The sequence below is a fragment of the Actinobaculum suis genome (assembly GCF_900618115.1).
Taxonomy (GTDB): domain Bacteria; phylum Actinomycetota; class Actinomycetes; order Actinomycetales; family Actinomycetaceae; genus Actinobaculum; species Actinobaculum suis.
In genome coordinates, this window is sequence record NZ_UYIO01000001.1 from 1,728,610 (window position 1) to 2,189,982 (window position 461,373).

The following is a 461,373-nucleotide window of genomic DNA, read 5'->3' on the forward strand; positions in this document are numbered from 1 at the left end:
CGCGGCGCGGCAACGGCGTCGTTCGCCTGTGAATATCAGGTACGCCAAGCACACTGTGGAAACCTGCGCGGTTAGCACAAAAAAATCAGGGGGCTCAGACCAGTGAACCCGCGTGCTCAGACCTGTAAACCCGCGCGATTAGAACATAAACACGTGTAGCACAGTAAACCCGCGTGCTCAGACCAGTAACCCAGGAAACTCGGCCCAGAGTAGGTGCAGAAAATAAGCGCCTGCGCCAGATATTGGCGCGGCGCCCGCGGAACGCAGTGCGGTTACTGACCGCACAACTCAGCGTGGTTACTGGCCGATGCTTGGGCTGCCGAAATCGGGGCCCAAATCGAGCTCTCGGGTGATATCGGTTTGGTTGAGTTCTTCGATATTTACGTCTTTAAAAGTAACTACTCGCACTCCGCGAATAAACCGGGAGGAACGGTACAGGTCCCATACCCACGCGTCCGTCAAAGTGACTTCGAAGAAGACGTCGCCGGCACGTGAAGCTCGCACTTTCACGTCTACATCATTGGCCAGGTAGAACCGGCGTTCGGTTTCTACCACGTACCGGAAAATCTTAATTACATCGCGATACTCGCGGAATAATGCAAGTTCGCACTCTGCTTCATAACCGTCAATTTCGCTCATGCTGGTTCCTCCTCACACCAGGCAAATGCCAGGACACACGGTGCTGGGGGCTCACCCCGAGCGAGCTTAGCGCAGCGCCGTGACCGGCGCTCCCATACCCCTTATTACTCGCCCAATCGTAGCCGGGATATTGCTCCGCCAGTGCGACCATTACGTGATCACGCTCAACTTTTGCCACAATGCTCGCCGCGGCCACTACCGCGCAGTCCGCGTCTGCCTTCCGAACCGTGCGTACCGGAATGGCAGGAAGTATGGGGCCTATTTCGAGCAGTGCGTCTGGCTCTGTTGTCCACCAATTATGTGTGCCGTCTAGCAAAACCGCATCGGGCGTGTAGCCGCGCGCGGCGAGTTTGGCTAACGCATCCGCCGCGGCCGCCCGTAAGGCCCCAATAATTCCTAAGCTATCTACCGTTGCCGCACTCGCATACCCGACTTCCACCGCAAGCGGCCAGGCCCGCACCGCACTATAGAGGCCTTCGCGTGCCTTTTCGCTCAACATTTTTGAATCGCGCAGGCCGGGCGGAAAAGTATCGGGCACAGTTTCGTCCACGAGGGCAATTCCTACGCACACCGGCCCAGCAATCGCACCGCGGCCTACCTCATCAACGCCGGCCAAAATAGGACCGCGCGCTTTGCTACCAGCCGGGTTTGTGTTTGCCTGGGTTTGAGTGCCATCCGAGTTCGCTCTTACCCGGGTTTGAACGCTAGGCGGGTTTACCGTTGCCGCTGTGTGCGTGCCGGTGGCGGCAAGCTCGGCGAGCATCTCCTTTTCCAAAGTTCTAGTGGGATCGTGCCGGTTAGCCGATTTACGGTGCTTTTGGGTACCGTGCCGGCTAGCGGATTTACGAGGAGTGGTAGCGCCGCGCCCGTTGTTGGAGCTACGGCGAGTGGCGTGGCCGCGCTGGCTGTTAGCGCCGCGGCGACCAGTGGGGCCGTTACTGACCGCCAACCGCAACCCCTCCCGGATCCGGCACGTTTGCGAACGCCGCGGTGTTATCTGTTATCTTCCCGACCCGATCAAAGGGGTAGAAGATTATAAAGGCACGGCCCGCCACGTTATCTACCGGCACGAAACCATTCCCGGTTTCCCGCTGGTGCCAACGCGAATCCTTCGAATTCGAACGGTTATCTCCCATGAGCCACAGGTTGCCGCGCGGAACGGTCACATCGAATGCTTCCAGCGAAGGCGAAATTCCGGGAGCTAAATAAGGCTCGTCAATAGGCACGCCGTTCACGGAAATTCGTCCTTCCGCGGTACAGCATTCCACGTGGTCCCCGCCCTTACCTATCACGCGTTTGACCAAATAGTGGCCGGTATCTGCGGGAAGAATGCCGACCCCTTGCAAGATTTTTTGGCCTACTTCCGCCACCGGGTTCTTCTGTTCGGCCGGTATCGTGAGCCAACCACCCGGGTCTACGAAGACGACGACGTCGCCGCGCCGGATTTCATCCTCCGATTTCACCATGCGGTTAACGAAGAATTTATCTCCCGGTTGCAGCGTAGTCTCCATCGAGCCAGAGGGGACGGAGAAAGCCTGGACAAAGAAGGTTTTAATCACTACGGACACCAAAAGGACGGAGGCTACTACCGCGACGATTTCAAGTAACGTGCGCTGCCAGGATTGAGTTTCTTCCGCATCCTTGCTTTCGGCGTCGTTAACAGTAACGAAACTAGCGCTACCGGTACCTGCCCCGCTACTGGCAACACTACTGGTACCCGAGGCACTACTGGTTACTACCTTTGGTTCGGTTTCGCCCCCTTCCACGTGGGGCGGGCGTGCGGAGCGCGGTGGGAACGAAGGCGGAATGCTTGGTGGCTCTTCCGTTACTTCACCATCTGAAGAGGCAGGTTCTGCACCAGCCGAAGAAGCAAGCTCCGCATCAGCCGACGAAGCATGCTCCGCATCGGCAGAAGCGTCAGGTTCTGCACCAGCCGAAGGGTCAAGGGTGTCTGAGTCTTCCGCAGTTTCTACGCGACGGCGCACAACTTGGTCTTCGCTCATTTCCTCATCTGCTTGTGAGCTCATCGCACTCCCAGTTCCTTCTGGCATTTTCCACATTTCCCTACGATAACTCACTGCGGCACGGCGCGTTTATCGCTGAACGTATGACAAACGCGCTTATCGCTGAAAGTAGAACATTGGGACCCGTCGCAACCGCGACGAGCCCCAATAGACAATACTGCGGCTTGCATGGCCGCGGCGTACTAGCGATCCGCGATACGTTCGCGAATACGAGCCGCCTTACCGTGGCGATCACGCAGATAGTAAAGCTTCGCGCGGCGCACAACACCACGAGAGAGCACTTCGATCGATTCGATCGACGGAGAATGCACGGGGAACTTACGTTCCACGCCAATACCGAAGGAAATCTTCCGAACGTCGAAAGTAGCCCGAATACCGTCACCCTGCCGGGCGATAACAACGCCCTCGAAGGCCTGGGTACGGGTGCGGTTTCCTTCAACAACCTTTACGTTCACGCGAACGGTATCACCGGCACGGAACTCCGGGATGTCATCGCGGAGCTGCCCGGCATCAACAGCATCAAGGGTCTGCATCAGTTTTCACCTTCCGCCACTGCGCGCAGGTCAGCAGCGATATGTACAACGTTTTAGACTCGCGTGCTCTACCCCCTGCGGCGGGCAAACGCACTTACGTGCGAGAAACAACCAAATCATTATGCCACAAGCGCGCGCATAATCCACTTGTCGCCAGTCACATAAAACGAGAGATTCGTCGCGCACGCACCCGTATCACGGTAGCAAATGTACACCAGTTTCGCTCCGCTCATCCCCCGCGGTGACTAATTCCGCGATTAAATACCGCATCCAAAGGGGCTAATTCCGCGATTTCGTACCGCATCCGAAATGGCTAGTTTGCGTGTTGGGCCGGCCGTGGCCCCTAGCCTTTCTAACCGCCTAGTCTTTCTGGCTCCTTTGGTATTACTGCAGCTCCGGTTCTATTCCTCGGATTCCGGCCAGTCCGTGAGAATCGGACGGCCGAATACAAGGTCTTCGTTCAGAATCCCGCCTACTGTAAATCTGCGGTGGGCAAGTTTACGGAACCCAAGTTTGCGGTAGGCCTTGTGTGCACGCCGGTTCTTGCCATTCGTGCCCAGCCACACATACGGAGCTTTATAAGCTGCGAGCCGCGTGCGATACTCCTGCAAAGTTGCCTGCCAGAGCGCGCCGGCCAGCCCCGAAGAGCGCCAGTCCCGATCCACATAGAACTTCGAGAGTTCTACGAGAGGGCCTTCCCGCAAATCCCCAATCTGAGCATCTGGTGCGCCATCTTCCAGCCCGGCCACGCCATTTCCTTCCGGTATCAGACTGAGCGTGTAAGCCACGGGTTCCCCATTCGCGTAGGCGGCGAGAGTAAGCCACGGCGAATCCGGATCCAAATACTCTGCAAAACGCTGCGGGCTCAGATTCTCAGCAATGAACTCCGCGATTGCCACCTCCGTCATTTCGGGTGGGCAAGCATCCGGGAAATTGCGAGCCGCGAGCGCCGCGAGCCGCGAAAAATCATCCGGATGTGGTTCTTCGATTTGCAGACGGCACGGGTGGGCACTGTTTTTGCTCAGATACCAGCCGTGCTGGGAAAGGGCCGCACGGTCTTTTTTATCAAGATCGCTTGCTTGCAGACGAGCGATCATATCCGGGCGGCGCGTAGCCGTTTTGGCAATAGCTTGGTCGCGCCGCAGGCGCGCCACTTTCCCATGATCGCCCGCAAGCAACACTGCTGGCACTTCCAAACCGCGCCAGGCAACCGGCCGAGTGTAATTGTCATATTCGAGCAAACCGGCCCGCCCATGCGATTCCTCTACCAAAGATTCCGGATTGCCAACCATCCCGGGAATCAGCCGGGCCACCGCTTCGATCAGTGCCAGAGCCGCAACTTCCCCACCGTTGAGCACATAATCGCCCAAAGAATACTCAAATACGTGCAGGCCGCGTTGCGCGTAATGCGCGGCTACCCGGGCGTCAATGCCCTCATAGCGGCCGCACGCAAAAATAATATGTGCCGCGTGGGCAAGTTCGCCGCATGCTTCCTGCGTAAGCGGAACCCCGGCCGGCGTCGGAATTGCCAACACGGTGTTTTGTGGAACCGGTGCGGTGGCGTTTTCCGGGGCCGGCGCTAGGGCGCTTTCCGAGAGTGAGGCGGTAGCGTTTTTTACCGCTGCCGCGTTGGCGTTTTCCGGGGCCTCCCCTACCGGGCTAGTTTGGGAACGCCGTGCGAGCAAGTCGTCGATGGCCGCGCCCCACACATCTGGTTTCATTACCATGCCTGCCCCGCCGCCGGCCGGGGTGTCATCTACCGTGCGATGGACATCGTGCGTCCAGTCGCGCAGATTATGGGTCGCGATTTCGAGAAGCCCTTTCTCCTGGGCTTTACCCAAGAGTGAAAGATCGAGGACGGAGAAGAATTCTGGAAATACCGTAAGGACGTCAATATGCATAACTATTTTTCGTGCTCCTCTGCCGGTGACGGAGCGGAAGGGGCCGGAGTTTCGGCGTCGCCATCCACAATAACTAGCTCTTCTTCCGAGAACAGGCCCGGCGGTGGATCCATCACCACACAGTTATCGTCTATATCTACTTCGGTAACGATTTCGCTAACGAAGGGAACGCGCGTGATCCGCCCGTCTTGTTCGCGTACGAGTAACAGGTCTTGGGCCACACCGTGTTCGAGCCCGGCCACAATCCCCAATTCATAGCCTTCCGGGTCCAGTGCTTCCAGCCCGACGAGTTCGTGGGGATACCAGGCGTCATCTTCCGGTTCGTCTTCATCCGATTCGATCACGAGCCGCGTGCCCCGCAATTCTTCCGCGGTATTGCGGTTTTTCACCTCTTCGAACATAACGAAAAGCGAACCTTTGTACTCGCGGGTGCGGGCCACCGTGAGCGGCCCAAATTCCGCCGGATCTGTTTCGAGCTTATTACCGATTCGCAAACGTTTTTCCGGCGCATCGGTACGGACCTCGAGCCGCACCTCGCCCTTCAGGCCCTTCGCGGCGCCAATCACGCCTACCGTCAGCTGCATTACGTCTCCCATTCGTGCCGTTTGTGCGCACTTGTGCCGTTTCTATTATGGCGGTTTATACGGCGCCCGTGGGGCGGCGGAGAGCCGTACCCACTTTTTGCAGAGCGCCCCGGTACTGCCTACCAGCGCCTCATTATCGCATGCCGGAGCCTTGTTCCCGACGACGCCGAACCACCGCAATCTTCATCCCCGTACCGGGTAGGTTACCCCGTCCCGTTCAGATCAACACCATCCCTAGCTAGTTCAACACCACCCTGACTAGCCCATCGCCCTTCCGGCCAGAGCACCGCCGTCCACGGCCAGCTCAACGCGGCCCCGGGTAGATCAACGCACCCGCGGTGGCATGTACAGGAAAGGCCGGCCCACCCTGCGGGGTGGACCGGCCTCACCAGTTAGCCGCTATCTCAACTAGCTCAGTTTGCTGAACTTGCTGAACTAGGCGATATCGGTTTCGATCACATCAACTCGCACGCCACCGCGCCCGGCAAGTGCATTCATTACCGTGCGTAGGGCTTTAGCTGTGCGCCCACCGCGTCCAATAACACGGCCCAGATCATCCGGATTCACGCGAACTTCGAGAAGTTCACCGCGGCGGGTTTCCTTGGAAACAACTTCCACTTCATCCGGCGCATCTACGATTCCCTTAACCAGGTGTTCGAGCGCTTCAACTAGCATTAGTTCTCCTCAGTGGCCGGAGCTGCATCTTCTGCAGAGCCTGCTTCTTCCGCCGCGGCTTCTGCTGCCGCTGCTTCTTCCGCAGCCTTCTTCTCAGCTTCTTCCTTGGCCTTGGCTTCGGCTACGGCAGCGCGATGCTTTTCAGCTTCATCCTGCACTTCCGCCACTGCCGCCTTGCGAGCTTCTTCCTTGTTAACGGTTTCCGGGAACCGCAGCCGGCCTTCCTGGCCATCACGATAGCCCTTGAACTTCTGCCAATCACCGGTAACCTTGAGCTGCGCGCGAACCGGATCCGAAGGCTGTGCGCCCACGCCGAGCCAATACTGGACCCGTTCGGAATCAATAAGAATCGTGGACGGATTGGTGTTCGGATCGTAGTAGCCGATCTCTTCAATCACGCGGCCGTCGCGCTTCTTACGTGCATCGACGACGACAACCCGGTACTGCGCCGCACGGATCTTACCCATGCGCTTCAAACGAATTTTGACTGCCACTTGTGCGGTCATGCCTTTCTGACTTAAGCGGACCCGAAGGGACGTTGGGGGTAACTACGCACACCTTTCGCGCCCATGAACAAAGAAGCATCCCAATTGAGAGGGCTTGAGACCTTCCAAGTACAACCGTTTATTCTGCCAGAAAATCCGGGGTTATAACAGTTCCTATTCTGGTGGAGCGCATCACCGCTGCTAGTTGTTAGCCAGCGGAGTTCCGCACCCCGGTCTTCCGCCGCACTCCTTGCCCGAGATGGCGAAACGGCCGAGTTTCCGGGACAATAGCAAAGTGCAGGACAAGCAACAGGTGCAAGCAGGTGCGAGACGCGCAGCAGACGCAAACGCCAAACTGGTAGGACAGGCGGAACAGGCGGAACAGGCGGAACAGGTGAAACACTCACAAAACACACAGCCAAAGAAGGTCAATCTAATTGCCTACGCGTGGCTGTCGGTAGCAGCCGCAGTCATCACTATTGCTTTGAAAACGGGGGCATATTTTTTGACAGGCTCCGTAGGCCTCCTTTCTGATGCCGCAGAATCGCTGGTCAATTTGGTGGCCGCGGTAATCGCTCTGCTCGCGCTGATTGCCGCCGGGAAGCCGGCTGATACGAGTTATCAGTATGGGCGCACGAAAGCAGAATACTTTTCTTCCGCGGTGGAGGGCGCCATGATTTTCGTGGCCGCAGCGGTGATTATCGTTTCGGCGGTGGATCATCTGCTCCATCCGCAACCGCTTTCAGATCTGGGTTGGGGCATTCTCGTAGTAGCAATCGCCTCGGTACTCAACGGCGCGGTGGGCATTATTTTATTGCGGGCAGGTACAAAACACCGCTCAATTAGTTTGGAAGCGGATGGGAAACATTTGCTCACCGATGTGGCTACCTCCGTCGGCGTCGTGGTTGGGATCGGTTTGGTGGCGGTAACCGGTTGGGAGCAACTCGACCCGATTATTGCGATCCTGGTGGCCGTCAATATTCTGTTTACGGGAACAAAACTCGTGCGTGAATCTTTGGCCGGGCTGATGGATGCTGCGCTCCCTGCTGCCGAAATCGAGAAAATAGTGCAGATCTTGCGTAGCCACGCGCGAAAAAATATCCGTTTCCACGGGCTGCAAACGCGGGTTTCTGGGCGCGATTCATACGCAAACTTGGACATGCTAGTCCCCGGTTCATGGACGGTGTGGGAAGGGCATGAGGCAGCGGAAGATCTTGCCGAAGAATTGCGCGCAGCGGTGCCGGGCCTGCGGGTACTCATTCACGTAGAACCCTTGGAAGATCCGCGCTCCTACGAAGACATTCCCGAAGGTTATGTACCTTTGGGCGGGGTGGTAGATGCGATTCCCGACGTCGTTATCGAAGCTCTCACCGAACCGGAACCTGTTCCAGAACCTGGGGCCGAACGGGGCCCCAAACCGGTATCGGAACCTGTTCCAGAACCTGGGGCCGAACGGGGCCCCAAACCGGTATCGGAACCTGTTCCAGAACCTGGGGTTGCGGGCGAACAAGGCCCAAACGCGAACCAGCTGCCAAACGGGGCCCCGAACCGGAACCGGGGCTAACCCCCTCGCGTCAAGCCTCTCGTGCTAAGCCACGGCCAGCCTGCGCGCCCTCACCGGAAAAGTAAGTGCAACCACGACGCCGGTAGCCAACGCCACTAATTACCGCAGGAAACGCTTCTCCTCGTCTACCGCAGGAAACGCTTCTCCTCGTCTACCGCAGGAAACGCTTCAGCTCGTCCAGGTCGATATCTGGTTGTTCCCCGCCGGTTTGCCCCGCGTTACCGGGCAGGCCGAGCCCGCCCAAACCGGCCGCAAGATTCGCATCTTGTGCACCTGCGCCGAAGGCACTGCCCGCACCCGCACCGCCAAATGCAGACCCGGAAGGGTTAGCCGCCCGGGCTTGTTCACGCCGCTGTGCGGCTGCTGCGGCTTCAGCTTCCTGCCGGGCCCGTTTTGCGGGATTCCCCGAACGGCCCTTCTTGTTTCCAGAACGGCGCTTTTGAGCCCGCTTTTGCCGCCGCGAACCGCCGCCCGCACCGGGCATTCCCGGCATGCCGGGCATACCGCTCGACATTTGCTGCATAACTTTGCGGGCCTGCGTGAACCGTTCGATCAACGAATTAATTTCTTGCACGGTGGTGCCCGAACCAGCGGCAATACGCTGCCGGCGCGAACCGTTGAGGATCTTCGGGTTGGCGCGTTCTGCGGGCGTCATGGATTGGATGATCGCCTCGATACGCACCATGGAAGATTCATCCCATTCGTCCAGCTGCTTCCGGAATTGGCCCATGCCAGGAAGCATGCCGAGCAGCTTCTTCATGGAACCCATGCGCTTGATTTGGTTCATTTGCACCAGGAAATCGTTCAGATCGAATTCCCCGGCGCTCATCTTCGAAGCGAGTTCGGCCTGTTGTTCTTCACTCCAGGTGCGTTCAGCCTGCTCAATAAGGGTGAGCACGTCACCCATATCGAGGATGCGGGAGGCCATGCGGTCGGCATGGAACTGTTCAAAATCGGTGAGTTTTTCACCGGTGGAAGCAAAGAGGATCGGCTGCCCGGTAACGCCGCGGACCGAAAGTGCCGCACCGCCTCGCGTATCGCCGTCGAGCTTGGTAACTACAACGCCGGTAAAGCCCACGCCTTCCTGGAAAGCATTGGCGGTAGCTACGGCATCTTGGCCGACCATGGCGTCAATGACGAAGAAAACTTCGTCCGGGTTCACCGCGTCGCGAATATCTGCCGCCTGCTTCATGAGGACTTCGTCGATACCGAGCCGGCCGGCCGTATCAACAATAACCGCCGCGTATCCCTCACTATCGGCATGGGCAACGCCGCTCCGGGCAACTTCTACCGGATCTCCAACCCCGTTCCCCGGTTCGGGCGCCCACACGTCCACACCCGCACGCTCCCCTACTACCTGGAGCTGTTGGACGGCATTGGGCCGCTGCAAATCGGAAGCCACGAGGAGCGTTTTACGGCCCTGCGCCTGCAACCATTTCCCGAGCTTGCCGGCGAGCGTGGTTTTACCGGCACCTTGTAGCCCGGCGAGCATAATCACCGTGGGCCGGCCTTGGGCGTAATTGAGATCCCTGGCCTGCCCACCCAGCATTTCTACGAGTTCGGCATAGATGATCTTGACGATCTGCTGGGAAGGGTTGAGCGCCTGGGAACGTACCGCTCCCGTAGCCTTTTCCCGGACATTAGCCGTGAACTCACGGACCACCGGCAGGGCCACATCTGCATCCAGGAGGGCGCGGCGGATATCCGTGATGGTCTTATCCACATCCGCCTGGGTGAGAACCCCTTTTTTGCGAATATTCTTGAATGCTCCGGTAATGCGATCGGAAAGAGAATTAAACAAGTCCAGCCTCGGTCAATCAGTTACGTCCATTTACGGTCACATCCCCGCCAGCGCGCGGCCCCGCGGCACGCGGCCTACCAGCACCGCTCCCGGCACCCGGCAAGGATACGAATCTGAGGATAAGTCTACGCGGTCCCGCCCGTCCGCGCCCTCCCGGTGGGAAAACCCTCTTTCTTTCCCAGCTTTTTGTAGGTTTTCCGGCGTGGTCTTGCGGCGCGTTTCTGCCGCAAGGTTTCCCGGCGCGGTTTCGGGGTGGGCCTTCGGGATCGGTCTTCGCAGCGCGGTTTTGGGGCGCGGTTTTGGGGCGCGGTTCCCAGTATGTTCCCCGCCGCGGTCTTGCGGCGGGCACGCGTGCGTTTAGGGCACCAGGAAGCGCATCGCGCCGGGCACAATTCGCACGCGGAATGGCGCTGGGCAGACGGCTTCCCCATCGGCATGGCAGGTGAGCCCACGTGCCCCGGCCACGGTGATTTCTTGCCCGCGGATTACTTTCACTTCGGGGACTTTCGTAAAACCGCCGGTGAACAGACGCGGAATATTTGCGCCCAACCGGATTTTTCCAATCCCGCCCACTACTGTCGTGTTGAGTACGCCGTCGTCGGGCTGCGCACCGACGCCGATCGGGAATCCGCCGCCATAAAAACGGGTGTTGCTGACCGCGCATAAAGTCATCCGCTCGTCATGTACCAGTTCCCCGTCCGCATATATTTGCGCCGGGACGGCCCCGTAGTTAGGCAGTTCGACAAGGAGGGAAATCACGTACCGGAGGGTGCCACGCGGCCAGCTAAACGAATTTGTGCGGGCCACAATGCGCGAATCAAAACCGATACAAGCAATCGTGGCGAACCACTGGCCGGTGCGAGTTCCCGCGGGTAGAGGCTCCACGTAACCAAGATCCAGCGGCTGAGCGTTTCCGGCGGCAATCACCGCGGCGGCGCGGCGCGGATCTTTGCTAATCCGCAAATGCCGCGCGAAATCGTTCCCACTTCCCGCCGGAATAATACCTAACGGCATATCGGTTCCCGCGGTCTCTTGCAAAACAGCGTGCAAAAAACCGTCTCCACCGAAGATGATGAGCGCATCAGTATCGCGGGTACGCAAGCGTTCCCGTACCACCATCTGCGTGACCTGCGAGTTTCCGGTCATCGTTTGGTGGACGGTGACCCCCAGTTTTTCCAGTTCGCGCACGAACTTGCGAAGTTTGCTTGCATACCGGCGTACGGCCGCCGGGCGGTACAGCAAAGTTACGTTTTTGATCTTCATATTCGTCACATAGCTTTAGGGCGGCGCGGGCCGGAACCTACACCTAGTTCCTATGTGCTTTCCGGTGCTCCGTGCCGCCTCGTGCGCTATTTTTCTTCGATGCCGAGCAGGGAATCGACGAAATCTTGCGGATTGAAGGGCGCCAGATCGTCCGCCCCTTCGCCCAGCCCCACCAGTTTCACCGGCACGCCCAGTTCGCGTTGCACAGAAATAACGATGCCGCCCTTCGCGGTACCGTCCATCTTGGTCAGCACAATTCCCGTAATTCCGGTGACTTCCGCGAAAACTCGTGCCTGTTGCATTCCGTTTTGGCCCGTCGTGGCATCCAGCACGAGTAATACTTCGCTGACGGGTGCTGTGCGTTCCATAACGCGCTTGATTTTGCCCAGCTCGTCCATGAGCCCGGCCTTGTTTTGCAGCCGTCCCGCGGTATCAACGAGCACTACGTCAAGCCCTTCCGCATCGGCGCGGTGTACGGCGTCGAACGCTACCGACGCCGGATCGGCACCTTCCTTATCGGAGCGTACGGTTTCCACGCCCACGCGTTCTCCCCAGGTTTGCAACTGGTCAGCCGCGGCGGCACGGAAAGTATCCGCCGCGCCCAGGAGTACAGTTTTTCCTTCGGCGCGCAGCAGACGGGCGAGCTTGCCAACCGTCGTCGTCTTTCCGGTACCGTTCACACCCACCATGAGGAGCGAAGCCGGGTGGACGGCTCCCTCCGCGTCTTCATGCCGGGCCAGGTTGAGTGACCGATCCATATCGGGACCAACGAAACTGAGTAGTTCTTCGCGCAGGATTTGGCGCACTTCTTCTGGGTCGCGAGTGCCGGCCACTTTCACGCGTTGGCGCAGGTTGTCCATGATTTTTTCGGTGGATTCGAGCCCGACGTCCGCCATGAGGAGCGTATCTTCCAGCTCTTCCCAATCGGCGGCGCTTAGATCGCCCCGCGAAATAATCGAGAGGATAGCTTGCCCAAAGCCGCCGGCGCCGGCCAGCCGGGCGCGCAAGCGCTGCATGCGCGAAGGTACCGATTCGGGCTGTTCGATAGCGACCGCGGTAACGGTGGTAGGCGTTTCTTCTGCAGTTTCAGGGGATGCTGTTTCCGTTTCCGCGGTGGTGAGTGCTTCCGCCTGGGTGGCTTGCCGTTCGAGTTCTTCCCGCCGCGCGTTCTTCCGGATCGCAGAAACGAGCAGGGGCACCAGGAGGAGTGCCAAGACGACGGCGATGACAATTGCAATAATGACTGGAGTATCCACCTAGCCAGTTTCGCAGAGCTCACACTGCTTTTCCAGCATTATTGCCCACGCAACTCGTGAATATGAGCAACCGGGCACCCGCCGGGGCAAACTGGTTTTTTAGTGCAAGCTGGTTATTTGGTGCGGCGTGTTAGGCCGTACGCCGGTCAGGGAATTCGATCTTACCGGAGGACGGTTCCCACGCACTGGCTTCGGCCTTGTCGAGCCAGGCCAAAAGGTCTTCCCGGTTCATAGCGGCTTCGCGTTGCGCATCTTCAAGCGAACTCACCGGCCGCGGCTCTTCTACCAATTCCGCGGTTTCTGCCAACACCGAAGCTTCCGCCGGGTTGGAAGTCTCCGCGGGCGCAGCAGCTTCGGCCGGAGCGGAGGTTTCTACCGGGGCCGGTGTTTTTGCCGGCGTGGCAGTTTCCGCTGCGGCGGGAGTTTCGACAAACGTAGCAGTTTCCGCCACCGCGGAAACTGCGGCCGAGGCCGGAGTTTCAGTTGCTGCGGCGGTTTCGCGCAGGCTCGGCCACTGCACTTCGAAACCTTCGCTGCCGATGCCGGTTTCTTCCGTTTCTCGAATCTCGGGAGCTGCTTGCGCCTCTGGGACCGCAGCAGCAACAGTTTCGGGCCTTTCCTCCGGCCTATCTGCTGCAGGCTCCGCCTCCGTAGAGATGGTATTGGAAGCGGTGTTGAAAGTGGCTGGCTCCGGCGTCGTCGTTCCTACCGGCGCGGTGCGAGCCTCACTGTCTGTACGCGTGCGCCGCGCTTCCATCGCCTGCCACCCATCGGCCCAGCGTTCCGCGTAAGGGCGGGCAGCCGGCCGGCGCGGAACCGCAACCGCCGGCATATTAGTAGCGAAATCATAATTCGGGGCGCCGCTACGCGAAACGGTTGGTGTTGGTATGGCCGCTGGAGCGGGCGAAACCGTTTGCTTTGCGGCAGGTAGGTTGTGCGGCGTCGTGCGGTTCTGCGCGAGCACCGTGCGGTTCTGCGCGAGCGCCGTGCGGTTCTGCGTGGGCGACGTGTGCTCCTGCGGGCGCAATGTGTGGTTCTGCACGGGTTTCGTGTGGTTCTGTAAGCCCGGAGAATCCGCCGTTACCTGGTCATTTTGCGGACGTTGCATATTATCCCGCAACCGCTCCGTCCCACCGCGCAACCGTTGCCGTGCCTTACGCGAAACATTCTTCTCTGCCCGCCGGAAGCGATCGAGCTGGTCCTCCACAGCTTCCGCCGAAATATAGGCCTCCGATTCCCGCGGGAACTCTTCAAACATAGAGGCGACGCGCTCATCTTGAGCTTCCACCTTGTATTGGTCAAGGTTGAGCTCATCCGCACGCATTGCTTGCCACGATTCAGACACCCAATCGGTAGGATTCCACCGTCGGGGGCTCAAAGTTATTCCAATAGCGACGACGACTACGCCGACGATCACAGCAAAAACAATGAAGAGAACCAACACGATCTGATTATCTCAAGTGTTTGGCCCGAAATTACGTTATTGCTTCGAGTGTCACCATTGCAGTTTCATAACCTTGGGTTACGTTTGCGTAACTTCTGGCGTTCTGGCACTGATAACGCTCCTTCGCTCCGGGTTGCACACCCCTTTCGCGGCTCGCTAATAACGAACAAGCTAAGCACCGCTGAATAAAGTTACGAATTGGAAATCTGAAGTTTGAGAATTGTTTACGGCTGGTTATCGGCGGTGGCATTCTCTTCAGACGTGGATTCCGGTAGCACCTCCGCGAGGCGTTGCGAGACAACGGTAGACACCCCATCCTCGCGCATCGAAATGCCGTAAATCGTATCGGCGATTTCCATCGTACGTTTTTGGTGGGTAATAACCAGCAGCTGCGAGTTTTCTTTCAACATGGAGAAAATCTGCAGGAGGCGGGAAAGATTAACATCGTCGAGCGCCGCTTCCACCTCATCCATCACATAGAACGGGGAGGGCCGAGCCATAAAAATCGCCACTAGGAAGGCAATCGCCGTCAGCGACCTTTCCCCACCGGAAAGCAAAGATAGCCGCCGCACACGTTTACCGGGCGGGCGCGCCTCAATTTCGATTCCCGTGGTCAGCACGTCCTCCGGCGCGGTTTGGACAAGCCGCCCTTCACCACCCGGGAACAGTTTTTCGAATACTTCCACGAAGCGGGCAGAAACATCGGCAATCGCGGAAGTCATAATCGTCTCTACGCGCGCATCCACATCCTTGACGATTTCCAGCAAATCCGCCCGGGTTTTTCGTAAGTCCGCTAATTGGTCTGCCAAGTATTGTTGGCGTTCCGCCAAAGCAGCATGTTCCTCCAAAGCTAGGGGATTAATTTTGCCCAAGCGCGCCAGTTGCCGTTGTGTCTTCGCCAGCCGCTTCTCTTGCTCTTCGCGCACATAAGGAACCTCGCCCTCCGCGGTGGGAACGGGCATATGCGGGCCGTATTCCGCCACCAAAGTTTCCAGTGGCATACCCAGCTCCGAAGCTGACTTTTCCCCCAGCTGCTCGTAGCGCAAACGCTGTTGAGATGCGGCTAGTTCCCGTTGATGGCTCGCATCATCAAGCTCCCGACCGCGAGAATTGAGAGAATCGAGCCGGGACCGCAAGGCCGTGAGCGCGGCGTCCAGTTCCTCCCGTTCCTTTTCCGCCCGCTGGCGTTGCTGGTCGATATTGGCCACCAAGGCCGCAGCATGAGAAAGTGCTTGCCGCGCCCACAGTTCGACCTGCGCTGCCGATTTTTCCGCGGCCGCCCGCCGTTGCGCCGCGCGCGCTTCTCGCTCGATGCGTTCCTCCGCCGCCTGGGCACTCCGGTCCAAGGCATCGGCCCGGCCCATAATCGCCCGGTAACGTTCTTCCTTCGTACGTACCGCAAGACGCGCTTCCGTTTCCTGTTGCCGTGCCAGCCGTGCCGCCTGCGCCGCTGCTTGTTTTACGGTTTCCAGTTGTGCAAGCAATGCTTCCGGAGTTTGCGGAACTTGCGAGGGCGAAGATTGCGCGGTTCCGTACGCCTGTGAACTAGAGGTTCCGGACGCCTGTGAACTAGAGGTTCCGGACGCCTCCGCGCTAGCAGACGCAACCGCGCTAGCAGACGCAACCGCGCCCGCGCCGAAAACCGTAAGTTCGATACCGGGTGGAAGCTCAACCGCCTCGGCATTTTGTTGAGTAGCCACGCGGTTTTCTAGCTCGGATACCCGGTCGCTTTGTTTGGCAATGTCTTGCGCCAAAGATTCCAAACGCGCCACGGCGCGGTTTTCTTCTGCCTGCGCGGCCGCCAGGGTTTGCCGCAAGGCTCCCAATTCCGCGGTTTTGGCGGCGACGAAAGAATCACGCGAAGCCAGTTGCTCACCCGTTTCGGTATGTATTGCCTGCCGGGAAGCGGTTTCTTCCCGTGCCCGCGCAAGCTCTTGCGTAGCGGTTTCCACCGCAGTCTCGGTTTCGGTTACTTCCTGCCGGGCCTCTTCGTAGCGGGCCTGCCGAGCCAAAACCGCCGCCCCGCTCCCCTGCCCGCCGCGCACATGCGCCGCCTCCAAGATCTCGCCAGCCGCCGTGACCACGCGTGGAGCGCCAGCTTCCACAAGTTTTCGAGCCGTCACCAAATCCGCCGCGAGCGCCGTGCCGGCTAATTGTGCGCGCAAAGCCGCAGCGGCCGGACCCGAAAACTGTAAAGCATCACGCGCCCGAATCGCGGCTTCGGTGTCAATTGTGCCAGCAGTTGCCGTAAATGCCACTTCGAGGGCTTGATCCAGAACGTTTTCAGGAACGGATGTGGGAGTGCCAGCGACGGCTGCCGTGGATGCGGCGGCGGATGCGGGGGTGCCAGCGGCGGCTGCCGTGGATGCGGCAGCGTCAGCGGGATCTTTTGCGGAGGCGTTTTCGGGAACATCTGCGGAACTGTTTTCGGGTGCTCCCGGCACGGCCGCAATAGTGATGTCTAGGTGGCCTGCTTTTTCGGCGTGAGCTTGCCGCAGCAGGTCTACGGCGTCGGCGAGAGTGTTTACGACGACGCCGCTAGCCGCGCCACCCAATGCTGCTTCGGCTGCTGCCTCCCACCCGGGAAGCGCGGTCACAGATTCACGGGCGAGCCCACGAGCATGGGGCAAGGCCCAAGCCGTGGCATCTGCGGGTGCCAAAGACTGTGCGAGGGTTTCAGCTGTGGCGCGCGCGGAAGCCAGCCGTTCGCGAGCCTGATTCAAAGCGGTACGGGCGCTGTCTTCTGCTGCTTTGGCACTGGCGAGGCGCTGCGCTGCGGCCTCGTGCGCTTGCTGGAGGGAATTGTCAGTTTCCGCGGAATTAGTTCCGGCGAGGGCCGCTTCCGCTTCCGCGACCGCTTTTTGGGCCGCGCGGGCACGCTGCGCGGCGGCTTCCTGTTCCGCAGTTACGCGCGTTTTTTCGCTCGTAAGTACTTCCAGGCGAGTGCGGGCCGTATTGAGCTGGCCGGCCAGGCGGGCCGCGTTTTCCCGTTGGTCAGCAATCTGCCGGTTGACAGCCGCGTAGGCGCTATCGGCTTCCCGTTCTTTACTTTCGGCTTCTTCACGCTGACTAATCGCCGCATTGAGAACGTCTTGGGCGGCGGTTGCTTGGGCGCTCAGATCTTCTTCTTCCGCACGAGCTTTGCGGGCACGCGCCCGTATATCTTCCGGGTTTTCGCCGCGCTCTGCGCTACCCGTAGCCGCGCGCAGGGAACGTTGCCGTTCTTGCGCTAGTTGCACTAAGGAACGCGATCTTTCCTCCAGGGAGCTCACCTGCTGCCACTGGCGCGTGAACTGAGCAACAGTTGGAGCGGCTTTTGCGACCGCGGCTTCGGCGGCGGCGACTTCTTCGCGCACCCGCGCGGTTTCTTGCTTGTTTTCTGCGCGTAATTCGCGTATTTCGGCCTCGCTCACCGTATCGGCTTGCATGCGCGCGGCCTGTTGGGCGGCGTCGTCAGCTAATAGGCGCGCACGGGCATCCCTTTCCGTGGCTTGAATAACTTGGGCGCGGCGCGCAGCCTCTGCTTGTTTGGCCAAAGGTCCGAGCTGGCGGCGCAGTTCCGCACTGAGATCTTCTACCCGGGTGAAAGACTCTTTCATGCCTTCGAGTTTGCGTAAGGCGCGTTCTTTGCGCCGCCGGTGTTTGAGTACCCCGGCTGCTTCTTCAATAATGCCGCGGCGTTCCTCCGGGGTGGCGGTGAGCACTTGGTCGAGCCGGCCTTGGCCGATAATGACGTGCATTTCCCGGCCCATACCGGTATCGGAAAGCAGTTCTTGGATGTCGAGGAGGCGGGCTGGGGAACCGTTGATTTCGTATTCGGAACCACCATTACGGAAAAGCCGCCGCGTGATCGTCACTTCCACGTAGTCAATCGGCAAAGCACCGTCTGAGTTATCGATAGTAAGCGACACTTCGGCGCGGCCGAGGGCAGGACGCTTTGCGGTGCCGGCAAAAATAACATCCGACATTTGCCCGCCGCGCAGGGATTTGGCTCCCTGTTCGCCCATAACCCAAGCGAGAGCATCGACGACGTTAGACTTTCCGGAACCATTGGGCCCAACTATTGCGTTGATTCCGGGTTCGAAACGCATCGTCGTCGAAGTAGCAAAGGATTTAAATCCACGCATGACCAACGACTTCAAATGCACGGCATCAAGGATAATCGATGCCGCCCGCGCAAGCCCGGACGCCACCCAATGGCGAGCCGCGGTACCGGCCGCCAGCACCAATTCCGCGGTTTGTGTTGGGCCCGGTTCTCGGACCTCGGGGCTAATTCCGCGGTTTGTGTGGGGCAGTTTTCGCGGAATTAGTAGTTTCGGGTTTCGTGCGGAGCGGCCGCGCCGCTTCCCGAAACCAATTCCGCGGTTTGTGCCATGCTGCCGGCTGCGGCCTGCTGGCAACAAAAACTGGGTACGAGCATGGCGCCCGCACCCAGCCTGATTATTGATTTGTCTTTTCCGCGTTTATGCGAACCAGATGGAAATCTCCCTTTCCGCATTTTCCGGGGAATCCGACGCGTGAATAAGGTTACGCATATTTCCATCTTCCCAGGACCGGCCGAAATCGCCGCGGATGGTGCCCGGCTGTGCTTCGAGCGGATCGGTGGCACCCACAATTTGCCGTACCGCCGCTACCACTCCATGCCCGGTCACAACGCCAATCACGACTGGCCCAGACGTCATGTAGCTTTCTACATCCGGGTAGAAAGGCTTATCCGTAATGTGGGAATAATGCTGTCCCAGCCGTTCCTTATCCAGGTTCGTCAGCTCGAGCTTTTCGAAAGCAAAGCCCTTCTTTTCAATCCGGCCCAAAATTTCACCCAAAAGCCCGCGCTCCAGGGCATCCGGTTTCACGATTATAAATACCCGTTCGGTCATGAGGCGATCCTCCCATGAATTTGCCGGCTGTGCACACAAGTCCGCTACGTGGGTATCTGCACCAATGTGTACTCTTCCGCCCGTTATGCCAGCCGCACACAAAGCGCGGAATTAGTTATTCGGCGCCGTCAGGGGCTTTTTTACCCATGAGCCGCCGGGCTTCGCCAACCAGTTCAATCGAACCGGTTACTACAACCACCGGCGTGATCATCGGCTCCGGGTTGTCTTCTTCAGCGAGGCCGGCCGCCGTATCGATGGCGTTCATCAGATTGCGTTCTACGCTCACGCGGTCTTCTCCGAAAACATCGCGCGCAATTTCTGCCAGATCGTCTGCGTCCATAGCCCGCGTGGTCGGCATATCGGTAACTACTACCGATTCGAAAATTGGTTCAAAGAAACCGAGCGTGCCTTCTACGTCTTTGTCTGCCATCATGGCGATCACGCCAACGCGCCGGCCCGGATGGTATTCCGCGAGCGCCCGGGCGGTAGCTTCTGCCCCGGCCGGGTTGTGCGCAGCATCCACCACAACCGTGGGAGAAGAGCGCACCACTTCCAAGCGGCCGGGCGAAGAAACTGCCATAAAAGCGTGTTCCACTACGTCCCCAGAAAGCGCGCCACCATCGCGGAAAGCTTCCACCGCACCCAAAGCTAAAGCCGCATTTTCCGCCTGGAAATCTCCGCGCAAAGCCAGCGGAATATCTTCGTAAGTAGCAGCCGGGGTACGAATAGAAATCAGTTGCCCGCCAACTGCGGTTTCCCGGTTCAGTACTTCCAGATCGCGGCCATAAACTTCCAAACGCCCGTGCTGCGCACGAGTTTTATCCGCAATAATATCGAGCACCGAAGGGGTTTGCGCCGCACTAATAACCGCCGCTCCCGGTTTAATAATCCCAACCTTCTCATGTGCAATTTCTTCCACCGAAGCTCCCAGCCACCGTTGGTGGTCCAAAGCAATCGGCGTCAATACTGCTACCGAAGAATCGATAACATTCGTGGCGTCCCATTCCCCGCCCATGCCGACTTCTACTACGGCCACGTCCACGGGCGCATACGCAAATGCCTGGTATGCCATTACCACGAACACCTCGAAGAAGCTCATCCGCGGCCCGCCTGCCGCCACACTCTGTTTATCCACGAGCTCCACGAAAGGCGCCACATCTTCCCACGCCTGGATGAAATCTTCCCGCAAAATTGCGGCGCCATTAATTGAAATCCGCTCCCGCACGTTCTCCAAATGTGGGGAAGTAAAACGCCCGGTATGCAAACCCATTTCGCGTAGTAGTGCTTCAATCATCCGTGCCGTGGAGGTTTTCCCGTTCGTACCGGTGACGTGCACGCTACGATATGAATTTTGAGGATTGCCCATCATGTCCAAGCAGTCCTGTACGCGTTGCAAACTCGGTTGCACCTTATGTTCCGGCGCGCGCGTAAGAATCTGCTGGTAGATTGCGTCCACCTCGGCGTCCAAAGCTGCGGTTGCTGCAAGGTCCGCGAGCGGTTCCGTTTCAGGTTCGGGTTGTGCCTTCACGTCTTCGACGACGCTCGGATCCGGCCCGGCGATCAGTTCCGATCCCAAGAGGATCTGCAAAGCTTCACTCAGCTCCGCTTCCTCTGCGTTTTCCGCCTCTCCGGCAGCTGCACGTTCTTGCTCCGCGTCATCAAGGGCATTGAATTCTACGATCTTACGAATTTCAGCATTTTCTATCACGGCTTTTTCCGGGTTCGCGTTACTTTCCCGGTTCACGCTGCTTCCCGGGTTCACACTATTCCCCGAGTTCACACCGCTTCCCGGGTTCGCACTGTTCCCCGGGTTCGCACCGCTTCCTGGGTTCGCACCACTCACGCCAAAAGACGAACCATCGTTCTTCTTCATCCAATCCTCCTGTGCAGACACCGCCCAAGGCTACCCCGAAATCACTTCACCTCGAAGTGTTAGCTCATCACTGTGCCCGAAGTGTTAGCTCATCACTGTGCTGGGCAGGGCAGGCAATTTCGTGCTAAAGGTTTCAGCTATGTGCCGCCGGTTTCCGCTGTGCCGCTTGCCTGCTACTCTCCGCTAGCACCTATGCGCCGCCGGCATACTATGCGCCGCCAGCCTGACCCGTCGCACCGGCCCGATCTGTCCCAACGGCCCGACCCGTCCCGCTGGCCGGGCTTAGGTGCGCTGCCGGTTTCCGTTTTGCGTTCTTTTTGCGACGCGGCGCCGCATAGAAATAGAAAACGCAACAGCTTACAAACGCAAGCAACCACCATACGATCCACCATGGAAAGTGCGGTAGATCGCTCGGCGCACCGGCCACGGCGTCGCTCGGGGTGGGAAGCACCCGCTCCCCAGTAACCACAATTCTTTGCGTATTAATACCTAACGGAGTGCACGTGATAAGCGTCGCCAGATCGCGATTCGGATCAGCCCTGATGCTCTCTACATCTTCTGGTTCCACAACTTGAATATCCACCACGCGGTAGACCAGCACTTCATCAAAAACTTCGATCGAAAACTCGTCACCTTTTGCCACGCGGTCCAAGTGCGTGAACATAGCCTGTTCTGCCAGTCCGCGATGTGCCGTGATCACCGTGCGGGTACCTTCCCCGCCCACCGGCAACGCGGTACCTTGCAGGTGGCCGGCACCGCGGAGCAGGGTCGCATCCGAAGTTCCGTGGTAAATAGGTAGGTCGACGTCGGCCGCGGGTACCTTGATCCGCCCCATCAAACCGTCACTTTGTACTTTTAGTTGTTCCTCATAGGGAAGTACGCCGTATTCTTCCGGAGTTTTAATATTGGCCTGCGTCTCGTTCAGGGTCGGTACGTGACCGGCAATATCGACCATTCCCCCGCCCCGCAAAGCTTGGTTATATTCTTCGGCGCGCGCAATCTGCTCATTTGCGGGTGGGTCAGCCGCGATCGCCAAGGCGTTATAGGCATCAACCAGCTTGGCCTGGCGATACTGATTCACCCACTGTGCAGCCTGTGGATAAAGGAAAACAGTCACGCCGACGAGCGCTAGGATCGCGGCAACCGCAGGCAGAAGATAAGCACCAAGACGACTGGGAGATTTATGAGCCGGCGCTACGGCAGCCACTTTCGAGGCTTTTTCCTGTGCAGGTAGCTCCGACTGTGCAGGCACCCCCGATGCTACTGGCGTATTGGCCTCTGGACCTGGGTGAGTAAAGCTTTCCGCGCCACCGGTACCCGGCCGCGATGTGGGTTCGGGCGCTGTTTCAGGAATTTTTGCGGGAGGATTATCTGACATCCTGGACGCACCTTCTTTCTCAAGTTTTTTGGTCTTCTTTCGCGGGTTTTGAAGCGAAGTGGTAATGGAACGCGAAATGTGACAGGTGGAATCAAGTGAAATGCGGAAAGCGAGATGTGGCAAGTGAAATGCGGAAAACGAGAACCAAATGGAAAATGGAAAACGGCAAATATTCCCCCGCACCCACCCCGCAGGAAAAACCCAAGCGGAGAAAGATGCGGGGGAATAAATGGCGACCTAGCTAACTAGGGTTTACTCTTGTTCGGCCTTGCGGCGGCGTACCGAAGCCACGCCGGCCCAAACACCCAGGCCGATAAGCACCACGCCCACGACGGCGAGGATCAGCGCGCCCTGCGCACCGGTCAGCGGCAAGCCGGGAAGCTTGCTACCGGCATCACCAGCGGTGAGGTTGGTGATCGTCTGCACGTTGGTATTCGCATCCGCCACAACATTGACAAGCTGCCCATCAGCCCACTTTTTATCAATTTCGTAGCCAACCGGAGCCTTGATTTCTTTCACCCAGTACTTGCCTACCGCAAGATTTTGGGTTGCTACCCCACCTTCAGCGGTAGTTATCTCTACGGGATCAAATTTCTCATCCGGTCCCGATCCGTCCTTCACAGCCGGCTGGATAGAGAAGGTGGCACCATCGAGGGTCAGGTTTTGACCATTGACCTTCTTGATGGTCAGAGTCGAAAAGTCAACCGTAGTCGGTTCTTCAGTACCAGGCTTACCTGGGTTGGACGACTTATACGTCTCATTGTTGATCACGGTCTGCGACTGGTTGGTCAGTGGCCCGTTCAAGGAATCGTCAACAGTAGCACGAATAGTCACATTCACGGTATATCCGGACTTCAGTTGGTCCAAAACATTCGCAAAGTCAACCGTAACCGTGTTGGTCGAGGCCTCAATTGAAATCTGCGGCGTAACGTCTACCTTTTGGTTATCGGTTCCCAATACCTCTACCGTGACCTTATCTTCAGTAACGGCATTAACGCCTTCCGGAAGGTCGTCGATTACCTTGAAGGTGGATAGTTTCTCAGTAGTACCGAGAGCCGGCACCTTCTGGGTGATCTGCCATGCAACCTCATCCCCCGGGAAATGCACCTTGTCTTGGTCGAGAACCTTCTTGACTGGCAGGTCATCGGGATTGAGCACGGTATTCTTCGGATACACATGGACGTCATAAAGCCAGCCGTTTTGAGCCGCCTTATTCGGGGACGGGATCGTCACCAAGAACGGAGCACTCTTCGCGGTCACATTCTTCGGAGCCGACTTTTCCGTTACCAGGTAAACACCGATTGGCAACTCGGCCTTAGTAGCCTTTCCTTCTTTGTCCGTCGCCGGGAAATCAACTGCTTCCTCGGTCGTGAATTCCATCTCTACCAGAGACTCCGGAGTCTTCGGGCTAGCTGGTCCTTTGCCCGTGATCTTTCCGTTAGCGTCGACCGTCAACGACTGGGCCGAAGTCCAGCCGACATTGGTCGAAAGGTCGATGTCTTTTACTTTCGCATAAGTAAAGGTGACGTCGCTAATCGGCTCCGTCGTGGGCTTTTCGCCGTCCTTTAGCTCCGTACCATCGCCCGCCTTACCCAGATCCGGGTTAGCGAACTTGTGGATCGTGATCGAACCCTTGGCGTCCGGGTTGATATTGCCTGATTCTGCGTGAGCGGCCGGAGCGAGCGCCGCCATTCCGGCAATCCCGCCCGCGAAAGAGATGGTGAGCACGCCCGCAGCGAGCGCCGCCATCCGCGCGCGGAAGCTTTTCGTTTTCCTCGACATATTCATTCCTTACGAATAGTTTTCGTTTCCGGTTATTACGATTCCTCAGAGTGTTCCTCCGACGACGCCGTAGCCCCGCCCGCGTGGAATCTCTGCCTTATTAGACGCAGTAGTCTCACGGCGAAGGCCGTAGCCCTGCTCGCGTGGAATCCTCTGCCTCAATATTTCCTTCCGATTAGTGCCCAATCCTCGTACTTACTGAGCTCCCGCCTGCCGGCGTCGCAACGCCACCAGTCCGGCTATCCCAGCCAGCGCCACAATTGCCACGCCGCCCAGGATGAAGAGCGATGCAGCCGTCCCGCCGGTAATCGGCAAGCCCGGTAAGCCGCTCGCCGAAACCCGCTCATTGACCACATCACCCAAGTTCTTGCCCGCATCCACATCAGCGTCCGTAATCTCAAACGTGATCGGATCCTTGAGCTTTGCAAAACCACCCGGAGCCTGCGTTTCCGTCAGCGTGTAAGTCCCCAATGGCAACCCTCTCACCCGGAAGCCGCCCTCCGTGGCATCCACATCCGGGCCGTCCGCAGCCTCTTCCGCGCTCGTTGCATCGGTGATAATCAAATCCACCTCATCCGTTGCACCTGCCGGCCCCGGCCCGCCCTGTAACGAAAACTCGGCCCCGCCCAGCGGCCGCTGCTGTGCATCCGTCTTCCGGAAAATCAGATCCGCAGCCGCCAGCGCAGACACCGGGTTCTTTACCTCAGCAACTGGCACGGCGTCCCCAAATACCTGCGCATTTGCCGCCACTACCGGGCCAGGCTGTTGCGTTTCATCCCAGCGGTACTTTGATGATCCGGCCATTGGATGCGCGGCCGAGTTGTCCGGCGTCGTACTCTGCACCCCAGTTTGGGTAACCGTGCAGGAAGAACCCACCGGAATGCGGTCCTTCCCCGGATCGGAAGTCCACGTTTCTCCCGCGGCAACCGGACCCCAAGTACCCGTGATTGGCTGCTGACCAGCCGGGTCAAATTCGGGTGGCACACAACTGTATTCGCCATTAAATTGCAGGCCCGGATCCGGCGTGAACCCGCCCGCTTGTTCCGGCGGCAAACCAGAACTATCAATACTTGGTTTGACGCTGATCTGCCCCAGCGGCTGGTTGGTTACCGTACAGTTGAGCACGGTTCCCGGATCGACGCCGCTAAGTGTGAACCCGTTCGGCGCCGGCTGCGTAGAAACCTGCGGATCTGACCAAGCATAAGTATCTCGGTGATGCCCGGGCTGCCACCGCTCATTAGCGGGCTGAGTGGGCGCCGTACACGATGCCCCAGACCCATCGTCGTAGAACCGGAAACCCGGTTTTTGTGTTTCCGTAAAAGTAATCGGATCGGCAGGTACAAAACCCGTGATCGTACTACCGAGTTCTATCGGGTTCTTCGGATTTCCGGGCTTGAACTGCAAAGGCCAAGTAATAGTGCCATCCGCGTTCGTAGCCTGCGGCGCGGAGGCAATATTGCCCGCTTCTGGATCGCCGGCAGGAAGGCTCGGACCGTTCTGGGTTGGAGTGAACTGCCAGTCCGCGAGCGTACCCGGCGATGCCTGCACGGGTTTTCCGTTTTGATCAACAATGGCCTTCTGTACGGTCACGCCCGGAACTACCAGGGTAACGGCATGGTCTTCCACCTCGCCGTCGCGGGTAATCCCGTTGTAGCGCAAAGGCTGGGCGTCGGTCGAAATAATCATGCGTAAAGCACTGGGATACATCCCGGGCGGCCGTGAAGTATCGACCATATCTCCAGTAACGTACCAATCCAGGTCTGCTTCGCCACCATTACAAGTTGTGGTCGTTTTTTCTTTCTCTTCGAAAGTTCCGTTGCCGTTCCAATCCAGCCAGGCAGCTACATTTGCGTCCTCGCCGGTACAAGTAACCGCTTTCCGGTAGGCCGTATCGGGGCGCGCGTAGACGAGCAAGGGTTCAGTAATCCCATCCTCATCGTCAACAGCACCGGTAGAAGAAATATCGTCATCTCCGCGCGTGGTGTACCAAGAGCCGCGCGCGTGTGCATAATCGGCGGTATCAATATCGACGTTATCCCCAAAACGCGGTTCTGCAACCGGGGCGAGGCGCGCTTTCTCTAGGTCAAGCGCATCGTGGACTTCGCCCCACGGAATCTCCCCGCCCGTAATATCGGGTTGGTTGAGCGCCGCCGCATTCGAGTAGCTTTGCGGCGCGTCTCCCATATCTAGCCCAAGTACGACGCCGATAGCGATGTCATTTCCCCCGTTGTTCTGGAACATGACCTCCGCGCCATATGCATTATCGGCATACAGCGTAGTAAAGGGACCATAAAAGTCTGATTCGGGCCGGTTGTGCCCGGTTTCATCGCGATAGTCGAAAGTGTTGCGCGGATTAATGGAGTTGCCGGCATTGTAGTTGGAACGATTCCGCTGGACCCAGCAGTTTTCATTCGGAGAGCTGAGCATAACGGCGTCGTCTGTGCGAAGGCTGTTAGAGAATTCTGGCGTTACATTCGGAATTGGCGGGGTTGCGGGTTTCTTCGTAATAATATTTTGTTCGCTGTAGTAGAAGCGCCGATTTCGTTTTGCATTCGGGTGGAGACCGCCGTTATTGTCCACCGGCGAGCTGAGTGCCCCGCTGTACATATCGAAAACATCGCTGTATAGACTGCCGCGATGTACGTACTGGCGATTCGACGCCGAACACATATTGCTGCTCTCAAGCAGGCGCCACGAGAGATCTTTACCCGGTTGTACCGCCGGAACGATGCCTATGGCTTCAACATTGTCGATGGTTTCCGCATTGGCGAAAACCATTCCTTTGATCGGCACTTCCACCGGTGCCATTCCGGGGCGTTCCATCCGCGTGGAGCAAGAAATATCGAAGCGCCGATAGCCGGCATTCCCGCCGATACCAGCCGCTAAACCGCGGTTGTCAACAATGCCGTTATCGGTTACTCGCTCTTTGCCGTAGAAATGGTCGAAAGCACCGCCTTGGTAGCCGCGATCATTAGGCCTTGGGACACCGTTGTAATTCCAACCGGGGCGATACGCTTCGATGCTGTTCGACCGCCACGTAGCTCGATCCGCATAACCGCCATTCACAATGCAGGTGGTGACAAGGACGCCGTCGCCAATTTGGGTGCGGCTTTCTTGCTTAAGCGGGAACGCCGAAGCCGGAATTGTAGTGCCGCCCTCGTTTTTAATTCCGTCTACCGCGGAGTCCCAATCGACCCAGTCAATCATGCCGCGGTACGGGCTTTGGCCACTTTCCGCGAATTCGGCGTGTGCCTGGGGCATGGCCGGGGTAACGAAAAAGTTGGCCATGCTTAGCAATATGGAGAGGCAGGCGGTGAGTGCGAGGCCTTTACGCCGGCGAGCTTTCCTGCTCGCGTGCCGGCTAGCAGCCTGAGTAGAGGATTCGCCCGTGCGCCAGCTTGCGACCCGGCCAAAGAAAACGGCCGGCTGGTGCGGGCTTACCGCGAAGGCATGGCGTGCTCGGCATCGTGCACTTCGGCAAGATGCATTGCGGTGCCCGCGCGATATTTGACCATGGTTCATCAGATTCTCCCGGGTGAGGCGAGATTCTGCCTCAACCGGTCGGCCAAGACAGTTTTGCGCTTCAGCAACCACCGTCCGTATGCGGACCGCTTCCCGCGGTTCGGGTTCCCGTTCCCGCAGTTCTGGTTCCCGTTCCCGCGGTTCTGGCGGATTTCGTGGACTCGGATCTACCGAACCGCTCGGATCTACCGAACTGACTGCGCCGCCGGGCGTGACTCCGGCACCGCACAGTTTTCGCGTTTTCCTCGCAGGGCCGCAAGCCAAGGATTTTTTATTTAGCACCCAACCGGCCGCGCCCTATGCTGTGCCCTACCCTGTAAACCGCAGGAAACCACAGGAAAACAGGTGATCGCTGTAAACGGCTTTCATACTAACACCGTTCTCTAGCGCCAAAACTAGGCCTTGACCTGCAGATTCGTAAAATATTTTTCACACAATTAATGGACGCACAGACGCGCGTGTTTGAATACTTGATTAATGGCGAGAGTTTTTCGGGCGTTTGTTTTGCGCTGCCCAAAAATCCTGCCGCGACTTGGTAAACAACTCTCGCACTCACCAATTCCGCGATTTGCGTTCCCCTACCGCCTGACCGATTCCGCGGAATTAGTAGCACCCACTATTTACAAATTCCGCGTTTTATGTTGCGCCCACCGATTGTCCAATTTCGCGGAATTAGTTCCACTGTCCAATTTCGCGGAATTAGTCCACCGGGAAGATTATTGCGGCGGGGCCTACTAGTGCCGGTTGGGGAAATCCAGGAGGTCACTAGGACCGAAGGCTTGCGGGAGGATTTCTTTCAGGGGCGCGATACCACCGGGCAGTTTTAGGAGCATTTCCGGCCCGCCATGTTCGTGTAGCAATTGCCGGCACCGCCCGCAGGGCACCGTTGCCCGCTCCCTTCCGTCTACGCAGGTAAAAGCTACTAGCCTGCCGCCGCCGGCCCGCACGAGGCTGGAAACCAGCCCGCATTCTGCACATAGCCCGCACGGATAGGAAGCATTCTCCACGTTCGCGCCGGTATAAATCCGCCCGTCAGTAGCCAAGGCGGCCGCGCCCACCGGAAAACCTGAATATGGACAATAAGCAGTTCGCATTGCCTCCACTGCTTCCGCATGGAGCTTTTCCCAAACTTCCGCACCCACCTCGGGCGAATTTACTGCCTGTACCATTGTTTACCTCCATCAACCTTAGTTTTGCCGAAACGGCATTCTCCGTTATGCCGGCCCGGGCGCCTGTGCCTGCGGCGTCGGCATCGTCTATTTACCAAACCGCCCGGGGCAACAATGCAACCACTGCTACCCCGGGCCGTTTTCCCGGTACGCCCAGCAACCAGCAACTTGCGCGCCTGTGCTGCACGTACCAACTACCACAACCGTTACTTGAAGTACGGCATGTTCTCCGAAGCTGGCGGCCGCGACCTGCCCACGAACCCTGCCACAGCGAAGATCGTCACCAGGTAAGGAATCATGGAAATCAGAGACGAAGGCGCCTGCAGCTCGAGCGTCGGCAAGAGAATCGAAATCGCATTGGCAAGACCAAACATGAGCGCAGCTGCGGCCGCACCCACCGGATGCCATTTACCCAAAATCATGGCAGCCAAGGCAATATATCCGTTTCCGGCAGACATATTCTGCGTAAAGGAATGCCCAACCGAAGCCCCGATCGTGAAGTACGCACCCCCGAAACCGGCAATTGCGCCGGAAAGTAGCACGCCCTTCCACCGCGTTTTCCGTACGTCAATACCAACCGTGTCTGCCGCGTGCGGGTGCTCTCCCACCGCCCGCAAACGCAGACCCCAACGCGAACGGAACAGGTAGATCGTCAACAGAATAACCACCGCATACATGATGTAAACGAGTGGGGTCTGGTTGAAGAGCACCGGTCCGATGATCGGAATATCGCTCACTATAGGAATCTTCAGATTCTGCATATTAACGGCAGCTGAATTTAGTTCCTGGGGCCGTTCCGAAAGCGTGGTGGAGAAGAAGAACGTGGTCAACCCCAACACCAAGGCATTGAGCACCACGCCGATAATAATCTGATCAATATTGTACTGAATAGCGAAGAAGGCGAGCAGTACGCCCACTAGCATCCCGCCTAGGCCCGCGGCCAGTAAACCGATCCACGGGCTATTGGTCAAAGTTGCTACGACGACGCCGCAGAAGGCTCCGATTAGCAACTGGCCTTCAATCGCAATATTGACCACGCCTACGCGTTCCGCAACGACGCCCGAAAGCGAGCCGAAAATTAGCGGTGTAGACAAAGCGAGGGCGGAGGCGAGCAGGGCCGTAATCGTAATCGTGCCTACCGATCCACCTCCGTACCAGGTGAGGAAGCCGAGCACTACGCTCAGCCCCACCACCACCGCGGGCAAAGCTCCAGAGGGGCGATGCTTAAGCGTGCGATAAATAGAGTAGGTACACATTGCCGCACTCAGAAGCGTAAGCACCAGGCAGACCGTGGCCGAATTCAAAGAAAAATCCGGAATCTGGATACGGTCATTATCTGAGGCCGCCAAGCGGTACGTGGCTACGCCTTCTGCGCGGAGTGTAAAGTACAGCAAAAGCAGAGTCGCAATGCCGTAAGTAATTGGAAGCTTCCAGCCCCGGCGTTTCACTACTTCGTGGCCGACCGGGCTAATCTCAGGCGCTTGCGTCATGGTACTTGTACTCATTTCCTATGCCCCCTTCTGTGACGTGCCCGAAGCTGACTGGGAGTCGGCGTGCTTCGCGGTTTCAGCTTCGCCGGCCTCGGCTTTGCCCGCGGTCATATCAATGTGCTTAGCGGTGGCCGCGGGCTTGCTTGTACCCGCGAGCTTGCTTGTACCCGCGGGCTGCACGGTTGCTAGCGCCTTCTTTTCTCCCTGCCCGGCGACCAGCTGCCGCAAGGTCAGGTGGTCCGGTTCGGGAAGGCGGAAGATCCAGCGGATCAGTGCCGGAGCTGCGAGGAGCAAAACGATAACCGACTGGATCACCAACACGAAGTCAATCGGCACCCCCGTTTCAATCTGCATAAGCCGCCCGCCAGCTTTGAAAGCACCAAACAATAGCCCGGCGAAGAAAGTACCGAGCGGCCGGGAACGGCCCAAAAGTGCCACGGTAATAGCATCAATACCAATAGACCCGGGAACCCCGCCATCCAGGTATCCAATATTTGATTGGACTTGGATCGCACCGGCCGTCCCGCACAGGGCACCAGAAAGAGTCAGTGTTAAGGCCGTGACCTTACTAATGGAAATCCCCGCTGAGGCGGCGGCCGTCGGGTTACCACCTATCGCACGCAGTTCGAATCCCCAAGTAGACCGTTCCAAATACCACCACACAAAAACAGCGGCTAGCACGGCCACGAGCATCGCTATATCAACATTGAACGGCGGCCCAATAATAATTGGGAACCGTGCCGAATCGGCCAGAAGCGGGCTGCGGGGCTGGTTATTACCAACCTGCCAATACGGCTTCGTGAGAATAAAGGCCAAGAAGAGAGCAGCAACCGAATTGAGCATGATCGTCATAATCACTTCGGATGCCCCGGTTTTAGCTTTCAAGATACCGGGAATAAACCCGTATGCTGCCCCGCCAAGTATGCCCGCAATCAAGGCCACCAAAACGTGCATGCCACTTGGCAGATCTACGGCGAAACCGACCCAGGCAGCAGCAATCGCCCCGAAGATCAGCTGACCTTGACCACCGATATTGAAAAGCCCGGCCCGGAAGCCCAGTGCCAAACCCAGGCCCGCCAAAATAAGCGGAACCGCGGAACTAATTGTGGTTGCCAAAGGCTGGAACATACGGGCCACCGAAACCGCTTGCGGATTGAAAATCGCGCCGCGGAACATCGCCCCGTATGCTTCCAGCGGGTTAGAACCTGAAATCGCAATCAGTACCGCACCGATAAGGAGGGCGATTACGAAAGCCAGGATGAATACCAGTACTCCGGAGCGGCTAATAACGTGGAATATTGCCCGCAAGCGCGACACTCCGCCGGTGGCTCTAGGCGCCGCTGCCGGCGCTGTACCGGCAACTTTAGGCGCCGCTGCCGGCGTCGCTCCGGCGCTTCCGGGCGCGGCTGGCGGCGTCGTCCCGGCGGCCGCTCCTGACGCTACTTCCGTGGCCGGGGTTGGTACTTTCGCGGATGGTGTGTCCCTCATTCGCTTTCCCCTTCCTGTTCCTTAGAAAAACCAGCCATCATTAAACCCAGCTCCTGGCGCGGAGTATCCGGAGGTACGATGCCGATAACCCGCCCCCGGTAAAACACGGCGATCCGGTCGGCCAGCGAATAGATTTCGTCTAATTCCGAGGAAATAAGGACCACGGGCACGCCCGCATCCCGCGCCGAAACGATACGCCTGTGAATAAATTCCACGGAGCCTACGTCCACCCCGCGCGTGGGCTGATTGGCAACTAAAAGTTCCAAATCCTGTGATAGTTCGCGGGCTACCACAACTTTTTGTTGGTTACCGCCCGAAAGCGTGGAGATGGGGTCGTTGACCGAAGACAGCCGCACATCATACTGTTCGGCAAGTTGCTTGGCGTGTTCGATAACGACGTCGCGCCTTAGCACCGGCCCCCGTGAATAGGGAGCTACCCGGTACTTACTGAGCACCATGTTCTCTGCCACCGAGAAACTGCCGATCATGCCATCCGCGAGGCGATCTTCGGGAATATAGCCGAGCCCGGAGTCCAGGCGCCGGCGCACCGATTCCCCGCCCACATTGCGCCCGTCCACGCTCACGGTGCCTTCGTCCGGTTTGCGAGAACCGAGCAGAACTTCTGCTAATTCTGTTTGGCCATTGCCTTGCACGCCGGCAATACCGAGGATTTCCCCGGGCCGCACGTTGAAGCTCACGTGATCGAGCGCTACCGAACCGTCATCCGCAAGGAGCGACACATCGGAAACCTCTAGGCCGCCTTCTTTCGGTTCGGCCGGCTTCTTGTCAATGTTGAGAATTACCGGGCGGCCTACCATCATGGTGGCAAGTTCTGCCTGCGTGGAAGTTGGCGAGGCTTCCCCCACCACTTTCCCACGGCGGATAACCGTGATCTTATCGGCCACTTCCTGCACTTCTCGCAGCTTGTGAGTAATGAAAATAATCGACGTTCCACCGGCTGCGAGCTGACGCATAATCTCCATCAACTCGTCGGTTTCTTTCGGTGTTAGCACCGCAGTGGGTTCGTCAAGCACCAAAATTTCCGCTTTCCGGGACAGTGCTTTGAGAATTTCCACGCGCTGTTGCACCCCCACCGGCAGATCTTCGATCTTGGCATTGGGGTCGATATCGTAGCCAAATTTTGCGGACAGCTCGCGCACCTGCCGCGCGGCCTGCTTGAAGCTAATCAAACCGGCTTTTCCCATCGGTTCATAGCCGAGGGCCACAGATTCCGCGACAGTAAAAACCGGGACCAGCATGAAATGCTGGTGCACCATGCCAATCCCGGCCGCTACCGCGTCGCCCGCGGAACTGAAATTCTGTTCTTCCCCATCGAGCAGAATCTGCCCTGCATCCGGCTTATATAAGCCATAAAGGACATTCATTAGCGTGGATTTCCCGGCGCCATTTTCACCTAGGAGGGCATGGATCTGGCCTGGCTCCACCGTCAAATCAATATGGTCATTGGCAATAAGCGAGCCGAATTTTTTCGTAATGCCCCGTAGTTCTAGCTTCACGAATGCTCACCTTTCTTCTGTTTCATGTCACGCAATGCCGGAGCCGTAGACCGGGAGGACTCCCGGTGAGAAGCCCCGGTGAGGGTTCCAGTGGGACCCTGATGCAGCTTCCCGATGAGGGTTCCCAGTGGGACCCTAATGCGGCTTCCCGGTGAGGGTTCCAGTGGGACCCTGATGCAGCTTCCCGATGAGGGTTCCCAGTGGGACCCTAATGCGGCTTCCCGGTGAGGGTTCCCAGTGGGACCCTAATGCGGCTTCCCGGTGAGGGGCCCCGGTGAGAACCTGCTAAGGGTTCCAGGTGGGGCCCGATGCGGGTCCGGGCGCGTTTTTGGCACGAACCGACTTGGACGCGGTTTCAAACGCGCGCTGCGGTTTCCCGACGACGCCGTAGGGCCGGGCCGAAGCGCATCCCAGTACCGGCATACCCACCGGCCCGGCCCACTCCCCTAGTCGAGGCCGCGTGTAGCCCCGGCTACGGCGTCGTTACTTTACTTCGTAAGCGGAAGGCGAAGTGACCTTGATCTTTCCGTCCGAAATATCCTTCGTGAGCTGGGTAAGCTCATCTTGCAGACCAGCTGGAAGTTCGCGGCCGTAGAAGTCAGCTATACCCACGCCCTTATTGGCCAAAGTGCCCACGTATGGCGCCTTATCAAGCTTTCCGCCCATGCCGTCTTCCACGGTCTTGTGGACCGAACTACCGATTTCCTTCATGACGGAAGTAAGGACGATATCGCCGTACTCGGTGGAAGTGTGCCAATCCGAATCCACGCCCACGATGAGCGTGTTACCGGCTGACCGTGCCGCAGCTGCCGCACCCAGGCCCACCGGGCCAGCTACCGGCATGATGATGTCCGCGCCCTGGTTCATGAGCTGTTGGGCGAACTGGGTACCCTTGGCTTGATCGGAGAAATCGTTGGTAAACAGACCTTCCTGCTTCTCCTTATCCCAGCCAATCACCTTAACGTTCGTGCCCTTATCCTGGTTGTACTTGGCTACGCCATCCACGAACCCATCCATAAAGATGGTGACGGTAGGAAGTTTTGCGCCACCGAAAGTACCCAAGGTTCCGGTCTTTGTGTATGCGGCTGCCGCGTACCCGGCCAAGTAGGCAGCTTCCTGGGTGTTGAAAACGAGGGAACGCGCGTTATCCCCGGTTTTCGTGAGCATATCGTCAACGATGCCGTAGTGGATATCTGGGTTCTGATTGGCAGCGTTAGTAATCGCGTCGTTCAGGGAGTAGCCCACCCCAATTATTAGGTTGCAGCCACCGTTCGTCATCTGTTCCACGTTTGGCGCATAGTCAGAGGAATCCTTTGATTCCGAAGTCTTGATGGAGATTCCGAAATCTTTTTCTGCCTGTTTGAGGCCTTCGTAGGCAGATTGGTTGAAGGACTTATCGTCCCATCCGCCTTCATCGGAAACTAGACACGCAGTGTAATCGCTCTTTGCCGTTTCACCACTTGCGCTGGCGTCACCACTGCCTTTGGCGCCGCCCCCACCACAAGCGGTTAGCACCATTGCTGCCACGGAAAGCAGTGCCGCTATTTTGCTCTTTTTCATTCGGGTACTCCTTCGTACGTAATATCGTGTCCGTTTGTCCCGTTGCCGCTACTGCGACACATACAAAGGTACAGCGATTATTCCTTTCATAGCGAAAATCCGCAGGCATTGGCAACGTCTCTTTTAAGAACGTCCAAGCGTTTTGCGGCTTCCTCGCGCGGTATTTCCTGTGATGGGGCAAATACCACTTCTAAATAGCACTTGAGCTTCGGCTCTGTGCCAGAGGGGCGAACAACTACTCTGTCATTCGCCTCGGTAAGCATGAGGATCCCATCGGTAGGTGGAACCTCTCCATACCCTTCCGCTAGATCCGCAAAAACAGTGACCGGTGAGCCAGCCAACTGCCGCGGCGGATTAGCACGAAGCTGCTGCATACCCTTGCTAATCAAGGACAAATCAGCAACCCGGAAGGTCAAAGGCGCGGTGGCATACAACCCATACTCACGCGCAATCTCATCCAAATAGGCCTGCACGCTACTACCCTGGGCTTTCAAATCCGCCGCAATGCGGGCAAGCAGCGCACACGCACTCACTCCATCTTTATCGGCAACTGCCCCTGGATTTACGCAAAAACCAATCGCCTCCTCGTAGCCAAAAAGTAAATCGGGCACTCGGGCAATCCATTTGAAACCAGTAAGCGTCACCGCATAATCCAAACCGTGCTTGCGCGCGATCTCAGCTAATAACCGGCTCGAGACAATCGAGTTCGCCAACACTCGCCGCGAGCTCACCAATTCCGCGGTTTGTGCCCGCAGGGCTGTACCCGGCCCAGCCACCTGTTTACCCGGACCAGCCACCTGTTCCACCAATTCCGCGGTTTGTGCGGAGGCAGCCGGAGTGGTTTTGCTGGCAATCCAGTTACCCAACAGGGCGCCAATCTCATCACCAGACAACTGCCGCCACTGGCCCGCACTGACCCAGGGCACTGCGGCAGAACACCGATCCGCATCCGGGTCCAAAGCCAGCACAATATCTGCAGACTCTTCTCGGGCCAGGGCAATAGCCAAATCCAGCGCTCCCTGCTCCTCCGGATTCGGGAAAGCCACCGTCGGGAAATCCGGATCCGGCTCAACCTGCTCCGGCACTACATGTACATGCGCAAATCCGGCCGCTCGCAAAACCTCCAGTGCTACCCGGGCCCCAACCCCGTGCATCGGTGTCAACACGATCCGCAAATCCGCACCCGGTACATCCGCACCGGTGCTATTTTCAGCCGCGTTCGTTGTTTGCGCGCCGGCAACGTGCGGGCCATCCGCGCCGGAGCCGGCCGCACTCACATCAGCAATCCCCGAATCAGCACAGCTCACGCCGGCCGTCCCGGGGCTAGCCGTGCCCGCGCTAACCGTGCCACGTACTAATTCCGCGGTTTCGGCAACATAGTCGGCCACCACATCAACGGCGCTCACCCGTTCCCGATCCTGCGCAACCTCATCGGCCGGCGGAGCCGCCGCAATCAAATCCGCAATCTCAGTATCAACCGGAGGCACAATCTGCACACCCGCACCCGGACCGCCAGCTACTCGCCCGCCCAAATAGACCTTGTAACCGTTATCCTGAGCCGGATTATGCGAAGCAGTCACCATCACGCCCGCATCGGCTCCCAGCTTTTTGACCGCGTAAGCCGTAACCGGCGTCGGCAACCGCTCCGGCAAAGCCAAAGCTTGCCCACCAGCCGCCGAAATTACCTGCACCGCTGCCCGTGCAAAATCAGCTGAGCCATGCCGCGCATCACAACCCACCACTACGATGGGCTCCCGCACCCGCTCTTTCAGCCATGCCATCAAACCCGCCGTTGCCCTAATAACCACGGCACGATTCATCCGCGACTCGCCAAAGCCCATACGGCCACGCAAACCAGCCGTACCAAAATGCAAAGGCCCCGCAAAAGCTTCCCGCAACTCCTGCGCCGCGGCCGCATCAGTTTCGGCCCGCGCCAAAACCGCTTCTAACTCCGCCCGCGTCACCGGATCCGGATCATGAAGCGCCCATTCCCGCGCCCGCGCAATAACTTCCGCCAAATCTGGTGTTATATCCGCCCCATCTGGCATTACATCGGCGCTATCTGGCGTTACGGGAGTTGTTTCGGTTGCGGCGCCTGCGCGTGTTGTTTCGGTTGCGGCATCTTCGCGCATTGCTTCGGTTGCGGCGCCTGCGCTTGTTTCCTCGCTCATTATTCTGCGAATCCTTCCAAGACCTTGGCTGTTCCCGACAGTCCCAGGCGCGTGGCGCCCGCCGCGATCATTGCCGCCGCTGTTTTCGCATCACGAATCCCGCCGGAAGCTTTCACTTCCAATCTGTCGCCGACCGTCTGCTTCATTAGTTCGACGGCGTGTACCGAGGCCCCGCCGGCAGAATGGAATCCGGTGGAGGTCTTCACGAAATCTGCTCCGGCAGCTTCGGCAGCTTGGCAGACGGCAATAATCTCGGAATCAGTGAGAGCTGCGGATTCGATGATTACTTTTAGGACGGTGTGGGGTGCTGCTTGCCGCACCGCGGCAATTTCCGCCTGCGTTTTCGAATATTCGCCAGCTTTCGCGTACGCCAAATTAATTACCATGTCGATTTCTTCGGCTCCCTGTGCAGCTGCTAAAGCCGCTTCCGCGGCCTTCACTTCCGGTTGGTGCGCGCCCGAAGGGAATCCGCAGACCACTGCTAGATGCAACCCTTCTGGCAATTCCAAAGGAAGCATCGAGGGGGATACACAGATCGAATACGTCCCCAATTTCACTGCTTCCGCGATAAGCGCGTCCACATCTTGCGCCGTCGCTTCTGGTTTGAGCAGTGTGTGGTCAATCATTTTCGCTACATCGTACCGTTTCAGCACTTTCCGTACCTCAGTCTTTCCTGCGTCTTCTGCACGCGGCCCCGCCCTGCACACCAATTCCGCGATTTGTGCGGCCTGTGTTTGCGCCTAATTCCGCGATTTGTGCGGCCTGTGTTTGCGCCTAATTCCGCGATTTGTGCGGCCGGCATCCACCCCGCGGCGCGGACCTCGCACACTTCCTTGCTGTTCCTAACTGCTCCCAGCGCTCCCGCCGGGTCAATTATTTCTCGCTGTCAAGCCCCTCGGGCAGGAGAACCACTCCCAGCGCTCCCGCCGGGTCACTATTTCTCGCTGTCAAGCCCCTCGGGCAGGAGAACCACTCCCAGCGCTCCCGCCGGGTCAATTATTTCTCGCTGTCAAGCCCCTCGGGCAGGAGAACTACTCCCAGCGCTCCCGCCGGCCGGCTATGCGTCCAATCCGGCCAAAGGCAAGGCCAGCTCCATCATCTGCGTAAAAGCAGTCTGCCGCTGCTCCGCCGTCGTCTCCTCCCCCGAAACCAAGGAATCAGAAACCGTAAACAACGCCAAGGCATCCACACCGGCTTCCGCCGCCGTGGCATACAGACCCGCGGTTTCCATCTCCGTGGAAAGCACACCCATGTGCGCCCACTTCTCACTCACCTGCGGATCAAAGTTGTAGAAAACATCAGAAGAAAGCACATTACCCACATGCACCGTCACTTCCGGACGCTTCTCCGCCTCTTTCATCAACGCCGAAAGCAGCTTCCACGAAGCCGTAGGCGCGTAAGTCCCCGGCAACTGGTACTGGTCCAAAAACGCGGAATTAGTAGAAGCACTCATTGCCACCACCACATCAAACATCCGCATATAGGGCTGCATCGCCCCGCACGAACCAATCCGAATCAGCCGCTTCGCCCCAAAATCATGAATCAACTCCCAGGCATACAAAGAAATCGAAGGAATCCCCATCCCCGACCCCATCACCGAGACCTCATGCCCCTGATACGTACCCGTAAAACCGAGCATGTTACGCACAGAATTAAACTGCACCACATCATCCAAGTAATTATCCGCCACAAACTTCGCCCGTAACGGATCCCCCGGGAGCAACACCGTCTGCGCAATCGGCGCCCCATTCGGATTAATATGCGGAGTTTCTTTCCTGGCCATCATATTCCTTTCTCTAACCCACCTTGCGAGCTGGGTACATGCCTTTCGGCTGGGTGTCTGCCTGCGGCCTGTCTTTGCCGTGCGGCCTGGCGATTGGCTATGTGCGTCATTTTTTACGGTTACCAACGGTTGCAATGCGTAAAATGCACTCATTGCGCCGCTTGCAGTATTGACTACTTGCGGCAAGTCTTTTTGATCGGCATTCGCCTCACGCTTCATAACCTTTTGCGAGCGTGTTTTCTGCGGGCAGCCGCGGTTAGATGATCTTGCCGAGCACGATCTTGCGCTCGGGCACCGGTGTGCCGGGATCTACTACGCTGCATGCCTGCTCCACGTGCGTTTGTGCGATAGCGAATTTTTCGGGCGTATCCGTGTGCAAAGTAAAGAGTTTTTGCCCTGCAGTAACCTCCTCCCCGATATTCACGTGAATCTCGACGCCGGCTCCCATTTGGACGGCGTCTTCCTTACGCGCTCGGCCGGCACCTAGTTGCCAGCTGGCGAGTCCAATATCGAGGGCGTCGAGGCGCGAAATGATTCCCGCGCGCGGCGCTTTCACCGTCAGAGTTTCGCGAGCTTGTGGAAGCGGCGCATCAGGGTCGCCGCCCTGGGCGCGGATCATTTGTTTCCAAGTGTCCATGGCGCGGCCATCGCGGAGCGCGGCTTGTGGATCGGCGTCGCGCACACCCGCAAGTTCTAACATTTCTTTCGCGAGGGTAACCGTAAGTTCGACGACGTCGGCCGGGCCGCCGCCCGCCAAGACTTCCACTGCCTCCGCAACTTCTAAAGCATTTCCAACCTTGTGCCCGAGTGGAGTGGACATGTCCGTGAGGAAAGCCCGGGTCTGCCTGCCAGCGCGATTGCCCATTTGCACCATGGTTTCCGCAAGTTTGCGGGCATTATCCAGGTCCTTCATGAAAGCACCGCTACCGACCTTCACATCCAAGACCAGGGCGGCAGTACCTTCCGCGAGCTTCTTCGACATGATCGAAGAAGCAATAAGCGGGATACTATCGACTGTTGCCGTAATATCCCGCAGCGCATAAATCTTCTTATCCGCAGGTGCTAACTCCGCACTTGCGGCGGCTATCATGCATCCCACCGATTCCAGGATCTCAATTACTCGGTTTGGAGAGACATCGGCCTGCCAGCCCGGAATTGATTCGAGCTTATCTAGAGTGCCGCCGGTGTGCCCGAGCCCGCGCCCGGAAAGCATGGGCACTGCTACCCCGAAGCTAGCGACCAGCGGAGCTAGCGGAAGGCTAATCTTATCGCCCACCCCACCCGTGGAATGCTTATCGACCGTGGTGCGGGAAATATTGGAAAAGTCCATTATTTCCCCGGAATCAACCATGGCTTGCGTCCAGTTCTGGATCTCTTCCGGGTTCATACCCTGGAAGAAAATTGCCATGGCGAGCGCCGCCATTTGCTCATCGCCCATGTCCCCGTGCGTATATGCGTCGATCACCCATGCGATCTGGGCGGGGCTAAGTTCGCCGCCATCCCGTTTCTGCCGAATAATATCGACGGCGGCAAAACTTTGGGGACTCTGGGCTCGGGAATCAGCGTGCAGGTTTTCAGCCATTTGACTCTTTTCCTCTCCGCGCCTCATTGCGCAGGTTGTGCCGCGCGCAACGGCGTGGTTTTCCCTCTCGGAATACACGGAAAAGGCGAATGGGCGGTTTGCGAACACCGTTCGCCGGGCGGCCCTAAAACGGTTCTTGGCACTCGAGAAAGCACACGTACATTCTACGCGCACCCCGGGGGCTCAACCGAACGGTGAGCACGTAGAGGTATATCTCTATACATGGTTCGTGCGAACTGTGAGCTAAACTCGCCGTTCCCCGTAATCCTTGCTTTTATGGTATTTCAGAGCATATCAATTGTCAAAACCAATCCTTGCAAACGTTCCCACCTTGGCTTTTACCAATTCCGCGGTTTGTGTTCGTACTAAATCCGGGGTTTGCGCTTCCTACCAATTCCGCGGTTTGCGCCTCCCACCAATTCCGCAACTTGCGTTCCCACTAATTCCGCGGTTTGCGCTTCCTACCAATTCCGCAACTTGCGTTCCCACTAATTCCGCGGTTTGCGTTACTACCAATTCCGCGGTTTGTGCGCGCGAACTTTTGAATGGCCGGCAACGCGACATGTTTCGAAACTCTCGTGGCGTGAAATGTTCGATTTCAAACTGCGTTTAAAAGTCGCGAAATTTTGCCTGTCTTTCTAGCTTTCGGCGAGTAATGTTTTCCTTGCCGTACCTGCGGGAAGGCGCGGAAACCCATTCGTATCTTTCACGCTGGCGGTTTGGCGGGGCACGGCCGCATGTTTCCACGCTCCTGCCTCGCTATCGCTCTATCCACAACCGCCTAACCGCGGTTCCACTCGACGACGAGTAGGGAGATATCTTGGTACCAAGCTATTGTGTGAAAGATTTAGTGCAGAGCGGTCCTTTGCTCTTGGGCATGATTCTGCTTGCGGTAGTTCTCATTGCTGTTGGTCTCGCAGTGCGGGGGCGACGCCGAACGGCAGTGGCCGCGAGCGCAGCCTGCCTGCTGGCATTACTCCCCTTCACCGGGCCAGATGCGAATGCCAGTGCCAACGCACCACAACGCGATTGCCCGGCCGGCTACCACTATGACGCTTCCAAAGCGCATAAAGCAGCTGGTAAGGCGCCGGCCAGCAAGCCCGCTGGACCGGCCAAAAGTCAGCCGGCAGCCGCCCCTGGAACAGGCGCTAAGGCGCCCAACAACGGGCCGGTGGCCGGCGGCGGGGAAACTGGTGGCCAAACCGATGTGCAAGCGGGCGCGCAAACTGACAACCCTGCTGGTAAGCCAGTAGGTGGCCAAACTGGGAAGGAAGGTGATTCCCCACAACAGCCCGGCGCTAATCCGGCTCCTGCCACGCCGGTCGATCGGCCTGCCGCAGATGAATCGTGGATGTCCGTACCCCGTACGTACACTCTGCAAGCGGATGGCTCGTCCGGGAAGACCCTCGCCGGGGACGAAATCCTCAACTGGGACATTATGAAGAAAACCGTCCGCGCCTACTATGGGGCCGGTGCGGACGGCGTCGCCAATAAAACTTCCTCCCCGTATATTTCCGAAATGACGGCACTGACCGCGCAAAAGACACCGGAAATTGCGGCCGCGTGCAAGGCTGCGGTTAATGCGGGCGAGCGTCCCGCCGTCGTACTCGATACCGACGATACGACGCTGTGGACGTACGACATGGAAGATTCTTACATGCACTTCTTCTTCAGCCAGGCTAAACAGGATGCATATTTTGCGGAACATATGCTTCCGGCTACGCCCGGCATGGTGCAGTTGGTGCAGGAAGTGCGCGCTTCCGGGTGTGAGATTATTGGGCTGACGGGGCGTAAGGATAACGAAAAAGCGCATACGTTGGAGAATTTACGGGTTGCTGGCTACGTTGATGCAGCGGGTAATCCTCTGTTCACGCCTGATTTGTTCTTCACCAAGTTTGTTGCGGGAGCGCCCCTGCCAGACTATTTGGTGGCGCAAGGCCGGTGCGATACCAAGGCCGGAAAGTGTACGACGGTCCAATACAAGGCGGGCACCCGCGAATATTTGCGCGATGAGCGTGGATATAGGATCGTGGCCAATATTGGCGATCAATGGTCGGATTTGCAAGGCGGCCGGGCAGACAGTTGGATCAAATTGCCCAACCCTTCCTACTACTTGCCTAGCCCCAACCTCGATGCCGAAAGTAAGGCGCACGACGACGCCGCCGGCATGGACCCGGCAACCGTGACCTACACGGTAGCTGCCGACGGTTCCACCGGGAAAGCGGCGGGGGTACGCGGCGACAGCATTCCGAACGTGGACGTGGTCAAGGCGACGATTCGGCAATACTATGCTGCGCACCGCGATGACACCGGAAAGATGGTGGCTAACCGGGAAGATTCTCCTTACATTCGGGAAACGAAGGCAAAGCATGCTGCGGCCGCACAGGACGTGCGGGGCAAGTGTGCGGCGGCTGCCGCGCGTGGGGAAAAGCCGGCAATTGTGCTCGATATGGACGATACGGCCCTGTGGATGTATGACATGGAAGAAGCCATGGAATTCAATTTCTCCCCGGCTTTCCAGGAGCAATACCTGAAAACTGACTATCATTCCATGCCGGCCGTGCCCGGAATGGTTGACGTTGTGCAAGAAGCACGCGCGGGCGGGTGCGATTTCATTGGGCTTACCGGGCGCAGTGAAGATTACCGGGATGTTACGTTGCGCAATCTTAGCGAGGCCGGTTATCCGGCTCCTACCCAGCTTTTCCTGAAAGCCTCCTCGAAGCGGGAAAAGCTCCCCAGCTACGTGAGTTGCGAAAAGGAAAAGTGCACGACGGTTGAGTTCAAGAGCTCCACGCGGCGGCATTTGGAAAACGATCTGGGCTACCGGATCGTGGCGAACTTCGGCGATCAGTACTCTGATTTGCGCGGCGGCTATGCCGATAATACTTATAAGATCCCGAACCCTACGTATTATTTGCCGTAAGGGCAATGTAAGGGCAATGTAAGGGCAAAACCTATATATCGCAAGGGAAAACGTAAGGGGGAAACGGTAAAAGACTAAAACCGTCAAAGAATAAAAGGGATTTGGCTAGCTGGGTTTTAATCCCGGCAGGAAATAACACTGGTCCGTGGCTACCCCGAAAGGTAGTCACGGACCAGTGTCATATTCAAGGCCGGCTAGATCGTTTTGTTTAGATTCGGGCCACGTGGGCCACGATGCCTTTCTCTGCGTCCCCGCCTGCCACGCTCGCTTCTACCGAGAGCGTTTCGTGCTTGATCATGTCCAAATGTGTTTCCACATCTGCCACATGCTCTTCGGGCACTTCCAGGCGCAAACGAATCCGATCAGAAACCTCGAAATCAGCTGCCTTGCGGGCATCTTGCACCGCCCGCACTACATCACGGGCATAGCCTTCTGCCAAGAGCTCGGCGTCCAATTCGGTATCGAGCGACACGAAGGATCCCGAAGGCAATGCGGCTGCCACCGTTCCTTCTTCCGCTTCTACCCGGACGGTCACCGTGAACTGGCCGGGCGCAAGTTGCACATCCTGGCCATCTAGATGCAAGACGGCTACGCCGTCGTCGCCTAGATCCCAGGCGCCTTCCCGCGCTGCCTTAAACAGCTGACTGGTAAGTTTGCGCGTATCTTGATCCAGTTCGCGCGGTAGAACCGCGAGTTCCTGCACGATCTGCATCCCTGAATGCTCGGCGTCCTTGAGTTCGACCTCCTTGACGTTCACCTCCGCTGCGATGAGATCCGTGAAGGGTGCCAGGGGCTTAGCCGTCACAATCGTCATCCGGCGCAAAGGTTGACGTACCCGCAGGGAATGGGTCTTGCGCAAAGAATGGGCGGCAGAAACAACTTCCCGCACCTCATCCATGGCTGTGCGCAAAGATTCGTCCGCCCACGCCTCCGGCAGTTCGGGCCAATCTTCCAGATGGACCGAACGTCCGCCCGTCAGGCCCTTCCAGATTTCCTCCGTAACCAGCGGGGCAAGCGGCGCCATAACGCGCATGAGTACCTCTAGCGCGGTGTACAGCGTATCGAAAGCGGCTTCGTCTTCATTCCAGAACCGGTCGCGTGTGGTCCGTACATACCAATTGGTTAGCAAATCCAGGAAGGCTTCCACTGCCTCGCAAGCATCCGTAATCGCATAATCATCAAGATTAGTACGTACGGTATCAGCCAGATTCTTTACCGAGGCCAACAGGTAGCGGTCCATGACGTCGAGTCGGTCCAGATCATCGGCACCAACCGCGCGAGCCCGGTACCCTTCCCCGCCGTTACACGCATTTGCGTATAGGGAGAAGAAATACCAGGAGTTCCACACGGGGAGCAGGACGGTGCGCACGGTATCGCGCAGGCCTTTCTCGGTGACCACAAGATTGCCGCCGCGCACCACTGCTGAACTCATGAGGAACCAGCGCATTGCATCCGCGCCTACCTCGTCAAACATTTCGTACACGTCCGGATAATTGCGCAAAGACTTCGACATCTTCTGCCCGTCCGAACCGAGCACGATCCCGTGCGAAATACAGGTCCGGAAGGCTGGGCGGTCAAAGAGCGCGGTGGCCAGCACGTGCATGGTGTAGAACCAGCCGCGAGTCTGCCCAATATATTCGGTAATGAAATCCCCCGGATAGTGATCTTCAAACCACTCTTTATTCTCGAAGGGATAGTGCACCTGGGCGTAGGGCATGGAGCCGGATTCAAACCAGCAATCCAGCACGTCAGGGATACGCCGCATGGTCGACTTACCGGTCGGGTCATCCGGATTTGGGCGGGTTAGTTCATCCACATACGGGCGATGCAGATCCACTTCCCCCTTCTCATTGCGCGGCAACCTACCAAAATTGCGTTCCAATTCCGCGAAGGAACCGTATACGTCGGTGCGCGGATAATTCGGATCATCGCTACGCCACACCGGGATCGGGCTACCCCAATACCGATTCCGCGAAATCGACCAGTCACGCGCGCCAGCCAACCAGTTACCGAAAATCCCGTCCTTAATGTGGCTCGGGGTCCAATCGATCTGCTGGTTGAGCTCCACCATCCGATCCCGGAAAGCCGTGACCTTAACAAACCAGGACGAAACCGCCTTGTAAATCAGGGGTTTGCGGCAACGCCAGCAGTGCGGGTAAGAGTGCACGTATTTCTTCACCTGGATGAGGACGGAGCGGTCGTGCGGCTCGCGCCGTCCCAGCGGCCCACTTTCGGGATTGGCCAGATCGTGAATCACCAGCTTATTGGCATCAAATACCTGTTTACCTTGGTAGTCGGAAACTTCCGCGGTGAACCGGCCACCTTCATCAACGGGCACGACGGCGCGAATACCCGCCTCGTTACACACGTTCATATCGTCTTCACCAAAGGCCGGGGCAATATGGACCAGCCCGGTACCATCTTCGGTAGTGACGAAATCGCCAGCGATTACGTGGTAGGCCTGCGGGCCGGGCGCCTCATCTGCGGGCCGGTCCAGGAAGTAGTCGAAGATCGGCGCATAGGAACGACCCACCAAATCGGCTCCGGTAAGGCGTTCCACAATTTCTGGATCTTCGCCGAGCTCGGCGCTATATGCTTCGAGCCGGGCGGCGGCAAGCACGAACTTTTCGCCGGCCCAATCTCCTTCGCGGGGGCGTACCACCACGTATTCGATATTCGGCCCCACGGCGATCGCCAAGTTGGACGGAAGCGTCCACGGCGTCGTGGTCCAGATCAGCGCGAGCTCACCGGTTTCGAGACGCAACCCCACGGTGACGGTGAGATCTTCACGGTCTTGGTAGACGTCGTCATCCATGCGTAGTTCATGGTTTGAAAGCGGTGTTTCATCGTGCCAGCAGTAGGGCAAAACCCGGTATCCGTCGTAGGCCAGGCCCTTGTCATACAAGGTCTTAAACGCCCACATTACGGATTCCATATACGGGGTATCAAGCGTCTTGTAGTCGTTTTCAAAATCGACCCAACGGGCTTGCCGCGTAACGTAGTCTTCCCATTCCTGGGTGTAACGCAAAACGGACGTGCGGCACTCGGCGTTGAACTTCGCGATGCCCATATCGTGGATTTCATCGGTGGTTTCGATGCCGAGCTGGCGCATAGCTTCTAACTCGGCAGGAAGCCCGTGGGTGTCCCAGCCGAAACGGCGTTCTACATGCCGGCCTTCCATCGTTTTGAAGCGGGCCACCACGTCTTTAATGTAACCGGTGAGTAGATGCCCGTAGTGCGGCAACCCGTTTGCGAAAGGCGGGCCATCATAAAATACGAATTCATTCGAACCGTGGTCCCCAGAAGGACGCTGGTCTACTGACGCTCGGAAAGTTTTATCTTCTTTCCAGAACGCGAGAGTCTGCTCCTCCAGTTCGGGGAAATTCGGGCTGGCTTTAACGCCGCCTTCGCGGTGAAGCGGGTACTTCACGTGCTTCTCCTCAACTCGCTCATCAATACTGTTGAGGACGAGCCCGGTTTCCCGGCACCCGCGGTACCACCTCTTTTGCGTAACGCCAGCCGCTACCAACTATGCGTACGCCGCTTATTTGGGGCGATAACGGGCCCTTCCGTTCCGGGTCTAATAAGAACGACGGCGCCCGGTTCGCGATTCGTGCACACAAGAACAGCGAAGGAGGACCGTACAATTCCGTTCTTCCAGAAAGCTCGCCGGTGATACCTGCAATTCGCTCCGCAAGCAACCGCGTGGGAACGGATCGACAGCCGGGTCAAAGCCAACGCCGCTTATTGTACCGCGCGATGGGAGTAATGCACATTGACGTCCGCCACGCTCCCCCGGCACGACTAAATCCGCGATTTGTGTACGGGTACGAATTCTTCAGGTGCGGAAAACCCAGCGCGAACTAATTCCGCGGTTTGCGTCGCCACTAATTCCGCGGTTTGTGCGCGCGAACTAATTCCGCGATTTAGGTCGCCACCAATTCCGCGATTCTTGCGGTACAAGCACGGCCCGGATGCGTAGATAATGGCAATACTGTTCGCACAAACCGCGGAATTGGTGCCAAACGAGCTGAGGTTGCTACCAATTCCGCGATTTGTGCGGCGGCGTCGTACCCACAATTCTCAGCGCCGTACCCGCAACAAAGAATAAATTGTACGCCGTTACATGCTTCGGTCTTTATCTATGGAAGCTTGGGCGCCGGCCACGATAGCCGCCCCAAAACCGCGCTGTTCGAGCTCCACTACCCCGGCCACGGTGGTCCCTCCGGGCGATTGCACCAGATCAGCAAGATCGGCCGCAGACAGATCGGACTCCAGTGCCATTCGCGCCGCCCCCAGCATCGCCTGCGCAGCTATCCGGCTCGAAAGTTGCTTGGACAGGCCATTTTTTACCCCCGCCCGGGCAAGGGCGTCAATAAAGGTAAAAACGTAGGCGGGTGAACAACCCGCGAGCGCGGAAAAGACCCCAAAATGGTCTTCGTCAATATCTTCAACTTGACCCACCGCCGCAAAAATCTCGCGTACCTGGGCGAGCTGCGTATCGCTCACAAATTCGTTGCGCGCAATTCCCGTCATCGACTCTCCGACTGCCGCGCACACATTTGGCATGGTCCGCACTATCGCTTGTCCGGCTTCCAGATGCGAGGCCAAGAATCCCAGATCCCGCCCAGCTGCGACCGAAACAATTACACTTTGTTGCCGGCTTGCTTCCGCCCGGATTTCTTCTAAAACCGCGCCAATAATCTGCGGCTTTACGGCAAGAACGATAATTGCGCCGCACCCGGCTTGCGCCACTAATTCCGCGTTAGAAGCGGCAACGTTCACCCCGGTTTCCGCTGCGAACGTACGCGCGTGCGCGGGCTTGCCGGCGGCGACGACGAGGCGCTGTGGATCCGTGCCCGCCGCGATAAGGCCACGGGCCAAAGCCCCACCAAGATTGCCAATTCCGATAAAACCAATCATGGCTACTCTTTCCGTGATTTCTGCGAAAACTCTTCCCGTCAACCTTACTGGGAGTGGCGGCTTAGCTCAGGGTTTGGCCCGCAGCCGGATTTTGGCGACGCGGGGCCCCGCTGCTAAGAACGCGGCCCTGCTGCTAAAAACTTGCCGAAACCGCGGAATTAGCAGGAACACACAAACCTCGGAATTAGTAGGAACGCACAAACTGCGTAACCAGCGGCAACACAGAAACCCCAGAATTAGTAGGAACGCACAAACCGCGGAATTGGAGCCAATACAAACCGCGGAATTGGTAAAAACCCGCCAGGCCGTCATACTTACCACACCCACGGCGTGCCGCCGCGCCAGCGTGACAGAATGAGCCCATGACTAAATTCACCCAACCGTCCGTACTCCTCGATCACACGGAGGTACCGGACCGCGCGAATCTCGAAGGCCTCGAACAAAAATGGGGTAAGGCCTGGGATGAGAACGAAACTTATAAGTTCGACCGGAGCGCCGAGCGCGCCGACGTCTACTCGATTGATACCCCGCCGCCCACCGTTTCCGGCAGCCTCCACATCGGGCACGTGTTTTCTTACACGCATACCGATACGATGGCCCGCTACCAGCGGATGCGTGGCAAGGCCGTGTTCTACCCGATGGGCTGGGACGATAACGGATTGCCTACCGAGCGGCGGGTGCAGAACTACTACGGCGTCCGGTGCGATCCGACCCTTCCTTATGATCCTGATTTCACGCCCCCGCACGAAGGCGGCGACGGCAAATCAATTAAGTACCGCGATCAGGTACCGGTTTCGCGGCGTAACTTCATCGAACTGTGCTGGAAACTTACCGCTGACGACGAAAAGCAATTCGAGACACTGTGGCGTTACCTCGGCCTCTCCATCGATTGGGAACAGCATTATCAGACAATCGGTAATAAGGCCCAAAAGGTAGCCCAAACCGCGTTCTTGCGTAACCTTGCGCGCGGCGAGGCCTACCAGGCGGCAGCGCCTGGCTTATGGGATGTTACTTTCCAAACCGCGGTCGCGCAGGCAGAGTTGGAGGCCCGGGAGTACGACGGCGCCTACCACACGCTCCTCTTCCACGGGGAAAGTGAAGATGTAGCAATTGAAACGACGCGTCCAGAACTGCTTCCGGCTTGCGTGTCGCTCATCGCCCACCCGGATGATGAACGTTATCAACACCTGTTTGGCACCACCGTGAAGACCCCGATCTTCGGCATGGAAGTGCCCGTCCTTGCCCACCGCGATGCGGAAATGGATAAGGGCGCCGGCATTGCGATGTGCTGTACTTTCGGCGACGTCACCGACGTAACCTGGTGGCGTGAGCTAGACCTACCTACCCGTGCCATCCTCGGCAAGGACGGCCGTATTATTCGCGATACCCCCGAGTGGATTACCGATGCGCATGGTCGCGAGGTTTACGCAAATATAGCCGGAAAGACCACTTTCTCCGCCCGCCAGATCGTAGTGGAAGCCGCGCAGGCCAGCGGCGAAATGCAAGGTGAACCAAAGCCCACCAAGCGTATGACGAACTTCTTCGAAAAGGGCGATAAGCCGCTCGAAATCGTCACTTCACGCCAGTGGTACATCCGCAACGGCGGCCGCTCCTACGTGGAAAGCAATGGCAAGGAACTGCGCGAAAATATGCTTGCCGCAGGCAAAAAGCTGCAGTTCCACCCGGAGTTTATGTCCGTGCGCTACCAAAACTGGGTGGAGGGCCTGAACACTGACTGGCTAATTTCCCGCCAGCGTTTCTTCGGCGTACCGATCCCGGTTTGGTACCGGATCTCCGAAAATGGCGAAACCCTTTATGACGAGGTTTTGGTGCCGGATGAGGCCGTTTTGCCGATTGATCCCACGGTGGACGTGCCAGCTGGTTATACCGCGGAACAGCGCGGGAAGCCGGGCGGCTTTGCGGCCGAAGTGGACATTATGGACACGTGGGCCACTTCCTCACTTACCGCGCAGATCGCCTCCGGGTGGCTTACCGACGAAGAACTGTTCAATAAGGTGTATCCGATGGATGTTCGCCCGCAGGGGCAGGACATTATCCGCACCTGGCTGTTCTCCTCGATGGTGCGCGCGCATCTTGAATTTGGGGAAAACCCGTGGGAGCACGCCGCGATTTCTGGGTGGATCCTGGACCCCGATCACAAGAAGATGTCGAAGTCAAAGGGTAACGTGGTTACCCCGATGGCTTTGCTCGAAAAGTACGGGGCTGACGCGGTGCGTTACTGGGCCGCCGCTGCGCGTTTGGGAACCGACGCCGCTTATGACGAACAGCAAATGAAGGTGGGCCGCCGCCTGGCGCTGAAGGTGCTAAACGCTTCCAAGTTTGCTTTCGGCGTTTTTGGGCGTCCGGATAGCACCGGTCGCGGGCCGCAGATTGACCTCGATTTGTCTAAAGTTACGACGCCGCTCGACCGCGCTTTCCTGGCCAAGTTGGCAAATGTGGTGGATACGGCGACGACGGCTTTCGACGAATATGATCACGCGCGAGCGCTCGAAGTCACCGAATCCGCGTTCTGGGAGTTCTGCGACGACTACCTGGAGCTGGTAAAGGATCGAGCTTACGGCGAAGGCACGGGAGCAGAATCGGCACGCGTCACCCTCGGCATCGGCGTCGATACTTTCGTGCGTTTACTCGCGCCGTTCATCCCCTACGCCACCGAGGAAGTGTGGAGCTGGTATCGCACCGGTTCCGTGCACCGCGCTGATTGGCCAGTTTCCGAACCAATCCGCACGGCGGCCGCTGGGGGCGACGCCGATCTTCTGGCAATTGCCGGCGAGGCCCTGGCGGCCTTGCGCGGCTTGAAGACTGCCGCGAAGGTTTCGCAACGTACCACCTTTGAACATGCGGTGCTGATCTACAGTGACGCAGTGCCGGGCTTGGAGGACGCGCTCGAGCAGGTGCGCCCGGATCTGGTTGGGGCCGCGCATGTGCGCGGGGACCTCGTGTTCCAGGCGGGTCAGCTAGAAACATCGCAACTGGCAGCGGACGCCGAGGATTCTCGCCTCGATCCGCCACAGCCCAAGGAAAAGAAGAAAAAATAGCCTAGTGCTATGGCGAGGTTGTGGCTATTGGTTTCCCCTTGGAATTCTGCTTAGGACTTCCAAGCCTTTGCGTTCCTGTAAGGAAAACCAAGCAGGAAGCTGCGCCCAGGATTTCTGTTAGAGCTTCCGAACAGAATGTCGCGCTAGGGCTTTGTTACTGGGGTTTCCACGCAGGATGCTCCTACTAGGGGCTCCTATGGAGACTCCGCTGGGGAAACTCCCCGGAAGCTCCTAGGCTTTCGGACATCCGCCTAGACCTAGCTAATAACCGGGTCCGGTGCGGGAATTCAAATCCTCGAATTCCCGCACCGGACCCTTTCGTTCCCCTTTGGGTGGTTTGCACCAGCTGCACGCGTCACTACTAATTCCGCGATTATTTCCCCCTAATTCCTCGATTACTTCCTCCGCCCAATGCACTAGATTCCTTGACCGGCTCCATTATTGGATGCGCTACTTCACTACTAGATGCACTGTCCACCAATGGATGCGCTAGTAACGCCCGCCCAGGTGTCTGTGTTTTCTCCGCTCCGCGGTTTTCCGGCTCCGCGTGTTTTCTCCGCTCCGCTGTATTTTCCGGCGCCGCGTGCTTTCTCCACTCCGCTGTGTTTTCTCCGCTCCGCTGTATTTTCCTGCGCCGCTGTTTTCCGGCTCCACTCGCAGAAGAATTATCTGAGTTTTATGTGCACACCGTTGACCTCCGCTAGAGTTACGGTGTTTTGAACGGAGGTACATGTGAGCTTGTACGATCGAACCGAGCACACATCGCAGGGCAGCGCCAATGTAGACGCTGCCGAAAATGCTGATTCAGTGTCTATCACCAACACCAATCGGGCCACCCGTGAGTCGGCGCAAAACGAGCCGACCCGAAATGTGCCAAATGATCACGAAATGCCAAATTCTAAGTCGCTTCACAACGCGCCGCCCCTCACCGAGCCGGCCAGCACGAAGCCGACTAATGCAGAACCTGCCAGCATTGAAACGGCCACCAACAAAACAGCCGGTGCCCACACAACCGAGAGCGCTCAGCAGAACTCGGCCGCAACGGCGTCGGGCACAACTCGGCATTCCGCTCCTATCCGCTACGAGAAGGCAACACGGCACGGAAATCCCGTGAGTTTTACCCCGGGTGCGGTGGAAGTAACCGAGGAGATGTCTATCCCGCGGGCGCTGCGTAATAATGCCCGAAATATGCCCGATCAAGAAATTATCGGCCGAAAAACCGAGTACGGAACCTGGGCCATGATTACTTGGCGGGCTTTTGAACAGGAGTACCGGGCTTTGGCGCGCGGATTTATCGCGGATGGGATCGTGCCGGGAGACAGGGTGGCCATTATGAGCCATACCCGATACGAATTCACCTTGCTCGACGCTGCTTTGTGGTCCATCGGCGCGGTCTCCGTCCCGATTTATGAGACCGATTCTGCCGAACAGGCAACGTGGATCATTGAAAACTCGGGCTGTGCGGTCGCCGTCGTCGAAAACGAACAGATGCGCGGAATGCTAGCGCCGTTGACGACTACCGGCCCGCTACGGGAAATCTACGTGATAGAGGCCGACGATCTTACTCGAATTATCCGGCTTGGTTCTTGGGATTTGGATCTTGAGTTGGACGCACGAATCGATGCTTTGCGGGCTTCTGATTTAGTAACGATTATTTACACTTCGGGTACGACCGGGCGGCCAAAGGGCGCTCGCATCACTCATCGGAACCTGCTTCACCAGGCAATTAACGGACCCCTGAATAACAATATGCGGGAAATGTTCTTCCCCAATAAGCGCACGCTACTATTCTTGCCCTTAGCGCATGTTTTCGCGCGATTCATCAATGTGGGGACGCTTTATCATTCGGTTCCCATTGCATATGAGCCGGATACGAAGAATCTAGTTTCCTCTTTCCAGAGTTTCAAACCAGGATTTTTACTCGCCGTGCCGCGGGTTTTTGAAAAGGTCTATAATTCTTTGGACACGCGCTATTCGGGCACAAAGCAGAAGATTTTCCGCTACTACGCCAAGGTAGCGATCGAGTATTCACGCGCTTTGGAGACCCCGGAAGGACCGCGCGCTGGCCTGCGTGCGGCACACGCCGTTGGCGACAAGCTCGTTTATTCGAAGATTCGGGCAGCGATGGGCGGCAAGCTCACTCATACGGTGTCTGGCGGAGCGCCACTTTCCGAACGGATAACACATTTCTTCCGCGGCGTTGGCATTACCATCTATGAAGGTTACGGAGCTACAGAAACATGTGCGCCAATATCGGTAAATCAGCCGGGGCGGATGCGAGTTGGTTCCGTGGGTCCGGCGTATCCGGGTACACGCGCGGTGATTTCCGACGACGGCGAAATCCTGGCCAAAGGTGACCACATCTTCGATGGATATTGGAATGACCCGGAGGCCACGGCCGCAGCCTTCACGGAAGATGGCTGGTATAAGACCGGTGATTTGGGACGCATTGACGAAGATGGTTTCATCTACGTTACCGGGCGAATTAAGCAACTGATTGTGACCGCGGGTGGGAAGAATGTTTCCCCTGCGGTGCTAGAAGATCGCCTGCGTTCGCATCCACTAATTTCGGAAGCAGTAGTAGTGGGCGATAATAAGCCTTTTATTGGCGCTTTAATAACCTTAGATCGCGATATGCTCCCGATCTGGCTAGAGAACAAGAATTTGCCACCGATGTCGCTCGCACAGGCGGCCGAAAACCCGCAAGTGCGGGCCGCTGTAGACCGCGCCATACAACGTGCTAATTCCGCGGTTTCGCGCGCCGAATCAATCCGGAAATTCACGATTCTTAGCACAGATTTCACGCCCCAAAACGGATACCTCTCCCCTGCGTTAAAGGTCAAGCGAGAGCTGGTATTACGCGACTTTGCGGACGTGATCGAAAACGAGATTTACGGCGGGAAATAAGGCCCGAGCACAAACCGCGGAATTGGTCCCCGAGCGCCGTTCTGGATTACTAATTCCGCGGTTTGCGTCTACACTCAACGGCACCAAACCAAGTTCGCTTGCGCACAAACCGCGGAATTGGTGCCTGAGCATCGCTCTGGGATACTAATTCCGCGGTTTAGGTTCATACCCAGCCGCACCAAACTGCGCCAGCCCCGGCACAAACCGCGGAATTGGTGTCTCTGGGTTTAGGTTTGGTGGTGCAGGATCGAGCCGGAAGACGCAAGACCAAATGTGAATATACGCATTTTTTATCAAATCTTCACTACCTCGGGTCGCGCAAGCGGTTACCTTAGTTACGGAACCGTAGGTTAATTTGAGTTAGAGCAAAATCTGGAGGGAATATGGCGGACCGCCCTGAAAGCTTCACGCCGGGAAAGATCCACATTACCGAGGAGATGAGCATTCCTTGGCTTTTCCGTAATATTGCGCGAGAACAGCCGGATCGGAAGGCAATCGCGGTCAGGTCTTATGCGGGCTGGGCATCGATTACTTGGCGCACGTTTGAATCCGCTTATCGCGCCCTAGCCCGAGGGTTCATTGCCATGGGCGTACAACCGGGCGATCACGTGGCGCTCATGTCCCACACGCGTTACGAGTTCACGCTCGTTGATTTCGCCCTGTGGTCCATCGGCGCCCAAGCCATCCCAATCTATGAAACCGATTCTACAGACCAAGCGCGCTGGATCATTGAAGATGCGGCCTGCACCTTCGGCGTCGTCGAAAATGAACAAATGCGCGCCACCCTCGCACCTATGCTCGACGAGTTCGCGCACTTCAAAAACATTTACGTTATTGAAAACGACGATCTCACTAAGATTTCAGCCACCGGTTCCGTAGATCTCGACGCCGAAATCGACCGGCGCACCGACGCGATTCGCGCAGACGATCTAGCCACGATTATTTACACTTCCGGCACCACCGGAAAGCCGAAAGGGGTAAAGCTTACGCATCGCAACCTTCTTCACGTGGCAATGAACGGGCCCCTCGACGAATGCCTCGCCCCGATCCTGATCGGAAAGCGAACCATTCTATTCCTACCCATGGCGCATTCTTTCGCACGTTTCATCAATCTGGTAGCGCTCTACCAGGGTGGCGAAATTGCCTATTCGCCCGATACGAAAAACCTCGTCGCGGACCTACAGTCCTTCAAACCGGAATATGTATTGGCCGTGCCACGCGTTTTCGAAAAGATTTATAACGCGGCAGACGCACAGGCTTCCGGCCCACAGCAAAAGATCTTCCGTTATTACGCCAAGGTAGCCATTGCTTATTCGCGCGCGCAGGACACAGACGCCGGCCCCTCAGCAGCTTTGCGTGCTGCCCACGCCTTGGGCGAACGGCTCGTCTACCGCAAAATTCGCGCTAAACTCGGCGGCCATATTTCTTACGCGATTTCTGGGGGTGCCCCGCTCGGTGAGCGGCTCGGCCACTTTTTCCGTGGAATTGGCATCCTCGTGCTCGAAGGTTACGGTGCCACCGAAACTTCCGCCCCCACCGCGGTTAACCGCATTGGCCACCAAAAGATCGGTTCCGTGGGTCCGGCCTATCCGGGGTGCCACGTCGCTATCGCGGAAGACAACGAAATCCTTGCCAAGGGTGATCACGTTTTTGTTGGTTACAATAACGACGACGAATCTACCGCGGAATCTCTCACCGCGGACGGCTGGTTCCGCACCGGCGATGTGGGACATATCGACTCGGACGGATACGTGTGGATCACCGGCCGCAAGAAAGAGCTGATTGTTACCGCCGGTGGGAAGAATGTGGCTCCGGCTGCCTTGGAGGACCGCCTGCGCGGCTATCCGCTAATTTCTCAAGTGGTGGTTGTGGGCGATGAGAAACCATTTATTGGCGCTTTAATCACGCTCGATGCGGAGATGCTGCCGGTATGGCTGAAGAACAAAGGACTGGAATCGAAGTCAGTTGTTGAAGCAGCTCAAGACCCCGAGATTATTGACGCGATTGACCGCGCGGTCAGGCGCGCCAACCAGCATGTTTCCCGAGCGGAGTCGATCCGTAAGTTCGTTATCCTACCTACCGACTTCACGGTACAAAATGGGTATCTCACGGCTTCTTTGAAGGTGAAGCGTGCGCTCGTGCTCCGCGATTTCGCGAATGTTATCGACGAGCAGATCTACGGCACCAAGCCGCAAAAGTAAACAGAAAAGATGCAGACTAGGCGGCCCGCGCGTCATCTTTACGCGCGGGCCGCTCTGGCATATGCATGTCAGTTCAGCACACTACCGCGCCCCGAGTGAGGGTTGGGCTTTCTGTGCCTGGTAGCTCAGAAGCAAACTTCCCCGCCGCGGTTGCGGGTCTGGCGTACCGCGCCCCGAGTGAAGGTTGGGCCTTCTGTGCCAGTTGCGCGGCTGCGAGCCCATCCGAGAGCGGGCGATGTGAATCCGCCGAGAGCAGGCGATGCGAATCCGACCACGCCCCATCCCCTGATTTCCTATGTGCGGGGCTCACCAGCCGCTTGACGTTCGGCGTCGTCGATTTTCCTTTTTCTTATTGCCTCATGTTCAGATCTCTGCTTCCAGCACGTGAAATGTGACTCGCGCGGTGCCGCCAGTTTTAGATAATTTTTATTGCTGGTCGCGCTGGATGCGGCGGTGGTTTTCGGTTGCTTCATCCACGATGGTCGAGTGGATACGCACCACAAAGTCCGGGTCCAATCCCTCGCGTTCGGCCAGCTCACGCATGCGGTGCCGTTGCCGCTTTTCCCGTTCTGGATCGGCGGGTGGCATCTCGTTTTCCGCTTTGTAATGCCCGACGGCGTCCGTCACGCGAAATCTGCGGGCGAGCAGAATTACCAGTTCTCTATCGATTTGGTCGAGCTGCCGGCGAAACTCCGCTAGCTTCGGCGGGACTCCATAACTTTCTTCCGCGACCATCGTTTCTCTCCTAGTTATCGTTTTCCAGGGGCAATTATTTCATGTGGCAGTGCACGCGTACCGACCATAACGCGGGCCTGCGCGTAAACCAAAGCCACACACATAAGTAGGACCCGAGCCAAGGCCAGCACCCGCGCCCACCGAAACGCACGAACGCTGGGTTAAGGACGCTAACGATGAATCGACCAGCACCCGCGCCCACCGAGCCGCACGTAAACGAAAGCGTGCGTGTAAGCCAGCCCCATGCATCAGCAAAAACCCGTGCGTAGCCGGCACGTGCAAGTAAGCCAGCCTTCGCTCAGGTTCGTGTAGAAGCGCTGGCGCAACCTCCACCAAAATCGCGGAATTAGTGGCACGGATGGTTAGCAGCTAGTCAATGCGTTTTGAACTACTCGGGGGCCAACCCCGACCTAAACCGTTCGGGGGCCAACCCCGATTGCAGAGGCAGCTTCCTTAGACGGCCCGGCAACGTCACTCAGGCGGTCTTGTCTGAAGCCATTCCCTTCAAGATATATTCCGTATCGTCTTCCCCGAGCACGGCAGCTCGCGTCACCACCACGTCTGAAACGTCTTCGCGCGAAGGCACTTCGAACATAGCACTGGCCAGCACCCGTTCCATAATCGAGCGGAGTCCGCGTGCGCCGGTGCCGCGTTCCATGGCCTCGTGCGCCATCGCTTGGAGGGCGTCGTCGTCGAACTCCAGCCCCACCCCATCTAACTCAAACATCTTCCGATATTGTTTGGTTAGCGCATTCTTAGGTTCGGTGAGGATCTTAATAAGATCAGCTTCGGTAAGCGCGTTTACGGTGGCGATCACCGGCAACCGCCCCACTAGCTCGGGGATCAGCCCGAAACGATGGAGATCATCTGGCGTGACGTCAGCGAGCTGGTCCGGTGCGGCCTCTACGTCGTGCAAGCGTGCCCCAAAACCGATCCCGCCACTGCCGGCCCGTTGCGCGATAATCTGCGAAATTCCATCAAAAGCGCCCGCGCAAATAAATAGAATATTAGACGTATCGATTTGAATATAATCGCCTTGCGGATGCTTTCGCCCACCTTGCGGCGGAACCGAAGCTACCGTTCCCTCGATAATCTTGAGCAAAGCCTGCTGCACGCCTTCGCCCGAAACATCACGCGTAATCGAAGGATTTTCCGATTTGCGCGAAATCTTATCGATTTCGTCGATATAAATAATGCCACTTTCGGCGCGTTTGACGTCATCACCGGCGGCTTGGATAAGCCGCAACAAGACGTTTTCGACGTCTTCCCCAACGTACCCGGCCTCAGTCAGCGCCGTCGCGTCCGCAATGGCGAACGGGACGTCCAACATACGGGCCAGTGACTGCGCCAGATATGTTTTCCCGGTTCCTGTAGGTCCAAGGAGTAAAATGTTCGATTTACCAATTTCGACGTCGTTCTTCTGCGCCTGTTTCTTTGGTTTATTTAGCTCGCGAAGCCGCTTGTAGTGGTTGTAAACCGCCACCGAGAGAGTACGTTTGGCTTCTTCTTGGCCAATCACGTATTCGTTGAGGAAATCGAAAATCTCGACCGGAGTTGGCAACTTCGACGGCGCGAGTTTCCCTTCCCCGTCTCCCAGCTCCTCCTGAATAATCTCATTGCACAGCTCAATGCATTCATTGCAAATGTAGACTCCGGAACCGGTAATCAGCTTCTTAACTTGCCGCTGACTTTTCATGCAGAACGAACACTTCAGGGTTTCCGCAGCGTCTACCGTGCGCGCCATAAAACAACATTCTCCTTGGTCGCCTACATTTTCCTAACGACACCACCACAATACAATTCCTGCGGAAGAAGCGTTAGACCTGTTCGTGGCGCGCCGAGCACACGCAGCCGAGGCCGATAGCATTTGCGCAGGCCAAACCATGAATAACGACGCCGCGCTCGAAAATTCTCGAAATGCCCCACAAAACGCGGAATTGGTGGCCATGCTTCTGGACCAATGGAATCGGCACACCATATTTCTGGGACCGCGAAATCAATGACCCACCAACACAAACCGCGGAATTGGTTGACGGCTTCGCCGAAACCGCGGAATTGGTATGCGGAGATAGGTACGCAAAGGTCCCGGGAGGCACTACACTTCCCGGGACCTTCTTACAAAAGTTGATCGATACTACTTGGCGATACTACTTGCCGGTGCTACTTGACGATCTGCGCCGGAGTCTCTTCCTTGCGCGATTCGAGCACCTGATCGACGAGTCCGTATTCCTTCGCCTGCTGCGCGGTAAGAATCTTGTCCCGCTGAATATCGGAACGAATGGTTTCCGGGTCTTGCCCAGAATGGAAGGCCAAGGTGTTGACCAGCCAGTCCGTCATCCGATCAAGCTCGTCTGCAATAATCCCAATGTCGGTGGCCTGGCCCTGCGTGCCTTCCATCGCCGGTTGGTGGATCAAGACGCGTGCATTGGGCAGAGCCAAGCGCCGTCCCGGAGAACCGCCCGCAAGCAGCACCGCTGCGGCCGAAGCTGCCTGCCCCAGGCATACCGTTTGAATCTGCGGCTTGATGTACTGCATCGTGTCGTAGATCGCAGTAAGGGCCGTGAAGGAGCCACCCGGCGAGTTGATGTACATAGTCACCGGCGAATTAGGGTCCATCGATTCAAGTACCAGAAGCTGTGCCATTACGTCGTCGGCAGACGCATCATCCACCTGCACACCAAGGAAGATAATACGATCCTCAAAAAGCTTCGTATACGGATTCGAACGCTTATACCCGTACGGGGTGCGTTCTTCGAAATCCGGGAGAATATAGCGAGATTCGGGCATGTCAGAGGCCCTTCCCACGGGTAGGGTGCGGGAGGAACCGGCAAACGCGCGCAGTGAATCACCCGCCGAACTAAAATTGATATTCATTTACCTATCGCCTTCCGCATTGTTATCAGAGTCTGATTTTTCACCCTTGAGCATGGCCTGAGACGGTTGAATAATGTGATCCACAAAGCCGTATTCCAAGGCCTCTTGGGCGGTGAACCAGCGGTCGCGCTCGGAATCCTGGAGAATCTGCTCCACACTCTTTCCAGTGTGCTCAGCATTCAATTCCGAAAGTTCACGCTTCATTGCCAAGATGAGGTCTGCGTTAATCCGGATATCGGCCGCGACGCCGCCCGCACCGCCCGATGGCTGGTGCATCAGCACGCGCGTATGCGGGGTAATGTACCGCTTCCCCTTCGTGCCAGCGGAAAGCAAGAACTGGCCCATCGAGGCGGCCATGCCCATGCCCACAGTCACGACGTCGGGTTGCACGTACTGCATCGTGTCATAAATGGCCATGCCAGCAGTAACGGAACCGCCAGGAGAATTAATATACAGGTAGATATCGCTATCGGGATCTTCCGCGGCCAGAAGCATAAGCTGCGCGCAAATCTCGTTTGCGTTCTCCTGCTTAACCTCAGAACCCAACCAAATGATTCGCGACTTTAGGAGCCGCTGGTACACCGAGTCACCGAGCATATTCGGTTGCTCCGCTGCCATTCTTGCAGAGTTTTGCACTTAGATTCCTTCCTTCGGGCACCTTGCGACCACTGGAGCCCTGAACACCACTGAAGACTTTAACGGTCGAATGAAACCGGAATCATCCCAAGTTGCCCCTTTTTCGCTTATGGCGCATGGTTACTCGCATCTCCCGCATAGTACCAATTCCGAAGGCCTTGCTCGGGCAAGACCCACTTTTGCCGCTTGCGCCCCATCGCTCATTTATGCGGATAAGGATGTGCTTGTCTGCAGGCGGCACATAGCGGACCTGCCCGGCCCCATATCCTCCACCCTCTAGGTACCAATTCCGCGGTTTGTGTTCTTGTGCCAACCCGCATTTATCGCGGAATTAGTGCGCGGGAGAAAAAGCGGGAGGTGCGGGGCCTGGCTGGCCTCGCACCTCCCGGGTTCCGTATTTACTTAGGCGCTAGCGGTTTACTTGCGCACTGCTAGCGTTTTGATTCCGCGCTAGCAGTTTGCTTTGGCACTAGCGCGTTACGCATTACTTGTTAGGCGCCAGCGGTTTGATTCCGCGCTAGCGGCGTTAGCGGTTCAAAACCGGCTTTATGTTAGCAACGGCGCTAGCTACGGTGTTAGCTACGGTGTTAGCTACGGCGCTAGCGGTGTTAGCTTCGTGTTAGCGGCGGTCTACGGCCGGGGTGTCAATTCCGTCCCCGTCCCAATCACCAACCACCGAAACATCCTTCGCATTGCCGTAGGCAAAGACTTCATCAGCGGCGCCCGTGGCCAGCTTGTTCTTCAAGAAGAACTGGTTGCCGCGTACCACGCCAACCCCGTCCTTGCCATCACCGTTCCAGTCACCAACAATCACGCGGTCACCAGCAGTACCATAAGCAAACTCAAGCGGTGCCTTGGTATCTTCCAGCTTGCTTTGCACGTAGAAGATATTTCCACGCACAGCAGCCAAAGTATCCTTACCATCACCGTTCCAATCCCCCGCAATAAGGGTATCGGTCGGGTTGCCATAACCGTAAACCGCGTCAGCAACACCGCTGGTCAGCGAATTACGCACAAACACTTGGTTACCGCGAACCACGGCAACAGTGTCCTTACCATCACCATTCCAGTCCCCTACCAGGACTTCATCCCCGGCGTTACCGTAGGCAAACTCGAACTCGGCTACACCACCAAAGCCATTGGTACCCAAGAACACGTTACCCCGGCGCACCAACGGCGTATCGATACCGTCACCATCCCAGTCACCAAAGATGATTTCATCGTTCGGGTTACCATAGTTAACCGTACGATCAGCCTTACCCTGACCCCACGCATTCACATACAACACACCACGAGCATCATTACCAACCGCCCACACACCAGCGGGCTTTTCGCTAGCAGGATTGTCGGTACCTTCAGCACCGGTCTCTGTTCCGGTCTCGGTACCTTCAGCACCGGTCTGGCCGACGTCTTCAGCGCCAGTCTCGGCACCGGTCTCGGTACCTTCAGCACCCGTCTCTGTTCCGGTCTCGGTACCTTCAGCACCGGTCTGGCCGACGTCGTCGGCACCGGTCTGGCCGGCGTCGTCCTTTACCTCGTCCCCACTCTCGGCAGAAACCTCGGAATTAGTAGAAACGGGTTTGCCGGCAAGCGGGAGGCCATTGTCATCCAGGTAAACCGTTTGGATCCCGGATTCTAGTACGCGGCGCTCGACGCGCTCGAGGTCATAGTTATCGTCCAAAATCGGGAACAGCGAAATCGGTGTCATCACCATGCTCGCTGCTGGTTGTTTGCCAGAATCGAGGGCCGGCCCCGTATATGGAGCGATCTTAATATCTAGATGTCCGTAATGTTTTCCGCCCGAAACCAAATGCTTGACTCCAGCCTCGTTGGTCTCCCACTTTTCGGGTTCATCCGCCTGGGCCATCCACACCGAATGCGTGTTGAAACGCAAAGGTGCGTAAGTGCCATCCTCCTGCTGGACCATCTTCTCGCCGCGTAGCCCATCGGAAGCCACGCCCACATCCCAGTGGTAGACGCCCACGCCGTCGTTATTCTCATCAACATAGGAAGCCTGGAACATTTCATCATGCCCAGAAAACACCGCGGCCACACCATACTTTTCAAAAAGCGGCTGCAGGTGGCGCATCGGCGTTCCCGGCTGTTGGTCCGCATGTTCATGGCCCATCGTGGTGCCATGCACGCCATTCGAATAGGCCACGTGGTGGTACTGCACGACGATCGTTTGTCCCTTCGCACGCGCGTCCTGCAACTGCTTTTCCAGCCACTTGTACTGCTCGGAACCCGGCATAAAATCGGGCTGATCTACAGAATTAGGGTCTTGCCCCTCTCCCCACCAGCCCAGCTCTACCGTTTTCGGGAAATCGCGCCTAATTTCCTCCATCGTAAACTGGTTCTGCGTGTCGGTACCGAGTTGTTCCTTTGTAATATTTGCATCATTACCCGTCATCGGGGCCGGCGCAGATTCCGAATTAGGCGATTGGTCCGGCTGACCGTTCGTCGAATCTAAAGAAATAACGGTAACCGGGCCATAATCCGTGCGATGGTAGGCATCGCGAGCATTCGCATTATCAGAACCGTGGGTATCAAAAACCTGGTTATAAGCGGCGCGCGCCCGAATCACCGCGGTCCGATCCTCCGGGGTTCCGTAACCATAAACTTCGTGGTTACCGAGAGAAGTAATCACCGGAATAGAGTCAAGAATATGGCCCTGATCCCCCGCGAAATAGCGGAACCATTCATCCCAATGGCTTTGCGAGGAAGCTCTTTCCGCGATATCACCGGGGAGCAGAAGCAGATCCGGCGCGGCTTGCGCAATAGCTGCATTATTTAGTCGTTGCGCCTGATCCTCCGTCACCGCGTAATTCACGGCATATTTTCCGTTACGCGTACTACCACCGAATTTCTGATCCCAAGCAGAACCGGCACCGGGTCGCTCCTCCGAGCCCTCCGCAAGATTCAAGGTCTGTTCCCATTCGCGGTAGGTCACCCGGCCAATCGGGTCAGTTTCAGTATCCGAGAAAGCAATAATGTGTATGGGCTCTACGAGTTCGCTACCTGGAGTAGGAAGCGTACGGAAAGATGCAGAATGCGCATACCCATCCACCTCTACGGTGTACTGATACGCGGAATTAGTTTGCAAGCCGGTCAGGTCGACGCTGTATTTGTACGGCTTGTCTGCCCGGATCCAGGCTCCTTGCGGAACTCTTAGTTCTTTGTTCCGGGTAAGATCGCCCTGCGTCAGTTCATAATCTTGATAATCGTTGACCGGGTTATGCACACCGGCTACTGTTTCGGTTTTTCCTTCTGCAGGCAGTCCCGGACCGGTGACGGTGATTTTCGCTTCCGTTCCAAGTTCGGTAAACCAATTGATTGTTATCCCTGTATCCGAGGGACGTTGCAGATACGGAAGAACCCGGAAGCCGGGCCGTGGATCTAACGGGACGGTACGCCCGTCAACAACTGTCGGGTTTTCGTTCGTAGAAGCCAAGGCGGGCGAGTCCACCCCTGGCTGCAGAACGGGCTCCGCCTGGGCCGGCGTCGGCACGGCCCACAAGGCGGCCGGAAGGAAAGCAAAGCTAACCATTGCCGCCACCGTTTTGCGCAGTTTCGAGGATTGCATGTTTGCCTTTCCAATCGCGTGGTTGACGCGTTAAAAGTACGGAATCCTCGTAAATTTTTGGTAACCAAGAAAGAAATTCCAGCACCCGCTCACTCGGTGCACCAATTCCGCGATTTCCGCGAGAGTGTCTCGTCACCCCGGTGCAACTAGCGCCACACGAGAAGAAAAGAAGAAGCACACCGTCCCACACCAGTTACACAGAGAACCCCAACCGACGCGCCGAAGTCCACAACCGACGCACCGAAATCGCGGAATTGGTCCCCCTGGGGAAAGAAAAGCGCGTGTGGGTGTGCTCTGAGCATACCCACACGCGCTTTTCGGTATTACATTTTGGCTTTTAGCATCCCCGTCTTGTATCCAATCCGGGAGGGCTTCGGGCCGCCGTTAGATCCTGATTAGATCAGCTTCTCCAGCTTGGCGATGAGCGACTTGCGCGCCTTGCCGGCCTTTTCGGCTTCCAGCACACGCTGCACTTCCGCCGCGTCCTGGCCCTCGACGTATTCCATTACGTCGTCAATCTTCGCATCAGCCGGATCAAAAGCGTCGTCGTCACCCGCATCTACAGTTTCCGCTTCCGCGGTTTCGGTTTCCGCTGCGGCGTCGGTTTCTTCCGACTTCGCGGTGCTAGCCGCCGCCTTCTTGGCCGCAGACTTCTTCGGGGCCGGACGCTTGCGTTCCTGCGAGAAGTCAGGTTCCGCGTTTTCTTCTTCCGGCTTTTCCCCAACTACCGCGATAACGTCTACGTCTTGCCCGTCGGTGTCTACTACCGTGGCTAGGCGCAGGGCAGAAATGAGCGCCTTACCGCGGGTAAGTTCCCCGGAGAAGGCCCCCACCTGGCCGGTTTGCATAACCGCGGAAAGGAACTGGTTCGCATCCATGCCGTACAACTGAGACTGCTGCACCAAGAAGTTGAGCAGTTCATCTTGCTGCACCTGCACGCCGAACTTATCGGCCAGGACGTCAAGCATGAGCTGATCGCGCAGACTGGAAGCAAGATCGTCACGGATCTCTTCGCCGTGTTCGTCGTCGCCTTCCTTACCTTCGGCCTGCAGATGCTGTTCAACCTGGGCATCAATCAGCGAATCCGAAAGCGGCACGTCCACGACTTCCCGCAAGTGCTCGAGCAACTTGCCCCGCGCTTGCGCAATCTGGGCTTCCTTCGCCGCCTTTTCTGCCTTTTCCTGCAAGCTGGCGCGCAGCTCATCGATCGTGTCAAACTCCGACGCCATCTGGGCGAAGTCATCGTCAGCTTCCGGCAGATCAGGTTCCTGTACCTTTTCAATCTTGACAGAAACCTCAGCTTCTTCACCTTCGTGTTCGCCGCCAACCAGCGTCGAAGTGAAGGTGACTTCCTCGCCAGCGCTATGGCCGGTAAGAGCCTCATCCAGACCGTCGATCATGTTGCCGGCACCCACGCGATAAGAAACGCCGGAAGCGGAATCCACTTCCTCGCCTGCAATCGTTGCCGTCAAATCGATTGTCACATAGTCCCCGTCGGCCGCGGCCCGATCCGCCGTCTTCAAGGAAGCGAAACGTTCCCGCAGGTCCGTGAGTTCCTTTTCGACGTCGTCCTCATTCACCGAAGCCGGATCGACTTCGAGCGTAATATCCGCCGGGTTTGGAAGGATAATCTCGGGGCGAATATCCACGGTAACGTCGAAGGAGAAGGGGGTCTCGGAACCCGGATCGAGCGGAAGTTCGACGACGTCGACCGCCGGGCTCCCGAGAGGCACCAACTCGTTTTCGGTCAGTGCCTGCGTGTAATAGTTGTCCATAGCGTCGTTCGCGGCTTGCTCCACGATCGCTTCCCGCCCGATTTGGGCTTCCAACACGCGCGTGGGAACATGCCCGCGCCTAAAGCCGGGAATCTGGACCTGTTTACCAATTTTCTTGGCAGCCTTATCAATTTCGGGCTTAAATTCTTCGAAGGGAACCTCGATAGACACCTTTGCTCGGGTCTCTTCGAGAAGTTCGTAGGAGCTCTTCACTACTTTCTCCATGTACTACGTATGTAAGGGGCGAAAATCGCCCCGCTTGAAGGCACGTGGCCACTGACAGGCCTGAAGCGCATTCGCGTTCAGGCATACCCGCTAATTCTAAGCTAATTCCGCGGTTCCGTGCGCGCCCATAGGGCCGCGCTTTAAGTGGAGCGCGTTACGCAAACCTCGGAATTAGTCGGCACGGAGGGAAAACTGGCCGTGAGGATTCTTACACACGAGCTCTTTGCGCGCGATGAGCCAAAAGCCTTCCATTTCTCTCCTCCGCACCAATTCCGCGTTTTCGTTTCACAAACCAAGCTTCAAACCAATTCCACGATTCGAGAGTGTCTACTTAAGCCATTCGTGGATACGTAAATCGCGGAATTAGTCGCAAGTGGGTGCGCGCTCTCGTACTAATTCCGCGATTTGTGCGCGCTCAAAGAAAACCTACTCGCCCTCAGGCGAGCGCGTGTTGGATATGTGCAAGCCACTCTTCGTAACTCATGGCCCGCACCACGGTTTCCCGCATCTCTTCGGGCATCATCTTTTCCTCGTACGTTCCCGCGTCTTTGAGGCCGATTTTTTCCATGACGCGCAGGCTGGCCCCATGCACAGCCGGAGCACAGGCCGCAATTACCGGAAGCCTGATCACCCCAAACATGTAATCGCGCACTTTCAACGCCGCTTCCGTGGCCAAACCCATGCCCCACACTTCACGATCAAGACACCACGAAAGCTGCCACTGAATTGGTTTGCCGGCGTACAACAACGTCTCCCCTTCCGGCAACGGTGCCGCCGTCACCCCCGCAAAACCAATCAAATCCCCCGGCCGCAAAACCACTTCTCCATGGTCACGCAGACCGTACCGCACACGCACCGCCCACAACCCAAAACCGTGATTAATGAGATCACCCTGGAACATGGAGATCTCATCCAAAGCGTGGTTGGAATCAAAGGAACCAGAGATGAATTCCCGAGCCTTGCTATCTTCATTAATAGCAGCCCATTTTTCCGCGTCTCCGCGCCGCCACCCCGTCAAATCCAGGTGTCGCGTTTGCAACTCGAAAATATCATTCGCAACCTTGAAAGCATCATCCACACCCGTATTCTGGCACGCGCCATCCGCTTTCGCATTAACAGCCTACATAGGCCGACGCCGTACGCGGTGCCTTGTCGATCCGGGCCGGTAACACCAACATACCGTTTCGCGGACAAATTAGTCGAACTGCCCTTGGTAGAACATTCTTCGTGAAAACTACGGCGCGGGGAGCGCGCGGCCCGATACCCGTCGTCGTTCTTTACCGTCCAGCCAAAAACCGCAACGTATCCGCCACACCCAGGAACCGCAACGTATCCGCAACACCCAGGAGACGTTCCCCGAGCAAATCTTTCTAAAACCCGGGCAAACTCGCCGCGCGTAAACGCCCAACGAAGAACCCTCCTGAACCTACACCCTTAATTAGGCTCCCCTTAGCAAATGCCTCAAAGCAAACACCGCGAAGCAGACGCCTCAAAGCATTCACTTCAAGCAGGAACTTCAAGCAGGAACTTTAAGCAGCCACTTTAAGCAACCACTTCAAGCAGGAACCTCCGAACGACGCCCAAAAGGAGGCCAAAGACCCCAAAAAGTGCCGAAGAACTGGCTCCTAGAGTCGCCTCTCGATTAGCCGGGAAACGACATATTCAAGCACCGGAGCTAGGCGGGTATCGGGACGCCAAGCCACCTCGTGGGTGATTTCGACCAGACGGCCATTATCTTTCAAGAGCGGACACTTGTATTCTTCCGGGTTAACCATGGATTGCGGGATGAGCGCAATGCCTTTCCCTTCGCGCGCCCACTCCTCCATCCTGCGTAGGCTGTCAGCCTCATCAAAATACGTATTGAGTTTAAAAAGTCGTTCTTGGAAGAACGTTTGAATAAAATCCCCGAGGCCATTATCAGGGTTGGGCATAATAAAATTTCGTTGTGCGATTTCATTGAACTCAATCATTTCTCTTCTGCCGGGCCGCATTTTAACCACTGCGATTGGCTCGGAAATCACACGCCGGCTCACGAGCCCGCCGCACCTTCCGGCCCCCGGTCCGATTATTAGGTCGAAATTTGACTTGCGCAGTCTGCTACGCAGGCTCTCCATGGGTCCCTCTATAATCGCCAGATCGTGCCGTTCTGGCAGTTCGCGGATGGCCGCATAGAGTCGCCCGATAACGTCGCCGCCAATGAGGTCAGAAACGCCGATGCGTAGGAACCGCTTTTGCTCATTCAGCCATCGCTTGCCCTCCGTAGCCGCGTCCGAAAGCGCGTCAAGCGCTCTTTGCATCAGCGGAATCACCCGCTCACCAAAGGGCGTCATCGTGGTGCCGTAGGACGTTCGGGTAAACATTTCGGCGCCGAGTTGTTTTTCCAACTTACGGACCGCGAGGGACAGGGTCGGTTGTGCCATCCCGAACACTTGGGCCGCCAATGTGAACGAGCCGGTGCGGGAAACCATAATTGCGTATCGCATCGCGTCAGGACTAAGGTCATGCCTCATAGCCACAGAATAACCGGCGCTATCTACAACTTCACGTCTGTTTTGGATTTATCCACAGGCCTGTACAGTTACCGCCGCCACATTTCAGTCTTTTGCTTCTTCTGCGAACCATTTCCGCGATTTCGATCTTTTCGCCGCTCGCCCATCTGCTCCAGGCCGACGCCGCACGGCTAGCGCGTCCCACCGTTATGGTTTGCGGATCGCCGTTTATGGGAGCTCTCGCGCGGCCCCTACAGGCTCATTGACCTGCGGATTGTAAATACCACTCTAATAATAGCCGGAAGGGGCAAATTCTACGCCTTCCAAAATTTGCGCGTGCGGCAAGCTCTCAGCAGTGCCGCAAAGGGTGGCCGTGAGGCGCGCAAGATAACCCCCTTTTGCAATTCGGCAAACATTAGAAAGAGCTAACCCTGGCGTGCGGTGGACCACTTTTGAGCGAAGCTGGGTTCACCCAGCTTGCTTTAAAAATCTATTTTTCTGTGGATAGTTCGCCAAGCTGATTATGCTTCGGCAAAAACAACCTGCCTGAACAGGCACTTCTTCAGCTTCAACCTCAAAATGCAGCACGTCAAGTTTTTCGCGAGATGCCTGATTGTAGTTTTTGAAGCTCTTCCGCGCTTTTGGGTCATTCGTGCGCTTCTGGCGCGTCTACGCGCGCGCCTGTACCCTCCTTCGATAGAGCGCATTTCGTCTACAGCTAGGGCGCGTCTACGCGCGCGCCTGTACCGGGCCCAATCTGGCTATAACCAAAGCAAGCAGCACCCCAACCAGGCAGCGTCAGAACCTAGACCGGATCGCAATCAAGTACCGCAGTGAACGGCAGCATCATGAGCCATGCAGAGCCGGAATCACACACGACCACAACCTAGGCAACGCCAGAACCCGAGACGCACCGCGATCAAGCGCTGCCGTAAACCCAGCCACACCGCACCCCAAGCAGCACAGCATCGTAACCACCAGTTTTTTGAATCCCATGCGCTCGAAAACCTAAGCGCTCACAACCGCGAGGTGCGGCGTCGCCCCGTTCCAAAGTGAAGATAAACCTGATTATTCTGGCAGTGCCGGCGCTGAACACTACGCGCTTGCGGGTGAGCTGAGGTTTTTAGCTGGAGTAGCTTTGTGAACGTGTACGCAGGATAACAGCGCTCCTACGGGTCTAAGGAGCGCGGGGTTACTTGGCAATCGTTTTGGTAACCGCTGCCGAATTGTTTTAGCGGCTGCTGGAGCGCTGACAGGAGCGCGGTTGCTTATGCAGTCACCGGTTTGCTTATAGCAGCCGTTCGTTTATTGAGAGCGGCTGGCGGTTTGCTTGTAGCAGCCGGCGATTCACTGATAGCAGCTGGCGGAATGTTGGGAACAGCAACGGGCTAGTCGCAAAGCCGCCACTCGGAGATCGCTCCAGTATGGTGTGCATCTGCGGGCTCCGGTAGGCCTGATGCCGGCCGGTTTTACATAGGGATGCCCTGCACCGCGAGCGTCTTTTCCCGATTACCTTTTGGAGTGGCATCTAACTAGTCTCTGAGGAGAAACCCAAAACGCCCGAACTGAAAACCCGAGATACTCGCTAGCCCTGTTTTGTGCCGGACGGGTCTATACAGAACATGTACAGCGTTCGAAGAGAATTTGGCCACGTCTCCTGGGCTTGTTGTACTAGCCCGGCTTGCGGCACTAACCCCGAACTTGCTGCAGGAACCCAGGCTTCCGGCACTAACCCAAACTTGCTGCAGTAACCCCGGCTTCCGGCACTAACCAGGCTTCGGGCACTAACCCGGCTCCCGGCACTAAAAGGATGCAGGCTCCAACAGCAAATTCTTGCTCCCCGCACGGAGATACAGCACGACCCTGGTACGCCAGCATCCGCCGCATCGGACCTATAGACGTTGACTTATACCGGTTGCTCTATACCTGTTACAGCTCCCGCCACTGCCGCGATTGGCGGGTTGAAGATGCATGATTCACGCGCGGCGTTATACCACCATCGTTCGTTATGGGTTTTCTTTGGCCAGCTTGCTGGAAACTTTTGGCCGCTCCGCTGGGGAATAAATGGAGCGAGTGACGGGAATCGAACCCGCATCATCAGCTTGGAAGGCTGAGGTTCTACCATTGAACTACACTCGCGTAATCGCAGTTCGAACATATTGAATGCGACTTGGATACTATACCAGGAAAACACCTCGCGCACGCCGTATCTTACATCACACTGACTGAGGTGCGAGCAACGGTTGCCCGGCGCAGAGCTTGCCTTGCGCGGAGCCTGCCTTGCGCAGAGCCTCTGGCCCATGGCAGGTTGCTTCCCTACCGGCCATTTTCTCTGCTTCCTAGCCGGCCTCGACTGATATTTCAGTCGCCTCAGCGATCCCCACTTTCTCCGGCGTATCCGCAGCCTCACGTATCTCTACTCCCCAGGCTCCCTATTCCCCGGGCGTACCCATAGCCTCACGTATTCCCAAGTTTTGCCAACCGGTTGGGTGAAGGAGTTTTTGCAACCGCAATTCACACAAACCTCGGAATTGGTACCCGCCCTGCGGCTCTACATGAGAAAAATAACGCGCCGCGCCGGCCGATCTTCGCATACAATGGAGCAGTTGTTTGGTGTTTTTGCCAGACGGGACGTGGCGCAGCTTGGTAGCGCACCTGTTTTGGGTACAGGGGGTCGTGGGTTCAAATCCCGCCGTCCCGACTCTGTAGGATCCCTCAGCATCTCCCGCATGCCGAGGGATCCTAACTTTTCCTTGCACTACCAACTGCGATTGGCTCGCTTGTGCGTACTGCTGTTACCTTGTACACCGAGTTTCTCGAGAGCGCATCGCACAGTTGCGATCTACACGAAACGGGTTGTACGACGTCGTACACGAAACTCACCGAAAGGGCCTAAATTGTGCTGGGTGATATCGCTGAAACCGCGGAATTGGTGCATGCGGAGGAAGAACCGGCAAGAAGTTGTTTCCACGCGACACGACTTAAATGCAAAATGCCCCGGATAACCGGGGCATTGAGCGTCACCGCAATATGTGATTGCGGTGTGAGTAACACTCTTAGTCCGAGAGCAGTCCGCTCTGGTAAGCCTTTGCGAGTCTGCGCGGAATACGCACTTCGCGGCCACGCACGCGGACGGTCTGGAGCCGGATCGGCGCCGCCTTCCACTGCGAGCGACGAGAGCGGGTGTTGCTGCGGGACATCCTGCGCTTAGGTACTGCCATATGTCTACCGCTCCTTCCTTCATCGAGGCCGCTCTTGTGCAGCCACTTTTCAAATAGTTACAACGCGAGAGCGCATGCGCGCCACGCACATCGGTACATGATACGCGAGACACATACCTTTACGCCAGTTTTCCGTACTTGCTACTCGGTCACACCTCAATCACACCTCAATCACGCTTTGAGCACCTCGCAGTAACGAGGAACTAAGTAGCCTAAAACGCGGATTTAGTTCCACTGGTTACCAATTCCGCGGTTCCCGTCCACGCCTATATACCGCAATAAACGCATTTCAAGGTAACAAGGTGGCAGGGTGACAAAGTAGCCCCAGCAACACAAACCGCGGAATTGGTGTTTACGATGAGGGTATGCCCATTTATGTCCTCGCCCCGCAGGCCCATTTAGAACATGAGCTGGAACGCAAGCGTTCACGTTTTATTACCGTGGTACGCCGTGTTTCTTCCGAAGCAGAAGCTCGCGATGCCATCGCCGTCGAAAAAGATCACTTCCCCGATGCCCGGCACTGGTGCACCGCTTACGCAATATCGGTTCCCCATGCGAGCCCGATTTTGCATTCCTCTGACGATGGCGAGCCTTCGGGGACGGCAGGCCGGCCCATGCTTGACGTACTTACCGGCCGGCAGCTTTTGGACGTGGTCGCCATTGTGACCAGGTATTTTGGGGGCACACTGTTGGGTACCGGCGGCCTTGTTTCTGCCTATTCTGACTCGGTTATCGAAACTCTGCGCGGCGCCGAAATCTTTGAGCGTCAGGTCGTGCCCGAATACCAAGTGAAATTGCGGCATGCCGATGCGGGCCGGCACATTGCGGCCCTTGAATCTGCAGGGTTCCGTACTTCCCCGGAATATCTCGTATCGGGCGTCCAAGTAACCGTCGCTACAGACCAGGAAGACCAATTCCGCGGTTTGGTCGCATCTCTCACCAGTGGCGCTGCCGACGTCCGACAAACCGGGGAAACAATCGTGGAAGTTCCCGCCGGGACGATCCCCTAATGGACGTTTCGATCCGAAACGCACGCTCCGCTCTGAAAACTCTCCCGGGAGAGCGTTCCCTACCCTTTTCTCGGGAGAGTGCTCCCTAGCCCTTGCGAAGATTTCTCCCCTATCTTCATATTTACCTACTCCCGGCTAGTCTTGCCTGACCGCGCGTTTGACTAACCCACAGCACCGCGCGTTTGGCAAATTTTTGGCTTATATTTCCGGTACTCGGAGCGACGCATGCGTTTATCGCTTCACATCGCGCGCTGAGCTTCCATATCGCGCGCAGACGCAACTTTTCCTGATTTCGTTCTCCATGGGCATATTTAGACAACCTGTGCACTTCGCGGCCACATCCGCTATATTGGACGTGTTGTTCGTCAACGGAAGCGAAAGGAGAGGGCATATGCGTACCGCGCTGAGTCTTTCCGCTTCCGTTGTCACCTGTATGTGTCTTTAGAGCGCCGAGCATTACTGGCGCCCCTGTGGCGTGCTCTCGGCGCTCTTTTTTTTGCTTGGTTTAAATTCTCTTTTTCAAACATACTCCAAGCAATTTTTCTATTTTGGCGTTTCCTACGACGCCGCCGCTAGCGCGGCAACAGCGCAAATCCATTTGAAAAGACCAGATTTGGCATATCCGTGTACCCGCGTACACGCAAATCGCGGAATTGGTCTGTAAATGAAACAGTGACAACGGAAGGTTTTTATAACAATGGCACGTATTTATGATGACGCAACCCAGATAGTCGGGCATACTCCCCTCGTTCGCATCAATAAACTCAATGCCGGCAATCCCGGCCAAGTGCTAGCAAAACTCGAGTTTTACAATCCGGCAAATTCAGTTAAGGACAGGATTGCCGTGGCAATTGTGGATGCGGCCGAAGAGGCCGGCGCACTCCGGCCGGGCGGAACGATTGTAGAAGGGACGAGCGGAAACACCGGAATTGGTTTGGCCTGGGTGGGAGCCGCGCGCGGTTATCGCGTTATTCTCACGATGCCTTCCTCCATGTCTGTGGAACGGCGGGCTCTGCTCCGTGCTTTCGGAGCTGAACTAGTTCTTACTGACCCAAAGGATGGTATGAAGGGCGCAGTGGACCGGGCTCGGAGCATTGCCGAAAGTACCGATAATGCGATCCTGGCATCCCAGTTCTCCAACGAGGCTAACCCCGCTATCCATGAGAGGACGACCGGGCCGGAAATTTGGGAAGACACCGACGGCAAGGTCGATTATGTAGTTTCCGGAATCGGTACCGGCGGGACAATCACCGGTATCGGCCGGTATTTGCGTCAACAAAATCCAGACGTGAAACTTGTAGCAGTCGAACCAGCAGAGTCTCCTCTTCTATCTGAAGGCCGGGCAGGTTCTCACAAGATCCAAGGAATTGGTGCAAACTTCGTACCAGACGTATTGGATACCGAAATCTACAACGAGGTATTCCCAGTTCCGGGTGATGCGGCAATCCAGTTCGCGCGTGACGCGGCACACAAGGAAGGTTTGCTCGTTGGTATTTCCGCCGGAGCTGCTCTCTACGCCGCCGTCGAGATCGCGAAGAGGCCCGAAACCGCGGGCAAAAACATCATTGCAATCGTTCCCGATTTTGGTGAACGGTATGTTTCTACGGCCCTGTTTGACGGCTATAAAGAATAAGTAATAGTCAGAGTGCCCGTGCGTGTACTTTGACTCAGCCCGACTGTGTGCAATGTACACGCTGAACATAAGGCACGAATTGGGGCGGGCCAAACTTCGGCTCTGCCAACTCGGCCCGCCCCACCCACCAATTCCGCGATTCTTGTTGACAGCATTTTTGCGCACTGATTAGAACCGACCAAATTCGCGGAATTAGTCTCGAAGATTTGGAGTGGGGTACTAATTCCGCGGTTTGCGCATTGCCGTCTTCGTAGCTGCCGGCGGCAAAAGCGCCCGTTAGTATGACATTGCAGTAGAACTGCAGATTTGGAGATTGACCTGCTGTGAAAAAATCGCTTAGAAAACCCCAGTTCCTCGTGGAAATGCGCGAGGACCTACGCGCGGCGCGCAATCATGACCCCGCAGCCCGTTCAAATCTCGAGGTTGCACTTGCATATTCGGGTGTACACGCAGTTTGGGCCCACCGAATCTCTCACGCTATGTGGAACCGGTCGAAAAAACTCCGACTCCCAGCACGTCTTTTATCCCAGCTAACGCGGGCGCTCACCGGCGTCGAAATCCACCCCGGAGCAAAAATTGGTAACCGGTTCTTTATCGACCACGGGATGGGAGTTGTCATTGGGGAAACCGCCGAAGTGGGCGATGACTGCATGATCTACCACGGCGTCACCCTAGGCGGCACCTCATCCGAACCCGTGAAACGCCATCCGACCATTGGCAATAACGTCACTATTGGCGCGGGCGCCAAAGTCCTCGGCCCAGTCACAATCGGCGATAATGCACAAGTCGGTGCGAACGCCGTCGTCGTCAAAGACGTACCGGAAGCCGCCACCGCGGTTGGCGTACCCGCGAAAAACCGCACCGACACCTCATCATCAGCCGAGGAATGGTTCATCGACCCGGCGATTTACATCTAGCAGCCGCAGATTCCGAAAACGTAACCGGGGCTCGGCGGGGCACGAAAAGACCAAAAACGCCCAAAACACCGAAAGCACCCAAAACACGCATAAACACACATAAACACGCAAGGGGCCGGCATCAACGGACGACGCCGTATGCCCCGCCACTTAGCCGCCGCACGTCTGCACCGCCGCACGTACCGCCGCATGTCTGCGCCGTCGCACGTCTGCACCGCCGCACGCTTACCAGCCAAAAGGCTTGCACGCGCGCCAGCGCACTCAGGTCACCCAGGCCCGGTGATTAGCCGGCGCAAGGATTTTGCCCGCCGATCCTATCCGGGTGTTTCGCCGGGTTTCCTGTTTCGTCGCGCCCCTTCAATACATGTTTATTTAGTGCATATTTCCGCTTCATTGCGTTTTGCGCGAATGCGACACCCGTGTTCACCTTCTCAACCTTGTGGTTCCATAGCACCATTCCGACCGCGAACTGCCTCGCCTGCGAGTGCCGCGCAGTCTGTTCGGACGAGCACATAGGTGTCCCAATAGGCAAGTATCCAGATAGGTAAGTCTCCGGTTGGAGAGCTGCCCGGATGGACAGGTATCCGGACAGCTGTCAATAAGGATTGCCTAAATCCGCGCACCTCGCATGTGACCAGGAAATCAGCGTGAGCCCGCGCGCACAACGCGCAATACGTGCATCAGCAAGGTACCCCTAGCCTGCATGTGGTTCTAGCCTGCCCGTTGTTACGACTCGTCCGTGTTTACAACCTATCCGCGGTTCTAACCTATCGGTGGTTCTAACCGCGCGTTTCCTCATATTTAGCGATCTTATTGATGCGACGCACGTGCCGCTCATCGCCCGAGAACGGGGTTTCCAGGAACCAGGTGACTAGTTGCAGGGCTTCCTCCTGCGTATGCTGGCGAGCGCCAATTGAAATAACATTAGCGTTATTATGCTCCCGGCCTAGCTTCGCTGTATCCTCGTTCCACGCGAGAATAGCGCGAATCCCCTTCACTTTATTAGCCGAAATCTGCTCGCCGTTGCCCGAGCCTCCGAGCACAATGCCCAGTGATCCCGGATCAGCCGCAACGGCCTCTGCCGCGGCAATGCATGGTTCCGGATAGTCGTCGAGTGCGTCATAGACTTTCGCGCCATGATCGACGACGTCGTACCCGGCTTTCCCCAGTTCAGCCACAATATATTCTTTAAGTTCAAAACCTGCATGGTCGGTTCCAATGTGTACTCGCATGGCCCAATTCTATTTCGTGAAACGGTGATTTTGTGGCCTTTCGCCTTGCTTATGCAAAGAGCATGAGCATACTCGCCCTCCTTGCTCACCAATTCCGCGATATTAGATGCAGGGCTAACGCTTTCCGCGGAATTAGTAATCGGGCGTTATAACTTTCCTCGGAACTAGACACTGAACTGTACCTTTTCCGCGATTTACATCGCGGTTTCAACCGCACCTTCCCACAAGCCATCCAACCCCTACTTCCGTTTGGTTTGGGGGCAGCTGGTAGCTAAGCGCAACTATCGCGGAATTGGTGGCCGAAGTCTGCCCTAGCAGTTTTCGCGGAATTGGTGCCAAAACATGAAAGCGGAGCGAGGTTTCCACAGCCTGGTTGGCGACACTAGTATCCACCGGCCCGCATGCTTGGCCGGCTAGCCAGACCGTTTTTCCGCATCCTGGCGGTATGGAAACCATTCTTCCTTCGCAAAGTCGGCGTTCGGCGCAGGTTCGTTCTGCCGCACTTACCCGCCTTGGCGTTTTTAGTATCGCGGAGGCTTTCAAACACGGTGTTTCCCCGAGAATGCTACGCAGCCCACTCATCAAACGTGTCAGTCGCGGGTTCTATGCTCTCGCCGCCACCACGGTCACCGAGCTCGACCTCCTCGCCGCTTTCGCCCGGCGTTTTCCGCAAGCCGTGGTATGTCACGCAAGTGCCGCCCGCTTTTGGGGTTTTCCGCTTCCCCGCCGGATCAAACCCTGGGAAGAGGGAGTCCATATTTGTCTCCGCGTCACCACCAAAAAACGTCGCAAAATCACCAACGGTGTGCGCTGGAGTTACGGCAAGGTGCCCAAGCGCGACGTCGTTGTTATCAAGCACCCGCGCACCCGTACTCCGATCCGTATCATGGCACGTGAACGCGCTTTCATCGACATTTGTAAAAGCCTTACCGTACATGAAGCCACCGAAATTGCGGATTATTTGGTCCGCCAACCGCGGCCGGGCTATGAAAAACGGCGTCGCCCTTTCTCCTCCGGCGTAAGGCTGATGAAAGCAGTTCGCGCACATCGCCGAAAACGCGGAATTAGAGTTGCCCGTCTCGCTGTGTCTTTGAGCCGGCGGGGCGCGGATTCGGCACAGGAGACTCGATGCCGTCTTACTTTAATGGCAGCGGGTTTTCCTGAGCCTCGCGTCAATGCGCCAATCCGAGATCTACCTGAAAGTAAACGAACCCCGGATTTGCAGTACGATCGCCACCACCTCGCTCTCGAGTACGACGGCGCACACCACCGCCTCCCGGAACAACGCCAGAGTGATTTCGTGCGGCGAGCGGAACGAACTGCAGTGCATTGGCGCGAGGAAATCTTTACCGCGGATGATTTACGTCCGCGTTATCCCGAAACCGAAACAGCTTTTGCACCAACCCCGTTTCACCATTGGCGCAAAGACATCGAGGAATGGCGCATCAACCAGATCGAACGGCAAGACGGCATCCGTTGCAGCGACCCGCGCGGCAAGGCGGAACTGAATCTGCCGCATTTACCGTGGGACCACTGTGAATTGACGCGTCGGGTAGGTTTAGCTCTTGCTGCACGTGGTTTTGATTTAGATTCAGTACGACGGCGGCATCCCAGCCCGGTCGCGGCGCCCATGACTGAGGGAAACTGCCCCGCCGAACGAGGAGATTCTCCCACTTGAAAGCCGGAAACCGCGGCATTTTAAGTAAGACGGCCCCGCACCCGTTCTCTGTCCTTCAGCCGCAGCTCACCTCGCAGCGCTCCTCGCACCTCACCCAGCAGCTGACCCAGCAGTTCACCTCGCAGCATACCCGCAGCCAGAGTTTACTCTTCACTCGCTCCGATCGTTCGGCCACAGCCCACCCCACAGCCACCCCACAGCCACCCCACAGCCCACCCCACAGCCACCCCACAGCCCACCCCACAGCCCACCCAGCAACCAAGTTGGTTCTTCGCGCACCCCTACCGGCCTGACGGTTTTGCGATCTTCGCCGCAAAATAAGAAAATCGCATCTGGGCGTAGCCTCAACTATGGTTCTCCTATGACCCAGAAACAAATGGAGCAAGTACTCAGTGGTCGCGATCCGCAGGTGCGTTTCCAGGACGACCTGTTCCGCGCGGTTAATGGCAAATGGCTAGATACAGAGGAAATTCCCGCCGATGAGGTCCGTATCGGTTCCTTTATGAAATTGCGTGATGAGGCAGAAGAACACGTGCGCGAAATCATCGAGGAAATTGATGCGAGTGATCCTGAAGCCGAAGCTTCGAAGGTGAAGAATCTCTACTCTTCTTGGATGGATACTAATTCCGCGAATGAGAAGGGAAATCGGCCGATTCTCAGTTACCTCAACATGGTTGATGCTGCCCCGGATAAGCGCGCACTTGCAACTTGTATCGGCAAGCTTATGCGTGGTGGTGTTGGCACATTCTTCGGAATTGGTGTGGATTCGAGCTTCGCTGATCCCGATCTGAATGTTGTGCATATGTGGCAGTCCGGCCTTGGTCTTCCCGATGAGGCTTACTACCGGGAGGCTCAGTTCGCCCCGGTATTCGAGGACTATCTGGATTTCATGCCGGAGCTTTTTGCGCTCGGCCTTGGCATCGAATCCGCACAGGCTTCCCGCTATGCGAATGCCGTTATTCGCTTCGAACGGAAAATTGCAGCTCACCACCTGAACATTGTTGATTCACGCAATGTTGACCTGCTGAACAATCCGATGACTTTCGATCAGTTCACTGCTCGCGCCCCCGGTTTTGACTGGGCGGGTGCGCTTACCGCGGCGGGCTATGATGTCAAGAATCTCGGAACTATTACAGTGTTGACGCCGGATGCTTTAGCCGGCGCTGCAGCTGCTTGGGAAAGCGCTCCGCTAAAGGATCTCAAGATCTATACGTCGTGGCAGATTTTGCGGGCGTACGCCACTTTCTTGAGTGAAGAAATAGACAATATGTATTTCAGCTTCTACGGCACGGTGCTCTCCGGTGCTTCCGAGCAACGCGACCGGTGGAAGCGCGGCGTCGGCCTAGTTAACGCCATGATCGGTGAAGGTGCGGGCAAACTTTATGTGGCGAAGTATTTCCCACCGGAAGCGAAAGCGAAGATGCAGGGCCTCGTGGAGGACCTTTTGGAAGCATACCGCCGCTCAATCCGCGATTTGGACTGGATGAGCGAGGAGACCAAGCAACGTGCGTTGGCTAAGATCGATACCTTCACCCCGAAGATCGGGTACCCGCAGCAGTGGAAGGACTATTCCGCGGTTAGTGTGGGCGACGACTTGGTAGCTAATGTAGCGGCCCTGCACGAATACGAATTCCAACGCTCGATCGAAAAACTTGGCAAACCTGTAGATAAATCTGAATGGTTTATGAACCCGCAGGAAGTCAACGCTTATTACAACCCGCAGTGGAACGAAATCGTTTTCCCTGCCGCAATCTTGCAGTTCCCCTTCTTCGATCCCGATCGCGACGACGCCTTAAACTACGGCGGCATCGGCGCTGTGATAGGTCATGAAATCGGGCACGGGTTTGACGATCAAGGATCGAAATATGACGAAACTGGAGCGCTGGAGAATTGGTGGACCGATAAGGATCGCACCGAGTTCGAAAAGCGTACGCACGCTCTCGTAGCTCAGTACAACGCGTATAAGCCCGAACAGTTCGAGGCAAATTCGAAATTCTACGTGAATGGCGAGCTCACCTTGGGTGAAAACATCGGAGATTTGGGCGGTTTGTCTATTGCTTTTAAGGCTTACCTGATTCATTTGGAGCGGGAAGGCTTAACTTTAGATACGGCCCCGGTGATCGATGGTTTCACAGCCGCCCAGCGAGTGTTCCTCTCTTATGCGCGAATCTGGCAAGAAAAGGTGCGTACCGAATTCTTAGAACGGCAGATCGCCACCGACCCGCACTCGCCCGGAGAATTCCGTTGCAACGGCGTGGTCAAGAACGTGGACGCCTTTGTGCAGGCCTTCAACGTTCAAGAAAGCGATGCCTTGTATCTGGATCCGGCAGAACGCGTCCGTATCTGGTAGCGCTGTAGTTTTCTGGTAGCGCTGCCGGTCACGACCCAGCCTCACCTGCGCTGACTCCGGGACAGAAAAGCCAGTGCTAACTGAAGATAACTAAACTCGCGTGGTCCTTGTATGTTTTAGGAAACACACAAGGACCACGCTACTTTTATGTAATTTCACTCGTCTGCTTAGTGGGGTTATTTCGAACCGGAATCGCGGAATTAGTATCCAACCTACCGGCTACCAATTCCGCGATTTCAACCTAGTCAAAAATAGGCCCTGCCTCGCCACGCGAGCGCTTCAACTCGAAGAATCCAGGCGTCTTTGCCAGGGCAACACATCCGTCCCATAGATCGAGTGCCTCCTGCCCATGCGGAGCCGGAGAAATAACCGGGCCAAAGAAAGCTACCTCGTCGAAGGCAATAACGGGCACGCCAACCTCATGCCCCACCCTGGCAAGTGCTTCTTGCGTGGATTCCCGCAAGGCGTTATCCCAGCGCTGGGCGTCATTGCCATAATTCGTGGGAATCCCCATGGCATCGAGTACTTCTGCTGCAACTTCCCAGCCGAATACTCGGCCGTCGTTGTATACGGCTCTCCCGAAGTTCGTGTAGAACTCATCGAGCCGCGCATTGCCCTCGCATTCCGCAAGTTTCATGGTGAGCTGGGCAATTTCCCGTAAGGTTCCCGTGCCCAGATGCGATTCTTGCCATTCCTTGTTGCCTTCGTTAAGAATGTCTAAGGAAAACGGTCGCCATCGCACCTCGAAGCCGCGCAACTGCGCCACTTCCTGCAACCATCGTGAAGTAATCCAGGTCCACGGACATGCCGTGTCAAACCAAAACTCGACTCTTGTGCTCATGATCTAAGTCTTCCACACCGCGACCTGTATGAGACCCAAGCCGCGTACACTCATTATTTGTAAAGGTGTCTCCCGCGGCTGGCTGTGTAGGGATCTCTTGGTATAGGTATCTTTACGGTCATCTGCAGGAAAGATGCGTGGGTTAGTCTCGTGGAAGCCCTGCGGCTATCCGGGTAGGGATTGCTCGCCTTCGCGTGAATCGCGGAATTGGTGCTGATCAATATCCGTAATAGTGCCCGCACAAACCGCGGAATTGGTGGCAGCTGGTTTGCACGAAGCGACTAATTCCGCGAAATCGCCCGCGGGAGATTTCGCGGCGAAAAACGGAAAAGAGTATAGGAAAACTCGGGCCAGGCGCCCGAGATCGGAAGGAGCGTTATTTATATGCCGGGTACAAACCTGACTCGTGCGGAAGCGGCGCAACGCGCGCAGCTTGTCAGCACCAAAACGTATCGGATCTATCTTGATCTTTCGGGTGATTCACCGGAAGCTTTCAAGGCCGTCACGGAAATCGATTTTGACGCTACCCCCGGCGCCGCGACTTTCCTGGATCTGATTGCTGCTTCGGTGGAAAAGGCTACGCTCAACGGTGTGGATCTGGATCCTGCTCTTTACCAAGATTCGCGTTTTCCGCTGGAGAATTTGGCGGAGCATAACACGGTGCGGATCGAATCCACGCAGTTGTATTCGCGGACCGGCGAAGGTTTGCACCGGTATGTAGATCCGGCGGACGGCGAGGTTTATCTCTACTCGCAGTTTGAGGTAGCGGACGCGCGGCGCGTGTATGCGAATTTTGAACAGCCGGATTTGAAGGCGCGTTTTGAGTTTACAGTTGATGCGCCGGCCGCGTGGCGCGTACTTTCGAATGCGAAGACCCCGGTGGCGCAGCCGCTCGCGGATCGGCCCGGGATCGCGCGCTGGGAGTTCCCCGCTACCGACCCGATTTCTACGTATTTGACGGCCCTGGTTGCCGGTCCTTATGAGGGCGTGGAGGGCAAGCCTTATGTTTCTTCGGATGGGCGCGAAATTCCGATGGGCGTGTATGCTCGCAAGTCTTTGGCGCCGTATCTCGATGCGGAAGAGATTTTCACCATCACCAAGCAGGGCTTCGAGTATTTCGAAAGTAACTATGGCCATCCGTATCCGTTCACTAAGTATGACCAGGTTTTCGCGCCGGAGTACAATGCGGGCGCCATGGAAAACGCGGGCTTGGTGACGATCGTCGAGACTTATGTGTGGCGCACGAAGCCGACGGCGGCGATTGTGGACCGGCGTGCTATCACGATCTTGCACGAACTGGCACACATGTGGTTCGGCGATTTGGTGACCATGAAGTGGTGGGACGACCTGTGGCTTAATGAGTCCTTCGCTGAGTTTATGAGCCATTTGGCGGCCGCCGAGAACACACGTTGGAAGGATGCGTGGACTACTTTCCTCGCTTCCGAAAAGACGTGGGCAATCCAGCAAGACCAGCTCCCTTCCACCCACCCTATTGCAGCTAATATTCGCGATATCGAAGACGTGCTCGTCAATTTCGATGGGATCACGTACGGCAAGGGTGCTTCGGTGCTCAAGCAACTGGTGAATTATGTTGGTTTGGAAGAGTTTTTGGCCGGGGTGCGTGCCTATATTGCCAAGCACAAGTGGGGCAATGCTACTTTGCAGGATCTGCTGAGCGAACTTGAAGTGGCTTCCGGGCGTGATCTTTCCGAGTGGACGAAGCTGTGGCTGCAAGAGGCTGGGGTGAACACGCTTACCGCAGACGTCACCTATGAAGATTCTGAGGTTTCTAGCTTCGCGATCGTGCAGAGTAATGATGAAAATTCTTCTTTGCGCCCCCACCGCCTTACGGTTACCGGTTACCAGCTTGATGATTCTACTTTCAAGCCGATTGTGAGCGCCGAAGTAGACGTGGAGGGCGAACGGACTGAGGTGCCGGAATTTGTGGGTACCGATCCCGATTTCATTTTGTTGAACGACGGCGATTGGGCTTATGCCAAATTGCGTTTCGACGAACGCTCCTTCCGCATGGCGACGGAGAATTTGGATGCTTTCTCTACCGGTTTGGAACGGGCTTTGTTCGTTTTCTCCGCCTGGGATATGGTCCGCGATGGCGAACTGGATGTTCACACTTATTCCGCGATTGCGTTGCAAACTCTGGCGGATGAATCAAATGGTACGGTGCTTCGCTATGTGATCTCCACGCTGGCTACCGCGGTGAATCTGTATTCGGATCCGGCTACACGTACGGAGCTGCGCACAGAGGTGGCGCAGGGCTTGCTGGAAGCGGGTCTTGCTGTTGCTGCTGGTTCGGATGAGCAGAAACAGATTCTCGATAGCTTTATCCCGCTCGCGCAGTCCGCGCCCCAGCTGGATGCTTTGGAGGCTTGGTTGGGTGGCACGCAGGTCCCTGCCGGGTACGACGTCGACCAAGCTGTCCGCTGGCAGATTCTGGCGGCGTTGGCCGCTGTGGGCCGGGCCACGCGCGCTGATCTCGAAGCCGAATTTGCTGGCGACCAGTCTTCTTATGGCCAGATTGGGCTCGCCCGAGCGGAAGGTGCTTTGTCCGATGCGGCGGAGACGGCCCGGGTTTGGGACGAGATTCTGCACCCAACTTCCAATACGCGCCAGCGTAATCTTGCTTTGGGCTTCAGTTCCACTAAACCGGAACTTTTGGTTCCCTACGTGGAGAAGTATTTTGCCGAGGCTGCCCGCATGTGGGAAGCCAATTCCGTGGAAATTGCGAGCAATATGCTTGAATATGCCTACCCGCTGTCCCTTTCGGGACGCACGGATCTGGGCGTAGACCTGCTGGCAGCTGGAGAGGAGTGGCTGGCAAACACGACCGCTGCCCCCGCAGCCAAGCGGCTTGTTTCCGAAGTGGTTTCGCAAACGCAACGCGCGGTGCGTAACCAGCAGATCGACGCCGCTCGCCACCAAGGCTAGGGCCTAGTGCCGCTACTTGCGCGACGAGGGGCACTAATTCCGCGATAATTGTTCCAATATGTGCAACAGAAACCGCGGAATTGGTGCCCCTTCCGTTTTCTCATTTCTCACCAATTCCGCGGTTCTTGTTGCATATAGATTCGTACTAATTCCGCGATTCTCGTTACCTATAGCGGCGTTGTTTTCGCGGAATTAGTGTGCCCCGGATTCTGAGAATCCGGGGCACACCTTCGTTTATTTTATTTTCTAGATACTTATCGCACACCAGATTCTCTGTGTATGGTCAAATGTTTTTGAGCCGATTGTGCAGTTGTTTTTGAGCCAGTGGGTGGCTCACTTTTCGTGGGTATGAAAAGGACACTGGCAGGTTCGTGTTCTAGATTCCTGAATGTTGTTTGTTGCGATGTTCAGGAAGGAAAGGAATTTGACCGTACCAGTGTCTGTTCAAAAAGATATCAAAACTCGTCTTGCGCAGGGGCAGAGCCAACGCCGGGTGGCTCGTGAGTTGAATCTGTCGCGTAACACGGTTGCTAAGTATGCGGCAAAGGAAGATTTCTCGCCCAGGCCGAAGATTACAAAGCCACGCTCGAAGATGGAGCCCTATGCCCAGCTCGTGACTAGCTGGTTGGTTCAGGATGAGAAGATGCCACCCAAACAGCGCCACACAATCCAGCGTGTGTGGGAACGTTTGGTGGAAGAAGAAGGATTTACTGGCTCGTATCACAGCGTGATGCGTTGGATACACCGCTATCGGGTAGAGCGTCGCCATTTAGGGCAAGGTTTTAGCGAGTTGGTATGGCAAGCCGGGCAGATGCAGGTTGATTACGGGCAAGCCCGCGCCCTTATTGACGGCACGGAGCAACTTGTTCACGTGTTAGTGGCAACCCTTCCCTATTCCAATGCCAGATTCGCTGTTGCCAGCCCGGCCCAGAACGCTGAATGTGTCTGTGCGGGGCTACGCATGATTTTCGAGCATATCGGCCAGGTCCCAACCCGGTGCGTGTTTGATAACGCGAGTGGGATTGGTGCCAAACACCGTGATGGAACAGTGACGATGACACGTTTATTCGAAGCCTTCGCCACTCATTACGGTATCAAGGTCGCGTTCACTAACCCGTATTCGGGACACGAGAAAGGACACGTGGAAAACGCGGTTGGTTTCCTGCGGCGTAACCTGATGGTTCCCTTGCCACGCGCTCAAAGCCTTGGACAGCTTTCTGCACTGCTCCTCAGCCGGTGCGATAAGCTCTTAGAACGCAATCATTACCGTAAAAACATTCCTATTGGGGAACTGTTTGAAGATGATAAAGCTGCTTGTAGTCACCTTCCCCGGATCGGGTTTGATGCTTGTAGCTGGCAACGCCGCACGGTTGATAAAGTCGGTAATATTCAGGTTGATAACCACATGTATTTGGTAGGATCACAACACGCATTAACTCAGGTTCATGTCGGAATACGTGCTCAAAGCATCGAGATCCTCAACCAAAGCGGACAACGTATTATCGAACACTCGCGCTCTTATAGCACTGATCATGGCACAGTCTTTGACCCGGTCAGCGTGCTACCGAACTTGATCCGCCGGCCGGGAAGTTACCCGCAATCATTACTACGCCCTTTACTCCCGCAAGCCTTAGCCCGCTATCTCGACCATGCCGATAATCCTCGGCGTGCGGCTGTTTTACGGATGATGTACCGAGCATGCCAGATGGCGGACTTCGCTTCCATTGCCTCAAGCGCGGCCGATCTACTTACCCACGAGATAGAGCTAAACCCCGATAATCTCTTCCTCGCTGTCCGTGCCACACTCCAACCACCAACCACGTCAACAAACACGGTCGATCTGACCGCCTATGATGCTTTACTCCCAAGGACTGCCTCATGACAAACGAACTAACTCTTGACCAGATTATGGACCTCACACGGGGCATTCCCCTCACCCGCAACGTCCTGAAAACCGCGCTTGTAACCGCTAGCCCCGAACAGCGCGCGTTTATCGCTGATCTACTCACCGCTGAACACGAGTCCAGAAAACGGGCTAAACAAGACCGGCTCTTACGCCAAGCCAAGTTCCCCGTCCGTAAAACCCTCAACAACTACGACTACTCCATGATCACTTGGCCAACCGGCTGGCAACAAAGCGATCTACTAAGCCTGGACTTCATCACCAATCACCACGACCTCGTCTTCTACGGCGATGTGGGAACCGGGAAAACACACCTTGCAATCGGGCTCGGACACGCTGCCTGCCAGGCCGGGTACACCACCCGGTTCTTCACCGCAGCCTCACTCATCGCTTTCCTCCGCCAAGCCCAGGACAAAGGAACACTCGATGCAGCCATCACCACGATCGGGAAAGCCAAACTAATCATCATCGACGAGTTCGGCTACCTCCCCATCGACATCACCGGAGCCCGCCTCCTATACCAGATCATCGCTAACGCCTACGAAACCCAGTCCATCATCTACACCTCGAACCTTGAGTTTTCCCGCTGGGGAGCAATACTCGGGGACACAAACATGGCCGCCGCTATCATCGACCGCACCGTCCACCACGGACACATCCTCAACTTCGCCGGAACCTCCTGGCGACTAACCCACTCAACCATGAAATAACCCAAAACCACACAAACCAGCCAGTGCACAAACAGCACAAAACACATGCCGAAATGGCTCAAAAACAAGTGCACAAACGGCTCACTTAAACTTGACGAAACACAATTCTCTTTGCGCGCCAGGCACTCCTAGCGCGCCTGGTACTTCTAGCACACCCGGCATGTCCCGCGCGTCTAGTACCCTCCGACCGCGTATTTAGCCGTGGTATTTCGCGTATTCCTGGGTATACACCTCCACGAGGGAGCGTAGCCGCGGATTGAGCGCGAGGTCTTCTACGAGTACCACGTTTTCGGTTCCGTCGGCCAGTGGGATCTTCCAGTTCGGATATTCCTGATGTGTTCCCGGCTGGTTTTGAATTCGCCGCTCTCCCACGGCATCTACCAAGGCGATCGACTGTAATTCGCCAGCCGTTCGTGCCATAAACGCGTGCAAAGCTTCGATAACTTGCCGCTCGGTGGGATCCGTATCGGTAGCTACCAGGCCTTCCGCACGCAAAACTTCAATGAGCTTGGCGACTTCGTGCATCCAATCGTTGCGCGTCTTTTCAACCGGCTCCGTAAGGATTCCTAGCTGGTCGCGCAGTTCCACGTGTTCTCCTGCCAGGTAGCCGGCCAGCGGCGGCAAGTCGTGGGTGTCAACGGTAACCAAAGTATTCGAGCGGTATTCGGCCGGCCGGCGGAATTCGTCCCCGTTCTTTTCGAAGAGGACCACTGAGGTCCCAAAAATTCCTCGTTCGGCTAGGAAGCTACGCACTCGCGGTTCCACATTGCCCAGGTCTTCCCCAATTAGGAAAGCCCCGGCCCGGTAGGCCTCCAGCATGAGCACACCGATCATCGCCTCATGGTCGTAATACACATACGTTCCATCAAGCGGTTTCGCACCTTCGGGAATCCACCACAGTCGGAAGAATCCCATCACGTGGTCGACTCGTAAACCGCCAGCGTGGCGGAGTACTGTGCGTGCCATGTTGCGCAATGGTGCGTAGTGCAGCTTCGGAAGTTCTGCCGGGTTGAACGGTGGCTGACTCCAGTTTTGGCCCAGCTGGTTATACATGTCTGGCGGTGCACCGACCGTTACGCCGCGAGCGAAGGCCTGCGGCGTCGTCCACACGTCCGCACCCTTTGCCTTCACTCCAACCGCTAGGTCGTGCACGATTCCTATTCCCATACCGTCACGCCGAGAACGTTCCTGTGCGGCTCGCAATTGTTCGTCCAAAATCCACTGGCACCAGGCGAAGAAGTCGACGTCGTCCGCGAGGGTTTCGTGTTGCAAACGGGCCCCTGGGGTGTGCGGGCTTTCCAGGCCGGGTGGGAAGTCTTCCCCGTACTTTTCGTAGAGAGCACACCACAAAGCGAAGTTTTCTAGTCCTTGGCCTTCCCGTTCGCGATACCGGGCGAAGGCGCGTTCGCGCGCGGGGCTCCGCGGTTCTTCGTAGATAACCCGCAGGGCTCGTTTCTTCGCTTCCCAAGAGGCATCCCGGTCGATATGGGTATTCTTTTGTGATTTTTCCTTGACCGGTTCGCCTGCCCAGGCGACGAGGGAGCGCCGTCCTGCGTCCATATACGCCACTTCCCGAATATCTTCCGGACGAATATAGATCGGATTGAAGAATCGCCGAGATACGGGTAGGTAGGGCGAAGGTTCGAGAGGGGGTTCTGGTTCGGCCGCGTGCAAGGGATTGACCTGTACGAACTGTGCGCCTAAAGCGGCGAACAGTGATCCTAATTCTGCTAGGTCGGCGAGGTCGCCGATACCCCAAGATTCGCGGGAACGCACCGAATAGAGCTGCGACATGATTCCCCAGCCACTCACGCCACATTCGGCCGGTGAGCGCAAACGTTGCGGAACCACAATAAGCATACCCGTGTGGGCGGAGGCGCTTTCTTCTCCAGGTGCTGTTACTTCGGCATGAATCGTGTGGTATCCGAGGGGTAAATCGCTGGGGATCACGAAGGAAGCTTGTCCGATCATGCGGCCATCGACGGTCCGCGGCAAAGTTAGATCTTCGGTCTGTTCGACTTTGCGAGTGCCACCATTTTCCAGTTCCAGCGTCATGGTCACGGCAGCGCCATGTGGGACGTGTACTTGAACCGTCGTTCCAGCTCCTTCGCGAACTACCGTGGTGTCTTGTATAACTTGCCGCCATGGCCGCAATTCCGCGTCTTCTAATGCGACTTGTGCGGCTTCTTGGCTTGACGCATTGATACCCATAGCGGCGAGCACGCGGATCAGCGTCTCATCATCTACCGTGATATGTTCGCCCCCGAAACTCCAGTAAGCCGATGATACTTGGTATGCCTCGGCCAACCGCTCGAGAAGGTCCCGCGTTGGCTGCTCTGCCATGTGCCCTCCTTTGGAAATGACGCGTTTCTTTCAACTCCGGAAAGTTCGATATAACCCTATAAGGTCGGTAGCCATATCGCGAAGTGATTTTTCAGTGTTTTCAGTCGTTTTCACGCCGACGCCGCTCTCCCGCTTCCCGCCTCCCCTACTTTCCCGCCTAATTCCGCGATATTTGTAGTAGTAACAACAATCGCGGAATTGGTGCCAGCGAATGGCTAATTCCGCGATTTGTGTTCCTACAACCTCCGCGCGCCCCTGAAATTATTACGCCTTTTTTCTGGCTTCTGCTTCTTTCTCTGGTTATCTTTCAGACAGCAAACATAGGAAACCGCGGAGCTGGTGTGACATAAGCATTTAAGTGGCAATCACGCTCCGAGCATACATTCAGTATCCTACGAAAGAAATTCTGGGAGGGATACCATGGAGAGAATAGCCGAGATCCGGTCCAAACAGATTTCCGGGTCTCATTACACGACACAAAGAGAGGCAACCTGTGAACCGGGTCGACATTCCGAAAACAGATGTGGAGCCACTAGCAAGCGTTCTCAACAATCTGGCGCTCGAGCGTATCGACGAGAAAACTTATCGCGGCGATAGCCTAATTCAGGTTACCGGGCGAATATACGGTGGCCAGGTGTTTGGGCAGGCGACTATCGCCGCGGCCGATCACGTTAACCAAACTCTCGGAATTGGGCCCGATGTGCGGTTGGCGCACTCGATTACGGGTGCTTTCTTGCGTCCGGGTGACTTGCATAAGCCCATCTATTTCCGAGTCCTTGATTTGAATGACGGACGGTCTTTTTCCACTAGAAATGTAATGGCCACCCAAGATGACGAAATCATTTTCTCGGCCCGCGTTTCTTTCCAGCTTCGTCAAAAAGGTCCCTCGTTTGGTGAACCGCAGCCGACTGACGTTCCGGATCCGGAATCGATTGATTCTTCCGTAGATTTCTTCGCCGCCATTGATAGCGACTACGGCCACATTATGAGTACCACAAACGCGCTGGATCTGCGCCATGTTGACGGCATGATTTACACGTCGCCGGCGCCCACACGATCCCCGCATGAGCGCATCTGGCTGCGCACTCGTTCACCACTCCCGGAGGGCACCTCCCGAACTGTGCAACGAGCACTCCTCGGCTATTCGGCCGACCAGTTCATGCTCGAGCCAGCATTGCAGGCGCTGGGACTGTCTTGGATGTCCCCGATCTCTTCGATCGCCACCTTGGACCATTCCATCTGGTGGCATCGCAACTTCGACATCTCCAATTGGATCCTCGCCGATATGGAATGCCTCTCCGCACAAAACGGTCGCGCCCTCATCCAGGCCCGTTTCTTCCAAGACGGCAAGCATATTGCCACGATGATGCAAGAAGGCATGGTACGCGTACGCCCCTCTAGCACCGAACACGAACAAGTGCACGAATAAAAAACGGGAGCACGCACCAAGTTAGTTGCATAAATGAAGCCTCGGCACCGGGAAGAATTCCTCCAGTGCCGAGGCTTCATTTTTAGTTCTGCAGGCTAGTTCTACAGGCAGTTCCGTAGCATGCCTCTACAGGCAGTCCCGTAGCATGCCTCTATACGCCAGTTCCGTAGCGTGCCTCTACAGGCCAGTTCCGCGGCGTGTTTCTACTGGGCACCTTCCAGTGCTGCAGTAAGTGTTACTTCACGCCCCGGCGGATCTTTTCAGAACTTTTGGGCACCTTCCATTGTTCGCTTTCGTCCGACGTCGCATGCCCCTACTTGGTAGCTTTCGCCCGACGCCGCGGACCCCACCTATCAGCGCCAGCCAGTTCCCAAACTTGCCGAACCAGCTGGCGCCTACTTTTCTTCCAAGTCCCTTTACTCCTGGGAAGCCTTCTCCCCGGGCCACTTTCTTCCAGGACCCTTTCCAGGGACGCAAGTCAACGCGCCACTACCCTTGCAAACGCCCGAGCCCTTGCAAACGCCCGAGCCCTTGCAAACGCCCGAGCCCTTGCAAACGCCCGAGCCCTTGCAAACGCCCGAGCCCTTGCAAACGCCCGAGCCCTTGCAAACGCCTGAGCCCTCGCAAAACACCAGAGCCCTGCAAACGCCCGCCCCTTGCCCTTGCGAGAGCTCGAGCGATGGCGCACGTCCGTCTAGCGCGTGAGCCGGCGATGTGTGCCCGCCGAAGGTGCGAGTGCAGCTTCGCCCAGCCGTTCTACCTTGTTCTTCTCGTAGCCAGCGAAGTTACCTTCGTACCAGTACCAGTTAGCAGGGTTCTCTTCGGTACCCTCCCAGGCGAGAATGTGCGTTGCCACGCGGTCTAGGAACCAACGGTCGTGGGTAATAACCACGGCACAGCCCGGGAACTGCAAAAGCGCATTTTCCAGGGAGCTCAGGGTTTCCACATCGAGGTCATTCGTCGGTTCGTCCAGCAGGAGCAAGTTTCCGCCCTGTTTCAACGTCAGCGCGAGGTTCAGCCGGTTACGTTCCCCACCGGAAAGCACGCCCGCCTTCTTCTGCTGGTCTGGTCCCTTGAATCCGAAAGCCGATACGTATGCACGCGAAGGCATTTCCACGTTTCCGACCTGGATGTAGTCGAGACCGCCCGAAACTACTTCCCACAAGGTCTTTTCTGGGTCGATACCGGCCCGGCTCTGATCCACGTAGGAAATCTTGACGGTTTCGCCGATCTTCAGTTCGCCTCCATCGAGTGGCTCGAGCCCTACGATTGTCTTGAACAAAGTAGTTTTACCGACGCCGTTCGGCCCGATAATCCCAACGATACCGTTACGCGGCAAGGTGAAGGAGAGTCCGTCAATTAGGGTGCGATCTCCAAAGCCCTTCTGCAAATTCTTAGCTTCGAGCACCAAGGTACCCAACCGCGGCCCTGGCGGAATCTGAATCTCTTCAAAGTCCAGCTTGCGGGTGCGTTCTGCCTCCGCTGCCATTTCTTCGTAGCGTTCTAGGCGGGCACGCGATTTTGCCTGCCGTCCCTTAGCTGAAGAACGAACCCATTCGAGTTCTTCCTTGAGCCGCTTTTGCAGCTTGGCGTCCTTCTTCCCTTGTACTTCCAAACGTTCCTGTTTCTTTTCCAGGTACGTCGAGTAATTACCTTCATACGGATAGAGACGCCCGCGATCCACTTCCGCGATCCACTGCGAAAGGTTATCGAGGAAGTACCGGTCGTGGGTTACGGCAATTACCGCACCCGGGTAGGTACGCAAATGCTTTTCCAGCCAGTCCACGGATTCGGCATCCAAGTGGTTCGTTGGTTCGTCCAGGAGCAGCAAATCCGGTTCTTCCAAGAGCAACCGGCAGAGCGCAACACGACGCCGTTCTCCACCGGAAAGCACATTGACCGGGGTGTCTCCGGGCGGGCACCGCAAAGCGGCCATCGCTTGTTCGAGCTGCGAATCCAAATCCCACGCGTTAGCAGCGTCGATCTCGGTTTGTAGTTTGCCCATTTCCGTCAGCAGGGAATCATAGTCCGCATCCGGATTGGCCATCTCTTCGCTGATCTCATTGAAGCGGCGCAATTTGTCAATAATGTCCTTGCGTCCCATCTGGACGTTTTCAAGGACGGTCTTATCCTCCTCCAGCGGCGGTTCCTGCAGGAGAATGCCCACACTATATCCAGGAGTGAGCCGGGCTTCGCCATTCGAAGGCTCATCGAGCCCCGCCATAATCTTCAAAATAGTGGACTTCCCGGCACCATTTGGGCCGACCATGCCAATCTTTGCGCCAGGGAAGAACGCCATCGTGACGTCATCGAGGATCACCTTATCCCCCACGCGCTTAGACGCATGGATCATTTGGTAAATAAATTCAGCCACGCTACCTCTGCCATTCGGTTGCTAGTCAATTATCTGCCGATTTCTCGCCGCAAGGCGCATCGGCCCCGACTCAGCATACAGGGGTTCCCAGCACCTGTGCCCAGGCTTTTTCTCCAGGAGCGGCAATTCACAGATATGCCCGGAATTGCCGCTCCTGTCCAACTCTCATTCTGCTCCCGGCAGGGTGATGGTTTGCTCGGTCTGGTTCCAATCCGACGGCTCTGCAGTTTCCAACCACCATATCGTCACAGCCGGCTCATCCCGGCCGGCTCGTCACAGCTCGCTGCAACCGCATTAGCCCACTGTCAAAGGCAACAGCTCGCCGCAAGGTCGAAGTGCGCCGTAACGTCACCACTCACCTACCCGCATAAGCATAGTTTCACGCCTCCCCGCTACATCACTTGTTGCAGGTTCCCGGCTGGATCAGCTTCCTGGATTTCCCATTCATCGGGTTCCGGATTTGGCCCTTGCGTCACAATCACCGGGTTGCCGGGCACCCCAGTTCCCGACCCGCCAGCCAGCGCCTCGCCGCCGGCCGCGCCCGGTTCATCGCCTGCCGTACCGTTATAGTTACCGCCGTTGTATTCGCTTCCATTGCGGCGAACTTTTACATAACTGGCCGTTCCGTGGGCAAGTTCGACGCCGACCGCATCCGCCACGATTACCAAACGCGTCCGGGCACCAGATTTTTCGCCGTTTTCATTGGCCGGTGACCATTCGCGAGTGCCGAGACGGCCACGAATTAAGAGCGGTGTTCCAGTTCGGCATGAGGCGGCAAGATTATGGCCCAATGCCCCGCGCGCCCGCACCTCATACCAAACAGTTGGCCCTTCCCGATATTGCTGTTCCCCGCGGTGGAAATAGCTTGGCGTCACGCCCACCGATACCTGTGCTACGTCAGGTGCGTCGTCGTTCTTAAAAATTACCGGATCTGCACCGGCATAACCCCTAATGGTTACGTATGTTTCGTTTGCCATTCTTTCTCCTCAGCATCTTTGTACCCAGCCACGTGCGCCGGCCCCGTTTTCGTTTCCCGTACTTTGCTCGCACGCGTCACACTCGCCACGCTTCGCTCGCACGCGTCACACTCGCCATGCTTTGCTCGCACGCGTCACACTCGCCATGCTTTGCTCGCACGCGTCACACTCGCCATGCTTTGCTCGCACGCGTCACACTCGCCATGCTTTGCTCGCACGCGTCACACTCGCCATGCTTTGCTCGCACGCGTCACACTCGCCATGCTTTGCTCGCACGCGTCACACTCGCCATGCTTTGCTCGCACGCGTCACACTGCCGCGCTTCGCGCCCGCCTGACGCTTGCCGAACAACGGCCGCATGTTTGTTGCGCTCAGCTTGTAGGCTTACGTCTCACTTGCTTCACGCGCACGCACGTTTGCCGCGTTTTGCATGCTTGCTTCTAGTTCGCTGTGCATCGCTTACGGGGCTGGGTTTTATACGGACCGCGGCCTCTCCGCAGTCCCTACACCTAGCTTGCCGGGGAGAATACTTTTAGGTTCGACGCCGCACCTCAGCTGTGGATGAAGCTCGCGCCTGGCCGCCTGTGGAAACCGCAGGCATCTGTATATTTTCGAACACGCACATGTCTCAACACCGCGCGCGAATTACTCAGCCCACTATCCCACGCACTGAGTGTCCCAGGTGCAGACCAGTCCGCTACCGACAAGTGCGCTACCATCCAGTCCGCTACCATCCCAGTCCGCTATCGACCAGTCCGCTACCATCTAGTCCGCTTACCGCGTCCGGTCCGCAAACCGCCATATCACCCGCTAACCGCTATATCACCTGCCAACTGTCATATCAGTCAGTTAGCAGCTGGCGGGTTTGTGTGTAGTCGTCCAGAACTTTTGCTGCGGGCAGGATGAATTCCTTCTCTACGGCTTGAGAGATGGATTCGCGCATAGCGGCGTCGTACGTGCGGGCAGCGCCGCGCGCGGCTTTTCGTTTCAGTAACCAGGCACACGCGATACTCACCCCCGCGCCGAGCACGCCGACGGTAATTCCCGCCCACAGCGGGAACGCAACCGCTCCGACCAGGGGCAGCAAAATTCCCAAAACGAGGATCAGGAGACCCAATATGCCGCACACCCAGGCCCCGGTACTTCCGCGGCGGCGCGCGGGTACAGCGCGCACGGCCACACCCAAAGCCCGGCGAATATGTTCCGGTTCGGGAATTTCTTCATCGAGCGCGTTCGCCCACCGACCCGGCAAACCAGAACGCACGAATGCCAGCCATGATTCTCGGGCTGCGGTCATGGATGCCAAAGAGGGCTGTTCCGGCCGGGGAATGGCGCGGCTGGACGGATCTGCCAGGGCCGCGGTCACCGCTGAAATTCCCGAAGAGGAATAAAGATCGTCGGTGAGTTCTTCAATTTCCTGGCCGCGCGGGTTGACCGCCGGAGTCTCGTAACCTTGCGCCAGGCGCGCCCGCACCGCGTCAAGTTCGGCTCGGGCCGTTTCCAAAGCGGAATCCGTAGATTGGGAAGCGGTGCGCAATTCCTCCCACACCGGTTCCAAGCCGATACGTTCTTTACCGGAAGTGGCGTAGACGGGTACTTCTTCCATGCCTTCAGCGGCCAGTAAACGCCGCACGTCTTCCACTACGTCCGCAACCCGCCCTTGCGGAATCGTATCGGCCTGGTTGAGGAGCACAATCATGCGTTCCCGCCGGTTCTTCATCGCCGAAATATACGCGTCATGGATCAGATTATCGGCATATTTTTGCGGATCGAGCACCCAAATGAGCAGATCGACCATGGGTAGCACCCGGTCCACCTTTGCCGTATTGCTCGCCGCCACCGAATCATGATCCGGCAAATCAAGCAAAATCAGGGACGAAATCCCATGATCGTCCGGGGCAAGAATCGAATCGTAGGCGATGGTCCGCCGCGGATCGACCCCTAGAATGTCCAGGAGCTCGGGAGCATCCGCGCTCCACGTACACGCCGAAATATCCATCGTCGTCGGCCGGATATCCCCCGGATCCGCAAAGTGCAGGCCGGTTAGCGCATTAAACAGCGTTGATTTACCCGACCCGGTGCCGCCCGCCAAGGCCGCCACAGTGATCCCCATACCAGCATTAACGCGTTCTTGAATGCTCTCAATTTCGCGCCGTGCCCGGTCTACTAAAAACGGATCGGCCCGCTCGCCCGCCAAGTCCATGGCCGCGCGCAAGCGCTGCAATTCTTCCGCTAGCTCAGCGGCCGCTCCCGTAAGATTCCGTTTCGTGCCGTTTTCCGGCGTTTTCTCCAGCTCTGCCACGAGAACCGTGCACCCCTTCGTTTTAATTTTGCTCTACTTACGTATTTTGCTACATTGCGCAGGCTTCTGGGAACGGTTCGGTTTCCGATTGCAGTGTTGTTCCCTAGCTGCTTTGCAGTGTTGCTCCCTAGCTGCTTCGCGATGAAAACTTGCTGCAGGTATGGCTTCCCTAGCTGCTTCGCGGCGAAAACTCGCCAGAAGCGCACTCCCCGCCCACTTAGCGTTAAAACTCGCCAGAAGCGCACTCCCCACCCATTTAGCGTTAAAACTCTCTAGAAACGCGTCCGGAATTCGGCGGCGCGGAGTCGTAGTTCGCGCCCATTGCCAACGTCTACCGTACCCAGCGCGTCCATAAATGGCTGGAGCGTATTATCCACCGCCCGGTCCAAGGCAGCGGTGAGGCTCTCGCGCCCGCTACGCACTACTTCCGGGCCGAGCAGGGAACGGGCTAAAGCCGTGGCACCATGCACGCCACCGGCGGCCGCGCCCAGCAAGGATGCGGTACCAGCCGCGCCGAACCAACCTTTACTGTCCTGCGTGGTAATGAGATTCTTCAAGTCGCCCATCCATTCGTAGATCGCTTTTGCGATCACCGCGGGCCGATCGGATTGTGCTTGTGCCTGCGCCAGAATCTGCGTGGTATCCGCGATTCCTTGCCCCCAAGCGGCCTGCACAGCGCCTTCTGCGGAGGTGAGCGCGCGGCTCAAAGTGGTGCGGAGGGAACGTACGACGCCGTCGAACACTTCCGTAACTGCCTGGTCACGTTCCCCGCTCCGGCGTCGTTGTAAAAGATTGGGCCGATTATTCGGATTCACTCCGGCGAGCGCGCCGCCGGCAGAGGCATGGGTGAGCCACGTTGTGGTCGGGGCGCCCTGCCCGAAACGACCGTGAGAAGCCAAACTGGCGAGTTCTTCGCGAATGGAAGCAGTGGCGTCCTGAGCGCGTTGCTGCAACGCTTCAATCATCTGCGCCTGTGCTTCCACCGCGGCGGCGATCCGCTCCAAGGTGTCTGCCGTTTGCGGCAACATGAGCGCATTCGACCGTTCCACCAGGGCTTCGCTATACCCGGCTGCCCCAATAGATTCGAAAAAGGCGCGCAGTTCCGTCACGATTTCTTCCGGGAGAAGACCTTCGTGCGGGCCGGCGTCGGGCACCGTGAGCAAAGGCGCATTACCTAAACCGGCAGAGTTGAGCCGCGCCACCAGGTCTCTGCGCACGTCCCGCAAAGCTTCCTCCCGCACCCGATTGAGCACGACGGCGATGGTGGTACCTCGCGCATGCGCTTCCGTGAGAATATCCCAGGAAACTAAATCTCCATAACGAGAGGCGGTGGTGACGAAAATCCACAGGTCAGCGGCGTCCAGCAAGCGGCGGGAAAGCTCCCGGTTATCCGCATCAACCGAATCGAGATCCGGCGCGTCAACCAAAACCGCTCCGGGCACCGCACCTTCCGTGACCACCAAGTTTCCGGTTTTGGTGACGGCGTGGTCTTGCATGGCCTCCACATTTTCGGGATGAACGGCAATCACGGGCGTGCGCGTAGTGGGGCGCAGCACCGAAGCTTGCGAATATTCGGCGCCAAGGAGGGAGTTGAAAAGCGTGGACTTACCCGCCCCGGAAGAGCCACCAAAAACGATGACTGCCGGCGTATCTGACTGGCGAAGTTTGGGGAGCACGCGTGACCCTAAGCGGGTGAGCAATTGAATCCGGGCTTCCCCCACTTCTTCGGATCCCGGCATGGAGAGCGGCAACCGAGCACCTTCCAAGGCGGTCATGGTTCGTTCCACGAGCTTCGCAAAATCTCGGCGATACATCATTCCTCCATTGTCCCTGATCATTGACGCGTGAAGCGTGAGCCACCAATTCCGCGGTTCCTGCACAGTCTAAGACGCCCGGGGCACACATCCCAGCTTAACACCAGCTAGCCTGCACTTGGCCACGAGACGAAAGGAACGGAGAACTTAAGGCGCGGGGCTGGGCGGAGGTTCGCCGGGGGCGCGGCGACGGCGCAACAGCGCACGCGAAACAAAACCTGGCGGAAGGCGGCGCGGCTACGCGGCTCGGGTGTCGCGATGACCACGAGTGTGAAGATTTCGTTCCGCGGCTCGCCTTGGGTAGATTACTGAGGGTTGGGTTGGCGGCCTGCACTTCGCGCGGACGTGTGCTTCGCGCGCGACGCCGGCCTGAGTACCGATTTCAAATAGGCCTCCGTAGCTCAGTGGATAGAGCACCGGACTTCTAATCCGTTGGTCGCTGGTTCGAATCCAGTCGGGGGCACCACCGCTAAGCTCGCTAAACACGCCTACAATGGGGGCGTGAGTTACCACGAGATGAGTACGCCAATCGTTTGGATCGATTGCGAGATGACGGGTTTGGACCTTAGCCGCGACGAAATTGTGGAAATTTCGGTGGTGGTGACGGATTCCGATTTGAATCCGGTAGATGAAGGCATCGATATTGTGATTAAGCCCAGTGCTGATGCTTTGGAATCCATGAATGATTTCGTGCGGGAGATGCACACAAATTCGGGATTGATTAACGAATGGGATGCGGGAGTTTCCATCATGGAAGCGGAAAAGCAGGTGCTTGCCTACCTAGAGCCGCGCGTGGAGAAGGGCAAGGCCCCGCTCGGAGGCAATTCGGTGGGAACCGATAAGACTTTCCTCGAAAAGCAGATGCCAAATCTGGTGAACTACCTGCATTACCGGATTATTGACGTATCTTCCATCAAGGAACTGGCAAAGCGTTGGTTCCCGCGCGTGTACTTTGCTTCGCCGGAAAAGTTTGGCAATCACCGGGCTTTGGGCGATATTTATGATTCGATTGACGAGCTTCGTTACTATCGCGCTACGTTGTTCCCGGAAGGAGATGGGCCAAGCACCGCAGCGGCGCAGGAAGTTGCCAGTCAAGTAGCTGGCCGCACGCAGCAATTGCTCTCTGCGAATGCCGCTTCGGCGGCTAGTGCGGAGGCCGATCCTGCCGAAACTGTGGCTGCTACCGAGGCTGATCCTGCCAATGTTGCCACTGGTACCGAGGCTGATTCTGCCGCCGCGGATAGGGATAGAGAGTAACTTCGCTGTTGCAGCTAACTGGTAATTCCGGCACGAACTAGGAGCTCCGGCGTGGCCGGGTGGCGGAAGCCAGCTTGGCAACAAGGCCGGCTTGGTAACAGGGCCAGCTTGGTAACAAGGCCGGAGCTGGTACCAAGGCCGGCTTGATAGCAAGCGCCGTTCCGCACCAGGATAGCTAGTCCGGACCCAGGGCCATTCCGAACCCGGATGACCAGTCCGTCCGGTCGCCAGCATCGTTCCGCGCTTTATAAAATAAACCAGTCCGCGCCTTACGGAGTTGCTTACGGTTATTTGCGAGGCATGTTTCGGGGCCGGTGCTGCTGTCAACGACGACGTCGCCAGCGCCGGCCCCGCGTTACGCCAGTTGTACGCGTCCGCGCGCTAGGCGCCGGTACGCTCGTAGCGCCGAGCATGGTCTTGTACGCCCGCGAAGCGGAAAGGCCCGGTGGTATCCCGCGGTGTCTCATAATTCGCGGAATCGGTGCGTAGCGCCCCATGCAGAGCGCGGTACGTAGCGAAGGAAACTTCTTCCCGCGTGGCGAGCATCGTTTCAACCGCAAGCCGATCGGCGCCCGTCCGCTTCAACTCTTCGCGGTAGCCGGCCACCGGCGTCCCGGTAAAGAACTCCGAGACCGCGCCGGACCCATAGGAAAACAGGCCGATACGCTGCCCCGTCAAATCCTCGGTGTCATTGGCAAGGAGCGAGGCCAAGCCAATATAAAGCGCTGCAGTGTAAGTATTTCCGATATCACGTCCGTAAATAAGTCCGGATTCGATTACTTCATCCCCGCGGGAATCCCCGGTGTGTTCCATGAGGCGTGCGTGCGCCTTGCGCGACATCTTCCCGAACGGCTGATGGTGAACGAAACGGGCCATATCCTGCGTTTTTAGCCCGGTACGCGCGGCCAGATCATCCCACGCCCCCAGGCACGCGTCCATATAGGCATCCATGGAAAGGTGGCCGAGCACGTACGGCGTCGAACTATCATTAGGCCGCCAAAAATCATTAATATCCAGGGTATAAACACCGGTGGCCGGGTCTATTTCGAGCAGCCGCGGATGAGCGGAGATCAGCATGGCCACCGCGCCGGCACCCTGTGTTGGTTCCCCAGAAGAATCTGCCGCATAACGGGCGACGTCGGCCGCCACCACCAGTACCTTTTCCTCCGGGTTGCGGGCAACTAAGGCCAGGGCCGCCTGGAGGGCTGCAGTCCCGCCATAGCAAGCTTGCTTAAACTCCACCGTCCGCATGTTCCGCGGCAAGCCAAGCAGGCTGTGCATGAACACCCCGCCGGCCTTCGACTGATCAACCGACGACTCCGTGGCAAAGAATAAGGACCGCACGTTTTCCGGTAAGCCGGGGAGAGACGGCGCCGTCCCTTCTGGCGTATCGGTAGCCTCGGTAGCCGGCTTCGTTGCGGGCTCACACAGCTCCGCGCTCGCCCCTGCTTCTGCCGTGTCCGCACTTGCTTCCGCCGCGTCCGCCGTGCGGGCGCCGAGCAGTTTAGCCAAAGCTTCCGCACCCAGCGTCACCGCATCTTCATCCAGGGCGGGAACGGACATATGGACCTGGCCCAAACCCACGTGGTACTTACCTACAGGCACGTCCGTGGCCTGCGCGAGTTCGCGTAATGGAAGTTCGTAATGTGTGGTTGACAATGCGATCGCATCAATTCCAACCGGCACTTTCGCCATATTTCGCCCCTTATTGACGCTATTTTTCGGTTCGGGTGCGAGCGATACGCACGCTACCGATTCGTACTTTGCTGATCCCACGTTACTCGTCGCACCCGGTTTCGGCCTACTGTTTTTCGGAAATATCTGGTTTTCTGTGCGGGAAACTTTCCTGCCGGTTTACTTCCGGGTGCTACTGAAGTTTCGTAGTGTGGCTATCTTTCCGGTGTGACTTGCTTCGCAGCGTTACTGGCTTCGCCATGCGGCTTGCTTCGCCATGCGACTTGCTTCCCCAGGCGGCTTGCTTCGCCATGCGGCTTGCTTCCCCAGGGTAGCTTGCCTCTCACTGTTACTAGCTTTCCGGTGTGGCTCAACTCCTGGTTATAGCACACTTATTTTTCCGCATCCGGGCGCGGTTTTTGCGCCCCTCCCCGCTCGAATTTACGGTGTGCATCCATGAGTTCGCCGGGCCGAGTTTGCGCTGCCAACAGGGAGAGTTCTCCGCACAGCACCGTGGCTGCAATTAACCCGGCCAAGGCGCGCGAATTTTCTCCCGGTTCGCGTTGTGCGTCCAGGCCCATGCGGGCCATAGTTTCCCCGATGAAAGGCAGGTCTTTCCCGTTTCCTACGGTACCGACGATTAGGTTCGGCAAGGTGACCGAGAAATATAGGCCTTCTTCGCGCTGTTCGGTATGTGTGAAACCTTGGGAACCTTCCACAATATTTGCCGCATCCTGGCCGGTTGCCAGATAAAAAGCGAGGAGCATATTCGCGTAGTGTGCATTGGCGGAGCGGAGCGCGCCCGCCAGGTTCGAACCCACCCAGTTTTTCCGGTAGTTGAGTTGGTCGATTGCTTGCGCGGTGGTGTGGAGACGTTTGGCGACGACGCCGTGCGGGATCAGGATGTCGGCGATAACGCGTTTACCGCGGCCCCGAATACCATTTATAGCCGCAGCTTTTTTATCGATGCAATAGTTCCCAGAAATGGAGCCGTAACTGAGCGGCAATCCCCAACTAAGGATTCGGTCCATAAGTGCTTCGGAGGCTTGGGTGGCCATGTTGTGCCCGGAAGCATCGCCGGTTGCAAATTCAAACCTGGTGTATAGCAGATTTCCAACCGCTTCCGAATGGATATCAAGCAGACGGGCAAAACGTGACTGCCCGGCCACGACTTCCGCGAGTTCTACTTGCCGCGCCGAGATCTGTGCGGCAGCGGCAAGGCTGCCCGCGGCGTCGGCAGCGATGAACAGCACGGAACGTGACATACGCTCATCCGCAATTTCCACGTGTATTCCGCCTGGGCTCATACGCGATACATCGGCCCCGCGATTGCAGCTGGGCCAGAGCGGGGATTCGTAGGTGGCGAGCGGGACTTCGAATTCCCCGGATAACACCGGGCCTTCGATATGAATCGGTCCGATCCATTTAGTGGGGATCGGGGTTACGGAATCCGGCTCGGCGCGGCCCGCTGGCGCGGTTTTCTTCGAAGCATCTGCCATGCGCCTAGCTTAGGTGTAATCGGGCGCGCAAAGAAATCGACTGCGTAACATCACCCCAAATTACTAATTCCGCGGTTCCTGTTAAACACCAATTCCGCGGTTTCGGTTACCTGCTAGCGCGACGTTTTAGCACCGCGCAGAAATCGCGGAATTAGTCAGATACCGATTCCGCGGTTTCTGTTAATCACCAATTCCGCGGTTTCGGTTACCTGCAAGCACCCCGTTTCGGCACCGTGCAGAAATCGCGGAATTAGTCAGGCACCAATTCCGCGGTTCCTGTTAAACACCAATTCCGCGGTTTCGGTTACCTGCAAGCACCCCGTTTCGGCACCGCGCAGAAATCGCGGAATTAGTACTAGGAAGGGCGGCGGTGGGCGTAGGGGTGAATATCAATCCCCCGCGCTTCACACCATTCGCGCAAGCCGGCGCGAATAATCACGTCCGTTTCGGTAGCCGCCACCGGGTTTTTCGCGCCCAGCAACGCCAAGAGGGCGCGGATCTGTTTTTTCCAGGAGTTTAATCCGGCCACCAAGGTATCTTCGCCTGCCAGGGCTAACCGCAAAAATTGGGCGGCCACCCCCGCGGCTCGCGCCCCGAGAGCTAGGGCTTTTACTGCATCAAACGGGGTGCGAATCCCACCGGAGGCCAAAATCGGGAAACCGTCCGCACCTACCGCGCGAGTACCTCTACCGCATCCGGCGTCGAGCAGGCAGGCTGGGGTGGATAGCCCGTAACCTGCCAAGTACGCGTATTCACGCCCCTTCCGCCGCGCATTTTCAATCGCTGCAAAATCAGTTCCGCCGGTACCACCTACGTCCGCAATAGCCACGCCCAACTCGCGCAAAGTCTCCACCGTGCGCCGGGAAAGCCCGAAACCGACCTCTTTGACGATAACCGGCACTTCCACGGCCCGCACGATTGCCGCAATATTGCTTTGCCAATGCGCGAACTCGCGGTCGCCTTCCGGCATCACAATTTCTTGCACCGCGTTGATGTGCACTTGCAGGGCGTCGGCTTCCACCAAGTCCACTGCCCGCTGTGCATCCTCCGCGCCACGCCCCGCACCAATATTCGCCATCACAAAACCGTGCGGGTTTTCTTCTCGAATTACCCGGAAACTGGCCGCCGTAGCCGGATTGTCCAGGGCCACGGAGACCGAACCGGTAGCCATCGGTATTCCCACCGCGGCCGCGCCTATCGCAAGCACCCGGTTGATCTGCCCGGTTTTTTCCGTCCCGCCCGTCATGCCGTTGATATAAAACGGCACCGGCCACGTCACGGGCCCTATCTTCGCACGCAGGTCCACCTCAGCCACATCAACCGCGGCCAAAGCGTCATGCACAAAATCGATAGCGTCAAAATCATTGCCGTGCGGTTGTTGGGCGACCGCAAGATCCACGTGCTCATCCTTGCGGCCGCGCCGCTGCTCCCGATTCGCCGCGCTCTCGCGGCCAGTTTCCGAGTTTCCGACGCCGTAGCCCATACGTCCCATATTTATTCCGCCCGTCTACTGCTTTTGCCAGACCCGTAAAGGTAGCGGAAATACTCCGGCTTCCTGCCATTCCTGGTGAATATCTGCAATCTTGGCGCCGATTTCGGCCGGCACCAAAGCAATGCCGCAGTCCCCACCGCCGGCGCCGGAAGATTTGGCGTACGCGCCGTGCTTCTCCGCAATATCGCAAAGCGCCGTAAGCAGCGGTGTTTCTATACAAATCCCGGAAGTATCTCCCAATTTGCGCAAAAGTTCTCGCGCCTGCGAAACAAACGGTCCGATGGGCGAAGCACTACGTAAGGCCGCTACGATGCCCGCTACCCGTGCCGCGGATTTTTCCAAAAAGCCCGGGAAATATGAGCCTTTGCTCCGCGCTTGCACGCCGGAAACCAAATGTTCGGTAGACGCCGGTGAACGCGTCCACCCTACCTGCAAAGTTTCCTGGGCCGGGGCCGGCAGTTTTTCAATTCGGCACGAATCCCAGGCCGCGCACGCCAAAGTTTCCTCTACGGTCCCCCGCGTCGCTTTCTCCACGATGCCGGCCCGGTCCGGCGAAGTGTAAAACAGCCAGCCCCCATAGGTGGAAGCCGCCACGTCTCCGCCACTCGCTCGCGGCGCGCGTTCCAAAACCGCGATCAAGGCGAGTTTAAACCGTTCCAGATCGGAAAGCTCGAGGCCATAAAACTTGCCGAGCGCATCCACAATCGCCACGGTGACGGCTGCCGAACTGCCCAGCCCATATTTCCGCCCGTCTTTTTCTACCAAGCCAGACGTAATGTCAATCGTGTAGTGGCGCGCTGGCAGGCCACGCTCCTCCCGTAGCTTTTCAATAATGCGAATCGCGTTAGCCGCGTAGTCTTGCCCAAAATCGTCAAATACGGGGGTACCGTTTTCGTGCCGCCAGTACACCGTATCGAAGGCAGCACCGTGGGAACGTACGAGCCCATAGTTTTCGGCAGGCGCAAGTTTTACCGTCATAAACCGGTCGATGGCAATAAGCACGGCCGGTTGTCCTGATTCGACGACGGCGTATTCTCCGGCAATGTAGAGCTTGCCCGGCGCCTGCACCGTTATAGCCTCACTCATGTTTTTCCCCTTCCCCGCCAAACAAAGAAGCAGATGCGGGAAGTACTTGTGCGGTCGGGCCGGGCCCCGAAATCGAGACCGTCCCCAAATTTTGCGCCGCCTGGGCCACTTCCTCCGCATAAGTGGGCGTGGTTATGAGCACCACATTGGGGCCGGCATCCGCGGTGGCGTATACCGGTATGCCGTTTTCGCGCAACTCGCCCGCTAGAGCAATAATTTCCCAACTCACGGGCTCTAAGTAATGAATTGGCGGTTCGCAGGCCATGATCGCTGCGTGCATCCGCAAAGCCGACATTTCGGCTAATTCCCCCAGCCGCGTGAAGTCTCCATCCGCGCAGGCCTGTACAGCCGCGGGCAACATTTCTTGCGTCGTTTCCACCCAACCCGCGTAATAGGGGGAGGTAGCGGCCGTAATCCGCATGGCTTCCCGGCTGGTTATTTTCTTGTGTTTACGGGAGACGACGACGGATATCATCCGCATTTCGGGTGCGCTTACCGGTTCGGCATAGGACTGTGCATCCGTTCCCGCGTGCCAGAGCGCAACCCCGCCCACGATGGAGCGCGCCGCAGATCCGGAACCTCGACGCGCGAGACGAGAAAGCTCAGCCGGAGAAAGCTCCAACCCAAATTCGGCCGCAGCGGCCACCGCGAGCGCGGCGAACCCGGAAGCCGAGGAGGCCATTCCCGCCCCGGTGGGGGCGGCGTTGCGGGTCGCGATATCTACGTGCCAGTTGCCAGCTTGGGGTAGGCCACGCTGGGTGGCAATTTCGCGGAGTACGTCTAGTAGCCGCACCGCGCGTGCAAGTTCGCGGTCAGTGGCGGGCCGCCCATTGAAAATCATGGTGTCGGCGTCGTTATTGTTGCGCCGCACAGAGGTAACCGTCGGGTAGATGTCTAGGGTCATCGACAGTGATCCGGCGGCTGGCAGCATAAGCTCTTCATCGGCTTTACCCCAATATTTGATCAGCGCAATATTGGGGTAGGCACGGGCTGTTGTTGTCACTTCGTTGGCTCCAATGTGGTTACCCAGGCGTTTTTCGCCCCGGTGTTAAGCAATCCTGTGCGTACCCTATCTGCTTCGGCGCGCGATCCGGCAAGCGCTACTACGCATCCGCCAATCCCGCCGCCGGTAAGTTTAGCGCCCAGGGCGCCGGCCTGGTGAGCGGCAGCTACCAGAGTGTCCAGACTTTGGGAGCTGACGCCTATGTCTTTCAATAAGCTGTGGGCGCGCCACATGGCAAGGCCCATGGTTACGGCTCGCCCGTTGCGGAAATAGCTTTCTGCTCTTTCGGCAATATTTCCAAGTTCGGTAATTCGCGGAATAGCGTAATGGGGTGAGGTTTCCCGGAGCATTCGCACTTCGTTAACGGCTTGCCGGGTAGAGCCTTTCAATCCGGAATCAGCGATTACGAAGTAGAAAGGTGCTCCGACCGCAACCGGGGTAACCACCGGTTTTTCGAATTTAATGACGCTATTGGCGGTAACGGCATGGGCATCCATGCCGGAGGGGTGGCCATGGGCCACTCGTTCTGCGGTTTGGGTGAGATCGAAACGTTCTTCGCGGCTTAAATGGTGCCCCGCGGCCCGGCAAATTGCTTCGATGACCGCAGAAGAAATAGCGGCCGAGGATCCTAGGCCGCGCTCGTAAGGAATATCGGAATATATGGCAACCTTGGCTCCCAGGCCAGGTGCGGCGGCGTCGAGTGCGGCGTCGATCGCGGCTAGCACGGGGGCGAGCCGGGCCGGAGCTTGTGCCACCGGGCCGCGGTATAACTCTGATTCGAGTGTCGATTCCCCTACTACCAACGATGCGTTCGCGATCACGGGAAGCACGCCAACTGGGAAAGAAATTGCTGGGGCTCCGTAAACCACCGCGTGTTCTCCGAACAAGATGACTTTGCCGTGCGCGCGGCCAACTCCATTGCCCAGGCGCGGCAAGCGTGTTTGGGTATCAAACGCGCCAAGCTGCGGCGATTGATTCAAATCGGCTCCTCACAACAAATTTCTCTTCACGTCACACCAGGGGCCACCGGTACCGGACACATGTCGCTGCCGCTGACCACTTCCTGTATGTGTTTCTCCATGGTAGTCATGCTGTAAACTTTGTGCCCATTTCAATAACGAGGACCACTTTTCGTGTTCCTGCTTGGCTTTGCCGGGCCAAAGTAGGCCCAACTCAGCTAGGCGCGAATTTTTACATCTCCGTTACATCTCCGCGGGCGAAACTTTCCCCAGGCGAAACTTTCTTCGTCTCATCCTATCTTGGTAATGATGCTCGGCAACGTAGTTCGAAAGACAGCAGCATAGCGCTCAGCTGAAAGTTGCTCTTGTTACGGTGCAGCGCCGTCCAAAGTATTGCGCGGCCGTAGCCCGAATTCTTGCCCAAAACTGCGGGCAATAAACCCTGCCCCTGCCAAATCCCCGGTGCGGTGAGGGACCTGGCACCGAGTGCAGTTGGAGATTTAGAGATAAGAAAACCCGGCCTTCACGTTCTTCGATACTGCGGAAGATGTCTTCCCGTAGCGGGAAAAGTGAAGGCCGGGCAATGGGGTGGCCAACGGGGCTTGAACCCGCGACCTCCTGGACCACAACCAGGCGCTCTGCCAACTGAGCTATGGCCACCATTGCGCGCTAGCGCCGAATAAAGACTATAGCCTACCTCGGTAGAGTTTCACCATCTCCCCCGAGGTGAGAACCAACACGGCGCCGGCGTCGCGTCCTACCAAGTGGCTCGCACCGCAATCGCACTAGCGAATTGTTCCAGATGCGATTCATCGGCGGAAAGGTATAGGGAACCGTCGATGAGCGAGACTTCCATAATGTAAAACTCGTTCGGATCATCTTCCGGGGCGGGCACCAGATCCACCCGGTTGAATAGCAAGAGGTGGTCGCGGCCAAACTTTTGCCGTAGCACTTTGTGTAAGCCTTGACGCACGGTATCGCCCCACCGCCATTCTTGGGCATGGGCCGGAGCCGAACGCACCACTTCTTCCATCGGAGAATCGCCACTGCGGAAACGCGGGTGGAGCATTGGTTCCTTTTCCACCCGGTAGCTCGGCATGCCGTTGAGGAAGACGAGCGAGATCTCACCCGTTTTATCAATATTTTCCAAATATCTTTGCACCATGACCGAGCGGCCGCGCGCCAGCTCATGTTGCGCATGGAGGATGGCTTCCGCGCGCGAAGGCGCATTATTAGCCGTGTACCGCCCTGTTCCACGCCCGGCCGAAGAAATGGCGGGCTTGACCACGAAATCCCCACTGGCGGGGAAACGCGTGTGCACCTGGTGTTTCGTCAGGTTTTCTTCCGGTTCCAACCACGTGGTCTCGATGGTGGGGAGGCCGACGGCGGCCAAATCCTGCAAATAGTGCTTATCGGAATTCCAGGAAAGCAGGTCTGGAGTATTTAGCAGACGCGGGACGGCGCGTGCCCAGGAAATGAAACTGTCACGATTCTTCGCGTAATCGCGCACGGACCGCACAACCACCAAATCGGCGGCCTCCCAGTCTACATTAGGATCGGACCATACCGCGATGCGCGGCTCGATCCCCTTTTCCCGCAGGGCATCAGGTAGCCCTTGTTCGTCAGCTGAAAGATTCGGCAAGTCTGCCGAAGTTGCAAGAAATACTACCGGTTTTGACACATTATCCACCCTACTCGGCGAGCGCCGAAGAAAAACCTGCCATCTCACAAACGTGACAGGTAGCGCCTTACGGGCCAATTTTTTGCTCTATTCCCCCGGTAGAATTTACAGGTACCCCAAGGGAAAACGCAATCCGTTAGGCCCGCGCACGGCTATCCCCGGTCATAGCCAGCACCGCCTGCCGGAGTGCAGCCCGGCAAATCCGCTGCCACAAACTTGCGGCACATGCCGGCAAAACTGCGGGCCCACCCCGCTGTGCCGGCCCAACGCTTGAGAATTTAGGAGGCGTTCCATGCATCTTTTGGCGTCGAGTCCCCTGCTTACCTTATTTGTGGTTATTGCCGCCGGCTCTATTATTGGCGCGATTCCGTTCGGAAAAATCCGTTTCGGCGCGGCCGGAGCCCTCTTTGTGGGGTTGGTGCTTTCCGCGATCGAACCTTCGGTAGGGGAAGGAATGGAACTCGTGCAGGCTTTGGGTCTGGCACTTTTCGTGTATACGATCGGAATTGCTGCTGGCGCCGGGTTTTTCTCGCAGCTCCGGTCCAATCTGGGGCTAATGGGCGCTTCTATAATTGCTACCGGTATTGCCGCGGTGGTCTCGATCTTGTGCGGCAAACTCTTCGATATTCCGCATGATTTACTTGCCGGCCTATTTACGGGCGCGATGACTTCCGCGCCGGCCATGGCTGCCGCTAATTCTATTTCCGGTAGCGCCGAACCTTCGGTGGGTTATGCCTTTGGGTATCCTCTGGCCGTAGTTATTGGGATCGTGATTGTGTCCGGCGTCGTCGCTAAAAAGTGGCCGGGAAAGAAGGACACCCCTTCTCTTGCTGACGCGCAACTCACCCCCGTAACGATCATGGTGGAAAACTCTGTAAATCTGCGTGATATTCCGCAGTGGCGGGAAAGGAAAGTCCAGTTTTCTTATCTGCAGCGGGATGGAAAGACGCGGGTTGTGCTGCCCGGCGAGGATTTGTTACGTGGCGATCGCGTGGTCGCAGTGGGCTTACCGGAGCCGATTGCGGCGGTGACCAAGCAGCTCGGCCAGCTCGCCTCTACCCATTTAGCAGATGACCGTTCCGATGTGGAATTTGAGCGCTTTGTGGTTTCCAATCCGGATATTTTTTCCCGCAAGATTGCCGAACTTTCTTTGCCGGCACGTTATGGGGCCACGGTCACGCGAGTGCAACGCGGAGATCTCGAAATGTTAGCCGATGGTATTTCGGTGCTGCAGCCGGGAGATCGAGTAGCCGTGGTCGTCCCGGAAAAGTATTACGCAGAAGTGGAAGCGATTTTTGGTAACTCAGAGCGTAAGGTTTCGGAAGTTGATGCGCTTACTTTGGCGCTCGGCCTCACCATCGGAATCGTGGTGGGATTGATTGCGGTACCTTTACCCGGTGGGATCACGTTTTCTTTGGGTACCGCGGCCGGTCCGCTTATCGCCGGCATGATTTTAGGGGCGTTACGGCGTACCGGGCCGTTCGTGTGGCAGTTGCCCGACGCCGCTAATCTCACCTTGCGGCAATTCGGCCTCCTTTTGTTCTTGGCCGGTTTGGGGCTCACGGCCGGGCCTTCTTTCGCTACCGTCCTCACTTCTCCCCTCGCGTGGAAGGCAGCGCTCACCGCAATCATCGTGACCATAGTTGGCTGCATCGCGATTTTGTTACTGTGCCGCTACTGGCTCAATCTTTCCGCGCCGCGTAGCGCCGGGGCGATGGCCGGGTTCCTCGGGCAGGCAGCGATCTTGGAGGCCGCGGTTTCTAAGGTCTCTGACGAACGGATCGACGCCGCATATGCGGCCCTCTTTGCCTTCGCGATCATTATCAAAATTGCGCTCGTCCCCGTGGTACTTATGGTTTAAAAACGCCGCGGGCCTGGCACAAAGTTCTTGTACCAGGCCCGCGGGTTTTGTACGCGGCACGCCGCCTTCGTTTATGCAAATCCTTCGTTTATGCAAATTCCTTAGTTAGCACGACCGCTACCGCGCTTCAAGACTTAGTTAGCCGCGCCGCCGATCTGGATCTTGCGGCCTTGCGAAGCTTCCGAAGTCTTCGCAGTTACAGTCAGGACGCCGTTCTGCAACTCTGCCTTGACCGTGGAAGTATCTACCGGGCTGTCAAAGCCCAGATCACGGGTGAGCTTGCGCGTGGTCTTACCGCCGTCGGTCTCTACCTCTTGTTCGGCCCGCAAAGTGATGCGATCCGGATAGACGGACAGATCGAGCTCATCTTCCGCAAAGCCCGGCACATCGAATACTACTTCGTACCCATCCTCGTTCTTCTTCAGCACGGAACGATACTGTTCCCCGAAACTAATTGCACCGCCCGTACCCTGACGCATAATGCGGGTAGGCACGGCAAAGAAACCTTCAAAGGGATCCAACATCCGCGAGAACGTGCGCTCAACATCATTAGCCATAACAACTACCTCTTCCTTAAACCTGTGATCAAACTACTGGAAGAAACCTTCACCGCACAGACTCCGAAGCCCCCTTCGAAACTCCCTTCGAAACTCCCGTTTTCCCGGTTCATAGTCCCGAGGTCTCGGAGTCCCGAGGTTTCGGACTTTCGAATCCGTCCTTCCGGTTTCCCCGTTCGCTATAGTCAGCGCTAAAATCCCGGTTTTTGTTCCGCAAATTTGCGATTTTTCTCGGTCAGTAAACTTTTCGGCTAAACCGCGGTAACACGGGAATAAAATCACCTCGCATTGAGTTGCAATGACTCAAGTTTTATTGAGCCTGACATTGGCAGCTCTAAGGTGCTTTCAGCGCCTCACTCGCGTTCGTAATCTGCCTGGATTGCCTCGGCAATGTCCCTTGCCGTAAGCCCATCTTCGCCCCCGTACGGGGTACTTTCCCGCCACGCGGCCATGCGTTCCGCGTGCTTCTGCGTGGCATCTTCCACGCGCCCTTCCCGGTTTTCTGCCCACGGTACCGCGATTCTTTCCATCAAGTCCGCCACGTAACCGGCTTGGGCTCGCGCCCACGGATCGCTGTAGGCCGGATAATAGTCACCGTGGCCGGGCACTGTTTCCGCGTCTTCCGGCACGCCCGGTGCGCTACCGGCACTCGATGTACTCGGTTCATTATCGGCACTCGGCGCACTCGGTGTACTCGGTGCACTCGGCGCATCTTTCCCGCCTTCTGCGCTACGCGCTCGCAGGGACTGCGCGGTGTGGCGAATCTCCGCCGCGCCAAGATTCTGCGAAAGCTTGGCTTTACCTTCCACACTGGTAATTCGGATTTCCAGGCCGACGAGCGCACGCAACATAGGCGGGAGTTTTTCCCGGCTCGGCCCCTGACTCTGTTCCCTGCCCGGCTCCTGGCTTGCTTCCAGAACCGTCCCGAGGTTCACTCCCGGAATTAGCTCCCGGCCCGGTTCCCAGTTTGGTTCGTGGGCGGCGAGGAGCTCTCCCAAGGTACGAAGTTTCCATTCGGCGTCGTGATGCGCAATAAGTTGCCCGCGCAAGTGGACAGTCACGTAATTCCATGTGGGTACGCGCGCGAGCCGCGAGTGGAGCGCAGCGGGAGGCATATCCGCCGTGGAAATATACGCGTTTGGCCCGGTAACCACCATGAGGCACTCCCCTTCGTCTTGCCACTGCGGGTTCACTTTCCCGCAATGCGCGTGTAAAACGGGGGTGCCGTCCGCCGCGGTGGCGAGGTTGAAGGGGAGCAAAGTGGCGTCAAGCCCACGCTCTCCGTGTGTTATTAGGTTGCCGACGCCGATCCGCGCGGCCTGGCGCAGTGCCTCCTCAGGTTCCACCCAAAATCTCGACGCAATATACATGGCACCAGCGTAATCAAGAAACTGCGCGGAAAACATGGCCGAAAGGTGCCTTAGCGACGGCAAGCCGGTTCAGCAACAGCAAGCTGATTTAGCGACAGTAAAGCGGTAGCGCACGTTCACAACAAACGCCGAAGGGATTCCGTGGGCGCAGAACGTCTAGGTATGGCAACTGCCTTGAGTAGCTACGCCCACACGGCTCTAGCAGCTACGCCCACACAGTGGCTCTACGCTTAGAGCAAAAGATGATCTAGCTTACGCAAATGCTGGGCGCGGCCGCGGTTTTGCAGATCTTTGCGGCGCCTTATACAGGTTTGCTGTGCACCCCGGGCCAGCGTGGCGGCGTGCCTCGCCAGGTCCGAAAACAGTGAAACGGCCCGGAATTTGCTGCAATTCCCAGACCGTTTCATGCCGTACACCGCGAGGGACTCGAACCCACAACCCACTGATTACGGTCGCCCTGCCTTGCGCCCTGTGTTACGCATCGCATAGGGCCATGGTTTTGCGCACGTTAAGGGCCGTTTCCAATAATGATTCGATGGAAACTAACTCTTTTCTCATCGAAGGTTTCATAACTCATTTACGCGCGGGCGGGGCTTCCGAGCACACGATTTATTTACGGCGGCGGTATCTGAAGCGCCTAGCAAAGATGGTAGGCAGCTTGGAGGCAGCTTCCAGCGATGAATTAGAAGCATTCCTCGCTCATCGCAATTGGGCACGTGAGACAAGGCGCTCAGCGAAGAGCACTGTATCAACATTTTACGCGTGGCTTATGGCAACGGGCCGGCGGAAGGACAATCCGGCGATCAGCTTGCCGAAGGTCAAGCCTCAAGAACCTAGACCGCGACCAGCTGCCTTAAAAGTCATTGCAAAAGCAGAGCATGATAGTAGCTCTCGCGTAACCCTCATGCTGAGATTGAGCGCCGAAGCTGGATTGAGGCGGGGTGAAGTAGCACAAGTGCATATAATGGACCTCTTCGAAGATTTGACCGGCTGGAGCCTCCTCGTCCACGGGAAAGGTGGTAAAGAGCGCATCGTACCGTTAACCGATGAGCTCGCGCGGGCCGTGCGCCGGGCGTGCATGGCGAATGGCGGGTTTGCTTTTCCCGGCGCAATTAACGGCCACTTAAGCGCGGGGCGTGTAGGAAAACTGGTTTCTAATGCGCTACCCGCGGGGGTTACTATGCACGCTCTCAGGCATACTTTCGCCACTCGAGCGTATGCAGCATCAAGCGACTTGCTGGCCGTGCAGCACCTATTAGGTCACGCATCACCGAGTACTACACAGCGATACGTAGCCATAGATGCTGCACGGCTACGCAAAGTAGCGCAGGCAGCGGCTTAGGGTTTGTTGCGGGGCTTGCCGTAAAGCTCGTAGAGCCTGGTTATTTGGTCGCCGTGCTCTGAGAGCCGATCAGCGATCATTTCGTGTGTTACTGCCGCATCACGGCGTATTTCTCCTATCTGGTGACCTTGCGACGAAACCATTTTCTCGATGCGATTTATTGCATCTGAAACCGTGGAGCCGTGATTAGGCGTAAGCTGCGCGGCGGCTGAGTTAGCGGCTTGCGCAGCTGAGCTAGCCGCGGTTTCCGTAGCTTTAGCCCGCCGTGAGAGCGTAATAAGAGACGCCAATGCCGTGATGATGGCAGCAATTCCAACCCCGCCACCTAAGGCGCTAACCCATGACACCTGACTAGCTCACCTCCCGCGCATGCTTGCTAGTAGCGGGAGGACGGGCGCTTTTACCGACGTCGTAGAGCCCAGCTGCGGAAAGACCAAGGATGAGCCCGCTAGCGCATGCCTGGAAAACCGCGTTTTCTCCGAATAGTGCTACGGAGAGGCTGATGCCTACCGCGATGAGGACGGCGGCGAGGGCGCTCCATTTTCCGGAAAGACCTAAGCTTTTCAGCAGGTTTACTACAGCAAGGACTGCAGGAACTGATGCGAGAGTAAGTGCAATATCCATGTGCTTATTCCCCTTCCGGTGTGGTCGTGAGCGTGACCTTGAGGTCTTTTAGAGCTTCGCTAACTGCTGCGTCGATCGATGTCGCCACCTGGGCAGAATCGAGTCCCTTTGCTTCAGAAAGAGCTTTCACGCTTGCGCTAAGCGCCGCGATTTGTGCGCTCATGGCCCGAGTCGTGTTTATGATTTCTTCGGTCCGTTGTTCGGTGCGCCCTGCAGCCGGGGCCAAAGAATTACCGATAAGCCAGTGCGCTTCAGCAAGTTGTTGAGCTTGTTCAGGGGTCATTTCGTTCTCCGTTCCTTGGATTTGTGCAGCCTTTAGCGGTTGCTGGGTGCAGCCTGCCGCGGCCGCTATGATTTCGGGAATTTGAGCGATTCGCTCCGGACCCGGGCATACTTTTCCGACAGCGCTGCTCCATAGCTCGCCGCCGGTCTGGGATATACCCGCGTTGAGCTGGGAGCGCGTGGCGGGTACGCCCAGGGCGTGATAGCCAATGCCACGCTCACTGGTACGCGATGAGCCCATGAGCGAAATAGGGAAGTCATAATGCTCGGCAAGATCACGGATCAGGCGGGCGAGAGTCGATGCTTGCTCAGGCGTCCATCTTCCATTAGCCCCGCCCTGTGTTTCAATCGAAAGCAGCCGCTGGTCCCCGCCCCGCTGTGCCCATGCGATCAGATCAGCATCAATGTATTGCTCTAGCCGCCCGTCAGCGGCTACATGGAAGTGTGCTGAAACTCCACTATTGCGATTATTGAACCAACCGAACTGCGAAGTGGCTCCCGGGGCGGCGGTTACGTGCAAAACTACGCCGTCCGTGCGCGGGCGCGCCCGGTTCGTGTAATTACATACAGGCCGGTGAGCGGCCCCCGGCGTCCAATAGCTCATACTAGCCACGCACCCATGACGTAAACTGCGGACGTTGCTTGTTCTACGTAGCAGTGCACGTTTCCACTTGCTTCTATAACTATTACGGCCCCGGCCTGGTAAGGTGCAGGGTTACCCGCGATCACCGAAACCGCCGGTAGAGCGATCGTACTTGTTGGCCGAAATTGCGCATTATTGATAAAGGCAACGTTCTGGTTATAGCCATTAATGGGCGATCCTTTAGTGAATGATGCAGTAATTGTAAAAGTATTACCGCGCCGAATGATCGTGATCGACGAATTGGCCCAAGAGGAGAGCCCTCCGATCGAGAATCGGGCTCCGTCCCGGGCGGCGTCTGCACGCGATTCGACTGCTTGGAATTCTTCGTTCATCCGCTCGGCGCGGATAAGCTCGCCTGCCTTAAACGGCTGTTTCACTTTCTCGTTCCTTTCCATTGTGTGAGAGTGAGCGATGTAGTCCACGACGTGGGCATGATCGTTTGGGTTATTTGGGTGATGTGCTGCGTAGCTTCCGTTCCTCGGTAAGCCGTTGCCACCGGGTCCATCACCTCAAGACTGATGAGCGTATTGAGCTCAGTTTCACGGTAGGTTCCGGTTGCTTCATGCCACGGAGTGACCGTGACTGAATCCAGCACTTGATGCGGCGTATACGCCTCCACGGCTGAATTGAGCAGCGTTTGCAAATCGAAGATGTTGCCGGCGGCGGTTTCTATGGTGAGCCGCGTATTCCCCACTTCTGCCGCGATCGTCGCGTTAGTAGCCCGCACTGTTGTTGTGGTCCCTTGCCACTCTCCTTGCTCGTTGCGCACCGCCGAGTTATTTGTTGCTTCGATGGTGGCTATAGCCGTCGAAGTATCTACAGTGGCTACGGCGTCCACGGGTTCTAAGGAAGGCAGGGAAGAAGGCTGCGCGCCGTCCATAACGATCGCTGCCACCGGCGATGATGCCGGAGTCGCGCGCATCGTAATCACGCCATATCGATCTGCCCACCAAACGATGCCCGCGGTGGCCGCGTAAATATCTATCCACTCAGTGAGAGATGCTTCTTTCACCATGTCGCCGATATATGGCCGCCCGTCACCGGAGAGAGTAGTACTTATGGGCCGGTCTTTGATTAGCTCGCGCATCGCCTTATCCCACCGCACCGCCGACCGCCTAGTTTCCTGGTATTTCGTGGTAGCCGCCAGCTCGCCGATGGCGTCGATCGCGCTTATTTCGACTGTGTAAGTGCCATCTTTCGCCGGCGTCGATATCGTTTTGTCGATCGTGCCAGTAAATAGCCTCGTGCGCGTAGCGCAATCGATAAGCACGATGGGGGTGCCCCGAATTAGGCTACTCGCGCGCGGGTCTAGGTCGTTGTAGATCCGCGCGCTCAGCGTGCCCGGCTCCGCATTACCAGTGAAGCCGTTGTAGGTGATGCCGCGCGTGTAAGTGATCTCGGTAGCCGGGCCATGAATCGGATACCACGAATACAGCGTGCCTCCCACCGGAAACTGGCTACGGTCGAAGAAACTTTGCTCGAAGATCGCCCAAGGTCGCGTTTTCGTCTCATCCGGAAATGTTGCTGCGTTAAACACGGCGGTGCCGAAGAGCTTCCCCCTCATTTCCATGCGTGGCGTGTAAGCAAGGAGAGCCAGGCGGCGCGGGCCGTCAAGCGGCCCCGAGCATTCCACCGTTACCGCTATCCTTGCCCCGTATCTCAATCCGGAAATGTCAATATCGAGAGGGAGATCTGCATCAATCACGAATGAGCGGGTTGCGCCGCTCAGTGCATACCTGCTGGGGTTCCATATGGCGCCCTGGAAACCGATCGCCGGCAGGCCATAAGCCGAACCCGTTATGATCCGCACGATCAGCGACCACGACCGGCCCCGGTCGATCGGGTCGAGGCGGATATGCGCACTCGACGCGGTGAGCTGAATATTCCCCGCCGTATCAAGCCGCGCCCCGGTAAGTATTTCGCTTTCATGCACCGTGCTCATGAGAGGGCTACCTTTCTGCCGGAGGTGCGCACATATTCACCGATGGACTCAGCGATCATGCGCCCGGCCTGCGGGCTAGGCTGGAGCATGTTCGAAGTAACGTTGATAATGATCGGTGCCCCGCTAGGCGCATAGCCATACAGCGGGCCGCCTGACGGCGGTACATATGACGGTTTAGGCATCATGCCCGGCAGATTCGTTGTGAGCTGGCCTAGCGTGTTCCGCACCGCACCGTAGCGCGACTCAAGCCCTGTGATGAACCCGTCTATTACGAGCTGGCCGGAGCGCTTGAGAATCACGGCGTCACGCTTTGGAGGACCTTTCCATCCGAAAAGTTTATCTGTGAGATTTCCGAGAGTCTCTTTGACGGCATTGAATTTACTCTTGATCCCATCAATGAACCCGCCGATTATCTTCTTACCGGCATCGAGAAGCAGGGAACCAAGATTCCCAAGCGCCCTGAGAATTGATCCAGGCATATCCCGGAAGAACTGCACAGCGCGATCGATTCCCTCTTTTATCTGGCGCTTCAATGATTCCATGTGCTGACCGATTCGGCCCGGCAAGCTCTGGAACCACGAAACGATTCCTGTCACGGCACCAACTACGCCCGCTTTGATATTTTCCCAAATCGCACTAAGCCGATCTCTGAGGCCCTGAAAGTACGCTTTTATGGAAGCTATGGCAGAAGAGAAAAAGGCCGGAACAGTCTCAGTGAACCACGTTACTACCGCGTTGACCGTCCCTTTAATGCCCTCCCACAGTCCAATCCAGAAATTCCGAAAACCTTCACAGTTATTCCATAGCGCGATGAATCCAGCAACGAGTGCACCTATAGCAACCACGACAAGCATTACCGGGTTAGCGGACATGACGGCATTGAATGCAGCCTGCAACGCCGTCCAGCCCGCTACTGCTGCCTTCCACACGGCCATTGCGGTCTGATAGGCCTTCCACGCGGCAAGAGCACCAAGAATCGCTGAACCTAGCGTGATAATGAGAGTCTTGTTACGCCCTATCCAATCCACTACCGAGGTCAGAGCGGGAACGAGAGTACCAGTTATGAAACTGCCGAGTGAGCGCAAGGTAGCCAGTAGCATCGCCCCGATCTTCTGGGCTGTATCTTGAATGGCTGGCTTCCACTCAGCAAATTTCTGTTTTATGGTTTGCAAGGCGGGTACAAAATTTGATTTCATCCACGCAGATATTCTCTCGATGGCCGGGCCCAGGTTATCGGAGAGCCAACCAGCAGCCGCCGAAACTGCAGGAATGAGGAAACTTCCGATTGTGGCCGCGCCGTTTTCGAATTGAGCTTTAAGGACCTGCACCTTATGAGCAAGCGTGTCCGATTCCGAAGCAAATTTGCCATGGAAATCGGTAGTTTGCTCCATGATTAGGGCTAGCGTTGCCGCTTGATTTGCTTCATTCGATAGGCTCCCGCCTACCTTCGTGAAACCAAGCTCTGCTGCCTTAGCATCTACAGCCGCCTGATTAAGAGAAACACCATAACGCTCGATCGGATCCCTCTCCCCTTTTAGGGCGCTCGAAATGGCGTTTACCGCGTCTACGGTCGAGCCTCCAAAACCGGCTGAAAGATCAGCCCCTAAGCTAATGAGCTCATTTGATTTGCCAGCGAGTTGGTCAAGAGCGGTCCCGCCGTTCTTCAATTGCGTTGCGATGACAGTCGCTAGCTCGTTGTAGGAGTTTTCGGAAAGACCTAGGCTTTTCGATGCTTGCCGGGCCGTAGCGTGAACTGTTGACGCGTATTGCTTGAATACGTCGTCAATTGTGCCGGCTGATTGTTCTAAATCTGATGCTGCCTTGATCGCCGCGCCCCCGATTGCGGTGGCTGCTACTGCCCCGATCTTCGCAACCGCTTTGAGCTTTTCGCCTACCTTTCCGAGTCCCTTTTTCAGCGCATTGAAGCCCGATACATCACCCACATTTTGCATGGCCCGGCGAAACTGACGCGTGTCTGCAAGAACCGCGATTTTGATGGCTTTGCTCTTTGCCACTACGCTACCTCCGTTTTGTCGCCTTATTCGCCTGCCTGATGATGGCAGCTCGTTCCTGCACGGTCATTGCCCAGTAATCGCGCGGGCGGAAGTGGAAATGAACGGCGAAGTTTCCTAGATCCTTTTCCCGCGCGCGGCTTATTTTCCCGCGATAGCCGCCATGAGGTTTGATGCCGCGTCAGTGTGTGCACAGTGCACACCTGCTGCCGCGTCAATCACGCTCGTTACGTCTTTCATGGAAAGGCTCTGAGCGTCCTCTAGAGTGAGCGAGTGCCCAAGCCGGTGAGCGGCCACTGCGGCCATGCCTGCAACGGTTGTGGCCGTGTCCGCATTACCTAGCTCTTCGCCGGTAAGAGCTTCAAAGAGTGCTAATTCTGCCATCGTGATGGATTGCGAGAAATCGTTGATTTGATTCGATACGGCTTCAGCCATGATTTTCCCTTTCTATAGGTTGTTGTCGAGCTGGTAGGAGTCAAGAATCTTGCCGAGCCCGTCTATGAGAGCAGATTGAATTTCGGTTAGGCGACTGGCGCGGGCATCATCGAGGAAAGGCCGGGCCCGGATTTTCCTTTCCGGCCAGCCGTAATGGATGATGCCTGCATACGGAACACGGGCGCTCCCGGCCCTAACCGTAGCTTTCGTTTTGGCTGCACCTACCCGGATCGAAGAAAGTAGCTTGCCGGTTTTGCCGATAGGCACCATTTGCCGGGCTGGACCGGCAACAACATTTGCAATGGTCCGCATCGTTTCCTTGATATCGGCCGTTGCCGCTCCCGATCGTTCCAGGGCGCGAATCGTCTCCCTGAGGCCCGTGACGTATAGGCCTGTTTCTCCCTGGGTTATTGAAAGCTGGGCATCATTGAACTTCATAGCGATCTAGATCCAGGGCTCGTGATCTTTTTCCAGCCCGTAACCTTCAGCTCAACTTCTGTAGTGGCGTCATCGTCGCCGGCGGCCAGACCGAGGGAGGGCCGGGTACGCGGGAAATCTACGGTGCCCGTAAAATGCGGCTGTGTGGGTGAAGGGGACGAATTGCCCAAGGGCGCCAGCGTGAAGGGAACTGCTCGCTTTCCTGGGTGCTCCATCATGACCTGGTGAAGTGAGTCTGTATCCAGGCTTTGAATCATGGTTACTTTTAGCTTTCCGGATGCAATTGCTCCCGCGGCCGCGTCTGCAAAGGTAAGTGTTCCCGAGTCTTTTTCATCCTCGCTGTACTCGTACTCGGATACATCTTGCTTATATTCATTGCCGTCAATGATGAGGGAAAGTGTTGAGCCGGTAAGCCTATTTCTTGCTGCCATGGAAGTTATTCCTTTCTAAATATCGATGATTGAAGAAAGCGTGAGCCTTACAGCTGGGAACGTCGCGCCATTAGTTTCCGTAATGCCGAAGTATTCGCCAGCAGTTTCGACGTCTGCAGCGCCGCTAGCCACGATTGCGCTCATCGCCGCATCAAGGGCCGCGTCTAGCTGCTTTTGGGCTTCAATCACGGTTAGCGTGGCGCTCACCGTGATTGTTACCCGCCACGTCACACGCATTTTCTTGTGCGCAAATGTTTGGTTCTCTGGTGCCTGTATTTCTGATAAGTCGAGCCAAGCGATACCCGCTCGGACAGTGCCCGGTGCGTAGTCCAGGCCCTCAATCTTTAGGGGGGCCAGTGCTTGGCGAAGTACAGCTGCGATACCCGCCCGATCGTCTTGCACGCTCATGCGAAACCGCCCGGTAGGTAGGGGGCCAGAATCGGGTATGCAGCCTTCAGCGGGTCCCGGGCCAGTCGCACCGGAGCCGCATCAGCAAAGGGCGAGAGTACCCCACCGGGTGCAGATAAGCGCGTATACAATTCACGAGCGACCTCGCTTGCCGCCATGAGCGCCACTGCAGGCGGGATTACCGCCGTGCCGATGTACCCGCCAACGAGTTGTGCTGCGTCAGCTGCACATTGAGACACGTTAGCGGCGTCGCCGCCGATTTCCTCGCCGTCCCTTTCCAGCGCAGCAGAGAGCCGCTGGTAGATTTCGCCCGAATCGATTTGCATTTATGCTCCAAACTTGACTGGAACGATTCCTTTGGGATCAGGGGCGAAGTGGACCGCGTAACCGTACACTGCGAATGTTTTGGAAAGCCGCGTAATTTCTTCTTCTTGGAGTTGGAGGGGAGCGCCCGGCGATTCGTGAACTTCGATCGCGGCCCGGTTATAGAACGCCATGGTTCCAGTGGCGCCTGGAAGCAAGACAACCGGAATACCGGCCAGGTTTCCAGTAAGCGTGCGAGCGGTGATAGTCCCGTCGTTGATATCGCCGGGGGCCGCTTCCGTAAACTTGAGGACTTTCGCGGAAGTATCCAAGTTTGCAAGGTGCTTGAGTACATCCTTGGAGACGAGAAGGCCATCTAGGGTACGCCCCATAGTCTCTGAATCGAAGTGTTCTACCGCATCGATGACGATTGAACGCACGTCTTTATCTGTGAGAGCCGTGAATGCTTTTTCGAAGGTGAGCGGCGAGGGTGCAGCCTTTTCCCCACTCCCATGTACACCGGTTCCCGCGTTAAGGTCGATAACCGCTTTAACGAGTGCTTGCGTAGCGGATTCAATCACGCCGGCATAGTGCAGTGCTTGGCGAGTAAGCAAAGTTGAAAGGTAGATCGCTGAAGACCGCTCGATAACTTGTCGCGATACCTCTGCATAGCCACCGTAGGTGCATACCGGGGCTGACCCGGTGGTAAGCGTGATCTTACCGTAGGTAAGCGTATCCCCTTCTTTTTCTTGCTTGGCTACCGCGAGAGTATCTTCTCCGAATACGGGAAATTCTACGCTCATTCCCTCCGCAGGCAGGTCGGTCGCGTGCGTGAAAGTGGAGGTAACCCGCATCTTCTGGTGCATTTGTTCGAGGGTCCGATCAAGCCATGCCGGGCGGCTCATTTTGTCATCCCCGGTGGTCGCGCCCGTATAGGTGCGTAGAGCTTCCTCGTTGCCATCTATGAGGGCTTTTGCGTATTCCCCGAAACTGCGGAAAGCGCACAGCGCGGGGGCTTCCTGATAGGTGAGAGTATCGGAGAGCTTAGCAATAGCCCGCGAATTCTCTTCCGTTGCGGCGCGCAATTCTTGAAGGTCAGTGTCCATGGGTGTTACCTTTCTGTTTCTGATTTCGGTGATATGGGTATCTTTATATGCAGGGAAAGAAACGAGCGAGACCTCGAAGAGTTCCCCGCCGCGTTGAATTACGTTTGTCCGTTCTCCGTGTGTGGTGATTTCTGCTGCGTCCCAGTCGGGTATAAATCCGATGGATAGGCCGGAGAGTGCGCCGTCTTGCATGAGCGTTCGCGCGTCACGCCCGGCTGCAGTATCGGATATGCGGGCATCGATATGCAGCCCATCTTCTTCGGAGGTGATTCTTGTTATTTTCCCTATCGTGGTTTCGTGCTCGAGCCGGAGCTTGACGCCGGAGGGCACCGGGGTGAGCGCATCACGGGTAATAGTTTCCGTAAAGCCGCCACCTATGTCGTCGGGTGTATCCCATGGGACCGCTAAGGCGGAGAATTCCCACCCACTCCCGCTGTTTTCCTTTTCTGGCTTGCTTCTGATTTGTAGCGGATATGTTCTAATCTCCATTTGGTTGTGCCTCTTCTTCTGGCAGTGGTATTTCTAGGTCTGCTTGTGGTGGTAATCCTTCGATAGAGCGCACTTCGTCTACGGTTAGGAAACCGTTAGAGAGGCCGATGGCGTGCGATTCATAGCGGGTCTTTGTATCCGTACGAAGTAAGCCCTCGAGATTGAATCGGACGACCTGGCCGCGCGGGGCGAGCTGTGTAAATGCTTCCTCAATTTCTCGGAGATAGGCCATGAGGGTATAGCGAAGAAAAGATATATCTTCTTGCTGCATATTCGCGTAGGTTTGAGCTCCACCTTCGACGGTGGTGAGGATGAGCCGGGCCGGGATGCCAAACATTCGCGCAATCGCCGTCACGTTCGCTTGCTGGTTTTCAAGGAATTGGAGTTCTTCGGGGTTGAGCAAGAGTGCTTGATATTTCAGGCCTGAGCCGAAGACTCCAACACCGTTTTCTGGGGTGAGAGCACTATTAGCTGCTTCTTTCCACTGCTGGGCTTGATCGCGCGTTAGATTCTGATCTGTGGAGAGTATTCCGGTAGGTCGCCCGGGCGCGGCCGTCCAGTTATCAGCATATGAGCGCATATCCATTGCACCGCGTAGCGTCGCCGCGCAAGCCTGAATCGGACCTAGACCCATAACCTCACCGGGCTGATGCGTTAGTTTCATGTGGATAATGTCTGATGAGCGTACTTGCCGGCCCTGGTGTGTGTATTTGATTTGCCCGCTGTTTGTATCCCGATAGGCGAGGACTTCCAGGGGGTTAAGAATACGCACCTCGTAAATTTCGTAGGCTTGCCGGTAGATCCGCCAGAAAGCATTACCCCGCTGAGCTAGCGAATTCACGGTTTCCGCTATGAATGCCGAGCGACTCATTTCCAGGGACGGGCGGCGAATTGCGGCCGGCTGCTGCTCTTCGAGTAGCTGCTTGCCTTGCCTCCACACGTCTACGGTCAATTGCCGGGCAGCGGTTTCGAGAATGAAAAGTGCCCGATAGACCGAATCTAGCGAACGAGGATCACCACTAGATGCACGCCGAGCGGGCAGGTGTGGACCGCTCACCACCGGGACGGTGGCAGCTGTCGTATCTACGCTGCGCGTTCCTATGTGCCGCGCGATTCTCGCTAGCATCGTGTTCATGGGGCCTAGTTTGACGCACTCAGGCCCTTTAAGCGCGACTTTTCATACAATTTGTATGAAAGCTAGAAAATCGGTACCACCGGGGCGAGGAGTGCCTTACTTGCTTCGTATTGGGCAAGAGTTACCGCGCGTAGCGCATCGATAGCTCCCGCCGATTTCGCCGCATCAAATACTTGCACTTTCGCTGATTGACGGAGAACTGCTACTTCCATGGCCGCCCGTAATACCGGATTCCCGTCGTGCGTGATTGTGCCCTCACGCACCCGGTCTATGAGTGCTTGGCAGGCTGAGCCGTAGGTATCCCACCCGCATATTTTCATTGGCACATCAGTGAGGTCTAAATGAATTGTTCGATTCGGGCCAGTGTCATCGGAAATGATGGAGCGGTAGCCGCGCGCTGCAGCCCGGCGGAGAGCATCTCTTACCCACGCGGTCCCTGGCGCGGTCGCGATAATTTCAACCGCTGGGTTACCTTCCGTGTCTATCCATGCGGCCGCAATTGACGCGTTTTGCCCATCTAGCGAAACGTCCCATGCAAGAACGTAATCCTCCGGACGTGTAGGCCGGTCTCGTTCCGTTTCCTCGGAATCGTAATTCCATTTCAGTGAATCCCACACGGCCAGATCGATCGCGGTTTCATTCGTCGAGGTAGGAAGATTCAGGTAAGAGCGCCGCCATTCTCCGAGCGAAGTATCTTTTCCACCACCAAGGTCACGGATTTTGCGCGCGGTTTGTGTGTATCCGATAGCCGGGTGAAATGAGAGAGTCGCATCTGAGTACGGGTCGGCATCTGCTGCTTCTTCGTCCGCGCTCCACTCGAAGAAAGCAACTCTGCTTTTAGGATCATTGACCGCTTCCCTCCCGATCGCTATTTTCTCGTTTAGCCATTGAGAATTAGCGGTGCCACGCGTGGAAACTATCCATAGCTGAGAATTAGCGATCGTGAGAAACGTCGGTTTTATGGCGGTTTCCAGATCGGCGCCCTGTGCTTGTGTGAATGCCCAAGCCTCATCAATACTCGCCAAATTTAATGCATCACCGTGGATTGAATCGACGGTTGGAGCGAACGGAGAAAGATCAGAGCGTGTAGGCAACCAGGTTAAAAGTTCACTGCCTTTACCGCGATTGACTTTCATGCGCTTGCCTGCAGAATCATCGATGTTATCAACGATGGAGCGCCATCTCTTGCCGGCATCTTTTCCTGTTTGTGCGGTCATCACCGCGTGATGGTCCCGGTAGGCCATGAGTCGGTGAGTGTGAATCGCGCCCACGAGATCAGATTTCCCAGCTTGGCGCGGCACCGTTACGATCACGGTTTCATAGCGAAACTCGCCGGGGTGCTCCCTAGAAAGCTCGCACGCAACATTGGCTACGTATTGCTGCCATGGCATTAGCTTTTTTCCACGTACCAGCCGCGATACCTCGCCAACTACCGGGCCTAAAGTCGGTAAAGATTCATCCCGCTTAGTAGCGTATTTGGGCGCGCCATGCTTCATGCTAGAGCCTCCATAGTAAGCGCGCTGATTGTCGCATCGAGAGTATCGAAAACCGAGCCCGTATCGCCCTGCGGTTGCGGCAGCTTATCGAGAGTATCGAATAGCTGTTTCGTGAGTTGCGCCGTAGCCACGCTGATTTTGCCGCCATAAGACAGGCCCCGATCCACCGCGCGGGCGGTCTTCTTCAAAGTTGCCGCTATAGCGATGTATTTACCGTTGAGTAATCCTTGCTCTTCAAGCTCGCTAAGCGCTTGAAGGACCGAGAACTCAATTTCACCGGGTCCCTCATCATCCTTATTCTCAGGCCCCGCTCCGATTTCGATAATGCTCAGCTGTCTTTCCATCGTTTCCTGCGTTTTTTCTTGTAATCTCGCCATTCTCACCGGGTTTTAACCCTTTTTCATCCGGTCTGGGTAGAAAAGGAAGGAGCGAGGGGGATCGACTGGCAGTTTCTCCTCAGAAAAACTGCCGGTTCAGATAGCGCCTGCGTGCCGGCTGTAAGATCCTCTTCCCTTTCGCGGAGTTGCAGCCTCGATGAGCCGGCCGAAGGTTGGCTATATCATCTGATCCGCCTAAAGCTCTTGGTAGCACGTGGTCAATGCTGAATGACTTCGGTGAAGGGCTCCGGTAGCGCAGGTCAATCATTTCATGGCATACCGAGCACTCTAAACCGTAGTGGGCTATGACTAACTCAGTGAGCTTGCGTATCTTCGTCCCGCCTCCCCAGGACCTGCCCCGCCGGCTCATAGTTGGGACTCCAGTTCTTGCGTGTACTCCCATGCTTCGCGGAGTAAATCCCGAATTGCGTCTATACACCGGCAGATGTAGGCCGTGTTTCGAGTATTAGCCGATGCGTGCTCAATTTCGGTGAGCCCGCTCAGAATCATGTAATGACGCCGATAGATAGCATGGCCCGGTTGTGTCCATGCTCTTCCCTGCTCGTGGGCTACGCGCCGCCTAGCTACCTTTTGAATTTCCTCAGCTTTGGCATTCATTTCTTATCTCCGAATAGTACTTGCTTGATAGCGGCGATCGTATTCTTTCCTTGTGCTTCGATTCTCTCCACACTGGACCGGAATCGGTAAGATCGCTCATCATTGTGTGCTTGCGCGATTAATTTGGCGTTTATAGCGGACTCTCGCACAAGCCGGGCCACACTTGGAAGAGCGCGCTCCGAAGGAGCGGCCGCTTTTTTACGCGGAAGAGACCCAAGGAAGGAAGAAGACTCTGAGAGTCTTCCTTCCTTAGAAGTGAGGAGGTCGGAAGTTAGTTCCGCATGGACGGAGCTGGTCTTATCGTGGACCGGCGTACGAAACATGAAACGCGTATTTCTGCAGCGGGCGAGCCGTTCATTACGGTCCTTGTTATTCTTGGCTGTCCTCTCATCGCCGATACCACGAGCTTTCTTCACCATGGCTAATAACTTCTTCTTCGATACTCGGAAGAATGAGGCACGGGGCTTGCCTGCAAGAATCCCGCCGCGCGTCCACTTGATTACGCCGAGTTTTTCCAAAACGCCGAGGCAGCGGCGCGCCCACCGCACTGAAATACCTGCACTCTGAGCAAGCTGGAATTCCGTAGCCAGGCCTTCAGCACTCTTATCTGGGAGCCGTGCTGCGAGTGCCCGCAAGATTGACCGCACGCCGCCATGAGCCCGCCCGTGCAGCGTTCCCCAGCCTGCACGCTCCAGGGAGCGCACAAGCGAAGACAGCGGCGCGTACGCGGTCAGCGTGAACGCTTTACTCTTCGTACTCATCTCACATTTCCTCATCATCAATAGGCGTGTACGCCGCCACAGCACCAACCACGAAACCGGCCCCAGCAATGCCAAGCCCTGCCACTAACCGCGCACCCGGCCACGGGACCACTACTACCGCACCCACCAGAATCGCGATCAGCGCGGCCAACAACATGATTTTCAAAGAGTTACTCATCTTGCAGCTCCAATACTGCGATCAGGCAGATCAAGGGGCGGCAGCTTCACCCCGATAGATGAAAGCGCCCGCAAATCAGCAACCTGCCACCGACGGACCCCCTGCAGCTTCGCGTACACGGTTGCCCTGCTCGATGAAAGCCGCCGAGCCACGTAATCCGCGCTCAATCGGTTATCGATCATGAAGCGCCTGACTGCTTGCGAAACGAAATAGCTATATGCGTCCACGATCTGCCCTATTCACTAACATGGGCATCATGAATAACAACATGAATGATGCCCAAGTTCTTGGTAAAACGGTCGCCGATATCACCGCGAACATTGTTGAGACCAGTAACCGAATCTCTACGACCGGCCCGCAAGGGAAAGACCTTTCCGAGGCCCTTGACCTCATCGCTTCCGCTCTCGCCGAAATCGCCGAGTTCATCGAAACGAGCACCACCGGGCGCCCTTCCACCCGCGATTACGGAATCTAAAACACGCCTGCGCTTATCAGCCAGAATGCGCGCCCAGCGCGGTGAGAATGACGCCTGCTCTGTTTCTTCGAGAGCCCTCAATGCTGCATCTAGCTCGCAAACCGCCGCGTTATATCGATGCCTAGCCCGGTCAAGATATGAAGCCGGGTGATCTCTCATGCCTGAATCCGTCATTACTGGGCGGTCCCTTCACCTGCCAAGCAAGCCCGCCGCCGATCACCATCAAGCGGCGGAACTTTTACTCCCGCGGCGGCTAGCTGATAAAGCTCGGAAACTCGCCAAGACCGGCTACCGCAAATTTTCCGAGAGAAAGTCATTTCCCGCATGCCGATTCGCTCGGCAAGCTCTCTCTGCTTGAGGCCATTGAGGGCTAGATATCCCCTCACGGCTTCACTAATTTCCAAATTGTAACGATTCATGAACCTAACGTAACAGTTTTCGATCCTCTGTGTCAATTACTGGCCCATAGCTTCCCTACTTGTATCCACTTCGGTTACTATGTGAGTATGAGTACGCAAGCAGTTACTAAGAACCAGATTTCATTACGCGAAAGAGTAGCCGCGAACATTCGTGCACGTGCCGGAGTTGCGAACCTCTCTCGCGCCGATATTGCGAGAATCATGAATGTTTCGAAGCCAACAATTGGGAGAAAGTGGAACGGAGCTAGCGCGTGGTCCTTTGAAGATCTCGAAGATCTCGCGTTGATCTTCGATGTTGAGCCCTGGGAACTTGTAAAGCCGCTCGCATACGAAAACGGCCCAGAGTCTGCTTCCAAACTCCAGGCCGTTCCCGATCAGTACACCGCGAGGGACTCGAACCCACAACCCACTGATTAAGAGTCAGTTGCTCTACCATTGAGCTAGCGGTGCTTCTATTATTATATATGTAGCCGATGGAATCTTTCAACTCCCTTGCGACGAGAAATAAGCTTAGTACCACCAACCCATCGCCGCAAGTTGAATTTTTGTAATACCCGGCACACCGCAGTTTTCGAGCTATTTCTGGCGCACCACCAATTGTGTCGGAAGGTGCGGCTACCCTAGAAGCATGGCATTACCGCAGTTGAATGTGGCGCTTGACCGCCTTGAAGATGAGTACGGGCTAAATCCACCCGATGATGCGCTCTACGATGCCTTCACGCAGTGGGCGGAAGGAACGGGGCGGCCGCTTTATCCACACCAGGAAGAAGCTTTGCTGGGTTGCTTAGAAGGCAGCCACCTCATTGTTTCTACGCCCACCGGCTCCGGTAAATCCATGGTGGCGCTCATTGCTATCTTCAATGCCCTGGCACACGGGCAAACTGCTTTCTACACCGCTCCCCTAAAAGCTCTGGTATCAGAGAAATTCTTCGAACTGATTGACGCTTTTGGGGCAGACAATGTGGGCATGATGACGGGCGATTCCACGATTAACCGGGAAGCCCCGATTATCTGTGCGACGGCGGAAATCGTAGCCAATATTGCACTACGCGAAGGTAAAGACGCCGATATTGACGTGCTCGTGCAGGACGAATTCCACTATTACGGCGATCCGCAGCGAGGTTGGGCATGGCAGGTCCCGCTTCTCGAACTGCCGCAAACCCGGCAAATCCTGCTTTCGGCCACGCTGGGCGATACGAGCCGGATCGAAGAAGACTTAGAAAAACGCACGGGGCGGCGCGTGGCGCTTATTACGGGTGCAGAACGTCCGGTCCCGCTCGATTTCCACTACAGCTACACGCCTACCAATGAACTAGTGCAGGATCTGATCGCCAAAGGCCAAGCGCCGGTCTATATCGTGCATTTCTCCCAACGCCAGGCAATTGAGACGGCCACCGGTTTCCAGTCCATATCGTTAGTGACACCGGCCCAGAAAGAAAAGATCCGGGAAGCCATCGGAGATTTCAAGTTCTCCGCGGGGTTCGGAAAAATCCTTTCTCGTCTGCTACGGCAAGGTATTGGCGTACATCATGCCGGTCTGCTCCCCCGCTATCGCCGGCTAGTAGAAAGGCTCGCCCAAGCTGGGCTACTGCCGGTGATCTCCGGAACGGATACGCTCGGCGTCGGCATTAATGTGCCGATACGTACCGTACTCATGACGGGTCTGGTGAAGTACGACGGACGCCGGGAACGGCGTCTTTCCGCGCGAGAATTCCACCAAATTGCGGGCCGGGCCGGCCGCGCCGGTTTTGATACGCAAGGCGATGTGATCGCGCAAGCCCCCGAATTTGAGATCGAGAACGCGCGGGCCTTAGCTAATGCCGGGGATGATCCGCAAAAGATCAAACGGATCCAGAAGAAACGGCCCCCGGAAGGCGCAGTTTTGTGGTCGGAGAACACTTTCGACTATCTGCAGTCGGCAAGTCCGGAACAACTGCAGTCGCAAATGCGAGTGAATCACTCTTTCATTCTCAATATGTTGCAACGCTCCGGGGATGCGGTGGCGCAGATTTGCTACACGCTTTCGCACACGCATGAACCGCAACAGGCTTCCAATCCGCTTTTGCGCCAAGCCCTTAGCGTGTACCAAACCTTGCATCGAGCTGGCGTGCTGGTACATCGCAGCCCGCAGTGGCAAGCCGAGCACCCGGGAGAATCCGCGGTAAGCTTCGCCCGGGAAGTACCGGAAGATTTCGCTTTGAATTCGCCGCTGGCCCCCTTCGCGCTTGCTGCTCTCGACCTGCTCGATCCAGACTCTGCGGATTATCCGCTAGACGTGATCTCGGTAATCGAAGCGGTACAGGAAAGCCCGCGCCAGATTCTGTACGCACAGGAGAAAGTGGCTCGCGGCCAGGCGATCAACCGCATGAAGCTGGCCGGCGTCCCGTATGAGGAACGCATGGCGGAGGCCGATAAAATTACTTGGCCGCAACCCCTCGCCGAAGAACTGCGTGCTGCTCTGGATATCTACGCGCAAACTAACCCTTGGGTAGCAGACTACGAACTCGTGCCGAAGTCGATCGTGCGGGAAATGATCGAAAACGCGCAAACGTTCTCCGAATTTGTTTCCCGCTACGATGCGGAACGTTCGGAAGGCGTGCTGCTGCGCTATCTGACAGACACCTATAAAGCTTTGCGGCAAAGTGTGCCTTTGGAGGCACGTACCGAAGAATTGGAATCAATGATTAACTGGCTTGGCCAACTGGTCCGCTCGGTTGATTCCTCACTTTTGGACGAATGGGAAGCTTTGCGGGACGGCACTCTTACTTCGGCAGAGCTCACGCGCATCGAAAGCGACCCGGAAGGCGGGGCCCGCGAACTTGCCTACGGAGCTGATGCCGATGGCACCGTACGGCTTTCGCGCTCAAAACATGCTTTCCGCAAGTCGATTCGCAACGCGCTTTTCCACATCGTGGAAGCAGTGGCCCGCGAAGATTTGGACGCGCTGGACGAAACCGGGCGCGCCCCACTGTGGGAAGGCGGAGTGTTCTGGGGAGGCGATGAGTGGATGGACGCGACCGATCCCTTCTTCGATGAATACGAAGAAATACTCATCGGCGCGGATGCACGCTCTTCCCGTTTCGTAAACATAAACGAAGCTCCCGACGCCGCTGCCCTGGTAGCCGCGGGAGTCCCGGAATCCGAAACCGCACGTTTCGATAACGGTGACTGGTGGCTTGCCCGCCAAACTTTCGACGACGGCGCAGACGACAACGCCTGGGGCTTCTGGGCTCTAATTGACCTCGCAGAATCTGACAAAGAAAACACTGCTATGCTCCGCGTTATCAGCGTCGGCGAACTCTAGGACGATTCCAAAGCAACAGCAGGGCCGCAAACACTAAATCTGAATTAGGGGAGGTTTCTTGCGAATGCGCAAGGAAAACAAAGAATCTACAGAACCTACTATCGCGGGTTTACCAGCCGCAACAGCAGATACCGCAGGTGCTGCCTCGGCACCGGCCCCGCCGGCACCTGGCAGGCCGGCACCGGCCCCGCCGGCACCTGGCAGGCCGGCACCTGCCCGGTCCGGGCACACGTCAACGGCACCCACGCCAACGGCAGCCACGCCAACGGCACCCACGGAATTGGCGCAAATTCCGAGCCGGATCGACCAGGTGGTACACCGGCTACGCGAAGCCGAAGTTCAGGCCGGCCGGTCTATGGGCGAAACTCGTTTGCAGCTGGCCGTCAAATACCAACCGATTGAGAAAATCCGTGCCGCCCTCGAACATGGTTGCCGTTTCTTGGGGCAAAATCTCATCCAGCAATTAGAAGCCGTGGAAACGCAGATTACTGATGTGCAACCGCATTGGACGCATGTAATTGGCCATGTGCAGTCGAATAAAGCCGGCAAAGCGCTCGAATTTGCGAACTGTATTGAATCTCTTGATTCGGAACGCTTGGCCCGGCGCCTGGATCGGTTGCAAGGAACCCGAATTTCCAACGGGGAAGCCACGGAGCCTTTCGAGGTATATATCCAGGTGAACTCGGCCGGTTCCGAATCCCAGTACGGAGTGGCTCCGGAAAAAGTAGCCGAACTGGCAGGCATCGTTAGCGAACTACCTAATTTACGTCTGGGTGGGCTGATGACCATTGGGGCACACACTGATGATGTGGGCGAAGTGGCTGCCTCCTTCGCCCGCACACGAGAACTGCGCGATGAACTGCAAAGCGAAATTCCCACCTGCACCGAACTATCCATGGGGATGACCCATGACATGGAAATTGCCGTAAAAGAAGGCTCGACGATTGTACGCGTGGGAACCGCGGTTTTCGGACCGCGCCCGCGGCCATAAATACGCGGCCCGCTAATTTCTGCTAATTCCCGCTAATTAGAGCCCCGGCGTAGCATAAAACGTTCGCCAAGGCTGCTTTTTTACATCGGGCGGGATAATAATTCGCGATTAGGGTCCCAGTGTTTTCTACCCCGCGATATGCTGAGCCCACTGCCAATTCGACACAACAAATCGGAGAAAAGATGACTACCAATCCTAGCGGCCAAGACGATCGTCGCGATAAAAGTACCGAAAGCGGCGAAACCTCGTATTCGGGTTCTGTTTTCGATACGAACCAGGTTTCTGACGCGACCGCTGGCTCCGCCAACTCAGGAGCCACACCTCCCAGCGAAACGGCTGACCACACTGCGGCTTCCGCCTCCGGAGCTACTGCCTCCGGTGCAGGTGCACCTGCGGATGCGGGAACGGCCGCGTCCGGTTACGGAGCGTCTAATTACAGCACGCCCGGTTACAGCGCATCCGGTTACGGTCACGGCACGTCCGCCCACGGCACACCGGACTACGGCACGCCGGGCTACGGCACGCCGGGCTATGATGCTAGCGCTTATGGCGCCGGATCCGGCCCGCAGGCCTATGCCACACCCTATGAACCAAGCTACGAGGAACGCGTCCGGCAAGCTCAGTATCAAGCCGCACAGCAGGTAGAGGCCATGGCTAATTACAGGCCGAAATCTTTGACGGTTTCCTACCTGTTGTGGTTCTTCCTGGGCGGAGTGGGTGGTCACGCCTTCTACCTGCGCCGGAAAAGCCTTGGCATTTTCCATGTCTTTTCGAGCGTGTTCTACTTTGTTTGTCTATTCTTTACGTTTGCGAAATATGCCCAGTCGGGTCTCATACTTGATTTACCGACCTATATCGAGCTAGGTAGCAGCGGTAACTTCGGCGTGCTCCCGCTTATTTCTATCTGGGTGTATATCGTCGCCTGGCTCGTGCTAATCGTTAGTGCCTTCCTCATCCCCTCCTGGTGCCGCAAGCTCAACGAAGAAATGCAAGCAAAACTCAACCAGTCCTTTGGATATGGCAATCCGGGCAACTTCGGCCCCTTCCCGGGCCAATTCAGGTAAGCCACAAGGCAGCCAGCTAATGCGCACACCGGAAGTACCCAGCCAAGCACTCCGGCCAGCTAGCTAGTAACCCCAGCCAGTCAATCAGGCCAGCCAGCTAGTAACCCCAGCTAGCCAATCAGGCCAGCCAGCTAGTAACCCCAGCTAGCCAATCAGGCCAGCCAGCTAAGCGCGAAGGCTGGCCAACTGCACAGGCCCGGAAACCGCAAGGTTGGCCAATCGCACGGCTAGCCGTTTTGGCAAGCATTCCAGCTAACACCTGCGCATCACAGTCCGTGCCCGCGTGTTCCCAACTAACGACGCCGCAGGCCGCTGGGGAAGAACCTAAGGTTTTGAGGTTCTTCCCCAGCGGCCTGCATATATTTAAGCTATGGCGCTAGAAGCTATGTTGCTAGGCGATCCGGTACATCCATCCGAAAGTATCTTCCGCAGTTCCAGCCTGGATCCCGGTTAGCTCATCGTAGATACTTTGCGCCACTTCGTGGCTGGGTAGCTTCGCCTGGAAATCCTCGCCCGTAAGCGAACCCACCGCGGTAACTACCGCGGCCGTCCCGCAGGCGAACATTTCCGTGACCTCCCCGGATTCAATACCAGCCAAAATATCAGCCAAAGGCAGAGTTGCCTCTGCCACGTCAACGCCGTCGCGCTGTAACAACTGGATAATGCTAGAACGTGTATTACCAGGCAAAATATTGCCCGTAAGCCGCGGCGTGCGCACGCGCCCATCGGCATATACAACAAACACGTTCATCCCGCCAAATTCATCCAGATTCTTATTCGTGGCCGCGTCCAGGAACAGCACTTCGTCATAGTTCTCTTCCGCCGCATGCATCTTCGGCAATAGCGAGGCCGCATAGTTACCACCGGTCTTCACCTCGCCCATGCCACCCGGGCCAGCGCGATGATATTTCTGTTCCACCCACACGTTAATGGGCTGGAAACCATGCTCGAAGTAGGGGCCGGCCGGGCTGGCAATACACAAGTACTCATAGCGGGTAGCGGCCCGCACACCCAAGAACGCTTCCGAAGCGAAAATATAGGGCCGCAAATACAGCGAAGCACCTTCTTCTTCAGGCACCCACCGGGCATCTTCCCGCACCAAATCCACTACCGAACCCAGGAAATCTTCCATCGGTAAGGCCGGGATTGCCAAGCGGTGGCTAGAGAAATTCAATCGGGCGCCGTTATAAGCCGGGCGGAATGACCACAGCGAACCATCGCTATGCTTATAGGCCTTCAAACCTTCGAAAACTTCTTGGCCGTAGTGGAGCACGGCACCAGCCGGATCCAAAGACAGCGGGCCGTAAGGCACGATCTGCTTATCGTGCCATCCCTTTTCCTGAGTCCATGTAGCCCGTGCCATGTGATCGGTGAAGTGTACGCCGAACCCGGGATTTGAAAGAATTTCTTTTACTTCTGCCGTGCTTGCCGCCTGCGGATTGGGGTGCAGGGCAAATCGTCCTGCTACCGCATCAGCGCTCGGCTGTGGAGCGCTTCCCGCTAGCTCCAATTCTTCCGGATTAGTTGGCATACTCATGTTCACTTCTTCGTTCGTTTTCCCAATAAGTCAAATTTTATGCAGTTCCCGAGCCACAGGTAGCCACGGCCGCATGTGGCAACGCTGCGGAACGCTTCGCGGGCTGCGGCGCCGTCGCGCATTGTTAGGCGGCGGCGAGAATCCGCTCCGCTATGGCATCCCCAATCTCGGCGGTGCTCCGGCGCAGTGGAGTGCCGGCGGTTACTGCTTGTGCGCGCGCGGCCATATCTGCCTCGATAGCGGCGTCGATTTGCTGCGCGTACTGGCTGAGCCCCAGATGCTGGAGCAAGAGGGAAACCGACGCGATGGTGGCGGTCGGATCAGCCAATTGTTTCCCCGCAATATCCGGTGCAGAACCATGGATCGGCTCAAACATCGAAGGGTATTGGCCTTCAGGATTGATGTTTCCTGAGGCGGCAAGGCCAACTCCGCCGGTTACGGCACCGGCTTCATCGGTCAAAATATCGCCAAATAGATTATCAGTAGCGAGCACATCAAAACGTGCCGGATCGCTCACCAAATAAATCGTCGCCGCATCGGCATGCATATATTCCGTGGTGACCTCGGGATATTCGGGGGCTACGAGCTCAACTTTGCGCCGCCACAAATTGCCGGCATGTACAAGCACATTCTCTTTATGCACCCAGGTGAGATGCTTGCGCGGGCGCTGGTTCGCCAACTCGAAAGCGTAGCGTACTAGCCGTTCTGTGCCCTGCCCGGTATTCACCGAAACTTCGGTGGCCACCTCTAACGGAGAATCCTTATGCGTAATCCCGCCATTACCTGAGTACAGGCCTTCCGTGCCTTCCCGCACCACCAAGAAATCAATATTTCCGGGATTAGCGAGCGGGGTTTCCACTCCCGGGTAGTACCGGTTGGGCCGCAAGTTCACATAATGGTCGAAAGCGAAACGGAGCTTGAGTAAAATTCCGCGTTCCAAAACCCCGGAGGGCACCGCTGGATCCCCGATCGCCCCCAGCAAAATCGCATCATGATCCCGCAACCGCGCTAAAGTTTCTGGTTCCAAAGTTTGGCCGGTTTTCCGGTAATGATCCGCACCGAGCTCATAAGGCGTGGTCTGCAGGGAAATATTCGAACCCGCGAGCACCGCCCGCAAAGCCTTTATCCCCTCCGGCACAATTTCCGGCCCGATTCCATCACCGTGAATAACCGCAAGATCAATCGACGTACGCATATTTCTGACTTTATGCCATAACCGCCCACCGGTCCCGCGGACTCTCAGCATGTGACCATTCGCCAGTTCCGCGGTTTATGAGTCAGGGCACCCCGTGCGGCTGAGGGCAGGTTTAGAATGAGCGCTTAGTTTGCAAAGGAGTGAGGATGGCCGAAGATTCCCGCGTGGTCATTGTGGATGGGGCACGTGTGCCCACTGGAACTTTTGGGGGCTTTTATGCAGATGTCCCCAATAGCGAGATGGGCGCAACTGCCGCGCGGGAGGCTTTACGGCGCGCGGGCGTGAGCGCCACGGATGTGGACGAGTTCGTGGTCGGATGCGTGGGCCAGACCGGCCCGGATGCTTACATTTCCCGCGCTATCGCTTTGGGTGCCGGTGCCCCGGTAACGACGACGGCGCAGACCGTCAATCGGGTGTGTGGTTCGGGCCTGCAGGCCATTTGGACGGCCGCGGCCGAAATCCGGCTCGGCCAGGCGGACGTCGTAGTCGCCGGTGGTTCTGAAAATATGACCCGGCAACCGTATATGGACTTTGGGGGCGCGACCGCCCGTTCCCTTGCTGATCGGCGGCTAGTCAATGGTACGCAAGCGCTGATTAGCGACCCGTTTAGCGGGCAAGCGATGGGCGTGACCGCCGAACGCGTGGCCGAAAAGTATGGCATTAGCCGCGCCGCGCAAGATGAATTCGCGTGCCAGTCCCAGACGCGTACGCAGGCTGCCCTGGCCGCGGGTGCTTTTGATAAGGAACGTGTGCCCTTCACGAAGGAAACTCGCCACGGCACCGAAACTTTGCGGACCGAAGAACAACCGCGCGCCGGCGTCACTGTTGAAAAACTTGCGAAGCTGCGCCCGGTTTTCCAAGAAAACGGGACGGTGACGGCCGGGAATTCTTCCGGAATTAACGACGGCGCGGCCATGCTCGTTCTGATGCGAGCTTCCGAAGCGCGGGCGCGCGGCCTGCACCCGCTGGGTGAACTCGTGGCCTTTAGTGCCGTGGGGGACTCCCCTGAACTTATGGGTTACGCGCCGCGCTATGCGATCGAAAAGGTGTTGCGGCGCGCTGGGCTCACGCTGGCCGAAATTGGCTGGATTGAGCTCAATGAGGCTTTCGCGGCCCAGGCAGTGGCCGTGATTCGCGACGCCGGCCTGGACCCCGAACTGACTAATCCGCTGGGCGGGGCGATTTCGCTCGGTCACCCGGTAGGGGCATCCGGCGCGATCATTTCCCTGCGCGCTCTAAAAAACCAGCAGGAACGCGGGATCGAACATTCGCTCGTCACTTTGTGCATTGGCGGCGGCCAAGCCGTGGCCGCCATCTTCCGCGCGCTTTAGGGGTTTGCGCCCCGGCGCGGGGTTTCTACGCGGCGCATCACGCACCGCAGGGCAGCCCGCGGCGGCGCCGGGTCCGGCTGCACTAGCACTGCCCGGGCACATACTACCCGTAGCGCGAATGTGTGCCCCGGCGCGAGGTTTATCCCGTGCCAGGGCACACGTTCGGCGGGCACCGTACTGCCAAGCCGCGTCACCAAGCCGTGCTGCCAGGCCCTACTACTAGGCCCTGCTGCCAAGCCGTGCTACCAGCGCGCTACTAGACCGCGTTACCAGGCGCTTAGCTAGCTACTGTTTCTTTGCTATCCCCTGTTTCTTTGCCGGAGGCTATTTCTTCCAGGTGCCGGCGGCGATTTCGTCGAGTACGGTATCGAACTTTCCGTCCTTATAGTTTTCGAGGTGCAGGCCGTCCACGAGGATGGTCGGCACGTATTTGAAACCGTCGTCGAGGAAACGTTGCCGCAACTGTTCGAGGAGCGAGCGGTACGGATTGGAAGCTAGGTCGGACTTCATTTTTTCGATATCCGTATCGCTTACCCCTACCGTGCTGGCCAGTTCGTAGACGCGGGATACCGCCGGTTCGTCGCGCTTATCGCGCGGAATTGGTTCGCCATCGCGCACCGCGAACGGCATGCTTACGTCGTGGTACAAACGGGTGTGGTAATCGAAATACTTATCGGGCTGATTGGCGGCCATCCACAGTTCGGCTTGCTCTGCCACCGGCGAGAACTGGTATTCGGCAAAACGCAGATTTGGCTGCACCACCAGGGTGATTTGCTCGGCCTTCGTCATTTCCGTGAGCCGTTCCCCGTACTTGTCGAGCAGGAGTACGCAGTACGGGCACCACGGATCCGAATAAATGGTTACTACCGGCTTGCCTTCATTCTTGGTGCCCGCCACCAGATCTTTACCGAAGGAAATGCCCCCGTATTCGTCCATATTGGCAGGCATTTCGACGCCGGCCAAAGCCGTTCTTTCTTTCGGTATGAGCACCGGTTCGGTACTGGCAGGCGTTTGTGTTTCTCCAGCCGCCGGCGTTGCCGCGGCCGTGGCACTAGCGGCCGGGCTTGCTTCTTGCAGGCCGGCACGCGTGGTATCCGCGCATCCGGTGAGGCTCAAACTTAGGCCTGCAATAGTCGCCAAAGCGGTGATCTTAGTCTTTCTCACGAGCTTATCCTCTTTTCGCCAATCGGCATTTCTCACCGGGATCATAGCGGGAAAAGCTGAAAAGGAGTGCGAAGCGGGGCAATGCGGTTGGTGTCCGCATTGCCCCGCTCGGTTTTAGTGTTACCTTCCCGGCCGCAAATTGCCACTTGCGCGGTTGGTAACCCTCCAGCTAGCGCCCCGGCTGCGTGCGCGCCTGTTTGGCAGCGCAGACCTGCCGGCTACCAGTTTTAGCGGCCTACATGGCCTTCCTGGTAGTCCTCATCTACCTGGGTGTTCCAGGCGAAGAGAGAACGGATTTGCTGGCCGGTCTTTTCAATCGGCGCTTGTTCGTGCTCGGCACGCATTTCCTTGAATTCCGGTGCGCCCGCATCTTGGTCATCAATGAAGCGCTTGGCGAAAGCACCGTTCTGGATATCTTCGAGGATCGCCTTCATGCCCGCTTCGGCTTCCGCGCCGATTACGCGCGGCCCGGAAACGTAATCGCCGTATTCGGCGGTGTCCGAAATAGACCAGCGCATCTTCGACAGCCCGCCTTCGTAGATCAGATCCACGATGAGCTTCATTTCGTGGCAAACCTCAAAGTAGGCCATTTCCGGCTGGTAGCCAGCTTCCACGAGGGTCTTGAAACCGGCCGAAATCAGGGCGGTCAAACCGCCGCACAGTACGGCCTGTTCACCGAAGAGATCGGTTTCGGTTTCTTCCCGGAAGCTGGTCTTGATCGCACCTGCACGGGTACCACCAATCGCCTTCGCGTAGGAAAGGCCGAGATCCCACGCCTGGCCGGAAGCATCTTGTTCTACGCAGACGAGTACCGGTACGCCCCGGCCCGCTTCGTATTCGCGGCGCACGGTGTGGCCCGGGCCCTTCGGAGCCACCATGATGATGTCGTGCTGGGCATCCGGTTTGATATACCCGTAGTGGATATTGAAGCCGTGCGCGAAGAAGACTGCAGCATCGCTCTTAATATTCGGCTCGATTTCTTCTGCCCAGACCTTGCGTTGTGACTGGTCCGGGGTCAGAATCATCACGACGTCGGCATCCTTTACCGCCTCGCCTACCGGCTTTACGGTGAGACCCTGCTCGGTAGCACGGGCAATGGACTTGGAACCATCGCGCAGGCCTACTACTACTTCAACCCCGGAATCGCGCAGGTTGAGCGCATGGGCGTGCCCCTGGGAGCCGTACCCAATGATCGCTACCTTCTTGCCCTGGATGAGCGCGAGGTTAGCATCGTCGTCATGAAAAATTTCTGCCACAATAGTCTCCTTTACTACGTTCGGCTACGTCTCTAAGATTACGCGGTTTTGCTTCGACACAAGATAGTTGTTCACCGAATGAACCAGCGCATATTGTTATCTGCTCGGCCCGCGGCGCGAGCGCTGGCACGGGCCGAGTTCCTTTTTATTTACCCAGTTGCAGTTCGTGAGTCACGCGTTCGGAAAGCGAGCGGGCTCCGCGTTGTAGGCCTACCGTGCCCGACTGCACAATTTCTTTGATCCCGTAGGGTTCGAGAGCAATGAGTAGAGCTTCGAGTTTCGAATCTGATCCGGTGGCTTCGATGGTAACGGCGTCGGGCACCATATCCACCACATGCACCCGGAAGAGTTCGACTACCTGCAACACGTTGGTGCGGTTGGCGTCGGTAGCGGCCACCTTGACGAGCATGAGTTTGCGCTCTACCGAGGTTTCCGATTCGAGTTCCACAATTTTGATCACGTTGATCAGCTTGTTGAGCTGTTTGGTGAGTTGTTCGAGGGGGGCTTCATCCCCGTCCACAACCAGTGTAATGCGGGAAATGGCGGGGTTTTCCGTCACTCCTACCGCAAGCGATGCAATATTGAAGCCCCGGCGGGAAAAGAGCCCGCTCACGCGGGTGAGCACACCAGGCTTATTTTCCACGAGGACTGAAAGAGTATGGCGAGATGACATTATTTTCGCTCCTTTCAGGCTTGCGTATCTTCATCGAGCTGCGGGCGCAGATCACGTGCGTACATAATCTCGTCATTGGAAACCCCGGCTGCGACCATCGGCCACACTTGGGCATCCGGAGAGGTCACGAAATCGATCACCACCGAGCGGTCGTTGATTTCCATGGCCTTGGTAATCGCGGCGTCTACGTCTTCGGCCTTTTCTACTCGCCAGCTGGCGCAATCATAGGCCTCGGAGAGTTTCACGAAATCGGGGATGTGGACGGTGCCGTCTCCGGTGTGTAGGTCGGTGTGAGAATAACGTTCCTCGTAGAAGAGGGTTTGCCACTGGCGCACCATACCGAGCGAAGAATTGTTGATCAGCGCGACCTTGATATTGATCCCTTCCAGCCGGCAGGTGGCAAGCTCTTGATTGGTCATTTGGAAGGAACCATCGCCGTCGATCACCCACACAGTTTTTTCGGGTTGGCCAACCTTCGCGCCCATTCCCGCCGGAATGCCGTATCCCATAGTGCCGGCCCCGCACGAAGAGAGCCACTGGTGGGGATGCTCAAACTGCAGGAATTGCGCGGCCCACATTTGGTGCTGGCCCACGCCGGTTACCCAGATAACGTCATCGCTACCCACAACCTGCCCCAGCCGTTCGATTACGTACTGCGGGTTGATCAACCCGTCCGCGGTCTTTTCGTAACCGGTGGGATAGGTTTCGCGAATCTTGTTGAGATACTGCCACCATTCGGCGCGGTCTGTCTGCCCGTGCTTCGCAATTTCCTTCTTGCATTCGGCCACGAGGGCGGGCACGGTTTCTTCCAAACTGCCCACGATCGGCACGTCCGCGAAACGGTTCTTAGAGATCTCTGCCGGATCTATATCTACATGAATAATCTTCGCTTCCGGAGCAAAACCGTCCAGCGCGCCGGTAACGCGATCATCAAAACGGGCGCCCAGGGTAATGAGCAGATCCGCTTTTTGCATGGCTGCTACCGCTGGCACGGTGCCGTGCATACCCGGCATCCCCAGGTTATTCGGGTGCGAATCGGGTACTGCGCCGCGGGCTGGAAGCGTGGTAACCACAGGTGCGTTAAGTAGTTCCGAAAGTTCGACGACGTCGTCAGAAACATCGGCACGGATCGTTCCCCCGCCCACATAAAGCACGGGCTTGGTAGCTTCCGTCATGAGTTTGGCAGCGGCGCGAACCTGCCGCGCATTCGGCGTGGTAACCGGGCGATAGCCGGGAAGATCGAAAGTGGGTGGCCATTCGAATTCAATTTCTTGGGTTTGTGCAGACTTGGTGACGTCTACGAGCACCGGGCCGGGCCGGCCGGTGGAAGCAATGTAGAAGGCTTCCGCGAGCGCCCGGGGAATATCATTGGCATCCGTGATCAAGTAGGAGTGTTTGACCATCGGCATGGAAGCCCCAACGATATCGGCTTCCTGGAAGGCATCGGTGCCGATTGCGCCGGCTCCTACCTGCCCGGTAATCGCCACGAGGGGTACCGAATCGAGCATGGCGTCCAGGAGCGTGGTTACTAGGTTTGTAGCACCGGGCCCGGAAGTGGCCATTACCACTCCGACTCTTCCAGTGGCGAGGGCGTATCCTTCGGCTGCGTGCCCGCCTCCTTGTTCGTGCCGCACTAGGATGTGCCGCATTTTTTTGGTGTCATATAAGGGGTCGTAGGTGGGCAAGATTGCGCCACCGGGAAGACCAAAAATGACATCCACATCGAGTTTTTCGAGCGAGCGTACGATCGCCTGCGCTCCCGTCATTTTTTCGCGCGCATTCTCACTGCTTTTCTCGCGTGCCGTTGCGTGCGCGGCATCGGCCGGGGTGTGTTTGGCCATTCCTCCTCCTTCAGAGCTTGGTTATGAGGTGCGACGCCGTAGCGTCATCCTCTATTCGCACGCGCTCCTAACGCTAGGCGGCCGCCGTTTCGAATATTCCGGTTCCCGTTACACAAAAAATCCCCTCACATGTGAGGGGAGCGCGCAGGGTGCCGGAAACGGTGCCTACGCGCTAGCTAATTACGAGTACGAAAATATTCGCCATGGCTTGAGAATACCTCAGGGGCCGGCCCGCGCAACCAAAATGCGTTTTCGTCTCACTATTTGGCCACAGCTGGGCCGCGCGGAATTGACCACGGGCTTATTTGACTGCTCCATCCGCCGTGCTGGCAGGTCTACCATGGTTAGCGTGGAAACAATGCCGGAACCAGAAAATACGAATGGGAGCTACCCTACCGCCCATCACGTGGTCCGTAGCGCCCGGCTGGCCCATCAGTCCCGGGCGGTTTTGCGGCTTGGCATGTTGCTTTTGGCGGCCGGGGCTTCTGCTTATCGGGTGAAGCACGCGATGCAGCAATTGGCCGTGGCACTCGGTATTGAAGATACGCATGCGGCAGTTACTTTCACGGAAATTACGCTCACCTGTTATGCAGGTGGGACTTTCCGTACCGAGACGGCCGAGCAGCGTGCCATGGGCACGAATGCGGAACGCATAGATACTTTGGTGAACTGGGTGAATAGTTTGCCACCGGCCATTTTGGTGGAGGATGCCAATGTCTATATGGATCAGGTTTCGGCCTCTCCCCCGCGCTATGGCCGGGCCTTACTCATGTTCATTACCGGTTTTGCGTGTGCCTGTTTTTGTTTCTTGAACCGCGGCGGGATCGTGGAATGTTCGACGGTATTTTTCGCGGCTGCGGCCGGCCAGTTTTTGCGTTCGACCTTAATGCGCCGGTTGTGGAATACCTTTGGCGTGTGGTTCTTATGCGGCCTGCTATCTTGCGGTATTTATGTGGGTTTGGTGGCGTGCGGCGTGCATTTCGGGTGGATTAGTGCCGCCCACCAGGCCGGCGTGGTTTCTGCGATTTTGTTCCTAATTCCGGGGTTTCCGTTGGTCACGGCACTCCTGGATTTATTGCGCGCTGATTTTACGGCCGGGCTTACCCGGGTCACGTATGTTTCTATTTTGTTGTTGGCAGCGGCCACGGCGGTGTGGTCGATTGTCACGTTGTTTTCCTGGGAGACGGCGGCCACGAGCGGCTATGAGTTGCCGGGCGGGGTGTTATGGGCAGCGCGGTTTGGCGCAACTTTTGTGGCCAGCTTCGGTTTTGCCATGTTGTTCCAGGCAAATCCGGCTGCTTGTGCCTTAGCGGGGCTGAATGCGGCGCTCATAAATCCGGTGCGTTTATATGCGCAAGACGCCGGAGCGATGCCCGCGTTTGCGTGTTTGATCGCGGCTTTGGCGGCGGGGCTGTTTGCGCATGTGCTTTCCTTGCGTACGCGGCATTCCCGGGTTTCGCTTTCGGTGCCGTCCGTCGTCGTGATGATTCCGGGGACGGCGATTATGCGTGCCACGCGCGACCTGGTAGATGGGAACACGGTGGCGGCGCTCAGCAGTTGGGTGCAGGTGCTGCTGGCGATTGGGGCGATAGGCGTGGGTTTGGCGGCGGCGCGGATGCTCACGGATCGCACCTGGTTGATGGAACCGCCGCATTCGCTGGTCGGGCCTTTGGGAGATTCGCGTACCACGCTCACCCCGGCCGTGCTCGCGCATGTGCGTGCCTGCAATGCGAGTGGGGTGCCCGGTAGGCGCGCCGCGGCAAGCCGGGCAAACACCGCGCACAATGCGCAAGATAATGCGGGGCCCGCACCCGAATCGGAAGCAGATGTAACCGCTCCTGATTCGTCAGGCGGGCCCCGCTGCAAAAATGCTTAGCGCCGGTTAGAAGTTAGCACCGGTTAGAAGTTAGCACCGGTTAGAAGACCGAGCCGTCAACCACGCGTACCCCGCCGCGGTCGGCGGAAGTGGTCAGGGCGGCGTAGGCGCGCAGGGCCTTGGAGACCTTGCGTGGCCGTTCTTCCTTCGGTTTCCAGGGCGCCGGGCCCATGGCGGCGCGGCGGCGGGCAAGTTCTTCGTCCGAAACATCGACGCGCAGTTCCCGCTTCGGGATATCGATAATGATCGTATCGCCTTCTTCGACCAAGCCGATTGTGCCTCCTGCGGCCGCTTCGGGCGAAATGTGGCCGATGGACAGGCCGGAGGTACCGCCGGAGAAACGTCCGTCGGTGATCAGCCCGCAGACTTTGCCCAGCCCTAAGCCCTTGAGGAAGGAAGTCGGGTACAGCATTTCTTGCATGCCGGGTCCGCCGCGCGGACCTTCGTAGCGGATTACTACTACGTCTCCCGGGTTCACCTGCTTGGAAAGGATCAGGTGCACGGCGTCTTCTTGAGATTCGACGACGCGTGCCGGGCCTTCAAAGTGGAAGAGCGATTCGTCCACACCGGCAGTTTTTACGACGGCACCATCCGGGGCTAGGTTGCCGCGTAGCACGCACAGTCCGCCATCTGCCGTGTAGGCATGTTCGACTGAACGGATGCAACCGTGCTCAGAATCTTTATCGAGCGTTTCCCAAGTGACATCTTGGGAGAAGGCTTTGGTGGTCCGCACCCGGCCCGGTGCGGCACTGAAACGATCAATCGCTTCCGGGGAGGGATTCGGCCCGCGAATATCCCACTTTTCCAGCCAGCTCTCCAGATCGTCGGAATGCACGGAGTGCACTGTATCTATCAGCAATCCGGCCCGATACATTTCGCCGAGCAGTGCCGGGATTCCGCCTGCCCGGTGGAAATCTTCAATATGGAATTCGGTAGAGTTTGGCGCTACTTTCACCATGCAGGGGGTGTGCCGGGAAAGCTCGTCAATATCAGCGAGCGTGAAATCTACCCCGCCTTCCTGCGCGGTAGCCAAAATGTGGAGCACCGTATTCGTGGATCCACCCATGGCAATATCCATGGCCATCGCGTTCTTGAAAGCATCCTTGGTGGCGATAGAACGCGGGAGCACGGAGGCGTCGTCGTCATCGTAGTAACGTTTTGCCAGTTTCACGACCAGGTGCCCGGCTTCCACGAAAAGGTTGCGGCGGCGTGTGGCCGTTGCCAGGGTGGAACCGTTGCCCGGCAAGGATAGGCCGAGAGCTTCCGTCAAACAGTTCATAGAATTAGCGGTAAACATGCCCGAACACGAACCGCAAGTGGGGCACGCACTTTCTTCAATGCGTGCCAGCTCATCATCGGAAATGGAATCATCAGCCGAGCCCGTCATAGCATCAATAAGGTCGATGTTGTGATTGACGACGCCGCTTACCGGCTCTCCCGATTCCATCGGGCCCCCGGAAACGAAAACGGTGGGGATATTGAGCCGCATGGCTGCAAGCAACATACCGGGGGTGATCTTGTCGCAGTTCGAGATGCAAACGAGAGCATCTGCAGTATGGGCGTTGACCATGTATTCGATGGAATCGGCGATGATATCCCGCGAGGGCAGGGAGTAAAGCATGCCGTCGTGCCCCATGGCAATGCCATCGTCTACCGCGATGGTATTAAATTCGCGACCTACGCCGCCGGCTTCCGCAATTGCATCGGCAACAATCTTTCCCACATTCCGCAGGTGTACGTGCCCGGGCACGAACTGCGTGAACGAGTTCGCAATAGCAATAATCGGTTTCCCAAAGTCTTCCGATCCCATGCCAGTAGCGCGCCACAGCGCGCGTGCACCGGCCATATTGCGACCGGTGGTGGATGTTGCTGAACGCAAACGAGCCATCTTTATCTTTCCTCCTTATGAATCTCTCACTCTACTAGGCATGCCCGCAAAGGTTCTCCGCCGTCCACATGCTATTCATTCCCCCAGTGCTACCACCAATTCCGCGGTTTCTGTCGCAACCCTTACCACCCGAGGTAACCACCAATTCCGCGGTTTCGGTTGCGACGTTCCCACCCGAGGCAACTACCAATTCCGCGGTTTTGGTTTTAAACCCACGCGTGGGTTTTATAACGCGCGCCCACGCTACCGGTGTCTGCCCGCGCCATCACACGACTACCGCGCTACCGATTCGCTCGCGCTACCGGTGTCTGCCCGCGCCATCACACGACTACCGCACTACCGGTTCGCTCGCGCTACCGGTGTCCGCCCGCGCCGCCACACTGCTATCGCGCTACCGCTACGGCGTCGCCAGATCACTGCCGCGCCGCGCATCGCTACTACACGGCCGCGCCGCTACTGCGCTGTGACGCGCAGACGCCCGCGATCCATGTGCGCCACTACATCTGCCCCGGCAGCCGCTTCGGGACGGTGGCTGACCTCAACAATGGTCAGCCCCGGTAAAGCTTCGGCAAGTTGCGCGCGAATTTGCGCTTCCAAATCCGGGTTGAGGCTGGAGGCAAACTCGTCTAAAAGTAATACGCGCGGCCGCATCAAGATCGCGCGCGCCAGGGATAGCCTTTGCACCTGGCCGCCTGATAGCGCATACCCGGTAGGCCGGCCGTGCCCGCCTTGCTCGCCAACTTTCGTATCCACGCCCTGCGGCATTTCGCGCACTTCCGCCGCCAAACCCGCAATTTCCAGGGCTTGCCAGATTTCCGCGCTGGTGGCTTGCGGGGCGCCCAGGCGCAAATTATCTGCGATAGTGCCGGCCAGCAACTGATTGCGTTGCGAAACTTCCACCACATTACGCCGCAAAGATTCCAAGGTGAACTGCGTAAGCGGCTCTCCGTCCAGGCAAATCTGCCCGTTTTCCGGGTCGAAATAGCGCACCAGCAAATGCAAAAGCGTGGATTTACCCGAACCGGAACGCCCTAAAATCACGGCCCGGCCCCCGGCCGGAACATGCAAAGTAATGTCCTGCAGAACCGGAGCAGACGCTCCAGCATAGGTGAAGCTCAAGTTTTCGACGTCGATAGCCGGACCGGTAATTAGCTCCGCTTCTCGCGCCGAAACCGGCGTGGCTTGCGGAAATTCTGCGGTGCCAGCGCCCAGTTCTTTGGGACCATCGGTAACCGCGGCGGGTTCTTGGCTAATGTCATAAAGCCTGCGCGCCGCTGCCAGCGAAGCATCCAAAGCCGCCGTCGCCTCTTCAATAGAACGCGGCAACTCGAAGCTGCGCAGCACCGCGAGCGCCAGAGCAGCTAGGAGCGGCGCCGGCACAGTTCCCGCGCCCAAGGCCAGCACGGAAATGGTGCCGGCCGCGCTCAGAATCGTGTTGAGCCCGGCGCGCAGAGCGCTAGCGAATCGGGCGGGGCGGGCATGCCGGCTCACTTGCCTACCAATTTCATCCATTTCTTCGGCACGTTCCGCAGCGCGGGCAAAGGCAAGTACTTCGTCCATGCCGTACAAAGTGTCCGTCACGTGTTGGGTGAGATCCGCGCGAGCGCCGAGAAGTTTCTCGGTGGCGCGCAAGCTGGAAGAAAATCCCAGGTAGGGAATGATGCACAAGGATACGAGCAGGCAGATCGCGGCGCCCGCAAGGATTTTCCAGCCGCACGTAATTCCACCAATAATAATTAGCGCTGGAGTGAGCAGGTAAGCCACCGCGAGCGGGGCTACGGTGTGCGCGTAAAAAACTTCGATGCGGTCTACGTCGCGGGTAAGTGAGGCGAGGATATCGCCCGATTTTTGCCGGATTACAACTGCCGGGGCTTTCGGCCACAATTTGGAGAACACGTAGGTACGCAAAATTTCCAGGGCGCGGAAGGCCACGTAATGGCCGGTGAACTGTTCGAGGTAGCGGAAAAGCGCTTTGAGAACCGCGCACGCTGCTATGCCTGCCACAATCCACCACGAAAACCCGAAGCTGCCGTCACCGGTGCCGGTGGCGGTGCTTCCCGCCCCAGTTTCCGGATCGACGACGCCGACCACCGCGGCCACGGCCGCATAACCGGCAAGTGCAAACATGGCAATGTCTGCAAGTATTTGTACGGCTCGGCACAGTGCGGAAATCAGCAGCGGCCCGTGCACGGGTTTAGTAATTCCCGTGAGCCAACCAATGAGCTGGCGGGTAGATAGTTGTTGCGAAGGCGTTGGCTGCGCCGCTGCCGGCTCGGCCGTGTTTGGCTGCCCTGCCGGCTGCGCCGCTGCCGGCTCGGCCGTGTTTGGCTGCCCTGCCGGCTGCGCCGCTGCCGGCTCGGCCGCCGTAGGCTGCGCGGCTGCGTGCATGTTGCCCGATGCGGCTGCGTGCGTATTGCCGGATGAAGCCTGCGCTGAAGCCTGTGCTGAAGCCTGCGCTGAAGATTTATGCGTCGCGTTCATGTCTATTCTTCCTCCCCGCGCTGCCGGGATCGACTGTGGTGCCGGATGTACGGTTCTACCTGCGCCTTTGCTAGAGATTCGGCGGAGGTAGCCGGTAGGGCCTCGGCGGAATCAACCGAGTTTGAAGCGTGCTGGAGCCGTCCGGCGTCGATCTCGTACACGGTATCGGCCAGGCTAGCCAAAGTGCTCCGATGGGTAATCAGCACCACGGTCCACTCCGGTGGCAGCCCGGAAATAGCGTCGATAATGTGCGCTTCGGATTCGAGATCAATTTGACTGGTGGGTTCATCGAGAAGAAGAATCTTGCGTCCCGAAAGCAGGGCGCGGGCGAGCGCGATTCTTTGTGCTTGCCCACCAGAAAGCATCGCGGCGTCTTCCCCAATATAAGTTTGCAAGCCGTGCGGCATGGCACGTACTTCTTCCGCGATATGTGCGGCAGAAAGCGCCTGCCAAATCTCGGCCTCGCTCGCCTGCGGCGCCGCGAAACGCATATTCTCGGCAATCGTTCCGGTAAACATCCAGGTGTTTTGAGCAACAACCGCAGAGGCTTGCCGCAGCCCTCCCGGATCGCCCGGGCTGGCAACTTCCGCGCCCACCCGAATGGTGCCGGTTTGGGGTGCCAGAGCCCCGCGTAAAAGCCCCATAAGCGTGCTCTTCCCAGCCCCGCTCGGCCCGATGATTGCTACTTTTTCACCCCTCCGCACTTCCAGTGATACCTCACGTAAAACTGGCCCGCGCCCATAATCAAAACTCAAGCCCTGGGCGCTAATAGCTAGCTCCGCGGCCGGCCCGCCCGAATCCGAGCGGCCACGAGAATCACGGTGCCCACCAGACCCGTGCGGGTCGATTTTTTGGTAGGTCGAGATCGCCCGCGCGGCGGCACGCCCTCCCATCCCGATGTAGAAGAACCCGGCCACTTGGGAAAGCGGGTCGAGCAACAAGGTGGTCAACAAAACCGCGGCCAGAGCGCTTTCCGGGGTGAGTACCGCGGCGCGCGCGACCACCAAACCGGCTGCCAAACAGATCAGAAGTAGCCCGCACAAGCCGTCTACCACGATAATCACAACCTGATTTCCCGCCAAAATCCGCATAATAGATAGGCGGTTGGCTTCTCCGCGCCGGGCAAGTTCCTTTTCCACGCGCTCCCCTGCCCCGCACAGCCGGATCAGACTCATGTTTTTAATAGCGTCTAGGTACGCGGCGGAAAGTTCCTCTCGACGCCGCCGATTCGCCGCCGAAGATTTCCTAAAGAACCGCATAAATAAGCCCAGCAGAACCGGAATCAGCGGAACCGCTACCATCACTCCGAAACCAACCACGGGGTCGATGGCGATACCGATATAGAAAAGCACTCCGAAGGGCACAAGTAACGAAGCTATCGCTACCCCAAGGTAGCCTTGCCGATATTCAGTTACTCGTTCCACCATGCTCGTAAGCAACGGAACCGTGCGGCCCGCGGAATAAACTTTTGTACTTCCCGCCGCGGACAGCGCAAACGTTTGTTCCAGCAGGCTACGGCGCAGCCGGCGTTCTTCAGCGCGGGCCGCCGCCCCACCAGTTTCCTTTTCCGCAAAGGCACACAATCCGGCCAGCACGATGCAAATACCCGCCACCCACAGGTAAGTACTGCGCGAAGAAGTAGCGGCACTTGCTGCGACCAGTTTGGCACCGGCCGTAAAACCCGCCGTCAGAAAAGCCATGGTGGCAATCCGCCAGGCCCCCGCTGCGGCTGCCCCCACTCGCCCCGGCTTTATTTTCATGCTTCCACCTTCTGCGTTGATTTCTTATTCGCGCCGCGGTTTAGCGCTGCGGTTCCGCGCTACGGTTCTGCGCTGCGGTTCCGCGCCGCGGTTCCGCGCCGCGGCTTTCTGCTATTCGCGCCACAATCTTTGGCGCCGCAATTTCTCGTGCGCCTCTCGTGCGTCTCTCGTGCGTCCTACGTTTCAGATCCACCGCTTCCGATTTAGACCCGCCGCTTCCGATTTAGACCCGCCGCTTCCGATTTAGACCCGCCGCTTCGCGTTCCGCATTTCGGACCCTCCGCATTATCTTAGCGCCTGGGCAGAAAGTCCTTCTCTATGAGATCTCCTTGAGGTGTTGCAAAGTGGCGCGTACCGTGCTTTACGCTATTTGTAATATTCGGCTATCAATATATAAGAAGGAGCACACTTGCCCGTCACTAAGACAGACAGTGGGGCAAGAACCCCCATTAATGCTGGTCACACAGCTCGCAATTCCACACCTCGCGAACTAACCTTCCGCGCGGTGGTAATTGGCGGCATCATCACCTTGGTTTTCACGGCAGCAAATGTTTACCTTGGCCTCAAGTCTGGCCTTACATTTGCTACTTCTATTCCTGCAGCCGTTATTTCCATGGTCATCCGGGCTCGTACCAAGCACACGATCCAGGAAAACAATATTGTGCAGACGATCGCTTCCGGGGCCGGCACCCTTTCCGCGATTATCTTCGTAATTCCCGGCCTTGTTATGATCGGCTGGTGGGCGGAATTCCCCTTCTGGACCACGGTTGCGGTATGTATGGTAGGCGGCGTTTTGGGCGTCATGTACTCCATCCCGCTCCGGCGCGCTCTCGTCACGCATTCCGACCTGAAATATCCGGAAGGAGTGGCAGCTGCGGAAGTCCTCAAAGTTGGTGCTTCCGAAAAGGGGACGGCCGAAAACAAACGGGGCATGTGGGCGATTATTACCGGGGGTCTGGCTTCCGCCGCTTTCTCGATCCTCAGTTCCATGAAGTTGGCGGCCTCTAATATTTCCGGCGCCTTCAAAATTGGTGCCGGCGGAACTTCCCTCGGATTCGGTTTTTCCTTCGCGCTCATCGGGATTGGCCACCTGGTTGGCCTCGGTGTGGGCGTGGCCATGATAGTCGGCGTCGTTATTGGGGTAGGCGTGCTTCTCCCCACGTTCTCGCAAGGGCAGATCGCTCCCGGTAACCTATCGGATTCGCTTTCCACCGTGTTTTCTAATGACGTGCGTTTTGTGGGCGCCGGCGTGATCGCGGTGGCCGCGGTGTGGGCGCTGATTAAAGTTCTCCGGCCGATCTATCGCGGGATTCGCGATTCGGTTGTTTCTTCGCAAAAGCGCGCCCATGGCGAAAAAGTAGACCTGACGGAGCAAGACATTCCGGCCCAAAATGTGGGCGGAGTAATTTTGGTGTGCATGGTCCCTATTGCTTTCCTGCTCTGGGACTTCATTCAAGATACGGTGCTACGCGGCGCGGAACTAAAACTGATTGCGGTTTCGGTTATCGTCACCTTCCTCATCGGAATTTTGGTGGCGGCAGTGTGCGGGTACATGGCCGGCCTGATCGGTTCTTCAAACTCACCGATTTCCGGGGTAGGAATCTTGGTGGTTCTGCTCGGGGCACTGATCATGCGGTTTACGTACGGGCCGGCGGATGCGAAAGAAATTTTCGCGCTCACCGCTTTCACCCTTTTTGTCACCTCAATTATTTTCGGTATCGCGACGATTTCGAACGATAATCTGCAAGATCTGAAGACCGGTCAATTGGTCGGCGCAACTCCGTGGAAACAGCAGGTGGCGCTGGTAATCGGCGTCGTTTTCGGGTCCCTGATTATTCCGGTAGTACTGAATTTGATGGCGAACGCTTTTGGGTTCCAGGGAATGGAAGGCGCCGGCGAAAATGCGCTGGCCGCTCCGCAAGCTACCTTGATCTCTTCGCTTGCCGCCGGCGTTTTGGGCGGCACTATGGATTGGAGCCTGCTCGGACTAGGCGCGATTATCGGCGTCGTAATCATCATTATCGACGAAATACTCAAAGCGAAAACAGAGAAGCTTTCTCTGCCCGCGCTCGCCGTGGGTATGGGAATCTACCTGCCTATGAGTACCACGGTTACGATCGCGGTTGGCGCGGTAATTGGGGCGCTGTATGACCGCTGGGTGCAGGCGAGCGGTGATGCGGACGGAGCGAAGAAACGCACCGGCACGCTTCTCGCTACCGGTTTCATCGTCGGGGAAAGCTTGTGGGGCGTGGTAAACGCGGCCATTATCGGTTTCTCCGGTAACGATTCTCCCCTCGCCGTGGTGGGCGATTCCTTCGCTATCCCGGCGCTTATCCTCGGCATCGTGCTTTTCTGCGGAGCGATTTTCTATCTCTACCGCACTACCGCGAAGAAGGCTTCCGCCACTAACTAGAAATTACGACGCCGGTTTAAGGTGCCTCTCCTGACGCTCGCTTCGCCTGAAACTCCAGAAGCAAGGCGGGTTCGGGCCCGGCAAAACCGTGCGCAAGCAGAAAACACAAGGACGCAAACCGCGGAATTGGTCAACCTTGGGTACCAATTCCGCGGTTTGTGCCTTTTCGGAGATTAGCGCTCCGCAAGCTGCGCAGGGCTCTTGGAATCAGTGGACAAAATCTTTACTACGCATTACTCTTTCTTGAGGATTGCTTTTATTGACCATTGTTTCATGGTGAACGAGGCAGGGACTAAATCCAGGTTGACTAAATCGAGTTTTCTGGGGCAGGGTCCTTCAAGGAGGAAGACATGAGCGAGTCCGGAAAAGGTAACGAGACCACGAAACAGCTCGCGCATTACGCCAAGCTTTCCGCGCGCGCGAGCAAAATATCGCCGCGTGAATACTTGAAATACGACGTTAAGCGCGGCCTGCGCAACGCAAATGGCACCGGCGTCAACGTGGGTGTTACCCGTATTTCCAGCGTCACCGGATACCGCACCGAAGGCGAAAAAGTTATCCCCGAACCGGGCAAAATGTATTACCGCGGGATCGACGTCGAAGAACTCGTGGCCGGCCTGGATACGGATGTACATACCGGCTACGAGGAAGTTGTTTACCTACTGCTTTTTGATGAGCTCCCCACGTGGCCGGAACTGCGTGAGTTCGAGTCCTATCTCAATGATGAACGGCACCTACCCGAAAACTTCAAAGAGAATGTGATCCTCAATCAGCCCTCGAATAACATTATGAACTACTTGCAGCGCATGATTTTGGCGCTGTATTCCTACAGTGAAGATCCGGAAAACACCAGCCCGGAATCGCTCCTGAAAAAGGGCCTGCAAATCCTGGCAAAGATGCCCACCATGATCGCTTACGGGTACATGGCCCAACAGCATTATTACAACAATCAGTCTTTGGTTTTGCACGCGCCGATCTACGCTAGTTCCGCGGAAAACATTTTGCACATGGTCCGCCAAGACACCCAGTACACGGCAGAAGAAGCCCGCCTTTTAGACCTCCTCCTCGTAGTTCATGCCGAACACGGAGGTGGCAACAATTCCGCTTTTACCACGAACGTTATTTCTTCGTCCGGAACCGATATCTTTTCCACAATTTCGGCCGCCGTCGGCTCCCTGAAAGGTGTCAAACACGGGGGCGCGAACCTAAAAGCCACGAAAATGATCGACGATATTCTCGAACATGTTTCCGATCCGCGTAGCGACGTCGAAATAGAAACCTATTTGCGCCGGGTTTTGGACGGAAAAGCCTTTGATCGCAGCGGAATTATTTACGGCATGGGCCATGCGGTATACACTCTTTCTGATCCGCGCGCCCAGTTGCTAAAGCGCGGCCTGGAAAAGCTCGCGCAAAACAATCCGCGTTCTTTGGCACGTTTGCATGTGGCCCAACGGGTGGAAGCCATCACCCGGCAGCTCATGAAGGAAAAGAAGGGCTCCGATTTCGAGATTTGCGCCAATATAGATCTCTACTCGGGAATTGTTTACCAAATGCTGAACATCCCGCCTACACTTTACACTCCGATCTTCGCTGCCGCGCGCATTGCCGGCTGGCTCGCACATATCCTGGAGCAAACCTCCGACGGAAAAATTATGCGCCCGGCCTACATTGCTTTGCAGGAAGATGCACAGTACATTCCGATTTCCGAAAGAAAGAGGGGCGGTCACAATCATGACCTTCGATAAGGAGAAGTACGCGAGCACGCTCGAAGTTACTACCGGCCAGGGCACTTCCCTGGAACCGGCGGAAACTACCACCTACACGTACTATGATTTGCCGCGCCTGGCGGAAAATACCGGCATTGAGCTGGCGCGCTTGCCTTATACAATCCGGATTTTGCTGGAGTCTGCGGTGCGTCAGTACGACGCCGACCGGGTCACTTCCTCCCACCTTCGCCACCTTTTGCGGTGGCAAGATACCCAGGTTAAAGAAGAATATCCTTTCCGTCCGCAGCGCGTGATTTTGCAGGATTTCACCGGGGTGCCGGCAATCGTGGATCTGGCTTCCATGCGCGATGCGATGGCCAAACTTGGCTTTTCACCCCGCGCCATCAATCCCGATATCCCGGTGGATTTGGTGATTGACCATTCGGTACAGGTGGATTTCTTTGGCTCGGAAGAGGCAATTGCGCAAAACCAAGCGAAAGAATTCGAACGCAATAAGGAGCGTTATGAGTTCATCAAGTGGGCGCAAAATGCCTTCGATAATTTCAAGGTGATCCCTAATAATACGGGGATTGTGCACCAGGTAAATATCGAGTACTTGGCTAAGGTAATCGATACTTATACTGACGCGCAGGGCCGGCGCATTGCCGCCCCGGATTCCGTGTTCGGCACGGATTCTCATACGCCGATGGTAAATTCCCTGGGCGTGCTCGGCTGGGGTGTGGGCGGGATTGAAGCCGAAGCTGCGATGCTCGGCCAGTTCTCTTACAACTCGCTTCCGGAAGTGGTGGGAGTGGAGCTAACGGGCCAGCTCCGGCCTGAAGTTAATGCGACGGACCTCGTGTTGGCTATTACTGAAAAACTGCGGGCCTTTAACGTGGTCGGTAAATTTGTGGAGTTTTACGGGGAAGGTGCCCGCGCCCTCACTTTGCCGGACCGTGCCACGATTTCGAATATGGCTCCCGAATACGGGGCCACCGTGGGCTTCTTCCCGATTGACGCGGAAACTTTGGATTATTTGCGGGTTACGAACCGGCCCGAAAGCCAGGTTGCGCTGGTGGAGGCGTATGCGAAACGCAATGGCTTGTGGGCCGATCCGGCGGCGCGTATCGACTATTCGGCACGTGTTTCCATCGATCTGGCAGAGATCCAGACCGCAATTTCGGGCCCCAAACGGCCCCAAGATCGCATTTATTTGCGGGACGTCGAATCAGAGTTTGCCAAAACTTTGACCCGGCCGGCCGGACCGCAAGGTTTCGGACTGGACGAGGCAGAGGCGCGTAAAACTGCCCAGCTTGATTTCCAGGGAGAGCATTTCACTCTTGGCCACGGTGCGATATTTATTGCCGCAATTACCTCGTGCACTAACACTTCTAACCCGTATGTGATGATGGCTGCAGGTCTCATCGCGCGCAATGCTTCCCAGCGCGGCCTGCAGGTCCCCGCCTATGTGAAAACTTCTTTGGCACCCGGTTCAAAAACCGTTACTGACTACTATATTAATTCCGGTTTGGCGCCGTATCTCAATGCTTTGGGCTTCAACGTAGTGGGCTATGGGTGTACTACTTGTATTGGCAATTCGGGCCCCTTGCATCCGGAGCTGTCGAAGTCTATTGCTGAAAGCGGGATTGTTTCAGCTTCCGTGCTTTCCGGGAACCGAAATTTCGAGGGTCGGATTAATCCGGATATCCAGGCAAATTATCTGGCTTCCCCGCCGCTGGTTATTGCTTTTGCCTTGGCGGGGCGGATCGATATTGATTTCTCTACGACGCCGCTCGGGTACGACGCCGCGGGTGCTCCGGTTTTCCTGCGGGATATTTGGCCCACGCAGGAAGAAATTGCTGACTATGTACACCGCTTTGTCACGCGGGATATCTATTCCGGTACGTACGCGGATCTATATTCGGGGAACGAACAATGGTTGGCATTGCCGGCCGGCACGGGCGAGGTTTATGAGTGGAACGAGAATTCCACGTATATTCAAAATCCGCCCTATTTCGAAGATATGGAACCGGAAACCGGTGCTCTTCCCAATATTTCTGGTTTGCGGGTACTTGCCAAGTTTGGCGATTCGGTGACTACAGATCATATTTCCCCGGCCGGAGCGATCGTTCCCACTTCGCCAGCGGGCTTGTATTTGCAAGAGCGGGGCGTTGAACCGCGCGACTTTAATTCTTACGGGTCGCGGCGAGGTAACCACGAAGTGATGATGCGTGGCACTTTTGCGAATATCCGGCTGACTAATCAGATCGCGGGCGGAAAAATTGGTGGATACACCACGTATTGGCCTACTGGCGAGGTGATGCCGATTTACGACGCCGCTATGGGTTACAAGAAGAGCGGTACGGGCCTGGTGATTCTCGCGGGGAAGGATTACGGTATGGGTTCTTCGCGCGATTGGGCTGCGAAGGGCGCTTCCTTATTGAATGTGAAGGCCGTTATTGCTCGGTCCTATGAACGTATCCATCGGGCTAATCTGGTGATGATGGGGATTTTACCGCTGGAGTTCATGGGCGAAGAAGATGCCGATTCACTCGGGCTAACCGGCACGGAAGTTTTCGATATTGCTTTGCCAGAAAAGCTTGGAATCCACGAAGTAGTTGAAGTTACGGCTCGGGATCCGGAGACCGGAGCCGAAACCTCCTTTAGGGCCTTAGCCCGCCTGGATTCCACGGCCGATTTGGATTACTACCATAATGCTGGGATCCTGCCCTACGTAATCCGCAATAAAGCCCTAGCGTAATTCAGGCTTTAGTTAACCCGGTGGGGGTTGGGGAGGCGCGGCGGCGCCTCCCCAACCCCCACCGGGTTTATTGGACCTTATGTACTTCTAGCCTGCTCTTGTGTATGGCTGTGCAACTTGCTGGCGGCCAGATTTATCCAGCCGCCGCCGAGCTGGTTTACCCTACACTCGCCTCGTTTAGCTCGCGGGTAGATTGCTGATTACTGCGGCTGCGTATTCTGTAGTGCCGCAGTTACCGCCGAGGTCTGCCGTGTAGTTTTCCGGATTGCGCAGAGTCTCGTGGATGGCGGCACGAATCCGGTCCGCGCAGGTTTTTTGCCCAATATGGTCGAGCATCATGCACGCGGAGAGAATTAGCGCCGTCGGGTTGGCTTTATTTTGCCCGGCAATGTCTGGCGCGGTGCCGTGTACGGCCTCGAAGATTGCCATCTCATCACCAATATTTGCGCCGGGCACGAGGCCGAGGCCGCCAATCAGCCCGGCCATCAGGTCAGAAAGAATATCGCCGTAGAGGTTCTCGGTCACGATCACTTGGAATTTGTGGGGATTCATGACGAGTTGCATTGCCATGTTGTCCACTAGCACTTCTTGCAGTTCAATTTCCGGGTAGTCCGTCGCGATTTTCCGCCCGCACTCCAAGAACATGCCGTCTGTCAGCTTCATAATATTGGCCTTGGTAACCACCGCTACCTTGTTCCGACCCGTATTACGAGCATATTCAAAGGCCTGCCGAATGATTCTTTCCGATGCCGCCCGCGTAATTATTTTGATCGAATGCGCTTCATCTTCCGAAATCTGCTCTTCCACCCCGGCATATAGATCTTCCGTATTCTCGCGGAAAAGTACCAGATCCAAATCCTTGAACTTTGCCGGCACATCCCCCAAGTTCATGACCGGGCGAATATTTGCGTAAAGATCGTACCGTTTACGTAAGGCCACGTTTGCAGAACGAAAACCGGTGCCGATCGGCGTCGTCATTGGCCCCTTAATACCGACCTTTGTTTCCTCTAGGCTCGAAAACACGTTATCAGGGATGAGGGTACCGGTTTCCTCATATACTTCCGCTCCCGCCTTAACGGTTCGCCATTGCACATCGGCACCCGCAGCTTCGACCACCTTCTGCATCGCCGCCGTAATTTCCGGACCGATTCCATCACCGGGAATAACGGTAATCGCTACCATGAGGCCTCCTAAGTCAGTTTTTTCTCCAGCCATCTTCAGTATTCTATCTAGCTTTGGTCACTCACGGTTTTTATTCTCATCTACCTTTACTTGTGTGAGCACGAACCGGGTTGCTTCTGCTGCAGTGAGTGCATGTAGTTCATGGGGCCGCATGTATACGACGTCGCCCGGCACAAGGTTCTTTTCCTCGCCTTTCATGGTGAAAAGTATGTTGCCTGAGACTACTGTTACGACCGCCGCGCACGTGCTGGTGTGCTCGGAGAGTGCCTGCCCCTCGTCCATCGTGAATTCGGTAATGCTCAGAAGCTGGTTGTCGACGAGTACGCGTGATGTTATGGCGTCTTTGACCAGCGGTAGCTCTGTGCTCATCTCGGTGTGGAAGCTTGATGTTTGCATGCACCCGGTATTGCTTTGCGCCTGGTCGGCTGATTTTTCGTTGCTTTTGCACTGGCAGTGCGTTGATTTGGCATTGTTCATTTGCGCCTCCTTGGCTATTGGCTCATTAGTATTTACCGGTCAGGCTAGCCTCACCTAGGCTAGCCGAGCAAGGAGGTTCCGCTTCGGGAAGGTAATGCGTTCGTGCCCGATTTCATTAGCTGATTGCGACGCTGACCGGGTTGAGAATTCCACCTGGTAACCACACTTACCCTTACAGCTGCTCCCCGACCTACATGTTTATTTTATAAGCGCCGGGACCGGCTTCCAAGGCGGGCTGGGTGGGGCGATGCCTAGGCTATCGGCGGCCACACACCCGTCGGATACAAATTCACAACCACTGCACCATCCGTGGAAGCCACTTAGAAAACGTCGACAACTTGCGGGCAAACCCACACATAAGCTACGCCGCCGCCTTGTGGCGTAAATGCTACCCCCATGTTCACTTTCCGGGGGTGGACGGCGAAAAGAATTGGCCCAAGCGCACTCGCGCTATGTGCCGTTGGTGGCGGATGGGCTTGATACTGGTCCGACGCTTCAGGATGGGTTCGAGTAGGTGACGCAGTAATGGTGGATCGCCCTTGGAATTTCCCTATTTTTATTGCTTCCAAGGTTTGTCGAGCTCTTCCAGAAAGCCGCTGATCAGAAAGAAGCTAGTCGGGAAGAAGTTAGTCGGGAATAAGCTCGCGTTTGGTTTATTCGCCGGCAGGTCGCCCAATCTGCGAAGTCTCGCGGCGTGGTCCCGGTTGAGGTTGCCTTAGGGTGAAGTGCCCAGGGTTTTCTTCCGTCTAAGTAGACGGGAAAATCTGGGGCACTTCGGTTAAATAAAAAATGGGGGCCTACCCAGGCCCCCAAACAAAAACCAAAACCACAGGCCAACAGGCCGACCAACCAACAGGCCAACCGACCAGCAGATAGCCGACCAACCAGCAACCTTAGCCAGCCCCAGCAAGCCAACCGACCAACCCGCAGACCAACCAGCAACCAAGCCCAAACAGACAAACCCCACCGGCTAAACCAAACCCCCGGGACCAAATCCCCGGAGTTTTTGCCTGTTAAATAGGGAAAGCGGGAAACACCCCTCACACAAAAAGAGGAAGTGCTTCCCGCTAAACCCACAAAAATATTTTTTGGCGGCAGCGACCTACTCTCCCACGCCCTCCCGAGCGCAGTACCATCAGCGCAGGCGACCTTAGCTACCGGGTTCGAAATGGAAACCGGGCGTAACCCCACCGCTAAAACCACCGCCAAAAACCAAACACCACCAACCACACAAACACACACACAACAAGTACGCGTGTGGCCGTATTGGTCTGGTAGTCAAGAATCGCATAGCAGACACAAACACCAAAACAACCGTAAAAACCATGAAAAACAATCTTTGTAGATGGTCGGTCATTAGTACCAGTCAGCTCCACCCCTCACAAGGCTTCCACCCCCGGCCTATCAACCCCGTAATCCACAGGGGACCTCACCCAAAACAAAAACTTTGGTTGGAGAACTAATCTCGAAGCAAGCTTCCCGCTTAGATGCTTTCAGCGGTTATCCCTCCCGAACATGGCCAACCAGCAATGCCCCTGGCGGAACAACTGGCACACTAGAGGTTCGTCCGTCCCGGTCCTCTCGTACTAGGAACAGCCCTTCTCAATTCTCCTACGCGCGCAGCGGATAGGGACCGAACTGTCTCACGACGTTCTGAACCCAGCTCGCGTACCGCTTTAATGGGCGAACAGCCCAACCCTTGGGACCAACTCCAGCCCCAGGATGCGACGAGCCGACATCGAGGTGCCAAACCATGCCGTCGATATGAACTCTTGGGCAGGATCAGCCTGTTATCCCCGGGGTACCTTTTATCCGATGAGCGACAGCGCTTCCACACGCCACTGCCGGATCACTAGTTCCTACTTACGTACCTGCTCGACACGTCCGTCTCACAGTCAAGCCCCCTTATGCACTTACACTCAACACCTGATTACCAACCAGGCCGAGGGAACCTTTGAACGCCTCCGTTACCATTTAGGAGGCAACCGCCCCAGTTAAACTACCCACCAGGCACTGTCCCGAACCCGGATCACGGGCCACAGTTAGACATCCAACACGACCAGAGTGGTATTTCACCAACGACTCACTGACAACTAGCGCCACCAGATCACAGTCTCCCACCTATCCTACACAAACCGCACCAAACACCAATACCAAGCTATAGTAAAGGTCCCGGGGTCTTTCCGTCCTGCTGCGCGAAACGAGCATCTTTACTCGTACTGCAATTTCACCGAGCTCATGGTCGAGACAGCGGAGAAGTCGTTACGCCATTCGTGCAGGTCGGAACTTACCCGACAAGGAATTTCGCTACCTTAGGATGGTTATAGTTACCACCGCCGTTTACTGGGGCTTAACATCCCAGCCTCACCCTCCACAAAGAGGGATCACCAGTCCGATTAACCTTCCAGCACCGGGCAGGCGTCAGTCCGTATACATCACCTTACAGCTTCGCACAGACCTATGTTTTTGATAAACAGTCGCTTCTCCCCAAACTCTGCGACCCCCAACCCCTAGCCACGCAAAGGCAGCTTCAAGGCAAGGGCCCTCCTTCTCCCAAAGTTACGGAGGCATTTTGCCGAGTTCCTTAACCACGATTCACTCGCAAGCCTTAGTATGCTCTACCCAACCACCAGTGTCGGATTACGGTACGGGCAACCCCAAACCTAACGTCGATGCTTTTCTCGGCAGCACAGGCTCACTCTACTTCCCAACCAAAAAAGGTCAGTCACCATCAGGCCTCACCCACACGCTTCCCGGATTTACCAAAGAAACAGGCCACACCCTTAGACGTGCCAAGCCATTAGGCACGCGAAGCTACCACTCTGCGTCACACCCGTTAACACGCTTGCACCACACATCTTGGTTCCCACAAATCCACCACCCAAACCAACCCAAACAAATGGGAAGACCCAAGCAACTTCATGGCAGTTAACATCAACACGCAGCACACTTGACGGTTCAAGGCCGGTACCAGAATATCAACTGGTCACCCATCGACTACGCCTGTCGGCCTCGCCTTAGGACCCGACTAACCCAGGGCGGACAAACCTACCCCTGGAAACCTCAGTCATACGGCCGGCAGGATTCCCACCTGCCAAACGCTACTCATACCTGCATTCTCACTCGCATCCAGTCCACCAGTCATCACCAACCAGCTTCACCCCAAACACGACGCTCCCCTACCAAACAACCCCCACACAAACATAGGGACCATCTTCACGGTTTCGGCGGTGCACTTAAGCCCCGCTACATTGTCGGCGCGGAACCACTAAACCAGTGAGCTATTACGCACTCTTTCAAGGATGGCTGCTTCTAAGCCAACCTCCTGGCTGTCAACGCAACTCCACATCCTTTCCCACTTAGCACACACTTAGGGGCCTTAACCGATGATCTGGGCTGTATCCCTCTCGACAATGGAGCTTATCCCCCACAGTCTCACTGCCCTGCTCGCCTTGCAGCATTCGGAGTTTGGCTGACATCAGTACCCACAACAGGCCATCAACCAACCAGTCGCTCTACCACCACAAAACAACACAAAACGCTGCACCTAAATGCATTTCGGGGAGAACCAGCTATCACGGAGTTTGATTGGCCTTTCACCCCTACCCACAACTCATCCCCCAGGATTGCAACCCTGGTGGGTCCGGACCTCCACACGCTCTTACACGCGCTTCACCCTGGCCATGGGTAGATCACCCCGCTTCGGGTCTAGAACACGCAACTAAACGCCCTATTCAGACTCGCTTTCACTACGGCTACCCAACAAAAGGTTAACCTCGCCACATGCCACTAACTCGCAGGCTCATTCTTCAAAAGGCACGCCATCACCCCCACAAAAAAAAGGGCTCTGACGGATTGTAGGCGCCCGGTTTCAGGCACTATTTCACTCCCCTCCCGGGGTACTTTTCACCATTCCCTCACGGTACTATCCACTATCGGTCGCAATGGGTATTTAGCCTTACCAAGTGGTCTTGGCAGATTCACACGAGATTCCACGAGCCCCGCGCTACTCGGGCACACACCAACGCAGCCACACCAGTTTCATCTACACGGCTATCACGCACTACGGCAGGCCATCCCAGACCCTTCAACTACCAGCACGGTTTATCACTACGCTCCCCCACGTCGGCAAGGGAAAAGGCACGCCCCACAACCCCCCGCACGCAACACCCGACGGCTATCACACGCACAAGGTTTAGACTCCTCCGCTTTCGCTCGCCACTACTCACAGAATATCTCTTCCAGCAGGTACTAAGATGTTTCACTTCCCCACGTAACCACCCACCACCTATCAATTCAGCAGCAGGCGACCCACAAAAAGCAGGCCAGGTTCCCCCATTCGGACACCCTCGGATCAACGCACGCAAGCCAACTCCCCGAGGCATATCGCAGGCCACCACGTCCTTCTTCGGCCCATCACACCAAGGCATCCACCGAACGCCCTAAAACACCTACAAAAACTCAACAAAACACAGAAATTACAGAAAAATGCTCGCATCCACTATACGATTCACAACCACCACACCAACACCACACAACCCACACCAAACAAACAATGCGAGCCACGCAGGCAGCACGGGCACAAGTACCCAAGAGCCCAACAGCATGCCAGAAAGAAAAACCCCGATCGCAAAAAACAAACCCCACACAAAAAACAGGACACCAACACAGCACCCCAAGCGCAGGAAACCCCTTAGAAAGGAGGTGATCCAGCCGCACCTTCCGGTACGGCTACCTTGTTACGACTTCGTCCCAATCGCCAACCCCACCTTCGACCGCTCCCCCCAAAAAATGGTTAGGCCACGAGCTTCGGGTGTCGCCAACTTTCGTGACGTGACGGGCGGTGTGTACAAGGCCCGGGAACGTATTCACCGCGGCAATGCTGATCCGCGATTACTAGCGACTCCCACTTCACGAGGTCGAGTTGCAGACCCCGATCCGAACTGAGACCGGCTTTCAGAGATTCGCTCCACCTCACAGTATCGCAACCCACTGTACCGGCCATTGTAGCATGCGTGAAGCCCAAGACATAAGGGGCATGATGATTTGACGTCATCCCCACCTTCCTCCGAGTTAACCCCGGCAGTCTCCCGTGAGTCCCCGGCCAAAACCGCTGGCAACACAAGACAAGGGTTGCGCTCGTTGCGGGACTTAACCCAACATCTCACGACACGAGCTGACGACAACCATGCACCACCTGTACACCACCAAAAAGCTACCCCATCTCTGGAATATCGCAATGTATGTCAAGCCTTGGTAAGGTTCTTCGCGTTGCATCGAATTAATCCGCATGCTCCGCCGCTTGTGCGGGCCCCCGTCAATTCCTTTGAGTTTTAGCCTTGCGGCCGTACTCCCCAGGCGGGGAACTTAAAGCGTTAGCTACGGCGCAGAACCCCGGAAAAGGACCCCACACCTAGTTCCCAACGTTTACAGCATGGACTACCAGGGTATCTAATCCTGTTCGCTACCCACGCTTTCGCTCCTCAGCGTCAGTAATGGCCCAGTGACCTGCCTTCGCCATCGGTATTCCTCCAGATATCTGCGCATTCCACCGCTACACCTGGAATTCCAGTCACCCCTACCACACTCAAGCCTGCCCGTACCCACTGCACGCGCGAAGTTAAGCCCCGCGTTTTCACAGCAGGCGCAACAAGCCGCCTACAAGCCCTTTACGCCCAATAATTCCGGACAACGCTCGCGCCCTACGTATTACCGCGGCTGCTGGCACGTAGTTAGCCGGCGCTTATTCAGCACATACCCTCAACCCACCCCAAGTGCGAGCCTTGTTCTGCACCAAAAGAAGTTTACAACCCGAAAGCCTTCATCCCCCACGCGGCGTCGCTGCATCAAGCTTCCGCCCATTGTGCAATATCCCCCACTGCTGCCTCCCGTAGGAGTCTGGGCCGTATCTCAGTCCCAATGTGGCCGACCACCCTCTCAGGCCGGCTACCCGTCAACGCCTTGGTAGGCCATCACCCCACCAACAAACTGATAGGCCGCGAGCCCATCCCCAACCGAAAAAACTTTCCAACCACCCCCATGCGAGGACAGAAGAATATGCAGTATTAGACCCAGTTTCCCAAGCTTATCCCACAGTTGAGGGCAGGTTACCCACGTATTACTCACCCGTTCGCCACTCGAGCACTCCAATCAAAAAAGAAAGAAGCCTTTCCGTTCGACTTGCATGTGTTAAGCACGCCGCCAGCGTTCGTCCTGAGCCAGGATCAAACTCTCCACAAAAAACAAAATGCAAAGAGCCCAAAACGACTCCAAAAAAAACAACCACACCCAAAAACCAACCCAAAAAAGAGCCAGCCCCCAAGGCGCAGCCAAAAAACACACCAACACAACAACACCAACCACACCCCAAAACAACCCCAAAACAAGGCCATCCCAGAACTGCAGCCAGCACTGCCACATCAGCAACAATCAAAATCAATCAAACTGGCACACTATCAAGCACCCAAACACCACACCCACACCCCACAAAACCAACACCCAAAACAAGGCACCAGCCCCACAAGGAGAGCGACCAGCAGTCTAACAACCAAACAAACAAAAGTCAAACCCAAACCAAACAAGACCCAAGCCCAACCTCTGCCCGCCAGCCAAAACCACCAGCAAACAACCACCAACCAGAACCAAAACCCCAGGAACAAGCCAAAAAACCAGCCCACCCGAAGCAACAACCCCAACCGGCGACAGCAGAAAACAATACCCACCCCACCCCAAAAACACAAACCAAAACCCCAGTGACACCAAACACACACCCACAAAACCCCACCAACACAACAAAAACCCAAACCAACCAGACTGATTTACTTCGGGTTCACCGGCCCGTAACCCAGCCAGACGGTTCTCCCATCCACTCCCTGGCCTAATTTTCCGCTCCCGCCACGACCCCACTTCTGCCTAAAACAAAGCCCCTGCAAGCCCGAAGGGCCTGCAGGGGCTTTTTGTCTGGCAGCTACTGTGCATCTTCGCCGGCAGCTAGGAGGCGGGAGGCTAGAAGGCTAGATGCTCGGCGTCATCCTCTTGTGCCACTTGTACTTACAGTTACTCTGCTGGTTCTGCCTTTTTTGGCGCAGTTTTTTCCACGCTGTCTTGCACAGCTTTAGCAACGGCAGGCGCAATACGCGAATCGAAGGCGGTCGGAATTACGTAGTCGGGCCGCACTTCATCGCCCACTACATCCGCGAGCGCGCGAGCCGCGGCGAGGAGCATGGCATCGTCGATGGCGGCGGCGTCGGCATCAAGTAGGCCTCTAAACAGGCCTGGGAACACGAGAACGTTATTGATCTGATTCGGAAGGTCTGAGCGTCCGGTAGCAACAACCGCGGCGTAACGTCCCGCTTCTTCCGGGTCAACTTCGGGAACCGGATTGGCAAGCGCGAAGACGATCGCATTGGCGTTCATGGTGGCGATATCGGCACCGGTGAGCAGGTTCGGGGCGGAAACTCCGATAAAGACGTCGGCGCCGGCGATGGCTTCGCGCAAGGTTCCCGTAACGCCGGTCGGGTTTGTGGTGTGGGCGATTTCCTGCCACGCGGGGTTTTCGTAGGTAGCTTCGGTTTTCAGCACGCCCGCGCGGTCCACCGGCACGATATCGCGTGCACCCGCCACCGTGAGGAGCCGAATAATCGCACACCCGGCCGCCCCAATGCCGTTCACCACAATGCGAATATCGTCGATGTTTTTCCCGGTCACTTTCAGTGCGTTACGCAGCGCTGCGAGCACGACGACGGCGGTGCCATGCTGGTCGTCGTGGAATACCGGAATATCTAGTTCAGCACGGAGCCGTTTTTCGATTTCGAAGCAACGCGGCGCGGAAATGTCTTCCAGATTAATGCCGCCGTATGCGGGAGCGATTGCTTTCACGATGCGGATTATTTCTTCCGGATCTTTGGTGTCGAGCACGACCGGCCAGGCATCTACCCCGGCGAAGCGCTTGAAAAGCGCGGCTTTCCCCTCCATCACGGGAAGCGCGGCGGCGGGCCCGATATCGCCAAGCCCGAGCACCGCCGTGCCATCAGAGACGACGGCGACCGTATTGCGCCGGATCGTATAGCGGCGCGCGAGTGCCGGTTCGCGGTTAATGGCCGTGCATACCCGGGCCACGCCCGGCGAATAAACCCGGGCGAGGGTGGTCATATCTTCGAGTGGGGCACGCAACTCCATGGTCAGTTTTCCGCCTTCGTGGAGGGCGAAGACTTCATCTTCGGTACCGCAAACTTCGACCTGCGGGAGGGCCTGCAAAGCTGCCACCACTTCCTCTTGGTGAGAGGCGGAAGCGCAGTCAACTGTGAGGAGCACCACACGCTGGTCAGGGTTCGGATCGGTGCAAGGTTGCTTTTCCGATTCGTCATCTGAGCTGCCTGCAGCATGCAGTTCGCGGCCTTCCGCATGCGGCAATTTCTCTGGGCTCTCTAGCTGCGTGTTTTTCTCTAGCCGTATATTCTCCAGCTGTGTGAGTTTCGCCCCGGTTTTTTCTACCGCGGTTGCGAGCGCGGCAGTGGTCACGGCCGCAGGGGACTTAACTGTAATTCGCAATGTGTAACTTACCGATACGCCCATCGGGCTTCCTTTCGTTTTCGTTTCCCCCGGCTCCGGTTTATCCCGCTTCCGGTCAATCCCGTTCCGGCCGCCGTGTTCCGGCCGCCATGTTCCGGCTTGCCCGTTCGAGCCGGCCTGTTCTGGCTGACCCGTTCCGGCCACCCTGTGTAAAACTGTCTTACCTCATATAGAACCGGTCACTTTGTACAGAACGCGGCAAGGCCAGAAGGCCTTGCCGCGTTTATGTTTATCTCATCCGGGCCTGCCGGTATCTCATCCTGGCCTGCCGTTTCAGCTTTAGCGCCTACAGATTCAGTTTTCGATACCTGCAGGTGCTGCTTTAGTGCCCGCAGGCTTAGCTTTCGATACCTGCTTTTTGCAGAATGATCTTATTTACCTGTGCGGCATCTGCCTTGCCCCGGGTGGCCTTCATTACGGCACCAACTATTGCACCAGCTGCCTTCACCTTTCCGTCCTTGATCTTCTCAAGCACGTCGGGCTGGGCGGCGAGGGCCTCGTCCACGATTCTTTCGATTTCTCCGGCGTCGGAAACCACCTCAAGGCCGCGCGCCTTTACCACCTCTTGCGGGCTGCCTTCTCCGGCGAGCACGCCGTCCAAGGCTTGGCGGGCAAGCTTATCGGTGAGCTTGCCGCTGGTTACCAGTTCGTCAAGTTCGGCCACAGCTTGCGGGGTGATAGGCGCATCTTCCAATTCGATCGCGTGATCCTTGGCATAGACGGCGATTTGCCCCATCCACCATTTGCGCGCCCCGGCCGGGCTGGCACCAGCTTGCACGGAAGCTTCGATCGGTTCGAGCGCACCGGCACTCACTACATCGCGCAATTCTTCATCCGAAAGCTCCCATTCCTTTTGCACGCGGGCCTTTTTCGCGGCCGGCAATTCCGGCATAGATTCGCGAATCTCAGCCACCATTTCTTCCGTGCAGATAACGGGCACCAAATCGGGATCCGGGAAATAGCGGTAGTCATCGGCGTCGGACTTGACCCGCCCGGGAAGCGTGCCGCTAATCGCATCGGAATAGTTACGGGTTTCCTGCTGTATTTCCCCACCTGCAGCCAAAATCGCAGCCTGCCGCTGAATTTCGTAGCGGATGGTGTTTTCGATCCCGCGGAAGGAATTGACGTTCTTCGTTTCGGTACGAGTGCCAAACGGAGCATCCGGGGATTCGCGTAGGGAAACGTTGACGTCGGCGCGGATATTACCGCGTTCCATGCGGCCTTCCGAAATGCCAAGTGCCCGCACAATCTCGCGGATCCCCCGCACATACGCCCCAGCAATTTCCGGCGCGTTCTTCCCCACCCCGGTAGCCGGTTCGGAAACGATTTCAATCAGCGGAACACCGGCGCGGTTGTAATCAACGAGCGAATACTTAGCCCCCGCGAGCCGGCCGTCCGCGGCGCCCACGTGCGTGTTCTTTCCGGCGTCTTCTTCCAGGTGTGCGTGTTCGATCGGGAACCGATACGGCGTGCCGTCAGCCAGTTCCACATCCAGATATCCACCCAAAATAATCGGGCTGAAGTTCTGGGTGATCTGATATGCCTTCGGTAAGTCCGGGTAGAAATAATTCTTGCGGTCGAAACGCGAACACGGGTTGATTTTCGAGTTCAGTGCCAGGCCGAGCCGTACCGCATATTCGACGGCGGCTTTATTCAGCACCGGGAGCGAGCCCGGCAACCCCACGGATACGGGCTGAATGTCCGTATTCGGTTCGTGGCCGAAAGCCACGGGCGCGGCGTCGAAAACTTTGGTTTCCGTGGACAGCTCCACGTGCACTTCCAGACCAATCACGGGATCGAACCGAGCAATGGCCTCGTCAAAATCCATCAATTCATCCATTACTTATTCCTCCCAGTTCTGTGCCGGCGAGGTGGCGGCCAAACGTCCGCACACCTTTTCCACGATTCCAGCCACCTTGTACATGAGTGCATCGGCCCGGGCTGGAGCCATTACCTGCAGGCCCACGGGCAAGCCGTCCGCCAGCCCGCTCGGCACGGACATGGCCGGCACGCCCGCCAGATTGGCGGGGATTGTCGAAGCATCATTGAGGTACATGGCCAACGGATCATCGGACTTCGCGCCGAATTCGAAAGCTACTTCCGGAGCGGTGGGCGAAAGAATCACATCGGCCTGCGTGAAGGCTTTCTCCAGGTCACGTTGCACGAGCGTGCGGACCTTGAGCGCGGCGCCGTAGAACTGGTCATAGGCCCCGGCGGAAAGCACTTGCGTGCCCAAAATAATGCGCCGCTTCACCTCATGCCCAAAACCGGCCGCCCGGGTTGCTCGCATCACCGTTTCCGCAGTGACCGGGCCTTCCTTCGGTTCTACGCGAATTCCGTAACGCATCCCATCAAACCGCGCCAGGTTCGAAGAAACTTCAGCCGGCTGAATCAGGTAGTAAGCCGGCAAAGCATACGTAAATGACGGGCAGGAGATTTCCACAGTTTGTGCACCGAGCGCTTCGAGCTTCTCCACTGCGGCATGGAAGGAAGCCAGCACCCCTTCCTGGTACCCTTCGCCTTCCAGTTCTGCCACCAAGCCAATCCGCAAACCAGCGAGCGGTTGGGCGCTATCCGTGCCAGAAGCTGCGGCTGCAGACTCGGCGTCCTCGGCGTCAGAAGTTCCGGCGGCTGCAACCGGCTCGGCGCCAGAAGTTGCGGATTCGGCAGAAGCTGCGGCAACAGACTGCGCGCCAGTGCGAGCAGCAGCTGCCAATTCTGCTACCGGATCAGGCAAGGACGTGGAATCGTGCGGGTCGTGCCCGGAGATGAGTTCTTGCAGGAGGGCGGCGTCTTCTACCGTGCGTGCCACCGGGCCGATCTGATCCAAGGACGAAGCCATGGCGATCAGACCGAAGCGCGAAACGGCTCCGTAAGTGGGTTTGGCCCCCACGGTTCCGGTTACCGCACCCGGTTGCCGGATGGAACCGCCCGTATCTGAACCGAGTGCCCAGGGCACCATAAATGCGCTGACCGCGGCCGCGCTACCTCCGCCGGACCCACCCGGGATACGGCTGGTATCCCAGGGGTTCTTCGTAGCCCCGAAAGCCGAATGTTCGGTGGAAGACCCCATGGCGAATTCGTCCAGATTAGTCTTTCCGACGATCGGCAACTTTGCCGCCTTGATCTTCTGAATCACCGTGGCATCGTACGGCGGTTTCCAGCCTTCCAGAATCTTGGAGGCCGCCGTCGTCGGCACCCCACGCGTAACAATATTATCCTTAATGGCAATCGGAATGCCGGCCAGCGGGTGCAGGGCTTCCCCCGCTTCCCGGGCGGCGTCAACCTCTCGCGCCGTGGCGAGAGCCCCTTCCCGATCTACATACAAAAAGGCATTGATTTTCGGGTCGACGGCGGCGATGCGCTCCAGCACCGCTTCGGTCAGCTCCACGGAGGTCAGTTCCCGCGCGCGGAGTAGCGCCGAGAGCTCTGCCGCCGTTTTCTTCAGCACGTCTTTCACTATTCGCCTCCCAGAATTTGCGGAACCAGGAATTTACCGTCCTCTGCGGCGGGAGCGGCCGCGAGCAATTCGTCGCGATCGAGCGTTTCTCCCGGGACGTCCGGCCGCGTCACGTCTTCAATCGGAAGGGGGTTCACGGTTCCCGGAATATCCGGGCCGGCAACCTCAGAAACGGCTTTAACCCACTCTTCGACTGCTTCAAGTTCGGTGGACATCTGCCGAGCTTCGTCTTCCGTCAAGCTTATTCGTGCAAGGTCTGCGATATGCGCGACCCGTTCTTTGGAAAATGACGACATAACCCCAAGTGTAGATGACCGGGCGGCCCGCGGCGGAAACACACCGCATTGCGGCCGCACCAATTCCGCGGTTTGTGTTTTTGCAAATATCGCGGAATTAGTATTCGCAGGCACCAATTCCGCGAAACTGTTCCGCCCCAAAACCGGCACCCAAACTTCATCACGGCAACCAATTCCGCGAAATCTGCGGCGGCTCCGGCGGCTCCGGAAACAATCCCCAAACATTCTCCAAACTTCTTCGGTGCTTCGGAAATACCATGAGCCCAGCTCAAACTGCCCTTCGGGCGAAAATCCAGGCCCGCCGATGTGAGGCATCTGTAGGCACAGAAAGCCGGCGGCGTCTAAAGTGAAGCCCATGGTCAAGCTAAACCCGCGAGCGCGGAAAGCTCTAAAGTGGGGCGCGATAGCCACGGCGGCAGCGCCAGTTATCGCTACCGGCGCTGTTGTAGCTATTGATGAAGCTCGTAAACGCCGCACGCCACCTACCGGTGAGTTTCCGCATTTGCCGCCGCAACCGGCAAACGTGGGCGAAAACGAGACCTTAATTTTCACTTACGGGCGCGATCTGTACGAAGCGATGCTGGCCGATATCGAAAAGGCCAAAGAATACGTGTACTTCGAAATGTTTATTTTGAAGGCAGACGCGTGGGGTTACCGTTTCCGAGAGGCTTTCCAGCGCGCGGCACGCCGCGGCGTACGCGTGCATGTGCTGCTAGACACCTGGGGAAACCTAAATCAAGATCCATGTTTCCGCCATCCCCCGGCGCAGAAAAATCTGCATTGGATGAACTTCCCGCTCGTGCGCACCGGAATCTTTACTGGGCGTTCGCGCGATAAGGGCCGTGATCACCGCAAGATTATGGTGGTTGATGGCCGCGTGGGATACGTGGGCGGATACAACATCGGCACAATTTACGGCACCAAGTGGCGTGATACGCATATGCGGATTGCCGGGCCCGGGGTGTGGGAGCTAGAAGCGGCATTCACGGAAATGTGGAACTCCTATCGCCAACGCAAACACCCGCGTTTAGAAATCGAGCCGGGTCACAGATGGAATCCGGCGTTGCGGGCGGTGCATAACTCGCCCGCCCAAAATGTTTACCCCATAGCCGCGCTATACATTGACGCTCTAGCCAGGGCAAAGGATCGCGCGTGGATGACGATGGGCTATTTTATTCCGGACGATCCCATGCTCGATGCACTTACTGGCGCTGCCCAGCGCGGTGTGGACGTGCGTATCCTCATCCCCCAATATTCAAACCATATTTATACAGATTGGGTGGGCCGGCCGCATTATGAGCGTCTTTTGGAATCCGGGGTGCGCATGTTCCTCTACCGAGAGGCGATGATTCACGCCAAAACGATGACGGTAGACGGGCATTGGTCCACCATCGGCACCGCGAACATTGACCGCTTGTCCCTGCGCGGAAACTTCGAAATCAACATGTCGATCTTTTCCGACGATCTTGCGCGCGTGATGGAGAAACTCTTCCTGGTGGACCTCACAAACACCTTCGAACTTACCCTCGAAGAATGGAACAAGCGCGGCACGCTCGCACGCGTAACCGAATCGATTCTCCGCCCTCTCGCCCCACTCCTCTAGGTTTGGCTTTACCTGGCCTGCCTACCCCGGAGCCAGCCCGGCCCCCTGGCACCTATTTCGCAGTGCCTTTTGCCGTGCCTTTTCGCAGTGCCTTTTTGCCGTGCCTTTTCGCTTAGCTTTCCGCGGCGGGTAATTCGCCGGTTTGCAAAAGCTCGTTGAACTGGGTTTCGGTGAGGATCGGGATTCCAAGTTTCCGGGCTTTATCCGCATTTGAACCTGGCTTTTCGCCAACGACTACCGCCGTCGTTCGCTTGGAAACCGAGCCGGGAGCGCGCCCACCGTGCGCCTCGATAGTGGCCCGCACCGAATCGCGCGTGTAACCCTCCAGCCCGCCGGTAACCACAATCCGCATTCCCGCCAAAGTTTGCGCAACCGCACCGGTTGCGCTAGCACCGCTAGCACCAACACCGGTACTGCTAGCGCTAGCCCCACCGGTACCACCGACGTCCGTCCCGCTAACGCTAGCGGCGCTACCGGCGTCGGCCAACGCTGGTGCCGGTTCCGGATCTTGCCATACGACGCCCGCGGCCGTCCACCGCGCAATAATTTCGCGGTGCCAATCCACGGTAAACCAGTTGCGGAAGGATTCGGCAATAATCGTGCCTACACCTTCCACCTGTTCGAGTTCTTCTAGGCTGGCCGCCTGCAAGGCGTCTAAAGAGCCATACGCGCGGGCCAGTTCGCGAGCCGCGGTGGGCCCCACATGGCGGATCGAGAGTGCCACGAGCTTGCGCCATAGTTCTTTTGTTTTTGCGTTTTCGATTTCCTCGACCAAGGTCTCAATCGTTTTCCCAGGTTTGGAAGGAGTGGTTTGTTTATTTGGACCATTTTTCCGGTCGCTCCAGCGCGGGGCAAGCCACGCAGCGCGTTCATATTGCCAATCCCCCGCGCGTTTTATTTCTGTGCTGCCCTTCGCTTTGACATCCCGGGACAGTTCCCGCCAAATCCACACATCACGCACGGATTCCACGGTGATTTCAAAAAGTCCGGCCTCGTTTTCTAGAACTGGACTTTGCGGGGCGGGGATCCCCAACTCGGCTTGCAGCGCGGGTGGAATTACCTCTTGGGAATCTTGCAGGGCACCCGTTTCATCGACCAGTCCCATTTCGCGAGCGCCTTCGCGGCCTATATGGACGCGCCGGTCAGTGCCGTCTTCCCCTTCGAACCAGAGGGCTTTGCCACGCGTCAGCGCGGTGAGAGCATCTTCACGGCGTGCCTCCGGATTAGTGAGCCACAACGCGGTTTCGGCGCCCAGGCGGTCAATATCTAGAGCGCCACGCGAGCCAGCATGGGCAACGCGTTCAGTGAGCTGCGAAGGGCAGGATTTCGCGTTCGGACAGCGCAAGTCCACATCGCCTTCCTTGGCGGGCGCTAGCTTGTGCCCGCAAACCGGGCAGTTTTCCGGCATTTTCCAGGTGCGTTCATCGCCTTGCCGGCGCGCTTTTACCGGTCCGAGAATCTCCGGGATTATATCCCCAGCTTTTCGCAAAACTACGATGTCCCCAATTTTTACTTCTTTTCGGGCCACTTCTTCCTGGTTATGCAACGTTGCCTGGGAAACTGTGGAACCGTCCACAACCACGGGTTCCATAACTGCATACGGGGTGACGCGGCCGGTGCGGCCAACGTGAACGCGAATATCGAGGAGACGGGTTTCTACTTCCTCCGGTGGGTATTTGAAAGCGACGGCCCAGCGCGGCACGCGCGAAGTTTCGCCCAGGCTGCTTTGCAAGCTCCGCGTATTGACTTTCAGAACCGCGCCGTCGATACCGTGCAGTAAATCGCTACGGTGAGTGGCGAGGTTATTGACAAATTCTTCGATTTCTTCCCACGAATCAGCAAGTTGGTTATAGGGCGAAATAGGGATACCCCACTCAGAAAACGCCTGGTAGAGCCCCGTTTGTGTGGAAAGCTCGGTTTCCCGGGAAGCGGGAATACCGCGAATTTCGCCCACCCCGTGCGCAATAAAAGAAAGCGGGCGCGAGGCAGTGACAGAGGGCTCTTTTTGCCGCAAGGACCCGGCCGCCGCGTTACGTGGATTCGCAAAAGGCTGCATATTTGCGATGACGGCGCGGGCGCGGCGGCGCTGCTCGAAACTCAGGCCTTCTTCTTCGAGTTCCGCTTCCGCTTCTTCCACTGCGCGGCGGCGCTGCTCGTTGAGTTTTGCGAACTCGCGGAGGGGGAAAAACACTTCACCGCGCACTTCTATGAGTTCCGGCACGTCCGCACCGCGCAAACGTTTCGGAATGGCGCGGATGGTTTTGATGTTGGCGGTGGTGTCTTCACCGTTTACGCCGTCGCCGCGCGTAGCACCAACGGTAAGCTCACCGTTTTCGTAACGCAGGTTAACGGCAAGGCCATCAATTTTTGCTTCCGTTGTTACTTCCAGGCTTTCGCCCGGTGTTTCTGCGGCGCGTTCTTCATACCATTCCCGCAGTTCCGCCAGCGAGAAAACATCTTCCAAGGAATACATTTGGGAAAGGTGCGGAATAGTTTTGAACGGCGAATCAGAAATCTTCGCGCCCACCCGCTGGGCCGGTGAATCCGGACTGGACAGGTTTGGAAAAGCGGCTTCCAAGCGGCGCATTTCGTGGACCAGTTCGTCATAGCGAGCATCCGTGAGCGGACTCTCGTTACTTTCTGCGTAATAGGCTTCCTGTGCACTCGCCACAATCGGCGCGAGTTCGGCTAACCGCTGGCGCGCTGCTTCCTCCGTAAGATTTTCGGCCGGAGCTTCGCTAGCGGAACCGGTAGCAGAAGTGCTGCCACTACCAGGGGCAGCCGCAGGGCTATCAACGAACCGACGAGTATTACGCACTTTTTCCATCACGGGCCCTATTGTCCCTCATTTTCGTTCGCTTTTCCCTGCCGATTCCCGCTCGCACCAATTCCGCGGTTTGTGTTTTTGCAGATATCGCGGAATTAGCCCGCGCGGTAGGTACCAATTCCGCGATTTCTGTTTTCACACTTTTCGCGGAATTAGCCCGCGCGGTAGGTACCAATTCCGCGGTTTGTGTACGTGGTGCTGCGTGCATACTCCCCCGCCCAGCGCCGCTAGATACTCACTCAATCGTGCAACGGACGCACATTTTCTGGCGAGTTATTTCGCACATTGTTCACTTCCTGCCGCACCGCTACCGCTTCCAAGAGCGGAGCCGGGCGCCGCAATAGTTCACGCGCGGCCGCGCCATCCTGCAAATTCGGATCTAGCCAAACCGCGTATTCCTCGGAGCGGAGCGCCACCGGTTCACGATGATGAATATGCCGCAGGTTTTCTTGCGCCGGCCGGGTCAAAATTGTGGCGGAAAGCAACCACGCACCGCCCGGCTTTCTCCACCAGGAATACAAACCTGCCATTCCCAAAAGTTCCGGTGTGGCTCCACTTCCCCGCTCTTGCACCTTTTCCGCGGTTTCGGTGCCAGGCTCTCCTACCTTTTCCGCGGTTTCGGTGCCATACTTCCGCACCAATTCCGCGGTTTCTGCTGCTCCCCCAAGTTTCGGAACCGCGCCGTTTTCCTCGGCCTTTCCGCGTAACGGCGTCGTAGGCACAGAAATATAAAACGGTTGTTTATCCCCTTGCCGTGTTTGCCATTCAAAATAGCCATTCATCGGGAAAATGCATCGCCGTTTTGCCATAGATTCCGCAAAACTCGGTTTCTCCGCTGCCGTTTCCAGCCGCGCGTTGAACAGCACCGGCCCGTTGCCACCCGCCCGTGCCCAGCCGGGCACCAAGCCCCAGCGGGATAGTAAAAGTTCACGCACCGCTCCCTGCGGTTCCGGTACGACGCCGCCGCGGGGCTCCCCCACCGGCCGCCCGTAATGTTCCACCACGATGGGGACATTCGCGGTCGGAGCAACGTTGTAATTCGGCGCAAGATTTGTGGCCGCAGGGTCCGCAAATTCGAATTGAAATTGGAGCTGCACGCCCTGCGTCGGCTGAAATAACGCATATCTGCCACACATACACCCAGCGTATCGCGCACGCCACGGGCCGGCCGGTACCGCGTACACAAACCGCGGAATTGGTGCCCAAGGAATACTAATTCCGCGAAAACTGCGCCAGCACAAACCGCGGAATTGGTACCTACGCGCGGGCTAATTCCGCGAAATCCGCACCCACACAAACCGCGGAATTAGTCCGCGCAGCGGCTGCCCCCACGCTCCTTACTACGACTTCGGGCCTACCCTTATCCGGCTACAGGCGGAGAAAACCTATCCATTCCGTACCCGAAAGCGCGTTACAGTAGCGGCGTGGAACGCGACAAAATTCTGCGGATCGCAGGTTTTAGCCCCTTGGATTTGGCCCTCGCCCTGTGCATTTTGATTTTCAAAATCGTGTTTGGGCCCATGGGGTTCTATCTGCTGGATACCGATATGCCGGCCTTCTCACCGCTAGATTATGTTATGCAGGTACTGGTCTTCCTCGCGATTTTCACCTGCCTGCTCCTGCGCCGCACCCATCCGGAAATTGCGCTCATTATTATGAGCGTTTCCTATAGTGCAAACTATCTATTGGGAACTTTTGCTTTCCCCGAACTGGACTATTTAGTTGCGGGAATGGTGCTCTACGGGGTTGGAGCCTACGGCAAATCGTGGACCCGTTACGGCGTAATAGTAGGCCTCGTCTGCATGATTCTTGCTTCCGCTTTTGCTTGGGGAAGGACTTTGCAAGACGCCCAGGTTTTCTTCCTCTTAGAGGTAATCCTCTTCCTCACTTTCTCCTTAGCGGGTTTTATTTTGGGGCGTTCCCGCGCGAACGATTTTGCGCGCTTGCGGCAGATCGATGCGGAAGCGGAAGCGGCTCGGCGTGAGGCTGAACAAAGCGCGCGGATCGCCGTCTTAGCGGAACGTAACCGGATTGCGCGGGACATGCACGACGTCGTTGCCCACACGCTTTCCGTAGTGATTGCGCAGGCCGACGGCGGCCGGTATGCCGCCCAGAAAGACCCCGCGGCGCCCGTGCAAGCACTCGAAAAGATCTCCAAAATAAGCCGCTCTGCCCTCTCCGATATTCGCACGATTATCGGAGTTTTGCGGGAAGGAAATGATGGAGCACCGCTGGTGCCCACCCCGGAGGTAAGCGATTTGGGCCAGCTGGTGGAAGACATTCGCGCTACGGGCCGCACCGTAGAATTCGCGGAAGTGGGCGATATTACAGTTTTACCATCGGGCACTTCCGCTGCCCTGTATCGCATCTGCCAAGAAGCAGTAACAAATGTGCTCAAACATGCGCCGCGCGATGCCCGGATTGCGATTACCCTCACCCAAACCTCGGAAGGGGTGACGCTCACCGTCGATAACGACCTCGGTGAGCACGCCCCCACCGCCGCTACTAGTTCCGACCCCGCTCCCCGCGCCGTCAAAAGCTCCGATTTAGTTACCCGCGCGGCCAAACGTTCCGATTCGACTCTCGCCTCCGCTGGTAATTCTTACTCGCCGCCCGCGCCCACTAATTCCGATTTAAATGCCCCTCACCTGCCCGGCAGAAATCGCGGAATTGGTAATTCTGCGGGTGGGAACGGGATTATTGGGATGCGAGAACGGGCCGCGGCCTTTGGCGGCACGCTTATGGCTGGCCCCTTAGGCGATTACGGGTGGCGCGTGCAAGCACACCTCCCCACCCCGGGGCAGAAAAGTACCGATTTCCGCTAACCTATTGGGCAGGGAACATGGCAGGCTAAACGCACACCAGGCTAAACACGTGCCAGGTTAAACGCACACCAGGCCAAACATATGGCAGGTTGAACACGAGCCTGGCACGGGCATCTGGCAACCGGCGTGCGTATTGCGCAAAGCACATAAACTGGCTGCCGTGTGAGGTTAGCGCGATACCGCCGGCGGAGGCGGTAAGGAGGTCACCGTGGGAACTGTAAAGGCGCAGGATCCGGCAGAAAGTTCGGAAATGGCCGCGCAAAAACCACTGATCCGCGTGGGAATTATCGATGATCAGCAGCTTGTTCGCACCGGTTTTTCCATGGTTATCGATTCCCAAGACGATATGAAAGTAGTTTTGGAAGCTCCCGATGGGGAACTCGCGCTGCAACGTCTTGAAGTTGTGCCCGTGGATGTAGTCCTCATGGATGTGCGCATGCCCAAACTCGACGGCTTAGAAGCCACCCGGCGCATCACGAGCACCGAATATTCTCACGGCGCACACCCTAAAGTTATCGTGCTTACCACCTTTGACCTCGATGAGTACATGATAGGCGCGGTTACCGCGGGCGCTTCCGGGTTTCTCGTCAAAGATGCACCGCCGGAAGAAATGTTGCGCGCCATTCGTACTGTCTTTTCCGGCGACGCCGTTATCGCGCCCACTTCCACCAAGCGTCTACTGGCACATGTGGCCGCACGGGAAGCCCAGGACCAACGCATCGATCCTTCCGTCCTAGACGGTTTGACCGAACGTGAGTTGGAGGTCTTGGCGCATATGGCCCGCGGGGAGTCAAACACGGAAATTGCAGAATGCCTCGATGTGGCCGAAGCAACCGTAAAAACACATGTGGGCCGCATTTTTGCGAAACTGCATGTGCGTGATCGGGTACAAGCAGTGGTCCTGGCCTTCGCCTCCGGGCTCGTAAACCCCGGCGACATGTCCTTCTAAGCATTGCGCATCGGCGCTTCCAGCCACCGGCAATATTACGGGTGTGCTTGGAATATACGGGCGGGCTTGAAATATACGGGCGGGCTCGAAATATACGGGCGGGCTCGAAATATACGGGCGGGCTCGAGGAGGGTCCAGGAGTGCAGAATAAATTCTACGGGAGGGTAACTACTTCCCTTATCACTAATTCCGCGCTTTCGGCGCTGTCAAAACCTCACACATTCCACCTCTTTACCTGGCCCGTGCCCTCTGCAATGATCGGTTGTTGCATTTTTGTTGAGCGCCCCAACCGGGCGATGTGGCGCCGCGCGCCAGATAATAATCGCGCGGGGCAAACGAACGCCCACACGCGGGCGAAGGAGGCACTATGGATTGGCGCGTACGAGCAGCCTGTCTGAAAGAAGATCCCGAACTGTTTTTCCCAGTTGGAAGTTCGGCGTCCGCACTAGCACAGGCAGAGCGTGCCAAAGCAGTGTGTTCACGCTGCACGGTCCGCGAACAGTGCTTGGATTACGCCCTAGCCTCTTGCCAAGATTCGGGTGTGTGGGGCGGCGCGACAGAAGATGAGCGCAAAGCGCTGCGCCGGCGGCGCAGCCGGCAACTTCGAGCCGCAGCCGCTGCGGCACACGCGTAATAACGTTTTAGTACTAGAGATGCGAGCCGCGGGAGCGTCTGCTCCCACGGCTCGCATCTCCATATTCACCGGTTTTTGTTTACAACCAATCCGGTAGTTACAACCGATCGGGCGTCCGCTATCAATCCAGCGTCCACTACCAATCCAGCGTCCACTATCAATCCGGCGTCCACTACCAATTCGTTGTTTACTACCAGCCCGGCTTGGCCTGGATAGTCAGAACCTCGCGGTTCTAGCTTTGGTATTCGTCCACTATCTTGACTAGCACTTCTCTATCTAGATCTTGAAGCCGGTTTGTCAATACTTGCCGCTCCAGAGCTTCTAGTTCCGCCATAGAGAGTGTGGAGAGGTGGGCGATAATCTGCTGGCGTTGTTCGTCGTCGGTAGGATGCGGTTCCGGTGCGGCGCTCGGTGCCACCACACCCAGATCCCGCGTGCCGCCACCCTTAGGTACCGTCACCGCAATCGAAATAATGGCGATCAAGGTGAGCAGGATATTGAAGAGCATCACCACCATGCCGGCAAACCGCAGCGAGGTATTGTCCTGCACGCCAGACATTTGCAGCGCATACGTAACCGACTGGCCTTCACCACCCTTGAGGGCGTTGAAGATAGAAAGGGAGAGCGCCAAACCGATTGCCCCGCCCAGCGAGGAAGCCATCTTGTAAATACCGGAACCAGAACCGGACTTTTCGGACGGCAAGTTGGACAGTGCGGCGTCGGTGGAAGGCGTGGCGTAGAAAGCCAAGCCCAAACCGAACAGACCATAACCAATAACGGCAAGGATCTTGTAGGTGCCCAGGTTGACGAAGGTCGGGGTGAGGCAGGCGCCAGCCAAAATCACGATGCACGAACCCCACAGCATGGGCTTGCGCGGGCCGAAGCGCTGCAGGAGTTTTTCACCCACGCGGATGAAAGCAATAATCGTGATCGCGTAAGTGATCGTGAGCAGACCGGCATCCCAGGTGGTCATGAACTGGTCATGAATCCCATCGCCGTTCAGATCCACAAAGTTTTGCCGGCACAGTTCCGTACCGCAATCTTCGATCGTGCGCGGGCGTGCCCCCAGGAATACGAGTTGGGAAACATTGAGCAGACCGATGGTCGCGTTGATCATAAAGTTCGAAATCGTCGCCCCGGTGAACGTGGTGTTCTTGAACAGCGAGAAATCAATGAAGGGGTTAGACTGCCGCATCTCCCAGCGCACAAAAATAATAATTCCCACCACGGCGATCGCGAACAGGGCCAGCGTAATCGGGCTTCCCCAACCGCCATTGGGCATTTGTGCGCCGAACATGAGCGCCACCATCAGGGCCAGCAAGGCGATCAGGAAGACCACGAGGCCAACGACGTCGAACTTCTTCTTCGTTACCACTTCGGCCTTCGATTCCGGGGTACCCAGAATCATGAAGAAGGCGAACACGCACACCACGATGGAAATAATGAAAATCCAGCGCCAGTTCAGTTGCTGGGATATGAGGCCGCCGAACAGCGCGGCCAGGCCCGAACCACCCCAGGAACCGATCGACCACATAGACACCGCGCGCTGGCGGGCCGGCCCATCCCAGTAGGCCTTCAACAGGGCCATGGTGGAAGGCATAATGCACGCCGTGGAAAGGCCCTGCAAGGCGCGGCCCACGAGCATCAGCGGGGTAGCCAATGGTCCCATCGCCAAAACCAGCATGAGCGAACCAATTGCGCTCAACACAATGCCAATAAGCGTGACCTTGACGCGCCCGATTTTATCGCCCAAACCGCCCATTACTACGATAAAGAGGCCGGAGAACAAACCGGCTAGCGGGGCAGCCAGCGAGACTACCGATTCGGAAATGTTTTCCGTGCCAATATCGGCAACTACAACGGTTACTAGGTTTCCGAGAGTCCCCGCAAACAGCCAGTAGGTGAGCACCGCGAGCACGATACCCCACAGAAGTTTTTCACTTCCTACAAATTTGGTTTCACCGCTACTAGCGGTGGTTTCTTTCGTTTTTGCCATTCTTTTTTGTATCTTTCCGTGGTGAGCAATACCAATTCCGCGTTTTGTGCGGTTAAGTGAGGGGCATGGGTGCCGCGCGGCTCCCGCACTCGCCGGCCAGCGTGCGTTAGCGGGCACCTGCGAATACCAGCTGGTAATAGCGCGTCCAAGCAGGTTGCGTACCGCGCTCCAAGCAGCTGGTTACGTACCGTGTGTCAAACAGTAGGTTGCGTACCGTGTGTCAAGCAGCAGGTTACGTACCGTGCGTCAAGTAGCCGGTTGCATACCGTGCGTAGCGTGTGCGTGGTGAGCGATGCACAACGCCTAGCCCCTGGTGAGTGGAAGTCTTCCAAGCATCCGTAACTTGGTCTAGACCGAAGGGGCAAATCCCCAGTGCGCGGAAGTCTTCGGCTACGGGTGCCGGTTGTGGACCGGGCTTCCCGTTAGCCCCTAGTGTGCCGAAGCTTTACTTTCCGAGGAAGGAAAGGATGGATACCGCGGCAGCTTCCGCGCCGGTGCGCAGGGTTGGCTGCATAATCGGCCCAAAGTGCGGATTGTGGTTCGGGTAGACCTGCTGGTCCTTAGCAAATCCGCCAAAGCCCCAGTAGCAGTACGGCACGCCGAAAGCATCCGGCACAATCGAGAAATCTTCGGAGGCAGTGACCGGGTCGAGGTGTTCTACGCGATCTGCACCGAAGTATTCGATGAAGCCGGTGCGCACGGTGCTGTGTACATCGGCGTCGTTATTGGTGAGCGGGAAAACGTCATAAACTTCGATTTCGGGAGCTTCTGGGGCACCCGAAGCTTCGCATTCCGCGGTTACGATGCGCTTGATTGCGGCAATAATCTGTTCGCGCGTTTCATTCGAGTACGCCCGCACGTTGAGTTGCAAGGTTGCGCTATTGGGGATGATATTTGCTTGCGTGCCCGCGTGGATGGAACCTACGGTCACGACGCCGAACTCCGCCGGCGCGAGTTCACGGGCCACAATTCCCTGCAAGCGGGTAACAATCGAAGCTGCCAGCAGGATCGGATCCACACCCAGGTGCGGCATGGAGCCGTGCGAGCCGCGCCCGGTTACGGTGATGCGAAGCGAGGCCGCGGTGGAAAGCGCCGGGCCGGCCGTGGTTCCCACTTTGCCCGCTTCCGGATCGGTAAGGACGTGCTGGCCGAGGGCCACATCCAGCTTGCCAATCTTGGCATTCACCTTTTCGACCAAGCCATCGTTGACCATCGAGCGGGCCCCTTCCGCGGTTTCTTCCGCCGGTTGGAAGAGAGCCACATAAGTGCCGCTCCAGGCGTCCTTATTTTCTGCCATTACCCAAGCCGCACCAATCGCGGCCGTCATATGCATATCGTGCCCGCAAGCGTGCATTACCGGTTGCACAGTGCCGGTGCGGTCTTTCATGGTTTTCGTAGATGCGTACGGCAAACCGGTTTCTTCTTTCACCGGCAAACCATCAATATCGGAACGGAAAAGGACCGCCGGGCCGTCCCCGTTACGGAGGATGCCTACTACGCCTCCGCCGATGCTCATTGTTTCGTATCCAAACTTATCCAACAGCCCTTGCAAGCGGGCCGCGGTTTCGGTTTCGAGCATAGAAAGTTCCGGATTCTGGTGGAGCTCTACATATAGCTCTTCCAGTTCCTTTTCCACTTTCGCAAGCGACGATACCGCGCTGAATCGGCTCATTCTTCCTCCTTAAGTGGCCACTTTGGCCACACACTACCGATTCTAGCGCCGTAAATAACCACGCTCAGCACTGTTTTTTCGGCTCCATTATTCGCCCAGTTCAAAAGCGTGTAAGCGCGCTATCTTGGGCGCCCTCCCGCAAACGTCGCGCACATAAATGGTGCTCGATTACACCGGTTAGCAGGGGGCATTTTTCCGGGAAATCCTGCTCAAAAAGCCCGCGCGGTCAATCCGTGACGTCCACATCAAAATCAATCAGGACTGAAGTCCCGCCACTGTCATTGCGTTTCCATTCGATATTGCCGCGCAGCTCGCCTTCTACCATGGTGCGCACAATCTTGGTGCCCAATCCTGGCCCGGGCCCTTCGCTGCCCATGCCCACGCCGTCGTCGCGCACTTCTACCGCCAGATGATCTCCGGTGCGTTCGACGATCACGTCGATGCTCCCACCCTCCGGTAGGCCGTGTTCGACGGCGTTCGAAACCAGCTCGTTGAGGACCACCGCTAAAGTGGTGGAACTGGAGGCACCCACGTTTCCGAAACTGCCGTGTTGGCAGGCTTTTACGGGTACACCGGTGGCTGCAATGTCAGTAGACATGGCAAGCAAAGGCGAAAAGATTTCGTCGAAATTCACCGATTCGGTGATCGACTGGGAAAGAATCTGGTGGACGAGGGCGATTGTTTCTACCCGCCGTTGGGCCTGCACGAGGTCTTCAATAACTTCCGGGTCGGTAGCGCGCCGGGCTTGCATCCGCAAAAGCGCGGAAACCGTTTGCAAATTGTTTTTGACGCGGTGGTTGATTTCCCGGATGGTGGCGTCTTTGGTAACCAGTTCCATTTCCCGACGCCGCAGCTCGGTAACGTCGCGAGAAAGAAGCACCGCGCCTATGCGTTTACCGTCTTCGATGAGCGGGACCGCGCGGAAAGTGACCACTACGCCGTGTAGTTCAAGTTCGGAAAGCCACGGCGCCCGGCCCATGAGCACAACGGGCAAAGATTCATCCAGAGTCGTCTTATCATCAATGACGGACACGATTTGTTCCGCCAAAATTTGGCCTTCGGCGGTGGCGCGCACGCCCAGCCGATGCAGATTAGAAGTGGCGTTCGGAGAGGAAAAAATAACCGCCCCTTCCGCATCAAGTTGGGTAAACCCGTCAGTGACGCGCGGCGTGCCGTGGCGGTACCCGGTAGGCGCATCCTCCAGCGGGAATTCCCCTTCGGTAACCATGCGCAGAAGTTTTTCTTCAATGTCCGCATATGAGGGATGTGGCAAAGAAACCCGCCGGCCCGGAATGTCCGAACTAAGTTCAGCCAAAACCGCGATCGGTTCCTGCCCCTTTTTTCGTACCGGGTAGCAGGAATAGGTTATTCCGTGCAGGTCAAATTCGCGGTGTTCCCCGGTTTCCAGAACCTCGAACAAAATCGCGGAAGGTTCCGGGGAGATATGGGTGCCCACGACGTCGTTATCCAGCACCGTAGAAGCCGTAGCCGGGCGCGCGACCGCACCGATCATAAATCTCCCATCCATCATGGGGACGAGGAGAGTCAAATCCACAAAAGCAAAATCGGCGATCAGTTGCCAATCCCCCACCAACTGGTGGAGCCATTCACGTTTTTCCGTATCCAGCTCGGTCGCGCGATCGAGGATGTTACTCAAAGACGGCATAAGTACACCTTACCGGCCCGCAACCAATTCCGCGGTTTGTGCTCCCCACGTTTTGTGCCCCAACCTCCGGATTTACCAATTCCGCGGTTTCGGTTCCCGCAACCTCGCGCCCACCTCCCGCCCACCTCCTGCCACCAAGCGCCACCCAATCACCAATTCCGCGGTTTGCGTTTTTGGGGCCCCATTTTTGGAGGCCCCATTTTTTAGGGCCACAAAAATTGGTGCTTCGGCATGCTTGGTGGACTATAAGCGCACGTTCCGGTACTTTTCACTAGTCTGGTCCGACCGGGGAAAGCGACGGGCTGGCGTAACATTGCCTTGCGAAATATCGTCACGCGCTTTCGCACAAACCTCGGAATTGGTAAAAAGACGCGCATAGCAGCAGCTCGTAGCAGCAGCTGACGAGATGAGGGATAGGAAACAGTGGCGCAAAAGAATCTTGGCAACAAGAAAGCGGGCATGCACACCGAGCTCTCCCGCCAGCTCACCAGCCCGCAGATCGCGATGATCGCACTTTCCGGAGCACTGGGTACCGGACTGTTTTTGGGCGCGGGAAGCACCATTCAGCACGCCGGCCCGGCTACCGTTATTTCTTATATGCTCGCGGGCAGCCTGGCCCTCGCCGTCGTGTGGGCCCTGGCTGAACTCGTATCTGCGCACCCGGTACCGGGCGGGCACGGCACCGTAGCAGCGTCGTACCTGGGCCGATTTGGCGGTTACCTCACGCGCTGGAATTTCGCGGTGACGATGCTGGTCGCGGTGGGCGCGGAAGTGACCGCGAGCGCGAAATATCTGCATCGGTGGTTGCCCTGGCTGGATCAGGGGCTGGGCACGGTGCTGTGCTCGCTGTTTATTGTGAGTTTGAATCTTGCCACGGTGCGGCTGTATGGCACCTCCGAGTATTGGTTCTCGATGATCAAAGTGGTAGCAATCTCGGTCTTTATTTTGCTCGGCTTGGTTATCGTTTTCTTCGGTCTGCCGGAGCAAGAGCCGATTGGTTTTGTCAATTTGACCGCCCACGATGGGTTTATGCCTTACGGGGTGCCGGGTATTTTGGCGGCGGCGTGCATGGCCGTCTTTTCCTTTGGCGGGATTGAAAACGTTTCGGTTTCGGCGGCAGAATCGCAGCATCCGGAGCGCGATATTCCGCGCGCCGCGCACACCATGATTTGGCGGCTCTTGCTGTTTTATGTGGGCGCTATCTTGGTGGTGGTGATGATTCAGCCGTGGACGGTGACGGCCCAGCCACTGGCGAGTATTGAGCAGTCGCCTTTCGTAATTGCTTTGGATGCGGCAGGGATTCCGGGTGCGGGGCATATTATGAATGCGGTGTTGTTGGTGGCGGCGCTTTCGGCAGCGAATGGGTGTTTGTATTCTTCTTCCCGGATGATTCACGCGCTGGCGATCGATGGGATGGCACCGGCTTTTGCGGCGCGTTCCAGCGCGCATGGGGCTCCGCGCGGAGCGGTTTTGATCGCCACTTTGGGAATGGTGATTGCTTCCGTGCTGGCGATTGTTTCCCCGGATGCCGCTTTTTCCTATCTTTATGGTTGCGCCACGGTCGGCATTTTGGTGACCTGGGTGCTGACGATGCTCACGCATTTGGCTTTCCGCCGGCGCCGTACCCAGCTTGGTTTGCCGGATGCTCCGGCACGTTTGTGGGGTGCGCCGGTGGTACCGGTACTGGTGATTGTGGCTTCGATCGCGATTTTTGTGGCCCTGTTCTGGTTAATACCGGTGGCTTGGTATGCCGGGATTCCCTACCTAGTTTTGTTGAGTGCTTCTTATTTGTTGGTACGACGCTCGCCGGCTTTGGCTCCGGTGCGAGACCTTGCCGCGGAGGAATACGCGGAACTGCACGGCCATAAACCCGGCCCTCTCTCACCTGGTGCCGCACAAGCAAATGCCCGGAACACAAATGACTAAGCGGTCAGCCAGATTTTTGGGCTTAGCTTGGCAGGCAGGGGGTAAATAGGGCACAGTAGTTTCATGCAAATTTCTCACACTTACACGGTAGAGGCAGAGCCCGCAGCCGTGTTGGACGCATTGCTTTCGACCGAATTGAATACTGCCCGGATGGAAAAGTTCTCCATCTCGGATTACGAGTTTAACACTGATGGCACCCAGGCCACTCTCGACATCACTGTGGCAGCCGACCGTTTGCCGAAAACCGTTGGCAAGCTGCTACGTAGCGGTGCACAAGCAACGCTGACGATGCGGCGCGAGGATGACGTTGTTCACCTCGAAGTTTCCACCAAGGTTCCGGTTAAGGTGGAGTTGACCTTGCGGGTTGCTCCCCAGGTGGATGGGACGACGTCGGCCGTACAGGCAACCGGCGAAGTCAGTGTTAATATGCCGTTGATTGGGTCGAAGATCGAGGATGCGGTTTCGCAACGGGCCGCCCGTGCTTTGGAGAGCGACGCCGCTCTCATCGCCAAGGTTGCTGCGAGCAAGTAAAAATTCGGCACGCTACATGTGCAAACAATCAGCTCGCTACATGCGAATACGAATAGCTAGTAGCGGGTGGCGAGCATTCGCATGCAAGTAGGGACCTGACCCCCTGTTGGTGGACATAGGCTAGCCCCGGCGTTCAGCCGGAGAAAGGTAGTCTTCTACCATGTCCCGTAAAACATATTCCGCGCAGTTCAAGAAAGACGCGGTAGCCGCGTACGAGTCCAGCGAGGCTTCAATGGCGCAGGTTGCTTCTGATCTGGGAATTAATCGTAATTCGCTGCAAAACTGGGTAAACCAGTTTGGCACCGGGGTGCGGGCCAGGCGGCGCAAAGAAGCAGAGGCGGCGCGGGTCTTATCTGAAGCAGAGAGAATCCGACAACTCGAAAAGGAAAACGCGCTTTTGAAAGAAGAACGCGATATTTTGCGCAAGGCGGCGCAGTATTTCGCGAAGGAGATGGGCTTGTGATCCGCTTCAAGTTCATCGAGGACCACCGTACTGAGTTCTCAGTCAAGCGGATGTGTACCGTACTGAAAGTAAGGCGTTCTTCCTATTACAAGTGGGCCGCAAATGCGGCCCGGCGCGAGCAACAGGTATACGCTGACGGGCTGCTAGGGGAGCGAATTCGGATCGCTTTCGAGGCGGAAGGTGGCTTGTATGGTGCTAAACGTATAGCCGCGTTGCTTACTGCGCAGACCCCGGACCAGCCGGTAAATCACAAACGCGTAGCACGGGTGATGAAAGCTCTCGGGTTGGCAGGTTTTACGAAAAAACGTCGTGTTCGCACTACTGTCAGTGATCCACATAAGCGGGTCTTTGATGATCTTCTCGAGCGTGATTTCACCGCGGCCAGGCCTAACGACAAGCTTGTCGGGGACATTACATATCTTCCCCTTGCCGGGCAAAAGAATATGTATCTGGCTACTGTGATTGACTGTTTCTCCCGGAAACTGGTCGGTTTTGCGATTGCAGATCACATGCGTGTTGAACTCGCCCGAGAGGCATTACTGATGGCCGCAGACCAGCGAGGATCCTTGCGTGGAACGATTTTCCATTCTGATCACGGCAGTGTATACACCTCCTCTGTATTTCAAGAAACATGCCGCCAGTTGGGAGTACAACAATCCATGGGAGCTGTAGGCAGTAGTGCCGATAACGCGCTGGCAGAGTCATTTAATGCAACGCTCAAACGAGAAGTTCTCAAAAATGCGAAGGTTTTCCCCAACATGCTCTCCTGCCGCCGGCAGGTCTTTGCGTGGTGTACTCGGTATAACACGAAACGATTGCACACCTGGTGCAATTACCAGGCCCCAGACACCTTCGAAAAACACGCGTCAGCTACACTTGACCTTGCAGCATAAACACCACCCCCATGTCCACTTTCCGGGGGTCGGGCCCTAGCAAGTAGCAAGTAGCAAGTAGCAAGTAGCAAGTAGCAAGTAGCAAGTAGCAAGTAGCAAGTAGCAAGTAGCAAGTAGCAAGTAGCAAGTAGCAAGTAGCAAGTAGCAAGTAGCAAGTAGCAAGTAGCAAGTAGCAAGTAGCAAGTAGCAAGTAGCAAGTAGCAAGCAAGTAGCAAGTAGCAAGTAGCAAGTAGCAAGTAGCAAGTAGCAAGTAGCAAGTAGCAAGTAGCAAGTAGCAAGTAGCAAGTAGCAAGTAGCAAGTAGCAAGTAGCAAGTAGCAAGTAGCAAGTAGCAAGTAGCAAGTAGCAAGTAGCAAGTAGCAAGTAGCAAGTAGCAAGTAGCAAGTAGCAAGTAGCAAGTAGCAAGTAGCAAGTAGCAAGTAGCAAGTAATAATAAAATAGCAAATAATCCGCAAGGAACCGGCTGGTACTCGCAATGATGCGAATTCCAAATAGCAACTAACTATGGTCGAGGCCTTGCGGATTACGCATGTGCGCTATCGCGTTACATATGCGTGCTATCACGGTCGCGGGGCGGATAATACGGCGCTGGCGGGCAGGACTACCACCCCCGGCAACCGCTCCCCCGGCAACCGGTCCCCCGGCAACCGCTCCCCCAGCAACCGGCGGAATGCCTATCACGGTGGCGGGATGAACGATACGGTAGCGGGCAGCGCGCTGGTACGGCGTCGATCTTCTTCCCAAAAACTTCTACACTGGCGGCATGGCAAAAGTGAACCGACAGTATGAAGACCTGCTTGCTTACACCCTGCGGGAGGGGACGCGAAAGGGTGACCGCACAGGAACCGGCACACTTTCGGTGTTTGGGCAACAGTTGCGTTATAACTTGGCGGAGGGATTCCCGCGCATTACCACGAAATTTGTGCCCATGAAATCCGTGAAGGGCGAGTTGCTGTGGTTCCTTTCGGGTTCGACGAATATTGCTTGGCTCCAAGAAAACGGGATTTCTATCTGGGATGAATGGGCGGATAGCGAAGGCGAACTCGGGCCGATTTACGGGTATCAGTGGCGGAGTTGGCCCACGCCCGATGGCGGGCATATTGACCAGATCGCGAACCTGATTTCGGAGCTGCGGGAAAACCCGGATTCGCGCCGTCTCATTGTTTCGGCATGGAATGTGAGCGATTTGGAGGCGATGGCGCTACAGCCGTGCCACGCACTGTTCCAGTTTTATGTGGCAGACGGAAAGCTTTCTTGCCAGCTGTATCAGCGTTCGGCCGATTTGTTCTTGGGCGTTCCTTTCAATATTTCCTCGTATGCCTTGCTGACGCATATGGTGGCGCAACAGGTTGACCTAGAAGTGGGCGAATTTATTTGGACCGGCGGGGATTGCCATATTTATTCGAACCATGTGGAGCAGGTGCGGGAGCAGCTTTCCCGCGAACCGTACCCCTTCCCCACTTTGCACCTGCGCAAAGCCCCTTCAATTTTCGAATACGAAATGGACGATATTGACGCTTCTGACGGGTACCGGCACCATCCAAAAATTTCCGCACCGGTGGCCGTATAGGGAGACGCCGTTGCCGCTAAGGCTGTTGCGATATAAAGCTGTTACTGCTTAGGAGGTGCCGTGCTCATTGGCATGATTTGGGCGCAGTCCGCGAATGGGGCGCTCGCGCAGGGAATGGATTTGCCCTGGGATATCCCGGAAGACCGTTCCTTCTTTCGGGAAAGTGTACGCGGCCGGCCGCTCGTTATGGGCCGGCGTACCTGGCTGGCTACCGGGGCGCGCGTAATTAAAGGCTCCCCCACTTTTGTGCTGACTACGAATCCGGATTTTGACGCGGGAAAAGCCCGGGTGGTTACGAGCTTCCCGCAAGCGCTTAGCGAAGCGGCGGCGCTGGGCACAGATTTGTTGTGGGTAGCGGGAGGTGCCCGGATTTATGCGGAGGCAGAACCGCTAGCCGATATTTTGGTACGTACCGCGGTAGATATGAAGGTGGACGACGCCGATGTGTTCGCGCCGCCGCTATCGGGAACCTGGCTTTTGCGGGCCGCAGCGCCTAGCTCGGAAAGCTGGCAGTTTTCCAAAACTGGCACCCGCTACCGCTACGAAATGCTAACCCGGCCCGGCGTGCAGCTCCCCTCCGGAGTTCCCTTCGACCCACCCGAAACAGCTTTTCGTACGAACTAAGCGCATGCCTCCCACATGTGGCTAAGCGCACGTCCTTCCGCACGGGTTAAACACGCATTTCCGCCTGAGCTAAACACGCAGTGAGACATTGCGCTAAACCAGCGGCTCTCGCACCCCTCAGAACTAATTCCGCGGTTTGTGCGAAAGGTATCGAACCACCAATTCCGCGTTTTCTGCGCTGGTTACCACGCCACTAAACCGCGGAATTGGTGCGTGCCACAACCCCAAAAAAACAGAAACCGCGGAATTAGTGAAATCGATGGGGATTTTTGGACGGGTCTTGACTCACTGTTGAGAACAATTATCATTTAGCTCAGTAGGTTCTCCGCACAAACCTGCTTTACGTGTAGCGCCCCGCGCGTCAGTTGCGCCTTTCGCTGAGTGAACACCGGCGCGCGGGGCGTAGCGTTTTTGTTTTCGAAATATAGACCTGCCGCGCATTTGCGCTGGCCAGCCTCGGTGATTCGAAGCAACTTGTGGTTTGTTTGCTTCGAAAATACGGGTCCCGAGGCTGCTTCCCGCGGCGCTAGCACCCTCCGGTTAGCACCGCACCCGCCCGGCGGGGTTCTGCCCCGCCGGGCTAAGCTTTCTCTCAGTCCCGCCGCCGGGTGGCCCGGGCGCTACCCCGTCCTGCGGTTCGCTAGTTACCTACGGTTTGGTAATTCTTAGACCATGGCCTGCGGATCTACCCAGCGGTCGAAATCATCTGCACTTATCCCGGCCGCCAGCGCCGCCTCGCGTAAAGACTGCCCGGATGCTTCGGCGTCGCGCGCGATTTTTGCGGCGGCCTCGTAACCAATATGTGGCGAAAGCGCCGTTACGAGCATGAGATTATCGGCTAGATGCGCGGCGATATTCTCCTTTTGCGGAGTAATTCCCACCACGCACCGTTGCGTGAAGGACGCGATTGCCTCCCCGAGCAAAGAAATCGACTCCAATGTGCACCACGCCATTACTGGCTTATACACATTGAGCTGGAAATTCCCCTGCGACCCCGCAAATGCCACCGTGGCGTCGTTGCCATAAACCTTCACGCACACCATCGTCAGCGCCTCGGCCTGCGTCGGATTCACCTTTCCCGGCATAATCGAACTGCCCGGCTCATTTGCCGGAATATGCAACTCCCCGATGCCCGTGCGCGGCCCGGAAGCATACCACCGAATATCGTTCGCAATTTTCAGTAAGGCACCTGCCAAGGTGCGTAGCGAGGCAGAAAGTTCGACGACGGCGTCGTGCGCGGAAAGGGCGAAGAAAAGATTATCTTCCCGCCGGAACTCGATCCCGGTTTCTTGAGCAATCACGCTTGCCACCCGGGCCCCAAAGTCCGGGTGCGTATTTAGCCCGGTTCCCACGGCAGTGCCGCCGATTGCCAGCGCCAACACTGCTTTTTCTGCCTGCCGGATGGCGGCGAGTGCGAAATCGACCTGCTGTGCCCACCCGGAAAACACCTGGCCCAAGGTGACCGGAGTCGCGTCTTCCAAATGGGTGCGCCCCGTCATCACAAGGTTGGCATACTCTTTTTCTTTAGCGCGCAATGCTTCCGCCAGCTGGGTAGCGGCCGGATACAGTTTTTCCCGCAGCTGTTCGGCGATTGCCACATGCATGGCCGTGGGGAAAGTGTCATTGGAAGATTGGCCGCGATTCACGTGATCATTGGGATGTACCGGCGTGTAGGTGCCCGCACTCCCGCCGGCCAGAATATTGGCCCGGTTCGCAATCACTTCATTGGCATTCATATTGGTTTGCGTGCCCGAACCGGTTTGGAAAGCCACGAGCGGAAATTCGGCGTCGTGCTCGCCAGCAGCTACTTCGCGGGCGGCACGGCTAATAAGTTCTCCTCGAGTTGTGTCTAGGCGCCCCAGTTCCATATTGACCTGCGCGGCCGCGTATTTGAGGAGCCCGAAAGCACGAATGAGCGGCCCGCCCCATACGAAACCGGGCCGCCCGATCGGAAAGTTCTCCAAACTCCGCTCGGTTTGTGCACCCCACAGGCGGTTGGCAGGAACCTTTACGGTTCCCAACGAATCATGTTCCTCACGTGTACCCATGCCTCCTAGCATAGGAGGTAGGCGCAAACGCAGCGGGAGGCATCTGTGCCAAGCGCGCCGCAAACGCAGCGGGAGGGCACTTTGCTGGAGCGGCGCGCAGCCGGAGAAAAGGCGCGACGCGGGGACAGCGCGAAACCAGCAAAAGGCACGATGCTAGCTATCCCAAAGCCGCTCGCGATGCTAGGCGCAGCGCACGCGCCACAGGCGGGCGTGAAGTTGCACGCGGCGCATGTGCCTCCGAGGAAGGCGCACACGTAGCCCGAAAATTCGCCGGCCGGTTCGTACTTTCGCCCCGCGCAGGGGAAATCACTAGCTGGTAAGTTGAGCTAGTCGATTTTTTGGCAAATAAGGAACGGTAGGTTAGCCGGAGCCCTGGCGGCGAAATCCGCACCGCGCGAGCAGTGCTTTGCCGCGCGAACTGGGATTAGCCGCGCGAGCAACGGCTCCCAAACTAGCTCCGCAACATGCGTGGCAACCGGTTCTCCGGTCACATAGCTAGGCCGATGCCACATTGACGCGCCCGCCGCGGGGCCGGTACGTCAAGTAAAGTCGGACCTAACTAGCGCTGCTCGGGGCGAGACCGGTTGAGTTCGGGGTAAGTCCCGGGCAAACGAGTTCGGGGTAAGTCCCGGGCAAACGAGTTCGGGGTAAGTCCCGGGCGAATGAGTTCGGGGTAAGTCCGGTAATAACTTAATCAAGCCGGTGCGCCACCTGAGGTGTGCGAGGTTTTATCCGTAGAGGAGGAAAGATGGCTGAACGGGAAGTTTCTGGCAGGCGTGCCCGCAGATCCCGTAGCTATGCGTCTGCGCAAGCCAGCGAAGAGCCGCGGGCAGTTCCCGGGCATACGCGTTTGCGTGAACAACTCAATGCGGAACGCCAGGCCCGCGCCAACGCGGAAGCAGCCGCGGCGCAACTCGAAGAAAACCATCGCATACTCAAACAGCAAGCCACAGATTCGGCGCAACGGGCTTCCCAGTTGACAGTCGAACTGGCCCGGGTCCGCGCCCAAGAGCAACAACGCACCCAAGAACTCGCGATTGCGCAAGAAGGGGAACGCCAGGCTCGCGCCGCGGCGGTTTCGGCCCAAACGCGGGCAGAAACCGCCGAACACCGCGCCCGTGATTTTGAGGCGGAACTCAATCGCGTCACCTCCGAACTTTCGGCTGCCACCGAAAAGTTTCAAGACTCTTCTGACGAGGCCGATGTTTTGCGTGGCCAAGTAGCGCAACTGGTTGCCGTCCAAGATTTCCGGCAAGGCGAACGTAGCGCCCTCGAACACGCCCAGCAACGGCTCGATGACGCCAATAAGCGCGCCGCCGAACTTTATACTCGCACTACCCAGCTCGAAAAACTCTTGCAAGAAGAAGAGGAGAGGACGGCGCTCCTGGAACGCGAACGCGATGCTTCCGCTTCCAAGTCCACGGTTCTCACCGCTGATCTTTCCCAGTCGATCCGCAACCTAGAAGAACGCGAGAGGATTGCCCAAGAACGCACCGAGCAAGTAGCCGATTTGGAAGCCAGTCTTGCTGACGTACGGAGTGAACTGGCCGCCGCCCGGCGCAGCCTCACCGCTGAAAAGGAACGCAGCGCCGCTCAGCGTCGCATTATGGTGCTCCTCGGTATCGGCTTTGCGTGTGCGGTAATCGCCCTGGTGCTTCTGGTTGTCTTGTAATTAGGTATCGCGCAGTTTCGTACCCGTGCACCGCGCTGGTTATCTTAGGTTATAGCGCAGTTTTGCAAAATTTCACGCCGCGCCGATGACGCCACCAGCACTTCCATAAAAGTGACACAACGCAAAGGAATACCTCTAGAATCCACCCCGCCCTGGGTGATTAGAATGGCATCGTCCATCCAATGTTGTATTCGGATGGGCTTTTTCTTGTCTGCACAAGCATCTTGTTTACACAAGGCTCTTGTCCGAACATGTTTCCTGTCTGAACAGACTTCTTGTCTGTACAAGTTTCTTGTTCATACAAGGCTTTCTTGTTTATACAGGGCAATCTAATCGTCACAAAAAGTCGAGGTCAGCTCCGCAAGACGGATCCACAACTTCCGTTTCAGTGGCTCACGGCTCGCAATTCCCGGTTCTGGGGTAAGGGTTCCTGGGTAACGGTTCTACAACTAACGTTCCGCGTCTATTAGCTCCGGAGCGGCTGTTTTCACAACCTCCGGTTCCATTATTTCCGGTTCCGCAATTTCGTATTCCAGTACGACGATCCGCGTTAGGCGTACACAAAACGCCCGCCCGGCCCACATCATTCATCTTTTCGATTACAACCAGCGTTTTCATTGGTTACAACCAGCGCTTTCACACCTATTAGTTATGTTAGGAGGCCTTCGTGGCACGTTTTGGCACTCCCGTGGCACCTCTACGCACGGGTCTAAATCGCGTCGGACGGGGCGGCATCGTCACCGGCGCCAGCTTCGTCATCTTCTGTCTGTCCGCGGTCAGCGTGCTTTCCGTCGTCATCCCGGCACTGGCGGAATCCCACGGTTGGGACGTGGCCGCTACCGGTTGGATTTACCCGGTCTTCCAAACTTTCCAGGTGGCCGCTGGACTTCTTGCCGGGAGCCTTTCTGACCGTGTAGGCCCGCGCCCGGTACTGTTCTGGGGCGGCGTGTTGTACGGGGCGGGGTGGATTCTCACCGGGTTCGCTAACTCAGTACCGGCCGTATATTTCGCCTTCTGTGTGCTTGGTGGCATCGGTAACGGTTTCGCCTACTCGCCCTCTCTTTCGACGGCGCAACGCTGGTACCCCGATAAGCGGGGCGCAATTTCTGGACTGCTCATTGCCATTTCTAACCTGGCTACCGCGGCATTTTCGCTGGTTTCGGCTTCCCTTCTGCTGCCGCTAGTAGGCGCGGCCGCGACCTTCAAGATTATTGGCGTTTTCGCGCTGATCTTCACCTGTGGTGGAGCCCTGCTCACCCGCAATCCGCAACCCGGATGGCAGCCCGAAAACTGGCAGGCCCCGCAGGGAAGTAGCGCGACTGCAGGTTCTTACGGCGATCTGAGCCCCCGGCAAATGCTGCGTACCCGGCGCTTCTACTTCCTCTTCGTCATCTTTGCCTGCGCCTCCACCGCCGGCGCCATGATGATCAGCGCCTCCTCCCTAATCGCTCGCACCCAGCTTTTCCCCGACCCTTCCGCGCCCAGCGCGATTGCGGCCGGCGGGCTCGTCGTCTCTCTCACTACCATTGCTGGAGCGGTAGGTTCTTTCCTGGGTGGTACGATTTTCGATCGCATTGGCGGCCACCGTTCTTTGGTGATTATTTTTACGACGACGATCATCGCTCTCATCGGGCTGTCTATGGCACCCGTGCTGGGGTTTTATATTTGTGCTGCGGTCCTGCTTGGTATGGCGAATGGGGCACTCGGGGCTATCTACCCGCCTTTTACCGGGCAGACTTTCGGTACCACGCATCTGGGTTCGAACTGGGCCACCATGTATTGGGGGTATGCCGTGGCCACGTGGGTTTCCGCCCCGCTTTCCACAGCGCTCTACGACGAAAGCGCGGGCCGCTGGGCCTACCAAAATACTTTCTATGGCGCGGCGCTGATCAGCTTGGCAGGTCTGCTACTGACCCTGTACTTGATGCTCGCTGCCCGCTTGCATAATGCCACCCGGCGTCTGCTTTCTATTCTGCGGGTCTGGGACTACGCGCGCAGCCGGCGCAGCGAAGCGCGCGCGGAATCGCGCCGTGGATCTCGGGGTTCACGTCAGTTGCCCGGTACCTCGATAGCTCGGCGCTGGCGGCAGGCAACCACATGGCTACTTCAGCAAGCTGTGCCCGCCCGAATGCAAAAGCCCGGCGCCCAAGCGGGGCCAGAACCGTGGCCGGCGTCCGAACCGCGGCCAACCACAAAGCCGATCGCAAAGCCTACCGCTATGCCAACCGCAAAGCCGGCTACGCGGCCCGATGCTTTGCCGGCAACGCAACCCGCAGCCCGGCAACAGCCCGCACCGCCGGCAGCTCTGCCCGAAACACAATCTGCCGCGTATTTTGACGCGCAGCCCGCCCGCGAAACTAAGGAACCATGCCTTTCGTGTGAGTGACCTCAAAACGGATTTTCTGCGAGTAACCATGCTCCTGGCCGCGCGCGAAGCCGGTGGCTTCTCCCCTATGATGGGCGGCATTGCACCCAAACCGGGCGCAATGGATCCGTTTATGGCACGTGCGGTCCACGCTTTATTACTAAACACTTCGCTCACATAGAGCGGGCTATAGAGAAAGAAAAATGGCAGAAACACATACTGAGCACCGGCATACTAACCGCGCGCTCATCATTGGCGCCGCGTGCGTCATTATGTTCTTCAGTTCTTCAATCGCCCTATACTCGATCATCCAACAGGCAATAACTGCTATCCATCCGGAATGGGAAAAATCTTTGGCCTATGCCTTCCCCATGTTCCAAACCGCAATGGCCGTGACCGGTATTTTTGCGGGCCGGATCTCCGACAAATTCGGCCCGCGCAATGTCGTTTTCGTGGCTGGGATTAGCTACGGCCTCGGCTTTGGCCTTTCCGGCTTCATCACCACGCCCTGGCAGTTCTACCTCACTTTCTCGCTGCTTGGCGGCATCGGTAACGGGCTGGCTTATACCCCGGCACTCACCACCGGGCAACGGTGGTTCCCCGATAAGCGCGGAACCATTGCGGGTATAACTCTGGCCGCTGCCACGCTTGGGCCGGCCGCCCTCTCCCCATTCCTTTCTTCCTTGCTAATCCCGCACCTAGGCATCTTCAATGCCTTGAAGTTCCTAGGGGTACTCTTCTTCATTACTATTTCTGTTCCGGCGCTGTTTATGCGCAAGCCGGCCGATGGCTGGCTACCCGAAGGCTACACGCCGCCGCAAACGGCCACGGGCTCGGTTACCGCGGGCGTGTACGGCGATTTGGGCCCGGGTGCCATGATCAAAACCGGCCAGTTCTGGCTTATGGTTGTCACTTTTGCGTTTGCTGCAATCGCTGGCACCATGATGGTGGGCAATATGTCTACCATTGGCGGGCTGCAGATCTTTGGGGATCCGAAACTTACCGCCGCCGTAGCTTTCTCCGGCACGATCGTGATGACAAATACGATCGCCAACTTCTTTGGCCGGCTCTGCTTCGGCTGGCTTATCGACAGAATTGGCGGTTTCAAGGCTCTCTTAGGCATGCTCGTAATTACTACGGCAGCCCTGCTGTTGATGACAGTCTCTCACAGCCAAGCCCTCTTCCTGTTCTCCGTGGCTCTGTTCGGGTTTTCTTTCGGAGCGCTCATGGTAATCTACCCGCCGCTCACCTCCTCCCAATTTGGCACCACGAACTCCGGGGTGAACTACGGAATCATGTTCCTCGGCTACGCCACCTCCACCTGGATTCAGTCACTTTTGGTAGCCACTTTCCATGATCCGACCGCCGGGCAAAAGGCTTACCAGCCGGTGTTCCACGCCGCGATTGCCATCATGATCGTTGCCTTCGTATTGGTATTGATCATGATGCGTAACGAAACTCGCGAAAAGGCACGGGCCTAAGATATGGCCGGCCTAAGAAGGCACGGCCCTGAGTTAAGGCCGGCCTAAGAAGGCACGGCCCTGAGTTAAGGCCGGCCTAAGAAGGCACGGCCCTGAATTAAGGCCGGCCTAAAAAACGCGGGCCTAAAGCCAACCGCAAGGGGCTACATAAACCAATACTCGCGAACCTAGAAGGAAAACGGTAACAAGCCTAAAACCACCGCCGCGTATGCGGCCCCAACCTCGTACGCGGCGGTGGCAGGGCGAGCGGGGCAAGCCGGACGATCTCAACGAGCCGGACGATCTCAACGAGCCGAACGAGCCGGACGAACCGCTGTTTATAGCCCACAACCTGGCAAACACCACGCAATTGATCTAATGTTGAATTACTTCACAGAGCCGAAGGAGACTTCTGATGAATAACCCTGTACGTATTGCAGTTATTGGCGCTGGCGCCATGGGCCGAAACCACATTCGCTTCGTGCAAGAAGAACCTGAAGCGGAATTGGTAGCTATTGCAGATGCTTTGAGGCTGCCCGCCCGGTAGCCGAAGCCGCCGGCGTTCCTTTCTATTTAGATAATGAAGAGATGTTCAAGGAGGCGAAGCCGGACGGCGTCATTATCGTCACGCCGAATCACCTCCACTTGCCGGTAGCACGCCAGGCGCTCGCGCACGGCGTCGTACCCCTGGTAGAAAAACCGATTTCGGATGATTTGGACGATGCGCTCCGCTTCGCGGAAGAAGCTGAAAAAGCCGGAATTCCGGTGCTCGTAGGGCAGCACCGCCGCCACAACCCGAAGGTGAACAAGGCCAAAGAAATTATTGCTTCGGGAGTTTTGGGGACGCTCACAGTTTCGTCTTTCCACTACCTGATTTACAAGAATGATGAGTATTACGACGTCGAATGGCGGCGCAAGAAGGGCGCCGGGCCGATTCTCGTAAACCTCGTCAACGATGTGGATTTGATGCGCTACCTGATCGGGGAAATCTCCGAGGTGCAAGGTATGCAGTCTTCGAACGCGCGTGGTTTCGAAACGGAAGATTCGGCCGTCCTGACGGTACGTTTCGAAAACGAAGCACTCGCCGCGGTTTCCATTTCGGATGCCACTGCCTCCCCGTGGAACTGGGAAGCTACCGCGCGGGAAGATCCCCAGTATCGCCCCTTCGACGCCGATGCTTACTTCATTGGCGGCACCAAGGGTGCGCTGTCCTTGCCGCGTTTGCATCACTTCTCTTACGACGGCGCCTCCAGCTGGCACAAGCCGCTAAATATGGACATCCCGGGTGTGGATGAAGCGCTCCCGCACAAGATGCAACTCAAGCACTTCGCGCAGGTAGTGCGCCGCGAAGTCGCGCCGATCGTCACCCCGGCCGATAATGTCAAGACCTTGCGGGCAATCACGGCCATCAAGGAAGCTACCGAAACCGGCAAGCTCGTCAAGATCGAAAACTAGCGAGCGGCCGGCTAGCGGGTGCGGCTGCGGCTGCCAGTTAGCAACCCGCACTCGCATACGGCCACAGTACTAACAAATAAAACGGCGGCTGGGCTACACCTGCGTTCTGTTTTCACGCATGTATAGCTCAGCCGCTGTTTTGTATTAATTCCAGCTCGGCCGCGGTGGGGAGCAACCCGGGTTAAGCCCGGGCGCCCCGCCGCTAAAAATCTAGGCTTGTGCCTTATCGATGGCAGTGTTCACAGTGTTTTGCAGTTCCTTCCAAGACACGATGAACTTTTCCACGCCTTCCTTTTCCAGCAGGTCGGTTACGTCCTTCATATCCACGCCTACCGCGGTGAGGGCGTCGAATACTTCGTGGGCATCCGTGAAATTCGCGGTAATGGTGTCCCCGGTTACTTCGCCGTGGTCATATACCGCTTCGAGCGTTTTCTCCGGCATCGTGTTGACCGTTTCGGCAGCCACGAGTTCCGTCACGTACAAAGTATCCGGATAAGCGGGGTTCTTGACCCCGGTGGAAGCCCAGAGCGGCCGCTGGAGATGCGCACCGGCGTCGGCAAGTTTCTCCCACCGTTCGCCCGAGAACTTGCGCTGGAACAGTTCGTAGGCGAGCCGAGCGTTTGCCACCCCGGCCTTGCCGGCCAAAGCCTGCGCGGCGGGCGTGCCCAGAGCCTCCAACCGCTTATCAACTTCCGTATCCACGCGGGAAACGAAGAAGGAAGCCACGGAACGAATTTCCGCGAGCGCTTTACCATTGCGCTGTGCCTTTTCGAGGCCTTCCAGGTAGGCCTCGATGACTTCCGCATACCGTTCCAGGGAGAAAATGAGGGTGACGTTTACCGAGATGCCCTCCCCGATGGCTTCCGTGATTGCCGGTAGGCCTTCGCGCGTGGCCGGAATTTTGATCATCGCGTTCGGGCGGTCCACCTTGGCCCACAGTTCTTTGGCCTGCGCGGCAGTTGCCTCGGTTTCGAAAGCTAGATCCGGAGAAACTTCGATGGACACCCGGCCGTCTTCGCCCGAGGTCGTATCGTAGATCGGCCGCATAATCGTGCACGCGTTACGCACATCTTCCGTAATGATTTCGAAAATTGCGGCGTCCCCGCGCAGCCCTTTCGCGGCAACTTCTTGCACCTGCTGGGCATAAGATTCGCCGTCGGTTAGCGCGGCGGCGAAAATTGTTGGATTCGTAGTAACGCCAGAAATATCCCGCGTTTCGATGAGCTCAGCCAAATTGCCGGAAGTGATCCGCTCCCGAGAAAGGTCATCCAACCAGATGCTGACGCCCTGTTCGGCAAGTTTTTGTGTACGCCGTACCATGTATGCTCCTCACTGCGCGCCGCGCGCGCTTCAGGCTTAGTCTTCCCGGCGCCGTGAAAAAGTGCGCCACCCCCATCGTAGTTCGCCGCGCCCCGAAAATGCGGCCCTCCCAATCAGCGGCCAGCGGCGAGCCCTGCGAGCGGGCAACTTGGTGGCACCAATTCCGCGGTTTTGGTCGCTGGCGCGGCGGTGTTGGCAGGCACGTTTCGGGCACACGTTTTGGTTACACGTCCTGGGCACGCGTTCTGGTTACAGGTTCTGGGCGCACGTTTTGGTTACATGTTTTCGGCGCACCTTCTGCATGCCTACTTTAGGAGGCACGCTTTGGACGCATATTCCTGTGTTTCTGCTACCGCATGTTTTGGGTGCACGTTCCTGCTACGCGGTACCAGCTGCCGGTTCCTGCTACGCGGTACCAGGCCGCTGGCTCGCAAACCGAGTAGCCTAGAAACCAAATGCTAAGCCAGGCAAACGATCGAGGGGAAAGATGACGCAAGAGCAGACGCCTTATTCCGTTAGCAATGCGAAGTATCCGGAAGGTGCGCAGGTGCGCGGGCAGGAACTACGCCGCCGCAAAGTCATTTCTTATGGAAAGGTGACTTACCGGCAGTGGTTCGATACGCATTGGCCCCGCCAGCTCACGATGGACATTCTTACTCCCGATGAGGTGGGCCCGCACCCGGCCCTAATTTTCTTTACGGGCGGTTCTTTTGTGCGTTCTCACACCGGTAATTTTCAGCAGTTGCGCACGGCTTTCGCGGAAGCGGGGTTCGTGGTGGCGTCTGCCGAATACTCCACGATTCCGCATCCTTTCCCCGCCCAGATTGAGGACGGTAAGGCCGCCGTCGCTTTCTTGCGCACGCACGCCACCGATTTCCAGATTGATCCGGAACGTATCACGGTGCTTGGCGATAGTGCCGGTGGATACCTGGTGCAGATGCTGACGACGACGAACGGCACCGCCGAGTTTCTGCCCGCCGGAACTAGCGCGGCCCAGGCCCGGATTGGGGCCGCGGTTTCCCTCTACGGGGTGTCATATTTCATGGATCCGGCTGCTTCTGATGCGGACGTGCAAAAGGCCGCGCTTTCCGATTCGGAATTAGCCGCGATCGGGTTGGCTTTGGTGCGCGGGGTGGAATCTCCGCTTCCCTATGCGGGTTTGGCTGAGGCTGGCCATCGGGCCGCGCCGATTTTGCATGTACATGCGGACCAGCCGCCGCTGTTCTTGTTACATGGCGGGAAGGATGATTTGGTTTCGGTACGGCAGTCCACGGATATGTATCAGGCTTGCGAGCGGGCCGGGGCCGCGGCGGATTTGCGCATTATTCCGGAGGCCGGGCACGGGGATGCCTACTGGTATCAGGATGAAATCATTCAGGAAATTATTGCGTGGACGGCGGCGCGGCTCGGCTATGACCCGAGTTTCCGGCCGGGCGTACCAGTAATTTCCTAGGGCGCGGCCGTGCAAATTTTCGGTGGCGAATTTTTCGCTCCCTTGGACGCCGCGTTTCTGCGTACGAACTCTGCAACCTGTGCGGATTCTGCACTCTGCGCGGACTTTACACCCCGCACGGACGCGGTGCCCCACACAAACCCGGCACCGCGCACCAACCCGGCACCGCGCACAGACCAGGTACCCCACATAAACCCGACGCCCCACACAAATACGGCGCCGCGCACAAATCGCGGAATTGGTGTGGCGGGGGTGGCTTCGGGCCGGCAGGGCATTTCTCTGCTCGCACAGACCCTGCAGGATCTGGGTGTGCGCCGGGTGGGGATCGCCAGTTTTGCGTGCTGGACGATGGTCGAACCCTGGGAACTGGAAGGAATCGGGATAGATTTCCTGCCCGTGGGGGCCGATTTGCTCCCCTGCCCGCGTGCCCTTGCCGAGTATCCGGGGCCCGCCCATGCCCTGTTTTTTGCCACGGTTTTCGGGATCCAACCCGACTCCGCACTGCACCGTGAACTGGCGGCTTTTCGCTCCCGCGGCGGGGTCATTGCCCTCGACTTCACCCACGAAGCACTCACCCACAAACCGCTCATGTACGAAGCACCCGCCCACGAAGTTCTCACGAGCGAAACACCTGCTCCGAAACAGCTCATGCACAAAGCTTTGCAGCTGCAGCTTCCTGATTATGCGGATTTTGCGGTGGCTTCTTTGCGGAAGTGGGTACCGATTCCAGATGGCGCCTGGGTGGCCGGGCCGGGTATATCGCAACCGCTTTCCCGGAGCTCGCACGACGCCGCCGTCACTTCTCGCACCTGGCAGCAAATCTGCACGGGGCAAGATTGCGGCGCGGAGGCCTTGGTAGATCAGGCGCTTATCCCAGCTCCGCTGAGCCAGATTAGCCGTAGCATACTCCGCCGATTGGATACGCGTGCGCTATTAGAGCGACGCCTGGAAAACAGCCGCGCCTTGCGTGTAGCTTTAAGGGCACAAATCGCGGAATTGGTAAATCCGGGGGCACGCGGCGCTTTGCGTTTTCTGGGAGATGGCCGGTTTGCTGTGGTTATAGATTTGCCGGTGCCGGCCACCAGAGCCTTGCAGTATGCGCAAGCGCTAGCCGCGCAGGGGGTTTATTCGCCGGCTTTTTGGCCGCCGGTGCGCAACTCGTTAGCGGACACTTGGCCGGCAGTGCTGGCCTTGCCTATCGATCAGCGCTATACGCCGGCTGACATGCAAGTTTTAGCGCGCCGCGTGGTGCACGCCCTGCACGATAGCTAGGCATCTCGGTTATATGCGCGTATGCGCCCTTGGCGCAATTGGGTTAGGCATAGTCGCCGCCGCGCCAGAGGCGGATGCTGCCGGCTTCCCGGGTGGCGGGCACGTCAATGATCCGCTGGTTTTTGGAGCCGCGGAAAGTTAGTTCGCGCACGAAAAGTTTTTTGATGAATGGCCCATCTACCAGCACGTCTACCAGGGAAAGCAGTTCCTGTTTGTCTGGGGTTTCCCCTTCTGCCATTAACTGTTCGTAGGTGTAACCCGTCCAGCACCAAATGGTTTTGGTATTGCCAAAACGTTCCCGGAAAGCTTTGGCCAAAGGTAGCAGCACCGGAGTGTTGAGCATAGGCTCACCGCCCACGAAGGATATGCCAGCCACGTAACTGTGGGCGCAGTCTGCCAGGATGCGTGCTTCTAGTTCGGGCGTATAGGGCGTGCCGTACCGGAAGTTTTGGGCTGCCTTGTTGTAGCAGCTGGGGCATTTGAAGGGGCAGCCGGAAACATAGAGCGCGCAACGTACCCCTTCCCCATCCACCATGACGAAGGGTTTGTAGTCCGCCACATAGCTTTGGCTCATGCGCCGGCCATCCCAAGCCCCGGGCTGGCGCGGTTGGCGCACCCCGTGCTCGCTGGCAGCCTGGGCCGGGTGCACTACTTCCTCTTGGTGGGCGGCCGTTAAATCCGCCCGGTATTCAAAAGCGCTTTGGAGTTGCTTACCGCTATCAGAAACCGAAAGCCCGGGCCGTTCCCCCTGTGCGAATGCTTGTGCCGCACTGGAATACTGCCCGGCAGGCCGGGGCGCCCCGGAAGTTTCCGGGGCGCCCCCAGCGGCGTCGTGAATTAAATTCAAGTGCCGTGCCACGGCTACTCCATGAGCTCCTGTGCTTCCGAAAGCGGGCCGTCCATGTGCTTGACGCGGTGCACGATTTCTTCGTGCCGGCCGTGAACCATTGGGCGCTTCTGCGGGTTACCCAGGTAACCGCAGGTCCGCTTCACCACATCGCAACGATCCGGATCATCATTGCCGCATTCGGGGCACTTGAAACCTTCTGCGGTAGGCGCGAATTCGCCGTTGTAACCGCATTCGTAGCACCTATCAATCGGCGTATTCGTACCCAGGTAAGCCACCCGGTCGTAGGCATAGTCCCACACGGCTTCCAAAGCCTTGAGGTTATGCGTCAACTTCGGGTATTCGCAGTAGTGGATGAAACCACCGGCCGCGTACTGCGGGTAGTCCTTTTCGAAGTCGATCTTTTCGAAAGGCGTGATCTTCTTCCGCACGTCATAGTGGAAGGAGTTCGTGTAGTAATCCTTATCCGTAATATCGGGAATGGAACCGAACTTTTCCTTATCCATGGAGCAGAACCGGTTGGTCAACGATTCGGCCGGGGTGGAGTAGACGGAGAACCAGTACGGGTACTCCTGCTTCCACTCATCTGCTTTCTCCTTGAGCGACTTCACAATATCGATCGTGAACTGCTTCGCCTCCGGGTTGTGTTCCCAAGCCGGCCCATAGAAAGCGGTAGCGGCTTCGTAGAGCCCGATGTAACCGATCGAAAGCGTGGCCCGCTGGTTACGGAAGAACTTGGTGACGTCTTGATCGTCATCGGCCTCCCGAATTCCGAAAGCTCCGTGCCGGTACAGAATCGGCGCGTTATCTGCCACCGCTTCCTCGCACCGCTGCGCCCGGTAAACCAGTGCCTTCTTCACGATCTCCATGCGTTCGTTGAAGATCTTCCAGAAGTTTTCTTGGGAACCATTCGCCTCAATAGCAATACGCGGCACGTTCAAGGTAACGACGCCGAGGTTCATCCGGCCCGCGTTCACCGCTTCGCCCGTGGAAGGATCCACCCACTTGGGCAGGAAGGAACGGCACCCCATGGGAGCCTTGTAATCACCTTCCAGCTCCACGAGCTTGTCATAGCTGAGCACGTCCGGGTACATGCGCTTGGCCGAACATTCCAGAGCCAGCTGCTTAATGTCATAGTTCGGGTCTTGCGGTTCCAGGTTCACGCCCCGGCGCAAACCGAATACCAGCTTCGGGAAGATCGCGGTGTGGTGATCGCGCCCAATCCCTTCGATCCGGATCTGCAAAATCGCCTTCTGAATTTCGCGTTCCAGCGGCTTTGTTCCCATCCCAAAACCGAGGGTCACGAACGGCGTTTGCCCATTCGAGGAATACAGGGTGTTGATCTCGTATTCCAGCGACTGCATGGCGTCATAAATATCCTTGCGCGTCTTTTCCTGGGCGTATTCCACGCGGTTTTCTTCCGGCACCCAGCGGTTCGCGTCCGCCATGTGCTTTTCAAAGTTGATCTGCGCGTACGGGGCCAGCACTTCATCAATGCGATCCACCGAGCACCCGCCGTACTGGCTGGAAGCTACATTGGCAATAATCTGCGCGATTTGCGCCGTGGCAGTGTTGATCGACCGCGGCGATTCCACCCGTGCGTTACCGATCTGGAAGCCGTCTTTGAGCATGCCCTTGATGTCAATCAGGCAGCAATTGGTCATCGGCTGGAAGGGGTTGTAGTCCAGATCGTGGAAGTGAATATCGCCTTTGAGGTGAGCGTTGGCAACTTCCGGGGGCAGCATGTGCTTGAGCGCATAGGCCTTGGCTACCGAACCGGCGGTGAGATCACGCTGGGTGTTGAAAACTCCCGAATCCTTGTTCGCGTTCTCATTCACCACGTTCTTATCGCGGCCGAGTAGCTTCTCCACGGCAACTTCCACGTCCATGGAACGTTCCCGCGCCTGATCACGATCATGCCGGTATTCGATGTATGCCCGGGCAACTTCCGGATACTCCGACTTCATGAGCACGTTTTCCACGTGGTCCTGGATGGTCGGAATGTCCAGTTCGCCACCGCCCAAGGAGGCGACGACGGCGCGCGTAGCTTCTTCCTGGAAGGTCACGTTTTCTACGCCTTGCGAATTCATCGCCTTACCGATGGCGCGATAAATCTTCGCGGCATCGAATTCGACAACGCGCCCATCCCGCTTGCGCACGCTCCCGCTCTGCTGCGTGAGTTTCGCCGGGTCTTCCACCATTCTCCGCTCTGTCACTGACATGCGATCTCCAACCCCTTAAACTCTTACCTACTCCCCGCTTGGCGGCACCACCCGCGGGGCAAAACTATTCGTACTTGGGTGCGACATACGGTTTCTAACGCATCCCACACGCCCGAAGTAAAGCGTTAGCAACATTCTGGTAACGCCCAATTGACTACATATTGTGGTCGATCCTCCGTGTGAACACAAGATAGCGTAGCGCAGAGAAATGACAAAGGTGTAACTTCATTGCGTTACCGGCGTGCCCGGCGCGTCGCCACGCACTCCCCCGCGGCCATGCCAATGTTTGCGCGGAAAGAGCGACTACTGCCAAAAAACTTCGGCGTCGTCATAAAAACACCAGCAGCCAAACTGTGCCATTACGCACAATAAGACCGCTAGCCAGTTTGCTCCCTTTTAGTGAGCTTTCCAGGTTTACCGGGCTTTGCCGCGCGCAGCTTCCACAGTTTCGCCGCGGCTGGCAGGTTGCGGAGCCAGGCGGTAGAGAATCGTTAGCCCCAGGCCTACCGCTGCCAAGATCATGCACACGATCAGCGCGCCGGTGAAATCTCCGCCGGCGGTGGCGGCCATGCTCGCACCCCACCGCGGGGCCAAGAAGCTTGCCAAGCAGAAGGCGATGAAAACGATACCGTAGTTGACGCCGTTAAATTTAGGGCCGAAGTTTTCCACGGTGAGCGGGGCGAAGAGGCTCATAATCCCGCCGAAAGCGCAGGAAATGATCACCACGCCCACTGGGGACACCCAGGTACCGGTACCAAATGCGAGGATCGCGAGCGCGAGCACCCCCAGGCTGAAAACCGCGGCGAGAGTATTGATAATGCCCCAGCGGTCGGCGATACTGCCCCACACAATCCGGGCCGCGGCATTGCAACCGGCGAAGAGCGAAACGTAGAGCGCGGCGGTGGCTGGCGCCAGGCCAAACATGTTTTGCCCAATGCTCGCCAGGCTAGACATAATCACCGCACCAAAGCATCCACCCAGGAAGAACATGCCGGCAATAATCCAGAACCTGGCCGTGCGCAGCATTTCCCGCCACTGCAAATTTTGCGGGGCGCTCGCTCTGGCGCTCGCCCTGGCTCTCGCCTTGGCGCTCCCCCTGTTGGCGGCAGGGTTTTTAGCGGCCGGTTTTTGGGCGGCCTTACCTTCCACATTCTTAGCCGCAGCCTTTGCCGGCCCGGTGTAACCGGCGGGTACGTATCCGGCCGGGCAGGAACGTACGAGGAAAAGAGCTGCCCCGAGGTTTAGCACCGCAAATGCCAGGCCTAGGGCAATGAAGGTGGCCGAAACTCCCATCTTCGCGATGAGGCTCACGGCAAGCGGGGCCACCAAAACCGCGCCCAGACCCATGCCGGCAGTAATCAGCCCGGATACTTGCCCGCGCCGATCCGGGAAATAACGCATGGTATTGGTGAGCGCCGAAGAATAGAGCAAACCTTGGCCGGTACCCGTAACGAGTCCGTAGCCGAGTACAAAGAGCGGCAAGTTCGGGGCCAGCCCGGCCACAATATGCCCCAGTCCGAACAGGCCGCCACCGATGAGCATCAGCGTGCGGGCATAGCCGGCGTCGAGCCACTTGCCGGAAAGGATCATAACCACCGGAACCAACAGGGAAGTAAAACCGAAGGCGAGCATAACGTCTGGCAATGCCCACCCCTGCGTGGCGGAAACCGGCGGTGCGAACACGGAGAAGGCCTGCAATGCCCCGGTGGTCAGCATCATGAGAACGGTACCCACGAGCACCGCCCAACGGTTGCCAGCCAGCGCCGCAGTGCCTTCTTTCCGCCCTCCGGCTGTTACTAGAGTCGAGGCTTTGTTCATAACTTCCCCCCCCCCCTTTGAACTCGCACAATTCGGATAGCAATGGGTCCCAAGGTACAAAACCGGGCAGTTACTTCCTAGTAGGCACCTCTCTGTTTTTAACTTGCATTTTGGCCGGCGCTGTGAATTTGGCGCGGCCGGTGGGCTTGTGTGCAAATGCGCGAGACTGGGACGGCCGAAATAAGCAGATCATTGATAGCGTTGATGCGAACAAGATTGGGGAGACATGCCGAAAGTAGAAGAAACTGCGGTCATATTTGAAGGTGGGGCGTTTCGGGCTGTGGCCACGGCGCCCGTCGTCGAAAAGCTAATTGCGCTGGGCATTGAGTTTCCGTACGCGGCGGGTATTTCCGCGGGAGCCACGCATACCGCAAACTATATTTCCAAGGATGCGGGCCGCTCGCGTGCCTCGTTCATTAACCTAGCTGCCGACAAGCGTGCCGGTTCCTGGCAGAGTTTCTTACAGGGACGCGGGCTTTTTGATTCCGAGTACATCTACCACCATACTTCCGCGCCGGGCGAGCTCCTGCCTTTTGACTATCCGGCGTTGGAAAACTCTTCGCAGGACTACCGCATCCTGGCTTTCCGCATTGCCGACGGGCAAACCGTGGCCTGGGGGCGCGAGGATGTGCATTCGAAAGAAGATTTTTTGGTGCGGGTGCAAGCTTCTTCTTCGATGCCCGGGCTGATGCCTTTCACAGCGGTTGATGGGGAGTTTTATGCCGACGGCGGGATCGGGGCCACGGGCGGGATTGCCATCGATGCGGCGGAAGCGGACGGGTATGAGAATTTCTTCGTGGTGATGACGCGCAGCCGGGACTACGTGAAAACTTCCAACCCGGTTTCCGATCACCTCATGCGCACGCTATTCCGCAACGCTCCCAAGGTGGCCGAAGCGATTGTGGAACGGCCCGAACGTTACAACCGCACGCGGGAACACCTGTTTGAACTTGAACGCCAAGGGCGGGCCTATCTTTACTTCCCCGAACATGCACTTCCGGCCAACCGGGAACGCGATCCGGAAAAGCTCACCGTCGCCTATGAAGCTGCACAGGCCCAGGTAGAAGCCGAATACCCGCGCTGGCTGCGTTTCTTGGAACTGGACTGAATTTGAAATGTGCCCGACGGCTCACATCTAAAAACTCGCCAAAACTGCCTGTTATCGGTTATCCTATTGGGGCGCTAATGCGTGGAGGATTCGCCTAGTGGCCTATGGCGCTCGCCTGGAACGCGGGTTGGGTTAACGCCCTCGGGGGTTCGAATCCCCCATCCTCCGCAGTAAGCCGCTCCTAGAATTTCTGGGAGCGGCTTTTTCATGCGGTTTACGGCGAGACAGCGCGGGAAACTTGGGTCAGTCATCCAATTCGCGAATATGCTTCCATATTGCTCTATGCACTCCTGTGTACATAGTGAGGGATACGTCCAGGGACACACGCAAGGGATACAAAATTCGAACACCCCTCCCACCAAAAGGTTATGACCCTATTTTTATTGGAGCGCCAGGCGGAGCAATGGTCCAAATATGGTTGCCAGCTAAGAACCTTACCCAGGCCTTAACAAAGGCTATCGCACTATTAGAGCCCCGCGTGCCCATGGTCGGGCTATCAGCGTTGTCTAAAGCCATTGCTGACGCGGGCTAGCCCATGCCCACCAACAAGGGCTCAGGCCCCGATTTATGTTAATAAGACAAATCGATGTTTTACGTATAGAAGGCGTTCCCTTTGGTTTTGCGGCAAAAGTGCCGGCGAGGAGATGATTAACCTCGCCGGCACTTTCGTAGTAACTATCATACAATCTCTTGTTACGAGTTTTTATACATGCAGCATTCCGCAAACGGCACTTACCTTATGAGGACTACTCAGTGGGAGTAGCTTCGGAGAGCAGCATCTTGGTGGTAGTGAAATGGGTCGCCCACGTTTTCCCGACCCCAAGTCTTACAGCCTCTTGTAAGTAATTCGAAACTACATCGAAGTGTCCGGTAGTGGGGTAGTGGATCCCGCGCATACCGTGCGATTCCGGGATCAGCAATTCTCCGCGTTCCCATTTGCCGCCGAAGGCTCGTCTCAATCCTTCACCCAAAAACATGGTGTATTTTTCTTGCACCCATGCCGATGCTGGATCTTGAGTTTGCAAGAATAGCTTCTCGCACTCGTGCAAAGAGCTCGTGGACCAGGGTGAATCGTGGTCCGCACCGGGGATTACGTACTTAAAATCTCCCGAGTCTATAAACGTTTGAGCTATGTTAGCGAACTGTTCCATGTTTTACCTCGTTAGGACCCACACCTTGCCCCTTTTTCTGCACTTTAGCTTAGGCTTGTCAGGGAACTGGTTATTGTAAAAGGCACGTGCAGCCTCGCAGGCGGGCTTTGAAAGAAGAACTCTAAATACTGCACCCCAGGCAAAATTAGGCTGTACACGAGATGATTCTAGGTCAAATCTTTCGCCATGATGTAAGCTGCCTGGTTCATGTACGGGGTACAGCTTAGCGAATTCGAGAAGAAGATCATCGCTTTGAGAGCTTATGGCGTTCGAAACGATTGGCGAAGGTTGCGATTCCACCTCTATGTGAGCGTCGGTAGACGCAACAGCGGGGGTGATATTCACGGTGGTGGCAAATAGCGCAGATGCGACTGCAGTAGCTACCGAGGCTTTCGTTAATTTTCTTTTCATATCCAGAATGTTCCTTGCCATCGTGCCGCTCCTACGGCGGCTCGGTTGCGTTTGTGTATCTAACGTTACGGCCGGAATTATCCGAGCGATATAGATGTTTTATAGAGTCTCATACCGATTTTCTTCGGTACGGAAAAGTGCCTGGCGGGCGGGTGCGGAGCCGACGATGTAAATAAAAAGGCTAGGGGGCCGGACTAAGGGGAGCTCGTGCATCTACTTTCTGCTTGTGTACTACTTGTGTAATCCAGCCTTCAAAGCGGTCACTACCAGTTCGACGCGCGTATTACAACTCATATGCGCAAGGATGTCGGAAACGTATGAACGTACAGTTGTTTCCTTGAGATTTAGCCGGCGCGCAATCGTCTTATTAGTGGCTGCTTCCAAAAGGAGATTGAAGGTGGGCTGCAATCGAGCCGGTAAGGACTGCACGGCGGCAATGAAATCGGCATATTTTCCCTGGCTAACGTGTGACTGAAAATACGCTTCGGCTAAGATTTCTGTGGGCCGCGCAGACATTATTTTTTCGCCCTTATATGCTTTTCCAATGGCCTGCACAAGATCTGGTATTAGAACGTCTTTCGTTAGGAAGCCGCGTACGCCCGCTCCGATAGACTGGGCAAGAGATTCTTCCTGATGAAAAGCTGTGAGCATAATGATCGCGATATTCGGATATTGAAAACTCACTTCTCGAGCAGTCTCAACTCCGTCTTTTATGGGCATATCAACGTCTAAGAGTAATACGTCTACGCTTTGCGTACATAAAAGGCGGAGGGCTTCTGCGCCATCCTGCGCCACCCAGGCGATCTCAATACCTTCCTCGTGTGCCAAGAGTCGTTGCAAACCCTCACGCATGATGTGGTCATCGTCGGCGATCGCAATTTTTAAAGTAATCTTTTCTTGTTTCGCTTCGACATTCATTGTGGCTCCACATTCCTAAGTATCATTTTCCTAAGCGAAATGCTGCATGGCTGCCAGTTGTTTGGCAAGCCAGTTTTCACGGTATTCTCTGCGGAGATGGGCAGAGTTATGTAGGTGAGCCATTTCTCTCCGGGGAGTGCTCCCGCTTCTAATGTTCCACCTTGCGATTCCACTAGTTCCCGCAAATTACTCAAACCGAAACCACTTGTTACCCCGGGCGCGGGCTTACCGTCCGCCACGTCATTGCTGATCGAGAGAATAAGTTCTCTAGAAACAGGATGGAACTTTATCACGAGGTCCGCTTTGGAATGCTTAGGAGCATATTTCAGAATATTGGAGCCGCACTCCCTTAGTACAAGGATGCCCCCTTTTAATTGTGCAGGGCTGATTTTATTCTCGATATTCTCGGGCAGCGTGTATTTGAGGGTGATTTTACGCGTCGCGAGCATTTTCTGGATTTGCCTTACTACCCGGTTAATATTTTTTTCGGATGGAGGAGAAGAAGCGTGTTGGGCTGAAATGATGGATCGCACTCGGCGTGAAGCGTGAGTTGCGATATTCCCCAGAGCCTCCATTCTCGGAGCTGTTTCCGGGTGTTCCCGCGCGATATCTTGCGTCAGGAGAATTATGTGGGCGAGGTCTTTGGCCGTGTTGTCATGCAGTTCTTGGATTAGTTCTCGGGTATTTTGTGCGTTTGCTTCGCGAGCGTTTTCGAGTTCCTCTTCTGCACTGAGGAGCCGCGCGCTTTGCCATCGCAGCAATAATCCGATAGATACAGCAAGCAGCCCAAGAAAAACGGAGATAAACATCTGCGCTGTTGGGTTAGAAGTGAGCAGTAACTTCGTTACCTCTACAGTCAACAAGAGAATCGCAGCACCTAGCATCCAAGCACGCACTATCCATATGATAATGACGAGATAAACACCTAAGGGAAGCATTCCTGGTTCGGACGGAGTGCTCAGCTTCAGGTGCAGTACGCATAAGCAAAAAGTAATCTCGAACAGTATTGAGCGTGAGGCCAAGGCCAGCAGTAGGGCAAGGGTGATCTCAATGCCAGCCTGTACACGGGAAAGGTCAACCAGGCCGAGGATGTGTCCATATATGTCAAAACCGATCAGCAATACGGCACCTACGGCATAGATTGGCGCATATCGCGTCCGGGTTAGCTTTGGTAACCACTCACTCATGGAGTCAGTATGACATTCGTGCAGTTGGAGAGTCAGGCGGTCCACTATGGAAGATGCTGTCCAGAGCGGGCGAGTCATTAGAGAAGCCTTTCGGTAACGGAGGTGGATGCCGTATTCTTGCCGGCTTTGTGGCTAGTTGAAGATGCGTGCAAAGCCGGCCAGGCAGCCGCCGCGGGAGGCCGCGAAATCACCGGAGGAACTGTTTCGATCTGCACGTCCAAAAGATTGCGCACGATTCGTCGATCGGGGTGCTCAGTTCACCTCTTATACTCCGCAGTCAGCCGCTCCTTGATTTCCTGGGAGCGGCTTTTTCATGCGGTTTACGGCCATTCCCCCACTTCCCGTATTCGGTTCCCTGCTTCCCGCAGCCATTCCCCGCTTCCCGCAGCTAGTCTCCACTTCCCGTATTCGGTTCCTCGCTCCCAGTAACGGGCCCGAGCCAGGTTTCAAAACCGTCTTCGTTCACGTCCCAGCTAGTTCCGCACACGTCCATTTCGGTATCGGTGAGCAGTGTTTCCGTAAAGACTTGCTTGATTTCTTCACGCCCCGGCCCGCGGCCCACAAATTGTAGACGCGTATAAGGTGCCTGCGTGGTAGACCCCATGCCAATTGCTAGGCCGCCGCCCACACCATCCCAATATCCGATCTGACCGTGCCGGGTGGGAAGCCAAAAGTTGCCACGGGCCCGCACCTGCCAATGGGCGAGGGAGGCCAGGTTCCGCAAAAGCCGTTGCGGGTGGAAGGGACGTTCCGATTCCAGCCGCAACGTCCAGATTTCCCCGCTGCATGCCTCGCCATATTCGCCGTTGCCGAATTCCAACCAGTTTTCAGTGGCCTCGGAATTAAAGCCGTCCGTGAGCACCTCCGGCATTAGGGCGAGCGGAGTGGCAGCGTCGGCAGTATCGAGCGGGGCGTGGATAACGGCGTCGGGCCGGGAAAGGATTTCCAATAGTTCCTTCGCACCGGTACTGAGAGAACCGTGGACGTCGATCACATCCGCTCCTTCCACCAGGGCCGTTACCACTTCGGCAACCCCGCGCTCATCGTGGCCGAACCGCTCCTCCGGATATTCTTCCGCCAATAGGTTGTACCCGAGCGCGTCCTCGAGTACGCGGGGGCCCGCCACCGCAACTACCACGGAACCTATCCGCACGTGCGGCGCGGCCTGCGGCTCCGCCATCAGTGAATAGCAAAGCGGTACCGCTTCAATGGTAGGCGGCATCTCCACAATAATTGCCGGCCAATTACCCAGCCGTGCCAGCTCTTCCAGCACGCCCGAAATATCGGCACGTACGGTACACGCCACACACCCGTGCTCCAGAAAACGTTCCGTTTCATCAAGCACGCCGGTCAGTTCGATGATGCTGCGCACCAGCAACTCGCGCTCAGCGTCCAGGTGATAGCGCACCACTACCGCTTCCGGCATCAGCAACTGCGCGCGCGTACTCGTTTGCGCGAGTTCTGTTTCTCCCATCCCGCACACGAAAACCACCGGTACCGTTGCGTTCCACTGGCCTTGCGCGCGTTCTATTTTCGACGCCGCCGCGCGCCGCTGGCGCCCGGCCGAACCGGAAGGATTTGCACTCATCTACTACCTCACCTCATACCCGTACATTACATATCCGGGCTACTGGATACAGCGGCCGCCGTATACCGGCCGCGCGCCCCGACCGTCGCACGCTCCCGGGCATCACAACTGTATGCCCAAGCCGCTGTAGCTGTTATATCCGGGACTCTGACTGCCTGTTTATCTAAAACACTCCGCGCGGCTTCCCGCCTCACCAACTAGCTAGTCACAAGTTGGCTCGTAACCGCGCGGTGGTCTTTTCCATTCCTCGCACCCTACTTGAGAATGATTCTCACTCTCAAGTAGAGTTCGGGTGAAGTTGCGCCCGGGCCGCGAATCGCTATCGAAAAACACGGAACTATTCGCGGTGCGTGTACGCAATATTGTCCACTACCTGGGGGTATAGCGCGCTCTCGCGTCCGCGTAGCGGGCACGAGCCAAAGTGGCTAGAACTTGGTAGCGGGCGCGAGTCGGGGCCGAACAGCCAGAAAAAGCATGAACCGACCAAAAAGAATCACTAGTTAGATAGGTAAACGTAGAGGAATAATGGCTAAGAAGTCGAAGATTGTTGCCAATGAGCGGCGCCGGGCTACGGTAGCGAAGTACGCAGAAAAACGGCGGGAATTGAAAGAAAAGGCACGTACCGCGAAAACTGTGGCCGAGGCAATGGATTTCCATCGCCAACTTTCCCTATTGCCACGCGATGCTTCGCCCACGCGGGTGCGAAATCGCGATCGGATTGATGGGCGCCCGCGCGGATATATTGGCAAGGCCGGCCTTTCCCGGGTCCGTTTCCGGGAACTAGCACTGCGCGGCGAACTACCCGGAATCAAGAAGTCTTCCTGGTAAAACTGCCGGCCAGAGGCATCCGCCGGCTACTCGCAGAACCAATTCCGCGATTTATGCGGGCGCGGGCGCCTTTCGCGATACCAATTCCGCGGTTTGTGTTTTCACGCCGGTGGGACCAATTCCGCGATTTGTGCCCTTGCACCCGCAGGGCCGTTTTCGCGCAAACCGCGGAATTGGCCGCATCCGCAAGTTATGCACGACCTCGACACTTCTTCGCTTTCTGGATAGCCTGAACTCATGTATGACGTTGCAAAAGGACGCCAGTTTGAAGAAGAAACCGCAACCCCGGAAGGTACCGCTACCTGGAAAGGGCAACTTGATAAGTATGCTGCCGGCAATCCTTCCGAATGGGTAACGGGAGCAGTTTTCGGTGGCACTTATGAGCGCCCGGGCCTCGAGTTGCGTGACCGCCAAATGCTAACCATGGCCGCGCTGGCCGCTATGGGCGGCGTGGAACCACAACTCACCGGCCATATTGCCACCGCTTATAAGCACGCCGGGATGAGTAAAGAAGAAATCGCGGAATGCTTCGTGCACCTAATGCCATATATCGGGGTGCCCAAAACCTTGGCCGCTATGCGGTGCATGGATGCGGCCTTGAAAGATATTGACGAGTAGCCCGGCCCGCCTGCTCCCGGGCTAGACTAGCCGCATGGCCAATATGAAGATGTATACCACCACTTGGTGCGGGTACTGCAAAGTTTTGAAACGGCAGCTCGAACGGGCTGGCATCACCTGGGAAGAAATCAATATTGAAGAAGCTCCCGGGGCTGCAGAGCATGTTGCCCGCATCAATGGTGGTGATCAAATCGTTCCTACCCTGGAGTTTGCGGACGGTAGCACGCTAACTAATCCCAGCCTCAAAGAAGTGCAAGAGCGCCTCGCGAGCCTCGGCGAATAACCGCCCCGCTTTGCCAGCCACTTGCCGGCCAACCTACCGTCCAACCGCCGGTACACCCGCCGGCCGTTTTTTGCCGCCTTACCGGTCAGCTTGCCGCCTTACCGGCCAGCTTGCCGCCTTACCGGTCAGTTTGCCAATAGCCTTACCGGTCAGTTTGCCAATAGCCTTACCGGTCAGTTTGCCAATAGCCTTACCAACCGAAGAGTTCGGCGTAGGGCAAGGTTAGGCCAGAACCGGTGCCGCCGGCGCCGGTTCCTGCGGCGGCGTCGTTCCCGGCACTTCCCGCACCGTAGCGCGAGAACCCGGCACGGCCACTACTCATTCGCGTGCTACCACCAGGGAACTCCGTATTTTCTCCGACCAGCCATTGGGAAATCATGAGCGCAGCAATCGAAGTACGGCCCGGTAGGCTGATCCGCCCCGCGCGGGCAGCGTCGAGGAGAGCTTCGCGGCTATAGAACCCTGCGCTTTTGATTTCGCGATCGTCAACGCGAATATCGGCCGTGCTCTGTTCGGTGCGCGCAAAGAAAGCCACCATGAGCGAGCGCGGGAACGGCCAGGGCTGCGAACCAAAGTAGCGCACGCCCGTCACCTCGATACCAACCTCTTCGGCCACTTCGCGGCGCACGGCTGACTCCAGGGGCTCCCCGGCTTCCACAAAACCGGCGAGTACCGAATGCCGATTTCCCTCCCACCGCGCATTGTGGGCGAGCAAAATCCGATCCTGGGCATCGAGCACTGCCATAATCACCGCCGCGTCCGTACGAGGATAAGTTGGATGCGAATCCGGGCACACAGCGAGCCACCCGGATTCGAGGATGCGCAGCGGTTTCCCACACATTTCACAAAAACGTTGCTGGCGCCAAGCCGCGCACAAAGCCACCGCTTCCGTAGCCAGAGCCACGTCGGAATCTTGCCAAAGGCCACCGTAAGAAATCAACGCACACCATTCGACGCCGTCTACCGTGCGGCGCGGGTGCTCCCGGTTCACCCCGGTTGCGAAACTATCCGTAAGATCCAAGGCGAAAAAGGCCGGTGTAGTGTTCGCCGCCGGCACCGTGCTTTCTTGCGCCGCCACCGTCCCCAAATAGTAGGCATCTTCGAGGTTGTATCCGCGCGCGCGAAGCTCGCTCGCCGAGTAGAAAACCGGCCCGGCTTCCCCCGCGGCAGCCACGGCTTGGCCGCTCACTAACAGGTAACGAGCTTGCGCAGATTCTCGTAGCTCCGCCACCCGGGTGGGGTGCAGGCGCGCATTTTCGTCACGATCTATAAAACCTCGCGAGAGCGCAGGTACAGGCAATTCTGGCATAGTTCAAACTTTAGCTTTTGTGCGCATTTTATGTAGCAGATGTTCACCGGCAGCCGCGCCCTCACGCGGAAGAGGTCACACCGCTCACGGCGAAGCTACCTTCGCCGGCTAGGAATACCCGCCGCCGATGTGGAGGTCACGCCGCTCACGGGGAAGCCGCGCCGGTCACGGAGAAACCTCGCACTCCCGGGGCAGCCGTACCGTTCATAGAGAGCCCCGGCGTTCACTTTGGAGAGGTTCTCTGGAATAATTGGACGGTGACTTCTTTCCAATCTTTACCGCTGACTTCCACGCGTTACGTGGCCCGCGCCTCCGAGCGAGCTTTTCCGCCTCGGAATGCTCCAGTGCGCCTCGGCGCCCACATCGCGGATAGCGGTGTAGATTTTGCGGTCACCGCGCCCAATGCCACAGCCGTGGACCTGTGCCTGTTCACAATGTCTGCCGGGCGGCTGCAGGAAACCCGGTACGCCTTGCACCGCACGGGTGAAGTGTGGGCTGGGCACGTGGCAAATGCGCGCGCCGGCCAGGAGTATGGCTACCGCGTCCACGGCCCGTGGGAACCGGAACGCGGCATGTGTTTCAACCCGGCCAAGCTCCTCCTCGATCCGTACGGCCGCGCGGTCACCGGCACCCCAAAGCTGTGCCGTGAGCTATACGCACATAAAGTAGACGATACTTTAAAGCCGGCCAGTTACCCGCTAGCGCGCGACGACGCCGATTCAGCCCCCTATCAGGCGCGCAGCGTGGTGATGGCCCCGCGAGCCTCGGAGCCGCATCACCCGTACACGCCCTGGGATGAAACGGTTATTTACGAAGCTCATGTGAAAGGTTTTACCGCACAGCTGGATTGTATTCCGGAACCTTTGCGCGGCACCTATTCGGGTTTCGCCCATCCCGCGGTAACGGACTATTTAAGAGCAATCGGGGTAACCGCCGTCGAACTTCTTCCTATTCATGCCAAGATGAGCGAACCGTTTTTGACGCAAAAAGGCATGACCAACTATTGGGGTTATTCCACGCTTTCCTATTTTGCGCCCGAACCTAGTTACGCCACAGAAACCGCGCAACTTGCCGGCCCGGTCGCGGTAGTGCAAGAAGTGAAGGATATGGTGGCGCGCTTGCACGACGCCGGCCTTGAGGTCATTTTGGACGTGGTATATAACCACACCTGTGAGGGTGGGGTGTACGGTCCGGCGATTTCGTGGCGCGGTTTTGGGCAGACGTCGTACTACATGCAGGCCCCCGATAATGCGGGCGCTTTTTACGACACTACCGGCACCGGGAACTCTTTAGATTTCCGCCGCCAAACGGTTTTGCGGATGACGCTCGATTCTTTGCGCTATTGGGTGCAGGAAATCGGCGTAGATGGTTTCCGTTTCGACCTGGCGGCCACGATGGCTCGCAAGGGCGAACAGTTTGATCCGCACCACCCGTTCTATATGGCCCTGGCTACCGATCCGGTACTCAGCAACGTAAAGCTAATTAACGAACCTTGGGATTTGGGGCCCAATGGCTGGCAGACGGGTAATTTCCCGCGCCCTACCGCGGATTGGAATGATCGTTTCCGCGATACCGTGCGCGCTTTCTGGGTGAGCGATCAGCGGGCTATTGCCCACGGCGGCTTGGGTGGAGATTTGCGTGATTTAGCTACGCGGCTCTCCGGTTCGGCCGATATGTTCGGGCAGGGGCGTTGGCCGGGTGGCCGCGGCCCGAATGCTTCCATCAATTTCATTACCGCTCATGATGGTTTTACCATGCGCGATCTAGTTTCCTACGATCGCAAACATAATGAAGCCAATGCGGAAGATAACCGCGATGGAACGGATAATAACCGTTCCTGGAATCACGGTTTTGAAGGCGATGGGACGGCCGAAAACCCGGTACCGCCAACAGTTCTGCAGGCCCGCGCGCAAACTTGCCGCAATCTGATCGGAACCTTGCTCTTCTCTGCGGGCACTCCGATGCTTCTCGCCGGAGACGAATTTGGCAACACCCAGCACGGCAATAACAATACATATTGCCAAGACAATGAGATTTCTTGGCTGAATTGGGATCTTACGGAAGAACAGCGTAATTCGCAGGCAACCGTTGCCTATTTGCTGCGTTTGCGGGCGGAGCATCGGGTTTTGCGGCCGGCAGATTTCTTCACCCAAACGCCCTCGCGCAGCGATTCCCTCCCGGATCTCACCTGGTATGCCGATACCGGGGAGCCCATGCCCGAACATCGCTGGTTCGATCCCGCTAACCGAGTTCTGCAAATGCTCCGTTCCGGGCGTGACCGCGACGCCGACGCCCTCATTGTCATTAATGGTTCGGCCCAGGAAGTACGGATTGTGCTCCCGGAAGGCCGCGGGAATCCATACAACTTGGCTTGGGATTCAACTTGGGAAAAGCCGCGCGAATCCGAGCAGGCCTACCGGCCCGGAGCGGCCACGGTAATCGCCCCGAATTCCATGCGGCTGTACTTCGCCAACCCCGTCCGCTAGCACTACTTCCGCAAGGTGGCGGTAGCGCGGCAGGTAACGACACCGCAGCCGGTAACTGTTTCCCCGCCGGCGCCACAGCGGGCAGCTGATTCCCCGCTGGGTGGCTGTCTTCCCCACCGGGTGAGGCACAGCTGGTAGCGGTGCCACGGCGGGCACCGGCGCCACAGCGGGCAGCTGCTTCCCCGCCGAGTGAGGCACGGCCGGCAGTTGCTACCGCCGCCCAGAATGTGATGCGTTCGCCGGCGGGCACGGAGCCGCGCGGGCGGCGTCGGCAATATAGTTACTGATAGTTACTAGGCGCTAGCACGCACTAGTGGGAAAAGAAGAACGAAAGGTAGTCATGGCGGTTGAAGATACGCTCGCACAGGCAACATCGGACGCTTCCTTGCGGCACGCACTGGAGGTAAGCGCGAAAATCGACCAAAAGATCGATGCAGATCCAAGTGAGTTCCGCGTGCTCACGGGTGATCGTCCCACCGGGAATCTGCATTTGGGGCACTACTTTGGGAGCCTGCGCAACCGGGTGAAGTTGCAGCGGCGCGGCGTGGAGACCTGGCTGGTGATTGCTGATTTCCAGGTGATTACTGACCGCGATGGCACCGGCCCGATCACGGAACGCGTAATGTCTTTGGCCACCGATTATTTGGCGGTGGGAATGGATCCGGAAAAGAGCGTGATCTTCACCCATTCGGCCGTGCCAGCGCTCAATGAGCTCATGCTCCCCTTCCTTTCCTTGGTTACCGATTCGGAGCTGTACCGCAATCCCACGGTGAAGGCGGAACATGATGCTACGGGTGGGCGGCCTATGTCTGGCCTTTTGCTGACCTACCCGGTACACCAGGCTGCCGATATTCTTTTCTGCAAGGCCAATGTGGTGCCGGTAGGTAAAGATCAGTTGCCGCATTTGGAACAAGCCCGCGTAATTGCCGACCGTTTCGAAGCCCGTTACGGCCACCCGGAAGGCACTAGCGAACCCGTGTTCCCGCGCCCGCAAGCACTGCTTTCAGGTGGTGCCTCTATTCTGGGCCTGGATGGGCAGAAGATGAGCAAATCGCGTGGCAATACGATCGAACTGGGGATGAGCGCGGATGAAACCGCAAAGCGGCTGAAGAAGGCCGTTACCGATTCGGAGCGCCACATTACTTACGATCCTGAGAATCGCCCGGAAGTTTCCAATTTGGTGCTCTTAGCCGCCCTCGCGCAAGACCGCGAACCAGAAGCCGTGGCAGCAGAAATTGGCGACGCCGGTTCTGGTGCCTTGAAGAAGCAGGTTACGGAAGCAATCAACGAAATGTTGGCACCGATCCGGGCACGGCGCGCAGAACTTGCGGCAGATCCTGGCTATATCGAAGGTATCGTCAAGCGCGGCAACGAAATTGCTAATGCGCGCGCGGAAGAAACCCTGCGCGAAGTCCGCGCCGCGATGAATATGAACTACTAAATATTTGTGTGTTAGCCCCTGCGTCCGTGCGAAACGAAGGAATTCGCGCGGATGCAGGGGCTAACGCGTAGCAATGGCTCGCGTGTATTTTTATCCCGAGCATTCCGCGAAGGCACTTTCCGCAAAACTGTTCGCGCCCAAATCCCACTACTTGTGCACCGGTAGCCACTAGCTCGCGCCCGGCCCGGCCTGCCGGTGGGTTGCGCGGCAGGCCGTGGGTTCCGCGGCGGGCTAGTGGATTGCGCGGCAGCCTAGTGGATTGCGCGGCAGCCGAGTGGATTGTGCGGCGGGCCGGCGTGCAGGAAAATCTCAAACCGTTTAGGCTAGTACCTGTGAGCACTGCAACACCTTCGCGGGCGGTTCTGAGTAGTGCCGTTGTGCCTGCTCCTTCCGCTTTTGTGCTTCGCGTAGCCACCTACCTCGCTCTGTTTTTTAGGGCGAGATGGCGGACGTACCTGTGGCGGGCGGGAATGTAATGCCACCCGTTTCCGCAGCACGCTTCTGCCACGCAACGGGCGCGAAGTAGCGAACTATCGCAGTGGGAAACCCCGGTTAGAAAGGATTTAGCCATGGATGCCTCGGGAGCTAAGAAGGAACCGTCAACCACAGGCAGCGCCGCGAAGGGCGCGGCAAGCCCCGCTGCAAAGGCCGGGGATTTACCGCAGGCCGCGACCGCCAAGGCCACTACTGCCAAAACCGCTGCTGCCAAGACTACGGCCACCGCCAAGGCAGCTACAGCTAAGACCTCGACCACGCGGCCCGCGGCTGCGAAGGAAGCGGACACCAAGCCAGAGGCCACGCAGACCACGGTTAGGAAGACGGCGGGTACCAGGACCGCGAGCGCAAAGACCGCCACCACCAAGGCCCCCGCTACCAAGACCACCGCTACCAAGACCACCGCTACCAAAACCACCGCGAAAGCTGCCACGTCCACGGCCGCCGCGAAGTCGGCAGATACCAAGGCTGCAGATACCAAGTCCACGGCGGCAACGACTACAGCGGCAACGAAGACTACAGCCGCAAAGAGCACAACAGCTAAGACCGCAGCCGCCAAGACTACCGCCGCGAAAGCTGCTACCGCCAAGGGCACCACCGCGAAGGCTGCTACCGCTAAGTCGGCGGCGGCGCCGGCGGCCACTAAGACTACCGGCCGGCGGGCGACAACTAAGACCACCGCCAAGGCCACCACCAAGACCGCTACTAAGGCCACCGCCAAGACCGCGGCGAAGCCGGCTGCCAAAACCGCAGCCAAACCGGCCACCAAGACGGCAGCGAAATCGACCACCCGGACGGCCGCTAAGACCGCGGCTTCTCCGCACTTTGGGGAGCGGATTCAGGCTGCGGCCGCCAATGATCCGGCCGCCCCAACCGCGCCGATTCCGGCGCCTTATGCGGCGATTGGTCGCATTCCGATTATGGATGTGATGCCGCAGGTGCAAAATGGGTCCTGGCCGGCTAAGGCCACGGAACGGGAAGCTTTCCCCGTGCAGGCCACGGTGTGGCGCGATGGTCATGATCTGTTTGCGTGCGAAGCCGTTCTCGTTGGCCCAGATGGTGCGGAAGTGCAGGCCTCCCCGATGGAGCTCATCCGCCCCGGGCTAGGCCGCTACCAGGGTTGGCTCACACCGCCAACCACCGGCAACTATGGGTTCTTTGTGCGTTCCTGGTCTGATCCGCTGGCCACGTGGAAGCACAATGCGGAAGCCAAGTTGCCGCTCGATCAAGATGTGGCACTCGTTTTCTTGGAAGCTGAGCAGCTTTTGCATCGGGTTTTGGAACGCATTCCGGAAGATACCCCAGAGCACACGGTAATTAGTGACGCGCTGGGCGTGCTAACTTTGCAGACCGTTCCCAAGGAAGTGCGTTATGCCGCGGCTACTTCCAGCGCGGTGGAAGATGTTATCCGCCGCTATCCCCTGCGCGATATGCTCACCGAATCGGCGGTGTTCCCGTTGGAAGTGGATCGCGAACGCGCGCTGGTGGGTTCCTGGTACGAAATGTTCCCGCGTTCTGTGGGAGCCTGGCAAGACGACGAAGGCGAATGGCATTCGGGCACTTTGCGCAGTGCCGCTGAAGATTTGCCGCGTATCGCCGGCCTGGGCTTCGACGTCGTCTACCTCACCCCGATTAGCCCTATCGGACTTACGGCACGCAAGGGGAAGAACAACTCTTTGACCGCGCAACCGGGCGAACCGGGCTCGCCGTACGCGATCGGTAGCGAGGCAGGCGGCCACGATGCGATCCACCCGGACCTCGGTACTTTCGAAGATTTCGATTACTTTGTGGAGCAGGCACGCAAGGAAGGCCTCGAAGTTGCGCTCGACCTGGCTTTGCAGTGTTCCCCAGACCATCCGTGGCTGAAGGAACACCCGGAATGGTTCTTGCACCGCCCCGATGGGACTATCGCTTACGCGGAAAACCCGCCGAAGAAATATCAGGATATTTACCCACTGAACTTCGATGATGATCCGGAAGGTATCTATCAGGAAATCAAGCGCGTGCTGGAAGTGTGGGTGAGCCACGGGGTAACGATTTTCCGGGTCGATAATCCGCATACGAAGCCCCTCCCCTTCTGGCAACGGCTCTTGGCCGAATTCCGGATTGAACATCCCGAGGTTATTTTCTTGTCGGAGGCTTTCACAGCCCCGCCCATGATGCAAGGTTTGGCGGCGATTGGTTTCCACCAGTCGTACTGCTACTTTGCCTGGCGTAACGAAAAGGAAGAGATCGAAGAATACCTGCTGGAGTTGGGGCGGGAAACCGCGCACGTACTACGGCCCGCATTCTGGCCCACCACGCACGATATTCTCACGCCGTACATGCAAACCGGCGGGCCGAACGCGTGGAAGATCCGCGCAATTTTGGCGGCCACGGGATCTCCCACCTGGGGTATTTACTCCGGGTATGAATTTGTGGAAGATGTGCCGCGGCCTGGTTTCGAAGAAATGATCGATAACGAAAAGTACGAATATCGGCCACGTGATTACAGCCAGGATCCGCACGGCATACAGGCGCTCTTCGCACGTTTGAACAAAATCCGCCGGGAGCACACGGCACTGCAGCGTTTGCGTGGAATCAATATTAACGAGACCACTAACGACCAGGTGCTTTCCTTCACCAAGCACGCACGGGCGGAAGAAACGCCGGATGGGGTGGCCGATTCGGTGATCGTGGTCCTAAATTTGGATCCGCATAACACCCAGGAAGCCGTTCTCCATCTGGATCTGACCCCGCTCGAGGTAGCACCGCGCAATGGTGCTCCAATTATCGAGGTGACGGATGAGCTTACGGGTAACACCTTCTATTGGAATGAAGAGCCCTTCGTGCGGCTTGACCCGTCGGCACCAGCACATATTCTGTCCGTGAAAGTGTTGAAGTGAGTTTCCTGCCAAATATAAATCCCGCCAAATCCCAGCCGCATCTACAACCGGGCACCGCCCGCGGGCTTTCTGCCGATCCCGAATGGTATAAGCACGCTGTGTTTTACCAGGTTTTGCTGAAAGCCTTTGGAGATTCGGATGGCGATGGGGTGGGCGATATTCGCGGCCTGATTTCACATTTGGATTACATCCAATGGTTGGGAATCGACTGCATCTGGATCCCGCCGTTCTATCCCTCCCCGGGCCGGGACGGCGGGTACGATGTAGCCGATTACACCGCGATCGATCCGCGCTACGGCACCATGGACGATTTCCGCGAATTGGTGGAACAGGCCCATGCCCGCGGCATCCGCATCATTATTGACATCGTTATTAACCACACTTCGGTTGACCATCCGTGGTTCCAATCCTCGCGTTCTAATCCGGACGGCCCATACGGGGATTTCTACGTTTGGGCCGATGATGATTCTGGCTACAGTGACGCCCGGATCATCTTCGTGGATACAGAAACTTCGAATTGGGCTTTTGACCCGGTTCGCAAACAGTATTACTGGCATCGTTTCTTCTCCCACCAACCGGATTTGAACTTCGAGAACCCGAAAGTGCATGAGGCTGTGCTCGACGTGGTGCGGTTCTGGTGCCAAATCGGGGTGGATGGTTTGCGGCTAGACGCTATCCCCTATCTTTACGAGGAAGAGGGAACAAATTGCGAAAACCTGCCGCAAACCCACGCTTTTATTGCGAAGATTCGCCGGATTTTGGATACCGAGTTTCCGGGCACCATTTTGGTGGCGGAAGCTAACCAGTGGCCGGAAGACGTCGTCGCCTATTTTGGTACTCCGGAGGCCCCGGAATGCCATATGTGTTTCCACTTCCCGGTAATGCCACGTATTTTCTATGCTTTGCGGGACCAGCGGGCGAACGCGATCGTCGATATTTTGCGGAAGACGCCGGACATTCCGGAAGGTGCCCAGTGGGCCACGTTCCTACGCAATCACGATGAGCTCACTCTCGAGATGGTGACCACGGAAGAGCGGGCCGCCATGTATGGCTGGTATGCGGAAGATTCGCGGATGCGGGCCAATGTGGGGATTCGGCGCCGTTTGGCACCGCTCCTGGGAAACTCGCGGGCGGAAATCGAACTCGCGCACGCCCTCCTGCTTTCCCTTCCCGGTTCACCATTCCTGTATTACGGGGACGAAATCGGCATGGGGGATAACATTTGGTTGGCAGATCGCGACGGCGTTCGCACCCCAATGCAGTGGACCCCGGATAGAAATGCCGGTTTTTCCACGGCTGACCCCGGCAAACTTTATCTACCGGTAGTTTCCTCCCTGGCATTTAATTACCAGGCGGTGAACGTGGAATCCCAGCTTTCCCAGCCGGCTTCCCTCCTGCATTGGGTTCACGGAATCTTGGACGTGCGAAGCCAACATTCGGCCCTGGGGAACGGCGATTTCGCTTTGCTGGAAACCGATAATGAGGCAGTTTTGGCTTTCCTGCGGAGCGATGAAACGGAAGTTATTCTCTGTTTGGCGAATTTGGCGAACACGGCCCGGGCGGCCCGTGTGAAGGTGCCGGTGCGATATGCCGGTTGGCATGCCACCGACGTGTTCGGCGGGGCTGGATTCCCAAATATTGGCCCCGGCGGTGCATACACGGTAACGCTCGGCCCGCGCGATTTCTTCTGGTTGCAATTGCAAGCCCCGCGCACGGCCACACCGGCCCCGCGCGAGGGGGCTCGCGCGGATAACCGCGAAACTCGCCCGGTCGATTACACCGCACTTTCCCGGCCCGATCCGCAGCCCACGAATCTGGCCGCGGCCACTCCCCCTGCGAAAGAAAGCTGAACTGCGCATGCTCGAAAACACCGCCGATACCGACCGCACCGCCCACACAGACCCCGCAGACCATACAGACCACGCCAGCGCTGCCGGCACTACGGTCTGCGCGGACCAGGCAGACCACGCAGACCACGCAGACTATTCCAGCCCGCAGATTCGCCGCGCGCTCGCCTTGGCAATTACTCCGTGGGTACACGCGGCCCGTTGGTATCGCGGTAGTCCGCAAGAACTGCAAATCCGGGAGGCCATTTGGCTCGCCCGCGAACCGGCTCGCACAGCCCAGACGGCTTGCCCGACCCCGGTAGCTACTCCGGCCCCTGTAACTAGCCCGGCCCCAATGGCTAATACCGGGCACTCGGCAACCGCGAGCGCTGCCCCACCGGATGCGGGTGGACGGGATCTGCTGTGGCTGCTCGTAGCGGCAGGCGAAGTGGTGTACAACGTGCCGGTAGTGGTTGATTCGGCTCGGCTGCTGGCCGCCTGCCCGCAGTATTCCGCCTCGCCCGCAAACGCAACCGGTGTTCCTGCCGCGGGCCTGGCCCACTCGGCCCTAGCTCATACGGACGCAGCAGATTCGGCCCTAGCACCTTCGGACCTAGCAGATTCGGGCCAAGCACATTCGCACCCGGCTAACGCAGACACGGCCAACCCAGACTTAGCCCGTGATGCCTGCCAAGACAGTTTTGGCCAAGACTATATTTTCCGGGTAGCTACCGCTGGAGCCCGCACTATTGCGGCCCCCAGCGGTCCAATAGCGCAATCCCCGGCAGCTGCGCGGCCGCAGTCAAACTCGGTACCGAGGCCAACAGCCACGCCGGAGACGAATCAGGCCGCAAGCCAAGCGGTCGGATCTGCGGCGGGAGTTATTCGCGGCCGGGTGCTGAGTGGCGAACAGTCGAATACTTCCATTGTGTACGAGGCAGACGGCGTCGAAAAACCCACTATTGTGAAGCTCTTTCGTGTTTTCTTACCCGGCACCAACCCCGACGTCGAACTCACTGCGGCACTGAGCGCGAGCGGTACCGTACCGCACCAGTATGGCGCGGCGGCGCTGGTAACGAGTACCGGGCAGCGGGCGGATGTGTTGGTAGCGCAAGAGTATTTAGCTACTGGGCGCGATGGGTGGAAGCTTTTTACCGCGCGCCTCGCGCAGGCCGCCGCACCCGCCAACCTTACAGAGCCCACCGACCTTACAGAACTCACCGAACTAATCCGGCAACTGGGCACGCTCACCGCAACTTTCCACCGGCAACTCGCCCGCACTTTGGGAACCACGCCGGCCACGGCCGGGGCAATCCGTGCGCAACGCGAGTCCTGGGATAACCGGGCCCGCCGCGCTTTGCAAGACGCACCCGCACTCGCCCGGTATCGCGCCCAAATTGCCGCGGTTTTTGATGCCGGTGAGCGCGCTACTTGGCCGGCCTTGCAACGCGTGCACGGCGATTACCATTTAGGGCAAGTTCTCTACGTGCCGGGCCGGGGTTGGGTGGCTCTCGATTTTGAAGGCGAACCTTTGCGTCCGCTAGCAGAAAGGCAGGAAGTAGATACGCCTTTGCGGGATGTTGCCGGAATGCTGCGTTCCTTTGGTTATGCCGCCGGGCAGGTAGCGCGGGAAGGCGGAGACCAGCAAATGCTGGAGCGGTGGGAGGCGACCGCCACGGAAACTTTCCTGGCCGGCTACGGGCAGATACCGCAGGACCAACGTCCACTCCTTTCTGCCCTACTTTTAGATAAAGCGCTCTACGAAGTTAGTTACGAAATGGCGCAACGCCCAGATTGGGTGGACATACCACTAAACGGGGTCGCGCAAGCACTTAAACTAAGCGAGAATAGAGGGTAACGGAATACCTAAAGCTGGCGGGGTCCTCACCGTCGAAGATCCTCCGGCCACGGGCACGCCGTAACTCACGCTCTTAGAGCACGAAAAGGTAAGGGGTACACGTATGGCGGATTACATCATGGTTGACGAGGATACTCTCGACGCCGTATCGAAAGGATGGTATTACGCACCTCACGACGTTCTCGGGCCGCATTCGGATGGCCAGAATGTGACCGTCCGGGTATTACGCCGGCTTGCGGATGAGGTCTACATTGAGACTCTCGCGCACGGGCGTATCCGGGCCGAACATGAATACAACGGAATTTGGCGGGCCGTGGTACCGGGTGCGGAAGTTCCGGACTACCGGGTAGTTGCCCTGTATGGCGGGGTAGAAAACCGGACCGACGATCCCTACCGTTTCCTCCCCACCCTGGGCGAACTCGATATTTACCTATTCTCTGAGGGCCGGCACGAAGAGCTGTGGAAAGTTATGGGCGCACACGTCCATACTTTCGAATCTGAACTGGGTGATACCCAAGGTACGTCTTTCAGCGTCTGGGCGCCCAATGCGCTCGCGGTGCGAGTGGTTGGCGATTTCAACGGCTGGGACGGCTCCCTGCACGCAATGCGTTCCCTAGGCGAATCCGGAATTTGGGAGATTTTCATTCCCGGTGCTGGGGAAGGTTCGCGCTACAAGTTCGAAATCCAATATAAGGATCTGTCTTGGCATCAGAAGGCCGATCCGATGGCCCGCCAATCCGAAGAACCGCCTTCTACCGCTTCTATCGTCACGGTTTCGCGTTACGAATGGAACGACGCCGAATGGGTTGCGAACCGGCGCGGAATCGACCAACCTATTTCAATTTACGAGGTACACCTAGGCTCCTGGCGGAAGGGACTTTCCTATCGCGAAGCCGCCGACCAGCTGATTGGGCACGTGAAGTACATGGGCTTCACGCACGTGGAATTCATGCCTTTGGCGGAGCATCCGTATGGCCCTTCCTGGGGTTACCAGGTGACGGGTTATTATTCGCCCACGGCGCGTTTCGGTCATCCGGATGATTTGCGCTATCTTATTGACCGCTTGCACCAGGCCGGGATCGGCGTGATTACCGATTGGGTGCCCGCTCATTTCGCTACCGATGCTTGGGCATTGGCAAACTTCGATGGTGAACCGCTGTATGAAGATCCCAATCCTTCCCGCGGTTCCCAACCCGATTGGGGCACGCTCGTATTCAATTACGGGCGCCGCCAGGTACGGAACTTCCTCGTCGCAAATGCGCTGTATTGGATTGAAGAGTTCCATTTCGATGGTATCCGGGCAGACGCCGTCGCCTCCATGCTGTACCTGGACTACTCACGCCAAGATGGCCAGTGGCAACCAAATATTTACGGCGGGCGGGAAAACCTGGAAGCGATTGCCTTCCTGCAAGAAACGAACGCTACCGCCTACCGGCGTAACCCGGGCATTATGATGATCGCGGAAGAATCGACTTCTTGGCCGGGCGTGACCGCGATGACGGATACCGGCGGGCTGGGCTTCGGGTTGAAATGGAATATGGGGTGGATGAATGACACCCTCTCCTACCTGGAAGAAAAGCCGATCAACCGGCGCTGGCATCACGGAGAGATCACTTTCTCCATGGTTTATGCTTTCTCCGAAAACTATCTGCTCCCCCTCTCCCATGACGAAGTGGTGCATGGTAAGGGCTCGCTGTATGCGAAGATGCCGGGCGATGATTGGCAAAAGCGCGCGGGCTTGCGCGGACTGTATGCGTATATGTGGTCGCATCCGGGTAAGAAGCTTTTGTTCATGGGCCAAGAGTTTGCGCAGATGGCGGAGTGGAATCATGATGCTTCCCTCGACTGGTGGCTCACTGACCAACCCGAACATAACGGCGTGATGAGTTTGGTGAAGCGGCTCAATGAGTTGCTGGTGGAGCATCCGGCGCTGTGGTCGGATGATTTCTCGCCGCACGGTTTTGAATGGATTGACGGTTCGGACGCCGATTCTAATGTGCTTACGTATATGCGTCACTCGCGAGATGATGACGATACGATTGCGGTAGCAGTCAATTTCTCCGGGGTACCGCGCCTGAACTACCGGGTCGGGTTGCCGCAAGGTGGGCGCTGGATCGAAATTCTCAATACCGACGCCGTTGAATATGGCGGTTCGGGAGTTGGAAACCTCGGTGCGGTTGAGGCTAGCGGGGAGGGCTGGAATGGCCAACCCTATTCGGCCCTAGTGCAAATCCCGCCCTTCGGAGCCGTCTATCTAACTCCGGAAAATCAGCTCCGGGCCCTGCAAGAAGCACGCGCCACCGAAGTGGCAGAAGCCGCAGAAGCAGCGGCCGAAGAAGCGACGGCGGAAGAAGCGCACGCACAAGCTGCGCCCGCAGAAGGAGAAGTTACTACGGCGGAAACGGCAACTGGCGCCGGTGAAAACGGTGCCAGTGGAAACGGCACCGGCGCAAGCCGCTGATGCTACGCAAGCTACGGAAGCAGCAGCTGACTGAACGGAAACGGAGGCTGCCGTTTAGCAAGCTAAAGCACGCTAAGCGGCAGCCTCGGTCAGAAGCACACTAAGCGGCAGCCGCGGTCAAAAGCACACTAAGCGACAGCCGCGGCCAGAAGCGCGCTAAGCGGCAGGCTCAGTCGCCATTAAAAACCGTACGGGGGTCGGTACCGATTACTGCAGATCAAGTAGATCTATGCGTGTAATCGAAGCCGGCCCCCCGTACGGGCTCGTGACCGCGAAAAACCAATAAAAACAGTCACGATTTCTGGGTTCTGCAGGCCTTGCCTACGAGGCCCTAAGGCCTTGCAGAACACCTTTTAGAACTGGACGTGCTGCTTGATGAAATCAAGCGGCATATCCTGCCCAGTCCAAATCTTGAATCCAGCCGCACCCTGCTGGTACAGCATTTCCTTACCGTTCACCGCGGCAATTCCCGCCGCCTGGCAATCCCCAACCAGCTTGGTTACCGGCGGGTTGTAAGGAATGTGGAGGACGAAGATGTCCTTCGGCAAAATCGATACGTCCGGGATATTCGTCAGGCCTTCCAGCTTGCCCATACCCACACTCGTGGCGTCAATCAAAACGCTCGATTCGGCTAGCGAAGCTGCCAGCGCGTCCGCATCGGCCAGATCCGTGAGGGAAGTTTCCGCGCCCGTCTTGGCAATACGTGCCACGTTTTCTTCCGCATGCGGCCAGAAGGCATCCTTGCGGTTGAAAACATTGATCTTGGAAGCGCCGTCGAGCCCAGCCTGCACTGCGATAGCGGTACCGGCACCACCGGCACCAATAATCGTGATCGTGCGGCCCTTCGGATCGCGCCCGTTCACGCGCAAGGTTTCCATCGCGCCCACGCCGTCGGTGTTGTGGGCAATCAACTTGCCATCTTCGTTCACAACCGTATTGCACGAACCGATCAGCTGTACCGCTTCAGACTGCTCATCCACATATTCGAGCACCTTCAGCTTATTCGGCATGGAAAGGTTAAAGCCCCGCGCGTCAAGGGCCCGCATTGCGGCCACCGCTTCGCCCAGATTATCTTCATTGACGTCGAAAGCGAGGTACACATAATCAAGCCCCAGCTTGGCCGCCGCTAGCGTGTGCATACGCGGCGAAGAAGAATGCCGGGCAGGATCCGCCAATAGGGCGAGCAAACGAGTGTGCCCCGTAACATTTGGGGTAGGTAATGTTTCTTCAGACATGTTTTCAGTACCCTTCATTCAAATCTGCGAGCTGTCGGACAGCATAGGACAATTCCCCACCCGGAGGAGCTCACATCTCACTTTTGCACCCCTTCTTCGGAGCGCAACCTCACGATAACACGACTCGGTTGAAATTTCACCTGCACCTTTCGTGCAAGAAATAAATAGTGTAGCATTCAATCGCAGGGCAAAAAGAGGACCTTGGTTACACCACCGGATTTTCCCGCGTTTTGGTGAGCGCGATCGCTCTCAATCGCATTTGCCCGCCAACCGCCCTTGCCCTGCTTCCATGTCAATTCACTCAGGATTATCACTCTAGCTACTAGTTCCGGCTGCTAGTTTCAGCCACTAGCTCCAGAAGAAAGAGGTTTGTTCATGGCACAAGGACGTGTTGCGAATAAAGTAGCGGTCATTACCGGGGGTGCTTCCGGCATGGGCGCCTCCCACGCGAAAGTCTTGGCGCAGGAAGGCGCCCGCGTGGTAATTGCCGACATTTCAGAAGAGGCCGGCAAGGCGCTCGCCACTGAAATTGGCGAAGACAAAGCCATGTTTGTTCAGCTCGATGTCACCAGCTTCGATTCTTGGGAAAAGGCGCTCGCCACCGTGAAGGAAAAGTTTGGAAAGATCGACGTGCTCGTGAATAACGCGGGCATTTTTTCCCGCGGTTCTGCTCTCGAGGCTGATGTTGCCGAATTCCGCCGCACGATTGATATCGATTTGGTTGGCGTGTTCTTAGGCATGAAGGCGGCAATTCCTTACCTGCAGGAAGCGGGCGGCGGCTCGATCATCAACGTCTCTTCGATTGCGGGCGTGCAGGCTATTAAGAACCGCGCGGCTTATGCGGCCGCCAAGTTTGGCGTGCGGGGTCTAACCAAGGAAGCTGCACTCTCCTTCGGCAAAGACGGCATTCGCACCAATGCAATTTTGCCGGGTTCGGTAGAAACTCCCCTTACGGCCGGCCTGAAGCGCGGAATTGGCCAGATTCCTGCGGGCCGCGTTGCCAAGCCTGAAGAAATCTCTTATTTGGTGGTTTACCTGGCCTCTGATGAATCAAAGTTCGTCAATGGCGCAGATATTCTCATCGACGGTGGTGAAGTAGCCGGTAACAATCTTCGCGAAGACGCCTAGGAGTAGAAGCACGTGCACACCGACCTCCGGGCCGGTGTGCACACTTTCTGCACGGCGGCGAGGTATTTTGTTCACGTATTCATCCGCTGACATAAAACTTTTCGGGAACGCACTTTTCGGAAACACAAGTCTTTGAAGCTACACTTTTTTGCAGCTACACTTTTCCGAACGTTTAAGTTTCACGCAGCTAGGAGGTTGTGTAGTAGTGTCACACGCACAAAAAGTTGCCAATAGAAACATAGTTTTCATTGGTGCTTTCATAGTCGTTTGGGTGGTCTCCGCCGCAAACGTCTTCACTGTTTTTGATGTCCCCCTCCAGGAAGCAACCGGTGGCAGTGGCGCCCAAATCGCGCTGGCACTCACGATTTACCAAACGGTAATGGCGCTTTTCGGCATTCTTTCCGGGCGGATCGTTGATAAGTCCGGGCCGAAGATGCTCATGTTTGTGGGCGGGGCTATTTTTGGTCTCGGCTATCTGCTCACGGGCTTCGTTACCTCGGTGCCATTGGTTTACATTACTTACGGTCTGATGGCCGGGGCCGGCAACGGCCTCATGTACAACCCGGCGATTAACACCTCTTTGCGGTGGTTCCCGGAGAAGCGCGCCACCATGAACGGCGTGCTTCTGGCAGCTGCATCTATCGGCGGCATTATGCTCTCCCAAATCGCCACGCAGCTCAACCACCATTTCGGGCAAAAGGGCTTCGTTTACCTCGGTATCGGTTTCTGGGTGCTGGCGTGGCTCGCCGGTGCAATTATGAGCCCGGCTCCGGCCAATTGGCGCCCGGCGGGCTACAACCCGGATGCTGGCCCTACCGGCCGCGTGGAGAAAGATTTCACCCCCGGCCAGATGATCAAGACGCCTACCTTCTGGCTCATGATCGTCATTCTTGCAATCTGCTGCACGGCCGGAATCATGATGATCGGCAAGCTGACTTCGATCGCCGGATCCCAGCTTTACGGCGCTCCGGTTGGTGATGTAAGTGCCTTGAGCGCAATCGCGACGACGACGTCTATCTACGTCATCGTCAACACCGCCGCAAATCTGGTCGGCCGTCTTTCCACCGGTGTTTTCGCGGATAAATTCGGGGAAATCAAGGTGCTCGCAGCCATTTTGATTCTGACGATTGTGAGCCTGCTGGGGCTTTCGGTTTCGACTAGCCCCCTACTCTTTGGCATTTTCCTTTGCCTGCTCGGGGCTTCCTTCGGCGGTGTGCTCGTCGTATTCCCGCCGCTAACCTCGCGGCAGTTCGGGCTGAAGAATAACGGCGTGAACTACGGAATTATGTTCTTCGGCTACGCCATTGCCTCGCTAGTGGGCCCGCAGATCGCCTCGCTCCTGGCCGTACCTGGAGCCACCGGGCTGGAAGCGTACCGCACCGTGTACTTCACCGCCGCGGCCGTGGCCGCGGTAGGCCTGGTTCTAGTTGGCTTCTTGTTCCGCATCGATAAGAAGCACCAGGAACGTCTACACGCCCTGCAGCGCCAGCAGGCAGCAGACCAAGCCGAACCGACACAAAACCTAGCCGAAGCAGCACAAAGCTAGGCCGAACCGGCACAAAAGTAGGTCGTAGCTGGCTGCGATAACAAGCCGTTACTGGCTACGATAACGGGCCGGGGGTAAAGGGGTTGTTGAACCCCTTTACCCCCGGCCCGTGGCTTGCAATTGCTCCTGTTAGCACGCGTTTACTTTTCTTGGTGGGCGCTGGCGCCGGCCGCTTATTCGGCCTGCCAGGGTCATATATCCGCCGGCCGGGTTCTTGGCAGAGCGGCCATGCTGGCGCACAATCCGGGCCGCTAAATAACCGCGCAAACCCACTTGGCGGCTAAAAATAAGCTCACCTCCGGAAGTTCGGCGAGGCGTCCGCGCAATTCGTCAAGGGGAATATTGAGTGCACCTGGAATCTCCTTCCCCACTATTTCTTGTGGATTGCGCACGTCTACTCGATGTGCGCCGGCGTCGAACAAGCTGTATCGGTACACGAGTGGCCGCGGGCGAACCGGAGATGCGGCGCGCCCTGTGTATTAAAGGCAGAGGCGCTTGCCCGCCAGAAGATATCGTTTGGAAGAGTTTTCATCACCCGTGCTACCCGTTTGTAATTTACCGGCCCGTCCGGAGCCGGCGCGGGCGGGCACCAATAATGAGCGCAGGTACCACAAATAGCAGTCCGGCTAGTCCGAACGTCCACACAACGCCGTAATTATGCACGGCAGCAGAGTCGAGGAATGTGAAGGGAATGCGGTCCATAGCGGCCAAGCGCCCCAAAATTACCGCGCTTCCTACGGTAACCGAGTAAGAGAAAACGAGGGGCTTTAGCAATCTCAGGCGCACGCGCCTACCACCTCCAAACAGCTCGATAAGGCGGCGCTCTATCCGCTGATCAGAAACCAAAGTAACGGCTAGGGCAAGTAATATCGCGCCAGAGACAAACACGGCGAATATCTGACGTGCTACTGCTTGTGCGCGTAGTTGCCTAATTTCAGGATCATCAGAGTCGCTAAGCGACGCGAACGGGGCTTCCAAAAGTATGGTTGCGCGCACCCCGTCCCGCACTTCATCCGGCATACTTCCAAATCCAGTAACAATCACGGTGTACGACCGTGGTTTGCTGATACCGAGCTGTTTGAGTAGCGGCGAATCACTCGATAAAACCAACCCGCGCAGGATATTGTTCTCTAAATCCCTATCTCCAATGATTCCCTCCACGTTAATAACCTCGGTAACGGCTGAATCACCCATCCCAATACCAATGAGGGTAACTGCCCCCTTCTTAGTGACGTAAGATTCAGGGGCGTGATTAATATATTTTCGATCAACTAATCCGCCGGATGCTATATAGACCAGATCCAGATTCGGTTGCGGGCAATCAGCCACAGTTTTCGCCGTAGCGAAACACGCCGCGCTTTCGCTATCGGTAATGCGAAATACTCGCTCATTTGTGGCGACATCTCCGAATACGGCCGTGTAAGGTTTTATTTCTGGAAATCTCTTCAGTAAGTTGTCAACAGCTTGTTCATTAGCATTACTGACTTCCAGGTAGCTGTCCGCACCTTCGATCTGCCGTCCTAACCAGTTAGTCAAGTCCGCCACCCCGCTTGCATAAAGTGCCCCGTAATAGTTCAAAGCAAAAACAGCTACAAGCGCACCCAAAGTAAGCTTTTGTAAACGGTTTCCTAGCCTGCCAGTCACCTTCCGTTGCCGCGTAATTAATGCTATTGCGTAAGCGAACGCGGGAACGCTCACCGCACCCACAACCATCGCGGCCCGATGGCCTTGCGGGAAAATGTATAACTGCCTGCTTATTATCAACAGCATTGTTATCGCCGTACCCGCAACACCCACACCCATCAGCAAACGAACCGAAAAGCCGTCACTATGCGCGCGCATCTGATGTTTGCGAGCTGCAACCGTTAACCCCGCCGCGAGAATTCCACCGAGCAGTATCACGGCCAGCATTGCTGTAGCCGCAATAACTACCGCACTCCACACAAGCTGTTGCCAGCGCTGCTCGAAATAGGTTCCCAGCCATGCAGATAGATTCGGTAGCGAAATCACGGCTATAAGCACTCCAACCGCGCCACCCAGCAAAGCCAGCAAAATAGTCTGTGTACAGGTGGTCAGTGCCGCTTTTCCTGGACTATCGCCTAATGCAGTCAAAACTCTATAAACGCCCTGCCGCCGCTGCCGATCAGCCGCATAAATTGCAGTTACAAAAGCGACCACCATTAGCCCGCCAAACAAAAATGCCATTTGTGGCGATACCGCCTGGTAGCTCACCGCATTAGCAGTAGATCGATTAACCACAGAAGTTACTGTGGCAACATCTCCGCCACCGTGACTCAGCGCCCCATTTATAGGAGCTAAGTCATCGTTGGTTAACCACACTTCCGCGGATGAGAAAACAGTTTCATCGTCAGTTATAGCAATCGCGTTAATCTCGTTAATCGAAGCGGGATTTTCGGTCACTCCTACCAATGTAAATGTTTTTTGCTTTCCAGCGTTATCGGCGTCTACCATTTCGAAGCGGGCACCCAGTTCGGCCTGCAATTGCTTGGCTACTGCGCTACTAACCGAAAATTCTCCGGTATGTATGGGATAGCGTCCGGCTATCACCACACCAATATCAGCCGGCCCACTAGTCGATGTTACATCCACGCTGGCAGCTTTTTGAGTATCGGTGCTAAGAATATTTTGTCGCGAATGAGCGATTGCAACAGCCTCACGTTTTTCCTGCAAATACCGCATATAGGCGACGACGTCGTCGTTAGGACCTGACCCCCTGTTGGTGGACATAGGCTAGCCCCGGCGTTCAGCCGGAGAAAGGTAGTCTTCTACCATGTCCCGTAAAACATATTCCGCGCAGTTCAAGAAAGACGCGGTAGCCGCGTACGAGTCCAGCGAGGCTTCAATGGCGCAGGTTGCTTCTGATCTGGGAATTAATCGTAATTCGCTGCAAAACTGGGTAAACCAGTTTGGCACCGGGGTGCGGGCCAGGCGGCGCAAAGAAGCAGAGGCGGCGCGGGTCTTATCTGAAGCAGAGAGAATCCGACAACTCGAAAAGGAAAACGCGCTTTTGAAAGAAGAACGCGATATTTTGCGCAAGGCGGCGCAGTATTTCGCGAAGGAGATGGGCTTGTGATCCGCTTCAAGTTCATCGAGGACCACCGTACTGAGTTCTCAGTCAAGCGGATGTGTACCGTACTGAAAGTAAGGCGTTCTTCCTATTACAAGTGGGCCGCAAATGCGGCCCGGCGCGAGCAACAGGTATACGCTGACGGGCTGCTAGGGGAGCGAATTCGGATCGCTTTCGAGGCGGAAGGTGGCTTGTATGGTGCTAAACGTATAGCCGCGTTGCTTACTGCGCAGACCCCGGACCAGCCGGTAAATCACAAACGCGTAGCACGGGTGATGAAAGCTCTCGGGTTGGCAGGTTTTACGAAAAAACGTCGTGTTCGCACTACTGTCAGTGATCCACATAAGCGGGTCTTTGATGATCTTCTCGAGCGTGATTTCACCGCGGCCAGGCCTAACGACAAGCTTGTCGGGGACATTACATATCTTCCCCTTGCCGGGCAAAAGAATATGTATCTGGCTACTGTGATTGACTGTTTCTCCCGGAAACTGGTCGGTTTTGCGATTGCAGATCACATGCGTGTTGAACTCGCCCGAGAGGCATTACTGATGGCCGCAGACCAGCGAGGATCCTTGCGTGGAACGATTTTCCATTCTGATCACGGCAGTGTATACACCTCCTCTGTATTTCAAGAAACATGCCGCCAGTTGGGAGTACAACAATCCATGGGAGCTGTAGGCAGTAGTGCCGATAACGCGCTGGCAGAGTCATTTAATGCAACGCTCAAACGAGAAGTTCTCAAAAATGCGAAGGTTTTCCCCAACATGCTCTCCTGCCGCCGGCAGGTCTTTGCGTGGTGTACTCGGTATAACACGAAACGATTGCACACCTGGTGCAATTACCAGGCCCCAGACACCTTCGAAAAACACGCGTCAGCTACACTTGACCTTGCAGCATAAACACCACCCCCATGTCCACTTTCCGGGGGTCGGGCCCTTACCCGTTACCTGGCGACTATAGACCCCAAAATTACTTTTTGCCCCGCGCTCTACGGCGCGACTATACGCAGAAATAAAACCTGCCACGCTTACGCACGTAAGAACCAACACCAGCGCGAGCATCACAGTGCCCAAGGCCCCTACCGGTCTATGCAGAGCCATTTTGCGAATCAAACGTAACCGTTGTCTGCCCATGGGACTCACTCCGCGACTAGATCGTAATTGCGAATCCGCACCACACCGTCCGCGTAGCTCGCGAACTCCCCGTCATGCGTACCGGCAATCACAATCATTTCTTCATCGTGAGCCAAGCCGGCCAGCAACTGCGCAATCTGTACCGTATTATCCCGATCCAGAGCGCCAGTAGGCTCATCTGCAAGAAGAACCCCAGCCTTGCCCATCAACGCTCTGGCTATCGCCACGCGTTGCTGCTCCCCACCAGATAGCAACTCGACCGCCCGCGTGGAGTAACCTTCTAGCCCAACCCGTGCAAGCAACCATTTTGCGCGGTCGTGGTCACTTTTAACAGCGCGACCATCAGTAATCTCTCGTGCCAGTAGCAAATTTTCTAGCGGGCTCAAAAATGGAACCAGTACATAATCTTGAAAGATTTGCCCTACTATAGAAGAACGCAATTCACGCACGGAGATAGTCGATAAATCCCTGCCCCCAATTCGTATCTGCCCACCAACTGGTTCCACTTCGCGCGTCAACAACCGAAACAATGTGGTCTTCCCGGAACCGGAAGGTCCCATAAGCGCATAAAACCGGCCAGTTCGGAAGCATGTGGACGCGTTATCAAAAATTTTGCGAGCCTCGCCTACGCCGCCATACTCAAATTGAAGATTATCTATTTCAACCCGCATTTGCACCCCTCCCGGTTAGCACTGCAACGCTGTGGCTATGCGGAGGCGTGGTGCCGACAATTACACCACGCCTTCCTTATTGCAAACAATCATCGTGGAGCGTGATCCACTCTCGCAGCACGCGGCCACGCCGCGCAGTTTCCACCCAATGCGTTTGCGCCAGGGATGGTCATCGCGAGAGATCCCACCACTAGCGCAACGCCCAATGCTACAGTGCCCCCAGCTTTTCGAATCCTTCGTGTCGTTTTCATTGTCTTCTCCTTAAAAATCGCCATTGACTTTTCACACCCCCGGCAGACACTACGACCGAACCGAGTGTCTGTTAAATGCATCACACGCATTCTTGTCAGTGGGGTGCGAAGGTCTTTTAGAGCACTTCGCGCTTGACAGATTGCACACCTGGTGCAATTACCAGGCCCCAAACGCCTTCGAAAAACACGCGTCAGCTACACTTGACCTTGCGGCATAAACACCACCCCTATGTCCACTTTCCGGGGGTCGGGCCCAAGCTGGGGATTTCGCGGAGGTTGGTATTATGTATCAAGCCACAGCAATTGGTCTTGGACTTTTAGTACTAGCGACGGCAATTGCCCTGCTGGTTCTTGGCGGTGCAATGCGAAAAGACAAGTTGCCGCCAAACTCGTGGGCTGGTATTAGAACAAAGGCTGCATTCAACTCCAAGTTCGAGTGGTATCGGATTCAACGCGCGGGTTCTTTGCCAATCACTGGCTTGGGAATTGCCTATGCAGATTCATCGATCTTGTTTGCTCTTCAAGGGATTTATTACGAGACTATTTCTGCATTCATTCCAATAACTGTGCTGACCGTACAAAGCATTATTGGAATTATTTGGACTTACCGAGCGACTCAGAATACACGCACGCAAGATGCGTTAAAACAAGAGCTCTGATGCTCTCGAGAGAGTTGAAGAAAAATAAAATCGGCTACTGTATCAACATCTCAGGCCAGAGTATTTCCCATCCCTCAATTCGAACCGACTCCCAACCCTACTTTCGCCCGTAATAGGAACAAAAAACCCGGGTAAAAACAACACGAAATGGCCAACCAAAAAGTCGAGTCAAAACGAGTTTTTAGCCACAAACCCGCTTCCTATCAACGAAAGATGCCCGCCCCAGCAACACGAAATGGCCAATACGCCGGCTTGACGCCCCTAACGGTTCTGGCATGACGAAGGGCGGCTGGTGCGGGGTGTTCCCGTACCAGCCGCCCTCGTGCGCTAGTTAGCGCTTAGCAGCTTTCAGCTTACCGGTTGCGACGACGCACGAGGAGCGCGCCAACACCAGTGAGCAGACCTGCGATGCCCAGTGTGCCGAGCACCGAAGCGCCGGTGAACGACAGCTTCTTGACTCGCGACTTAGCCTTGGCAGCCGCTGGGCCTTCCGGTTCAACGATCTTGACCGTGAATTCGTCAATCACGTTGCCGTCCTTATCCTTGATGGTCACCTTGATAGCATCACCAGGCTTCGCATCCCGATTCGGGGTTACCGTGATCGAACCATCCGAGTTCAACGTACCCTCGCCCGGGCCCTCGGCTTCAACCGTGGTACCCGCCGGGACGTCGCCACCCTTATTCGGGATGGTCACATCCTTGCCTGGATGCGTGGTCGCGTCGTCCCAGTTCGGGTTCGGAGCGATGGTCACCGTGATCTCGTCGATCGGCTCACCGTCCTTATCCTTGATGGTCACCTTGATGACATCACCAGGCTTCGCATCCGGATTCGGCGTTACCGTGATCGAACCATCCGGGTTCAGGGTAGACGTACCAGGACCCTCGGTTTCAACCGTGGTACCCGCCGGGACGTCGCCACCCGTGTTCGGAATAGTCACGTCCTTACCAGGACGCGTGGTCGTATCGTCCCAGTTCGGGTTCGGAGCGATGGTCACCGTGATCTCGTCGATCGGCTCACCGTCCTTATCCTTGATGGTCACCTTGATGACATCACCAGGCTTCGCATCCGGATTCGGCGTTACCGTGATCGAACCATCCGGGTTCAGGGTAGACGTACCAGGACCCTCGGTTTCAACCGTGGTACCCGCCGGGATGTCACCACCCGTGTTCGGAATAGTCACGTCCTTGCCTGGACGCGTGGTCGTGTCGTCCCAGTTCGGGTTCGGAACGATGGTCACCGTGACCTCGTCAATCACGTTGCCGTCCTTATCCTTGATGCTCACCTTGATGACATCACCAGGCTTCGCATCCGGATTCGGCGTTACCGTGATCGAACCATCCGGGTTCAGGGTAGACGTACCAGGGCCAGTAACCTCGGTAGTGGTACCTTCCGGAATCTCGCCACCATTATTCGGGATGGTCACGCCCTTGCCTGGACGCGTGGTCGTGTCGTCCCAGTTCGGGTTCGGAACCACGGCCACGTTGACGGTTTCGATGTCCTCGGAACCATCCGGGTATGTCACCTTCACCTTCACCTTACCGATTGCACCAGCAGGCGCGTCCGCAGGAGGCGTCACGACGAGCTCGTCGCCGTTCTGCACGGCGCACTTCCAACCAGTCGGGCATTCCTCGATGGCCACTACCGAGCCGGACGGCAGACCGTCACCCGCGTTCGGGATAACGACCGGCACGCCTGGGCGGGACTTGGAATCGTCCCACTTCGGAGTGGTTACCGCGGCGTATGTGTCACCCACGTTGAACTGGGCGGTGGTCTCATCGACGCCACCATTGTTCGGATAGGTCACCACGACTGGGATGTTGAGCGTCTGGTTAGCCTGCTCGACCGTCGGTGTCATCGTGATGACGCCCGTATTCGCATCTATCTTCGCGTTTGCCGGAGCATCAGAACCCAGCGCGAACTTCGTGCCCGTGGGGGCAGCGTTCGTTTCGACGTCGGCCGTCTTCGGGTTATCGAAGGTCGGAGCTGCGGAGGAAACCTCAACGCCAACCGACGCGTTCGTCGGCTTGTAGTTCGGATCGTTCAGATCGTTGAGGGAGCAGCCTTCTTCGTTAACCTTTTCGCCCGGCTTGGTGCCCGGACACTTGTCGTCACCCGGCTTCGGATCGTCCGGGTTCACCGGATCCGGATATCCATCACCGTCGGTATCGGTACGAACATTGACCGTGGCGTTCACGTCGTCGTACGTGTCGTCACTGTAGGTGACGCGCACCGGAACGTTGATGATCTGACCGTTAGTCGCACCATTATCGATGACAACTGTGATGGAACCATCAGGGTTGATGGTCACACCTGCAGGTGCCTTCGTTCCTTCAGGGGAACCGTAGGTAACGCCGGTCGGGTTGGCCGACTTGCCATCCGTGTCGGTGAACGTCGGCGAAGCAACGGTGACCGTTTCGCCAGGCTTACCCGTCACCGGAGTGTAAGCAGGATCGTACTTCGCACGCTCCGTCGGGTTACCAGGCACGATGATGGCAGCCCTCAACGAGATGTTCGCAGACGTCGATCCTTCGATCGTCCCAGCAGGATTGTGCGTGTCGTGCTTATCGACCGGCTCATAGGAGACGGTGATCTTCACGTCAGCGGTCTTACCAGTCGCGGTCGGCGTACCCTTGATCACGCATGCGCTCTGGGCGTCATCGTAAGCGATCTCAAGCCCAGCAGGCAGGTTTTCTGCCGTGCAAGCGGTAATCGTCGCCTTGCCATCGTTGGTTACCGGAATAACGATCGGGGTGATCGCTTCGTCCTTGACGCCTTCAATCACGTCGATCGGGCCGAGAACAGGTGCAACGGAGCAGCCATTCTCATTTACCTTGGCATCGGCCGGTGTGTTCAGGCACTTATCAAGATAGTTCGGAACGCCGTCGCCGTCGTCATCCCCAGCCGGGTTAATCGTGGCCGTAGTAGTCACAACAACCGGATCGGTATTCGGGTTATCCGTCTCCGGAGCCTTGTGCTCAACCGTGATCTTCACAGGCTGATCAGTAGCTTCCGCAGTCGGAGTACCGGTGATAACACAACCACCCTTGGCCTCATCGTAAACGATATCAAGGCCAGCAGGCAGACCTTCAGCCTTGCAAACCAGCTCGGTGTGCTTGCCCGGGTTATCAACCTTCACCACGATCTCGTTGATCGGTGTACCAACCGTACCCGTAATCGGACCAGGCTGTTCAACCGTCGGAGCAACAGAGCAACCATTGCTATCTACCGTCGCACCAGAAGGAGTGTTCGGGCAGAGATCGTCGCCCGGCTGCGGGTTCTTCGGATCGAGCGGATCCAGCTTGCCGTCGCCGTCGTCATCGGTGCGCACCGTGACGGTGGCGGTGACGTCATCGTGGGTTCCATCCTCGTAGGTCACGCGGACTGGAACGTCGATCTTTTCACCGTTGGTCGCCGTATCCGGAATCGGAACATCGATCGAACCATCTTCTGCGATAGCTACACCGGACGGTACAGGGTTCTCGGGTTGCTCACCGTAGGTCACCTTAGTCGGGTTGGCAGGGTTGCCTTCCTTATCGGTGAACGTCGGCTTGTCGATGGTGACGGTGTCACCCGGCTTGCCTTCCTTGCCCTCGTAGGCCGGCTGGTACTTCTCGTTATCGCCAAAGTCCAGAACAGTTACGGTAACCGTAACCTCATCCTTCGAGCCATCCGAGTACGTTACAACAACCGGAACTTCGATCGTGTCGCCAGGGGTTGCATCGGTCGGAACAGGAACCGTGATGGCGCCCGTGTTCTCATCGATGTTTACGCCAGCCGGTGGGTTGGGGCCAAGCTCAAACTTGGTTCCAGTCGGCGGAACATCCTTCTCGACATCCGGGGTCTTCGGATTATCGAAGGTCGGAGCCGGGATGTTCACCTCGGAACCGGGCTTGCCCGAACCGTTCTCGTAGTTCGGCTGGGTGACGCTCGTGATCGCACCAACGTTGAACACCGCATTCACGTTGTCCTCCGTGGTGTCGTCGTAGGTCACGACAACAGGCAACTCAACGGACTTGCCAGCCTGATCGGTGCTCGGGCTGAAGGTTACTTCGCCAGTCTCCGGATCGATGTATGCCTTACCTGGAGTCACATCGGCCGGATTAGCTACTTCCTCCACACCGGCAGGCAACGTGCCGAAACTGAATTTGACCTGACCGATTTCTGCTGGGTTCTTCGAATAAGGATCAGGGAGGGTAACGCCTGCGCCGTCCTTGTCGGTGAAGGTCGGGCTCACCGAAGCGGATTCGTTCGGATCAACGTCGGTTGGTTCGTATGCAGGCTCGTAATCATGAGCCTTCGAGGTCACCTTGACATTGACACGCAGTTCATCAGTGGTGTTGTCCGGGTAGGTCACCTTGACCGGAACCGTGAAGTCACCGGAAGGAGCATTGTTCGGAATCGTTACCACACCGGTATTCGCATCGATGGTGGCGCCTGCGGGCACGTTAGCATCCGGAGCGGTCGGATCGATAGCGAAAGTGGTACCCGCAAGCGGACTGTTCGGAGCAGTCGGATCCAGGGATTCCTTAGCCGGAGTCTTCGCGTTGTCGAAGGTGATCGGATCCGACTTCGCTTCCACGCCGTGGTTCGTCTCTACCGGATTAACCGGATTCGGTTCGAAACGCTCGTTGAAAGGTTCGTCGACGTCGGCAATACCGTTGTTATCCGCGTCGAAACCGAAGGTTACGAACTGCGTGGGGGTGTTGCCGGTAACGTCAAGGAAGCCACCGTTAGTGAGCTGCGAATCGCGCGTCACAGCCCAGTAGTCGATGTTGTCGGTAATACCAACGCTGTAGGTACCCTTGCCGAACTTCGCCATACCGAAGTTACGAACAACCGGGAAACCGGAGGCACCGCGCCATGCCGAAACCGTGGCGGTTTCTTCGGCGCTTGCCTTAGCGGAGCGACCCTGCGCGTCAGTCAGCGTCACATCGAACTTCGAAAGATCGGAACGCTGACCACCGTAGGTAATCTGCAGTTCGTCATTCGAGAGCGTGCGGAAACCATCGGAGAGGATAACGCCCTGAGCATTCACATTGGAGTGCCGCACGGGCTCACCGTACTCATCAACGATTTTCACACCGTGAACGATTTCCTGATCATTTTGGGTGCGCGGCCTATCGACTTCGCCATCATTGTTGATATCGGGATCGCGCTCATCGTCGTCGACGCCGTCACCATCATCATCGGGGTACACGCGAACACTGAGCGAATCCGCTGCCACATCGTTACCACCGGTGACGAGGACGGCCGTGTAGACGTCCTTATCTTTTGCGTCCTCCGGAATGGTGAAGGTGCAGTTCTTCGCATCGTTGAGCTTACTAATCGGGCAATCCTCGCCAACCTTGTGGCCGTTCTTATCACGCCATTCGATATGGGTGCGCAGCGGGGAGAGTGTTCCACTGAGTTCAACTTCGGCGACGTCGCCGCGCATAGCGGGCTTATCCGTCAGGTTGAAGTTGGTGATATCGAGGCGGATGAGCTCGAACGGCACCAGCGCGATATTGACGTTGTAGCTGGAGTTCACCTCCTTGCCGTAGCGCGGAGTATCAATATCCTCAACACGCGAGGTAACCGTGGTGTTATGCGCGGGCACCGCCTGCGGTGTCCAGGTGGTGTTTGCCGAGGGGCTACGGAAAAGGTTGGCCGTGTAACTCGAGTAGTTCTGCACGACGTCGCCCTGGGGATTTTCTACCCAGATGTACATGTTGTTGACATCGTAGAAATCCTTGGGCCGCTGGCTCTCATCGATGTAGTCACCCCAACGAATCGTGTAGCGACCGTCACGGTCCGTCTTCGCCGAACGCGTCTTTACGTAGTGCGGATTTTCCTCTAGCAGCCGCTTCGTCTCCGCGAGCTGCTCGCTCTGCGGAAGCTCCTTGATGCGGGCATTTGCCGCCGCACCTTCCTCCGTCAGCGTGGACATGTAGACCGTGTAACCTTCGGCCGGGGTGTCCTGGGTGGTTGCCGGATCGAAATTCGGGCCGGTGGCAGAGTTGGCACGATCCGCGCCACCACCGGTTTCCAGCCAGACCTGACCGGACACGGTATTCGAGGTATGAAGCTGAGCGCCCGGCGCGTCGATTGGGCCCTTGTCATCGTGGATGACGTTCTGGGCCTTCATCCACTCGCCCGGATGTTCATACATGAAGACACCCGTGCGCTGCATATTGGTGCCATCGGTCGTAAAACCACCAATATTGGATCCCGTTGTGGTGTTGACGAAGGTGCCCGGGAAGAAGCCGTTAGCCTGACGAAGAATCGTCATCAGGTTGCCGGTCTTTTCATTCCGGTAGGGCTCAATCCACAGACGGTAGGCTTCGCTATTCAACGAGGAACTGGAGAACTTGTACTCGGTTCCCGCAGCGTCCTTAAAACCCTGCCGAAGATCAAAAGCGTAGGCACCCGGACCGGCTTGACTGCCGTCCACCTGGGTGATCTTGTTGGTGGTACGCGCCATGTAAATCGGCGAGGCCACGCCCTTCGAAAGGAACTGCATATACACAGGAGTTCCTTCCGGGACCGGGCTCAGACCATTCGCCATGGTGGCGGGTGTACCGGTATCTACTTCCCAGGCACGGCCCGAGAGAGTATGAGGCGCATTGGTCATATCCGTTTGGCTGTCGACATAACCATTTTTAATGGCGTCGGCCTCAATGGCGCCCGTCACGGGATCAGGCTGCGGCCCTTCGGGCTGAACAATCTCACCGGTGGGCGCTGCTTGTGCAGTATTCGCGTGGAAAAGTCCCGTTAAAATACCGCCAAATGCTAGCGCCAACGCCGTAATAACGGCTAAGACCTTACGTGATCTCCCCCCCCCCTCAACTACTTGAGAAAAGGCCTTACTTTTCGGCATTCCTTGCCTCCTAAATTAACCACATCGCGAGTAAATTACCCACGCGACATTTCCAACACGGGCACACAAAGAGCGCACCCGCGGCCAGTGTACATTATACTGAGCACTAGAAACTATCGTTGCCAGATACTGCAAGAACAGCACCACGTCGCGGAAGAGCGGTCACCGTTCCGCAAGTAAAACCCGGCTTTACGTAAACTAGCAGGGAAAAACGCCCAAAACACCAGCTGGAAAACGAGTGCACCGGCGTCGTCAAAATGTTGATCCAGCCAACCAGCTCGATAGATATTATTCACTTCTCAGGCTGATGAGAACCCCCGTCCACTGCCCTGATTTCTTGCCCGGATGGCCGACCACTGTCTTCTGTTTGACCGCATCGTCCCATCAGCTAGGTGTAGGTGCAGTCCAGCCAAGCACGTGAGTTTTAGTGCAAGCAATAAGAACCACAAGCTTGCCAGACAGGTAAATCCCGTCCACAAACACCACGTGATAAACCTCGTCAACCAGCGGAGAAACCGGCTATAAACGCCAAAAGGTTCGCTACGGCGCCGTAGAGTGCGTGCTTTGGTCCTGTAATCAGCCAGAGTGTACCTGTAATCAGCCAGAGCATATTTGCCGGTAACAAAGTCTAAAAATGCGTCAAAATGGCGAGCTTGGGTATTTTGAAATGGCAAGCCTGGGTATTACTGTGCCGCGATTGGCTAGCCGGGCACACTGGACAGCGAAACCTTGGCCTGCCAGCCCCAGTTGAACCCCATTTTTGTGTCGTGCCACCACAGATTTTCCATTGAGGATTTCCCATCCCGCAATCCTCGATTAAAACTGACTCCAAACCCTACTTTCGCCCGAAATAGGAACAAAAAACCCGGGTAAAACCAACACGAAATGGCCACCCAAAACTCGAGTCAAACCGACTCCAACACCCACCTTTAGGCTTCATAACACCAAAAAACCCGGCGAAAACCAACACCATCTGGCCAATATGCCTCTGACAAGCTAAAACGCCACCCATCCAGGCAAAACAAAAAGACGCCCACCTTGTATCAAAATGAGTGCCCTAGTGGTTACTTAGACGTTCATTTTGATACAAGGTGGGTGCAGATTCCGGCTAGGTGGATGCAACAGCTGTGAGGGTGGGTACGCAGTCTGAGTGCGTGGCACCCACCCGCGTTAACCTGCGATTCCATCGAGAACGAGAAGAAGCGCCTCAGTTAGGATGCCCCGTTACGGATCACCTGATTGATTTCTCGCTCCAGGCCAACCGGGTCATCGACGGACAGAATGAGGCGACTGTACTTGAACGTCGGATCGACTTCGACGACGAGCACATCGGCTGCGCCGGTGACGTTCCAGAAGTGGCGTTCGTGATTTTTGCGGTAGGTCGCTGATACCTTTTTACCAAGCGTATTCAATCCCGGAGCTCGCACCCCCTTCGGTTCTTTCACGATACCTGGATCATGCGTGGCACCTCGCACAAGTGAAAGCGGCACACGGATTTCAGTCGTCAACGACCACAACTTGTCTAACCCTATCGGGGTGACAATGAGTTCTTCGCCCTGAATTTTGACCTTATTTCGAGACATTCTTCTCCTCCTTCTCCTTAACAGCTTTAGCGGGCGCGTCGGTTAAACCAGCCCGGTCAAGTGCACGCTGGCCAAGGGATTGCGCTGTGATTCTATTTACATCGATAACGCGTTGGGTCAGTTCAGCAATTTCAGGACTGTGGCACGCTATCTCGAAAACTGCAACGTTGATCAGGTTCAGCAGCGTCTCCGGATCGTCACGCAGATCGGCTGCTGGTAGCTGCGCATTCGGCACCGCAGATTCGCTCCACTGCCCTGCCGCGTGTTCAAGGACTGCAATAAATATTCCCTGCTTCGATCCGAAGATCGAGTACAGACTGCCTCGCGCCACTCCAGTGACTTTCACAAGCTCATCAATCGACGTTGCGTTATAGCCACGCTTCACAAACAACTCGCCCGCCTGTCGCAGGAACGTCCTTGTGTCAAACTCCCTCGGTCTCGCCATAGTTCTAGACTACCTATTCTAGAATGACCAGTCAAGAACTGTAGCGTAAATAATTCCGACTCCCACAACCACCGATGTAGCTGTTATCCACGCTTTAAACCGAACCTCGATAACGCCATCGGCGGTGACTTGGGATCACCACAGGCCTCACGAGCATGACGGATTCGTTCTTGGACGCTTGGACGAGGGCGACGTAGTCCTCGGCGCAATTCTCCATCTCGGTATAGATCCAGGCCGATTTGGGCTTGCAGATCGGCAACTAACGAAGGGTGCGGCGGAGTTCCCACTCGGCTATGGCGTGAGCGACTGTACCCTGCTCCACAGCATCCGTTACCACTCCTACTTCTGCGGGACCGTCTCCCTCACTCGAAGGAGCGACATCAACCACTGCGATCTTAACTTCAGTATCTCGCTTGGTCGCTGACCGGTAGTGGTATGTCGAAGCTGCTTTTTCGCGCAGTTGTAATTGCCTTTACCCATTCCATCCGCAATCGGCTCTACACTCCGAGGTTGCACTGGAGTACCCCACCTGGGTGTTGACGGCGTATTTCAAGCTCACGCGCAACCATAACCCCCGTCCCATCGGCAGAGAAGTGATACGTCGCCTACGTTGTGGGGTAACGCTCACTAACGTTTTCCCACCATTCATGCTCGAACACGTTTTCGTTACACTTCGGATCGGTAGCCACTCAAGGATTCCCTTCGGTTGAAGGGAGCCCCGTTCGAGAACATGTGCTGGTTTTCTAGAAAATGATGGGATCCAGTCCACGCGCTCGCTGTCGAATCAGTGGCGACGCTTCTTGCGTCTCCACTTCTTAGACATTGACGTGACGGGATAACACCTTGCGCAGATACTTGCCCCCCCTACACAACTCACAGATTTTGAGCACGAAAACTGTTACGATCCTCCCCAAGAATGCAAGGATGCAAAAGATGCAAAGATGCAAGGTTGCAAGGATGCAAAAGGATAGATCTATGTCCATCACAAAAATTGGTCGCGATTGGCGCGCCCGCGCACTGGCTGGGCTGGCGGTCGTTAGCCTGATCGTTGGTTGCTCCACCGGCGGTAGCGGCAGCGAAGAACCCACTGCTGAAGCTCCCGACGTTTCGACTGTGACCGTAGCGATGACCGCAAGTTCTGAACCTGATACCGGGTTCGACCCAGTCTACGGATGGGGCAGCGCCAGCCACGTCCACGAACCACTGGTTCAGTCCACGTTGATCAAAACCGACGTCGACTTAGGCTTCGAGAACGATCTCGCTACTGATTACTCTGTCTCTGACGACGGCATGACGTGGAAGTTTACTATTCGCGATGACGCGAAATTCACTAACGGCAACACCGTCACCGCTAAAGACGTCGCGTTCACCATCAACGAGGTCGTCACTAATACTGGCGCGGTAGCCGATCTCAATAAGGTCAAGGAAGCCACTGCCACCAGCGACACCGAAGTCGAAATCGCCATGAAACAGCCAGACAATACACTGCTGTATACCCTGGCCGTGCTGGGTATCGTCCCCGCCGATGAATATGGTGACAACTACGGCAAAAACCCGATCGGCTCCGGCCGGTACAAGCTGGAAAGCTGGGAACAAGGCAAACAGGCCATCTTCGTGGCGAACCCGGACTACTACGGTGAAGCCCCCAAGATGGAACGCCTCGTCGTGGTGTTCATGGATGAAGATGCTGGCATCGCGGCTGTGAAGGCTGGGCAGGTTGATGTCGCATATGTGTCGGCCACTCACGCTGACCAGCACATGGACGGCTACGAACTGTTCAGCGCTAAAACCGTTGACTCGCGCGGCATCTCATTCCCGGTCGTGCCGGAAGGCAGCCCGAAGCGTGAGGGGATGGACGGCGCCGAACACGAAGTCGGCAATAACGTCACCTCTGACCGCGCCCTACGCCAGGCCATGAACTATGCCGTTGATCGTGACGTCTTAGCCGATCATGTGCTCAATGGCCATGGCACCCCGGCCTATTCCGTCGCGGACGGGATGCCGTGGGCCTCGGATGCGATGAAAGTTGAAACTGACGTCGACAAAGCCAAAACGATCCTCGAAGATGCCGGCTGGGCCGAGGGTGACGACGGTGTCCGCGTCAAGCACGATGGTACTCGAGCAGAATTCACGCTGGTCTACCCCGCCACTGACCCAGTTCGACAGGCACTAGCCGCTGAATTCGCTAACCAGATGAAAGAAATTGGGATCAATATTGGACCTGACCCCCTGTTGGTGGACATAGGCTAGCCCCGGCGTTCAGCCGGAGAAAGGTAGTCTTCTACCATGTCCCGTAAAACATATTCCGCGCAGTTCAAGAAAGACGCGGTAGCCGCGTACGAGTCCAGCGAGGCTTCAATGGCGCAGGTTGCTTCTGATCTGGGAATTAATCGTAATTCGCTGCAAAACTGGGTAAACCAGTTTGGCACCGGGGTGCGGGCCAGGCGGCGCAAAGAAGCAGAGGCGGCGCGGGTCTTATCTGAAGCAGAGAGAATCCGACAACTCGAAAAGGAAAACGCGCTTTTGAAAGAAGAACGCGATATTTTGCGCAAGGCGGCGCAGTATTTCGCGAAGGAGATGGGCTTGTGATCCGCTTCAAGTTCATCGAGGACCACCGTACTGAGTTCTCAGTCAAGCGGATGTGTACCGTACTGAAAGTAAGGCGTTCTTCCTATTACAAGTGGGCCGCAAATGCGGCCCGGCGCGAGCAACAGGTATACGCTGACGGGCTGCTAGGGGAGCGAATTCGGATCGCTTTCGAGGCGGAAGGTGGCTTGTATGGTGCTAAACGTATAGCCGCGTTGCTTACTGCGCAGACCCCGGACCAGCCGGTAAATCACAAACGCGTAGCACGGGTGATGAAAGCTCTCGGGTTGGCAGGTTTTACGAAAAAACGTCGTGTTCGCACTACTGTCAGTGATCCACATAAGCGGGTCTTTGATGATCTTCTCGAGCGTGATTTCACCGCGGCCAGGCCTAACGACAAGCTTGTCGGGGACATTACATATCTTCCCCTTGCCGGGCAAAAGAATATGTATCTGGCTACTGTGATTGACTGTTTCTCCCGGAAACTGGTCGGTTTTGCGATTGCAGATCACATGCGTGTTGAACTCGCCCGAGAGGCATTACTGATGGCCGCAGACCAGCGAGGATCCTTGCGTGGAACGATTTTCCATTCTGATCACGGCAGTGTATACACCTCCTCTGTATTTCAAGAAACATGCCGCCAGTTGGGAGTACAACAATCCATGGGAGCTGTAGGCAGTAGTGCCGATAACGCGCTGGCAGAGTCATTTAATGCAACGCTCAAACGAGAAGTTCTCAAAAATGCGAAGGTTTTCCCCAACATGCTCTCCTGCCGCCGGCAGGTCTTTGCGTGGTGTACTCGGTATAACACGAAACGATTGCACACCTGGTGCAATTACCAGGCCCCAGACACCTTCGAAAAACACGCGTCAGCTACACTTGACCTTGCAGCATAAACACCACCCCCATGTCCACTTTCCGGGGGTCGGGCCCATTACCATCGAAGGTAAGTCGTGGGACGATATCTACCTGATTCAGACCACCGAACCCGTTGTCTGGGGTTGGGGCTCCAACTCACCAAATGAGCTGTACAGCCTCTACCATTCCCAGAGCACCAGCAATACCGCTGCGTACGAGTCAAACACCATCGACGAGTACCTAGACAAGGCCCTGGCAGCCACTGACATTGACGAATCCAACGAGTACTGGCAGAAAGCACAGTGGGACGGTACCACCGGGGTTACCCCTGAAGGTGAAGCTACCTGGGTGTGGTTGACCAATATCGATCACTTGTACTTCGTTCGCGACAACCTCAACATCGGGGAGCAGAAGCCGCATCCGCATGGTCACGGTTGGTCCGTCGTCAACAATGTGGACCAGTGGACATGGGAAAGCTAATAGGTTCCCACCGAGACCCCGCGCAACAGTTCAGCTTTTCACGCCTTTGCTGGGTGCTGTTGCGCGGGGGTTTATCCCTCATCGCGTTGCTGCTGGCGGTTTCTTTCATCTCATTTGTGCTGATTTCGCTATCCCCGATTGATCCGGTGGAAGCGAATGTGGGGCAGGCCGCCTATATGAATATGAGCCCGGAGAAGAAAGCGCAGCTACTAGCTCATTGGGGTGACGGCACCCCGATGCTGCAGCGTTACTGGGACTGGTTGACGTCATTCATCGCCGGAGATATGGGCATCTCGCTGCGCTTCAATGCACCGGTTTCCCAGGTGATTGCCACGAAATTCTCCACCTCGGTGCTGATGTTGGCCACAGCCTGGCTACTATCTGGTGTCCTGGGGTTCGTGCTCGGCGTGGTCGCTGCCGCCCGGGAAGGAAGCCTGCTGAGCAAAGCGATCCACGGTTTCTGCCTACTGTTAGCGTCCACACCAACATTCTGGTTCGGTCTACTGGTGTTGATGGTTTTCGGTGTCTACCTTGGGGTGATCCCGATCGGTTTTGCCTCACCTATCGGTAAAGCCGCAGAGGACATCACATTCTGGGATTTATTCCGGCATGCCATCGGGCCAGCACTGACGCTCAGCATCGTTGGTATTTCCAATGTTGCATTGCATACCCGGCAAAAACTGTTGGACGTCATGGAAACCGATTATTTCCTGTTCGCACGAGCCAGGGGGCTCGGCCTATGGCATGTGATCCGCCGCCATGGGCTTCGTAACATCATACTGCCAGCGTTGACCTTGCAGTTCGCTTCTATTTCGGAGATCTTTGGCGGCTCCATTCTGGTGGAGCAGGTGTTCAGCTATCCCGGTTTGGGGCAGGCCACCGTCGTTGCTGGGCTTGGTAGTGATGTCGCGCTCCTGGCTGCCATCGCGGTGTTCTCGGCTGCCATCGTCTTTGTCGGAAACGCAACCGCCGATCTCCTCTACCGTGTGATCGATCCCAGAATGCGAGCGGGGGTATCCAATGTCTAGCACCACTACCACAGCCCAACCAGTCGAATTGGCAGTAGCAAAACCGCAACGCCCCGGCCCCTATCGGCGCGCTGTGGTTACTTGCATCGCCTCGGCTGTGGTGATCGTTGCCCTGCTGATCACAGGGTTCGCCAATGCTGACCAAGCATTAGTCACTGATTTCACCAACAAAGCATTAGCACCATATGCGGCAGAACCATTCGGAACCGACTGGATGGGGCGCAGCCTCTTGGCGCGCACCGTCACCGGCTTGGCGCTATCGATCCTGATTGGACTGTTCGCTGCCACGGTCAGCGCGATCATCGCACTGATTCTGGGCACACTAGCCGCACTCGGCCCGAAATGGGTTGACAACCTCGTCAGTTGGCTCATCAACTTGATGCTCGGGTTGCCGCATATGCTGCTGCTGATTCTGATTTCAGTGGCTATAGGTCGCGGGTTCTGGGGTGTGGCAATCGGAGTGGCTGTCACCCACTGGCCTTCGCTAGCGCGCGTGATTCGTTCCGAGGTGATGCAAGTGCGTGATGCTACCTATGTGGCGATCGACCGGAAACTGGGCTGTTCCCCATTCCGGATTGCCGTCAAACATATGCTGCCAGCCGTAATCCCGCAGTTCCTAGTTGGTTTAGTACTGCTATTCCCGCACGCGATCCTGCATGAAGCATCCATCACGTTCCTAGGGTTCGGGTTGAGCCCCGAACAACCAGCTATCGGGGTGATCCTGTCAGAATCCATGAGCTACCTGACCGCCGGAATGTGGTGGTCGGCGCTGTTCCCCGGTCTCAGTTTGCTGCTGATGGTACTGGTATTCCAACTATTCGGACGCTCCCTGCGGGTGATCGTCGAAGATCGGAGACGCGACATATGAGCGAGGATCTGAACACGCCACTGCTGGCGGTGCGTGACCTTTCGATATCGTTCTTAAAGGAAGATCGACACGGCGTGCAACATGAAGTACCAACTATCAGCAACCTGTACGCCGAGGTTTACGCTGGACAAGTCAGCGCAATTATTGGCGCATCAGGATCCGGGAAGAGCCTACTAGCACATGCACTGCTTGGGCTCTATCCACCGGGCGCTACCGTCAAAGCTCATATCGAATATGACGGAAAACAGATCGGTGACGCCGAACTACGCAAGATGCGTGGTAACCAGTTAGCACTCATCCCACAATCAGTAACCAGCCTGGATCCATTAATGCGCATCGGTAACCAGGTCCTCGGCCCGGATGTATCCGACGACCGTCGGGCACGAATGAATGAACTATTCGACCGTTACGGTCTGGACGCTGAGGTGGCCGATATGTGGCCGCATGAGCTGTCTGGTGGAATGTTGCGACGCGTCATCTTCTGTGCCGCACTGCTGGAAGATCCGAGGGTGATCGTCGCCGACGAGCCTACCCCCGGGATGCAGACCGAACTGGCGGCGAAAACTTTGCAAGATCTGCGTGACTATGCCCAGCTAGGTAACGGTGTGCTTCTCATAACGCACGACCTTGAGCTAGGGCTACGGGTAGCTGACCAGATCGGGGTGTTCTATGGCGGCCGTGTCGTCGAGACTGTCGCCACCGATAAGCTACTAGCAGGTGAGGCGAAGCACCCGTATACGCGGGCGTTGATCGCAGCGCTCCCGACGCATGAATTTGTCGCCCCGCCAGATGTCGCGGCACTCTTTAACACCCCGGAGGTGGACTAATGCTTGTGGCAGATAACCTCAGTTACCGCTATCCCAACCAGTCGTCACCAGTGCTCGAAGGCGTGAGCCTGACGGTTTCGGCTGGTGAGCGAGTCGTCTTGCATGGTCCGAGTGGAGTCGGCAAAACAACACTCGCGAAACTGCTAGCTGGTTACGAGCAGCCACAGACTGGGACGGTCACCCTCGACGGTAAACCACTACCGAAACAGGGCTACTGCCCAGTACAGATGGTGTGGCAGCATCCGGAAAAATCAGTCAACCCGCTGCTGCCATTAGCCAGTGCTATCACCGAAACTGGCGAGGTACCCCAAGATATCTTGGACAGTATTGGTGTCAAGGCCGAGTGGTTGCAACGCAGGCCCGCAGCACTGTCAGGTGGGGAGATCCAACGCTGCTGCATCGTCCGGGCGCTCGGGCCCAAAACCACGTTCCTGATCGCCGACGAGATCACCACGATGCTGGATTCCATCTCACAGGCCGCGATCTGGAATTTCTTACTCGCCGAGACCGAACGACGGAACATCGGAATGCTAATCATCACCCACGACGATGCACTCGCTGATCGAGTCGCAACCAGACGGATCGAACTAGTCTCGTAGTGGAGATCACTTTTCAGAATCGGCAGTAACGAAAGCGCCCAACCACAGCAATCCTGCGGTCGGGCGCTTTCGTTTCAGACAAGTTCCAGCAGCGGTCGGGGCTGTGCTAGTCGGGGCTGTGCTAGTCGGACCTGCGCCCAAACTTCGACTGTTCTTTTCAGTAGGTGGGGCTTGGGCTGCGCTCTTAGATTCGGTACGCGCACCCCGATCCGCCACCTTTAATGTGCGGCAGTCCTCTCCCCCAGTGCTGAACCACAGCATCGGCGAGATACCCGGGCGCGCGTATCGCGGGTGTCGTTAATCGCGAGTGTCCTTAAAGGGTAAGTAAGGCCAAGCTATTGGGTACCAACCCCATGCTTCGTCGCTAAAGCTTACGAAGATCCTTCACCTAATGGGTCAGAAGATAACGAAGTCATCGAGACAGAAACCCCTCAAATCCCGCGCAATACCAGGCAAAACGCGGAACCCGAGGAAAGCAAAAAGACGCCCACTTTGTATCAAAATGAGCGTCTAACTGTGGAGCTAAGGGGATTCGAACCCCTGACCTTCTCATTGCGAACGAGACGCGCTACCAACTGCGCCATAGCCCCGAAGACTTGATCTATCGTACGCCAACTCCGTCCAAGTTTCCAATCAATACAGTGGTGGCCTAGCTAACCTTCTCCAGTTTCGAGCAAATCTGCTGCGCTTGCGGATTAGTATTCCGCTAGCCAGGGCGAAGCACTCCCTACCCGCAAGAGCAGTACCAACCGGGTAGATGACGCAATCCACCGGGTAGACGACGTAAATCACCGGATAAACAAAACTGAGCAATCAAAAACGGGTAATCAAAATCAGGCAATAAAAACTGAATACATCAGCCACCAAAAGTCCGGCGTATATGCCTTAAGCCCGGCGTTGACGCAGAATCTCGTCGAGGGCGGCCCCGCCGCGTAGGCCTTGCCGCGCGTGCTTTTCGCCGTTTTCGAACACTCCGTCCACTACGACGCGGCCGCGCTGGTCGAAGGTTTCACCTGGCTGCTTGGGCCGGTATGGCGCGGTGGCCGCGTTGCTTTCGGCGACCGCCGCACTCTCCGCACTCAGGCTTCGATAGGGGGCAACGGTACGCCGTGCGATCGGGGCATCAGCGGCCCGATTGCCAAACGGTTGCACGCTAGTTCCGGGATTCGCGGCGGCCCCAGACTCCCCAGGATCCCCTAGCCTTCCGGAACGCGCTGCGCCGGCCAAGCTGACGGAAAGCGCGGAATTAGGTTTGATTGTGTAGCTCGGTAGCTCCGGCTTGCGGCCGTAGTTACAGCCCGGCTCCGCTACGGTTTGCCGCCGTTGCTCACCTGACGCGGCCCCGCTCCCGGAACTTCCGTAGCCTCCGTAGCTTCCTGCGTGGCCATATCCCGCGCCACGTTGCTCGCTTGCGCTCCGCGCGCCAGCCCCACGGGCACCAGTCTCACGGGTACCAGCCTCACTCGTACCAACTGCACGTAGCGAACCAGTGCCACGCGTGCCAGTATCGCTCTGGTAGCGGGCGTAAAGGTCTGCCTTTTCCCGGGAGGAACCGGAAATCGGCGCAAAATCAGGAGCTGCAATAATATCTGCGCCCATGCGCATGCTTAGTCCAGACCGCTGCGGTTGTGTGCCACGTGTTTGTGCCGCCTGCCCGGCCGAGCGTTTCTGCCCCGCCCGGGAAGCTTCGCCCGCTTCCCGGGGCTGGCTTGCTTGCCGGCGTTCTTGGCGGGCTTGCCGAGCTTGCCGGGCTTGCGCCGCCCGCCGTGCTCGCGCCACACGTGCACTGTTCTTCACCGCGCGGTCATGCGCTTTTCCCGATTCATCGCCTGCCTCGGCTACCTGCTCGGCAGAATCCGCGCTCGGCGCGGCGGCGTCGTAATCTTCCAAATCAGCAACGGAATCGGCCGTATAGGCAGAAAGCGCGCTTGCGGAACTGGTGGCGGAAGCAGCGCTAGCCGCGGAACGGCCGGCGCGCGGCATGGCGGGGCGGCGAGACTGCGAGGTTCCGCCGCGTGGCCCTTTCATCATCTTGGTGAGCGCAGCAATTTCTTCCCGATCGGTCCGGTCACCTTTATTCATTTGCACCGCCAGGTAGCCAACCCCGGCGCCGTACAGGGCGGTAAGCACCGCAAATATCACGAACCAAACCCACGGAAGCGTGGTTAGCGCGCTTACGATACCCAGCAGGATTGTAGTTGTGGCCAGAACCGCGCCGACGAATAGGCCGCGTTGCCGATTCGCTTTTCGTTGCGAGATACGCGCCCGGCGCCGTGCGCGATCGCGGGCCAGCTGGCGCACATCACGCCCGCTTTGCCGCTCGCGCTGGGCGCGATCGTCGTTCCCATCCATGATGACCTCCGGTGTCCGCAGGAATAGGGAACCACGTTCCCCATCCCCTTCGTCCTGACGTTGCGGCAATTGCAACATCCTCAAGTTTTCCGCGTACCGTTCATCGAGCCGCGTTTCCGCGATCACCCGCCGGCGTCGAAAAAGTTCAGGTATAACGTACGCACATAGCAACACCACTACGACGATTAGCGCATATCCCTGAAAACCCACATCCCTAACTCTATTGGCCTTTCACCCGGTTTTTCGCCAGGCGGGCCGTGTGTTGCTCACCTCCGTAGTGAAGCATGTGAAGGATGTGACGATTGTGAAAATTGAGAACACTGTGGAGGGCGTTGCTAGACGTTCAGAATCATGCATTCGAACTCATCGCCAGGAGAGACGAGTTCGACTTCCGGTGGGATAATCGCCAGTCCATTGGAGGCGCCCATACCTGAAAGGATAGGCTTATCCACCTGGCCGATGGCTTCAAAGTCGTAGCCCCGATGCGGATCCCCATACACATAAGCCCGCACATAATCTTGTTTTTCGGGTACGGAAAGGAAGCCGCGGGCGGCGCGGGCCCGGATCGAACGCGGTGTTAAGTGCCGGTATCCCGCCATTTTCCGCAAGCACGGACGCACAAAAACTTCGAAAGCAACAAGCGCGGCCACCGGATTGCCAGGCAGGCAGAAGATTGTGGCCCCTTCCGAGCCTTCCCCTAACCGGCCCACCCCGATTTGTGAACCGGGACGCATCGCTACGGCGTCAAACCGCACGTCCCCCAAGGGTTGCAAAACTTCCTTCACGGTATCGTCACCGCCATAAGAAAGCCCGCCCGTGGTGATTACAACATCTGCGCGCAAAAGCTGATCTTGTAGAGCGTCACGCAGTTCATTTTTATCGTCACTGACGGCAGAAACCCGGTAGGCCACGGTGCCAGCATTCTTTGCCGCCGCAGCCAGCGCGTGCGAATTAGCGTCGTAAATCTGCCCGGCGCCCAGCGGCGCGCCAGGTTCCACCAGTTCGTCGCCTATCGAAAGGACGACGACGCGCGGGGCGGGATGTACCGGCACGAGGGAACGCCCGGCCGCTGCAAGCAGCGCAATATGGCGGGAGGAGATACGCGTGCCAGCTTTCAACACCACGGAACCCGCCTCGAAATCTTCAGCCTGCTCGCGCACATTATCGAGCGGGGCCACCCGGTGGCGAACTTCTACCTGTACCTCGCCCTGATCCGTGTACGCCAGCGGTACCACGGCGTCGGCCCCGGAAGGTAGGCGGGCTCCGGAAGCTACCCGCACCGCGGTACCGGGCACGAGAGCCAGCCGGTCCGGGTTCGCCACCCCCAAAACTTCGGTAACGGGAAGCACCACCGGCACTGTAGATGCACCTAAAGTATCATCGGCACGCACCGCATATCCGTCTGTTCCGGCTAGCGCGGCAGGTGGGACGTCAACGGTAGAGCGGACGTCTTCCGCCAGAATCGTGCCGATGGCATCGGCAATATTTACATCGAACCGATCTATCTGGGCGGAAACGCTCAGGCACTCTTCCAGCTGTTGCGCAACCGTTCTCATCCTGCTCCCGTTCTTCCCTGTCTCTTCTAGCCCGCAGGTTTCCTTAGGGCCCCTTTCCGGCGCCCGGCAGCGGCAGAATCCGGTTACCTCTTTCGCGGTGATGTTTCGTTTCCGGGCGGTACCTGCTACCGAGCTCAACTATGCGTAAGCCTACCGGCAAACGCCCGCGCAAGCGCTTTTTCGCGCGCCGCAATGGTCTTCACCTCGGTCTTGCCCGGGGCCGTTCCTGCCTTCGGTTGCTGCGTGTTGCTTACCACCACGTACCACATGCTGGCTCCACCCAATACGCGCCGCATACTCCACCAGCACTCACCGCGGCCGTGCCGCGCGGCCGCGATACCTATTTTTCCTCGTGGCGGTAAGCTTTAGATGCCAATGAGATGGTGCCAAGGTGGCGCCTAAGTTGATACCCGGCTAGCGAAATTGAAAACGCGAACGGGCTTTTACTGCGAGACGGTGAGAAGATTAGGGCATGACACTGCAAAAGATCTCCTATCCGGATGTGTCCACAATGGAACTCCGCGATGCTAAATCGGCTCTCCGCGCAAAGGTGCGTGAGGCGCGAGCATCGCGTGGGGCCGCGCGGCTGGCAGAAGCCGAAAAGGGGTTTATCGCGCAGGCCCTAGACTATATCGGCGAATCAAAGGTGATTGCCTCCTATATTTCCGTAAATCAAGAACCGCCGACCTTACAACTCTGTGACGAGATTATTTCTTCCGGCCGGCGCCTGCTGGTGCCGAAGCTCGGCCCCGGTCTTTCCCGCGAATGGGCGTGGTACCAGGGGCGCGAGGACCTATCCGAGCAGGCTCCCGGCCGCCCGCCGGCCCCGAGTGGCACGCCGCTGAGCGCGGAAATCTTGGCGGATGTGGATGTAGTTATTATCCCGGCTCTCCTGGTCAATCACGACGGCGTCCGGCTCGGCCAGGGCGGCGGCTGGTACGACCGCGTACTCAAGCAAGTGCCACGCAATATGCCCGTGGCCGCGATGGTCTTCCCGGAAGAGTTTGTAGATTTCAAACTCCCTCGCGATGAAAACGATATGCCCGTGCACACTGTGATCCTCCCCGACCGTGTGGTCGAACTCTGATGCCATAAGCGGCCGAGCTCTAAGCCAGTGATATAGCTATAGCCAACCCGCGGTATAGCCATAACTACCCCGCGATACAGCCATGGCTAATCTGGGCAAAACAGATAAACGAAAACAATGCAACACCCGGGCGGTGGGGACTAGCAAAGCCAGTCCCCACCGCCCGGGTGTTTTACTAGATACTCCACCACCGCACGCGTTATTTACGAGCGCCCTCACCACATGGCGTAATTAGTAATTACAGGGGTAATTACAGGTTAGTTATCCTTGGTCTCCTACCGGGTATTTGTTCCCGATTGCCCGGCGCGCAGCGCGCAGTATTCGCGCGGGCCTCAGCTATCCTTGTGTATGGTCAAATGTTTTTGAGCCGATTGTGCAGTTGTTTTTGAGCCAGTGGGTGGCTCACTTTTCGTGGGTATGAAAAGGACACTGGCAGGTTCGTGTTCTAGATTCCTGAATGTTGTTTGTTGCGATGTTCAGGAAGGAAAGGAATTTGACCGTACCAGTGTCTGTTCAAAAAGATATCAAAACTCGTCTTGCGCAGGGGCAGAGCCAACGCCGGGTGGCTCGTGAGTTGAATCTGTCGCGTAACACGGTTGCTAAGTATGCGGCAAAGGAAGATTTCTCGCCCAGGCCGAAGATTACAAAGCCACGCTCGAAGATGGAGCCCTATGCCCAGCTCGTGACTAGCTGGTTGGTTCAGGATGAGAAGATGCCACCCAAACAGCGCCACACAATCCAGCGTGTGTGGGAACGTTTGGTGGAAGAAGAAGGATTTACTGGCTCGTATCACAGCGTGATGCGTTGGATACACCGCTATCGGGTAGAGCGTCGCCATTTAGGGCAAGGTTTTAGCGAGTTGGTATGGCAAGCCGGGCAGATGCAGGTTGATTACGGGCAAGCCCGCGCCCTTATTGACGGCACGGAGCAACTTGTTCACGTGTTAGTGGCAACCCTTCCCTATTCCAATGCCAGATTCGCTGTTGCCAGCCCGGCCCAGAACGCTGAATGTGTCTGTGCGGGGCTACGCATGATTTTCGAGCATATCGGCCAGGTCCCAACCCGGTGCGTGTTTGATAACGCGAGTGGGATTGGTGCCAAACACCGTGATGGAACAGTGACGATGACACGTTTATTCGAAGCCTTCGCCACTCATTACGGTATCAAGGTCGCGTTCACTAACCCGTATTCGGGACACGAGAAAGGACACGTGGAAAACGCGGTTGGTTTCCTGCGGCGTAACCTGATGGTTCCCTTGCCACGCGCTCAAAGCCTTGGACAGCTTTCTGCACTGCTCCTCAGCCGGTGCGATAAGCTCTTAGAACGCAATCATTACCGTAAAAACATTCCTATTGGGGAACTGTTTGAAGATGATAAAGCTGCTTGTAGTCACCTTCCCCGGATCGGGTTTGATGCTTGTAGCTGGCAACGCCGCACGGTTGATAAAGTCGGTAATATTCAGGTTGATAACCACATGTATTTGGTAGGATCACAACACGCATTAACTCAGGTTCATGTCGGAATACGTGCTCAAAGCATCGAGATCCTCAACCAAAGCGGACAACGTATTATCGAACACTCGCGCTCTTATAGCACTGATCATGGCACAGTCTTTGACCCGGTCAGCGTGCTACCGAACTTGATCCGCCGGCCGGGAAGTTACCCGCAATCATTACTACGCCCTTTACTCCCGCAAGCCTTAGCCCGCTATCTCGACCATGCCGATAATCCTCGGCGTGCGGCTGTTTTACGGATGATGTACCGAGCATGCCAGATGGCGGACTTCGCTTCCATTGCCTCAAGCGCGGCCGATCTACTTACCCACGAGATAGAGCTAAACCCCGATAATCTCTTCCTCGCTGTCCGTGCCACACTCCAACCACCAACCACGTCAACAAACACGGTCGATCTGACCGCCTATGATGCTTTACTCCCAAGGACTGCCTCATGACAAACGAACTAACTCTTGACCAGATTATGGACCTCACACGGGGCATTCCCCTCACCCGCAACGTCCTGAAAACCGCGCTTGTAACCGCTAGCCCCGAACAGCGCGCGTTTATCGCTGATCTACTCACCGCTGAACACGAGTCCAGAAAACGGGCTAAACAAGACCGGCTCTTACGCCAAGCCAAGTTCCCCGTCCGTAAAACCCTCAACAACTACGACTACTCCATGATCACTTGGCCAACCGGCTGGCAACAAAGCGATCTACTAAGCCTGGACTTCATCACCAATCACCACGACCTCGTCTTCTACGGCGATGTGGGAACCGGGAAAACACACCTTGCAATCGGGCTCGGACACGCTGCCTGCCAGGCCGGGTACACCACCCGGTTCTTCACCGCAGCCTCACTCATCGCTTTCCTCCGCCAAGCCCAGGACAAAGGAACACTCGATGCAGCCATCACCACGATCGGGAAAGCCAAACTAATCATCATCGACGAGTTCGGCTACCTCCCCATCGACATCACCGGAGCCCGCCTCCTATACCAGATCATCGCTAACGCCTACGAAACCCAGTCCATCATCTACACCTCGAACCTTGAGTTTTCCCGCTGGGGAGCAATACTCGGGGACACAAACATGGCCGCCGCTATCATCGACCGCACCGTCCACCACGGACACATCCTCAACTTCGCCGGAACCTCCTGGCGACTAACCCACTCAACCATGAAATAACCCAAAACCACACAAACCAGCCAGTGCACAAACAGCACAAAACACATGCCGAAATGGCTCAAAAACAAGTGCACAAACGGCTCACTTAAACTTGACGAAACACATATCCTGCCCCGGGCCACCAGCTATCGCTATCCTGCCCCGGGCCACCAGCTAATCTCGCGCACACCATTAGCTAGTTCCGCCCGGGCCACCAGCTAGCCTCGCGCGCACCACAGGAATGACTCTTCTTTGCTATACATCACACCCTTGATATGGACCACACGGTGTGCGGGGCCGCGGCCGAGTAGGATTTCTATCCGGTAGACCGGTTAGTACGCGTACTCGCCTGTCTTTTAGCAGCTTTCATTTCTGGAGGATTAATGCCTACATATTCTTATCGGTGTGCCCATTGCGGCCACGAATTTGACACCCACCAATCGATGCACGACGCTCCCCTCACGGAGTGCCCGAGCTGCGGGCTCCCGCAATTGCACAAAATCTTGGGCCGCGGCCAGTCGATTATTTTCAAGGGCTCTGGTTTTTACCACAACGATTCCCGTTCTGCCTCCAGTAGCTCTGCTTCCAGCAACTCTGCTTCGGCAAGCTAAAAGCACTGTCGCGGGCAGGTAGTGCCCCTTGTGTGGCAAGTTTCCACAGCCCGGCTCGCGTCCTGTGTCTCCACAGGGTGGCCGGATTGGCCAGCTTTACGTCTTCGGCTTTCTTAGTCTCGAGGCATGGTCAATCTGCATGCCACCCTGTGGAGATTTCGTTATATCCTCATTGCCGCTACAGCGATTGGGATTCTGGCTTCAATTCTTTCCGCAATCGAGCGCCTGGAGCCGGAAATGGCGGCGGTCGTCGTCGTCAAAAACAGTGTGCCCGCAGGCACGGAGCTTTCTGCGAGCGACCTGGAAATCCGCCTGCTGCCTACCGACGCGCTCCCCGAAGGTAGCCTCACCGAGCCGCGGGAGGCAACTGGCCAGGTAGTAGCTACGAATTTGCCGGCCGGTATGCCGCTGGCACGGAGCACACTTTTAGGCGAAGAATTTTTAGCTACTGCCGGTTCCGGCCAGGCCATAGTTCCCGTCCACGTTGCCATGGATGGTACCGACGCCGTCGCTGTTCCGGGTGCACGTATAGCCCTGTATTCTTTGCCTTCCGGTTATGAGGAGGCGCGAGAGGCGAAGCTAGTTACGGGACATGCGATAGTGGTGGGGCTTGGCGCTACGGATTCTGGCAGCTCCATTTTCCGGGAAGCGGAGAGCACTCGCGTTGTGTTCGTGTCAATTCCGCAGGAGGAGGCGAATGCGGTTTTGGGCTATGGGGCTGTTGCGCCCATGCGAGCCGTGATTATTGACCCTGCCTAAATTGTGCGTTTGGCGCCGCTTCGGCCGTGGCACCGGATAATATTTCTAGCGGGGTTAGACCCATTTCTGCAGGTAGAGCCTTAGTCGCAGGTAAAACTTTATTCGCGGCTAGAGCCTTATGTGCAGGAATTCCACGTCGCCGTTATGGAAAGGCATACTAGTTATGATTGACGGATTCCGTAAATTCATCGCGCGGGGCAATGCGATTGACCTCGCCGTAGGCGTTATCATGGGCGCCGCATTTAGCGCTATCGTCACCTCGCTCACCCAGGATATTTTGATGCCCCTCATTGCTGCTATCTTTGGCCAGCCTGATTTCAAGGGGCAGTTCGTGTTAACCGTGGGGTCGGGGCAACTCCAGTTCGGTAACTTCATCACCGCGTTGATTAACTTCTTCTTGGTTGCCTTTGCCCTGTATTTCTTCGTCGTACTGCCCATTAACAAGGTGAAGGACAGAATGGCGAAAGCAGAGGAAGCGGCTGGAACTGAAGAGAAGCCGGCTGACCCGCAGGTGGTTCTTCTTGAGGAAATCCGCGATGAACTGCGCTCCGCTAACCGTCAGGATTCCTAGGACCATATAGGATCGTAAAAGCAACTAAGCTACGTATTAGCCCGGCATGACTCACCGCGTGCCGAGGCTGTAACTTGTTGATTAACTCGAAAAGCCGTCCTGTTTGCGCAGGGCGGCTTTCGCGTATCTCGGGCCGGTTACCTACGTTTGCGCATCGCCACACATTTCGCGCACCACCCGGACGTTTGTGCACCGCCGCCGCACGTTTCGATCGATTTTGGACATTGATATGTACCAGGCACGGGTAGTCCCGCCCTTGGCCTACCAGCCCTCGTTGAACCCCATTTTTGTGCCGTGCCACTACAGATTTTGCGTCGAGGATTTCCCATCCCACAATCCTCGATTAAAACCGACTCCAAACCCTACTTTCGCCCGAAATAGGAACAAAAAACCCGGGTAAAACCAACACGAAATGGCCAACCAAAAACTCGAGTCAAACCGAATTCAACACCCACCTTTAGGCTTCATAACACCGAAAAACCCCGATAAAACCAACACCATCTGGCCAATACGCCGGTCCATACGCCTCGGCTTACCAGCCCGAGTTAAACCCCATTCTTCCGGTTAAATAAAAAAATGGGGGCCTACCCCGGCCCCCAAACAAAAACCAAAACCACAGGCCAACAGGCCGACCAACCAACAGGCCAACCGACCAGCAGCCACGATTAGCCGACCAACCCGCAGACCAACCAGCAACCAAGCCCGAACAGACTAGCCCGCAGGCCAAACCAAACCCGCAAACCAGCCACAACAAACCCACAAGCCAAACAAGCAGTTAAACAGGGAAAGCGGGAAACACCCCAAAAAGAGTATTCCCGCTAAACCCATAAAAATATTTTTGGCGGCAGCGACCTACTCTCCCACGCCCTCCCGAGCGCAGTACCATCAGCGCAGGCGACCTTAGCTACCGGGTTCGAAATGGAAACCGGGCGTAACCCCACCGCTAAAACCACCGCCAAAAACCAAACACCACCAACCACACAAACACACACAACAAGTACGCGTGTGGCCGTGCTGATCTGGTAGTCAAGAATCGCATAGCAGACACAAACACCAAAACAACCGTAAAAACCATGAAAAACAATCTTTGTAGATGGTCGGTCATTAGTACCAGTCAGCTCCACCCCTCACAAGGCTTCCACCCCCGGCCTATCAACCCCGTAATCCACAGGGGACCTCACCCAAAACAAAATTGGTCGGAGAACTAATCTCGAAGCAAGCTTCCCGCTTAGATGCTTTCAGCGGTTATCCCTCCCGAACATGGCCAACCAGCAATGCCCCTGGCGGAACAACTGGCACACTAGAGGTTCGTCCGTCCCGGTCCTCTCGTACTAGGAACAGCCCTTCTCAATTCTCCTACGCGCGCAGCGGATAGGGACCGAACTGTCTCACGACGTTCTGAACCCAGCTCGCGTACCGCTTTAATGGGCGAACAGCCCAACCCTTGGGACCAACTCCAGCCCCAGGATGCGACGAGCCGACATCGAGGTGCCAAACCATGCCGTCGATATGAACTCTTGGGCAGGATCAGCCTGTTATCCCCGGGGTACCTTTTATCCGATGAGCGACAGCGCTTCCACACGCCACTGCCGGATCACTAGTTCCTACTTACGTACCTGCTCGACACGTCCGTCTCACAGTCAAGCCCCCTTATGCACTTACACTCAACACCTGATTACCAACCAGGCCGAGGGAACCTTTGAACGCCTCCGTTACCATTTAGGAGGCAACCGCCCCAGTTAAACTACCCACCAGGCACTGTCCCGAACCCGGATCACGGGCCACAGTTAGACATCCAACACGACCAGAGTGGTATTTCACCAACGACTCACTGACAACTAGCGCCACCAGATCACAGTCTCCCACCTATCCTACACAAACCGCACCAAACACCAATACCAAGCTATAGTAAAGGTCCCGGGGTCTTTCCGTCCTGCTGCGCGAAACGAGCATCTTTACTCGTACTGCAATTTCACCGAGCTCATGGTCGAGACAGCGGAGAAGTCGTTACGCCATTCGTGCAGGTCGGAACTTACCCGACAAGGAATTTCGCTACCTTAGGATGGTTATAGTTACCACCGCCGTTTACTGGGGCTTAACATCCCAGCCTCACCCCCACAAAGAGGGATCACCAGTCCGATTAACCTTCCAGCACCGGGCAGGCGTCAGTCCGTATACATCACCTTACAGCTTCGCACAGACCTATGTTTTTGATAAACAGTCGCTTCTCCCCAAACTCTGCGACCCCCAACCCCTAGCCACGCAAAGGCAGCTTCAAGGCAAGGGCCCTCCTTCTCCCAAAGTTACGGAGGCATTTTGCCGAGTTCCTTAACCACGATTCACTCGCAAGCCTTAGTATGCTCTACCCAACCACCAGTGTCGGATTACGGTACGGGCAACCCCAAACCTAACGTCGATGCTTTTCTCGGCAGCACAGGCTCACTCTACTTCCCAACCAAAAAAGGTCAGTCACCATCAGGCCTCACCCACACGCTTCCCGGATTTACCAAAGAAACAGGCCACACCCTTAGACGTGCCAAGCCATTAGGCACGCGAAGCTACCACTCTGCGTCACACCCGTTAACACGCTTGCACCACACATCTTGGTTCCCACAAATCCACCACCCAAACCAACCCAAACAAATGGGAAGACCCAAGCAACTTCATGGCAGTTAACATCAACACGCAGCACACTTGACGGTTCAAGGCCGGTACCAGAATATCAACTGGTCACCCATCGACTACGCCTGTCGGCCTCGCCTTAGGACCCGACTAACCCAGGGCGGACAAACCTACCCCTGGAAACCTCAGTCATACGGCCGGCAGGATTCCCACCTGCCAAACGCTACTCATACCTGCATTCTCACTCGCATCCAGTCCACCAGTCATCACCAACCAGCTTCACCCCAAACACGACGCTCCCCTACCAAACAACCCCCACACAAACATAGGGACCATCTTCACGGTTTCGGCGGTGCACTTAAGCCCCGCTACATTGTCGGCGCGGAACCACTAAACCAGTGAGCTATTACGCACTCTTTCAAGGATGGCTGCTTCTAAGCCAACCTCCTGGCTGTCAACGCAACTCCACATCCTTTCCCACTTAGCACACACTTAGGGGCCTTAACCGATGATCTGGGCTGTATCCCTCTCGACAATGGAGCTTATCCCCCACAGTCTCACTGCCCTGCTCGCCTTGCAGCATTCGGAGTTTGGCTGACATCAGTACCCACAACAGGCCATCAACCAACCAGTCGCTCTACCACCACAAAACAACACAAAACGCTGCACCTAAATGCATTTCGGGGAGAACCAGCTATCACGGAGTTTGATTGGCCTTTCACCCCTACCCACAACTCATCCCCCAGGATTGCAACCCTGGTGGGTCCGGACCTCCACACGCTCTTACACGCGCTTCACCCTGGCCATGGGTAGATCACCCCGCTTCGGGTCTAGAACACGCAACTAAACGCCCTATTCAGACTCGCTTTCACTACGGCTACCCAACAAAAGGTTAACCTCGCCACATGCCACTAACTCGCAGGCTCATTCTTCAAAAGGCACGCCATCACCCCCACAAAAAAGGGCTCTGACGGATTGTAGGCGCCCGGTTTCAGGCACTATTTCACTCCCCTCCCGGGGTACTTTTCACCATTCCCTCACGGTACTATCCACTATCGGTCGCAATGGGTATTTAGCCTTACCAAGTGGTCTTGGCAGATTCACACGAGATTCCACGAGCCCCGCGCTACTCGGGCACACACCAACGCAGCCACACCAGTTTCATCTACACGGCTATCACGCACTACGGCAGGCCATCCCAGACCCTTCAACTACCAGCACGGTTTATCACTACGCTCCCCCACGTCGGCAAGGGAAAAGGCACGCCCCACAACCCCCCGCACGCAACACCCGACGGCTATCACACGCACAAGGTTTAGACTCCTCCGCTTTCGCTCGCCACTACTCACAGAATATCTCTTCCAGCAGGTACTAAGATGTTTCACTTCCCCACGTAACCACCCACCACCTATCAATTCAGCAGCAGGCGACCCACAAAAAGCAGGCCAGGTTCCCCCATTCGGACACCCTCGGATCAACGCACGCAAGCCAACTCCCCGAGGCATATCGCAGGCCACCACGTCCTTCTTCGGCCCATCACACCAAGGCATCCACCGAACGCCCTAAAACACCTACAAAAAACTCAACAAAACACAGAAATTACAGAAAAATGCTCGCATCCACTATACGATTCACAACCACCACACCAACACCACACAACCCACACCAAACAAACAATGCGAGCCACGCAGGCAGCACGGGCACAAGTACCCAAGAGCCCAACAGCATGCCAGAAAGAAAAACCCCGATCGCAAAAAACAAACCCCACACAAAAAACAGGACACCAACACAGCACCCCAAGCGCAGGAAACCCCTTAGAAAGGAGGTGATCCAGCCGCACCTTCCGGTACGGCTACCTTGTTACGACTTCGTCCCAATCGCCAACCCCACCTTCGACCGCTCCCCCCAAAAAATGGTTAGGCCACGAGCTTCGGGTGTCGCCAACTTTCGTGACGTGACGGGCGGTGTGTACAAGGCCCGGGAACGTATTCACCGCGGCAATGCTGATCCGCGATTACTAGCGACTCCCACTTCACGAGGTCGAGTTGCAGACCCCGATCCGAACTGAGACCGGCTTTCAGAGATTCGCTCCACCTCACAGTATCGCAACCCACTGTACCGGCCATTGTAGCATGCGTGAAGCCCAAGACATAAGGGGCATGATGATTTGACGTCATCCCCACCTTCCTCCGAGTTAACCCCGGCAGTCTCCCGTGAGTCCCCGGCCAAAACCGCTGGCAACACAAGACAAGGGTTGCGCTCGTTGCGGGACTTAACCCAACATCTCACGACACGAGCTGACGACAACCATGCACCACCTGTACACCACCAAAAAAGCTACCCCATCTCTGGAATATCGCAATGTATGTCAAGCCTTGGTAAGGTTCTTCGCGTTGCATCGAATTAATCCGCATGCTCCGCCGCTTGTGCGGGCCCCCGTCAATTCCTTTGAGTTTTAGCCTTGCGGCCGTACTCCCCAGGCGGGGAACTTAAAGCGTTAGCTACGGCGCAGAACCCCGGAAAAGGACCCCACACCTAGTTCCCAACGTTTACAGCATGGACTACCAGGGTATCTAATCCTGTTCGCTACCCACGCTTTCGCTCCTCAGCGTCAGTAATGGCCCAGTGACCTGCCTTCGCCATCGGTATTCCTCCAGATATCTGCGCATTCCACCGCTACACCTGGAATTCCAGTCACCCCTACCACACTCAAGCCTGCCCGTACCCACTGCACGCGCGAAGTTAAGCCCCGCGTTTTCACAGCAGGCGCAACAAGCCGCCTACAAGCCCTTTACGCCCAATAATTCCGGACAACGCTCGCGCCCTACGTATTACCGCGGCTGCTGGCACGTAGTTAGCCGGCGCTTATTCAGCACATACCCTCAACCCACCCCAAGTGCGAGCCTTGTTCTGCACCAAAAGAAGTTTACAACCCGAAAGCCTTCATCCCCCACGCGGCGTCGCTGCATCAAGCTTCCGCCCATTGTGCAATATCCCCCACTGCTGCCTCCCGTAGGAGTCTGGGCCGTATCTCAGTCCCAATGTGGCCGACCACCCTCTCAGGCCGGCTACCCGTCAACGCCTTGGTAGGCCATCACCCCACCAACAAACTGATAGGCCGCGAGCCCATCCCCAACCGAAAAAACTTTCCAACCACCCCCATGCGAGGACAGAAGAATATGCAGTATTAGACCCAGTTTCCCAAGCTTATCCCACAGTTGAGGGCAGGTTACCCACGTATTACTCACCCGTTCGCCACTCGAGCACTCCAATCAAAAAAGAAAGAAGCCTTTCCGTTCGACTTGCATGTGTTAAGCACGCCGCCAGCGTTCGTCCTGAGCCAGGATCAAACTCTCCACAAAAAACAAAATGCAAAGAGCCCAAAACGACTCCAAAAAAAACAACCACACCCAAAAACCAACCCAAAAAAGAGCCAGCCCCCAAGGCGCAGCCAAAAAACAACCACACCCACCACCAACCAAAAAAGGCCAACAGCAAGGCACAGTCAAAAAACACACCAACACAACAACACCAACCACACCCCAAAACAACCCCAAAAAGGCCATCCCAGAACTGCAGCCAGCACTGCCACATCAGCAACAATCAAAATCAATCAAACTGGCACACTATCAAGCACCCAAACACCACACCCACACCCCACAAAACCAACACCCAAAACAAGGCACCAGCCCCACAAGGAGAGCGACCAGCAGTCTAACAACCAAACAAACAAAAGTCAAACCCAAACCAAACAAGACCCAAGCCCAACCTCTGCCCGCCAGCCAAAACCACCAGCAAACAACCACCAACCAGAACCAAAACCCCAGGAACAAGCCAAAAAACCAGCCCACCCGAAGCAACAACCCCAACCGGCGACAGCAGAAAACAATACCCACCCCACCCCAAAAACACAAACCAAAACCCCAGTGACACCAAACACACACCCACAAAACCCCACCAACACAACAAAACCCAAACCAAAAACAACTTGCAGCGAACGCCTAGCGGGCTTGTATCGTCCGACCACCGGTTGGACGCATGTAACTCGCCTCGCAAAACCCGCCCTCGCGCAAAATAAACCCCGCAAGCGCACTTGGCTCGCGGGGTTTTCCCTTTCGTATGTAGTTATAAGTTCTGTTCGCAGCTCAGGCATCGCTAGCGTGCAGCTTTGGCTCCAACTCAGCAGTTTTGGTTCCAATTCACTGGGTCAAGCTGTAGCCCTACCCTGCTGGGTCCAGCTATAGCCCGGCCCAGCAGCACTCGAGCTTTAGTTAGAACAGCGCTCTAGCAAGCTTTTTTCGCGCTTCGGCCACAATCGGCTGGTCGGCACCAACTACTTCGAAAAGTTCGAGCAAACGCTTACGCAGCTTCTCGCGTTCATCTCCCGAGGTTTCGGCGATGGTTGCAATCAACCGGTCGAAGGCCAAATCCGGCCGCCCGGAAGCGGTTTCGATATCTGCGGCTTGCAGCTGGATCTCTGGGTCTGCGGCACCTTTCTCATCCGCCTGTGCCAAGACTTCTTCGCGGTTTACTCCCGCAGTGCGCTGCACCAAATCCACCTGGGCTAGCCCAATCTTGGCAGCTTCGTTATCTGGCATCACGTTGAGGGATTCTCGGAATTCGGCTTCCGCCGTCGTCAGATCACCGCTTTGTAGGGCGGCGGCTCCGGCAAGATAGTGCTCTTCCAGTTCTCCTGCGGTTTCCCCGGTCTGCTGGGAATCCCCGGAAATCCGGCCTCCGATCCCCGCCTGCCGGGCAAGTTCTAGCACCTGATCGATAACCGCAGTGAGCTGCTCATCATTCGGTTCGCCCTGGAACAGCGGGACGATGGAACGCCCGCCGATTAGCGCGTAACCGGAAGGCGCCCCGGAAACCTGGAAGGCCGCCATGAGTTCGGTCTCAGTTTGTGCGTTGGCTACCGCAATTTGGAACCGACCCCCGCGTTTCTTCGTTTCCGCTTCGAGTTTCTGGCCCGTAGACCCCGGAAGCCCATCCATGGTGAAAAGCACGATAACCGGGACCGTCAACGACTGTTGCATCACCGACTGCAAGGTGGCGGCGGTGAGGTGCACGGTGTAGTCGGCTGCCTGGGCCGGTTCGCTCTCTTGCTTCTGGGCTTCCGCGATGCCCGAAAGATCCATTCCGCCATACAACGATTCACTCATGCAATTTTCCCCTCACTCAAAATTTGCTTATCCGCACGCGGGGTGTACTTCGTGTACCAACCCAACATCATTACTATCGTGCGCGAATCTGCCTGGTCTGGGCAGATTTTCGCCCGGTAGCCGAAGTTTTTACGCCGCGGGCGCTCCGTTCTCCACCGAAGTCACCAACGGTTGCGAAGCTGCAATCACAGAAATCACCGGGTTTTCTGTCCCCTCAGGCGGAATCCGGAAAGCCAATTGCGCCGAGAAGTTCACGCGCATTTCCCCATCTACCGCAATCGATTGTCCCGGCTGCCCGGTAGCCGCCGCGGTAATGCGCTGATCTTCGAGCGTGATCTTCGCACCCTCTTTGGTGATCTTAATATTCATCGTGTAGTTGATCGGAACCACCGTTAGCGCACCGCCTTCGGCATCGCGCAACGCCATCGGCGCCACCTTGCTGGGTGCGAAGGAATAGCTCGCTTCCCCGCTTCCTTCAAAGGCCGTGCGCAAGGACTCTAGTTCGGTATTAATACCGGCCCGGAACGTATCCGGGGTGTCTGGACTGTCCGCGGAAGCCGCAATTTTGAGCCCCTGTGAATCTCCAAAGGTCAAAAGATTCGCGTAAGCGGATGCAACTTGTTGCGGACTTGCCACGAGCCCGGCACCGTCGTCGGGAGCGATTACCTCGGCACCTTGCGAACCTGCAGGTAGTGCGGGAATTGTGGCACCGGGCATGATCGACATGCTGGACCAAACGCCCCAGTTTTCGCGCGCGCTAGGTTGCGTGTACACGGTCACTACCGGGAGTGAAGAATCTGCGGGTGGTTGCATAGCGACGACGGCGTACCGCGGGAAACCGTCAGCCCGGGAAACAGCCGATACTTTGTCGGACTGCGGTTCGGAAGACAGCGCCGGCAAGTTATAAGCATCCTTCAGAACGTTCTTGACCCGGTACCGGGCTTCGCGGTCCTCTCGGAAAGGACTATAGGCGCGAGTGGCCAAGAGTTTGGCGTCGAGTTTTTCATCGGCCGCAGCAAGAGTTTCGTTGATGGAAGTACGTACTTCCGCAAAATGCGTTTCGCTCAGGGCCGCGCGTTCGGGTTTCACAACCGGTTGGGGTTGGGGAATCTCCGCCTGTTTGCTGCAACCCGTTAACCCCAGCAGCCCGGCACAGAGCACTGCAATTATCTTGCGCATTTACTTTGCCTCCTCGCCTTCGCCAACGTCCATGCCAGCACCGCGACCGCCGGCTCTGCCGCTGTTACCAGCTCCTCCGTTACCGAAGGTTCCACCGGCGCTAGCGGCACTATCTGCACTACCGGGGCTAGCGGTACTACCGGGACCGCCACCCCAAATGCTCCACCAGTTTTTGCTCGTATTTTCGTCGATATGCACGTCGATTTCCTGCGGTGAATGCGCGCTGGCGCCGCTGTACTGTGCTGCCACGCCGGCTTCGCCTGCTGCGCGGCGGCCGCTAATGGCACGCTGCTTGCCGGTGGCGGAAAGGGCTCCGGTACTCCACCCAGATTGATCCCACGCCGCGGCTTCCCAACCATCTTGACTCGTAGTTCCCGGGCGAGGTGTACGAGCGCCGCGGTATCCACCCGCATTATTTGGTTTGGCTGCTTCGCGCTCTGACCAGCGATTTGCCCGGATCTTCGGCAATTCACCGGTGAGATAGCCGCCCGGAGTTTCACCGGCCGCATGTGAAGGTTTGCGCGCTTCGTCAGCGGAGCTAGCTGATCCTGCTATCCCGGCCGAGGCCGCAGAAAGGGCGCTAGCAGCTGAGCGGGCACTGGCCGCAGACCGGGCTGTAGCTGCCGACCCAGCGCTAACCGCCGACCCGGCGCTTGGGGTATGCCCTGCGCTAGCAGCAGACCGGGCACTTGGGGCCGAGCTGGCGCTCGCCGCCGAACGCGCGCTAGCCGCAGACCGGGCGCTAGCGGCAGACCGGGCGCTAGCAGCAGAGCGGGCACTGGCCGCAGACCGAGCACTTGGAGCCGAATAGGCCGCATCACCTGAAAGTGCGGAAGGGGCCGAAGGTACAGAAAGTGCGGAAGGGGCGGACGGGGCCGAAGGCGCCGTGCCGCCGGAGAGCCTCACCTCACGCCTGCGTAGTTCCTCGGCGCGGGGGCTGGCGGGAAGTACACCGGCGCCGAGCATCTGCCCGGTTTCTGCGGCAAGTTTTTCACGGTTTCCTGCTTCACCCTGATCAGCTGCGGCCCCAGGCTTCGTGCCCTGCTCATTTGCGGTACCACGTTCATTCGCGGTACCACGTTCATTCGCGGCACCAAATATTTCAGTTTTTTCACTCGCGCGGGAACGCTTTTGGGCAAGCGATGCTGCCCGGCCGCGTCGTGTCGTTTCATCGCGGCGCGTTTCTTGCCATTCCAACACGAGCAACAAGGCCCCGACCAAAGTCGCGAGCAAACCAATAAGAATAATGACGAGGGAATTGTCATGCCCGGTATCGAGCTTCCACAGGAGCTTTACCTTCGGAATGGAGCCATCCGAAGTGGAAGCGATCAGCGATTCTGCACCGGTCGCCGTCGTCGTATAACTCACCTCAACGGTGCCCTCACCGGTTTCTTTAGAGAACCACATATCCGAATCGGTAACGCGGAGCGCCGGCTCTTTCGCGGCAGCATCCTGATCGGCGGATTCGTTCTGGCCTTCCGCGGCGCCTTCGGACCCCTCACCGGCGGAATCGCCGCTATCTGCGGTCGCGGCCTTCTCATCCGTGCCTTCGGAAATTTCCGTGGCCAGCGCGGTGCCGTCTTCGGTGAAGCCGGTGATCTTTTCTACGCGCAGACCTTCCGTGTAGGCCTCAACGTCGTCAGAAAAACCGAAGCCTACGTACACTTCAACGCCAGGCTCAGCAGAAACCCGCACGTCAACCACGTTTCCACCCATGTCGAGCACGCCGGGAGCGGTCGCGACAACGCCGGTACCCGTAGCGGCTGCCTCGCCTGCGATTTCGCGCGGCGGCTTCCACACCGTCGCCGCTAGTAAGCCCCATATCAAAATGACGACGCCGATAACGCCGAGGGCAATCCCGCCGTTCTTCCTCATTCTTCCCCTTCCACCGCCGCGGTGGTCCAATCCGAGCCCGAGCCCACCAAAAAGCAAACCCGAGCCGGGCAATCCGTCTCGCTCCCAGTTAGTGCAGTCTGCGGGGCATTCGCAGCGGTCTTCGCCTGCTTTGCCTTCCGCAACCGGTGTGACCTGCAAGTTCGCGAAAATCTCGCAATCTCTACAGTCTTCACTGTATTCCATGAACGGCCCGGCACGTGCAGAATCTGCGAACACGTGCCGGGCCGCCGCCACTTACGCTATTTTTCCTTAGCACCGCCAGCTTGCTGGGCCCGACCGTCCGCTTTACTCGCACCGCCGGCTTTACCGGATTCCGCCTTAGCGGCATCGCCGCCCCCGGCCGGTACGCCCAACTCGCTCTCAGTTTTCCCCATCTGTTCCGCGGCCGCGGCAGCTTCCTTTGCCCGCGATTCGCCGTTATCCACAATGTCAGAAAGCGCCAGGGGAACATTTGAGGCAGCGAGCAAGGTCCGCACGTCTTCCAAATACGAGGTGAGCGCCGATTTTTGTTCTTCCAAACCGGCCACGTACTGATCCGCGCTGAGCTTTGCTTCCCGGGCTGCTTGTTCGGCTGCTGCCCGCACCCGGCCGGCTTCTTCCCGCGCTTCTGCTAATAGTTGCGCGGCTTCTTCCCGCGCCGCATTGACGGTGTTCGTTGCTTCTTCCGTGGAACTTTCCGTGAGCGCATTGGCCCGGCGGGTGGCCTCGGCCAAGCGGACTTCGGCTTCCGCGGCCCGCTCCTCCGAGTCTTTCACCGCCGCTTCAATCTTTCCGCGCGAATCCGCATCATCGGCGGCCCGCCGCGCCGCGGCGTCGTCGCGCAACTGTGCCACTTCACGTTCCGCTTGCGCACGCAAGTGGGCCACCGCTTCTTCGGTACTACTGCGCAACTCGGTAGTTTCCTGTTCGGTGCGGGTGCGCAAATCAGCCATTTCGGCTTCGGTTGAGGTGCGCAATTCATCGGTTTCCGCTTTGGTTTTAGCGCGGAGCTCCGCGGTTTCCCGCGCGGCTTTTTCCCGCGCGGCATTAGTTTCGGCGGTCACCTGGGCACGCAGCTCGGTAGTCTCCCGTTCTGCCGTTTCGCGTAATTCATTCGTCTCCGCGGTTACCTTTGCGCGCAGTTCCGTAGTTTCAGCTTCGGTCTGCTGCCGCAAAGCGTTAGCCGCTTCCGCGGCCTCCCGGGTAAGCTTTTCCGCTTCTGCTTTGGCGGTGGCACGCAACTGGGCGACCTCCTGTTCCGCGGCGGCCTTCTGCGCGGCGATTTCTTCCGCGGCGGTGGTCCGATCTTGCGTAATTTCTTTATCGGCACTGGCGCGTTCTTGTTCCACTGCGTGCCGGGTTTCGGAACGCAAAGCCGAAGTTTCCGCATTTACCTGCGCGCGCAAACGCTCCGCTTCCCGTTCCGCAGAAGCCACCAGTTCTTGGGCGCTACGCTGGGAAGTTTCTTGCGTGCGCTTGGCTTCTGCCTGCGCCGAGGTTTGCAGCTGAGTGGCTTCTTCACGTGCGTCTTCCAGAGTTTGGGTGGCTTCAGCTTGCGCTTGCGTGGAAAGATCATCAGCCTCTGCCTGGGCGCGCGCCAAAATCGCCTCCGCATCCGCATTCGCCCTGGTTACCACGTCCATAGCCTGCTGTTCGGTAGTGCGTAGAAGACGTTCTACACGGGTTCCCAGCCCGGAATATGAAGGCCGCTCGTTTTCCCGAATTTCTTGTTGGGCTTCCGCGAGTTCTCCCGAAAGCCGCAAAATCCGCGCGTCCAGATCCGCAACTTTTGCCCGCACCTGCGCGAGCGAAGTTTGCAACTGGTATACGTATTCATCTACCTGCGCTTTGTCATAGCCGCGCATGACCACAGAGAAGTGAGCACTATCAGTCAATGTGGACCTCCACCTCTTCCAGACCGTCAGTTCCTGAGCGGGTTACCCTCGCCTAAGCCTAACCGCTTCGCGCGCTCCTGCCAGCCCCGGCCCGCCGTTCCTTGATTTTTCACACGACGACGCCGCCTTCGCGCCCCACCTCGCAAGCAATGTGCGTTTTTGCGGGGCCGATTTTCTGCAGCGCATGTCCCTTCGGACTCCTTGTTCCTTCGGATTCCTTTCCCCTTCGGATTCCTTTCCCCTTCGGATTCCTTTCCCCTTCGGATTCCTCGTCCCTTCGTACTCCTTGTTCCTTCGACTACTTAGCTCGGTTTCTTCGACTACTTAGCTTGGCTTCCTCGGGTGCTTGGCTTCCTCAGGTACTTAGCTTGCGCGAAAAGAGTGCTCTTGCGCGAGGCTAGTTTTCTTCCAGCCAAAGTACCTTTTCCCGGGACTAGTTTTTAGCGGTTGCTGCCTGATAGAGCTCACGCAGCAGATCGGCAATTTCGGCGGGCTTTTCACTTGCTGAGAAGTGACTGGCGTCCGCGATTTCCACGAAGCGCGCGCGTTTGGCTCGTTCCTGCATCCGCTCGTACTGGGCGGTGGAAGTGTTCGGGTCGTCTTCGCCGCGAATCAGCATGATCGGAATATCTAAATCGAGGGCCGCCTGACTATCGGGCCGGCCGACCATCATGCGTTGCAGCCAGATAAACATTTCTGCCGGTACTGTTTTGAAATACGCATCAAATTCGGCATGTAATTGCTTCGAACTGGCGCGGGAAAGCATGGTATTCGTCCAGGCCTGCAAAACTGCGTAAGAACCTTCGTGCGCAATCTTTTCGATTGTGCCCAACCGTGGACTTTCGGCTGGTTCGGCTCCAATACCAGAATCAATAATGGCTAGGCCTGCAACTTCTTGCGCATGGCGCAAACTATAAGCCGCTGCCACGGCACCGCCCATAGAAATCCCGGCGATCACGAATCTCTTGCCAGCCAAACCGTAGCCTGCCAAAGTTTCTTCGAGCGCTTGCAAGTACGAATCCATGGCCGGTTCGCTGTGCCCGTATTCGCTATCCAAAGCGGCTCCAGCGGGCGATTCCCCGCATCCAGGAGCGTCCACACAAATTACATCAATATCTGGAAGTAGCTTTACTACCGGTTCCCACATCCGGGAAGTCAGCGGCATCGCGTGTAGCAATACCAGGGGCAGTTCCGTTTGGGGGCCGGTACGCCGCGCTGAAAGTTGAGTCATAAAGCTAGCGTATTCCTGCCCATCGGGATCGGCGCGGGATTGTTCGCTAGCAACTCATTTGCGCCGGCCACGGTGTTCCCAGCAGGAACGATGCCAATGCCGCCGGCTGTCGATTCCGGCTTGAGCGCCCCAGATCGTATCTTCCGTCCAGGCCACAACATTTTGTTCACCTACGGTAATTACGCCATTACAGCCCGGGCACATATAGCGTTTCTTCGCCGTCGTTCGCACAACTTTGTACAACGCCCCATTCGGTCCCTCTTCAAGACTGTGCCCGCCTAGCGCTGCCACGGTATTGAGAGGGCGATGCGGACGTTGCCATTTACTGGTCCTACGTTTCGCCATCTCGCACCTTTCACGTGAGCCCGATTTTATCCCCTCTAGCTGGGATCCTCCTGAATGCCGCTAGGCAAGTAACAGAAACCGCGGAATTAGCATCCGCCGGGGATTAGAAGAGGCGATCTTCGGGATTGTCCAGACCGCGCATTTCGTCGTAATCCAAAATGAGGCATTCGATGCCGCGATCCTCGGCGAGAGTGCGGGCTTGCGGCCGAATTTCCTGCGCCGCGAAAACTCCCCGCACCGGCGTGTGGAGCGGATCTCGTTCCAGTAGATCAAGGTATCTGGTGAGCTGTTCGACGCCGTCTATCTCCCCGCGGCGTTTAATTTCGACCGCGATATAACCCTTATCGCCGTCTTTGACCATGAGGTCTACCGGGCCGATCGCGGTGGGATATTCGCGGCGCACCAAAGTAGCTTCCGGCGAAATGCGATTCACCTGCTCTGCCAAAAGTTTTTGCAGATGCGCTTCCACGCCGTCCTTAATCAGCCCGGGCTCGGGCCCCAGATCGTGCGAAATATCGTCAATCACTCGGTAAATGCGAATAATGAGCCGGTCGTCAGTTTTATCAGACTGCACTTCCCACACGGTTTCCACACCGTCCGCGGCTTCTTCCGCATCGGGTTCGCGCTCTCGCTGCGTATTGGGTGCCACCATCCAGTTGAGGGGTTTGTATGACCCGCCATCGGCGTGCACCAAAACCGAACCGTCATTTTTAAACATGAGCAGACGGAGTGCCGGTTCCAAATGTGCATCGAGGCGGCCCGAATAATCCACCGAGCATTCAGCAAAAACTACACGCATAACGCGCTGAGCCTAGCACTAACTAGCGCCGCGCGCCGCTACCTAGCAAAATTTCACCCGGCCAGCGGCGTACAGGTCCCGCCTCGCTCGTGCCATAAATACCAAGGCTAGATCTCATGAGGCCCACATCGCAGTGGTAGCGCATCGCCCATACGTATTAAAACAATTGCCCATGCGCATTAAAACAATGGCGTGCTGGCGGCTGGCGGGGCACTATCTTCCCAAACCACGAGCGCGTTATAGGTATCAACACCCATGGCCATGAGGTATTCGCGCCCGGTATCTGGGTCTTTGACTTTTACTATGGCCGTGGGTGGATCGGTTTCGTGACGTTTCTGCAATTGACCGGTAAAACCCTGCCGAGGTATTGAAAGCTTGGGTCGGTTAGAAAGGGAGCGGATGGAATACCAGTCCAAAGTTTTTTGCCGGAAGAATACGACGCCGGTTTGCCAGCCGTGCGGCCCGCGTACGGAGCACTGGGAAGAACCCCATGAGGAGAGCAAACGGCGCACCCGTAGCAGGAAGAAGCCAAAGCCTAGCAAAGTAAGTGCCAGCACGATAACGACTGCCCAGGCGAGGGCGGATAAAAGACTTCCGTTCATCTCTCATGCCTTTCTCCACGATCTGTTCCCAAGCTCGGGCTGGGCGTTAACCTAAACGAAGGTCCCACCTAGTCGCAAAACCATCTTATGGCTTGATACTAGGTGGGACCTTTCCGTATGTCTCGATTTTAGGCACGTACGCCGCGGCTATGACGCTTTGCACGCTGCCTTAGCGAATGGTGCTTTAGGCCGCCGAGCTGGCAACTTCATGGGCCGCGTCTACAGCAATAATCACCTGATTATCATCTACCGTGACAAAGCCCTCACCGCAATCAAAGACGTGTTTCGTACCATCCAAGTCCGTTACCCGTACCTGGCCAGCTACTAGCAAAGCCAGGAGCGGCTGGTGGTTCTTAAGGATCCCGGTTTCTCCGGTTTCCGTTGTTACCACCACGGACTCGGCCGTTCCTTCCCACATCCGGCCAGCTTGGGAAACGATATCGACGTGGATCATTACGCGTCCTTCAATTCCTTGGCCCGGCGTTCCAGATCTTCAATACCGCCGATATTGAAGAAGGCCTGTTCAGGGACGTCGTCGTACTTACCTTCGCAAATACGCTTGAATGCTTCGACAGTTTCGTCAACCGGAACCGTCGAACCAGGTACGCCCGTAAACTTCTCCGCCACGTACATGTTCTGGGAGAGGAACTGCTGGATCCGGCGCGCACGCGCTACCGTGACCTTGTCTTCTTCCCCGAGTTCATCTACGCCAAGGATCGAAATGATGTCTTGCAGTTCCTGGTTCTTCTGCAGGATGGACTTCACTTCGGTGGCCACATCGTAGTGCTCCTGGCCCACTACCTGCGGATCCAAGATACGCGAGGTAGAAGTGAGCGGATCCACCGCCGGATAAATACCCATGGATGCAATATCACGCGAAAGCTGCGTGGTGGCATCCAAGTGGGCGAAGGTGGTGGAAGGAGCCGGATCGGTGTAATCATCGGCGGGCACGTAAATTGCCTGCAGGGACGTAATCGAGTGGCCCTTCGTGGAGGTAATCCGTTCCTGGAGCTGCCCCATTTCATCAGCCAAGGTGGGCTGGTAACCCACGGCAGAAGGCATACGACCCAGCAAGGTGGACACCTCGGAACCGGCCTGCGTGAAACGATAAATATTATCGATGAAGAGCAGGACGTCCTGATTAGCTACATCGCGGAAGTATTCCGCCATGGTCAGGCCGGAAAGGGCGATACGTAGACGCACACCCGGCGGTTCGTCCATCTGGCCGAACACTAGTGCCGTCTTATCAAGCACTCCGGCTTCGTCCATTTCGACGATGAGGTCGTTACCTTCACGGGTACGCTCACCCACGCCCGCAAAGACGGATACACCATCGTGGTCAAGGGCCACGCGCTGAATCATTTCCTGAATCAGCACGGTCTTACCCACACCGGCACCACCGAAGAGGCCAATCTTTCCACCCTGGACGTACGGGGTGAGCAGATCGATAACCTTCATTCCGGTTTCGAACATCTTCGTTTCCGCTTCGAGATCCTCAAAGGCTGGCGGGTTGCGGTGGATACCCCACCGTTCCTTCGCTTCGAAGGTTTCGCCTTCCTTCAGGTTCAGCGGCTCCCCGATCACATTGAAAACCTTGCCGAGGGTTTGTTCACCCACCGGCACCGAGATCGGGCCGCCGGTATCGACTACTTCCCCGCCACGGACCAAACCATCCGTTGGCTTCATAGCAATCGTGCGAACGATGTTGTCTCCCAGGTGCTGGGCGACCTCGAGGTAAACCTTTTCTTCCGTAAAGTTCTTACCCGTATCATCGGCCGGCATCTTGACGGTAGTTACCAGCGCGTTATTAAGTTCCGGGAGCGAATCGGAGGGGAATTCGACGTCGACTACCGCGCCGGTCACCTGGCTGATGCGCCCGACTCCCGACGGAGCCTTAGTCTGCTCCGTAATCTGTGCTGTCATACTCTTTCTTCCTTATCGGTTACCAAGGGCATCGGCTCCCGAGACAATCTCGGTAATTTCCGTGGTAATTTCCGCTTGTCGCGCGTTGTTAGCCAAGCGCGTGTACTTCTCGATCAGTTCATTAGCGTTATCGGTTGCTGCCCGCATTGCCTGCTGGCGCGCGGCCAGCTCGGAGGCGGCGGCCATAAGCAAGATCGTCCGGATGCGCTGCCGCACATACATAGGGATTAGCGCTTCAAAAACTTCGTCTCCGGAAGGTTCGATCTCGTAGAGCGGCGGGCTTCCGGCCGGACCGGTACCGCGGTAATCTACGGGTTTTTCAGCTCCCCGATCGATCCGCCCACTACCGTAATCCACGATCGAGAGCGGGAACATATGCCGTACCTGCACGGTTTGTTTCATCATCGATTCGTACCGGGTGAAGACGACGTGCACTGCCGCAACTCCGCCTGCTTCGGCCGGAGCGGTGAACGCCTCGAGCAAGGTATTGGCAATATCATTTGCCTGCTCCACGCTCGGATTATCTGATTCACCTTCCCAGGACTTCGCGATTTCCGTTTCCCGGAAACTCAAGGTTTGAATGCCGCGGCGTCCAGTCACGTATAGGACCGGTTCCTTGCCATCCGCTTTAAGTTCTTCCGCAAAGCGTTCGGCTTCGCGCAAGACATTCGCGTTGTATGCACCAGCCAAACCGCGGTCTGAAGTGACCACGAGCACCGCTACCCGATTGGTATCGGTACGCTCTTGCAAGAGCGGATGATCGAATTCGGAACGATGGTTACCTACGAGTTGCAGGGCACGCGTGACCGCTTCGGTATACGGATCGCGGCCTTGGGCCGCCGTCCGCGCCTTGCTGATCCGAGAGGCCGCAATGAGCTCCATCGCCCGGAACACTTTTTGGAGCGTACTGGTTGCGCGTATCCGGCTCTTATACTTCCTCTGTTCACCTGCCATATATCCGCCCTACTGCCTCGTGACCGGGAGGACTTCGCGTTCGCGCTCCACCTCGGGCTCTTCGGTCTTGTCGATAAGACCTTCGGCCAGCCGGTAAGAGTAAGAGAACTCTTCGGCAGCCTGCTTAAGTTCTTCTTCGACTTCGGCGGCGAGGTCTCCGGTTTCCCGGATCGCAGTGAGAACTCCCGTGTTGTGCCGTACGTAATCTAGGAACTGGGATTCGAAATCGTGCACCTTTTCGACCGGGATTTCGTCCAAAACTCCGGTAGAACCAGCCCAAATAGAAACCACTTGGTCTTCAATGGGATACGGCGTGTACTGCGGTTGCTTGAGCAATTCCATGAGCCGTTCCCCGCGCGTGAGCTGCTGGCGCGTAGCCGGGTCCAGATCGGAAGCGAACATGGCGAAAGCAGCCTGCGATCGGTACTGTGCCAAGGAAATCTTGAGCGTACCCGCTACCTTCTTCATGGCCTTGATCTGGGCATCGCCACCCACACGCGAGACCGAAATGCCCACGTCTACAGCCGGGCGTTGGTTCGCGTTGAACAGATCTGATTGCAAGAAGATCTGCCCATCCGTAATCGAAATTACGTTGGTGGGAATATAAGCCGAAACGTCATTCGCCTTGGTTTCGACGATCGGCAGGCCCGTCATCGAGCCCCCGCCGAGTTCGTCCGAAAGCTTGGCGCAACGTTCTAGCAAACGCGAGTGCAGGTAGAAAACATCACCCGGATAAGCTTCACGCCCCGGCGGACGGCGCAGCAGCAAGGAAATAGCACGGTAGGCTTCGGCTTGCTTGGACAGATCGTCGAAGACAATCAGCACGTGCTTGCCGCCATACATCCAGTGCTGCCCGATTGCCGAACCAGTGTAAGGAGCGAGGTACTTGAAGCCCGCCGGATCAGAAGCAGGCGCAGCCACGATCGTCGTGTACTCCATGGCCCCGTGACGTTCCAGCGTGGAACGCACCGAAGCAATGGTCGTGCCCTTCTGCCCCACAGCTACGTAGATGCACCGCACCTGCTTGTTAGGATCGCCGGATTCCCAGTTCTTCCGCTGATTAAGGATGGTGTCGATCGCGAGGGCCGTCTTACCCGTCTGGCGGTCACCAATAATCAACTGCCGCTGGCCCCGGCCAATCGGCGTCATAGAATCGATCGCCTTAATCCCGGTTTCCAGAGGTTCGTTTACGGATTTGCGCGCCATTACGCCGGGAGCCTGCAGCTCCAGGGCGCGCCGGCCCTCCATGCCTTCGATTTCGCCGAGGCCATCAATCGGTTTACCCAGCGGATCTACGGTACGGCCGAGATAGCCATCACCAACCGGTACGGAAAGAACTTCTCCGGTACGCCGTACTTCCTGCCCCTCTTCAATCGAAGAGAAGTCCCCGAGTACTACTACACCGATTTCCCGTTCTTCCAAGTTCATCGCCAGGCCACGGGTGCCGTCCTCAAATTCGAGTAGCTCATTGGCCATGGCGTTGGGCAAGCCACCCACACGGGCGATGCCGTCGGCCGTCATTGTCACGTGGCCAATTTCTTCGCTTCCCGTGTGCTCAGGCTCGTACGTGCGCACAAAATCGTCGAGCGCCGCCCGAATCTCTTCGGGCCGAATAGTTACATCAGCCATTCTTAACTTTTTCCTTGCTACGTCCCGCCGATGCCGACATTCGGGCGACGGATGCTTTAACGTTTTTCATTCTTTGAAGTAGAGAAGCGTCCAGGACGTCAGCGCCGAATTCGATGCGTAATCCACCCACCAATTCCGGTTCGATCGTCACATGGATAGAGATCGGCTTCCCGTAATACCGCGAGAGGGCATTTGCCAGGCGTTCTTTTTGCGCCGGGGAAATTTCGTAGGCGCTATACACCGTAGCTGCTGATTGTCCGGCCAGTTCGGCCGTCATATCGGCAAAGGCCCGTAGTGTTTCCAGCACGCCTACATCTCCGGAATCCCGCACCGCCCATTCGATGAGCTCGAGAGCTTCCGCGGTGACGCCGGTGAATAGCTTTTTTGCCAACTCCACGCGAGAGTCTTCGGGGTATCCGTAGATATCTTCGACGGCCACCCGCACGCCCGGTTGTTGACGGAACACTCGCACGGCGGCGAAGAGTTCCTTTTCCAGCCGGTCTAGCTCCTTGCGCCCGCGCGCCTGCCGTATTAGCGCCCCTGCCGCTACCCATTCCAAGGCGTTAGGCAGATCATCATCTTCCGACCACGACAGGGAAATTGCGGCTTGCACCAGCTTGACCACATTCTCGGAAACTTTTCCTCCCAGAATTGTGGCAACCAGCTCTTGCCTGCCCTCGAGGCTCCGCGTGGTGTCTTGCACCACGCGGAGCAATGCCCCGGAGCTTTCCAGTATTTGCGTTGCAAAGTAAATCTCCGCGGCCATTTCCTGGCCCCGCAGGTCTCCTTCGGGCCGCAAATCACCCCAGATTTGCCCCAATCGGTGGCCGGATCTCCGGCTCCTACTACTTCTCAGTAGACGCATTTACGCCCCTTGCCCTCCCGCCGGGGTGGCACTCTTCGATCCTTCTGTTTGCTCGAGCTCATCGAGGAAGGAATCGACCACTCCCTGGTTTACTTCTGGGTTGAGCCGCACCTGTTCGCCCACGATTCGGTTCGCGAGTTTGACCGCGAGATCGCCTACGTCGCCGCGCAAAACCCGTACCGCTGCTTCTCTATCTGCGGCAATACGTGACTGCGCCACGGCGACAGTGCGTTCGGCTTCCACCTTCGCTTCTTCGCGCGCGCGTGACCGGATTTCATCGGCATTATCCTGAGCGCGCTGGCGAATCCGTCCCGCTTCGAGTTCAGCTTCGCGGATTTCCACTTCGATCTTCTCGCGTTCACTGGCAACTTCCGCGCGGGCTTCTTCAGCGGCATCCAAACCAGCCTGAATCTTTTCACCGCGTTCATCGAGTAGCGCTGAGAACTTTGGCCACGCAAACTTCATCACTGCTATCACGATGATGAGGAAGCAGACCGATCCCCATAGTAGATCCGGCAACGCGGGCAGGATCACATTCTGTGTTTCAGCAAGAATCATGAGTTATCGGCCTACTTGAAGACGAAGCCCGCGACGAAGCCGAGGAGGCCGAGGGCTTCAGCAAAGGCGATCGCCAGAATCATATTGGTACGCAAGGCTCCCGCCATTTCCGGCTGCCGGGCCGTAGCGCTCTGATTCTGCGAACCAATCATGCCAATGGCAATAGCCGGACCAAGCGCGGCGAGGGCATAACCGATAGTTGCGAGAACTCCCATTTTTGTTTCCTTTTCTGTGGTTTCTATGTGTCAGTTGACATACATGTCAGTTGACATTTTATTTTTCACGGATTCTCTTCCTCGCTAAGTGGGTCTTAGTGAGAAATCGAAAGGCTAATATAAACAGCTGTAATCAGCGCGAAAATGTATGCCTGCAACGCGGCGATGAACATTTCGAAAAGCATTACTACGATGGAGCCGACCAAAGTCAAACCGCCCATCGCGATCCCTATTCCGCCCATCTGCACTATCAAGAAGTGGGTGCCCAGGAAGCACACAACCATAAGCATGTGCCCGGACATCATGTTGGCCAACAGACGGACCGTCAGCGTAAAGGGCCGCAAGACGAAGGTGGAAATCACCTCAATCGGCGTAAGTAGGACGTAAATAGCCTTGGGCATACCCGGCGGGAACAGCTCATCTTTGAAGTAACGAGCGCCGCCCCGCTCTCGAATCCCTGCCCAGATCATAACCGCCCAGGAGAAGATCGCAAATACCAAGGGCATACCAACAACGGCAGTTCCTGCTAATTGCAGGCCCGGGATAACCCCGGTGAGGTTCATGAAAAGAACCCCGAGGAATACCGTCATAATCGCCGGCTGGTAGGGCCGTGCTTTACCGCCCAGGATCTCCGTACCAATATTATTCGTAGAGAATTCGAAAAGCATTTCCGTAGCTGCCTGCGCCCTGCGCGGAACGAGTCGTGCTCGCCGCGCAAAGAGTACGCAGATAAGCAGTAATGCGCAGGCCGCGATAATCCGGATCACCATGAGCCGGTTCATCTCGAATGGGGTACCTACAAATAAAAATGGCTCCGGGAAAAACTCCTCAACGCCGGGGATGTGAAACGCTTCGCCCCCGCCGCCCGTCATTGGTGCGGTAAAGCTCGGAAGAGTCGCGAGTGAACCGACTGCCATTCGTCACCCTCTCACAACATAATCTCGGTCGCGCACCTTTTGGGCGGCTAACCGTGCCTGACAACTAGCTTCCATAGTACAGGGAACGCTGGGCACCACCCCTAAGCCTCCCCAATAAATGGAACAACGGAACTCATCATAGCCCCCAGCCCTTAGGCACTAGGGCCCAAAGGGCCTGTTACGGCCTCCAGACGGCCTCTAAACTATCAAAAACTATCTCAAAATGAGTTCTGTTCGTGGATAGTCTAGCGGTTTTATCCTAATCTTTCAGCTTCGCGGAGGTAACGTCACGGAACGTTTCCGTTTCCGTGACATTTTGTTCCGGAGTTAGGATTTCAGATCTGGCCAGGCTTTACCAGTCTCATTTTTCTCGGGTCGCGAGCCCATGCCCTCAGGCCGCGAGCCCATACCCTCAGGCCGCGAGCCCATTTCCCAAGCCGCGAACCCATTAGCTCAGGCCGCGAACCATTTCCCCCAAGCCGCGAGCCCATGCTGCTGCCCTTCCGCAGCATATACGTGTGTTGTAGCGTCCGCCGCACGCTTATTCCAGAGCCGGCCGGGATCGCATAACCATCACGGTTTGCACCGTCAAAGCCACCAGGATTGCGCCAGCCGCCACCAGGGCCACCACCGTCTCATCGAGTGCGCTATAGGCCCGAAGAAGGCTCAGCACCACGAGCAAAACCAAGATTTTCAACACATAAGCGAGCATTCCGGCCCATCCTCCAGCTTTCGGAACGAGCCATAAAAGCATCGAAACCAGTTCCAGCCCGATCCCAATCGCCCCACCTACCAGGGCCGCCTTCGCGGTTTCCAGATCGGCAAATTTCGCGAGTAACCCAGCCACAATAGCGGTAAGCACGGCGATGGCCAGCATCGAATACAAGTTAGCCCGCCTATTCATCCGCTCGGACGTCGTCATTGCTTCTCCTTTTCTGTTACCTGCGGCCGGGTGGGTTTCGTAGCCCCCGCCCCAGTGGGTTTCGTAGCCCCCGCCTCAGTGCGTTTCGTAGCCCCCGCCCCGGCTATATCCGCCGCCCGCGGTCCGGGCTTTTCGGTTTCGTGCGTTTCGGCCAGGCCGTACAAATCCACGTCATCATTATCTTTCACCGCCGCGCTATCTTTCACCGCCGCACTATTTTTTACCGCCGCACTATTTTTTACCGCCGCACTATTTTTTACCGCAGCGCTATCGGAAAGCTGGCCGGGCGGCGTCGTCGCTTTTCGCCCGCGCACCGAAAAGACGCGCGAAGAAATAATTATCGCTACCGTGCAGGCAACCAGTCCGATAAGTAGCACCCGGTGCCACGGTAAGACGACCAATAAAATCGTAGTGAAAGAGAAAACCGCCGCCCACATGTACAAAATCAGTACGGTTCCCCGGTGCGAATGCCCGCGGCGAAGGAGGCGATGATGGAGGTGACCGGCGTCGGCAGCGAATGGTGATTGCCCGCGCGCGAGGCGGCGCACTACCGCCCACACGAAATCTATAAGGGGTAGGAGTACGACGGCGCACGCCAACAACAAGGGCAAGTAGGCCGGGAGCGAGTATCCCAGCGAAGTGGTTTGGGGGTCGATTTGGCCGGTAACAACAATCGTGGCACCGGAGATGATCGTGCCGAGCATGAGCGCGCCCGAATCGCCCATGAAAATGCGCGCGGGATGGAAGTTATGGGGCAGGAAACCGGCACAAATCCCCACCAGTGCCGCGGAGATTGCGCAGGCCACGGAAGTGTAATCCCCGGGGGTAGCATTGCGGGTAAGCGCGTAAGAATAAAGATAGAAAGCGCTGGCGGCGATAAAAACGATACCGGCAGCCAAGCCGTCTAGCCCATCCATAAAATTGACGGCATTGACGATAACGATCACGAAAATGATCGTGAATACGATTGATAGACGCGAGGAGCCAACGGTCAGGCCCATGAAGGGGATCGTTAGGAACTGCACACCCTGCCAGGCCATTACGCCCGCGGCCAAAACCTCACCGGCAAGTTTTGTGGCCCAGTCGAGCTCCCATATGTCGTCGAGCGCGCCCACGAGGGCCATGAGTGCGGCCCCTAAAAGCACGCCCCACGCTTGTGAACTGGGGCCGAGCACTTCCCGCAGATACGGAATTTGGGAACAGATAGCGAGGGAGCCAGCAAAACCGCCGAGCATCGCTATCCCGCCAAGCCGCGGAATGGGCACGGTATGTACGTCACGCGCGCGGACCTGGGTCATCGCCCCTACCGCGAGGGCAAGGCGAAGTACCAAGGGGACCAGCAAGTAGGTGATCGCTGCCGCAATCACCGCCATCAAAATGTATACGCGCATCGCCCGCTAGCTTACTGTGCCGGAGCGGCGAGCGAGCCGAAGCGTCCAATCTCCGCGTCGGCTATAGCGCCGTGCCGCAAGATCTCCAATTGCGGGGCGCCGGCCGCCGGGCGCGAAGTATTTACCCGCACGATAGTGGACGGCACACCCCCGCGCACCGACCCGCCATCCAGGTAGACCGCCACTTTCTCGCCCAGCTGTGCCTGAGCTTCTGCCGCTGTACGGGCAGGCGGCTGCCCGGTAAGGTTCGCCGAGGTAACGGCCAAAGGTCCGCATTCGCGCAGCAGTTCCAAAGCTATTTCGTTATCGGGCATGCGCAGGGCCACAGTGCCACCGGTTTCACCCAGGTCCCAGCCGATTTCCGGGCGGGCGGGGAGCACAATGGTGAGCGCGCCGGGCCAAAATTCGGCCGCGAGCTGTTCCGCTACCGGAGGGATTCCCACCGTCAGCCGCCGCGCGTCATCCAGCGAGCTGATGAGCACCGGCGAGGGTTTATCGCGCCCGCGTCCCTTCGCGGTTAGCAGCCTGGTAACGGCTTCCCGGTTGAGCGGGTCACAGCCGATCCCGTACACGGTATCGGTGGGGAGCACAATCAGTTCTCCCGCCGCTACCGCCGCCCGCGCCGCTGCGAAAGCCGGGGAGATACTCCCCGCTTCCCGCGATACTTTCGATTCGCAAACCTCAAAGATCTGCATAACGTAATGCCTCGATTTCTGTATGCGATATTTCTGCCGCTGCTGCGGTTGCTTCGCCGGTGCTTCTCCCGCCCTATACCGGTTTGTAGCCGCGCAGCCACCGCGGCCTGCCGGTTAGGTCATTTCCCGTTCCCACTTGCGTGAGCCCTGCCCTGCGAGCCGCTTCTCGCAGGGGCGCGGCCTGTTCTTCCGCGTGTTCCATCGCCACTAGCCCGCCGGGCCGCAATAGCTCCACCGCACTGGCCAAAAATGCTTCCGGTTTTTCCAACCCGCGCGGACCGCCCCCGGCTAAAGCCAATTCTGGGTCGGCTTGCACCTCCGGACTATGAGAATAAAATTTCTGCGGCGGCACATAAGGTGGGTTGGTGACGACGACGTCGCACCTCCCCCGCAAGTCCGCCACCACCGATGCTGCACTGGCCGGTGGCGCCATCGCATCCCCCTGGCGAAATTCTAAACGCGCCGTGGGGACTTGGTAATGGCGCGCGTTTTCTGCGGCCAAAGCTAAAGCTGCGGCGGAAATATCCACGGCAACCACGCGGGCCGTGGGAACTTCGGTGGCGATAGCGAGGGCAATCGCACCCGAACCGGTTCCTAAATCCACCGCGAGCGGGGCCGGTGCCGCGCCCGCCGCTGGCGCGCCGCCCAGCTGGGCCGGCTTTCCGGCTGCCACAAGTTCGCGCAGAAAATCAATTGCTTCGCCGGCCACCAATTCGGTTTCGGGCCGGACGATCAGCGCGTCCGGGGTGCTTTTTAGCGTCAAATAGCGGAAGTACATGCGGCCCGTAAGGTGTTGCAAGGGAATGCGCGCCGCCCGCTGGGCAACGAGTTCCAAGTAACGCCGCGCCTCGGCGGTAGAAGCAATGCGCCGGCTGGGCCAGGGCCGCTCGCCGAGCACAAATTCGGCCAGCTCGCGCGCATCATGGCCCGGTGAGGCGACGCCCGATTCGGCCAGTAAATACGTGGCATCGCGCAATAAGCTAGCCCACACGCCACCGGCGTAGCTGGCAACCGGATCCGTGCCCGGCCGCGCGGTGCTGGCAGGGGTCCGGGCAGCGGTGCTGGCAGGGGTCCGGGCAGCGGTGCTGGGCCTAATGCTTGCGTCCGTGCCGATGTTAGCGTCCGTGCCGCTGCCGGTACTAGCGTCTCCGCCGGCACCCGCGAGCCCGTTAGCTGGCACCGCCCCCGCATTAGCTTCGCCTTGCTTCACCGTACCTTCGCCTGCCCCGTGTTATTAGTGTTGTTGGTATTGCCAGTCCCGCGTTATTAGTTTTGCCGGTCTCGCGTTATTAGTTTTGCCGGTCTCGCGGTCTTATTTTTGTTCGGCTTGTTCCAGCCGTGCCTTTTCATCCATTTGCCGGGCGGAATCAATAATTTCGTCGAGGTCGCCGTCGAGCACCGCGTCTAGGTTGTGTGCCTTATAACCCGTGCGGTGATCGGCGATCCGATTTTCCGGGAAGTTGTACGTGCGGATACGTTCCGAACGGTCCAAGGTGCGGACCTGCGAGTGCCGCAATTCCGCGTTTTCTGCCGCCTGCTGATCGAGTTGCATCTGCCGCAAACGGGCCCGCAACACACGCATGGCAGATTCGCGGTTTTGGATCTGGGATTTTTCATCCTGCATGGAGACCACAATCCCGGTGGGAAGGTGGGTGATACGCACGGCCGAATCCGTGGTATTCACCGACTGGCCGCCCGGGCCCGAAGAACGGTACACATCAATGCGCAGGTCTGAATCGTGGATTTCCACTTCCCCTGGATCATCGACTTCCGCAAAAACCAATACCCCGGCCGTAGAAGTCTGAATGCGCCCTTGCGATTCGGTAACGGGTACCCGTTGCACGCGGTGTACTCCACCTTCGTATTTCAGGTGTGCCCACACCCCTTCCGCAGGATCGCTAAGTTGCCCGCGATGGCGGATCGCAATTTCGGAATCTTTAATGCCACCCAGTTCGGTGATATTGGCGGAAAGGACTTCCCACGTCCACCCTTGCTTGGCTGCGTAGCGTTCATACATCCGGGCCAAATCGGAAGCAAAAAGCGCGGATTCTTCCCCGCCGGCCCCCGCCTTAATTTCCATAATTACATCGCGGGCGTCGTCTTCATCACGCGGCAACAAAGCCTGCGTGAGCTGTTCAGAAAGATCATTAAAAGTGGCTTCCAGGCCGGGCAGTTCCGGTTTGAAAAGATCGGCGTCTTCCCCGCCTTGGGATACGATCTCGCGTGCTTCTTCTAGATCCTGGGCGGCCTGCGCATATTGGCGGTAAATACCCACCACTACTCCCAGTTCGGCATACCGCCGCCCCAGGGAGCGCATTTTATCGGGCGAGCTGAGCACTTCGGGCGAGGCCATGTCACGCTCGATCTGCTCGTATTCCGCCATCATTTGTTCGGCTACTTCAGCGCGGTTATCTGCCACGGGCCACCTTTCCGGATGTATTTCTGATCTGCAACGAAAGACAAAGCGGCTGGCCGTACCAGGCGGTGCTGGCCGCTCTCACGCTTTCTGTATAACTATTTCCACCATGTAAATGGTACTTCGGTCCACCACTCACAATACACACCGAGCCCACTGGCCCAGCGGTCCCGCTATCGCACCGGCGCGGCCGGCACTAGGCCCGCCTCATACAAACCTGGCTGCGCGCCACAAAAGCACAATCGCAGCAACACCGAAGCAACCACCTAAGCAACGCTTGCGGCAACAATAAACGGCGGCACTCCCGGGGATGCCCGGTTATACCGCCGCTTGCACCACGGGCGCGCCAAGCGCGGTGGTGCCGGTTGCAGAAGCTACTTCTGGCGCTTGCCGTAGCGAGCTTCGAAGCGAGCCACGCGCCCACCGGTGTCCAGAATCTTCTGCTTGCCGGTGTAGAACGGATGGCATTTGTTGCACACTTCCACCCGCATGGTGTCCCCTGCGAAAGTAGACCGCGTATCAAATTGATTGCCGCAGCCGCACGCCACGTGCACGTCGTGGTATTCGGGATGAATGCCCTGCTTCATGTGTTCTCCTTGGATCGTTTAGTGCCCCCGGGTCCAATTCGCGCGTCTCACCTCTCCGCGGATGAAACGTTTTTCGAAACGACGCCGTACCTACGGCTAGCGCCCATTTTCGACGAACCGGTGAACCGGAAGCCGACGAAGTATTATTACACGCCGCTACCCGCATTGCGCCCGCCCGTGAGCAAGCACACCACCGATAACATTAGGTATAAGCGTACGCGCCAGGAAAGTATTCCGCGAGTTTTCCAAGCCCGCGGAAACCAATTCCTACTTGCCCGACGCTTAGTCTCCCTTGGCGCCCAGCGCGGCATGGCCGGAGGCCTGCACGCTGCGCATAATAGAGACCAAGAATTCGGCATTGTTTTCCGTCTTCTTGAGCCGTTTGAGCACGAAGTCGGATGCGTCTTCCACCGAAAGCGTGCCCAGGGCGCGGCGCAAGGACCACAAAACCTTGAGCTCTTCGGGCGAATAGAGCATTTCTTCCCGACGGGTGCCGGAAGAGTTAACATCGATCGCCGGGAAAATACGACGGTCGGCCAACTGGCGCGAGAGTCGCAGTTCCATATTGCCGGTGCCCTTGAATTCTTCGAAAATAACTTCGTCCATCTTCGATCCGGTTTCCACCAGCGCGGTGGCAATGATCGTGAGCGAACCGCCATTTTCGATATTGCGGGCGGCGCCAAAGAAACGCTTCGGCGGGTAGAGCGCGGTGGCATCCACACCACCGGAGAGGATGCGCCCGGAAGCTGGCGTGGCCAGGTTATAGGCACGGGCCAGGCGGGTAAGCGAATCCAGCAATACCACTACGTCTTGGCCTAGTTCTACCAAACGCTTGGCGCGTTCAATGGCCAGTTCGGCCACGGTGGTGTGGTCGCTAGCCGGCCGGTCGAAGGTAGAAGCGATTACTTCTCCGCGTACGATCCGGCGCATATCGGTAACTTCTTCCGGCCGTTCATCCACGAGCACCACCATGAGGTGTACGTTGGGATAGTTTTGCGCGATAGATTCCGCAATCGACTGCAAAATCATCGTCTTACCGGCCTTGGGCGGGGAAACTACGAGCCCGCGCTGCCCCTTGCCGATCGGCGCTACCAAATCAATGGCTCGCTGCGAAATCGACTTCTTCCCGGTTTCCAGCCGCAACATTTCATTCGGATACAGCGGGGTGAGCTTATTAAACTCCGGGCGTTGCGTGGCTTCGTCGGGAGCCACACCATTAATGGCAGAAACTTCCACCAACTGGTTAACGGATTTTGCGGGAGTTTGCCGGCGCCGGCCTTGCTGGCGGCCCCGGGCAGCTCCGCGGCGATTTCCGCGCCGCTGATTTGCATTCTCAGCTTCTTCGGCCTGGCGTACCGCGCCCTGCACCGCATCCCCGCGGCGCAGACCCAATTGCCGTACCAGATTATTGGAAATACGCGCATCGTTCTTTCCGGGCAAGTAGCCGCCAGTGCGCAGGTAGAACTGGTTTCCGGCCTTGTCCACAATACCGGCTACGGGAAGCAGTACTTCTTCGCGCGTGCGCTGGGTGGTTTCCTGTTCGGTGCTGGCCGCGCGGGCCTCGCGTGTGGTGCGCTCCCGGCGCTCAGTACGTTCAGTGCGCTCAGTACGTTCCGTACGTTCGCTGCGTTCGGCGCGTTCACTGCGTTCCACGCTGCGTTTACGTACGCGCGGCTGTTCTTCGCGCGCTTCACTGCTTTCCGCACGGGCTTCGCGTTCCTTGGTGCGGTTGCGGTTACGCTGGCGGCGCCGGCGGCCCTCCCCCGCATCCTCTTCTTGTTCCGCACGCCTTTCGGCCGCATCACCAATGGCTTCCAGTGCGGCCCGCTTGTCTTCGGCAGACATCTTTTCAGAACGCTTGGTTTCCCCTACCGTGCCGCGCGGGGCAGGCAGGTCAAGTTCAATAGTGCCCGCCTTGGTTTCCGATTCGGAATCAATATAACCATCGGAGCCGCGGTGATTGCGGATACGACGCCGCGTGGTTCCTTCCCGCCTCCGGGTACCTTCCCGAGCCTCGCCCGCCTCGCGGCGTTGGCGCCGCAGTGCTGGAGCTTCACTGGCTTCTGCCGGGCTCTGCGCACTTTCAGCGGTGCTCTTTTCCTGGCGCTGCGCTGCCGGAACGTCAGTAGCCGCGGCCGCTGGCGTTCTTTCTTCCGCGCGCAAACTTTCCACCACGCGGGTGCGGCGGCGCGGGCGTTCCCGCGTACCGGCAGCATTTTTATGTTCTTCTGTGCCTTCTTCTGGCGCGCGGCGTTCTTTCTTTACCGCGTGCTTTTCTTCGGCTTCTTCTACAGCGTCTTTCCATTCGCCCGGACGCGGCGCGCTTGCCGACTTATCTTCTTTCTTCTTGCGCGCCTTCGCGGGACGTGGGGCGGGCTCACTGGCCGCGAGCTCACGGCGTTCTTCCGTGGTGAGGGAAGCAGTGCTAGCACCCATCGCCCCTGTTTTTTCCGCCGCTGCCGCACCCTTAGCGTCAACAGTTTCTTTAGCAGCTTCTGCGGTGGCGGGAGCGGTCTGCTTCTCGCCTTCCGGCGATATTGCGGTTTCGGTTTGTTTCTTTGCGGGCCGCCCACGGCGCGCCGGCACTACTTCGCGGATGGCCGCGAGAAGATCTGCTTTACGAGCCTTGGGATCTACGGAGAGGCCAAGCTCATCCGCAAGCGCGCGAAGCTCGCCTACGCGCATCTGTGAAATAGCACCCTTAATTTTGGGAGTTTCCGTCACGAGGTTCCTTCCTCGGCATTAAAGCCGGCCCAGTGCCGGCATGAGCTGAATGTATAAATACCCGCGCGTGCCCCTGGCTTGAGTGCCCCTGGCATTAAAATCTGCGGGAACCTTCTTCCGTTTGGCCTCCATCTGGGTACAGCCAGTAACGTTCTCACAAGAAGGTACTGATCGGTTGCTCTAACGCATTCTTCGCGATCACCGGATACTTTACCAGTAATATGTGGTTCTCGCGCAAATACGACGCCGAAAATGTGTGAACCGGAACCCGTTGGAAGCCTGCTAACCCTCCTCAATAATATGTGCGCCGCGGGTGGCCATTCCCGAATAATCCACTCGGAAACCGTTTTGCTCCATAATTGCGGCGGTTTCCGCATCGAGCCGATCAAAAACCAATACCGAGGGGCCCGCCCCAGAAATTACTGCCGGCCATCCAGCATCCCGCAAGGCACGCATAATGCGGTATGAGTCACCAAGCGAGGTGGCCCGGTATTCCTGGTGCAAACGGTCTTCGGTAGCCGTGTACAAAAGCTCCGGATAATGTTCTAAAGCCAAAGTGAGCATGGCGGCCCGCGAAGCATTTAGGGCCGCATCCCGGTGCGGGACTTCTGCTGGCAAAACCGCGCGCGCTTCTACGGTTGGTAGCTCACTGGAAGGAATTAGCAAAGTGGTACGCACCCGCCGAGAGACGGGAATGCGGGCCGCATGCGTAGCTTCTTCCTGCTCGTCTTTCCACGCCACCACGGCTCCGCCAAAGAGCGCGGGCGCGGCGTTATCGGGATGCCCTTCAAATTCGCAGGCAAGTTCGAGGAGGACGTCGTCGTTCAGCAAAGCGGGGCGATCCACTAAACCGCGCACCAAAACCAAACCGGCCACTACCGCGGCAGCGGAACTGCCCAAGCCCCGGCCTTGCTGAATGCGATTGCGGCAGGAAAGCTCAAAACCCACATTAGGAAGGGCGGCCACTTCGAAAGCGCGGCGCATGGCCCGCACGATGAGATGAGATTCATCGGTGGGCAGGGTATCGGCACCCTCGCCTTCAATGGTGACCGTGGTTTTTCCGGTGATTAAACGCACCGAAACTTCATCCCAAATGTTATGGGCCATCCCCATGCAGTCGAAGCCCGGGCCCAGGTTTCCCGAGGTGGCGGGCACCCGCACGGTCGCGCTTGATTTCGCAATGCGCATTTATATTCCTCCTCCGGAACTTACCAGCAAAATCTATCAGCGGTGCTGTTTTATTAGCCGTGCTAACCAGCAAAATCTACAGGCTCAATACCTTTACCGCGGCTTCCACGCTCGGTTCGATCGGGGTTAGGTCCAACTCGCGCCCGGCCAGCGCGGTAGCGGTGTCCTTCAAACCATTGCCGGTAACGGTACACACAATTGTGGCACCCGCGGGTACTTCCCCGGCTTGGGCGGCGGCCAGCAGGCCGGCCACGGAAGCCGCAGACGCCGGTTCCACAAAAATACCTACCTGCGCGGCCAGTAGCGCCTGCGCTTCCAGAATTTCGGTATCCGAAACGGCGCGGATCCACCCGCCCGAATCGTCCCGGGCCGCTACCGCATAATCCCACGACGCCGGGTTACCAATGCGAATCGCGGTGGCAATAGTTTCCGGATTTTCGATCGGATGGCCGGCCACAAAGGGCGCGGCACCCGCCGCTTGCACGCCCCACATGCGCGGCACTTTCGTGGCCCGCGGAGTGGCGCTTGCGGGTAGTTCTCCCATGGAAGTAGCCGTGCGGCGCCCCGCGTATTCGTTATACCCCATCCAGTAGGCGGAAATATTGCCCGCATTTCCTACCGGGAGCACGTGAATATCGGGGGCGTCTCCCAGTTCGTCAACGATTTCAAAAGCGGCCGTCTTCTGGCCTTGCAAACGGTACGGGTTTACCGAATTCACCAGTGCTACCGGGTATTTTTCGGTAAGCGCACGCACAATGCGCAGGCAATCATCAAAGTTTCCGTCCACGGCTACCAGGCGAGCACCGTGCACGATCGCCTGGGCCAGCTTGCCGGCCGCAATCTTCCCGGCCGGTAAAATTACCGCGCATTCCAAGCCCGCTTGCGCCGCATAAGCCGCCGCCGAAGCGGAAGTGTTACCGGTAGAAGCACAAGCCACCATGCGGGTATCCGTGGTAGCTACCTGGGTGATGGCGGAAGTCATCCCGCGGTCTTTGAAAGAACCGGTGGGATTAGCCCCCTCCACTTTGATATACACCTGGGCACCGGTACGTTCTTCCAAGGCGCGTGCCCGCACCAGCGGGGTGCCGCCTTCGCGCAAGGTCACGGCCGCAGTTTCCTCCCCGAAGGGAAGCCACTGCCGGTACTCATCAATAATTCCCTGCCATAGATGTGCCATTACGCTTCCTCCACTCGAATGAAACTAGAGATTTCTACCGGCAAGGTACCGGGATCTTCTTGGCCTTCCGAAGCCGCTACCGGGATGCCTTCCCGCAACTGCGCAATAGTATCTTCCAGCGCCCGCTGGGATGCTTCGTGCGTGGTAACGGTAAGTATTGCGCGGTTGTGGCCCTTGTTTTCGGGAAGCACCGATTCTTGTGCAACCGCCGAAATAGAGACCCCGTGGTGGGCAAAAACGCTCGTTATTGCGGCAAGTACGCCCACGACGTCGGGCACGGCCATCCGCAACTGGAAACGCGAACGCGATTCGGCGGCAGAAAGTACCGGCAGTTCCCCATAAATAAGTTCGCGCGGGGCGTGGCCTCCATAAACCTTCTTATTCGCGGCGGCTACCACATCGGAAAGTACCGCGGAAGCCGTGGGGCTCCCGCCCGCACCAGGTCCGTAAAACATGAGCCGGTCCGAAGCTTCACTATCAATAACGACGGCGTTGTAGGCGCCATGCACGGTAGAAAGCGGGTGCCCTTGCGGTACCAAGGAAGGGCCCACATACAGTTCAATGCCGTGCGGGCGGCGTTTGGCCGAAGCCACCAGTTTCACCACATAGCCTTCGCGTTTGGCGGCAGCGATTTGTTCCGGTGTAATATCGCGGATTCCGTGGGTGTGAACGTCCTCCAAATTGATCCGCGTGTGGAAAGCGAGGGACGCCAAAATAGCGCATTTGGCGGCGGCGTCAAAACCGTCCACATCGGCCGTCGGATCGGCTTCCGCATACCCGAGTTCCTGCGCATTGCGCAAAGCTTCCGCATAGCTCAAGCCGTTATGCGTCATTTCGTCCAGAATGTAATTCGTGGTGCCGTTGAGCACACCGAGCACGGAAAGCACATTATCGCCCGCCAAAGATTCGCGTAGCCCGTACACAATCGGCACCGCGCCGCCCACGGCTGCTTCGTAGTACAGATCCACATCGGCCGCGGCGGCGGCGTCGTAAATTTCCGGGCCGTACTCGGCTAGCAGGGCTTTATTGCCCGTGACCACCGATGCTCCGCCGGCCATGGCGCGGAGGATGTAGGTACGGGCCGGTTCAATTCCGCCCATGAGTTCAATGACGATATCCGCCTGGTCAATAATGGATTCGGCGTCGTCTGTAAGCAAAGACCGCGCAATTGCAGGATCGCGCGGCTTGCTAGTATCCCGCACCGCAATCCCAATAATCTTTAGTTTAGCGCCCGCCCGTACCGCGAAATCTTCCGCGTTTTCTTCCAGCAAGCGAACTACCTGCGAACCAACCGTACCCGCGCCGAGGAGCGCAACTTTCAATTCCTCCACGCTTATCTATTCTCCTCTAGACCTCGTGACGTTACCGTGAATATGAATGTTATCTTCGTCTTGTGCATTACGGAAACTGCATGTGCGCCGCGTTTGCCTACGCACCGCGGTAATGCATTCACCTAGCTTATCTGCCTGGCACTCGCGGCGCCGCGTGCGTCCGCGATACGCTAGCTCCCATGGCCGGAAAACTCAGAATCGGTAGCGCTCCACGGCGCAGCACCACCTTAGGAATCGGAACACCTAAGATTATTGTTCCCCTAGTTGCGCGTACGCAACTTGAACTCATTGGTAGCGCAGCCCAAGCGAGCGGGTATCGATACCCCGGTACCGAAGGCTTTACGCCCGCGCATGGCGAGCGGCACCCGTCTGTGGGGGCCCGCGCCACCGAACCCCTTACTTTTACCGGGACCGGCGGTACCCCTCCCGGGGCCGACGACGCCGAAAGCGCGCCTACTTTTACTCCCGACCTGCTGGAATGGCGCGTGGATTACATGGAAGAAGCCCTTTCGGAAACCGCGATGCTGGCTGCCGCGCAAGACTTGCGGACGGCTACCGACCTGCCGATTTTGGCCACTTTCCGCACTAGTGCCGAAGGTGGGGAAAAAGAAATTGAGGGCCCGGTGTACGCGGATTTGCTGGTAGCACTGGCCGAATCGGGAGCCGTGGACGCCGTGGACGTGGAAATGTTTCGCGATAGCGGCCTGGTGGAAGGAATTGTGGCCGGTATTCAAGGGGCCGGCGTGCCGGTAATTGGCTCTTTCCACGATTTTGCGGAAACTCCGAGCGAAGCCGAAATATTGGGCCGGCTAACGCAGATGGCACAGCGCGGCGCCAATGCCGTGAAAATTGCCACTACCGCAAATTCGAAGCGGGATGCGCTCACGGTTTTGGGTGCCACTTTGGCGGCTAGCCAGGCACTTCCGGTACCGGTAATTAGCATGGCGATGGGCCCAGCCGGCGCGATTACACGTATTGCTACCGGCATTTTTGGAGGCAGCGCGAGCTTTGCCACTATTGCGGCGCAGGCTACTAGCGCGCCGGGACAGTTACCGGCGGCCGAGCTGGCACCAATCATGGATTATTTAGCACGTATTGACGGTTGAGGATTGCTGGTTTCTCCAGTGACGCAGGCACGTGAATTTCTTAAGTGCGCCCACTCGCCTTCTACATACAAAGAAAGGTAAACTGACCCCCACCATCGCAACGACGCGTGAAGGAGAGCACACCATGCCTATCGTTAGAGTTGGGGATGCCGCCATTGGGAGCGGACCCACCAAAATCTTTGTACCGATCACTCCGGCCACGCCTGAGGAAATGAGCCAACAAGTTGCGGAACTTCCGGCCGGCATCGATGTGCTGGAATGGCGCGTCGATTTCTTGCGTGATTCTTGCGACGCTACGGCGCTCAAGCAGGCCGCCGCGTATTTGCGAGATTTGACGGATTTGCCGATTTTAGCTACTTTTCGCACGGCGGCAGAAGGTGGGCAGCGGGCTGTGATGCCCGAACAGTATGCGCAAATTTTGTTCGCACTTATCCAAAGCGGCAAGATTGATGCGATTGATGTGCAGATTTTCCGCACAGAGAATTGGACGCAGCCAATTATTACGGCGGCCGCGCAGGCCCAGGTACCAGTTTTGGCTTCCTATCATGACCACCGGGCTACCCCGCCGGAAGATGAGATCGTTAACCGTTTGCGGCTTATGCAGGTACGTGGAACTTCGATTGGGAAGATCGCGGTACAGCCGCAAAATGCGGGCGATGTGTTTACTTTGATGCGGGCCACCTGGCGGGCTTCGGAAGAACTGCATATTCCGCTGATTACGATGGCGATGAGTGCGCTGGGCGCAATTTCGCGAATTGCGCCTTCCCTGTACGGTTCGGCAGCTACGTGGTCTACGGACGGCCATCATGACACCGCGGCCGGCCAGCTCCCGGTAAATGAACTTTTGCCGGTGCTGGAAACCGTGGACCGCTGGGCCCACGCCCATGACAGCTGGCACCTGCCCAAGATCGAAACGGACGCGGCCGGCGAAACGCACTAAGACGAGGCCGGAGAACCCGGCGAAACGAGCGAGCCGGACAAATCAGCCAAATAGATAGCTCCGGCCCGGGCGGAAACATAGCTGAGTTTGTGTAACGGGGGTGGGGTAGCGCGGCAGCGCGCTACCCCACCCCCGTTCGGCGTCGTAATTCGCACTTACTGGCAATGCGGTCAGCCGTAATCCATTGCCATTCAGCGGGTATTTGGCGTTTTATTCGCCGGTGTATTCAGCGTCGAGGGAGAGCAGATCGGGCACTTCCTCGCTGTAGACCAGCCAGTGGGCTTGCCCGTCGCGTACCGAGATCACTCCCGGGCGGGGGAGCATATTGTAATTCGAAGCCATGGAACGCCCGTATGCGCCGGTGGCGGGCACCGCCAGAATGTCTCCCGCGGTAACGTCTGCCGGCAAGCTGACATCGCGCACCACAATATCGCCCGATTCGCAGTGTTTACCCACCACGCGGCTGACCACGCCGGCGCTGCCAGTGCCTTCATCCGCAGTACTAGTACCAGCGGCACTAGCATCCGCGGTAACTGCATCCGCAGCAGTAGCGGCCGCATTTGCCGCGGCGCTTTTCACCATCGAGGGCTTTTCCGGTACGCGGTTCGCGAGCGCGGCGGTGTAGTTCGCACCGTAGAGAGCGGGCCGAATATTGTCTGACATGCCGCCGTCTACGGAAATGTAGCGGCGTGTGCGTCCGCCTTCTAGTTGCACGTTTTTGATGGTTCCTACTTCGTAGAGGGTCACACCGGCCGGGCCGATGATGGATCTGCCCGGTTCGATGGATACGCGCGGGGCAGGAATTCCGGTTTCGGCCGTGTGGGTGCGCACTACTTCGGCGAGGGCTTGCGCATATGTTTCTGGGCGGAGCGGGGCCGGGTCGGCCGCGGTGTAGCGGATCCCGAAGCCTCCCCCAAAATCGACTTCGGGTAATACGATCCCGTGTTCGGTGTACACCCTGGCGCGTAGATCCATGAGGGCGCGCGCGGCGGCTACGAATCCTTCGGATGCGAAAATCTGCGAGCCGATATGCGAGTGTAAACCTACGAGCTGCAAGCGCGGATGGCGCAGGGTTTCACTAATCGCTTCCCAGGCTTCCCCGCTGGCGATCGATAACCCAAATTTTTGGTCTTCATGCGCTGTGGAAATATATTCGTGCCCGCCGGCGTGAATGCCTGTGGTTACGCGTAGCATCACTTTGGCCACGGTACCGCCGTCGTCACCCCAATGGGCTACATCGGCAACGTGAGCGAGCTCTGCCAATGAATCGACCACCAGGTGGCCGACCTCGTGTTCGAGCGCCTGCTGGATTTCCCGGCGGGATTTATTGTTGCCGTGCAGGCCGAGCTGTTCTCCGGTGGCGCCGGCCGCCAGGGCGGTGCGCATTTCCCCTTCCGAACAGGTATCGAGCCGCAGGCCTTCTTCTAGCGCCCAGCGGCACACGCCCACGGAGGCGAAAGCTTTGCAGGCATAGTAGACGTCGGCGCCGGCGAGGTCTGCGAAGGCGGCGTCCATGGCTTGTTTCCAGGCTGCGGCGCGGGTGCGGAAATCCATTTCGTCGAGCACATATATCGGTGTTCCGAAATCGGAAGCGATCTGGGCGGTGCTCACGCCGCCGATTTCCAGCCCGCCATCTGCTTGCCGGCGCGCGGTTAGCGGCCACACTCCCGTGTTTGTGCCTTCCGGTTCTGGAGCGGCAAGCTCCTCGTATACCTTTTGGTTTTCCATGAGCTTCCCTTCCCTCTACTTGTTGTTGCCTACTTGTTGTTGCCCACTTTGTTGTGTGCCTGCCGCCGGGCGCTGCGCCTGCTGCGCCCTGGTGGCCGCTGTGCCCGCCGTGCCTGCCGCCGGGCGCTGCGCCTGCTTCCTAGCCGCGCCTGCCGTGCCTGCCGCGCCAGCTGCGCCCAGCCGTGCCTGCGCCGGCCGGGGCGGCCACGGTGCCCACCGTGCCCGTACCACGCGGCCCGGCAACCGGCGGTTACCTACATGTTTTCTGGCGCGGTAACGCCGAGCAGGCCGAGCCCGTTGGCGAGTACCTGCCGGGTGGCGTCATTTACCCACAGCCGGGTGCGGTGTAGATCCGTTACCGGTTCTTCGCCGCGCGGAGTTACCCGGGCTTTGCCATACCAAGTGTGGTAGGCGCCGGCGAGTTCTTCCAGGTAGCGGGCCACGCGGTGGGGTTCGCGCTGGGTGGCCGCCGTGGTCACGATTTCTGGGAACCGCGCGAGCTGGCCCAACAGATCCGAATCGGCCGGTTCGAGCAGATCCGGGGCGAAAGCATCGGTTCGGTCTACTCCGTGGCTGGCAGCATTGCGCGCTACCGAAACCGTGCGCGCGTGGGCGTATTGCACGTAGTACACGGGGTTGTCGTTCGTGTGGGAGGCAAGTACGTCCAGGTCCAGGTCGAGTGAAGTATCCGCGGAGGTGCGTACCAGCGAGTACCGGGCCGCGTCCACGCCCACGGCGTCGACCAGATCTTCGAGAACGACGACGGTGCCGGCCCGTTTGGACATACGCACTTCTTTGCCATCCCGCTTGAGGTTAACCAGCTGGCCGATCATGATTTCCATGTTTTCGTTCGGGCCGGCGGTATCTCCGAAGGCGCGGGCCATGGCGTACATGCGACCGATGTACCCGTGGTGGTCTGCACCCAACATGTAGATGCAATGATCGGCCCCGCGCTGGCGCTTATCCAGGTAGTAGGCGATATCGCCGGCAAAATACGCGGCCTCGCCGTCAGATTTAATGATGACGCGGTCTTTATCATCCCCGTAATCGGTGGTGTGCAGCCAGGTGGCGCCTTCCTTTTCGTAGATCACGCCACGTTCACGCAAAATCTCGATGGCCTTAGCTACCGCCCCGGATTCGTGCAAAGAATCTTCGTGGAAGAAGACGTCAAAATCGGCGCGGAAATTATGCAAAGACTCTTTGATTTCCGCGAACATGAGTTCCACGCCGCGCTTCCGGAAAACTTCTTGTGCTTCCGCATCCGGCAAAGTACGCGGATCGGGCTCGCCGGCAGCCGCGCAATCGGCAATCACCTGGTCTGCGATTTCCCCAATATAGGCCCCGCCGTAACCATCTTCGGGAGCTTCTTCGCCGCGGGCACGGGCCAAAAGAGACGCGGAGAACCGGTTGATCTGGTTGCCGTGATCGTTGAAATAGTATTCGCGGACCACGTTCGCGCCGGTGAACTTGAGGATCCGCGCCAAAGAATCGCCAACGGCCGCCCACCGCGCCCCGCCAATGTGGATCGGCCCGGTGGGGTTGGCGGAAACATATTCCAGATTGATCGTGGTGCCGGCCGCGGAGTCAGATCTACCGTAGGCTTCCCCAGCTTCCACAATGCTGCGCGCCAGTTGCCCGGCGGCTCCCGCCGAAAGCTTGATATTTACGAAGCCGGGCCCGGCGATATCCACCGCCGCAATACCTGCTTCCGCATCCAGACCCGCCTTGATCACTGCCGCTAGTTCGCGCGGCTGCATGCCTGCCCGCTTAGCCAATTGCAGGGCCGCATTCGTGGTCCAATCTCCGTGTTCGCGCGAACGTGGGCGTTCCACCTTCGGCGCCGGGATTTCCCCATCGAGGTTAATCTTGCCAGCATCGCGCGCCGCTTCCAGGACGCGCCCAATTAGTTCACTAAGTTCTTCGGGAGTCACCCCGCCAGTCTATCCGGCCCGCCGCGCCCGCATTGGATTTCCCACTAGGGTGCGAGCAACACCGCCACTACGAACCGTGCCTCCCGCGTTGCGTGCGGCGCCCGGCCACGGCGCGAGCGACTATTCGAGCCACCGGCCCTGGCAGGCGCCACTGGTTGGGCGGCCTGGTTTGCGGCTGGGTTGCGGCTGGGTTGCGGCTGGGTTGCGGCACTGCCGGCCGCGCTGGGTGGCGACGCCGGTTGACGGCACCGACTGGTGGTAGGCCTCACATCGAGCCTTTTTTGGCATACGCCCGGGCCGGGACGACGTCGTATTCGTCACCAATTCTTTTTCTAACCCGCAGGTGCGCGCTAGGATGTTATAGTTTTCCACCGAGCCCCGATAGCTCAGGGGATAGAGCGTTCGCCTCCGGAGCGAAAGGCCGCAGGTTCGAATCCTGTTCGGGGCACAAGAAAAAATTGCATTACAGATGCGGGTGGGCCGCGCTTTGTAAATCTTACGAAGCGCGGCCCACTACTGTTTCGTTGTTACTTGGCTACCAAAGTGGCGCGCTACCGTGTTTTCTCAGTAGCGCGCCACTTGTTTCTCACCACGCTGTTTTAGCAGCAACGTTTTAGCGGCACTGCTGCCCTAGCAGCAACGTTTCCTTCCGGATACGTTTCCTTCCGGATACGTTTCCTTCCGGATACGTTATTTACCGGCGTCGGCATGGAATTCCCAGTTCGCCACTTCCGGCATATCTTCCAGGTGTTCCACCACGTATCGCTGGTGCTTTTCGAGTTCGGCACTGCACCAACGCTTCAGATCAGCACCGCCGCGGATAGACCGCTTGCAGTTGTTGATCGCGTCTTGCACCAGGTGGTAGCGGTCCACGCGGTTGCGCACCACCATGTCGAAAGGCGTAGTGGTAGTGCCTTCCTCGATGAAGCCGCGGGCGTGGAAACGATCCGCGTCCGGCCGGCCATGCAGGAGCTGATGCACGCTTCCCGGGTAACCGTGGAAAACGAAAATGCAATCCACGTGGTCGGTAAAGGTTTCCGTGAATTCAATATCGCTCATGCCACGCGGGTGATCCTTGGGGCGCGCCAAAACTTGGGGCCGTACCACGTTCACCACGCGCACCTTCATTTGCGGGAGCCGTTCGCGAATAATCTGGGCGGCCGCAACCACTTCCGCGGTTACTACGTCTCCAGCGCAACCAAAGATAATATCCGGTTCCTCCCCGGATTCTAGATCTTCATTCCCGGCCCAATCCCAAATGCCATACCCGCGTTCTACGTGCTCGTAGGCCTCATCGGGGGTGAGCCACTGGAATTGCGGTTGCTTATCCTGCACGATCAGGTTCACGCGATCGGTGGACTGGAAAATATGGCTGGCCGCTTCCAGCAAGCAGTTAGCATCCGGCGGCAAATAAACACGCACGATATCCCCGCGCAAGTTCAGTACCGAGGAAAGCATGCCCGGCCCCTGGTGGGAGAAACCATTATGGTCATTGCGCCAGCAGGTAGAAGAAAGCAACAGGTTCAGCGCCGGCACCGGGGCCCGCCAATCCAGCTTCACGCCTTCTTCCAACCACTTGCCGTGCTGAATGGTTTGCGAAATAGAAACCATGCCGAAAGCTTCATAAGAAGCCCACAGCCCGTGCCGCCCGGTGAGGGTATAGCCTTCCAGCCAGCCGTGCGTATTGTGTTCCGAAAGCACTTCCATTACGCGGCCGGCCCGGGAGAGCTTTACGTCCAGCTCATTGGTTTTCTCCATCCAGGTACGGTCGGATTCTTCCAGCACCGCCCCCAAACGGTTCGAGTTGAGCTCATCGGGGCAAAAGACGCGGAAAGTTTGCGGGTTGAGCCGGTACAGTTCCCGCATGAACTCCCCCAAGTACCGGGTGGATTCCTTCTTGCCCGCCGCCTTGCCGCGTTCTTCGGGCGCAAAATCAATCGCCAATTCCCGCCAGTTGGGCATACTCAACGGCGCATAAGAACCACCCGCATTAGCTACCGGGTTGGCAGACATGCGCAGTTTGCCTTCCGGATTATTGGCCCGCACCAAATCAGTGGGTGCCCCGTTTTCATCAAAGAGTTCTTCCGGCCGGTAAGACTGCATCCACTCTTCGAGAATCTGCAAATGCGCGGGATCATCTTTAACTCCGGCCAGCGGTACCTGGTGTGCACGCCAGGTACCTTCCACTACCGTGCCGTCCACTTCGTGCGGGCCCGTCCACCCCTTCGGGGTACGCAAAATAATCATCGGCCACGTGGGCATTTCCCCATTACCGGGAACCTGGGTGAGTCCCTTCATCACACCATTGGCGTCCAGTTCGCGCGCGGCGGCTTGAATCTGCTTGATCTTGTGCCAGGCCTGGGCCAAAGCCCGCGCGAACTGTTCGTGGATCCCCGGCACATCGCTACCTTCCACTTCGATCACTTCATAGCCGTGACCTTCGTAGAGTTTGCGCAACTGTTCCGGATCCTTACGGCTTTGCACCGTGGGCGAAGCAATCTTGGCACCGTTCAAATGCAAAATGGGGAGCACCGCGCCATCGCGGGCCGGGTTGAGGAAGGAAATTCCTTTCCACGAACCTTCCAGCGGCGCGGTTTCGGCTTCACCATCGCCCACAACGGTGAGTGCGATCAAATCGGGATTATCAAAAACGGCACCGAAGGCGTGCACGAGCGCGTAGCCCAGTTCCCCGCCTTCGTTAATCGAACCGGGAGTGGTTACCGAAACGTGCGAGGGGATGCCACCCGGTTGCGAGAACTGGCGGAAAAGTTTGTGTAACCCGGTTTCGTCTTGGGTGATTTCTGGGTAAACCTCGGTATAGGTATCTTCCAGGTAGGTAGCGCCGACGACGGCCGGCCCGCCATGGCCCGGACCCGTAATGTAAATCATGTTTTGACCGGTGCGTTTGATGAGCCGGTTCGCATGCGCGTAAATAAAAGCCAGCCCCGGGCTAGTACCCCAGTGGCCGAGCAACCGAGGTTTAATATCGTCCGCGGTGAGAGGACGGCGTAGCAACGGATTATCCTGCAAATAAATTTGACCGACCGTCAAATAACAATCGGCACGCCACCACGCGTCGATGGCGCGGATCTCTGCTTCCGTGGGATTTTCCAGTTGCGCTTCGAGATCTAAGTGAGTGCTCATTACGTTCCTTCCGTGCATGGTTTCGCACCTGGTTGAGCATTACACCTCCAGCCTAAACCGAGGGCGGGTACGTAGCGGGGGAAATTCGGCCCGCCCCCGCTGTGAACTGTGCGAAACCTCCACGAAACGCTGCCAGCTCAGGTTTTGTGCCCCACGGCGCGCGACTCGCGGACGTTGCGGACCGCGCGCCGCGCGCTAGCGCTACGGGGCTTTCATCCCGTGGCACTACCGCTCGCACCGGCACGGCACTACCATGCCCCGCTTAGAGGCCCGGCCGGTAGCTTCGGAACGTAAGCGGCCAAGTTTCTTATTCGTAGACGGCTATCAGCCGGCCCACCACTTTGCCTTGCCTGAGCTTTTCGATTCCCTCCGGAATCTCCTCGAAGCTAATCTTGGTGAGCTGCGGATTGAGTTTGCCGGTGGCCATGTACTCGTACACGCCAGCTACGTCTTCCTTCGTGCCGCCATTCGAACCAATAAGCCGGCACTGGTTCAAAATCAGCGACTTCGTGGAAATCGTAGCTTCTAGTCTGCCCATACCCGCTACTACCACCGTGCCGTCCCGCCGGATCCCGTCCACGGCCTGCGCCGTCGTCGTACCGAAACCCGCGTAGTCCACAATCAGATCAAAAGTAACGTCCGCAAAATCGGCGATTGACTTCCTGACGTCCTTCGCCCCAATTTCACGGGCTAGCTTCCATACATCCTCATTGATTTCCGCCACGTAAACTTCGCAGCCCATGAGTACGGCAACCCGCGCCGCGATCTGACCCAAACCGCCCAAGCCAATAATGCCGACGGTATCGCCCTTCTTGGCTCCACCTTGCCGCACGAGCGCGGCGTAAGACGTCATACCCGCATCGGTTGCGGCGGCCCCGTTTGCAAAGTCGACGCCGTCTGGTAGCGGCACCAATGCCCGAGCGTCAACTGCCATCTTGGGGGCAAAGCCTCCGTCGAACCCGTAACCAGGTGCGCCCACGCCGTCAGCGGTAGGACACACTCCCACGCGATCACCAACCTGGAAATCCGTGACACCTTCCCCAACTTCAGCCACCACCCCAGCATTTTCATGCCCGATGGTGATCGGGGTTTTCGCCAGTAAGGAAAGCCAGCCTTCGTCTTCCAGCAGGCCTACATCCGAGTGACATAGGCCCGCGGCCTTCATATCAATAACTACTTCTCCCGGCCCGGCCTTCGGCTCCGGCACCTCCGCGAGCTGTAGCGGTTCTCCAGTTTTTATAAACTGCCATGCCTTCATAATCTTCTACCTCCATTGGTTTGCTTTGCTGCCCCACGCGGGTTTGAAAGTACAGGCCTTGTTGGGTTGGCCGTGTTCCACGGCAATGCTCCGCGGCGGCGCTCCGTAAGCCGCATTTGACGCGTCATGATTGGTATACCGATGCGACGGGTAGCCATTTTCCGGTAATAAATCAGAAATTATGCGAGCGTGTGCGCGACTAGTTCAGCTCGCTACAGCAAGACCAGCTTTACGCAGCGAAAACCAAATTCGCTATATCCAATTCGCCATACCCGATGCGGGCGAGAAACCACGACTACGGTGGCGTATTAGTTTCTGCAGGCCTGCACATAAGCGCGCGGGGCAAATTATGTGTACCGCCACTTCGCGATACCCAACATTGTATTCAGTTACAGCCCTCCCAGCTTACCAGTAAACCTTCAAGAACCGCTATTTTGTGCCAACTTCCCGCCCAAAGTGTACAAATAGGAATTGGTTTTACAGCGAGGCTACTAAGTTTTCGGGCAGTGGCTATGGAGTTTTCCGAGCGTGGTTACCGCACCTTCTAGCAGTACCTGACAGCAAATACAGCAGATACTAGGAACGCACGAAACGAGCGATGGCGGTGCTGAGTTCTGCAAGCTTTTCTTCGGCCACATCGCCACCCTCGCGTACGGCTTCGCTCACGCAGTGGCGCATATGGTCATCTAGCAGGGCAATTCCTACCGATTCCAGAGCGGCGGTGAGCGCAGAAATTTGGGTGAGAATATCGATGCAGTATTTACCTTCGTCGATCATGCGTTCAATGCCACGCACCTGCCCGGCAATGCGTTTCATCCGCCGCGCATACCGTTCCTTATCTTGAATATAGCCATGCGGGTGCGCGGTGTTTTCGGGTTCCGGGGCCGCACCTTCTCGTTGTTTCGGTGCGGTGTTTTCCGGTTCCGGGGCTGTTTTCTCCTGCTTTGCCATGGCCCGCATCATACCCCACGGGGGTATATTCGCTACCCCGCGCCCGCCCTGCTGCTGCGGCTTAGATTATCGCCCCGCGGCCAGATTCGCGCAGGCGGCGCGAGATCATGGTGGGTTCGTCCGTGATAATGCCGTCTACCCCCATATCGACCAACCATTCGGCTTGCGGATACGAATTCACGGTCCATACGTGCACGGCCAGACCATAAGCATGGGCTAGTTCCACAAACCGCGGGGTGACCACGCGGATTTTTACGCCGGGTGAACCGGGCAGCATGCTAAACCCCGGAAGCGGGAAGGAAACGGGCACCTGCACGGCTTGGATCCCTTCCATATTGCGGGGTAAACCCAGCACGCGGCCACCGTGGCGGGCCCAGCGCAACGCAGCCCGAGTTTTGGAAGCAGCTACCAGTCCCGCAATTGCGGAAGTGCCAAGCGAATAGGCGGCCTGCGGAAGCAAGGTCCGCATCCGGTCGATCCGTTTTTGTGAGAAGCTCGCGAGGCACACGCGGTTGGTAGCGCCCGTGCGTTGCAAGGTGGTGATGAGCGGATCCACGGAAGTATCTTCTTTGGCGTCAAGATTGAAAGTCACATCCGGGAAGGCGTCAAGAACGGTATCGAGCCGGGGTGGGTGGTGGCCGGAAGCGTCGCGCACTTGTTCTATTTCTGCCCAGGTGTGTTCAACTACAAGCCCGGACCCATCGGTGGTGCGATCCAGGGAAGGATCGTGCATAATCACCGCCACGCCATCCGCAGTAGCATGCACATCGGATTCAAAATAGCGAAAGCCGGCGTCATACATGGCTTGGAAGGCTTCAAAAGAGTTTTCCGGTTGTTCATTACCCCCGCCCCGATGGGCAATTACAAGCGGGGTTTCGCTGATCTGGTACACAGGTTCCGGCATAGCAGATACGCTAGTTCACGCGCGTGGCAAATGCGTAACCAGTGCGCAAAGCTCACCTTAATTTTTCGGGCCCTCGCCGGCCGTTACTTGCACAAGTCCTCTACCGGCACGGCCTTGTGTTCGGCGAGGAAGACTGCCGGGTCCATGAGCTCACCCTGCGCGTCATGGATTTCTAGGTGCAGGTGCGGGCCGGTGGAATAACCGTTCGAACCAACGGCACCAATCACTTGCCCCACGGTCACTTCATCGCCTTCTTTCACGAAGACGCCGTCGTCGTACATGTGTACGTACCAAGATTGGAACTTCACCCCGCCAACCTCGTGCTCAATAATGATGAGGTTGTTGGACCGGCCTTCGATGCCCGCACCCGCGTGCACGACCTTGCCGTTCGCGACCGCGTGGATCGGCGTGCCAGCGGGAGCGGCGTAGTCTTGCCCGGCATGGACGGAGCGGCCACCCGTGATCGGGTCGGTACGCACCCCGAATGGCGAGCTGACCCGGTACACGCCGCTTTCGAGCGGCATCACAATGATTTCGGAGGTGGATACCGCGAGCGCCGTGCGCGTTCCGGAAGCGCCGCTGGTCACCGCGCAGGAAGGTACCGATTCTTGCGCCGCTGCCCGCACTTGTGATTTCACTTGTGCGGTGCGCGCCCCGGTAAGGCTGGCCGGGGTGGTGAGGTCTTCTTCACTATCCGGACCCACCACGGAGCTGGTTAAAGGTTGCGAGGCGGCGCCTTGGAAGGTCATCGCCGCGGGGAAAGCAATACCGGCAATCGCTGCCGTACCAACCAGCATGAGCCGCCGCCGCGTGAGCCCCAACCGGGAGGCGCGAGATTCCAGCGGCGCGTGCGCGGCCTTCGCCGCTTTCACCGCGGCCTTCGCCACGCGTGCTGCTAACCGGCTTTCTGCTGTTTCCGTGGGCGTTGCTGCCTGCGTTGACGTTGCCGCTTGCGTGGCGCGCAGGGACGGCTGCGGCTGCGTGGGTTGCGGAGTGGATGCGAGCGGTTTGGCTTCCGCGGTGTGCGCTGGTTGCGGGGCCGACGCCGCCGCTACCCGCGCCGCAGCCGGCCGGCCCACCCGCGATCTCCTGGCCGGCGCTGCCACAGTAGCCGGCGCCGCCACAGTCGCCGCCACCGGAGCATCTGCCACAGGATCTGCCGGTGCAGGCACATCCGCACCCGCCGCGGGCCCGGTTTCCGCGGAAAGCACCGCGGCGAAAGCCTTATCCAGCTCGTTTTGAATCTGGGCACGCCGGCCCGATCTGCGGGAGGCTGCCGCCCGGGTTTGTTCAGCCCACAAATGTTCGGCGCGTTCCCGCCGGCGAACAGCCCGTTCCTGCTCCCCTTCGCGATCCACCGCGCGCCTCGTGGCTATACCGCGCGGGTGTATACGCCCCGCGGGAGCAATATCAACCGGTGAAGTTTCTAGGCGCCGGCTTTCTGCCCGGCTTAGCTCTGCCAAGTTGGTATCTGCGCGGCGGTTATCAGCCCGGTTGCTTTCTGTCGGGCTAGTTTCTAAACGTCGGCCTTCTGCCCGCCTAGCCTCTGCCCTGCTGTTTTCTTGACGCCGGGCCGCGCGCCGGCCCGGCCGCGGAGAATCTTCTGGCCGCGCCACGGCTTCCGCCGCTACCGGGCTGGCCGCGCGCCGGCCCGAACGGGATACTTGCGGCTCTGCTTGCGCCCGGCGCCGCACAGCCAGGTTCGCCGCAGCTTCTTCCCGGCGGCGTGCTACGCGGCTCGAAGGTGCCGTGGCAGTGGGTAACGGTTGCGTGCCCGCGGCAGTGTTACGCGAGCGATCTGGCAGGGGCTCGGCGGACGGCGTCGTCGAAAAAACACGCGTGCCACCCGTGGCACTTGCGGCTCGTTTCCCGGCCCGTGAATTGGCCTGCTGAGCCTGCTGAGACTGTTGCGTATGCTGGGTGCGCTGGGTGCGGCTCGCGGCCACATACTGAGCGAGCTTCGCTTCCCGGCGGGTACGCGGAGGCGGAGTTTCAGAGCGCAGTTCAAGCCGAGACCGCCGTGCGGGTGCGGTGACGTAACGCTCCTGAGCCACTCGGGTTCTCCATCTGTTGCAAATCGCCGAATACTCGTGCGCCTAGCGTCGCGGAAAAATCGACCCCAAAACGCACGGAAGAAAAATACTACGAGCGGGAGGATAGCACTCACCGCTATGTCACAAAATGATAACGGAGTATAACGAGTTTGCAACTTTCTTGCTCACAGCAGGAACAAAGGGTTGATTATCGGCCCTCGTCTTCCCGTGTTTCCCGCGGGTTGTGGTGATTGCCACCGCCTATCGCAACCCCATTTGGTAAGCAAGATCCTGCGAATCTAATTAGCGTTCGCGTTGCATCGCGTCGCGCACATTCCCCACGAGTTCCTCGATCACATCTTCCAAGAAAATAATGCCGCCCAGTTCGCCCGGGTTCTTTTCCACGAGCGCCATATGGGTGCCGGTGCCTTGCATTATGCGCAAAGCATCTTCCACTTCGTCTTCCGCGCGCAGAGTTTCCATGTGCCGCACCAGCGACATCGGTATGGGCAGCCGCCGTTGTTGTGGACGTACCGCTATCACGTCTTTCACATGCACGTATCCGAGCACGTGGTTGCGGTCTCGCACCACAAACCGCGAAAACCCGGTTTCTGCTACGTGCCGCTCGATCTGTTCCGGGGTTACGTGGGCCGGTACGCTCACGACGCCGGACAGCGGCACCATCGTCTCCCCCACGCTTCGTTCCGAGAATTCCAGGGACCCGGAGATCAGGCCTTGTGGATCTTGCAACACCCCGGCCCGTTCCGAAACTTCCACAATGGAGGCCACTTCTTCGGCTGTAAAAGCAGAGACTACTTCGTGGCGCGGTTTCATTCCCAGCCAAGAAACAATATGCAAGGAAATCCAGTTCAAAGAGGCCGTGACCGGGCGGAAGATTTTATCGAAAACCAGGAGCGAAGGCACGAGCAGGAGCGCGCTTTTCTCCGGATGCGTGACCGCCACATTCTTCGGCACCATCTCGCCAATAATCACGTGCAAAGCCGTCACCAACAGCAAGGCCACTATGAAGGAAACCGTGTGCACCACAGCCGGGCCCACACCTATCGCTTCCAGGGGAATAGCCAACAAACGCGCAATCGCCGGCTCGGCCAAAGCCCCCAAGGCTACCGAGCAAATGGTTACGCCCAACTGGCAGGCCGCCAACATTTCGTTGAGATTGCGGATCGCCGCCAAAACTTTTTGTGCCCGCTTATTCGTGGCTGCCAAAGGTTCCAAGCGGGAAGCCCGCGAACCGGTGAGCGCAAATTCCGCGCTCACAAAATAGGCATTGCCCAAAAGCAGCAGCACCGTAAGGCTTAACGCCAGCCAATTATTCATCGCTGCCCTCCTCGGCTGCAGTGGCCGGGCGGGCCGCCGCGGAGCCGGTTCCAGAATTGGCAGCCCCAGAGCCCGCAGACCCCGCGCCAACCTGCGCAGAGCCAGCCGGTGCAGAACCCGCCGCCGCAGAGCCATCTGCCGCGGAGCCGGAAGTTTCGGCGTCGTCGGCACGCACCTCTACTTCCTCCACCCGGCGCCCATCCAGCGAAAGCACCGTCAAGGTAACCCGATCGACTCGCACCTGATCGCCAACCGCGGGCAGGCGCCCCAGTTTCGTCATAATCAACCCACCCAGAGTTTCATACGGTCCATCTTCCGGGAGGGCCACACCGGCCGCCTTCAGTAACTCATCGGGACGCACAAGCCCGGAAACCACCCACGTACCCGAACCGGTGCGATGGCCCGGTTCCAAATCCGGATCATGCTCATCAGCAATTTCGCCCACGATCTCCTCCACCGCATCCTCTAGGGAAACGATTCCGGAAGTACCCCCGTACTCATCCACAACGATGGCCATTTGCAAACCGGTATCCCGCAACTCCAGGAGCAAATTAGAAAGATCCATCGTTTCCGGCACCACCGGAGCTTCTGACATGAGCGAACTGCTCGTAACCGCTACTTCGGCCCGGCGCTCATAAGGAACCGCCACGGCCCGGCGCAAATGCACGAGCCCGCGAATATCATCCAGCCCCTTCTCCCCGGTTACCGGGAAACGCGAAAAACCGGTCTGTGCGGCCAAAGCCACCACATCTGCCGCGCTCGCGGTATCTGGGATGTAGTGCACGCGCCCGCGATCGGTCATAATGTCGACGGCGGTGAGCCGGCCCACGCCAATCGAGGCAGTGAGAAGTTCCGCGGTGGATGGCTCCAAAGTTCCGGCAGCCGCGCTTTGCCGCACCAAAGCTCCCAGCTCGGTAGCAGACCGGGCAGAAGATGCTTCTTCGGCGGGCTCGATACCGAATTTGCGCAAGAGCCAGTTGGCAGCGTTATTGAACGCGATAATGATCGGCTTGAAAAGCACCGTGAACCAGTGCAGGGGTTTGGAAACAAGTTCGGCCGTGTGCAAAGAATTTGCCAACGCCATGTTTTTTGGCACGAGTTCCCCGAAAAGCATGGAGAACAGGTTGACGATAATAAAGGCCCCGGCCGCCGCGATTGCGAGCGCCGCGGTTTGTGCCAGGCCTGTATGCCCTAGCCACTGCGCGAAAATTTCGGTTAGCGGGGCTTGTGCCACATAGCCCAACAGAATCGTGGTGAGAGTAATACCTACCTGGCAGGCGGAAAGATAAAGCGAAAGATGCTTCAAACGTTTGGCAACGCGACGTGCCTTCGGGTCATCCTTGGCTTGTGCCTCTACCGCAGCCGGATCTAGCGCGACCATCGAAAACTCGGCCGCCACAAAAACACCAGTCCCCACTGTCAGCAAGAGGCCAATCAACAACAATAAAATATTAGTCACGGCTCACCAGCCGTAAATGGCCCTCTTTCATGATGGAAATAGTCTAAGCGGAATCGCCCCGCTCCCGCGCGTGTAGTCCATAACATACGGGCCCGGGTGTGAGCCGCGCTTTCGGAACGCGAGGGGCTATACAAACCCGGTGAATATACGGGCCCGGGTGTGAGCCGCGCTTTCCGGATGCCGTTTTGAAGTGGGGATGTCGGCGCAATCTGCGGGATCGGCGCGGCTTATTGCGCGGCGTGTGCTCGGCGTGCCTGGCGCGGTCAGCGTGCTTGGCGCGGTCGGCGTGCTTGGTGTGGTCGGCGTGCTTGGTGTGGTCGGCGTGCTTAGTGTGGCCTACTGCTCGGTGGAGTTGGCGGACCGCACGCCCAACCAGGTATGCCAGCCATTGTGCAAGACCAGCCAGGCCATGAGTCCGTAACCGGCTTGCCGTGGGGTGTAGCCGCCTGAAAGTTCCATATCTGTGTTCCACTGTTCATGATTTTCCAGCGGATGGAAAGTATCCACGTAGCGAAAACCGCGGCGGGTGGTCACATCTGCGTAGGCATCCGAAAGTTCTTCGAGAGCCCAGGGGCGCACGCCCGGGCGCGGAGGCGGGCCGACGACGAACGGCTCGAGCCGCAACCGTGCTGCCGAATCCAATAAGTTGGCCAGATGGAGGCGAGTGCGGGCCAGGGAACTGCTGGCTTCCACATCGTGGGAGCCCAACCCGATCACGAGCCGGCATTCGACTTCCGGGTCCAGGCGGCGCTCTACTTCCTCTTCCCACCTTTGCGCTAGTTCCGCCGTGGTTTCTCCCGGCACGGCAAGGTTAAAACTCATTAGCGGCGGGTCCGTGAGGGTGCGGGCCATTACGCGGCCCGTCCATCCCAGCGCGCGGGCATCACCGTATCCCGCCACGAGTTCATCGCCGACGAAAATTACCCGGACGTTTTTCACGAAACCTCCTTCATTCATCCACTAAGCCTACAGCCTGTGGAGCACTCGGCGGCTTCGGTACTCTCGCTAGCGCGCCCGCGGCACTCTCGCTAGCGCGCCCGTGGCACTCTCGCTGGCGCGCCCGCGGCACTCTCGCTAGCGCGCCCGTGGCACTCTCGCTGGCGCGCCCGCGGCACTCTCGCTAGCGCGCCCGCGGTGCGCCTAGCATCTTTAGTAGTAAGCGCCCTGCCGGAAGTTCCAGGAATTGAAGCGCCGCACCAGGATCTCCAATACTTCTTCATTGTAGATTCCCTTGCGAATAAAGGTTGGGCACGGTTCCACATTGCGCTTTCCGTGTTGTTCGGGAATGAGTTTGCCTTCCCGATCCACCATGGAAACCATAATGCCTTGCCCCCAGCGGCTTTCTTCCGTGGCTGTGGGCTGGATCGAACGCGGGTATTCATCTGCCGCAATAATCAGATCAGCTTCCGTGGCAATTTCTTCACCGATGCCCTCTACCAGGCCACGGTTGCCCTTACCGGAGGGGTTTGCGGAAGAGGCGAAGAGGATCGTCTTATCCTCCTCCCACAGTTTCGCGGCAATTTGTTCACCCGGCACCCCGAATTTGAGGACGAAGCACGAAGTACCCAAGCCGTCCTGCACCAGATGCTTGGCACCTTCCGGAATGTACTTTTCTGCTTCCGGGCGCCAGGGCAGGATGCAGCCCATCAAAATATCGCGGTCCCAGCATTCCTGGTAAAAACCTTCAATTTCGGGGGTTAGCTGGGCCAGTTCACGCAACTCCTCCATGGAGCCCACCAGCACCACCGCAGGCTTATTGAGCGCGCGATGCTTGACCCGGAATTTCCGTTCCAAACCGGTACGATCCACCGTGCCAATAATGTAACCCACCTTCGTGGGGATAACAGTAATCTTCCCACCTTCGCGGTACAGCGCTATTGCTTCCTCATTGAGCTGGCCATCCCAATGCACCTGTTTTCCCACGTGTCCTTCTTTCTCCAATTTGTGAATATGAGCGGCAGGCTTTTCCAAATACGGCTAGCCGCATTCACGGCTAGCCGCTTTGCGCGCAGGCCGCGCCCGTTACGCTCACCGCGGGCTGGCTCTGTTTTTTTTCGGAGCCACCCACCCGCACGCACCGCTCATGGTAGTGAAGTTAGGGCAGCCTAACCACGAATTTCCACATGCTGAAACCAACACGAAATGGCCAACCAAGGCCCAAGCTAGATCGACTTCAAAACGCATTTTCGCCCGCAATAACAACAAAAACCTCAGGCAAAACCAACACGAAATGGCCAATATGCCTATATGCCGAGACTTCGGCGGTAGGGAACAAAGGCGGCAGGCCCCAAAGACAGCAGAGAACAAAGGCGGTAGGCCCCAAAGACAGCAGAGAACAAAGGCGGCAGGCCCCGAAGACAGCAGGGAACAAAAAGGGCGAGGCCGGTTTCCCGAGCCTTCGCCCTTCCTAATATTTATAGCTTTATTGCTACCCGCACCTTTTTAGGTATTCGGGCGCTTGCCGTGGTTCGCCTTCTTCTTGCGGCGAGCCCGGCGCATACGACCGCGCTTCGACATCGGCTTCTCCCCCTACTAAAACTTTTGTTATGGCCCAAGCGGCAGATTCGCCGCATATGCACCGGATTAGTGTAGCAACTGAGCGGGCTTCAGTCACCCACAAAGCGCGGCTGTAAGGAATCTCCCGCCCACGAAAAGACCGGCTACAAGTCATTTAGGCGCCCACCGGGCTCCACAGTTATTCTTGCGCCGCCGGGCTCCACCGCTAATCTCCCGCTCGTGAAAGGACCGGCCGCTACTAGTGCGTCATGTACTAGTGCGTCATGCGGCGGAAAATGGAAATCTGCTGGGTGATGCGCGTGCGCAAAGTAGCGGGAGCAGCAGTGGCACAGGATTTTTTGAGTACCTGGCGCACGTGGTTTTCGGCTTGGGCGCGGTCTTGGCAGTCCTCGCAACCGGCGATATGCCGATCCAAGCGTTCTTCTTGCTCTCGCGGTACCTGATGGTCGAGGTATTCAAACAGGTGGTCCACCAGCTCTTCGCAAGTGCAATCTTCGGCGGCACTGGTGGCGGCCACGTCTCGGGCCTGCACTTCCCAGCGCGCCCAAATTTCTCCGCTACTCACTCTCGTCTTTCCTTCCGTATCCCAACTCGCGCGCATAATCGGCAAGGAGTTCGCGCAACTGTTTGCGCCCGCGATGTAAACGTGACATGACGGTACCGATCGGAGTACCCATAATCTCAGCGATTTCCTGGTAGGAAAAACCTTCAATATCGGCGAGGTATACGGCCATGCGGCGCTCTTCCGAAAGTTGTGACATAGCCTCGCGTACCTCCGCGGGCGGGAGGTTATCTAAGGCTTCCGCTTCGGCTGAACGCATACCGCGCGAATCGTGAGATTGGGCGCGGTATTCTTGCCAATCCTCAATATCCGAAGCATCGGTCTGCTGCGGCTGGCGCTTCTGTTTCCGATAGTTAGAAATGAAGGTGTTATTGAGGATCCGGTACAACCAGGCTTTTAGGTTCGTGCCCGGTTTGTACTGGTGGAAAGCCGCAAAAGCTTTCGCGTAAGTATCCTGCACCAGATCCTCCGCGTCCGCTGGATTACGGGTAAGCCGCATCGCGGCCCCGTACAGCTGGTCAATAAAGGGCAGGGCGTCCCGCTCGAACCGCGCAGCACGCTGCTGAGCGGTTTCCTCCGGGGCGCTACGTACAAGTTCTTGGCTCATCATCCTCTAGCCTAGCCTGCTCTCTACCGGTATTAGCGGAAACCCCGCGCATTTTCGGGCCGCGCATTTTCTGGTGGGCGTTCCGCATCCGTCAACTTTGGAACGCTTCTTCCGCTCTACTTCTTCCGACTAGCGATCTTCATCACCTCTCGGGGCGCTTTTAAGGTAGAAATGAGGCATGGGTATTTTCAGAGTAATTGCGCGTCCGCTGCTGGCGGCCCCGTACATTTATGACGGTGTGCGGGCGGCACTGAACCCGCAGCAGTATCGTGAACAAGTTACACGTTGTGAGAATATTGCGGCTACGCTGGGTGTTGAGGTGCAAGGTTCGCATCGTGACCTAGCTGTACGCGTCTTGGGTATTACCCGGGCGGTGGGCGGCGGGTTGCTTGCGGTGGGTAAACACCAGCGGCTTTCCGGGGCGCTTTTGACAGCTACGCAGATCCCGGTAACCATCAGTTCCTTCGCGGCTGCTTACGAGGTGGCCACGCCCGGCACTGATCCAGCCGCCGCTACTACCCCGGCACAAACTTCCGGCTCGGCAACCACGAGCGGCCCCGCCAGTGGCGGCACCGCGGTGCTAGCGCCGGAAACTCCACGCAAAGAGTTTTTTGCGAATCTGGGCCTTATGGGCGGAGCCCTCTTGGCGGCAATTGACCGCAAGGGCCAACCTTCGCTCGGCTATCGTTATGCGCGGTGGCGCGAACACCGTGCCGAGATTTCCCAAGTAAAACAACAAATGAAAGAAGATGCCCGCAGGCATATTCAGGAGGCTAAGAAAGCTTAATGGCAACACTGTGGACCGCTCCGTACCATCCCACGCCAATTAGTGGCACGGTTGATGTTCCGGCTTCAAAATCCTTGATGGCCAGGTATTTTATCCTCGCCGCTCTGAGTACTGGCCCGGAGCCTTCAGTTATTAAGGCTCCCTTGCGGGCCCGTGATTCCGACCTTATGGCCCAGGCTTTACGCGAACTCGGGGTCACCGTAGATTGGCAGCGCGGTGAAACCGAAGCGGAAGACGTGATCACCATTTCGGGCACACCTCACCGCGGCGCCACGATTGATGCGGGTTTGGCCGGTACGGTAATGCGGTTCATCCCGCCGGTAGCGGCGCTGACCTCCGGCGTCGTCCACCTGGATGGCGACGCCGGCGCCCGCGTACGCCCCATGGACCCGGTAGTGCAGGGCTTGCGGGAACTTGGAGTGCGGATTGAAGCGGCCACGAATGCCCACGGCCAGGCCGTTTTGCCGCTCACGGTGCATAGCGAAGGTAGCGTTGCGGGCGGGGAGCTGAGCATTGATTCGGGTGCTTCCTCGCAGTTCATTTCCGCGCTTTTGCTGGCCGCACCGCGTTTTGAAAAGGGTTTGAATCTGCGTTCTACGGGTGCGACGCCGCCTTCCACCCCGCATCTGAATATGACTTGCCAGGCTTTGCTCGACGCCGGTGCCAAGGTACGCGGATATGCCGCGGACGGTACGGAAGTGCCGGTAGGGCTGGCCGCACGCGATAGTAGCCCGGCAAGCCGCTGGGTAGTAGAACCGGGCACCTTGCACCTGGGTGAGGTGACGGTAGAGCCGGATCTTTCAAATGCGGCGCCTTTCTTGGCCGCTGCCATGGTGAGTGGGGGGAGCGTTTCGATCCCCCGCTGGCCGGCCCGCACTACTCAACCGGGTGCCCAGATTGCCGATATCTTTTCGCGTATGGGTGGCAGGGTGGAACGTAGCGGCGAGGTGCTTACTTTGCATGGCCCTACCGAGATTTTGCCGCTCGACGCCGATTTGCACGACGTCGGTGAGCTTACGCCGACGATTTCTGCCGTGGCCGCTTTTGCTACCGGGCCTTCCCGCCTGCGCAATATTGGCCAGTTGCGCGGCCACGAAACGGACCGCCTGGCAGCAATTACCACGGAGCTGAACCGGCTCGGGTGTACGGCCAGTATTTCCGGGGACGATATTCTGATTTCTCCGGCGCCCATGCACGCTGCCCAGCTGCAGACCTATGCCGACCATCGGATGGCGACTTTTGCGGCCATTATTGGGCTGGGCGTGGAAGGCGTCGTCGTCGAAGATGTAGAAACTACCGCGAAAACTATGCCGGACTTCCCGCAAATGTGGGAAACGCTCGTGAGGGGCGAGGCTTAGTGCGCGATATTGGCACTGATGATCCGCGCGTGCGGGTACGCCCCGGCAGGCCTTCCCGCCCGCGCACGAAAATCCGGCCCGACTATTCTGACCGCCCGCTCGGCCAGGTGACCGCGGTGGATCGGGGCCGCTACGGCGTCTTGCTGGATGAAGGCACGGAAGTGACCGCGGTAAAAGCGCGGGAGCTGGGCCGCGGCGCCGTGGTGGTGGGCGATCGCGTGCGCCTCACCGGGGATCTTTCCGGGCGGCCCGGTTCGCTGGCACGCATCGTGGTAATCGAACCGCGCACGAGCGAACTAACCCGGTCCACCGAAGAAGGCGGCGGGCGGGAACGGACGATTGTGGCCAATGCGGACCGCATGGCCATCGTCGTGGCCTTAGCAATGCCCGAGCCGCGTTTCGGAATGATTGACCGGTGTTTGGTAGCCGCCGCCTGCGCCGGTATGGAACCGCTTTTGGTGCTAACCAAGGCAGACCTAGCTTCCCCGAAACACGTGGAATCCGTGTATGAGGCACTCGGTCTGCAAGTTTTCGTAACCGCGCTACCAGATGTGCATGCACAAACGGTTTCCGACCAGCCAGGTACAAGCGCGCCAGCTTCCGGCGAAAGCGAGGGCACAGAAACGGCAGTAACCACGGAAAACACTGCGCAAACCGGCACGATCACGGGCACCGAAGCCAGCGCTACCACGGATCTGGCGAGCGGGCGCGGTTTGGAAGAATTGCGCGCGGAACTGCGCGGGCATAACACGGTATTGGTGGGCCACTCCGGGGTGGGTAAATCTACCCTGCTCAATGCGCTAGTGCCGGAAGCAAACCGCGAAATTGGGAGCGTGAACGAGGTGACCGGGAAGGGCCGGCACACTTCGGTAAGCGCGGTTTCCTTCGCTTTACCGGAAGGCGGGCGGCTGATTGATACGCCCGGAGTGCGTAGTTTTGGGCTCGCGCATGTTTCCGCGGAAGGGCTTTTGCACGGCTATCCAGATTTGGAGGAAGCAACCCTGCAGTGTTTGCGCGGCTGCACACACGCCCCTACCGAACCCGACTGCGGCCTCGATGCTTTTAAGAGCACCAGTAAATTGGCTGCCAAACGCGTGGAATCTTTCCGGCGGCTGCTCGCCCAAGTTCCCAAACCCGAGTGGGAACAGTAGTGTGACCTGCACAAACACAGCTGCAAGCCCGGTGTGGTTGCCGGGTAACCGGTGTGTTTGCCGGGTAATGGGAGGTCAAGCTCGGCAACCACGGGAAGCTGTGCCGAGGCAACGCAAAGGAACCGGGGCGGGGTGGCGCAGCGGGGCCGCCGCGCCGGGGCGGGGCAATTGTGTCGGAGGTGGCGGTTACTCTAAAAGTATGAAGATCTTGCACACCTCCGATTGGCATTTGGGGCGCACGTTACACCGGGCTGATCTCACCCCGGCTTTCGAGCTGTGGGCGCAGCACGTGATAAGTCTGGTGCGCGAACGCGATATTGACGCGGTGCTCATTTCCGGGGATGTTTATGATCGCGCGGTTCCTCCCGTCACCATGGTGAACTTGCTTTCCCGCACGCTCGCCCAGCTTGCGGAGCACACGTGCGTCATCTTGATTTCCGGGAACCATGATTCGGCGCAGCGGCTCGGTTTTACGGCCGAGCTATTGCGGCCGGGCCTACATATTCGCACCGATCCGCGGCAAGCCGGCGAACCGGTGGAGGTACGTTCCGGGAACGAATGTGCCCTGGTTTATCCGATCCCCTATCTTGATCCCGACGTCGAACGGCACCGCCTTGCCTACGTCCGTCCGGAAGCAGAATCCCGCGCCGATGCGGAAAACGAAACTCCCGAACCGCTGCCGCGTTCGCATGAAGCAGTAATGCGAGCCGCTTTGGAACTCGTGCGGCGCAGCATCGCACGCGAAGAACAGCAAAGTGCTGCACCGGCGCGAATTGTGATGGCCCACGAGTTTGTGACCGGCGCTTCTCCTTCTGATTCCGAGCGTGATATTTCGGTGGGCGGGGTTGGCGAGATTCCGGCCGCGCTTTTCACTTTGGGAGCCACGGAAGGCCCCGGGCCCGTGGATTATGTGGCACTTGGCCATTTGCACTCGCCCCAACAGGTAGCCAAAAATCAGCCGGTTCCGCCCATGCGTTATTCGGGTTCACCCATTGCTTTTTCATTCTCCGAAAGCGCACCAAAAAGCTCAGTTTTGTTGACCTTCACCTGGCCCGATACAAATGCTGCGGCGGATGCTGCTGCGGATACTGATACGGATACTGATGCGGATGCGAATGTGGTGCGCGGCGGGCGCCGCCCGCATTTGGAAGTCGAGCTGATTCCGGCGCCGGTGTGGCGGCCGATCGTGACGATTCAGGATAGTTTTGAAAACATTTTGGGCGATGCTTACCGGGCGGATCGGGATAAATTCGCGCGCATCGAAGTGACCGATGCTTCCCGCCCGGCAGAAATGAATGCCCGGATTTTGCAGGCGTTCCCGCACGCCCTGGAAGTACAACACCGGCGCCAAGAAACCGCAGCAGTACCGGTGAACACGGACGTGAAGCGGGAAGACCCCCTGAAAGTTCTCGAAGAATTTATGGTTAGTTCCGGGGGCCGCGAACTCAATAATGCGGAACAAAAAATTCTCCGCCAAGCCGTGGAAGCTACCCGAAAGAAGGCCGAATAATGCAACTACGCAGACTAGAGTTACAGGCAATCGGTCCCTTTTCGGGCACAGAGCTCATCGATTTTGATGCCCTCGGCCAGTCTGGGCTGTTCTTACTGGAAGGACCTACCGGTTCAGGTAAATCGACGATTATTGATGCCATCGTTTTCGCCCTGTACGGAAGCGTAGCCGGCGGGGCAGAATCCACTAATGAGCGGCTGCGCTCGCACCACGTGGGCAACAACGTGGAATCCTACGTGGATCTGGTGTTCAGTCTCGAATCAGGAACCTACCGGGTGCGCCGCACCCCGCAATTCTTAAAAGAAGGCAATAAGACGCCCACGGCTGCCACTGCCAAACTCTGGCGACTATCCGAAACCGCACTCGACCTAAACGAACTTGAATCCGCACAAGTTTTGGCCACGCGCGCCCGGGAAACCGGAATTGAAATCACCCGGTTGATCGGCCTCAACCGCGACCAATTCGTGCAAACCATGGTGTTACCACAAGGCAAATTTGCGGATTTCTTACGCCTGGATTCAGCTTCTCGTACCGCGCTCCTGTCCAAAATTTTCGACATGTCGAGCTTTGGGCAAATCGCAGACTGGTTGCGAGAAAATGCGCGAGAAAGCCAAAAACGGGTAGCCCAAGCCCAACAAGGATTCGCGCGGGCAGCTTCAAATACCGCCACCGCGCTGGGCGTGGAAACTACGGCCCGGCAAGAACTAAGCGAAACCGCTACCGGCGTCGTACTCCCCGAAGAAGCTAAAACGGTTCTGGCAGAACTCGAAACCTATACCAAGAGTGCGCAGGAAACTGCGGATGCTACCGCACAAGCCGCCACCCAGGCAGAACAAGTTGCGGCCGCCGCCACGGCAAAACAAAGAGAGGCAGAAACCCTCGCCGAACTTTTAGGCCGGCGCGAAAAACTACTCACCCGGAAAGCAGAATTTGCCGCCGCCTCCCCGCGCATGGCAAAACTGAGCGAGCAGATCACGCAGGCACGCAAAGCCAACCGTTTGGCTACCGCCGCCCGAGCGGCTCGCACCTGGCAAGAAAACCTCGAAACGGCACAGCAAGAATTTCGCAAACACAAACTCCCCACCGGATTCGATCTTGCCACGGCACTAGCGCAAACAGACACGGCGCCCACGCAAACAAGCACAGCGCCCACGCAAACAGACACGGCCGCGGTGGCTACCGGTCCAGAAAACCCTGCAACCGCCGCGCTTACCAGCACAAACGGCACTGCGCCGAGCGCCGCTGCCCCCACCCCGGCTCCTACCCCGCCGTTTTACGACCCGGAGCAAGCCCTAGCACACCGCGCCCAAGCACTTGCCGCGGGCGAAAAACGCCTCCGGGAACTAGACGAACTTTCGGGACATTTGCGCGAATTAGCTGCCACCGAAGCTAGCCTGCATGATTCTGTAGCCGCCCAGAAACGTGACGAAGAGTCCTTGCAAGCCTTGCAAACCCGGGCCGCCGCCCTGGCAGCTAAAGCACAGCAACATGAAACCGAACTAGCGGCCACCACGGAAGAAAAACACGCCCAAGAAACCGCGGCCAGCGCCGAACCGGAATTGGCAACGCGGGTTGATAAAGCCATGCGGGAACACAAGCTGGCAACCGAAACCGCCGAGCTCACAAAACTTTTGCAAAACCAGGAAGCCCAACTTGCGGACTGCGTGCAGGCCAGTGCGGCGGCCGATAAACATTCCCAGGAAGTTTCCCAACGGTGGCGCGATTCGATCGCGGGCGAACTCGCTACCCAATTAGTGGTTGGGGAACCCTGCCAAGTATGTGGTTCGGTAGAACATCCGCATCCGGCTAGCCCCAGCCCGCAAGGAGCAACGCGGGCAGAAGCAGACGCCGCGGCGCAGGTAGCCACCCAGGCCCGTGCCGAATTAGCGAAAGCGGAGGCCGCCCAACAAAACACGCGCGCCCGGATCACCGAAAAACAAGCAGAAATTGGGGAGCTAACACCCGCCACAGCCGCCGCCACTTTGCAGGCCGCAAAAGAGGCTTTAGCTACGGCACGCCAGGCTCGGCAAACCGCGCAAACCCTGGCCACAAAAATTACTACGTTACAAGCAAACATTGCGGACCTACAAACAGAGACGCAAAGCCTTGCCGCGCAAAGCTCACAACTACAAGGGGCGATGGCAAACCGGGAACTTAGCATTACCGCGGCGCGCCAAAAAATTGGGGGACAACTGGCCGGTTACGAAAGTATTCACGCCCGGCAAGAAGCAACCACGCAAGTGCGAAACTCCCAAAAAACCTGGAATCAGGCTTTGCAAACTGTGGCCGATACTGCCCACACCGCACAGCAACGGGAAGCAGAACTCGCAGCCGAGCTCGCCGCCTCGCCCTTTGCGAGCGGTACAGAAGTCTTGGAACATGCCTTAGAAGAAACCGAACTGGCCAAACTAGAAACCGAACTAGAAAACTATCGGGTAGAAACCAGCGAGGTAACTAAAGCGCTCGCGAGCCCCGAAATCGCGCAACTAGCCGGCCAGGAAGCACCGGATTTGGCGGAAATTCGCCAAGCTACACAAACTGCCGAGGCGGCCTTACGGCAAGCCCGTGCCCAAGCGACTTCTGCCGCCAATACGCATAAGCAAGGCAGTGCGGAGTATGCGCGCACGCAGGCACAATACGACGCATGGTTGAGCGCGCGAGAGGATGCGGCCCCCATGTTGCGGCTAGCCGGGATTGCGAATGCGGGCACCGAATCTTTGACGCGGATTCCTTTGGAAACTTATGCGGTGCAACGGCGTTTCGAGCAGATCGTGGCGGTAGCCAACGAGCGCTTACTAAATATTTCCTTGGGCCGCTACGAACTAGTGCGGACCGACGAAAAAGAGCGCGGCACCCATCAGGTGAAAACCGGGCTCGGATTAGAAGTGATCGACCATTCGGCTACCGGGGATGTGGTGCGGTCTACCCGTACGCTTTCCGGCGGGGAAACCTTCTATGTTTCGATTTCTCTCGCCCTCGGGCTGGCCGATGTGGTGCGTGCCGAAAACGGCGGGATTCACCTCGACACCCTATTGATCGACGAAGGCTTCGGCTCACTTTCGGAAGATGCGCTAGACCAAGTGATGGCTGTGCTCAATAACCTTACCGACGGTGGCCGGGCCGTGGGAGTGGTGAGCCATGTTTCCGAAATGCGTAGCATGATCCAAAATCGGCTCACCGTCCTCCCCCGCGAAGACGGCAGCTCCACCCTCAAGGTATATGCGTAACCGCTTGCGGCACGGCTATGTGGACGCCGCGTTTAAGCAAGAGCTTGCGCGGCGGCCTCATAATTCGGTTCCGTCTTGATCTCCGGAACTTGCTCGGTGTAAATCACCGTGCCATCGGTATCAACAATCACCACGGAACGCGACAGCAAACCCGCCAAGGCGCCGTCAACCATCCGCACCCCGTACGTTTCCCCAAAATCGGACCGGAAAGCAGAAGCCGTCACCACGTTCTGAATCCCTTCCGCGCCGCAGAAACGGCCAAGCGCGAACGGCAAATCCATGGAAACACAAATCACCGCCGTGTTCGCAAACTGTTCAGCCAGCTTATTGAACGTCCGCACCGAAGTAGCGCAAATACCCGTATCCAAAGACGGGAAAATATTGAGAACCACGCGCTGGCCCGCAAAATCCGCCAAACGCACATCCTCCAAATCTGCATTCACCACCGTGAAAGCAGGAGCTTTTGTACCCACCGCGGGCAAATCGCCAGCAGTTTCTACCGGAACACCTTCTAGTTGAATTTTTGCCATAGTTCCAGTGTACGGCTCTCCTTACCGCAAAGACGTGACGCCAACGACGTCGCTTATGTACAGACGTGCGAACTGTTTTGCACTAAATGCTAAGGGCCCGATAGTTGCGCGGTAGTTAGTAGTTACGCTGCGGTCAAACGGCATCCAGTTGCGCTGTAGCTAAGCGGTCCCCAGGTGCGCGCGGCCAAGCGGTATCGGAGCACGCAGCAGCTAAGCCTTACCAGTTTTTCTTAGGCACGGAATGCTGCCCCAAGTTCCACGGCCGCATCGAGCCTCTCCGATACGTCGTACCAGAGAAGGTCTGCCGCGGCAAGCCGCGCGAACGCTGCATCGCCCGCATCGGGAGCATTATCTGCTTCCACCACGAGCTGCACGTCTTTCTCTGCTTCCCAGGAATCAACATGGAAAGCTGCCACCTGCTCCCAGCTGAGCGCTACCGGCATCGCGAGCGCGGAAGGTAATTGCGCCGCTGCGGTATCTGCGGGCAAGAACAGCGCCGCCGCCTCGGCCGCATCCACGGGCACCAATTCCGTATCTTTTACATCCGCGGCAATCACCACGCGGCGATACCGCGGGCTTTCCTGGCCGGGAATCACGAGCCGGCCTGCCAGCGTTGCCGCGATCCGGTCCAGAGAATCGTCGGCGGCCGCGTTGAAAGCAATGGCTTCCAAATAGTCACGGTCATCGTCTGCCACTTCCTGGGCGAGCGCGGGCGTTGCCGCGTGCACGATGCGCGCAGAAATCGTCAGAGACCCAAGATCAGCGGTGGTCGCCGGAATATAGATTCGCATAGCCCCTAGTCTAGGGCCGCGCGCCCCAAGCTCCGCCTTCCTGCGTGTTCCTAACCTTGCCGTTGCGGTACTCGGCACCTTTCCCCGTAGCGCCGGTTCTTTCATACGCTCGTTTATTGTGCATTCTTATGCCCGGTTTCCTTTTCTAGGCTGGCCGTAATTGTTTTCGCGAGCCGCCGGATGTCACCGGTCACGGGCGCACGCGGATACAGCACTGGCACGGGCAACCCTTGTGTTTCTGCTTCCCGGAACCGCGCCCCATCGCGCCGCACCCACCCCACCTCGGGCATGTCATATTTTTCGAGCAGAGTGCGAATCTCCCGCTTCTCTTTTTCCGCCACGTGCGTTACCACGGGATAAAAATCCAGTCCATGATCGCGGGCAATCTGCGCCTGCGCGATCATTCGGCGTATCCCTACCGGCCCGGCCTTTCCCACCAAAATCCGCATATCCGCCGCTTCCAGAAGAGTCCTGGTTGCGGCTTCGTGTTCGGGTACGACGTCGTACTCCGAAGGCGGTTCCAAACCCGCCGCACAATCGGCGATCAATAAACGACTGTAGCTGCGTAATTCCTCCCATAAGCGTTCTAATATGGCTTCGGGCAGTTCCCGCCAGCGCGCACCCGTGTTCAACCCGGATAGGAAACGAAACCCGGGACGGAGGCGGACCAGGTTTTTATCCACCTGCCCGGTTATGCCTTCCCCAGTTTCGATTTTTCGCGCCAAAGCGACGATCGCGGAAGTTTCCTGGCCGGTGTGGAGTAATTGCGCGAGGGAAGGGTTGCAGGTATCGGCGTCGATCACGATCGGGTCGCGGCTGGCACTGGCCGCGCCAAAATCGCGCGTCAAACAAGACCTGCCCGGCGCACCGCCCGTTCCCCAGATTGCGCATAAAACCCCGCGCCTTCCTGAGTTCTGACAATTTTCGGTATCTGCCGTGCCAGGCGTGTGAGTAGCGGCAGTGTTTTCAGCTAGCTGCCGATGGTTTTCGAGTGCAACCTGGACGGTGCTAATACAGGAAATGATTTCTGCGGCGTGCGGGGAGGCCACCGCATCGGCCCCAATATTTGCCGAAACTCCTACACCCACCACGCGCACTCCCGCTTGGTGCAGCGCGGCCACAAAACTTAAATCGAGATCATCGGCAACTGCAACGTCACCAATCCCAGCTTGGGCGGCGGCCAAAAGTTCGGCCGGGTCAGAACACCGGCGCGCCACATGCCAGCTGGCCTGTTCGCAGGCTTGCAAAGTAGCGATCTCCAACTCCCCGCGAAGCAAAAGCAAAATCTGCATTTATTCCTCTCGATTTTCGGCGCCGCCTAGGGCCTCGTTTGGTCCTGCGGCACCCGCAGCATCGTTAACTCCCGCAGTATCGTCAGCACCCGCGGCATCGTCGGCACCGGCAGCCTCGTTGGCACCCGCGGCGTCAGCATTCCTTGGCGCACTATCTACCGCGTCCTTCGGCATGCTTACCGGCTCGCCTTGCGGGGAAAGGATCACGAAGTTCGCGCCGGTGTTTAATGCCCGCAAAACCGGAGGTATATCTGCCAGCGGGATATATACCTCTACTTCTGGGGCGGCCTGCATGGACGCTTCCCGCACCGCCACCAAGCGAGCATCGCGGCACACCAAACGCGGCTCGGCTACCGCCTCCCCGAAGTTATTGCCAGGGCCGGTATTGGTAACGCCAGGCGGCCGCATCTGCCATATTTCGATTCGATCCCCGGGCGCGATCACCCCGGCCGGCGAAATTGCGAGCGGTAAAACTACATGCGCGGCCCGCGGCACTTCCTCCAAAGCACTTTGCGGCACCAACTCGCCGGCCGCAATCGGTACCCCAATCGTGCCCGCACCGGCAGTTTGCAGGTAAGCGCCCGCCACTTGTGGACTTATTTCCACAGCTTCCAAAGGCGCTTTTGCCACTGGCGTGCCCGGAAGCACCGCTGCCGTTGCCCGGTATACGCGCACCGTTTGCGGGCCGGATAGTACGTAGCCGCCAATAATTGCGCAGGCCAAAATCAAGACGATGCCCGCGGCCAAACGCGGATCTTTCAGCCTTTGTAAGCGTGGACGCATCAGGCTTCCTTCCTTGTGTTTACGCTGCATCTCGGTACTGCTATATAACTGCTTCGGACCTGTCCGTTTTGTGGTTTTGAGGCGCTTTGCCGTCTTTAGAGCTCACTTCGTGCAGATTTAATTACTTTGAACACCGAGGTGCTGTTATGGGAGAACCATGGCATACTTGTTCCTATAATGCATTCCTGTATCCACAACTGTGGATAGCATCCGTTGCGGGTGGTTTCAAAATGGCTCACGTAGTACTTTTGGCTCAGCTTCTACGAGAAGCCTTTGAGGAGAATGAGGGGATATGAGCAAGTTTCTTACCATTGCTGACGTCGCTGACTATCTCAGCGTTTCTGCCGGCCAAGTGCGTACGCTAATCAAGAACGGGGAAATTCCGGCCATTCAGGTAGGTGGCCGCGGCCAGTGGCGGATCGAAGAAAGCGTGCTCGCCGATTATGTGGAACGCGGCTATGCGGCCACGCGAGAACGGGTGGAAGCGCTACATGCGGAACGCAGCAGCAACACCAAAGCGTAGCTTCCAGCCGTTTGCCGCTTGCTGCTTCCGCATTGTGCGTTCTCTTGTATTCTGCGCTCTCTTTTTAATCATTCCTACTTGCTAGTGCCTATTTGCTAGTACCTATTTGTTAGTTTCTACTTGTTCGTTCCTATTTATTCGTTTCTATTCGGATTAGGCCACTCAAAGCCAAAATTTGCGGACCGGTAGGTGCGGCAGAATCCCGTATTTCCAGCCAGTCCCTACCTACGTGCCTGATTTGCCCGGAAAATCTCCCGGCTTCATGCGTGATATAGACGCGGCGGTTTTTCCGGGCCAGTGCCCGCAAAGGCGCATTTATTTCTAACCGCATCGCAATCCCCAGCTCACGCATATCCACGCGCTCATTTCTTTGCCGGCCGCGCCGCGCACTACCTTGCCGCACCCGCATAATCGCACTTACCGGCACCAAAACGCGGCGTTGATACCCCTCTCCCAGTAGCCAGGTTTGTGCCACTTCCACGATCCGTAACTCGCTTGCCTGTCCCTCCCGCGTAGTTAGTTCGACGACGCCGCCCACTTGCCCGCGCAAATAATCCGCCAGGCAGATACGCGCCGATTCTGCTTCCCGCAACTCTCGGGCACTGGCCAGCAGGGCCGCTTTTTCTTCTGCCGCTAAGAGGCTCGAAATATCACCTGCCAGGCTCTCCATATAGCTCTCTAGATCAACACTCGCCGCCGGCTCAGCCCGGAGCTGCGCGGGCACGGGCACGCCTTCGGGCAGATTTTTTCGTCTAGGCCTTTGGCCCACCGGGTTTATATCTGAATTAGTGGGCAGCCCGTACTTTTCTTCGTGCATATTCTCCATGCCCGAAGCGTAGCTGCAGGTCAGAAAGCACTTCCCCAAAACTTCGCCGGCCCCATAGGGCTTCTAATCGCCGAATGCGGTACCTAAATACATGATCGCAGGTAGTAGGCAAATGGTCCTGGTTGTGGATAACTTGGCAGCCTAGTTGACCTGGAATACCCAGCAGAGGGCATAACTAGCGCTATCGAAACTATGTAATCAGTCCTAACCGCATCAAACGTCACGATTGGAGGGCAATGAAAACAAAAGCTATCTGCGGGGGTTCTCTAACCGCAGCCCTCGGTTTCATGTTCGTGCTAGTCACCGAATGGCCTGGTCTTTCCGGGCCGGCTGGGTCACTTTACACGTCCTGGCTCCTGTGTGGCCTAAGTTTTGCTGGCATGTTGCTGAGCCTGTGGATCTGCCTTTCTTATCTGGCTCTCGCGCGCGCCGCGCGCGGGCACCGAGGTTTCTTGGTGGTTCTGGCAAGGCGTTGCGGTACTCGGAAAGTGCGGTTGGCTTTGGCCGCGGGCACGATGCTCACGCTTAGCGCTTCGCCGGCCCTCGCCGTCGCAGCGCCGGGTACACCCAGCCATACTGCTGCGGTAGCTACCGTGCACACCACCGCACACACAACCACGCACACCACCATGCACGCGGAAACTGTGCGCACCGACCTCGACTTGGGATGGGGTGGATCGTTCAAAACTGGCGCGCCCGCCTCTCCCGGTTCGGCCCGTACCTCTCCCGAATCGGCTCGCGCGCGTATACAACAAACGCGTCTCGATTTCGCCAGTTCGGCAACCCGGCCAAACAATCCCGGTCCGATAACCAAAGCGAGCGATCCGGGGCCCCGTTCCAGAGCCGAAGTAAACGACCCGACAACACCAAACCGGGAAACACCAGCCGAGCGGACGCATATTGTGCAGGCGGGAAATACTTTGTGGCAGATCGCCACCTATTTTCTGCCGGCTGATGCTTCCGATGGGCAGATTATGCAGCTGGTCAATGCCATCGCGCAGGCAAATCAGCTAACCAATCCGAGTCTTATTATGCCCGGCCAAGAATTAGTCATTCCTGCGGCCGGCTAGCAGCGATTTTTCTTTCCCAGCCCGAAGAAATATCACCTAAAGGAAAAACCATGGATTCTGTTTCTGTGCAAAGGTCGTGGACCTCTTCCACGCCCCCTGCCGTAGCCAAATCAGTAGCACCTACCGGTGCCGTGAGCCTTGCCCCCACCACTGTTTCCCCGTCCGCGGAAACTAGCGCGCCGCCGCATTCACCATCTCCGAGTACTAGCGCGGCGCCGCGTTCACCGCGCCGTGCCTCCTGGCAAAGTGACGCTGGTACTATTCCGCCGCGTCCGCCGGAGCTGAGTGCTGCGGCCCGCGCCGTGCAAAAGACGGTGCAAGAAGCAATCCCGGAACGTGCTCCGGCAGAGATCTTGCATATTGCGGGAGCTCCTCCCCCAGCCAGCCCGCCGCAGGCCAGTATCCCGCAAGAACCTATGCCGGTTACTTCTCCGAAAAAGCCTTGGGACCGGGTGGCGCTTACAGCCACCCCGCATCACGGTATTTGGCGTGATTCTTTAGTGGGGCTAGATGTGGAGCTTCCGGAAGGTGCTGGTTCTCCCGAACATGTTGCTGGCGGGGTGATGATTTATGCGGTCCAGATTTTGCTCGGCCACCGCCCGCTTTCGCATTTGCGCAACTGGCTCGATCCAGCTGTATTTGCGGCTTTGAGCCGCCGCGCCGGCCTGGCCATGCGGATCGAAGGAAAAGCTCCCGCCTGCCCGCCACCGCGCATTTGCCGTTTGCGCATGACGTCCCCGCTACCCCGAGTGGCGGAAACGATTGCGGCTATTCACGACGGCGTCCGAGTCCGCGCCGCCGCACTCCGGCTCGAATATCACGGCAAGCGCTGGAAAGTGATGGCCCTCGAACTCGGCTAACCTGCGCCACTTACAGTTACCCCACGCCGCCCACAGCTTCGCAAAGATCGCCGCGCGAAAACTAATCCGTAAAGCCCTGCCTGAAACATATTTGCGCCACGCAACACCTGGATCGCGCAAAGCTCAGAATCTGCCGGAGTTGAACGCATAAATCAATAACAAACCGGTGGGTGGCAGCCTGCAATCAAGCAGACCGCCACCCACCGGTTATATGTATCTATATCTAACGCCTTGCCCGCGTTTACGTTGTGCAGCGCCCGCGATTGCAAGCGCGGCACCCGCTATCACGCGGAGCTTTGCCCGCACTTATGTAGTGCCGCGCCTGCTAGTGCACCTCGCCTTGCCCGCACTTACGCCGCGCGGTACTTAGCCTGGCGGCGCGCTTAGCGATGGCGCTTAGCGCCGGCGTTTGGCGGCGCGCTTTGCGGCGCGGCGCTGGGCTCGGTTGCCGCCAGATACCGCGGCGCGTTGGGCTGCCGATTGGCCGGCCGTGGCCGGCGCCCCTACCCGGCGTTTCCCGGAAGCGCTTTGGGTTTCGGCTTCCCCGGAACCGTCCTTCGCCGCCGAGGAATAGCTGACGTTTTGTTGGCGCGATCCGACCTTGATACCCAACTGTGCCGGGTCGATCCGGCCCTGTTGGCCACTTCCGGTTGCTGTGCCTTCCGCACTGGCGCCCGCGGCGAGCCGTTCTGCTGCTTCCTTCCGAGCCTGGAAAGCTGCCCGGCCGGCCCGCTGCGCATCCATCGCCGCCTGGATTTCCGTAGCCTGCCGCTGCAAACGGGCGGCTCGTTCTTCCGGCAGTTCGAAGTGGAAGAGGTAGCGCACTGATTCAGACCGAATATTGGCGTCCATGGCCTGGAACATCTGGTAGCCCTCGTCCTTGTATTCCACGAGGGGGTCACGCTGGGCCATTGCCCGCAGGCCAATACCTTCCTTCAGGTAGTCCATCTCGTAAAGATGTTCGCGCCACTTGCGGTCTAGCACCGAGAGCACAATCTGCCGCTCGATTTCCCGCATCTTATCGCTACCTACCTGGGCTTCCCGCTCTTCATAGTGAGCGTGAATATCTTCCTTCAGCTCGCGGAGCAAAGTTTCGCGGTCCAGGCTTACCCCGGCGTCGTCCATCAACTCTTCCGCGGTGAAACCGGGCGTGTAATAGCCCTTGAGGTCGTTCCACAGGGCGTCCAGGTCCCATTCTTCTTCCGGTACGCCAACAATGTGCGAATCCACTACGTCTTGCACCACGAAGTCGAGGAACCCGGAAACCATGTCCTCAATGTCTTCACCTTCTAGGATGCGGCGGCGCGTGGAGTAGACCTCGGTACGCTGATCGTTCATAACGTCGTCGTACTTGAGGACGTTCTTCCGCATCTCCGCGTTACGCGATTCGATTGAGCCTTGGGCGCGGCGCACTGTTTTCGCGATCGACTTGTTTTCGATCGGAGTGTCGTCGTCGGAAGCGGCTTCCAGCATCCGGCCGGCCACCCCGCCCGCGAAGAGGCGCATCAGGTCGTCTTCCAAAGACAGGTAGAAACGGGATTCGCCCGGATCGCCCTGCCGCCCGGAACGGCCACGCAACTGGTTATCGATACGCCGCGATTCGTGACGTTCCGAACCGAGCACGTACAAACCGCCCAGTTCCACCACTTCGTCATGTTCCGCGGCGACTTCTGCCCGCTGCCGTTCTAGTTCTTCCGGCCAGGCCGCTTCGTATTCTTCCGGCGTTTCTTCCGGAGAAAGGCCCCGCTTGAGCAAAGCTTCCTGCGCACGATGCTCCGGATTGCCGCCGAGCATAATATCGGTACCACGGCCGGCCATATTGGTTGCTACCGTCACGGCGCCCTTACGGCCCGCTTCCGCCACCACTTTCGCTTCCCGTTCGTGTTGCTTAGCGTTCAACACCGAATGCGGGATGCCGGCTTTATCCAGCAGGTTTGAAAGTTCTTCGGAAGCTTCCACCGAAGCGGTACCTACCAGGATCGGCTGGCCCTTTTCATGCCGCTCAGCAATATCGTTCACGACGGCGCGCAGCTTGCCCTGACGGGTCGGGTAAATCAGATCCGTACGATCTTGCCGGATCATCGGCTTATTCGTGGGAATCGGCACCACGCCGAGTTCATAAGTATTCGCGAACTCTTCGGCTTCGGTTTCGGCCGTACCGGTCATACCGGAAAGCTTGTCGTACAAGCGGAAGTAGTTCTGCAAGGTGATCGTGGCCAGAGTCTGATTCTCAGCCTTGATTTCCACACCTTCTTTAGCCTCGATGGCTTGGTGCATACCTTCGTTATAGCGCCGGCCTGGCAGCACGCGGCCGGTGTGTTCGTCCACAATGAGCACTTCCCCATTGAGGACCACGTAGTCACGGTCCCGCTCAAAAAGTTCCTTCGCCTTGATGGCGTTATTCAGGTAGCCAATGAGCGGCGTGTTCAAAGATTCGTATAGGTTATCGATGCCCAGGGCATCTTCTACCTTGTCAATGCCCGGTTCAAGCACGCCTACCGTGCGCTTCTTTTCGTCAACTTCGTAGTCGGTGTCTTTCCGCAACCGGGTGACGATTCGCGCAAATTCGGAATACCAGCGGTTCGCATCACCTTCTGCCGGCCCCGAAATAATAAGCGGGGTACGGGCTTCATCAATCAGGATCGAGTCAACTTCGTCAACGATCGCGAAGTAATGGCCGCGTTGCACCATTTCTTCCGGCTTCCACGCCATATTGTCACGCAGGTAGTCGAAACCGAATTCGTTATTGGTGCCGTACGTAATATCGGCATTGTATTGCTGGCGGCGGACCTCCGGGGTTTGCCCGGTTACGATACAGCCCACGGTCAAACCGAGGAACCGGTAAATTCGGCCCATCAGTTCCGACTGGTAAGACGCCAGGTAGTCGTTCACGGTCACCACGTGTACGCCCTTACCTTCCAGGGCGTTCAGGTAGGAAGGCATGGTGGCTACCAGGGTTTTACCTTCACCGGTTTTCATTTCGGCGATATCACCCCAGTGCAGTGCCGCCCCGCCCATGACCTGGACGTCAAAGGGGCGCTGCCCGATCGTTCGCCTGGCAGCTTCCCGCACGGTGGCGAAAGCTTCGGGGAGGATATCGTCGAGAGTTTCCCCGTCTGCCAACCGCTCCTTAAATAGGTCGGTCTGCTCCCGCAGTTCTGCGTCTGTAAGCGCTTCCATTTCCGGCTCTAAAGCCGTTACTCGTTCGGATATCCGTTCGAGCTTGCGCAACTTGCGGCCTTCTCCAGCGCGCAAGATTCGATCAAGTAAACGTGCCACTAGTTTGAGCTCCTTACCATGGGCATACTCGCAATATTCTACTTACGTAAGTGGCCCTAATGGGTGTGGGTTCGCTCAAAAGCAAAAGGCAATACGCCACTATTTAGCTTCCGTGCCCCGTTTCGGCGTGTCCCACCTATTTTCCCCGTGTACTTTCTAGCTTCCGGCGTGTCTGGCTCAGCTTGCGCACAGCTCCGCTTGCGCCCCGCTTACCTTTCCGCGGGTGGGCGTGAAAACCGCTGGTTTCGTGCCGAAGGCCACGTGTTTCATGCGAAAATCCGTGGGTTTCGCGCAATATTGGGTTTCGTGCAATATCTGCACGCTAGGCGTTATCTGCGCGCTACGCGTTGCGTTCGACGGCGGACCACGCGAAACTGGCCAATGCCTCACGAATCTCGGCTTCTGGAATCGCTGCCAGAGCAGCAATTGCTTCCGCACACCACTGCCGGGCCATAGCCAGTGTTTCTTCCATCACCGCGTGGCCGCGCAAAAGCTCCACCGCTTCTTGCAATTCCGCATCGCTCATCCCGCTTGCCAGATCTGTGCCTGCCGACGCCGCACCTGCCGACGCCGCACCCGCCGGCGCTGTCCCCGCCGACGCCGCACCCGCCGAAGCTGTACCTGCCGACGCCGCACCTGCCGGCGCTGCATCTGCCAGCCCGGTACTAGTGGCTCCCGCGAGAGCCGCCCCCGCTCGCACGCAAGTGCGCGAACTGCGCTGGCGGGCGGCGTCTACCAGTTCTAAAATCCGCTGGCCTCGCGAATCGAGTTCGCCGGCGGCCTGGCGTTCGCGCAACAGGATCGTGGGCATGGTATCTACACCTTCCCGCACATCCGTACCCGCGGTTTTCCCCAGCTCGGTGGAATCGGACATGACGTCGATGTAATCGTCCGTAAGCTGGAAAGCCACGCCGATTTTTTCCCCAAATTCTTCGACCACGCGCGCTATTTGCGCCGTCCCGCCGGCCGCATACACGCCTTCGCGCGCCGCCGCGGCAATGAGCGAGCCGGTTTTGTCTGCCAAAACCTGCAAATAGTAACTGCGCTGAGAGAATTCATTTTCCGGATCTCCCACTTCTGGCCCCAGCCATTCGCTCAGCTGCCCGCGGCAGAGCCGGGCAAAAGTTACCGAATGGTCGTGCACCGCCCGCGGGGAAAGATTAGCCATGAGGGCATTAGCCCGCGCGAAAAGAATATCGCCGGCCAAAATCGCGGCCGAATTACCAAAAACCACTTGCGCGGCTGGCTTTCCCCGCCGGTAGGGAGCGTCGTCCATAACGTCGTCGTGATAAAGAGACGCCAGGTGAGTGAGTTCGATAGCGGCAGCAACCTGCTCCACCTGTGGATCTTCCGGATTGGGCCCCAAATACGAACACAGCAAGGTGAGGGCAGGGCGCAATCGTTTCCCACCCGCCTTTTGCAAATATGTTGTCATGGCGGCTACGCGTAGATCGTCGAGCGAAGCATGAGTATCGAGCAAGCGCTCCACCTTCGCCAGGCGTTCTTCAACGCGCGATGTTAGTACCGTCGCATTGGTTTGGCTCACGGCTCAGTACCTTACCTTTTTCTTGATTTTTACGCGGCGCCCCACCACCGGGAAAGCCTGCTCATTGTTACGCGGCTACTGGTTTGCGGGCACGATGGATTGCCACGATGCCGCCGGTCACATTCCGATATTCCACCTGCCGCCAGCCAGCTTCCTGTATCCAGCGGCCCAGTTCCTGCTGGTTCGGCCACGCCAAGATCGACTCCATGAGATACGCATAAGCCGGACCGTCCGAACCAGCTAAAGCTGCCACCTTCGGCAATACGTATTTCAGATAGGTGCGGTACGGGAACCGCAACAGCTTTGAACTCGGATGCGAAAACTCGATTATTGCCAGCGTGCCACCCGGGCGCGCCACGCGCAACATTTCCCGCAAAGCCGCCTGCGGATCCGCTATATTTCGCAACCCATAGGAAATAGTCACGGCGTCAAAACTATTATCCGGCTGTGGCAAATTCGTAGCGTCGGCCCACTGGAAAGTAATCCCGGGGTGGCGGGTACGGGCAATCTCCAACATTCCTTGCGAAAAATCGACGCCGGTTACCTCTGCCCCCAAGCGCGCGTAGCTAGCCGCGGAAGTACCGGTGCCGGTGGCAATATCTAAGATCCGCATGCCCGCAGAAATATCCAGAGCTTGCGCAATTGCCTCCCGCCACACGTGGACCTGCCCGGCCGTGAGGAGGGTGTTTACGGCGTCGTACCGCGGTGCTACCTGATCGAACATGGTAGACACTTCGACCGGTTTTTTGCTGAGATCTGCACGCTTACCCATAGCCATAGCAACATTCAACCATTATTTCGTGACTTGCCGGTCAGAAGTGGCCAATACGCCAAATCGCGCAAGTCGGAAGGCGCAAAACGCCCCGCTAAAGCACCCCGCAAAACGGGTGCGTATAACGTGCTCTCCCCCACTACAAACCGTAGAATTACCCAATAAACGGTGTACGTATTGCCGTGACCGACTCCAAACCTATCGTGGAGTAGTAGCCGCGATAGGGCGGGAAAGCACGACGCAGTAGCAGGTGCTAGGTCCTACCACGCGGACTTAGTAGCAGCGAAAATAAAGGTTTGACGCCGTGCCGCCAACCGCTTTGCATAGAGAGCGCACCGGGAGGAACGTTCGCTATGGTTACAGAAAGATAACGGGACAGCACCCGCGCCACCCAGAGTCGGTGCAGGTAGCTACCTATCCGCTAGCGTATGCGGCAAAACGGGCAGACGCGTGCATGGGGAAGAGCAGGATACGAGGAACGGAAATGGGCGAACATAACGCACGAAAACCGGGAACACCCGAGCAACCAGAGTGGCGCCGGGAAGGTGATCTCTCCGCGGAAGAAGCCGCGTGGCAGGCCGCCTTCGGCGCGGTAGACCCGGTAACTGCCGGAGATCTGGCCGGCACTCGGGATATCCCGCTTCCTCTGGATGCTGTGGAATCCACCGGCGAGGCAAGTAGCCCCGCCCCGGCCCGCTCTACCCATAGCTACCCCGCCGATAATCGTTATGACGGTAACTACACCGCTGACCATTACGACGGTGACTACCGCCCCTCCGGCAGGATTTATGTTGGCGATCCGCGCGATGCACGATTTGGTAGCCCGGCGCCCAAAACTTCCGCGCTAAGGAGTTCTGCGCCCGATAGTTCTACTTCCGGTGATTATGCGTACGGTGGTTACGAACCCGGTAGCCACGCACCCAGCACTCATGCGTCTACTCATGCGCCAGAAAGCTCTTCGCCCTTCCGCTCGGCGCCAAGCAGTGCGGAACTAACTAGCGCTGCGCCGCGCAGTACGGGGCAAAGCGTTACGGGGCAAAGCAGTACGGGGCCCAGCAATCCTGCTCCCAGTAGGCCCGTTCCAAGCGACTGGACGTCCAGCACTCTGCCGCCCGTGCACCGCGAACCACGTAAGGTTTCCGCCCCAGAGGCCAGCGCTACGAGCGCTAGAAATGCTGCTAGCCCCACCCGTGCGGCGAGCGCCCCTAGCACAGCGAGCGCTACCAGCACGGCGAGTGCCGCCAGCGCAGATACCACCTCTTTCGGACGTGCCGCCGCGAGCGCTGCCGATACGGGCACTAAGAACCGCGCCTCTGATACGGGTTCGACGCCGCAAGGCAAAGACGCAGCCGCCGATTTCCGCTTCGACTCTTTGTTCAATGAAGGGGCTTCCACGCAAGGGCCTTCCGCACCGGCGGTAGCACCGCCAAAGCGGCGCCGCTTCCACGCCTCGGTGTGGTTGGTGGCCGCATTCGCACCGATTATTGCGCTCGTAGTGGCCTTCCTGGTTAATTTGGCGGCCGGGTTGATCGGCGGAGCACTTTCCCACGCCACTTCCGGGGCAAATACGGGAGTACCGGGCGGCACCTATAAACACCTTTTGGCGGCATACAGCTCCCTGACCACTGTATTTGGCCTGGGCGGTTCGGCGTCGCTCACGATAGATGGCGCTTCCGGAATTAGTTTCAACGGCACTTTCTACGCCACCGCTTTGACGACCACCGCGATTATCGGCCTCACCTTGTTCTATACGCACCGCTGGTCGGGCCGCGGGCAACGCAATTCCACGCTCATGGTGTGGATGCCCGCCTGGCTTTCCGCCTTTGTGCTCGCCGCCTGCACCGCGGGCTTGGCAGCATTTACGCGTAGCGATTTCGCATTCGAAGGGATTACCGGTTCGATTAACCCCAGTCCGCTCCTGGCGGCTGCCACCGCGATCCCGCTCGGCCTATTTGCTTCCGGTTTTGGGCGCCTGCTCACAATTCGCTCCACCCCGCAAAACCGCTACCTGCTCACCAGTGCTTCCCCGATCCCCACTTTCTGCCACGGGGTGGCAATTGCCTTCGCGTGGTTCATTCTCAGCGTGACCTTCGCGGCGCTAATGCTTGGCATTTTCGTGCTCACCGGAGCCGGCGGGCAACTCGCCGACTCCTCAGTAGGTAGCCGTTTCTCCTTGCTCCTGATCGCCTTCCCCTACTTCCTCACCGCAGGTGCGGTGGCACTGGCCGGAAGCTTAGGCGGCGCCATGAACATTTCTGTAGATGCCTCGCTCTTACAGTTGTTGCCGGCCGAATATCGCGGGGGCGACGGCGTTTCCGGGATACATTTGATTGCCAGCGGCTTGCCGATTTGGCTGATCGTAGTAGTGGTGTTGGCCGCGCTGGTAGCTACCGTGCTGTTCGGTGTGCATTGGGGGCGCTCGCGCGATCCGCGCCTGCAATACGGGCCGATCTCCTGGATCATTATGCCCTTCTCCTTCACCTCCGTGACCGCCATTATTTACGGCATCACCCGTTTCGGTTTGCGGCTTGATGCCAGTTTTGGCACCGGCTCTGTCACCTTGAGCGCCAATGCCACCACCCACTGGTACATCATTTTCATTGGCCTGCTGATCGGACTCCTCGTAGAAGTAGTTTCCCGCTTCGCCCGGCCCGCCCCGCCGCAAACCGGCGCGACCGGCTACTCCGCCTACGGCTCGCACGTGTAAACACGAGCACAAATGGCGCTGGCGTACAGCCACAAACATGGGCACCGCTAGGCCGGCACAGACGCAGGCGCCGGCACAGGCACAGACACGGGCATCGGTAGGCCGGCACAGATACTGGTAGGCCGGCCGGCGCCCACCGGCGCGCGCCCGCTGCCGCCTGCGCCCATCTGCACATGCGGGTAGCCGATGCACATGAGGTAGCCGGAAACCGGCTGTCCACCTAAAATGTCGAATCGTGGCTACTTTCAATGATTGGGTGGAAGGCATTCGTGCCCGAACCCTGCCGGCAAGTGTTTCGCCGGTATTTGCCGGTACCGGAATTGCGATTTGGGGCGGCGGCGCCAACTGGGCAAGAGCCGGGCTGTGCCTGGCCATCGCCCTGATTTTGCAGATCGCCGTCAACCTTTCCAATGACTATTCGGACGGGGTGCGCGGTACCGACGCCGTACGCACCGGCCCACCCCGCCTCACCGGGGGCGGGAAAACCTCACCGCAAGTAGTGCTCCGCGCTGCCATTGCCTGCTACGTGCTTGCCTGCGTCTGTGGCTTGTGGCTCGTCGCGCTCACTGGCAAATGGTGGCTGCTCGGCCTGGGCGTGGCGGCCGTGCTCGCCGCCTGGTTCTACACCGGAGGTAAACATCCGTATGGCTATGCCGGACTGGGCGAAGTTGGGGTCTTCCTCTTCTTTGGCCTCATGTCTACCGCCGGGACCGTATACGTGCAGCTACTTGCCGTGCCCGCCCCGGCATGGATCGCCGCTTGCGCCATGGGCCTGATCGCCTGCGCCTTGTTGATGGTCAACAATATTCGCGATATTCCCACCGATTCAGTGACGGGCAAACACACTTTGGCCGTGCGCTTGGGAGACGCGCGTGCCCGGCAGGTTTATGCCGCCACTTTGGCACTAGCCTTGGCCCTCGGCGTCGTGCTTTGCATTTTCTTAGGATCGCGCTGGTGGCTCGTAGTGCTTTTCGCTTACCCCGCCTATCTTGCTATCGAGTGTGCGCGAACGGTTACCCGCGCGGGCACGCAGCGGGCAGAAGGGCGCGCCCTCATTCCAGTTTTGCGAAACACTGGTTTCGTGGAACTTAGTTACGGATTGGCGACGGCGTTTGCCTACGCCCTGGCCGCCTGGCTCGGATGAGGAATTTGGCCGGTTTGCGGTAATTGTTCGGGCCCGGTTGGCGCAATAATTCACGCCCGGCCGCCTCTGGTTTCTGGCGGCTAATCGCGCTCGCGGTGTTGGTAGGCTACCCGAGATTATGCAGGTAGCCAGGCCGGGTGCGGTACGCCGACTGCTAATGTGTGCAAGTTATGTAAGAGGTGCACACTTCCAGAGGTTAGAATTGTAGGCATGGCTCGAGTGTTGATGGCCCTGTTCGCGGTCGCGGTATGGGTTTACGGAATTGTCGATTGTGTTCGTACTGACCAATCGCAAGTTCCCGGACGCCTGGCAAAATCGGCGTGGATCGCGCTGACGGTAGTTTTGCCAGTGCTCGGTTCGGTCTTGTGGATTGCGCTTTCTTGGCCGCTGAAATATCCCACAGGTTCGATTTCTTTAGGCGGGCAAGGGCTTCGCCGTGATCGTCCGCGCCGTTCCGGGCAAGTTGCGCCAGATGATGATCCCGAATTCCTGTCTCGTTTGGATGCGCGGGTGCGTTTCCGCGAATGGGAACGCCAGCAACGTGAGGCAGCAGCCGCTCAGGATGCCGCTACCGAACCGGAAACCAGCAACACTGATCGCGGCCGTACCGAAAATAATCGCGCAGACGGCGGCAACGAAAACTCGCAGCATCCCAGCTCCGGCTACTCACACGGAAATTCTGCTCGCGCCGGCGAAGCTGACCGGACATCCAATGGTGGCGAGCCACACCCCGAGAACGAAACTGATACCACCAGCCCCGGCGCACCGGAACCGAAAAACTAGGGCGGGCGGGCGCGCGGCGTCCGCGAGTTTTACTACGCAGTATTTTTAGCTACGCAGTGCCGCTTCGGAAACTCCGGGGGTAATGTCTTTGGAGGCTTTCACCAGGTCGGCAGCCGGTTCGGCGTAGTCGAGTGCCACCAGACGGCGGGCCTGGAAAGTAAGAGTGGTGACTGAAGCGAGCGCGCATTGCCTTCGGCGCGGATCATGCGCCAACGAGCGGCCTTCAATAAAGAGACGCAAAACCCAGATTGGCTGTTGGTGCGAAACCAGCACGGCTTCCCCGCCGCGTGCCTGGGTTAAGGCGCTACGCACAGCTTGACTCATCCGGTCCACAATCTCGGTATAGGGCTCACCCCAAGAAGGCTGGAAAGGATTCGTGTACCAGCCCCAATATTTCGGGTGGGCCAAGATGGCGCGGTTGCGGTTGACGTTCACGCCTTCGAATTTATTTCCTGCTTCGATCAGGTTCGCATCGGTTTGCACTTCCAAGCCGAACCGCTCCGCGGTGGGAGTGGCCGTCTCTACAGCACGTTCGAGCGGCGAGGCAATCACAGCACGGATATCACGATCCGCAAAATAATCGGAAACGCGCTGGGCCATACGGTGGCCGAGCTTCGTCAAATGGAATCCGGGCTGGCGCCCGTACAGTTCGCCGGTCGGGTTATCTACCTCGCCGTGGCGGACAATATGCACTCGCGTAACGTCAATCATGGTCCCAATTCTAGGTGGAAGCTACCGCGCTGTGGGCAAGTGCCCAGTTCGCGCCAGAGCGAACCAGCTTTACCGAATCGCGCTCTAGCGAATATCGCGCGGATTATCCACCAGACGAGTACACAGCCAGCCCAGGCGGAGAAAATCATCGTGCCCCAGCTTATCCACCACGTGCTTGCGCACGGAGTTGACGTGCGTAACGGCCACTTCAACCACAAAATCCCAACCGGCCTTCGTGAGCGTACAATCCACACCTCGCCGACCTTCCTCATTAGCGGTACGGACCACGAGCCCTTTATCTTCCAGGCGGCGGACCGTGTGAGTAAGCCGCGAACGCGAATGTACCATCACATCCGCGAGCGCTGACATGCGCAAAGTACGATCGGGAGCTTCGGAAAGCCGTGCCAAAATATCGTACTCGTTATGCGATATCGCATGCGTGCGCACCAGGTCCCGATTCAAATTTTCGGAGATGATAGCCGTTGCACGTAGATATGCACGCCAGGCATACTGCTCGTCGTCGCTGAGCCAGCGGACTTCTTCGTTCATTGGAAGTTTCCCCTCAACGTTCCATCCGGAAAATCACGCATTTTTCCGGCGTGCGCCTCGGTTGCGGACCCTACCCGCAAATTTAGACGCACTACAGTTTTATCTTCAATTTCTGGTTTTTCCATTGTAGGAGATGGATTTTTGCACGAAATCTGGCCGGAGACCAAGGTCCCAAACCTGATTGCACCACAAGCGCAGGCACCCATCCCCTATTTCCAATACCGGCAGAACTTACTCACCCGCTACCTCGCATTGAGTAGCACATGCACTAAATCCACACTTCCTGACCTGCAATTCCGCGTGCTATCACCCTGGCGAGCACTCGTGTGCGCGGATGAAAATTTAGCTGAAATCGCAGATCTTTGTTTACGGTAGTGCACACTTTTTCGGTTTGACAGGACCAACGGCCCCAAAAAAATCATGTCTCTCATTTCTCCCCGGGCGGAAGGTTGCGAAATCCTGAAGGATTGCAGGCCGCAAAACCCCGAAAGACGAAAGGATGCGGAATCTAGAGCGAAATCGAGTGCGAAATCGAGTGCGAAATTTCGAAAATAGTGTTTTGCGTAAATGAAAAGAAAAGGGTCCGCTACGCGGACCCGATTTTCTTCGCTGCACTGGCACTCGCCGTACCAACACTTGGCCGTACTGCCGTACTGGCACTTGGCCGTACTGATACTTGCTGTACTAGTTACTTCTTATTGCGTTACTTCTTATTGCGACGCTGATGGCGCGTCTTGCGAAGGAGTTTGCGATGCTTCTTCTTCGACATGCGCTTGCGGCGCTTCTTGATGACGGACCCCACGGGCACCTCCTGGAACAGATGACATTTAAATACGGGCGCTACACCCATAGACCTGGATTATTTTACCGCTCGGCCGCCCCTGATTTCTTCCTTTAATGTGGGGTAGTCATCACGTCTAGCCGCTTAGTTGGTTTTATTGCCCTTCCCGGTTCGCGTAGCCGCCACCCAGCCGTGCACCTAGCCACCGTGCACCTAGCCACCACCCGGCCGCGCACGTAACCGCCACGCGGCCACGTACCTGGCCACCACCCGGCCGCACACGTAACCGCGCACCTGGCCGTACTTATTCGCCGGCGGTACGCCGTCCAGCTTCGGGCAGGGAACCACCGAGCAAATCTTCTACCGCAGAAACTGGTACCCGGTACGAACCACCCACTCGCACGGCAGGTAGTTCCCCAGAGTGGACCATTCGATACACCGTCATCCGAGAAACGCGCACAAGATCAGCAACCTCCGCAACCGTATAAAACTGGGGGTTATTGAGCGGTAGTTTGGTCATGGCACGTCCTGAAGTCTCGATGTAAGGGTCGCACAAGCGACTACAACATGCTTCAGGATAACTCATTTTTGGGAGTTACCAGAGTTCTTGCAGGTGTTGACTTTGCCGCTTAGGCTCACGGAGTGAGTGAAAATGTATCGAGTGGGCGCCCGGCAGCACGCGCCCGCCTCCTCGACAGGATGCGTGAAAGTGTTGACCGAATCGCCCGCGAAACCCCGGCTCGCGCAGCGCTGGGAGTATTCGCACTGGTTATTCTCTTGTTAGTCGGGCTGCTTTCCTTACCTGTAGCTACGGCTAGCGGGCAGCCTGCCCCACTTATTGATGCTTTTTTCACCGCGACTTCGGCGGTATGCGTAACGGGTTTGACCACGGTTTCCACCGCCACTTTTTGGTCCCCGATCGGGCAGCTTTTTATTTCCTTTGGCCTTATTGTGGGCGGCTTGGGCGTAATGACCCTCGCTTCGATTTTGGGCCGCGCGGTTTCTCGCCATGTGGGCCTGACTCAGCGCATGCTCACGGCCAGTGAAAACCAATCCTCCCTAGGGGAAGTCGGGTCCTTGCTCCGCGCCGTCGTGATCGTTTCTTTGACGGTGCAATCGATCCTTTTGGTTTTGCTCCTCCCCTTCTTCCTACAAAAAGGAGAACCGCTCCTTACCAGCTTGTGGCATTCCTATTTCATGGCCGTCTCGATTTTCAATAACGGCGGCTTTGTGATCATGCCGGAAGGGGTGGAGCCATACGTTGGAAATTGGTCGCTTACCATTCCGATTATGCTCGGCACGATCGCGGGCGCTATTGGTTTCCCGGTAGTGCTCGATATGTGGCGCAACCGGAAACGACCCAAAAAATGGTCTATCACCACAAAAATTACGCTCACCACGTATCTAATTTTGTGGATCTTGGGCGCATTCGCGCTCGGCGCTCTCGAATGGCACAACCCGGAAACTCTGGGAGCTTTAAACACCGCGGATCGGATTAATGCCGCTCTTGTACTTTCCACCGACGCGCGTTCTACCGGGCTTGCCACCTCGGATATCGGGGCGATGTCCGAAACGAGTTGGCTCATAATTGACGGCCTCATGTTTATTGGGGGAGGTTCAGCTTCCGCCGCCGGCGGCATTAAAGTAACCACTTTCGCGGTGCTCTTGCTGGCGATCCGCGCGGAAGCCCGGGGCGATCGTGATACCGAAGCCTTTGGGAAACGCATCCCGGCCGAAGTGCTCCGTCTGGCCATTGCCGCGACTTTTGCCGGCGCCCTCATGGTTGGCATCAGCACGATCGCGCTTTTACAGCTCACCGATTTCCACTTCTCCGAAATCCTCCTCGAATCCATTTCTGCCTTCGCTACCTGCGGGCTTTCCACCGGCATTACCTCGGCCCTGCCCAGTTCGGCAAAGGCGGTACTCATTTTGCTCATGTTCTTTGGCCGCACCGGCACCATGACGATTGCTGCCGCCCTCGCCTTGCGGAACCGACGCCGCACCATCCGCCTCCCCCAAGAACGCCCGATTATTGGGTAGCACGTTGATTATTAGGTAGCAGGTTTATCGGGTAGCAAGTTATTTGGTAGCAAGTTATTTGGTAGCGAGGCGCCGCGCTACTGCGGCGGCAAGTTATAGCGGCAGCGGCACCGGATCACAGGTTTACGTGTGGCAAGTTTCCGTGTGGCGGATTTACGGGCGCGGCCGGGTGCTAGGCTCGCCCCCGCGCTTCCACTTAGACTGGGTATGGCCAAACAGAAAGGATTGACGTGGCGGATATTGATGAGAAGGGCGTGCTCGTAATCGGGCTGGGGCGTTTTGGTACCGCTATTGCCACCACGCTAGACGGCCTGGGCCGCGACGTGCTCGTGGTGGAGCGCGATCCGGATCTGGCTCAAAAATGGTCGAGCCGGCTGCGCGTTATCCAAGGGGATGCGACCTCCATGGAAGTGTTGGAGGAAGTGGGAGCCGAAGATTTCCGCACGGCCGTCGTCGGCGTCGGCACCTCCCTAGAAGCTTCCGTACTGGTCACCGCAAACCTGGTAGACCTCGGTACCACGCAGATTTGGGCAAAAGCAATTTCGCGTTCGCACGGGCGAATTTTGCGGCGCATCGGTGCCCACCACGTGGTGTACCCGGAGTTCGACGCCGGCCAGCGCGTGGCCCACATGGTTTCTGGCCGCATGCTCGACTACATCGAAATGGAAGACGGTTTTTCCATCGTCAAAATGCGCCCACCGCGCGATATTCAGGGTTTCACTATTGCCCAATCGCGCATCCGCGAACGCTTTGGCGTACGCATTATCGGCGTAAAAGCCGCCGGGCAAGCCTTCGAATATGCCAGCGCAGACACCCGCATCGGCGCGGACGACGTCATTATCGTCTCCGGAGATTCGGAACTCCTCGAGGAGTTCGCCACCCGGTAGGGCCGGCGGCGCTCGCGCCGAGCCGACGCCGCACCCGCCACCAACTCCGCGCTTTCTGTTTCGCAATGTCCGCATTTTCCACGCTTTGTGTTTAGGGCACTCGCGCCGGTGCCTTTAGTGTCGGACCCCTGTTCTAGGGTTATGAGTATGGCAAAGACGACGCCGACTTATGAATGCACGAACTGTGGGTGGACGGCCGCGAAGTGGATGGGCCGCTGTACCCGCTGCGGGGAATGGGGCACCCTAGAAGTTCAAGAGCCGAGCCCCGCGGCAGCTGCCGGCCCGGGCGGGGATTCCCGCACTCCCGGGCCACTCGCCCCCACTAGCCCGGCCACGCCGATTACCGAAGTACCGCGAGCCGCGGCCACTAAACACCCCACCGGCGTGAGTGAACTAGACCGCGTGCTGGGCGGGGGCCTAGTGCCCGGCGCCGTCGTGTTGCTCGCCGGGGAACCCGGGGTGGGGAAATCTACCCTGCTCATGGACGTTGCCGCCAAAGCCGCCGCGCAGGCCCAAGCCCGCCAAGCAGGCCCGGTACTCTACGTAACCGGGGAAGAATCGGCCGCGCAAGTACGTTTACGCGCGGAACGTATCGGCGCCCTGCACCCGCATGTGCACCTGGCCGCCGAATCTGACCTCGCCCGCGTGCTCGGGCACGTAGAAACCGCACGGCCCTCCCTCCTGATTGTCGATTCGGTGCAAACCATTTCCAGTGCGCAGATCGACGGCGCCGCCGGTGGCACCGCGCAAGTCAAGGCCGTAACTAGCGCGCTCGTCCAAGTGGCTAAACGCAGCGCCATGCCCGTAGTGCTCGTGGGCCACGTAACCAAAGACGGCAATATTGCCGGGCCGCGCGTGCTCGAACATTTGGTAGACGTAGTATGCCAATTTGAAGGCGACCGGCATTCCCAATTACGAATGGTCCGCGCCGTAAAAAACCGCTACGGTGCCACCGATGAAGTCGGCTGCTTCGAACTCACCGATTCGGGCATCAACGGGCTAGCCGATCCTTCCGGCCTGTTTTTATCATCGCGCACCTCTTCGGTTCCCGGCACCTGCGTAACCATGACCTTAGAAGGCCGCCGCCCCATGCCCGTAGAACTACAAGGCCTCGTAGTTCCCGCTACCGGGCGGCCACAACGCACCACGGCCGGGGTTTCCTATTCCCGAGTAGCAATCACCATCGCCGTACTACAAGCCCGGCTCGGCTTTGCCCTGGAACAAAAAGACGTTTTCGTTTCCACCGTGGGCGGGGCGCGAGCAAGCGAGCCGGCCGCCGATATTGCTATCGCCCTCGCCCTGGCCTCCGCCTACGCGGATCTACCCATAGCCCCCGGCGTGATCGCCTGCGGAGAAGTAGCCCTCACCGGCGAATTGCGGCCCGTCACCGGCATCCAACAACGCCTGGCAGAAGCCGCCCGGCTCGGCTTCACCCTCGCCCTCGTGCCGCGCGGCACCGCCGCCAAAGACATTCCGGAAGGCCTGCGCACCAAACCCTGCGCCGATATTCGCGAAGCCATGGAAGCCGTGCTCCCCCTCGGATAGCCACGCGGTAAGCGAGACGAATACCTCGGCGTCGACCCTCAAACCTTATTGCGAACGATTCGCATTATCGATAAAATTCCCAGGAAATACTTTCGTTTAGAAGGAATAACCCATGAGAAAATTCCACGCGCTTATCGCCGTTGGAGCTCTGGCCTTCACGAGCGCCCTGGGTGCCACCCCCGCTTTTGCCGACGATTCGGCCCTCACCGACGCCGCTGCGGGAAACGGTACCGAGGAAACTAGCACCGAAACTCTGCGTTTCCTTACCGATGAGGAATACACCGCGGCCATCTACGGCCAAACCGGTAACGAAGCAGATACCAATTCGGAGCTAGCGCCCGCTTCCGCGCCTGCCGCGGGAGGAGAAGCCAGCCAAGCTAATACGACTAGCCGCCCAGTTTCCGAGGATTCGCCTTTCGGCACACACCTGGGCAAGACCATTACTACCGCCGCGCATGTTGATGCGCCCAAGGTCTTCTGGGAAAACGGCAAGTTCCAGCTGTACAACGAAGCCAAGAGCGTGAACTACCCGCTCGGGCAAACCGCGAACTGGCTCGGCAAGGGCTATACGCGGGCAAATAACCAGGGTAGCAACCTGCACATTTTCGAACCTGGTAACGAACCGATGTACAACTATGTTTCCCAGGTTTCGGACCACTGGTGGCGGGCACCGGCCGTAGCCGGGCCCGGCAATACACCGATCTGGGCCGGTTTTGGTGCCGATGCCAAGATTCCTACCCAGAACTTCCGGGATGGAGCGTTCTGGTTGGAGCTCGTCGATTTTGATGGCCCGGGCCGCATGGAAATGATGGCAATTGGTTTCGATAACGTGAACCATCTGCTCTCCAGCCACGATCCGGCGAACCGCGCCGCCCTTTTGGTTCCCGGCGCGCACAGCCACAACGAGACCATTTTCTCCAAGCCGGGTGTTTACACCCTCACTTATCGGGCCGTAGCGCGCGGTAAGGACGGCGCAATTATTGCTTCCGACCCGGTGCCTTTCACCTGGTACGTGGGCGGGGTTGATCCCACCACGCAGCCGAATACGCCGCTTGCTGACCGCTACAACGCCGCCGGCGAAGGCGATACCAGCAAGTACACCTTCTCCGTGGGGCCCAACTCCACCGATAAAAGGTCCTGGGCGGATGGGGACGATAAATTCTCCACTCTGACCTTTAACGCCGGAGATTCCACCGCTTCCGGTACCGTCGCTTTCTTCCTTGACGGTTACTTCCTGACCGAAGTACCGGTCCAAAACGGCGTGGGAACGTACAACGAAATGCTGGGAAGCACGAAGTCTGCCTCCACTTTGCAAGCCGTATTCGTACCTGCAGATAGCTCCCACGGCCGCTGGGTTTCCACCGGGATCGAATACACTCCGGGTGAGCAACTTAAGTCCGTGAACCAGATGGCTTCCGCTTGGCCGCAAAAGGCTAGCCGCGATAAGGCACCGGCTTTCACTACGAATACCTACAAGCCCAGCGGCAAGGTGGATTACACGATCAGCACCCAGATTTCCGAAGATGGCGATCAGTTCACCACCACGGTGAAACTTTCCGATCCGAACCTGCGCGGGGAAATCAAGGGCGGCTGGTATAGGAACGCCGATAGCCCGGCTTCCGATCAGCCTTTCGAAGGTTCGATTGGTACCAACGGGGAGCTTTCTTTGGTGGACGACACCGGTTGGCTCACCGACCATGTTCTCAAGTTCACCTTCGTACCCACCCCAGAAATGGATGTAGCTGCGGCAATCGGGCAGTCCTCCTGGAAGCTCGATGATTCGCAACCGCAGTCTTCCACCGCAGAGCTGTATACCGCGGCCGGCAACCCAGTAAATGCGTCCTTCGATAACACGGTAACGCTAGACGGTACCGGCAGCGGCGCCGCAGCCGGCGAAGGTGAAGGCGAAGAAGGCTCCGGCAACGCAGACGAACCGGGCGCAACAGATGATTCCCAAAACGGCAGCGTACCCGGTACCGGGGAAGCTGGCGGCACGGATTCTGGCGCAGGCTCCGGTAACGACGCCGGTTCTGGCAACGGGAGCGGCGAAGGTAGCGGTGACGGTAACGCCGCCAAAGACGAAGAAGATTCAGGCGGCGGTTTTGCCCGTCCGCAGTTCGGCGATGAACCGATCACGGATCCGCTGGGCTCCTCCCACAAGAATCCCTTCCAGAAGCCGGTCCTGTTGACCAAGGGCCACGTGGATATTGGCGCCGCGCCTTTCGGCGACAGGATTACCGGTTTTGTGCACGACGATACTGCCCAGCACGCGAAGGGTTCCGTGTATCGCACGATCGATTCGGTAACGCTAGCCGTGCCCGATTCCACGTTGAAGACGCGCGGAGCAAAAGGCCCGCTGGCATCCAAGGATTTCGACTTCCTAGGCAAGCCGGGCACCGAGTTCTATAACTTGGGGCAAACCTTTGATGGCACGCACGTGTGGCCAGGCTGGTCTACCACCAAGTTCGGGTGGGGTTCTATAAAGCTCACGCTCGACCCGGTGGAAAAGCCAGAAGGCAGCAACGTTTTCGTGTACCAGTACGACGGCGTGAAGAAGCAGCTGGACATGCTGATTAACACCGCGGAAGGTGACACCACGATCGACATTCCGGAACCGACCCACGCCCACGGCTCTTGGGCTTTCACGAAGCCGGGCGCCTACAAGTTCAACGTGGTCTTCGAAACCCAACGCGGGGTGAAGAGCAAGCCCCAAACCCTGACCTTCCTGGTAGGCGACCAAGCAGTGGCCGGTTATAAGGCAGGCGCGGTGCCGCAGGGTGCCGGTGTGGGCACTACCGATCAGGGTGCCGGGCAAGGAGACGGGCAAGGTGCCGACGCCGATAAGGGCGGTTCCGGTGGCCAGTCCGGTACCGGAAACGACGCCGGTAAGGACGGCACCGGCCAAGATGGCAGCGAGCAAGGCGACGGTAACGCTACCGCGCCGGGCGCAAATGCTGGCCAAGACGGAACTGATACCGGCACGGGCAACCAACAAAACAATGGCCGCAAGTCCATCAATGATCTGGTTGATGCCCTCAACGGCGGAATCCTCCAATTCTGACCGGAACCGGTACGCACACCGAAAGCTAAAACCGCAGGCGCGCGTACCGGTAGCCGCAAGGCCGGAACCTAAACCGGCTGGTAGATAGCTAAGCGAAAACCGCGGCGGAAGTAGCCAAAATGGTTACTTCCGCCGCGGTTTTTGCTTTATTGCAGGGCTGCTTCTTCGCTAAGGCCGCTGCTCTTTCAAGTCTGCTTCTTTGCCAAGGCCGCCAAGGCCGCTTTTTGCCACGGCCGCCACGGCCGCCGGCCGGAGGATTCTCCCCTTGGCCAGGATTCTCTGCTCGCCCGCGTTCCCCGGCTACCCGGTTCCCCTGGCTTACCCGGCCTCCCCGGCCGGCTCCCCGCTACTTTCCCTGGTTTCCCGGGCGTCCCCGGGTTACCCGTTTTCCCAGGTTTTCCAGCTTCGCCAGCTTCTCCGGTTTCTCGGTTTATGAGGCTTACCCATTCCCGGCTTCCTCGGCTCCATTTTCGGTGCCCGCGCCCACGGAATTTTCGGGGTTAGCGGCTCCTTCCCCAGCGGCCCCTTCCCCAGCGGTGCCGTCCCCTGCGGTGCCGTTCCCAGCGGCGTCTTCCCCAGCAGGGGCTTCTCCCTCAGTAGCTCCTTCCCCGCCGGCGGCTCCACCGGTAGTACCTTCACCGGTGGTACCTTCGCCGGTAGATCTTTCGCCACCTGCTTCTTCCCCACTGGCGACCTTTTCGCCCGGGGCTCGCGGGGCTGCCCCCAATTGCTGTGACCGCGAACCGACCGGTTTCATTTCAAAAGTAATATCGCCGAGCAGCAACTTGCCATCCTGGGCACTTGCCTCCGCGCGGTAACCACCCGCCTGCGCAAAACTTCCCGTACTCGCACAAGTACCGGGCGAAACCCGGCCCGGCCACGTGATTTCCGTGGTCGCACTCATGCCCCGATCCAGCAATAAAATCTTTGACTCCGGTACATCTGCACATCCCGCAGTTTCCGCGATATCCGCACTCCCCGAAGTGATCTTCACGTTCACGTGTGCACGGCCCACGTCAATAAAACACGGATTATCCATCGAAGTATTGCGCAAAGTCAGCGTGAAAACCGTGGGCGCGCCCGTCACCCCTCCCTTCAACCCGAGCGAAGATTCGAGCATTGCCGCCGTACATTCCACCGGCTCATACAAAGGTTGCGGGGTTTGCGCGCGGCTTTCCTGATGTTCCGTGACCTTGCCAAACACCGTGGTCACCAGCCAAATCGCGCCGCCCACCAAAACCACAATTACCAACAGCACCGCCAGAATCTTGCCCAGCCGCCCGGTGCTCGGCCTCCCGTTACTCGGTGCTAACGTACCCTGCCGTTCCCCGCGTTGCCGGGCACGCCTTTCTCGTGCCGACGCCGCCGCACCTACCGGCCGGCCACTTTCGCGCCAGCGCCGGCGCGCGGCCTGCGTGCGCGTCGCGGCTCCGGCCGCGGCCGCGGCTTTACCCCCGCGCCGGGTTTTGCGGGCCGCCGGGCTTTGGTTCCCCGAGGTTCTGCTACCAGACTTTTGGCTTCCGGATCCGGAACTTTCGCTCTGCCTGCTCCGCGCATTTTGGCTACGCCGGCGTTGGGCCCGCTTGCGGCGCTGCAATTCCAGTTCGTCTATTTCTTCTCTCGGGCCGCGGGGAGCCGCGCTTGCGCTCCGCTTAGTAACCTGCCGCGCCTGCGTGCTCCGGTTTTGAGCGCTCCGGCTTTGCGTACCCCGAGATTGCGAGCCACGCGCCTGACCGCCCCGGGTCTGAGCGGTACCGCGACTTTGGCGGCCACTACTCTGGCCGCGCCGAGCTTGGCGTTCTCCACTCTGGGTACGGCGGCGTTGCTGGGAGCTGCGCCCTCCTTTGCGTGCGCCGCCGCGGCTAGCAGATTTTTCTTTGCCGCCTGTTTCGGCTTCAAAATCCGCGGAAGGTGCTGGTTCGCGATCGCCGAGTAAACCCCGCCAAGCGGCAGGGTTTAAGCCGGGCCGGGAGCGCGGGTATGCCGAGCCACTGCGTGGCGCCTTCGCGCCCGCGTTTTTGCTACCCGCAGTTCTTCCCTTAGCTTGCCGGCCTGATTCCCACTGGCCGCGCCGCGATCCACCCATTTCCTTCACGGCTATCACGCTACCAAAGCCCAGCCCGGCCCCGGGTGAACCCCGGCCCGCTTTTGAGTTTCCCGGCGGACCGCGCAGCCTCCCTGCTGGAGGTTTTGGGCTGAACTTTGGAGTATGAATAGAGGTATGGATTTTTCTGCTGGGCCCCGTTCGCGCTCCGAACGCATACAATTTCACGCCCATAACCGCCGGGATGTGCCGGACCTCTGGGACGCGGATACGGAACGCGCCGTCGCCATTGATCGCAAGCTATATGTTTCGCACGGCCCGCGGGAAAGTTTCCCCAGTACCGCCGCTTACTGTGCGGATATGCGGCAACGCTACGACGCGCGGCACGCCTGGTGGAATAGCGGCGGCCCGCAAATGGCAGAAATCCGCGAAACAAGAATTCCCACGCGGCACGGGGAAGTTCCCGTCCGCATTTACTACCCGCTTCTTTGCGGGCACACGCAGCCCGCGCCCAACTCGCACCATCCCGCACCTGGCGCGGACCAGCCTGCTTCCGGCACAAACCAGCCCGCAAATCTACCCGCGAACCAGTCTGCTCCGGGCGCGGACCAGTCTGCTCCCAGCACGGAAACTGCTGCTCGCGCGCCGGGCCTGCCGGTGCTGTTCTTTATGCACGGTGGGGGTTGGTGCGTCGGCTCATTTGCATCGCATGACCGCTTGACCCGAGAATTGGCCGCGTCCAGCCAGGCGGCCGTGGTAGCAATCGACTACACATTGGCGCCGATGGCCAAGTATCCGCAACCTTTCACGGAATGCTTGGACGTTATCACCACGATGCTGAGCGCGCCCTACCGCGAAGAGTTCCACCTGCAAGCCGCCGCGGGACTGGCCGGGGATTCGTGCGGCGCCACCTTGGCACTCGGCGTCTACCTTATGTTGCGAGAAAGCCGCGAACGCCTTGGTAAGACTGCGGCTAACTCCGGAGATAGCCGCACGGTCAACCATGGTGATGCCGCCGCGGCTGCCTACACCACCGCCTACCGGGCGATTACTTCCCTGCATTTGTATTACGGCAGTTTTGGTTTGCAGGATTCGGCTTCCGCGCGCCTGTACGGAGGATGGTGGGACGGGATGCGGCCCACGGATCGCGCCGACTATGCCGGCCTGTTTACCAGCCCGAACCCGGCAGGAACTGGCAACTCAACGGGGTTAGCCGGCCCGGCAGGTTCCGGCGATACCGCGGCCCTTAGTTCCGGCAATCCAGCGGCCTTAAGTTCCAACAAAGTAGCGGAAACAAGTAACCCGGCAACGCCAAGCAACCCAGCGGCGCAAAGCACCCCTGCCGGCCGGTATCTCGATCTGCTTGGTAGTCACGACCTCACATACGATATTCCGCCCGTATACATTGCCGCGGCCGAACTAGACCCCGTGCTCGATGATTCGCGCGCACTCGCCGCAATTCTCGCGAACGCCGGCCTGCCCCACCAGTTCCAGGTTTTCCCGGGCACCATACATGCCTTTATGCAAAGGACACGCGTGATTGCGCAGGCCCGCACCGCCGTCGTCGAATCCGCACGCTGGTTCAGGCAGCATTTACCGGCCCCGGAACCGGACTTGGGAAACCCCAGCTAGCCCCGGACGGCCGCGGAACTAAACCCGCACACCCCGCGTGCGCGCCGGTTCCGCGCACTGCTCGGTTCCGCGCGTTGCTCGGCTCTGTGGGCCGACCTGTTCCGCACGCTGCTTGGTTCTGCACGGGAGGTTCCGCGGGTCGGCCGCTCCCGCACGCTTGGTTCCGCTGCTCGCTTCCGCACGCTGCGCGGTCCTCCACGCTAGGTGGTTCCGCCCGTTGCGGGCAAGCTCCCGGAATCGGGCAAAAGCTTGTATCTTTATGTAATGGCTCAGAATTTTGAACAGATCACAGACAGCATAGCTTTCCACGCCGAAGGGCCGGTGTGGAGTTCCGCGTGGGGTGGCCTGCGTTTCGTCGATATGTTGTGCGGCGATCTTCTCACCATGGATGCGTCCGGCGCGGTTTCCCGCCTGGCCACTGGTTCGAAAATTGCGGCTTTCGTGCGCCCGCGCACCCAGGGCGGTTACGTGGTGGCAACGGAACGCGGGCTGGCGCTCGCCACTGACCCCTTCGGTGCCCCGGAAGAAAAGCTCACCCTTTTTGACTCCCCGGCCTACCGTATGAACGAAGGTACCGTGGACCCGTGGGGTTACGTTTATGCCGGTTCTATGCCTTACGTGCGCGACGATGAAACGCACGGCACAGCGAAACTTTGGCGGATTTCCCCGGATTTGGAGGCGCAAGTTGTTCTCGATTCGGTGACCACTTCGAATGGGCTCGCTTTTTCTCCGGACCGCACCCGTGCCTATTACAACGATACGACGACGCGTGCCACCGATGTTTTTGATGTTACTGAAACTGGCGAACTCGTAAACCGCCGCGTTTTCCATGACGCAGACGGATTCTCCCCGGACGGTTTGACCGTGGATAGCAAAGGCAATATTTGGGTGGCGCTCAACCGGGCCGGAAAAATCCGCGTCTACGATCCGACGGGCACAATCGCCGAAGAATACGACCTGCCCGGAATTACCGGTACGACGGCGGTGACCCTGGGCGGCGAAGATGGTAAGGACGTATTCGTTACCGTCTCTCGCGAAAATGATGAGGCGAAGGGCGCCGGTGCGGTGTGGTGGACGCGTTCCCCAGTAGCTGGCCAAGAAACCACGGCCTTCCGCGGGTAGACAAGCGGGCGGCTATACGCAGCTAACAAGCTCGGCGTCCCACGGTTAGTAACCACGGCTTTCGCGGCTACCGCTCACCGCAAGCATTCCCGAGGCACAGCTCGCCATTTCGAGGTTCGTATATTTATTTAAATTACGGGATAGGAAGGATTGCACAGTTGGACATTTTGGAAAACCCTGGCGCGGCGCAGGATAATGCCACCGTGCCGGATAGGTTCGCGGCGCCCAACGATTCCGCCGCGCCCAACGATTCCGCCGCGCCCAACGATTCCGCCGCGCCTAACGATTCCGCGGCGCCTAACGATTCCGCCGCGCCGGCGCAGTTTCTGCTCGTGCAAAGCCGCCCGGGCGAGGAGGCAGCTTTCCGCGAACTGGAATCGGTGGCCCGGTTCGCGGGCCTGCCCCAAAGCGCGCTGTTCCAAATCCGGCTCGATGCAGAAGTGGACGCCGGGAATGTGGATACGGATTGGGAAGCGTTGCTGGCCGGCCGGGCCGGCGTGATTTTGGGTGGTAGTCCTTTCGACGCCGGTGCGGCCAATAAGTCCGCCCTGCAAATCGCGGTAGAAAAAGAGATCCACGCCCTGTTGGAAATTGTGGTGGAGCGCGAAATTCCTTTCCTAGGCTTGTGCTACGGGATCGGGGCTTTGGGCACGTTTTTGGGCGCTACCGTGGATACGCATTACGGGGAAGACGCCGGTCCGGTCACGATTTCCCTCACCCCGGAAGCCACCACCGACCCGGTGTTTGCAGGTTTGCCGGAAAATTTCACGGCACTTGTGGGGCATCATGAGGCTTTGCGGGAGGTACCGGCAGGCGCGGTACTGCTTGCTACCGGGGAGGGAGCTCCCGTGCAGGCTTTCCGTTACGGTCCTTGCGCTTATGCCACCCAGTTCCACCCCGAGCTCGACGCCGAAGCGATTATCTACCGGCTGGATTTGTACGCCGACCGCGGCTACATGGATCTAAGCCGCAAAGACGAAATCTACCGCGAGATTCGCGCTGCCGAGCTGACCGATTCGCACCGCGTCCTAGAAAACTTTGCCCGCGTCTTCGGCAGGCAACAAAGCGCGCAACAAGGCGGGTAGCAAAGCGGGCAACAAAGCTAGCAACAAAGCGTGCGGCAAGGCAGGCAGCAAGGCGGGTAGCAAGGCGGGTAGCAAGGCTGGTAGCAAGGCGGGTAGCAAGGCTGGTAGCAAGGCTGGTAGCAAAGCGGGCAACAAAGCTAGCAAAGCCAATAAGGCCCGGTGTAGCGTCCTAACGCTATACCGGGCCTTCTGCCATTCAAGACGGCTTGCGTGGCGGTGCCTCTGGCACCGCTGGTTAGAAGCGGATGGCGTCGATGGGTTTGATTCGCACGGCTATGGTGGCGGGAATAATCCCGCACAGTGCACCTACGCCTGCGGATATTACGACGCCGAGGAAGGCTGCCGAAAGCGGGTAGCCCACCTCCGCGGTGTCTATACCTAGCTGGAGAATCTCGTTTACGGGTAGGAATCTGATGGTGAGGATAGAGGCGATAACGCCCACTACTCCGGCCACGGTAGTGGCCACCACGGATTCTAGGAAAGTAGAGGTGAAGATCCGCCGGGCCGAAGCCCCCATAGATCTTCTAATCCCGATCTCCCGTACCCGCGCCTGTACCGTAATAATCGAAACCGTGAGCAGGCCGAAAGCACCGAGCAGAATCACAATCCCGCCGATAATCGAAATTGCTTTCGTGAGGCCCGAATTGTAATTGTCTGCCGCCCAGTTGGACGAACTTGCCCAATCATCTTGCACATTCCAACTTTTGCCCAGCTGGCCTTTCACCACGGAATGGATAACCTTCAGGTTTGCCTTTTCCGTACCTTCGGGCACCATCACATTGAATTTCCACTCCGCCGTATCCAGCTTGGTTTTCGGTGCTACTTGCACGAGCGCGTCGTACGGCGTCGTTAGCAAAGGCATATCGAAAGGACTCGCGTTCGCAATCACCCCTACCACCGTGAAACGCGGCATGTTCTTGCCGTACATTTCTACTTGTGGATGCAGTTCCAGGTTGGGCCGGCCCATCTGGTTCCACAGCTTTTCGCTAATCACCGCCGGGTTCATTTGCAGGTCCGCATCGGCTTCCGTGAGCAGCCGGCCCGCGATTAGCCGCTTGCCATAAATCGTGAAATAGTTAGGGTCTACGCCGCGAATATCCGCGGTTTGATCCATACACGCGCCAGCCGCGAGCACTACCTCGCCGGGCTGGGCAGCCGAATAATCTGGAACGCTCGAAAAACTCAGCATATCCATATTCGCGACCCCGATATCCGCCGGATTTTCCAAGGTGCCGATCCCGCCCGCACCAACTCCGAGGTCACCGGGGTCGCCGGCGTCGCCGCCCACAAAGGGACCAGCCGGACCGGCTATGCCGGCAGCTTCCATACTGGATTCGGCACCTTCCATACCGGGTTCGGTACCTTCCAGCCCGCCGTCTTCCGGCCCGGCACCTTCCGGCCCGGCGCCGTTTTCCGCGCCAACTTCGCTGCTGTTCTCCGCACCGGGCCCGGCGCCGCTCGCCGGAACATTTTCGCCGCCTTCCAGGGCTTCCACATCGGCTTCGCCCTCGGCGCTACCTTCGCCCTCGGCGCTTCCTTCACCCATCATGCCAGGCTCGCCCATCATGCCACCGAAGGGATTCATTTGATCGCCCGTGCACACGGGCATTCCGGGGGCTTCTAGGTACATGGAGAAGCCGAGTTGCCGGGTCCAATAATTGGCGCCAGCTTCTTCCGCCATAACCTTCGTAGCCTGGCCGAAGGGATCTTCCCGCGGGCCTTCCATCATGCGTTCCAAAGGATTTTCACCTTGCACGGACTCGCCAGTCAGCGCCGGATCAAACATAAACGGGAGTTTGTTCTCGTAGTCCTCACCTTCTGGAGCATCTCCCATGTGGTTGGCCGAAATCCCGATGGTTCCCGAACGGCCAGCAAAGTCCGCCTGCGATAGCTCCGCCGCCTTAGAAATATACGAACCGATCGAAAGTACGGTAGCCATCGCCCATACGGCCACGGCCACGCCCACCAGGGAAAGAATCAGCCGCATCCGGTTAATGCGGATCTCTTCCCAAGCTTCTACCAGAGCGCCGAGTATCCTACCCATTGTTCGTCTCCCCTCGCTCTGCCCCGACTTCAGCCGCGCGTTCAGCCCCGGGTTCAGCCCCGTACTCATCCCCGGTTTCAGTCCCGAGTTCAGCTCCTTGCCTTGCCCCGGGTTCTGCGCCGGCGGCTGGCGCTGCCGGCGGCTGTGCTTGTTGCCCGCTTATTTCGTGCATGGCTGCAAGGGCCCGCTGAATGGGCGCGCCACCGGAGTGGAGCACGCCGTCCGCAATTTCGTAAACAGTTTTGGCACGGGCTGCCACCGTTGGATCGTGCGTGATCAACACGAGCGCCGCATTGGTTTCCGCGGCCACTTCTTCGAGCAGGTCCATTACCAGGGCACCGGTGTTTACGTCCAAAGCCCCGGTAGGTTCATCGGCCAGAATCACTTTCGGGCGGCGTACCAAAGCCCGCGCAATAGCCACGCGTTGCTGTTCCCCGCCCGAAAGATGGCCGGGCATAGCATCCAACCGGTCCCCCAAACCAACACGGTCTAACATTTCTGCGGCGAGCCGGCGGCGTTGCATAATCCGCGCGGTATCCGAATACAGGAGAGGCACGGCTACGTTATCCACTGCGTTTCGGGTAGGGAACAAATTGAACTGCTGGAATACGAAACCGAAAATCTCGCCGCGCAAATGCGCGCGCTGCGATTCCGAAAGCCCGGCCACCGAACGCCCTTCGTATTCGTAGTAGCCACCATCGGGCAAATCGAGCATGCCAATAATATTGAGCAGCGTCGTTTTTCCGGTACCAGACTGCCCCACAATAGCCACGTGATCGCCGGCATTCACCTGCAGATTCACGCCCTTGAGAATCGGCAAAGGGTTGCCGTTCTGTAAAGTCACTGTGCGGGTTATTTCCCACATGTTAAGCAAAGGCGGCTGTAACGCCATGTTTATCCGCTCCTTGCCTAGAACATGGGGCCCTGCGGGCGCTCATTTTCTTCCGCGGAAGGCACGAATTGCAAAATTTCTTCGCCCTCTTCCAAACCGGAAGTGATCTGAATAATCTTTCCGTCCGTAATGCCCAAACCCACGGTTCGCTTTTCGGGTTTCTTACCTTCCGGGCCGGGGATGTATACAATCCCTTCCCGGTAGCGGCCTTCTACCGCGGAAACCGGGACTACGAGCACGCCGGTAGCATTCTGCCCCGCGATTTCAAGCTTCGCGGAAATACCGTCATACACCTGCTGCTCGGCCGGGATCGCGCACCGCAGTTGCGGGTTCGAACCGGTAGCTTCCTTGCCGGGGCCGCCCTGGGTCGAATCCAAGCCGGGCACGCCCGATCTACTACCGGCAGAAGCCGTTATAGTTTGCAGGCCGGTGCAGGTAAACGGTGCCGGGCCGTCCTTAATTGCCACGGTCGCTTCCCCAGGCAGCTGCTCTAACCCATAAAGCTGGTCCGGGGTGATCGAAACTTCCGCGTGGAAAGTGGCCGGCACAATCTGGCCGATCACCTCGCCAAGCTGGACCTCTTGGCCCTGCAAAACGTCAAGGTTGAGCTTGCCGGCTGCCGGGGCCTTAATATTGATGTACTTTTCGGTGGTGCGTTCTTGGAGCTGCGTCGTCGAACCCGGTGCCGCATACGGATCATCCGGATCGCCCGGCACGGGCACCTCGACCTCTACCTGTTCAACATTAGTTTGCGTGAGTTGCAAAATATTTTGCCCCTCACTAACCTCTGCTCCCGAGTTCACATAAAAATGCGTTACCTTACCGGATTCGGTGGCCTTCACCGGGCGCGATTCGTCCCGCAGCACCCGCGCATCAAGTTTCAGCGTATTGTCAATATCTGCCGTATAAGCACTAACGGTCGGGTTCGTGAACTTGCCTTGTGCCACCACCGGCGGGGCTTTTTCCTGATTGGGGAAGAAGGCGAATTTCACCAGGGCAACCGCGATCACCGCCGCAATAATTATTTTCAGGATCTGGAATATTAGGGTTCGTTTTGGGTGAGCTTCCATGAGACCTCCCTCGGTCCGAGCGCGACCCAACCAAAAAACAAGTGGCTTGATCGCCTTCACACATCAACCCAAATATATTATCTTCCCGGTCACTTTTTCATTCGCTTTGTCCACCCCCAGGTGGACAGTTTTTCAAAGCGACCCGCAACCGGGGACCCTTAAATACAGCGCCGCGCCGCGGCTTGGTTCTGCCGCGGCGCGGCGCGTTTAGTTCGGGCCGTAGCAAGTACTGCGGCCGTAGCAAATTTAGGCGCTGGGTTTAATGAAGGGGAAGGTAATGGTTTCCCGAATGCCCAGGCCGGTGAAGGCGGTGAGCAGCCGGTCGATTCCCATCCCCATGCCACCGGTGGGTGGGAAGCCCTGTTCTAGAGCTTCGATGAAGTCTTCGTCTAGCTGCATGGCTTCCGGATCGCCCTTGGCCGCTTCCAAAGACTGTTGGGTCAGGCGTTGGCGTTGGATTACCGGATCGGCCAATTCTGAGTAGGCCGTGCCCAGTTCCATACCCCGCACATACAAATCCCACTTTTCTGTAACCCCGGGCTTGGTGCGATGCGGACGGGTAAGCGGAGACGTATCTTCCGGGAAATCGTAGACGAAGGTCGGTTCATACAGCTGGTCGCCGTACAGTTCTTCGAATAGTTCTTCCACGATCTTGCCGGGAACCCAATACGGCGCCACCGAAATATCGTGCTTTTCGGCATACTTCTCGAGGGTTTCCCGCGGTGTTTCTACCGTGACTTCCTCACCCAAACACTGCGAAACCGTTTCATACAAATCAATCTTGCGCCACTGGCCCGAAAGATCGTATTCGGTACCGTCTGCCAAAGTAACCTGCAAGGTGCCCAAAGTGTCCAAAGCTGCCTGCTGCACTAGGTCCTGCGTCAGATCCGCCATCACATCATAAGTCGCGTATGCCTCGTAGCATTCCAGCGAGGTGAACTCGGGCGAATGGGTAGAATCAGCGCCCTCATTGCGGAAATTGCGCCCGATTTCGAACACGCGGTCAATCCCGCCAACCACGGCCCGCTTCAAATACAGCTCGGTCGCAATCCGCAAATACAAATCCTGATCATACGCGTTAATGTGCGTCACGAACGGGCGAGCGGATGCCCCACCATGCAAAGTCTGCAAAATCGGGGTTTCAATTTCCGTATATCCACGCCGATCAAAATTCGCGCGCAAAGACTTCATTACCCCGGCCCGCAAACGCACCATATCCCGCGCCTGCGGACGCGTAATCAAATCCAAGTGCCGCAAACGCACCCGCGACTCTTCAGACAGGGAAACATCCTCCCCCGCCTCATTCTTGTACACCTTGGGCAAGGGGCGGATCGCTTTCGAAGCCATCTGCCATTCCCGCGCAAAAATCGACAGCTCTCCGCGCTTGGAAGCCCCGGCATAGCCGCGCACGAAAATGAAATCACCCAGATCCACATCGTGCTTGAAATCATCCAAACGTTCCTTGCCCACATTCGCCAAGCTCAACAACACTTGGATACGGTTACCCGGCCCATCTTGCAAAGTCGCAAAAGCAATCTTGCCGCCCGAACGCTGCAACATTACCCGGCCCGCAATGCCAATATCCGTATCCGTGAGCTCTTCACCCGGCTCCAGATTCGCATACTTCTCCCGCACCTGCGGGATAGTCGCCGTAATCGGCACCTCTGCCGGGTACGGATCCGTACCCTCCGCCAACAGCCGTTCACGTTTGGCCATCCGGTTACGGATCTGCTCCGGCGCATCATCACCAAGGACCCCCGCCACCTCGGCAAGGTCCACGCCAGGCACCTGATCTGGTGCGTTCTTCAATGTGGATTCGGATTCGTTCGTAGTCACGCTTCCTAGGGTACCTGGTGGCGTGCTAACTCGCTGGAAAGCCGCGGCCACCCGCCAGCAAAATCACGTACTCGCGCTCGTGCTCCCACATGTACTCGCGCACGTACTCCCAGTTGTACGCCAGCGCGCACTCCTGCGCTTGCCGAACGCGCACTCGGTAAACATGCCCCGCCCACACCCCGGGGCGGTCCAAAACGCGGCCAAAAGCAGATCTTCTCTGCTCACTTTTCCCACGCCCCTCCCGGGTAGCCCTTACCTAGCATGGTTCCGGCAGGCGCTAGCACGGTTCCGGCAGGCGCTAGCATGGCTCCGGCCGATGAATGTTAGGCGCGGGCGGCAGCGAAACTAATCCCGGAAGAGTGCAGGCCAGCCGTGTTTTCTGCCGGTACTTGGCCGGGTTCTGCCCCGCGTTCAATTTCGCGATTCGCGGCGTCCACGAAAACCACGCGCGGCTCGTAGCTCCGTGCCACGGCGTCTTCGAGTTGCGAATACGCAATGATAATTACTAGGTCGCCGCGTTTTACGAGATGCGCGGCGGCACCATTGACGTTAATGATCCCACTTCCCGCTTCTCCGGGTATCGCGTACGTAGTGAGCCGGTTTCCGTTCGCAATGTCGACGACGTCTACCGCCTCGCCCGGCAAAATATCGGCCGCCGTGAGCAAATCGGAGTCGATCGTAATCGACCCTACATAGTTCAGGTCTGCGCCGGTAACCGTGGCCCGATGGATTTTGCCCGTCATCATCCGGCGCCACCGCACGCCGGCCGAACTAACTGCGCCAGCCGGTGCGGCAGCCGCAGTTTCCGGCGTAGCAACTGGTGCTTCCGGCGTCGTAACTGCTGCCGCAGCCGATGCCACCACCGGTGCCGCAACGGATGCTGCAACCGGCACTTCTTCCGGCGTGGTGGTGGAAAATGCGGCGGAGTTAGTAGCACTGTTTTTAGGCGTGGGCATGAAAAGTGACCTCCATATTGTCGATCAAACGAGTGGGCCCCACATAGGCGGCCAGGATGAGCAAGCCGCGGGCCGGCAAAGCTGTGGGAGTAGGAACAGAATCTTCCGGGGCGGTAAGCGGCTGGAAAGTTTCCGGGTCTACGAGTTCGGCGTAGTCGATCCGCACCCCCGGGGCGTTGCTGAGCACTGCGCGCGTGGCCGCCAAAGTTTGTTCCGGGCTGGCCCCGGCCGCAGCCGCTTTGCTCCCAGCTTGCAAAGCTTGGAACAGGGCAAGAGCTTGAGTTTTTTCGGCCGCGGAAAGATACGTATTGCGCGAAGAACGGGCTAGGCCGCTAGCTTCTCGCACGATTGGTACCGCGTGGATTTGGAGCGGCATATCCAGATCTGCCACCATGGTGCGCACGAGCGCTAACTGTTGCGCGTCCTTTTGCCCAAAGAAAGCAACGTCCGGTTCTACCAGGCTGAATACCTTATGTACTACTTGGAGTACGCCCGCAAAATGGGTGGGCCGCGTAGTTCCTTCAAAACGGGTAGCAACCGGGCCCGGGTCGATCCGCACCAAGGGCTGGCGCGGATACATTTCGGCGTCGCTCGGTGCGAACACCGCGCGCACCACGCCCGTTTTTTCGGCACCTGCGGGAGCGGAAGCGGGCGCCGCCAGAGTATCGAGCAGGGCGCAATCGGCTTCCAGATCGCGCGGATAGGAAGCGAAATCTTCCGTGGGTGCGAATTGGAGCGGGTTTACATAAATAGAAACTATTACGTTATCGGTTTGTGCCAGGGCAGCTTTCACCAGAGCAAGATGCCCTTCATGCAGCGCCCCCATCGTCATTACAAGCCCAACGGAACCGGTTAGCTCAGCGCGCACAGCGCGCAACTGCGCTTTGGTGCGAATTACCTCTACCACGCCGCATATGGTAACCCGGAGCCGCGCCGCGCGCGCAAAATGTAGGCGGGAGAACAACCAGCAGCCACGCCCCGCACGCCCGGCCTGTTACTCTCGCGCACCTACGCAAGTTTCCCGCTCACCCAGCCGCTTCTTTCCGCTCACCTTGCTAGATCTTCGCGCTTTGGCCGCTATTCTTCGCCCAACAACTCGCGAATGCGCTGGGCAGCTTCGGGACGCAAAACCCGGCGGGCTTCCGCGCGGTCAGTAGTGGCCCGGCACAGCGCCCGGTAAACCGGCGGAATATCAGCATAACTTGCCGGGCTGGCCACACCAGCAACTTCCTTGGCAGCGCTAGTAGCTGCTGTTTCTCCCGCAGAATCACTTGGTGCTGCGGGCTTGCCCTCACTAGCTTGCGCCGCGGGCGTACTGCTTGGCGCCGCAGGCGCGCCCGCGCCGGCCGGGCTGTTGCAGGCCGCGGTTTTATTGAGGGCATCGAGGGCGTGGAGGTGTTCGGTAATGGTTTCGGCGTCGCCGCGCACTACCGGGCCGGTAAGCCCGGCCTCCCCGCTACTGAGGGCGCCTTCCAAAGCGGCCGTCAAAAGCGGGCGCAGATATTGCGAAGAATCCTCTATGCCCACGGTTTCCAGAAGACGTTTCGCCTGGGTGACCAGCGTGACCAAATGGTTAGCGCCGTGCGTGAGGGCCGCGTGATAAGCGGGGCGATCTTCTTCTTCCACGGTGAAAGGTTCTCCCCCGATTTCGGCTACGAGAGCCTGCGCAATAGGTAGCAGTACGGGCGGGGCAGTAACCGCGAACGGGCATCCGAGCAGGCGTTTTATGTCCAGCGAAGTACCGGTGAAAGTCATGGCCGGGTGGACTGCCACGGTAAGAGCACCGGCAGTGGCGGCAGCGTCCAGCACGCCCGTGCCGAAACGGCCGGCCACGTGTACCAACAACTGCCCGGGCCGCCACAAACCAAGTTCGGCCAGGCCCGAAACCATCGCTTCCAAATCGTCATCGGGCAGTGCCAACAGCACCATTTGTGCCCGGGCCACTACCTCTTCAATCGGGAGTGCAGGCACGCCCGGAAGCATCGCATCCAAACGGTCTTGGGAAGCTTCCGAAGCGGCATAGGCACCGATGATTTCATGGCCGGCGCCGCGCAGCGCCGCCCCGAGCACCACGCCTACTTTTCCGGCGGAAAGAATCCCGATCTTCATGCGGCCCGGCCGGGCTTGCGGAGAATTTGCTTGCGGGCTTCCTTTGCGCAGGTGGCGTTCCTGCCAGGCTTCGGGGTGCCTGCCCGATTCGTGTGGGCCATCTGCGGGCGGCGTCGTTCGCATAAACATGCTCCCCACAATACTCGCGCATCTACGCTACTCACCTGCCGCCGCACCGCGTGGCCGCGCGGGTACTAAGCCCTACGCGGCCGCGCGGTGCGCTAAAACTTTGCTACGCGCGGCGGCCACGCACGCGGTCTTCCACGGCGGAAACCAATACGGCAAGCGCGGGCGTCGGAATCCCGTTGCGGGAGGCAAGTTCCAGGATGTCGGTGCCGAGCTCTTTGAGTTCGGAGGTAGGTTTACCGGCGGCTACATCGCGCGCGAGCGAAGAAGTGGCATCCGGGTCCATAGCGGTGAGAGCTTGGATGACGTCGCTGCGCGAGGTCCGCAAGCCCATGAGCGTGGAGAGGCGGGCCAGTTCATCGGCCGCATTTTTCACCAGGTCGGGGTGGCGTTGCAAGGCTGCCCCGATCGGCAGGTTGGTGGCCGCGGTCAGCAAGGCAAGTAGCGACTGTGAGCGGAATTTGCGCCACAGCACCTGTTCTTCTGTGCCGCCGAAGCCGACGTCGAGCCCACCTTCGAGGAGCACGCGCGAAATTTCGCCATCCATGGCACTATCGGGCAGTTCGATCCGCATAAATTTCGAGGTGTGTTCGATCACGCCAGGAGCGGTGCGGCTGGAGAATACGCGAATGGATCCGCACCACGATTCATGTTCGGTGAGATCATGCACGCGCCGGGCGAAGGCGAAACCGTTGAACAAGCTACCCAGTTCGGAAGGGTTGGCGGCCTTCACGGTTTTGGCGATGTTTTCAAGCGCATATGCCTTAGTGGTGAGAAGGATCTGCGCGCCGCGAGCGGGTTTCGTAACCGCTTTTACTCGAACCGAGAAATTCCCGTACTTTTTGGAACGGATTACCAGGCCATCGTTATTGATGGCATCGGCCGTACGCGGAGTAGCTACTACCACTACATCCTGCCCATTCTTTGCAAGTACGCCGGCAATAAGCCCGCCAACACCACCGGGCCCATATATATGCAACATGAGTTCAGGGTAATATCGGCTTCCCACAAAATGAAGACTTCATTCAATAGTATTGCCGATCTCTCGCTAGATGCCCGGGCTTTCGTCACGGGTTCGCGGCCGCGCGGGCGGCTTTCCCCGCCTGGTTTTCAGTTTCGAGCAGTTGTTGTACATCCGTCAAACTCATGTTCTGCTGCTCTACTTTGAAAGTGGAGGAAACCATCGCGAAATTGAGAGTTGCCAGGCCGAGTTGGCGCTGCACTGGCCCCTGCTTAGCCACCAGAGACTGGTAGTGCTGGTGGAGCACGAGGATGAGGCGACGCCGCCACCACCGGCCGTGCCGAAGCACCGCCAAACGGGTGGTGAGGGCAACCCCGGAACGTTTCCACCCGATCGGGTCGAGCCAGCGCGAGGCGCGCGGGGCCGGAACGAAACCAGCCACCTGGAAATCTCCACTCAAAGCTTCCCGCAAGAAAACTTCCCTATCCGGTACCCCCAGATCGGGCATAAGCACCCAGGTGGCAAGCAGTACTTCTTCGAGAGTGCCGGCCGGAATAAGCGGGGATTTATTGGGGTCTCCCGAGGCACTCTCGGTAATATTCATCCCATCGGCGGTAACGAGTTCTAGTTTCCACCAGCCGAACAGTTTCCACAGGCCCGGCTGGGAAAGTTTCACGGCATGTACACGGCCGGGCGGAATGGTTTGGGCTTGATAGGAAATCAGGCCGGATTGCATGTGCAAACCATCCGGGGTTACGGCCACGCGGGTGCCCCATGCGCGCGCGAAGTTCCGGAAGATATTAATCGCCACGGTGATGGCAAAAATGAGCGGGGCCCAAAAGCCTCCGGTTTCAGCCGCCTTATACAACCAGATACTGATCGCTACGGAAAACAGGCCGGAAACCGCGGTGAGAGAGAAAATCAGGGAGCCAGCCAGCCGGGAGAAGCTAAGGCGGTAGATTTCCTCGCCTTCATTTTCGACGCTACGGCTGGCCCAGTCGCCTACTTGTGGGGCTTGGCCCGCACGCACACGCGCTACCACCGCGAGCAGTTCGGTGCGTAGTTTCTGGCAGTCGGCTACCGAAAGGAGGCCGATTTCCAAGTTTTCTAGGTGGATGCCACCCGGCGCTACCGCGAGGCTCCCCTGCCCCGTGAGGCGATCAAATAATCTGCGGCGCACATCTATTTTCTGGATACGATCCCAGCGCATGTGCTTATGTTTCTTCATAAGCACGCCGTAGCGCACGTGTACCCCCGAATCGCTCACCGCGAAGGAACGATGCCGCCAATCCAGGTAGCCGTAGAGAGCCGTAGCCGCCACCACTGCAGCTAGGCCGGCAAAAACCAGCCAGTAATAACCGGCAATCGGTTCGATAAAGCTAGCCAAGGTTTCCCGCAGATTGTCTTTATCTTCCAGTTTTCGGACGAATATAACCAGCACCCATAGAAGGATTATGGCCAGCACGCTCAACGCGCGGCGTACCGACGTCCACTTCGAAACCGGTTGCCAAAGTTCTTCCGGAACCGCCGGGATTTCCGCGGTACTCATTTAGATTCCCTCCAGGCGTGCCTGCGCATTATCGGTGAGGCGAATGCGCAACCGTTCAGCTTCCGCGCGCGGCAGGCCCGGAATGTTTCCCATGCTCCCCGCGGAAGCGGTTTCTAAGGTGAGGTTGGCTAGCCCAAACCGGGAAAGGATCGGCCCGGCTTCTAACGTTACTGTTTGCATGCGGCCATAGGGAATTACGGAGAGGTTTCGGAACATAATGCCCCGGCAGATGAGGAGTTCTTCCGCGGTTTCGTGGTAGCCGATCGCTTTGGCTTGCCGCCCGGCGATAATACAATGCCAAATTCCAATCACCACAACTGCGGCCGGGAAAACCCACGTCCAGGGTTGTTTCCACCAGAAAGCGCAGGCGGCCGCGAGCGCGAGAGCCAGCACTCCCCAGGTAATAGCCCGAGCAACGATCTGCACATTCCGGTAGAGCGGGGAGACCGGGGTGAAAGCGATCTCGGGCGCCAGGGGTGTGTACGTCATGGCACCAAAAATAGCATTTCCTGGGCCGTGCATGCGCACCGTTTCATAAAATCGCGTTTTGGGGAGCGGTAAGAGGTGTTACGGGCGGATGCTGGGCGTTGCCGGACGGGTGCCGGGCGTTACGGGCGGATGCCGGGCGCTGCGGGCGGATGCTGGGTGTTACGGGCGGATGCTGGGTGTTACGGGCGGGTGCTGGTTAGGGCTGTTTTGGTGCTAGCGGGTGGTTCGGTTTCGGGTGGGCGTCTCGTGCTACCTGGGGGCCCGGTTGTGGGCCTACTGCTGGGGTTTGCCCGGTTTCGGGTTCGTCATCGCGCGGGTCGATGCGGCACCAGTGTTCGACGACGATGCCCACGCCGGTGAGCACAATACTGGCCAGGCAGGCCAGGGCTACGCTCAAAGTTTGGTCATTGGTCCAGGCGGTAGAAATTCCCACGGCGTAGGCGAGGGCGAGCACGCCGAAAAAGCCCGACATGAGTGCTCCGGTGCGGATTGCGGCCTGTGCGAAGGCATAAACGCGGGCAGCGGTGAGCCGGTCGATATTGCTTTCTTCGCCTTTGCGTAGCCGGCGTACTTGCAAGCCATACCAGGCGAGCACGCAGGCTACTAGGAGAATCGGCAAAAAGGTTGCCAGGGGAATACTGGCCGGAGAATGGGTGAGAAGCCGGCGGCCAATTTCGCCGCACAGCAAGCCCAGTATGGCCCAGCCGCAGGTAACTAACCAGGGGGAGCGATTCACGCTTCACCTCCGAGCCGGGTAGAACTACCTCGCGGCGCTGTACTTCGCGGCGCTGCGCCGCCCGGCCGGGGATTGCCCGCCGGTGCGGTTTCAGAAGCATTACCCGCCGGCGCGGTTTCAGAAGCATTACCCGCCGGTGCGGTTTTAGAAGCACTGCCTGCGGGTGAGGTTTCAGAAGTGTTGCGCGCGAGCGCGGCCGCAAGTTCGCGTACGGGTATGCCGTCTAGCTCGGCTTCGGGTTGTATTTCCGCCCAGGGTTCGAGCACGAAACCGCGCGTAGCGGCCCGCGGGTGTGGCAGTTGCAAGCGCCAATATGAGCTTTTAATGTCCCCGAATTTTTCGATGTCGATATCGAGGGTGCGCGGGCCCCAATGGGTGTGCCGCACCCGCCCGCCACGCACCTCAATTTCTTGGAGAGCGGCAAGTAGTTCTAGGGGTGCGAGCGCGGTAGTAAGCACGAGGACCGCATTCGTATAGTCCGGTTGGGTGGCTTGGCCGGGTTCCAGTACCGGCTTTGTGCGGTAATAGTCCGAGACGGCGCTGATGTGCACGGGCAGTTTTTTGATTTCGCCAATTGCCCAGTCCAAAGCGGCTTCTGGTTCTCCCAGGTTGGCACCTAAACCGAGTACTACCTCTTGGATGGTGCCACGGGCCAGTAGTGGCCCATCGCGCCGTACGGTAACGGCCACGTCCGTAAATTTTTGGGCTACCGGCGCCTCGGGTTTGTGCACGGTTACTTGTGCGGCCAGCCCGCCGCGGGCCAGGGCCGCTTCGGCAATACGTGCCGCCAGGGTTTCAATCAGGTTTACGGGTGGGCCGGCCAATATAGCTTCGGCGTCGGCCGCGAGATCCGCATAGGAAACCGTATCGGCCACTTGATCGCGCGCCGCTGCCTGGCTGGCATCCACCAACACTTCAATATCGGCGCGGAAGGGCACGCGGCGTTCGCGCTCAAAATCGAAAACGCCGTGGCTACCGATCGCTTCCACTCCGTGAATCGCGACGGTATCAAAAACGTACCCGTAACGAGTGGTTTCCATTACCTCCCGCCTCCACTTTCGGCACTCTGGGAACTCCGGGGTCTCTGGGAACTCTCGGGGCTCTGGGGACTCTGGACTAACCGAGCGCCCGAACTACTGGCGCCGTATGCTTCCCGCGTGCCGGGCATCTGCGGGTAGGCGCCTTCCGCGGCAAGATTCGCCACCACTTCGGTGGCAACGCGCGAAGGAGCAACGTCGTGCACCCGCACGGCCCACACCCCTTTTTCCGCAAAATATTGCGTGAGCGCCGCGGTGGCCGCATCGCGCGGATGCGCGCTAAGCGTGGCCCCATCCATAGTTTCCACAGCATTAGCACCCGCCACCTCGCTGGTATTGGCCACCCCGCTGGCACCCGCCACCTCGCTGGCACCGGCTGGCGCGGCGTCACCACCCGCTGGCGCGGCGTCACCTTGGTGGGCCGCACCTTGGCTGCTATCGCTTGGGAGAGTATCACCGGTACGGGTATCGCCAGGCCGGGTATCGCCGAGCCGGGTGTTACCGGGCCGGGTTTCGGTGGCGGCGAGGAAGCGTTTGCGCGAAACGCCGATTAGTACCGGGTAGCCCAAACTGAGGAAGGGTTCGATGTGGGCGGCTAGTTGCCAGTCTTGCCGGCCGGTTTTGGCGAAGCCGAAGCCGGGGTCCAAAATGATTTTTTCGGCCGGAATCCCGGCGGCTATAGCTAGTTCTAGCCGGGCGCATACTTCGGCTTTTACTTCCGCGGCAATATTCGTGTAGTTGGCCCGCGCGTTCATTTCTTGGGCGTTGCCGCGCCCGTGCTGCAAAATGTAGGCGGTGCCGTATTCTTGTGCCGCTTGGGCGACGACGCCGAACATTTCGCTATCGCCTTGCCCGCCGGTCACGTCATTGATAATGGCCGCGCCGGCGCGCGCGGCCCGCGCCGCGGTTTGGGCATGGTAGGTGTCTACGGAGATAGGGATTTCTGGGGCCAAGGTTTCTACCACGGGTTCGATCCGCGCCCATTCTTCTTCCCAGCTGAGGATTTTCGCACCGGGCCGGGTGGATTCCCCGCCAATATCGATCACGTCTGCGCCGCGGGCTACGAGCCGGCGGGCATGCGCAATGGCTTTGGTGGGAGTATCCCACGCCCCGCCGTCGGAAAACGAATCCGGGGTCACGTTGACGATACCCATCACGCGGGTGCGGGGGCCTCCGAAAATCTCCATAAACTCTGCTCTCCTTGAGCTTATTTACCTGGGCTTTTTTATCTTTGGCTTATTTACCTTCGAGGTTTACGGGCTTATTTACCTTCGGGGTTTATGTACCTTCGATGAGGCTCATTGCTTCGGCGCGGGTGCTGGCTTTGCGTAGTTGCCCGCGTACCGCAGAGGTAACCGTGGTAGCACCTTGGCTCCGCACTCCCCGCATGGTCATGCACATGTGTTCGGCTTTGATAATCACCAGGGCACCGGCCGCGCCCAGCCGGTGCATGAGGGCGTCCGCAATTTGGGTAGTGAGCCGTTCTTGTACCTGCAAGCGGCGGGCATAGCCTTGCACCAGCCGGGCTAGTTTCGATAGTCCCGTCACTTTGCCCGCGGGGCCGGGAATGTAGGCCACGGCCGCGGTGCCATAGAAAGGCAACATGTGGTGTTCACACACGGACTGGAATTCGATATCTCGCACGATCACCATTTCATGGAAACCGACGTCGAACTGGGCGTCCAGCACTACGTCCGGATCGTGGCCAATACCCGCGAATACTTCTGCCATGGCCCGGGCGATCCGGCCCGGCGTATCGCGCAAACCTTCGCGGTCTGGATCTTCCCCAATGCCACGCAGAATCTCGCGCACTGCGGCTTCGATGCGCGGCCCGTCAACGGGCCGCGTTCCCGTATAAGCGTTTTGCGGCGCGCCTGGCTTTGCCGCGGCAGCTGGTGCTGGTTCGCCCTGCCGCGCAGCACCGTGGGTTTTCGGCCCTGGTTCTTGTTGATTTTTCTTAGGCAAGTGTGCCTCCTTCCGGCTCCCCTTCCGGTGCCGGCGCAGATGCATTGCCGCTGCCTGGTGCCGGCGCAGGTGCATTACTGCTGCCCGGTGCCGGCGTTGGCGTTGCCGTTGGCGCCGCGCCAGTGCCCGGTGCGGGTGCCTGTCCCGGTGTTGCCACACTGCCGCTACCCGGCGCTGCCGGTGCCGTTGGGGCCGGCGCGGGGCGCGGTTCGGCTTCGGGAAGCGGGATCGGCGCTAAGTGGGATACCGGCCGGTTGGGGTCCGAAAGCCACACTTCGCGTTTGGGGGCTTTGCGCACGTTCTTGAAGATTTCGGCCAGTTCGGCTTCCAGCACGGTTTCCTTCTCGAGGAGTACGCCAGCCAAATGGTCGAGCACATCCCGGTTTTCGTTAATGATTTGCCAGGCTTCGGTGTGCGCGGTTTCGAGCAGTTCACGCACTTCGGCGTCGATAATTGCGGCTACTTCTTCCGAATGCTTATTAGCCAAGGCGGCCGGGGTTTCCTGTTCTTGTTCGGTTGGTACCAAACGTACCGCCCCTATCTTGGTGCTCATCCCGTATTCGGTGACCATCTTCCGGGCCGTTTCCGTGGCCTTTTGAATATCATTCGATGCCCCGGTGGAAGGATCGTGGAATACCACTTCTTCCGCGGTGAAACCGCCCAGCGCATAGGTCAACTGGTCGAGCAGTTGGTTGCGGGTAACCGAGTAGCGGTCTTCTTCCGGCATGACCATCGTGTACCCGAGGGCCCGGCCACGCGGCAAGATCGTCACCTTGGTTACCGGGTCGGTGTGGTGCAAAGCCGCTGCCGCGAGCGCGTGCCCACCTTCGTGATAGGCCGTCATGCGCCGGTCTTCCGGGCTCATGACCCGGGAGCGCCGTTGTGGGCCGGCCATTACCCGATCGGAAGCTTCATCCACGTCCGCATTGGTAATGACTTCCCGGTGGTGCCGGGCGGCTAGCAAGGCTGCTTCGTTCAGAATATTGGCGAGGTCCGCGCCGGTAAACCCGGGCGTGCGTTTCGCGATCGCCGCAAGTTCGACGTCTTGCCCCAAGGGTTTTCCTTCCGCATGGACCCGCAAAATGGCTTCGCGCCCCTTTTGGTCGGGAGCATCTACCGCGATTTGCCGATCGAAACGGCCCGGGCGCAGTAATGCCTTATCGAGCACATCCGGCCGGTTTGTGGCGGCGATGAGTACTACTTGGTCGCGCGAGTCAAAACCATCCATTTCTACGAGCAGCTGGTTGAGGGTTTGTTCGCGTTCATCATTGCCGCCGCCCATGCCAACGCCGCGGCCGCGGCCCACGGCGTCGATCTCATCAATGAAGATGATGGAAGGGGATTTTTTCTTCGCCGTCTTGAACAGTTCGCGTACGCGCGAAGCACCCATACCCACAAACAGTTCCACAAATTCGGAAGCAGAAATGGAGAAGAAGGGAACGTCTGCTTCTCCGGCCACCGCGCGGGCGATCAGAGTTTTACCGGTTCCGGGCGGCCCGTAGAGGAGCACGCCGCGCGGGATTTTTGCTCCCACTTTTTCGTACCGGTCTGGGTTTTGGAGGAAGTCGACCACTTCGGAAACTTCTTGTACGGCTTCGTCTTCCCCGGCTACGTCTTTAAAGGTAACGTCTGGAATTTCGGCTTCTGGGTTACGGTCCCGTAAGCCCAGGCCGCGCCCGCTTTGCTGCTGGCGCATAATCCAATAAAAGACGCCCAAAATCAGGACTACCGGGAAGAGCATCACGAACAGGGAGCTGAGGAAGGACTGCTGCGGCACGATCGAACGGTATCCGCGTTCAATATCGGCCTTTTCGAGCAGTTCCGCTACCTGTTTGCCCTGCGGATCCAAGTATTGGAACCGCACCTGCTTACCCACCGGCATTTCCTGACCGTTGGGCATAACCGTCTTGGTATCTTCCTTCAACCACAGTTTGACCTGGTTGGCGCCGTCCGTGACCTCGGCCCGTTCAATCTGGGCGTTCTTCAGTAACTCCATGCCCTCGGAAGTGTTGACCAGCTTCCACTGCATCGAGGAATACAGGTTAAAGCCGAGTAGCACCGCCAAAAACACCAACACAATCCCCAGAATCGTACGGTTGCGGGATTTGCGGTGATTTTCTTCGCGTTGCTGCTCACTTTGCCGGCGTTGCGCGCCCGGGTTGGTGAGCAAGTTCTTGGGCGGTTTGGCCCGACGACGCCGCCGCTCACGTTCGTACTCGGTTTCCGGTTGCGTGCCGGGCGCAGTCCCCCCACTGGGAGTTTGCCCTGCGGGTAGTGCAGGTTGGCCGGATTGTTCGGGCTGGCCGGGCTGTTGCCCCGGCTGTGGCCCCGCTGCAGACAGGTGACCCGGCTGGCCGTACTGGCCCGGTTGGCCGTACTGACCTGGCTGGCCGTACTGACCCGGTTGGCCGTACTGACCTGGCTGGCCGTACTGACCCGGTTGGCCGTACTGGCCTGGCTGGCCGGGTTGCCCGGCATGTTGACCCGGCCGCGCGGGCGGTGCTTGGTGGCCGTAGGGCAGAGGCTGGCCGTAAGGCGAGGGCTGGCCGTATGGCACCTGCTGGCCGGGGAAAGCCGGTTGCCCGTATTGGCCTGGTTGAGCCGGATGCCCGTACTGGCCGGTCTGTATGGGCTGGCCATAAGGCTGCCCTGGTTGCCCGGGCTGCCCGGGTTGTCCCGATTGGCCGGCAGGTACTGCCGGGCCGTCCACGCCTGCTGGCGCGGGGGTTACCGCCGCGGGCGGCGTGTTTTGGGTGCCTTCGGCTGGGCTTTCTATTCTGGCCCGCCGGCCGGTTGCCGGGCGGACGGCGTCGTACCCGTGTGGTTCCTGCGAAGTATCGCTACCGGGCGTCACACCGCCTTGCGCACCGCGCAACGTTTCCTGCCCTGGGTCTTCGTTCTTCCTCTGGTCCACTTAACCTCCGTACACGTGGGGTGCGAGTGTGCCAACGAATGGCAAATGGCGGTAATCTTCCGCGTAGTCGAGCCCGTAGCCCACCACAAATTCATTAGGAATGTCAAAACCTACGTAATCTACATGCACATCAACCTTAAGCGCATCTGGCTTGCGCAAAATGGTGGCGATGCGGACGCTGCCGGCACCGCGTTGCAAAAGGTTGCGTTTCAGCCAGTCGAGGGTGAGGCCGGAATCGATAATATCTTCCACGATGAGCACGTGCCGGCCGGTAACGTCTGTGTCCAGATCTTTGAGGATCCGCACTACCCCGGAAGATTTTGTGCCCTTGCCGTAGCTGGAAACCGCCATCCAGTCCATGTGCAGGGGGGAATGGATTTTGCGGACGAGGTCTGCCATCACCATGACGGCTCCTTTGAGCACGCCCACTACTAGTAGATCACCGTCGTAATCGCGGTCAATGGCGGCGGCCATTTCGGTGAGCTTTTCCTGGATTTGTTCCTCGGTAATCAGGATGTGCTCAAGCTTATCGCCCATATCGGTCGCGTCCACCGACTCTCCTTTCTTCGCCCGCGCCTTCCTGCGCCGGGTGGGTTGTTTGTTTCCGGCGGGCTGGCTGTGCCAGTTTCCGGATGTACGTGTGTACACGTTACAGAACCGCGGCGCGCGCGTGCCGTGTACCTTGCTACTTTATGCCTTCGAAGCGCAACTGGTTGTTACTTCTCACCGCTTTCACCCCGGGAAGATCGGTTTGCCGCGTTCCGCCCGGGCCGGTAACGAGCGCTTCTAGGGCTTGCGTGTGCGCAAAAGTTAGTTCCTGGGCACCTGCCCATTGTGCCAAGATTCGCAGCACGCGCGAACGCAGTGCTGGCGGGAGCTGTTTTAGTTCGCCGACGCCGTACTCACCCCGCTCGCCTGCGGCGAGGCGGCGGGCAATATTTTCGGCGGTGCTTTCCAGGTATTCGCTATCGCGGCGCAAGAGTTTGGCGGTGCGTGCCAAGGCCTGCATGGTTCCCGGGCCTAGTACGTCCCGCAGTGCCGGGAGGGCTTGGTGGCGGATGGCCGCGCGGGTGAGGGATTCTCCGCTAGCGGACCGCCAGGGCCCATCGGGCCGGTTGCTTGGGTCATCAACCCAGGAAATTCCTTCTGCGGCCAGTGCTTCCTGTAAATCTTCGCGCGTAATATCCAACAGCGGGCGCAAGGCAAGCAGGTCCGCATGTTCTGGGAGCGGGCCGGATGGGGCCATGCCCGCTAAAGACCGTGCCCCCGAGCCGCGGCCGAGCCCCAAAAGCACCGTCTCGGCTTGGTCATTCATGGTGTGGCCCAGCAGTACGGCCACGCCGGGCAGAAAACTCGAAGCTGAAAGACCGGCGCTCGGAAGCTGGCTAGCGCCCGCGATTTCGCGTGCGTAGGCGGCAATGGCGCGGTAACGGCCGGTCCGGGCGCTCCCTTCCGGGCTGGATGCAGCTGCCGAGAGTTCGATTTTGGCGACCCGAGCCTCAGAAGCTCCCCATTCGCGCATAGTGTGAGCTACTTGTGTAGCTTCCGCGGCAGATTCGGGCCGGATCCCGTGGTCCACCGTGATTGTGGATACCGGGTAGCCTTCGCGCCGGCCCACGAAAAGCGCGGCATGAGCTAAGGCTAAGGAATCTGATCCGCCGGAAACGGCAACCACCAAATGGGTGCCGGCCGGTAGCCCGGTTTCGGCGAGCAAGCGGCGCAGGGTGCGCCGTGCTTGCGCAAAAGCAGGCGGTGGCCCAGCCATCATTGGGCGACTCCCTGGCTGCCCTGGCTGTTTTCTGCTGCTTCTTCTTCGCTCGCGCCATATACCACCCGTTCGACCCAGAGGGAGGGGCGATAGATTTCGTACAGGGTAGGAGCGTTCTCGCTCTTTTCCCACACCTGGTTAAGACCGTGCAGGCCAACTTGTGCAACCACAGCCTGCACGAAGGCGCGGCCCTGCTGGTACTGTTCGGCTTTCGAGTTGAGCCCAAAACATTCGAATACGTGTTGCAAACGGGAACGGCGGTTGCGCCGATCGAGCATTGACATATCGAGACGGCGGCGGGATGGAACTATCCGGTGCGGGACGGTATTCATAATGTATTCGGCGTGACCCTCGAGCAGGCTCATTAGGGCGTTGATGTTTTCAGTCGCCTTTTTATCGCCCTTGTTGACGCCGCTAATTACATAGCCGGCCAAGGTTTCTTGTATCCACGGGGCTACCCGGTACTGCGCGGCATGGGTGAACTCGTGCGCGGCCGTCCACAAAGCTAGTTCTTCTCGCTCTAGGCCGTATTCGCGTTCGAAATGGTAGAGATTAGGCGAAACGAGCATGATCGTATCCGTTATTGGTTCGTATTGGCCCATTACATTTCGTGCCATGAAGGAATAAATGAGCGGTACCAACGGTACTTCCGGCAGACCAGAAACATCACCAATCGTGCGTTGTGCGGCCGAGGAGGCTCCGTCCAACCAATCTGCTCGACTCACGGCCCCCACCCGCACCTCGGAAAGATCGACGTCTAATTCGGTAAGCCGCGGAATCAAATTGCGTGCCCGCTTAGCTTGCGTGATCAGTACTGTATTGACCGCTTTCGCGGTACCTAAAGGTGCTGCCGGGCCACGCCCGGCAATCAGTTGTGCTAAACCACGCGCCCCTGCCGCGATTGGATCCACGCGGGGATTCCTTGCCCCGGGCCAGGATTTCCCGGCCCTGCTTCCCCGCGCTTTCGCGCCCAATAATCCCGCACCAAAATTCCCCGTCAGTTCCATGTGTATACCTTAGCCGGGACCTCCGACACATTTGGCTCGCTAGCGTTCATTCGGTTGTTTCAGAGAACGCCATTCTCACGTCGGTACTTTCGACCATCTCCATAATGTCCAAATCGCAATGCGGCATTTGTGCAGAAGCTCCAGCCAGCCCCTGCGCAGTCAAAGGAATCAACAGTGGCACCGCATAGCTTGCCGCACTCTGACGCAATGCGGCAAAATCAAACTCTCGAGTATCAGAATCGCGCTGGAACGAAAGAGTGACCTGTGCCTGAGAAGTTGCAATACCCACCCACTGCTCCGTCACAGCTGTAATTTCCAACGTAAAAACAAAGGGAGCTCTTCCGCTTTGCTCATCAAATTCCCCAGCTTGAAAAAGCAAAACAATGCCTTGCTCGATACTCGAGTCATCATTCGCTATATATTCACGCGGAGCTACCATAAGCCTAACCATGGCCGCTGAAGCGGTTTCAAATCTTTCCATCAGCAACTCTCTAAAGTTTTACCACCGGGTTGAGCAGTCCTCCGGAATTCCCACGGCTTAAGAGACTTGACGGGAATAGGGAACTCTCGATCTAAGTCGGTGACTTCATATCTGATGGATGCCCCAATGGCTACCGCATATCTACGGAGGGTTCGCCGCCGCACATCGGTAGTGCCGCTTTCCAAACGAGACACGTTAGCCTGGCTCGTCCCCATTCGATCAGCTACCTCCGCTTGAGTCAAACCGTGACTGCGCTCTTTCGCGCGTCGAATTTTCACGAGCTCTTCCACCACCAGGCGATCCGCGCGTGTTTGACTTTGGGATCGCTTTACGACCTCCCCAATCACTTCCCTTTTCACCACAACCCCCGCATTTACGATCCGGCCTTTACACGGATTATGTCGATATCGACATAATTCACCATAGTTAGCGGACGATCATTCACGCAAGTAACGTTCAGCCCAGTCATCTCCCCGACCTTGCGCCACCCGAATCGCGTCATTTTGTTGTTCTTTCCACGACGGCTCATCTTCTAGTTTCCCTTCCAGACCGAGACTCACAAGAATTTCTTCAAATTCCGGTTCTGAATAATAAATGCGCACTTGGAATCGAAAATCACCGAGATACCACGGAGATGGCATTCTAATCTCTGCCACGCCCGCCACTATTTTGCATCTACCGGCATCACCTCTTTTACGCCAATGTGATTCGGGGTTATCCTCCTCTAGTTCTCCATATCCCGCCCTGTCGAGCATCTCGGCGATTTCACCCAAACTGTACGAGAATACGTAATCTGAAAGTGCCTGACCTCTCTCTTTAACGCAGTCGAAGAGAGACTCTAAATCCGCTACTAACCATGAAGAGACCTCGCCCCCGCCAATGCCTACATTCTTTCCTACGTCAGCAGGCCCTGGATGCAACCAGGGATACGGTCCATGCTCATATACCGGTGTACATGTCCGGAGCGGCTCGTCATGAAGCCTAAGTTGCACATCTACCACCGCCAATCCCCCTCGCATCTTTGATGCTTACATGTTAGCCAGCACCTCCGACACATTTGGCGTGAGACAGGGGAAAATGAATTGTTGCTCTGTCCTTATATCAACAGCACTCTCATTTAGGCCTCTTTGCTAGCACGGTTTCCATGGAGGCGGGCATCTTCGGCAATAGTAAACGGGAGGGGCAGTACCGTAGTGGTTCTGCCCCTCCCGCTGGTTACAGCCGGCCTAGTGGTACCGGCCTAGCCGCACATCCCTTGCTGTGCCGGCCTTGCTGTGCCGGTTGTTCGCCGGTTTGGCCGGGCGGCTATCGCGAAGCTAGCCGCCCGCGTTATACCGGTCTAACGGTCTAACCGTCCAACGGTGCCGGTTTTGTATCAGATTTCGCGGTGCCGGCACCGGCCAGGTTTAGCGGCGGTCGACTGCCGGGGTGGCGATGCCGTCGCCGTCCCAGTCACCGATATGGACTGAGTCTTTGGCGTTGCCGTACGCATGGACTTCATCCGCAACGCCGGTGCGCAGCCCGTTTTGCAGGTAGAAGTGGTTGCCGCGCACCACGCCCACGGTATCCCGCCCGTCGCCGTTCCAATCGCCAGCGATCGGCTTATCACTATTGTTTCCGTAGGCGAATTCGTGCGTGGCCACGCTGTCCGTGAGCTTGGCTTGCACGAAGAACCGGTTGCCGCGCACGGCCAACAAGGTGTCTTTACCGGTCCCGTTCCAATCTCCAACCAGAATTTCATCGCCCGGGTTGCCGTAAGCGTAGGTCGCATCGGCGACGCCGGAGGTGAGGCTGTTGCGAACCAGTACCTGGTTGCCACGCACCACCGCGATCGTGTCCTTACCATCGCCGTTGAAATCACCCACGAGCACGCGGGTATCTTCGGGCGAACCATAGGTGAATTCGAACTCGGCTACTCCCCCGAAACGATTGGTACCGAGGAAGGTATTGCCGCGGCGCACCATGGGCGTATCCACGCCGTCGCCATCCCAATCACCGAAGATGATCTCATCATCCGGGTTGCCGTAGTTGACCGTGCGATCAGCTTGGCCCTGACCCCAAGCGTTCACGTAGAACATACCGCGCGGGTCGTTCTTTTCGGCCCACACGCCGCGCTTGGCCGGAGCAGGAGCAGGCGCTGGCGCAGGCGCTGGCGCAGGTGTATCCGGCTTTGGCGTAGGCGCGGGGGTTTCGGTATCGCTACCGGTGCCACCCTGGTCGCCACCCTGATCGCCACCTTGGTCGCCACCCTGGCTTCCACCTTGGTCACCACCCTGGCTTCCACCTTGGTCGCCGCCTTCGGTGCCACCTTCAGTACCTTCTTCGGTATCGGTGGTGGTTGCGGCCGGCATCGTGTAGACGCCGAGCTCGGCGGCGGAAACATAGCGGTTAGCACTGCCGTCACCGTGGGTTCCCGTCACCTTGATACGCACGTAAGAGACTTCTTCATCGAGGAAGAAGTTTGCCGGCTGCGCGGAGTTCGGGAACTGGCTCGAAGCCACCTGGTGCAGGTTTTCGGCATCCGGCCCCACCCACAGTTCGGCATCAGAAATACGGCCATTGGAACCGCCGCTGCCGCGCGGCAGCATTTCTACCCGGACCACGCGGGTGGGCTTTTCCAACTGCAGATCAATATTCATCGGCAGGCTGGCTTGCTGACCCCACGGGGTGTGCCAGATAGTGGCCGGATCATTATCGAACAGGTTGCTTGTACCGTTATTATCCTTGGAGGTTTCGGCCGGCAATTCCGAAGCGAGCGTTACCTTGACAGCTACCGGGTTGCTTTCGCCTTCCCGCACCGTCAGCTTGGCACGTGCCCGCGCATTACTCAGCTGTTCCTTACCGTCGATTTCGCGGGTCACGAGCCCGAAGATCGGGTATTCCCCATCGGAAGCTCCCGCCGGGATTGTTACCGGCACTTCCACCTTGGTTTCCTTACCAGGTTCCAAAGTCGGTACTTCCACCTGGTCTGTCTTGGCTTGCCACCCAGAGGGCAGGTTTGGCGTCAAGGTAAGCCCGGTGAGTGCTTCCTTACCCAAGTTCGTGAGGGTGAAGGAAATAGTCGAATCGGCACCGCGATGCACAGCGCTTTCCGGGTTACCGGAAGCTAGCGGGAGTGCCCCGATCCAGTCCAGTCCGAAGGTGGCGAACATGATGTCGTTCGTGTAGTTACCCGAACCGCCTTCGTAGAGGATGCCGTAGCGGCCGTCACCTAGCGCGGCCATGGTCGAATAGGCCATGTAGCCAGTGTTGAACTGGGTTCCGCGCGACCAGGTAGCGCCGTCGTCGTAAGAAATACGAACCAGGCCGTTTTGGCGCCCTTGCGGGGAAGACGAGGAGTAGAGAAGCACGCGTGCTTCCGGCGAACCTTGCGGGGCGTCCGGGAAGGCACGGATGATGGAGGCGTTATTGCGCGGGTCCGGTAGTTGGGTTTCCGCCCACACGTCCCCGTAGGTTTGGCCGCCATCTTCCGAAATCGCTACCTTCCGGTAGTTCGGCCCGGAGCTTGGCCGCGAGTTGACCATAAGCCGGCCGTCGGAAAGTTCTACCACCTTGTTTTCATCCATGCCGACGCCGAACAGTTCACCTGCTTGCCAGGTTTCGCCATCGTCGTCAGAGAATACGGAAACGGCGGCATAGTTGCCGTTTGCTTGCGTCATTGTGTACTGTTGGACGAGCCGGCCGGCATGTTCACCGTACTTCATCTGAATACCGGCACCGGAAGCCGCGAAGCGGGAACGCGTAGCCGGATCCTTGGTGATTGCCGCGGTGATATCTTTCGGTTCGCTCCAGTTCAGACCGTTATCGTCCGAATGGGTGACTACGGCGTGCAGGGCGTTACGCTGGTCTGGATCGGTACCAGCATGCGAATCCTGGAAGCGTGCATCATACGACTTCACGAAGAAAGCGTGAATGCGGCCAGTCTTTTCATTGACTATGAAGGACGGATCCGAATAGCCGTACTTATCGGCCGACTGCATAGTGCCATGGCCGGTAGCAATTTCCGTGGGCTTTTCCCAGGAAGCGCCGCCGTCTTTAGAAATGCGAAGCACAATCGAATTCGGGTTCGGGGCATCCGCACAAGAACCGGGCCGACCATCATAGGCGGCCAGCAGCCAGCCGTTCTTTGCCTTCGCTAGAGCCGGAATCCGGTAGCAGGTGTAATCATCGCCCGCTCGGGCCAAGCGCACCGCTTCCATATCGCCACGCTGGGCGGGAGTGGCCGCCGGATCTTCCTTCTCCCGCTTCCCGGGAACCACCTTGATCGGTTCGGCTTCCGCACGAATATTGGGCTCGAGTACGTCGTTTCCGGCCGCGTCCGTCGTCGCACGGAAAGATACCCAAGGTGTGAAGGTTCCCGCTGCAACGTCTTCTGCAGTCACCTTATAGGTCGGGAACGGGCATCCCTTTGTATCTCCAGCCAGCAGCTTGCCCCACCGGCAGTTCTTATTGTGACTTGTAAGAACGTTATCCAGATTCGTGGAATCCGGGTAGGCGGTAATAGTCCGATCAGAAAGGTTCTTATAGGTGATCTTGAAGGTGAGCGTATCGCCTTCCATAACAGGTGCGCCAAGATCATCTGTACGTTCCAAAGACACCTGCAAGAACTTCGGGTTAAGAACCTCTACCTCGCCTTGTGAACCCTCACTTGCTTGCTGGGCTTCTTCCACGTCCGCGAGCCGGAACTTTGCTTGTTTGATATAAGCAAGGTCTGTAGTTACCAAATAGCTCTTGCGCTTCGGATCCACCCAGGATTTAGAGAAAGCTTCATCCCAGTGGCCGTAGGAATGCATAATAAACGTGCCATCCGGCAGCGTGACGACGCCGGTGTACCCGGTATCCCCACCGTAACGGTTGTTTGCGTAATCACGGCCAAGCAGAATGCGGTACTCGCCGTCTTCACGGTTCATGAGTTGTTCGTATGTACCAACCCAAGCAACCCAGTTGCCGGCCCGCCAGTCATTTGGACCATCAAATTTGTTGTTGCCATTGAGGTCGTAGCGGATTTCCCGCATTGGAATAACTACGCGTCCGCTCACCGGATCATATGTGGGCTTGTGCCGTTCACCAGCCAAAGAACCTGGCATGGAAACCGGTTCGGACCAGGTTTCACCTTCGTCATCGGAGTAGATCATCCCGGGCAAATTATTGTGCGATTGACTGCGCGAAATGCCAACGATCCGTTTCCCGTCCGGAGAACGGAACATACCGATTTCGCACATCTGCCAGGCGGACTCCTTATCGCGATACTTCGCCAGATAAGGCTCTGGTTCGGTCCAGTTCTCAACGCCATTTTCAAACGTCAAATAGGTCTTGAAATTGACGAAATCGTGGTTGTGGTAAACACCCATCCACTTGGGGATCGGGTTACCTGCTTCGTCACGCAATTGCACCAGAGAAGCCATTGCCACAATTGCGTCATTGTCTTTGTTGTCTGCGGCACGGCGCGGATACCAGTGCTTGTATTCCGTCCATGTTTCGCCGTTGTCATCAGAATAAGAGGTATTCCAGCCGTACTGGAAACCCGCACTATCGCGGCCCCAACCAGGGTTGGCGGTAACCAGCATCAGGCGTTCTTTACCCTCGGCTAGCGGGAGCACAAAAAGCGTGGGGGTTTCTTGGGATCCCTTCCAAGATTCGGGAGTGTTAGTTTTTTCCTTCCAGGTTTCTCCTTCATCGTCGGAGACCATCATGATGAGTGGTCCGTGCCCGTGGCCTTGCGGGAAAGCAGAAATGAGTCGACCAGTGCGAGTACGAATCAGATCTGGTTGGCCCAGGTACTGCCGTTCGGTACCCGGAGCTTTCATAACATCTGTTACGTGCTTTCCTGGAAGCTCATATTCGGGCAAGGTATTGCGCAAAGTGAGTTCTTTTTCAGCCGGCGAGTTTTTCTCCGCGGTGGCTTCCTTGCCATTTTCAGCGGTTGTAGCCTCGTCATTTTCTGCTGTGTTAGCTACCGACTCTGCGGCAGGATTAGTCACAGCGCCGGAAGCTTCCGGCGTTTTTGCCGAGCTATCGGAGTTTTGTGCACCCGGGTCAGTATTTTCCGCGGCTTGCTCGGCCGCCGCGGCTTGCTCGGCCGGTGCTGTTTGTTCGGCCGGCGCGGCTTGTTCTTGCGTTTCTATCGTGGGCGCGGTGGTTTCAGTTTGTTGTGCCGAGCTCGGCGAGCTCTGTTCGCCGTGCATCGGTGTGGCAGATACCGTTAGGGGCGATACGGTAAGTGCCAATGTTGCCACGGTGACCGCGAATGCTTTCCACGGGCGTGGCATCCCCTCTTTTTTCATGTGTTTCCCTTTCACGCTCAGGTATTGCAAACGACGCCGGCTTCGGCACAGCCCCGTGCCCTCCGGCGTCGAAAAACAACGCGTGCATATCTAATATCCCGCTACCGGGGAAACTGGGAAGTTTTCCGCGCGGCAAACGTGGACTAGATACGCGCGCACTGAGTACATGGACGAGTTATCGCAAAGCGCTTGCGGCGCTCCCAAGTTCAGCATGCGACCCTGCACACAGAACTTGTCCGACAAATCCGAGAATACCGGATTCGAGGCAACCTTGCATCCCTTTCAACCTTTTCTGCAAAACCTGGAAAGACCCGCGCGGACGCGGCATTTTCGCACACCCAGACGGCGGTGCACAGCTCTTTTGCGCGTACTACCGACGGTCAGCGAATTTATCAGACATATTCGCAAGCGGGCTGTTTTTTTCATCACTCAGCGCCATGCGGTTCCCGCCGTTTTCCAACTTCCGCACGCCCGGGCCGCACCCACTTCTTCAGTTTCCGCCAGCGCCGCGGCGCTGCGCTACCCGTTTTCTGTTTCTCCCACGCTGTGCCCCAATACCCGATTTCCGCGCGTGTTTTTCGCGCGCCCGGGCAGCACTACTCCACCGCTACGAGCTTGCCTAAGAAGCACTACTCCAGCGCTACGAGCTTGCCCAAAAATTCATCTTCTGCCGCCCGCGCATCCAGTATCGAACGGTCTTCTAAACCGTTCACTAGGATTGAGTATTCGAGCACATTGCCGCTGCGGGTGGTGAGTACGCCCGAAATCGAAACGGCTTCGGCCAAAGTACCGGTTTTGCCACGGATTTTCCCGCCCGTGTCCGGGCCTCCCAGCCGTTTATCCAAAGTTCCATTCAACCCGGATACGGGCAGCCCGGCTCCGATTGCCCCATAGGTAGGATCCTGGTGCGAATAGACGGCATCTATAATTGCTACCTGCAATTTCGCGGTTACCCGGTTTTCATCAGAAAGCCCGGAGTTATCGGCGATTTCTACGCCGGTGAGCGGCAAACCGAGTTCGGTAAGTGCGGTGCGGGTGGCTTTTGCGGCCCCCTCGAAATCCGCGGGTTGGCCGGTGGCCACGGCCATGAGGTGGCCGAGAGTTTGCGCCGTCGTATTATCCGATTCGGTGAGCATATAATCGAGCAATTGGCGTACGGTCGCCGATTCCACGCGGGCTAGTTCGCGGGCCGTTTCCGGAGCGCTGGCCTTTTCGACCTGGCGAGTGCCGGCCGCGGCATTATTATCGGCACCATTTTCTGCTTCGCTCCCAGAACTCGCTTGCGGCCCGGAACCATCTTGCGGCCCGGATTCTCTGTTTGCGGCGGCGTCGCCACCATCTGCCGGAGCGGGAGCCACGCCGCGCACCTCAATCCCCTCTTCATGTAAACGATCCGCAAACACCAACGCCGCGTTACCCGCCGGGTCTGGTTGGTAGCCGTGGCGGGGCACTAGGGAACCATGCACGGCGAGCGGCGCCATTTCCATAATGTAAGCCTGGTTACCCGGGTGCATGCGCGTGTTGTAAGCCGGCCCGGTAAATAGGGAGGCATCTACGCGCAGGTCAACGCTGGTAATTCCGGATTCTTTAAGGCGCGCCGCGGTACTGCTGGCAAGCTCGCCCAGGCCCGCGTGCCCATCCACACCTTCCGGGTTGCCGCTATCCGGGGAGAGCAGGTTATCGCCCCCGCCCACCAGATAGAGCGTGGTGCCATCCAATCGGGTGACGGTGGGGAAAGTCGTATCGGGCCCCAGTACGTGCAGGGCCGCAACCGCGGTGAGAAGTTTCTGATTAGAGGCGGGAATGCGCGGCGTATCCGGGTTGAGGCTGGCAAGAGTTTGCCCACTGGCCGGATCGCGCACCACCACAGAAAGGTCGCTGGTTGCGCGCGGATCAGCCGCGAATTCCTGCAGGGCTTGTTCCACGCGTGGGCGATACTTTTCCGCGGTCTCGTTTGCCGGGGCGAGCGCAGGCGTGGCAGCGCCTGGCGTGGCTGCCTGCGGGTATGCGGCTACCGGTTCCACACTGGGTGCCACGGTAAGCGGCCCGGGTACCACATCCATTGCATCCAGAGCTCCGTACCCGCTTAGTAGCGTAATAACGACGCCGGCTACCACATACGACTTTTTCACAGGCTCATTCTCGCACGCTCAGCTGGTTTCCGCCGCCGCGCGCGCCGCAGCCCGCGATTGGCCGCCAGGATTATGTGGCACGCAGCCTTTCTGCTCCCGTGGTTTCCGCTCTGCGCCGCGGGCGGTGCCCGCGGTTGTTACGCGGTTGGGAATTGCGGGTTTCCGCTCCGCGCCGCGGGCGGACGGGCCGTAATCTGACTAGAAAACAACTCCTGAGAGCCAAATAGTTGGCCCTTGGCACAAAAGACGGCAATAATGGGACCCTAGCCAGGGAAATATAGTGCGCGGTGTAATCGAGGAGGACAACACCATGATGGAATTCGACGTCACGATCGAGATTCCGCGGGGCAACCGCAATAAGTACGAGGTTGACCATGTCGATGGGCGTATCCGTTTGGACCGGATGCTCTTTACGTCAACCCGCTATCCGGACGATTATGGTTTTATTGACGATACTTTGGGCGAAGATGGTGATCCGCTCGACGCACTAGTGCTATTGGAAGAGCCCACCTTCCCCGGCTGCGTGATTCGTTGCCGCGCGCTCGGTATGTTCCGTATGCGTGACGAAAAGGGTGGCGACGATAAAGTGCTGTGCGTGCCGGCAACCGATCAGCGTGCCTCGTGGCGTACCGAAATCGAAGATGTTTCCGAGTTCCACCGGCTGGAAATTCAACACTTCTTCGAAGTGTACAAGGACCTAGAACCGGGCAAATCCGTAGAGGGCGCCCACTGGGTAGGCCGCGAAGCGGCAGAAGCCGAAATCCAGCGTTCCTACGACCGCGCGAAGGAAGCCGGTTATTACACGACGGAACTCGGCAGGCAACGCAATAGCAAATAGCAAACCGGCCACCTAAGCCGGCCGTAAGCTACCGGAACCTAAACCTGAGGCCTAAGCCGGAAACCTAAATCCGCCGCGGGTTATAGGAAACCTAAACCGGAAACCTAAATCGGGTGTAGGTTATCGGAGCTTTAGCTTCCGTGCCGGCGCTTTCTGCGGCGGAAGGTTTTAAGGTTTTGTTGCGGGCGGGCCTTCGGGTCCGCCCGCAAATCGTTCATGTCTACCAATGCGGCGCCGGCGGCGGCGGGAACGGCGGCGTGCGCCGCTAGCTTTTGCCCCCGCACTGCCGGATGCGGGGGCTATTTTAGTTATGCCCTCGCTACCCGCTACGCCCACTGTGCCGGCTGTGTTCGCGGTGCCCGCGCTGGCGGCTGTGCTCTCGCTACTTGCCGCGCCCGAGTTGCTGGCCGCGCTCGAGTTGCTGGCCGCGCCCGTGTTACCGGATGCGGCGGCGTCGGGAAGATTTTTGCGGGTTTTCCGGTAGATGCGGATCTCGTAACCCCAGTACACGAGCACTAGGAGGAGCGCGACGCCGAGCCCCACCGCCCACCACGGGAAGCGCGGCAGGTCAGATTTTTTACCGGCGTCGTCGATATCGCTTTGCGGGGTGGGGATCACGCGTTCGCCGGTCACCAGGATCCGGTGCGTGTTGATGCCGAGCGGCGTACAGGTAATCAATGTGGCAAGGTCGCGCCCTTCTTGCACCCGTACTTCTTCAGATTCTTCGGGCAGCACCACTTGAATGGAAAACACGCGGTAAGTGAGAACTTCGCCAAAGACTTCGAGGGTGAAAGTGTCCCCTTCTTTTACTTTGTCAAGGTTCGTGAACATGGTGGCGCTAGCTAGGCCGCGGTGTGCGGTGACCACGGTGTGCGTGGATTTGCCACCTACCGGAAGCGAGGTGCCTTCCAAGTGGCCGGCGCCTTTCAGTAGGGTTTCATCGCTGGTCCCGTGATATACGGGAAGGTCGACGTCGATGCTGGGAATCCGTAAACGGGCCATAAGATCGTTCTCGCCCACGTTGAGCTGCTGCATATAGGGCAAGATTTTTTCCCCGCTCTCGGGGTTTTCCGCCAGATGGCCGACGCCTTCGGGGATGCGTTCATTGGAGCCGAGCACTGCTCCGGCGGAAAGGGCGTCGTTGTAGAGATGAGCTTGGGCAAGCTGTTCCGCTTTGCCCGGTTCGGCATGGTCTACCTCAGTAGCGTAGTCATCTACCAGTTGGGACTGTTCCCATTGAGCCTTCCAGCCGGCCACGCTCGGGTAGAACCACAAGCCGGCGCCCAGAAGCACCAGGAACCCCACCAGAAAGGCCGTGCCTAAACGCTTCATCCCTACTCCCAATAGTCTTTGGAAACTGTGTTTGGACCGTTCGCACTAAATTTCGGCGCGTGCACGCGTACCCGAACTAATTTTGCTGATCTTGAAACGGCGCCGTTTTTACACGGCGCGGCGCGATCTTTTTTTAAGAAGCGCGGCGCCTCAGAAATAAACATAGAGGAAGGGTGGGGCGTACCTGGAGTGTTCCAGGGCACGCCCCACCCGTTCTCTTGCATAGCCACTCGGCGTACGTAATGCTCAGCATTCAAAACGAGTGCTAAAGCATCTCAAAAGGAGGGAGCCGAGTTTGGCTTTACTGGCCGTGCTTAGCCACGCACCTTGGAGCGGCTGTTGCGGAAGGCCAGACCACCAGCAAGTGCGAGCACCGCGATCGCGGAAACGCTCAGCAAGAGCTTGCCCTGCGCACCCGTCAGCGGCAGGTTCGGACCCTTTTGCTGGGTGTTCGTCACGTTGTCAGTATCTTGAAGCTGGTATGCACCCGGCTTGAGGGTGATCTTCTTGGCGGTGTCGTTGAGCACGTAACCAGCCGGAGCCTGGATTTCCTTCAGGTAGACAACACGTTCGGTTACCTTGTCACCCTTACCGAGGTAGATACCCGGGAAGTTCACAACGCCGTGTTCATCAGAAGTAGCTTCCGCAAGAAGCTTCGTGCCCTGCTCGTCAGCGTAAATTCCGAACTTAGCGCCAGAGAGAGGCTGCCCCGGGTTCTGCGCGTCAACCTTCTTGAACTGGTACTGACCGTACTTCGGCTTTTCCGTCGGGGTAATAGGCGGCGTCACCGGCGGGTTCTCCGGGGTTCCATCCCACTTGCCGAACGGATCAAGCTGACCATCGATCGGCCACGCGGTGTTCTCCACCACTCCACCTTCCGGCAGGGAGGTGATCTTCGTCTTCAGCGTGAATACAACGTTATTACCAGCCTTGATCTGCTTCAGACCAGATTCGGTCAGCGCGATCTTTGCGTGCTTCGCAGGAGCGTCACCCGTCGTTACCTTGAAGTCGACATCCGGGGTCAGCGCCTTACCTTCTACTTCCACGCCAGCAGAATTGGCAACGTAATCGAGGTACGGCTGCAACTGATCAACAACGCCGTACTGGCTCGGGGAATCCTGGGTCGCCTTGGTAGTAATGGTCCAGGGAATCTCATCGCCAATCTTGCGGAGGTTCTCGTCCGTCGTCACTTCCTTGGTACCCGGAGTCTTAACGTCATTCTTCGGGTATACGTGAACGTTGGTCAGCCACTTACCACCGGTCGACGGCAGCGGGATCGTCACGAAGAACGGATCCGCCTTCTTGGTGATCGGGTTATTGCCCGGGTTGGTTTCCTGCACCAAGTAAACACCAATCGGGAGATTTGCGAACGTCGCGATACCTTCGCTATTGGTATCTTGCTCTTGTTCTCCCTCAACCGGACCGGAACCAAGGTTAATAACCTCAGAGCCAGCCTTTACCTGGTTGTGATCCGCATCGAAGGTGAGGTCCTTTACCTTTTCCCAAGATGCATTGTCCTTAAGATCCAGACCCTTCACCGGGGTAACGCGGAAGGTAACACCTTCCAGAGGCTTGTTGGCCAAGCCCGGCTTGATTTCCGTGCCGTCGCCACGCTGGGTTGCAACAGGGTTGTTTTCCAGCTTGTGGACAATGATCGAACCATTGTCAGTTGGCATATCGCCCAGCGCCGGTGCGGCAAATGCGGGGCGAGCAAAGGCTGCGCCTCCAAACATGCACGCAACGGCAAAGGCCAAGGCCAAAGCGATAAGACGCTTTAGCTTCATAGGTTTTGCGCCCATATGTAATTCCCTTCAAATCGGAACTCGCTGACTGCGTGTATCGCTGTACTAGCCGAGTTTCTCCTTGAGCCTGCGTCCAAGCATGATTAGAGATACAGTGAGAGCAACAAGTAACGTTCCTCCCCCTGCAAGGCGGAAGATATCGCGTCCGATTCCTCCGCTAAGCGGCAACGCAGGACCAGTGCGCTGCTCGTTGAGAATGGCCTGATCGCCTGTCAAGGCGAATGGCTCATCCGAACCAAGAGTGATTTCACGCGAGGAGCTATCTAGCTGATAGCCACTCGGTGCTTTCGTCTCTTGAAGCCAATAAGTGCCCAGAGGTAGGTCCGTAACTTGTAGGACGCCAGGAGTGGGATCTGTATCGGGACCCGTGCAAGGGGCCTCGACGCAATCCTCAAACTGTACTGACGTCTGGGGACCGCCCATATCCTGGGGGTACGTTAACCTCCATTGCGAGCCACCCAGGAGTGGGCGGTCACCTTCCGCGGCGCGCTTTTCGAACTTGATAGTTCCGCGCATCCGCTCATTAGGAAGCATTATTTCCACGTCTTTATCGGTGATCACAACCGACACTGGTTTCTCGATGGTTTTGAACCCATCCGGAGCCTTGGTTTCCGTGAGCCAGTACTGGCCCTTTTCGAGACCGCGCCAAGTGAAGGCGCCTTGCTCATCGGTAACAACCTTGGTAGAAGCATTGCCATAAATCGGTCGCAAGCTGTCTGGGTAAACCGGGTTGTCATAGCCCTGTTCGGGACGGAAGTTTCCATCGCCGTCAGAATCGCGCCACAACTCTAGCTCTGCGCCAGGTAGCGGCGCCCAGGTATCGGCGTCGACCTTCGTTACCGTGAACTGGAAACGCTTGTGGTAGTTGAAGAAGCAGATGCTTCTATCTCCGCCAGAAATCTCTACCCGTTCGGGGTCGCGAATCACAAAGCCTTCCGGCGCGCTGACCTCTTCAATCAGGTATTTGCCATCCGGCAAACCGGGGAAGACAACCACTCCATCTTCGGGGGTAAGGACCCGGCCGTCATCCGCGTCCGGAACCCTCTGCTCAGAATTGGTGACAACCAGCTCATCGGTGTTTTCCTGCAACTGGCCGTCGCCGTTAACATCGCGCCACAAACGGAGCGTCGCACCCGGGAGGCGAGTCGAGGTATCGGCGTCGAGCTTGACCACTCGCAAACTGTGCCGCGGTTTACCATTCGTGAAGGTACAGGTTAGATCCAAACCGGATTTAACCGCCTTGGGAACCTGGAAGGTGTGGCTGGCCGTATCGCCCTGAATATTGAGAGCATCGGTGCCAGCATCCACCACGGTTTCTCCGTTGCCATTCACGCACTGCAGACGCGGAGCATAGGCGCTGCCAATGTCCCCACCGGTCGTGAGTTTTTCGGAAACCGTAACGCTCGTACCGGCCGTAACCGGGAGCGGACCCGCATATTCGGATTGCAAACCGGTTTCGGTGCCGGTTGTGGTAGCGGTTTCCTTCACATCACCAAATGAAGCAGTCAGCTCGAACTGATCATCGGGACTATTCCGATCAATCACGTTCTTACGCACGCTCAAAGTGGGCGTGTAGCTGAAATCGCCAGCCATATCTGCAACTTGGGTATTCCACAGCCTGTGGTAGCGGTACCAAATCTGCTCCGGGGTGTTACCGTCCTTTAGGCACCAGGAGGCACTGTTTAGATCATCCCATCCGGCCTCTCCCCCAGGGGAGAGCTTGGTGCACCAATTTTGGTCACGCTCGGATTTGTCAATCCGCTCCGAGTAAATAGGTTCAGCGCCATCAATTCTCTTGAAAATCTCAGACTTATCCCAATCAGGCGACACCTGAAGCATCGTTGTTGTGGACGTATCATCCGCATTTGCGGTAATAAGCCTGCCGTCAGGTAATTGCGCAAACCCAGAAGCAGCACGGATGCCATTAAAATTGTCGTAAGACCTTTCGTACGGACCCGTAGCCTGCAAGCTGACGGTAGGCAGAGCGAAGGAAGGCAATTCCCCGCCGTGCCCATTTTGCAAGTCTTCACTCTTCACGAGGTTCATGCGCAAGTAATTTTGGCGGTCGCTCGGCACTGTGTACGCCGCCGACGTTTCTACAATTAGAGCCCCGTCCTTGCTGAACGAAATGTCGCCTGCATTTGACTCCAGAGATTTACCCGAAGCGGCTTCAATTGTTTCAACACGAGCCTTGCCCACGTATACCGGTCCACTCGGTTCCATCCGGTACGTGTGGAAATACGAATTGCCCTGCCAATCGGTAGCACTGGTACCGAAGTAGTACTTCCGGGCCCGACCCCCGGAAAGTGGACATGGGGGTGGTGTTTATGCTGCAAGGTCAAGTGTAGCTGACGCGTGTTTTTCGAAGGTGTCTGGGGCCTGGTAATTGCACCAGGTGTGCAATCGTTTCGTGTTATACCGAGTACACCACGCAAAGACCTGCCGGCGGCAGGAGAGCATGTTGGGGAAAACCTTCGCATTTTTGAGAACTTCTCGTTTGAGCGTTGCATTAAATGACTCTGCCAGCGCGTTATCGGCACTACTGCCTACAGCTCCCATGGATTGTTGTACTCCCAACTGGCGGCATGTTTCTTGAAATACAGAGGAGGTGTATACACTGCCGTGATCAGAATGGAAAATCGTTCCACGCAAGGATCCTCGCTGGTCTGCGGCCATCAGTAATGCCTCTCGGGCGAGTTCAACACGCATGTGATCTGCAATCGCAAAACCGACCAGTTTCCGGGAGAAACAGTCAATCACAGTAGCCAGATACATATTCTTTTGCCCGGCAAGGGGAAGATATGTAATGTCCCCGACAAGCTTGTCGTTAGGCCTGGCCGCGGTGAAATCACGCTCGAGAAGATCATCAAAGACCCGCTTATGTGGATCACTGACAGTAGTGCGAACACGACGTTTTTTCGTAAAACCTGCCAACCCGAGAGCTTTCATCACCCGTGCTACGCGTTTGTGATTTACCGGCTGGTCCGGGGTCTGCGCAGTAAGCAACGCGGCTATACGTTTAGCACCATACAAGCCACCTTCCGCCTCGAAAGCGATCCGAATTCGCTCCCCTAGCAGCCCGTCAGCGTATACCTGTTGCTCGCGCCGGGCCGCATTTGCGGCCCACTTGTAATAGGAAGAACGCCTTACTTTCAGTACGGTACACATCCGCTTGACTGAGAACTCAGTACGGTGGTCCTCGATGAACTTGAAGCGGATCACAAGCCCATCTCCTTCGCGAAATACTGCGCCGCCTTGCGCAAAATATCGCGTTCTTCTTTCAAAAGCGCGTTTTCCTTTTCGAGTTGTCGGATTCTCTCTGCTTCAGATAAGACCCGCGCCGCCTCTGCTTCTTTGCGCCGCCTGGCCCGCACCCCGGTGCCAAACTGGTTTACCCAGTTTTGCAGCGAATTACGATTAATTCCCAGATCAGAAGCAACCTGCGCCATTGAAGCCTCGCTGGACTCGTACGCGGCTACCGCGTCTTTCTTGAACTGCGCGGAATATGTTTTACGGGACATGGTAGAAGACTACCTTTCTCCGGCTGAACGCCGGGGCTAGCCCATGTCCACTTTCCGGGGGTCAGGTCCTCCCATCCTTCGGATTAACCGCACCAGCTGATACGGACTGAGCACGGTTACCGGTTTGGTTAGTTTCGGGAGCTACCGTTGCGGCGTCCAGCATAAATTCCGGGCCGTAGGGGCTCCAGTAGTCTTCACCCGGGCCGAGGCGATACACCTGGTACGGCCCGACCTGACCACGAGACGACTTCTGGCTGACGCGCAAAGTTGCGTAAAGGGTGCCATCCTCCGCGCTTCCGAGAGCGTTATACTCGATACCTTTTATCTGATACCAGGCGGAAGTGTCGTTATTGGGGCCGCGATCGAACCGGCCTTGGTAGGACCCGTTATAGCCGGGGACCTTTTGACCCCAGGGCCCGCTACTCGGAATATTCTTTGACCTGACGGTTTTCGGGCCGTCCTTGGCGATAGCCGGCAGATAAGGCGCTCCCGGCGAGATAGTGCCGTCCGGAGTCATCCGTAGAACTTCACCGGTAGTGGTTAGCAACAAAACACCCTCTTGACCCCGGTGTTTCGGAGTTTGCGGGAGGAGCTTTTGCTGCAGTAACTGTGGATGCGTGTTCTTCGAAGCTGCCTCCGGAAGGACCGGGGCCGCCGCACTGAGCGGAGCAAAAATGCCGCTCAACGCCGTGAAAACGACAGCGAAGAGCGCTACGACTCGAGCCACCAGTGCTTTCCTCACGGTTCCTCCATTTTTCCGACCTAAGTCCCTAACCGTACAGCAAACCCTTCGGAAGTGAATGCCAGGCATTTAGTCCTAACACCCGAACGGGCCAACAAACAGCTGCCAGAGCCCAACCGCCCAACACCCGCGCGCCCGCACAATCCGGCAGGGCGTGGCATTTGCACAGTTCTGGCGGGCGAATCGATTTTGCAGGACTCCCCTCTGCGGCCGTCTGACAATATCAAATATTCCCTGCCAACCTTCAAACCGTGACGGGACCAACGTCCCACTAAAAACATTTCGGTAACAATTTTCGGTGGTGGAAATCCTGGGACTTTCCGCCCCTGCCGCCGATTAAGGGCTAAACGAACATTGCACTTTCTTGAGTGTGTGCAATCTCCTAACGTGTGCAAAGTCGCATTTATTTTCCAGGTTTATGTACGTATGCAGAAGCTTTTAGGAATTCCGGCACCGCCTGTTCAGATTGCTGGCGATAGCTACACGCACCAGCGATAGGAACGCGAAGCATTCCCGGTAAACAAACAAAAAGGCCCGCTGGGTAGGCGCATGAAGCGCCTACCCAGCGGGCCTTGCTTGAGTTCAATTATCGGATATTGCTCGCTCTGCAAGTTCCAGGCGAGCCATTACACCCGCGGGCAACATTGCCTTGGCATCGCGGGCAACGCGGCCTTGGCGTAGTGGCCAACACTGCCTTGGCGTAGCGACGTTTATCGCGCCGAGGTTTTGCGGTATTACCCGACTATGCGCAGGTAAACCGGGTTGCCCCAGACCGCACGTTCTTGGGTGCCCATGCTTTCGTTCCAGGCCGCGATGTGCATACCGTTACCGGTGTAGATACCCACGTGCCCGGGCCACCACAGCAGATCGCCCGGTTGCGCCTGCGAAGCTGGCACCTGGCGGTAACCGCTCCAGAACTGGTTGACGTGCGAGCCGGTACGGCGCGGCGTCTTAATGCCGAAGTGGTTGTAGACGTAGTACGTGAAGCCCACGCAATCCCAACCGGTTTCCGGCGAATACTTGCCCCACACGTACGGAACCTTGTGGTCAAACTGGCGTGCGAAGGCCACAATCTGCTGGCCCAGCGCGGCGTTCGACGGCGCCGGAGCCGGAGCAGGCTTAGGAGCCGGAGCAGGCTTGGGAGCCGGAGCGGGTGCCGGCCGCGGCGCTGGTGCCGGAGCGGGAGCCGGTGCAGGCTGCGGAGCTGGAGCCGGAGCAGGCGCGGGACGCGGCGCCGGTGAAGGCGCTTGTTCGCGCTGGCGGCGCTGGGTAACTTCCCCAGCCGCCCGGCGTGCTTCTTCTTGCCGGGCTGCCTCTGCCGCATCAGCCCGAGCTTGCGTTTGTGCACGGGCTTCAGCCTCTGCCTGGGCTTGCTGGATGATCGCCTGGCGCTGGGCTTCTGCCTCTGCCCGAGATTGGGCTTCCTTCGCTTCTTGCGCCTGGCGTTCGAGCTCCGCCGTCGTACCCTTTTGCGCGGCGAGCTGCGTAAACAGCTGTTCCCGCTGCTCTTCAATACCTGAAATCGTGGCTTCGAGGCCAGCGGCCGCTTCTTGCGCCTGCGCCAACGCCTCTTCTGCCGAACCGGCCGCTACCGCCTGATCGGCAGCCTTCGCATCAGCATCTGACTGCAAGGTCTGGGCCACATCGCGGGCTGCCTGGTACTTTTGCAACTTGCTACCAGTGTGCTGGCCGAGCACCTCGAAAGCCCATTGCCGATCGGCTGCATTCTTCAAAGAATCCGCACCCAAAAGGGCCGTGACTCCACCCAAAGAAGTAGAACCATCGCGATACATGGCGGAAGAAACCGCACCCAGCGCATCCAAAGCATCGTCTGCCTGCGACTGGGCGATATTGGCCTGCTCTTGCGCTTCAATCGCGGCCGTAATCGACTCCGAAAGATCCTGTTGCGCCGCACTGGCTGCCGCTTGCTTCTTCGTTACATCCGTGCGGGCATTTTCAGCCTGTGCACCGAGGCCGGTGAGTTGCGCTTCCAGCCCCGCAATCGAATTTGTTGTTTGCTGTTCCGCAGCCTTTGCTGCCGATATCTGATCATCACTCGCCCCGTTATCAGCCTGTGCTGGCGGGACCAGAGAAATCACCAGCGCGGCAGATATCCCAGCCGCCAGGAATTTCCCTTTTCGCAACTCCACAACGCCTCCAAAACTATCTTCTTTCATGCGGAGAGCGGCCCTAGCCCCGCTCTCCGCAGGCGCGTGAACCGGTCCTAGCTCCGGTTCACGCGGCGTGCCTCGGCGTGTTTTACAACGCCGCCCATAACACAACTGTTATGAAACTACCCCAGATAGGGCAAAAAGGGAACAACATCTCCAAATTCCACACTATTAAATCGGTACACATTGGTCACACTTAGCACTTTTCGATCAATTTTCCCAGCCGCCTCAGGGACCTCATTTGTCACATCCTCCTCACGGCACCGATTACCGCCCACCTGCGCTTGCCGCCTCACATACGCTTACTACCCCATGCGCGTGTGCCGCCACACATGTGATAGCTGCCCGACGTGCGCGCACCGCCTAACCTGCGTTCACCGCCTCACGCACATTTTCACGAGCCAGCTGGGCGGGACGCACCTCGAAATCAGCCCGCGAAAACAGCTGGCAGGCACGAGCAGCAGCTATGGCGGCAGGCACCGTGGACAGGCACGGACAACTGGCGAGGCCTATCGGTAGGGCACGGCAGATTGGCAACCGGCAGGCACTGCCGCATATTTCACATTTTGGACACGCTTGCACAAAATGCGGGTGGGTGGGCTATGGTTACAGCCATGTTGTTCGTTATGCGAATGTTCAGCTAGCGCATCCGGCCGCACGGTCTTTCTGCCGTGGAAACTAGAGGCCCGATGCGCTCCCAGCCCTGCTTGGAAGGGTTGGTGGACGCAAACGAACCGGCAAAACCGCTCCACCGGTTACTTCCTTCAAGGTTGGGGTTAGCGGGTGCGTAATAAGAAATAAGTACACGCACCAATTACCGTATTTCAGTAAAACCCAATTTCAGTAAAACCAGTAAAAACAAACATTGCCTGCTAGTAGTGCGCGCATTTTTGCCCGCCTACCACCAGCAATGCAGGCCAATACCCGATTTTTAGATTTTTACGTATTTGGCCTTCCGGCCATCGGGCCGGGTTTCCGAAGGAGATAATAAAATGGCAGAAAACCACGAGTGGGGATTTGATACCAAGCAGCTACACGCGGGCCTGACGCTCGATACTGATTCGCGTTCCCGCGCGCTTCCTATCTACCAAACTACGAGCTATGTTTTCGAAAGCAATGAACAGGCACGGGGCCGTTTTGCCCTCACCGATGCCGGCCCAATTTATACGCGGATCACGAATCCCACCCAGCAACAAGTAGAAGACCGTATTGCCGCCCTCTACAACGGCGCGGGCGGGCTACTCCTATCTTCCGGTTCGGCCGCTATTTTCTACGCCATCGTGAACGTGGCTACAGCCGGGCACAATATCGTCTCTTCACCTTCTTTGTATGGCGGCACCTACAACCAGTTCAAGCATGTGCTTCCCAGCTTCGGTATTGAAGTGCGGTGGGTGGAAAACCCGGACGATCCGGCCAGCTGGGCGAAAGAAATCGATGAAAACACTCGCGCCCTGTTCGGGGAAACCATCCCGAATCCGCGCCAAGACGTCCTCGACGTAGAAGCTGTAGCCCAAGTAGCACACGCCCACGGCGTCCCCCTCATTGTGGATAACACGATTGCCACTCCGGCTAATGGCAACCCCTTCGATTGGGGTGCCGACGTCGTCGCAGATTCGGCTACCAAGTTCCTCGGCGGGCATGGCACCACGATTGCTGGCGTCGTCGTCGAAAAGGGAGATTTCGATTGGCGTAACGGAAAGTTCCCGGGCATTGCCGAACCCGACGAGTCTTACCACGGCCTCGTATTTGCGGACACCGGAGCACCCTTCGTAACCCGCATTCGGGCCACTCTCCTGCGCGATACCGGCGCCGCGATCTCGCCGCTGGCTGCCTGGCAGATCGGAATCGGGCTGGAAACCCTTTCGCTCCGCGTAGACCGGCACCTAGAAAACACGAAACGGGTGGTAGAGCACCTGGTTGACCATCCGGGCGTGAAGTCGGTGAACTACGCTGGGCTAGTTTCCAACCCCTACTACGAACGCGCCCAGAAGTACACGCCGAAGGGGCCGGGTTCCGTGTTCACAATCGATATCGACGGCGGTTTGGAAGAAGCTTCCCGATTCGTGGAAGCGCTGCAACTGTTCTCTAATCTGGCAAATATTGGAGATGCGAAATCGCTGGTGGTGCACCCGGCTTCTACCACGCATTCCCAGCTCAGCGAACAAGAACTGCTCGATATTGGGATCACGCCGGCAACCGTGCGCCTCTCCATCGGTATTGAGGATGTGCGCGACATTATCGCCGATCTGGATCAGGCCCTCGCCGCGATCAAGTAGGCACGCGCCGGCAACTTGCCGGTTACGTTCCGGCAATCTGCTACGCGCTATGTAAAGTGCTGGTGCTGGTGCCGGTGTCGGTAACGTGCCCGGCACGCGCTAAAACCCATAACCGATAACGACGACGCCGCTGGCGCCCGGTTTTCCGGCGCTGGGAACCCGCGGTGGGTGCTGAACCGAGTTGATTTTGCGGGATGCTAATTACCCCCGAGAAGCATCGGAATGCTCCGCACTCAGCCCCACCGCGGGCGGCGCCGCCAAGTACGCACCGCAAACTTTGAATACATACAACCGCAAACCACATTCCGCGTTACCATCAGAATGTATCTGGTAACCGCCGGATTGTATCCAAGGAGTACCGAGGCCCGTGAGCGAAGAACACCCGATTTTCTTGGTCGGACACCCGGAACTAGACCCGGTGACGGACGCCGCACCGATTGGCGATTTTGATACCGGATACCGGCCCGTCCCCCAACCTAATCTTCCCGCTTCCGGAGCGTGGTTTGCGGGCGATGACCCAGGCGAGCGACAATTCGCGCAGCTCGGCCCGCTCGAACTGGAACTGGGCGGGCGCCTGCCGCAAGTAGAACTCGCCTACGAAACTTGGGGCACACTAAACGAGGCCGGCGATAATGCGATCTTGCTGTGCCATGCACTCACCGGGGACTCTCACGCCACCTCCCGCGATGGTACAAACGGGTGGTGGTACCAGATTGTGGGCCCGGGCCGGGCAATCGATACGAATAAATATTTCGTGGTATGCCCAAACTGTTTGGGCGGGTGCCAGGGTTCTACCGGGCCGGCTTCCACCGCTCCGGACGGTAAACCTTGGGGCCCGCGTTTCCCCGAAATCACTTTGCGGGATATTGCCGCTGCGGAACATAAACTTGCCCGCCAGCTGGGGATTCGCCGCTGGGCTTTGGTGGCCGGCGCCAGTTTTGGTGGTAACCGGGCCATGGAATGGGCGGCTAGCTATCCGGAAATGGTAGGAGCTTTGGCGGTGTTGGTTTCTGGCCCGGCTACCACCGCGGAACAGATTGCCTACGCCCACTTCCAAAAACTTGCGATCCAGTTAGATCCCAAGTGGCGCGGTGGGAACTATTACGACGCCGGCCCGGATCAGGGCCCGAGTGGCGGGCTGGGCTTGGCCCGCGAGATCGCCCATTTGACTTATCGGTGCGCCGATGAAATGGCGGTGCGTTTTGGCCGCACTCCGCAAGACGGCGAAAATCCGCTTTATGGCGGCCGCTACGCGGTGCAGTCCTATTTGGACTATCACGGGCGCAAACTTGCCGCCCGCTTCGACGCCAACTCGTATCTCACCATCACGCAGTCTTTTATCACCCACGATATTGGGCGTGGCCGCGGCGGCACCGACGCGGTAGTGGCCAGCCTCGAAATGCCTTCCCTCGTGGTGGCCGTAGATAGCGACCGGCTTTTCTATCCGGAAGACATGGCCGCCCTAGCCGCAGCCCTGCCCGGCGCCCGGCCACTCCAGACCGTACATTCCGGGCATGGCCACGATGGCTTCCTCATCGAAAACGATCAGGTAAGCAAAATAATCCGCGAGTTTTTGGCCGAGCTTTAGCCAGGCCCGCGGCAGCCGGCCCCGTGGCAAATCGCCGTGCGCCCGCACTTGCCCAGCTGGCCGCATTTACCCAGCCGGCTGGGGCCGCCCGCTCCGAGTACAGGCCCTTAATGCCGCAGGAGCCGAATGCCGCAGGCCCCGGGCGCGGCTAGCACCCGGGGGCCTTTTTCGGTTAGGAGTTTAGAAGTGCCAGTGGCGGGTGGGCGCCGTCGCCTCGTAAAGCAAGCGACCCTCCCGGTAGGAGGCCAGCACCGGGGCATGGAACATGAGAGCTTCGCGCCAAGAAGGCGCGTCCAAGAGCAGGAAGTTCGCCGGTTTACCTTCCGCGATCCCGTATTCAGCTTCCGGCACGTGGAGCGTGCGGGCGCCATTGTAAGTAATGAACCGGTAAGAGTTGTCGATCTGCTCTGCCCCCATCATCTGGGTCACGTACAAACCGATCAGCGTAACGTCCCGCAGCGAACCGGTACCGAGCGGATTCCACGGGTCCACAATATCGTCTTGCCCGAAGGAAACATTGATCCCTGCCGCGGTTAGCTCCGGTACCCGGGTCACCCCGCGCCGCTTCGGGTACGTATCAATCCGGCCCTGCAAATGAGTATTGACCATCGGATTGGAAACGAAATTGATTCCGCTCATCCGCAAGAGCCGCAACAATTTCCCAAAGTAGGCATTGTTATAAGAATGCATTGCCGTAGTGTGTGAAGCGGTGACCTTCTCCCCCACCCCGGCCTCATAAGCCAACGTGGCCAAAGTTTCTAAGCCGCGCGAAGCAGGATCGTCAATCTCATCGCAATGTACATCCATGAGCAGGCCGTATTCTTGCGCGAGCGCGAAAGCATACTGGAGAGACGAAACCGAATATTCACGCGTGAACTCATAGTGCGGGATCGCGCCAATCGCATCCGCCCCCAGCTCCGCTGCCTGGCGCAATAATTCCCGCCCGCGCGGATAAGATTCAATACCTTCCTGTGGGAAAGCCACGAGCTGCAAAGTCACCGTGTCGCGCAGCTCTTCACGCAACTCGATCAACGCCCGCAAAGCGGTAAGTTCCGGATCAGTTACGTCCACATGCGAACGAATATATTGCACACCAAATCGCACTTGTTGCCGAATAGCTCGCAAGGCACGTTCCTTCACATCGGCCACGGTGAGCTGTTGTTTGCGCTCCGCCCAAATCTCGATCCCCTCAAACAAAGTGCCCGAAGCATTCGAACGGGGGTCACCTTCCGTCATCGTGGTATCGAGATGCACGTGGGATTCCACAATGGGCGGCAACATGAGCTGCCCGCGCGCTTCATAGACCGTGGTTTCCGGGGCTTGCGGGGATTCCGCGGTTTGCGTGGCTTGCAGGGTTTGCGAGGTTTGCGAGGTTTGCGTGGCTCCCGCACTTTCCGACGCCGCACTGCCACTTTCCGGCGCGGTACCATTGCTTGCGGGCGCTGCGTTGTTACCTGCCGGCGCTGCGCTGTTATCTACCCGCGCAGTTTCGCTCCCCGCGGGCGTGATCCGCGCGATTTTGCCCGCGCTCACGAGCACATCGGATAGCTCAGTTCGGTTCTCGATCCGCACATTCTTGAATAACATCTTCGCCATTGTTCTGCTTCTTCCTTGGTGTTTACGGTGCAGGGTGCGTCCCTAGTGTTTACTGCGCGGGGCCAGTTTCCGGGCGCTTGGTGTTTCGTACGCTTGGTGTTCCGGGTGCTTGGTGATCCGGGTGCTTGGTGCTCCGGGTGCTGGTGTTTACTTTGCGGGTGTTGCTACGGCCTGCGCGCGAGTTTCGCCTTGCGCGCGAGTTTCGGCCAGCACGCCGACGCCGTAGATCAGCACGGCCGCAACCACCGCGTTGAGGGAAGCAATCCCGAAGGGGATCAGCCACCCGGCCGCGGCCCCGCCTATTACTCCGGCCACCGGAGCCCAGGCTATATTGCGTTGCGAGCCGGCCGATTCCACAATCGGCAGGGGCTGGCCGGCAGCTTCGGCAACGTTTACGGCGTCGATCACAGCATGGTAGGCACGCCGATGCACCAGATAATCAGCCACCAGAATCGCTCCGATCGGCGGCAAAGTAGCGTTCAAGAAATTCAGCCACCCCACGAAATTGTTATACAACCACAGGGCGCCGAGCGTGCCAGCCATGCCCGCAATGAGCACGAGGGGCCGCTTGGGCCGCTTCGTAATATTCGCAAACCCCAGCCCGGTAGTGTACAAGGCGTTATTATTCGTGGTCCAAATATTGGCGCCAAGCACGAGCAGCGCGGGAATGGCCAAACCCTGCGCGATCATCACGTAGAAAATATCGTCCTTACCGGTGAAAGCACCACCCACGGCACCGAAGGAAAACATGAGGGTATTGCCGAGCAGGAAAGCGATCACCGTGGTGATCACCGCGGAACGTGCGGTGCGGGCAAAGCGGGCGAAGTTCGGGGTGGCCGAACCGCCCGAAATAAAGGATCCCACTACCATGCCGACGCCGACCATAATCGGCATTCCGCCCGATTCGCCGAAAACTTCAGCCACGCCGCCGGCTTCCACGGTTGCCGTCACCATGGAATACGTACCCAGAATCGTAATCAGAGGTACGGAAATGAAGGAAACGATTTCGATTGCTTTGATGCCGTAGTAGGCGCTGGCCGTCATGAGCGCGCCCGCAATTAGCACGATAGGCCACGGGCTAATCCCGAGCAGGTCTGCGGTGGGCATGGCGAACATGGCCACCCCGACCCCGAACCAGCCCATCTGGGTGAAGGCAATCAAGAACGAAGGTAGGTAGGAACCGCGCCGGCCAAAAGCGTGCCGGGCAAGTTCGTCTACGCCCATCCCCGTACGGGCACCCACATAGGCGAGCGCGCCCGTGTAGATCGCAAGAATAACCCCGCCGATGCTGACCGCCGCGAGGAAACCGCCGAGGTCGAGCCCGTTACCGAGCTTCGCTCCCACAGACATCGAAGCGGAAAAGAAAGTAAAGCCGAGCATAACAAAGCCGACGGACCAAAAGGAACGTCGGCTGGAAATAGGAACAGCTCCAAACGAAAAATCATCATCTATTGACTGGAGCTTAACTTGGGGATCGATGGGCGTTGTGCCGGCCCCATCCCCTGCGCTTGGCACCACTACCGCTGGGGTACTGTGCGCGTCTGGCGTGCTCGCTGCGCTTTGCACGTGCATATTTGCCGTCATCGCCCGGCTCCTTTCTAAATTTTGCTCAAATTGACAGTACGGTAACAGTCATTTCCGGAAGGCCGCAAGGATCAAACCTTATGCGGTCAGTCACGGGAGCGGCGCTTTGCGTTGCCACCGCCCGAAACCCGTGCCTTGCAGTGCGGCAGGGCCCAAAAAATTATTATTGTGGCCTGCGATAATAAGACCATGACCAGCCGTACTTGGTATCCCGACCCACTCGGCGCCGATTATGAGCAAACTTCCTTACCGCTCGGCTCCGATACCGAAGGCCCAGTGCATGCCACACTCGTCCGGAAAACCCCGCCGCGCCCGCCCGCGCCCGGTCTCGCGGCGCAAGCCGCGACTGCTGCGCCTGCCCAGGGCGGCGAACCAAATACCGCGCCGCGCTTTGCTTTCTTGGCTGTGCATGGTTGGAATGACTCATTTATTCACACCGAACTCGCCCGCACTATAACCGCCCTGCAAGGGGCTTTTTACGCGATTGACCTGCGCAAATATGGGCGCAGCCTAGACCGTTCCCGGCAAACTCCAGGGTATATCGAAAACTTTTCCACTTACTTTGCAGATCTCGACGCCGCCTGGGAAGCCATCGCTGCCGATCTGCGGGAAACTTACGGGATCGAAACGCGCGCGGATTCCGCCGGGTCACTAGCCGCGAATTCTGCCGCGCCTTTTCCGCTGTTTTTGTACGGTCATTCCACGGGCGGGCTCACGGCTAGTTTGTATGCCGATGCACGCCCGGGCTTGCTGGCCGGCGTCGTGCTTAATTCGCCCTGGTTGGAGCTGCAACTTACGCCGGAATTGCAGGCTTTGGCGCGCCCCGCGGTAACCGCTTTGGCTTCACATTGGCCGCGCCAGGCCTTAGACCTTTTCGCTAGTGACTTTTATGCACGGACCGTCACGGCGTGGAAAGCGCCGGGTTTGCCGAGCATCCCCGGCGCACCCCCGCATACCGATGACCCGTTCTGGACCACCGGGTGGATACCTGATTTCGACACGCGCGTTAGCGACCCGTTCCCGGTGCGTCCCGGCTGGTTGCGGGCAGTTTTGCGCGGTCAGGATCGCGTGGCCGCCGGCCTGAATATCGACGCCCCAATTTTGATGCTCACCTCCGCGCGCAGCTATTTCAGCCGCTCCTGGAGCGAAGAAATGCGCAGCGCCGATATTGTGCTCAACGTGGAACAAATGTGGGCCCGCGCCGCAAAACTTGGCCGCGCGGTGAGCATCGTCAAGTTCCCGGGTGCTATTCACGACGTCGTCTTTTCCCGCCGGTCCGTACGCACTGAAGTGTTCCACACCCTCGGCAGATTTATCACCGGGGTGCTTGGCGAACAATAGTAATCGCGCTGCGGGCAGCAACAGTAAGCTCACCGTGCTTAGGCGAACTGCCCACGCCCCCCGGGTGACCTAGTTCCGCGCAAACTAACCGCATCTAGCGAACTGGTTGTGCAAGGGCGAACTAGCTGAGCGCGAGCGAACTGGCCGCGGCGGCGGTCCGCGCTTTTATTCTGGGTCGAGGTCGGCGAGGCTGCGCCCGTCCGCGGTACGCCACAGATCCCAGCCGTCTACGTTTTCCACCCCGCCGATTTCTTCGGCCGCGGCCGTGGGATCGGTGTAGTTTCCGTGGCCTGCCACCCGGAGCACGCCGGGCCATTCCACATTTGCTTGCAGGTCTATACCGCGGCGGCGGAACACCCAATACACGCGTACCGGTCCGTTTTGAGAAATCCGGGCGAGCCGGGCAATTGCTTTCCGGTTGCGTTCACGGGCCTGTTCGGCCGCCTGTTTGCTATCGGTGAGCGGGATAATACCGAACTTTTCCGCGATCGGGCCTTCCGCGAGCGCCACGTGGTCGGTGGTTCGCCGGGACCTTTCACCCCGGCCTTTGGCTCGCTGCGCCAAATCTGCGATTGTTACCGGTTGGTGCTCCTGGTTTTCCTGGTGCCGCGAAGGTTCCGGCCGCGCCGGGGAACCAACCGTGGGCGGGCGGGAGGGCTCGGAATTGTACCGGGAAGAAGCGGCTTCCGATGCGCTTTCTACCGCGGCGCGCCGTGCCCGCCGCCGGGCACGCGCTATCTCTATATCCGGATCTACATCTACCGTGAAAGTTGCCGCGGCCGGTTCGGGCCCGGCCCGTAAGGGATCCGGAATTGCCCGTTCGTGTTCCGGCAAGCTATCGGCCGGTTGGGCCCCGACTTCCGCGGCCGAAGGCGCTACCCACGCGGTTTGCACGAGTTTTGGTGCAGAATGCGCTGAACCGGTTTCCGGCTGGGCGGGCGTGACCGGAAGCCGCTCGGGCGAAGACACACTGTGGGCGTCAACAATATTTTGCCGCAGCGGCGGCACCCACGGTTCGGCCCGAGTTTCGGGCCGCGGTTCAGCCCAGGTTTCGGTGTGGGTTTCGGGGTGGGTTTCGGCCCTGGCCGAGGCCTCCCAGGCCGCGCTTTCCCAGGTGCTTGCCGACGCGGTAGCTGAGGCTTCCCAAGCTGCGCTCTCCCATGTGCTCCTCGCCGAAGCTGCATCTGGAACCGAATCCGCCGGCGAGGATAGATCCGCCGCCGGGGAGAGATCCGCAGCCGCGGAGAGATCTGCGGCTAGAGCTGGATTTGGCGCCGGGGCTGATGCTTCCCAGGCCGCGCTTTCCTGCACGCTTCGTCCCGGACCGGCGGCCCAGGTTTCTTGGCCAGCGTTTTCCCGCGTACTTCTGGCCGGTGCCGTAGCCGCGGCCGAAGCTTTCCAAGCCGCGCTTTCCGGGGTAGTTTTGGCCGCACTTTCGGAAAAGTTTAGAGGTGTGCTTTCGCGCGGAACTTGGCCGGAATATTGGGCAGAAGTTCTAGCCGATGTTCCGCTGTATGTTTCGGCGGGCGTTCCTCCGTATGTTTCGGCAGGTGTTCCTCCGTATGTTTCGGCGGGCGTTCCTCCGTATGTTTCGGCGGGCGTTCCGCTATAAGTTTCAGGGTATGTTTCTCCAGGCATTTCGCTCACAGTTCCCGCGTATGTTGGAGCGGTCGTTTCAGCCGGAGCATCGGCGGGGGTTTCCGCCGGCGTGCCGGGGTAAGTTTCATCGGGCATTCCCGCGTAAGTCTTAGCCGGTGTACCCACGTACGTCTCCGCCGGCGTTCCCGCGGAAGGTTCCGCCGGTAATTCCACGTAAACCTCGCGGAGACTTTCGGTGGCGGGCGTGGAAGCGGATTCCCCGATCCCCGGCCGCGCCGCGGCCGCCGGACTGGTCAACGCATACCGGAGGCTCGGGGCTACCGAAACTTCGTCGATATTAACGAGGGCCCGGCCCCCGGCCTCATACACGCTCGCCGCATACACTGCCACGCCGCCGCCCGCGAGCGCGGTAATCGCATCCCGCACACTATCGGCCACGCGCAAAGTGATTACAAAAAGTTTCGGCCCGGCAGTTGCCACTGGCGGATTAATAGCCCGGAACGCATTCCATTTTCGGGAAAATTCTTCTTCCCCGCCCGGGTACATGCGCACGATTTCTTCGCGGTCTAAATTAGACTGCCGTCCTGAAACCGTGAGTGCGGCCACCAGGCTCTCCGTATCGAGGCTTGGCATTACCGCGACCGTACAAATCTGCCCGGTTGCGTCCAAACAAATCAGGTAGGAAGGTGTTTCTGGATCGCGGGTCCAGGCGATTGCGAAAAGCGGAGAAGGTAGGATTTCTAGAGCGTTTTCGCGCAAAGCCGCCAAAATCGGCCCTACCACGGAATCCGGCAGATCTGTTTGGGGAGCTGCGGGCCGAAGCTCGCCGCCTTCAAACGAAAAGACCGCCATCTATTCTCCTCTCCCGCCCGCCTTTACTATGCATGCCATTCTATGTTGAACAGCGCAGGCGCGGAGGAAAACCTCCCGCCTGCGCTGTCATACATCCCACGCAAAATGCTAGTTTACGCCGTCGCGAACTTGCGCAACCCGGAGCTTACGCCCTCGCAGGTTCACGCTACGGCAGGTTTGCACCGCCGCGAGTGCTTACTGCCCCGGGTTCACACCGGCGCAGCTTCACGCTGCCGCGAGTTTGCACGGCCGCGAGTTTACGCTGTGGCGTCGGTAGCGCCGTTTTGCGCGAGCGAAGATTCGTTGTGGACCGTGGCCCGGCCCGCTTCGAGCCGCGCGATCGGCACCCGGAAGGGCGAGCAGGATACGTAGTCAATCCCACAAGCGTCGAAGAAGTGGATGGACTGCGGGTCCCCACCGTGTTCGCCGCAAACGCCGATCTTGATACCCGGCCGGCCTTCCCGCCCGCGTTCCACGCCGATGCGGACGAGTTCGCCCACACCTTCTTGGTCGATGGTGCCGAAGGGCGATTCTTGGAAAATGCCCTTTTCGATGTAGAGCGGAATGAATTCGTGTTCTACATCGTCGCGGGAGAAACCGAGCGTGGTTTGCGTCAAATCGTTCGTGCCGAAGCTGAAGAATTCGGCTTCGTGGGCGATCTTATCGGCCACGATCGCGGCGCGCGGCAATTCGATCATGGTACCGATTTCGATATCCAGAGCGCCCGTATCCATCGCGTACTGGCGTTCCACTTCCCGCACAATTTCGCGCGCTTGATCTGCCACCAGGTGCAGTTCCTTTTCGGAGCCGACCAGCGGGATCATGATTTCCGGATGCGGGTCTTTACCCTTGAGGCGCAGCTCCGCTGCCGCTTCCGCAACCGCCCGCACCTGGGTATCCACAAACCCGGGAATTTCAATGGAAAGCCGTACCCCGCGCAAGCCGAGCATCGGATTGGCTTCGCTGCGTTCCTGGGCGGCATGCAAAAGCTGCCGCTTGCGTTCCGGTACTTGCTTGCCAAGGGCGTCTGCCACCGCGATTTCTACCGAAAGTTTGGTTAGATCCGGCAAGAATTCGTGTAGCGGCGGGTCGATGAGCCGTACCACCACGGGCAGCCCATCCATGGCTTCGAAAATCCCTAAGAAATCGTTCTTTTGCAGGGGTAATAGCGCAGCCAGTGCGGCCTCTTGTTGTTCCCGAGTTTCGGCAAGGATTACGTGTTCGATCAGTTCGCGCCGCTCCCCGAGGAACATGTGTTCGGTACGTACCAGGCCGATGCCCTGCGCGCCCATCGTCCGTGCCTTGGCCGCATCTTCCGGGTTATCCGCATTCGCGCGGACCTTCATGCGGGAGATGGAGTCTGCCTCGGTCAAAATATTGTGGACGGAGTTCACGAGTTCGTGCGCATCGGCGTCGTTCGCCACCTCAAGGGCGGCTTCCAAACCTTGGGTTACGTATACCATCACGGGCGAATCTTCTACCGGTACCGAGCCGGTGAAAACTTCCCCGGTGGTGCCGTCGATGGAAATAACGTCGCCTTCGCGCAAGGTAAGGTGCTTGGACTTTACGAACACGGTGCGCGAGTTTTCGTTAATTACTAGGTCTTCTGCGCCGACGACGGCGGTGCGGCCCATCCCGCGGGCTACCACGGCCGCGTGGGAAGTTTTGCCGCCGCGGGCCGTGAGCACGCCTTGGGCGGCCACCATGCCTTCGAGGTCATCCGGATTGGTTTCCCGGCGCACCAGGATTACGTCTTCGCCTTCGGCGGCGCGCCGCGTAGCCGAAGCATTATCGAAAACGATCTTGCCCACGGCTGCGCCCGGCGAAGCAGGTGTGCCTACGGTTACCGGTTCTTCCACATTTTCGCGGCGGAACTGGGGGAAGAGCAGCGAAGTGAGCTGTTCGCCCGTAACCCGGGTAACAGCTTCGCGCTTATCGATCAGGCCTTCTTCTACCAGTTGGCCAGCCACGCGGAAAGCGGCGGCCGGGGTGCGCTTACCAACTCTGGTTTGAAGCATCCAGAGCTTACCTTCTTCGATCGTGAACTCGATATCGCACAGATCCCGGTAGTGGTTTTCCAGGCGTTGCATAATATCGACGAGCTGATCGTAAGCCGGCTTATTGAAGTCTTGTAGTTCGGCCAGGGGTTGGGTGTTGCGAATACCGGCAACTACGTCTTCCCCTTGGGCGTTGGGCAGGAAATCGCCGTACACGCCGGAATGACCGGTGGAAGGATCACGGGTGAAGCACACACCGGTGGCAGAAGTTTCACCCAGGTTGCCGAAGACCATGGTTTGGATGTTTACGGCCGTGCCCAAATCATCTGGGATGTGTTCGCGGCGGCGGTAGATCCGGGCCCGTTCCGTATTCCAGGAACGGAACACGGCCGTAATGGCCAGGTTCATTTGCGACCGCGGATTTTGCGGGAAGTTACGCCCGGTGGTACGCCGCACGATGCCCTTGAAAATCGAGGTGATTTCGCGCAGATCGTCCGTGGTCATATCCAGATCCCCGGAATAGCCGTGAGCGTGCTGCAAATCAGAAAGGGCTTGGGAGAATAGTTCGCCGTCGATATCGAGCACGGTCTTACCAAACATTTGGATCAGGCGGCGGTAAGAATCCCAAGCGAAACGCTCATCTCCGGACTGTTTGGCCAAGCCCCGCACGGATTCATCGGTAAGACCAATATTGAGCACGGTATCCATCATGCCGGGCATGGAGAATTTGGCGCCCGAACGTACGGAGAAGAGGAGCGGATCGTCCGGGTCGCCAAGTTTGCGGCCCATCTGCTCTTCAATTGCGGTGAGGTATTCCGTCACCTGTTCCGCCAGCTCATGCGGTTCCAACCCGTTTTCCAGGTAGTACCGGCAAGCCTCCGTAGTAATCGTAAACCCGGGAGGCACGGGCATTCCCAACCCGACCATTTCCGCAAGGTTCGCACCTTTTCCACCGAGGAGGTCCTTCATGTCCTTGTTCCCCTCAGTGAAAGAGTAAATGTACTTAGTCATTCCCGCCTCCACTTTCAGCAACATCCTTATTGCCTTCTGCAATTTTTGGTTTGGAGCGCTACGTGCGCCGTGGCGTTACCACCGTCTCTCAGGCTAGCACCGAAGTGGCGAAAAACACCCCCTCTTTTTCGTTTCAAGTAATCCACTTGAATGGGATCTTTTTGGCCGTGCACGCTCGGGATTTTCCGAACTTCCTGCAAGACTCCCGGCAAAACTTCCCGCGGCGCAAATGCTGCACCGGTGCCACACAGGTACACGCAGGCATCGCACTGATACCGCACTAACAACCTCACGGCTAATGCACCCGTACCGCACTGGTGCCGCGCCGATACCGTCAACCTAAACAGTGACGGCACCGCGCAGGCGCCGCACTAGTACCGCGCAGGCGCCACACCGGTGCCGCACAAGCACCGCTAGCTTGCGGCGTCACCGCTAGCTTGCAGCGTCAGCGCCGCGGGAAGTCCCGTTTTTTGGAACAAATCGCACCGTAGTCACCAATAGCGAGAGACTCTACACCAAGAAATGGACTCTAGTGCAAACCTACGATTTCGCCTTCAGCGGTCACGTCTACATCCGCGGCCGAAGGACGTTTGGGCAGGCCAGGCATGAGCATTACGGATCCTGCGATTACGACAACGAAGCCGCCGCCGGTAGAAAGCCGGACTTCGCGGACGGGAATTTTGAAGTCAGTAGGCGCGCCGAGCACGTTCGGATCGGCCGTCAAGCTCGCCGGGGTTTTGGCGATGCATACCGGCCAGGAACCATAACCGCTGGCTTGCAAGCGGTCGAGTTCTCTTTGTGCGGCCCGCGTGAAGGTAGCACCATCTCCGCCGTAAATCTTACGGACCACGGCGTCGATCTTTTCTTCCAGCGTGGCTTCGGCGGCGTAGGTAAAGGTAGGCGTGGAGGGGTTTTCTGCGGCTTCTACCACGGCTTCGGCCAAAGCGACCGCTCCCTTGCCGCCGTGGGTGAAGTGTTCGGCCGCTACCGATTTGACGCCGAGCTGCGCCGTCGTCTCCGCGATAACAGCCATTTCCGCTTCCGTATCGGCACTGAAACGGTTGATCGCGACCACCACGTTGAGCCCCAAAACGTTACGCAGAATCTGAATGTGGCGGCGCAGGTTGGCGAGCCCGCGGCGCACGGCCTCCACGTTTTCGGTTTCGAGGTCCGCGAGCGCCACCCCGCCGTGGTATTTGAGGGCGCGCACGGTAGCCACGCACACGGCGGCGGCCGGGCGCAACCCAGTTTCGCGGCACTTGATGTCCAGGAATTTTTCGGCGCCGAGGTCTGCTCCAAAACCTGCTTCGGTTACCGCGTAATCGGCAGTGGCCAGGGCGGCTCGCGTGGCCATCACGGAATTGCAGCCGTGCGCAATATTTGCGAAAGGCCCGCCATGCACGAACGCGGGGGTACCTTCCATGGTTTGCACGAGGTTCGGGGAGAATGCTTCCACGAGCAGGGCGAGCATCGCGCCCGTTGCCTGCAGCGTATCGGCGGTTACGGGGTTGCCGGAACGGTCTGCTCCGACGACGATTCCCCCAATGCGGCGGCGTAGATCGGCCAGGTCAGAAGCCATGCAGAAGGCGGCCATAACTTCCGAGGCAGCGGTAATATCGAAACCGGTTTCGCGCGGGATGCCGCCGGTGCGCCCGCCCAAGCCGGTCACTACTTGGCGCAGGGTGCGGTCGTTGACGTCTAGGGCCCGGCGCACATTGAGCGTGCGCGGATCTAGATCGTGCGTACCAAAATGGGCCGCATTTTCAGCAATAGCGGCCAGCAGGTTCTGGGCCGCGGCAATAGCCGCAAAGTCCCCGTTGAAATGCAGATTAATCTGCGTGGCGGGTACAACTTGGGATTTTCCGCCCCCAATAGCACCACCCTTAATCCCGAACACGGGGCCCAGGGATGGTTCACGCAAAGCAAGCGCGGCGCTCTTACCGATCTGCCGCAACCCATCGGCAAGGCCAATGGATGTGGTGGTTTTCCCCTCTCCGGGCGGAGTGGGATTCACAGCCGTAACCAAGATCAGTTTGCCGCGCGGCTGCGCGGACTCCACCCAAGTTCTATCGACTTTGGCGCGCCCGCGCCCGTATGGCAGAAAAGCTTCTTCGGGCACGCCTGCCTGGCGCGCCACTTCTGCGATTGGCATGATGACATTCATGCCGAGATTGTAGATGAGGCCAAGGGTTCCTGCGTCTCTGGCTCAGCTTGCAGACGGGTTGGTGGCCGGTTCGTTGACGACAGCCGATCCTTTGGTGACGGATTTGCTGACGGCGGCGTACTCATGCGCAGCGGCGAGACGTATGAACACGAAAGCCCCAATGCCGCTAAGCACTGCCGCTGTGGGTGAGGCGATCCCCGTTACCAAGAAGAACAACGCGGTTAGGAGCCACGCGCCGATCGGGTCGCCCGGGCGATCGATGGCAATCCACCAGTTAGCCTGATACATCTGTATCACAATGTAGAGCACGAAAAGTACCACGGCGATAACGGCCAGAGCCTTCGCCAAAGAACGATATGTAGATGGCTTATTCATAGCTGGTCCGAACATCGGTGCCGAACTGATTCACCGGCTCTTGCAACGAATTACAGTTAATTCCGGGACCAGAAGCAATCTGTGCCATCGAAGCCTCGCTGGACTCATACGCGGCTACTGCGTCTTTCCTAAACTGCGCGGAATGTATTTTACGGGACATGGTAGAAAGACTACCTTTCTCCGGCTGAACGCCGGGGCTAGCCCATGCCCACCAACAAGGGGTCAAGTCCCGAACTAGGAGCGGCTTTCAAGCGATAATTAAAAACACCGTAACCCGAGCTGGTAGTTAGGTAGATTAAAGATGCGGATCTGAGTGAGAATTTCGCCAAGAACGGTGATTTCGCGGGAGATACAAACTAGACTGAAAGTAGCTCATCGGCCAGGCGCCGAAGGAGTATCTGGGGCCGTCCTTAGATGGGCGGCCCTTGCTGTTTCCAATACTCCGCATGCTCATTGCGAAGTTTTCGTTGTCTGTGCGCCCGGTTAACGTAATACGCAGTCACCAATACGGCGTATTCTGGTCTTTCGTCAACAATCACCACATAGGCAAAGTCGTTCGTCGCAATCAGATACCGCCGAGTATTGCCCATCCGACGGGAACTGACCCACCATTTTATTCGTTCTTCTTCTGGCCAATCCGCATTGAACCAATCGATAACTATGCCGATCCAGCCGATTCTCCGACACCGTTCAACGTCAATTTGACGCGTCAATTCATCACCGGTGCCGGTACTAATCACGTGCCAGAAAACTGCATGTCTTCCCTCGACCTCAGGATGCCGCCGAAAAGTAAGCTTTCTCCCCGTAGGTCTCCACACTATCGATCTATGAGCAAGCGATTTTAGAAACAGTGAATAGAGCGTATCGAGATACGGTTCAGAATGCAGATTATCCGGATATGGCAGTAACTCTAGGCACATTGTTGCTGTATTACCTGCGGCTTCCAGAAAAATAGGTTCATTTTTTGCGCGGATGGCAGTGTGCCGTTCCGTAAGCTCAAACCAGAACGAAGTTGAATCCGCTCAATGAGCCTCATTTTTGCTTCACTTTTCTCTAATCCGCGATTCGCATAATTAATGGCTCCCAAGATTAAATCCGCTATTTGCATCTGCTTCACATCTTTGGAATCCACAATCTGCACCCGCCGAATATTCTCTCTCCGGAAATCGTAATTTGCGTTTGCGATCACGCTGTGCAGGCGTCGAACCTTGTCACCACCACGAGTGTCTTTCTTGTCAATGTATATGTAAGCACGACCATCCGCTGGCAAGACATTCCGAATTAGATAGAACATCATCTTGTAGTACCAATCGTCGTGGCTTTGATGAAAAGCGGTATGATCCAGACCAGCCTTTTCGGCTACTACCGCACGGAAGGCAAGATTATCGGCGTCGAAAAAGTAGTCCACGAGATCAAGATAGAAAGCAAGTTTCGCCGGCGAAACTTTCCCCCATTTAATCTCGAAATTTCGGTCTAAGCCGTGACGTTTCCCTATTTCTGCAATGTGTCGCGAGATATCGCTTGTTTCCGACACCGGGCACGTTACGGCACCAAGAACCATATACGGCTTGCCATCATTCGGAAGATGGGTGCTTTCGTCGCAGTAAATATTCAGATCCATAGCCTCGGCCTTCCATATGTATGTGAGCGGCGAAGTCAACTGCTATTAGGACTTTCGAGCAGTCTACCAAACGGTCTTTCGTGTGGTTTTTGCCGGCGTCGTCCTGTGGAAACGCACGATTTCGAACTGGCGCGGGTTCCACTTGTGCAGGAAAGTGATCGGCACCCCCATAAACCGCGGTAGGGGCGGGTTCTAGGGATTGTTGCAACGCTCGATTCTGAGGAAGGCAAACGCGGATTGGTGACCACCACGTCCGCTTCCTGCAAAATACTGGCGGTAGTGGACTAGTTCCCGATCAATATCCACCCGCTGGGTGCAAAACTCATCATTCTTGTGCTTCTTCGCTCGCCATAATCCCGCATGGCCGCCCTGCGCGCCATGCTCAGCCCTCTCTAAACTTTGATATGGCAACCACCAGTTGATTTGGCAACTACCAGCTTCTACGCGCCATACACCCAGGTTTATCTGCGCGTTTGCTCGGCGTTGTTTTATACCGTAGTGCGCACCCAACATGACCGGTTCCGCTACTCATCGGTGGGATTCCTGGGACGGTCCTTTCGCCAGATTGTTTTGGCCGCCGGCAACCGTTCAGCGCATCTGGCGCACATAATCAATCGCCCACACCAACAAACGTATATGCCAGCCACCCCAGCTAGTGGGGAGGAGAGTTTTCATTGGAATAAACAACGTTAACTCCTACTGGAGTGAGGTCCAAACCTCATTATTACCCCCACAAAATGGTTGAGTGGGTTGAAGCACAATTCGCCAGTCAACCCACTCAACCTACAAAACACCTAATGAAACTAAACCGCGCCTGACCCCCTCACTATAACCACAGCCGTAACTAGCGTCACGACCATCCCGACCGTGATCAACGCCAGGCCTACCAAATCGATAGCAGTAGGCTTAGTGAGCGCAGTAAAGATAAACTCTACCACTCCGCAAATAATTAGAACATTACCGAGCACGTGAAGTACTCCCGTAGCACTTTTACCTCGGACTTTCCACCCGGACAGCAGGCTCAACAGGCAGATACTTACCAAAACCGCCCCGACCATAAACGCTAACCAATACCGCGTACTGTACGTACCCTGCGACGAAGCCGCGTACACTTCAAGAGCTACAAAGCAAAGGATTAATAAAACTACACAGACGAGAGGAGTTTGCTTCTTACACATCTCTACCTCCAACTAAGCACAGCTATTAAAGGTATGTACGACGGTGACCGCACCGTAGTAAACCCTTGCCGTCACCAGGCAGGATGCCAGAGTTGCTCCCCCGGCGTAGGTCACCCGACAGTTGTTTCGCATATTTGCCAGCAATGCCGAATCGCACCGTTTAGAAGCGCACCCCTTACGCTCCCCACCAAACTCTTGTCGGAGTTTGAGATATACAACGCTTGAGACGCTTCATCTAGAGCATAAACGTAGCCTTCCCAGTCCTTTAGAACCACTTTCCCAACACCGTTGTCGGCACTAATAGTGGCAGGCAGGTTCAAGGCGTACTCTTCCGGCGCGGTAGCTACGGTTTCACCATCCAAACAAAGGTGCAAAGCCTCGGCATACTCTTCATAACTAATATCCGAACTAACTGCATTAGTGTACGACCGCTCCGCCTGTCCATTATGAGGGGGAGGCTCCTCGGGAGCGGGTATCGGCGCCAAAACAAAAGCTACGGCACTAAAGGCCGTGGTCCAAATTTTCAACCCATTATAAGCCTCCCAATAAAATATGAAACTTGCAGGTAGCCTCATGATACACCTCACACAATTTTTCTAGCAAGCATTCACACAAATACGCACCGCTACCGCTTACCCCTCCTTAAGCACCGACACCGGATCTACGGTCGTCGCGTCAAAATACTTCACTAATGGGTTTAGATGCGCACTGTGATCGCGGGCGCACTACGCAGCACTACTGCTCGGCACGCCGCTTTGCGCCCCACTTCTGAAGAGATTGCAGTTTTCGAAAGCGGCGTGAGCCTTGACTAAGCGCGCGTGGCCTTATTGGGCGTGCGCGAATTTAGCGCCGTGCACCAGAGTGCAACAGCCCGCTAATTTCTCTGCTCGCTTTGCCCTCTTAACGCCGGCTCGCGTTGTTGCTAGAGTCGAGATAAATGAAGAATTGACTGATGGAAGGAACGTCAATGGCCAAGGTCAGTGTTCTGGTAGGAAGTCTGCGCCGTGCCTCGTATGCGCGCCGCATTGCTAATATCGTTCTCGATTACTTCCCGGAAGGCGTGGAAGCTTCGATCGTGGAGATTGGCAATCTTCCCCTGTATAACTTCGAATATGACGATCCGGAGGTAACCGACGTCGAACTGCCTGCGGAATACACCGAGTTCCGCGAAACCATCAAGGCGTCTGACGGCGTCTTGTTCGTAACCCCGGAAAACAACCGGACGATTCCCGCGTGCCTGAAGAACGCTGTGGATATCGGCTCCAAGCCAAATAGTGACGTTGCGTGGAAGAACCTTCCGGCCGGGTTGATCAGCCATTCCGTGGGCCGCATGGGTGGTTACAGCGCGCAGAAGAACCTGCGGTTGGCGCTCTCCTACTTCGACATGAAGTTCCCGGGCCAGCCGGAAGTGTTCCTCGGCCAATCGCCCACGCTCTTCAATGAGGACGGCACGCTGGTGGAACGCACTGAAAGGTTCCTGCGCGATTACATTGCCCGTTTCAGCGACCTCGTGCTCGAAAACGCACGCTAAATAAAACCGCAAAACAGCAAAACAGCAGAACAGCAAAACAGTAAAACCGTAGCAGTCGTGGCGCAAAGCAAGCTGCGCGCCACGAAAGTATCGCCGCAGCGAAACGATATCGCAGCGAAACGATATCGAGGTTTCACAAGACTAACGTTGCGGCGCGAAACTAAGGTTTTCGGTGGCCAGCATTTGTGGCGAGCACGCGAGCGGATACAAGTTTTCGAAACTTGTTTTCGCTCGCGTGTTTTGCTGCGTATAGGCCATTTAGGCGTATTGGCAGCGTATTGGCCACTTGGGGTTGGTTTTGCCCGAGGTTGGTTGCTTGCGAGTGCGGGGCGACGCCGGCAAACCCTCCGACGCGGCGATTTCACGCTAGCTACCGCACTCACGCTTCAAGGTCAGCGAGCCCTCCGGCGATTCCGTGCCACAGCGCGGCCTCACCGCGAATCCAGCCCTCCCGCACTGGGCGCCCGGCCCCGGTGGTTTGGCCCCGGTGTCTTGGCCCGCGCTGCTATTCAACCCGCGCACCAGGCTGGCCCGCGATAATATTACGTGCGGAAGTTTTTAGTCCGTTCCCGACCGAAAGGATGCGATGGCATTAGCTATGCACTCTGCCCTCGCGGCTCGGCCAGGGATTTGGGCGCGGCGGCGCACAATGGCGCGCGCGGCCGTTGCCTACGTGCGGGGCAATGCCATAGTTTTTCTAGATACGAATGCCGCCACCCAGCAAGTGGCAATTGAATTGCGCCAAAGGCTCCGCTTCCGCGTCTATGTGATCACAAACAGCGGTGGCCCGGTGTTACGCCGTTTCCCGCGCCTCGCTTTCGCTTTCCTGTACGGCAGCGGCGCCGAACGCGAGTTCGCCCAAATTTTGCGGCGGCTCGATAACGCGCGGAGCACACGCAAGCGGCCTCGTTATGCGTTTATCGACGCCGTCCATCTGGATCCGGCACGCGGGATTGCCTGTAAAAGCGCGGCCGAGGCCCGCATGAAGTCCCTCTTGTTGGCACATGCTGAAAAGATCTTCATCCTCACCGATGCCTGCACCCTCAACTCCCCTGGGCTCGCAGACGGACCGGCCGCTGCCCAGTATCCACCGGCCGAGCACTGGGCGAGTTTTCCAGAATCGTGGACTTTGATTACAACGGATGCGGCGTCGGCGGCCGCGCTCAAAGAATTGCGCGGGGCCGGCGCCACCGAAATCGTTATTGCTGACTAAACCCGTGCCCCAAGCGGCACCGCTTCTCTGGCCCCAGCCAGACCGGCGCGAACCATCCCAGCCGAACCGGCGCGAGCCGCCCCAGCCCAGCCGGCACGGAGCCGGCTACCCGCGCTGTTCTTGGTATTCGCGGGCCAGTTCGAGGTTCTTCAAATAGCCTTCCGCGGTCCACGCGGAACGCCCAATGAATAGTCCGCCTACGCCCGGGATACTCAGAATGTCCTGGTTATTGGCGTGGTTAACCGAACCGCCGTAGAGGATCGCGGTTACCCGTTCGCCGTACCGTTCGGCCAGCGCGGCGAAAGTTGTCACTAAATCTTCGCGGGCCGGCGGGCGGCCGTGCTCACCAATCGCCCAAATAGGTTCATATGCGAGCAAAACACGCGGCCCGGTTTCACCTTCGCCAGCTGCGGGCAGGCCGGCGAGGGCGGCGTCGATCTGGGAACAAATGAAAGGCAAGGTTTCCCCGGCTTCGAAAACTTCGGCGGGTTCCCCGAAACAGATGAGCGGGACGAGGCCGTGGCGTAGGGCAGCTTTGGCCTTGAGGTTCACGGTTTCGTCGGTTTCGCCAAACCATTCGCGGCGTTCCGAATGCCCCATTTCGATAATGCGTGCCCCGGCGTCGGCAGCTTGCGGCACGGAAACCTCACCCGTCCACGCACCCGCATCTTCCCAGTGAGCGTTTTGTGCGCCCACCAAAACCGGGGTTTCGGCAAGCGCCTTCGCAGCGGTGTTGAGCGCGGTGAAAGGCGGGATCACAAAAGGCTGAACTTCCGCCCGCACGTATGTTTCCATTCCCGCGCCCGCCAAGCTTTCCGCGTACTCACGCGCAAAGCTGAGCGTGCCATTCATTTTCCAACTGGTTCCCACCCAGACCATGTTCCCGACCTCCCGGTTTCGGTTGTTTCGGTGTGCTTTGCGCAGCTACTTTTCGAGTGAGCCGTCGTAAGCGCAGATGGCGTCTACATTGGCTTTCGAATGCGAAGCCGGATCAAATTCGTAGTCCAAGAATTCCGAGGCGAGCCGCTTGGCCAGCTCCGGCCCAATCACGCGCTGCCCCAAACACAGAATCTGCGCGTTATTCGACTTCACTAGCCTTTCCACCGAATACGAATCATGCGCTACCGACGCACGAATGCCCATCACCTTGCAGGCAGACATCGCCACGCCCATCCCCGTGCCACACACGAAGATCCCGCGGTCCGCTTCCCCGCGTGCAATCCGCTCCGCCGCGGCCGTAGCCAAATTTGGGTACAGATCCGGGGTTTCCCCTTCGTTCATGCCGGCGTCGATCACTTCGCTCACGCGCGGATCACCCGTCAACATTTCCTTGATCATGTTCTTATACCCGTAACCAGCCGAATCGCCGATCAAAATAACGCGGTATGCCATTGGTTTCCTTCCTCTATTTTTGCCTGTTTTGTGGTTCTTGTTTAGGTTTGCGGTCCCCGGTTGCGGTTCCCCTTTGCGGCCCCGTCTACGATTCCGGTTTTCGGGGCCGCTCGTGCTCGCCGCGTTTTCCGCTAACGCGGCGGGCTCTCCGCTACTACCCCTGTGCGCCTTGTTTGGCGAGCGTGGCGGCCGCGGTTTCCATGAGGAGCGCAAATGATACTGCGCCCGGATCGGGGTGGCCGAGGGAAGCATCGCCATGAGTTTTTGCCCGCCCCTTGGTGGCCACAATCTCGCTGGTGGCTTGGGCGGCTTCTTGTGCGGTAGCAGCTGCCTGCGCCCAGGCCGCGGCGAGGTCTTTCCCGCTTTCCAGCGCGGTTTCGAGAGCATCGGCGAAAGGTTCGGTGGCGTCTACCATGGTTTTTTGGCCCACTTTGGCCCCACCTTGGAGGGCCACGTGCCGCGCCCCGGCCACAATGGCCGCGCCCACGGCCGGCCCGGCCAGGCGCTCCTTATCATCAAAAGCGCGCGCCACTTCGCGGATCGCACCGCCCCACAGGGCACCTGAAGTGCCGCCGGCTCCTTCCGACCACGCCCGGCCGGCCTGGTCGATTACCGTGCGTGCCCCGCACCCGGCCGTGGCCGCCGCTTGCGCAATATCGCGCGCCGCCACTGAACCGAGCACCATACCTTGCCCGTGGTCGCCGTCCCCGGCAATGGAATCCAATTTGCCCAGGGATTCTTCGGCGTCGATCGCGGCCTGCGCGAGGGCCTGGAAGATTTCCGCGGCCTGCGCTCCTTGCGCCGCCGAATCCGCACTTCCCTTGGGGAGCTGGGTAACATCGCCGGGGCTTTCGGCGTCGGCCCCCGCATCCGCGCCGGTACCTACCAGGGGTTTGGTGCGGCGCGGTGCTTGCCCGATCTGCCCTTGCCCCACTTTGAAGGCGGGCGTATCGGCGGGCGCGAGCCAGTACTTTTCCAGTTCGGGATCGAGGAAGGCGAGCGAAAGGGAAGCGCCGGCCATATCGAGGGAGGTCACCTGTTCGCCCACTTCGGGGGCGATAATTTCGACGTCGTACGCGGCTAGTTGCGCGGTTACTTCGCCGTACAGGAGGAACAGTTCTTCGTATTTGGTGGCGCCCAGCCCGTTGAGGATCACCGCCACTTTGCCTTCGTAACCGCCCGGCACGCGCGCCGGTTCTTCGGCCATGACCCGCGAAACCAGTAGTTGGGCAAGTTCGGTGGCCGTCATGTGGTCGTGTTCGGAAATCCCGGGTTCGCCGTGAATGCCCAGGCCGAGCGCCACTTTCCCTTCCGGCACGGTGAAGAGCGGTTCGCTGGCGCCGGGAAGCGTGCAGCCACTGAAGGCCACGCCGAGCGTGCGCACGGAATCATTGGCGTGCCAGGCGAGCTTTTCGGCGGCGTCGAGATCGGCACCGGCAGCAATTGCTGCCCCGGTTGTTTTCACTACGAAAAGATCGCCTCCGATGCCGCGCCGCTCCCGATGTTTTTCGGGCGGGGCGGAAGCAATATCGTCGCTAATCGTGACGATGCGGGCGTCGATTCCGTAGTCTTCCCGCAGGTCTTTCGCGGCGGCACCGAAGTGCAGCACGTCCCCCGCGTAGTTGCCGAAGACGATCAATACTCCGCCGCCATTATTGGCCGCGCGGGCCACGGAAAGCACTTGGGATTCGGAAGGTGAAGCAAAAACGTTGCCGCACACCGTACCGTGTGCCATGCCCGGGCCCGTCCACCCGGAAAAGGCCGGATAGTGCCCGGACCCGCCGCCGATTACCAGCGCCACCTCGTTTTCCGGAGAGGCGGTAGCGCGCACGACGCCGCCGTGCACGGCCGTTACATATCGGGAATGAGCTTGCACAAAACCCGCCAAAGAATCCCGCGCGAAACGCTTCGGGTCGTTATATATGTATGTCAATTTATGCTCCGTTGCATCATGATGTTTCGGCTTTTGCCGTTACGCCTACACCTACAATATAGGATATATGATTTGCTGGGTCCGGTTATTTGGAACCGATTTCCTTTAGTCTGGGATTTCGCCGTTGCCCACGGGCGGTTCTGGCGCGTCCAAAGATTCATCAAAGAGATGCCGGTCCGTAGCCTGCAGGTTCGCGGCGATGAGCCGATCAGATCCGGAAACCATGTGGTTCCACATGAGCTTGGCGGCCGCGTTGGAGCGTCCCATTTGGATTTCGCGGTACACGGCAAGGTGTTCCTTATACGCCAACTCCTGATCTTCGCGTTCTTTCGCGGAATGTTCCAGCCACACTTTCAGCAAGCCCCGCAAAGTGGAGAGGAGCTCTGCCAGCGTGCGATTGCCGCTCAGCTCCCCTAATTCCACGTGGTAGGCGGCGTCGTACCGCACGAAATCGGCCTGGTTTTCCTCCCGCAAGGCGGTTTCTTGGCCGAGCAAGGTTTGCGAAAGCGGTTCCAGCAGGCGCATCGGCTCTTTGGATTGATGTACCGCCGTGGCGGCAAGGCGCGCGGCAAGCACCTCCAGGGAGGAACGCACCTGGAGCACATCCACGTATTCGTTGTACCCCAGTTCGAGTTGCCAGCGAATCACGTTACGCACCATCCCACCCGTGCCCATGCGCACATAGGCACCTGATCCGTGTTGCACTTCTACCACGCCCAGCACTTCCAACACACTGAGCGCCTCCCGAATCGTTGCACGCGAAACTCCCATCATGGCAGCCAGTTGCCGTTCCGCCGGCAAACGGCCGTCAACTTCATATTTTCCGGCGGCGATATCGTTAAGGATCGACTGGGCCGTACGCGAAACTTCCGTATTCGACCTCGCCGTCACGTTCAAGGGTGCAACTTCGCCGCGTTCAAGGCTGAGCTTTCTGGCCGCCGAACTAGTTTCTTCGTGCTCCGCTTCGAGCACCTTCGCTCTCTCAGCCATAAGCCATATCCCCTTGCTTTCCTCGCCGCGCACAACCTCGCGGGTGAAAGGCCGGGTGATCCAGCAGGAAGCACGATCACCCGCACCTCTAGCCAACAAATCAATACCTGTATCTTACGTACCAATCACCCAAAAAGAGCTGTGTCTTAGGGCGAGGTGGTGGCGAAGTAGTAGCTACACACGAACGTTCCAGCATCCTAGGATTCGAACTTTGCAAGTTCGGCTTGTTCACGCTCGTCCTCAGCAGCTAGGGCTTCGGGGCTCTTCATAGAGGCACGCAAGCCACCCAAAATGAGTGCGGAAAGGAGCATCACTCCTCCGACGACGCACATCGGCAACAGGTAACCGCCCGTCAAGTCATGCAACCAACCGGTGATGTAGCCGGCAGAGAACCCGGCAATGTTGCCGACAGTATTAATGAGTGCGGTACCCGCAGCGGCGGCAGCGCCAGTCAAGAACATAGTGGGAAGAGTCCAGAAGTTCGGTAGCACCGCGAAGATCGAGCAGGCGGTTACCGTAACCAGGAGGATGCAGGCCACCGGTTGATCTTGTACCAGCAAGGCTGCCGGAATTGAGATTCCGCCGATCACCGCGGGAAGGGCGATATGCCAGGTCTTTAAGCCGCGCTTCTGCACCATCTTCGACCACTGCCACAGACCCACTGCCGCAACCACATAAGGGATTGCAGTAATGAGACCTTCTTGGAAATTATTGAGTTCGCCCAGTTGCGCTTCGAAGCCCGAAACAATCGTCGGCAGGAAGAAGCCCAGCGCATACAACCCGTAGATAAAGCCGAAATAAACAAGCGAAAGTGCCCAGACCCGGCCATTCGTGAAGGTCTGCCGGGTGGAAACCTTGTAGGTCTCCTCTTTTTGTTCGTCTTCCTGCTTAAGTTCGGCTACCAACCAATCCGCTTGTTCTGTGGTGAGCCACCGGGCTTGATGCGGATCATCCTTGAGTACGTACAAAGCGGCGATCCCCACGACCACTGCGGGCAAACCCACAAAGAGGAACATGACGCGCCAACCTTCGAGGCCGAAGAGCCCATGCAGCTGGATCAACCCACCTGCCAGGGGCGCACCAATGGCGGTAGTGAGCGGTTGCGCAATGTAGAACAGGCCGAGCATCCGCGCCCGGTGGCAGGCGGGCGCCCACATCGAAAGGCAGAGAATTGCACCCGGGAAGAATCCGGCTTCTGCCACGCCGAGGAGGAAGCGTAACCAGTACAGCTGGGTAGCGGACTGCACGAAGGTGAAGAGCACAGCCACAATGCCCCAAGAAATCATGATTCGCGCCAACCATTTCCTAGCCCCGAATTTGTGCAGGGCCAGGTTGGATGGAACTTCGAGAATAATGTACCCAATGAAGAAGATGCCGGAGGCGAAGCCGAACTGTGCGGCGGTGAGGCCGAGGTCTTGATTCATTCCGTGCGGTGCGGCGAAGGAGATCGCCGTCCGGTCGAGGAAGTTAATGAAGAACATCAGCGCCAAAAACGGCACTAAATGTTTTGCCACTTGATTCATAGTGGACTTTTCAACGCTAGCTTCTCTGCTTTGCGCGTCTAAATCTTTATTTGTAGCCATGAGTGTCCTTGAATTCGAGCCGCATCTCGGGCCGTAGGTCCCGACGCGGGTGTGAGCCTCGTTGCTCAATAAGGCAAATGTAGCGAGCGAGAAAGATTTGGTCAACCACTTTTTGAAAACCGGGCCCCAGTCGAAGAATCGCCCCGCACCCCAAATCCGTATCGAAACGCGGCTCTTTTCTGCAACTTTCGCACTCCGGATCCGTTTCAGGTTCGCTCTTGCGAAGAAAAAATTTCCGCCCTACACTCGGAAGTGGTCAACCACTTTGGCGGGGTCGCGCTGGAGCGGCATCAGCACCGCTAATAATCGGGCACTCAGGTGCCGCTAGCAAACGCAATGGAGCGAATTATGGCCGGTGTAGGCATTTCTACATACGCACTTTTCTGGGAAATATCAGATCGGGTTCCCAATCCTCTGGATTTATCTGGCATGGTTGCGCGTACCCGCGAACTTGATTGTGAAGTACTGCAAATATGCGACTATCCGAAACTTGAAGCGCTCTCCTCCGCAGAACTCACCCGCTTGCATGATGATGCGGCGGCACAAGAGGTGGAGCTGGAGATTGGAACTCGAGGCACTGATCGCGCGCACCTGGAGAAATATCTAGATATCGCCCAGGCCCTAGAGGCGCGGGTGGTGCGAACGATGGTGCAGAAGAATCCGGAAGGGACTCTGGATCGTGCGCAGGTGGTACAAAACCTGCGTTCTCTCACCCCGCGGCTAGATAGCCAAGGTGTGGATCTAGCTATTGAAACCTACGAGCAGGTTTCCACTCAAGACCTGGTGTCAATCATTCAAGAAGTTGATCACCCTCGGGTGGGAATCGCTCTGGACCCGGCAAACTGCGTGGCCGGGCTGGAACATCCTCGCGATGTTATCGATCTATGTGCCCCCTACACGCTGAATCTACATGTGAAGGATTTTGCCTTCTCCCGGCAGCAGGGATGGGTTGGATTCACCTATGCAGGGGCGCCTATGGGCGAAGGGTTACTTGATTACGCCTACGAGGTGCAACAGGTGCAACCCGAAAAGCGAGGAATTAGCCAGATTGTTGAGCATTGGCTCGTCTGGCAAGAAGACGCAGAAACGACCGTCGCCGAGGAGCGCCGGTGGACCCAACAAACACTCGATTACATAAGGAGCAATCAGTAATTATGGCAACTAAACTCAACATCGTCGTTGTAGGTGCCGGTGGCAAGATGGGCATGCGTGTATCTCCGAATCTGCAGAACATTCCGGAGTACACCGTAAGCTTCGTAGATTCTGGCGAGCAGGGCCGTAAGAACGTCGAAGAAGCCGGCCGCACGCTTTCCGAACCGGCAGAGGTATTGCCAACTGCAGATGTAGTTGTGTATGCGGTACCGGATAAGCTGCTCGGCAAGATCACGGAACAATACGTGCCGCTGCAGAAGGAAGACTCTGTAGTTCTCACCCTTGTTCCGGCCGCCGCCTACGCAAATCTTTTGTATATGCGGGAGGGAATCACCTACGTAGTTTGCCACCCCTGCCATCCTTCTCTCTTCCTGGAACGCACCACGAAGGAAGAATGGGCTGATACCTTCGGTGGCCAGGCCGCCGCACAACACGTAGTGGCAGCCATGCACACACCGTCCGAAAAGTGGCAACCAATTGCTGAAGAGGTAATTGCCAACCAGTTCGCGCCGGTAATTAAAGTGCACTGGGGTTCCGTACATGACCTCGCAGTTCTCGAACCCACTTTGGCTGAAACCTTGGGTTGCATGCTTGGCCAATTCCTGCGGGATGCCATTGACTACACGGTTGAGCAGACGGATATGAGCACCGAAATGGTAGAAGCCATGGCTTACGGACATATTTGGATCGCTTTGACCAACGGCCTGCGTGGTTCGAACCCCTTCTCCGATGCATGTTTGCTGGCAATGGACTATGGACGTGAAACCGTTATCAACCCGAACTGGAAGGACATTTTCAAGGACGAAGATCTAGATAACGTGCTTGCCAAGATGCTTGGTCTAGAAAAGATCGAGCGTTAGTAGAAAGTAAGAAAATATAAATACCCGCTGAACAGGCAGAGCCCGCGAGTACGTTTGTACTGGCGGGCTCCACCTTTTAATTCACTCAAGTTTCGCTACCGGTACATCGTTCTTTACCCTCCCGGAAAATCACCTTTCGAGATCAGTTTCTTCCTGGGCCATCCGCAACTGTGAAGCTACAGCTGTTCAACAGGTAGATGGCACGATTTTTGCGTACGCACCCCCGCACGTTCTAATACCCCTTCTATTAGCACCCATTAGAGCGGGAATCTACTTTGCAAAACCCGCGTAACCCTCCCGCGAACCATCTCTGAAAAGTGTTTTCTTGGCACTTGACCGTATTTTCCACTTGCGCAAAATCGTAGATCCTATAGGATATATTCCACCGTGAGCGACGATGCTCACACAGAATTTAGCGTTATCGATTTATTGCGTTGACAGTGAGTCAGCGAGGACAACTGGACTTGCAATGCAGATTTATCGACTTCGCGAGAAACATAGAATTGAGGAAAAATGCGTCAAATCCAGAAGATTGCCATTGTCGGCGCGGGCTACATGGGTGGAGGAATCGCCCAATCACTTGCACTTGGCGGTTACGAGGTAGTAATCGCGGACGCCGACGAGGATAAAAGCGCACAGGCACTTGATCGTCTCATCAGGGAAGCTCAGGACTTTGAGGATCAGGGACTCTATCCCGAAGGCTCAGTAGAAAAGATCAAGTCGCACCTGTCCAACGGCGGCACAATAGCTAACGCCGTGGCTGACGCAGACTTTATTGAAGAAGCTGTCTTCGAATTACCTGGCGTTAAAAAAGAAGTGCTCCAAGAGATCTGCAAATACGCTCCCGAGGACGCAATTATTGGGACTAACACCTCCACGATTCCAGTTACCGTATTGAAATCGGCAGTAACTAATCCAGAACGCTTCCTAACCGTTCACTTCTCCAATCCTGCCCCCTTTATCCCAGGCGTTGAGCTAGTAGCCTCCGAAGATACAAGCTCCGAGGTGATTACCGCTATCAAAGGCGTCCTAGAACGCTGCGGCAGGCAGGGTGCACAGGTAGCCGACAAACCTGGTTTCGTTCTCAACCGCCTTCAATACGCGCTTCTCAAAGAAGCTTGCAATGTTGTAGAGGAAGGAGTTGCCACAGTTGAGGACGTTGACACCATCGTGCGGACTACGTTTGGGTTCCGTCTAGGCTTCTTCGGCCCCTTCGCAATTGCAGACCAGGCAGGGCTTGACGTTTACGCCAACTGCTTCACCACATTCGAAAATGCGTATGGAGAACGCCTCGCGACACCGAAGCTTCTCACGGAGCAAGTTTCCGAAGGCCGCCATGGCATCAAAAACGGCAAGGGAATTACAGGAGACTTTGATGACGAGACTAAGGAAGCCCTAATCGCATACCGCAATAAGGCTTACGCAAAGATGCAAAACCTTCTCAGCGAATTAGGCCCAGCTCCTAAGGGAAAGTAAACATTCGATAGGCATCGAACTTGTTTTCCTTGCCCTAACATCTTTTTCCCTTACACCTTGTGACTATTTATTCTCTTAGAAGGAGAAGCGACAGTGAGTTCTACTGTGGACGTTTCTAAAGTGAACGAGACCGCGCTCATCCGAAAATTAATGTTGCGCATCATTCCATTCATCATGGTGCTTTACACTATCGCCTATATAGACCGCTCTGTTGTAGGCTTCGCAAAACTGCAGATGAGCGTAGATATAGGTTTGACAGAGTCGGCATACGGACTGGGTGCAGGCCTCTTCTTCCTTGGATACTTCATTTTCGAAGTTCCTTCGAACTACGTGCTACCAAAGTTCGGACCCCGAAAGTGGTTTGCGCGTATCTTGGTGACGTGGGGCCTAGTAACAATGGCCACCGCTCTCACTCCAAACACAACTATTTTCTATATTTTACGATTCCTTTTGGGGGTATCTGAGGCAGGCTTCTATCCTGGAGTTCTCTATTACATAACGTTATGGTTCCCGCAAAGGCATCGCACGCGTGCTACCGGCATGTTTGTAATGGCTGCACCTCTGGCCTTCCTCATTATGAACCCTCTAGCCGGCTGGCTCCTCGATGCAGGCTGGCTTGGTTTACGCGGATGGCATTGGATGTTTATTATCTGCGGTGGAGCCGCAGTTATTGCAGCTATTCCGACCCTTTTCCTCCTCCATGACACTCCGCGGGAGGCTCCCTGGATTAGCGAAGCCGAAGCGACGTGGATCGAGACTGAACTGGAGAAGGATAAGAATCAGCTCGGCCAGGTGGAGCACAAGAATCCGCTCGCTGCTATGGGCTCTAAATATGTCTGGGCTTTCGCCTTTATATTCCTGCCTACCACCATAGGCGTGTATGGGCTTTCCTTCTGGGTGCCCTCGATCGTGGCACAATTCGCCGATTCCGGAACATCTATCGGGTTCTACTCCACGATTCCGTATCTGTTCGGGATCCTTGGTATCTGGGTAACTTCGCATTGGGCGAGCCGATTCAAGGAAAATTGGATTCCGCTTACAGTAATTTTCCTAGGTGCCGCACTCGGAACCGGCTTAGCTGGCTGGGTTGAGTCACCTGCTGCACAGCTCGCAGCAATGTCACTGGCCGCATTTTGCCTATACTCCCTCGCCGGAGTCTTCTGGCCATTGCCTACGCGATATCTCGTTGGCGCGACTGCCGCAATTGGGATCGCCTTTATCAACAGTTTCGGAAACCTTGGCGGATTCATTGGTCCATATCTCGTTGGCGCAATTTCAGACGCAACCGGCTCACCGAAGAACGGAATGTATTTCATTGCAGCGGTTCTCGTCGTTGGAGCATTGCTAACGCTCTGGATAAAGCACCTCTGGGCTGGCCAAAACCCGGAGGAACTCACGGAAAACACCGAGACTGCAGCAATCAAATAACAAGAACGTAAATCCTCAAGCCAAGACTTGAGATTTTCTGCCAAATCGAAAGAAGGAATGAAAACTTGACTTACACCGCCGATACGTGGCCAATTGCGGCCAAGATGAATTTTGGGCCCCTCACGGAAGAGGGAACGCTTACGGTTGATGCCGGGGAGCGGGTATGGCAAGACCAGATGCTCCAGGTAGCGGAATTTGGTTTTGACGCCATGGATCCGATGGATGACTGGATTCCGCTCGCAGATCTCGACGACCAACAGTTCGCACTTTTCCAGAAGGTTGCCAAGGATAACGGCCTGTCGGTACCCGCGGTATCTATCGGCCGGCAGAGCGTGGTAGATGTGGATCGCGGCGCGAAGAACGTGCAGATGATCCACCGGACCATAGAACGCGCAGCTGAGCTGGGCGCCACCATTATCAATATTGGGTTCCAGCAGGCTCTCACCCAGGCACAAAAAGATGCACTGTGGTTCTGGCTTGCCGATGGCCACAAAGACGATCCGAAGCTTCGCGACCTCGCTATCGAACGCGTGCGCGAAGTCGCCGATCATGCCCAAAAAGTAGGCATGCAGGTATCTCTCGAAATGTATGAGGATACTTATGTGGGAACCCCGGACGATGCGGTTTCCTTCTACAAGGATGTGGACCATCCGGCAGTGGGCCTCAACCCCGATATTGGGAACTTGATCCGGCTACACCGCCCGATGGAAAAGTACGACGTAATGCATGAAAAAGTGTTCCCGTACGCAAACTACTGGCATGCCAAGAACTACATTCGCGATGAAGATCCGGCTACCGGGAGCTATATGTCTGCCCCGGTTCCACTCGAAATCGGCACCATGAACTACCGCCAACTTATTCGCCGCGCTATCCAGCTCGGTTTCAACGGGCCCTTCATGGTGGAACACTACGGTTCGGATTGGCTTGCCGTCGGCGCCGCCAACCGCGACTATATTCGCCAGGTATTGCGCGGCGCTCTGCGCACTTTCCGTGATCAAAAGTAGAGGGCCAAGGAAACAAAAGGGTCCTAGTTGGCCTAGTTGCTCTAGTTGATCTAGTTGGCCTAGTTGACTAGGCCGCTGGGTACTACGCAAAACCAAGCCAGCCGGTCTGCGTGCTTCAGTACGCGGGCCGGCTGGTTTTTATTCTTCTTCGTCTATGATTTCGGCGTCGTGCTCGGAACGCAATAAAACGTTCTGCAAGTGGGTACACATAGCATCCGCCACGGCGCTTTCATTGCCGCTTTCGAAAGCTTTCACGATACGCGCGTGTTCTTTCACCGCGTAGCGCCCATCCGAAACGCCGCTTCCCACAGCCTGCCGCATCCGATGCACTTGGAAAGAAAGCGAATTTACCGCCGCTTCCAGGTAGCGGTTATCAGCATGATGCAAAATCACTTCATGAAATTTCCAGTCCGCGTCAAAATACCGCAAGATGAGCTCGAGATCCGCATCGTCGCCGTACTTTTCCATGAGATCCACTGTTTCCCGGTGCGCCTTTAATGCCTCGTTCAGATCCGCAATTAGCGGGCCTTCGCTATTCAGCGCCTTTTTCGCGGCCGGTATTTCTAGGAGCAACCTGGTTTCCACCAGGTCGTTTACCTCTTTCTTGGTGAGCTGCTCGGCCACCCGATATCCGCGCCGAGCTTCCCGGCGCACCAGCCCAGTCCGTTCCACTTCCACCAATGCTTCCCGCACGGGCGTTTGTGAAATCCCGAAAACACGCGAGAGACCGTCGATACTTAGCGAATCCCCCGGGGCGAACCTGCCGGCGATAAGGAGTTTGAGCAACTCGTCATAAACCTTGTCACGCAGGGCAACATTTTCGCCCTGTAGATCAATTTTTTCTAGGCTTTCCGATGCCACCGTATTCCTTCTTATCTCCTGAAGCTACCCTAGGAATTTCCGCGCACGTAAACCGGCAGGTGCCCAGCGGCGGCCGCAGGACTACACACACGCTTACTATTTGTTAATACAACCAATTGCGAGGCGGAACATTCCCGGTTGGTCACCTTATCTATCGTACTAAGAAAGAAGGGTGGGAGTCCCGAGACCTTCGGTGTGGGATTATGCGAGATTACGCAAGGTCGTATCCCCGCTCTTTAGCTTCTTCGCGCCAGCCCGGTACCGGGCCCACTTCTTCTTCATATGCGGCTAGGTCGGCGAGGGCTTGTTCGTAATCAGAATCGTCTATGTGCCGCAGCACGCGCGCCGGCACTCCCACCATAATTACATTCGCCGGAACGTCGCGCATTACTACCGCGCCAGCGCCAATGATCGAGTTCTCTCCGATCGTCACGCCCGGGCCTACCGTTACCGAAGCACCCAGCCACACCCCATTCTTGATGGTGATCGGCGCACCATATTCGAGCCCGCGGTTACGAATCGCCGGATGAATCGGATGAGAAGCCGTTGTAAGCGTGACCCGCGGGCCGATCATCACGTTATCCCCAATGGTTATCGGAGCTACGTCCAGGAACACCGAGCCGACGTTCACAAAACAGTTCTCCCCGAAACTCGTATTTTGCCCATAATCGCAGTAGGTAGGCGGGCAGATCCGCGAAGACCGCGGCAGATGCCCAAACAACTGCGAAGCTTGCGCATACACCTCTTCTTCGCGGTGCGGGCTCAGCAGATTCAGCTGTTCCTGATGCGCGAGGGTCCGCTGGCGCACCCGGGCCATAAAAGGATCATCGGCGTTGTAAAGTTTGCCGGCCACCATCCGCTCCCACATTGGTGAAGGGGTGCCTTCAGGAAGGTTCTTTGTTCCGCCAGAACGGTGCGGTTCCGCGTTCTGTGCCGGGTTAAAACCCGGTGCGGCATCGGGTTGCTTTGTCATGAGCTCCATGATGTCACATCCCGACGCCGCACAACTCCCGATGAAGTACAGCTTCGTCACCTGCTCGCCTAAGCTCCGGATCGGTTACGGAAGGACGCCACTATGTTTATGCGCCTACATGCTACCGTTACGGATCCAAATCCCGTGCCAACCCGAAGCTTCAAAACGTCAGCCAGGCGGGGTTCTACACTAAAGTAGTGTCAATATTGAAGGCTGTAACCACTCCGCGTAGCTCCTCCTTCGTCAAACCTCCCCCGGCGTTTTCACCAAGCAAACGGTGCCGGTAATAATAGGTAGCCCCCGCTTCCAAATACTCAACCTTATCCACCGCATCCATAGGGGAAATATCAGAACGCACCATAAGCCCGTGTTTGGCCCAGATGGTCATAGTATGTTCCCGCAGCCCCGCAATATTCGCTTGCCCGAGTTCTTCCCCACCCGGGATCATAAAGGGCAAGAATTTTACGCCCGTCGGCACCTGAATAATAGTTTCCGCCTCCCACCGGAAAATTGCCTCGTTATATGCCTTGTCATTCGAGAGTTCCGGCAGGTGAGAGAGAAGTGTTAAATACGGCGGCTGCCCATGCACCAGTACATGATGCTCCACTTTCCGGCGGGCAACCTGATCTGCGTGTACCCCCAAATGCGAATTGAATTCCGAGGTCGGCTTGGTGAAAGTTGCTTGCGGAGCGCGGCGCCACACCGCGCGCCTGCCCGTTGCATCCGGAATCACCACCGAAACGATCTCCTTCGGGCGGTCTTTAATCTCCCGCAAACGGCACCCCGAGCCGGTAACAAACACCGTCCAGCCAGCCAGCTCTGGAACTGCCACCGGCAATTCCAACTCGCCCACTACGGGAAATATTTCTTCCACCCCTTCTGGTTGTTTCTTGCAGGCAACCGATATGTTTCCTGCACCCGCTTCTACTGCCGCCAAATGGTCCAGCCGTGCACCAGCCGCCCCCATTTGTTCCAAAATCTCACTCGTTGTGGATGTGTACGTCATTTTCTATTGCTTTCTATTTGTTTATTTAGTAGGTGTCGGTTGTAGTAGGTATCAGTTAGTTTTGTGACCACGTAGCCTTCTGACGGTCGGTTTTCTAGCCGGTAAACGGTGTCGCCTATCGCATGAACAATCAGCCAACGAGACCATGCCGCCGTCGTGGATAATCGTCCATCATGATCACACTTTGGTGTGATTAACCGACCTGCGCTTTTACGAAACTATGGTTCGTAACGAATAGTTGGTACCGAGCGGGCAATCAGATCCCGCCGCGTTTCCGAGCCTGGTGGCAGCGCTCCAATGGCCTGTAGTTGCACCGCTATATTCCCCATCACCGTGGCTTCGGCAGGCCCGGCGATTACGGGTATTCCCGTTACTTCCGCGGTGAGTTGGTTGAGGAAGCTATTCTTGGAACCTCCACCAACGATGTAGATCTCCCTTATTCTCTTTCCAGTTAGCTTTTCTGCCTGCTGGAACGTTTCTTTGTACGACGCCGCTAGGGACTCACATACACAACGGAAAATCTCCCCGCGGGTAACCGGCACTGGTTGCCCGGTTTCCTCGGCCATGGCCGCAAGCCTGTGCACCATCGGGCCCGGGGCGAGCAGACGCTGATCGCTCATATCGAGGATGGTGCGCCCGGCAGGAGCCCGGCGAGCTTCGACTGTTAGTTCCTCCCAGTTATTGGTAACTTCCCATTCACGGGCACATTCTTGTGCCACCCACAAGCCCATAATGTTCTTGAGATACCGGACGGTCTTATCAACCCCCAACTCATTGGTGAAATTCGCAGCGCGGGAAGCTTCACTCAAAACCGGCTCTTCTAATTCGCATCCGACCAAAGACCAAGTCCCGCTGGAGATAAATCCAAAAGTTTCCCCGGTCTCATAGCGCTGTGTGACAGGGATTGCGGCTACCGCGGAAGCTGTATCGTGGCTTGCCACGGCCACCACCGGTACCTGTTTCGAACCGGTCTTCTCGCCACCACCGAGCCCATCAGGAATATTCCCAATAATGGAGCCCGGCTCTACCAGTTCCCCAAAATATTGGCCGATGTTCTTCCCGGTCAGCTCTTGTACCTTCGTAGCAACTCGCTGGTTCCAGTTCCGCGTCCGCGGATCTATCATCCCGGTTGTAGAAGCATTTGTTACTTCACAGCCGCGCGTACCGGTTAGCAAATACGCCAACAGATCTGGCAACAAAGCCGCCCATTGGGAGGCATCTGCCGTAGCCAGTTCGGTATCTGCTACCAGCTGGTAAATAGTGTTGAACGGCTGGAATTGGGTGCCAGTTTCGCGATACAAAGCTACTTCGTCAAGCGCCTCATGTACCTGTTTCACGGCAGCTTCCGTGCGATCACTACGGTAGCTGTAGGGGTAACTCAATAACCGGGAATCTGCCCCAAACCTGCCGTAATCCACGCCCCAAGTATCTATGCCCACGGCATGAATGGGCCCCGCCTGGGCCGCAAGCTTAAGCCCGCGGCCCACTTGCGCCCACAGATAGAGCACATCCCAAAACAGTTCGGTGTTATTACTTACGGCTTGCGTACCCCTCCGCGGATCCGCATCCTGGTAATTTTCCCGGTTGCTATCTGTTTCCGGTACGCGCATGGGCACGGCTCGGTTCGGAAATCGATGGCATTCTTCCAGGTGGATGCGTGTACCGTCATAAACCCCTACCATCACGCGCCCACTGGATGCGCCCAGATCAATTCCGGCCACGCGCCACGTTGTCATAAGTCTTTCACTCCCTATTTCTTCGCGCTTTTGCGGTGCTTTAGGCTCCCCAGCTGGCCTGGGTGCCACCAACGCGTTCTTGCGCGATCTTCTCCAGATACCCGGACTCTTGGAAAGCACGCATTGGATCGGGGTTCAGCCCGCGCTCTTCCCGCCACTGCGCGAGCATGGGCCGCACATCCGTGTAGAAAGCATCCATGAGTACCTGGTTAGCACCCAACACGTCGTGTTCCGCTTGCTTCTGGCGGAGCAACTTGTGATCCACCAGCAAAGCTTTCGCGGACATCTCCTGCACAGTGAGAGCCGAAAGGATCTCACCCGGGATTTTCTCCTCGACGTTATGGCACTGGTCGAGCATGAAGTTGACGCCTGAATCCTTATCCAAAGCACCTTGGCTGACGATTTCGTGCATAATCCGGAAGAGCTGGAACGGATCTGCCAAACCGACTATGAGATCGTCGTCGGCATAGAAACGCGAATTGAAATCAAAGGCGCCCAAACGTCCCGCCCGCAAAAGTTGCATCACAATGAACTCCACATTGGTGTTCGGTGCATGATGCCCGGTATCAAGGCAGACCACGGCGCGTTCACCTAAAGCCTGCACCTGTACTAACGCGGTTCCCCAATCCGGTACGTCCGTGTGGTAGAAGGCCGGTTCAAAAAACTTGTATTCGAGTAACAGATACTGGGAGTCAGAAAGATCCGCGTAAATTTCTTCCAGGGACCGCGCGAGTGTATCTTGCCGGCGCCGCATCGAATCTTGGCCCGGGTAATTCGTGCCATCTCCCAACCAAATCTTCAAGGTGGAGGAACCCGTTTTATTCATGACGTCGATGCACTTACGATGCGCGTCTACCGCCTTTTGCCGTACACTTTCGTCACTGTTGGTGAGGGATCCAAATTTGTAGGCGTCGTCTTGAAAAACATTCGAGTTGATGGTGCCGATTGACACTCCCTGCTCTTTTGCATAGTTTTGGAGATCTTCGTAATCATCAACCAAATCCCACGGAATATGCAGGGATACCCGGGGAGTGATGCCCGTGTACTTGTGCACCTGCGCCGCATCCGCAATTTTTTCGTACGGATCACGCGGCGTTCCCGGGGTGCCATAGACTTTGAATCGCGTTCCCGAGTTTCCAAACGCCCAGCTCGGCAATTCAATTGTTTGTTCATCTAGGAGACTCCGTTGTTCGGCGCTCAGATCTCGCAATGCCACCATTTTTATCTAACCTTTCTGGCCTTCCGGCCTTATTTTTCTTGCCCGGACGCGGAACCTTCTTTGGCTCCGGCTGATGCTGGTAGCTCGGTTTCCTCGTGCTGTAGCAGTTCTTCAGATACAACGTGGCCGTAGCGCTCAATTTCGATCTGGCGGAGCGGCTTGCCTTGCGTCTTCGGGGCGCCAATTGTGCCGACAAGCAAGGAGACCAAGAGGAAACCAATAAGAATGAGGCCATTGATCATGAGACCATTCGGCTTGAGAAGAATGACCGGGAAGATCAAGGAAATCAGTCCGGAAGCGAGCCGGACCAAGAAGAACACGATCCCCTGTGCGCCGGCCCGGTAAGGCGTGGCAAAGAGTTCTGGGGACCATACTGCGTAGAAAGCTTGTGCCGAGGGGCCAGCGGAAAGGCCCCATACGATCGCGTAGAAGAAGGCTACCCAGCCTTGATCCGAAGGGCCGAATACGAGCCCGATCCAGGCGATAATCGCCAAAATTCCACCAATGAAGTAGTGGATACGGTAAGGAATTCGATCCACCAGGAGCATAAAGATTCCCGTAGATATAACCACTACTCCCCAGCTGAGCATAGAGAAGAGGTCCGCCTGGATAGTGTTATAGCCCATCGAGTTCAAAATAGTGGGCAGGAAAATACCATTCTGTGATGCTGCTTGGTTCCAGCAGGTATAGATGACTGCGAGGAAAAGCAGCGCCGTAACATTAGCTCGGTGCGAGAAAAGCAGGCGCATAGAGCGGAATACCGATGGCGATTTGGCTTCCTCACCACCCTTAGACTTCTGCCAAGCTTCAGATTCCTCGAGCCCCTGCCGGATATACCAAGTAATTAGCGCAATTACTACGAGATGCGCGAAGATAATCCGGCTTCCTAGCAGCCCCAGCGGGGCCAAGGCCGCAGCCAAGCCAAAGCCGATAAACGGCCCCACCGACCAAGCCAGCTGAGTAGCGCCAATATGCCGCCCGCGTTGCCCCGTGGGCGCGAACTCGGCTACATATGTCCAACCGGCCGGCACTGATGCGCCTACAGCCAAGCCAATAATGATGAACCCAGCAAAAAGCATGCCAAGGTTACTCGCGAAAGTAATAATCAAGCCACCTAGGGCATAAATAAGTAAATCCCAGGTGTAAATCACCTTCCGACCATATTTATCGCATAGGGGTCCGCCAATCAGGGCACCTACGGCTGCCCCGAAGGCGTTGGAACTTACTGCCGCGAGCCAGCCCGCAATTGTTCCATCATCTCCCGGAAAATACGCGGCCTGCCAGAAACCTAGCGAGGTCGCGATCGCAATAATCGATCCCGAATCAATGTAGTTTGACATTGAAACCGCGGCGGTAGCTTTCCACCCACGAAGCGGTTTCTTCTTAGTTAGAGACACCATCGCCTCCCTTATCTTTTTCTTAGTGATTGCCAGTTAGGGAAGATAGAAATATTGGGGCAGTACTTTGTTGGTACCGCCATTGGGTTGCACAAAGTACTGCGCCATTTCTGCCTGCCAGCGCGTGTTAACTTCCTTTGCCGCCATCGCGCGGTCTGCCTCAGCTACGTCTTCAGCTTCGTAATATCCCACTACCATGCCTGTTTCTACCTGCACGAATAGCGAATAATTCCGCCATCCCGCCTCCGTGAGGGCCTGGCGCATTTCCGCCCACACTGCCTGATGGACATCTAGGTATTCATCCAAACGCTCCGGTTTCACTCGCAAAAGGAAACACCGGCGGTGCGAAGATTTTTGAGATGTACTATCAAGAATCTGGCGGGCGCGTTTTTCCACGGCATCTTTGCCCATGGCATTCACCTCTTAGATTTTCCTGCCCGATGAATCGTTTCACGTGAATCGATTCATTTGAACTATAGGAGCCGCGATCAAGAACTGTCAAGGCTAGAATTATTGGATTAGCAGAACATCTAGACGTGACCTGCACGGGTGCGGATTTATCAATCGCGCCTCGAATTGGCGTGGTACATTCCGTGCAAGCCGCGGTTTAGCCTCCGCGCCACAGCTGGTTGCGCGTGATTGGGGAGAATATGAGTTCCGGAAAAACACGTAAACGCCGTGGGCCCAGTATTAACAAACCACGTATCAAAGATGTTGCGAAGCTAGCCGGGGTTTCCGTGGGCACCGTTTCAAACGTGATAAATAAGCGCGAGTCGGTAGATCCGGAACTCGCCCAACGCGTGGAAGAGGCGATGGCGGATCTGCACTATCAGCCTAATGTGGCGGCGCAATCATTGCGCCGCGGGGTTGGAAATATGGTCGGAGTGATCGTACTTGATATTACAAACCCCTTCTTCTCTGGCGTGGTTGCTGGCATCGAAAACCGTTTGTCCCCCGAGAGGCTTCTGGTAGCTGTCTCTTCTACTGGGGAGGATTCCCGGCGCGAGCAGGAAGTTCTCAAAACATTTGCCACTTATAAGCCGCGCGGTATTATTCTCACGCCCACGAGTTCTATGACGGATCATATACGCTCGCTGCGCGATTCTGGCATCCCTGTTTTGCTCCTAGATTCGCGTCTGAAGAATCCCGAAATCCCTTCTATTGCGGTAGATGACTTTCAGGGTGCATACCTTGCGGTCGAGCATTTGGTTGAGCTTGAGCATCGCAATATCCTGTTTATTTCAGGACCGAAGTCTTTGCGGCAAACCCGTGACCGGCTCAGTGGCGCTTTATCCGCAATCGAATCTTCCGGGCATTCACGGAGTTCCCAAAGCAGACAGGTGAGACTTTCGCATCTGGAGATTCCCCGGTTCGACGCCGCCGAAGCCCGCGTGGCTGTGCAAGATCTGCTCAAAAAATGCGGCTTGCTTCCCTTCTGGGATGCTTCTACGCCCAGCTCCGCGGACGGTTTCGCGCAGTTACCAGCAAATTTCCCCACGGCTTTCTTTTGTGCTAGCGATCAGATAGCTTTCGGCGCTATGACGGCCCTGCGCGACGCCGGAGTGCGTATCCCGGAACAGGTTTCACTCGTGGGTTTCGACGATATTCCTATCGCCGCGCAGACTTCGATCCCACTCACCACCGTCCGCCAAGATACGGAGAAACTGGGCTACGAAGCCGCAGATATGCTCCTCACTGCGGAGGAAAAAATAGAACATCGCACCCTTATGCCGCAGCTCGTGGTCCGTAAATCCACTGCACCGCCGCGCCTCGTCCGTGTTTCCTCGCGGTCTTAAACAGGCAGCTCTTCAGGTTGCGGTTCCTCGTAGCCGTGAGGTTCCGGTTCCGCGTTCTGCGCCGGGTTAAAACCCGGTGCGGCATCGGGTTGCTTTGTCATGAACTCCATGATGTCACATCCCGACGCCGCACACCTTCCGGCGAAGTACGGGTTCCTCACTTGCTCGCCACCGTTCAGGAGGGATTGCGGAACTGTTAGGAGGGGCCGCTACGGTTGCGTCACTTCGTCAATACTCACGAGGCGGCGTGGTTCGCCGCCGGCGGGGGTATCGGCGTCGTCGAAAAGTATGCGTGCCTGCACGTCATACACGGTGGAAATAATTTCCCCGGTCACGCCGGCCGCGTCCACGTAAGCGAACTCGCGCCCTTCGCGCAAAAACAGGAACCGGTTGCAGTAACGTAGCGCGAGGTTCAAATCATGTAGTACGACGACGGCCGTAAACCCCCGCTCTTGGGCGAGCCGGCGTACCAAACCCATCATTTCGTATTGGTTTTTGGGGTCGAGATTGCTGGTGGGTTCGTCCAAGATTAGCACTTTCGGTTCTTGTACGAGCGCGCGGGCCAATAATACTTTTTGTCTCTCGCCGCCGGAAAGTTCGGCCAAGCGGCGTAGGCGCATAGGGGTCATTCCCACTCGGTCGATCATGTCTAGGCATAGTTGTGTATCTTTTTCGGATACGGCCCAGCGAATGTATGGTTTGCGGCCGAGCATTACCCAGTCGTATACCGTCATCCGGGAGATTGGGGTGTCTTGCGCTACGTAGGCAATGGTGCGGGCGATTTCGGCGCGGTTGAGCGCGGCTACGTCTTTCCCGGCGATCCGGATTTTGCCGCTGCCGGGTGCGGGCGTGCGCAGGCCGTTCAGGCAGGTTACGAAGGTGCTTTTACCGGCGCCGTTTGGCCCGAGCACGGCCACGCATTCCCCACTTCCGGCGCTTAGTGAAACTCCGCGTAATACTTGGTGGCGGCCGTAGGCAAAACGAATATTTTCAGCTTCGATCATTACGTTCGTCATTCGTTGAAACCTCGCCGTAGCAGCAGATACAGGAAAATCGGGGCGCCCACAATTGAAGTAATCGCGCCGATTGGCAAAACCGTAGGAGCGATCAGCGTGCGCGAAACTACATCGGCCAGCAAGAGTAAGGCGGCCCCGCACAGCGCCGTCGCCGGGATGAGGAAACGGAAATCGTTACCTACCAGGCGGCGCATCATATGCGGCGCAATCAGCCCAATAAACCCGATCACTCCGCAAAATGCCACGGAGATTGCAGAAATGAGCGCACAAATCGCCAGGCTTACGGGGATGAGTACGTCAACATTTACACCGAGGCTTTTCGCGGTGGCGGTTCCGCTTTCTAGCGCGTTGTAATTCCACATATTTGCCATAAAGAATATGAGTGCTGCGGCGAGCAGGGCGGCGATGAGCCCGATTTGGTTCCAACTGGCCCGGCCTAGGCTCCCGAAAGTCCAGTAGACCACGGAGGCTACCTGTACTTCGTCGGCAAAATATTGCACCAGGGAGGTGCCGGCGTTGAAAACCGCGCTCAGGGCCACGCCCGCTAAGACCATGGCGGTGGGCGAAACGCGACGCATCCGCGAAATGGCAAGGATGATCGCCGTGGTTCCAATCCCGCCCAGAAAAGCGAAAGTGGCCACCACGTAAGAATTACCCACGGAAACCGCGGCGCCGCTTGGCGAATTAATCTGACTGCCGGCTCCGAAGTAGATAATCGCCACCGCTGCACCAAACCCGGCCCCCTGGGAAACACCCAGGGTGGAAGCGGAAGCCAGCGGATTGCGGAGCACGCTCTGCATGATCACTCCGGCAACTGCCAAAGAAGCTCCGACGACGATCGCCAAGGCCGTGCGCGGTAAACGCAAGTTCCACATAATCGTGGCTTCGCGGCCACTATCCCGGTTGGTTATCCCCTCCCAAATTTCGGCGATGCTCAAGCCCGAAGAGCCCGCCTTGAGCACGAGGCCGGCCGCTAATAAGACCGCTATGGCCATGCCGATTAGCACTACCACTTTGCGGGCAAAATAGCGGCGAATATCGGCGTGCGGGTGGGCGGCGGGCGAAACTGCTTCGGAACGGGTTGCTACCCGCGCGGCAGGATTCTGTGCCGCTTCTGCTACTTGCACGGCGTGGGCAAGTTCGGCCGCTTCGGTGGGGGCAGCGCCGCCGCAAGCTGGTGCCCGGTTTTCGGTGGGTTTACACCAATCTTCTGGGTGGTGTTTGCGCTCGGGGCGGCGCCGCGCGGCAGGATTCTGCGCGGCACCAGTCTGCGCGGCACCAGCCTGCGCGGCAGGTTGTTCTTCTGCCGCCATTTTATGCACCGATCTTCAGTTTGCCGTAGGTAAGCCCGGCTTCTTGCATTTCGGTGAAGAAATCTTGGCCGAGCATTTTCTCCATAATTTCGCCGGCCTTTTCGGCTAGCTCTACGTCCGCGAACTGTTCGGGGTAAAGCACCTTGCCCGCATGATAAGCATTAATCAGGTGGTAGGTAACATTTGGCCCCATGTGGTTACTGGACGGCATGGTGTAAACCTCGTCGTTTTGTACGGCTCGCAAGGAATCAAAGTACTCTGGGCGCGCGTTGTATTCTTCGTTCACCAGGTGCATACTGCCTGGGTCGAGGAAAATAACTTCCGGATCCCATTCTGGGATTTGCTCCCAATCGAGTTCCACGCCTATCGCGCCCTGCTTGTACTCTTCTTGTTCCTTGAGTACATCGGCCACATTATTTGCTTGGACGGCATTGAAGGGCGGGAAATCAAGATAGGTGTAGGCAAACCCGTGTTGGCCGCTCCAGGTTACGGCACCCGTATAGGCCCGCTTTTTCTTTTCTTCCGGCACATCTTTCACGCGGCCGGCAAGGTCTGTTTTGATTTCCGCAATATAATCGGCAATTTCTTCCGCCCGTTCTTCACGATCCGTGATCTCCCCGATTAGGCGCAAGGAATCTTCAAATGCAGTATCTTCAAAGAATCCGACCGTCTTGTAGCGGATACTCACTACCGGGATACCGGTTTGCCTTTGCAATTCGTCAGCGGCTTCCTTATCGAAACCCGCAAAAATAACATCCGGTTGTAGCTCAATAATTGGTTCGGCGTAAGCATTATTCACTCCGCTGCCGCCGCCCTTGCCAACTGACGGTAGGGCGCCCAATTTTTCGTGGTAGACCACGGAATAGTCGCGAAGCGCTTTGGCTCCTTCCTGATCGCAGTCTTCGGACCCTACTAAGTTATCCACAAGTTTCATGTAGGAGATCATGCGCGGCCCCATGGAACCAACCGCAACTATATTTTCAGCTTTTGTGGGCACTTCCACCGTGCGTCCCACATTGTCGACGACGGTGCGCGTACCCCTCTCCGCGGTTTGCGAATCGCTTGTTTGCGCGGATTCTGCGCCATTTGTAGCTGGGCTTCCGGTATCGTTTGCGGATTGTCCACAGCCGGTTAGTGCGAGCGCCAGCCCGCACAACAGTGCAAGTAGACCATTCCAGGTTTTTCGTTTCATTTCTTTAGTCCTCCGTTAGGTGCGCCTCGTTACGTGCGTCTTTTATTCCTCCATTAGGTGCGCCTCGTTACGTGCGTCTTTTATTCGGGCCCGACCCCCGGAAAGTGGACATGGGGGTGGTGTTTATGCTGCAAGGTCAAGTGTAGCTGACGCGTGTTTTTCGAAGGTGTCTGGGGCCTGGTAATTGCACCAGGTGTGCAATCGTTTCGTGTTATACCGAGTACACCACGCAAAGACCTGCCGGCGGCAGGAGAGCATGTTGGGGAAAACCTTCGCATTTTTGAGAACTTCTCGTTTGAGCGTTGCATTAAATGACTCTGCCAGCGCGTTATCGGCACTACTGCCTACAGCTCCCATGGATTGTTGTACTCCCAACTGCCGGCATGTTTCTTGAAATACAGAGGAGGTGTATACACTGCCGTGATCAGAATGGAAAATCGTTCCACGCAAGGATCCTCGCTGGTCTGCGGCCATCAGTAATGCCTCTCGGGCGAGTTCAACACGCATGTGATCTGCAATCGCAAAACCGACCAGTTTCCGGGAGAAACAGTCAATCACAGTAGCCAGATACATATTCTTTTGCCCGGCAAGGGGAAGATATGTAATGTCCCCGACAAGCTTGTCGTTAGGCCTGGCCGCGGTGAAATCACGCTCGAGAAGATCATCAAAGACCCGCTTATGTGGATCACTGACAGTAGTGCGAACACGACGTTTTTTCGTAAAACCTGCCAACCCGAGAGCTTTCATCACCCGTGCTACGCGTTTGTGATTTACCGGCTGGTCCGGGGTCTGCGCAGTAAGCAACGCGGCTATACGTTTAGCACCATACAAGCCACCTTCCGCCTCGAAAGCGATCCGAATTCGCTCCCCTAGCAGCCCGTCAGCGTATACCTGTTGCTCGCGCCGGGCCGCATTTGCGGCCCACTTGTAATAGGAAGAACGCCTTACTTTCAGTACGGTACACATCCGCTTGACTGAGAACTCAGTACGGTGGTCCTCGATGAACTTGAAGCGGATCACAAGCCCATCTCCTTCGCGAAATACTGCGCCGCCTTGCGCAAAATATCGCGTTCTTCTTTCAAAAGCGCGTTTTCCTTTTCGAGTTGTCGGATTCTCTCTGCTTCAGATAAGACCCGCGCCGCCTCTGCTTCTTTGCGCCGCCTGGCCCGCACCCCGGTGCCAAACTGGTTTACCCAGTTTTGCAGCGAATTACGATTAATTCCCAGATCAGAAGCAACCTGCGCCATTGAAGCCTCGCTGGACTCGTACGCGGCTACCGCGTCTTTCTTGAACTGCGCGGAATATGTTTTACGGGACATGGTAGAAGACTACCTTTCTCCGGCTGAACGCCGGGGCTAGCCTATGTCCACCAACAGGGGGTCAGGTCCTTCCTCCATTAGGTGCGCGGTGGCTGCTTTGCCATCAACCCGCCAGGCCGCGAGTGCGAAGCGCATTTCTTGGTGAATTTCTACGGTTTCGGTAGGGCTAAATGCGGCATCGATCGCGGCATTAAAGCCCGGGCCGTACTGTTTGGCGTGCATGGCCAGTTCGCGTTTGATTTCGTCCCGCGTGTGGTGGCGCGTGGAAACATCGTGCCAGTAAGTCAGTTGGGGGCGCCGGCCGCGCGCCAAGAGATCGCCCACTACCTGGGCGAATCGTGCCTGCCCCGCGGAGGTATCTTGTGGAACCGGGGTGGGCAGGTGTTCCAATATCGTTTCCAAGATATCCACATGCTTGTATATGGGCGTGGCGTACACGCACCAGCGGGTGGAGAGCGCTTCCATGCGAACGGCGTCGTCACTACTTTGGATGGCTGGGCACCGGTTAGCGATTACGACGTCGAACTTCCTCGCGCCCAGTTCCCCTCCGCTTAGCACCCCCGCACCTTCACTTCGTACTCCCGCACCTACACTTTCCGCCCCGGCATCCTCACTTTGAGAATCTGCATCGGCGTTCGAAACCTGGGGCGCGGCCCAATCTTGGTGAATGAACTCGAGGTTGGGCGGGCAGTCACGGCGAGCGAGGGCAATCATTTGCGCGGAGGAATCTATCCCCACCCCGCGAGAAATCGGCTCCTGCGGGAAACGTTCGTTGCGCGTGGAGTTTTTACCGCCGGCGAGCTGTTTGAGATGCCAGCCGGGGCCGCAACAAATATCGAGCACGCTTTCCCCGCCTTGAATAATTTGCAGGTTTGCCAGCGATTCGAGTAAATGGTCGCGTTCGCGGGCTTCCAGGCGTGCCAAGAAAGACCCTGCCAAACCGTCCCATGGTGTGGTGGGCGGGGGCGAGCTTGGTGAAAATGAGCTTGGTGAAAAAGTGTGCGGCGAATTCTGCGGCGAAGCCGCGCGGGAATCATTGTGCATGGAATCCTCGTCGTCGATCGTGGACTGGAAAGTGGTACGAAATTTTCTACTGGTAAGTGGGGCGATCGTGGACTAGAAAGTGGTGCGAAAAGCGGTACGAGTTGCTGGAAGGCAGAAAGCTGGCGAGGGGCCCCACGTGTTTTGGAGCCCCGGCCGCGGTTATCTGTTTTGTATGGTTACAATCCAGCTTTTGCATACCGGGTATTGGCGCCGGATCCCCGTGCCCGGTGCCAATACCCGGAGTGCTCTAACGCAACGCGAGTTCCCAGACTCTCGAAAATCTACCGCGTGGCACGCTTGCGAATAGCGCTCGCAAGCTGAGTGCACAAACCAAGCAGGCGACCCTGGTTCGCAAACCCGGCTCGGCAGGCTTGCAAACCCCGCACGGAAAAACATGACTGCACAAACGGACCCACAAGTCATGTTTCCCCAAACGCGACTGCAAACCGCGCCTACAATCCGACCTCGCAACCGCGCACGCAGACCTTCGGGACACGCAGAATCTAAGAACTCTGACCGTTATGGCTCGAGCGTACCCGAAAAGACTACGCGAATCAATTGACTGATTGAACGAGGTTGTGGAAACGCAACAAATCACAAAACCGGGCACGCGGGTTAGCGCGCAGGGCCCCTTGAGGTAGCAAAACAAATTGGCTTACCAACCACAGCAAACCGGCCAGTTTCGGCGTCATTGTTTCCAATGACAGCGAAACTGGCCGGTTGCGTTGTATTTACAACCTACTAGCGGCGCGGGCAGCCGCGCTCACCAATCGGCTAAAACCCCTGTTCAATCCGGTAGTACACCTGGTTCCACCGCAGAGCATCCTGGTATTGCTTCACTTCGGTGTTTTCATCAATCTCTGCTAGTTCGATCCCCGCAATATTTGCGAAGGCTCGCCAGGCTTCAATACCCACTTGGGTGGTGAGCACCGTGTGGTGGGCGGCGCCGGAGGAAAGCCAGCACTTCACCGAGGTTTCAAAATTGGGAAGCGGGCGCCACACGGCCCGTGCCACGGGCAGATTCGGAAGCGGCTCATCCGGATCCACCACTTGTACTTTGTTTGCAACCAACCGGAAACGGTCCCGCATATCGCTCATCGCCACTACCACGCCTTCAGCTGGAGTGGCGGTAAACACCAGACGCACCGGATCTTCCCGATCGCCGATTCCGAGCTCGTGGATCTCCAGGCGCGGCTTTTCCTGCGTAATGGTCGGGCATACTTCCAGCATGTGCGCGCCGAGGATCTTTTCTTCCCCGGGCACCAAATTGTAGGAATAGTCTTCCATCAAGGAAGCTCCACCGGGCAGACCGTAACCCATAATCTTGGCAATGCGGATCAGTACAGCCGTCTTCCAATCACCTTCCGCCCCAAAGCCATACCCATCGGCCATGAGCCTTTGCACTGCCAACCCCGGAAGCTGGCGTAAGGCGCCGAGATCTTCGAAAGTATCCGTGAAGGCACCGGCATCGTGAGCTTCCAAGAAGCCACGCATTGCGATCTCGAGTTTGGCACCGTAAACCAGGGAATCATGCCGTTCCCCACCGCGCCGCAATTCCGGTTGCACCTCGTACAGTTCTTCGTACTCGGCACACAGCGCTTCCGCTGCGGCGTCGTCCACCCTGCTCACGGCCTCAACCAGGTCATTTACACCCCAAGTATTAACGGAAACACCCAAGCGAATTTCGGCCTCGGTTTTATCACCTTCCGTCACGGCAACATTACGCATATTGTCGCCAAAACGTACCAGATTCATGTTCTGGGCTGCATCCCAACCGGCTGCGGCGCGCATCCACACGCCCACTTCGCGCTGCACTTTTTCATGCGTGTAGTGACCCACTACAGTGCTGCGTCGCACGCCCATGCGGGTCAAGATATATGCAAATTCTCGGTCTCCATGCGCTGCTTGGTTGAGGTTCATGAAGTCCATATCCATGCGTTCCCAGGGCATCTTTTCATCAATCTGGGTATGCAGATGCAATAGCGGTTTACGCAAAGATTCCAAGCCGCGGATCCACATCTTCGCTGGGCTGAATGTATGCATCCATGCAATCACGCCCACCACTTTCTCATTCGTGCCAGCTTCTAGCATGGTCCGCAAAATCGCCTCGGAAGTAGTAAGTACCGGCTTCCACACTATACGGATCGGGGTGTGTGAAGATTCGTCTAAGGTGCGGGCGATCGTCTGCGATTGCGCCGCCACTTCTTCTAAGGTTTCCGGTCCGTAAAGAAACTGGGATCCGGTGAGGAACCAAATTTCCTTCTCCGCAAATGGGTTGCGCATTTTTCGCTCCTTTTGTTGTTAGTTTCGGTGCTGGTTTGGGTAGGTTTTAGGATTTGCTACAGAGTTAGTTGCGTGTACACCCTGCATACCAGCAGGTTTTCCCTTGGAAGTTTTGTCCGGGTAAAGATGGCAGGTAGCCTCGCACTGCACAGCTACCCGCATAGCTACCGTCTCCCTACTATTGCCCGTAGACATTTTGGTATCGGTTATAGAGTTGTGTAATTTTTTCGGAGTCGATCGGGATCAGTTCCCCACCTTGGCGGGCTATATGCACAGTGCGTGCCACTTCTTCCACCATGGCCGCCGCTTTCACCGCCGCCGTCGCATCCGCGCCAATGGTAAACGGTCCGTGGTTTTGCATCAGCACCGCCGGCGAACGCGAATCGCGTAACGTCTGCACAATTCCCCGCCCAATCGAATCGTCACCAATCACCGCAAACGGCCCCACCGGAATGGACCCACCAAACTCATCAGCCATCATGGTGAGCACACAGGGAATCTCCTCCCCGCGCGCCGCCCACGCCGTGGCATAAGTGGAGTGCGTGTGTACGACCCCGCCTACTTCCGGCATATGCCGGTATACGTACGCGTGCGCCGCGGTGTCCGACGAGGGTGCGTATTGGCCATCCACCAACTGCCCATATAAATCGCACACCACCATATTGCTTGCCGCAAGTTCGTGATACCGCACCCCGGAAGGTTTAATTACCAGTAAATCCGCGGAGCTCGGTTCGCTCCCGACGACGACCCGCTGCGAAACATTCCCTGCCGTCCACACCACTAGGTCGTATCGAGTAAGTTCCCCGTGAAGTTCTGCCACCTGCTGGCGGGCCACTGCAACTTTTTCTTGTACCGCGGGCGAAAATGCGGTAAGGCTTTTGCTCGCGGTATACCCTTGCGCCTTCGCGCTCATATTCAATTCCTCCACATCTAGGCTGCTATTACCCGTTCCGCGATTGCGTTAACCGCGGTTTCTTGCACCGGCAAAGCCTGCCGATAGGTCTCCAAAAACTGCGCGAAACCTTCCCGATCAGTGGCAGAGGGAGTAATCGTCGTGGCCGAAGAGGCCGCAAATACCGTCCCAGAAAGGAACTCTTGCAAACGTTGGCCGGCATCGCTCTGCCCTGGATCTGCACCAAGCGCAGAGGTACTGCCCCGCACTGTCGCATTTTCCCGGGCGGCAAAGGCAGCCAAAATGGCCATACCCCAGGCCCCGCCTTCGGCGGCACCTTCAGCAACCGTGATCGGAGTATCGGCCGCGGCCGCGAGAAGCCTTTGCGCTACTCCGGGCGTTCTAAATACCCCGCCATGGGCGGAAAGCACATCTAACTCCACGTCTTCCGTAGCCAACACTTCTAAACCCAGCGCCAGTGCGGCAAAAGTCGAAAACACTTGCGAGCGCATGAAATTCGGTAAGGTAAACACGCATCCGGGAGCGCGGAGTACACCCGGGCGGCCCGATTCCAAACCAGTTACTGGCTCGCCCGAGATATTGTTGAAGGCAAGCAACCCGCCCCCATCAGGTTCGCCCTCCAACGCGAGTGGCAAGATACGCCGGTAGACGGCGTCAGGATCTGCTATCTCTCCACCGAGGGCCTCACCTACTTCTCGGAAAAGATCCATCCACATTGCCAGCTCATCGGCACCGTTATTACAATGCACCATTGCTACCGGTTCTCCAGTAGGCGTGGTGACCGGGTCGATTTCGCGGTGAACCTGACGCAAGGGACGTTCCAGTACGGCCATGAGGAAAATCGAAGTGCCCACCGAAACATTGCCAGTACGTGGCCGTACCGCATTTGTTACCACCATCCCGGTACCCGCATCGCCTTCCGGCGGTGCACATAACACCCCCGGTTCCAAAGTGCCACTCGGATCCAGGAAGGCAGCTCCTGAGGCAGTAAGCCGGCCGGCTTCCTCCCCAGCCAACAGAACTTGCGGAAGTAACTCGCCCAGGGGCTTGCGTGGCACTGTTACCGGCGCGCTACCAGCAAGGTCTGTTATCAGCTCCTGGAAGCTTGCTAATAGCTTTGGATCGTAGCCGGCGCCGTTTGCCGCGATCGGAAACATTCCGGAAGCGTCTCCCACCCCGAGTACCTTGCGGCCCGTGAGTTGCCAGTGCACGTAACCGGCCAATGTGGTTAGGAAGTCAATGCGGGAAACGTGTTCTTCACCGTCCAACATTGCTTGATAGAGATGTGCCACCGACCACCGCATCGGGATATTCACCCCGAATCTTTCGGTCAGCGCTGCCGCGGCCTGCGCCGTCGTTGTATCGCGCCAAGTACGGAAAGGCACCAGCAGTTCGCCGGCAGCGTCGAAAGCAAGATAGCCGTGCATCATCGCCGAAACACCGATCCCGGCAAAACTTCGCGGGGCCACCCCATAACGTTCCTCACAACTGGCCAATAGATCCGCATATGCAGCTTGCATACCGGTTTGTACGCTGGCTAACGGGTAACTCCAGTGCCCGTCAACTATTTCGTTTTCCCATTCATGGGCACCGGTAGCCAGCGGCGTGCCACTTTGGCTTACAATGCAGGCTTTAATTCGGGTGGAACCAAATTCGATTCCCAGCGAGGCTTGCCCGGCGCTAATTTCTGCGGCCGGGCCAGGCCTTTGTATTTCTTTCACCATTGAAACTCCCTGAAACTCCCCTTCGAGTTCCCGCGTTCTAAAATCCAGGGCCGGCGCAATAGACCGTTGCGCATACACCCCTCTTGGCGTGGTTATTGCCTGGCGGCAGGCCACGTGAAACTGCGCTTACCAGCGATTCGATTAGAAATCGCGGCTGACGGGGCACTATGCAGGATTTTTAATCCCGCACACCCGCCTGTTTGTTAGCGCTCACACTTCGGTTTTAACCGATGATGCACCAGGATCTAGAAAAATGCAAGCGCTCATTTCCGTCCGATTTGCGCAGCGCTAACACTAAAATAGATTTTGAGCACCACGAAAACCGGCTTTACGGCGCGGAAATCTTCGTGAAAGGCGCCTTGTGAACTACCGCAAACTTGCCTTAGCGTTTACCTGTGAGGTCGCTTTTATCCCCTGCCGCACCGGCGCCTTCACCACCGGTCTTTACTGAACCGGTGCACGGTGGAGGCAGAGTTTGCGGAGCGCCGTGGCTTGGTCTTGCTACGCACTCGTGGTGCTTCGCGTGAAAGAATGAAGGCACGTTTGTGCCCAAATCAGCGCCAGGAGGCTCCATGCACATTCAAGGTCCGACGCCGCACGCCGGTTCTCGTAATTCCGCGTCCGGAGGAGGCAATCCAGCTGTTGTGGACGCTGGTAATTCGGCCACTACGGAGCGTACAGCGCACGATTCAGCCGGTTTCATTTCGCCGGCCGTTGCCGGCCCTATGCGGCAAGCCTCGGTTGGTATACCTGCCGGCGGGAGTGCGGCCACGATTTTTGCTGGGGAGTATAAAACCACGGTTGGGAGCGTAGGCGCCACTTTGCGCGAGCTTTGCTATGGGGAACGGGATTTGATTGTGCCCGTGCCGCTTGATTTAGTGCCGCCCGCTTTTCATGGCGCCATCTTGGCCCCGTGGCCAAACCGTATCGATGCCGGCCGCTACGAATTTGCCGGCCAGCACTACCAGGCGGCAATCAACGAACCAGAACGCAATAATGCCAGCCACGGCCTAGCTTGCTGGCTGAACTGGGAACTCATGGAGATTAGTGGTAACTATGAGCTACGTGGATTCGTAGAACCGGGCGGCGATCGCGGTGCTACGGCAACGCCTGCTGACACCTCTCCTACTGGTACCCCAACTAACAGCGCGGTTGCGAATCCGGCGAAAAGCCATATGGTCTGGCGGGCAGTGGTCTCCGCGCAAGAGGCTTATCCTTCCGCTTTGGAGCTACTAGCAACTTTCACACTCGATGCGACTTCCGGCCTTACGTGGCAAGTTACGGCCACCAATATTGGGACCAAGGCTGTTCCTTATGGAATTGCTACACATCCGTACGTGCGCGGCGGTACGGGGACGGTAGACGATTGGAAGTTGGAACTTCCAGCCAGCCAGGTTCTAGAAACTACCCCGGACCGGCTTTTGCCACGGGCTCTGCATGATGTGGCAAGTTTTGCTGGCGGAGCCTTTGATTTCCGTGCTGGCAAAGCCCTAGGAGGTTCCAAGATCGACCACGCCTTTACCGCTCTGTTTGCCAACGGCTCGGAAACGGCCGCAGCTGCACTCGAAAATAGTTCAAAAGCTAAGCCCGGTACCCCTGATCGGAACGCACCGGCCATCGCAAGCGCCCGCATCATAGACCCACATGGTCAGGGTTGTCAGGTGTCCTGGGATGTCAGTGCATTACCATGGGTGCAAGTTTTTACGGCGGATCTTGGCAAGCCAGGCTTCCCCGATCGGACCGGAATTGCTATTGAGGCAATGACATGCCCGGCAAATGCGTTCAATAGTAAAATTGGACTCGTACAGCTCGGGCCCGGTTCACGGCATACAGCTACCTGGAATATCGTAAGTTTCAAAGGGTAGTTACATGTAGCTACTATCCAGATGCTGTACTTCCATAACAAATATTTCCTTTGGTTTCTGGAGCAGGAACTTGAGGGCTAGATCCAGTAGGAGACACAAATGCGGAAACACCGGCGGCCTTCCATGGCCGAAGTTGCTAAGGTTGCCGGAGTCTCCCATCAGACAGTTTCCCGAGTTATCAATGGTTTTGAAGGTGTGCGCCCAACCACCCGACAAAAGGTCGAGGCTGCCATTGAACAACTTGGCTACCGCCCTAATCTGGCTGCCCGAGCTTTAGTTACGGCGCAGTCTAGAACGATCGGCGTTATTGCCGTTGGTTCTTTCTTGTATGGACCTTCTCGCACGCTCGCGACTATTTCGGAAGTAGCTAGATCTCACGGATATGCGGTTCTCATCGCGTCGATTCGAGAAGCCGCAGAGGAAGAATTTGCCGCTTCCATTGACGATCTTTTGAACGGAGCGGTCGCGGCCATTATCGTGATCGGCGCCCGCGAATCGTTATCGCGCTACGCCGGTCATCTCGACACCGATACGCCGATCATTATGGTTGGGCCACCCGTGGATTCCGTACCTAATCTGCCAAGTGTTTCGGTAGACCAAGGTAGCGGAGCCCGCACAGCCATCCGCCACCTCATTCAGCTGGGCCATACTGATATTCTCCTTTTGGCCGGACCGCATAACTGGACCGACGCACAGTGGCGCAGAAAAGCCGCAATTGCGGAATGCGAAACTGCTAGCATTACTCCGCGCATTATCGAAGGTGACTGGAGTCCCCGCG

Annotated in this window: 331 protein-coding genes, 8 tRNA genes, 6 rRNA genes and 2 pseudogenes (1 of these 347 only partly in view); 110 read left to right on the plus strand and 237 right to left on the minus strand. The window is 57.5% G+C overall.

All coding sequences use genetic code 11. The features are described from left to right. Window positions 1-297 precede the first annotated feature (297 nt). From H8274_RS07080 to rpsP, 8 genes are all read right to left on the minus strand, one after another. Window positions 298-639, minus strand: a complete 342-nt coding sequence (locus H8274_RS07080) for a DUF2469 domain-containing protein (protein WP_049618763.1) — start codon at window positions 637-639, stop codon at window positions 298-300. Then, on the minus strand, window positions 626-1,588 hold the full coding sequence (locus H8274_RS07085) for a ribonuclease HII (protein ID WP_244924559.1): 963 nt from the start codon (window positions 1,586-1,588) through the stop codon (window positions 626-628). The genes H8274_RS07080 and H8274_RS07085 overlap by 14 nt, the downstream gene beginning before the upstream one ends. After that, window positions 1,575-2,666, minus strand: coding sequence for a signal peptidase I (gene lepB / locus H8274_RS07090; RefSeq protein ID WP_244924560.1), 1,092 nt, complete (start codon window positions 2,664-2,666; stop codon window positions 1,575-1,577). Before lepB ends, H8274_RS07085 begins: the two co-directional genes overlap by 14 nt. Before the next feature lie 179 nt (window positions 2,667-2,845). Further along, window positions 2,846-3,196 carry a 50S ribosomal protein L19 gene (gene rplS / locus H8274_RS07095; protein ID WP_049618764.1) on the minus strand — a complete coding sequence of 117 codons (351 nt, stop codon included), beginning with the start codon at window positions 3,194-3,196 and terminating at the stop codon, window positions 2,846-2,848. Between the two features lie 401 nt (window positions 3,197-3,597). After that, window positions 3,598-5,097: a tRNA (guanosine(37)-N1)-methyltransferase TrmD gene (gene trmD / locus H8274_RS07100; RefSeq protein WP_185934177.1), complete on the minus strand. Its 1,500-nt coding sequence runs from the start codon at window positions 5,095-5,097 to the stop codon at window positions 3,598-3,600. A 2-nt stretch (window positions 5,098-5,099) separates the two neighbouring features. Beyond that, on the minus strand, window positions 5,100-5,693 hold the full coding sequence (gene rimM, locus H8274_RS07105; RefSeq protein ID WP_338067699.1) for a ribosome maturation factor RimM: 594 nt from the start codon (window positions 5,691-5,693) through the stop codon (window positions 5,100-5,102). A 423-nt stretch (window positions 5,694-6,116) separates the two neighbouring features. Then, complete coding sequence (locus H8274_RS07110; protein ID WP_049618767.1) at window positions 6,117-6,356, minus strand: RNA-binding protein; 240 nt, start codon at window positions 6,354-6,356, stop codon at window positions 6,117-6,119. Then, window positions 6,356-6,862, minus strand: coding sequence for a 30S ribosomal protein S16 (gene rpsP / locus H8274_RS07115; RefSeq protein WP_244924561.1), 507 nt, complete (start codon window positions 6,860-6,862; stop codon window positions 6,356-6,358). The genes H8274_RS07110 and rpsP overlap by 1 nt, the downstream gene beginning before the upstream one ends. A 274-nt stretch (window positions 6,863-7,136) precedes the next feature. Between rpsP and H8274_RS07120 the strand changes: the two genes are divergently transcribed. Further along, the gene (locus H8274_RS07120) at window positions 7,137-8,405 is read left to right on the plus strand and encodes a cation diffusion facilitator family transporter (protein WP_244924562.1); all 1,269 of its coding nucleotides are present in this window, start codon (window positions 7,137-7,139) and stop codon (window positions 8,403-8,405) included. A 151-nt stretch (window positions 8,406-8,556) separates the two neighbouring features. On the opposite strand, the gene ffh is transcribed toward H8274_RS07120, so the two are convergent. From ffh to H8274_RS07215, 19 genes are all read right to left on the minus strand, one after another. Continuing rightward, on the minus strand, window positions 8,557-10,206 hold the full coding sequence (gene ffh, locus H8274_RS07125; protein ID WP_185934178.1) for a signal recognition particle protein: 1,650 nt from the start codon (window positions 10,204-10,206) through the stop codon (window positions 8,557-8,559). Between the two features lie 357 nt (window positions 10,207-10,563). Then, on the minus strand, window positions 10,564-11,469 hold the full coding sequence (locus H8274_RS07130; protein ID WP_185934179.1) for a diacylglycerol/lipid kinase family protein: 906 nt from the start codon (window positions 11,467-11,469) through the stop codon (window positions 10,564-10,566). Between the two features lie 86 nt (window positions 11,470-11,555). Further along, window positions 11,556-12,725, minus strand: a complete 1,170-nt coding sequence (gene ftsY / locus H8274_RS07135; RefSeq protein ID WP_065414632.1) for a signal recognition particle-docking protein FtsY — start codon at window positions 12,723-12,725, stop codon at window positions 11,556-11,558. A gap of 130 nt (window positions 12,726-12,855) precedes the next feature. Further along, the gene (locus H8274_RS07140) at window positions 12,856-14,169 is read right to left on the minus strand and encodes a hypothetical protein (RefSeq protein ID WP_065414633.1); all 1,314 of its coding nucleotides are present in this window, start codon (window positions 14,167-14,169) and stop codon (window positions 12,856-12,858) included. A 224-nt stretch (window positions 14,170-14,393) separates the two neighbouring features. Then, window positions 14,394-18,317, minus strand: a complete 3,924-nt coding sequence (locus H8274_RS07145; RefSeq protein ID WP_244924563.1) for a chromosome segregation SMC family protein — start codon at window positions 18,315-18,317, stop codon at window positions 14,394-14,396. 315 nt (window positions 18,318-18,632) lie between these two features. Further along, window positions 18,633-19,046, minus strand: a complete 414-nt coding sequence (gene ndk, locus H8274_RS07150) for a nucleoside-diphosphate kinase (protein WP_049618772.1) — start codon at window positions 19,044-19,046, stop codon at window positions 18,633-18,635. Window positions 19,047-19,161: 115 nt separating this feature from the next. Next, window positions 19,162-20,940, minus strand: a complete 1,779-nt coding sequence (locus tag H8274_RS07155) for a bifunctional folylpolyglutamate synthase/dihydrofolate synthase (RefSeq protein WP_244924564.1) — start codon at window positions 20,938-20,940, stop codon at window positions 19,162-19,164. A 187-nt stretch (window positions 20,941-21,127) separates the two neighbouring features. Beyond that, a complete protein-coding gene (locus H8274_RS07160; RefSeq protein WP_185934180.1) occupies window positions 21,128-22,297 on the minus strand; it encodes a class C sortase in 1,170 nt (389 codons plus the stop codon). Window positions 22,298-22,549: 252 nt separating this feature from the next. Next, on the minus strand, window positions 22,550-24,079 hold the full coding sequence (locus tag H8274_RS07165; RefSeq protein WP_185934181.1) for a SpaH/EbpB family LPXTG-anchored major pilin: 1,530 nt from the start codon (window positions 24,077-24,079) through the stop codon (window positions 22,550-22,552). Between the two features lie 195 nt (window positions 24,080-24,274). Continuing rightward, window positions 24,275-27,367: a CshA/CshB family fibrillar adhesin-related protein gene (locus H8274_RS07170; protein ID WP_185934182.1), complete on the minus strand. Its 3,093-nt coding sequence runs from the start codon at window positions 27,365-27,367 to the stop codon at window positions 24,275-24,277. A gap of 968 nt (window positions 27,368-28,335) precedes the next feature. Then, window positions 28,336-28,770, minus strand: coding sequence for a cytidine deaminase (locus H8274_RS07175; RefSeq protein WP_049618777.1), 435 nt, complete (start codon window positions 28,768-28,770; stop codon window positions 28,336-28,338). Between the two features lie 206 nt (window positions 28,771-28,976). Beyond that, entirely contained in the window at window positions 28,977-30,275 is a 1,299-nt protein-coding gene (locus tag H8274_RS07180; RefSeq protein WP_244924565.1) for an ABC transporter permease, read from the minus strand. 3 nt (window positions 30,276-30,278) lie between these two features. Beyond that, entirely contained in the window at window positions 30,279-31,748 is a 1,470-nt protein-coding gene (locus H8274_RS07185; protein ID WP_185934183.1) for an ABC transporter permease, read from the minus strand. Next, window positions 31,745-33,265, minus strand: a complete 1,521-nt coding sequence (locus H8274_RS07190) for an ABC transporter ATP-binding protein (RefSeq protein WP_049618779.1) — start codon at window positions 33,263-33,265, stop codon at window positions 31,745-31,747. The genes H8274_RS07185 and H8274_RS07190 overlap by 4 nt, the downstream gene beginning before the upstream one ends. Before the next feature lie 483 nt (window positions 33,266-33,748). Next, on the minus strand, window positions 33,749-34,825 hold the full coding sequence (locus H8274_RS07195) for a BMP family lipoprotein (RefSeq protein WP_049618780.1): 1,077 nt from the start codon (window positions 34,823-34,825) through the stop codon (window positions 33,749-33,751). 86 nt (window positions 34,826-34,911) lie between these two features. Further along, window positions 34,912-36,996: a phospho-sugar mutase gene (locus H8274_RS07200; RefSeq protein WP_420807971.1), complete on the minus strand. Its 2,085-nt coding sequence runs from the start codon at window positions 36,994-36,996 to the stop codon at window positions 34,912-34,914. Next, window positions 36,996-37,622: a deoxyribose-phosphate aldolase gene (gene deoC / locus H8274_RS07205; protein ID WP_221884776.1), complete on the minus strand. Its 627-nt coding sequence runs from the start codon at window positions 37,620-37,622 to the stop codon at window positions 36,996-36,998. The genes H8274_RS07200 and deoC overlap by 1 nt, the downstream gene beginning before the upstream one ends. A 431-nt stretch (window positions 37,623-38,053) precedes the next feature. Continuing rightward, complete coding sequence (gene deoD / locus H8274_RS07210; RefSeq protein ID WP_065414641.1) at window positions 38,054-38,782, minus strand: purine-nucleoside phosphorylase; 729 nt, start codon at window positions 38,780-38,782, stop codon at window positions 38,054-38,056. Between the two features lie 253 nt (window positions 38,783-39,035). After that, window positions 39,036-40,361 (minus strand): thymidine phosphorylase, encoded by a 1,326-nt coding sequence (locus H8274_RS07215; RefSeq protein ID WP_065414643.1) that lies wholly within the window; start codon window positions 40,359-40,361, stop codon window positions 39,036-39,038. Window positions 40,362-41,211: 850 nt separating this feature from the next. On the opposite strand from H8274_RS07215, the gene H8274_RS07220 reads away from it, so the two are divergent. After that, entirely contained in the window at window positions 41,212-43,284 is a 2,073-nt protein-coding gene (locus H8274_RS07220; protein WP_185934185.1) for an HAD family acid phosphatase, read from the plus strand. A gap of 208 nt (window positions 43,285-43,492) precedes the next feature. Here H8274_RS07220 and ileS read toward each other — a convergent pair whose 3' ends face one another. Next, on the minus strand, window positions 43,493-46,714 hold the full coding sequence (ileS, locus tag H8274_RS07225) for an isoleucine--tRNA ligase (RefSeq protein ID WP_244924566.1): 3,222 nt from the start codon (window positions 46,712-46,714) through the stop codon (window positions 43,493-43,495). Between the two features lie 692 nt (window positions 46,715-47,406). Next, complete coding sequence (proC, locus tag H8274_RS07230) at window positions 47,407-48,249, minus strand: pyrroline-5-carboxylate reductase (protein WP_244924567.1); 843 nt, start codon at window positions 48,247-48,249, stop codon at window positions 47,407-47,409. A 320-nt stretch (window positions 48,250-48,569) separates the two neighbouring features. Between proC and valS the strand changes: the two genes are divergently transcribed. From valS to H8274_RS07245, 3 genes are all read left to right on the plus strand, one after another. Further along, window positions 48,570-51,266 (plus strand): valine--tRNA ligase, encoded by a 2,697-nt coding sequence (gene valS / locus H8274_RS07235; protein WP_185934186.1) that lies wholly within the window; start codon window positions 48,570-48,572, stop codon window positions 51,264-51,266. A 732-nt stretch (window positions 51,267-51,998) separates the two neighbouring features. Further along, the gene (locus tag H8274_RS07240) at window positions 51,999-54,173 is read left to right on the plus strand and encodes an AMP-dependent synthetase/ligase (protein WP_338067700.1); all 2,175 of its coding nucleotides are present in this window, start codon (window positions 51,999-52,001) and stop codon (window positions 54,171-54,173) included. A gap of 383 nt (window positions 54,174-54,556) precedes the next feature. Beyond that, the gene (locus tag H8274_RS07245; protein ID WP_049618787.1) at window positions 54,557-56,374 is read left to right on the plus strand and encodes an AMP-dependent synthetase/ligase; all 1,818 of its coding nucleotides are present in this window, start codon (window positions 54,557-54,559) and stop codon (window positions 56,372-56,374) included. Window positions 56,375-56,800: 426 nt separating this feature from the next. On the opposite strand, the gene H8274_RS07250 is transcribed toward H8274_RS07245, so the two are convergent. From H8274_RS07250 to H8274_RS07290, 9 genes are all read right to left on the minus strand, one after another. After that, window positions 56,801-57,109 (minus strand): chorismate mutase, encoded by a 309-nt coding sequence (locus tag H8274_RS07250; RefSeq protein WP_049618788.1) that lies wholly within the window; start codon window positions 57,107-57,109, stop codon window positions 56,801-56,803. 475 nt (window positions 57,110-57,584) lie between these two features. Next, on the minus strand, window positions 57,585-58,853 hold the full coding sequence (gene clpX / locus H8274_RS07255) for an ATP-dependent Clp protease ATP-binding subunit ClpX (RefSeq protein ID WP_049618789.1): 1,269 nt from the start codon (window positions 58,851-58,853) through the stop codon (window positions 57,585-57,587). A 416-nt stretch (window positions 58,854-59,269) separates the two neighbouring features. Further along, on the minus strand, window positions 59,270-59,896 hold the full coding sequence (locus tag H8274_RS07260; protein WP_049618829.1) for an ATP-dependent Clp protease proteolytic subunit: 627 nt from the start codon (window positions 59,894-59,896) through the stop codon (window positions 59,270-59,272). 87 nt (window positions 59,897-59,983) lie between these two features. After that, window positions 59,984-60,601, minus strand: a complete 618-nt coding sequence (locus H8274_RS07265; RefSeq protein WP_049618790.1) for a ClpP family protease — start codon at window positions 60,599-60,601, stop codon at window positions 59,984-59,986. 637 nt (window positions 60,602-61,238) lie between these two features. Further along, window positions 61,239-64,202: a metallophosphoesterase family protein gene (locus H8274_RS07270; protein ID WP_185934187.1), complete on the minus strand. Its 2,964-nt coding sequence runs from the start codon at window positions 64,200-64,202 to the stop codon at window positions 61,239-61,241. Window positions 64,203-64,597: 395 nt separating this feature from the next. Next, on the minus strand, window positions 64,598-66,202 hold the full coding sequence (tig, locus tag H8274_RS07275; protein WP_231583023.1) for a trigger factor: 1,605 nt from the start codon (window positions 66,200-66,202) through the stop codon (window positions 64,598-64,600). Between the two features lie 436 nt (window positions 66,203-66,638). After that, window positions 66,639-67,280 (minus strand): GNAT family N-acetyltransferase, encoded by a 642-nt coding sequence (locus H8274_RS07280; RefSeq protein WP_049618793.1) that lies wholly within the window; start codon window positions 67,278-67,280, stop codon window positions 66,639-66,641. Between the two features lie 547 nt (window positions 67,281-67,827). After that, window positions 67,828-68,712 (minus strand): LysR family transcriptional regulator, encoded by an 885-nt coding sequence (locus H8274_RS07285; protein WP_074660735.1) that lies wholly within the window; start codon window positions 68,710-68,712, stop codon window positions 67,828-67,830. 2,044 nt (window positions 68,713-70,756) lie between these two features. After that, window positions 70,757-70,830, minus strand: a tRNA-Gly gene (locus H8274_RS07290). Between the two features lie 488 nt (window positions 70,831-71,318). Here H8274_RS07290 and H8274_RS07295 point away from each other — a divergent pair. Next, window positions 71,319-71,392 (plus strand) — tRNA-Pro (locus H8274_RS07295). Between the two features lie 355 nt (window positions 71,393-71,747). Here H8274_RS07295 and rpmF read toward each other — a convergent pair. After that, window positions 71,748-71,912, minus strand: coding sequence for a 50S ribosomal protein L32 (rpmF, locus tag H8274_RS07300; protein WP_074660738.1), 165 nt, complete (start codon window positions 71,910-71,912; stop codon window positions 71,748-71,750). A gap of 365 nt (window positions 71,913-72,277) precedes the next feature. Here rpmF and H8274_RS07305 point away from each other — a divergent pair, with 365 nt between their 5' ends. The 3 genes from H8274_RS07305 (at window position 72,278) to epsC (ending at window position 75,472) form a co-directional block, all read left to right on the plus strand. Next, a complete protein-coding gene (locus tag H8274_RS07305; RefSeq protein WP_185934188.1) occupies window positions 72,278-72,922 on the plus strand; it encodes an IMPACT family protein in 645 nt (214 codons plus the stop codon). Window positions 72,923-73,619: 697 nt separating this feature from the next. After that, entirely contained in the window at window positions 73,620-74,555 is a 936-nt protein-coding gene (gene cysK / locus H8274_RS07310; protein WP_049618796.1) for a cysteine synthase A, read from the plus strand. A gap of 362 nt (window positions 74,556-74,917) precedes the next feature. Next, complete coding sequence (epsC, locus tag H8274_RS07315; RefSeq protein ID WP_049618830.1) at window positions 74,918-75,472, plus strand: serine O-acetyltransferase EpsC; 555 nt, start codon at window positions 74,918-74,920, stop codon at window positions 75,470-75,472. 779 nt (window positions 75,473-76,251) lie between these two features. On the opposite strand, the gene H8274_RS07320 is transcribed toward epsC, so the two are convergent. Further along, window positions 76,252-76,704, minus strand: a complete 453-nt coding sequence (locus H8274_RS07320; protein WP_049618798.1) for a ribose-5-phosphate isomerase — start codon at window positions 76,702-76,704, stop codon at window positions 76,252-76,254. 445 nt (window positions 76,705-77,149) lie between these two features. On the opposite strand from H8274_RS07320, the gene H8274_RS07325 reads away from it, so the two are divergent. Further along, window positions 77,150-78,382: a type IV toxin-antitoxin system AbiEi family antitoxin domain-containing protein gene (locus H8274_RS07325; protein WP_049618800.1), complete on the plus strand. Its 1,233-nt coding sequence runs from the start codon at window positions 77,150-77,152 to the stop codon at window positions 78,380-78,382. Between the two features lie 150 nt (window positions 78,383-78,532). Here H8274_RS07325 and H8274_RS07330 read toward each other — a convergent pair whose 3' ends face one another. After that, window positions 78,533-78,730 (minus strand): hypothetical protein, encoded by a 198-nt coding sequence (locus H8274_RS07330; RefSeq protein ID WP_185934189.1) that lies wholly within the window; start codon window positions 78,728-78,730, stop codon window positions 78,533-78,535. A gap of 13 nt (window positions 78,731-78,743) precedes the next feature. Here H8274_RS07330 and H8274_RS07335 point away from each other — a divergent pair, with 13 nt between their 5' ends. After that, the gene (locus H8274_RS07335; protein ID WP_049619894.1) at window positions 78,744-80,732 is read left to right on the plus strand and encodes a M13 family metallopeptidase; all 1,989 of its coding nucleotides are present in this window, start codon (window positions 78,744-78,746) and stop codon (window positions 80,730-80,732) included. Window positions 80,733-80,973: 241 nt separating this feature from the next. Here H8274_RS07335 and H8274_RS07340 read toward each other — a convergent pair whose 3' ends face one another. Continuing rightward, a complete protein-coding gene (locus H8274_RS07340) occupies window positions 80,974-81,573 on the minus strand; it encodes a mycothiol-dependent nitroreductase Rv2466c family protein (protein ID WP_049619893.1) in 600 nt (199 codons plus the stop codon). Window positions 81,574-81,957: 384 nt separating this feature from the next. Here H8274_RS07340 and pepN point away from each other — a divergent pair, with 384 nt between their 5' ends. From pepN to istB (H8274_RS07355), 3 genes are all read left to right on the plus strand, one after another. Further along, window positions 81,958-84,519 carry an aminopeptidase N gene (gene pepN / locus H8274_RS07345; RefSeq protein ID WP_065414871.1) on the plus strand — a complete coding sequence of 854 codons (2,562 nt, stop codon included), beginning with the start codon at window positions 81,958-81,960 and terminating at the stop codon, window positions 84,517-84,519. Between the two features lie 403 nt (window positions 84,520-84,922). After that, entirely contained in the window at window positions 84,923-86,401 is a 1,479-nt protein-coding gene (gene istA / locus H8274_RS07350) for an IS21 family transposase (RefSeq protein ID WP_244924596.1), read from the plus strand. Beyond that, a complete protein-coding gene (istB, locus tag H8274_RS07355; RefSeq protein ID WP_244924568.1) occupies window positions 86,398-87,132 on the plus strand; it encodes an IS21-like element helper ATPase IstB in 735 nt (244 codons plus the stop codon). Before istA (H8274_RS07350) ends, istB (H8274_RS07355) begins: the two co-directional genes overlap by 4 nt. A 195-nt stretch (window positions 87,133-87,327) precedes the next feature. Here istB (H8274_RS07355) and malQ read toward each other — a convergent pair whose 3' ends face one another. Further along, on the minus strand, window positions 87,328-89,475 hold the full coding sequence (gene malQ / locus H8274_RS07360; RefSeq protein ID WP_185934190.1) for a 4-alpha-glucanotransferase: 2,148 nt from the start codon (window positions 89,473-89,475) through the stop codon (window positions 87,328-87,330). A 493-nt stretch (window positions 89,476-89,968) separates the two neighbouring features. Here malQ and H8274_RS07365 point away from each other — a divergent pair, with 493 nt between their 5' ends. After that, window positions 89,969-90,904 (plus strand): acyl-CoA thioesterase, encoded by a 936-nt coding sequence (locus H8274_RS07365; protein WP_049619890.1) that lies wholly within the window; start codon window positions 89,969-89,971, stop codon window positions 90,902-90,904. Window positions 90,905-91,598: 694 nt separating this feature from the next. Here the strand turns inward: H8274_RS07365 and ettA are convergent. The 4 genes from ettA to H8274_RS07385 form a co-directional block, all read right to left on the minus strand. Next, window positions 91,599-93,278, minus strand: a complete 1,680-nt coding sequence (gene ettA / locus H8274_RS07370) for an energy-dependent translational throttle protein EttA (protein WP_185934191.1) — start codon at window positions 93,276-93,278, stop codon at window positions 91,599-91,601. A 392-nt stretch (window positions 93,279-93,670) separates the two neighbouring features. After that, entirely contained in the window at window positions 93,671-94,255 is a 585-nt protein-coding gene (locus H8274_RS07375) for a single-stranded DNA-binding protein (RefSeq protein ID WP_049619888.1), read from the minus strand. A gap of 841 nt (window positions 94,256-95,096) precedes the next feature. Continuing rightward, complete coding sequence (locus H8274_RS07380; RefSeq protein ID WP_074660770.1) at window positions 95,097-96,557, minus strand: GTPase; 1,461 nt, start codon at window positions 96,555-96,557, stop codon at window positions 95,097-95,099. Between the two features lie 272 nt (window positions 96,558-96,829). Further along, window positions 96,830-98,374 (minus strand): GTPase, encoded by a 1,545-nt coding sequence (locus H8274_RS07385; RefSeq protein ID WP_176700776.1) that lies wholly within the window; start codon window positions 98,372-98,374, stop codon window positions 96,830-96,832. Window positions 98,375-98,761: 387 nt separating this feature from the next. Between H8274_RS07385 and H8274_RS07390 the strand changes: the two genes are divergently transcribed. Together H8274_RS07390 and orn are read left to right on the plus strand one after the other, a co-directional pair. Continuing rightward, window positions 98,762-98,837: transfer RNA gene (locus tag H8274_RS07390), tRNA-Arg, on the plus strand. Between the two features lie 35 nt (window positions 98,838-98,872). Continuing rightward, window positions 98,873-99,628 carry an oligoribonuclease gene (orn, locus tag H8274_RS07395; RefSeq protein WP_185934192.1) on the plus strand — a complete coding sequence of 252 codons (756 nt, stop codon included), beginning with the start codon at window positions 98,873-98,875 and terminating at the stop codon, window positions 99,626-99,628. A gap of 381 nt (window positions 99,629-100,009) precedes the next feature. Here orn and H8274_RS07400 read toward each other — a convergent pair whose 3' ends face one another. The 8 genes from H8274_RS07400 to H8274_RS07440 all read right to left on the minus strand — a co-directional run bounded on the left by H8274_RS07400 (window position 100,010) and on the right by H8274_RS07440 (window position 109,022). Next, window positions 100,010-101,323 carry a hydroxymethylglutaryl-CoA synthase family protein gene (locus H8274_RS07400; RefSeq protein ID WP_244924569.1) on the minus strand — a complete coding sequence of 438 codons (1,314 nt, stop codon included), beginning with the start codon at window positions 101,321-101,323 and terminating at the stop codon, window positions 100,010-100,012. A gap of 371 nt (window positions 101,324-101,694) precedes the next feature. Beyond that, window positions 101,695-102,801 (minus strand): hydroxymethylglutaryl-CoA reductase, encoded by a 1,107-nt coding sequence (locus tag H8274_RS07410; protein ID WP_049619884.1) that lies wholly within the window; start codon window positions 102,799-102,801, stop codon window positions 101,695-101,697. 355 nt (window positions 102,802-103,156) lie between these two features. Continuing rightward, window positions 103,157-104,293, minus strand: a complete 1,137-nt coding sequence (gene fni / locus H8274_RS07415; protein ID WP_244924570.1) for a type 2 isopentenyl-diphosphate Delta-isomerase — start codon at window positions 104,291-104,293, stop codon at window positions 103,157-103,159. Window positions 104,294-104,308: 15 nt separating this feature from the next. After that, window positions 104,309-105,379 (minus strand): phosphomevalonate kinase, encoded by a 1,071-nt coding sequence (locus H8274_RS07420; protein WP_049619883.1) that lies wholly within the window; start codon window positions 105,377-105,379, stop codon window positions 104,309-104,311. Then, complete coding sequence (gene mvaD / locus H8274_RS07425) at window positions 105,372-106,382, minus strand: diphosphomevalonate decarboxylase (protein WP_185934193.1); 1,011 nt, start codon at window positions 106,380-106,382, stop codon at window positions 105,372-105,374. Before mvaD ends, H8274_RS07420 begins: the two co-directional genes overlap by 8 nt. After that, window positions 106,379-107,362 carry a mevalonate kinase gene (gene mvk, locus H8274_RS07430; RefSeq protein WP_185934194.1) on the minus strand — a complete coding sequence of 328 codons (984 nt, stop codon included), beginning with the start codon at window positions 107,360-107,362 and terminating at the stop codon, window positions 106,379-106,381. Before mvk ends, mvaD begins: the two co-directional genes overlap by 4 nt. Before the next feature lie 563 nt (window positions 107,363-107,925). Continuing rightward, window positions 107,926-108,001: transfer RNA gene (locus tag H8274_RS07435), tRNA-His, on the minus strand. A gap of 97 nt (window positions 108,002-108,098) precedes the next feature. Continuing rightward, window positions 108,099-109,022, minus strand: a complete 924-nt coding sequence (locus H8274_RS07440) for an ATP-grasp domain-containing protein (RefSeq protein ID WP_185934195.1) — start codon at window positions 109,020-109,022, stop codon at window positions 108,099-108,101. A 292-nt stretch (window positions 109,023-109,314) separates the two neighbouring features. Here H8274_RS07440 and H8274_RS07445 point away from each other — a divergent pair, with 292 nt between their 5' ends. Continuing rightward, window positions 109,315-110,883, plus strand: a complete 1,569-nt coding sequence (locus H8274_RS07445; protein ID WP_185934196.1) for an aspartate:alanine exchanger family transporter — start codon at window positions 109,315-109,317, stop codon at window positions 110,881-110,883. Window positions 110,884-111,017: 134 nt separating this feature from the next. On the opposite strand, the gene H8274_RS07450 is transcribed toward H8274_RS07445, so the two are convergent. Beyond that, window positions 111,018-111,440 (minus strand): Hsp20/alpha crystallin family protein, encoded by a 423-nt coding sequence (locus H8274_RS07450; RefSeq protein ID WP_185934197.1) that lies wholly within the window; start codon window positions 111,438-111,440, stop codon window positions 111,018-111,020. 353 nt (window positions 111,441-111,793) lie between these two features. Then, window positions 111,794-112,810, minus strand: coding sequence for an FMN-binding negative transcriptional regulator (locus H8274_RS07455; RefSeq protein ID WP_176764464.1), 1,017 nt, complete (start codon window positions 112,808-112,810; stop codon window positions 111,794-111,796). Between the two features lie 769 nt (window positions 112,811-113,579). Here H8274_RS07455 and H8274_RS10030 point away from each other — a divergent pair. Further along, entirely contained in the window at window positions 113,580-114,152 is a 573-nt protein-coding gene (locus H8274_RS10030; protein WP_420807984.1) for a tyrosine-type recombinase/integrase, read from the plus strand. Here H8274_RS10030 and H8274_RS07465 read toward each other — a convergent pair. The 18 genes from H8274_RS07465 to H8274_RS07550 all read right to left on the minus strand — a co-directional run bounded on the left by H8274_RS07465 (window position 114,149) and on the right by H8274_RS07550 (window position 127,830). Beyond that, a complete protein-coding gene (locus H8274_RS07465; protein WP_185934199.1) occupies window positions 114,149-114,499 on the minus strand; it encodes a hypothetical protein in 351 nt (116 codons plus the stop codon). The genes H8274_RS10030 and H8274_RS07465 overlap by 4 nt on opposite strands. A 4-nt stretch (window positions 114,500-114,503) precedes the next feature. After that, on the minus strand, window positions 114,504-114,776 hold the full coding sequence (locus H8274_RS07470) for a hypothetical protein (protein ID WP_185934200.1): 273 nt from the start codon (window positions 114,774-114,776) through the stop codon (window positions 114,504-114,506). A gap of 4 nt (window positions 114,777-114,780) precedes the next feature. Beyond that, a complete protein-coding gene (locus tag H8274_RS07475) occupies window positions 114,781-115,662 on the minus strand; it encodes an N-acetylmuramoyl-L-alanine amidase (RefSeq protein ID WP_244924622.1) in 882 nt (293 codons plus the stop codon). Beyond that, the gene (locus H8274_RS07480; protein ID WP_185934202.1) at window positions 115,659-116,096 is read right to left on the minus strand and encodes a hypothetical protein; all 438 of its coding nucleotides are present in this window, start codon (window positions 116,094-116,096) and stop codon (window positions 115,659-115,661) included. The genes H8274_RS07475 and H8274_RS07480 overlap by 4 nt, the downstream gene beginning before the upstream one ends. Then, window positions 116,075-117,643 (minus strand): hypothetical protein, encoded by a 1,569-nt coding sequence (locus tag H8274_RS07485; RefSeq protein WP_185934203.1) that lies wholly within the window; start codon window positions 117,641-117,643, stop codon window positions 116,075-116,077. The genes H8274_RS07480 and H8274_RS07485 overlap by 22 nt, the downstream gene beginning before the upstream one ends. Next, window positions 117,640-119,658: a phage tail tape measure protein gene (locus H8274_RS07490; protein ID WP_185934204.1), complete on the minus strand. Its 2,019-nt coding sequence runs from the start codon at window positions 119,656-119,658 to the stop codon at window positions 117,640-117,642. The genes H8274_RS07485 and H8274_RS07490 overlap by 4 nt, the downstream gene beginning before the upstream one ends. A 138-nt stretch (window positions 119,659-119,796) precedes the next feature. Next, window positions 119,797-120,090 carry a hypothetical protein gene (locus tag H8274_RS07495; RefSeq protein ID WP_185934205.1) on the minus strand — a complete coding sequence of 98 codons (294 nt, stop codon included), beginning with the start codon at window positions 120,088-120,090 and terminating at the stop codon, window positions 119,797-119,799. Between the two features lie 12 nt (window positions 120,091-120,102). Next, on the minus strand, window positions 120,103-120,528 hold the full coding sequence (locus tag H8274_RS07500; RefSeq protein WP_185934206.1) for an HK97 gp10 family phage protein: 426 nt from the start codon (window positions 120,526-120,528) through the stop codon (window positions 120,103-120,105). Further along, a complete protein-coding gene (locus H8274_RS07505; protein ID WP_185934207.1) occupies window positions 120,525-120,959 on the minus strand; it encodes a hypothetical protein in 435 nt (144 codons plus the stop codon). The genes H8274_RS07500 and H8274_RS07505 overlap by 4 nt, the downstream gene beginning before the upstream one ends. 15 nt (window positions 120,960-120,974) lie before the next feature. Then, on the minus strand, window positions 120,975-121,190 hold the full coding sequence (locus H8274_RS09585; protein ID WP_221884777.1) for a hypothetical protein: 216 nt from the start codon (window positions 121,188-121,190) through the stop codon (window positions 120,975-120,977). 173 nt (window positions 121,191-121,363) lie between these two features. Continuing rightward, on the minus strand, window positions 121,364-121,693 hold the full coding sequence (locus H8274_RS07515) for a hypothetical protein (RefSeq protein ID WP_185934209.1): 330 nt from the start codon (window positions 121,691-121,693) through the stop codon (window positions 121,364-121,366). After that, window positions 121,694-123,265, minus strand: a complete 1,572-nt coding sequence (locus tag H8274_RS07520) for an HK97 family phage prohead protease (protein ID WP_185934210.1) — start codon at window positions 123,263-123,265, stop codon at window positions 121,694-121,696. It abuts the gene before it with no gap. Beyond that, on the minus strand, window positions 123,255-124,400 hold the full coding sequence (locus H8274_RS07525) for a phage portal protein (protein WP_244924571.1): 1,146 nt from the start codon (window positions 124,398-124,400) through the stop codon (window positions 123,255-123,257). Before H8274_RS07525 ends, H8274_RS07520 begins: the two co-directional genes overlap by 11 nt. 62 nt (window positions 124,401-124,462) lie before the next feature. Then, entirely contained in the window at window positions 124,463-125,896 is a 1,434-nt protein-coding gene (locus tag H8274_RS07530; protein WP_185934211.1) for a hypothetical protein, read from the minus strand. Further along, window positions 125,893-126,273, minus strand: coding sequence for a hypothetical protein (locus tag H8274_RS07535; protein WP_185934212.1), 381 nt, complete (start codon window positions 126,271-126,273; stop codon window positions 125,893-125,895). Before H8274_RS07535 ends, H8274_RS07530 begins: the two co-directional genes overlap by 4 nt. A 79-nt stretch (window positions 126,274-126,352) precedes the next feature. Continuing rightward, window positions 126,353-126,676 carry an HNH endonuclease gene (locus tag H8274_RS09885; RefSeq protein WP_338067701.1) on the minus strand — a complete coding sequence of 108 codons (324 nt, stop codon included), beginning with the start codon at window positions 126,674-126,676 and terminating at the stop codon, window positions 126,353-126,355. Between the two features lie 211 nt (window positions 126,677-126,887). Continuing rightward, the gene (locus tag H8274_RS07545; protein WP_185934214.1) at window positions 126,888-127,652 is read right to left on the minus strand and encodes a hypothetical protein; all 765 of its coding nucleotides are present in this window, start codon (window positions 127,650-127,652) and stop codon (window positions 126,888-126,890) included. 1 nt (window position 127,653) lies between these two features. After that, window positions 127,654-127,830: a hypothetical protein gene (locus H8274_RS07550; protein WP_185934215.1), complete on the minus strand. Its 177-nt coding sequence runs from the start codon at window positions 127,828-127,830 to the stop codon at window positions 127,654-127,656. A 256-nt stretch (window positions 127,831-128,086) separates the two neighbouring features. On the opposite strand from H8274_RS07550, the gene H8274_RS07555 reads away from it, so the two are divergent. After that, window positions 128,087-128,305: a hypothetical protein gene (locus H8274_RS07555; protein ID WP_185934216.1), complete on the plus strand. Its 219-nt coding sequence runs from the start codon at window positions 128,087-128,089 to the stop codon at window positions 128,303-128,305. Window positions 128,306-128,478: 173 nt separating this feature from the next. Here H8274_RS07555 and H8274_RS07560 read toward each other — a convergent pair whose 3' ends face one another. Further along, window positions 128,479-128,724, minus strand: a complete 246-nt coding sequence (locus H8274_RS07560; protein WP_185934217.1) for a helix-turn-helix domain-containing protein — start codon at window positions 128,722-128,724, stop codon at window positions 128,479-128,481. An 87-nt stretch (window positions 128,725-128,811) separates the two neighbouring features. Between H8274_RS07560 and H8274_RS10035 the strand changes: the two genes are divergently transcribed. Further along, window positions 128,812-129,141 (plus strand): helix-turn-helix domain-containing protein, encoded by a 330-nt coding sequence (locus H8274_RS10035; RefSeq protein WP_185934482.1) that lies wholly within the window; start codon window positions 128,812-128,814, stop codon window positions 129,139-129,141. Here the strand turns inward: H8274_RS10035 and H8274_RS07570 are convergent. After that, window positions 129,103-129,174 (minus strand) — tRNA-Lys (locus H8274_RS07570). The two genes, H8274_RS10035 and H8274_RS07570, sit on opposite strands and share 39 nt — an antisense overlap. A gap of 178 nt (window positions 129,175-129,352) precedes the next feature. On the opposite strand from H8274_RS07570, the gene H8274_RS07575 reads away from it, so the two are divergent. The 3 genes from H8274_RS07575 (at window position 129,353) to H8274_RS09595 (ending at window position 134,083) form a co-directional block, all read left to right on the plus strand. Beyond that, complete coding sequence (locus tag H8274_RS07575; RefSeq protein ID WP_065414860.1) at window positions 129,353-132,028, plus strand: DEAD/DEAH box helicase; 2,676 nt, start codon at window positions 129,353-129,355, stop codon at window positions 132,026-132,028. 64 nt (window positions 132,029-132,092) lie between these two features. Continuing rightward, on the plus strand, window positions 132,093-133,019 hold the full coding sequence (locus H8274_RS07580; RefSeq protein WP_185934218.1) for a YggS family pyridoxal phosphate-dependent enzyme: 927 nt from the start codon (window positions 132,093-132,095) through the stop codon (window positions 133,017-133,019). 182 nt (window positions 133,020-133,201) lie between these two features. After that, complete coding sequence (locus H8274_RS09595) at window positions 133,202-134,083, plus strand: NINE protein (protein WP_221884779.1); 882 nt, start codon at window positions 133,202-133,204, stop codon at window positions 134,081-134,083. Between the two features lie 391 nt (window positions 134,084-134,474). Here the strand turns inward: H8274_RS09595 and H8274_RS07590 are convergent, their stop codons facing one another. Together H8274_RS07590 and H8274_RS07595 are read right to left on the minus strand one after the other, a co-directional pair. After that, window positions 134,475-135,620 (minus strand): branched-chain amino acid aminotransferase, encoded by a 1,146-nt coding sequence (locus H8274_RS07590; RefSeq protein WP_065414857.1) that lies wholly within the window; start codon window positions 135,618-135,620, stop codon window positions 134,475-134,477. A gap of 124 nt (window positions 135,621-135,744) precedes the next feature. Then, the gene (locus H8274_RS07595) at window positions 135,745-136,815 is read right to left on the minus strand and encodes a 3-isopropylmalate dehydrogenase (RefSeq protein ID WP_185934219.1); all 1,071 of its coding nucleotides are present in this window, start codon (window positions 136,813-136,815) and stop codon (window positions 135,745-135,747) included. A 146-nt stretch (window positions 136,816-136,961) separates the two neighbouring features. Here H8274_RS07595 and H8274_RS07600 point away from each other — a divergent pair, with 146 nt between their 5' ends. After that, entirely contained in the window at window positions 136,962-138,146 is a 1,185-nt protein-coding gene (locus H8274_RS07600) for a thiolase family protein (protein WP_185934220.1), read from the plus strand. 324 nt (window positions 138,147-138,470) lie between these two features. Here the strand turns inward: H8274_RS07600 and H8274_RS07605 are convergent, their stop codons facing one another. The 4 genes from H8274_RS07605 to H8274_RS07620 all read right to left on the minus strand — a co-directional run bounded on the left by H8274_RS07605 (window position 138,471) and on the right by H8274_RS07620 (window position 143,080). Beyond that, entirely contained in the window at window positions 138,471-139,310 is an 840-nt protein-coding gene (locus H8274_RS07605; protein ID WP_185934221.1) for a DsbA family protein, read from the minus strand. A 227-nt stretch (window positions 139,311-139,537) separates the two neighbouring features. Further along, window positions 139,538-140,569, minus strand: coding sequence for a ketol-acid reductoisomerase (ilvC, locus tag H8274_RS07610; RefSeq protein ID WP_074660805.1), 1,032 nt, complete (start codon window positions 140,567-140,569; stop codon window positions 139,538-139,540). A gap of 142 nt (window positions 140,570-140,711) precedes the next feature. Continuing rightward, window positions 140,712-141,239 (minus strand): acetolactate synthase small subunit, encoded by a 528-nt coding sequence (gene ilvN / locus H8274_RS07615; protein WP_049619867.1) that lies wholly within the window; start codon window positions 141,237-141,239, stop codon window positions 140,712-140,714. 14 nt (window positions 141,240-141,253) lie between these two features. After that, on the minus strand, window positions 141,254-143,080 hold the full coding sequence (locus H8274_RS07620; protein WP_185934222.1) for an acetolactate synthase large subunit: 1,827 nt from the start codon (window positions 143,078-143,080) through the stop codon (window positions 141,254-141,256). Window positions 143,081-143,438: 358 nt separating this feature from the next. On the opposite strand from H8274_RS07620, the gene H8274_RS07625 reads away from it, so the two are divergent. Next, complete coding sequence (locus tag H8274_RS07625) at window positions 143,439-144,956, plus strand: threonine/serine exporter family protein (RefSeq protein ID WP_244924572.1); 1,518 nt, start codon at window positions 143,439-143,441, stop codon at window positions 144,954-144,956. A gap of 40 nt (window positions 144,957-144,996) precedes the next feature. On the opposite strand, the gene ilvD is transcribed toward H8274_RS07625, so the two are convergent. The 3 genes from ilvD to H8274_RS07640 all read right to left on the minus strand — a co-directional run bounded on the left by ilvD (window position 144,997) and on the right by H8274_RS07640 (window position 151,085). Further along, window positions 144,997-146,844, minus strand: coding sequence for a dihydroxy-acid dehydratase (ilvD, locus tag H8274_RS07630; RefSeq protein WP_185934224.1), 1,848 nt, complete (start codon window positions 146,842-146,844; stop codon window positions 144,997-144,999). A 453-nt stretch (window positions 146,845-147,297) separates the two neighbouring features. Beyond that, window positions 147,298-149,325, minus strand: a complete 2,028-nt coding sequence (locus tag H8274_RS07635) for an amino acid ABC transporter ATP-binding/permease protein (RefSeq protein ID WP_185934225.1) — start codon at window positions 149,323-149,325, stop codon at window positions 147,298-147,300. A gap of 2 nt (window positions 149,326-149,327) precedes the next feature. Then, window positions 149,328-151,085, minus strand: a complete 1,758-nt coding sequence (locus H8274_RS07640; RefSeq protein ID WP_185934226.1) for an ATP-binding cassette domain-containing protein — start codon at window positions 151,083-151,085, stop codon at window positions 149,328-149,330. 448 nt (window positions 151,086-151,533) lie between these two features. Here H8274_RS07640 and H8274_RS07645 point away from each other — a divergent pair, with 448 nt between their 5' ends. From H8274_RS07645 to acnA, 3 genes are all read left to right on the plus strand, one after another. Next, window positions 151,534-153,498 carry an OPT family oligopeptide transporter gene (locus H8274_RS07645; RefSeq protein WP_185934483.1) on the plus strand — a complete coding sequence of 655 codons (1,965 nt, stop codon included), beginning with the start codon at window positions 151,534-151,536 and terminating at the stop codon, window positions 153,496-153,498. 350 nt (window positions 153,499-153,848) lie between these two features. Beyond that, window positions 153,849-155,243 (plus strand): citrate synthase, encoded by a 1,395-nt coding sequence (locus H8274_RS07650; RefSeq protein ID WP_065414849.1) that lies wholly within the window; start codon window positions 153,849-153,851, stop codon window positions 155,241-155,243. After that, a complete protein-coding gene (gene acnA, locus H8274_RS07655) occupies window positions 155,230-157,965 on the plus strand; it encodes an aconitate hydratase AcnA (RefSeq protein WP_185934227.1) in 2,736 nt (911 codons plus the stop codon). Before H8274_RS07650 ends, acnA begins: the two co-directional genes overlap by 14 nt. Before the next feature lie 177 nt (window positions 157,966-158,142). On the opposite strand, the gene H8274_RS07660 is transcribed toward acnA, so the two are convergent. The 9 genes from H8274_RS07660 to gatC all read right to left on the minus strand — a co-directional run bounded on the left by H8274_RS07660 (window position 158,143) and on the right by gatC (window position 171,951). After that, a complete protein-coding gene (locus tag H8274_RS07660; RefSeq protein WP_221884780.1) occupies window positions 158,143-159,180 on the minus strand; it encodes an isocitrate/isopropylmalate dehydrogenase family protein in 1,038 nt (345 codons plus the stop codon). Window positions 159,181-159,204: 24 nt separating this feature from the next. Continuing rightward, window positions 159,205-159,516 (minus strand): cupin domain-containing protein, encoded by a 312-nt coding sequence (locus H8274_RS07665; RefSeq protein WP_221884781.1) that lies wholly within the window; start codon window positions 159,514-159,516, stop codon window positions 159,205-159,207. Between the two features lie 1,197 nt (window positions 159,517-160,713). Continuing rightward, window positions 160,714-160,831: ribosomal RNA gene (gene rrf, locus H8274_RS07670) — 5S ribosomal RNA — on the minus strand. Window positions 160,832-160,961: 130 nt separating this feature from the next. After that, window positions 160,962-164,081: ribosomal RNA gene (locus H8274_RS07675) — 23S ribosomal RNA — on the minus strand. Window positions 164,082-164,321: 240 nt separating this feature from the next. Then, window positions 164,322-165,864: ribosomal RNA gene (locus tag H8274_RS07680) — 16S ribosomal RNA — on the minus strand. The 16S, 23S and 5S rRNA genes sit together here, the layout of an rRNA operon. An 816-nt stretch (window positions 165,865-166,680) precedes the next feature. Next, window positions 166,681-168,198, minus strand: coding sequence for an NAD(P)-dependent malic enzyme (locus H8274_RS07685; RefSeq protein WP_083078430.1), 1,518 nt, complete (start codon window positions 168,196-168,198; stop codon window positions 166,681-166,683). A 334-nt stretch (window positions 168,199-168,532) separates the two neighbouring features. Further along, entirely contained in the window at window positions 168,533-170,035 is a 1,503-nt protein-coding gene (gene gatB / locus H8274_RS07690) for an Asp-tRNA(Asn)/Glu-tRNA(Gln) amidotransferase subunit GatB (protein WP_185934228.1), read from the minus strand. Window positions 170,036-170,038: 3 nt separating this feature from the next. After that, window positions 170,039-171,655, minus strand: coding sequence for an amidase family protein (locus H8274_RS07695; RefSeq protein ID WP_185934229.1), 1,617 nt, complete (start codon window positions 171,653-171,655; stop codon window positions 170,039-170,041). After that, the gene (gatC, locus tag H8274_RS07700; RefSeq protein WP_049620467.1) at window positions 171,655-171,951 is read right to left on the minus strand and encodes an Asp-tRNA(Asn)/Glu-tRNA(Gln) amidotransferase subunit GatC; all 297 of its coding nucleotides are present in this window, start codon (window positions 171,949-171,951) and stop codon (window positions 171,655-171,657) included. Before gatC ends, H8274_RS07695 begins: the two co-directional genes overlap by 1 nt. A 355-nt stretch (window positions 171,952-172,306) precedes the next feature. Here gatC and H8274_RS07705 point away from each other — a divergent pair, with 355 nt between their 5' ends. Beyond that, a complete protein-coding gene (locus tag H8274_RS07705) occupies window positions 172,307-173,554 on the plus strand; it encodes a phospholipase D-like domain-containing protein (protein ID WP_049620459.1) in 1,248 nt (415 codons plus the stop codon). A gap of 112 nt (window positions 173,555-173,666) precedes the next feature. On the opposite strand, the gene ligA is transcribed toward H8274_RS07705, so the two are convergent. Together ligA and H8274_RS07715 are read right to left on the minus strand one after the other, a co-directional pair. After that, window positions 173,667-176,381, minus strand: a complete 2,715-nt coding sequence (ligA, locus tag H8274_RS07710; protein WP_185934486.1) for an NAD-dependent DNA ligase LigA — start codon at window positions 176,379-176,381, stop codon at window positions 173,667-173,669. Between the two features lie 239 nt (window positions 176,382-176,620). Then, window positions 176,621-177,517 carry an SOS response-associated peptidase gene (locus H8274_RS07715; RefSeq protein ID WP_083078428.1) on the minus strand — a complete coding sequence of 299 codons (897 nt, stop codon included), beginning with the start codon at window positions 177,515-177,517 and terminating at the stop codon, window positions 176,621-176,623. A gap of 288 nt (window positions 177,518-177,805) precedes the next feature. Here H8274_RS07715 and H8274_RS07720 point away from each other — a divergent pair, with 288 nt between their 5' ends. The 3 genes from H8274_RS07720 to H8274_RS07730 all read left to right on the plus strand — a co-directional run bounded on the left by H8274_RS07720 (window position 177,806) and on the right by H8274_RS07730 (window position 180,789). Continuing rightward, the gene (locus tag H8274_RS07720) at window positions 177,806-179,206 is read left to right on the plus strand and encodes a sensor histidine kinase (protein WP_185934230.1); all 1,401 of its coding nucleotides are present in this window, start codon (window positions 177,806-177,808) and stop codon (window positions 179,204-179,206) included. Window positions 179,207-179,456: 250 nt separating this feature from the next. Continuing rightward, the gene (locus H8274_RS07725) at window positions 179,457-180,155 is read left to right on the plus strand and encodes a response regulator (RefSeq protein WP_049620469.1); all 699 of its coding nucleotides are present in this window, start codon (window positions 179,457-179,459) and stop codon (window positions 180,153-180,155) included. A gap of 367 nt (window positions 180,156-180,522) precedes the next feature. After that, window positions 180,523-180,789, plus strand: a complete 267-nt coding sequence (locus H8274_RS07730) for a WhiB family transcriptional regulator (protein WP_049620462.1) — start codon at window positions 180,523-180,525, stop codon at window positions 180,787-180,789. Between the two features lie 232 nt (window positions 180,790-181,021). Here the strand turns inward: H8274_RS07730 and H8274_RS07735 are convergent, their stop codons facing one another. The 3 genes from H8274_RS07735 to H8274_RS07745 all read right to left on the minus strand — a co-directional run bounded on the left by H8274_RS07735 (window position 181,022) and on the right by H8274_RS07745 (window position 186,123). Continuing rightward, complete coding sequence (locus H8274_RS07735) at window positions 181,022-182,785, minus strand: MFS transporter (RefSeq protein ID WP_065415482.1); 1,764 nt, start codon at window positions 182,783-182,785, stop codon at window positions 181,022-181,024. A 445-nt stretch (window positions 182,786-183,230) separates the two neighbouring features. Continuing rightward, complete coding sequence (locus tag H8274_RS07740) at window positions 183,231-184,457, minus strand: amidohydrolase (protein ID WP_049620464.1); 1,227 nt, start codon at window positions 184,455-184,457, stop codon at window positions 183,231-183,233. A 226-nt stretch (window positions 184,458-184,683) separates the two neighbouring features. Then, a complete protein-coding gene (locus H8274_RS07745; protein ID WP_049620465.1) occupies window positions 184,684-186,123 on the minus strand; it encodes a sensor histidine kinase in 1,440 nt (479 codons plus the stop codon). A gap of 423 nt (window positions 186,124-186,546) precedes the next feature. Between H8274_RS07745 and H8274_RS07750 the strand changes: the two genes are divergently transcribed. The 5 genes from H8274_RS07750 to H8274_RS07770 all read left to right on the plus strand — a co-directional run bounded on the left by H8274_RS07750 (window position 186,547) and on the right by H8274_RS07770 (window position 192,129). Beyond that, window positions 186,547-188,049, plus strand: a complete 1,503-nt coding sequence (locus H8274_RS07750) for an amino acid permease (protein WP_244924573.1) — start codon at window positions 186,547-186,549, stop codon at window positions 188,047-188,049. A 63-nt stretch (window positions 188,050-188,112) separates the two neighbouring features. Beyond that, the gene (locus H8274_RS07755; protein ID WP_185934231.1) at window positions 188,113-188,580 is read left to right on the plus strand and encodes a DUF2505 domain-containing protein; all 468 of its coding nucleotides are present in this window, start codon (window positions 188,113-188,115) and stop codon (window positions 188,578-188,580) included. 160 nt (window positions 188,581-188,740) lie between these two features. Next, a protein-coding gene (locus tag H8274_RS07760) for an IS3 family transposase (RefSeq protein WP_185933549.1) occupies window positions 188,741-189,936 on the plus strand; the annotation gives its coding sequence in 2 pieces (ribosomal slippage) (window positions 188,741-189,023 and window positions 189,023-189,936; 1,197 coding nt in all). A gap of 762 nt (window positions 189,937-190,698) precedes the next feature. Further along, window positions 190,699-191,505 (plus strand): thymidylate synthase, encoded by an 807-nt coding sequence (locus H8274_RS07765; protein WP_185934232.1) that lies wholly within the window; start codon window positions 190,699-190,701, stop codon window positions 191,503-191,505. Between the two features lie 60 nt (window positions 191,506-191,565). After that, window positions 191,566-192,129 (plus strand): dihydrofolate reductase, encoded by a 564-nt coding sequence (locus H8274_RS07770; RefSeq protein WP_185934233.1) that lies wholly within the window; start codon window positions 191,566-191,568, stop codon window positions 192,127-192,129. A 665-nt stretch (window positions 192,130-192,794) separates the two neighbouring features. Here H8274_RS07770 and H8274_RS07775 read toward each other — a convergent pair. Then, the gene (locus H8274_RS07775; RefSeq protein WP_185934234.1) at window positions 192,795-194,177 is read right to left on the minus strand and encodes a class II fumarate hydratase; all 1,383 of its coding nucleotides are present in this window, start codon (window positions 194,175-194,177) and stop codon (window positions 192,795-192,797) included. A 748-nt stretch (window positions 194,178-194,925) separates the two neighbouring features. Between H8274_RS07775 and H8274_RS07780 the strand changes: the two genes are divergently transcribed. The 6 genes from H8274_RS07780 to H8274_RS07800 all read left to right on the plus strand — a co-directional run bounded on the left by H8274_RS07780 (window position 194,926) and on the right by H8274_RS07800 (window position 201,129). Further along, the gene (locus H8274_RS07780) at window positions 194,926-195,849 is read left to right on the plus strand and encodes a coiled-coil domain-containing protein (protein WP_185934235.1); all 924 of its coding nucleotides are present in this window, start codon (window positions 194,926-194,928) and stop codon (window positions 195,847-195,849) included. 667 nt (window positions 195,850-196,516) lie between these two features. After that, a complete protein-coding gene (locus tag H8274_RS07785; protein WP_065414581.1) occupies window positions 196,517-198,235 on the plus strand; it encodes an MFS transporter in 1,719 nt (572 codons plus the stop codon). Next, window positions 198,228-198,395, plus strand: a complete 168-nt coding sequence (locus H8274_RS07790; protein WP_176700751.1) for a hypothetical protein — start codon at window positions 198,228-198,230, stop codon at window positions 198,393-198,395. Before H8274_RS07785 ends, H8274_RS07790 begins: the two co-directional genes overlap by 8 nt. A 22-nt stretch (window positions 198,396-198,417) precedes the next feature. Beyond that, window positions 198,418-199,695 carry an MFS transporter gene (locus H8274_RS07795; RefSeq protein ID WP_185934236.1) on the plus strand — a complete coding sequence of 426 codons (1,278 nt, stop codon included), beginning with the start codon at window positions 198,418-198,420 and terminating at the stop codon, window positions 199,693-199,695. Window positions 199,696-200,089: 394 nt separating this feature from the next. Beyond that, a complete protein-coding gene (locus H8274_RS09600; protein ID WP_221884782.1) occupies window positions 200,090-200,221 on the plus strand; it encodes a Gfo/Idh/MocA family oxidoreductase in 132 nt (43 codons plus the stop codon). A 41-nt stretch (window positions 200,222-200,262) separates the two neighbouring features. Further along, on the plus strand, window positions 200,263-201,129 hold the full coding sequence (locus H8274_RS07800; RefSeq protein WP_221884783.1) for a Gfo/Idh/MocA family protein: 867 nt from the start codon (window positions 200,263-200,265) through the stop codon (window positions 201,127-201,129). Between the two features lie 210 nt (window positions 201,130-201,339). Here the strand turns inward: H8274_RS07800 and tal are convergent, their stop codons facing one another. Beyond that, window positions 201,340-202,449 carry a transaldolase gene (gene tal, locus H8274_RS07805; protein WP_185934237.1) on the minus strand — a complete coding sequence of 370 codons (1,110 nt, stop codon included), beginning with the start codon at window positions 202,447-202,449 and terminating at the stop codon, window positions 201,340-201,342. A 487-nt stretch (window positions 202,450-202,936) separates the two neighbouring features. On the opposite strand from tal, the gene H8274_RS07810 reads away from it, so the two are divergent. Next, a complete protein-coding gene (locus H8274_RS07810; RefSeq protein WP_185934238.1) occupies window positions 202,937-203,902 on the plus strand; it encodes an alpha/beta hydrolase in 966 nt (321 codons plus the stop codon). Between the two features lie 9 nt (window positions 203,903-203,911). Next, complete coding sequence (locus tag H8274_RS07815) at window positions 203,912-205,174, plus strand: hypothetical protein (RefSeq protein ID WP_185934239.1); 1,263 nt, start codon at window positions 203,912-203,914, stop codon at window positions 205,172-205,174. Between the two features lie 43 nt (window positions 205,175-205,217). Here H8274_RS07815 and nrdG read toward each other — a convergent pair whose 3' ends face one another. The 3 genes from nrdG to H8274_RS07830 form a co-directional block, all read right to left on the minus strand. Beyond that, the gene (gene nrdG / locus H8274_RS07820; protein WP_231583084.1) at window positions 205,218-206,033 is read right to left on the minus strand and encodes an anaerobic ribonucleoside-triphosphate reductase activating protein; all 816 of its coding nucleotides are present in this window, start codon (window positions 206,031-206,033) and stop codon (window positions 205,218-205,220) included. Between the two features lie 2 nt (window positions 206,034-206,035). Further along, window positions 206,036-208,237, minus strand: coding sequence for an anaerobic ribonucleoside-triphosphate reductase (nrdD, locus tag H8274_RS07825; RefSeq protein WP_244924574.1), 2,202 nt, complete (start codon window positions 208,235-208,237; stop codon window positions 206,036-206,038). Between the two features lie 420 nt (window positions 208,238-208,657). Then, window positions 208,658-210,061, minus strand: a complete 1,404-nt coding sequence (locus H8274_RS07830) for an OFA family MFS transporter (protein ID WP_185934240.1) — start codon at window positions 210,059-210,061, stop codon at window positions 208,658-208,660. A gap of 226 nt (window positions 210,062-210,287) precedes the next feature. Between H8274_RS07830 and H8274_RS07835 the strand changes: the two genes are divergently transcribed. Next, entirely contained in the window at window positions 210,288-211,169 is an 882-nt protein-coding gene (locus H8274_RS07835) for a patatin-like phospholipase family protein (protein WP_049619448.1), read from the plus strand. An 83-nt stretch (window positions 211,170-211,252) separates the two neighbouring features. Beyond that, a tRNA-Ser gene (locus tag H8274_RS07840) sits at window positions 211,253-211,337 on the plus strand. 578 nt (window positions 211,338-211,915) lie between these two features. On the opposite strand, the gene H8274_RS07845 is transcribed toward H8274_RS07840, so the two are convergent. The 4 genes from H8274_RS07845 to H8274_RS07860 all read right to left on the minus strand — a co-directional run bounded on the left by H8274_RS07845 (window position 211,916) and on the right by H8274_RS07860 (window position 216,424). Continuing rightward, complete coding sequence (locus H8274_RS07845; protein ID WP_065414590.1) at window positions 211,916-212,320, minus strand: hypothetical protein; 405 nt, start codon at window positions 212,318-212,320, stop codon at window positions 211,916-211,918. A 642-nt stretch (window positions 212,321-212,962) separates the two neighbouring features. Further along, the gene (locus H8274_RS07850) at window positions 212,963-213,649 is read right to left on the minus strand and encodes a response regulator transcription factor (protein ID WP_185934241.1); all 687 of its coding nucleotides are present in this window, start codon (window positions 213,647-213,649) and stop codon (window positions 212,963-212,965) included. Continuing rightward, complete coding sequence (locus tag H8274_RS07855) at window positions 213,646-214,836, minus strand: sensor histidine kinase (protein WP_141670066.1); 1,191 nt, start codon at window positions 214,834-214,836, stop codon at window positions 213,646-213,648. The genes H8274_RS07850 and H8274_RS07855 overlap by 4 nt, the downstream gene beginning before the upstream one ends. A 388-nt stretch (window positions 214,837-215,224) precedes the next feature. Then, a complete protein-coding gene (locus tag H8274_RS07860; RefSeq protein WP_049619452.1) occupies window positions 215,225-216,424 on the minus strand; it encodes a GTP-binding protein in 1,200 nt (399 codons plus the stop codon). Between the two features lie 525 nt (window positions 216,425-216,949). On the opposite strand from H8274_RS07860, the gene rpsN reads away from it, so the two are divergent. The 3 genes from rpsN to H8274_RS07875 all read left to right on the plus strand — a co-directional run bounded on the left by rpsN (window position 216,950) and on the right by H8274_RS07875 (window position 218,153). After that, window positions 216,950-217,252 (plus strand): 30S ribosomal protein S14, encoded by a 303-nt coding sequence (gene rpsN / locus H8274_RS07865; RefSeq protein ID WP_049619453.1) that lies wholly within the window; start codon window positions 216,950-216,952, stop codon window positions 217,250-217,252. A 237-nt stretch (window positions 217,253-217,489) separates the two neighbouring features. Then, the gene (locus H8274_RS07870) at window positions 217,490-217,870 is read left to right on the plus strand and encodes a carboxymuconolactone decarboxylase family protein (protein ID WP_074663079.1); all 381 of its coding nucleotides are present in this window, start codon (window positions 217,490-217,492) and stop codon (window positions 217,868-217,870) included. Between the two features lie 34 nt (window positions 217,871-217,904). After that, window positions 217,905-218,153, plus strand: coding sequence for a mycoredoxin (locus tag H8274_RS07875; RefSeq protein ID WP_049619455.1), 249 nt, complete (start codon window positions 217,905-217,907; stop codon window positions 218,151-218,153). Between the two features lie 190 nt (window positions 218,154-218,343). Here H8274_RS07875 and nudC read toward each other — a convergent pair whose 3' ends face one another. Further along, window positions 218,344-219,462 carry an NAD(+) diphosphatase gene (nudC, locus tag H8274_RS07880; RefSeq protein ID WP_185934242.1) on the minus strand — a complete coding sequence of 373 codons (1,119 nt, stop codon included), beginning with the start codon at window positions 219,460-219,462 and terminating at the stop codon, window positions 218,344-218,346. 257 nt (window positions 219,463-219,719) lie between these two features. On the opposite strand from nudC, the gene glgX reads away from it, so the two are divergent. From glgX to glgB, 6 genes are all read left to right on the plus strand, one after another. Next, window positions 219,720-221,948: a glycogen debranching protein GlgX gene (gene glgX, locus H8274_RS07885; protein WP_244924575.1), complete on the plus strand. Its 2,229-nt coding sequence runs from the start codon at window positions 219,720-219,722 to the stop codon at window positions 221,946-221,948. A 340-nt stretch (window positions 221,949-222,288) separates the two neighbouring features. After that, on the plus strand, window positions 222,289-223,389 hold the full coding sequence (gene trpS / locus H8274_RS07890; protein ID WP_185934243.1) for a tryptophan--tRNA ligase: 1,101 nt from the start codon (window positions 222,289-222,291) through the stop codon (window positions 223,387-223,389). Window positions 223,390-223,958: 569 nt separating this feature from the next. After that, window positions 223,959-226,769: an alpha-1,4-glucan--maltose-1-phosphate maltosyltransferase gene (locus H8274_RS07895; RefSeq protein WP_276330076.1), complete on the plus strand. Its 2,811-nt coding sequence runs from the start codon at window positions 223,959-223,961 to the stop codon at window positions 226,767-226,769. Continuing rightward, on the plus strand, window positions 226,766-228,619 hold the full coding sequence (treS, locus tag H8274_RS07900) for a maltose alpha-D-glucosyltransferase (RefSeq protein ID WP_185934244.1): 1,854 nt from the start codon (window positions 226,766-226,768) through the stop codon (window positions 228,617-228,619). Before H8274_RS07895 ends, treS begins: the two co-directional genes overlap by 4 nt. Window positions 228,620-228,626: 7 nt before the next feature. After that, window positions 228,627-230,453, plus strand: coding sequence for a phosphotransferase (locus H8274_RS07905; protein WP_185934245.1), 1,827 nt, complete (start codon window positions 228,627-228,629; stop codon window positions 230,451-230,453). Between the two features lie 103 nt (window positions 230,454-230,556). Beyond that, window positions 230,557-232,914 carry a 1,4-alpha-glucan branching protein GlgB gene (glgB, locus tag H8274_RS07910; RefSeq protein ID WP_083078435.1) on the plus strand — a complete coding sequence of 786 codons (2,358 nt, stop codon included), beginning with the start codon at window positions 230,557-230,559 and terminating at the stop codon, window positions 232,912-232,914. 353 nt (window positions 232,915-233,267) lie between these two features. Here glgB and H8274_RS07915 read toward each other — a convergent pair whose 3' ends face one another. Then, window positions 233,268-234,149: a hypothetical protein gene (locus H8274_RS07915; RefSeq protein WP_049619460.1), complete on the minus strand. Its 882-nt coding sequence runs from the start codon at window positions 234,147-234,149 to the stop codon at window positions 233,268-233,270. 375 nt (window positions 234,150-234,524) lie between these two features. Between H8274_RS07915 and chcB1 the strand changes: the two genes are divergently transcribed. Then, a complete protein-coding gene (gene chcB1 / locus H8274_RS07920) occupies window positions 234,525-235,277 on the plus strand; it encodes a trans-4-hydroxycyclohexanecarboxylate dehydrogenase (RefSeq protein ID WP_065414600.1) in 753 nt (250 codons plus the stop codon). A gap of 205 nt (window positions 235,278-235,482) precedes the next feature. After that, window positions 235,483-236,823: an OFA family MFS transporter gene (locus H8274_RS07925; protein WP_185934246.1), complete on the plus strand. Its 1,341-nt coding sequence runs from the start codon at window positions 235,483-235,485 to the stop codon at window positions 236,821-236,823. 251 nt (window positions 236,824-237,074) lie between these two features. Here H8274_RS07925 and H8274_RS07930 read toward each other — a convergent pair whose 3' ends face one another. Both H8274_RS07930 and H8274_RS07935 read right to left on the minus strand, forming a co-directional pair. After that, a complete protein-coding gene (locus H8274_RS07930; RefSeq protein ID WP_176700753.1) occupies window positions 237,075-237,245 on the minus strand; it encodes a rhodanese-like domain-containing protein in 171 nt (56 codons plus the stop codon). 133 nt (window positions 237,246-237,378) lie between these two features. Continuing rightward, window positions 237,379-239,514, minus strand: coding sequence for an ABC transporter permease (locus tag H8274_RS07935; protein ID WP_185934247.1), 2,136 nt, complete (start codon window positions 239,512-239,514; stop codon window positions 237,379-237,381). Between the two features lie 100 nt (window positions 239,515-239,614). Here H8274_RS07935 and H8274_RS07940 point away from each other — a divergent pair. Continuing rightward, a protein-coding gene (locus H8274_RS07940) for an IS3 family transposase (protein WP_185933549.1) occupies window positions 239,615-240,810 on the plus strand; the annotation gives its coding sequence in 2 pieces (ribosomal slippage) (window positions 239,615-239,897 and window positions 239,897-240,810; 1,197 coding nt in all). Between the two features lie 413 nt (window positions 240,811-241,223). Here the strand turns inward: H8274_RS07940 and H8274_RS07945 are convergent. Then, a pseudogene (locus H8274_RS07945) lies at window positions 241,224-241,715 on the minus strand (ATP-binding cassette domain-containing protein); the annotation flags it as partial. A gap of 535 nt (window positions 241,716-242,250) precedes the next feature. On the opposite strand from H8274_RS07945, the gene H8274_RS07950 reads away from it, so the two are divergent. Beyond that, a complete protein-coding gene (locus H8274_RS07950) occupies window positions 242,251-242,625 on the plus strand; it encodes an SdpI family protein (RefSeq protein ID WP_185934248.1) in 375 nt (124 codons plus the stop codon). Between the two features lie 353 nt (window positions 242,626-242,978). Here H8274_RS07950 and H8274_RS07955 read toward each other — a convergent pair whose 3' ends face one another. The 4 genes and pseudogenes from H8274_RS07955 to H8274_RS07970 form a co-directional block, all read right to left on the minus strand. Then, complete coding sequence (locus H8274_RS07955; RefSeq protein ID WP_185934249.1) at window positions 242,979-249,482, minus strand: YPDG domain-containing protein; 6,504 nt, start codon at window positions 249,480-249,482, stop codon at window positions 242,979-242,981. Between the two features lie 405 nt (window positions 249,483-249,887). Next, a pseudogene (locus H8274_RS07960) lies at window positions 249,888-250,284 on the minus strand (hypothetical protein); the annotation flags it as partial. A 409-nt stretch (window positions 250,285-250,693) separates the two neighbouring features. After that, complete coding sequence (locus H8274_RS07965) at window positions 250,694-251,065, minus strand: hypothetical protein (protein WP_049619205.1); 372 nt, start codon at window positions 251,063-251,065, stop codon at window positions 250,694-250,696. Continuing rightward, on the minus strand, window positions 251,052-251,510 hold the full coding sequence (locus H8274_RS07970) for a TetR/AcrR family transcriptional regulator (RefSeq protein WP_185934250.1): 459 nt from the start codon (window positions 251,508-251,510) through the stop codon (window positions 251,052-251,054). Before H8274_RS07970 ends, H8274_RS07965 begins: the two co-directional genes overlap by 14 nt. Window positions 251,511-252,485: 975 nt before the next feature. Between H8274_RS07970 and H8274_RS07975 the strand changes: the two genes are divergently transcribed. The 7 genes from H8274_RS07975 (at window position 252,486) to H8274_RS08005 (ending at window position 258,756) form a co-directional block, all read left to right on the plus strand. Next, window positions 252,486-253,760, plus strand: coding sequence for an ABC transporter substrate-binding protein (locus tag H8274_RS07975; RefSeq protein ID WP_221884784.1), 1,275 nt, complete (start codon window positions 252,486-252,488; stop codon window positions 253,758-253,760). A 36-nt stretch (window positions 253,761-253,796) separates the two neighbouring features. Then, a protein-coding gene (locus H8274_RS07980; RefSeq protein ID WP_185933549.1) for an IS3 family transposase occupies window positions 253,797-254,992 on the plus strand; the annotation gives its coding sequence in 2 pieces (ribosomal slippage) (window positions 253,797-254,079 and window positions 254,079-254,992; 1,197 coding nt in all). Further along, a complete protein-coding gene (locus H8274_RS07985) occupies window positions 254,976-255,434 on the plus strand; it encodes a periplasmic substrate-binding domain-containing protein (RefSeq protein WP_185934252.1) in 459 nt (152 codons plus the stop codon). Before H8274_RS07980 ends, H8274_RS07985 begins: the two co-directional genes overlap by 17 nt. Then, on the plus strand, window positions 255,422-256,462 hold the full coding sequence (locus tag H8274_RS07990) for an ABC transporter permease (protein ID WP_185934253.1): 1,041 nt from the start codon (window positions 255,422-255,424) through the stop codon (window positions 256,460-256,462). Before H8274_RS07985 ends, H8274_RS07990 begins: the two co-directional genes overlap by 13 nt. Next, window positions 256,455-257,330 (plus strand): ABC transporter permease, encoded by an 876-nt coding sequence (locus tag H8274_RS07995; RefSeq protein ID WP_083078380.1) that lies wholly within the window; start codon window positions 256,455-256,457, stop codon window positions 257,328-257,330. The genes H8274_RS07990 and H8274_RS07995 overlap by 8 nt, the downstream gene beginning before the upstream one ends. Then, on the plus strand, window positions 257,327-258,157 hold the full coding sequence (locus H8274_RS08000) for an ATP-binding cassette domain-containing protein (protein WP_185934254.1): 831 nt from the start codon (window positions 257,327-257,329) through the stop codon (window positions 258,155-258,157). The genes H8274_RS07995 and H8274_RS08000 overlap by 4 nt, the downstream gene beginning before the upstream one ends. Window positions 258,158-258,162: 5 nt before the next feature. Then, window positions 258,163-258,756, plus strand: a complete 594-nt coding sequence (locus H8274_RS08005) for an ABC transporter ATP-binding protein (RefSeq protein ID WP_221884786.1) — start codon at window positions 258,163-258,165, stop codon at window positions 258,754-258,756. A 517-nt stretch (window positions 258,757-259,273) separates the two neighbouring features. On the opposite strand, the gene H8274_RS08010 is transcribed toward H8274_RS08005, so the two are convergent. The 3 genes from H8274_RS08010 to H8274_RS08020 all read right to left on the minus strand — a co-directional run bounded on the left by H8274_RS08010 (window position 259,274) and on the right by H8274_RS08020 (window position 262,664). After that, window positions 259,274-259,346: transfer RNA gene (locus H8274_RS08010), tRNA-Ala, on the minus strand. Between the two features lie 295 nt (window positions 259,347-259,641). Beyond that, entirely contained in the window at window positions 259,642-261,318 is a 1,677-nt protein-coding gene (locus tag H8274_RS08015) for a hypothetical protein (RefSeq protein WP_185934256.1), read from the minus strand. A gap of 125 nt (window positions 261,319-261,443) precedes the next feature. Continuing rightward, a complete protein-coding gene (locus H8274_RS08020) occupies window positions 261,444-262,664 on the minus strand; it encodes a molybdopterin molybdotransferase MoeA (protein WP_074663866.1) in 1,221 nt (406 codons plus the stop codon). A 472-nt stretch (window positions 262,665-263,136) separates the two neighbouring features. Between H8274_RS08020 and H8274_RS08025 the strand changes: the two genes are divergently transcribed. The 6 genes from H8274_RS08025 (at window position 263,137) to mscL (ending at window position 268,353) form a co-directional block, all read left to right on the plus strand. Beyond that, window positions 263,137-263,751, plus strand: coding sequence for a 5-formyltetrahydrofolate cyclo-ligase (locus H8274_RS08025; protein ID WP_049619255.1), 615 nt, complete (start codon window positions 263,137-263,139; stop codon window positions 263,749-263,751). A gap of 472 nt (window positions 263,752-264,223) precedes the next feature. Then, window positions 264,224-265,702, plus strand: a complete 1,479-nt coding sequence (gene istA / locus H8274_RS08030) for an IS21 family transposase (RefSeq protein ID WP_244924596.1) — start codon at window positions 264,224-264,226, stop codon at window positions 265,700-265,702. Beyond that, window positions 265,699-266,433: an IS21-like element helper ATPase IstB gene (gene istB, locus H8274_RS08035; protein WP_244924568.1), complete on the plus strand. Its 735-nt coding sequence runs from the start codon at window positions 265,699-265,701 to the stop codon at window positions 266,431-266,433. The genes istA (H8274_RS08030) and istB (H8274_RS08035) overlap by 4 nt, the downstream gene beginning before the upstream one ends. 362 nt (window positions 266,434-266,795) lie before the next feature. Next, entirely contained in the window at window positions 266,796-267,023 is a 228-nt protein-coding gene (locus H8274_RS08040) for an FmdB family zinc ribbon protein (protein WP_185934257.1), read from the plus strand. 126 nt (window positions 267,024-267,149) lie between these two features. Further along, entirely contained in the window at window positions 267,150-267,782 is a 633-nt protein-coding gene (locus H8274_RS08045) for an SAF domain-containing protein (protein WP_185934258.1), read from the plus strand. Between the two features lie 163 nt (window positions 267,783-267,945). Then, the gene (mscL, locus tag H8274_RS08050) at window positions 267,946-268,353 is read left to right on the plus strand and encodes a large conductance mechanosensitive channel protein MscL (RefSeq protein ID WP_049619257.1); all 408 of its coding nucleotides are present in this window, start codon (window positions 267,946-267,948) and stop codon (window positions 268,351-268,353) included. 839 nt (window positions 268,354-269,192) lie between these two features. On the opposite strand, the gene rrf (H8274_RS08055) is transcribed toward mscL, so the two are convergent. The 3 genes from rrf (H8274_RS08055) to H8274_RS08065 all read right to left on the minus strand — a co-directional run bounded on the left by rrf (H8274_RS08055) (window position 269,193) and on the right by H8274_RS08065 (window position 274,337). Further along, window positions 269,193-269,310: ribosomal RNA gene (rrf, locus tag H8274_RS08055) — 5S ribosomal RNA — on the minus strand. Between the two features lie 128 nt (window positions 269,311-269,438). Continuing rightward, window positions 269,439-272,552, minus strand: a 23S ribosomal RNA gene (locus H8274_RS08060). Between the two features lie 241 nt (window positions 272,553-272,793). After that, window positions 272,794-274,337, minus strand: a 16S ribosomal RNA gene (locus H8274_RS08065). Window positions 274,338-274,344: 7 nt separating this feature from the next. Here H8274_RS08065 and H8274_RS08070 point away from each other — a divergent pair. Continuing rightward, window positions 274,345-274,905: a hypothetical protein gene (locus tag H8274_RS08070; protein WP_185934259.1), complete on the plus strand. Its 561-nt coding sequence runs from the start codon at window positions 274,345-274,347 to the stop codon at window positions 274,903-274,905. 341 nt (window positions 274,906-275,246) lie between these two features. Here the strand turns inward: H8274_RS08070 and H8274_RS08075 are convergent, their stop codons facing one another. From H8274_RS08075 to H8274_RS08200, 26 genes are all read right to left on the minus strand, one after another. Beyond that, a complete protein-coding gene (locus tag H8274_RS08075; RefSeq protein WP_065415004.1) occupies window positions 275,247-276,140 on the minus strand; it encodes a co-chaperone YbbN in 894 nt (297 codons plus the stop codon). 129 nt (window positions 276,141-276,269) lie between these two features. Continuing rightward, a complete protein-coding gene (locus tag H8274_RS08080) occupies window positions 276,270-277,319 on the minus strand; it encodes a DUF8094 domain-containing protein (protein ID WP_185934260.1) in 1,050 nt (349 codons plus the stop codon). Continuing rightward, complete coding sequence (locus H8274_RS08085; RefSeq protein WP_185934261.1) at window positions 277,320-279,194, minus strand: hypothetical protein; 1,875 nt, start codon at window positions 279,192-279,194, stop codon at window positions 277,320-277,322. Between the two features lie 260 nt (window positions 279,195-279,454). Continuing rightward, the gene (locus H8274_RS08090; protein ID WP_156181557.1) at window positions 279,455-281,089 is read right to left on the minus strand and encodes a DivIVA domain-containing protein; all 1,635 of its coding nucleotides are present in this window, start codon (window positions 281,087-281,089) and stop codon (window positions 279,455-279,457) included. Window positions 281,090-281,522: 433 nt separating this feature from the next. After that, the gene (locus H8274_RS08095) at window positions 281,523-282,320 is read right to left on the minus strand and encodes an alpha/beta fold hydrolase (RefSeq protein WP_185934262.1); all 798 of its coding nucleotides are present in this window, start codon (window positions 282,318-282,320) and stop codon (window positions 281,523-281,525) included. Between the two features lie 54 nt (window positions 282,321-282,374). Further along, window positions 282,375-282,665, minus strand: coding sequence for an ATP/GTP-binding protein (locus H8274_RS08100; RefSeq protein WP_065414999.1), 291 nt, complete (start codon window positions 282,663-282,665; stop codon window positions 282,375-282,377). Window positions 282,666-282,768: 103 nt separating this feature from the next. Next, complete coding sequence (gene nucS, locus H8274_RS08105; RefSeq protein WP_065414998.1) at window positions 282,769-283,464, minus strand: endonuclease NucS; 696 nt, start codon at window positions 283,462-283,464, stop codon at window positions 282,769-282,771. Window positions 283,465-283,643: 179 nt separating this feature from the next. Then, the gene (locus H8274_RS08110) at window positions 283,644-284,066 is read right to left on the minus strand and encodes a DUF2550 family protein (protein WP_049620476.1); all 423 of its coding nucleotides are present in this window, start codon (window positions 284,064-284,066) and stop codon (window positions 283,644-283,646) included. A 184-nt stretch (window positions 284,067-284,250) separates the two neighbouring features. Then, complete coding sequence (locus tag H8274_RS08115; RefSeq protein WP_049620477.1) at window positions 284,251-284,520, minus strand: F0F1 ATP synthase subunit epsilon; 270 nt, start codon at window positions 284,518-284,520, stop codon at window positions 284,251-284,253. Next, window positions 284,520-285,989 (minus strand): F0F1 ATP synthase subunit beta, encoded by a 1,470-nt coding sequence (atpD, locus tag H8274_RS08120; protein WP_065414996.1) that lies wholly within the window; start codon window positions 285,987-285,989, stop codon window positions 284,520-284,522. The genes H8274_RS08115 and atpD overlap by 1 nt, the downstream gene beginning before the upstream one ends. Before the next feature lie 12 nt (window positions 285,990-286,001). Next, window positions 286,002-286,943: a F0F1 ATP synthase subunit gamma gene (locus tag H8274_RS08125; RefSeq protein WP_065414995.1), complete on the minus strand. Its 942-nt coding sequence runs from the start codon at window positions 286,941-286,943 to the stop codon at window positions 286,002-286,004. A 9-nt stretch (window positions 286,944-286,952) separates the two neighbouring features. Further along, window positions 286,953-288,572: a F0F1 ATP synthase subunit alpha gene (gene atpA, locus H8274_RS08130; protein WP_185934263.1), complete on the minus strand. Its 1,620-nt coding sequence runs from the start codon at window positions 288,570-288,572 to the stop codon at window positions 286,953-286,955. Further along, window positions 288,565-289,392 carry a F0F1 ATP synthase subunit delta gene (locus H8274_RS08135; RefSeq protein WP_185934264.1) on the minus strand — a complete coding sequence of 276 codons (828 nt, stop codon included), beginning with the start codon at window positions 289,390-289,392 and terminating at the stop codon, window positions 288,565-288,567. The genes atpA and H8274_RS08135 overlap by 8 nt, the downstream gene beginning before the upstream one ends. Before the next feature lie 45 nt (window positions 289,393-289,437). Continuing rightward, entirely contained in the window at window positions 289,438-289,995 is a 558-nt protein-coding gene (gene atpF / locus H8274_RS08140; RefSeq protein WP_049620482.1) for a F0F1 ATP synthase subunit B, read from the minus strand. Between the two features lie 11 nt (window positions 289,996-290,006). Next, window positions 290,007-290,210: an ATP synthase F0 subunit C gene (atpE, locus tag H8274_RS08145; protein ID WP_049620483.1), complete on the minus strand. Its 204-nt coding sequence runs from the start codon at window positions 290,208-290,210 to the stop codon at window positions 290,007-290,009. 95 nt (window positions 290,211-290,305) lie between these two features. Continuing rightward, on the minus strand, window positions 290,306-291,127 hold the full coding sequence (gene atpB, locus H8274_RS08150) for a F0F1 ATP synthase subunit A (protein ID WP_082160193.1): 822 nt from the start codon (window positions 291,125-291,127) through the stop codon (window positions 290,306-290,308). A gap of 541 nt (window positions 291,128-291,668) precedes the next feature. Next, the gene (locus H8274_RS08155) at window positions 291,669-292,049 is read right to left on the minus strand and encodes a hypothetical protein (RefSeq protein ID WP_065414993.1); all 381 of its coding nucleotides are present in this window, start codon (window positions 292,047-292,049) and stop codon (window positions 291,669-291,671) included. After that, entirely contained in the window at window positions 292,046-293,440 is a 1,395-nt protein-coding gene (locus tag H8274_RS08160; RefSeq protein ID WP_083330084.1) for a glycosyltransferase family 4 protein, read from the minus strand. Before H8274_RS08160 ends, H8274_RS08155 begins: the two co-directional genes overlap by 4 nt. 11 nt (window positions 293,441-293,451) lie before the next feature. Continuing rightward, the gene (locus H8274_RS08165; protein WP_185934265.1) at window positions 293,452-294,135 is read right to left on the minus strand and encodes an L-threonylcarbamoyladenylate synthase; all 684 of its coding nucleotides are present in this window, start codon (window positions 294,133-294,135) and stop codon (window positions 293,452-293,454) included. A gap of 73 nt (window positions 294,136-294,208) precedes the next feature. Then, window positions 294,209-295,345: a N5-glutamine methyltransferase family protein gene (locus H8274_RS08170; protein ID WP_244924576.1), complete on the minus strand. Its 1,137-nt coding sequence runs from the start codon at window positions 295,343-295,345 to the stop codon at window positions 294,209-294,211. Between the two features lie 102 nt (window positions 295,346-295,447). Then, complete coding sequence (prfA, locus tag H8274_RS08175) at window positions 295,448-296,554, minus strand: peptide chain release factor 1 (RefSeq protein ID WP_065414992.1); 1,107 nt, start codon at window positions 296,552-296,554, stop codon at window positions 295,448-295,450. 371 nt (window positions 296,555-296,925) lie between these two features. Further along, on the minus strand, window positions 296,926-297,138 hold the full coding sequence (rpmE, locus tag H8274_RS08180; protein WP_065414991.1) for a 50S ribosomal protein L31: 213 nt from the start codon (window positions 297,136-297,138) through the stop codon (window positions 296,926-296,928). Window positions 297,139-297,420: 282 nt separating this feature from the next. Further along, on the minus strand, window positions 297,421-299,862 hold the full coding sequence (gene rho, locus H8274_RS08185; protein WP_244924577.1) for a transcription termination factor Rho: 2,442 nt from the start codon (window positions 299,860-299,862) through the stop codon (window positions 297,421-297,423). 282 nt (window positions 299,863-300,144) lie between these two features. Continuing rightward, window positions 300,145-301,050 carry a homoserine kinase gene (gene thrB, locus H8274_RS08190; RefSeq protein ID WP_049620001.1) on the minus strand — a complete coding sequence of 302 codons (906 nt, stop codon included), beginning with the start codon at window positions 301,048-301,050 and terminating at the stop codon, window positions 300,145-300,147. A gap of 76 nt (window positions 301,051-301,126) precedes the next feature. Next, on the minus strand, window positions 301,127-302,227 hold the full coding sequence (gene thrC, locus H8274_RS08195; RefSeq protein WP_049620000.1) for a threonine synthase: 1,101 nt from the start codon (window positions 302,225-302,227) through the stop codon (window positions 301,127-301,129). After that, complete coding sequence (locus tag H8274_RS08200) at window positions 302,227-303,558, minus strand: homoserine dehydrogenase (protein ID WP_049619999.1); 1,332 nt, start codon at window positions 303,556-303,558, stop codon at window positions 302,227-302,229. The genes thrC and H8274_RS08200 overlap by 1 nt, the downstream gene beginning before the upstream one ends. Window positions 303,559-303,737: 179 nt before the next feature. Here H8274_RS08200 and aroD (H8274_RS08205) point away from each other — a divergent pair, with 179 nt between their 5' ends. Together aroD (H8274_RS08205) and aroD (H8274_RS08210) are read left to right on the plus strand one after the other, a co-directional pair. After that, the gene (gene aroD, locus H8274_RS08205) at window positions 303,738-304,664 is read left to right on the plus strand and encodes a type I 3-dehydroquinate dehydratase (RefSeq protein ID WP_185934266.1); all 927 of its coding nucleotides are present in this window, start codon (window positions 303,738-303,740) and stop codon (window positions 304,662-304,664) included. A gap of 124 nt (window positions 304,665-304,788) precedes the next feature. Further along, window positions 304,789-305,604, plus strand: coding sequence for a type I 3-dehydroquinate dehydratase (gene aroD / locus H8274_RS08210; RefSeq protein ID WP_074662422.1), 816 nt, complete (start codon window positions 304,789-304,791; stop codon window positions 305,602-305,604). 210 nt (window positions 305,605-305,814) lie between these two features. Here aroD (H8274_RS08210) and lysA read toward each other — a convergent pair whose 3' ends face one another. Together lysA and argS are read right to left on the minus strand one after the other, a co-directional pair. Next, a complete protein-coding gene (gene lysA / locus H8274_RS08215; protein WP_185934267.1) occupies window positions 305,815-307,332 on the minus strand; it encodes a diaminopimelate decarboxylase in 1,518 nt (505 codons plus the stop codon). A 254-nt stretch (window positions 307,333-307,586) separates the two neighbouring features. Next, window positions 307,587-309,263 (minus strand): arginine--tRNA ligase, encoded by a 1,677-nt coding sequence (gene argS / locus H8274_RS08220; protein WP_185934268.1) that lies wholly within the window; start codon window positions 309,261-309,263, stop codon window positions 307,587-307,589. A gap of 375 nt (window positions 309,264-309,638) precedes the next feature. Between argS and H8274_RS08225 the strand changes: the two genes are divergently transcribed. Next, window positions 309,639-309,711, plus strand: a tRNA-Arg gene (locus tag H8274_RS08225). A 242-nt stretch (window positions 309,712-309,953) separates the two neighbouring features. On the opposite strand, the gene H8274_RS08230 is transcribed toward H8274_RS08225, so the two are convergent. The 12 genes from H8274_RS08230 to H8274_RS08280 form a co-directional block, all read right to left on the minus strand. Beyond that, window positions 309,954-312,407, minus strand: a complete 2,454-nt coding sequence (locus H8274_RS08230; RefSeq protein WP_185934269.1) for a phosphoketolase family protein — start codon at window positions 312,405-312,407, stop codon at window positions 309,954-309,956. A 307-nt stretch (window positions 312,408-312,714) separates the two neighbouring features. Beyond that, window positions 312,715-313,665, minus strand: a complete 951-nt coding sequence (locus H8274_RS08235) for a zinc-binding dehydrogenase (RefSeq protein WP_049619993.1) — start codon at window positions 313,663-313,665, stop codon at window positions 312,715-312,717. Window positions 313,666-314,241: 576 nt separating this feature from the next. After that, complete coding sequence (locus tag H8274_RS09795; protein ID WP_065415005.1) at window positions 314,242-314,511, minus strand: metal-sensitive transcriptional regulator; 270 nt, start codon at window positions 314,509-314,511, stop codon at window positions 314,242-314,244. 166 nt (window positions 314,512-314,677) lie between these two features. After that, window positions 314,678-315,520, minus strand: a complete 843-nt coding sequence (locus tag H8274_RS08245; RefSeq protein ID WP_083078615.1) for a glycerophosphodiester phosphodiesterase family protein — start codon at window positions 315,518-315,520, stop codon at window positions 314,678-314,680. An 83-nt stretch (window positions 315,521-315,603) separates the two neighbouring features. Then, a complete protein-coding gene (locus tag H8274_RS08250) occupies window positions 315,604-317,574 on the minus strand; it encodes a M23 family metallopeptidase (RefSeq protein ID WP_185934270.1) in 1,971 nt (656 codons plus the stop codon). A 282-nt stretch (window positions 317,575-317,856) separates the two neighbouring features. After that, a complete protein-coding gene (locus tag H8274_RS08255) occupies window positions 317,857-318,891 on the minus strand; it encodes a hemolysin family protein (RefSeq protein WP_049619989.1) in 1,035 nt (344 codons plus the stop codon). After that, a complete protein-coding gene (locus H8274_RS08260) occupies window positions 318,884-320,350 on the minus strand; it encodes a hemolysin family protein (RefSeq protein ID WP_185934271.1) in 1,467 nt (488 codons plus the stop codon). The genes H8274_RS08255 and H8274_RS08260 overlap by 8 nt, the downstream gene beginning before the upstream one ends. Window positions 320,351-320,686: 336 nt before the next feature. Beyond that, window positions 320,687-321,289: a GDSL-type esterase/lipase family protein gene (locus tag H8274_RS08265; RefSeq protein ID WP_083330080.1), complete on the minus strand. Its 603-nt coding sequence runs from the start codon at window positions 321,287-321,289 to the stop codon at window positions 320,687-320,689. A 210-nt stretch (window positions 321,290-321,499) separates the two neighbouring features. Beyond that, window positions 321,500-322,273: an L-threonylcarbamoyladenylate synthase gene (locus H8274_RS08270; RefSeq protein ID WP_074662386.1), complete on the minus strand. Its 774-nt coding sequence runs from the start codon at window positions 322,271-322,273 to the stop codon at window positions 321,500-321,502. A 519-nt stretch (window positions 322,274-322,792) separates the two neighbouring features. Next, window positions 322,793-322,867, minus strand: a complete 75-nt coding sequence (locus H8274_RS10040) for a 50S ribosomal protein bL37 (protein ID WP_407706097.1) — start codon at window positions 322,865-322,867, stop codon at window positions 322,793-322,795. 253 nt (window positions 322,868-323,120) lie between these two features. Next, a complete protein-coding gene (gene rsrA / locus H8274_RS08275) occupies window positions 323,121-323,432 on the minus strand; it encodes a mycothiol system anti-sigma-R factor (protein ID WP_049619985.1) in 312 nt (103 codons plus the stop codon). Next, window positions 323,425-324,036 carry a sigma-70 family RNA polymerase sigma factor gene (locus tag H8274_RS08280; protein ID WP_082160123.1) on the minus strand — a complete coding sequence of 204 codons (612 nt, stop codon included), beginning with the start codon at window positions 324,034-324,036 and terminating at the stop codon, window positions 323,425-323,427. Before H8274_RS08280 ends, rsrA begins: the two co-directional genes overlap by 8 nt. 178 nt (window positions 324,037-324,214) lie before the next feature. Here H8274_RS08280 and H8274_RS08285 point away from each other — a divergent pair, with 178 nt between their 5' ends. The 5 genes from H8274_RS08285 to H8274_RS08305 all read left to right on the plus strand — a co-directional run bounded on the left by H8274_RS08285 (window position 324,215) and on the right by H8274_RS08305 (window position 332,069). After that, complete coding sequence (locus tag H8274_RS08285; protein WP_185934272.1) at window positions 324,215-324,823, plus strand: DoxX family membrane protein; 609 nt, start codon at window positions 324,215-324,217, stop codon at window positions 324,821-324,823. Then, window positions 324,823-326,181 carry a 3-phosphoshikimate 1-carboxyvinyltransferase gene (gene aroA / locus H8274_RS08290; protein WP_185934273.1) on the plus strand — a complete coding sequence of 453 codons (1,359 nt, stop codon included), beginning with the start codon at window positions 324,823-324,825 and terminating at the stop codon, window positions 326,179-326,181. Before H8274_RS08285 ends, aroA begins: the two co-directional genes overlap by 1 nt. After that, window positions 326,181-327,332: a ribosome small subunit-dependent GTPase A gene (rsgA, locus tag H8274_RS08295; RefSeq protein ID WP_049619981.1), complete on the plus strand. Its 1,152-nt coding sequence runs from the start codon at window positions 326,181-326,183 to the stop codon at window positions 327,330-327,332. The genes aroA and rsgA overlap by 1 nt, the downstream gene beginning before the upstream one ends. A gap of 199 nt (window positions 327,333-327,531) precedes the next feature. Beyond that, entirely contained in the window at window positions 327,532-328,842 is a 1,311-nt protein-coding gene (locus H8274_RS08300) for an exonuclease SbcCD subunit D (RefSeq protein ID WP_185934274.1), read from the plus strand. Further along, window positions 328,842-332,069 carry an AAA family ATPase gene (locus H8274_RS08305; RefSeq protein ID WP_185934275.1) on the plus strand — a complete coding sequence of 1,076 codons (3,228 nt, stop codon included), beginning with the start codon at window positions 328,842-328,844 and terminating at the stop codon, window positions 332,067-332,069. Before H8274_RS08300 ends, H8274_RS08305 begins: the two co-directional genes overlap by 1 nt. A 32-nt stretch (window positions 332,070-332,101) precedes the next feature. Here the strand turns inward: H8274_RS08305 and tpx are convergent, their stop codons facing one another. From tpx to H8274_RS08325, 4 genes are all read right to left on the minus strand, one after another. Then, window positions 332,102-332,599: a thiol peroxidase gene (tpx, locus tag H8274_RS08310; RefSeq protein WP_185934276.1), complete on the minus strand. Its 498-nt coding sequence runs from the start codon at window positions 332,597-332,599 to the stop codon at window positions 332,102-332,104. Between the two features lie 230 nt (window positions 332,600-332,829). After that, on the minus strand, window positions 332,830-333,390 hold the full coding sequence (locus tag H8274_RS08315) for a DUF6912 family protein (protein ID WP_185934277.1): 561 nt from the start codon (window positions 333,388-333,390) through the stop codon (window positions 332,830-332,832). Between the two features lie 113 nt (window positions 333,391-333,503). Continuing rightward, window positions 333,504-334,682, minus strand: a complete 1,179-nt coding sequence (locus tag H8274_RS08320) for a MinD/ParA family ATP-binding protein (protein ID WP_185934278.1) — start codon at window positions 334,680-334,682, stop codon at window positions 333,504-333,506. Beyond that, window positions 334,683-335,465 (minus strand): hypothetical protein, encoded by a 783-nt coding sequence (locus tag H8274_RS08325; RefSeq protein ID WP_065414966.1) that lies wholly within the window; start codon window positions 335,463-335,465, stop codon window positions 334,683-334,685. 292 nt (window positions 335,466-335,757) lie between these two features. Here H8274_RS08325 and H8274_RS08330 point away from each other — a divergent pair, with 292 nt between their 5' ends. Next, a complete protein-coding gene (locus H8274_RS08330; protein WP_049619974.1) occupies window positions 335,758-335,988 on the plus strand; it encodes a helix-turn-helix domain-containing protein in 231 nt (76 codons plus the stop codon). 130 nt (window positions 335,989-336,118) lie between these two features. Here H8274_RS08330 and H8274_RS08335 read toward each other — a convergent pair whose 3' ends face one another. Then, on the minus strand, window positions 336,119-336,814 hold the full coding sequence (locus H8274_RS08335; protein ID WP_185934279.1) for a hypothetical protein: 696 nt from the start codon (window positions 336,812-336,814) through the stop codon (window positions 336,119-336,121). A 236-nt stretch (window positions 336,815-337,050) separates the two neighbouring features. Here H8274_RS08335 and H8274_RS08340 point away from each other — a divergent pair, with 236 nt between their 5' ends. Together H8274_RS08340 and H8274_RS08345 are read left to right on the plus strand one after the other, a co-directional pair. After that, window positions 337,051-337,884, plus strand: coding sequence for a LysM peptidoglycan-binding domain-containing protein (locus H8274_RS08340; protein WP_185934280.1), 834 nt, complete (start codon window positions 337,051-337,053; stop codon window positions 337,882-337,884). Window positions 337,885-337,934: 50 nt separating this feature from the next. Next, window positions 337,935-338,744: an Rv3235 family protein gene (locus H8274_RS08345; protein ID WP_185934281.1), complete on the plus strand. Its 810-nt coding sequence runs from the start codon at window positions 337,935-337,937 to the stop codon at window positions 338,742-338,744. Between the two features lie 396 nt (window positions 338,745-339,140). Here the strand turns inward: H8274_RS08345 and secA are convergent, their stop codons facing one another. The 3 genes from secA to ubiE form a co-directional block, all read right to left on the minus strand. Continuing rightward, window positions 339,141-342,023 carry a preprotein translocase subunit SecA gene (secA, locus tag H8274_RS08350; protein ID WP_185934282.1) on the minus strand — a complete coding sequence of 961 codons (2,883 nt, stop codon included), beginning with the start codon at window positions 342,021-342,023 and terminating at the stop codon, window positions 339,141-339,143. A gap of 340 nt (window positions 342,024-342,363) precedes the next feature. Further along, the gene (locus tag H8274_RS08355; RefSeq protein ID WP_065414962.1) at window positions 342,364-343,569 is read right to left on the minus strand and encodes a polyprenyl synthetase family protein; all 1,206 of its coding nucleotides are present in this window, start codon (window positions 343,567-343,569) and stop codon (window positions 342,364-342,366) included. A gap of 67 nt (window positions 343,570-343,636) precedes the next feature. Next, window positions 343,637-344,347: a bifunctional demethylmenaquinone methyltransferase/2-methoxy-6-polyprenyl-1,4-benzoquinol methylase UbiE gene (gene ubiE, locus H8274_RS08360; protein WP_407706087.1), complete on the minus strand. Its 711-nt coding sequence runs from the start codon at window positions 344,345-344,347 to the stop codon at window positions 343,637-343,639. A 478-nt stretch (window positions 344,348-344,825) separates the two neighbouring features. Between ubiE and H8274_RS08365 the strand changes: the two genes are divergently transcribed. From H8274_RS08365 to H8274_RS08375, 3 genes are all read left to right on the plus strand, one after another. After that, window positions 344,826-347,048, plus strand: a complete 2,223-nt coding sequence (locus H8274_RS08365) for a hypothetical protein (protein WP_185934283.1) — start codon at window positions 344,826-344,828, stop codon at window positions 347,046-347,048. A gap of 235 nt (window positions 347,049-347,283) precedes the next feature. Beyond that, on the plus strand, window positions 347,284-348,192 hold the full coding sequence (locus H8274_RS08370) for a 1,4-dihydroxy-2-naphthoate polyprenyltransferase (protein ID WP_185934284.1): 909 nt from the start codon (window positions 347,284-347,286) through the stop codon (window positions 348,190-348,192). A 210-nt stretch (window positions 348,193-348,402) separates the two neighbouring features. Beyond that, on the plus strand, window positions 348,403-348,975 hold the full coding sequence (locus H8274_RS08375; RefSeq protein ID WP_185934285.1) for a PLD nuclease N-terminal domain-containing protein: 573 nt from the start codon (window positions 348,403-348,405) through the stop codon (window positions 348,973-348,975). Between the two features lie 45 nt (window positions 348,976-349,020). Here the strand turns inward: H8274_RS08375 and H8274_RS08380 are convergent, their stop codons facing one another. The 4 genes from H8274_RS08380 to H8274_RS08395 form a co-directional block, all read right to left on the minus strand. Further along, the gene (locus tag H8274_RS08380; protein WP_049619966.1) at window positions 349,021-349,686 is read right to left on the minus strand and encodes a histidine phosphatase family protein; all 666 of its coding nucleotides are present in this window, start codon (window positions 349,684-349,686) and stop codon (window positions 349,021-349,023) included. Between the two features lie 84 nt (window positions 349,687-349,770). Continuing rightward, the gene (locus tag H8274_RS08385; RefSeq protein ID WP_185934286.1) at window positions 349,771-350,235 is read right to left on the minus strand and encodes a MarR family winged helix-turn-helix transcriptional regulator; all 465 of its coding nucleotides are present in this window, start codon (window positions 350,233-350,235) and stop codon (window positions 349,771-349,773) included. Between the two features lie 703 nt (window positions 350,236-350,938). Continuing rightward, complete coding sequence (locus tag H8274_RS08390; RefSeq protein WP_005504750.1) at window positions 350,939-351,037, minus strand: 30S ribosomal protein bS22; 99 nt, start codon at window positions 351,035-351,037, stop codon at window positions 350,939-350,941. A gap of 283 nt (window positions 351,038-351,320) precedes the next feature. Further along, the gene (locus H8274_RS08395) at window positions 351,321-351,536 is read right to left on the minus strand and encodes a helix-turn-helix domain-containing protein (RefSeq protein WP_065414958.1); all 216 of its coding nucleotides are present in this window, start codon (window positions 351,534-351,536) and stop codon (window positions 351,321-351,323) included. Between the two features lie 122 nt (window positions 351,537-351,658). On the opposite strand from H8274_RS08395, the gene H8274_RS08400 reads away from it, so the two are divergent. The 4 genes from H8274_RS08400 to H8274_RS08415 all read left to right on the plus strand — a co-directional run bounded on the left by H8274_RS08400 (window position 351,659) and on the right by H8274_RS08415 (window position 358,549). Further along, window positions 351,659-353,056, plus strand: coding sequence for a TrkH family potassium uptake protein (locus H8274_RS08400; protein WP_231583142.1), 1,398 nt, complete (start codon window positions 351,659-351,661; stop codon window positions 353,054-353,056). Between the two features lie 230 nt (window positions 353,057-353,286). Continuing rightward, entirely contained in the window at window positions 353,287-353,943 is a 657-nt protein-coding gene (locus H8274_RS08405; protein ID WP_049619961.1) for a potassium channel family protein, read from the plus strand. 147 nt (window positions 353,944-354,090) lie between these two features. After that, window positions 354,091-355,488 carry a DNA repair protein RadA gene (radA, locus tag H8274_RS08410; protein ID WP_185934287.1) on the plus strand — a complete coding sequence of 466 codons (1,398 nt, stop codon included), beginning with the start codon at window positions 354,091-354,093 and terminating at the stop codon, window positions 355,486-355,488. Between the two features lie 112 nt (window positions 355,489-355,600). Next, window positions 355,601-358,549, plus strand: a complete 2,949-nt coding sequence (locus H8274_RS08415) for a choice-of-anchor M domain-containing protein (RefSeq protein WP_185934288.1) — start codon at window positions 355,601-355,603, stop codon at window positions 358,547-358,549. A gap of 439 nt (window positions 358,550-358,988) precedes the next feature. Here H8274_RS08415 and H8274_RS08420 read toward each other — a convergent pair whose 3' ends face one another. Next, complete coding sequence (locus H8274_RS08420; RefSeq protein WP_185934289.1) at window positions 358,989-360,644, minus strand: hypothetical protein; 1,656 nt, start codon at window positions 360,642-360,644, stop codon at window positions 358,989-358,991. A gap of 195 nt (window positions 360,645-360,839) precedes the next feature. On the opposite strand from H8274_RS08420, the gene H8274_RS08425 reads away from it, so the two are divergent. The 3 genes from H8274_RS08425 (at window position 360,840) to H8274_RS08435 (ending at window position 364,432) form a co-directional block, all read left to right on the plus strand. Further along, entirely contained in the window at window positions 360,840-362,225 is a 1,386-nt protein-coding gene (locus H8274_RS08425) for an alpha/beta hydrolase fold domain-containing protein (protein ID WP_185934290.1), read from the plus strand. 264 nt (window positions 362,226-362,489) lie between these two features. Beyond that, window positions 362,490-363,347 (plus strand): SMP-30/gluconolactonase/LRE family protein, encoded by an 858-nt coding sequence (locus tag H8274_RS08430; protein ID WP_185934291.1) that lies wholly within the window; start codon window positions 362,490-362,492, stop codon window positions 363,345-363,347. Between the two features lie 158 nt (window positions 363,348-363,505). Then, window positions 363,506-364,432, plus strand: coding sequence for a glutamine amidotransferase (locus H8274_RS08435; protein ID WP_185934292.1), 927 nt, complete (start codon window positions 363,506-363,508; stop codon window positions 364,430-364,432). A 235-nt stretch (window positions 364,433-364,667) separates the two neighbouring features. Here the strand turns inward: H8274_RS08435 and H8274_RS08440 are convergent, their stop codons facing one another. The 23 genes from H8274_RS08440 to dacB form a co-directional block, all read right to left on the minus strand. Beyond that, the gene (locus tag H8274_RS08440) at window positions 364,668-366,476 is read right to left on the minus strand and encodes an ABC transporter permease (RefSeq protein ID WP_185934293.1); all 1,809 of its coding nucleotides are present in this window, start codon (window positions 366,474-366,476) and stop codon (window positions 364,668-364,670) included. Next, window positions 366,469-367,320 carry an ABC transporter ATP-binding protein gene (locus tag H8274_RS08445; protein ID WP_420807972.1) on the minus strand — a complete coding sequence of 284 codons (852 nt, stop codon included), beginning with the start codon at window positions 367,318-367,320 and terminating at the stop codon, window positions 366,469-366,471. The genes H8274_RS08440 and H8274_RS08445 overlap by 8 nt, the downstream gene beginning before the upstream one ends. Window positions 367,321-367,385: 65 nt before the next feature. Further along, window positions 367,386-368,438 carry an efflux RND transporter periplasmic adaptor subunit gene (locus H8274_RS08450; RefSeq protein ID WP_074662296.1) on the minus strand — a complete coding sequence of 351 codons (1,053 nt, stop codon included), beginning with the start codon at window positions 368,436-368,438 and terminating at the stop codon, window positions 367,386-367,388. Window positions 368,439-368,684: 246 nt separating this feature from the next. Then, window positions 368,685-370,217: a lysine--tRNA ligase gene (lysS, locus tag H8274_RS08455; RefSeq protein ID WP_049620009.1), complete on the minus strand. Its 1,533-nt coding sequence runs from the start codon at window positions 370,215-370,217 to the stop codon at window positions 368,685-368,687. Between the two features lie 380 nt (window positions 370,218-370,597). Further along, a complete protein-coding gene (gene panD, locus H8274_RS08460; RefSeq protein WP_185934492.1) occupies window positions 370,598-371,020 on the minus strand; it encodes an aspartate 1-decarboxylase in 423 nt (140 codons plus the stop codon). Between the two features lie 196 nt (window positions 371,021-371,216). After that, window positions 371,217-372,137, minus strand: coding sequence for a pantoate--beta-alanine ligase (gene panC / locus H8274_RS08465; RefSeq protein ID WP_185934295.1), 921 nt, complete (start codon window positions 372,135-372,137; stop codon window positions 371,217-371,219). Between the two features lie 170 nt (window positions 372,138-372,307). After that, window positions 372,308-373,468 carry a Rossmann-like and DUF2520 domain-containing protein gene (locus tag H8274_RS08470; protein WP_338067703.1) on the minus strand — a complete coding sequence of 387 codons (1,161 nt, stop codon included), beginning with the start codon at window positions 373,466-373,468 and terminating at the stop codon, window positions 372,308-372,310. Between the two features lie 103 nt (window positions 373,469-373,571). Next, window positions 373,572-374,447, minus strand: coding sequence for a ketopantoate reductase family protein (locus H8274_RS08475; protein WP_185934296.1), 876 nt, complete (start codon window positions 374,445-374,447; stop codon window positions 373,572-373,574). Window positions 374,448-374,532: 85 nt separating this feature from the next. Continuing rightward, entirely contained in the window at window positions 374,533-375,975 is a 1,443-nt protein-coding gene (locus H8274_RS08480) for a PH domain-containing protein (protein WP_185934297.1), read from the minus strand. Continuing rightward, window positions 375,976-376,464, minus strand: coding sequence for a PH domain-containing protein (locus H8274_RS08485; protein WP_065414949.1), 489 nt, complete (start codon window positions 376,462-376,464; stop codon window positions 375,976-375,978). Between the two features lie 196 nt (window positions 376,465-376,660). Then, on the minus strand, window positions 376,661-377,200 hold the full coding sequence (locus H8274_RS08490; RefSeq protein ID WP_185934298.1) for a DUF3180 domain-containing protein: 540 nt from the start codon (window positions 377,198-377,200) through the stop codon (window positions 376,661-376,663). Beyond that, entirely contained in the window at window positions 377,197-378,240 is a 1,044-nt protein-coding gene (gene folK / locus H8274_RS08495) for a 2-amino-4-hydroxy-6-hydroxymethyldihydropteridine diphosphokinase (protein WP_065414947.1), read from the minus strand. Before folK ends, H8274_RS08490 begins: the two co-directional genes overlap by 4 nt. Continuing rightward, window positions 378,240-379,424, minus strand: a complete 1,185-nt coding sequence (gene folP / locus H8274_RS08500; protein ID WP_185934299.1) for a dihydropteroate synthase — start codon at window positions 379,422-379,424, stop codon at window positions 378,240-378,242. The genes folK and folP overlap by 1 nt, the downstream gene beginning before the upstream one ends. A 91-nt stretch (window positions 379,425-379,515) precedes the next feature. Next, the gene (gene folE, locus H8274_RS08505; RefSeq protein ID WP_276330077.1) at window positions 379,516-380,202 is read right to left on the minus strand and encodes a GTP cyclohydrolase I FolE; all 687 of its coding nucleotides are present in this window, start codon (window positions 380,200-380,202) and stop codon (window positions 379,516-379,518) included. Further along, window positions 380,195-382,372 (minus strand): ATP-dependent zinc metalloprotease FtsH, encoded by a 2,178-nt coding sequence (gene ftsH, locus H8274_RS08510; protein ID WP_420807985.1) that lies wholly within the window; start codon window positions 382,370-382,372, stop codon window positions 380,195-380,197. The genes folE and ftsH overlap by 8 nt, the downstream gene beginning before the upstream one ends. Before the next feature lie 744 nt (window positions 382,373-383,116). Continuing rightward, entirely contained in the window at window positions 383,117-383,668 is a 552-nt protein-coding gene (gene hpt / locus H8274_RS08515; RefSeq protein WP_049620312.1) for a hypoxanthine phosphoribosyltransferase, read from the minus strand. A 133-nt stretch (window positions 383,669-383,801) separates the two neighbouring features. Beyond that, window positions 383,802-384,884 carry a tRNA lysidine(34) synthetase TilS gene (tilS, locus tag H8274_RS08520; RefSeq protein WP_244924578.1) on the minus strand — a complete coding sequence of 361 codons (1,083 nt, stop codon included), beginning with the start codon at window positions 384,882-384,884 and terminating at the stop codon, window positions 383,802-383,804. Next, window positions 384,881-385,795, minus strand: a complete 915-nt coding sequence (locus H8274_RS08525; RefSeq protein WP_074662271.1) for a zinc-dependent metalloprotease — start codon at window positions 385,793-385,795, stop codon at window positions 384,881-384,883. Before H8274_RS08525 ends, tilS begins: the two co-directional genes overlap by 4 nt. 142 nt (window positions 385,796-385,937) lie before the next feature. After that, window positions 385,938-386,372 carry a hypothetical protein gene (locus H8274_RS08530; RefSeq protein WP_049620309.1) on the minus strand — a complete coding sequence of 145 codons (435 nt, stop codon included), beginning with the start codon at window positions 386,370-386,372 and terminating at the stop codon, window positions 385,938-385,940. Further along, window positions 386,372-386,734 (minus strand): helix-turn-helix domain-containing protein, encoded by a 363-nt coding sequence (locus H8274_RS10045; RefSeq protein ID WP_185934301.1) that lies wholly within the window; start codon window positions 386,732-386,734, stop codon window positions 386,372-386,374. Before H8274_RS10045 ends, H8274_RS08530 begins: the two co-directional genes overlap by 1 nt. 75 nt (window positions 386,735-386,809) lie before the next feature. Continuing rightward, window positions 386,810-387,145, minus strand: coding sequence for a hypothetical protein (locus H8274_RS08540; RefSeq protein WP_156181539.1), 336 nt, complete (start codon window positions 387,143-387,145; stop codon window positions 386,810-386,812). A 633-nt stretch (window positions 387,146-387,778) separates the two neighbouring features. Beyond that, complete coding sequence (locus H8274_RS08545; protein ID WP_185934302.1) at window positions 387,779-392,656, minus strand: exo-alpha-sialidase; 4,878 nt, start codon at window positions 392,654-392,656, stop codon at window positions 387,779-387,781. 629 nt (window positions 392,657-393,285) lie between these two features. Further along, window positions 393,286-394,788: a D-alanyl-D-alanine carboxypeptidase/D-alanyl-D-alanine endopeptidase gene (gene dacB / locus H8274_RS08550; RefSeq protein ID WP_185934303.1), complete on the minus strand. Its 1,503-nt coding sequence runs from the start codon at window positions 394,786-394,788 to the stop codon at window positions 393,286-393,288. 313 nt (window positions 394,789-395,101) lie between these two features. Between dacB and H8274_RS08555 the strand changes: the two genes are divergently transcribed. Further along, a complete protein-coding gene (locus H8274_RS08555) occupies window positions 395,102-395,626 on the plus strand; it encodes an inorganic diphosphatase (protein WP_049620314.1) in 525 nt (174 codons plus the stop codon). 168 nt (window positions 395,627-395,794) lie between these two features. Here the strand turns inward: H8274_RS08555 and H8274_RS08560 are convergent, their stop codons facing one another. The 6 genes from H8274_RS08560 to H8274_RS08585 all read right to left on the minus strand — a co-directional run bounded on the left by H8274_RS08560 (window position 395,795) and on the right by H8274_RS08585 (window position 405,173). Further along, entirely contained in the window at window positions 395,795-396,958 is a 1,164-nt protein-coding gene (locus tag H8274_RS08560; RefSeq protein WP_185934304.1) for a class C sortase, read from the minus strand. A 314-nt stretch (window positions 396,959-397,272) separates the two neighbouring features. Further along, window positions 397,273-398,757: a SpaH/EbpB family LPXTG-anchored major pilin gene (locus H8274_RS08565; RefSeq protein ID WP_074662257.1), complete on the minus strand. Its 1,485-nt coding sequence runs from the start codon at window positions 398,755-398,757 to the stop codon at window positions 397,273-397,275. Window positions 398,758-398,805: 48 nt separating this feature from the next. Next, the gene (locus H8274_RS08570) at window positions 398,806-400,983 is read right to left on the minus strand and encodes an MSCRAMM family protein (RefSeq protein ID WP_185934305.1); all 2,178 of its coding nucleotides are present in this window, start codon (window positions 400,981-400,983) and stop codon (window positions 398,806-398,808) included. A 102-nt stretch (window positions 400,984-401,085) separates the two neighbouring features. Then, window positions 401,086-402,281 (minus strand): IS3 family transposase gene (locus H8274_RS08575; protein WP_185933549.1). Its coding sequence is split into 2 segments (ribosomal slippage): window positions 401,086-401,999 and window positions 401,999-402,281, totalling 1,197 coding nucleotides; the frame shifts between segments, so codons are not numbered across the junction. Between the two features lie 61 nt (window positions 402,282-402,342). After that, window positions 402,343-403,023, minus strand: coding sequence for a hypothetical protein (locus tag H8274_RS08580; RefSeq protein ID WP_185934306.1), 681 nt, complete (start codon window positions 403,021-403,023; stop codon window positions 402,343-402,345). Between the two features lie 734 nt (window positions 403,024-403,757). Next, complete coding sequence (locus H8274_RS08585; RefSeq protein WP_185934307.1) at window positions 403,758-405,173, minus strand: C40 family peptidase; 1,416 nt, start codon at window positions 405,171-405,173, stop codon at window positions 403,758-403,760. Between the two features lie 1,013 nt (window positions 405,174-406,186). On the opposite strand from H8274_RS08585, the gene H8274_RS08590 reads away from it, so the two are divergent. Beyond that, window positions 406,187-407,470: an O-acetylhomoserine aminocarboxypropyltransferase/cysteine synthase family protein gene (locus tag H8274_RS08590; protein ID WP_185934308.1), complete on the plus strand. Its 1,284-nt coding sequence runs from the start codon at window positions 406,187-406,189 to the stop codon at window positions 407,468-407,470. 436 nt (window positions 407,471-407,906) lie between these two features. Further along, window positions 407,907-409,058, plus strand: a complete 1,152-nt coding sequence (metX, locus tag H8274_RS08595; protein WP_221884818.1) for a homoserine O-acetyltransferase MetX — start codon at window positions 407,907-407,909, stop codon at window positions 409,056-409,058. A 180-nt stretch (window positions 409,059-409,238) separates the two neighbouring features. Here the strand turns inward: metX and codA are convergent, their stop codons facing one another. Together codA and codB are read right to left on the minus strand one after the other, a co-directional pair. After that, a complete protein-coding gene (gene codA, locus H8274_RS08600) occupies window positions 409,239-410,654 on the minus strand; it encodes a cytosine deaminase (protein WP_244924579.1) in 1,416 nt (471 codons plus the stop codon). A gap of 147 nt (window positions 410,655-410,801) precedes the next feature. After that, window positions 410,802-412,238, minus strand: coding sequence for a cytosine permease (gene codB / locus H8274_RS08605; protein WP_244924580.1), 1,437 nt, complete (start codon window positions 412,236-412,238; stop codon window positions 410,802-410,804). Between the two features lie 189 nt (window positions 412,239-412,427). Between codB and H8274_RS08610 the strand changes: the two genes are divergently transcribed. Further along, window positions 412,428-413,579 carry an alpha/beta hydrolase gene (locus H8274_RS08610; protein ID WP_185934309.1) on the plus strand — a complete coding sequence of 384 codons (1,152 nt, stop codon included), beginning with the start codon at window positions 412,428-412,430 and terminating at the stop codon, window positions 413,577-413,579. A 165-nt stretch (window positions 413,580-413,744) separates the two neighbouring features. Here H8274_RS08610 and H8274_RS08615 read toward each other — a convergent pair whose 3' ends face one another. From H8274_RS08615 to H8274_RS08650, 9 genes are all read right to left on the minus strand, one after another. Further along, window positions 413,745-416,030, minus strand: a complete 2,286-nt coding sequence (locus H8274_RS08615; protein ID WP_185934310.1) for a hypothetical protein — start codon at window positions 416,028-416,030, stop codon at window positions 413,745-413,747. A gap of 257 nt (window positions 416,031-416,287) precedes the next feature. Further along, window positions 416,288-419,038 carry a pyruvate, phosphate dikinase gene (gene ppdK, locus H8274_RS08620; RefSeq protein ID WP_185934311.1) on the minus strand — a complete coding sequence of 917 codons (2,751 nt, stop codon included), beginning with the start codon at window positions 419,036-419,038 and terminating at the stop codon, window positions 416,288-416,290. A gap of 529 nt (window positions 419,039-419,567) precedes the next feature. After that, complete coding sequence (locus H8274_RS08625) at window positions 419,568-421,202, minus strand: formate--tetrahydrofolate ligase (protein WP_185934312.1); 1,635 nt, start codon at window positions 421,200-421,202, stop codon at window positions 419,568-419,570. 42 nt (window positions 421,203-421,244) lie between these two features. Beyond that, window positions 421,245-421,577: a hypothetical protein gene (locus tag H8274_RS08630; protein WP_049620169.1), complete on the minus strand. Its 333-nt coding sequence runs from the start codon at window positions 421,575-421,577 to the stop codon at window positions 421,245-421,247. Then, window positions 421,570-421,737 carry a transposase gene (locus tag H8274_RS08635; RefSeq protein WP_141670120.1) on the minus strand — a complete coding sequence of 56 codons (168 nt, stop codon included), beginning with the start codon at window positions 421,735-421,737 and terminating at the stop codon, window positions 421,570-421,572. The genes H8274_RS08630 and H8274_RS08635 overlap by 8 nt, the downstream gene beginning before the upstream one ends. A gap of 750 nt (window positions 421,738-422,487) precedes the next feature. After that, window positions 422,488-423,198, minus strand: coding sequence for a DUF3800 domain-containing protein (locus tag H8274_RS08640; protein ID WP_185934313.1), 711 nt, complete (start codon window positions 423,196-423,198; stop codon window positions 422,488-422,490). Between the two features lie 63 nt (window positions 423,199-423,261). After that, complete coding sequence (locus H8274_RS10050) at window positions 423,262-423,369, minus strand: adenine-specific methyltransferase EcoRI family protein (protein WP_156181514.1); 108 nt, start codon at window positions 423,367-423,369, stop codon at window positions 423,262-423,264. A gap of 21 nt (window positions 423,370-423,390) precedes the next feature. Further along, entirely contained in the window at window positions 423,391-423,711 is a 321-nt protein-coding gene (locus tag H8274_RS10055; protein WP_049620237.1) for an adenine-specific methyltransferase EcoRI family protein, read from the minus strand. A gap of 775 nt (window positions 423,712-424,486) precedes the next feature. Next, window positions 424,487-424,951, minus strand: coding sequence for a hypothetical protein (locus tag H8274_RS08650; protein WP_185934314.1), 465 nt, complete (start codon window positions 424,949-424,951; stop codon window positions 424,487-424,489). Between the two features lie 392 nt (window positions 424,952-425,343). Between H8274_RS08650 and H8274_RS08655 the strand changes: the two genes are divergently transcribed. Both H8274_RS08655 and H8274_RS08660 read left to right on the plus strand, forming a co-directional pair. Next, window positions 425,344-425,907 carry an NADPH-dependent FMN reductase gene (locus H8274_RS08655; RefSeq protein ID WP_185934315.1) on the plus strand — a complete coding sequence of 188 codons (564 nt, stop codon included), beginning with the start codon at window positions 425,344-425,346 and terminating at the stop codon, window positions 425,905-425,907. Window positions 425,908-426,493: 586 nt separating this feature from the next. Next, complete coding sequence (locus tag H8274_RS08660) at window positions 426,494-427,120, plus strand: DeoR/GlpR family DNA-binding transcription regulator (RefSeq protein ID WP_185934316.1); 627 nt, start codon at window positions 426,494-426,496, stop codon at window positions 427,118-427,120. Window positions 427,121-427,225: 105 nt separating this feature from the next. Here the strand turns inward: H8274_RS08660 and H8274_RS08665 are convergent, their stop codons facing one another. The 5 genes from H8274_RS08665 to H8274_RS08685 form a co-directional block, all read right to left on the minus strand. Next, the gene (locus H8274_RS08665) at window positions 427,226-427,999 is read right to left on the minus strand and encodes a triose-phosphate isomerase (RefSeq protein ID WP_185934317.1); all 774 of its coding nucleotides are present in this window, start codon (window positions 427,997-427,999) and stop codon (window positions 427,226-427,228) included. A gap of 45 nt (window positions 428,000-428,044) precedes the next feature. Further along, on the minus strand, window positions 428,045-428,512 hold the full coding sequence (locus H8274_RS08670) for a ribose-5-phosphate isomerase (RefSeq protein WP_185934318.1): 468 nt from the start codon (window positions 428,510-428,512) through the stop codon (window positions 428,045-428,047). A gap of 154 nt (window positions 428,513-428,666) precedes the next feature. Then, the gene (locus H8274_RS08675; protein WP_185934319.1) at window positions 428,667-430,445 is read right to left on the minus strand and encodes a dihydroxyacetone kinase family protein; all 1,779 of its coding nucleotides are present in this window, start codon (window positions 430,443-430,445) and stop codon (window positions 428,667-428,669) included. Window positions 430,446-430,550: 105 nt separating this feature from the next. Next, window positions 430,551-431,435, minus strand: coding sequence for a FadR/GntR family transcriptional regulator (locus H8274_RS08680; protein WP_049620245.1), 885 nt, complete (start codon window positions 431,433-431,435; stop codon window positions 430,551-430,553). Window positions 431,436-431,632: 197 nt separating this feature from the next. Continuing rightward, window positions 431,633-433,018 carry an MFS transporter gene (locus tag H8274_RS08685; protein WP_185934320.1) on the minus strand — a complete coding sequence of 462 codons (1,386 nt, stop codon included), beginning with the start codon at window positions 433,016-433,018 and terminating at the stop codon, window positions 431,633-431,635. Between the two features lie 336 nt (window positions 433,019-433,354). On the opposite strand from H8274_RS08685, the gene H8274_RS08690 reads away from it, so the two are divergent. The 5 genes from H8274_RS08690 to H8274_RS08710 all read left to right on the plus strand — a co-directional run bounded on the left by H8274_RS08690 (window position 433,355) and on the right by H8274_RS08710 (window position 438,938). After that, entirely contained in the window at window positions 433,355-434,170 is an 816-nt protein-coding gene (locus H8274_RS08690) for a sugar phosphate isomerase/epimerase family protein (RefSeq protein ID WP_221884787.1), read from the plus strand. 2 nt (window positions 434,171-434,172) lie between these two features. Next, entirely contained in the window at window positions 434,173-435,030 is an 858-nt protein-coding gene (locus H8274_RS08695) for a phosphogluconate dehydrogenase C-terminal domain-containing protein (RefSeq protein ID WP_185934321.1), read from the plus strand. A gap of 513 nt (window positions 435,031-435,543) precedes the next feature. Next, entirely contained in the window at window positions 435,544-436,506 is a 963-nt protein-coding gene (locus tag H8274_RS08700) for a 3-hydroxyacyl-CoA dehydrogenase family protein (protein WP_185934322.1), read from the plus strand. 93 nt (window positions 436,507-436,599) lie between these two features. Beyond that, window positions 436,600-437,934 carry an MFS transporter gene (locus tag H8274_RS08705; protein WP_221884788.1) on the plus strand — a complete coding sequence of 445 codons (1,335 nt, stop codon included), beginning with the start codon at window positions 436,600-436,602 and terminating at the stop codon, window positions 437,932-437,934. A gap of 65 nt (window positions 437,935-437,999) precedes the next feature. Next, window positions 438,000-438,938: a sugar phosphate isomerase/epimerase family protein gene (locus tag H8274_RS08710; protein WP_244924581.1), complete on the plus strand. Its 939-nt coding sequence runs from the start codon at window positions 438,000-438,002 to the stop codon at window positions 438,936-438,938. Window positions 438,939-439,076: 138 nt separating this feature from the next. On the opposite strand, the gene H8274_RS08715 is transcribed toward H8274_RS08710, so the two are convergent. The 7 genes from H8274_RS08715 to H8274_RS08745 form a co-directional block, all read right to left on the minus strand. After that, window positions 439,077-439,799 carry a GntR family transcriptional regulator gene (locus H8274_RS08715; RefSeq protein WP_185934323.1) on the minus strand — a complete coding sequence of 241 codons (723 nt, stop codon included), beginning with the start codon at window positions 439,797-439,799 and terminating at the stop codon, window positions 439,077-439,079. Between the two features lie 211 nt (window positions 439,800-440,010). Then, on the minus strand, window positions 440,011-440,772 hold the full coding sequence (locus tag H8274_RS08720) for a sugar O-acetyltransferase (protein WP_221884789.1): 762 nt from the start codon (window positions 440,770-440,772) through the stop codon (window positions 440,011-440,013). 184 nt (window positions 440,773-440,956) lie between these two features. Continuing rightward, window positions 440,957-441,778 (minus strand): class II aldolase/adducin family protein, encoded by an 822-nt coding sequence (locus tag H8274_RS08725; protein WP_185934324.1) that lies wholly within the window; start codon window positions 441,776-441,778, stop codon window positions 440,957-440,959. A gap of 218 nt (window positions 441,779-441,996) precedes the next feature. Beyond that, window positions 441,997-443,514 carry a rhamnulokinase gene (locus tag H8274_RS08730; protein ID WP_185934325.1) on the minus strand — a complete coding sequence of 506 codons (1,518 nt, stop codon included), beginning with the start codon at window positions 443,512-443,514 and terminating at the stop codon, window positions 441,997-441,999. 40 nt (window positions 443,515-443,554) lie between these two features. Then, a complete protein-coding gene (gene rhaI, locus H8274_RS08735) occupies window positions 443,555-444,733 on the minus strand; it encodes an L-rhamnose isomerase (protein WP_185934326.1) in 1,179 nt (392 codons plus the stop codon). A gap of 29 nt (window positions 444,734-444,762) precedes the next feature. Then, window positions 444,763-446,133 (minus strand): MFS transporter, encoded by a 1,371-nt coding sequence (locus H8274_RS08740; RefSeq protein WP_049620429.1) that lies wholly within the window; start codon window positions 446,131-446,133, stop codon window positions 444,763-444,765. A gap of 33 nt (window positions 446,134-446,166) precedes the next feature. Further along, window positions 446,167-446,541, minus strand: a complete 375-nt coding sequence (locus tag H8274_RS08745; RefSeq protein WP_049620439.1) for an L-rhamnose mutarotase — start codon at window positions 446,539-446,541, stop codon at window positions 446,167-446,169. Between the two features lie 239 nt (window positions 446,542-446,780). Here H8274_RS08745 and H8274_RS08750 point away from each other — a divergent pair, with 239 nt between their 5' ends. Then, entirely contained in the window at window positions 446,781-447,926 is a 1,146-nt protein-coding gene (locus tag H8274_RS08750; protein ID WP_049620428.1) for a LacI family DNA-binding transcriptional regulator, read from the plus strand. A gap of 209 nt (window positions 447,927-448,135) precedes the next feature. Here the strand turns inward: H8274_RS08750 and H8274_RS08755 are convergent, their stop codons facing one another. The 8 genes from H8274_RS08755 to H8274_RS08790 all read right to left on the minus strand — a co-directional run bounded on the left by H8274_RS08755 (window position 448,136) and on the right by H8274_RS08790 (window position 458,730). Continuing rightward, a complete protein-coding gene (locus H8274_RS08755; RefSeq protein WP_221884790.1) occupies window positions 448,136-448,942 on the minus strand; it encodes an ABC transporter ATP-binding protein in 807 nt (268 codons plus the stop codon). After that, the gene (locus H8274_RS08760) at window positions 448,939-450,255 is read right to left on the minus strand and encodes a FecCD family ABC transporter permease (RefSeq protein ID WP_185934327.1); all 1,317 of its coding nucleotides are present in this window, start codon (window positions 450,253-450,255) and stop codon (window positions 448,939-448,941) included. Before H8274_RS08760 ends, H8274_RS08755 begins: the two co-directional genes overlap by 4 nt. A gap of 1 nt (window position 450,256) precedes the next feature. Then, window positions 450,257-451,447, minus strand: coding sequence for an ABC transporter substrate-binding protein (locus tag H8274_RS08765; protein WP_185934328.1), 1,191 nt, complete (start codon window positions 451,445-451,447; stop codon window positions 450,257-450,259). A gap of 123 nt (window positions 451,448-451,570) precedes the next feature. Beyond that, window positions 451,571-452,766, minus strand: a protein-coding gene (locus H8274_RS08770) for an IS3 family transposase (RefSeq protein WP_185933549.1) whose coding sequence is annotated in 2 segments (ribosomal slippage) — window positions 451,571-452,484 and window positions 452,484-452,766 — 1,197 coding nt in all. Because the reading frame shifts where the segments join, the coding sequence is not laid out codon by codon here. A 36-nt stretch (window positions 452,767-452,802) separates the two neighbouring features. Further along, the gene (locus H8274_RS08775; RefSeq protein WP_185934329.1) at window positions 452,803-453,690 is read right to left on the minus strand and encodes a class I SAM-dependent methyltransferase; all 888 of its coding nucleotides are present in this window, start codon (window positions 453,688-453,690) and stop codon (window positions 452,803-452,805) included. Between the two features lie 894 nt (window positions 453,691-454,584). Beyond that, entirely contained in the window at window positions 454,585-456,093 is a 1,509-nt protein-coding gene (araA, locus tag H8274_RS08780; RefSeq protein ID WP_049620424.1) for an L-arabinose isomerase, read from the minus strand. Window positions 456,094-456,271: 178 nt separating this feature from the next. Next, window positions 456,272-457,006, minus strand: coding sequence for an L-ribulose-5-phosphate 4-epimerase (locus H8274_RS08785; RefSeq protein WP_065415469.1), 735 nt, complete (start codon window positions 457,004-457,006; stop codon window positions 456,272-456,274). 17 nt (window positions 457,007-457,023) lie between these two features. Beyond that, on the minus strand, window positions 457,024-458,730 hold the full coding sequence (locus H8274_RS08790) for an FGGY-family carbohydrate kinase (protein ID WP_185934330.1): 1,707 nt from the start codon (window positions 458,728-458,730) through the stop codon (window positions 457,024-457,026). A 572-nt stretch (window positions 458,731-459,302) separates the two neighbouring features. Here H8274_RS08790 and H8274_RS08795 point away from each other — a divergent pair. Both H8274_RS08795 and H8274_RS08800 read left to right on the plus strand, forming a co-directional pair. Next, window positions 459,303-460,595, plus strand: a complete 1,293-nt coding sequence (locus H8274_RS08795; RefSeq protein ID WP_083078720.1) for an aldose epimerase family protein — start codon at window positions 459,303-459,305, stop codon at window positions 460,593-460,595. Between the two features lie 99 nt (window positions 460,596-460,694). Further along, window positions 460,695-461,373 carry the 5' portion of a LacI family DNA-binding transcriptional regulator gene (locus tag H8274_RS08800; protein ID WP_049620421.1) on the plus strand. 338 nt of this gene lie beyond the right edge of the window, so only the first 679 of its 1,017 coding nucleotides appear in the window; it begins with the start codon at window positions 460,695-460,697; its stop codon lies off the right edge, out of view.

Coding starts and splice junctions, on each gene's coding strand:
- H8274_RS10055 (WP_049620237.1), bottom strand. CDS start 423,711: ATGTTGGGTGCGCACTACGGTATAAAACAACGCCGAGCAAACGCGCAG.
- H8274_RS08380 (WP_049619966.1), bottom strand. CDS start 349,686: ATGATTGACGTTACGCGAGTGCATATTGTCCGCCACGGCGAGGTAGAT.
- pepN (WP_065414871.1), top strand. CDS start 81,958: ATGCCGGGTACAAACCTGACTCGTGCGGAAGCGGCGCAACGCGCGCAG.
- H8274_RS08285 (WP_185934272.1), top strand. CDS start 324,215: ATGGGTATTTTCAGAGTAATTGCGCGTCCGCTGCTGGCGGCCCCGTAC.
- rpsN (WP_049619453.1), top strand. CDS start 216,950: ATGGCTAAGAAGTCGAAGATTGTTGCCAATGAGCGGCGCCGGGCTACG.
- H8274_RS07575 (WP_065414860.1), top strand. CDS start 129,353: ATGGCATTACCGCAGTTGAATGTGGCGCTTGACCGCCTTGAAGATGAG.
- istB (WP_244924568.1), top strand. CDS start 86,398: ATGACAAACGAACTAACTCTTGACCAGATTATGGACCTCACACGGGGC.
- H8274_RS08640 (WP_185934313.1), bottom strand. CDS start 423,198: ATGGATCTGAATATTTACTGCGACGAAAGCACCCATCTTCCGAATGAT.
- H8274_RS07625 (WP_244924572.1), top strand. CDS start 143,439: ATGCCGGAACCAGAAAATACGAATGGGAGCTACCCTACCGCCCATCAC.
- rhaI (WP_185934326.1), bottom strand. CDS start 444,733: ATGGTGGCATTGCGAGATCTGAGCGCCGAACAACGGAGTCTCCTAGAT.
- H8274_RS08790 (WP_185934330.1), bottom strand. CDS start 458,730: ATGGTGAAAGAAATACAAAGGCCTGGCCCGGCCGCAGAAATTAGCGCC.
- H8274_RS07990 (WP_185934253.1), top strand. CDS start 255,422: ATGGGAAAGCTAATAGGTTCCCACCGAGACCCCGCGCAACAGTTCAGC.
- trmD (WP_185934177.1), bottom strand. CDS start 5,097: ATGCATATTGACGTCCTTACGGTATTTCCAGAATTCTTCTCCGTCCTC.
- H8274_RS08075 (WP_065415004.1), bottom strand. CDS start 276,140: ATGAGTGAATCGTTGTATGGCGGAATGGATCTTTCGGGCATCGCGGAA.
- H8274_RS08590 (WP_185934308.1), top strand. CDS start 406,187: ATGGCAGAAAACCACGAGTGGGGATTTGATACCAAGCAGCTACACGCG.
- H8274_RS08230 (WP_185934269.1), bottom strand. CDS start 312,407: ATGAGCACTCACTTAGATCTCGAAGCGCAACTGGAAAATCCCACGGAA.
- H8274_RS08450 (WP_074662296.1), bottom strand. CDS start 368,438: ATGGAAGCTCACCCAAAACGAACCCTAATATTCCAGATCCTGAAAATA.
- rpsP (WP_244924561.1), bottom strand. CDS start 6,862: ATGACCGCACAAGTGGCAGTCAAAATTCGTTTGAAGCGCATGGGTAAG.
- H8274_RS07620 (WP_185934222.1), bottom strand. CDS start 143,080: ATGGCCAAACACACCCCGGCCGATGCCGCGCACGCAACGGCACGCGAG.
- H8274_RS08345 (WP_185934281.1), top strand. CDS start 337,935: ATGGATTCTGTTTCTGTGCAAAGGTCGTGGACCTCTTCCACGCCCCCT.
- H8274_RS07735 (WP_065415482.1), bottom strand. CDS start 182,785: ATGGCAAAAACGAAAGAAACCACCGCTAGTAGCGGTGAAACCAAATTT.
- H8274_RS07340 (WP_049619893.1), bottom strand. CDS start 81,573: ATGAGCACAAGAGTCGAGTTTTGGTTTGACACGGCATGTCCGTGGACC.
- H8274_RS08340 (WP_185934280.1), top strand. CDS start 337,051: ATGAAAACAAAAGCTATCTGCGGGGGTTCTCTAACCGCAGCCCTCGGT.
- H8274_RS07455 (WP_176764464.1), bottom strand. CDS start 112,810: ATGTATATTGCGTCGAGATTTTGGGTGGAACCTGAGGAGGCACTGCGC.
- H8274_RS08430 (WP_185934291.1), top strand. CDS start 362,490: ATGGCTCAGAATTTTGAACAGATCACAGACAGCATAGCTTTCCACGCC.
- H8274_RS07175 (WP_049618777.1), bottom strand. CDS start 28,770: ATGGTACAGGCAGTAAATTCGCCCGAGGTGGGTGCGGAAGTTTGGGAA.
- H8274_RS07870 (WP_074663079.1), top strand. CDS start 217,490: ATGTATGACGTTGCAAAAGGACGCCAGTTTGAAGAAGAAACCGCAACC.
- thrC (WP_049620000.1), bottom strand. CDS start 302,227: ATGGCACATCTATGGCAGGGAATTATTGATGAGTACCGGCAGTGGCTT.
- H8274_RS08560 (WP_185934304.1), bottom strand. CDS start 396,958: ATGAAGCGTTTAGGCACGGCCTTTCTGGTGGGGTTCCTGGTGCTTCTG.
- H8274_RS07950 (WP_185934248.1), top strand. CDS start 242,251: ATGTATCAAGCCACAGCAATTGGTCTTGGACTTTTAGTACTAGCGACG.
- H8274_RS07320 (WP_049618798.1), bottom strand. CDS start 76,704: ATGCGAGTACACATTGGAACCGACCATGCAGGTTTTGAACTTAAAGAA.
- H8274_RS07635 (WP_185934225.1), bottom strand. CDS start 149,325: ATGAACGCGACGCATAAATCTTCAGCGCAGGCTTCAGCACAGGCTTCA.
- H8274_RS08335 (WP_185934279.1), bottom strand. CDS start 336,814: ATGGAGAATATGCACGAAGAAAAGTACGGGCTGCCCACTAATTCAGAT.
- H8274_RS08305 (WP_185934275.1), top strand. CDS start 328,842: ATGCAACTACGCAGACTAGAGTTACAGGCAATCGGTCCCTTTTCGGGC.
- H8274_RS07850 (WP_185934241.1), bottom strand. CDS start 213,649: ATGAATGTCGAAGCGAAACAAGAAAAGATTACTTTAAAAATTGCGATC.
- H8274_RS10050 (WP_156181514.1), bottom strand. CDS start 423,369: ATGGGGGTGCCGATCACTTTCCTGCACAAGTGGAACCCGCGCCAGTTC.
- H8274_RS07905 (WP_185934245.1), top strand. CDS start 228,627: ATGCTCGAAAACACCGCCGATACCGACCGCACCGCCCACACAGACCCC.
- H8274_RS07215 (WP_065414643.1), bottom strand. CDS start 40,361: ATGGCTGAAAACCTGCACGCTGATTCCCGAGCCCAGAGTCCCCAAAGT.
- H8274_RS08685 (WP_185934320.1), bottom strand. CDS start 433,018: ATGGCTACAAATAAAGATTTAGACGCGCAAAGCAGAGAAGCTAGCGTT.
- H8274_RS08755 (WP_221884790.1), bottom strand. CDS start 448,942: ATGACGAACGTAATGATCGAAGCTGAAAATATTCGTTTTGCCTACGGC.
- H8274_RS07765 (WP_185934232.1), top strand. CDS start 190,699: ATGGCAAAAGTGAACCGACAGTATGAAGACCTGCTTGCTTACACCCTG.
- H8274_RS08760 (WP_185934327.1), bottom strand. CDS start 450,255: ATGGCGGCAGAAGAACAACCTGCCGCGCAGGCTGGTGCCGCGCAGACT.
- H8274_RS07685 (WP_083078430.1), bottom strand. CDS start 168,198: ATGGGCGTATCGGTAAGTTACACATTGCGAATTACAGTTAAGTCCCCT.
- H8274_RS07410 (WP_049619884.1), bottom strand. CDS start 102,801: ATGGCAGATGCTTCGAAGAAAACCGCGCCAGCGGGCCGCGCCGAGCCG.
- H8274_RS07975 (WP_221884784.1), top strand. CDS start 252,486: ATGTCCATCACAAAAATTGGTCGCGATTGGCGCGCCCGCGCACTGGCT.
- H8274_RS07650 (WP_065414849.1), top strand. CDS start 153,849: ATGAGCGAGTCCGGAAAAGGTAACGAGACCACGAAACAGCTCGCGCAT.
- atpD (WP_065414996.1), bottom strand. CDS start 285,989: ATGACAGCACAGATTACGGAGCAGACTAAGGCTCCGTCGGGAGTCGGG.
- H8274_RS07495 (WP_185934205.1), bottom strand. CDS start 120,090: ATGGCTGAAGCCGTATCGAATCAAATCAACGATTTCTCGCAATCCATC.
- H8274_RS08395 (WP_065414958.1), bottom strand. CDS start 351,536: ATGACCAAACTACCGCTCAATAACCCCCAGTTTTATACGGTTGCGGAG.
- H8274_RS07265 (WP_049618790.1), bottom strand. CDS start 60,601: ATGGCAGCGGAGCAACCGAATATGCTCGGTGACTCGGTGTACCAGCGG.
- H8274_RS08695 (WP_185934321.1), top strand. CDS start 434,173: ATGGCAACTAAACTCAACATCGTCGTTGTAGGTGCCGGTGGCAAGATG.
- H8274_RS08545 (WP_185934302.1), bottom strand. CDS start 392,656: ATGAAAAAAGAGGGGATGCCACGCCCGTGGAAAGCATTCGCGGTCACC.
- H8274_RS09595 (WP_221884779.1), top strand. CDS start 133,202: ATGACTACCAATCCTAGCGGCCAAGACGATCGTCGCGATAAAAGTACC.
- H8274_RS07810 (WP_185934238.1), top strand. CDS start 202,937: ATGACGCAAGAGCAGACGCCTTATTCCGTTAGCAATGCGAAGTATCCG.
- tpx (WP_185934276.1), bottom strand. CDS start 332,599: ATGGCAAAAATTCAACTAGAAGGTGTTCCGGTAGAAACTGCTGGCGAT.
- atpB (WP_082160193.1), bottom strand. CDS start 291,127: ATGGCAGTCGGTTCACTCGCGACTCTTCCGAGCTTTACCGCACCAATG.
- H8274_RS07525 (WP_244924571.1), bottom strand. CDS start 124,400: ATGAACACGATGCTAGCGAGAATCGCGCGGCACATAGGAACGCGCAGC.
- H8274_RS08690 (WP_221884787.1), top strand. CDS start 433,355: ATGGAGCGAATTATGGCCGGTGTAGGCATTTCTACATACGCACTTTTC.
- H8274_RS08610 (WP_185934309.1), top strand. CDS start 412,428: ATGACCAGCCGTACTTGGTATCCCGACCCACTCGGCGCCGATTATGAG.
- H8274_RS07325 (WP_049618800.1), top strand. CDS start 77,150: ATGGAAACCATTCTTCCTTCGCAAAGTCGGCGTTCGGCGCAGGTTCGT.
- H8274_RS07515 (WP_185934209.1), bottom strand. CDS start 121,693: ATGCAAATCGATTCGGGCGAAATCTACCAGCGGCTCTCTGCTGCGCTG.
- H8274_RS07080 (WP_049618763.1), bottom strand. CDS start 639: ATGAGCGAAATTGACGGTTATGAAGCAGAGTGCGAACTTGCATTATTC.
- tig (WP_231583023.1), bottom strand. CDS start 66,202: ATGGAGAAAGTAGTGAAGAGCTCCTACGAACTTCTCGAAGAGACCCGA.
- H8274_RS07260 (WP_049618829.1), bottom strand. CDS start 59,896: ATGCCCGAATCTCGCTATATTCTCCCGGATTTCGAAGAACGCACCCCG.
- ubiE (WP_407706087.1), bottom strand. CDS start 344,347: ATGGCTATGGGTAAGCGTGCAGATCTCAGCAAAAAACCGGTCGAAGTG.
- H8274_RS07835 (WP_049619448.1), top strand. CDS start 210,288: ATGCCGAAAGTAGAAGAAACTGCGGTCATATTTGAAGGTGGGGCGTTT.
- H8274_RS08255 (WP_049619989.1), bottom strand. CDS start 318,891: ATGAATAATTGGCTGGCGTTAAGCCTTACGGTGCTGCTGCTTTTGGGC.
- H8274_RS08570 (WP_185934305.1), bottom strand. CDS start 400,983: ATGGAACCGAGTGGACCGGTATACGTGGGCAAGGCTCGTGTTGAAACA.
- H8274_RS08765 (WP_185934328.1), bottom strand. CDS start 451,447: ATGAAACGAAAAACCTGGAATGGTCTACTTGCACTGTTGTGCGGGCTG.
- H8274_RS07245 (WP_049618787.1), top strand. CDS start 54,557: ATGGCGGACCGCCCTGAAAGCTTCACGCCGGGAAAGATCCACATTACC.
- H8274_RS07470 (WP_185934200.1), bottom strand. CDS start 114,776: ATGGATATTGCACTTACTCTCGCATCAGTTCCTGCAGTCCTTGCTGTA.
- ppdK (WP_185934311.1), bottom strand. CDS start 419,038: ATGACTAAGTACATTTACTCTTTCACTGAGGGGAACAAGGACATGAAG.
- rpmF (WP_074660738.1), bottom strand. CDS start 71,912: ATGGCAGTACCTAAGCGCAGGATGTCCCGCAGCAACACCCGCTCTCGT.
- atpE (WP_049620483.1), bottom strand. CDS start 290,210: ATGGGAGTTCTCGCAACTATCGGTTATGCCCTCGCCGCGCTTGGTCCG.
- H8274_RS08720 (WP_221884789.1), bottom strand. CDS start 440,772: ATGACAAAGCAACCCGATGCCGCACCGGGTTTTAACCCGGCACAGAAC.
- rpmE (WP_065414991.1), bottom strand. CDS start 297,138: ATGAAGCAGGGCATTCATCCCGAATACCACGACGTGCACGTGGCGTGC.
- H8274_RS07130 (WP_185934179.1), bottom strand. CDS start 11,469: ATGAAGATCAAAAACGTAACTTTGCTGTACCGCCCGGCGGCCGTACGC.
- H8274_RS07550 (WP_185934215.1), bottom strand. CDS start 127,830: ATGAGTAACTCTTTGAAAATCATGTTGTTGGCCGCGCTGATCGCGATT.
- H8274_RS07590 (WP_065414857.1), bottom strand. CDS start 135,620: ATGAGTATGCCAACTAATCCGGAAGAATTGGAGCTAGCGGGAAGCGCT.
- H8274_RS08785 (WP_065415469.1), bottom strand. CDS start 457,006: ATGAGCGCGAAGGCGCAAGGGTATACCGCGAGCAAAAGCCTTACCGCA.
- H8274_RS07200 (WP_420807971.1), bottom strand. CDS start 36,996: ATGAGCGAGGAAACAAGCGCAGGCGCCGCAACCGAAGCAATGCGCGAA.
- H8274_RS07665 (WP_221884781.1), bottom strand. CDS start 159,516: ATGAGCACAGAGCTACCGCTGGTCAAAGACGCCATAACATCACGCGTA.
- H8274_RS08635 (WP_141670120.1), bottom strand. CDS start 421,737: ATGTCCCGTAAAATACATTCCGCGCAGTTTAGGAAAGACGCAGTAGCC.
- H8274_RS08795 (WP_083078720.1), top strand. CDS start 459,303: ATGCACATTCAAGGTCCGACGCCGCACGCCGGTTCTCGTAATTCCGCG.
- H8274_RS07595 (WP_185934219.1), bottom strand. CDS start 136,815: ATGCGTACGTCGATTGATCTTGCGGTTATTCACGGTGATGGAATCGGG.
- H8274_RS07705 (WP_049620459.1), top strand. CDS start 172,307: ATGGTCAAGCTAAACCCGCGAGCGCGGAAAGCTCTAAAGTGGGGCGCG.
- chcB1 (WP_065414600.1), top strand. CDS start 234,525: ATGGCACAAGGACGTGTTGCGAATAAAGTAGCGGTCATTACCGGGGGT.
- H8274_RS08485 (WP_065414949.1), bottom strand. CDS start 376,464: ATGACGTACACACCCCTGGCGCCCGAGATCGCTTTCACCCCGGTCTCC.
- H8274_RS08085 (WP_185934261.1), bottom strand. CDS start 279,194: ATGAGGAAGAACGGCGGGATTGCCCTCGGCGTTATCGGCGTCGTCATT.
- H8274_RS08630 (WP_049620169.1), bottom strand. CDS start 421,577: ATGAATAAGCCATCTACATATCGTTCTTTGGCGAAGGCTCTGGCCGTT.
- rplS (WP_049618764.1), bottom strand. CDS start 3,196: ATGCAGACCCTTGATGCTGTTGATGCCGGGCAGCTCCGCGATGACATC.
- H8274_RS07580 (WP_185934218.1), top strand. CDS start 132,093: ATGCGCAAGGAAAACAAAGAATCTACAGAACCTACTATCGCGGGTTTA.
- ligA (WP_185934486.1), bottom strand. CDS start 176,381: ATGGAAAAAGTGCGTAATACTCGTCGGTTCGTTGATAGCCCTGCGGCT.
- tal (WP_185934237.1), bottom strand. CDS start 202,449: ATGGTACGGCGTACACAAAAACTTGCCGAACAGGGCGTCAGCATCTGG.
- H8274_RS07915 (WP_049619460.1), bottom strand. CDS start 234,149: ATGTCTGAAGAAACATTACCTACCCCAAATGTTACGGGGCACACTCGT.
- H8274_RS08440 (WP_185934293.1), bottom strand. CDS start 366,476: ATGGGTAGGATACTCGGCGCTCTGGTAGAAGCTTGGGAAGAGATCCGC.
- H8274_RS07185 (WP_185934183.1), bottom strand. CDS start 31,748: ATGAGGGACACACCATCCGCGAAAGTACCAACCCCGGCCACGGAAGTA.
- radA (WP_185934287.1), top strand. CDS start 354,091: ATGGCAAAGACGACGCCGACTTATGAATGCACGAACTGTGGGTGGACG.
- H8274_RS09600 (WP_221884782.1), top strand. CDS start 200,090: ATGAATAACCCTGTACGTATTGCAGTTATTGGCGCTGGCGCCATGGGC.
- H8274_RS07600 (WP_185934220.1), top strand. CDS start 136,962: ATGGCCGAAGATTCCCGCGTGGTCATTGTGGATGGGGCACGTGTGCCC.
- H8274_RS07375 (WP_049619888.1), bottom strand. CDS start 94,255: ATGGCAAACGAAACATACGTAACCATTAGGGGTTATGCCGGTGCAGAT.
- H8274_RS10030 (WP_420807984.1), top strand. CDS start 113,580: ATGGCAACGGGCCGGCGGAAGGACAATCCGGCGATCAGCTTGCCGAAG.
- H8274_RS08555 (WP_049620314.1), top strand. CDS start 395,102: ATGGAATTCGACGTCACGATCGAGATTCCGCGGGGCAACCGCAATAAG.
- H8274_RS07555 (WP_185934216.1), top strand. CDS start 128,087: ATGAATAACAACATGAATGATGCCCAAGTTCTTGGTAAAACGGTCGCC.
- H8274_RS08125 (WP_065414995.1), bottom strand. CDS start 286,943: ATGGCAGGTGAACAGAGGAAGTATAAGAGCCGGATACGCGCAACCAGT.
- H8274_RS08070 (WP_185934259.1), top strand. CDS start 274,345: ATGCAAAGAGCCCAAAACGACTCCAAAAAAAACAACCACACCCAAAAA.
- H8274_RS07970 (WP_185934250.1), bottom strand. CDS start 251,510: ATGGCGAGACCGAGGGAGTTTGACACAAGGACGTTCCTGCGACAGGCG.
- aroD (WP_185934266.1), top strand. CDS start 303,738: ATGGCCGGAAAACTCAGAATCGGTAGCGCTCCACGGCGCAGCACCACC.
- H8274_RS08385 (WP_185934286.1), bottom strand. CDS start 350,235: ATGAACGAAGAAGTCCGCTGGCTCAGCGACGACGAGCAGTATGCCTGG.
- malQ (WP_185934190.1), bottom strand. CDS start 89,475: ATGGCAGAGCAGCCAACGCGGGACCTTCTCGAGCGGTTGGCCGAGGCA.
- ilvN (WP_049619867.1), bottom strand. CDS start 141,239: ATGTCATCTCGCCATACTCTTTCAGTCCTCGTGGAAAATAAGCCTGGT.
- H8274_RS09885 (WP_338067701.1), bottom strand. CDS start 126,676: ATGGGAGTACACGCAAGAACTGGAGTCCCAACTATGAGCCGGCGGGGC.
- H8274_RS08245 (WP_083078615.1), bottom strand. CDS start 315,520: ATGCCGGAACCTGTGTACCAGATCAGCGAAACCCCGCTTGTAATTGCC.
- H8274_RS08315 (WP_185934277.1), bottom strand. CDS start 333,390: ATGCGAATCTATATTCCGGCGACCACCGCTGATCTTGGGTCTCTGACG.
- ilvD (WP_185934224.1), bottom strand. CDS start 146,844: ATGGCTCGTTTGCGTTCAGCAACATCCACCACCGGTCGCAATATGGCC.
- gatC (WP_049620467.1), bottom strand. CDS start 171,951: ATGTCGTCATTTTCCAAAGAACGGGTCGCGCATATCGCAGACCTTGCA.
- H8274_RS08665 (WP_185934317.1), bottom strand. CDS start 427,999: ATGGTCTGGGTGGGAACCAGTTGGAAAATGAATGGCACGCTCAGCTTT.
- H8274_RS07170 (WP_185934182.1), bottom strand. CDS start 27,367: ATGGCCAACTTTTTCGTTACCCCGGCCATGCCCCAGGCACACGCCGAA.
- acnA (WP_185934227.1), top strand. CDS start 155,230: ATGACCTTCGATAAGGAGAAGTACGCGAGCACGCTCGAAGTTACTACC.
- tilS (WP_244924578.1), bottom strand. CDS start 384,884: ATGATGGCTGGGCCACCGCCTGCTTTTGCGCAAGCACGGCGCACCCTG.
- H8274_RS07285 (WP_074660735.1), bottom strand. CDS start 68,712: ATGAGGCATGACCTTAGTCCTGACGCGATGCGATACGCAATTATGGTT.
- H8274_RS07995 (WP_083078380.1), top strand. CDS start 256,455: ATGTCTAGCACCACTACCACAGCCCAACCAGTCGAATTGGCAGTAGCA.
- deoD (WP_065414641.1), bottom strand. CDS start 38,782: ATGATGGCCAGGAAAGAAACTCCGCATATTAATCCGAATGGGGCGCCG.
- H8274_RS07640 (WP_185934226.1), bottom strand. CDS start 151,085: ATGAAAATAAAGCCGGGGCGAGTGGGGGCAGCCGCAGCGGGGGCCTGG.
- H8274_RS07475 (WP_244924622.1), bottom strand. CDS start 115,662: ATGAGCTATTGGACGCCGGGGGCCGCTCACCGGCCTGTATGTAATTAC.
- H8274_RS08160 (WP_083330084.1), bottom strand. CDS start 293,440: ATGCGCGTATACATTTTGATGGCGGTGATTGCGGCAGCGATCACCTAC.
- H8274_RS07725 (WP_049620469.1), top strand. CDS start 179,457: ATGGCCGCGCAAAAACCACTGATCCGCGTGGGAATTATCGATGATCAG.
- trpS (WP_185934243.1), top strand. CDS start 222,289: ATGGCGGTTGAAGATACGCTCGCACAGGCAACATCGGACGCTTCCTTG.
- rimM (WP_338067699.1), bottom strand. CDS start 5,693: ATGGGAGACGTAATGCAGCTGACGGTAGGCGTGATTGGCGCCGCGAAG.
- H8274_RS07845 (WP_065414590.1), bottom strand. CDS start 212,320: ATGGAACAGTTCGCTAACATAGCTCAAACGTTTATAGACTCGGGAGAT.
- H8274_RS10035 (WP_185934482.1), top strand. CDS start 128,812: ATGAGTACGCAAGCAGTTACTAAGAACCAGATTTCATTACGCGAAAGA.
- H8274_RS07520 (WP_185934210.1), bottom strand. CDS start 123,265: ATGGAGATTAGAACATATCCGCTACAAATCAGAAGCAAGCCAGAAAAG.
- H8274_RS07160 (WP_185934180.1), bottom strand. CDS start 22,297: ATGTCAGATAATCCTCCCGCAAAAATTCCTGAAACAGCGCCCGAACCC.
- H8274_RS07305 (WP_185934188.1), top strand. CDS start 72,278: ATGCCCATTTATGTCCTCGCCCCGCAGGCCCATTTAGAACATGAGCTG.
- H8274_RS07250 (WP_049618788.1), bottom strand. CDS start 57,109: ATGGTCGCGGAAGAAAGTTATGGAGTCCCGCCGAAGCTAGCGGAGTTT.
- H8274_RS08375 (WP_185934285.1), top strand. CDS start 348,403: ATGGCTCGAGTGTTGATGGCCCTGTTCGCGGTCGCGGTATGGGTTTAC.
- H8274_RS07485 (WP_185934203.1), bottom strand. CDS start 117,643: ATGAGCACGGTGCATGAAAGCGAAATACTTACCGGGGCGCGGCTTGAT.
- H8274_RS08740 (WP_049620429.1), bottom strand. CDS start 446,133: ATGGTGTCTCTAACTAAGAAGAAACCGCTTCGTGGGTGGAAAGCTACC.
- H8274_RS07270 (WP_185934187.1), bottom strand. CDS start 64,202: ATGCAATCCTCGAAACTGCGCAAAACGGTGGCGGCAATGGTTAGCTTT.
- istA (WP_244924596.1), top strand. CDS start 84,923: ATGTTCAGGAAGGAAAGGAATTTGACCGTACCAGTGTCTGTTCAAAAA.
- H8274_RS08655 (WP_185934315.1), top strand. CDS start 425,344: ATGGCCAAGGTCAGTGTTCTGGTAGGAAGTCTGCGCCGTGCCTCGTAT.
- aroD (WP_074662422.1), top strand. CDS start 304,789: ATGCCTATCGTTAGAGTTGGGGATGCCGCCATTGGGAGCGGACCCACC.
- H8274_RS08155 (WP_065414993.1), bottom strand. CDS start 292,049: ATGACGACGTCCGAGCGGATGAATAGGCGGGCTAACTTGTATTCGATG.
- H8274_RS07165 (WP_185934181.1), bottom strand. CDS start 24,079: ATGTCGAGGAAAACGAAAAGCTTCCGCGCGCGGATGGCGGCGCTCGCT.
- H8274_RS08480 (WP_185934297.1), bottom strand. CDS start 375,975: ATGAGTACCGCGGAAATCCCGGCGGTTCCGGAAGAACTTTGGCAACCG.
- H8274_RS07775 (WP_185934234.1), bottom strand. CDS start 194,177: ATGGGTACACGTGAGGAACATGATTCGTTGGGAACCGTAAAGGTTCCT.
- H8274_RS07800 (WP_221884783.1), top strand. CDS start 200,263: ATGTTCAAGGAGGCGAAGCCGGACGGCGTCATTATCGTCACGCCGAAT.
- H8274_RS08095 (WP_185934262.1), bottom strand. CDS start 282,320: ATGACTCAACTTTCAGCGCGGCGTACCGGCCCCCAAACGGAACTGCCC.
- H8274_RS08750 (WP_049620428.1), top strand. CDS start 446,781: ATGAGTTCCGGAAAAACACGTAAACGCCGTGGGCCCAGTATTAACAAA.
- atpF (WP_049620482.1), bottom strand. CDS start 289,995: ATGATTCTTGCTGAAACACAGAATGTGATCCTGCCCGCGTTGCCGGAT.
- H8274_RS08165 (WP_185934265.1), bottom strand. CDS start 294,135: ATGCAGATCTTTGAGGTTTGCGAATCGAAAGTATCGCGGGAAGCGGGG.
- aroA (WP_185934273.1), top strand. CDS start 324,823: ATGGCAACACTGTGGACCGCTCCGTACCATCCCACGCCAATTAGTGGC.
- H8274_RS07895 (WP_276330076.1), top strand. CDS start 223,959: ATGGATGCCTCGGGAGCTAAGAAGGAACCGTCAACCACAGGCAGCGCC.
- H8274_RS07335 (WP_049619894.1), top strand. CDS start 78,744: ATGACCCAGAAACAAATGGAGCAAGTACTCAGTGGTCGCGATCCGCAG.
- ndk (WP_049618772.1), bottom strand. CDS start 19,046: ATGACCGAACGGGTATTTATAATCGTGAAACCGGATGCCCTGGAGCGC.
- H8274_RS07530 (WP_185934211.1), bottom strand. CDS start 125,896: ATGAAGCATGGCGCGCCCAAATACGCTACTAAGCGGGATGAATCTTTA.
- H8274_RS07830 (WP_185934240.1), bottom strand. CDS start 210,061: ATGAACAAAGCCTCGACTCTAGTAACAGCCGGAGGGCGGAAAGAAGGC.
- H8274_RS08280 (WP_082160123.1), bottom strand. CDS start 324,036: ATGAGCCAAGAACTTGTACGTAGCGCCCCGGAGGAAACCGCTCAGCAG.
- H8274_RS08320 (WP_185934278.1), bottom strand. CDS start 334,682: ATGCAGATTTTGCTTTTGCTTCGCGGGGAGTTGGAGATCGCTACTTTG.
- nucS (WP_065414998.1), bottom strand. CDS start 283,464: ATGCGTGTAGTTTTTGCTGAATGCTCGGTGGATTATTCGGGCCGCCTC.
- thrB (WP_049620001.1), bottom strand. CDS start 301,050: ATGCGCATTGCGAAATCAAGCGCGACCGTGCGGGTGCCCGCCACCTCG.
- lepB (WP_244924560.1), bottom strand. CDS start 2,666: ATGAGCTCACAAGCAGATGAGGAAATGAGCGAAGACCAAGTTGTGCGC.
- H8274_RS08325 (WP_065414966.1), bottom strand. CDS start 335,465: ATGCGTCCACGCTTACAAAGGCTGAAAGATCCGCGTTTGGCCGCGGGC.
- codB (WP_244924580.1), bottom strand. CDS start 412,238: ATGACGGCAAATATGCACGTGCAAAGCGCAGCGAGCACGCCAGACGCG.
- H8274_RS08565 (WP_074662257.1), bottom strand. CDS start 398,757: ATGGGCGCAAAACCTATGAAGCTAAAGCGTCTTATCGCTTTGGCCTTG.
- atpA (WP_185934263.1), bottom strand. CDS start 288,572: ATGGCTGATGTAACTATTCGGCCCGAAGAGATTCGGGCGGCGCTCGAC.
- H8274_RS08470 (WP_338067703.1), bottom strand. CDS start 373,468: ATGTTTATGCGAACGACGCCGCCCGCAGATGGCCCACACGAATCGGGC.
- H8274_RS07715 (WP_083078428.1), bottom strand. CDS start 177,517: ATGTGTGGCAGATATGCGTTATTTCAGCCGACGCAGGGCGTGCAGCTC.
- folP (WP_185934299.1), bottom strand. CDS start 379,424: ATGGAGATTTTCGGAGGCCCCCGCACCCGCGTGATGGGTATCGTCAAC.
- H8274_RS07755 (WP_185934231.1), top strand. CDS start 188,113: ATGCAAATTTCTCACACTTACACGGTAGAGGCAGAGCCCGCAGCCGTG.
- H8274_RS07480 (WP_185934202.1), bottom strand. CDS start 116,096: ATGGAAAGGAACGAGAAAGTGAAACAGCCGTTTAAGGCAGGCGAGCTT.
- H8274_RS08330 (WP_049619974.1), top strand. CDS start 335,758: ATGAGCAAGTTTCTTACCATTGCTGACGTCGCTGACTATCTCAGCGTT.
- H8274_RS08300 (WP_185934274.1), top strand. CDS start 327,532: ATGAAGATCTTGCACACCTCCGATTGGCATTTGGGGCGCACGTTACAC.
- H8274_RS07535 (WP_185934212.1), bottom strand. CDS start 126,273: ATGGCGAGATTACAAGAAAAAACGCAGGAAACGATGGAAAGACAGCTG.
- H8274_RS08670 (WP_185934318.1), bottom strand. CDS start 428,512: ATGGCATACCGCGTTATTTTGATCGGCGATTCGGCTGGTTACGGGTAT.
- H8274_RS07660 (WP_221884780.1), bottom strand. CDS start 159,180: ATGGCTGGAGAAAAAACTGACTTAGGAGGCCTCATGGTAGCGATTACC.
- H8274_RS07180 (WP_244924565.1), bottom strand. CDS start 30,275: ATGAGTACAAGTACCATGACGCAAGCGCCTGAGATTAGCCCGGTCGGC.
- H8274_RS08020 (WP_074663866.1), bottom strand. CDS start 262,664: ATGAGAACGGTTGCGCAACAGCTGGAAGAGTGCCTGAGCGTTTCCGCC.
- H8274_RS07780 (WP_185934235.1), top strand. CDS start 194,926: ATGGCTGAACGGGAAGTTTCTGGCAGGCGTGCCCGCAGATCCCGTAGC.
- H8274_RS07400 (WP_244924569.1), bottom strand. CDS start 101,323: ATGGCGAAAGTGCCGGTTGGAATTGATGCGATCGCATTGTCAACCACA.
- H8274_RS07385 (WP_176700776.1), bottom strand. CDS start 98,374: ATGATGTATCGCCGAGATTTTGCGAAGCTCGTGGAACGAACCATGACC.
- lysA (WP_185934267.1), bottom strand. CDS start 307,332: ATGGAAAACCAAAAGGTATACGAGGAGCTTGCCGCTCCAGAACCGGAA.
- H8274_RS08660 (WP_185934316.1), top strand. CDS start 426,494: ATGGCATTAGCTATGCACTCTGCCCTCGCGGCTCGGCCAGGGATTTGG.
- H8274_RS08100 (WP_065414999.1), bottom strand. CDS start 282,665: ATGGCGAAACGTAGGACCAGTAAATGGCAACGTCCGCATCGCCCTCTC.
- H8274_RS08730 (WP_185934325.1), bottom strand. CDS start 443,514: ATGACAACGTGGCGCGTGGCCGGAATTGATCTGGGCGCATCCAGTGGG.
- H8274_RS07955 (WP_185934249.1), bottom strand. CDS start 249,482: ATGCCGAAAAGTAAGGCCTTTTCTCAAGTAGTTGAGGGGGGGGGGAGA.
- H8274_RS07500 (WP_185934206.1), bottom strand. CDS start 120,528: ATGAAGTTCAATGATGCCCAGCTTTCAATAACCCAGGGAGAAACAGGC.
- istB (WP_244924568.1), top strand. CDS start 265,699: ATGACAAACGAACTAACTCTTGACCAGATTATGGACCTCACACGGGGC.
- deoC (WP_221884776.1), bottom strand. CDS start 37,622: ATGATTGACCACACACTGCTCAAACCAGAAGCGACGGCGCAAGATGTG.
- H8274_RS08530 (WP_049620309.1), bottom strand. CDS start 386,372: ATGGAAAGATTTGAAACCGCTTCAGCGGCCATGGTTAGGCTTATGGTA.
- H8274_RS07745 (WP_049620465.1), bottom strand. CDS start 186,123: ATGCCGTCTTTGAGTAACATCCTCGATCGCGCGACCGAGCTGGATACG.
- H8274_RS07420 (WP_049619883.1), bottom strand. CDS start 105,379: ATGAGTGAGGCTATAACGGTGCAGGCGCCGGGCAAGCTCTACATTGCC.
- H8274_RS08415 (WP_185934288.1), top strand. CDS start 355,601: ATGAGAAAATTCCACGCGCTTATCGCCGTTGGAGCTCTGGCCTTCACG.
- codA (WP_244924579.1), bottom strand. CDS start 410,654: ATGGCGAAGATGTTATTCAAGAATGTGCGGATCGAGAACCGAACTGAG.
- H8274_RS08110 (WP_049620476.1), bottom strand. CDS start 284,066: ATGAACGGAAGTCTTTTATCCGCCCTCGCCTGGGCAGTCGTTATCGTG.
- epsC (WP_049618830.1), top strand. CDS start 74,918: ATGCGCGAGGACCTACGCGCGGCGCGCAATCATGACCCCGCAGCCCGT.
- H8274_RS08040 (WP_185934257.1), top strand. CDS start 266,796: ATGCCTACATATTCTTATCGGTGTGCCCATTGCGGCCACGAATTTGAC.
- H8274_RS08650 (WP_185934314.1), bottom strand. CDS start 424,951: ATGAGGCTACCTGCAAGTTTCATATTTTATTGGGAGGCTTATAATGGG.
- H8274_RS08615 (WP_185934310.1), bottom strand. CDS start 416,030: ATGGCGGTCTTTTCGTTTGAAGGCGGCGAGCTTCGGCCCGCAGCTCCC.
- gatB (WP_185934228.1), bottom strand. CDS start 170,035: ATGGATGAATTGATGGATTTTGACGAGGCCATTGCTCGGTTCGATCCC.
- cysK (WP_049618796.1), top strand. CDS start 73,620: ATGGCACGTATTTATGATGACGCAACCCAGATAGTCGGGCATACTCCC.
- H8274_RS08115 (WP_049620477.1), bottom strand. CDS start 284,520: ATGATCCACGTCGATATCGTTTCCCAAGCTGGCCGGATGTGGGAAGGA.
- araA (WP_049620424.1), bottom strand. CDS start 456,093: ATGCGCAACCCATTTGCGGAGAAGGAAATTTGGTTCCTCACCGGATCC.
- H8274_RS08000 (WP_185934254.1), top strand. CDS start 257,327: ATGAGCGAGGATCTGAACACGCCACTGCTGGCGGTGCGTGACCTTTCG.
- H8274_RS07505 (WP_185934207.1), bottom strand. CDS start 120,959: ATGGCAGCAAGAAATAGGCTTACCGGCTCAACACTTTCCCTCATCATT.
- H8274_RS07730 (WP_049620462.1), top strand. CDS start 180,523: ATGGATTGGCGCGTACGAGCAGCCTGTCTGAAAGAAGATCCCGAACTG.
- H8274_RS07195 (WP_049618780.1), bottom strand. CDS start 34,825: ATGAAAAAGAGCAAAATAGCGGCACTGCTTTCCGTGGCAGCAATGGTG.
- clpX (WP_049618789.1), bottom strand. CDS start 58,853: ATGGCGCGCACGGTAGACGCTGCGGAAACCCTGAAGTGTTCGTTCTGC.
- H8274_RS08045 (WP_185934258.1), top strand. CDS start 267,150: ATGGTCAATCTGCATGCCACCCTGTGGAGATTTCGTTATATCCTCATT.
- istA (WP_244924596.1), top strand. CDS start 264,224: ATGTTCAGGAAGGAAAGGAATTTGACCGTACCAGTGTCTGTTCAAAAA.
- valS (WP_185934186.1), top strand. CDS start 48,570: ATGACTAAATTCACCCAACCGTCCGTACTCCTCGATCACACGGAGGTA.
- folK (WP_065414947.1), bottom strand. CDS start 378,240: ATGGAAACCACTCGTTACGGGTACGTTTTTGATACCGTCGCGATTCAC.
- H8274_RS08745 (WP_049620439.1), bottom strand. CDS start 446,541: ATGGGCAAAGATGCCGTGGAAAAACGCGCCCGCCAGATTCTTGATAGT.
- fni (WP_244924570.1), bottom strand. CDS start 104,293: ATGGGACGTATGGGCTACGGCGTCGGAAACTCGGAAACTGGCCGCGAG.
- H8274_RS07445 (WP_185934196.1), top strand. CDS start 109,315: ATGCATCTTTTGGCGTCGAGTCCCCTGCTTACCTTATTTGTGGTTATT.
- H8274_RS07875 (WP_049619455.1), top strand. CDS start 217,905: ATGGCCAATATGAAGATGTATACCACCACTTGGTGCGGGTACTGCAAA.
- H8274_RS07110 (WP_049618767.1), bottom strand. CDS start 6,356: ATGCTAGTTGAAGCGCTCGAACACCTGGTTAAGGGAATCGTAGATGCG.
- H8274_RS07795 (WP_185934236.1), top strand. CDS start 198,418: ATGGCAGAAACACATACTGAGCACCGGCATACTAACCGCGCGCTCATC.
- panD (WP_185934492.1), bottom strand. CDS start 371,020: ATGATGACGGGCAAAATCCATCGGGCCACGGTTACCGGCGCAGACCTG.
- H8274_RS07560 (WP_185934217.1), bottom strand. CDS start 128,724: ATGAATCGTTACAATTTGGAAATTAGTGAAGCCGTGAGGGGATATCTA.
- nudC (WP_185934242.1), bottom strand. CDS start 219,462: ATGCCAGAATTGCCTGTACCTGCGCTCTCGCGAGGTTTTATAGATCGT.
- H8274_RS07860 (WP_049619452.1), bottom strand. CDS start 216,424: ATGAGTGCAAATCCTTCCGGTTCGGCCGGGCGCCAGCGGCGCGCGGCG.
- H8274_RS07740 (WP_049620464.1), bottom strand. CDS start 184,457: ATGAGCCGATTCAGCGCGGTATCGTCGCTTGCGAAAGTGGAAAAGGAA.
- H8274_RS08475 (WP_185934296.1), bottom strand. CDS start 374,447: ATGTTGCATATATATGGGCCCGGTGGTGTTGGCGGGCTTATTGCCGGC.
- H8274_RS08680 (WP_049620245.1), bottom strand. CDS start 431,435: ATGGCTGAGAGAGCGAAGGTGCTCGAAGCGGAGCACGAAGAAACTAGT.
- mscL (WP_049619257.1), top strand. CDS start 267,946: ATGATTGACGGATTCCGTAAATTCATCGCGCGGGGCAATGCGATTGAC.
- H8274_RS08725 (WP_185934324.1), bottom strand. CDS start 441,778: ATGACGTACACATCCACAACGAGTGAGATTTTGGAACAAATGGGGGCG.
- H8274_RS07965 (WP_049619205.1), bottom strand. CDS start 251,065: ATGTCTCGAAATAAGGTCAAAATTCAGGGCGAAGAACTCATTGTCACC.
- H8274_RS07545 (WP_185934214.1), bottom strand. CDS start 127,652: ATGAGTACGAAGAGTAAAGCGTTCACGCTGACCGCGTACGCGCCGCTG.
- H8274_RS08025 (WP_049619255.1), top strand. CDS start 263,137: ATGACACTGCAAAAGATCTCCTATCCGGATGTGTCCACAATGGAACTC.
- glgB (WP_083078435.1), top strand. CDS start 230,557: ATGGCGGATTACATCATGGTTGACGAGGATACTCTCGACGCCGTATCG.
- H8274_RS08625 (WP_185934312.1), bottom strand. CDS start 421,202: ATGAATGTCATCATGCCAATCGCAGAAGTGGCGCGCCAGGCAGGCGTG.
- H8274_RS08365 (WP_185934283.1), top strand. CDS start 344,826: ATGGGCGAACATAACGCACGAAAACCGGGAACACCCGAGCAACCAGAG.
- H8274_RS07450 (WP_185934197.1), bottom strand. CDS start 111,440: ATGGCTAATGATGTTGAGCGCACGTTCTCGCGGATGTTGGATCCCTTT.
- H8274_RS08080 (WP_185934260.1), bottom strand. CDS start 277,319: ATGCGCAAGATAATTGCAGTGCTCTGTGCCGGGCTGCTGGGGTTAACG.
- H8274_RS07855 (WP_141670066.1), bottom strand. CDS start 214,836: ATGAGTGAGTGGTTACCAAAGCTAACCCGGACGCGATATGCGCCAATC.
- H8274_RS08700 (WP_185934322.1), top strand. CDS start 435,544: ATGCGTCAAATCCAGAAGATTGCCATTGTCGGCGCGGGCTACATGGGT.
- H8274_RS08235 (WP_049619993.1), bottom strand. CDS start 313,665: ATGAAGGCATGGCAGTTTATAAAAACTGGAGAACCGCTACAGCTCGCG.